This is a genomic window from Gluconobacter cerinus, from assembly GCF_002723935.1.
In the GTDB taxonomy this organism is placed as follows: domain Bacteria; phylum Pseudomonadota; class Alphaproteobacteria; order Acetobacterales; family Acetobacteraceae; genus Gluconobacter; species Gluconobacter cerinus.
The window spans coordinates 1-461,373 of the sequence record NZ_BEWM01000001.1; the positions used below are offsets into that span (position 1 = coordinate 1).

Annotated in this window: 419 protein-coding genes, 4 tRNA genes and 2 pseudogenes (1 of these 425 only partly in view); 191 read left to right on the forward strand and 234 right to left on the reverse strand. The window is 56.5% G+C overall.

Going from position 1 to position 461,373, the window contains the following annotated elements; genetic code table 11:
• Positions 1-227: 227 nt before the first annotated feature.
• On the forward strand, positions 228-1,634 hold the full coding sequence (locus GCE01_RS00005) for a diguanylate cyclase (protein WP_099210090.1): 1,407 nt from the start codon (positions 228-230) through the stop codon (positions 1,632-1,634).
• Between the two features lie 79 nt (positions 1,635-1,713).
• Here the strand turns inward: GCE01_RS00005 and GCE01_RS00010 are convergent, their stop codons facing one another.
• Entirely contained in the window at positions 1,714-2,565 is an 852-nt protein-coding gene (locus GCE01_RS00010; protein WP_244591027.1) for a S1/P1 nuclease, read from the reverse strand.
• 228 nt (positions 2,566-2,793) lie between these two features.
• Between GCE01_RS00010 and GCE01_RS00015 the strand changes: the two genes are divergently transcribed.
• From GCE01_RS00015 to GCE01_RS00030, 4 genes are read left to right on the forward strand one after another with little or no spacing between them, the layout of a single operon-like run.
• On the forward strand, positions 2,794-3,954 hold the full coding sequence (locus tag GCE01_RS00015) for an ABC transporter permease (RefSeq protein WP_373321868.1): 1,161 nt from the start codon (positions 2,794-2,796) through the stop codon (positions 3,952-3,954).
• A gap of 3 nt (positions 3,955-3,957) precedes the next feature.
• A complete protein-coding gene (locus tag GCE01_RS00020) occupies positions 3,958-4,731 on the forward strand; it encodes an ABC transporter ATP-binding protein (RefSeq protein WP_099210094.1) in 774 nt (257 codons plus the stop codon).
• Positions 4,731-5,690 carry an MlaD family protein gene (locus tag GCE01_RS00025; protein WP_086633908.1) on the forward strand — a complete coding sequence of 320 codons (960 nt, stop codon included), beginning with the start codon at positions 4,731-4,733 and terminating at the stop codon, positions 5,688-5,690. Before GCE01_RS00020 ends, GCE01_RS00025 begins: the two co-directional genes overlap by 1 nt.
• Positions 5,690-6,262, forward strand: a complete 573-nt coding sequence (locus GCE01_RS00030; RefSeq protein ID WP_099210096.1) for a PqiC family protein — start codon at positions 5,690-5,692, stop codon at positions 6,260-6,262. The genes GCE01_RS00025 and GCE01_RS00030 overlap by 1 nt, the downstream gene beginning before the upstream one ends.
• A 51-nt stretch (positions 6,263-6,313) precedes the next feature.
• Here GCE01_RS00030 and GCE01_RS00035 read toward each other — a convergent pair whose 3' ends face one another.
• Positions 6,314-7,270: a ribokinase gene (locus GCE01_RS00035; protein WP_099210098.1), complete on the reverse strand. Its 957-nt coding sequence runs from the start codon at positions 7,268-7,270 to the stop codon at positions 6,314-6,316.
• A gap of 275 nt (positions 7,271-7,545) precedes the next feature.
• On the opposite strand from GCE01_RS00035, the gene GCE01_RS00040 reads away from it, so the two are divergent.
• The 5 genes from GCE01_RS00040 to GCE01_RS00060 all read left to right on the forward strand — a co-directional run bounded on the left by GCE01_RS00040 (position 7,546) and on the right by GCE01_RS00060 (position 13,154).
• Positions 7,546-7,959: a hypothetical protein gene (locus GCE01_RS00040; protein WP_099210100.1), complete on the forward strand. Its 414-nt coding sequence runs from the start codon at positions 7,546-7,548 to the stop codon at positions 7,957-7,959.
• A gap of 133 nt (positions 7,960-8,092) precedes the next feature.
• Positions 8,093-8,656: a 5' nucleotidase, NT5C type gene (locus GCE01_RS00045; protein WP_099210102.1), complete on the forward strand. Its 564-nt coding sequence runs from the start codon at positions 8,093-8,095 to the stop codon at positions 8,654-8,656.
• A gap of 142 nt (positions 8,657-8,798) precedes the next feature.
• The gene (acs, locus tag GCE01_RS00050; protein ID WP_099210104.1) at positions 8,799-10,697 is read left to right on the forward strand and encodes an acetate--CoA ligase; all 1,899 of its coding nucleotides are present in this window, start codon (positions 8,799-8,801) and stop codon (positions 10,695-10,697) included.
• 60 nt (positions 10,698-10,757) lie between these two features.
• Positions 10,758-12,458 (forward strand): SulP family inorganic anion transporter, encoded by a 1,701-nt coding sequence (locus GCE01_RS00055; protein WP_099210106.1) that lies wholly within the window; start codon positions 10,758-10,760, stop codon positions 12,456-12,458.
• 57 nt (positions 12,459-12,515) lie between these two features.
• Positions 12,516-13,154, forward strand: coding sequence for a TetR family transcriptional regulator (locus GCE01_RS00060; protein WP_086633914.1), 639 nt, complete (start codon positions 12,516-12,518; stop codon positions 13,152-13,154).
• A 15-nt stretch (positions 13,155-13,169) separates the two neighbouring features.
• On the opposite strand, the gene GCE01_RS00065 is transcribed toward GCE01_RS00060, so the two are convergent.
• The gene (locus GCE01_RS00065; RefSeq protein WP_174694757.1) at positions 13,170-15,362 is read right to left on the reverse strand and encodes a TonB-dependent receptor; all 2,193 of its coding nucleotides are present in this window, start codon (positions 15,360-15,362) and stop codon (positions 13,170-13,172) included.
• 209 nt (positions 15,363-15,571) lie between these two features.
• Complete coding sequence (locus GCE01_RS00070; protein ID WP_046899483.1) at positions 15,572-16,186, reverse strand: YitT family protein; 615 nt, start codon at positions 16,184-16,186, stop codon at positions 15,572-15,574.
• Positions 16,187-16,637: 451 nt separating this feature from the next.
• Between GCE01_RS00070 and GCE01_RS17320 the strand changes: the two genes are divergently transcribed.
• A complete protein-coding gene (locus GCE01_RS17320) occupies positions 16,638-17,174 on the forward strand; it encodes an RcnB family protein (protein ID WP_099210108.1) in 537 nt (178 codons plus the stop codon).
• Between the two features lie 157 nt (positions 17,175-17,331).
• Here GCE01_RS17320 and GCE01_RS00080 read toward each other — a convergent pair whose 3' ends face one another.
• Positions 17,332-17,655, reverse strand: coding sequence for a hypothetical protein (locus GCE01_RS00080; RefSeq protein WP_099210110.1), 324 nt, complete (start codon positions 17,653-17,655; stop codon positions 17,332-17,334).
• 149 nt (positions 17,656-17,804) lie between these two features.
• On the opposite strand from GCE01_RS00080, the gene GCE01_RS00085 reads away from it, so the two are divergent.
• From GCE01_RS00085 to GCE01_RS00095, 3 genes are all read left to right on the forward strand, one after another.
• Positions 17,805-18,236, forward strand: a complete 432-nt coding sequence (locus GCE01_RS00085) for a hypothetical protein (RefSeq protein WP_099210112.1) — start codon at positions 17,805-17,807, stop codon at positions 18,234-18,236.
• Between the two features lie 353 nt (positions 18,237-18,589).
• Positions 18,590-18,796, forward strand: coding sequence for a cold-shock protein (locus GCE01_RS00090; RefSeq protein ID WP_046899487.1), 207 nt, complete (start codon positions 18,590-18,592; stop codon positions 18,794-18,796).
• 262 nt (positions 18,797-19,058) lie between these two features.
• Positions 19,059-19,388 carry a hypothetical protein gene (locus tag GCE01_RS00095; protein WP_099210114.1) on the forward strand — a complete coding sequence of 110 codons (330 nt, stop codon included), beginning with the start codon at positions 19,059-19,061 and terminating at the stop codon, positions 19,386-19,388.
• A gap of 59 nt (positions 19,389-19,447) precedes the next feature.
• Here GCE01_RS00095 and GCE01_RS00100 read toward each other — a convergent pair whose 3' ends face one another.
• The 3 genes from GCE01_RS00100 to GCE01_RS00110 all read right to left on the reverse strand — a co-directional run bounded on the left by GCE01_RS00100 (position 19,448) and on the right by GCE01_RS00110 (position 21,621).
• Positions 19,448-20,053, reverse strand: a complete 606-nt coding sequence (locus GCE01_RS00100; protein ID WP_099210116.1) for a glutathione S-transferase N-terminal domain-containing protein — start codon at positions 20,051-20,053, stop codon at positions 19,448-19,450.
• 101 nt (positions 20,054-20,154) lie between these two features.
• Positions 20,155-20,757, reverse strand: coding sequence for a YceI family protein (locus GCE01_RS00105; protein ID WP_099210118.1), 603 nt, complete (start codon positions 20,755-20,757; stop codon positions 20,155-20,157).
• 39 nt (positions 20,758-20,796) lie between these two features.
• Positions 20,797-21,621, reverse strand: coding sequence for a DODA-type extradiol aromatic ring-opening family dioxygenase (locus GCE01_RS00110; RefSeq protein WP_099211060.1), 825 nt, complete (start codon positions 21,619-21,621; stop codon positions 20,797-20,799).
• Positions 21,622-21,722: 101 nt separating this feature from the next.
• Between GCE01_RS00110 and GCE01_RS00115 the strand changes: the two genes are divergently transcribed.
• A complete protein-coding gene (locus tag GCE01_RS00115; protein ID WP_099210120.1) occupies positions 21,723-22,649 on the forward strand; it encodes a LysR family transcriptional regulator in 927 nt (308 codons plus the stop codon).
• On the opposite strand, the gene GCE01_RS00120 is transcribed toward GCE01_RS00115, so the two are convergent.
• Positions 22,640-22,984 (reverse strand): hypothetical protein, encoded by a 345-nt coding sequence (locus tag GCE01_RS00120; protein WP_086633921.1) that lies wholly within the window; start codon positions 22,982-22,984, stop codon positions 22,640-22,642. The genes GCE01_RS00115 and GCE01_RS00120 overlap by 10 nt on opposite strands.
• The gene (locus GCE01_RS00125) at positions 22,984-23,889 is read right to left on the reverse strand and encodes a DMT family transporter (protein ID WP_046899492.1); all 906 of its coding nucleotides are present in this window, start codon (positions 23,887-23,889) and stop codon (positions 22,984-22,986) included. The genes GCE01_RS00120 and GCE01_RS00125 overlap by 1 nt, the downstream gene beginning before the upstream one ends.
• Before the next feature lie 189 nt (positions 23,890-24,078).
• Here GCE01_RS00125 and metH point away from each other — a divergent pair, with 189 nt between their 5' ends.
• The 6 genes from metH (at position 24,079) to GCE01_RS00155 (ending at position 31,831) form a co-directional block, all read left to right on the forward strand.
• Complete coding sequence (gene metH / locus GCE01_RS00130; RefSeq protein ID WP_099210122.1) at positions 24,079-27,585, forward strand: methionine synthase; 3,507 nt, start codon at positions 24,079-24,081, stop codon at positions 27,583-27,585.
• Between the two features lie 20 nt (positions 27,586-27,605).
• Positions 27,606-27,854, forward strand: coding sequence for a hypothetical protein (locus GCE01_RS00135; RefSeq protein WP_099210124.1), 249 nt, complete (start codon positions 27,606-27,608; stop codon positions 27,852-27,854).
• A gap of 152 nt (positions 27,855-28,006) precedes the next feature.
• Positions 28,007-29,425: an FAD-binding oxidoreductase gene (locus tag GCE01_RS00140; protein WP_099211062.1), complete on the forward strand. Its 1,419-nt coding sequence runs from the start codon at positions 28,007-28,009 to the stop codon at positions 29,423-29,425.
• A gap of 42 nt (positions 29,426-29,467) precedes the next feature.
• Complete coding sequence (mqo, locus tag GCE01_RS00145) at positions 29,468-30,961, forward strand: malate dehydrogenase (quinone) (protein ID WP_099210126.1); 1,494 nt, start codon at positions 29,468-29,470, stop codon at positions 30,959-30,961.
• A 52-nt stretch (positions 30,962-31,013) separates the two neighbouring features.
• Complete coding sequence (locus tag GCE01_RS00150; RefSeq protein ID WP_086633925.1) at positions 31,014-31,259, forward strand: helix-turn-helix transcriptional regulator; 246 nt, start codon at positions 31,014-31,016, stop codon at positions 31,257-31,259.
• Positions 31,256-31,831 carry a hypothetical protein gene (locus tag GCE01_RS00155; protein ID WP_099210128.1) on the forward strand — a complete coding sequence of 192 codons (576 nt, stop codon included), beginning with the start codon at positions 31,256-31,258 and terminating at the stop codon, positions 31,829-31,831. The genes GCE01_RS00150 and GCE01_RS00155 overlap by 4 nt, the downstream gene beginning before the upstream one ends.
• Before the next feature lie 97 nt (positions 31,832-31,928).
• On the opposite strand, the gene glpK is transcribed toward GCE01_RS00155, so the two are convergent.
• From glpK to GCE01_RS00200, 9 genes and pseudogenes are all read right to left on the reverse strand, one after another.
• Positions 31,929-33,479: a glycerol kinase GlpK gene (gene glpK, locus GCE01_RS00160; RefSeq protein ID WP_099210130.1), complete on the reverse strand. Its 1,551-nt coding sequence runs from the start codon at positions 33,477-33,479 to the stop codon at positions 31,929-31,931.
• A gap of 25 nt (positions 33,480-33,504) precedes the next feature.
• Positions 33,505-34,407 carry an MIP/aquaporin family protein gene (locus GCE01_RS00165; RefSeq protein WP_099211064.1) on the reverse strand — a complete coding sequence of 301 codons (903 nt, stop codon included), beginning with the start codon at positions 34,405-34,407 and terminating at the stop codon, positions 33,505-33,507.
• 34 nt (positions 34,408-34,441) lie between these two features.
• On the reverse strand, positions 34,442-36,022 hold the full coding sequence (gene glpD, locus GCE01_RS00170) for a glycerol-3-phosphate dehydrogenase (protein ID WP_099210132.1): 1,581 nt from the start codon (positions 36,020-36,022) through the stop codon (positions 34,442-34,444).
• Positions 36,023-36,142: 120 nt separating this feature from the next.
• A pseudogene (locus tag GCE01_RS00175) lies at positions 36,143-36,927 on the reverse strand (DeoR/GlpR family DNA-binding transcription regulator).
• A 121-nt stretch (positions 36,928-37,048) separates the two neighbouring features.
• Positions 37,049-37,363, reverse strand: coding sequence for an antibiotic biosynthesis monooxygenase family protein (locus GCE01_RS00180; RefSeq protein ID WP_046899501.1), 315 nt, complete (start codon positions 37,361-37,363; stop codon positions 37,049-37,051).
• Positions 37,348-38,190, reverse strand: coding sequence for a heme ABC transporter ATP-binding protein (locus GCE01_RS00185; RefSeq protein ID WP_099210134.1), 843 nt, complete (start codon positions 38,188-38,190; stop codon positions 37,348-37,350). The genes GCE01_RS00180 and GCE01_RS00185 overlap by 16 nt, the downstream gene beginning before the upstream one ends.
• On the reverse strand, positions 38,187-39,206 hold the full coding sequence (locus tag GCE01_RS00190; RefSeq protein ID WP_086633933.1) for a FecCD family ABC transporter permease: 1,020 nt from the start codon (positions 39,204-39,206) through the stop codon (positions 38,187-38,189). Before GCE01_RS00190 ends, GCE01_RS00185 begins: the two co-directional genes overlap by 4 nt.
• Before the next feature lie 5 nt (positions 39,207-39,211).
• Positions 39,212-40,183: a heme/hemin ABC transporter substrate-binding protein gene (locus tag GCE01_RS00195; RefSeq protein ID WP_244591028.1), complete on the reverse strand. Its 972-nt coding sequence runs from the start codon at positions 40,181-40,183 to the stop codon at positions 39,212-39,214.
• 21 nt (positions 40,184-40,204) lie between these two features.
• Positions 40,205-40,828 (reverse strand): biliverdin-producing heme oxygenase, encoded by a 624-nt coding sequence (locus tag GCE01_RS00200; RefSeq protein WP_099211066.1) that lies wholly within the window; start codon positions 40,826-40,828, stop codon positions 40,205-40,207.
• A gap of 252 nt (positions 40,829-41,080) precedes the next feature.
• Here GCE01_RS00200 and GCE01_RS00205 point away from each other — a divergent pair, with 252 nt between their 5' ends.
• A complete protein-coding gene (locus GCE01_RS00205) occupies positions 41,081-43,348 on the forward strand; it encodes a TonB-dependent hemoglobin/transferrin/lactoferrin family receptor (protein WP_099210138.1) in 2,268 nt (755 codons plus the stop codon).
• 56 nt (positions 43,349-43,404) lie between these two features.
• Here GCE01_RS00205 and GCE01_RS00210 read toward each other — a convergent pair whose 3' ends face one another.
• From GCE01_RS00210 to GCE01_RS00235, 6 genes are all read right to left on the reverse strand, one after another.
• Positions 43,405-44,343 carry a beta-propeller fold lactonase family protein gene (locus tag GCE01_RS00210; RefSeq protein ID WP_099210140.1) on the reverse strand — a complete coding sequence of 313 codons (939 nt, stop codon included), beginning with the start codon at positions 44,341-44,343 and terminating at the stop codon, positions 43,405-43,407.
• A 198-nt stretch (positions 44,344-44,541) separates the two neighbouring features.
• Positions 44,542-45,366: a DeoR/GlpR family DNA-binding transcription regulator gene (locus tag GCE01_RS00215; RefSeq protein ID WP_099210142.1), complete on the reverse strand. Its 825-nt coding sequence runs from the start codon at positions 45,364-45,366 to the stop codon at positions 44,542-44,544.
• Entirely contained in the window at positions 45,363-46,145 is a 783-nt protein-coding gene (locus tag GCE01_RS00220; RefSeq protein WP_099210144.1) for a triose-phosphate isomerase, read from the reverse strand. Before GCE01_RS00220 ends, GCE01_RS00215 begins: the two co-directional genes overlap by 4 nt.
• Before the next feature lie 210 nt (positions 46,146-46,355).
• On the reverse strand, positions 46,356-47,339 hold the full coding sequence (locus GCE01_RS00225; RefSeq protein ID WP_099210147.1) for a beta/alpha barrel domain-containing protein: 984 nt from the start codon (positions 47,337-47,339) through the stop codon (positions 46,356-46,358).
• Positions 47,340-47,342: 3 nt separating this feature from the next.
• A complete protein-coding gene (locus GCE01_RS00230) occupies positions 47,343-49,052 on the reverse strand; it encodes a glycerol-3-phosphate dehydrogenase/oxidase (protein ID WP_099210149.1) in 1,710 nt (569 codons plus the stop codon).
• Complete coding sequence (locus GCE01_RS00235) at positions 49,049-50,641, reverse strand: FGGY-family carbohydrate kinase (RefSeq protein WP_099210151.1); 1,593 nt, start codon at positions 50,639-50,641, stop codon at positions 49,049-49,051. Before GCE01_RS00235 ends, GCE01_RS00230 begins: the two co-directional genes overlap by 4 nt.
• A gap of 268 nt (positions 50,642-50,909) precedes the next feature.
• On the opposite strand from GCE01_RS00235, the gene GCE01_RS00240 reads away from it, so the two are divergent.
• Positions 50,910-51,728, forward strand: coding sequence for a DeoR/GlpR family DNA-binding transcription regulator (locus GCE01_RS00240; RefSeq protein WP_046899512.1), 819 nt, complete (start codon positions 50,910-50,912; stop codon positions 51,726-51,728).
• A gap of 601 nt (positions 51,729-52,329) precedes the next feature.
• Positions 52,330-52,623, forward strand: a complete 294-nt coding sequence (locus tag GCE01_RS00245; protein WP_046899513.1) for a hypothetical protein — start codon at positions 52,330-52,332, stop codon at positions 52,621-52,623.
• An 8-nt stretch (positions 52,624-52,631) separates the two neighbouring features.
• Here the strand turns inward: GCE01_RS00245 and mntR are convergent, their stop codons facing one another.
• Positions 52,632-53,120 carry a manganese-binding transcriptional regulator MntR gene (gene mntR / locus GCE01_RS00250; RefSeq protein WP_099210153.1) on the reverse strand — a complete coding sequence of 163 codons (489 nt, stop codon included), beginning with the start codon at positions 53,118-53,120 and terminating at the stop codon, positions 52,632-52,634.
• Between the two features lie 161 nt (positions 53,121-53,281).
• On the opposite strand from mntR, the gene GCE01_RS00255 reads away from it, so the two are divergent.
• Both GCE01_RS00255 and GCE01_RS00260 read left to right on the forward strand, forming a co-directional pair.
• A complete protein-coding gene (locus GCE01_RS00255) occupies positions 53,282-54,658 on the forward strand; it encodes an Nramp family divalent metal transporter (RefSeq protein ID WP_099211068.1) in 1,377 nt (458 codons plus the stop codon).
• Between the two features lie 291 nt (positions 54,659-54,949).
• Positions 54,950-56,953: a TonB-dependent receptor gene (locus tag GCE01_RS00260; protein WP_244591030.1), complete on the forward strand. Its 2,004-nt coding sequence runs from the start codon at positions 54,950-54,952 to the stop codon at positions 56,951-56,953.
• A gap of 13 nt (positions 56,954-56,966) precedes the next feature.
• Here GCE01_RS00260 and GCE01_RS00265 read toward each other — a convergent pair whose 3' ends face one another.
• The 6 genes from GCE01_RS00265 to GCE01_RS16765 form a co-directional block, all read right to left on the reverse strand.
• Entirely contained in the window at positions 56,967-58,553 is a 1,587-nt protein-coding gene (locus tag GCE01_RS00265; RefSeq protein WP_099210158.1) for a PepSY-associated TM helix domain-containing protein, read from the reverse strand.
• Positions 58,550-58,852 carry a hypothetical protein gene (locus GCE01_RS00270; RefSeq protein ID WP_099210160.1) on the reverse strand — a complete coding sequence of 101 codons (303 nt, stop codon included), beginning with the start codon at positions 58,850-58,852 and terminating at the stop codon, positions 58,550-58,552. Before GCE01_RS00270 ends, GCE01_RS00265 begins: the two co-directional genes overlap by 4 nt.
• 278 nt (positions 58,853-59,130) lie before the next feature.
• Positions 59,131-61,416 (reverse strand): TonB-dependent siderophore receptor, encoded by a 2,286-nt coding sequence (locus tag GCE01_RS00275; RefSeq protein ID WP_099210162.1) that lies wholly within the window; start codon positions 61,414-61,416, stop codon positions 59,131-59,133.
• Positions 61,417-61,596: 180 nt separating this feature from the next.
• Positions 61,597-62,535, reverse strand: coding sequence for a glutaminase (locus GCE01_RS00280; protein WP_046899520.1), 939 nt, complete (start codon positions 62,533-62,535; stop codon positions 61,597-61,599).
• A 110-nt stretch (positions 62,536-62,645) separates the two neighbouring features.
• On the reverse strand, positions 62,646-64,043 hold the full coding sequence (gene cysG, locus GCE01_RS00285; protein ID WP_244591031.1) for a siroheme synthase CysG: 1,398 nt from the start codon (positions 64,041-64,043) through the stop codon (positions 62,646-62,648).
• Positions 64,044-64,191: 148 nt separating this feature from the next.
• A complete protein-coding gene (locus tag GCE01_RS16765) occupies positions 64,192-64,344 on the reverse strand; it encodes a hypothetical protein (RefSeq protein WP_167386096.1) in 153 nt (50 codons plus the stop codon).
• Positions 64,345-64,563: 219 nt separating this feature from the next.
• On the opposite strand from GCE01_RS16765, the gene GCE01_RS17325 reads away from it, so the two are divergent.
• From GCE01_RS17325 to spt, 8 genes are all read left to right on the forward strand, one after another.
• Positions 64,564-64,692: a hypothetical protein gene (locus GCE01_RS17325; protein ID WP_256445572.1), complete on the forward strand. Its 129-nt coding sequence runs from the start codon at positions 64,564-64,566 to the stop codon at positions 64,690-64,692.
• Positions 64,693-64,760: 68 nt separating this feature from the next.
• Complete coding sequence (locus GCE01_RS00295; protein ID WP_099210168.1) at positions 64,761-65,330, forward strand: HD domain-containing protein; 570 nt, start codon at positions 64,761-64,763, stop codon at positions 65,328-65,330.
• Between the two features lie 170 nt (positions 65,331-65,500).
• Positions 65,501-68,137 carry a TonB-dependent receptor gene (locus GCE01_RS00300; protein WP_099210170.1) on the forward strand — a complete coding sequence of 879 codons (2,637 nt, stop codon included), beginning with the start codon at positions 65,501-65,503 and terminating at the stop codon, positions 68,135-68,137.
• Positions 68,138-68,422: 285 nt separating this feature from the next.
• Positions 68,423-69,790 (forward strand): lipopolysaccharide biosynthesis protein, encoded by a 1,368-nt coding sequence (locus GCE01_RS00305; RefSeq protein ID WP_099210172.1) that lies wholly within the window; start codon positions 68,423-68,425, stop codon positions 69,788-69,790.
• Positions 69,787-70,917, forward strand: coding sequence for a hypothetical protein (locus GCE01_RS00310; RefSeq protein ID WP_099210174.1), 1,131 nt, complete (start codon positions 69,787-69,789; stop codon positions 70,915-70,917). Before GCE01_RS00305 ends, GCE01_RS00310 begins: the two co-directional genes overlap by 4 nt.
• On the forward strand, positions 70,917-72,728 hold the full coding sequence (locus GCE01_RS00315) for a fatty acyl-AMP ligase (RefSeq protein ID WP_174694758.1): 1,812 nt from the start codon (positions 70,917-70,919) through the stop codon (positions 72,726-72,728). The genes GCE01_RS00310 and GCE01_RS00315 overlap by 1 nt, the downstream gene beginning before the upstream one ends.
• Before the next feature lie 113 nt (positions 72,729-72,841).
• Positions 72,842-73,096, forward strand: a complete 255-nt coding sequence (locus tag GCE01_RS00320; RefSeq protein ID WP_046899528.1) for an acyl carrier protein — start codon at positions 72,842-72,844, stop codon at positions 73,094-73,096.
• Complete coding sequence (gene spt / locus GCE01_RS00325; protein ID WP_086634113.1) at positions 73,093-74,286, forward strand: serine palmitoyltransferase; 1,194 nt, start codon at positions 73,093-73,095, stop codon at positions 74,284-74,286. Before GCE01_RS00320 ends, spt begins: the two co-directional genes overlap by 4 nt.
• Before the next feature lie 80 nt (positions 74,287-74,366).
• Here spt and GCE01_RS00330 read toward each other — a convergent pair whose 3' ends face one another.
• The gene (locus GCE01_RS00330) at positions 74,367-75,299 is read right to left on the reverse strand and encodes a hypothetical protein (protein WP_099211070.1); all 933 of its coding nucleotides are present in this window, start codon (positions 75,297-75,299) and stop codon (positions 74,367-74,369) included.
• On the reverse strand, positions 75,292-76,242 hold the full coding sequence (locus GCE01_RS00335) for a diacylglycerol/lipid kinase family protein (RefSeq protein ID WP_099210178.1): 951 nt from the start codon (positions 76,240-76,242) through the stop codon (positions 75,292-75,294). The genes GCE01_RS00330 and GCE01_RS00335 overlap by 8 nt, the downstream gene beginning before the upstream one ends.
• Before the next feature lie 123 nt (positions 76,243-76,365).
• Here GCE01_RS00335 and GCE01_RS00340 point away from each other — a divergent pair, with 123 nt between their 5' ends.
• From GCE01_RS00340 to GCE01_RS00365, 6 genes are read left to right on the forward strand one after another with little or no spacing between them, the layout of a single operon-like run.
• Entirely contained in the window at positions 76,366-77,274 is a 909-nt protein-coding gene (locus GCE01_RS00340) for a metallophosphoesterase family protein (protein ID WP_099210180.1), read from the forward strand.
• A complete protein-coding gene (locus GCE01_RS00345; RefSeq protein ID WP_046899531.1) occupies positions 77,271-78,422 on the forward strand; it encodes an LptF/LptG family permease in 1,152 nt (383 codons plus the stop codon). Before GCE01_RS00340 ends, GCE01_RS00345 begins: the two co-directional genes overlap by 4 nt.
• Positions 78,419-79,519 (forward strand): LptF/LptG family permease, encoded by a 1,101-nt coding sequence (locus tag GCE01_RS00350; protein WP_086634109.1) that lies wholly within the window; start codon positions 78,419-78,421, stop codon positions 79,517-79,519. The genes GCE01_RS00345 and GCE01_RS00350 overlap by 4 nt, the downstream gene beginning before the upstream one ends.
• On the forward strand, positions 79,516-80,313 hold the full coding sequence (locus tag GCE01_RS00355) for a sterol desaturase family protein (protein WP_099210182.1): 798 nt from the start codon (positions 79,516-79,518) through the stop codon (positions 80,311-80,313). Before GCE01_RS00350 ends, GCE01_RS00355 begins: the two co-directional genes overlap by 4 nt.
• Entirely contained in the window at positions 80,310-81,065 is a 756-nt protein-coding gene (locus GCE01_RS00360; RefSeq protein WP_099210184.1) for a nucleotidyltransferase family protein, read from the forward strand. The genes GCE01_RS00355 and GCE01_RS00360 overlap by 4 nt, the downstream gene beginning before the upstream one ends.
• Entirely contained in the window at positions 81,062-82,162 is a 1,101-nt protein-coding gene (locus GCE01_RS00365; protein WP_099210186.1) for a glycosyltransferase, read from the forward strand. The genes GCE01_RS00360 and GCE01_RS00365 overlap by 4 nt, the downstream gene beginning before the upstream one ends.
• Here GCE01_RS00365 and GCE01_RS00370 read toward each other — a convergent pair.
• Positions 82,128-83,018 (reverse strand): glucosamine inositolphosphorylceramide transferase family protein, encoded by an 891-nt coding sequence (locus GCE01_RS00370; protein WP_099210188.1) that lies wholly within the window; start codon positions 83,016-83,018, stop codon positions 82,128-82,130. The two genes, GCE01_RS00365 and GCE01_RS00370, sit on opposite strands and share 35 nt — an antisense overlap.
• Positions 83,019-83,084: 66 nt before the next feature.
• Here GCE01_RS00370 and GCE01_RS00375 point away from each other — a divergent pair, with 66 nt between their 5' ends.
• From GCE01_RS00375 to GCE01_RS00385, 3 genes are all read left to right on the forward strand, one after another.
• Positions 83,085-83,612 (forward strand): MmcB family DNA repair protein, encoded by a 528-nt coding sequence (locus tag GCE01_RS00375; protein ID WP_099210190.1) that lies wholly within the window; start codon positions 83,085-83,087, stop codon positions 83,610-83,612.
• A gap of 9 nt (positions 83,613-83,621) precedes the next feature.
• Complete coding sequence (locus tag GCE01_RS00380) at positions 83,622-84,410, forward strand: inositol monophosphatase family protein (RefSeq protein WP_064274201.1); 789 nt, start codon at positions 83,622-83,624, stop codon at positions 84,408-84,410.
• Between the two features lie 90 nt (positions 84,411-84,500).
• A complete protein-coding gene (locus tag GCE01_RS00385; RefSeq protein WP_046899537.1) occupies positions 84,501-85,379 on the forward strand; it encodes a lipid-binding SYLF domain-containing protein in 879 nt (292 codons plus the stop codon).
• A gap of 40 nt (positions 85,380-85,419) precedes the next feature.
• Here the strand turns inward: GCE01_RS00385 and mltG are convergent, their stop codons facing one another.
• The 8 genes from mltG to GCE01_RS00425 form a co-directional block, all read right to left on the reverse strand.
• Complete coding sequence (mltG, locus tag GCE01_RS00390; protein ID WP_099210192.1) at positions 85,420-86,460, reverse strand: endolytic transglycosylase MltG; 1,041 nt, start codon at positions 86,458-86,460, stop codon at positions 85,420-85,422.
• An 18-nt stretch (positions 86,461-86,478) separates the two neighbouring features.
• The gene (gene fabF / locus GCE01_RS00395; protein WP_064274200.1) at positions 86,479-87,762 is read right to left on the reverse strand and encodes a beta-ketoacyl-ACP synthase II; all 1,284 of its coding nucleotides are present in this window, start codon (positions 87,760-87,762) and stop codon (positions 86,479-86,481) included.
• A gap of 120 nt (positions 87,763-87,882) precedes the next feature.
• Positions 87,883-88,122, reverse strand: a complete 240-nt coding sequence (locus tag GCE01_RS00400) for an acyl carrier protein (protein ID WP_007282219.1) — start codon at positions 88,120-88,122, stop codon at positions 87,883-87,885.
• Between the two features lie 202 nt (positions 88,123-88,324).
• Complete coding sequence (gene fabG, locus GCE01_RS00405) at positions 88,325-89,065, reverse strand: 3-oxoacyl-[acyl-carrier-protein] reductase (protein WP_099210194.1); 741 nt, start codon at positions 89,063-89,065, stop codon at positions 88,325-88,327.
• 12 nt (positions 89,066-89,077) lie between these two features.
• Complete coding sequence (gene fabD, locus GCE01_RS00410) at positions 89,078-90,022, reverse strand: ACP S-malonyltransferase (RefSeq protein WP_099210196.1); 945 nt, start codon at positions 90,020-90,022, stop codon at positions 89,078-89,080.
• Between the two features lie 71 nt (positions 90,023-90,093).
• Complete coding sequence (locus GCE01_RS00415) at positions 90,094-90,840, reverse strand: hypothetical protein (RefSeq protein ID WP_099210198.1); 747 nt, start codon at positions 90,838-90,840, stop codon at positions 90,094-90,096.
• A 26-nt stretch (positions 90,841-90,866) separates the two neighbouring features.
• The gene (locus GCE01_RS00420) at positions 90,867-91,745 is read right to left on the reverse strand and encodes a class I SAM-dependent methyltransferase (RefSeq protein ID WP_099210200.1); all 879 of its coding nucleotides are present in this window, start codon (positions 91,743-91,745) and stop codon (positions 90,867-90,869) included.
• Positions 91,746-91,869: 124 nt separating this feature from the next.
• On the reverse strand, positions 91,870-93,297 hold the full coding sequence (locus GCE01_RS00425) for a carbohydrate porin (protein WP_373321870.1): 1,428 nt from the start codon (positions 93,295-93,297) through the stop codon (positions 91,870-91,872).
• A 455-nt stretch (positions 93,298-93,752) separates the two neighbouring features.
• Between GCE01_RS00425 and GCE01_RS00430 the strand changes: the two genes are divergently transcribed.
• Complete coding sequence (locus tag GCE01_RS00430; protein WP_046899847.1) at positions 93,753-94,532, forward strand: acetoin reductase; 780 nt, start codon at positions 93,753-93,755, stop codon at positions 94,530-94,532.
• Between the two features lie 51 nt (positions 94,533-94,583).
• Here GCE01_RS00430 and GCE01_RS00435 read toward each other — a convergent pair whose 3' ends face one another.
• The 4 genes from GCE01_RS00435 to GCE01_RS00450 all read right to left on the reverse strand — a co-directional run bounded on the left by GCE01_RS00435 (position 94,584) and on the right by GCE01_RS00450 (position 99,110).
• Entirely contained in the window at positions 94,584-95,315 is a 732-nt protein-coding gene (locus tag GCE01_RS00435) for a glycine betaine ABC transporter substrate-binding protein (RefSeq protein WP_099210204.1), read from the reverse strand.
• Between the two features lie 73 nt (positions 95,316-95,388).
• Positions 95,389-97,548: a M13 family metallopeptidase gene (locus GCE01_RS00440; RefSeq protein WP_099210206.1), complete on the reverse strand. Its 2,160-nt coding sequence runs from the start codon at positions 97,546-97,548 to the stop codon at positions 95,389-95,391.
• A gap of 14 nt (positions 97,549-97,562) precedes the next feature.
• The gene (locus GCE01_RS00445; protein WP_099210208.1) at positions 97,563-98,195 is read right to left on the reverse strand and encodes a Dabb family protein; all 633 of its coding nucleotides are present in this window, start codon (positions 98,193-98,195) and stop codon (positions 97,563-97,565) included.
• A 93-nt stretch (positions 98,196-98,288) separates the two neighbouring features.
• Positions 98,289-99,110: an acyl-ACP desaturase gene (locus GCE01_RS00450; RefSeq protein WP_046899547.1), complete on the reverse strand. Its 822-nt coding sequence runs from the start codon at positions 99,108-99,110 to the stop codon at positions 98,289-98,291.
• Between the two features lie 116 nt (positions 99,111-99,226).
• Between GCE01_RS00450 and bioB the strand changes: the two genes are divergently transcribed.
• Entirely contained in the window at positions 99,227-100,252 is a 1,026-nt protein-coding gene (bioB, locus tag GCE01_RS00455; protein WP_167386107.1) for a biotin synthase BioB, read from the forward strand.
• 52 nt (positions 100,253-100,304) lie between these two features.
• Here bioB and GCE01_RS00460 read toward each other — a convergent pair whose 3' ends face one another.
• A complete protein-coding gene (locus GCE01_RS00460; RefSeq protein WP_099210212.1) occupies positions 100,305-100,859 on the reverse strand; it encodes a flavodoxin family protein in 555 nt (184 codons plus the stop codon).
• 122 nt (positions 100,860-100,981) lie between these two features.
• On the opposite strand from GCE01_RS00460, the gene GCE01_RS00465 reads away from it, so the two are divergent.
• Both GCE01_RS00465 and GCE01_RS00470 read left to right on the forward strand, forming a co-directional pair.
• The gene (locus tag GCE01_RS00465; protein WP_086634094.1) at positions 100,982-101,389 is read left to right on the forward strand and encodes a winged helix-turn-helix transcriptional regulator; all 408 of its coding nucleotides are present in this window, start codon (positions 100,982-100,984) and stop codon (positions 101,387-101,389) included.
• 105 nt (positions 101,390-101,494) lie between these two features.
• A complete protein-coding gene (locus GCE01_RS00470) occupies positions 101,495-102,799 on the forward strand; it encodes an Hsp70 family protein (RefSeq protein WP_099210214.1) in 1,305 nt (434 codons plus the stop codon).
• 4 nt (positions 102,800-102,803) lie between these two features.
• Here the strand turns inward: GCE01_RS00470 and GCE01_RS00475 are convergent, their stop codons facing one another.
• The 6 genes from GCE01_RS00475 to GCE01_RS00500 all read right to left on the reverse strand — a co-directional run bounded on the left by GCE01_RS00475 (position 102,804) and on the right by GCE01_RS00500 (position 109,963).
• Positions 102,804-104,249, reverse strand: coding sequence for a glycoside hydrolase family 32 protein (locus GCE01_RS00475; protein ID WP_099210216.1), 1,446 nt, complete (start codon positions 104,247-104,249; stop codon positions 102,804-102,806).
• 79 nt (positions 104,250-104,328) lie between these two features.
• Positions 104,329-105,153, reverse strand: coding sequence for a hypothetical protein (locus GCE01_RS00480; protein ID WP_099210218.1), 825 nt, complete (start codon positions 105,151-105,153; stop codon positions 104,329-104,331).
• Complete coding sequence (locus GCE01_RS00485; protein WP_099210220.1) at positions 105,150-106,103, reverse strand: MlaD family protein; 954 nt, start codon at positions 106,101-106,103, stop codon at positions 105,150-105,152. Before GCE01_RS00485 ends, GCE01_RS00480 begins: the two co-directional genes overlap by 4 nt.
• Complete coding sequence (locus tag GCE01_RS00490; protein ID WP_064274077.1) at positions 106,103-106,831, reverse strand: P-loop NTPase family protein; 729 nt, start codon at positions 106,829-106,831, stop codon at positions 106,103-106,105. The genes GCE01_RS00485 and GCE01_RS00490 overlap by 1 nt, the downstream gene beginning before the upstream one ends.
• Position 106,832: 1 nt before the next feature.
• Complete coding sequence (locus GCE01_RS00495; protein WP_046899556.1) at positions 106,833-107,648, reverse strand: MlaE family ABC transporter permease; 816 nt, start codon at positions 107,646-107,648, stop codon at positions 106,833-106,835.
• The gene (locus GCE01_RS00500; protein ID WP_099210222.1) at positions 107,645-109,963 is read right to left on the reverse strand and encodes an adenylate/guanylate cyclase domain-containing protein; all 2,319 of its coding nucleotides are present in this window, start codon (positions 109,961-109,963) and stop codon (positions 107,645-107,647) included. Before GCE01_RS00500 ends, GCE01_RS00495 begins: the two co-directional genes overlap by 4 nt.
• 278 nt (positions 109,964-110,241) lie before the next feature.
• Between GCE01_RS00500 and ygfZ the strand changes: the two genes are divergently transcribed.
• Together ygfZ and hisI are read left to right on the forward strand one after the other, a co-directional pair.
• On the forward strand, positions 110,242-111,051 hold the full coding sequence (gene ygfZ, locus GCE01_RS00505; RefSeq protein WP_099210224.1) for a CAF17-like 4Fe-4S cluster assembly/insertion protein YgfZ: 810 nt from the start codon (positions 110,242-110,244) through the stop codon (positions 111,049-111,051).
• Positions 111,048-111,458 (forward strand): phosphoribosyl-AMP cyclohydrolase, encoded by a 411-nt coding sequence (gene hisI / locus GCE01_RS00510; RefSeq protein WP_099210226.1) that lies wholly within the window; start codon positions 111,048-111,050, stop codon positions 111,456-111,458. Before ygfZ ends, hisI begins: the two co-directional genes overlap by 4 nt.
• Here hisI and GCE01_RS00515 read toward each other — a convergent pair.
• Genes GCE01_RS00515 through GCE01_RS00525 form a run of 3 tightly spaced genes read right to left on the reverse strand, consistent with a single transcriptional unit; the run spans position 111,452 to position 114,191 of the window.
• Positions 111,452-112,228, reverse strand: a complete 777-nt coding sequence (locus GCE01_RS00515; protein ID WP_086634086.1) for a ribonuclease T2 family protein — start codon at positions 112,226-112,228, stop codon at positions 111,452-111,454. The genes hisI and GCE01_RS00515 overlap by 7 nt on opposite strands.
• Positions 112,225-113,073, reverse strand: coding sequence for an S-formylglutathione hydrolase (fghA, locus tag GCE01_RS00520; protein WP_099210228.1), 849 nt, complete (start codon positions 113,071-113,073; stop codon positions 112,225-112,227). Before fghA ends, GCE01_RS00515 begins: the two co-directional genes overlap by 4 nt.
• A gap of 2 nt (positions 113,074-113,075) precedes the next feature.
• The gene (locus GCE01_RS00525) at positions 113,076-114,191 is read right to left on the reverse strand and encodes an S-(hydroxymethyl)glutathione dehydrogenase/class III alcohol dehydrogenase (RefSeq protein ID WP_064274070.1); all 1,116 of its coding nucleotides are present in this window, start codon (positions 114,189-114,191) and stop codon (positions 113,076-113,078) included.
• A gap of 234 nt (positions 114,192-114,425) precedes the next feature.
• Here GCE01_RS00525 and GCE01_RS00530 point away from each other — a divergent pair, with 234 nt between their 5' ends.
• From GCE01_RS00530 to GCE01_RS00550, 5 genes are all read left to right on the forward strand, one after another.
• Positions 114,426-115,301, forward strand: a complete 876-nt coding sequence (locus GCE01_RS00530) for a bestrophin family protein (protein ID WP_099210230.1) — start codon at positions 114,426-114,428, stop codon at positions 115,299-115,301.
• Positions 115,302-115,354: 53 nt separating this feature from the next.
• Positions 115,355-115,942, forward strand: coding sequence for a CarD family transcriptional regulator (locus GCE01_RS00535; RefSeq protein ID WP_046899564.1), 588 nt, complete (start codon positions 115,355-115,357; stop codon positions 115,940-115,942).
• Positions 115,943-116,099: 157 nt separating this feature from the next.
• Positions 116,100-116,900, forward strand: coding sequence for an SDR family NAD(P)-dependent oxidoreductase (locus GCE01_RS00540; RefSeq protein WP_099210232.1), 801 nt, complete (start codon positions 116,100-116,102; stop codon positions 116,898-116,900).
• A gap of 3 nt (positions 116,901-116,903) precedes the next feature.
• Entirely contained in the window at positions 116,904-117,284 is a 381-nt protein-coding gene (locus tag GCE01_RS00545) for a response regulator (RefSeq protein ID WP_099210234.1), read from the forward strand.
• 4 nt (positions 117,285-117,288) lie between these two features.
• Positions 117,289-118,866 carry a tetratricopeptide repeat protein gene (locus GCE01_RS00550; RefSeq protein WP_099210236.1) on the forward strand — a complete coding sequence of 526 codons (1,578 nt, stop codon included), beginning with the start codon at positions 117,289-117,291 and terminating at the stop codon, positions 118,864-118,866.
• On the opposite strand, the gene GCE01_RS00555 is transcribed toward GCE01_RS00550, so the two are convergent.
• Positions 118,860-122,999, reverse strand: a complete 4,140-nt coding sequence (locus tag GCE01_RS00555; protein ID WP_099210238.1) for a translocation/assembly module TamB domain-containing protein — start codon at positions 122,997-122,999, stop codon at positions 118,860-118,862. The two genes, GCE01_RS00550 and GCE01_RS00555, sit on opposite strands and share 7 nt — an antisense overlap.
• Positions 122,999-125,110: an autotransporter assembly complex protein TamA gene (locus tag GCE01_RS00560; protein ID WP_099210240.1), complete on the reverse strand. Its 2,112-nt coding sequence runs from the start codon at positions 125,108-125,110 to the stop codon at positions 122,999-123,001. The genes GCE01_RS00555 and GCE01_RS00560 overlap by 1 nt, the downstream gene beginning before the upstream one ends.
• A 215-nt stretch (positions 125,111-125,325) precedes the next feature.
• Between GCE01_RS00560 and GCE01_RS00565 the strand changes: the two genes are divergently transcribed.
• The 11 genes from GCE01_RS00565 (at position 125,326) to GCE01_RS00615 (ending at position 138,002) form a co-directional block, all read left to right on the forward strand.
• Positions 125,326-126,282 (forward strand): lysophospholipid acyltransferase family protein, encoded by a 957-nt coding sequence (locus GCE01_RS00565; RefSeq protein WP_099210242.1) that lies wholly within the window; start codon positions 125,326-125,328, stop codon positions 126,280-126,282.
• Positions 126,283-126,523: 241 nt separating this feature from the next.
• Positions 126,524-127,933, forward strand: a complete 1,410-nt coding sequence (gene miaB, locus GCE01_RS00570; RefSeq protein ID WP_099210244.1) for a tRNA (N6-isopentenyl adenosine(37)-C2)-methylthiotransferase MiaB — start codon at positions 126,524-126,526, stop codon at positions 127,931-127,933.
• Positions 127,927-129,111 (forward strand): PhoH family protein, encoded by a 1,185-nt coding sequence (locus tag GCE01_RS00575; RefSeq protein WP_046899571.1) that lies wholly within the window; start codon positions 127,927-127,929, stop codon positions 129,109-129,111. Before miaB ends, GCE01_RS00575 begins: the two co-directional genes overlap by 7 nt.
• On the forward strand, positions 129,080-129,568 hold the full coding sequence (gene ybeY / locus GCE01_RS00580) for an rRNA maturation RNase YbeY (protein ID WP_064274062.1): 489 nt from the start codon (positions 129,080-129,082) through the stop codon (positions 129,566-129,568). Before GCE01_RS00575 ends, ybeY begins: the two co-directional genes overlap by 32 nt.
• The gene (locus GCE01_RS00585; RefSeq protein WP_099210247.1) at positions 129,565-130,503 is read left to right on the forward strand and encodes a hemolysin family protein; all 939 of its coding nucleotides are present in this window, start codon (positions 129,565-129,567) and stop codon (positions 130,501-130,503) included. The genes ybeY and GCE01_RS00585 overlap by 4 nt, the downstream gene beginning before the upstream one ends.
• A 58-nt stretch (positions 130,504-130,561) precedes the next feature.
• Positions 130,562-131,191 (forward strand): thioredoxin domain-containing protein, encoded by a 630-nt coding sequence (locus tag GCE01_RS00590; RefSeq protein WP_086634075.1) that lies wholly within the window; start codon positions 130,562-130,564, stop codon positions 131,189-131,191.
• Complete coding sequence (locus GCE01_RS00595) at positions 131,192-131,830, forward strand: thioredoxin domain-containing protein (protein ID WP_052750010.1); 639 nt, start codon at positions 131,192-131,194, stop codon at positions 131,828-131,830.
• Positions 131,831-131,858: 28 nt separating this feature from the next.
• Positions 131,859-136,382, forward strand: a complete 4,524-nt coding sequence (locus GCE01_RS00600) for an AAA family ATPase (protein ID WP_099210249.1) — start codon at positions 131,859-131,861, stop codon at positions 136,380-136,382.
• 113 nt (positions 136,383-136,495) lie between these two features.
• Complete coding sequence (locus tag GCE01_RS00605; protein WP_099210252.1) at positions 136,496-137,182, forward strand: metallophosphoesterase; 687 nt, start codon at positions 136,496-136,498, stop codon at positions 137,180-137,182.
• Positions 137,172-137,486, forward strand: a complete 315-nt coding sequence (locus GCE01_RS00610; RefSeq protein ID WP_046899577.1) for a chorismate mutase — start codon at positions 137,172-137,174, stop codon at positions 137,484-137,486. Before GCE01_RS00605 ends, GCE01_RS00610 begins: the two co-directional genes overlap by 11 nt.
• On the forward strand, positions 137,487-138,002 hold the full coding sequence (locus tag GCE01_RS00615; RefSeq protein ID WP_099210254.1) for a SixA phosphatase family protein: 516 nt from the start codon (positions 137,487-137,489) through the stop codon (positions 138,000-138,002). It abuts the gene before it with no gap.
• An 18-nt stretch (positions 138,003-138,020) separates the two neighbouring features.
• Here the strand turns inward: GCE01_RS00615 and GCE01_RS00620 are convergent, their stop codons facing one another.
• Positions 138,021-139,766 (reverse strand): Hint domain-containing protein, encoded by a 1,746-nt coding sequence (locus GCE01_RS00620; protein WP_244591033.1) that lies wholly within the window; start codon positions 139,764-139,766, stop codon positions 138,021-138,023.
• 263 nt (positions 139,767-140,029) lie between these two features.
• Here GCE01_RS00620 and GCE01_RS00625 point away from each other — a divergent pair, with 263 nt between their 5' ends.
• Complete coding sequence (locus GCE01_RS00625; protein ID WP_099210256.1) at positions 140,030-141,331, forward strand: citrate synthase; 1,302 nt, start codon at positions 140,030-140,032, stop codon at positions 141,329-141,331.
• A 24-nt stretch (positions 141,332-141,355) separates the two neighbouring features.
• Here GCE01_RS00625 and GCE01_RS00630 read toward each other — a convergent pair whose 3' ends face one another.
• On the reverse strand, positions 141,356-141,592 hold the full coding sequence (locus GCE01_RS00630; protein WP_046899580.1) for a hypothetical protein: 237 nt from the start codon (positions 141,590-141,592) through the stop codon (positions 141,356-141,358).
• A gap of 174 nt (positions 141,593-141,766) precedes the next feature.
• Between GCE01_RS00630 and GCE01_RS00635 the strand changes: the two genes are divergently transcribed.
• The gene (locus GCE01_RS00635) at positions 141,767-142,513 is read left to right on the forward strand and encodes an orotate phosphoribosyltransferase (protein ID WP_016737749.1); all 747 of its coding nucleotides are present in this window, start codon (positions 141,767-141,769) and stop codon (positions 142,511-142,513) included.
• Between the two features lie 5 nt (positions 142,514-142,518).
• Positions 142,519-143,355, forward strand: a complete 837-nt coding sequence (gene murI / locus GCE01_RS00640; RefSeq protein WP_099210258.1) for a glutamate racemase — start codon at positions 142,519-142,521, stop codon at positions 143,353-143,355.
• A gap of 49 nt (positions 143,356-143,404) precedes the next feature.
• Here the strand turns inward: murI and GCE01_RS00645 are convergent, their stop codons facing one another.
• Positions 143,405-144,460 carry a polyprenyl synthetase family protein gene (locus tag GCE01_RS00645; protein ID WP_086634068.1) on the reverse strand — a complete coding sequence of 352 codons (1,056 nt, stop codon included), beginning with the start codon at positions 144,458-144,460 and terminating at the stop codon, positions 143,405-143,407.
• Positions 144,461-144,772: 312 nt separating this feature from the next.
• On the opposite strand from GCE01_RS00645, the gene GCE01_RS00650 reads away from it, so the two are divergent.
• On the forward strand, positions 144,773-145,447 hold the full coding sequence (locus tag GCE01_RS00650; RefSeq protein ID WP_244591034.1) for a tRNA1(Val) (adenine(37)-N6)-methyltransferase: 675 nt from the start codon (positions 144,773-144,775) through the stop codon (positions 145,445-145,447).
• An 18-nt stretch (positions 145,448-145,465) separates the two neighbouring features.
• On the opposite strand, the gene GCE01_RS00655 is transcribed toward GCE01_RS00650, so the two are convergent.
• Complete coding sequence (locus GCE01_RS00655) at positions 145,466-146,491, reverse strand: ribonucleotide-diphosphate reductase subunit beta (RefSeq protein WP_046899852.1); 1,026 nt, start codon at positions 146,489-146,491, stop codon at positions 145,466-145,468.
• A 266-nt stretch (positions 146,492-146,757) separates the two neighbouring features.
• On the opposite strand from GCE01_RS00655, the gene GCE01_RS16645 reads away from it, so the two are divergent.
• Positions 146,758-149,328 (forward strand): YfhO family protein, encoded by a 2,571-nt coding sequence (locus tag GCE01_RS16645; RefSeq protein WP_145995768.1) that lies wholly within the window; start codon positions 146,758-146,760, stop codon positions 149,326-149,328.
• 68 nt (positions 149,329-149,396) lie between these two features.
• Here GCE01_RS16645 and GCE01_RS00665 read toward each other — a convergent pair whose 3' ends face one another.
• Positions 149,397-151,250: a ribonucleoside-diphosphate reductase subunit alpha gene (locus GCE01_RS00665; RefSeq protein ID WP_232309134.1), complete on the reverse strand. Its 1,854-nt coding sequence runs from the start codon at positions 151,248-151,250 to the stop codon at positions 149,397-149,399.
• A 439-nt stretch (positions 151,251-151,689) separates the two neighbouring features.
• Between GCE01_RS00665 and GCE01_RS00670 the strand changes: the two genes are divergently transcribed.
• Positions 151,690-152,121, forward strand: coding sequence for an OsmC family protein (locus GCE01_RS00670; protein WP_099210260.1), 432 nt, complete (start codon positions 151,690-151,692; stop codon positions 152,119-152,121).
• A gap of 16 nt (positions 152,122-152,137) precedes the next feature.
• Here the strand turns inward: GCE01_RS00670 and aroC are convergent, their stop codons facing one another.
• Together aroC and fabI are read right to left on the reverse strand one after the other, a co-directional pair.
• The gene (gene aroC / locus GCE01_RS00675) at positions 152,138-153,220 is read right to left on the reverse strand and encodes a chorismate synthase (RefSeq protein WP_099210262.1); all 1,083 of its coding nucleotides are present in this window, start codon (positions 153,218-153,220) and stop codon (positions 152,138-152,140) included.
• 2 nt (positions 153,221-153,222) lie between these two features.
• Entirely contained in the window at positions 153,223-154,074 is an 852-nt protein-coding gene (fabI, locus tag GCE01_RS00680; RefSeq protein WP_015074825.1) for an enoyl-ACP reductase FabI, read from the reverse strand.
• 291 nt (positions 154,075-154,365) lie between these two features.
• Between fabI and pdxH the strand changes: the two genes are divergently transcribed.
• The 7 genes from pdxH (at position 154,366) to GCE01_RS00715 (ending at position 161,039) form a co-directional block, all read left to right on the forward strand.
• A complete protein-coding gene (pdxH, locus tag GCE01_RS00685; protein ID WP_099210267.1) occupies positions 154,366-154,968 on the forward strand; it encodes a pyridoxamine 5'-phosphate oxidase in 603 nt (200 codons plus the stop codon).
• A gap of 42 nt (positions 154,969-155,010) precedes the next feature.
• The gene (locus tag GCE01_RS00690; RefSeq protein WP_046899585.1) at positions 155,011-155,895 is read left to right on the forward strand and encodes a universal stress protein; all 885 of its coding nucleotides are present in this window, start codon (positions 155,011-155,013) and stop codon (positions 155,893-155,895) included.
• 75 nt (positions 155,896-155,970) lie between these two features.
• On the forward strand, positions 155,971-156,681 hold the full coding sequence (locus GCE01_RS00695) for a polysaccharide lyase family 7 protein (RefSeq protein ID WP_099210269.1): 711 nt from the start codon (positions 155,971-155,973) through the stop codon (positions 156,679-156,681).
• 71 nt (positions 156,682-156,752) lie between these two features.
• A complete protein-coding gene (locus tag GCE01_RS00700) occupies positions 156,753-158,600 on the forward strand; it encodes a glycosyltransferase N-terminal domain-containing protein (RefSeq protein ID WP_244591035.1) in 1,848 nt (615 codons plus the stop codon).
• Positions 158,597-159,580, forward strand: coding sequence for a tetraacyldisaccharide 4'-kinase (lpxK, locus tag GCE01_RS00705; RefSeq protein ID WP_099210273.1), 984 nt, complete (start codon positions 158,597-158,599; stop codon positions 159,578-159,580). Before GCE01_RS00700 ends, lpxK begins: the two co-directional genes overlap by 4 nt.
• Positions 159,577-160,491 (forward strand): lysophospholipid acyltransferase family protein, encoded by a 915-nt coding sequence (locus tag GCE01_RS00710; protein ID WP_099210275.1) that lies wholly within the window; start codon positions 159,577-159,579, stop codon positions 160,489-160,491. The genes lpxK and GCE01_RS00710 overlap by 4 nt, the downstream gene beginning before the upstream one ends.
• Before the next feature lie 164 nt (positions 160,492-160,655).
• On the forward strand, positions 160,656-161,039 hold the full coding sequence (locus tag GCE01_RS00715; protein ID WP_174694759.1) for a hypothetical protein: 384 nt from the start codon (positions 160,656-160,658) through the stop codon (positions 161,037-161,039).
• 115 nt (positions 161,040-161,154) lie between these two features.
• Here the strand turns inward: GCE01_RS00715 and GCE01_RS00720 are convergent, their stop codons facing one another.
• Positions 161,155-162,435 (reverse strand): penicillin-binding protein activator, encoded by a 1,281-nt coding sequence (locus GCE01_RS00720; protein ID WP_099210277.1) that lies wholly within the window; start codon positions 162,433-162,435, stop codon positions 161,155-161,157.
• Between the two features lie 149 nt (positions 162,436-162,584).
• Between GCE01_RS00720 and rsmI the strand changes: the two genes are divergently transcribed.
• Positions 162,585-163,418, forward strand: a complete 834-nt coding sequence (gene rsmI / locus GCE01_RS00725) for a 16S rRNA (cytidine(1402)-2'-O)-methyltransferase (protein ID WP_099211074.1) — start codon at positions 162,585-162,587, stop codon at positions 163,416-163,418.
• Positions 163,419-163,421: 3 nt separating this feature from the next.
• Here the strand turns inward: rsmI and GCE01_RS00730 are convergent, their stop codons facing one another.
• The 3 genes from GCE01_RS00730 to GCE01_RS00740 form a co-directional block, all read right to left on the reverse strand.
• Positions 163,422-164,054, reverse strand: a complete 633-nt coding sequence (locus GCE01_RS00730; protein ID WP_064274045.1) for a LolA family protein — start codon at positions 164,052-164,054, stop codon at positions 163,422-163,424.
• Between the two features lie 127 nt (positions 164,055-164,181).
• A complete protein-coding gene (locus GCE01_RS00735; RefSeq protein ID WP_099210279.1) occupies positions 164,182-165,558 on the reverse strand; it encodes a glutamate--cysteine ligase in 1,377 nt (458 codons plus the stop codon).
• Between the two features lie 75 nt (positions 165,559-165,633).
• Complete coding sequence (locus GCE01_RS00740) at positions 165,634-166,374, reverse strand: 16S rRNA (uracil(1498)-N(3))-methyltransferase (protein ID WP_099210281.1); 741 nt, start codon at positions 166,372-166,374, stop codon at positions 165,634-165,636.
• 36 nt (positions 166,375-166,410) lie between these two features.
• On the opposite strand from GCE01_RS00740, the gene ubiA reads away from it, so the two are divergent.
• Together ubiA and GCE01_RS00750 are read left to right on the forward strand one after the other, a co-directional pair.
• The gene (gene ubiA, locus GCE01_RS00745) at positions 166,411-167,322 is read left to right on the forward strand and encodes a 4-hydroxybenzoate octaprenyltransferase (protein ID WP_099210283.1); all 912 of its coding nucleotides are present in this window, start codon (positions 166,411-166,413) and stop codon (positions 167,320-167,322) included.
• A gap of 5 nt (positions 167,323-167,327) precedes the next feature.
• Positions 167,328-167,996 carry a class I SAM-dependent methyltransferase gene (locus tag GCE01_RS00750; protein WP_099210285.1) on the forward strand — a complete coding sequence of 223 codons (669 nt, stop codon included), beginning with the start codon at positions 167,328-167,330 and terminating at the stop codon, positions 167,994-167,996.
• Here GCE01_RS00750 and GCE01_RS00755 read toward each other — a convergent pair.
• The 5 genes from GCE01_RS00755 to GCE01_RS00775 all read right to left on the reverse strand — a co-directional run bounded on the left by GCE01_RS00755 (position 167,965) and on the right by GCE01_RS00775 (position 174,472).
• On the reverse strand, positions 167,965-169,353 hold the full coding sequence (locus GCE01_RS00755; RefSeq protein WP_046899597.1) for an MFS transporter: 1,389 nt from the start codon (positions 169,351-169,353) through the stop codon (positions 167,965-167,967). The genes GCE01_RS00750 and GCE01_RS00755 overlap by 32 nt on opposite strands.
• A 6-nt stretch (positions 169,354-169,359) precedes the next feature.
• Complete coding sequence (locus tag GCE01_RS00760) at positions 169,360-170,772, reverse strand: sugar porter family MFS transporter (protein WP_046899598.1); 1,413 nt, start codon at positions 170,770-170,772, stop codon at positions 169,360-169,362.
• 184 nt (positions 170,773-170,956) lie between these two features.
• Entirely contained in the window at positions 170,957-172,348 is a 1,392-nt protein-coding gene (gene der, locus GCE01_RS00765) for a ribosome biogenesis GTPase Der (RefSeq protein WP_046899857.1), read from the reverse strand.
• A 4-nt stretch (positions 172,349-172,352) separates the two neighbouring features.
• Positions 172,353-173,747, reverse strand: coding sequence for a PQQ-binding-like beta-propeller repeat protein (locus GCE01_RS00770; protein WP_099210287.1), 1,395 nt, complete (start codon positions 173,745-173,747; stop codon positions 172,353-172,355).
• Entirely contained in the window at positions 173,747-174,472 is a 726-nt protein-coding gene (locus GCE01_RS00775; RefSeq protein WP_099210289.1) for a tetratricopeptide repeat protein, read from the reverse strand. Before GCE01_RS00775 ends, GCE01_RS00770 begins: the two co-directional genes overlap by 1 nt.
• A 109-nt stretch (positions 174,473-174,581) precedes the next feature.
• On the opposite strand from GCE01_RS00775, the gene GCE01_RS00780 reads away from it, so the two are divergent.
• Positions 174,582-174,884: a hypothetical protein gene (locus GCE01_RS00780; RefSeq protein ID WP_099211076.1), complete on the forward strand. Its 303-nt coding sequence runs from the start codon at positions 174,582-174,584 to the stop codon at positions 174,882-174,884.
• Positions 174,885-174,891: 7 nt separating this feature from the next.
• On the opposite strand, the gene GCE01_RS00785 is transcribed toward GCE01_RS00780, so the two are convergent.
• Genes GCE01_RS00785 through GCE01_RS00840 form a run of 12 tightly spaced genes read right to left on the reverse strand, consistent with a single transcriptional unit; the run spans position 174,892 to position 185,207 of the window.
• Positions 174,892-175,272: a hypothetical protein gene (locus GCE01_RS00785; RefSeq protein ID WP_086634050.1), complete on the reverse strand. Its 381-nt coding sequence runs from the start codon at positions 175,270-175,272 to the stop codon at positions 174,892-174,894.
• A 45-nt stretch (positions 175,273-175,317) separates the two neighbouring features.
• Positions 175,318-176,637: a dihydroorotase gene (locus GCE01_RS00790; RefSeq protein WP_099210291.1), complete on the reverse strand. Its 1,320-nt coding sequence runs from the start codon at positions 176,635-176,637 to the stop codon at positions 175,318-175,320.
• 33 nt (positions 176,638-176,670) lie between these two features.
• Positions 176,671-178,431 (reverse strand): asparagine synthase (glutamine-hydrolyzing), encoded by a 1,761-nt coding sequence (gene asnB / locus GCE01_RS00795; protein WP_099210293.1) that lies wholly within the window; start codon positions 178,429-178,431, stop codon positions 176,671-176,673.
• Positions 178,431-179,507, reverse strand: coding sequence for a glycosyltransferase (locus GCE01_RS00800; protein ID WP_174694760.1), 1,077 nt, complete (start codon positions 179,505-179,507; stop codon positions 178,431-178,433). The genes asnB and GCE01_RS00800 overlap by 1 nt, the downstream gene beginning before the upstream one ends.
• A 37-nt stretch (positions 179,508-179,544) precedes the next feature.
• Entirely contained in the window at positions 179,545-180,453 is a 909-nt protein-coding gene (locus GCE01_RS00805; protein ID WP_099210295.1) for a glycosyltransferase family 9 protein, read from the reverse strand.
• Positions 180,453-181,139: a DNA polymerase III subunit epsilon gene (gene dnaQ, locus GCE01_RS00810; protein ID WP_099210296.1), complete on the reverse strand. Its 687-nt coding sequence runs from the start codon at positions 181,137-181,139 to the stop codon at positions 180,453-180,455. Before dnaQ ends, GCE01_RS00805 begins: the two co-directional genes overlap by 1 nt.
• Positions 181,136-181,741, reverse strand: a complete 606-nt coding sequence (gene coaE, locus GCE01_RS00815; RefSeq protein WP_099210298.1) for a dephospho-CoA kinase — start codon at positions 181,739-181,741, stop codon at positions 181,136-181,138. The genes dnaQ and coaE overlap by 4 nt, the downstream gene beginning before the upstream one ends.
• A gap of 3 nt (positions 181,742-181,744) precedes the next feature.
• The gene (locus GCE01_RS00820) at positions 181,745-182,575 is read right to left on the reverse strand and encodes a shikimate dehydrogenase (RefSeq protein WP_099210300.1); all 831 of its coding nucleotides are present in this window, start codon (positions 182,573-182,575) and stop codon (positions 181,745-181,747) included.
• A complete protein-coding gene (locus tag GCE01_RS00825) occupies positions 182,572-183,336 on the reverse strand; it encodes an N-formylglutamate amidohydrolase (RefSeq protein ID WP_099210302.1) in 765 nt (254 codons plus the stop codon). Before GCE01_RS00825 ends, GCE01_RS00820 begins: the two co-directional genes overlap by 4 nt.
• Positions 183,337-183,351: 15 nt before the next feature.
• Positions 183,352-183,987 carry a TlpA disulfide reductase family protein gene (locus GCE01_RS00830; protein ID WP_086634042.1) on the reverse strand — a complete coding sequence of 212 codons (636 nt, stop codon included), beginning with the start codon at positions 183,985-183,987 and terminating at the stop codon, positions 183,352-183,354.
• 35 nt (positions 183,988-184,022) lie between these two features.
• Entirely contained in the window at positions 184,023-184,592 is a 570-nt protein-coding gene (locus GCE01_RS00835) for a TlpA disulfide reductase family protein (RefSeq protein ID WP_099210304.1), read from the reverse strand.
• 39 nt (positions 184,593-184,631) lie between these two features.
• Positions 184,632-185,207 (reverse strand): TlpA disulfide reductase family protein, encoded by a 576-nt coding sequence (locus tag GCE01_RS00840; protein ID WP_099210306.1) that lies wholly within the window; start codon positions 185,205-185,207, stop codon positions 184,632-184,634.
• A gap of 15 nt (positions 185,208-185,222) precedes the next feature.
• Between GCE01_RS00840 and argH the strand changes: the two genes are divergently transcribed.
• Positions 185,223-186,668 carry an argininosuccinate lyase gene (gene argH, locus GCE01_RS00845; protein WP_099210308.1) on the forward strand — a complete coding sequence of 482 codons (1,446 nt, stop codon included), beginning with the start codon at positions 185,223-185,225 and terminating at the stop codon, positions 186,666-186,668.
• Positions 186,665-186,802 (forward strand): LPS translocon maturation chaperone LptM, encoded by a 138-nt coding sequence (gene lptM, locus GCE01_RS17440; protein ID WP_408735626.1) that lies wholly within the window; start codon positions 186,665-186,667, stop codon positions 186,800-186,802. The genes argH and lptM overlap by 4 nt, the downstream gene beginning before the upstream one ends.
• A 63-nt stretch (positions 186,803-186,865) precedes the next feature.
• Here lptM and gluQRS read toward each other — a convergent pair whose 3' ends face one another.
• Positions 186,866-187,699 carry a tRNA glutamyl-Q(34) synthetase GluQRS gene (gene gluQRS, locus GCE01_RS00850; protein WP_099210310.1) on the reverse strand — a complete coding sequence of 278 codons (834 nt, stop codon included), beginning with the start codon at positions 187,697-187,699 and terminating at the stop codon, positions 186,866-186,868.
• 150 nt (positions 187,700-187,849) lie between these two features.
• On the opposite strand from gluQRS, the gene GCE01_RS00855 reads away from it, so the two are divergent.
• Positions 187,850-188,413 carry an HNH endonuclease gene (locus tag GCE01_RS00855; protein WP_046899613.1) on the forward strand — a complete coding sequence of 188 codons (564 nt, stop codon included), beginning with the start codon at positions 187,850-187,852 and terminating at the stop codon, positions 188,411-188,413.
• Between the two features lie 42 nt (positions 188,414-188,455).
• On the forward strand, positions 188,456-188,905 hold the full coding sequence (locus GCE01_RS00860) for a CHRD domain-containing protein (protein WP_046899614.1): 450 nt from the start codon (positions 188,456-188,458) through the stop codon (positions 188,903-188,905).
• A 159-nt stretch (positions 188,906-189,064) separates the two neighbouring features.
• Here GCE01_RS00860 and GCE01_RS00865 read toward each other — a convergent pair whose 3' ends face one another.
• On the reverse strand, positions 189,065-190,615 hold the full coding sequence (locus tag GCE01_RS00865) for a M81 family metallopeptidase (RefSeq protein WP_211516761.1): 1,551 nt from the start codon (positions 190,613-190,615) through the stop codon (positions 189,065-189,067).
• Positions 190,616-190,980: 365 nt separating this feature from the next.
• Positions 190,981-192,603 carry a glutamine-hydrolyzing GMP synthase gene (gene guaA / locus GCE01_RS00870; RefSeq protein ID WP_174694761.1) on the reverse strand — a complete coding sequence of 541 codons (1,623 nt, stop codon included), beginning with the start codon at positions 192,601-192,603 and terminating at the stop codon, positions 190,981-190,983.
• 75 nt (positions 192,604-192,678) lie between these two features.
• On the opposite strand from guaA, the gene GCE01_RS00875 reads away from it, so the two are divergent.
• The 3 genes from GCE01_RS00875 to GCE01_RS00885 all read left to right on the forward strand — a co-directional run bounded on the left by GCE01_RS00875 (position 192,679) and on the right by GCE01_RS00885 (position 193,306).
• Entirely contained in the window at positions 192,679-193,053 is a 375-nt protein-coding gene (locus tag GCE01_RS00875; protein WP_086634037.1) for a hypothetical protein, read from the forward strand.
• Between the two features lie 63 nt (positions 193,054-193,116).
• Positions 193,117-193,193 (forward strand) — tRNA-Arg (locus GCE01_RS00880).
• Between the two features lie 36 nt (positions 193,194-193,229).
• Positions 193,230-193,306: transfer RNA gene (locus tag GCE01_RS00885), tRNA-Arg, on the forward strand.
• Positions 193,307-193,325: 19 nt separating this feature from the next.
• On the opposite strand, the gene GCE01_RS00890 is transcribed toward GCE01_RS00885, so the two are convergent.
• The 3 genes from GCE01_RS00890 to GCE01_RS00900 all read right to left on the reverse strand — a co-directional run bounded on the left by GCE01_RS00890 (position 193,326) and on the right by GCE01_RS00900 (position 194,962).
• Positions 193,326-193,760 carry a response regulator gene (locus GCE01_RS00890; RefSeq protein WP_086634501.1) on the reverse strand — a complete coding sequence of 145 codons (435 nt, stop codon included), beginning with the start codon at positions 193,758-193,760 and terminating at the stop codon, positions 193,326-193,328.
• 120 nt (positions 193,761-193,880) lie between these two features.
• The gene (locus GCE01_RS00895; protein ID WP_086634502.1) at positions 193,881-194,573 is read right to left on the reverse strand and encodes a trypsin-like serine peptidase; all 693 of its coding nucleotides are present in this window, start codon (positions 194,571-194,573) and stop codon (positions 193,881-193,883) included.
• Positions 194,570-194,962, reverse strand: coding sequence for a cytidine deaminase (locus GCE01_RS00900; RefSeq protein WP_099210314.1), 393 nt, complete (start codon positions 194,960-194,962; stop codon positions 194,570-194,572). The genes GCE01_RS00895 and GCE01_RS00900 overlap by 4 nt, the downstream gene beginning before the upstream one ends.
• A 68-nt stretch (positions 194,963-195,030) precedes the next feature.
• Here GCE01_RS00900 and lysA point away from each other — a divergent pair, with 68 nt between their 5' ends.
• Positions 195,031-196,362 (forward strand): diaminopimelate decarboxylase, encoded by a 1,332-nt coding sequence (lysA, locus tag GCE01_RS00905; protein WP_099210316.1) that lies wholly within the window; start codon positions 195,031-195,033, stop codon positions 196,360-196,362.
• Positions 196,355-199,036, forward strand: a complete 2,682-nt coding sequence (locus GCE01_RS00910; RefSeq protein ID WP_099210318.1) for a DUF4175 domain-containing protein — start codon at positions 196,355-196,357, stop codon at positions 199,034-199,036. Before lysA ends, GCE01_RS00910 begins: the two co-directional genes overlap by 8 nt.
• Positions 199,037-199,103: 67 nt before the next feature.
• Here the strand turns inward: GCE01_RS00910 and GCE01_RS00915 are convergent, their stop codons facing one another.
• From GCE01_RS00915 to GCE01_RS00940, 6 genes are all read right to left on the reverse strand, one after another.
• Positions 199,104-199,790 (reverse strand): HAD family acid phosphatase, encoded by a 687-nt coding sequence (locus GCE01_RS00915; RefSeq protein ID WP_099210320.1) that lies wholly within the window; start codon positions 199,788-199,790, stop codon positions 199,104-199,106.
• Complete coding sequence (locus GCE01_RS00920; protein ID WP_046899622.1) at positions 199,787-200,929, reverse strand: MFS transporter; 1,143 nt, start codon at positions 200,927-200,929, stop codon at positions 199,787-199,789. Before GCE01_RS00920 ends, GCE01_RS00915 begins: the two co-directional genes overlap by 4 nt.
• A gap of 78 nt (positions 200,930-201,007) precedes the next feature.
• A complete protein-coding gene (locus tag GCE01_RS00925; RefSeq protein WP_099210322.1) occupies positions 201,008-201,772 on the reverse strand; it encodes a CDP-diacylglycerol diphosphatase in 765 nt (254 codons plus the stop codon).
• An 8-nt stretch (positions 201,773-201,780) separates the two neighbouring features.
• The gene (locus GCE01_RS00930) at positions 201,781-203,259 is read right to left on the reverse strand and encodes a Ppx/GppA family phosphatase (protein WP_099210324.1); all 1,479 of its coding nucleotides are present in this window, start codon (positions 203,257-203,259) and stop codon (positions 201,781-201,783) included.
• A 6-nt stretch (positions 203,260-203,265) separates the two neighbouring features.
• Positions 203,266-205,458: an RNA degradosome polyphosphate kinase gene (locus tag GCE01_RS00935; RefSeq protein ID WP_099210326.1), complete on the reverse strand. Its 2,193-nt coding sequence runs from the start codon at positions 205,456-205,458 to the stop codon at positions 203,266-203,268.
• 183 nt (positions 205,459-205,641) lie between these two features.
• Complete coding sequence (locus GCE01_RS00940) at positions 205,642-206,367, reverse strand: DnaA/Hda family protein (protein WP_052750013.1); 726 nt, start codon at positions 206,365-206,367, stop codon at positions 205,642-205,644.
• Positions 206,368-206,468: 101 nt separating this feature from the next.
• Here GCE01_RS00940 and purM point away from each other — a divergent pair, with 101 nt between their 5' ends.
• The 3 genes from purM to GCE01_RS00955 all read left to right on the forward strand — a co-directional run bounded on the left by purM (position 206,469) and on the right by GCE01_RS00955 (position 209,752).
• Positions 206,469-207,530 (forward strand): phosphoribosylformylglycinamidine cyclo-ligase, encoded by a 1,062-nt coding sequence (gene purM / locus GCE01_RS00945; RefSeq protein ID WP_099210328.1) that lies wholly within the window; start codon positions 206,469-206,471, stop codon positions 207,528-207,530.
• On the forward strand, positions 207,527-208,108 hold the full coding sequence (gene purN / locus GCE01_RS00950) for a phosphoribosylglycinamide formyltransferase (protein ID WP_099210330.1): 582 nt from the start codon (positions 207,527-207,529) through the stop codon (positions 208,106-208,108). Before purM ends, purN begins: the two co-directional genes overlap by 4 nt.
• 231 nt (positions 208,109-208,339) lie before the next feature.
• Entirely contained in the window at positions 208,340-209,752 is a 1,413-nt protein-coding gene (locus tag GCE01_RS00955) for a DUF2142 domain-containing protein (protein WP_167386097.1), read from the forward strand.
• Positions 209,753-209,824: 72 nt separating this feature from the next.
• Here GCE01_RS00955 and GCE01_RS00960 read toward each other — a convergent pair whose 3' ends face one another.
• Both GCE01_RS00960 and ndk read right to left on the reverse strand, forming a co-directional pair.
• On the reverse strand, positions 209,825-211,228 hold the full coding sequence (locus GCE01_RS00960; RefSeq protein WP_099210334.1) for a DUF2142 domain-containing protein: 1,404 nt from the start codon (positions 211,226-211,228) through the stop codon (positions 209,825-209,827).
• Between the two features lie 157 nt (positions 211,229-211,385).
• On the reverse strand, positions 211,386-211,808 hold the full coding sequence (gene ndk, locus GCE01_RS00965) for a nucleoside-diphosphate kinase (RefSeq protein ID WP_046899630.1): 423 nt from the start codon (positions 211,806-211,808) through the stop codon (positions 211,386-211,388).
• 114 nt (positions 211,809-211,922) lie between these two features.
• On the opposite strand from ndk, the gene GCE01_RS00970 reads away from it, so the two are divergent.
• From GCE01_RS00970 to GCE01_RS17070, 4 genes are all read left to right on the forward strand, one after another.
• Positions 211,923-213,839 carry an ABC-F family ATP-binding cassette domain-containing protein gene (locus GCE01_RS00970; protein ID WP_099210336.1) on the forward strand — a complete coding sequence of 639 codons (1,917 nt, stop codon included), beginning with the start codon at positions 211,923-211,925 and terminating at the stop codon, positions 213,837-213,839.
• A 145-nt stretch (positions 213,840-213,984) separates the two neighbouring features.
• A complete protein-coding gene (locus GCE01_RS00975) occupies positions 213,985-215,127 on the forward strand; it encodes an AI-2E family transporter (RefSeq protein WP_099210338.1) in 1,143 nt (380 codons plus the stop codon).
• A gap of 61 nt (positions 215,128-215,188) precedes the next feature.
• Positions 215,189-215,473 (forward strand): MerR family transcriptional regulator, encoded by a 285-nt coding sequence (locus GCE01_RS17065; protein WP_244591037.1) that lies wholly within the window; start codon positions 215,189-215,191, stop codon positions 215,471-215,473.
• A 96-nt stretch (positions 215,474-215,569) separates the two neighbouring features.
• Positions 215,570-215,908, forward strand: a complete 339-nt coding sequence (locus GCE01_RS17070; protein ID WP_244591038.1) for a TipAS antibiotic-recognition domain-containing protein — start codon at positions 215,570-215,572, stop codon at positions 215,906-215,908.
• A gap of 46 nt (positions 215,909-215,954) precedes the next feature.
• Here the strand turns inward: GCE01_RS17070 and GCE01_RS00985 are convergent, their stop codons facing one another.
• From GCE01_RS00985 to GCE01_RS00995, 3 genes are read right to left on the reverse strand one after another with little or no spacing between them, the layout of a single operon-like run.
• Complete coding sequence (locus GCE01_RS00985; protein WP_046899633.1) at positions 215,955-216,380, reverse strand: hypothetical protein; 426 nt, start codon at positions 216,378-216,380, stop codon at positions 215,955-215,957.
• Positions 216,377-217,519 (reverse strand): DegT/DnrJ/EryC1/StrS family aminotransferase, encoded by a 1,143-nt coding sequence (locus GCE01_RS00990; RefSeq protein ID WP_099210340.1) that lies wholly within the window; start codon positions 217,517-217,519, stop codon positions 216,377-216,379. Before GCE01_RS00990 ends, GCE01_RS00985 begins: the two co-directional genes overlap by 4 nt.
• A complete protein-coding gene (locus GCE01_RS00995; protein WP_244591073.1) occupies positions 217,516-219,468 on the reverse strand; it encodes a polysaccharide biosynthesis protein in 1,953 nt (650 codons plus the stop codon). The genes GCE01_RS00990 and GCE01_RS00995 overlap by 4 nt, the downstream gene beginning before the upstream one ends.
• 96 nt (positions 219,469-219,564) lie before the next feature.
• Here GCE01_RS00995 and GCE01_RS01000 point away from each other — a divergent pair, with 96 nt between their 5' ends.
• On the forward strand, positions 219,565-220,530 hold the full coding sequence (locus GCE01_RS01000; protein ID WP_099210344.1) for a glycosyltransferase family 4 protein: 966 nt from the start codon (positions 219,565-219,567) through the stop codon (positions 220,528-220,530).
• On the opposite strand, the gene GCE01_RS01005 is transcribed toward GCE01_RS01000, so the two are convergent.
• Positions 220,531-220,932, reverse strand: a complete 402-nt coding sequence (locus GCE01_RS01005) for a MarR family transcriptional regulator (protein WP_046899636.1) — start codon at positions 220,930-220,932, stop codon at positions 220,531-220,533.
• A gap of 310 nt (positions 220,933-221,242) precedes the next feature.
• Positions 221,243-222,634, reverse strand: a complete 1,392-nt coding sequence (locus GCE01_RS01010; protein WP_099210346.1) for a leucyl aminopeptidase family protein — start codon at positions 222,632-222,634, stop codon at positions 221,243-221,245.
• A 77-nt stretch (positions 222,635-222,711) separates the two neighbouring features.
• Between GCE01_RS01010 and GCE01_RS01015 the strand changes: the two genes are divergently transcribed.
• From GCE01_RS01015 to fdxA, 3 genes are all read left to right on the forward strand, one after another.
• Positions 222,712-225,270: a helicase-related protein gene (locus GCE01_RS01015; RefSeq protein ID WP_099210348.1), complete on the forward strand. Its 2,559-nt coding sequence runs from the start codon at positions 222,712-222,714 to the stop codon at positions 225,268-225,270.
• Positions 225,267-225,563, forward strand: coding sequence for an RNA-binding S4 domain-containing protein (locus GCE01_RS01020; RefSeq protein ID WP_046899639.1), 297 nt, complete (start codon positions 225,267-225,269; stop codon positions 225,561-225,563). The genes GCE01_RS01015 and GCE01_RS01020 overlap by 4 nt, the downstream gene beginning before the upstream one ends.
• Positions 225,564-225,641: 78 nt before the next feature.
• Positions 225,642-225,974: a ferredoxin FdxA gene (gene fdxA / locus GCE01_RS01025; protein WP_046899640.1), complete on the forward strand. Its 333-nt coding sequence runs from the start codon at positions 225,642-225,644 to the stop codon at positions 225,972-225,974.
• Between the two features lie 197 nt (positions 225,975-226,171).
• Here the strand turns inward: fdxA and cyoD are convergent, their stop codons facing one another.
• The 5 genes from cyoD to GCE01_RS01050 all read right to left on the reverse strand — a co-directional run bounded on the left by cyoD (position 226,172) and on the right by GCE01_RS01050 (position 231,289).
• On the reverse strand, positions 226,172-226,501 hold the full coding sequence (gene cyoD / locus GCE01_RS01030) for a cytochrome o ubiquinol oxidase subunit IV (protein WP_086634521.1): 330 nt from the start codon (positions 226,499-226,501) through the stop codon (positions 226,172-226,174).
• Entirely contained in the window at positions 226,501-227,121 is a 621-nt protein-coding gene (gene cyoC, locus GCE01_RS01035) for a cytochrome o ubiquinol oxidase subunit III (protein ID WP_046899642.1), read from the reverse strand. The genes cyoD and cyoC overlap by 1 nt, the downstream gene beginning before the upstream one ends.
• 14 nt (positions 227,122-227,135) lie before the next feature.
• Complete coding sequence (gene cyoB, locus GCE01_RS01040; RefSeq protein WP_086634522.1) at positions 227,136-229,124, reverse strand: cytochrome o ubiquinol oxidase subunit I; 1,989 nt, start codon at positions 229,122-229,124, stop codon at positions 227,136-227,138.
• A gap of 7 nt (positions 229,125-229,131) precedes the next feature.
• A complete protein-coding gene (gene cyoA, locus GCE01_RS01045) occupies positions 229,132-230,070 on the reverse strand; it encodes a ubiquinol oxidase subunit II (protein ID WP_046899644.1) in 939 nt (312 codons plus the stop codon).
• Between the two features lie 448 nt (positions 230,071-230,518).
• Positions 230,519-231,289 (reverse strand): Bax inhibitor-1/YccA family protein, encoded by a 771-nt coding sequence (locus tag GCE01_RS01050; protein ID WP_086634523.1) that lies wholly within the window; start codon positions 231,287-231,289, stop codon positions 230,519-230,521.
• A 149-nt stretch (positions 231,290-231,438) separates the two neighbouring features.
• On the opposite strand from GCE01_RS01050, the gene thpR reads away from it, so the two are divergent.
• Both thpR and GCE01_RS01060 read left to right on the forward strand, forming a co-directional pair.
• Positions 231,439-232,002, forward strand: a complete 564-nt coding sequence (thpR, locus tag GCE01_RS01055) for an RNA 2',3'-cyclic phosphodiesterase (RefSeq protein ID WP_099210350.1) — start codon at positions 231,439-231,441, stop codon at positions 232,000-232,002.
• Positions 231,999-232,604 carry a uracil-DNA glycosylase family protein gene (locus tag GCE01_RS01060; RefSeq protein WP_099210352.1) on the forward strand — a complete coding sequence of 202 codons (606 nt, stop codon included), beginning with the start codon at positions 231,999-232,001 and terminating at the stop codon, positions 232,602-232,604. The genes thpR and GCE01_RS01060 overlap by 4 nt, the downstream gene beginning before the upstream one ends.
• Before the next feature lie 4 nt (positions 232,605-232,608).
• On the opposite strand, the gene GCE01_RS01065 is transcribed toward GCE01_RS01060, so the two are convergent.
• Genes GCE01_RS01065 through GCE01_RS01075 form a run of 3 tightly spaced genes read right to left on the reverse strand, consistent with a single transcriptional unit; the run spans position 232,609 to position 237,028 of the window.
• Entirely contained in the window at positions 232,609-233,307 is a 699-nt protein-coding gene (locus GCE01_RS01065; RefSeq protein WP_046899648.1) for a MarC family protein, read from the reverse strand.
• Entirely contained in the window at positions 233,304-235,403 is a 2,100-nt protein-coding gene (locus GCE01_RS01070; RefSeq protein ID WP_099210354.1) for a lysylphosphatidylglycerol synthase domain-containing protein, read from the reverse strand. The genes GCE01_RS01065 and GCE01_RS01070 overlap by 4 nt, the downstream gene beginning before the upstream one ends.
• 5 nt (positions 235,404-235,408) lie before the next feature.
• Positions 235,409-237,028: a lysine--tRNA ligase gene (locus tag GCE01_RS01075; RefSeq protein WP_099210356.1), complete on the reverse strand. Its 1,620-nt coding sequence runs from the start codon at positions 237,026-237,028 to the stop codon at positions 235,409-235,411.
• A 202-nt stretch (positions 237,029-237,230) separates the two neighbouring features.
• Between GCE01_RS01075 and GCE01_RS01080 the strand changes: the two genes are divergently transcribed.
• Entirely contained in the window at positions 237,231-240,125 is a 2,895-nt protein-coding gene (locus tag GCE01_RS01080; protein ID WP_099210358.1) for an ATP-dependent DNA helicase, read from the forward strand.
• Positions 240,126-240,208: 83 nt separating this feature from the next.
• Here GCE01_RS01080 and GCE01_RS01085 read toward each other — a convergent pair whose 3' ends face one another.
• The 4 genes from GCE01_RS01085 to GCE01_RS01100 form a co-directional block, all read right to left on the reverse strand.
• The gene (locus GCE01_RS01085) at positions 240,209-243,160 is read right to left on the reverse strand and encodes a TonB-dependent receptor domain-containing protein (protein WP_174694763.1); all 2,952 of its coding nucleotides are present in this window, start codon (positions 243,158-243,160) and stop codon (positions 240,209-240,211) included.
• 252 nt (positions 243,161-243,412) lie between these two features.
• Complete coding sequence (gene groL / locus GCE01_RS01090) at positions 243,413-245,050, reverse strand: chaperonin GroEL (protein WP_064274005.1); 1,638 nt, start codon at positions 245,048-245,050, stop codon at positions 243,413-243,415.
• A gap of 51 nt (positions 245,051-245,101) precedes the next feature.
• Positions 245,102-245,392 carry a co-chaperone GroES gene (locus tag GCE01_RS01095; RefSeq protein WP_046899653.1) on the reverse strand — a complete coding sequence of 97 codons (291 nt, stop codon included), beginning with the start codon at positions 245,390-245,392 and terminating at the stop codon, positions 245,102-245,104.
• 129 nt (positions 245,393-245,521) lie between these two features.
• Complete coding sequence (locus GCE01_RS01100; RefSeq protein WP_099210362.1) at positions 245,522-245,716, reverse strand: DUF4169 family protein; 195 nt, start codon at positions 245,714-245,716, stop codon at positions 245,522-245,524.
• A gap of 81 nt (positions 245,717-245,797) precedes the next feature.
• Here GCE01_RS01100 and GCE01_RS01105 point away from each other — a divergent pair, with 81 nt between their 5' ends.
• Genes GCE01_RS01105 through GCE01_RS01115 form a run of 3 tightly spaced genes read left to right on the forward strand, consistent with a single transcriptional unit; the run spans position 245,798 to position 247,610 of the window.
• Positions 245,798-246,472 (forward strand): dienelactone hydrolase family protein, encoded by a 675-nt coding sequence (locus GCE01_RS01105; protein WP_244591039.1) that lies wholly within the window; start codon positions 245,798-245,800, stop codon positions 246,470-246,472.
• A gap of 8 nt (positions 246,473-246,480) precedes the next feature.
• On the forward strand, positions 246,481-247,221 hold the full coding sequence (locus GCE01_RS01110; protein WP_099210366.1) for an SDR family oxidoreductase: 741 nt from the start codon (positions 246,481-246,483) through the stop codon (positions 247,219-247,221).
• A 2-nt stretch (positions 247,222-247,223) separates the two neighbouring features.
• Positions 247,224-247,610: a DUF2934 domain-containing protein gene (locus GCE01_RS01115; protein WP_046899656.1), complete on the forward strand. Its 387-nt coding sequence runs from the start codon at positions 247,224-247,226 to the stop codon at positions 247,608-247,610.
• 42 nt (positions 247,611-247,652) lie between these two features.
• Here the strand turns inward: GCE01_RS01115 and GCE01_RS01120 are convergent, their stop codons facing one another.
• Positions 247,653-248,543: an S-methyl-5'-thioadenosine phosphorylase gene (locus GCE01_RS01120; protein WP_099210368.1), complete on the reverse strand. Its 891-nt coding sequence runs from the start codon at positions 248,541-248,543 to the stop codon at positions 247,653-247,655.
• 257 nt (positions 248,544-248,800) lie between these two features.
• Here GCE01_RS01120 and hemF point away from each other — a divergent pair, with 257 nt between their 5' ends.
• Together hemF and GCE01_RS01130 are read left to right on the forward strand one after the other, a co-directional pair.
• Entirely contained in the window at positions 248,801-249,718 is a 918-nt protein-coding gene (hemF, locus tag GCE01_RS01125) for an oxygen-dependent coproporphyrinogen oxidase (protein ID WP_099210370.1), read from the forward strand.
• Positions 249,718-250,806, forward strand: coding sequence for a hypothetical protein (locus tag GCE01_RS01130; RefSeq protein ID WP_233126249.1), 1,089 nt, complete (start codon positions 249,718-249,720; stop codon positions 250,804-250,806). The genes hemF and GCE01_RS01130 overlap by 1 nt, the downstream gene beginning before the upstream one ends.
• Before the next feature lie 4 nt (positions 250,807-250,810).
• Here GCE01_RS01130 and GCE01_RS01135 read toward each other — a convergent pair whose 3' ends face one another.
• Positions 250,811-251,344, reverse strand: coding sequence for a Smr/MutS family protein (locus tag GCE01_RS01135; RefSeq protein ID WP_244591040.1), 534 nt, complete (start codon positions 251,342-251,344; stop codon positions 250,811-250,813).
• A 356-nt stretch (positions 251,345-251,700) separates the two neighbouring features.
• Between GCE01_RS01135 and GCE01_RS01140 the strand changes: the two genes are divergently transcribed.
• Positions 251,701-251,907: a hypothetical protein gene (locus tag GCE01_RS01140; RefSeq protein ID WP_099210372.1), complete on the forward strand. Its 207-nt coding sequence runs from the start codon at positions 251,701-251,703 to the stop codon at positions 251,905-251,907.
• Between the two features lie 60 nt (positions 251,908-251,967).
• Here GCE01_RS01140 and GCE01_RS01145 read toward each other — a convergent pair whose 3' ends face one another.
• From GCE01_RS01145 to GCE01_RS01160, 4 genes are all read right to left on the reverse strand, one after another.
• Positions 251,968-253,428, reverse strand: a complete 1,461-nt coding sequence (locus tag GCE01_RS01145; RefSeq protein ID WP_064273998.1) for a cytochrome-c peroxidase — start codon at positions 253,426-253,428, stop codon at positions 251,968-251,970.
• A gap of 96 nt (positions 253,429-253,524) precedes the next feature.
• The gene (locus GCE01_RS01150; RefSeq protein ID WP_046899662.1) at positions 253,525-254,355 is read right to left on the reverse strand and encodes a DNA-methyltransferase; all 831 of its coding nucleotides are present in this window, start codon (positions 254,353-254,355) and stop codon (positions 253,525-253,527) included.
• Positions 254,352-255,497: a murein transglycosylase A gene (gene mltA, locus GCE01_RS01155; RefSeq protein WP_099210374.1), complete on the reverse strand. Its 1,146-nt coding sequence runs from the start codon at positions 255,495-255,497 to the stop codon at positions 254,352-254,354. Before mltA ends, GCE01_RS01150 begins: the two co-directional genes overlap by 4 nt.
• Positions 255,498-255,513: 16 nt before the next feature.
• On the reverse strand, positions 255,514-256,269 hold the full coding sequence (locus GCE01_RS01160) for a Tim44/TimA family putative adaptor protein (RefSeq protein WP_099210376.1): 756 nt from the start codon (positions 256,267-256,269) through the stop codon (positions 255,514-255,516).
• 180 nt (positions 256,270-256,449) lie between these two features.
• Here GCE01_RS01160 and secB point away from each other — a divergent pair, with 180 nt between their 5' ends.
• On the forward strand, positions 256,450-256,974 hold the full coding sequence (gene secB / locus GCE01_RS01165) for a protein-export chaperone SecB (protein ID WP_046899665.1): 525 nt from the start codon (positions 256,450-256,452) through the stop codon (positions 256,972-256,974).
• Positions 256,975-256,978: 4 nt separating this feature from the next.
• Here the strand turns inward: secB and GCE01_RS01170 are convergent, their stop codons facing one another.
• Both GCE01_RS01170 and hemC read right to left on the reverse strand, forming a co-directional pair.
• Positions 256,979-257,650 (reverse strand): uroporphyrinogen-III synthase, encoded by a 672-nt coding sequence (locus GCE01_RS01170; protein ID WP_099210378.1) that lies wholly within the window; start codon positions 257,648-257,650, stop codon positions 256,979-256,981.
• A 2-nt stretch (positions 257,651-257,652) separates the two neighbouring features.
• Positions 257,653-258,702 carry a hydroxymethylbilane synthase gene (hemC, locus tag GCE01_RS01175; RefSeq protein WP_064273994.1) on the reverse strand — a complete coding sequence of 350 codons (1,050 nt, stop codon included), beginning with the start codon at positions 258,700-258,702 and terminating at the stop codon, positions 257,653-257,655.
• A 58-nt stretch (positions 258,703-258,760) separates the two neighbouring features.
• Between hemC and tsaD the strand changes: the two genes are divergently transcribed.
• Genes tsaD through GCE01_RS01190 form a run of 3 tightly spaced genes read left to right on the forward strand, consistent with a single transcriptional unit; the run spans position 258,761 to position 261,660 of the window.
• Positions 258,761-259,834: a tRNA (adenosine(37)-N6)-threonylcarbamoyltransferase complex transferase subunit TsaD gene (tsaD, locus tag GCE01_RS01180; protein ID WP_099210380.1), complete on the forward strand. Its 1,074-nt coding sequence runs from the start codon at positions 258,761-258,763 to the stop codon at positions 259,832-259,834.
• 24 nt (positions 259,835-259,858) lie between these two features.
• Entirely contained in the window at positions 259,859-260,686 is an 828-nt protein-coding gene (locus GCE01_RS01185; RefSeq protein ID WP_099210382.1) for a 23S rRNA (adenine(2030)-N(6))-methyltransferase RlmJ, read from the forward strand.
• Positions 260,683-261,660, forward strand: coding sequence for an NAD(P)H-dependent glycerol-3-phosphate dehydrogenase (locus GCE01_RS01190; RefSeq protein ID WP_099210384.1), 978 nt, complete (start codon positions 260,683-260,685; stop codon positions 261,658-261,660). The genes GCE01_RS01185 and GCE01_RS01190 overlap by 4 nt, the downstream gene beginning before the upstream one ends.
• Before the next feature lie 8 nt (positions 261,661-261,668).
• Here GCE01_RS01190 and GCE01_RS01195 read toward each other — a convergent pair whose 3' ends face one another.
• Positions 261,669-262,913, reverse strand: a complete 1,245-nt coding sequence (locus GCE01_RS01195; protein ID WP_099210386.1) for a NupC/NupG family nucleoside CNT transporter — start codon at positions 262,911-262,913, stop codon at positions 261,669-261,671.
• A gap of 89 nt (positions 262,914-263,002) precedes the next feature.
• Here GCE01_RS01195 and GCE01_RS01200 point away from each other — a divergent pair, with 89 nt between their 5' ends.
• Positions 263,003-263,497: a glutathione peroxidase gene (locus GCE01_RS01200; protein WP_083956279.1), complete on the forward strand. Its 495-nt coding sequence runs from the start codon at positions 263,003-263,005 to the stop codon at positions 263,495-263,497.
• Here GCE01_RS01200 and GCE01_RS01205 read toward each other — a convergent pair.
• A complete protein-coding gene (locus GCE01_RS01205; protein ID WP_099210388.1) occupies positions 263,438-263,893 on the reverse strand; it encodes a DUF4112 domain-containing protein in 456 nt (151 codons plus the stop codon). The two genes, GCE01_RS01200 and GCE01_RS01205, sit on opposite strands and share 60 nt — an antisense overlap.
• Before the next feature lie 105 nt (positions 263,894-263,998).
• Here GCE01_RS01205 and GCE01_RS01210 point away from each other — a divergent pair, with 105 nt between their 5' ends.
• From GCE01_RS01210 to GCE01_RS01225, 4 genes are all read left to right on the forward strand, one after another.
• On the forward strand, positions 263,999-264,235 hold the full coding sequence (locus GCE01_RS01210; protein WP_046899673.1) for a hypothetical protein: 237 nt from the start codon (positions 263,999-264,001) through the stop codon (positions 264,233-264,235).
• Between the two features lie 64 nt (positions 264,236-264,299).
• Positions 264,300-265,856, forward strand: a complete 1,557-nt coding sequence (gene murJ, locus GCE01_RS01215; RefSeq protein WP_099210390.1) for a murein biosynthesis integral membrane protein MurJ — start codon at positions 264,300-264,302, stop codon at positions 265,854-265,856.
• A gap of 98 nt (positions 265,857-265,954) precedes the next feature.
• Positions 265,955-268,585, forward strand: coding sequence for a DNA mismatch repair protein MutS (mutS, locus tag GCE01_RS01220; RefSeq protein WP_099210392.1), 2,631 nt, complete (start codon positions 265,955-265,957; stop codon positions 268,583-268,585).
• Positions 268,582-271,431 (forward strand): [protein-PII] uridylyltransferase, encoded by a 2,850-nt coding sequence (locus GCE01_RS01225; RefSeq protein ID WP_099210394.1) that lies wholly within the window; start codon positions 268,582-268,584, stop codon positions 271,429-271,431. The genes mutS and GCE01_RS01225 overlap by 4 nt, the downstream gene beginning before the upstream one ends.
• Here the strand turns inward: GCE01_RS01225 and GCE01_RS01230 are convergent.
• Positions 271,400-273,088 carry a tetratricopeptide repeat protein gene (locus tag GCE01_RS01230; protein WP_099210396.1) on the reverse strand — a complete coding sequence of 563 codons (1,689 nt, stop codon included), beginning with the start codon at positions 273,086-273,088 and terminating at the stop codon, positions 271,400-271,402. The two genes, GCE01_RS01225 and GCE01_RS01230, sit on opposite strands and share 32 nt — an antisense overlap.
• A gap of 152 nt (positions 273,089-273,240) precedes the next feature.
• Here GCE01_RS01230 and GCE01_RS01235 point away from each other — a divergent pair, with 152 nt between their 5' ends.
• The 6 genes from GCE01_RS01235 (at position 273,241) to GCE01_RS01260 (ending at position 279,611) form a co-directional block, all read left to right on the forward strand.
• Positions 273,241-273,579: a hypothetical protein gene (locus GCE01_RS01235; RefSeq protein WP_233126245.1), complete on the forward strand. Its 339-nt coding sequence runs from the start codon at positions 273,241-273,243 to the stop codon at positions 273,577-273,579.
• Positions 273,580-273,628: 49 nt separating this feature from the next.
• Positions 273,629-274,621, forward strand: coding sequence for an NHL repeat-containing protein (locus GCE01_RS01240; protein ID WP_099211082.1), 993 nt, complete (start codon positions 273,629-273,631; stop codon positions 274,619-274,621).
• A 22-nt stretch (positions 274,622-274,643) separates the two neighbouring features.
• On the forward strand, positions 274,644-276,044 hold the full coding sequence (gene thrC, locus GCE01_RS01245; RefSeq protein WP_099210398.1) for a threonine synthase: 1,401 nt from the start codon (positions 274,644-274,646) through the stop codon (positions 276,042-276,044).
• Between the two features lie 68 nt (positions 276,045-276,112).
• Complete coding sequence (locus GCE01_RS01250) at positions 276,113-277,378, forward strand: M16 family metallopeptidase (protein ID WP_099210400.1); 1,266 nt, start codon at positions 276,113-276,115, stop codon at positions 277,376-277,378.
• On the forward strand, positions 277,375-278,706 hold the full coding sequence (locus GCE01_RS01255) for a TldD/PmbA family protein (RefSeq protein ID WP_099210402.1): 1,332 nt from the start codon (positions 277,375-277,377) through the stop codon (positions 278,704-278,706). The genes GCE01_RS01250 and GCE01_RS01255 overlap by 4 nt, the downstream gene beginning before the upstream one ends.
• Positions 278,706-279,611 (forward strand): Tim44 domain-containing protein, encoded by a 906-nt coding sequence (locus GCE01_RS01260; protein ID WP_099210404.1) that lies wholly within the window; start codon positions 278,706-278,708, stop codon positions 279,609-279,611. The genes GCE01_RS01255 and GCE01_RS01260 overlap by 1 nt, the downstream gene beginning before the upstream one ends.
• A 126-nt stretch (positions 279,612-279,737) precedes the next feature.
• Here GCE01_RS01260 and GCE01_RS01265 read toward each other — a convergent pair whose 3' ends face one another.
• The 3 genes from GCE01_RS01265 to GCE01_RS01275 form a co-directional block, all read right to left on the reverse strand.
• The gene (locus tag GCE01_RS01265) at positions 279,738-280,685 is read right to left on the reverse strand and encodes a heme o synthase (RefSeq protein ID WP_099210406.1); all 948 of its coding nucleotides are present in this window, start codon (positions 280,683-280,685) and stop codon (positions 279,738-279,740) included.
• Positions 280,682-281,857 (reverse strand): cbb3-type cytochrome c oxidase subunit I, encoded by a 1,176-nt coding sequence (locus GCE01_RS01270; RefSeq protein WP_099210408.1) that lies wholly within the window; start codon positions 281,855-281,857, stop codon positions 280,682-280,684. Before GCE01_RS01270 ends, GCE01_RS01265 begins: the two co-directional genes overlap by 4 nt.
• 83 nt (positions 281,858-281,940) lie before the next feature.
• Positions 281,941-282,621 carry a class I SAM-dependent methyltransferase gene (locus GCE01_RS01275; RefSeq protein WP_046899684.1) on the reverse strand — a complete coding sequence of 227 codons (681 nt, stop codon included), beginning with the start codon at positions 282,619-282,621 and terminating at the stop codon, positions 281,941-281,943.
• Positions 282,622-282,784: 163 nt separating this feature from the next.
• On the opposite strand from GCE01_RS01275, the gene GCE01_RS01280 reads away from it, so the two are divergent.
• Complete coding sequence (locus GCE01_RS01280) at positions 282,785-282,991, forward strand: hypothetical protein (protein WP_086634556.1); 207 nt, start codon at positions 282,785-282,787, stop codon at positions 282,989-282,991.
• 36 nt (positions 282,992-283,027) lie between these two features.
• Here the strand turns inward: GCE01_RS01280 and gshB are convergent, their stop codons facing one another.
• The 6 genes from gshB to GCE01_RS16770 all read right to left on the reverse strand — a co-directional run bounded on the left by gshB (position 283,028) and on the right by GCE01_RS16770 (position 288,433).
• Entirely contained in the window at positions 283,028-284,005 is a 978-nt protein-coding gene (gshB, locus tag GCE01_RS01285) for a glutathione synthase (RefSeq protein ID WP_099210410.1), read from the reverse strand.
• 83 nt (positions 284,006-284,088) lie between these two features.
• Positions 284,089-284,502 carry an NUDIX hydrolase gene (locus GCE01_RS01290; protein ID WP_099211084.1) on the reverse strand — a complete coding sequence of 138 codons (414 nt, stop codon included), beginning with the start codon at positions 284,500-284,502 and terminating at the stop codon, positions 284,089-284,091.
• A gap of 11 nt (positions 284,503-284,513) precedes the next feature.
• Positions 284,514-285,014, reverse strand: a complete 501-nt coding sequence (gene greB, locus GCE01_RS01295; protein ID WP_099210412.1) for a transcription elongation factor GreB — start codon at positions 285,012-285,014, stop codon at positions 284,514-284,516.
• Positions 285,014-285,895, reverse strand: coding sequence for an aldose 1-epimerase (locus GCE01_RS01300; protein ID WP_099210414.1), 882 nt, complete (start codon positions 285,893-285,895; stop codon positions 285,014-285,016). The genes greB and GCE01_RS01300 overlap by 1 nt, the downstream gene beginning before the upstream one ends.
• 64 nt (positions 285,896-285,959) lie before the next feature.
• On the reverse strand, positions 285,960-288,167 hold the full coding sequence (uvrB, locus tag GCE01_RS01305; protein WP_086634559.1) for an excinuclease ABC subunit UvrB: 2,208 nt from the start codon (positions 288,165-288,167) through the stop codon (positions 285,960-285,962).
• A 98-nt stretch (positions 288,168-288,265) separates the two neighbouring features.
• On the reverse strand, positions 288,266-288,433 hold the full coding sequence (locus tag GCE01_RS16770; protein ID WP_167386098.1) for a hypothetical protein: 168 nt from the start codon (positions 288,431-288,433) through the stop codon (positions 288,266-288,268).
• A 52-nt stretch (positions 288,434-288,485) separates the two neighbouring features.
• Between GCE01_RS16770 and GCE01_RS16650 the strand changes: the two genes are divergently transcribed.
• The 7 genes from GCE01_RS16650 (at position 288,486) to GCE01_RS01340 (ending at position 295,898) form a co-directional block, all read left to right on the forward strand.
• Positions 288,486-288,710: a hypothetical protein gene (locus tag GCE01_RS16650; protein WP_145995770.1), complete on the forward strand. Its 225-nt coding sequence runs from the start codon at positions 288,486-288,488 to the stop codon at positions 288,708-288,710.
• A 106-nt stretch (positions 288,711-288,816) separates the two neighbouring features.
• Positions 288,817-289,233, forward strand: coding sequence for a hypothetical protein (locus tag GCE01_RS01315; protein ID WP_086634599.1), 417 nt, complete (start codon positions 288,817-288,819; stop codon positions 289,231-289,233).
• A 215-nt stretch (positions 289,234-289,448) separates the two neighbouring features.
• Entirely contained in the window at positions 289,449-290,432 is a 984-nt protein-coding gene (locus GCE01_RS01320; protein ID WP_099210418.1) for a GDP-mannose 4,6-dehydratase, read from the forward strand.
• 9 nt (positions 290,433-290,441) lie between these two features.
• A complete protein-coding gene (locus GCE01_RS01325; RefSeq protein WP_099210420.1) occupies positions 290,442-291,353 on the forward strand; it encodes a GDP-mannose 4,6-dehydratase in 912 nt (303 codons plus the stop codon).
• A 132-nt stretch (positions 291,354-291,485) separates the two neighbouring features.
• Positions 291,486-292,700 carry an HAD-IIIA family hydrolase gene (locus GCE01_RS01330; protein ID WP_244591041.1) on the forward strand — a complete coding sequence of 405 codons (1,215 nt, stop codon included), beginning with the start codon at positions 291,486-291,488 and terminating at the stop codon, positions 292,698-292,700.
• 367 nt (positions 292,701-293,067) lie between these two features.
• Positions 293,068-294,528 carry a glycosyltransferase family 4 protein gene (locus tag GCE01_RS01335; RefSeq protein ID WP_099210422.1) on the forward strand — a complete coding sequence of 487 codons (1,461 nt, stop codon included), beginning with the start codon at positions 293,068-293,070 and terminating at the stop codon, positions 294,526-294,528.
• Positions 294,525-295,898: a glycosyltransferase family 4 protein gene (locus GCE01_RS01340; protein ID WP_167386099.1), complete on the forward strand. Its 1,374-nt coding sequence runs from the start codon at positions 294,525-294,527 to the stop codon at positions 295,896-295,898. The genes GCE01_RS01335 and GCE01_RS01340 overlap by 4 nt, the downstream gene beginning before the upstream one ends.
• 73 nt (positions 295,899-295,971) lie before the next feature.
• Here the strand turns inward: GCE01_RS01340 and GCE01_RS01345 are convergent, their stop codons facing one another.
• From GCE01_RS01345 to alkB, 8 genes are all read right to left on the reverse strand, one after another.
• On the reverse strand, positions 295,972-297,333 hold the full coding sequence (locus GCE01_RS01345) for an ABC1 kinase family protein (RefSeq protein WP_099210426.1): 1,362 nt from the start codon (positions 297,331-297,333) through the stop codon (positions 295,972-295,974).
• 7 nt (positions 297,334-297,340) lie between these two features.
• Positions 297,341-299,158, reverse strand: coding sequence for a M3 family oligoendopeptidase (locus GCE01_RS01350; RefSeq protein ID WP_099210428.1), 1,818 nt, complete (start codon positions 299,156-299,158; stop codon positions 297,341-297,343).
• Between the two features lie 90 nt (positions 299,159-299,248).
• A complete protein-coding gene (locus tag GCE01_RS01355; RefSeq protein WP_174694764.1) occupies positions 299,249-299,743 on the reverse strand; it encodes a DUF523 domain-containing protein in 495 nt (164 codons plus the stop codon).
• A gap of 88 nt (positions 299,744-299,831) precedes the next feature.
• Positions 299,832-302,501, reverse strand: coding sequence for a M16 family metallopeptidase (locus GCE01_RS01360; protein ID WP_099210432.1), 2,670 nt, complete (start codon positions 302,499-302,501; stop codon positions 299,832-299,834).
• A gap of 131 nt (positions 302,502-302,632) precedes the next feature.
• Positions 302,633-303,085: a hypothetical protein gene (locus GCE01_RS01365; protein ID WP_086634570.1), complete on the reverse strand. Its 453-nt coding sequence runs from the start codon at positions 303,083-303,085 to the stop codon at positions 302,633-302,635.
• Positions 303,082-304,272, reverse strand: coding sequence for a nicotinate phosphoribosyltransferase (locus tag GCE01_RS01370; protein WP_099210434.1), 1,191 nt, complete (start codon positions 304,270-304,272; stop codon positions 303,082-303,084). The genes GCE01_RS01365 and GCE01_RS01370 overlap by 4 nt, the downstream gene beginning before the upstream one ends.
• The gene (locus GCE01_RS01375) at positions 304,269-305,663 is read right to left on the reverse strand and encodes a class II 3-deoxy-7-phosphoheptulonate synthase (protein WP_099210436.1); all 1,395 of its coding nucleotides are present in this window, start codon (positions 305,661-305,663) and stop codon (positions 304,269-304,271) included. The genes GCE01_RS01370 and GCE01_RS01375 overlap by 4 nt, the downstream gene beginning before the upstream one ends.
• A gap of 48 nt (positions 305,664-305,711) precedes the next feature.
• Positions 305,712-306,368, reverse strand: a complete 657-nt coding sequence (alkB, locus tag GCE01_RS01380) for a DNA oxidative demethylase AlkB (protein ID WP_099211088.1) — start codon at positions 306,366-306,368, stop codon at positions 305,712-305,714.
• 96 nt (positions 306,369-306,464) lie between these two features.
• Here alkB and GCE01_RS01385 point away from each other — a divergent pair, with 96 nt between their 5' ends.
• Positions 306,465-306,920 carry a hypothetical protein gene (locus GCE01_RS01385; protein ID WP_086634573.1) on the forward strand — a complete coding sequence of 152 codons (456 nt, stop codon included), beginning with the start codon at positions 306,465-306,467 and terminating at the stop codon, positions 306,918-306,920.
• Between the two features lie 84 nt (positions 306,921-307,004).
• Positions 307,005-307,826: an alpha/beta fold hydrolase gene (locus GCE01_RS01390; protein ID WP_099210438.1), complete on the forward strand. Its 822-nt coding sequence runs from the start codon at positions 307,005-307,007 to the stop codon at positions 307,824-307,826.
• A gap of 9 nt (positions 307,827-307,835) precedes the next feature.
• On the opposite strand, the gene GCE01_RS01395 is transcribed toward GCE01_RS01390, so the two are convergent.
• The 3 genes from GCE01_RS01395 to GCE01_RS01405 form a co-directional block, all read right to left on the reverse strand.
• Positions 307,836-309,875, reverse strand: a complete 2,040-nt coding sequence (locus GCE01_RS01395; RefSeq protein ID WP_099210440.1) for an FUSC family protein — start codon at positions 309,873-309,875, stop codon at positions 307,836-307,838.
• Positions 309,876-309,950: 75 nt separating this feature from the next.
• Entirely contained in the window at positions 309,951-311,351 is a 1,401-nt protein-coding gene (gorA, locus tag GCE01_RS01400; protein WP_099210442.1) for a glutathione-disulfide reductase, read from the reverse strand.
• 27 nt (positions 311,352-311,378) lie between these two features.
• Positions 311,379-312,266 carry a ferredoxin--NADP reductase gene (locus tag GCE01_RS01405; protein WP_099210444.1) on the reverse strand — a complete coding sequence of 296 codons (888 nt, stop codon included), beginning with the start codon at positions 312,264-312,266 and terminating at the stop codon, positions 311,379-311,381.
• Positions 312,267-312,402: 136 nt separating this feature from the next.
• On the opposite strand from GCE01_RS01405, the gene GCE01_RS01410 reads away from it, so the two are divergent.
• Positions 312,403-314,868, forward strand: a complete 2,466-nt coding sequence (locus GCE01_RS01410) for a helicase-related protein (RefSeq protein WP_174694765.1) — start codon at positions 312,403-312,405, stop codon at positions 314,866-314,868.
• 45 nt (positions 314,869-314,913) lie between these two features.
• On the opposite strand, the gene GCE01_RS01415 is transcribed toward GCE01_RS01410, so the two are convergent.
• The 10 genes from GCE01_RS01415 to GCE01_RS01460 all read right to left on the reverse strand — a co-directional run bounded on the left by GCE01_RS01415 (position 314,914) and on the right by GCE01_RS01460 (position 324,407).
• On the reverse strand, positions 314,914-315,303 hold the full coding sequence (locus GCE01_RS01415; protein ID WP_099211091.1) for a helix-turn-helix domain-containing protein: 390 nt from the start codon (positions 315,301-315,303) through the stop codon (positions 314,914-314,916).
• 211 nt (positions 315,304-315,514) lie between these two features.
• Positions 315,515-316,255: an META domain-containing protein gene (locus tag GCE01_RS01420; RefSeq protein ID WP_099210446.1), complete on the reverse strand. Its 741-nt coding sequence runs from the start codon at positions 316,253-316,255 to the stop codon at positions 315,515-315,517.
• A gap of 14 nt (positions 316,256-316,269) precedes the next feature.
• Entirely contained in the window at positions 316,270-317,532 is a 1,263-nt protein-coding gene (serS, locus tag GCE01_RS01425) for a serine--tRNA ligase (protein WP_099210448.1), read from the reverse strand.
• A 14-nt stretch (positions 317,533-317,546) separates the two neighbouring features.
• Positions 317,547-318,326 (reverse strand): twin-arginine translocase subunit TatC, encoded by a 780-nt coding sequence (gene tatC, locus GCE01_RS01430; RefSeq protein WP_046899712.1) that lies wholly within the window; start codon positions 318,324-318,326, stop codon positions 317,547-317,549.
• On the reverse strand, positions 318,323-318,913 hold the full coding sequence (tatB, locus tag GCE01_RS01435) for a Sec-independent protein translocase protein TatB (RefSeq protein WP_086634579.1): 591 nt from the start codon (positions 318,911-318,913) through the stop codon (positions 318,323-318,325). Before tatB ends, tatC begins: the two co-directional genes overlap by 4 nt.
• Positions 318,914-318,922: 9 nt before the next feature.
• The gene (gene scpB, locus GCE01_RS01440; protein ID WP_099210450.1) at positions 318,923-319,528 is read right to left on the reverse strand and encodes an SMC-Scp complex subunit ScpB; all 606 of its coding nucleotides are present in this window, start codon (positions 319,526-319,528) and stop codon (positions 318,923-318,925) included.
• Positions 319,510-320,268: a segregation and condensation protein A gene (locus GCE01_RS01445; protein ID WP_099210452.1), complete on the reverse strand. Its 759-nt coding sequence runs from the start codon at positions 320,266-320,268 to the stop codon at positions 319,510-319,512. The genes scpB and GCE01_RS01445 overlap by 19 nt, the downstream gene beginning before the upstream one ends.
• 10 nt (positions 320,269-320,278) lie before the next feature.
• Positions 320,279-321,394 (reverse strand): SPOR domain-containing protein, encoded by a 1,116-nt coding sequence (locus GCE01_RS01450; RefSeq protein ID WP_099210454.1) that lies wholly within the window; start codon positions 321,392-321,394, stop codon positions 320,279-320,281.
• Positions 321,391-323,199: an arginine--tRNA ligase gene (gene argS, locus GCE01_RS01455; RefSeq protein ID WP_099210456.1), complete on the reverse strand. Its 1,809-nt coding sequence runs from the start codon at positions 323,197-323,199 to the stop codon at positions 321,391-321,393. The genes GCE01_RS01450 and argS overlap by 4 nt, the downstream gene beginning before the upstream one ends.
• A gap of 44 nt (positions 323,200-323,243) precedes the next feature.
• Positions 323,244-324,407: a deoxyguanosinetriphosphate triphosphohydrolase gene (locus GCE01_RS01460; RefSeq protein WP_086634584.1), complete on the reverse strand. Its 1,164-nt coding sequence runs from the start codon at positions 324,405-324,407 to the stop codon at positions 323,244-323,246.
• 185 nt (positions 324,408-324,592) lie between these two features.
• Between GCE01_RS01460 and GCE01_RS01465 the strand changes: the two genes are divergently transcribed.
• Positions 324,593-324,937, forward strand: coding sequence for a HesB/IscA family protein (locus tag GCE01_RS01465; protein WP_046899719.1), 345 nt, complete (start codon positions 324,593-324,595; stop codon positions 324,935-324,937).
• A 4-nt stretch (positions 324,938-324,941) separates the two neighbouring features.
• Entirely contained in the window at positions 324,942-325,712 is a 771-nt protein-coding gene (locus tag GCE01_RS01470) for an exodeoxyribonuclease III (RefSeq protein WP_099210458.1), read from the forward strand.
• Between the two features lie 44 nt (positions 325,713-325,756).
• On the opposite strand, the gene GCE01_RS01475 is transcribed toward GCE01_RS01470, so the two are convergent.
• The gene (locus tag GCE01_RS01475; protein ID WP_080951390.1) at positions 325,757-326,050 is read right to left on the reverse strand and encodes a hypothetical protein; all 294 of its coding nucleotides are present in this window, start codon (positions 326,048-326,050) and stop codon (positions 325,757-325,759) included.
• A 136-nt stretch (positions 326,051-326,186) separates the two neighbouring features.
• Positions 326,187-327,086, reverse strand: a complete 900-nt coding sequence (locus tag GCE01_RS01480; RefSeq protein ID WP_099210460.1) for a LysR family transcriptional regulator — start codon at positions 327,084-327,086, stop codon at positions 326,187-326,189.
• A 130-nt stretch (positions 327,087-327,216) separates the two neighbouring features.
• Here GCE01_RS01480 and GCE01_RS01485 point away from each other — a divergent pair, with 130 nt between their 5' ends.
• Positions 327,217-328,311: an alkene reductase gene (locus GCE01_RS01485; protein ID WP_099210462.1), complete on the forward strand. Its 1,095-nt coding sequence runs from the start codon at positions 327,217-327,219 to the stop codon at positions 328,309-328,311.
• Between the two features lie 44 nt (positions 328,312-328,355).
• On the opposite strand, the gene GCE01_RS01490 is transcribed toward GCE01_RS01485, so the two are convergent.
• The 5 genes from GCE01_RS01490 to GCE01_RS01510 form a co-directional block, all read right to left on the reverse strand.
• Positions 328,356-329,174: an alpha/beta fold hydrolase gene (locus GCE01_RS01490; protein ID WP_099210464.1), complete on the reverse strand. Its 819-nt coding sequence runs from the start codon at positions 329,172-329,174 to the stop codon at positions 328,356-328,358.
• Between the two features lie 118 nt (positions 329,175-329,292).
• Positions 329,293-329,937, reverse strand: a complete 645-nt coding sequence (locus tag GCE01_RS01495; RefSeq protein ID WP_099210466.1) for a CPBP family glutamic-type intramembrane protease — start codon at positions 329,935-329,937, stop codon at positions 329,293-329,295.
• 135 nt (positions 329,938-330,072) lie between these two features.
• Positions 330,073-331,869: an aspartate--tRNA ligase gene (gene aspS, locus GCE01_RS01500; RefSeq protein ID WP_099210468.1), complete on the reverse strand. Its 1,797-nt coding sequence runs from the start codon at positions 331,867-331,869 to the stop codon at positions 330,073-330,075.
• Between the two features lie 81 nt (positions 331,870-331,950).
• Positions 331,951-333,474, reverse strand: coding sequence for an FAD-dependent oxidoreductase (locus GCE01_RS01505; protein WP_099210470.1), 1,524 nt, complete (start codon positions 333,472-333,474; stop codon positions 331,951-331,953).
• A gap of 148 nt (positions 333,475-333,622) precedes the next feature.
• On the reverse strand, positions 333,623-334,390 hold the full coding sequence (locus GCE01_RS01510) for a DUF2076 domain-containing protein (RefSeq protein ID WP_046899725.1): 768 nt from the start codon (positions 334,388-334,390) through the stop codon (positions 333,623-333,625).
• A gap of 574 nt (positions 334,391-334,964) precedes the next feature.
• Here GCE01_RS01510 and GCE01_RS01515 point away from each other — a divergent pair.
• From GCE01_RS01515 to GCE01_RS01530, 4 genes are all read left to right on the forward strand, one after another.
• Positions 334,965-335,843, forward strand: a complete 879-nt coding sequence (locus tag GCE01_RS01515; RefSeq protein WP_086634592.1) for a glycine--tRNA ligase subunit alpha — start codon at positions 334,965-334,967, stop codon at positions 335,841-335,843.
• Entirely contained in the window at positions 335,836-337,890 is a 2,055-nt protein-coding gene (gene glyS, locus GCE01_RS01520) for a glycine--tRNA ligase subunit beta (RefSeq protein ID WP_099210472.1), read from the forward strand. Before GCE01_RS01515 ends, glyS begins: the two co-directional genes overlap by 8 nt.
• A 5-nt stretch (positions 337,891-337,895) precedes the next feature.
• Entirely contained in the window at positions 337,896-339,917 is a 2,022-nt protein-coding gene (locus GCE01_RS01525; RefSeq protein WP_099210474.1) for a DUF2075 domain-containing protein, read from the forward strand.
• A 109-nt stretch (positions 339,918-340,026) separates the two neighbouring features.
• Positions 340,027-341,067 carry an L-idonate 5-dehydrogenase gene (locus GCE01_RS01530; RefSeq protein ID WP_099210476.1) on the forward strand — a complete coding sequence of 347 codons (1,041 nt, stop codon included), beginning with the start codon at positions 340,027-340,029 and terminating at the stop codon, positions 341,065-341,067.
• 4 nt (positions 341,068-341,071) lie between these two features.
• Here GCE01_RS01530 and rodA read toward each other — a convergent pair whose 3' ends face one another.
• From rodA to GCE01_RS01555, 5 genes are all read right to left on the reverse strand, one after another.
• A complete protein-coding gene (gene rodA / locus GCE01_RS01535; RefSeq protein ID WP_064273947.1) occupies positions 341,072-342,244 on the reverse strand; it encodes a rod shape-determining protein RodA in 1,173 nt (390 codons plus the stop codon).
• An 11-nt stretch (positions 342,245-342,255) separates the two neighbouring features.
• Positions 342,256-344,181, reverse strand: a complete 1,926-nt coding sequence (mrdA, locus tag GCE01_RS01540; protein ID WP_099210478.1) for a penicillin-binding protein 2 — start codon at positions 344,179-344,181, stop codon at positions 342,256-342,258.
• Between the two features lie 65 nt (positions 344,182-344,246).
• Positions 344,247-344,813, reverse strand: a complete 567-nt coding sequence (locus GCE01_RS01545) for a hypothetical protein (protein WP_046899733.1) — start codon at positions 344,811-344,813, stop codon at positions 344,247-344,249.
• A gap of 4 nt (positions 344,814-344,817) precedes the next feature.
• Positions 344,818-345,750, reverse strand: a complete 933-nt coding sequence (mreC, locus tag GCE01_RS01550) for a rod shape-determining protein MreC (protein WP_046899734.1) — start codon at positions 345,748-345,750, stop codon at positions 344,818-344,820.
• Between the two features lie 16 nt (positions 345,751-345,766).
• Positions 345,767-346,816 (reverse strand): rod shape-determining protein, encoded by a 1,050-nt coding sequence (locus GCE01_RS01555; protein WP_007283695.1) that lies wholly within the window; start codon positions 346,814-346,816, stop codon positions 345,767-345,769.
• A gap of 304 nt (positions 346,817-347,120) precedes the next feature.
• Between GCE01_RS01555 and GCE01_RS01560 the strand changes: the two genes are divergently transcribed.
• Positions 347,121-347,378: a hypothetical protein gene (locus tag GCE01_RS01560; protein ID WP_099210480.1), complete on the forward strand. Its 258-nt coding sequence runs from the start codon at positions 347,121-347,123 to the stop codon at positions 347,376-347,378.
• Between the two features lie 45 nt (positions 347,379-347,423).
• Positions 347,424-347,888 (forward strand): hypothetical protein, encoded by a 465-nt coding sequence (locus tag GCE01_RS01565; RefSeq protein ID WP_099210482.1) that lies wholly within the window; start codon positions 347,424-347,426, stop codon positions 347,886-347,888.
• Positions 347,889-347,907: 19 nt separating this feature from the next.
• Here GCE01_RS01565 and GCE01_RS01570 read toward each other — a convergent pair whose 3' ends face one another.
• From GCE01_RS01570 to GCE01_RS01585, 4 genes are all read right to left on the reverse strand, one after another.
• Positions 347,908-348,675, reverse strand: coding sequence for a sulfite exporter TauE/SafE family protein (locus tag GCE01_RS01570; protein WP_099210484.1), 768 nt, complete (start codon positions 348,673-348,675; stop codon positions 347,908-347,910).
• Positions 348,676-348,789: 114 nt separating this feature from the next.
• Positions 348,790-350,358, reverse strand: coding sequence for a 2-isopropylmalate synthase (locus GCE01_RS01575; RefSeq protein ID WP_099210486.1), 1,569 nt, complete (start codon positions 350,356-350,358; stop codon positions 348,790-348,792).
• A 205-nt stretch (positions 350,359-350,563) separates the two neighbouring features.
• Positions 350,564-351,409 carry an N-acetylmuramoyl-L-alanine amidase family protein gene (locus tag GCE01_RS01580; RefSeq protein WP_244591074.1) on the reverse strand — a complete coding sequence of 282 codons (846 nt, stop codon included), beginning with the start codon at positions 351,407-351,409 and terminating at the stop codon, positions 350,564-350,566.
• Positions 351,410-351,591: 182 nt separating this feature from the next.
• A complete protein-coding gene (locus GCE01_RS01585) occupies positions 351,592-351,813 on the reverse strand; it encodes a hypothetical protein (protein ID WP_099210490.1) in 222 nt (73 codons plus the stop codon).
• A 140-nt stretch (positions 351,814-351,953) separates the two neighbouring features.
• Between GCE01_RS01585 and GCE01_RS01590 the strand changes: the two genes are divergently transcribed.
• Entirely contained in the window at positions 351,954-354,731 is a 2,778-nt protein-coding gene (locus GCE01_RS01590; protein ID WP_174694766.1) for an Rne/Rng family ribonuclease, read from the forward strand.
• Between the two features lie 66 nt (positions 354,732-354,797).
• Here GCE01_RS01590 and GCE01_RS01595 read toward each other — a convergent pair whose 3' ends face one another.
• The 4 genes from GCE01_RS01595 to xseA all read right to left on the reverse strand — a co-directional run bounded on the left by GCE01_RS01595 (position 354,798) and on the right by xseA (position 358,111).
• Positions 354,798-355,649 carry an NmrA family NAD(P)-binding protein gene (locus GCE01_RS01595; RefSeq protein ID WP_099210494.1) on the reverse strand — a complete coding sequence of 284 codons (852 nt, stop codon included), beginning with the start codon at positions 355,647-355,649 and terminating at the stop codon, positions 354,798-354,800.
• 115 nt (positions 355,650-355,764) lie between these two features.
• Positions 355,765-356,118 carry a zinc ribbon domain-containing protein YjdM gene (locus GCE01_RS01600; RefSeq protein WP_046899740.1) on the reverse strand — a complete coding sequence of 118 codons (354 nt, stop codon included), beginning with the start codon at positions 356,116-356,118 and terminating at the stop codon, positions 355,765-355,767.
• 85 nt (positions 356,119-356,203) lie between these two features.
• Positions 356,204-356,569 carry a hypothetical protein gene (locus GCE01_RS01605; protein WP_099210496.1) on the reverse strand — a complete coding sequence of 122 codons (366 nt, stop codon included), beginning with the start codon at positions 356,567-356,569 and terminating at the stop codon, positions 356,204-356,206.
• Between the two features lie 45 nt (positions 356,570-356,614).
• The gene (gene xseA / locus GCE01_RS01610; RefSeq protein WP_099210498.1) at positions 356,615-358,111 is read right to left on the reverse strand and encodes an exodeoxyribonuclease VII large subunit; all 1,497 of its coding nucleotides are present in this window, start codon (positions 358,109-358,111) and stop codon (positions 356,615-356,617) included.
• A 77-nt stretch (positions 358,112-358,188) separates the two neighbouring features.
• On the opposite strand from xseA, the gene purD reads away from it, so the two are divergent.
• Positions 358,189-359,418 carry a phosphoribosylamine--glycine ligase gene (gene purD / locus GCE01_RS01615; RefSeq protein ID WP_099210500.1) on the forward strand — a complete coding sequence of 410 codons (1,230 nt, stop codon included), beginning with the start codon at positions 358,189-358,191 and terminating at the stop codon, positions 359,416-359,418.
• Between the two features lie 39 nt (positions 359,419-359,457).
• On the opposite strand, the gene GCE01_RS01620 is transcribed toward purD, so the two are convergent.
• Positions 359,458-360,855, reverse strand: a complete 1,398-nt coding sequence (locus tag GCE01_RS01620; RefSeq protein ID WP_099210502.1) for a hypothetical protein — start codon at positions 360,853-360,855, stop codon at positions 359,458-359,460.
• Between the two features lie 158 nt (positions 360,856-361,013).
• On the opposite strand from GCE01_RS01620, the gene GCE01_RS01625 reads away from it, so the two are divergent.
• A complete protein-coding gene (locus GCE01_RS01625; RefSeq protein ID WP_099210504.1) occupies positions 361,014-362,243 on the forward strand; it encodes a hypothetical protein in 1,230 nt (409 codons plus the stop codon).
• Between the two features lie 14 nt (positions 362,244-362,257).
• On the opposite strand, the gene GCE01_RS01630 is transcribed toward GCE01_RS01625, so the two are convergent.
• The 3 genes from GCE01_RS01630 to polA are packed head-to-tail and all read right to left on the reverse strand — an operon-like array spanning position 362,258 to position 367,320.
• A complete protein-coding gene (locus GCE01_RS01630) occupies positions 362,258-363,907 on the reverse strand; it encodes an ABC transporter substrate-binding protein (protein WP_099210506.1) in 1,650 nt (549 codons plus the stop codon).
• Positions 363,908-364,516: an SCO family protein gene (locus tag GCE01_RS01635; RefSeq protein ID WP_099210508.1), complete on the reverse strand. Its 609-nt coding sequence runs from the start codon at positions 364,514-364,516 to the stop codon at positions 363,908-363,910.
• 14 nt (positions 364,517-364,530) lie between these two features.
• Positions 364,531-367,320 (reverse strand): DNA polymerase I, encoded by a 2,790-nt coding sequence (gene polA / locus GCE01_RS01640; RefSeq protein ID WP_099210510.1) that lies wholly within the window; start codon positions 367,318-367,320, stop codon positions 364,531-364,533.
• A 50-nt stretch (positions 367,321-367,370) separates the two neighbouring features.
• Between polA and GCE01_RS01645 the strand changes: the two genes are divergently transcribed.
• Positions 367,371-368,393, forward strand: a complete 1,023-nt coding sequence (locus GCE01_RS01645; protein WP_244591042.1) for an alpha/beta fold hydrolase — start codon at positions 367,371-367,373, stop codon at positions 368,391-368,393.
• Between the two features lie 62 nt (positions 368,394-368,455).
• Positions 368,456-368,532 (forward strand) — tRNA-Arg (locus tag GCE01_RS01650).
• A gap of 522 nt (positions 368,533-369,054) precedes the next feature.
• Here GCE01_RS01650 and GCE01_RS01655 read toward each other — a convergent pair.
• A complete protein-coding gene (locus GCE01_RS01655; protein ID WP_099210514.1) occupies positions 369,055-369,306 on the reverse strand; it encodes a hypothetical protein in 252 nt (83 codons plus the stop codon).
• A 64-nt stretch (positions 369,307-369,370) separates the two neighbouring features.
• Between GCE01_RS01655 and GCE01_RS01660 the strand changes: the two genes are divergently transcribed.
• The 5 genes and pseudogenes from GCE01_RS01660 to GCE01_RS01680 all read left to right on the forward strand — a co-directional run bounded on the left by GCE01_RS01660 (position 369,371) and on the right by GCE01_RS01680 (position 371,911).
• Positions 369,371-369,550 carry a hypothetical protein gene (locus GCE01_RS01660; protein WP_099210516.1) on the forward strand — a complete coding sequence of 60 codons (180 nt, stop codon included), beginning with the start codon at positions 369,371-369,373 and terminating at the stop codon, positions 369,548-369,550.
• A 21-nt stretch (positions 369,551-369,571) separates the two neighbouring features.
• Positions 369,572-369,820 (forward strand): hypothetical protein, encoded by a 249-nt coding sequence (locus GCE01_RS01665; RefSeq protein WP_099210518.1) that lies wholly within the window; start codon positions 369,572-369,574, stop codon positions 369,818-369,820.
• On the forward strand, positions 369,817-370,188 hold the full coding sequence (locus GCE01_RS01670; protein ID WP_244591043.1) for a hypothetical protein: 372 nt from the start codon (positions 369,817-369,819) through the stop codon (positions 370,186-370,188). The genes GCE01_RS01665 and GCE01_RS01670 overlap by 4 nt, the downstream gene beginning before the upstream one ends.
• 97 nt (positions 370,189-370,285) lie before the next feature.
• A pseudogene (locus GCE01_RS01675) lies at positions 370,286-370,641 on the forward strand (DUF3164 family protein).
• A 289-nt stretch (positions 370,642-370,930) separates the two neighbouring features.
• Positions 370,931-371,911 (forward strand): GNAT family N-acetyltransferase, encoded by a 981-nt coding sequence (locus GCE01_RS01680; RefSeq protein WP_099210520.1) that lies wholly within the window; start codon positions 370,931-370,933, stop codon positions 371,909-371,911.
• A 279-nt stretch (positions 371,912-372,190) separates the two neighbouring features.
• On the opposite strand, the gene GCE01_RS01685 is transcribed toward GCE01_RS01680, so the two are convergent.
• Complete coding sequence (locus tag GCE01_RS01685) at positions 372,191-373,003, reverse strand: mechanosensitive ion channel family protein (protein ID WP_099210522.1); 813 nt, start codon at positions 373,001-373,003, stop codon at positions 372,191-372,193.
• Positions 373,004-373,318: 315 nt separating this feature from the next.
• On the opposite strand from GCE01_RS01685, the gene fdhA reads away from it, so the two are divergent.
• Entirely contained in the window at positions 373,319-374,512 is a 1,194-nt protein-coding gene (fdhA, locus tag GCE01_RS01690; protein ID WP_099210524.1) for a formaldehyde dehydrogenase, glutathione-independent, read from the forward strand.
• A 77-nt stretch (positions 374,513-374,589) separates the two neighbouring features.
• Entirely contained in the window at positions 374,590-375,159 is a 570-nt protein-coding gene (locus GCE01_RS01695) for an NADPH-dependent FMN reductase (RefSeq protein WP_099211093.1), read from the forward strand.
• Positions 375,160-375,227: 68 nt separating this feature from the next.
• Here GCE01_RS01695 and gltB read toward each other — a convergent pair whose 3' ends face one another.
• The 3 genes from gltB to GCE01_RS01710 form a co-directional block, all read right to left on the reverse strand.
• A complete protein-coding gene (gene gltB, locus GCE01_RS01700) occupies positions 375,228-379,748 on the reverse strand; it encodes a glutamate synthase large subunit (protein WP_099210526.1) in 4,521 nt (1,506 codons plus the stop codon).
• Positions 379,745-381,178, reverse strand: a complete 1,434-nt coding sequence (locus GCE01_RS01705) for an NAD(P)-dependent oxidoreductase (RefSeq protein WP_099210528.1) — start codon at positions 381,176-381,178, stop codon at positions 379,745-379,747. Before GCE01_RS01705 ends, gltB begins: the two co-directional genes overlap by 4 nt.
• Positions 381,179-381,355: 177 nt before the next feature.
• A complete protein-coding gene (locus tag GCE01_RS01710) occupies positions 381,356-382,312 on the reverse strand; it encodes a complex I NDUFA9 subunit family protein (protein WP_244591044.1) in 957 nt (318 codons plus the stop codon).
• 110 nt (positions 382,313-382,422) lie between these two features.
• Between GCE01_RS01710 and GCE01_RS01715 the strand changes: the two genes are divergently transcribed.
• The 7 genes from GCE01_RS01715 to rpoN all read left to right on the forward strand — a co-directional run bounded on the left by GCE01_RS01715 (position 382,423) and on the right by rpoN (position 388,018).
• A tRNA-Leu gene (locus GCE01_RS01715) sits at positions 382,423-382,509 on the forward strand.
• 61 nt (positions 382,510-382,570) lie between these two features.
• The gene (locus GCE01_RS01720) at positions 382,571-383,215 is read left to right on the forward strand and encodes a ribonuclease D (RefSeq protein ID WP_099210532.1); all 645 of its coding nucleotides are present in this window, start codon (positions 382,571-382,573) and stop codon (positions 383,213-383,215) included.
• A 21-nt stretch (positions 383,216-383,236) separates the two neighbouring features.
• Positions 383,237-384,223, forward strand: a complete 987-nt coding sequence (locus GCE01_RS01725; protein WP_086634479.1) for a KpsF/GutQ family sugar-phosphate isomerase — start codon at positions 383,237-383,239, stop codon at positions 384,221-384,223.
• Positions 384,220-384,990: an LPS export ABC transporter periplasmic protein LptC gene (lptC, locus tag GCE01_RS01730; RefSeq protein WP_086634478.1), complete on the forward strand. Its 771-nt coding sequence runs from the start codon at positions 384,220-384,222 to the stop codon at positions 384,988-384,990. The genes GCE01_RS01725 and lptC overlap by 4 nt, the downstream gene beginning before the upstream one ends.
• Positions 384,987-385,931, forward strand: coding sequence for an LptA/OstA family protein (locus GCE01_RS01735; protein WP_099210534.1), 945 nt, complete (start codon positions 384,987-384,989; stop codon positions 385,929-385,931). Before lptC ends, GCE01_RS01735 begins: the two co-directional genes overlap by 4 nt.
• Complete coding sequence (gene lptB, locus GCE01_RS01740; RefSeq protein ID WP_046899759.1) at positions 385,928-386,683, forward strand: LPS export ABC transporter ATP-binding protein; 756 nt, start codon at positions 385,928-385,930, stop codon at positions 386,681-386,683. Before GCE01_RS01735 ends, lptB begins: the two co-directional genes overlap by 4 nt.
• Before the next feature lie 9 nt (positions 386,684-386,692).
• A complete protein-coding gene (rpoN, locus tag GCE01_RS01745; RefSeq protein ID WP_099210536.1) occupies positions 386,693-388,018 on the forward strand; it encodes an RNA polymerase factor sigma-54 in 1,326 nt (441 codons plus the stop codon).
• Positions 388,019-388,020: 2 nt separating this feature from the next.
• On the opposite strand, the gene GCE01_RS01750 is transcribed toward rpoN, so the two are convergent.
• Together GCE01_RS01750 and GCE01_RS01755 are read right to left on the reverse strand one after the other, a co-directional pair.
• Positions 388,021-389,580 carry a glycosyltransferase family 61 protein gene (locus GCE01_RS01750; protein ID WP_099210538.1) on the reverse strand — a complete coding sequence of 520 codons (1,560 nt, stop codon included), beginning with the start codon at positions 389,578-389,580 and terminating at the stop codon, positions 388,021-388,023.
• 190 nt (positions 389,581-389,770) lie between these two features.
• Positions 389,771-391,390 carry an ABC-F family ATP-binding cassette domain-containing protein gene (locus GCE01_RS01755; protein WP_099210540.1) on the reverse strand — a complete coding sequence of 540 codons (1,620 nt, stop codon included), beginning with the start codon at positions 391,388-391,390 and terminating at the stop codon, positions 389,771-389,773.
• 503 nt (positions 391,391-391,893) lie between these two features.
• Here GCE01_RS01755 and fucP point away from each other — a divergent pair.
• The gene (fucP, locus tag GCE01_RS01760; RefSeq protein WP_099210543.1) at positions 391,894-393,228 is read left to right on the forward strand and encodes an L-fucose:H+ symporter permease; all 1,335 of its coding nucleotides are present in this window, start codon (positions 391,894-391,896) and stop codon (positions 393,226-393,228) included.
• Positions 393,229-393,284: 56 nt separating this feature from the next.
• Here fucP and GCE01_RS01765 read toward each other — a convergent pair whose 3' ends face one another.
• Entirely contained in the window at positions 393,285-394,451 is a 1,167-nt protein-coding gene (locus GCE01_RS01765; protein ID WP_099210545.1) for a phosphatidylinositol-specific phospholipase C1-like protein, read from the reverse strand.
• Positions 394,452-394,667: 216 nt separating this feature from the next.
• Here GCE01_RS01765 and GCE01_RS01770 point away from each other — a divergent pair, with 216 nt between their 5' ends.
• Entirely contained in the window at positions 394,668-397,055 is a 2,388-nt protein-coding gene (locus tag GCE01_RS01770) for a TonB-dependent receptor (protein WP_099210547.1), read from the forward strand.
• A gap of 93 nt (positions 397,056-397,148) precedes the next feature.
• Here the strand turns inward: GCE01_RS01770 and GCE01_RS01775 are convergent, their stop codons facing one another.
• The 3 genes from GCE01_RS01775 to GCE01_RS01785 all read right to left on the reverse strand — a co-directional run bounded on the left by GCE01_RS01775 (position 397,149) and on the right by GCE01_RS01785 (position 398,362).
• Complete coding sequence (locus tag GCE01_RS01775) at positions 397,149-397,511, reverse strand: RidA family protein (protein WP_099210548.1); 363 nt, start codon at positions 397,509-397,511, stop codon at positions 397,149-397,151.
• A 10-nt stretch (positions 397,512-397,521) separates the two neighbouring features.
• Entirely contained in the window at positions 397,522-397,773 is a 252-nt protein-coding gene (locus tag GCE01_RS01780) for a DUF1150 family protein (RefSeq protein ID WP_046899765.1), read from the reverse strand.
• A 76-nt stretch (positions 397,774-397,849) separates the two neighbouring features.
• Positions 397,850-398,362: an Hsp20 family protein gene (locus GCE01_RS01785; protein WP_046899766.1), complete on the reverse strand. Its 513-nt coding sequence runs from the start codon at positions 398,360-398,362 to the stop codon at positions 397,850-397,852.
• 166 nt (positions 398,363-398,528) lie between these two features.
• Here GCE01_RS01785 and def point away from each other — a divergent pair, with 166 nt between their 5' ends.
• Genes def through truA form a run of 3 tightly spaced genes read left to right on the forward strand, consistent with a single transcriptional unit; the run spans position 398,529 to position 400,773 of the window.
• Entirely contained in the window at positions 398,529-399,083 is a 555-nt protein-coding gene (def, locus tag GCE01_RS01790) for a peptide deformylase (protein WP_046899880.1), read from the forward strand.
• 6 nt (positions 399,084-399,089) lie between these two features.
• The gene (fmt, locus tag GCE01_RS01795; RefSeq protein WP_099210550.1) at positions 399,090-400,001 is read left to right on the forward strand and encodes a methionyl-tRNA formyltransferase; all 912 of its coding nucleotides are present in this window, start codon (positions 399,090-399,092) and stop codon (positions 399,999-400,001) included.
• A 1-nt stretch (position 400,002) separates the two neighbouring features.
• Positions 400,003-400,773: a tRNA pseudouridine(38-40) synthase TruA gene (gene truA, locus GCE01_RS01800; protein WP_046899768.1), complete on the forward strand. Its 771-nt coding sequence runs from the start codon at positions 400,003-400,005 to the stop codon at positions 400,771-400,773.
• Here the strand turns inward: truA and GCE01_RS01805 are convergent.
• From GCE01_RS01805 to dapD, 3 genes are read right to left on the reverse strand one after another with little or no spacing between them, the layout of a single operon-like run.
• On the reverse strand, positions 400,770-401,345 hold the full coding sequence (locus GCE01_RS01805) for a hypothetical protein (RefSeq protein WP_174694767.1): 576 nt from the start codon (positions 401,343-401,345) through the stop codon (positions 400,770-400,772). The genes truA and GCE01_RS01805 overlap by 4 nt on opposite strands.
• Before the next feature lie 38 nt (positions 401,346-401,383).
• Complete coding sequence (gene dapE / locus GCE01_RS01810) at positions 401,384-402,529, reverse strand: succinyl-diaminopimelate desuccinylase (protein WP_099210554.1); 1,146 nt, start codon at positions 402,527-402,529, stop codon at positions 401,384-401,386.
• A gap of 4 nt (positions 402,530-402,533) precedes the next feature.
• Positions 402,534-403,364, reverse strand: coding sequence for a 2,3,4,5-tetrahydropyridine-2,6-dicarboxylate N-succinyltransferase (gene dapD, locus GCE01_RS01815; RefSeq protein ID WP_099211095.1), 831 nt, complete (start codon positions 403,362-403,364; stop codon positions 402,534-402,536).
• Between the two features lie 312 nt (positions 403,365-403,676).
• On the opposite strand from dapD, the gene GCE01_RS01820 reads away from it, so the two are divergent.
• Positions 403,677-404,618: a GGDEF domain-containing protein gene (locus tag GCE01_RS01820; protein WP_244591046.1), complete on the forward strand. Its 942-nt coding sequence runs from the start codon at positions 403,677-403,679 to the stop codon at positions 404,616-404,618.
• Between the two features lie 6 nt (positions 404,619-404,624).
• Here the strand turns inward: GCE01_RS01820 and argB are convergent, their stop codons facing one another.
• The 6 genes from argB to rpmH all read right to left on the reverse strand — a co-directional run bounded on the left by argB (position 404,625) and on the right by rpmH (position 408,779).
• On the reverse strand, positions 404,625-405,560 hold the full coding sequence (argB, locus tag GCE01_RS01825; RefSeq protein ID WP_086634466.1) for an acetylglutamate kinase: 936 nt from the start codon (positions 405,558-405,560) through the stop codon (positions 404,625-404,627).
• Positions 405,557-406,237 (reverse strand): ribosome biogenesis GTP-binding protein YihA/YsxC, encoded by a 681-nt coding sequence (yihA, locus tag GCE01_RS01830; protein WP_086634465.1) that lies wholly within the window; start codon positions 406,235-406,237, stop codon positions 405,557-405,559. Before yihA ends, argB begins: the two co-directional genes overlap by 4 nt.
• 6 nt (positions 406,238-406,243) lie before the next feature.
• A complete protein-coding gene (gene yidC, locus GCE01_RS01835; protein WP_099210558.1) occupies positions 406,244-407,965 on the reverse strand; it encodes a membrane protein insertase YidC in 1,722 nt (573 codons plus the stop codon).
• Between the two features lie 90 nt (positions 407,966-408,055).
• The gene (yidD, locus tag GCE01_RS01840; protein WP_086634463.1) at positions 408,056-408,304 is read right to left on the reverse strand and encodes a membrane protein insertion efficiency factor YidD; all 249 of its coding nucleotides are present in this window, start codon (positions 408,302-408,304) and stop codon (positions 408,056-408,058) included.
• Positions 408,301-408,648, reverse strand: a complete 348-nt coding sequence (gene rnpA / locus GCE01_RS01845) for a ribonuclease P protein component (protein ID WP_046899775.1) — start codon at positions 408,646-408,648, stop codon at positions 408,301-408,303. The genes yidD and rnpA overlap by 4 nt, the downstream gene beginning before the upstream one ends.
• Positions 408,645-408,779, reverse strand: a complete 135-nt coding sequence (gene rpmH / locus GCE01_RS01850; protein WP_010501271.1) for a 50S ribosomal protein L34 — start codon at positions 408,777-408,779, stop codon at positions 408,645-408,647. Before rpmH ends, rnpA begins: the two co-directional genes overlap by 4 nt.
• Before the next feature lie 142 nt (positions 408,780-408,921).
• Between rpmH and GCE01_RS01855 the strand changes: the two genes are divergently transcribed.
• The gene (locus GCE01_RS01855; RefSeq protein WP_232309105.1) at positions 408,922-409,131 is read left to right on the forward strand and encodes a hypothetical protein; all 210 of its coding nucleotides are present in this window, start codon (positions 408,922-408,924) and stop codon (positions 409,129-409,131) included.
• On the opposite strand, the gene gloA is transcribed toward GCE01_RS01855, so the two are convergent.
• From gloA to rpoZ, 19 genes are all read right to left on the reverse strand, one after another.
• On the reverse strand, positions 409,115-409,504 hold the full coding sequence (gene gloA, locus GCE01_RS01860) for a lactoylglutathione lyase (RefSeq protein WP_046899777.1): 390 nt from the start codon (positions 409,502-409,504) through the stop codon (positions 409,115-409,117). The two genes, GCE01_RS01855 and gloA, sit on opposite strands and share 17 nt — an antisense overlap.
• Positions 409,501-410,346, reverse strand: a complete 846-nt coding sequence (locus tag GCE01_RS01865) for an LpxI family protein (RefSeq protein WP_083956267.1) — start codon at positions 410,344-410,346, stop codon at positions 409,501-409,503. The genes gloA and GCE01_RS01865 overlap by 4 nt, the downstream gene beginning before the upstream one ends.
• Before the next feature lie 2 nt (positions 410,347-410,348).
• Complete coding sequence (lpxA, locus tag GCE01_RS01870; protein WP_046899779.1) at positions 410,349-411,206, reverse strand: acyl-ACP--UDP-N-acetylglucosamine O-acyltransferase; 858 nt, start codon at positions 411,204-411,206, stop codon at positions 410,349-410,351.
• 4 nt (positions 411,207-411,210) lie between these two features.
• Positions 411,211-411,729, reverse strand: a complete 519-nt coding sequence (fabZ, locus tag GCE01_RS01875; RefSeq protein WP_080951397.1) for a 3-hydroxyacyl-ACP dehydratase FabZ — start codon at positions 411,727-411,729, stop codon at positions 411,211-411,213.
• Between the two features lie 102 nt (positions 411,730-411,831).
• Positions 411,832-412,893, reverse strand: coding sequence for a UDP-3-O-(3-hydroxymyristoyl)glucosamine N-acyltransferase (lpxD, locus tag GCE01_RS01880; RefSeq protein ID WP_099210560.1), 1,062 nt, complete (start codon positions 412,891-412,893; stop codon positions 411,832-411,834).
• 11 nt (positions 412,894-412,904) lie between these two features.
• On the reverse strand, positions 412,905-413,816 hold the full coding sequence (locus GCE01_RS01885) for an OmpH family outer membrane protein (protein WP_174694768.1): 912 nt from the start codon (positions 413,814-413,816) through the stop codon (positions 412,905-412,907).
• Between the two features lie 58 nt (positions 413,817-413,874).
• A complete protein-coding gene (bamA, locus tag GCE01_RS01890) occupies positions 413,875-416,343 on the reverse strand; it encodes an outer membrane protein assembly factor BamA (RefSeq protein ID WP_086634460.1) in 2,469 nt (822 codons plus the stop codon).
• Positions 416,344-416,511: 168 nt separating this feature from the next.
• On the reverse strand, positions 416,512-417,612 hold the full coding sequence (gene rseP, locus GCE01_RS01895) for an RIP metalloprotease RseP (protein ID WP_099210562.1): 1,101 nt from the start codon (positions 417,610-417,612) through the stop codon (positions 416,512-416,514).
• The gene (gene dxr, locus GCE01_RS01900; protein ID WP_099210564.1) at positions 417,605-418,828 is read right to left on the reverse strand and encodes a 1-deoxy-D-xylulose-5-phosphate reductoisomerase; all 1,224 of its coding nucleotides are present in this window, start codon (positions 418,826-418,828) and stop codon (positions 417,605-417,607) included. Before dxr ends, rseP begins: the two co-directional genes overlap by 8 nt.
• Positions 418,821-419,669 (reverse strand): phosphatidate cytidylyltransferase, encoded by an 849-nt coding sequence (locus tag GCE01_RS01905; protein ID WP_099210566.1) that lies wholly within the window; start codon positions 419,667-419,669, stop codon positions 418,821-418,823. The genes dxr and GCE01_RS01905 overlap by 8 nt, the downstream gene beginning before the upstream one ends.
• Positions 419,666-420,427 (reverse strand): polyprenyl diphosphate synthase, encoded by a 762-nt coding sequence (gene uppS, locus GCE01_RS01910; RefSeq protein ID WP_099210568.1) that lies wholly within the window; start codon positions 420,425-420,427, stop codon positions 419,666-419,668. Before uppS ends, GCE01_RS01905 begins: the two co-directional genes overlap by 4 nt.
• A 14-nt stretch (positions 420,428-420,441) precedes the next feature.
• Positions 420,442-421,008: a ribosome recycling factor gene (frr, locus tag GCE01_RS01915; protein ID WP_046899786.1), complete on the reverse strand. Its 567-nt coding sequence runs from the start codon at positions 421,006-421,008 to the stop codon at positions 420,442-420,444.
• Positions 421,009-421,078: 70 nt separating this feature from the next.
• On the reverse strand, positions 421,079-421,816 hold the full coding sequence (pyrH, locus tag GCE01_RS01920; protein WP_086634455.1) for a UMP kinase: 738 nt from the start codon (positions 421,814-421,816) through the stop codon (positions 421,079-421,081).
• Between the two features lie 126 nt (positions 421,817-421,942).
• Complete coding sequence (gene era / locus GCE01_RS01925; protein WP_046899788.1) at positions 421,943-422,830, reverse strand: GTPase Era; 888 nt, start codon at positions 422,828-422,830, stop codon at positions 421,943-421,945.
• A 25-nt stretch (positions 422,831-422,855) separates the two neighbouring features.
• Positions 422,856-423,590 carry a ribonuclease III gene (gene rnc, locus GCE01_RS01930; protein ID WP_046899789.1) on the reverse strand — a complete coding sequence of 245 codons (735 nt, stop codon included), beginning with the start codon at positions 423,588-423,590 and terminating at the stop codon, positions 422,856-422,858.
• Positions 423,587-424,381 (reverse strand): signal peptidase I, encoded by a 795-nt coding sequence (gene lepB / locus GCE01_RS01935; RefSeq protein ID WP_099210570.1) that lies wholly within the window; start codon positions 424,379-424,381, stop codon positions 423,587-423,589. Before lepB ends, rnc begins: the two co-directional genes overlap by 4 nt.
• 61 nt (positions 424,382-424,442) lie before the next feature.
• The gene (gene acpS, locus GCE01_RS01940; RefSeq protein ID WP_099210572.1) at positions 424,443-424,847 is read right to left on the reverse strand and encodes a holo-ACP synthase; all 405 of its coding nucleotides are present in this window, start codon (positions 424,845-424,847) and stop codon (positions 424,443-424,445) included.
• Between the two features lie 4 nt (positions 424,848-424,851).
• A complete protein-coding gene (locus GCE01_RS01945; RefSeq protein ID WP_099210574.1) occupies positions 424,852-427,152 on the reverse strand; it encodes a RelA/SpoT family protein in 2,301 nt (766 codons plus the stop codon).
• Between the two features lie 38 nt (positions 427,153-427,190).
• Positions 427,191-427,586 carry a DNA-directed RNA polymerase subunit omega gene (gene rpoZ / locus GCE01_RS01950; protein WP_046899793.1) on the reverse strand — a complete coding sequence of 132 codons (396 nt, stop codon included), beginning with the start codon at positions 427,584-427,586 and terminating at the stop codon, positions 427,191-427,193.
• 205 nt (positions 427,587-427,791) lie between these two features.
• On the opposite strand from rpoZ, the gene GCE01_RS01955 reads away from it, so the two are divergent.
• Positions 427,792-428,397: a LabA-like NYN domain-containing protein gene (locus tag GCE01_RS01955; RefSeq protein WP_046899794.1), complete on the forward strand. Its 606-nt coding sequence runs from the start codon at positions 427,792-427,794 to the stop codon at positions 428,395-428,397.
• On the forward strand, positions 428,394-428,972 hold the full coding sequence (locus GCE01_RS01960) for a uracil-DNA glycosylase family protein (RefSeq protein WP_174694769.1): 579 nt from the start codon (positions 428,394-428,396) through the stop codon (positions 428,970-428,972). Before GCE01_RS01955 ends, GCE01_RS01960 begins: the two co-directional genes overlap by 4 nt.
• On the opposite strand, the gene msrQ is transcribed toward GCE01_RS01960, so the two are convergent.
• Together msrQ and msrP are read right to left on the reverse strand one after the other, a co-directional pair.
• Entirely contained in the window at positions 428,944-429,591 is a 648-nt protein-coding gene (gene msrQ, locus GCE01_RS01965; protein WP_099210576.1) for a protein-methionine-sulfoxide reductase heme-binding subunit MsrQ, read from the reverse strand. The genes GCE01_RS01960 and msrQ overlap by 29 nt on opposite strands.
• Entirely contained in the window at positions 429,578-430,522 is a 945-nt protein-coding gene (gene msrP / locus GCE01_RS01970) for a protein-methionine-sulfoxide reductase catalytic subunit MsrP (protein ID WP_099210578.1), read from the reverse strand. The genes msrQ and msrP overlap by 14 nt, the downstream gene beginning before the upstream one ends.
• Positions 430,523-430,601: 79 nt before the next feature.
• On the opposite strand from msrP, the gene GCE01_RS01975 reads away from it, so the two are divergent.
• Positions 430,602-431,474, forward strand: a complete 873-nt coding sequence (locus GCE01_RS01975) for an NAD(P)-dependent oxidoreductase (protein ID WP_099210580.1) — start codon at positions 430,602-430,604, stop codon at positions 431,472-431,474.
• 71 nt (positions 431,475-431,545) lie between these two features.
• Complete coding sequence (locus GCE01_RS01980) at positions 431,546-432,154, forward strand: superoxide dismutase (RefSeq protein ID WP_046899798.1); 609 nt, start codon at positions 431,546-431,548, stop codon at positions 432,152-432,154.
• 79 nt (positions 432,155-432,233) lie between these two features.
• Here GCE01_RS01980 and yajC read toward each other — a convergent pair whose 3' ends face one another.
• Entirely contained in the window at positions 432,234-432,578 is a 345-nt protein-coding gene (gene yajC, locus GCE01_RS01985) for a preprotein translocase subunit YajC (RefSeq protein ID WP_086634449.1), read from the reverse strand.
• A gap of 104 nt (positions 432,579-432,682) precedes the next feature.
• On the opposite strand from yajC, the gene GCE01_RS01990 reads away from it, so the two are divergent.
• Positions 432,683-433,552 (forward strand): ATP-binding protein, encoded by an 870-nt coding sequence (locus GCE01_RS01990; protein WP_174694780.1) that lies wholly within the window; start codon positions 432,683-432,685, stop codon positions 433,550-433,552.
• Positions 433,549-434,436 carry a class A beta-lactamase gene (bla, locus tag GCE01_RS01995; RefSeq protein WP_099210584.1) on the forward strand — a complete coding sequence of 296 codons (888 nt, stop codon included), beginning with the start codon at positions 433,549-433,551 and terminating at the stop codon, positions 434,434-434,436. The genes GCE01_RS01990 and bla overlap by 4 nt, the downstream gene beginning before the upstream one ends.
• Positions 434,437-434,477: 41 nt before the next feature.
• Here bla and GCE01_RS02000 read toward each other — a convergent pair whose 3' ends face one another.
• On the reverse strand, positions 434,478-436,892 hold the full coding sequence (locus GCE01_RS02000) for a TonB-dependent receptor (RefSeq protein ID WP_099210586.1): 2,415 nt from the start codon (positions 436,890-436,892) through the stop codon (positions 434,478-434,480).
• A 261-nt stretch (positions 436,893-437,153) separates the two neighbouring features.
• Between GCE01_RS02000 and GCE01_RS02005 the strand changes: the two genes are divergently transcribed.
• Together GCE01_RS02005 and GCE01_RS02010 are read left to right on the forward strand one after the other, a co-directional pair.
• Complete coding sequence (locus tag GCE01_RS02005) at positions 437,154-438,266, forward strand: aromatic ring-hydroxylating oxygenase subunit alpha (RefSeq protein ID WP_099210588.1); 1,113 nt, start codon at positions 437,154-437,156, stop codon at positions 438,264-438,266.
• Positions 438,263-439,276, forward strand: a complete 1,014-nt coding sequence (locus GCE01_RS02010) for a bifunctional GNAT family N-acetyltransferase/(deoxy)nucleoside triphosphate pyrophosphohydrolase (RefSeq protein ID WP_099210590.1) — start codon at positions 438,263-438,265, stop codon at positions 439,274-439,276. Before GCE01_RS02005 ends, GCE01_RS02010 begins: the two co-directional genes overlap by 4 nt.
• A gap of 41 nt (positions 439,277-439,317) precedes the next feature.
• Here GCE01_RS02010 and GCE01_RS02015 read toward each other — a convergent pair whose 3' ends face one another.
• On the reverse strand, positions 439,318-440,211 hold the full coding sequence (locus tag GCE01_RS02015; protein ID WP_099210592.1) for an SMP-30/gluconolactonase/LRE family protein: 894 nt from the start codon (positions 440,209-440,211) through the stop codon (positions 439,318-439,320).
• A 100-nt stretch (positions 440,212-440,311) separates the two neighbouring features.
• Between GCE01_RS02015 and GCE01_RS02020 the strand changes: the two genes are divergently transcribed.
• Positions 440,312-441,076 carry a competence/damage-inducible protein A gene (locus GCE01_RS02020; RefSeq protein ID WP_099211099.1) on the forward strand — a complete coding sequence of 255 codons (765 nt, stop codon included), beginning with the start codon at positions 440,312-440,314 and terminating at the stop codon, positions 441,074-441,076.
• Positions 441,077-441,123: 47 nt separating this feature from the next.
• On the opposite strand, the gene GCE01_RS02025 is transcribed toward GCE01_RS02020, so the two are convergent.
• From GCE01_RS02025 to GCE01_RS02035, 3 genes are read right to left on the reverse strand one after another with little or no spacing between them, the layout of a single operon-like run.
• Entirely contained in the window at positions 441,124-442,098 is a 975-nt protein-coding gene (locus tag GCE01_RS02025; RefSeq protein ID WP_086634443.1) for an acetyl-CoA carboxylase carboxyltransferase subunit alpha, read from the reverse strand.
• A 60-nt stretch (positions 442,099-442,158) separates the two neighbouring features.
• A complete protein-coding gene (locus GCE01_RS02030) occupies positions 442,159-443,067 on the reverse strand; it encodes a tyrosine recombinase (RefSeq protein WP_099210594.1) in 909 nt (302 codons plus the stop codon).
• 17 nt (positions 443,068-443,084) lie between these two features.
• Complete coding sequence (locus GCE01_RS02035) at positions 443,085-443,480, reverse strand: hypothetical protein (RefSeq protein WP_099210596.1); 396 nt, start codon at positions 443,478-443,480, stop codon at positions 443,085-443,087.
• 62 nt (positions 443,481-443,542) lie between these two features.
• Between GCE01_RS02035 and aroB the strand changes: the two genes are divergently transcribed.
• From aroB to mtnK, 8 genes are all read left to right on the forward strand, one after another.
• Positions 443,543-445,225 carry a 3-dehydroquinate synthase gene (aroB, locus tag GCE01_RS02040; RefSeq protein ID WP_099210598.1) on the forward strand — a complete coding sequence of 561 codons (1,683 nt, stop codon included), beginning with the start codon at positions 443,543-443,545 and terminating at the stop codon, positions 445,223-445,225.
• Between the two features lie 319 nt (positions 445,226-445,544).
• Positions 445,545-446,684, forward strand: coding sequence for an OmpA family protein (locus GCE01_RS02045; RefSeq protein WP_086634439.1), 1,140 nt, complete (start codon positions 445,545-445,547; stop codon positions 446,682-446,684).
• A gap of 145 nt (positions 446,685-446,829) precedes the next feature.
• On the forward strand, positions 446,830-447,393 hold the full coding sequence (locus tag GCE01_RS02050) for a GtrA family protein (RefSeq protein WP_046899808.1): 564 nt from the start codon (positions 446,830-446,832) through the stop codon (positions 447,391-447,393).
• Positions 447,394-447,476: 83 nt separating this feature from the next.
• The gene (alaS, locus tag GCE01_RS02055) at positions 447,477-450,116 is read left to right on the forward strand and encodes an alanine--tRNA ligase (protein ID WP_099210600.1); all 2,640 of its coding nucleotides are present in this window, start codon (positions 447,477-447,479) and stop codon (positions 450,114-450,116) included.
• 116 nt (positions 450,117-450,232) lie between these two features.
• Positions 450,233-450,916: a carbonic anhydrase gene (locus tag GCE01_RS02060; RefSeq protein ID WP_086634437.1), complete on the forward strand. Its 684-nt coding sequence runs from the start codon at positions 450,233-450,235 to the stop codon at positions 450,914-450,916.
• Positions 450,917-450,930: 14 nt separating this feature from the next.
• Entirely contained in the window at positions 450,931-451,776 is an 846-nt protein-coding gene (locus GCE01_RS02065; RefSeq protein ID WP_099210602.1) for an endonuclease/exonuclease/phosphatase family protein, read from the forward strand.
• A gap of 88 nt (positions 451,777-451,864) precedes the next feature.
• Entirely contained in the window at positions 451,865-452,557 is a 693-nt protein-coding gene (locus GCE01_RS02070) for a hypothetical protein (protein WP_099211101.1), read from the forward strand.
• Complete coding sequence (gene mtnK / locus GCE01_RS02075) at positions 452,557-453,747, forward strand: S-methyl-5-thioribose kinase (RefSeq protein ID WP_099210604.1); 1,191 nt, start codon at positions 452,557-452,559, stop codon at positions 453,745-453,747. The genes GCE01_RS02070 and mtnK overlap by 1 nt, the downstream gene beginning before the upstream one ends.
• Positions 453,748-454,346: 599 nt before the next feature.
• Here mtnK and GCE01_RS02080 read toward each other — a convergent pair.
• The 3 genes from GCE01_RS02080 to rpsD form a co-directional block, all read right to left on the reverse strand.
• Complete coding sequence (locus GCE01_RS02080; protein WP_174694781.1) at positions 454,347-455,798, reverse strand: phosphomannomutase; 1,452 nt, start codon at positions 455,796-455,798, stop codon at positions 454,347-454,349.
• A gap of 205 nt (positions 455,799-456,003) precedes the next feature.
• Complete coding sequence (locus GCE01_RS02085) at positions 456,004-457,551, reverse strand: peptide chain release factor 3 (protein WP_099210608.1); 1,548 nt, start codon at positions 457,549-457,551, stop codon at positions 456,004-456,006.
• 118 nt (positions 457,552-457,669) lie between these two features.
• Positions 457,670-458,287, reverse strand: a complete 618-nt coding sequence (gene rpsD, locus GCE01_RS02090; RefSeq protein WP_007282513.1) for a 30S ribosomal protein S4 — start codon at positions 458,285-458,287, stop codon at positions 457,670-457,672.
• Between the two features lie 347 nt (positions 458,288-458,634).
• On the opposite strand from rpsD, the gene GCE01_RS02095 reads away from it, so the two are divergent.
• Both GCE01_RS02095 and GCE01_RS02100 read left to right on the forward strand, forming a co-directional pair.
• The gene (locus GCE01_RS02095) at positions 458,635-459,105 is read left to right on the forward strand and encodes a BON domain-containing protein (RefSeq protein WP_046899893.1); all 471 of its coding nucleotides are present in this window, start codon (positions 458,635-458,637) and stop codon (positions 459,103-459,105) included.
• Between the two features lie 97 nt (positions 459,106-459,202).
• Positions 459,203-460,408, forward strand: a complete 1,206-nt coding sequence (locus GCE01_RS02100; protein ID WP_099210610.1) for an MFS transporter — start codon at positions 459,203-459,205, stop codon at positions 460,406-460,408.
• On the opposite strand, the gene GCE01_RS02105 is transcribed toward GCE01_RS02100, so the two are convergent.
• A protein-coding gene (locus tag GCE01_RS02105; RefSeq protein WP_099210612.1) for an MATE family efflux transporter crosses the window boundary here: on the reverse strand, positions 460,371-461,373 show its 3' portion. It continues 380 nt past the right edge of the window; the window shows 1,003 of its 1,383 coding nt (coding positions 381-1,383); its start codon lies beyond the right edge, outside the window; the stop codon is at positions 460,371-460,373. The two genes, GCE01_RS02100 and GCE01_RS02105, sit on opposite strands and share 38 nt — an antisense overlap.

A 461,373-nucleotide genomic window follows, 5' to 3' on the forward strand; every position in this document is an offset into this window, starting at 1 on the left:
TTGCTGAAACCCTTTCTGACGGTTCGGACCATGCTGCCATCCCCGTCTCACAGCTTTCAAAACTGCCCGCATAGCCTTACGATTTCAGAGTTATCAGGCAACGTTATAGGCCATCACGCCTAACCGTGACATTACTCACCTGAATTTAACGCTTATAGTGGATCATCATATGGCGTGCGGCACGCCACACACATTTTGTGAGCCGTTTTCGTTTCTGGAGTCCCCGAATGACGGTTGATGCACTTCTCTCAAACAGCAAACAACTCTCACCAGATGAGGTCGAGTGGCAGCTCATTATCGATGCCATTGATCCCGCAATCCGCTCCGCGGTTGCCGATATGGTCGAGAACCATGCTGCTGCGAGTGTGGAAGTCTTCTATTCGACACTTCTGACACACCCGGAAGCCACGCCGTTTCTCTCCAACCAAATTGTTAACGACCACCTTCATTCCGCCTTACTGAGATGGCTGCAATCTCTCTTCTCAGCTACAGCGCCCGACCTCGCGCAGCTTATAGCGACGCAGCGACGGATTGGATTGGTCCACGCCCGCATGCGCGTCCCGATGCACGTCGTCATGCATGGGGCACGCCTTCTTAAAAACACACTGAGAAAACTACTTTTTGAGATTTTCCTCACGCCTGCCGATCTATCGACCGCCATCGACTACATCGAAAACATGATGGATCTGGCTATCGAAATGATGAGCCGAGAGTTCGTAAGGGATCTCCAGAAAGAAATTGAGACAGACGAAGCGTATCGACTTGTTACGCTCGGGCAGGACGTCACTCTTGAACGAGAAGTTCAACGTGCAGCACTCCTTGACTGGGGGCACAAGATTTTACTCGCCATTTGCTGCAACGCTCCCCCTCCCCTGCCCTCACTGGAAAGTTCAGGATTTGGGCTTTGGCTCAATCACAAGGGGAGCCTGCTGTTCCCGAATACGATGGGTATCGAGCACATTCGAACCTCAATGCGTCGTATAGATCGTGTTCTCATTCCAGCTCTATCGGCTCAGGTTCCCCCTGACACAGCGCGCATTCACGAGCTACAGGCCCAGATAGAAGAAATCCGCTTCCTTATGGATGATCTCTTTAAAGAGAGTGAGGCACTTGAAAGCGGGCGCGATCCTTTAACCTCAACGCTCAATCGCCGCTTTCTACCGACGATCATGGCGAGGGAAGTCGCTCAATCTCTTCGTCGGGAAGTTCCGTTCAGCATTCTCATGATCGACATTGATCATTTCAAATCGATCAACGATCGCTACGGACACACCGGTGGGGACGCCGTCTTGAGAGGCGTGGCTGAAAAGCTAATTTCATCCTGCCGGACAAGCGACTTTATCTTCCGGTACGGCGGTGAAGAGTTTCTGATCGCGTTGGTTGAGACGGATATAAAGAGAGCGTTCCAGGTTGCGGAGCATATTCGTGAAAACGTCACGCATATTCTTACTCAGCCAACAGGTTCTTCGTTTTCTGTGACTGTTTCGATCGGAGTAGCCACATTTGATGGACATCCGGACTATACCCATCTCATCGAAGATGCCGATCGCGCCCTCTATTATGCCAAAGCTGAAGGAAGAAATCGAAGCGTCATTGCGACCGATGCTTTAGCGAGCCTTCCGCAGCTTCAGTAAATTTATATACTCTAGGAAAAACACTCTTATCTGAATTTGTTCTTATACAAATTCAGATAAGAGAAGCGCACTTGAGAGCTTACTGCTCGTTCATTGCGGTATTCAGGATTGCAGCAAGACGGACACCTGCCTGCTGCAACCGAAGCTCGATGATTGGCCAAGCAAGAGCTGTATAGGCGTCCTTAATATCTGCCCCTTTAATCTGGGGAAGTGCGCCATAAGCAACAGACCGTGCCAGGGAATGGCTTTCGTCAGCCCAGTCAATAACAGCATGGCGAACATCACCACCAGAAAGATCAGCCACCCAGTATGCCGTCTCATCAGGTGTGATAGTCGACCCCAGTCGAGTGGCTTCATCACGAGCACGACTGAAGTCGATGGAATAATGAGGCCCAACAACCAAATTGGCCTGCCGGTCCAGCACGCCTTCATCCCATAGGGCATGGAGATTCATATGCCCATTTGCGGTATCGCCAAAATATGAAAGGCGGATAGCATTTCCGCCTTTATCGTTATTCCGCTCCGCAGCATGCAACGGCTGATGCAAGTCACCAACCAAGTGTACAACCCACTTCAAAGCATAAAGCCGCCTCTCCGGAGAGGCCGTGTGATCAGCAAGGGTTTTTTCCAGCTCGGGCAGTTTCTCAACAACGCAGTTTCCATCCGCACAGTCGCGGGCCTGGTCATATGCTGGCTGAGAAACATCTGTATCAACGTAATGCCAAAGTAGAGTCTCTGGCTCTCCGCCCTTCTTTTTAGGAACATGTCCGATCGTATCTGGCCATGATGCGACCTGATCCAGCGTTTGATGACCTTCCATTGCCAAAAGTGCAGTTGTTGCTTTCGCAGCCGCTGGCGTCAGGCGATCTTGAGCAATATCCGCGACAATCGCATGGCCATACGGTCCCCAGGCGAACGCCTGAGAAGTCATTCCTATCGTAGCAGCACAGAGCAGAGGGACAGAAAGAAGCCAGGAGCGCATAAAAGAACCATTTCGGACGTTATGAAGTCTCATTGCTTTTCTCACCCTTCCGAAACACTCACAAGTGACTCTCTTGGTACACTGAACCGATAAAAATGACCGAACGGTTCGGCCTACCTCTTCCCTCATGGCTTCTGACCTCGTAGAGAGGATAAGGACTAAAATGACTGAAATGGCGTGACGCAATTGCAAAAGCCACCTGCCCCGCTAGACCCATCTCAATCTCCGCAGTGGAGCCTTACGTCAGAAGGGAACAACCCTCTTCTGACACTTCGGGGTGTGTGGCTGGCAAGAACAGGAAACATTCCACAGTTTCCAAAAGACGGGCTGCGTGCAGCACCTGCTGGAAGCACCATCACCTTTGATATGTCCCCCATCACCGACTGGGACACAGGTCTGATCGCGTTCCTTTGGGACATTAAGCGCAGCGGGCACGACAGACATATCACTCTGGATGCTCAAAGCTTACCGGCCCCTGTAAGACAGCTTCTCGAACTCTTACCCGACGCCTCTGATGGCCCTCCCCCCCCGCCCGCCAAGCGTCTCCCCGTTCTCGAACGGATTGGGGGCCACACGATCAGTAGCCTCACTGAAATCGGCACCGTTACAAGTTTAGGTGGAATGACCCTTCGCGGAGGGCTCCAGGCCCTTACAGGGCGAAGCCGGATGCGTCTTTCAGATCTTTTGAGTGACACTGCAAATGCCGGCCCTCAGGCATTGCTGATTGTAGGCATCGTCAATTTTCTGATTGGTGCCATTCTTGCATTTGTTGGGGCGGTTGAGCTTCAGAAATTTGCTGCCGGTATTTACGTTGCAAGCCTTGTTGGCATCGCCATGGTTCGCGAAATGGCCGCCGTCATGACCGCCATCATCATGGCAGGACGAACCGGAGGCGCCTACGCAGCGCGCATTTCCACCATGCAGGGCAATGAAGAAATTGATGCCCTCAACGTCTTCGGCATCCCAACATCCACGTATCTGATACTTCCGGCAGTTCTATCGCTCGTTATCACGATGCCATTTCTCTACCTCTACGGCTGCCTGATCGGCATGCTGGGAGGGTTCGTGGTCGCGATTTCCATGCTGGATATTACGGCTGCTGGCTATTTCCATCAGACAATCACATCCTTCGGTATCGGCCAGTTTATTTTTGCATTTGTTAAAAGCATTGTCTTCGGTGCGTTCATCGGGCTGACCAGTTGCCGGATTGGCCTGAAGGCTGGACGATCAGCCGCTGATGTTGGCATCGCTGCCACACGGGCTGTTGTGGTGGGAATTGTCGGCGTCATTGCGATTGACGCCATTTTCGCCGTTATCGCCGACGTGCTGGGAATCTGACGCATGACCGATACCCGAAAAACCGTTCTTTCAATGCAGGATGTCACTCTCGCATTTGGACCGAAGGTCATTCAGAAGAACATCTCTTTAGAAGTTAAGAAGGGCAGCATTTTTGCCGTTATGGGCGGCTCTGGCTGCGGCAAGAGTACACTTCTGAAAAGTATGATTGGCCTTCTTCGCCCCACGGCTGGCGAATATCAGGTCGATGGCGAAAATTACTGGTCTGGCACTGAAGCAGAACGAACAGAGCTCAACCACAGGTTCGGCGTTCTATTCCAGAGCGGCGCTTTATGGAGTTCCATGACTCTCGGGGAGAATGTCGCTCTTCCCCTTCAGATGTTCACGGACCTCAAACCAGATGTCATTCGTCGGCTCGTAGAACTCAAACTGGGGTTTGTAGGTCTTCTGCCAGCCATCGACATGTCTCCGTCAGAAATCAGTGGTGGTATGCGGAAGCGTGCTGGTTTGGCACGAGCAATCGCACTGGATCCGGATATCCTGTTCTTTGACGAACCCTCTGCAGGTCTGGACCCAATCACTTCGGCCCGCCTGGATGACCTGATTCTCAATCTCCGAGATGGTCTCGGCGCGACCGTCGTTATCGTCAGCCATGAACTCTCCAGTCTGTTCCACATCGCCGATGACGGAATATTCCTGGACGCAAAAAGCAAAATCCCCATCGCACACGGCTCTCCAAGGGACCTGCGCGACCACTGCGACGAACCTCAGGTCCATGCTTTCATGCATCGGGAACGCAACGAAGAAGGACGCAATTGATGAACAAGCAGGCTCTCGTAGGCGCCTTTGTTGTAGGTGGGATCGGTCTTGGCGTGGCAGCTTTTGTGCTGTTCGGCAATTTCCATCCCTTCACCCGCATGGAAAAAGCTGTCCTTATTTTCCATGGCGCATCGTCCGGGCTGTCGGTGGGTGCACCCGTTACCTTCCGTGGGGTTCAGGTTGGCGCGGTCGATAAGGTCGTTATCGAATATAACCCGCAGACGCGAGACGCCTATATTCCGGTCTATGTCACGATGCGGCCAGACAATATTACCCTGACAAACAGTAGTGCTCACCACTTTCCGACAATCCGGGACCTCGTCTCTCAAGGCCTCCGTGGAGAAATGAATCTCAAAAGTTTTGTCACCGGCTCTTCAGAGATCGACCTCGATTTTGCGCCTGATACACCAGCGGTCATGCATCCTGACATCGCCACCCTCACGGAAATTCCAACAAAACAGTCTTCCATCCAGGCGATGACCCAAACCCTTCAGAACCTGCCGTTCAAGGAACTTGGCGACAACGCCAACGCGACCCTTGCCGCTGTAAGGGAGCTTTCTGACAAGCTGGACAGGGATATGCCGACCCTGATCGAAAGCATTCGTGCGACATCCGACCATAGTCGCGACATGATCGATGCGAGCAGAGACCTTGTTACGCACCTTCAACCCGAGCTTGAACATACCCTCAACAGCCTGAACCGACTGGCTGATGCCGGGTCCGATCAGTTGACTGCACGTGGCAAAGAGCTCCAAGCCCTGCTGTTAAGCAGCAATCAGACGATCCAGAAGGCTGGGGAAAGTCTGAACAATATTCAGAGCATTACATCTCCGCGCTCAGCGGACAGGGCTAACCTCGAAGCGAGCCTCCGCGATATCGCAGCAGCAGCCTCTGCCCTACGCGGCTTTGCAAACGATGTTGAACGTAATCCGCAACTTCTTCTGACGGGACGCCACTGATGAGACTGCACCTCGCCTCGCTCACTCTTGCCGGCCTGCTTCTCAGCGGCTGCTCCTCTCCACCAGTGCGGTTTTATACGCTTGGCGCGCCCGCCATCGGAAATGATCTGGCAGCCAGCACCGCATCAGCAACCGCATTAGCTGTCGATCCTGTTATTGTTCCTGACTACCTCGATAGTCAGGACATCCTTGTCAGAAATGGCGATCTTCTAGATCGCAGCGCAAATGGCCGATGGGCCAGTCGTCTGTCCAGAGGCATTACAGATCTCGTGACAGCGCAGCTCTCTCGCAGCTGGCCTTCTGTGTTCGTCACAACACATCCTACAGCTGGCTCTCCGCAAACCCGGCTGGTGATCACTATCAACCGGCTGGATATCACGAAGTCAGGTCAAGGTACGCTAGAAGCAGACTGGTCCTTTGTCCCTGCTGACGAGCATCACCCGGTTGTACACCAGCGCGCCAGCTTCAGCACTCAGGGATCAACAGCCACAGATGACGGGATCACTGCCGTGACACGCGCGCTCGTGGATCAACTTGCCGCTAAAATTGGAAATTCGTCCCCCGCAATGTGAGGGATTTTCAAATTTATAGAGGCCTTGAAAAAGGCCTCCTCTTTGATCTGTCTAGGCTTCTGGCTGCGCATTCATCAACGCAGCCACAGCATCCCATGCGGGAGCAGCATCAGCAGCGCCATGACGTGTCGTCGCGAGCGCCCCGCACGCTGACGCAACCCGGACAGCCTCGGAGAGTGGCTTTCCCTGCGCCAGAGCGAATGCCAGTCCGGCATTGAAACAATCCCCAGCCGCCACAGTATCAATGGGCTCTATGTAAAACGGTGCACTGTGACCGCTGCGTGTTCCATCATGCCAGAAAACGCCCCGGCTTCCCATTTTTACAAGGACGGATTTCACGCCCTTTGCCAGAAGCAAGTCCGCAGCCCTCGCCGCGTCTTCTACAGTTTCTGGCCGAATGCCTGTGAGCTGAAAAGTTTCACTTTCGTTCGGGGTTATAATATCGATTTCCTGCCAGAGCGCATCCAGAAGCCCCTTTTCCGGCGCAGGTGCCGGATCGAGCACAACTATAGCGCCCTTGATCCGCGCTTTACGGGCGGCTGCCAGAACTGCCTGCTGAGGCACTTCAAGTTGCAATAGAAGCACTGCCGCGCGCTCAATCCAGTCTGAGGCTGCGTCAACATCGGTTTCATCGACGGCCATGTTCGCACCACCAACAACGGTGATGCAGTTTTCTCCGCTCCCGTCTATCCCGATCAGCGCAATTCCCGTGGCATGAGAGGCGTCTTCTCGCAGCGGAGAGAGGTCCACCCCAAAACGCTCCAGCTCCTGGCGCGCCTGCGCACCAAAACCGTCCTGCCCTATCCGCCCTGCCAATGCGACCTGAACCTCGGAACCGGACGCCAGACGCCCAGCCGCGGCAGCCTGATTGCTGCCTTTACCACCCAGCATGACGGCATAGCTTTCACCATGCACGGTCTCTCCGGGGAGAGGCAGGCGAACGGCCCGAGCAGTTACATCAATATTGATGCTTCCGAAGGACAGAATCAGAGGCTTTGAGTTCGGCATCGGTTTGATCTCAGAGAATTCGAGGAATATTTCTTTAGCATTGGGGGCCAAGAGGCGTCAGCAGCAAAGGAACATCTTGTTTCCAAGGGCTTTTTTTTCGCATTTTTGCCTCGGCAGCTTCGACGTTGTTTTTTACTAAAAAGTCGTGAATTTTCGATATTAATGGTTTCATTACTAGGATAGGGTTTCGCAGGCCTTGGGGAAACAAGGGGGCCTTTTACCGGCGTTTCCACAGCAGAACCAAAAACATTTTAACTGACAGGGTAAGTCTAATTATGTCCTCTGCCAATCGACAGACATCCTCTCGAACTGCCACGAAAAAGGTAGCGTCCGCCTCTCGTAGCAAAAAAGCCACCCCTGTAGTTCTGGAGGCCGTTATCGAAGAGTCTCCTGTCGTGGTAGAGCCAGTTGAAATCACGGAAGAGCCTGCAAGCGGCCCATTTCTTCCTGACCTCGTCTGTGCTTTCGACAAGGCGTGGTACATGCGCGAATATCCGGATGTGGCAGCATCTGGCTTAGATCCAGCAACGCATTATCGGGAAGCCGGATATCGGGAAGGTAGAAAACCCAATCGCTTTTTTGACCCGGAAAAGTATCGTGCAGCCAATCCGGATTTAACGGAATATGAAGATGATCTTCTGATGCACTTCATCTTCTACGGCCTGAACGAAGGTCGCAGCATCAGCTAATCCTTCTTTAAACTTGTTACACAGCAGGGCGCAGATATCTGTCATTTCATGATCCCATGCGCCCTGCGGCTTGCCCTTCCCTCCTGAACAGAAGAGAGTTGTGTCTCTGAACTCTGTCAGGAGTCCCTGTCGCGTGGAAAAATCTCGCCCCCGTCTCGCTATCGATATGGATGAAGTGATTGCTGACGCCTTCACCGCTCAGCGCCTGTGGTACAAAGACACGCACGGATATCGCTGGACAGAAGACGAGTTGAAGGGGCACCATTTAGGCGATCTGGCAACTCCGGAACACGCTGCGGGAATGCAGGCACTTCTGCATGAGGGACACTTCTTTGCTGACCTTGAGGTCATGCCCGGCGCCAAGGATGCGCTAAAATTTCTAAACCAGCATTTCGACATTTTTATTACGACAGCCGCGATGGAATACCCGGCGTCCTGCGCTCCTAAATTCCAATGGCTTCAGAAACACTTTCCCTTTATTCCCGCTCTGAACATCGTATTCTGCGGTCATAAAAGTATTCTTGCTGCCGATTTCCTTATTGATGACAACGTACGACATTTTCAGCATTTTCGGGGACAGGGCATTCTGTTCTCTGCTCCACACAACCTGAATGTGGAATGGTCTCCGCGGGTCGCCAACTGGAAGGATGCCGTTGCATATCTGATGCAGCAGCATCCAGAAACAGAAGCTCCATAAAACGCGTCTTTGCAGCCTCAATCCCAGAAATTACAGCATTGTAAGCTAGTAGGCTTTTTTGCTTTTGGATTTGTGGTTCTGTTTGAGATACAGGTTTTCACCCTAATTTTTTCAGCTTCTGGTCAGTGAGCACATTCCGTTTATGTCCACCCCTTATCGCGCTGGTGCGTTTCGCCTCTCCCCTGAAGATTATCGCGCGCTAACGGATGCCGCCCAAGCAAATCCAGAAGCATACTGGCAGGATCAGGGAAAAAGGCTGGACTGGATTAAAGCACCATCCAACGCGCAGGATACTGGAACGGGATGGTTTTCAGATGGAACGCTGAACGCCAGTTTCAATTGCCTAGATCGGCACCTCAAGACCCGTGCAGATCAGACAGCTCTGATCTGGCAGGCAGAAGAAGCGGAGCACATCATCCGCCTCACATATCGTGACCTGCATGAACGCGTATGCCGTCTGGCGAATGTTCTGCGTGATCACGGTATTCGTCGGGGGGATCGCGTTGCAGTTCACCTGCCAACAGTGATCGAAGGCGTGGTGAGTATGCTGGCCTGTGCACGGCTGGGCGCAATCCATGTCGTGCTGTTCGGCGGCTTCTCGCCTGAGGCTATTGCAGACCGGTTGGCCGACAGTGGCGCCAGTTTGGTGATAACGGCCAATGTCGGGCGGCGTGGCGCGAAACGCATCCCTTTCAAGACGACAATGGACTCTGCTCTGAGCCTGCGTCCTGACAGCTTGTCGGTGAAGCATGTTCTGGTTGTTAGTGTCACAGACGAGCCCGTTCCAATGCAGGCAGGCCGTGATGACATGCTCAATCCACTGCTGGCATCGGCTTCGGCGTCATGCCCAATTGAAACGATGGCCTCTACGGACCCGCTGTTTCTACTTTACACGTCTGGAAGCACAGGCAAACCAAAAGGCATTGTCCACGGAACAGGCGGATACCTGACCTGGGCCTCCTACACACACGAACTCGTCTTTGATCATCAGGCTGGTGATGTGTTCTGGTGCACGGCCGATATCGGCTGGATTACCGGTCATACCTACGTGGTTTATGGCCCGCTCTCGAACGGCGGCACCGTTCTCCTGTTCGAGGGCATGCCGTCTCATCCGAAGCCCGGTCGCTGGTGGGATGTTATTCAGGCCCATAAGGTCACCACATTCTATACCTCTCCCACCGCCATTCGTGCCCTGATGCGCGAAGGAAACGATGTTCCCCGCGAATACGACCTGACATCGTTGCGCGTGCTGGGAACTGTCGGTGAGCCGATCAGTCAGGAGGCATGGTCCTGGTTCGATGATGTCATTGGTGGTGGGCGTTGTGCCTTCGTAGATACCTGGTGGCAGACTGAAAGCGGTGGCATTTTGATTTCGCCCGTTCCAGGCGCTGTCAAGGAAAAGCCAGCGTCTGCAACACTCCCACTTCCGGGCGTGAATCCCATCCTGGTTGACGACAAGGGACATCCGCTGGAAGGGGCAACAGAAGGTGTGCTCTGCATTGATGGATCATGGCCGGGTCGCGCACTGACGATCTGGAATGACGACGCGCTCTTTGAAACAACCTATCTTCGCCCCTACCCCGGCCATTATTTTACAGGCGATGGCGCACGACGCGACGAAGACGGCTATTACTGGATCACTGGCCGGGTTGATGACGTCATCAATGTTTCTGGCCATCGCATCGGCTCTGCCGAGATTGAAGATGCACTGGCTGCAGAACATGCGATTGTTGAAAGTGCCGCGATTGGTATTCCACATGACCTGAAAGGTCAGGGCATCGTCGTGTATGCTGTGGCCCGTGATCCATCCCATCCTGACTTGGAAATGCTTGCCGTTCGCGCCATAGCTGCGAAAGTCGGGCGTTATGCGGTGCCAGAAAAAGTATATATCGTCCCTGATCTTCCAAAGACGCGCTCTGGCAAAAATGTCAGACGCCTGATGCGCAAAATTGCCTGCGGCGAGACTGATGGCCTTGGAGACCTCTCTACCTTGGCTGATCCAGAAATTGTGGAAGTTCTGATCGCTATTGTTCAGGGCTAACCAACCGGCACGACCAGCTTTTTCAACAAAAGCTGGTCGTTGTCCTGCGAGGTTAATGTGATGAAGCTTCCCCGGCGCCGAAAGCTTCCCCCATCATGGCGAACCGATGTTCTGGCAGGGCTTTCGCTCGCTTTTACAAACATCCCGCAGGTCCTTGGTTATGCCCGCATTGCGGCCATGCCATCCGTCACCGGGCTTTATACAGTTCTTCTGCCTCTTGTGGGCTTTGCCGCCTTCGGCTCTTCCAGACATCTTCTTGTCGCGGCAGATTCCGCCACTGCAGCCATTCTCTCTGGCGCCATTACAGCCATGGCTGCACCAGGAAGCGCACACTACATGGCGTTGGTCAGCGCTACCGCGCTCCTTGCCGGAATGCTGCTTCTGGCCGCCAGATTATTTCGCCTCGGTTTTTTGGCAGACTTTCTTTCTCGAACAGTCCTTGTTGGCTTCATGACAGGGGTTGGCGTCCAGATCGCCATTTCCATGTTTCACGACATGCTCGGCATCCAGACGACATCGCATAACCCCGCGATGCAGGCGGTCGAAACTCTCACTCAGGCCGCTCACCTCAACCTGACATCCACCCTTACCGCCGGTGCCACCGTAGGCGGCTTGCTCCTTCTAAACCGGTTTTGCCCACGATGCCCTGCCGCATTACTGGCTGTCGTTGGCGCTATTCTGGCAGACAGAACAGTCCCATTCCTGACGCAGAATCTCCCGACGCTTGGCCCTATCCAAAGCGGACTGCCGACCTTCCAAATACCCATTATCAGCTGGAATGAACTGCTTGCGCTTTTCCCAGTGGCAGCCTCATGCGTCTTCGTCATCATCACCCAAAGCGCTGCGACATCCCGCGTGTACGCAACACAGTACGACGAAGAACTGAATGAGAACAGGGATCTGACGGGATTGGCAGCTGCCAACATACTTGCAGCAGTCAGTGGTACCTTCACGGTTAACGGCAGCCCAACCCAGACAGCTATGGCGGTACGAGCAGGTGCCCAGAGTCAGGTGGCACAAGTTGTCTTTTCTCTTTCCACCCTGATCGTGCTCCTCTTCCTCACCACGCCTTTGCAATACCTTCCACAATGCGTACTCGCTGCGATTGTCTTCACTGTCGCGCTGGGAATGATCGAAATCCGCGCACTGCTCTCAATCCGTCAGGAAAGCCCGGGGGAGTTCTGGCTTGCACTTGTGACAGCGGCAGTCGTTGTTGGCGCCGGAGTAGAACAAGGCGTTCTGACAGCCATCGCCCTGTCGCTGTTTCGTCATGTGCGCCACAGTTACGATCCTCACACGGCCGTTCTCCAACCCTTTACTCCTCAAGGCCCGCTGGAAGCCGTTCCAGCACGCGGGGGCCTGGAGAGTGAGCCTGGACTCATTATCTTCCGCTTTTGTGCGGACCTGTTCTACGCCAACTCTACTCGCTTCAACCGAGACATCCTGACGTTGCTTAGCGATGCCCCTCACCCCGTTCACTGCATCCTCATTGAATGCAGCCCCATCACGGATATTGATTATTCGGCAGCCAACGACCTGCGCCTGTTACTCGCAACACTCAAACAGAGGCAGGTAACGATGATTTTTGGACGCGTAAGCCAGGATCTCAGGGCAGATATGAACCGGCACCATTTGATAGTCGCAATCGGTCCAGAAAATATTTTTGAAGAACTTCACACTGCCCTTGCCGCCGCCAGGCGTTATACAGACGCGACAAACCATACACCGGGCAGCTTCGCTCCCCCACACACGCCATCATGATGACCTTCTGGACGACACCAAGATGATATCCCCCGCTTACTGGAAGACCGTCGGACCATGATGGATGGCGAACAGGACAAGAAAAAAGATCTCGGCAGGCGGCAAAGCAAAAAGGATCGCACCGCGACAGCGCTAGCGTGGGAGGCACTGCGGCTGTTTTCTACTCAAGGATATGAAGAAACGTCTGTCGAGCAAATCGCGGAAGCTGCCAATGTCTCCCGCAGAACACTATTCCGATACTTTTCAGGCAAAGGAGACATCATCCTCGCCTGGACCAGCGACATGACTCAGGCATTTAATGATGCGATTGCGTCTGCCAGTCCGGATGCTTCGTTGCAGGACATGGTCCTTCTGGCCCTTCTTCCGGTTGTTCGACGGATCACCGCCAACCGGGAATACGCCTACGCGCTCGTACAACTCCTTGAGCACGAGCCCGCACTTCGGAGTGTCAGTCTGCAAAAATATGAGGAATGGGAAGAGGCGCTTGCCAAAGCCCTCATGGACCGCCTCCCCCCCACAGATATGCCATCACTGGCAGCCCGCCTGATCGCGCGGACCGCGATTGCAACTTATCGCACAGCTGTAGACGAATGGATGAAGACGGAAGGCCGTACAGATCTGGAACATATCTTGCGCCGTGCCTTCACGTTCCATCCTCTTCTCTGGATGGAAGACAGCCCTCTCAGCCTCGGCTGAAAGGGCTTTATTGCCTCAGAGGTCCAGTTCAATCGTGAAGTGATACGTCCGTGGCAGCCCAGCCACTGCAGAGTTTGTAGCGCTTCCACCACCGTTGATGCTCGATGGGTAAACAGAAGCCCAGTAGCTCTGGTTCGTGACGTTATCGACGCCAAAGCGGAACACGAGAGGCTGGTGATAAACGTGCGTTGCATAGCGCGCGCCCAGATCCAGCGTCACATAAGACGGAGCAAACGTGGTGTTATATACGTTGGCCGCCCGGCGCCCCATGTAATGCACGTTCGCATTGACAGCGCCGCCTTTAAGAAATGGCAGTCGATAATCAATCAACATGTTCGCCATCAAAGGCGGCACGCCAACAACCTGCTTGTAGGACGTCTTGGCCACACCCGTGTTCAAGAGTTGAGCATCCAGCCAGGTCATACCACCCAGGATACTCAGATCTTGCGTCAGATTTCCGGAGGCCTGGAATTCAACGCCGTAATTCCGCTGCACACCGTAATTGGAATAAACATACGTAACAGGGTCTGTATAAGCGAACGGGCGAGACATTCTAAAGCCGGCAATATTCAGCTGCAGTCTCTTGGCCACCAAAATCTTGTAACCAACCTCATACTCTTCTGAACGCAGAGGAGCTGTCACTTCGTTTTCATTCACAGCACCTGCCGGCGCCGAAGTACCAGCCTGCAAGGACCGCCCCCAAGTGAAATAAGCCGTCTGATTGGCTGCCGGCTTATAAAGCAGACTTGTCATCGGGCTAAAGGCAGCGGCACGGCTGTAGGACGACGTTTTCGTGCCACTCGTTGCATAATTATTGGTGCTCAGCCAACTCCAGGCCAGCGTCCCCATGATGGACCAGTGCTTGCCCAGAGAAATCGTATCCCCGGCCAGCAGGGACTGCGTCATGGTATCAGCAGATTTATAACGTCCGGAATAATAAGGCTGTGCACTCGGAAATCTCTGTGGGTTGCCGATTGTCGCCTGCCCCAGAGTCAAAGTGCCGGTCGATGACGTCGGGTTGTAGTTCCCCATGACGTAACCGTTGGTTCCGATTTCGATCTGGTGCTTCAGTGGGCCCGTATGGAACGACCCATTCAAATAAGCCGTATTGCTGCCCGCCACGAAATCATTCGCCGTCGTCGCAGCTGAAATTGTCTGACGGTAAAGTCCCTCAGAGTTCAGCAGCTGGTTACCCGTACTGAAAACATTTCTGGCAGCATTCTGCCACATCCCACCCAGCTTCAGGCTCCAGTCATCATTGAAGTGATGAATGATCTTCATCAGGGCAGTATCGGTTTCCATGTTGTAACCGGCTTGCTTCTGACCATATCCCTTCTGGCTAAGATCAGGAGCATCCGGTAGCTGAATCGTCGTTGCGTACGAAAAGCCACCCGGATAGCCGCGCTGGGCATATGTGTACTGGCTGGCATCAATCTGGATGACTGTCTTCGGTGAAAGGTGAATGTCGAAATCACCACTCACCAGGTTACGCCGAAGGTGGGAGTCTGCGACGTAGCCCTCTCCGTTCTGGTTCAACAGGTTCAGGCGGTAGCCGAACCACTTGTTGTGGCCGACCCGACCTGAGACATCGAGGCTTTCCATGGGCGCGCCAATGGAATCAACACCCACAACAAAACGCTCTGTCTGTCGATCCGTCGGGCGCTTCAATGTGAAGTCAAATGTGCCCGCCGGATTTTGCGGACCATACACCGCACCAGCCAACCCATTCAGAACCTGAACGCTATCAAACTGCTCCGCAGCATAAGGTGTGGTGATGACCATGTTGAGGCCATCCATGCGCGTATTGGCAATAACGTCGCCCTCAAACCCACGGGACTGAGGCCGACTGGTATTCGGATCACCACGCATTTCAAGCTGGGCAGATGGCACGAATGCAATCAGATCATTGATGTTTCTGGTCTGCTGGTTAACCAGAACGTCGTGGGGCACCACCATGACAGACATCGGCGTGTCCAGAATGGATCGCGTGCCAAGGGGGCCAAGAGAGGCTTCCTTCGTGCGATACTCTGCTGCCGTGCCACTTCCGTTACGACGATGAACAGTGATATTCTCAGGCTCAGACGCGCGTACAGACTTCTTCGCGGCCGCTTCCGGAGTAGCTTTTTCTTTGGTTTCTGCCGCATAAGAGGGAACATTGCCCATGACAGATCCAGCCAGAAGGTACAAAGCCAGCCGCGAGAGTTTCATGCCTGAATCCTGTTCGTTGTTCTAAATTCTCCGCACCTTCTACATTTTGGCACTCAGTGCCACAATTTGAGTTTACTCAAACTGCCTGATGTGGCGATCTTTTGAGGCGCACTGTCTCTTCAGAAACACAGTTCGTCATGGTCTGCATTCCGGAGCGCCGTTCTCTTAACTGGGATGTGCGGCTGGAAACCGCCAGAAAGCGGCTTTCTCTAATGCCCGATGTATCGTCCAGGTCTATGGAACACCATGAGCACACTACTCATGGCAAAAGCGCTTACGGCTGACAGAACGGCCTTCTCCCACGGCAAAAAGAAAGCAGACAGCGTCAGAATGGCTGCATCAATCATGATCTGAACGCGCCCGGCGTTCAGGCCACGGCTTTTCTGAAGCCAGAGCGTGATAACGCCTGTCCCGCCTACACCCGCCTGATGACGAGCCAACGAGAGAATACCCATCCCAATCACTGTCCCGCCGAATATCGCCGCGAACAAAGGCTGGACATACGCAAGCTCCATAACGCTCGGAATAACACTCGCGAGGGCAGTAATACCAAAACTGGCAATCGTGGTCTTAAGCGCGAAACGGGCCCCCATGGCGCGAACGGCAAAAAGAAGAAACGGTATGTTGATGACCGTGAACAGATTTCCAGGCGTCATCGGCACGATGTAGGACAACAGCAAGGCAATACCTGCCACGCCACCGGTCACAAGCCCGGCCTTGTGCAGACACATCAGCCCCATCACAATCAGAGAACAACCAATCAGGAACGCGTAAACATCTTCTGCGTGGGAGTGACGCAGCCCTGGGCCATAAGGCGAAGTCATATCCGGAAATCCAGTCGCTCGACGGCTAAAAGCTTTGAAAATAGCCGCGTCAGATCCATGAGAATTTTCGCCAGATAGTGTAGTCTTTGCCCCCTGCACACCCCCTTTCATTCCAAGAGAATATTGTTTCAATCAGGCTTCCCTGTTCTTGTTTGAAACTGCTGATAGCAACCCGTTTGCGTATGTTTGGAAACACGCTTTTCACAGCTGGCGATTCTTGGAACCGTGCCATTATGAACGCGCTGAGATGACACATTTCCTACGATACCGGGTTCGATAGCCGGGCATTCGCGATATGCTCGTGAGCAACCTCCCCCTGGCGAAGGGAAACCGAGAGAAATTTTCCGGAAATCTCGCAACAAAGTCCGAGGTTTTGTCTCTCTGTTACAATGGTGACCAATTTTCGCCACATCGGGAGACCCTTGATGGCGCATTACGAACGGAGTTTTTTATGTCCACCAAGACTAAACGATCTGTTGCTCTGCTGATGGGCTTGGCACTCGCTATCGCCCCCACAGTAGCTAGCGCTCAGGGAGGTCCAGGAGGCGGCCGTGATGGCGGTGGCCCAGGTGGCGGCGGGGGACATCGCGACGGTGGTGGCCCGAATGGGGGTGGAGGACATCGTGACGGCGGCGGCCCAGGCGGTGGCGGACGCGGCCAAGGTGGAAATGGTTATCGTGGAGGCCCGGGCGGAGGCGGCGGTGGCTTCCGTGGCGCAGGCCCTCATCGCGGCATGTGGCGCTCTGGTGATCGTTACAATGGCGGGGGCGTGTTTGTTGATAGCTGGCACAGATACCCAGGCCTTTATGCCCCACCTCCGGGATATCGCTGGATTGATTACGGTGGAAGCTTTCTCCTCGCCGCAATCACAACGGGCATCATTAGTAACGTCATCATGAGCAATGTGAACGGCCCGGCGGTGGTCGCTCCGACGCCGTATCCGAGCTACGGGCCGACCCCCGCTCCATACCCCGCACCTGGATACTAATTTCCAGGTTTGCCAAAAGGCGCGTTGAAGACGACGCGCCTTTACGAACCTTTTCCATAACAAACATTATAGACGGCCATCAGATATCAGTGGCCATACACCGTCCGAGACGGACTGCCCCTGCCCAGCGGTGCGAACCAAAAGCCAATTTCTTGACTTAATTCAACGGCTGCGGAGGTTCTTCCAATGGCGGAGGCTCTGTTGGCAAAGGTGACGGCGGCATTGGGGGCTGAGGCGGTCGCGGGGTTGGTAGATCACCCCCCCCTGCACTAACCGTCTTCAGACCAAACGGCGGATATGGTGAAGGCCCCGGCTCTTCTGGCAACTCCACATCTGGCCATTCGTCTGGCTCTGGCGTTTCTTCTTCCTCAGATGGGTCATCAACCATCGGATCACCGTCTGGAAATAATGGATCCTTCGTACCCGGATAATCCATTAGGAAGACAGATTTGGAAAATGATGTGCTGATCAGGATCGACATGTTCGCCTCCTACAGGGTGAACACTAAATTCTTCACCACAGCAAAGGTTCAAATTATCTCAAAAGAAACCTGATAGGCTCCTGATATATGAGCGCGCGGGGAGAACGGAGAAGCAAAGCGACGGAGGTCACTTTCTTCTAATATACTGCATGCGCCTCCCCAGTGACGGACACGACGATATTGGAAATGGCATCCGCACACGTCAGTTTTCTTTGCGGCCCGGATTGTCCCGTAGTACACTTGCCCTTATGCGCTACCTTCCTCTTTTTGCCCTCATTTCTCTTTCCGCATGCTCATCAGCTCCGTGGTTGACTGGCCAGACAGACAGCCATTGTGTGCGTGAGCAGATGTTTACCGGGACACAGGGCAATCCTCTTCCCTTTAGCCATGCGATGCAGGTGTGTGCGGTCGCAGCGCAGAAGAGCAATGACGGCCATCCAAGACCTCTCGATCTCAGAGACGATGCGACACTGCAGGCGATGGCAGAAAACCCGGATTACAACACGGCCTCTGCCTCATTTGTTCACCGAGAGGCAAAAACGAAGGTTCCAGGCGGTGTTCGAAGAGTGAATATCGACTAAAAATTCCCGACTCAGGGGAAGAGGTGTGGACACGAAATTTTTCAGGATGCGAGAAATAAAGCAGCTTTAATAAGATTTTTATGCATAAAATTCATACAAGTAGTGGGCATTATCTTTTATAATCGCAACAAATAAATATACGCTTTGAATAGTATTTTACAGTCTGAGTAACATTTTATTTTACTCCACTCAGATGTTTTCCCTTGCATCTCAAACGCAATACCCCCATTGTCTTTTTAGCGGGTGCTTTTACTGGGGTAACCGGCGCATGTTGCGCCATTCTTTCTCCGTAAAAGTTATGATTTCGTGTGTGTTTTGTGCACGACCGCTATTGTTAAAAAAGGAGCCTCGTTATGGCAACAGGCACCGTAAAATGGTTTAACTCCACCAAAGGCTTCGGCTTCATTCAGCCGGACAATGGTGGTCAGGACGCGTTCGTTCACATCTCTGAACTTGAGCGTGCCGGCATCCACACCCTCAACGAAGGTCAGCAGGTCTCTTACGAGCTCGAAGCTGGCCGTAACGGCAAGACGTCTGCAGTAAGCATTAAGGCTCTTTGAAGCTTTGATCAGCAGCTCGTCTGTGCGAAAAGCCGCTCTTCGGAGCGGCTTTTTTTATGCCTGAACGCCAAATCTTAATTTAGGCGTATATGCTCCTTAGCCGCGTTAGCGCTGCACTCCCCTACAACTCGCCACTTTCAGATTTTTAACGCCCTGAAACAAATACAGAAAAAATATTTTACGTGTCATCAAAGGTAGAAACAGATATGTGCAAATATAATTTTATTGTCGTGTATCTCTACTGATTTGAAGAAGGTTCTGTATGGCGCTATCCGCTCAAAAGAAAGAATGGATGGGTTTATTCTTTGCAATCTTTCTTGTCACGACCTTAGCAATATTTGGATGGATCGGATGGCAGAAAGTATCTGGGGATGATTCTATCACACATGTCACCATCGCAAAAATCGTCTCTGTAGACAAAATCAATGCGGGTTTGGGTGCACCAACGTCATACAAAATAACCTATGATCTGCACGGAACAATGATCAGTAATTATTTTACGGATGATTGGTATCAGACACACAAAACAAGAAAGCATTTTCTTGTCACATACAGAATGTCGAACGGCTACCATATCGACAGCATTCGCTAATATCGAAATTTACAATCCACAGAGAGGGCTATTCATCGCCCCCTCCGCATAGCGCAGGATCAGGCCAAGCCTTCTTCCTGCAGCGCCCGCTTTGCAGACGGACGAGACATCACCCTCTCCCGCAATACCCATGCTTTGCGGTGATGAGAAATATCCAGTTTCTTGAAAACAGCCCATGTCATGATAACAGCTGCGTAAGCATCGGCTTGCGTGAAGTCGTCTCCAAGCCAATAAGCTTTGTCGTCAGACAGCATATCCTCGAACTGCGTCATCCGCCGATGGATCTGTGCATGAACAGACTTCTCAGCCTCCTCCGTCAGGTTGGGGGCAAACAGGCCACCGAATGCGCTGTGCAGATCACCACAGAACCCGAGAGCTTCCTGCAGTCTCGCTCGTTCCAGGGAGCCGTAGGCTGGCCGAAAAGCCAGAACGTCCGAATGATCTCCAATATACTGAAGAACTGCCGAATTCTGGGTTAAAACAACGCCCGGCTCAATCTCGATTGCCGGTACGGCTCCTCGTGGATTGATGGCAAGATAATCTGCGCCGGTCTCTGTTTTCTTCGTGGTCGTATCTACTTTTTCAAGCGTATACGGCTGACCGATTTCATTCAGAATAATATGCGCGGCAAGCGAACACGCACCAGGCTTATAGTAAAGCTTCATAATCACTTCTCCATTGCGCGAAGACGCAGGGAATAGAATGATCTTATTCCTCATCCGAGAAAAGGCGGGAAATATCCCGCCTTCTTTATATGAGAAAAAACTCAGGGCTGCTTTTCAAAAGCTCCGGCAATTGTCAGGCTAACGTCATCGCCGACATAGGGAACATACTTTTTGACGCCGAAGTCACTGCGATGGATTGTTCCAGTAGCCTGGAAGCCAACCGTATAGGCCTTGTCCATCGGGTTCACACCAGCGCCAACGAAGTGCACATGCAGAACAACGGGCTTCGTCGTGCCATGAAGTGTCAGATTACCACTGACAACTGCATCTTCAGCACCTACCGGGGAAACTTCCGTCGAGACGAAAGTCGCATCCGGATATTTCGTAGCGTCAAACCACTCATTGTTTTTCAGCTCATCCGTCAACACCGAGCTGGATGTCGCCACGCTGGAAACCGGGATTGTCACGGAAAGCTTCGATTTCTCCGGATGGCTGGCATCCAGCTTCAGGCTGCCACTCACGTTGGAGAACTGTCCCGAATAGTAGGAAAAACCAAAGTGCAGGACTGAAAAATTGACCTGGGTATGGCCAGCTTCAACCTTGTAAGAGCCGCTCTTCACATCAGCCGGCGCAGCGGCAAAGGCAGTAGTGGATACCGCAGCGCAAGCAAGAGCTGCAAAAGCACCAGAGAGTATTTTCTTCATGGGAAGATCTTTCTTTTTTGAATTGAAACAGAAGCAAGTTCAACCGAAGCGGAAGCCGGACAACGCCTTCCCCATGACGGTATCACTATAATCTCGGACACCCGGGTCCGTTCCTGCCGCGCCCGCCACAAACATCAATGGTAACAGATGCTCGGCCTTCGGATGGCAGTCTTGAGCAAACGGAGCTTCTGCCCATCGCGCCAGCCGGGACGAACGCTGGTCAGGCTCTTCACTTACAGACCGATAAAGCCAGTCATCGAAATGCCGGGACTGCTGGTCCGCCTCTGCGTCTGGACGCAGGAAACGTCGCAGATTGTGATACGTCATCCCCGCCCCCACCAGCAGCACGTTTTCATCTCGTAGCGGGGCCAAAGCTCTGCCGATTTCCATCACGTCCTCAGCCGTCGCATTCAACGGCAAGGAGATCTCAACGACGGGAATATCGGCCTTTTCGAACGCCAGCATGAGCGGAATGAACACTCCGTGGTCAAACCCACGATAGGCATCTCCACCACTCGCAATTCCCGCCTTTGCAAGAAGCTTCTGAATATATTCAGCAAGCTTCGGAGAGCCCGGGGCCGGATACTGGAGCTCATAAGTGTGGGCAGGAAAGCCGTAATAATCATAGATCAATTGGGGATGGGTGCCTGTTGTCACAGTAACCCGGTCAGTCTCCCAATGCCCCGACATAACAACCAAAGCAGCAGGACGCTGAGGCAACGTAGCAGCGACCCCACGCAGATGCTCCGCCATTCGATCCCAGACATCCGGCCAGTCCATGAAAAAGCAGGGACCACCCCCATGAGGAATAAAAATAGCAGGCTGGCGTTCTATCGGCCCTGTCTGCCTCGAATTATCCGTCATGAGAAACTCCGTCGTCAGTCGATCTGTCGCGAAGGTTGTCATCAAACTGCGACAACGATAATCCTGACTACAGGAAAGTCATCTGGCACCAGGAGTGTGAAGTGCTCGACCGGATTACGAGTATGCAAGCCTTCGTTCGAGTGGTGGGACAAGGAAGCTTTGCTGCTGCGGCACGGTCTCTGGGCCTATCCCAGACGATGGTGACAAAACACGTTTCAGCGCTCGAAGCTCATCTGGGCGTGGCACTTTTCCATCGCAGCACGCGCCGCCTCTCACTGACTGAACCTGGACAACTCTATCTCGATCGGTGCCAGAAACTCCTGAGCAGCCTTGAAGACATGGAGCAGGAAGTCACCGCAGGCGCAGCCGAGCCCCGTGGGCTGCTGCGCATGAATACGCCCGTATCTTTCGCCATTCGCCATGTCGCCCCTCTCCTGCCAGAGTTCAGCCAGAAATACCCTTTGGTGACAGTCGAACTGGGCGTGGATGATCGCCGCGTCGACCCTATTGCTGAAGGATGGGACTTAACTCTCAGGATCGGTCATCTGTTGCCCAGCAGCCTCAAAGCCCGGCGTCTGGCGCATATCAACTTCACGCTTTGTGCCGCCCCCTCCTATCTGGCCAAACATGGCACTCCAGCCACGGTCAGTGACCTCGAACATCACACCTGCCTCGGCTACACCCTCAGCGACCCCGTAGGCACCACACGCTGGAGTTTCGGACGCCGGGGAGAACGGACCATTCCGGTCAAAAGCAGCCTGCGCTCCAATAATGGAGACGTCCTACGCACGGCAGCATTGGCGGGCCAGGGCATTCTTTATCAGCCAACATTTATTGTCGCCGATGAACTTCAGTCAGGCCTTCTCAAACCCATCACGCTCGATACTCCCTTGCTTGAAGGGCCAGATCTGCATGCAGTGTATGTGCCCACAACGCACGTACCGCTCAAAGTCCGAGTGATGATCGATTTTCTGGCGGCACGATATGCGCCCGTTCCTCCATGGGAGCGAGCAGGTCATCAGTCCTGAAGGCGATATCTGGCTCTCACCAGCACATCCTGTTCAAGCATTTGCAGAACGTCCCGTTGCTCCTGAACACTCACAAGAACGACCACTCCGCGAATTGTCGACCTCGCCCCCGTCACATGATCCTGAAAAACTTGGGCCAAAACCATCGACAACCCCTCTCGCGAGCAGCATGAACACCCGATGCCGTGTCTCTTGCGAAATGGAGAGGGTGCCGGCAAGGACACTACGTCTGACCAGCCCTCTTCCGGTACGTCTGCTACAAGAACGACGTCTGCCCTGCGCGATGACGGCCAGTTAGAAAGATCCGTGACAACCGAGAGAAAGAGCTGAGACATCAGTTATTCAACCGACCGCTTGGCGCAGCAACAGGGTGGCGCCCCCATGTGTTTGTGACAATAACGCCAGCCATAACAATGGCACCTCCAACGAGTGTCCGGAACGTCGGAATCTCATGGGTCAGAATATAGGCCAGAACCATCGTGACAGGCGGGAGCAGATACAGCAGCGCAGCGCCCCGCGTAGCTCCCAGATGCCCAATCACAAAAGCCCAAGCAGCATATCCGATTGCGGCGGGGAAAATGCCCAGTTCCAGCACGGATGCCCGTCCCGCCCATGATGCATGAGAAAAGCTGGCCAATCCTTCTGGCAGCCATGGCAGCAGGAACAGAGCACCACTGATCAGAATATAAGCGATCGTTGTAAGAGCACCGTACCGACGGATCAGCCCTTTCTGAAGATTCGTGTAGAGCGCTCCGCAAACAGCAGCTCCGAACACGAATGTCGCACCTGAACCGAAGGACAATCCCCCGGCCTGCCCTTGGGCAATTAGAACAACACCGGCAAAACTCAGGATGGACCCAGCCCATCCCAAAAGAGACATGCGCTCACCAAGAAACGCCATGGCGATGAGCCCGGCCATAAGAGGCGCGGCACTGATAAGGAGGCTCGCGGCCCCCGCAGAGACTGTCACTTCGCCGCAGTTAAAAAAGATATTGTACAGCGTGATGCCAACTGCACCGCATCCTAGAACCTGCGGAATATCAGCTTTTTGCAGACGAGCTGGGCGTTTCCAAAGCAGCCACCCACCCGCAGCAATGGCAGCGATGGCATATCGTACGGCCGCGAGCGGGATAGGCGCAAAATCATGCAGCGCAATACGCACAACCGGATATGCGCTGGCCCAGGACAGAATGGCGACTGCTATAAAGAGTGGAAGGAAACGACCAACTGAATTTGTCATTGCTGTTCCGCGAGAAGGGATTCCCAATTCAGGGAGATGCACCACATATGACAGGCCTCGTAAAAGAAGGACAGGACAGATCCGGTTTGCCAGCAGCTTCCCTCAACCGTTATACAGGCAGGCCTCCATGCCGGGCCCAATCGCCTGGCATAATATCCTGTCCTGATTTTATTCCTGAAGAGCGCCTCAATGTCCTCACGTCCCCATCTGCTTGATGCCCTGTCAGACCAGGTTCTGCTGTGTGACGGTGGTATGGGATCGCGCGTGCAGATGCTCGATCTGGAAGTTGAGAAAGACTACTGGGGGCAGGAAAACTGCACGGAAATCCTGAATCTTTCCCGCCCTGAGCTGGTTCGTGAAATTCATCGCGGCTATTTCGAAGCTGGCGCGGATATGGTCGAGACCAACACGTTTGGTGGCTCGATCGTCACGCTTGCTGAGTTCGACCTTCAGGACCGAAGCCGCGAAATTAACCGTGTTGCTGCCACGCTGGCCCGAGAGGCGGCAGAGACCTTCTGTGACGGCCGTCATCGTTACGTCATGGGCTCCATCGGCCCGGGCACAAAACTGCCAACACTTGGCAACATCGATTATGACACACTTGAAGCCGGGCTGATTGAACAGTGCCGTGGCCTGATTGACGGCGGTGTCGATGGGTTCCTGATTGAGACGTGTCAGGACACGCTCCAGATCAAAGCTGCCGTCAACGCAGCCAAAGCCGCACGGATCGAACTCGGGTCCGACGCTCCCATTTTCGTACAGGTAACGGTTGAAACCACCGGCACCCTCCTCGTTGGACCCGACATCGCTGCGGCAGCCACAACCGTCAACGCGCTGGACGTCCCGTCTTTGGGACTGAACTGTGCCACCGGCCCGCAGGAAATGGCAGAGCACGTCCGCTGGTTGTCTGAAAACTGGCCGGGCCTGATTTCCATGCAGCCCAATGCCGGTCTCCCGGAACTGGTAGATGGTAAAACGGTCTATCCTCTCAGCCCGGACGAAATGGCTGTGTGGATGGAGCGTTTCATCCGTGAAGACGGCCTCAACCTGATTGGCGGGTGCTGTGGAACGTCCACTCCTCATATTCAGGCTCTGGACGGCATGCTGCGCCGCGTGGGTGGTAAAAAATACCGTCCTGCTCCAGTCAAGCGCAGCACGATCTGGATGCCGTCTGTATCCAGCCTCTACTCGCAGGTGCCGCTGAGGCAGGAAAACAGCTACTTCTCCATCGGCGAGCGCTGCAACGCCAACGGCTCCAAGAAATGGCGTGAACTTCAGGAAGCGGGCGACTGGGATGGCTGCGTTGCTGTTGGCCGGGAACAGGCTGCCGAGGGCTCCAATGCTCTGGACGTCTGCACGGCATTCGTTGGCCGAGACGAAGTCGCGGAGATGAACGAAGTCGTCACGCGCTTCACGTCATCCGTTAATGCGCCTCTGGTCATCGATTCAACCGAGACACCAGTCATTGAGGCCGCTCTGAAGCTGCATGGTGGCAAGCCGATCATCAACTCAATCAACTTTGAGGATGGTGAAGATCAGGCGCATGCCCGCATGAAGCTGGCAAAGAAGTTCGGCGCCGCGATGATCGCCCTGACCATTGACGAAGTGGGCATGGCCAAGACGCCAGCAGACAAACTGCGCATTGCAGAACGTCTGGTTGAGTTCGCCTGTAATCAGTATGGGCTACCCCAGTCAGACCTGATGATCGACCCGCTGACCTTCACCATCGCAACGGGCATGGAAGACGACCGTAAGCTTGGCGTCTGGACGCTTGAGGGTATTCGGATGATCCGGGATAAATTCCCTGACATCCAGATCGTGCTGGGTCTTTCGAACATTTCCTTTGGTCTGAACCCTGCGGCACGTGCAGTTCTGAATTCCGTATTTCTGGACCATGCCGTCAAAGCAGGCATGACCGGCGCGATCGTACATGTTTCAAAAATCCGTCCGCTGCATCTGATTGCACCGGAAGAAGTGAAAGTCGCGGAAGACCTGATCTTTGACCGTCGGACTGCCGATTATGATCCGCTCCAGAAGCTCCTAGAGCTTTTTGCTGGCCGAAAAGCTGCGGATGCCGTCAAGAAGCGCCGCGCTGAAACACCTGCGGAACGCCTCAAGGACCGGATTGTAGACGGGGACCGTAAAGGCATCGAGGATGATCTGGATGCCGCCATGCAGGATATGGCCCCGCTCGACATCATCAACACCGTTCTGTTGGACGGCATGAAAGTCGTGGGCGAACTTTTCGGCTCTGGCAAAATGCAGCTTCCGTTCGTGCTGCAATCTGCCGAGACCATGAAAACAGCCGTAGCCTGGCTTGAGCCGCACATGGAGCGCAAGGAAGGCCAGCATCGGGGGACGATGGTTCTTGCTACGGTGAAGGGTGACGTCCACGACATCGGCAAGAACCTTGTGGACATTATCCTGACCAATAACGGCTATCAGGTGATCAACCTCGGCATTAAAGTGCCATTGGCTGACATGATGGCTGCGGCCAAGGAACATAATGCTGACGCTATCGGCATGTCAGGGCTTCTCGTAAAATCCACCGTCATCATGCGTGAGAACCTCGCGGAGATGAAACGGCAGGGCTTCGATGTTCCCGTTATTCTTGGTGGCGCGGCTCTGACCCGAAACTACGTCGAAGAAGAATGCGCCCTGTCTTACGGAGACGGCGAGCCAGGCCGCGTCGCATATGCCAGAGATGCGTTTGATGGATTGTCCCTGATGGACAAGATCGCGCAAAAAGAGTTTGACGGCTATCTGGGAGCGATCCAGAGCCGCCGTGCCGGTAAGGCAAGCCGCAAGAATGCGCGTGCTCCGGAAAGTGCTGAAACGCGTGGCTTCGGCACAGTTGATCCTGCCGCCGCACGCGAGCGTCGCAATCGGATCTCAGGTGAACTGCCTCCTCTCACGCCGCCTTTCTGGGGCGCACGGGTTGTGGAAGCTGCGCCTAACGCCGTGCTGCCGTTCCTGAATGAGCGCTCACTCTATCAGTTCCAGTGGGGCTTCCGGAAACAGGGGCGCTCCCTTGAGGAGTTCATGGAGTATGCGAAGATGGAACTTCGCCCCGTCCTGAAGCGCATGCTGGCGCTCAGTGCGGAGCAGGAAATCCTGCGCCCGCAGGCCATCTATGGATACTGGAAAGCTGCCGGTGACGGAAACGACCTGATCCTGTTTGAAGAAGACGGCAAGACAGAAGCCGCACGCTTCACTCTGCCCCGCCAGCCAAAGGACGACGGCGAGTGCATCGCGGACTTCGTGCGTGACATCAATGATGAGCACCGCGACGTTGTTGGGCTTCAGGTTGTTACCGTTGGGCAGAAAGCATCAGACCTTGCCCGGGAATGGTTCGAGGCCAATCGCTATCAGGATTACCTCTATCTGCATGGCCTTTCGGTCGAGATGGCGGAAGCCATGGCTGAATACACCCATAAACGGATCCGTGCAGAGCTTGGTTTTGCGGCGGAAGATGATCGTGACATGGAGAAAATGCTCTCTCAGTCCTATCGTGGGTCACGCTATTCCTTCGGCTATCCTGCCTGCCCCCGCCTTGAAGATCAGGAGCCAATCCTGCGCCTTCTGGATGCCGAGCGCGTCGGGATTTCCCTGTCTGACGGGTTCCAGCTTCATCCTGAGCAGTCAACGTCTGCTCTCGTGGTGCTGAATCCGCGCGCCAAATACTTCACTGTCTGACTCAACGGAGAACCACGGTCATGGCATCACAGCAAATCGGCGGGCTTCTTGCCCAGCTTCGACTCATCAACGGTGAACGTGGCTTCTTCGCCAACTTTTTTGGCCTCTTCTGCGTCGCCTGTCTTTTGGGACTGGCCAACATGTTCAGCCGCTCTGTCCTGCACGCAGATATGGGATGGCTGCTTAAACCACTCATGGTGGTCATGGCCCTGTATTTCTTTCTTCCCTACCTCCTGTTGCTCATCATTGACAGACGCAGCACCAACTAACGTTCATTCATCCTACACTTCCAAAAAGACGCCCCAACATGGGGCGTTTTTCTTATCTGCGCTCCGTGAGCGCGCAGCATATAGATTGTCTTTCCAGCTATCGGAATTATAATAATTTTACAAAATTGAATATTTTTCATTTCGGATATTCCATGACAGTTCTTTCCCCCTCCGCAGAAGAACGCCTCCACACTGTTCTCTCCCGGCTTGAAACACTGCTGGGCAGCCGGATCAGCAGGGCCCCTTCTGTGCTGGAAGAACATAGTCATGGTGAAGCCATGGAATCAGCTCGCCTGCCCGGAGCTGTCATCTTCGCTGAAAGCACGGACGATGTTTCAACCGTTCTGAAGGAATGTCATGCCTCCCGCGTTCCTTTAGTCGCGTTTGGTGCTGGCACTTCTGTTGAAGGGCATGTCACACCGCCAGAACACGCCATCAGCCTCGATCTCTCCCGTATGACCGGCATTGTGGAGATGAACCCGGAAGATCTGGACTGCCGTGTACAGGCTGGTCTCACCCGACAGGCTCTCAACACACAGATCCGCGATACCGGACTTTTCTTCCCCGTCGATCCAGGCGGTGAAGCCACTCTAGGCGGCATGTGCGCGACCCGCGCTTCCGGAACGGCAGCCGTGCGCTACGGCACGATGAAGGAAAACGTGCTGGGTCTGACTGTCGTGCTTGCAACAGGCGAAGTGATCCGAACCGGAGGGCGCGTCCGCAAATCTTCCACCGGTTATGATCTGACGTCCCTCTTCATCGGCTCTGAAGGCACGCTCGGGATTATTACGGAAATCCAGCTCAAGCTGCATGGCCGCCCTGACACCCTCTCCGCTGCAGTTTGCCAATTTGAATCTTTGAACGATGCTGTTCAGACTGCAATGGAAATCATCCAATGCGGCATTCCGATTAACCGTGTGGAATTAATGGATAGTGTTCAGATGGATGCATCCATCCGATACTCCAAACTGACCGGCTATCGCCCTCTTACAACATTATTTTTTGAATTTGCGGGCGCGCCTGCTGCCGTACAGGAACAGGTTACAGCGACCCAGGAGATTGCTCTCGCAAACAATGGGCTTGGTTTTGCCTGGGCCGAAAGCGCGGAAGACCGGGCACGTCTGTGGAAAGCGCGCCATGATGCCTACTGGGCCGCAAAGGCCATCGATCCAACCGCCCGGGTCATCTCAACAGACTGCATTGTTCCAATCTCACGACTGGGGGAACTGATTGCCGGTGTCTCAAGCGACATTGCCGCATCCGGTCTGAGAGCCCCGCTTCTGGGCCACGTCGGAGACGGAAATTTCCATACGCTTATCATCACCGAACACTCCCCGGAAGGGTATGCTCAAGCCCTGGATCTGGACAGGAAAATTGTCGGTCGGGCGCTGGCTCTCGGGGGTTCCTGTAGTGGCGAGCACGGTGTTGGACTGGGGAAACTGGAGTTTTTGGCTCAGGAGCACGGTGAAGGCTCACTCGGCGTCATGCGTGCACTGAAGAATACGATGGACCCTCACCATATTCTCAATCCGGGAAAGCTGCTTCCCAACGGGCCCGTTTATCGGGGATAACACCACCCTTCTGATATTCTGCTTTTACGGACCCTGCCTGCAATGTCTTCAGCTTCTGCCGCGTTCCCGGATGTCGTTCTGATTGGAGGCGGCATCATGAGCGCAACTTTCGCCGCCCTCCTGAAAGAACTGTCCCCCGAACTCTCCATTACGCTGTTTGAAACACTGGAACAGTGTGGGCAGGAAAGTTCAAAGGCCTGGAACAATGCCGGGACCGGACACGCAGGAAACTGTGAACTGAATTACACGCCGCAGCGTGCAGATGGCAGTGTGGATATTTCCAAGGCTCTGGCGGTCAACACCGAGTTCGATATCTCCCGCCAGCTCTGGGCGCACTGGGTGCGGACGGGCCGCATTGCAGATCCGAGCACGTTCATTCACGCCTGCCCTCATGTCAGTCTTGTCTGGGGTGAAGCTGACGTTGCTTTTCTTAAAGCGCGCTACACCGCCATGGCTGGCCACCACTGCTTTGACGGGATGGAATATAGCGAAGACCCTGCTGTTATCGCGAACTGGGCCCCTCTTGCGATGGAAGGTCGGGATCTGTCTATTCCTGTGGCGGCCACCCGCATTAAAAGCGGGACGGATGTCGATTTCGGGGCTTTGACCAGAAGCCTTCTCTCTGGCTTGCAGACCGCCCCCGGCTTCCACAGCTTTTATCGTCATCGCGTGACGGACCTGACCAAAACAACCGATGGTCGTTGGCGTGTCACTGCCGTCAATATGCAAACGGGGGCGCACAGGACTGTCCTGACGCGGTTTGTCTTTATCGGCGCAGGTGGTGCAGCACTGCCCCTCCTTCAGAAATCCGGTATTCCTGAAGCACGCCGATACGCAGGCTTCCCAGTGAGCGGCTTGTGGCTGCAATGCACCAACCCTGCCATCACGCAGCACCATCATGCGAAAGTTTATGGAAAAGCGCCCGTCGGATCTCCCCCAATGTCTGTCCCACATCTGGATACGCGGGTGATCGACGGGAAATCCTGCCTTCTTTTTGGTCCGTATGCGGGTTTTTCCACCAAATTTCTCAAGAGCGGCTCCTGGAGGGACTATTTCCACTCCTTGAACAGCAGCAACATCATTCCCGCCATGACCGCAGGCAAAGATAATCTGTCGCTCCTGAACTATCTGGTGCGCGAAGTAACACAGAGCAACCACAAGCGCTTCCAGTCGCTTCTGAACTTCTATCCTCAGGCTGATGAAAGCCAGTGGACGAAAATTGTGGCTGGGCAGCGTGTTCAGATCATCAAGCCGGACAAAGGCCTTCATGGTGTCCTGCGCTTCGGCACAGAGCTGGTCCGCAGTTCCGATCAATCGCTTGTTGCAATTCTCGGTGCATCGCCGGGCGCATCCATCGCAGCGTCAGTAGCTCTGCAAGTCGTGGAAAAATGCTTTCCTCAGAAGATTTCTTCAAATGAGTGGCTGCCACGTCTTAAAGTGATTTTTCCCGCCTATGGGGTGGATCTGAAACAGAACGCTACCCTTTGCCGCGAATTACGTACGAACACCGCTGCTACCTTGAATATTGATGCCTGAGTGCGTCTAAAATTGTAGAAAAGCATCTATCCGTTGTGTATACACAACATTGATGCATAACCGTATTGCTCTTTTCCGGGCTGAACGAGGTCTTTCGCGTAAAGACCTCGCTGAAGCCGTAAAGGTTAACCCCCAGACGATCGGCTATCTGGAACGCGGCGATTACAAACCCAGTCTGGAACTCGCGATGAAGATCTGTGCGGTTCTGGAAGCAGAGGTCGAAATGGTTTTCTCTCTGACGCCATTTGATTCACTTGTCGAACAGATGCGCGCGCGCATGGAGGCTGGAAAACAGTGACATTCTCTCCTCGCCCCACTGACAAATTTTTCAGCGTCATGGACAATGTAGCCAATATCATTGGCCGTCCTGTTTTCTGGCTTGGGGGACTGTTTCCAGACGGGACACCCGTGTCACCGACAAGCACAATTCCCCTCTGGAAACCTGTCACGATTGCAGTCTGCGCGACCATACTTTTTCTAAGCGCAATATTCCTGCTGAGCCCCGGCTGGATGATGTCAGTATTCTTCATCAGCGGAACGTTTCTTTTAAATATTTGCGCCCGGATAAAACTGCAGCATCCTTTATACAGACTGAGTGCCTGGGACAGGGATGAACGAGAGCAACAAACCATCCTGACATGCCGAAACTCTGCCCTCGTCGTGATGAGTGCAGGAACTGTCATCATGCCTCTGTTACTGGCTTTTACGCTCATTCATGACCAGTTTCAGCTGAGCCAACTGAAAACAATCAGCCTCATTACTCAAGCTTTCCTGTGCCTGAATTATCTTGTGACCCTCGCGTCGGCAGCACAAATTGGCACATTGGCCTGGCTGGAACGCGATCAGCCATCGTCACCGGATGCCGCCTGAAATTCCAATTTTTCCTGGCAAGCCCATAAACATAAAAGAGGCCGGCCTTCGTCCCCCGACGAATAGACCGGCCATATCAAGCAGACCTGAAGAGCGGTCAGGCTGCCTGAACTGTATCAACCTTTGGCTTGCTGGCGCGCACTGGCGCAGCACTCGCCGCATGCGGCGTTAGGGTGCGCTGAACTGCATTCTGCCAGCCGTCCAGCATGATGCGACGCTGTGCAGGATCCATACGCGGAGAGAACAGACGCTCCTGAGCCCACGTTGCCGCAACTTCTTCCAGGCTACCCCAAACACCAACATACAACCCGGCAAGGAAAGCAGCGCCAACGGCCGTGGTCTCAACGTTTACAGGGCGCTCCACATCGGCCTTGAGCATGCTGGCGAGGAACTGGGCAAACCAGTCGTTAGCGGCCATGCCACCGTCAATACGCAACGTCTTGGCCCGCATTGCACCGTCCTGACGCATGGCGTGAACGAGGTCATAGGTCTGGTATGCAACAGATTCCAGCATCGCACGGGCAATGTGTGCCTGCGTCGAGCCCAGCGTGAGACCACAGATCATGCCGCGTGCTTCAGGATCCCAATGTGGCGCACCAAGCCCAACAAAAGCTGGCACCATGTAAACGCCATGGCTGTCCGGAATACGGGTTGCCATATCATCGGTCTGAGACGCATGCGTGATCAGTTGCAGACCGTCACGCAGCCACTTGATGCCGGCGCCTGCCACGAAGATGGATCCTTCGAGAGCATAGGTCGTCTTGTTGCCAATCCGGTAACCAATGGTCGTCAGCAGACGGTTATTGGACTGAATTGGCTTCTCGCCTGTGTTCAGGAGCATGAAGCAGCCCGTACCATAGGTCGCTTTCGCCATGCCTTCTTCAAAGCAGGCCTGCCCGATCAGAGCAGCATGCTGATCACCCGCCATACCACCGATCACGATAGATTCACCAAACAGGTCAGGCTCTGTTTTGCCGAACAGACCGCTGTTGTCCTGGACTTCAGGCAGAAGCGCACGAGGCACATTGAACAGATTCAGCAGTTCATCATCCCACTGAAGGGTGTGAATGTTGAACAGTGAGGTGCGGCAGGCATTCGTGATGTCTGTTGCATGGCGTTTGCCACCCGTCAGACGCCACAGAAGGAAGCTGTCGATCGTGCCCGCGGCCAGTTCCCCTGCTTCGGCGCGCTTGCGGGCACCTGCAACGTTATCAAGAAGCCAGGCAATCTTGCTTGCTGAGAAATATGGGTCCAGCAGAAGGCCCGTCTTATCACGAACAATTTCTTCGGCGCCCTGCTCACGCAGGCGATTGCATTCCTGAGCCGTCCGGCGATCCTGCCAGACAAGCGCATTATGAATGGGCTTGCCGGTCTTGCGATCCCAGACCACGACTGTTTCGCGCTGGTTGGTAATGCCGATCGCAGCAATCCGCCCAACACCACCAGCCGTGGAAATCGCTTCACGCGCCGTCACGAGAACATCTTCCCAAATATCTTCCACGTCATGCTCGACCCAACCCAGCTCAGGATAGTGCTGGGGGAATTCGCTACGTGAAATGGACACGGCGCGGGCATTGCTGTCGAAAACAATACTGCGGGTCGATGTCGTGCCCTGATCGATCGCGAGAATGTAGTCTTTCTTTGCCATGCTACTTACTCCGGAAACGGACAGATCAAGAGACCTTGTCGATGACGGGACCTGTCGAGGCAGGTACGGAAGGGTTCGAAACGACGAGCACAGGCTCGGCTAGGTTTAGCGCTTCAGATGGTGACACAGATGCTACCACAGAAATCCGAGGCATGAAGGGGCGAAGACCATACTGGTAAATCGCGGCACCAATCGGACCACCGACCATTGGCGCTGCAATTGGCACCCACCAGTAGTTGGACGGAGCCGGAATGGCAGCCTGCCCCCACCCTGCAAAGAAGCAGAACAGGCGTGGACCAAAGTCACGAGCCGGATTGATGGCCCAGGCTTCCAGATATCCGGCAGACGCACCGATGATTGCAACCAAAAGACCAATGATCAGCGCACCGGAATTCGCCTGCGGAGCCTGCGTATTGTACTGGCAGGTTACGGCGAAAATACCAAACACCAGAACACCGGTCAGAACAGCCTCATCCCAGAACGCATGAGCGACACTGATGAAATCGCCCGGATGCGTGAAGAACACACCAGCAGAGCCACCATCCAGCGCACGCGTCAGGCCGTGCGCAGCATTGTAGTGGTCAATGACCGGCACATAGAGCGAGTACACGAGTGCAGCGCCCGCCAGACCACCCAGAACCTGAGCACCGATATAGGGTACAACCTTCTTCCATGAGAACCCACGGAAGAGCGCAAGTGAGAGCGTCACAGCCGGGTTGGCGTGCGTGCCGCTGACTGCCCCGGTCGCGTAAATCGCAACCGTAACGGACAGTCCCCAGACGATACAGACGCCCCAGTACGCCGTCTTGTACGGGCTGGGATCGTAAAGCGAATACATGGCAGCGACGCCATCTCCGAAGAGAATGATGATGGCGACAGCAAAGAACTCAGCAAGGAGTTCACCAAGGTAGCGTTTATTCTCTGACATGACCGGATGTCCGACATGAGAATTGAAGGAAAGATCAGGCGACGTCCTGCCGCCATGTTCCGGAGGTCTCGGAGCCAGCCGAACGTTCTGTTCCGGCACGCTCCTCGATATAGGTCTGGAGTGCGGCTTTCTCGGCATCGGTCATGAACAGACCCAGCTTCGAGCGGCGCCACAGCACGTCCTGCGCAGACCGTGCCCATTCGTTGTCGATCAGATAATCGACTTCGCGCGCACTCAGTGTCTTGCCGAACCACTGCCCCATATCGGCTTCTGCCTGCGTAGCGATATCAAACGCCCGCAAACCGTAATTCCGCATGAGCCGCCACGCTGTGTAAGGGGCCAGATGAGGCGCATACGCCTGCAGCTTCGCCACCTGGCGGTCAAAATCAGCCGGTGCAAAATCACCACCAGGCAGTGGCGTCTCAGCAGTCCAGGATGGACCGCCCAGCACAGGAAGATGTGGAACCAGCTTCTCAAGTGCATGCTCGGCCAGCTTGCGGAACGTTGTGATCTTGCCGCCAAAAACAGACAGGATCGGTGCACCAGACGCATCAACATCCAGCACGTAGTCACGCGTTACAGCGGAGGCATTACCAGAGTTGTCGTCATAAAGCGGACGAACACCGGCATACGTCCAGACCACATCATCCGGGCTGACTGACTTTTGGAAATAGCGGCTGACGCTTTCGCAAAGATACTTGATTTCATCTGCCGAGATTTCAACCTTGCCAGGGTCCTGCTCCCAGGGAACGTCCGTCGTGCCGATGAGCGTGAAATCCTGCTCGTATGGGATCGCGAACACAATCCGCTTGTCCGGATTTTGCAGGATATAAGCCTGCTTGCTCTCGAACAGGCGCGGCACCACAATGTGGCTTCCCTTGACGAGACGCACCTTGTTACGGCTCTGCACGCCAACACGATCCTGAAGAAGCTCTGCGACCCATGGTCCAGCTGCATTCACAATGGTCTTGGCCTGAACCGTCCGTTCTTCACCACTGTCGCGGTCAAGAAGCGTTGCGGTCCAGAGCTGTGGCCCGCGCTCCGCTTTCACAAGTTTGGTACGCGTGTTGATGGAGGCCCCCAGACGGGTGGCATCCATGGCATTGAGCACAACCAGACGGCTATCCTGGACCCAGCCATCGGAATATTCGAACCCACGCACATATTCGCTCTTGAGCGGGCGCCCTGTCACATCCGTACGGAAGTTCACCGCGCGCGTTTTCGGCAACGTCATGGTCGTGCAGAGGTGATCGTACAGGAACAGGCCTGTCCGTAGCAGCCAGGCAGGACGCAGCATCTTGGAGTGCGGCAGAACAAAACGCATCGGCCAGATGATGTGCGGCGCAATCTTTAACAGACGCTCACGCTCAATCAGGGCCTCGCGCACCAGCCGGAACTCGTAATATTCCAGATACCGCAGACCACCGTGGATCAGCTTGGTGCTGGCAGAAGACGTATGGCTTGCAAGGTCATCCTGCTCGACGAGGATGACCTTCGCACCACGGCCTGCGACATCTCGGGCAATGCCGCAGCCGTTGATGCCCCCACCGACCACAAGCACGTCATAAGGCGCGCTTTGCGGACTTGAAGGCGAAACTTCACGAATCGATGACATAACAATCTCCTGCCACCACGCTCCAAAACGAGCATCTGATGTTCGTTTTCGCGCATATTGAACGATAAAGTAAAGAGGGATCTTCGGTTTATAACAGATTAGTGTTCTTTTTTTCGCGCACTACTGTGATGTTTGAGCGATATGTAGCGTCACGTTTGCCGCTTCCAGAAGCGCCTGGAACGCGTCCGAGACGGGTCGATCGGTAATCAGATCATCAAATCTGCCAGTCCACCCACGCGCCCCATGGGCTGCCGACTGAATTTTGTATGATCTGCCAGCAGCAGAACGCGGCGAGAATTTCGGATAATCGTACGAGCACACTGAATTTCATTCAGGTCAAAATCCAGCAATGTCCCGTCATCTGCGATACCGCTGATGCCGATGACGCCGAACTCTGTCCGAAAAGAATCCAAGGTCTCAATCGCAGCAGCGCCCAGAATTGCCCCGTCCTTGGGACGGAGCTCTCCCGCTGCGATCACGGTTCTAAAATCAGGTCTTCCGGAAATAAGAGACGCAACATGGAGGTTGTTAGTCACGACCCGCAGGTCACGATGCCCACCAAGAGACCGGGCGAAAGCCTCGGTTGTGGTACCAATATTAATAAACAGGGACGAACGGTCAGGAATAAGAGACGCCGCGCAATGGCCAATCGCATCCTTGGCCTTCAGGTTCAGAATCTGCCGTTCATTGTAGGCGATATTTTCAATGGTGGAGTTCGGTGTTGCTCCACCATGATGTCGGGTCAGAAGCCCCTGCTCTGCCAGAAATCCAATATCCCGCCGAATGGTTTGAACCGCCACATCGAACTGCTGTGCCATGTCCTCGTTCGACACATAGCCCTGACTGCGAACCAGTCGGATGATCTGTTCCTGCCGAGGGTTGATCCTGATGGTGGGGTTGCTCATGCACACTGACCTGAAATGATTTCCAGGACAGTGTGACAACACGAACAAAAACGCGCAATCACGAACTTTGTCAGCGACAGAACCCGTGACGCTTTTTAATCACCCCACCATTAAAGACATTTCAGATTTCGATATTCTGAAGAACCTTGAAGCCTTCAAAGACTGGCGGCCCCACGGTCAGCACTTTGCCTTGTCCGGCGCCAGCATGAGCAGCACGGAACTGCTCAGACTGTGTCCAACCAACAAAGGCCTCATAAGATTCCCAGACCGTATGAGACGCATAAAGAACATGATCTTCTTTGGCTGGTCCCTGCAGGAATTGAAAACTGACAAATCCTGGAACGGTCTTCAGCAGGACTTCCCGCTCCAGCCAGCGCTGCCGAAAAGCGTCTTCACTATCAGGCCGCACCTTGAAGCGGTTCATTGCAATATACATGGTGTCTCTCTCTTATTGATATCTTCCGGCATGACGAGATCATGCGGAACAACGAACGGACGCCCCGTGCTGCAATGTTGATGAATGCAGCCATCAGGAATTCCAAAAACGTCGTGGAGGAGTTCAGAAGTCAGGATGTCACGGGGGAGACCGTGTGACTGTATCCGCCCCTGATGCATAACGACGATACGATCGGCACAGGCCGCAGCCCAGTTCAGATCATGCAGGACCAGCAACACGCTTCCGCCATGCGCGGCATGCATCTTTGCAATCTGAAGAATGAGGCGCTGCCGTGCCATATCCTGTGCGGACAAAGGTTCATCCAGCAACAGACAGCCGGGCGCACCGTTCCGGGCTGCGGCCTCAAGCTGTGCCAGCACTCGCGCAAGGTGAACGCGCTGCCTTTCTCCGCCGGATAGCGTCATAATGTCGCGTTCCATGAACGATGACAGCCCGACGCGATCCAGCGTGTCCTGTGCAATCGCAACACGTTCAGCCATCGGGCGCCCCTGCCCGGAAATCGCAGTCCCCATGAGAACCAGTTCCAGCGCCGTGAAGCGCGCTCGCATCGGACATTCCTGGGGCAAGAGCGCCCGGCGGCGAGAAAGTTCGCCCGCAGAAAGCGATCCAATTTTTGAGCCATCAAAGCGGATCTCACCGCCATGCAGCGGCATCAAGCCGCATGCAAGCTTCAGGAGCGTACTTTTGCCCGCGCCGTTAGGCCCTACAACAGCAACGATTTCTCCGGCCGCGAGCGCCAGATCAAGATTGTGAACAATCTCACGACCACCCGCTCTGGCTGAGGCGTTCTGAATTTCCAGTGTCATGATGGAATGTCCGCTCCATGAATACGGCTCAAGAGCCAGACAAAGACCGGGGTGCCGAGTGCTGCGGTAATTATGCCAACAGGCAGTTCCGCAGGAGCCGCGACCAGTCTGGCAATCGTATCAGCCGCAGTGAGAAGAATAGCCCCAAGAAGAGCGCTCCCAGGCAGAACCAGACGGTGGTCTGGACCGGTGACCAACCTCACAAGATGAGGAACCACAACGCCAACAAACCCAATGGCGCCTACAAACGCGACTACCGGCCCAACGGACGCAGCCACCCCCAGCATTGCGAGCCGTTTTGTCCGCTCGACAGGATACCCCATCAAAGCAGCATCCGCTTCACCAAGAAGCATGGCGTTCAGAGGAACAGCGAGACGTGTCGCAATCACGCCTGCAAGGACAAGAAATGGCGAGAGCAGGCCAATACGTTCCCAATTTGCCCCTGAGAAACTTCCAAGAGTCCAGAACGTCAGATCTCGCAGCGCCGTGTCGTTGGCGCGAAAAATGAGAATGCCCGTCAATGCGCCAGAAAAAGCTCCGAATGCGACACCAGCCAACAGAACAGTCGTGACAGAGGTGATGCCAGCGCGGGTCGCAAAGACGTAAAGAAGGAGCGTGACGAGAAAGCTGCCCAGCATTCCAGCCAAAGGCACGGCCCAACCGTTTAGAAACCCTGACTGAGCCATATCAACGCCCAGTACGATGACGCATGAAGCAGCTAGAGCCGCCCCGGAAGATACGCCAATCAACCCCGGATCAGCCAATGGATTCCGAAAAAGCCCCTGCATCGTTGCACCCGCAGCCCCTAAAGCTGCACCTGCCATGGCGGCGAGCACGACACGTGGCGCACGAATATGCGCGATCACCATCCAGGCCAGGTTTCTGGTCGCAACGTCCGGTGCGTGCAGGAGCGTACCAATGCCTGCCCCGCTCGCACCAACCTCGACTGCGACTAGCATGACAAGAATTAGCAGCGGCAGAAGCGATAGTAAGATCCAGCCCGCATGCACGCGCATTGCCCTCACGCAGGATGCTCCGCTTTCGCCATTAGTCGTGCCAGATCCAGCGCCGCTTCGGGCGTTCTCGGACCAAATCCCAGAAGGCGCTCCCCTTCCATTTCCACAATGGCTTTTTTCTGCCCCGCTGGCGTCAAACCAAATCCGGGATCACTCAAGAGAGCTTTGCGGATATCCTCGCCCCCCTGGTTCATTGTGAGAATGATATCGGGCTTCAGGGTTACAAGGGATTCCGTGTTCAGAAGCTTGTAGCCCTGCAGATCTGCTCCAACATTGACGCCTCCTGCAAGTCGGATAACGGCATCGGCAGCCGTGCCACGCCCCGCCGCGAGCGGACGGTTATTCGTCATTCGCATAATAAACAGGACACGCGGTGACGCAGCATGTGTGTCGCGCCAGTCTTTAAGAGCAGAAAACTTCTGCTGAATATCCTGAGCAAGCTGCGTGCCCGCCTGCTCACGGTTCACAACTTTTGCCAGAAACTGCGTCCGGCCAATAATAGCGTCGGGCGAAGGCGTTGAATCTACGAACACGATAGGAATACCAGACGCCACCAACTGAGACATGGCATCGGCCGGGCCTGCTGCGTCCATCGCAAGAATGAGATCCGGCTTTACGGATAACACCCCTTCCGAGGAGATGGCTCGCATATAGCCCAGAGATTTTTTATCTTTCAGTGCGGCTTCCGGCCAGGTCGAAGTCGTATCAACGGCGACAATTTGATCGGCTGCTCCAAGACGATAAAGCGTCTCGGTGATTGTTCCCCCAATGCAGGCAATTCTGGAAGCGGCTCCCAGAACAACCTGACGACCGCGACTGTCCGTCACCGTCCGGGTTGCTGCATGCAGGCAGGATGGCGTCAAAGCACTGGCACAAACCAATGCAAGAAAATAGCGGCGTTCCAATCCTGATTTATCCATCGCCCCCTGCCCTTCTCGTATCGGCAGACATTCGCCGCCGAAAAAATACGATATCATGCAATCAAAAGTCATTCTCATTTAAAGACTAACTCTTTCATTCTGACTGGCGGAGAAAATCTCCTCCGAGTTCAGAGCGGCCATCTGATCCAGACAACTGGAGAAGCGGGCGAAAGCCTCCTCAGCAGCCGAAACACACATTGCTCGATCCAGATCAGCGCTATCGATCGCCGCCTTAAACGTTTTCCACGACAGGCCCCGACCTTCCGGTGCAGGAGCCAGATGCCGCGCCCCGAAACTTTCTGTCAGCCCAAGAGACATTGCCATCTTGGACAGGATATTCGCGCCCAGCTTCGATCCTTCAGCAACGTATAGCCAACCTACGGCAACCGAAGGGTTGAACGGAATCACGTTCCCACGATGCGCCATTGGGGCTGCCAGACCCAGATCACGCATGTCAGCTTCCACCCAGGGAAACCGGTTGCGTGTCTCAAGATCGGGAAGAAGGTTTCGTAACATTTCGTTTTCGTAAATATTTGTCATATCTCTCAGGAAGACATACTGAGACAGAAGAAAGATCCGATATCCGTCCAGACTGGAAAAAATTCCCATGGACATAATCTTGTGATCGGTCCGGTCATGAATAGATTTTGTCTTTTCCCGTAGCGCCAGGGAAAGCGTATTGTCGGTGAAAAACGCGCTCATATCCGCCATTTGTCCTTTTAATCTCAGCTTAAATGAATGCCTGAACCGTTGGCTCCCTTCCCGACAGGAAAGAGTCGATGCGGGCTCTGTGTGGCATATTCATCCACCCGCTTCAATGAAAATGAGAATCACTATCATTTAGATTGACGCCATGAAATTCCACCGCCATTAGATGCGAACAATTCTCATTTAAAGGTGTAAGTTTCCATGAGCAGGCAAAGCGCTCGTCCAACACGTTTTCTGCGACAGTCCATGCTGGCAACGTCTGCGCTCGTCTGCATTTTTGCAGCTTTATCATCTGCTCAAGCCCAAACGAGCAAAGACTCTGAGAAAGTCACTGATGCAAAAACAGATGGTATTCCAGCACATACTGGGGCAGCCCCTACAGTTCAGCTCAAACCCCTCCATGTTCGAGGGCAGGCTGCTGCAGACATCATTGATTCCATGAAGGTTGATCCGGATGCGGACTATAGTGCCGTCGGAAAGCCGCGTGTCATGACTACAACAACCACGCTGAAAACCCTTCAATCCCGCATGATTGACAGCATTTCGGACTATGCTCGTCGCGTGGACGCGGGAGTGAATTACAACAATAACAATCTCAGCATTAATATGCGTGGGCTGGATCAAAACCGCATTCTCACCACCATAGACGGCATTCGAACAATCTGGGCGAATGACGGCGCACGTGGTGTCAGTGGAGGTGTTTCGTCCTATGATTTCAATTCTCTTGGCTCGATCGACATCGTCAAAAACGCGAACTCTGGCTTTTTCGGAACAGGTGCGCTCGGCGGTGTTGTTTCACTCAAGACACTGGACCCGGAAGACCTTCTGACAGGCAACAAAGCCTACGGCGGCCTGACCAAACTGACATATGATGGGTCTAGCGAGAGTGGATATCTCAATCAGGCCCTTGCTGGACGTTACCATAATACAATGATTTTAGTTCAGGGCGGCTACCAGACTGGCAGCCAAACCGGAAATATGGGCGGCACAGGCGGCGTTGGGTCCACGCGATCAGACAAAGATCCCGCTTCCTACACGCAAGGAAACTTCCTGGGTAAAATTCACCAATACGTGGAAGGCGGGCATCGCTTTGGCTTGACCGGTGAAGTATTTGATCGAAATTATAACGAAAATACCCTGAGCAGTATTAGCTCAACATACAGCCGCTATCACACACTCGAAGAAAGCAAGCGCACGCGCGTTTCCGGAAGCTACGATTATAAATCGGAAAAACCGACAGCCTTTATCAGCGAAGCGCATCTCATTGCTTATTGGCAGAAGGTCAATTCAATCACAGATACAGCCGCCAATCGTCTGACATCGCCCATTGGCGAATATGATCGGGACAGTAATCTCGCTGTCCAGTCCTATGGAACGACGGGCTCAATTACGTCCAATGTTTTCACCGGCCCATTTCATCATGTGATTACCCTTGGCGGAGAAGCCTACATCACGGATACAAGCCAGTATGCTGCTGGCCTCGATAATTGCACGGCACAGGTTTATGCGTGCAGCTTCTTGCATGTAAACCAGTCTGATATGCCCGACGTACACGGAACTGATCTCGGGGCGATTGTTCAGGATCGTATTGGTTTCGGGAAAATGGAATGGCTGCACGTCACACCAGGATTCCGCTTCGATCACTACAGACGTAGCCCGCAGGACACGCCGAGCTACACTAAAAATGCAGCGTATGAAGGCATACCAAACGGAGCCAGTGGCTCGCATTATTCCCCGAAGGTTCTGGTCGAAGCTCGGGTCCTGAAAAACCTCACACTTTACGGGCAATACTCCCAGGCCTTCCGTGCTCCGTCTGCGACAGAAATGTATCTGACCTACGGCGGCACAGGCAGCTACGTCTCAATCGGAAACCAGAACCTCAAACCGGAAACCAGTCGTGGCTGGGAGGTTGGCGCGCGATATGGGGATTCCAAACGCGGCGCCACAGTTTCGTTCTTCGATAATTACTATCACAATTTCATCGATACGATCACAACAACGGCGGCAGCAGCTGGCATCGGCGGATACTACCCGTTCGGTGTTTTCGAATACGTTAACCGCCAGCACGTCCGTATTTACGGCGTAGAAGCACGCGCTAACTGGACTTTCGCCAATTACTGGCAGGTATGGACGTCCCTTGCGTATTCTGATGGTCAGGATACCGATGAACATGTGCACCTGAACTCCGTTGCACCATTCCGCGGAATTGTGGGCGTTGCCTATAACCGAGAGCACTGGGGCGCGAATTTCTCCACGACATTCGCGGCGGCGCGCAACAAGGTGCAGAACATGGCGTCTAATGTGAATAAGACACCGGGTTATGCACTCTTCGATTTAACGGGTTGGTACTCACCGAAATTCTTCCCGAACCTCCGTGTTCAGGCGGGAATGTATAATATGTTCAACAAGCGTTATTATAATGCACTTGATGTGCCTGACAGCATCAGTGTTCCCAAGTCCTATTACACACAGCCTGGCCGTAGCTTCAAAGTCACGACGCTTATCAATTTCTAAACGTCAGAAACCAGTTCTGAAGCACCGTGACCCACGCCAGAACACGTCACGGTGTTTCAAAAAAAACCAAGGGTCTCGCACCCAACCCCAGCTTTCACTGTTCGCAGTACCTTACGACTGGAAAGCTGGATTTCAGTCAGCGTCCCGTCATCTTCATTTGCCACAAGCACAGTTGTTCCATCTGGACGGAAAGCAGCGTCCATTGGCTTCTGCCCAACCGGAACGGGGTACTGGTCCCACTGCGGCAGACTGATCAATGTCACAATCGGCTCGAAATCTCCGATAACCAGAAGCCATTTTCCATCGGGACTAACCCGCACAACCTGCGCACTTTTACGGTGATGCTTCAGTTCAACTTCCTGACGCAGCTCTCCCGCATCCACATCCATAAGAAATAAAGTTGGTTTGAGCGCATTACTGACCACCAGGAATTTTTCATCCGGCAGATGATCGATGCCAGCAGAGGGCGCGGGCAGAACGATCGTGCGCCTGACGCTGTCATCACCAATACGAAGAACGGTCAGCGTCGCATCTTCTTCGTTTTCCGTGACGATCAGCTTACGCTGCGGCAGAACAGTAAGCCTGTGTGCATTCCGAGAAAATGCCTGCAGGATATGGGTAACTCTTTTCGTCTCGGGATCAATCACCGCCACAGCAGAACTGTTCTCACAGCAAACATAAAGCAAGCCGTCCGGCCCAAACCGTAATGTATGCGGTGACTCAAGGGGTGTCAGATCGATGTCTGAAATTCTGGTTCTGGCATACAGATCTATAACGGAAACAAAATGGTTTGGTATGGGATTGTTGCCGTGAAAACCATTCCCATACGCTGGAACAAATGCAAGCCCGCGCGTCTCATCTATAGCCAGCTCATGCGGGAGACTTGGCATCCCCCCACTATGATCCAGCACTTCAAGCGTTGTAGGATGCAGGAAAAGAAGCTGTGCCCCCTTCTTGTCCACAACAATTAGCCCACTGCAATGACTAAGGGTCATAGGACTGTCCTTGCTCTTATTTGTGTCAGGTTACTCCCGATATAAAACAATATAAGAGGTATTTAGTTTTGAATGGTCTGGTCAGGATGCTGTCACGAAAATGCCAGCCCTAATAAAAGCCCAGACCAGGTGTTTTGTAAAAAACGCGTCAGAAAGAACTAACGGTCGACAATTCTTCTGAACTCAAAAAAAACAGTTTCAGGCCATCATTGCCATGGGCATGTCAGCCGACGGAATGTCTGCGATATGCAATTTGACACCTGCCCCCATCATTCTGTCAGCGGTCTCTCCAGAGAGGCCTGAGTCCGTAATAACGGCATCAAAATCCGTCAGGTTTGCCAGATGATTTAGCGCGCTAATTCCAAATTTACGGCTATCCACCATTAAAACGCGGCGATCAGCCATGTTCATGAGCGCACTCTTGGCTTTGATCAGATCTTCGTCCTGATGATAGGCAGAAAGACCGTGAATAGCCGAGGTCGACATGAATAATGTGTTGATCCGAAGCGACGTAACGCTGCGTTCACATAAAACTCCGAGAAATGCATCGAATGTTGGATTGTAACGCCCACCCAGTGCAATCAGGCTGATGTCACGAGACCGTCCGATCTTGGTACTGATCCCCAGACTGTTCGTCACGACTGTAAGTTGACCGATTGCTGTCAAGCGTTCGGATAGAAACCGCGATGTTGTGGAGTCATCCAAGGCAATCGTATCGCCTTCTTCGATCAAGCCAGCAGCAATCGCTGTAATACCAAGCTTTTCCTGCACAGCCTGTCGAGCACGCAGCATGATGCTACTTGCTGCCACAGCATTCGAAAGCGTCGTAACGCTTTCACCAACTTTACGGATCAAGCCCTGTGTCGCAAGCGCGTGCAGGTCACGGTTCATGGCTGCACGGGTTATGGTGAACTGAACCAGCAGATCCTGGATCAGAACACAGCCATGCGCCGTAACGTAATCCAGAACGGCTTGACGCCGTGCGGACAAAGCACGACTTCCATGAAGGATATCGGGCATCATGCAGGTGCTCTTTCCTCGATCACACGATCAATCAGCTTTTCGAAGTCAGGAACTGACCAGCCAGCGCGCCCCACAAATACGCCATCCACATTTGGCTGGCTCACATAGCTGCGGGCATTATCCTGCGTAACGCTTCCGCCATAGAGCAGCGGTACGCGATCGCCGATATCCTTGCCGGCTATCTCACACAGAACAGCCCGCAATCCAGCATGGACTTTTGCAACACAGTCGGTGTCTGCAGCCCGTCCGCCCGCACCAATGGCCCAGACAGGTTCGTAAGCAATCAGAATATTTGGAAGGTCTGCATGCGCCACGTCATGCAGCGCAATTTTGAGCTGCCGGGAGAGTGTCTCTGCCGTGACGCCGAAATCATACTCTTCGAGGCTCTCGCCAATGCAAAGCAAAGGACGCAAGCCATGACGAAGAGCAGCGGACATCTTGCGACTGACAGTCCAGTCTGTTTCCGCAAAATGCTGCCGCCGTTCCGAATGGCCGATCAGTACGATATCCGCACCGCACTCTTTCACCATTCCGGGGGAAATTTCACCCGTCCAGGAGCCGCTCTCTTCCCAGTGCATGTTCTGTGCACCGACAAGCACGTCTGCACCTTTCAGAACGCTCGCAACAGCCTGCAAGGACGTAAATGGTGTGATGATGAACGGCTTCACGCCATCCGGCGCTCGATACGCCTTAAGCGCTTCTGCAGCAGCCAAGGCCTCGGCAGGTCCCTTGTTCATCTTCCAGTTCGTACCGATCCAGACCGTTTTGCGAGTCACCATTCATCTCCCGACAAGAAGGCAGCGACCATCGAATCTTGATCGCTAAACCTAAGCCATGTTTAGCGTTAAATCATAACACTCCAAAGACATGAAGTTCCGAAGGGAATGATATTTTCAATTCAACTCTCCGTACCTGCTCTCCAGCAAAGATCTGAAGGCAGGTACGAAGACGCTGAAAACAGGAACTTTATTGCCTCTGCGAGTTTTTTTTTAAGCTGCCCGCTCCAGCAGAACGCTTTCCGTCACCTGACTATCGACATCCGTTGGGCGCAGGGTGGCAATGCCCTTCCTAGCAAGACCATCATGATAGAAATGCGTAGCTTCGTTTGGAGAGAGGTCTCCATCCGTGACGCGACGCATCGCTTCAATCAGCAAGAGCGGGTCCGCTGCATCCACAATCTTGCGACCGAATAGTGCGGCTCTGGCACCACTGTTCTGGGCTTGATGAATCAGTTCCAGACAGTCACGCGTCGTGCCGCTTCCACCGCCCATAATCCCCACGATTACGCTTGGATCGTACTCGCACAGTTCCGCAAACGCCTCGCTGCCATTAAACGGCACCTTCAGGAAGACAGGCTTTTCTTCCTTGCGAAGACCCGCAAGCGCACGGGTAACCATATCATTCAGGAACACTCCGAAATCTTCAGGAGCGATATGCCCTTCATTTGGGTTGAAGACTTCGAGGAAATAAGAAAACCCGTTGATCTTGGCCTCTTCGCGGAACCGAGCGAACTCTTCCAGCGCCAGCGTATCCTGGTCAACATCGCCGTTAAACGTCATCGAATAGAGGCCAAGGTTTGTCTGCGCCCGCTCCAGTGACGCGGAGCGAAACGGAACAGACTTCTGGGAGCGATAATGCCCTCCCCGTCCACGCCACAGGTCTGTCGTATCGTTAGCACGAATTGCCGTCTTAACTTTGGTCCCGTCAAACGCATCACGCTCCAGCAGATCTTCCAAAATAGAGACCGAGGTCAGCATGATGTCCACAATATCCTGACGGATAATAGACTGGATCTCTGACAGATATTGCGGCCGTGTGCGGAACAGCGACTGTCCGGCCCGAGGATTGCGGCGATTACCCATCGCGCTGATCCCGGCTGCCATATCTGAGTCCTTGGCGTCAGCAAGGATGAAATCATAACGCGTGTCCTTGCTAGCGCGCATGCGTGCAATTTTTTCTTCGTAACGGTTCATGGCTCAAGCTTTCAGAATTTCCGGGGTTTCAGCCGATAGAGGGAACTCACCCTGAAGGTTGTGGCGCTGCTGCCCTTCCCTCCAGGCGTCCTGAGCCTGACGTGCGGCTTCCCGCTCATCCCAGCCCAGCGTTCCTCCAATGATATTTGCAACTTCCAGCACCACTGCCGGCGTCATGGCACCACTAAGTGCAATGGTCGTACGACGGTAAAGAACGTCCGACAGACGGCGAACCAGCTCATTTTCAGCAATGAACATCAGTTCACGACGTGTGTAGGAGGGGAGCGTCCGAAGAGGAGCATCTGCCGCCTCCTGACAAAATCCCGCGATCTTTCTGGCCAACGTTCCGTACCGATCCAGCAGCACGGACGCACGCGGGCGCGGCAGCCCAAAAGAACTCGCAAACCTGTCCAGATAGGCTGTGTGCTGATCTGCATCCGGGAAGCCACGACCCCCGCCGATGGCCAACTCCTGCGTTGATGTGCTTCGTGGGTGCCCCAGCAGCGCCAGTACACGATCTGCGACTTCTTCGCCCAACCCACGGAAAGTCGTCCATTTCCCACCCACGAGAGACAGAACAGGCGTTGCACCCAGCCTGTCTTCATGAACGATGTGATCACGACTGATCGCAGAAGGATCGGCAGCATTGGTGGCTGGTAGCGGACGAACACCGCTATAACGGTAAGTGACCTGCTCGCTTCCGATATGGAAACCGGGGAACAGATCAGCCAGCATCCGCAGCATGTAATCCTGCTCCTCGTCCGTACAGACAGCCTTGTCCGGATCGTCGATCCGAATATCGGTAGAGCCAACCAGGACATGACCAAAAAACGGATATGCAAGACAGATCCGTCCATCCGGCGTCCCGAAATAGACCATCCGGCCCTTCAGTTCTCGGAGCAGGTCATCATGCTTCAACAGCAGGTGAGACCCTTTTGTCCCGCCAATATATTTCGTCGGGTTACCCAGGATCGTATTGATCTGATCAATCCAGGCACCACCTGCATTAACCAGAACACGCGCCTTTACCGTTTTTACTTCATCGGTGAGCACGTCTCGCAGGACAAGTTGTCCGCTTTGGAAAGTCTCTGGGACAACATAGGTTACGGCCTCACAGTTCGGAGCCGTTTCCAGTGCATCCTGCACACACTCATATCCGAGGCGTTCAGGCTGTGTGATCGCAGCATCGTAATACTGTGCTGTTGCCACAACATCCTTCGCCATATGGGGCCATTCACGGCGCGTTTTCTGGCTGAGGAAAAGGGAATGTCGTGGCATGACGCGAGCACGGCGCCCTAGGAAATCGTAAATCTGAAGCCCGACTTCCAGAACCAGCGCGCCACGATCCGTCATTTTACCGCCAAGGTTCAGGAAGCGACGAAATGATGTGACGATCCCTCCAAGCCATGTGCGGATCGGCAGAACAGTCGGCAATGGCCGAACGAAATGCGGGGCATTCCGCAGGAGCAGATTTCGCTCCAACGTCGACTGCGCCACAAGCTTGAACTCGCCCGTTTCCAGATACTTGATACCACCGTGGATCAAGCGGGATGGTGCGCAGGATGCCCCTGTACAAATGTCGCTGCGATCCAGAATAAGCGTCTTCACGCCCTGAAGAGCCAGTTCACGAAATAGGCCAGCGCCATTAATGCCAGCCCCGATAATGACGACATCAAATTCGGCATTATCGGGCATGGCTGAAAGTGTCTTCACGAATGCATTTCCTTCGCGATTTCGGCTGAGAGCGCATAATTCATGACGGGCCCCACCGGAGTTTCCGGAGCGCCACTGACTTCGCTACCGGCCTCGTACAGACCGGACCAAAAAGGTTTCATCGCCAGCGTCAATGCAACGTATCGGCGATAAATGCCTTCATAAATCCGTGCGCGAGCGGGGTCCGGCTGATAGATATTCATAGGAATTTCCTGAGCAGCCACAGCTTCCTCAAGATCTCCATAAAGCCCAACAGCAACACTTGCCGTCAGAGCCGCGCCCAGGGCTCCAGCCTCCCGAACGCTGGAAATTTCGACTGGCATGTTGAGAATATCCGCAAACATCTGCGCAATAGATGCCTGACTGCTACCGCCGCCCGAAACACCGAGGCGATGCACATCCCCTGTTTGACGCAGGGTCTCAACATGCTCGCGATGGTTGAAGATTGTTCCCTCAATCATCGCCTGAAACAGATCCGCTCGATCATGCCAGGACTGCACCCCGAAAAGAGAGGCACTTGCTGGCGCTTCGTAAGGCGATCCAAAAAGAAACGGGTGATACAGCGGTATCGGTCGTTCGCCGCGAGAACGCCCCAGCTTCGCCTCGACTTCCTTTGTGAGAACTTGAGCTGCCTCTTTTTCCTCTGGAAGCAGCATGCGCGCGAGCCATTCCAGATTGCTGGACGATGCAGGCGAGATGGCCATGCAATTCCACAATCCACGGCGATATCCCGCCCGGCAGGACCACCCATCGCCTATGACGGGGCGACTGCGGAAAATTTCATTGATTGAAAAAGTACCCGCCGTGATCGAAAGATCACCTGGTCGTGTGTAGCCTGACCCTACTGCCGCTGCCGTCACATCGTGGAGTCCGACAGCAACTGGCGTTCCTTCGCGTAGGCCGGTCGCACGAGCAGCTTCTGCCGTGATCGTTCCACCCTGATCACAGGACAGTAGCATTTTAGGGAGCGCACCGCGGATTTCGCGCAGATCCAACGCCTCAAGGATGCTATCGCTGTAGTCCTGCGTGTAGAGATCCGTGAAAGATGTACTGGCCTCTGTCAGATCTGTCGCAATTTCCCCGGTTAGACAAAGCCGGATCCAGTCTTTGGCAAAAAAGACAGTGCCAATGGCCTGATAACGATCAGGTTGATGGCGCTTCATCCAGGCCAGCAGAGTTGTTGCGGAGTAAGGGTACGGACGCTGCCCGGCGATAGGGACGATCTTTTCCAGTCGCCCTTCCCGTTTCCATTCATCATGGATTTCTGTGGCCCGACTGTCGAGCGACATAATCCCACGCCCCAATGGCTGACTTGAGCGGTCAAGAACGAAAAGTCCATCACCGTGCGCAGTGACCCCAACGCCAGCAATATCCTCACCACTCAGTCCAGAAACGTCCAAAGCTTCCCGGACTGCCTCTACAACAGCCTGCCACGCCTCATGCATATCCCGCTCAACGTGGCGGGGTTCATCCGTATGCTGGGGAACACGACGACGGCCAGTCCCCACAATTCCACCTGTCTTCGAGAAGATGACAGCCTTCGTCGTAGTAGAACCGCAATCGATCCCGATCGTGAAATCCTGGCGCATTTCGCCCTCCGGACATTCTCGCCATCAGCTTTAGCAAATCGCCCAACTGATAACACCATAAATGTTATTATTAGGTGATATAAGTGTTATCATGCCTTCGTCAATGTGATAAATATCACTTTCGTAGCGTCAAGAATCTTTGTGTGATTAATCCCGTGAAAAGCACACCACAGAGCCGATCAGAACATTACAAATTTGGTCAGCGCTGGTATGTAGATGTCGCGATGCCATAATTGGCCTTACCCGGTGACAAGGATCTTTTTGACAGATGACTGATGGTTCGGGCGTTCCAGCTACCTCTCCCGCCGTCCTTCTCAGCAAACGCCGGGATAACAGTGCCCGTCAGCAACAGATCCTCGACGTCCTTCTGGAGACAGGAAGTGCCACAATTGAGAATCTGTCTGAGCGTTTTGACGTCAGCAGGATGACAATTCACCGTGATGCTCACGCACTGGCAGCGCAGGGCCTGATCGACAAACTGCACGGCAGCATTGTTCTCAAGAATCGTGTCGTCACTCAAAAAACAGTCAATTTCCGAAAATCACGCGCGCCTGACCTGAAAGAATCAATTATTCAGCGGGCCATTTCGATGATTACGCCGGAGCAAATTCTTGTTCTGGACGACTCAACAACGGTCGCAGCGATGCTGCCGCTCCTTCCGGCTCTTGCCCCCCTGACAATCATTACGAATGCCGTGGGCGTCATTCAGGCGCTCGCTCCCTATCCCAACCTGAAACTGATTTGCTTGGGGGGCGACTATAACCAACCTCGGAACGCCTTTTTTGGCCTAGTCTGTGAGCAGGCTGCAAAATCGCTTCGCGCCAATACGATGTTTCTTTCCACATCGATCATTCACAACGAAACAGCGTTTCAGAACGATCAGGACGTTGTGAAGGTCAAACAGGCACTGATGCAAATCGCGGATCAGACCGTACTATTGGTCGACAGCACAAAATTTCGAAAAGGCGGCCTCCACCGTCTCGCCGCACTCAGCGATTTCGACGTTGTTCTGACAGACTCCCAATTGAAGCCCGCTATTCGCAAAGCACTTATTCAAGACGGAATTCACGTCGAAACATGTGGCTAGGAATTTAACGGCGACAGTACACAGCCCAGAATAGCAACGCAGCTGCGCAGACAAAATTCCGACAAAGATGCCGTAGCGCAGTTAAATACTGAAACGACGGCAGTGCATTATGCTCTTCTCGCGCTGCCTCAGGCCCATTAGCGGTCCGCTAGTCTTCGAAGTAAGACACCACACCGGCACCCCTGACGGCTTGTGACAGTGTCGTCCCGGTTGAGCACCGCATATGCTCAGAAATCAACGAGAATCGGAGTGAGTATTGCACCGCCTCTACCCCCATTCAGAAAATGGAAGTTCTCTGGCGCCGACTTAATCTTCACAAATCCGCGAACATAAATTCAAGCCAGAAATATAAAGTTTCCACTGCACCTGACGGTCACGCACCCCGGATGCAGGCACTATCTGACAGAAACCCTCAACACAGCTTACCACCCATGGGTATTTGGGATGGAATGGCGCTTTACCGCCAATCAGAACCATTTCTGGCGCAATGTTTCAAAAAATAACACATTCTGAAAAAACGAGATTAACGATATATTGACGAAAAAAGCAGGCTTCGCGTATCACGGCGTGAGAGCTTCCTTGAGACACAGGAGATGCTGAAATGTGCGGCATTACGTTAAACGATTTCCTGAGTGTCACGAGATGGACACCTGCAGATCTGGCCATCCAGATTGATCGCCCTGAAAGCGATGTCGAATGGTGGCTCGATAATCATGACCACGTCCCTGAGCGACTAAAGCTCTGGATGAGTAAGATCGTGGACACTTTCCAGAATAATCCCCCTCCCAAAGGCTACGCCATGGAACGGTCCAAAGGATGCCTGTTTAACGATGATCCCTCTGCGACTGTGGTTTGCTCCATTTGTCGCTTCAAAGGAAAATGCCATCTCACGTAATGTCGGCCTCAGCGTAATTTTGCATCGACAGTATTTGTCGACGAAAACTGCGCTAGCCCTTTTTTAAGCGCAGTTTCGAAAGCGGTAAGAGTTTCCGGACCAACATAATGTTCAATGCCCTCCGCATCGATCCGGGCATTTTCTTCACTAATTCCCAAAGCCAACAGAAACGCTTCCACAATTCCGTGCCGATGACGGGCCTTGTGCGCCATCTGCTGGCCAGCATCCGTCAGGAAAACGCCCCGGTACGGCTTTTGTGTCACCAGCCCTTCCGTTGACAGGCGGGCCAGCATTTTAGCCACCGTTGGCTGAGACACACCAAGACGACCGGCAATATCGACTTGGCGAGCCTCCTGCCCCTCAGCCAGAAGATCAGAAATCAGCTCGACATAATCTTCTACCAGCACCTTCTGCCTGGCAGCTCGATTGGCCCTGAACCCTTCTGAGTGGAGTTGCATGTCCACCAGGGATTTCTGCTTTTTCTTCTTCTGTTCCATTCTCAAGAAAACCGCTCAATCAATTATTCCCGACCGAATAAAACATTCTTCCTGTTAATTCCAGAGGCCTCTGAGCGATCTTTTTCAGAAGAAAAATAAGACAATGTTCATGAATATAGCATATTGCATATTTTACGGTTCCAAGCTTGAATGACATTCTGATGTCCGACCAACGCTCCGATGCCCCCACCGATAAGTCCGCCCCTAGCAAAGCCTGGCGCTTTTCGCGTCATGACGATGCGGAACGACCAAGCCTGCCTGAGGTGTTTTCAAGCGTTCGGGTTCCTGAAGGGTCAACAACGTGGCTGAAGCGCTTCCTCGCTTTCGTTGGGCCCGGATACATGGTCTCAGTTGGATATATGGACCCAGGAAACTGGGCGACGGACCTGCAAGGAGGCGCTCAGTACGGCTACACGCTGCTCTGCGTCATCATGCTTTCCAACCTGATGGCGATCCTTCTCCAAGCTCTCTCTGCACGCCTTGGCATCGCCACCGGTCGGGATCTGGCACAAGCCTGCCGTGACCATTTTCCGCCTGCGCTGAACGTAGTGCTTTGGCTGGCATGCGAGTTAGCGATTATCGCGTGTGATCTGGCTGAAGTGATTGGAACGGCCGTTGCATTGCAACTGCTCTTCGGCCTCCCTCTTTTGGGTGGCGCGCTCCTCTCCATTCTGGACGCCTTCATAGTTCTTCTGCTGATGGGCCGCGGCTTCCGGTATCTGGAAGCTTTTGTCATCGGCCTTCTCTCAATCATTGCGCTTTGCTTTGGGGTACAGCTCGTTGCGGCCACACCACCCGTTGCAGCAATCCTGAAGGGCCTTATTCCGACGCCGGAAATCGTGACCACGCCAGGAATGCTCTACATTGCGATTGGCATTATCGGTGCCACGGTCATGCCGCATAACCTGTATCTGCATTCGTCTATTGTACAGACGCGGGCCTATGAGCGAACGCCCGTTGGACGTCGTGATGCCATTCGGTGGGCAACATGGGACAGCACAATTGCCCTCATGCTCGCGCTATTCATCAACGCGGCGATCCTCATTGTGGCAGCCGCAGCTTTTCATGAGACAGGCCACCAGAATGTGGCCGAGATCGAAGATGCCTATCATCTTCTCTCCCCCATTCTTGGGCTCGGAATAGCCTCTACGCTTTTCGCCCTGGCACTGCTGGCTGCGGGCACAAACTCAACCGTCACCGGAACACTGGCCGGCCAGATCATTATGGAAGGCTTCCTGCGCCTCCATATCCCGCATTGGGCAAGACGACTGCTGACCCGCGGCCTGGCGATCATTCCCGTCGCGGTGGTAACTGTGCTCTACGGAAGCCATGGCGTAGGCGCTCTGCTGATGGCCAGTCAGGTCATCCTGTCCCTTCAGCTTCCTTTCGCAGTCATTCCCCTTGTGATGTTTGTGTCTGACCGTCGCAAGATGGGCGAATTCACAATCAACCGCTTCATGACCGCACTGTCATGGATCGTCGCGGGTCTTATTCTCATCCTGAACTTTAAACTTCTGTACGACACTCTGGTCGGCTGAACGACACCCCAGAAAAATTGAGAACCAACTATGGCAACAGCATTTTTGCGCTCAAAATTCGCCCCTAGATATAGCAAATGCTATATTAAACAGCACACCGCAAATTCAAGAGTTTCAACTGTCCCCTTTCGGATAGCAATTGCAGGAACCACGCTCCTTACAGGGCTACTGGCAACTGATGTATTTGCTGCCGATAATGCGCCATCCAGCGAGCCCCAAAAGAAGATTTCCAAAAAGTCTGAAAAGAGAGCTATTCAAACCAAAGACAAACCTGCTGAACACGTCACTGTCATGGGGCACCTCGATCAGGCCCGCGGACGTATCTTCCCCGGCCTGGGCGCAGTTTCCTACGGCATCGATCAACGACAGATCCAGGCTACGCCTCAGGGGCAGAATGCTTCTTTCAGCCAGATTATGCTCAGAATGCCTGGCGTCGTGCAGGACAGCTACGGAGAAGTGCATGTCCGAGGCGAACATGGCGGCCTGACTTACCGGGTCAACGGTGTCCTGCTTCCCGAGGGCCTGAATGGTTTTGGTCAGGAACTGGATACACGCATTATCCAATCGGTTGACCTGCTGACGGGAACCCTCCCCGCTCAATTCGGGTTCCGTACGGCCGGCATTGTGGACGTGCATACAAAAAGCGGGTCCACCCTGAAAAATAACCAGCTTTCACTCTATGGCGGCAGCTACGACACTTTTGCACCGTCCTTACAACTGGGCGGTTCAAAAGGGCGCTTTGAATATTTTACGACGCTGTCCATGAACCGAAATAATATTGGTATCGAGAACCCGACCGCCTCCTTCCGCGCAACGCATGACACAACGCAGCAGGAAAAGGCGTTTGGTTATTTTTCATGGAAGCTAAACGACACCGACCGTATCTCGCTCCTGACAAGTGCATCTTACGCAGATTTTGAACTTCCCAACACGACAGGCCTGCAACCGGTTTATCAACTTTCTGGAACAGACTGGTCACACCCCTCTGTGCAATCACGCTTTCTGGATGACAGCCAGACAGAGCAAAACTATTACGCCGTCGTTTCATACCAGCACAGCGCTGACAAACTGAACCTTCAGCTCTCACCGTATTTTCGTTACGGGCGCATCGATTATACGCCAGACCCGGCTCGGGACCTTATTTTTCAAGGTGTGGCTGAACACGAGGTCAATGACTTTACAACTGGCGGCGCGCAATTCGATTTGTCTTATGATATCGCTCCGCACCATACCCTTCGGGCCGGTCTTCTGGGTCAATACACCTCCGAGCGCCTCGATACTGACTCTCTTGCATTCCCAGTAGACGAAACTGGCCAACAGACTTCGTCTACCCCTCTTCGGCTGATAGACAACACGGGCAACTGGTCTGTTGAAGCTGGTGCTTACCTTCAGGATGAATATCGCATCACCCGCAAACTCACTTTCAATTATGGCATTCGCTACGACCGGTTTGCATCGTCTTTTGGAAACGAAGGACAACTCAGCCCGCGCGCCAACCTGGTGTGGAAGCCGTTCCGAAGCACGACCTTGCACATCGGTTACTCCAGGTTCTTCGCACCGCCTTCTCCACAGTACGTTTATCCTTCAACACTGGCGCGTTTTGCAGGAACCACAAATGCCGCAGCCAATTTGACAGATACGCCCACGAAAGTTGAAACCTCCAATTACGTGGACGCTGGCATTCTCCAGCATATTACTCCCGAATTACAGATTACAATCGACGCTTACAGCAAGTGGGCACACAACCTTACGGATCTTGGACAGTTTGGCCGTGCGGTCATCCTCGCGCCATTCAGCTATCGCCGAGGTCACGTCTATGGTGCCGAGTTTGGAAGCTCCTGGAGGCGCGGGCCTTGGTCAGTATTCGGCAATTTCTCGTTTGTGAAAACGGCAGCTCGAGAAATCAACTCCGCCGAATACCAGTTCGATCCGGAAGAATTGAGCTACATTCGCGCACATGCCATCCAGTTAGACCATCAGGGACAGTATACCGCCAGCGCTGGCGCATCCTATTCCAGCAAGCATCACTTGGCTTATATAGATTTCCTATATGGATACGGCCTGCGGAGTGGCTTTGCCAATCTTGAGAAACAGCCCCAGTACGACATTTTTAACGTCGGATACCAGTACACCTTCACCCGCGTCCCGCTGGGGCATGATCTGAAAGTTCGCGCTGACATCGTAAATCTGTTCGACAAACGCTACCAACTTCGAGACGGTAGCGGCGTCGGCATTTATCAGGCGCAATACGGACAACGACGAGGCACTTATTTCTCACTCGTGTCCGATTTCTGAAAACAACCTAACCTCAGGCCCGCTCAGGGTCTGAGGGAAATCCTTTACGACGCAGCACAGGCTGACCGGCCTCGGGCCGCACCGCCCAGAGCATCAAAAAGGCCCCATAAAGAATTGCAAATGCATCTACTGCTAAGGCTGAATCCTGCATGCGTGATAATGGTGTAACCACAAGTGCGGAAATCGGCATTATCCATGTCAGGATTGCGGAAAATATCAGTAAAATGCGAATAGCTTCCCGCTCCTTGAGCCAGAATGCCACCCCATTGCACAGCAGAAAAACCCCGAAATAAACAAGCTGCACAGTGACCGTTTGACTGCTCGCGGGCAGCAGAGGCGCCGCGCATAATACAGCTGATATCCCCGCTACACACCCAAGCGAACATCCGATCGTCAACGCACAGAGTATTCGTGTTGATTTTGTATCCTCTACACGTCCTGTTCCGCGCTCACGACGCCTGCGCGACACCACCCAGAGCTGATTGCCCGCATAGAACATAAATGCACCACCGAGCCCGAGAAGCACATATCCCCACTGCACACTCTCTCCGCCAAAACTGCCAAAATGCAGAACGAAAAATGATGTCAGCACGGACTGCGACCAGCTCTGATGACCGGGCATATACTCGGTAGACACGAGCCTGCCGCTATATGGATCGACGCCTGCAAATCCTCCCCCCGCACCACGCGCGCCATAACATGGGTCTCGTCCCGTTATTCTGAGAGCCAAATGGCCACCATGAGCGCTGCTATAAGCCAGAGTATCGGGAATGAACCCCGGCGCTTGTGTCGCAACAGTTTTAAGAATCTGATCCGGATCGAGAGGCTTCCGTAGTTCTGCCGCGGGACCATGAGGATGCGGCCCATGCCCCGGGCCTCCTGCATCATGCTGAGCCTGCGGGTGTTGTATCAGGAGCGCCTGCTCCGCCATGTAGATCTCATCATGAAACGCAAACACTACTGAAGTGAGCGCCATGATGATATGAAAAGGCAGAGAAAACAGGCCCAGCATACTATGCATGTCGAGCCACATTCTTTTGACGTTTTGACCCAGGCGAATTGCAAACAGGTTTTTCACAAGCCCTGGAATTACGATGAGTGTCCCTGAAATCAGGGCCACCGCATAAAGCAACGCGACCACGCCCATAAGGAGCCGCCCGGCCTCATGAGGCATGGAAAGCCCGACCTGCTGATGAAGCATATTGATGAAATGTGCGGCCTGAGAAGGCTCCTGACTCACCGTCACCAAAGAGCCATCCGTTGCCAACGCTGAAAAATTGGCGAAAGACGGGCCGTGCATCCGCTCTGGCATTCCCCAAATCAAGGATGCGGGCTGAGAAGGCGTTGGATGCAAAACAATCGTATAATTACGTTGCGCTTCCGGATGCTCAGAAAATGTCTTTTCCAGCAATGCTGGCATTTTCTCGAGTGATACTGGCGGCGGCAAAGCAACTGGTGCCGAAGCCCAATCCTGCAGAGGCCGCTCGAACATCGTTACTGATCCGGCATAAAATGCTACAAATAGGAAAAGGCCACAGACAATCCCGACCCAGCTATGGATTTCCCGATACATCCGGACAATATCAGCGCGGATTTTCACGACATCATACTCCGCACACCCATATAAATAGCCCAGAGAACAGCATTCGCACCTCCAAGCATTGCCCACGCACGCCAGCCTGATCGAAACAGAAAGCAGGTCCCGAGAATTCCCGTCCAGACCGGAACTACGAGCCACATCAGGAACTGTGAACCGACAGCCCTAGGCTGCCCGTCAACATGCACGAGCAGACCCAGAATGCCCATCAGGGCAAAGGAAAGCGTAAGTCCAAGGACAAGACCGGCGCTCGCTTTGGGAAACCAGTTCCGACTGCTTAGCATCACGGGAGTTGATGTCATGACATCCTCCTTCGCCAAACCGCGGCAGCCAGAGGAACCAGAGACCAGACAATCATGATAAGCGTCAGAAACTCGGAAACTGCGGTACCACTACCTTCGCTTGCGAGCAGCATGAGCAAAGATACACAGAGCAGCGTGCTTCCGGAAATCATACAGAGCCGAAATGCTGGACGCTTCTTACGCAATTGTTGAGCGGGCGAAGCCATATAGAGCATAAGCGCACCACCTGCCCCCAGAATTCCCGCAGTCCATATCGTTATCATAACGCTTTACTCGAATTACCAGCGATATTCCAAACGAGCAGTCAGATTACGACCCTGCCCATAATAGCAGGCAGACACGGCTGTGCAGGTCGCAACAAAACGCTTGTTGGCGATGTTTCGGGCATTAAACGAAAAGGATAATCCTTTGTAGCGCGGATGGGCCGTCGCGAAATCATACCGAAGGAACAGATCGAACAGTGTATAATCCGGAATATGCAGAGTGTTTGCCGTATCCCCGTAGCTTGTGCCTGTATAACGGACACCACCGCCGAGACCGACACCCGCAAAAGTTCCATGCTGGATGCGCTGGTCTACGAAGAGAGACGCCATCCACTTTGGGGCCTGTCCAAGATAATTACCGACCTGAGATGCCGTATTGGAGCGAGTAATCTTCGCTTCACTGCGAGTGCCGGTAAAGATCACCGACATGTCCCACGGCAGGTTTGCCTTGCCTTCAAGTTCCAGCCCGCGAACCCGGCCCTGCCCTGTCTGAACAAGGCATGTTGATGTGCCACAGAGTGTGCCGTTCGGATCATAAGTCGTCATATTGTTCTGGGTAATCTGGTATCCACCAAAAGTGACGTAGATACTTTTCCCGTACTGATACCGAATACCACCTTCATACTGATCGCCAGTTGTCGGCTTAAAAGCCTTCCCTCCCAATGACGTGGATGGATCAGAGACTTGTGGCTGAAACGACTGAGCGTAGCTGAAATAGGGCACGAGACCGTTATCAAACATATAAACGGCACCTGCTCGCCAGGTGAATGCATTGGAATTCGTGATGTAGCGAGATTTCGTGAGAACATTGAGCGTGTTATCGCGCGCCCAGTCCTGACGTCCACCAATCGTGACCCGAAGGCGCTTGAACTTCAACTGATCCTGAAAATAAATTCCGTTCTGGCTGCTGATGGTTGCCGTATAGACCTGCGGGCTAAGATTATCTGAATACCCAGCACTCCCGCGCGCTTTCGGATTAAAGATATTCAGGATCGGCAGAACATAGGAAGACGCCACCAGATCGCGGCTATGCCGCCAGTTCGTATAAAAATAATCAGTGCCAACCAGAAGCAGATGCCGCACGGGCCCTGTACGGACATGCCCTTCAAGTTGCGTATCCGTCGTAACACCCTGAGACTGCCCTCGGCCTTCTACAGCACGCCGATTAACCGTTTCGCCTGCAATACATCCAGCCACTGTCGCCGCACATTTGGCTAGCGTATCGCCAGAAAGCACTGTCGCTCTGTAAAGCGTGTTCAGATACGTGTAGCGAGTATTGTTTCGGACCGTCAGGAAACGGTTAAATTTATGCTCCAAAAATGAGCCTGCCAAAGCCTGGTTTCGGTCAAACGTATCCCAGTTCGGCTCACCAATATTCGCATCATTCGCGATATGGCGACCCCTGGATGCATACAGCGTGCCCGTTGCTGGCAGGAACTGGAATGTGGAGCCCCCCTGATCCCGCTGATACTGCGCAAGTAAAGTCCAGACCGTCTTGGGTGTAATTTTCCAGGTCAGGCTTGGGGAGATGTAGTAGCGGCCAGTCCGTACTTCATTAACCTGAGTGTCACCATATCGAGCGAGGCCGACAATCCGGCCTGTCAAAGCCCCATCATGCGTCAGTCGGCCAGACACATCCCCGGAGGCCTGCCCCTGCCAGTTGGACAGGTTGGTAAATCCGCTGCTCTGTAGAAAGAACTCGCCTTCGCTCTTTTCCGTCGGACGCTTCGTCACAAGATTAACCACGCCCCCTGGCGCCGTCTGACCATAAAGGGCACCGGAAGGCCCCTTCAGAACTTCAATCTGCTGAAGTGCAAACGGATCAAAGGACGTTCTGGTCCACTGTCCGCCTGATGGCAGACGTAATCCATCGACAAAGTTGTTGTTGGATGAAAATCCACCCGCACCAAACCCACGGACAGACACTTCATCCACTCGACTGTCGATGCCGGATGGCTCAGCCTGTACACCCGCAGTATAGGCCAGCGCATCCGCAATTGACGGAGATGCGCGTAGTTCGATTTCTTCGCGGCTGACGATGGAAATGGACTGAGGCGATTCAATAATCGGTGTGCGTGTCTTTGTCGCAGAAGATGCATGGGACATGCCGGTCGCCGTCACAACAATAACTTCCGCTTTAGACTTTGGAGGCTGGGGCTGTCCGGTCTTCTGAAGTTGTTTCTGGCCCCTGGACTGAGATTCATCCGTAACAACAGACGTATCTGCACCTGCAGCGGCGGAAGTCAGCCCTGCCAGCACAAGAGCGGGAAAGACAGTATATTTGACGACAGAAAAAGACATGCTGGCCCACCGAGAGAGGATCGGAACTGGAGCCCTCATATTTGCAATTGATAATTATTGTCAATTAGATGTTACCAAGGGAATTGCATCAAAGAATGCCTAACCCCGGCACGGCCAGCTCCGTCTTAATAAATATTCTTGTTTTTCAATTACATAAAAGGAGAATATGCTATCTATGACTCAGTGACTGGCGCGAAAAACGTTCCATCCCGTATGCTGAACAAGACGCTCAAGGGCACGTGTTCCCAGCAGCGAATTGCCCTGCGCATTCAAACCCGGCGACCATACCGCAACCGACGCGACACCCGGAACAACTGCCAGAATACCACCCCCAACGCCTGACTTTCCTGGCAACCCAACCCTGATCGCAAAAGAGCCGGACCCGTCATAATGTCCACACATCATCATGAGAGCGAGTACGGTCTGGGCATTTCGCGTGGAAATGACGCGCTCGCCCGTTCGGGGATTAATTCCGCCCGTCATCAGATAGGTGCCCATTTCCGCAAGCTGCCTGCAACTCATGGTCAGCGCGCACTGATGAAAATAGAGGTCAAGCGTTTCATCAACGGGATTATGAATATTCCCGAAGGTCCGCATGTAATTGGCTAGAGCCTTGTTGCGAAATCCCGTCTCTTCTTCCTGCCGCGCCACATCCCGATCAATCAGGATGGTATCCGGATCTGAGCTCATGGGCTTCAGGAAGCCCAGAAGCTCATTCTGCGCACCGTCCAAGCCATACTGGGATGTCAGAATATCCGATACGACAATCGCACCCGCATTGATGAACGGGTTTCTCGGAATGCCGTTTTCACTTTCAAGCTGGATAATCGAATTGAAGGCACTGCCCGACGGTTCCTGCCGCACGCGGCTCCAGAGCCCGGCGTCCACCGCATTAAGCGCGAGCGTCAGGCCAAAGACCTTTGAAACGCTCTGAATCGAAAAAGCTTCTTCAGCATCCCCAACAATATGACTGCCACCTTCTGCATCGATAATGGCCATTCCAAACCGGCCGAGATCGACGTTTGCCAATGGCGGAATATAGTTTGCCACCTGCCCCCGATCTGTCTCGGCACGCATTTCCTCTGCGATTTCCGTGATAATAGCGGTCAGTGACGGCATGTGGGGTTATCTCCAGTTCAGGCGGTTGTAAGACCTTTCACAGAGCAGCCTATTGAAAAAAGGCGTTTTTTAAGAACAGGAGCCATGCATCTTACGCGCAGCTCTTTATTCTAGGGTGAAACAACGCGATGACGAACGACCTCACCCACAATCACAAGCGCGGGTGAAGAAACCTGTGCTTCTGCGGCCTGAGCCGCCATTGTTCCGAGTGTTCCCGTCAACACACGTTGCCCGGGCTGGGTTCCCCGTTCCACAATGGCTGCTGGCCAGTCTGACGGCAGGCCATTTTTTACCAGACCCGCCATCAGAGCTGGTAACGTCGAAATTCCCATATAGATAACGACAGTCTGACGGCGATCCGCCATGTCATCCCAAGGCAGATCCAGCACGCCATCCGCCCGTGCGTGCCCTGTCACAAACAGACACGCCTGAGCACAATCCCTGTGTGTCAGGGGAATACCTGCGTAGGACGCACATCCACTGGCGGCGGTAATGCCCGGCACAACACGAAAAGACACTCCCGCGTCCACCAGGGATTCAATTTCCTCGCCACCGCGCCCGAAGATGAACGGATCGCCCCCTTTCAGACGCAGAACACGCTGACCGGCTTTCGCGTGACGGACCATCTCGCTGTTGATTTCGGACTGTGGCATCGCGTGGCGATTACGCTGCTTGCCCACAAAAATCAGCTCCGCGTCACGTCGAACACGTTCGAGCAACACTTTGGGTAACAGATTATCGTAAAGCACCACGTCAGCATTCTGCATGAAGTGGAGGGCCTTCAATGTCAGAAGATCGGGGTCGCCGGGCCCGGCCCCCACAAGCCAGACCTCGCCAGCAGCCCGCTGTGCCGACAGGAGCACATCAAGCACACTGTCAGCCCGAACCTCATCGCCTGCCAGTGCAGCTTCTGCGCCTGCTCCGTCCAGAAAATCTTCCCAGATCCGTTTCCGATCCTGCACTGCAGGATATTGTGCGGACACCCGCGCCCGGCGGGACTGCATATACGCGGCGAGTTGCCCCGTCCCATGCGGCATCCAGCTTTCAATTTGTTCCCGCAGTCGACGCGCCAGAACCGGTGCTCCGCCAGCGGTTGAAATTGCAACACGTACAGCCCCACGCCGAACCTGAGCAGGCGTAATGAAGGTGGACGGCTCCGGATCATCAACAGCACAGACTGGAATATTTAACGTGTCAGCAAGAGCCGCCACTACGCGATTGACGCTCCGATCGTCTGTTGCCGCATAGACCAGACGACACCCCGGCATGACAGTCTGTAAAATATCAGCGTCAACGCGACCGCCTACATGCCGCGCCAATCCCGCATCCACCCACTCCTGAACAACGGCATTCAGGGCTTCCGCAACAATCTCGATCTGCGCACCATGATCGAGCAAAAGCCTGCCTTTGTTGACAGCAACTTCGCCGCCGCCAACCAGCAATACACGTGCGCCCTCCAGACGAAGGGAAATGGGAAACCAGCCTGTCTCAACCCCGGATGCGGGCATCTCTATATCCATGTGCGTTCAGAATAACAGTTCCAGAACGGAACGCCGTTTCTCTTCCCTACACGCCCACCCCGAACAGGCAAAGACAGGATGCCCTCAGAAAAACCCAAACTGCTTTGAGTTCAGGCTTCTCTGTAAACAGTAAAGGTCAGCGGTGCCCGTACCCTCCGCCGCCGCCAACGTAAGGTCCGCCTCGGCCTTCGTGATGATGATGTCCCCGTCCATGATCGTATGGCCCGTAGCACGCCATCAGGGGTGCCATCATGGCAAAACCCAGCACCATCATTGCAAGACGCTTCATGGGAAAATCCTTTTGAAAGACTGAACCGATAAGATTTCTATTCAGGAAATATGGCTGCTTTCCGGCGACAGTTTCCCTGTTGTGACGCGGCAAGCCCTTGAAGACCGACTTGCATTTCTGTCCTGCACGGACGGGGAGTTACCATTTTAACCATTTTCGCATATAATTTCGTACGACTGTAGGACAACCGTTCGCCTGCACTCGCCCCAGGAGCGCGACATGATGGCTGAATTTATCGTCAAGGCGATCAAATCGATCCAGAACGGTATGGGTTTTCCAATCCTTCTTGGAATTCTGGTTTTGCTCGTGATCGCCGGATATCTGGTGCTTTACGCACTGGTGATGTGACAGGACGCCATCTCTCAGGATCAGGCCTGACTTTGGCCTCAAATTTCCAATCGTCAGGACCTATTTTGATGATCACACACGAGATCAAGAAGCGTCTCGATTTTCTCCGCGAAGCCTCCAAGCTCAAAGATGTGCTCCGCCGCGCTTTTACTCTAGGTGGTCAAGCTGAAAGCACCGCCGAACACACCTGGGGTCTATGCCTTCTTGTCATGACCTTCGCTGACCAGCTTGAAGGCATCGACCTGCTGCGCCTCCTTAAGATCTGTATTCTCCATGACTTGGGCGAAGCCATCCATGGCGATATTCCAGCCATTTCCGTTGAAGCTTCCAGCAACAAGTCCCAGCAGGAGCGTGAAGATCTCCTGACTGTGATGGCCCCTCTTCCCGAGCATTTGAAAGAAGAGTTTCTTGAGCTTTGGGATGAGTACGAAAATGCCTCCAGCCCTGAGGCCAGGATGGCAAAGGCTTTCGACAAACTCGAAACCATTTCCCAGCATAATACTGGCATCAACCCGCCAGACTTCGACCATGAATTCAATCTGACTTATGGCCGCCGCTATACCGACCATTCAGCATTAACCCGTGCGATCCGCGACGTCATTGACAGTGAAACCATGCGAAACGCTGAGAAAGTCTGAACTCAAGCTGAGTGTTTCGGAGAATTTTGTTTCTCGACAAAAAGAAACAGTTTCCCCAAAAATACCCCAGTATGGTTTCTGCGTCAGGGAATGACCTGACAATCCTTCGCTGCTCCAGACACAAACGGGGCTCATAAACTTGCAATTCCGGGAGATCGGCAGGCCTCAGCATGACCAGCCACCATTCTGGCACTCCAGCCGCTACCCGCTCCCGATTAAATCTCAGAAAACTGACGTGTTGCGGTTTCAGCGCCGCCCTCTCCTGCGGCTCAGCCTGGGCACAAAGTACCAATACGACGGGCACAACCCCATCCAACGTATCCGGCAGCACGACATCCACAACGGAGCATATCGTTGTTACCGGCCATAAACCGGAAGGAGCCGTCATTGGTGCGCCAAAACCACTCATGCACATCAGCGCAGATGAGATTAAATCCTATGGCGTTGATACCGTAACGGATCTGTTGAGCACCATTTCGCCTGAGACACGCTCTGGACGGGGAGCAACAGGAAATGCTCCCGTTGTTCTCCTAAACGGCAAACGAATTTCCGGCCTTCAGGAGGTTAATGACCTTCCCTTTGAAGCAATTGCACGGGTAGAAATTTTCACGGAAGAAGAAGCTCTCCGTTATGGCTATGCGGCAGATCAGCGCGTCGTCAACATCATCACCGTTAAGCACTTCCGGTCCGTTCGTGCGCGCGTATATGGCGAAACATCCACGGATGGGGGTGGAGAAAATGGCGCTCTTTCCCTCAGCTTCACGCGCTTGCAAGACGAACGGCGCATCAACCTCAGCGCTCGTTATACGGCCAGTTCATGGCTGAGAGACAGCCAGCGCAACGTGGCTCCCCCGGCGGCAAACTCACTCTATGCCACACAGGGCAACCTCAGTACGTCAGATGGTACCAGCCTGGACCCGGCCCTTGATGCTCTGTCCGGACAGACAGTCACTACGGCAGGGAGCCCATCCTTGCCTTTCGGGCAGGCCGCAACGCTGGACGACATTCTCCCCTACGCGAACAATCCCAATACCAGCACGAATGCCTCAGCGTATACGCTTCAGCCGCGCAAGCACGAATTGAACCTGAACGGGGTTTACGCTGATCGTATCACTGAAAATATCAGCTCGTCTCTCAATGTGAGTTTTGATCATCAGGATCAAATCAGTCTGCAGGGGCTACCGCATGGGGTACTCACGCTGCCTGGCGGAAGTTTCTATTCACCATTTACCCAGGCTGTTCAGCTTTTCCGCAGCTTTGGAAACATCGGCCCGCTTCAACAGACCGCACACACCGAAACAGGGCACGCCGGCCTTAATTTTAATGGCGATCTCGGGGACTGGAAGTGGAATGCCAAGGGCAGCTACGATTACACTCAAACAGTCACGAACAGCCAGACTGGGCTGTCGCTCACAACGGCCCAGGCAGCCCTGAATTCCAACGACCTTTCTTTCGCCCCATGGACAACAGTGTCTCCAGCCTGGTTAGGCACGCGCCTCGTCAATCACGGTCGCACCACAAGTAATCAGGGTCAGATCAGCGGACTGCTCTCCGGTTCGGTTTTCACACTTCCTGCTGGAGATGCCTCCACCAGCATTGCAGCCACGGGAACACTCAGCCAGCAAAACGCTGTATCCACCGTCAATACCGTGACATCTCGTGCGGCCATCAGCCGAGATATTGGTACAATTCGGATCAACGGCGACCTTCCGATCGCAAGCCGAAAGAACCACTTTCTGTCTTTTCTTGAAAAGCTGGATGCCAATGTGAACGGTGCGGTCAGCGAGGTGTCCCACTTCGGAACATTGGGAACAGTCGGTGGGGGCGTCACATGGGCGCCTCTCACATGGATCCAACTGCCGCTCTCCATCACTGAACAGACAGAAGCACCCGCAGCCTCCTCCCTTGTGGCGCCCACAATCGAAACTCCGAACGTCACAACATATGACTATGTGCGTGGAGAGTCCGTTCAGGTCACGACTGTATCTGGCGGCAACCGGAACCTGCGGTCAGCCGATCGACATGAAATCAGTCTTGGTGCCATCCTGTCCCCTCCGTTTCTGGACGGATCACGACTGCACATCAATTACGTGCATGACAACACACACAATCCGGTTCTGTCTCTACCCACTGCCACCGCAGCCATTCAGGATGCTTTCCCGGATAACTACCAACGAGATGCTGACGGCGTTCTGGAACGTGTGGATTTAAGGCCAGTCAACGCCGACTATGAGAAGCGGACAGAATGGAACACCACTTTCTCGCTGTCACGTCCCTTCGGAAATGAGCCTGACAAAGCGCACCATAAAGGACGGCCAGGCAATACCACGCAGGGTCGGTATTACGTTGTCCTGACCCAGGTCTGGCGGTTGAACGATACCGTAAGATTACGATCCGGCCTCCCAGCGATAGACCTCCTAAACGGCGGAACGATAGGTGGTCTTGGCGGCAAACCCCGTCATGAAGTGGAACTTCAGGCAGGAGCTTATCGAAACGGTATTGGCATCAGGCTGGACGGTAAGTGGCAGTCAGGCACATCAACTCTGGGCAGCACGTCCGCAGGCAGCCTGTATTTCAGTAGCCTCGCAACCCTGGATTTTTCGGTTTTCGTCACTTTGGGAGACGTCCCCCGCTGGAAACACAGCGAGTGGGCTCAGAATTTTAGAATCATGTTGTCGCTAGATAATGTCTCGAACAACCGCATTCACGTTCATAACGGAACCGGCGCCACACCGGCTGGATACCAGCCTGCCTTCATGGATCCCATGGGGCGGACTATCGGGTTGTCCCTTCGAAAATCGCTCTAAAATCGCTCCTCACCCCTTCTTGGCACTGCCGTCCCAAAGATGTGCGCGAAAGTTGGATTACACACTGACACAGAACGCGAGCTTGCCTTCAAACAGTTGAGATCCTTGCAATTCTGCAAAGTTTTCACGTGCAGGTCTCGTCCCAGAACGGCTCATGTTCATCCCTCCGTGGAGGTGAATGCAACGTTTGGTCATAAAATGTGAGTTTAGATTTTCTCTTGAGACCCTATGTGTGAAGCAGATTTGTGACAACGATTTGACAACCATGAAAGTTTCCTGCGCCTGATGTCGGCCGAAGAACCGCCTTTACAACTCCCGAAAGTGGCCGGTGTCCGACGCGTCATGAGCAATGTTGGTGTGTTGCTTGGAGGACGTGTCGTGAATGCGCCCCTGAGCCTCCTCCATATCTGGATGGCGACACATTTCCTTGGAAGTTATGGCTTTGGTCTCATCGCCATGATGTACGCCTTCGCGCGTACCATGGGCGATCTGGTCGATTTCCAGTCCTGGCAGACAGTGCTGAAATATGGCCTTCGCCCGCTGACGGACGGAGACCGGAAAGGGTTCCAGCGCGTCATAGCGTTCAGTTTTCTGCTGGATGGTCTTGGAGGGTTTCTTGGGTTTTCTGGCGGCCTGTTCATCAGTATCTTTGCTATGAAAATGCTGGGCTGGCCGCCAGAAATTCACCAGACAGGAACAATATTCTGCCTGTCGATCCTGTTCATGGCATCCGCCACCCCCACAGGTCTTCTGCGCATCTTCAACAGATATGATCTGATTTCCATTCAGGGCGTCGTCGCCACTTTCGTTCGCGTCGTGGGTACTTTTTTCCTCACCCTAAAAGGCGCGTCCGTACCAGCATTGGCGTTCGTGTGGATGTTCGCCGAATTTGCAGCCTGGGCAACACTCGGGTTTATGGCCGTCCGGGAGTTGATCCGCCGAGATCTGATGCGTGGCCTTACAAAAGAACTACGCGATCTGATCCCTGACCTGCTGAATGGGCATTTCTTTCGAACCCATCTCGGTATCAGGCGCTTTGCGCTCTCCACAAACCTCAATTCTGCCCTAGCTCTGACTTTCGGGCATATTGGAACGCTTGTAGTGGGAGCGTTCGTTGGCCCCGCAGGTGCCGGGTATTATCGGGTAGCCAGCCAGATTGCCGCAGGGATCGCCAAGCCAGCCGCCCTGATTCAAACAACTGTATACCCGGAAATGGCACGCCTTTGGCGTGATCGCGCGACAACAAAGCTTTACCGCCTGACCATTCAGGTGGCTCTTGCCGCCGGTGGGATCGGGACAGTTCTGCTTGCCTTGACCCTTCTGGCAGGCCGCCCCCTTTTGCAGCTTTATATCGGCCCAACAGGTGCAACGCAGACGATGCCAGTCACACTCTGGCTTCTTGCAGCGGAAGTTGTTGCTGTCTGGGGCCTTCCGCTCGAACCCCTCCTGTTCACAACAGACCGCTCGGGCGCTGCGACATCTGCGCGTTTCCTGGACTTTCTTGTATTTTTTCCGGGGCTTGTTCTCGTTGTCCGCAGATACGGTCTCGATGGCGTTGGCCCCATTACACTCTGCGGGGTCATGCTCCTGATCGGACTTCAGCTTCTTCTGGTTCTTCGTCAGCCCTCTCTGCGCACGATTTCCCAGCCATGAAAGTCGTCTTTCCCTTAATCGCCCAGCGACACCAGACGCTACACGCTCTACCAATCGCACTGGAAATGTCAGCCCGACATCCAGAAGTCGCGGTCCATATTGCGTGCCTGACAGCAAGTCATCTCGAACTCGCGCGTTCGTTGGCTACGCTTTATCCGGAGTCTCGCGTTCAGTTTGACCTGCTTCCGATTTCAGATGCACTTCGGCATCGGATTGAAGCACAGGGGCTACGAGTCCTTGACCGCCTCATGGGGCTGTTTTTCTCCCGGAAGTATTTCAAGGGCTTCGATGCCATCATCGTTCCTGAAGCAACCTCTCTTCAGCTTCGACACATGGGCGTTCGTACCCCCCGTATGATCTGGACGGGTCATGGGGCCGGAGATCGTGCCATCGGCTTTGCCAAGCATCTCAGAAAATTTGATTATCTTCTGGTTCCCGGCCGTAAAGTCGAAGAGCGGATGCTGGAAAAAGGCATCATCCGTCCTGGCTTCTATCACCGTGGCACATATGCAAAGTTTGATCTGGTTCGCCGGATGCATGCACGTCGACCACCGCTTTTTAATAACGGTCGCCCGACAATCCTGTATAATCCGCATTTCGTGCAGCGTTTCTCGTCATGGCGCATGATGGGCAAGAAGCTGCTTGATTTTTTTGCAGCACAGGATCAGTACAATCTGATCTTTGCTCCTCATTTCCGGCTGTTTGATAACCATCGCCCGGAAGGAGAAGCCCTCAGACGAGAATATGCGGGTCTGTCCCATATGCTAATCGACCCAGGGAGCGAACGAAGTATCGACATGACCTATACCATGGGCGCAGATCTCTATCTCGGGGATGTCAGCAGTCAGGTGGCAGAATTCATGATACGACCACGCCCATGCCTGTTTCTCAACGCTCACGAAGCAGCCTGGCAGGATAACCCCAATTATCAGTCTTGGACGCTTGGCCCGGTGACGGATAATATTGCCAATCCTGGACAGGAAATCATGAAGGCGTTCGACACACACTCACGTTTTCTTGAGACCCAGCGCCAATATGTACTAGAGACTTTCGAAACTTTGGGCGAACAGCCCACGGCACCCGCCGCAGCGGACGCCATAGTTAACTTTCTACACAAGGCCGCCTGATGTCCGGCGATCCTAATGGAGCTAGTCTAGGTTTGACCGAGGACACCCAGAACCCAACTCTTCTCTCCGCTCCGACGCCGAGCCGCTCTGGCCTGACCAGACGGTACGGGGACTTCACGAGCTTTGCCGCAGCCCTGGACTATGCAGCCCAGGGCGAGAGTGGATTCAATATCTACTCTGGCCGCGGGCAACTGCTGGAAGCCTTGCCGTATCGAACGCTCCGCGAACAGGCAATTTCCATGGCCCAGCGTCTGCTTGGCCTTGGACTGGCAGCAGGAGACCGGGTGGCCATCGTCGCAGAAAGCGATGGTGACTTTGCCCGTATCTTCTTCGGTTGCCAGTATGCAGGGCTCGTTCCAGCTCCGCTGCCGCTTCCTGTCGCTTTTGGCGGACGTGAAGGATATGTTTCCACCCTCCGTGGCATGATTCAGAGCGCTGCAGCACGTGCTGTTGTGGTTCCGGACGTAATCGGAAGCTGGACATCGGAGATCGTTGAGGGTCTGGATCTGGTTTTTGGCGGCTCCCCCGCTGACCTCTACCGTCATGCTGAAGCCAATGTAGAGCTTCCGGAAATCAAATCCGAAAATCTGTCCTACCTCCAGTTTTCATCTGGCAGCACGCGTTTCCCAATGGGCGTTTCTGTCACTCAGGCCGCCGGAATGGCCAACGCACGCGCGATTGCCCGTGACGGTCTCAAGGTTTATGCCGCAGAAGATCCACGCGATGATCGCTGCGTGTCCTGGCTACCACTCTACCATGATATGGGCCTGGTCGGGTTTTTCCTGACTCCCCTGACATGCCAGTTGACGGTTGATCTGCTGCCGACCCGCGAATTCGCACGTCGCCCCCATGTGTGGCTGGACCTGATTTCGCGCAATCGCGGCACAATCGCCTACAGCCCCTCTTTTGGCTACGAGCTATGTTCGCGTCGCAGTGGCCAGGCGGATCTGGACCTCTCCTGCTGGCGCATTGCGGGGATCGGCGGCGACATGATCCGCCACCATATCCTCGAAGGCTTTGCCGAGCGTTTTGAATCCAATGGATTTGATGCCCGCGCGTTCGTTGCCAGCTACGGTATGGCCGAAGCAACCCTGGCCATCAGCTTTGCCCCGCTCAACACCGGCATTCAGACCGACACGATCGATCTGCGCACGCTGGAAAAAGACGGCCTCGCACAGCCTTCCAATGATCCCTCTCACGCGCTCCGCACTTTTGTGCTTTGCGGTGAAGCCCTTCCTGAGCACGAGATTGAAGTCCGTGACCCGCTCGGTAACATTCAGCCTGAGCGCCATGTTGGCTGTGTTTTCGTCCGTGGACCAAGCCTCATGTGTGGCTATTTCCGCCGTCCGGAAGAGACGGAAGCCGTTCTCGATGCTGATGGCTGGCTGAACACTGGCGATCTTGGCTACCACCTGAACGGCCAGATTGTCGTAACGGGCCGCGCCAAGGACCTTATCATCATCAACGGCCGGAATATCTGGCCGCAGGATCTGGAATGGTCTGCCGAGAGCGAGATCAGCACACTGCGGTCCCGCGATGTCGCAGTCTTCTCACTGGAAACGGAAACAGGCGAGAATATCGTCGCACTTGTTCAGTGCCGTGCAACCGAAGAAGAAAGCCGCAACACGCTCCGTGATGAAGTCACGAGCCTGTTCCGCCGTCAGCATGGTGTGGACGTGCAGGTTATTCTGGTTCCGCCCCGCACCCTTCCACAGACGTCTTCCGGCAAGCTGACGCGTGCCCGCGCCAAGACAATGCTTCTGTCAGGTCAGTTCGATCTGCAGACCGAGCCAACCAACTCCGCAGCCTGACGGACACACCTGACCGCTTTTCCTCTCCCTGCTCAGGGAGGGGGTGGCGAACAGACGTGCTTTGACGCATAAAGCGCTCACAAACTGCATAGTAAGACCGAGAGTTCAATTCCATGACTGACAGCGTCGCCGGCATCTCCGGAATGATCATAGAAAAGCTGCTTGCCAACCCGAAAGTGCCACGGGACATCAATGGCAACAGCAAGATCGTCGAAGATCTGGCTTTTGACAGCCTCGCCGTCATGAACTTCGTCATGGAAATTGAAGATGAGCTGGACGTGTCTGTCCCGCTCGACAAGCTGGCAGATATCCGCACCATCAACGATCTGGCTGCCTGCCTTCATACACTGAAGGCAAGCCACGCGTGATTGATATCTTTGCAAAACACGCCGCCCTCCGGGCAGCCTATGACGGATTGACGGCAGTTTCGCCACGCAACCCGTTCGAGGTCGTGATTGAACGCCCGCTCTCAGCCACGGTCGGTCTGATTGAGGGGCGTGAGACGCTTCTGTTCGGAACCAACAATTATCTGGGCCTCAGCCAGTCAGGGCACGCAGCGGAAGCCGCGATTGAGACAGCCCGCACAATGGGCGTCGGCACAACGGGCTCCCGGATTGCCAATGGCACCTTCGGCCTGCATCGCAAGCTGGAAGAGCGCCTCGCTTCTTTCTTCGGCCGCAAGCACTGCATGGTGTTCTCTACGGGATATCAGGCCAACCTCGGCACAATTTCTGCGCTGGTTAACAAGGACGATGTGCTGCTTCTGGATGCAGACAGCCATGCCAGCATTTATGACGGTGCAAAACTGTCTGGTGCGCAGGTCATCCGCTTCCGCCACAATGACCCGGTCGATCTTGAGAAGCGCCTTGCACGCCTGAGCGATCATCCTGGCGCCAAGCTGATCATCGCGGAAGGCATCTATTCCATGACGGGGAACGTTGCCCCGCTGGACAAGTTTGTCGAAATCAAGAAGCGCCACGGCGCCTACCTGATGGCTGATGAAGCACATTCCTTTGGCGTGCTAGGTGAAAACGGTCGTGGGGTTGCAGAACTCCAGGGCTGTGAAGACGGCATCGACTTCGTAGTCGGAACCTTCTCAAAGTCGCTCGGAACAGTGGGCGGATATTGCGTCACGGATCATGATGGCGTTGATCTGATGCGCCTCTGCTCTCGCCCGTATATGTTCACAGCCTCCCTCCCCCCGGAGATCATCGCGGCAACGCTGGCTGCTCTTGATGATATGGTTGCACATCCAGAACTTCGCACCCGCCTCCAGGACAATGCTGCACGTCTTCATGCCGGATTGAAGGCCGCAGGCCTACAGACCGGCGAACATGTTTCGCCGGTGGTTGCTGTGACGCTTGAAACGGTGCCTCAGGCTGTCGGGTTCTGGAATGCCCTTCTTGAAAACGGCGTTTACGTTAATCTGTCTCTCCCGCCCGCAACACCTGACAACCGTCCGCTGTTGCGCTGCTCGGTTATGGCTGCTCACAGCCCTGAAGAAATTGATCAGGCAACAGCCGTCTTCAAGCAGGTTGCCGAGCATTTCCGAGACTGAGTACGGCGTCGTTTAAAGCGCAAAAAGGGGACTGTTCCAGACAGTCCCCTTTTTTATGGGCTTTATCCTGAGAAATAACGTCAGGCGGCTTTGCGCAAACGTTTCATACGTAAAAGCAACGCAGGCAAAGTGAGCAAGGGATGTCGCCGCTCAAACTCAGAGAGGGCCAGATCAAGCCCTGTATGACGCTTGATTTTCCACGCCAGATAAGACGCACCGTTTTCAAAAGTAAACGCCGCTTTCACGAGCCGCGCTACGTTTCGAGGCTTGCCTGACGTCCCAACAAGCGCCCAGCGCCGTGCTGCCCGTTTGCGCAAAGTCGGCGACACGGTCGGCTCAAGCATTTCGCCCACTGCAGAATAACCAAGATGCGCTCGCGCCCATCCCAGGGTCAGCATGCTACTGAACCGCGCCTCTTGGCCAGCAAGCAAACTATTGCCGCGCCCCTTCTTCTCAACACGCAATTCTGAAGCATAAGTGTGGGCAAAAAGGGTCCGCCAGTATTCAAGCGCCGTCATGTGCGGCGCACCCAGGAGGGCAGCCCAGCAGGACGCAGTCGTCACACACCGCGCCAGCAAGTCCAGCAACATATCCGCTGCATGCTCGTCTCGAACCCACACGAGACGTACAGGCTGACAAAACCGTGCCCATAGTGTCGTATCGAGCGCGCCAAGTGACGTACGGTCTTCGAACTGCTCCCGCGACAATACCGCAATCTTTGCGCGCAACGTGCGATGACCGTCTTTGAATTCGGCGTAACGGACATTTGGAGGAAGAAGCAGGTTGCCGGTACGAGCAACCATACTGCCCGTAAAATCCTTTGAGCTTTCCGTCACGATATAAAAATCGAGAATACCGTCCGGGTCTGCTGCGCGGAGCACCGAACCATAAAACAGAACACCCAGAGGCGGACGTGGGAAAGCACGAGCCAGAGCATCGGCGAAAGCTACAGCGCTCTCATCAACCGGCGTTGTCAGCTCTTCAATGAGAATTTTTTCAAGTGCATCAGGCATGGAGGAAACGGAAGGCTGGCCCACGTTCAAGTCGAATACGCCCGCTCTCTGAGGGTGTAAAAACCTCTCCGTCCAGGACAAAGTCACTTCTTGTTTCAAGCATCATGTCGTCTGTTCGGCCACTCACATAGTCAGGATGACGCCGCAGCCACCGGGGCGCACGTCCACACAGAAGCGCAGCCGTCGCACGGGCAAGGTTTTCCGGGTAGGCGCTGACATCAAGATATCGCAGACCTTCCACATTCGGTTCCGCATCCCAGAACGGCCAGATTCCATGAGAAAGCCGGGATAGTCCCGTTGAAAGAAACATGAAGCTGTTCCCGTCATAAGCGTGGCCAGATGTTTCAACCCGTAGAGGCTCCCCCTCCAACCAGCTCTTGCGACTTTTACGGAAAAGGAGACTGACAACGGTGCTGAAGAGCGTAAAGCCTACAGCCAGATCATGGGGGGCAAACCTGACGACTGCTGGGGAATGCGCCGTACGAACAGCGCGCGCATAGCCCGTACACCCTCCAAACAATCCGAGCACTGGCTTGCGGTCTGTGTCTGGCCAAGAAAGACAAATGGGTGTGCGTGTGCTCGATCGCATTGCAGCCCCTTGTTGCAAGCGATTGATAGCCTCCATCTCCCTCAGCCCGAACCCGATATCCCCAGCAATGAGATTGGTGTTCCCTGATGCGATTACGGCGATATCGGGAAGGCGATCTGCTGGATATGCACGCGCAATGGCTGTCAGCGCAGCGCTGATTGTTCCGTCCCCACCATCAATGGCAATGGTTCGGACTCCCTGCCTGCAAAGGTAATGAACATGTTCGGTCATCCCTTCACGACTGTCTGATGGAACGAAATTCTCTCCGAGAAGCGCCTTGGCCTCCGTAGCGAATACGGAACCGCCGCGCCGGTTCTTACGGCTGCGAGCATTATGAATAAGGGCAAATCGCACTATAGGGGGAATTCTTCGTTTTTGTTCGGAGCTATGCGGGCGGGTCTAGCACGGCTATGATGTTTCGGCCAGAATGCGAGCTTCCCCTTCCGGCAGAAAGACTGACAAGGCTTCATTTCCTCCATGCCCCATGATCTCCCCGCAGAAACGTCTTCTCAGCGGGAGACGTGCGCCGTCGTTCTGGCCCATCTCTCGGACCCTCACCTCCCACCTCCTCCGGTTCGCTGGTGGGAAGCTCTGAACAAGCGGGCTCTCAGTCTCATTTCGTGGAAAAAGCATCGTCGGCACGTTCACCTGGCGGCTATATGCATGGAAATTGTACAGGATATTGCCAGAGCCAACGTTGATGCCATTCTTGTCAGCGGAGACCTGACGAACTTCGGCACGCCAGCAGAGTTCACCCTGGCTGCCGAATGGCTGGAAAAGCTCCCGGCGCAGACATTGGTCATTCCGGGCAATCATGATTGCATGATCCGTCAGTCCCCTGAAAAGGGGATCCTGCAATGGGAGAAATGGTCTGGGGCGACTTATCCGTACGCCCGCATCCACAACGGCGTTGCCATTATCGGTGTGAACTCGGGCATCCCAACCCCACCGTTCATGGCTTATGGCCGGGTTGGCCACAAACAGCTTGCCCGACTGGAAGCTCTGCTGACGCAACTGGGCGATGCCGAACTCTGTCGTGTTGTCATGATCCATCATCCCCCCCGAAAAGGGCTGGTGCCATGGCGGAAGTCGCTGCTCGATCATCCCGCCGTGGCAAAGCTTCTTCAAAGAACTGGTGCTGAAATCGTTCTCCATGGGCACTCCCATGACGCGACCCTGACACACATCGCCGGAACTGAAATACCGCTTCTTGGGGTCGCCTCTGCATCCCTGACAGACAAACGTGCTCATCGACAGGCCTGCTGGAATCATCTGACTATTCGCCCCCGAAAAAGCGGTTGGACGATTGATCTTGCCCGACACCGGCCGGATGGGAGCATTACGGAACAGGCCTCCTGGTTCCGACCGCAAGGTACGCAGGCATGAAGCAGCGCGCCTCCATTCTGGACAGATATCTACTGTGGCAGATGATGCCACCGTTCGTTATCGCCCTCTTTGCGATGCTCGTGGCGCTCCTTCTGGAACGCCTGCTCGTCCTGTTCGATTATCTGGCCTCAGCCGGAAGCTCCCTTGCGACCTGCATCGCGCTGCTGACAGATCTTCTGCCGCATTATTTCGGGATCGCTCTTCCAGCCGCGCTCTGCATCTCGGTTTTTCTCACCATCCATGGAATGAGCGACAATAACGAGATTGATGCACTTCAAGCTGGACGTGTGTCTCTGCTGCGGATCAGTCGGCCCTTCATGATTGTGGGTCTGCTGCTGGGGGCCGTAAGTGTGCTGCTCTACGGCTATATTCAGCCGGTTGCGCGCTACGATTATCGGGCCGGCTTCTATTTCGCGGCTCATACAGGCTGGGCACCGCATCTTCAGGCAGGAATGTTCGCGTCCACGTCTGATACGGCAGTGATGACGGCAGACAGCGTCAGTCACGGCGGCACCCACATGAGGCGTGTCTTCATCCGGGAAGTGAACAAGAATGGTCTTGCTCACATCATCACCGCCCGCCGCGGCATGCTCACAATTTCAGATAAAACCCGCAGCACCCAGATGGATCTCTGGGACGGTGAAATCGTCGACGATCCCTTCCCCGGAGCCGCTAATCACAAACCGACGGTCACGCATTTCTCGCATGTCGTTCGCGTCATTGATCATCCTGCAAAAGAGACGACCTTTCGCTCTCGTGGAATTGACGAACGGGAGCTGACGCTTTTCGAACTCGCACATGATCTTCGTTATGGCGTACCGGGCATCGAATATCGGACGCTTCGTGCAGAAATCGATTTCCGCATCGCACATGCCCTTGCCATCCCGTTTATCCCCCCCCTGGCCGTAGCGCTGGCCATTGGCTCACGGCGTAGAAAGTCGGTGTGGGGATTGATTGCGGTTTCGGGCATTCTTGTCGGGTTTGACCAGATGCTCATGTTTGGACATAGCCTGGCTGCGACGGGCCGCCTTCCCATCTGGCTTGCCATCTGGGTGCCGGAAGCGCTCTTCTGCATTGGCTGTCCCGCCACTCTGCTGCGCCGGTCGCGCGGTTCCTGGAAACGCCGCAAACTGGTTCGCCCGTCATGACCGCCCACGCACCACACTATGTTCTGTATCGTTATCTGAACCGTGCACTTCTGGGGCGCTTTATGCTCTGTGGTGGCGTGCTGGTCTCGCTGCTTGAGATCCTTGCGCTCCTTGAAAAAACGACGCCCATTCTCAACCGGAATCTGGGCTTCAAGGGCATCCTGACATTTGCACTGCTGCATCTTCCTGCGCTCAGCGTCGAGATCATGCCTCTGGCATTCATGGTCGGAGCACTGTTCCTCCTGATGCAGATGACGCTGTCATCGGAAATGTCAGCCCTTCGTGCAGCCGGACTTTCCACGATCAATCTCTACAAGCGCTTTCTGCCAGCCATCCTGATTGTGGGTTTTACCGGAACAGCCATGCAATACTGGCTCATCCCCCCGTGCGAAAATGCGCTTGCAACATGGTGGAACAAAACGGACCCTGATGCAGCGAAGCCCGACACCCCCTCAAAGCGTATTCTCTGGTTTCGTGCAGGGCCAACTCTTGTCCGTATCGGCCAGTTTGCGCACGGTGGGGCGTTCCTGCGGGATGTTACTATTTATCACCGGGACCCGGGTGGCCTTCTGACAGGGACCGAGCACGCCGCGACCCTGACATATGACGGCAAGGACTGGCACCCGACCGGAGCGCAGGATCTCACGCTGACGGATAATGGCGCTTTTGTAAAAATCACTGGTGGCGACAATAATTTTGCCATTCCGGCGACACCATCAATGATCATGACGTTATCGGAAGATAACGCTGCCGTGACCCCAAGTCAGATCGGGGCCATCCTCCACAAAGGTGCCCCTGCCAGTCTTCCCCGTGCAACGTACCGCATGGCACTCTTCAGTGGTATTATTCTTCCGTTTCAGGTCGCAGTAATGCTTTTATTAGCGCTACCAGTGATCTATATCCCCCCTCGGGCAGGACTTCGAAACCCGCTTCCGGTCTATGTGCTGGCCGCGGGAATGGGCTTCGTGATCCTGCAGGGAATGATTTCCGCACTGGGCAATGCTGGAACGCTTGCCGCGCCACTGGCGGCCTGTGCGGGCCCACTTCTGGGCGCCCTTCTTGGGCTGACCTGGGTCCTGAGGATGGAGGAAAGATGAGCAAGTCCAAACCATGGCAGAACATGTCGTCCCTCCGGACGGGGCGCAGCTTCGATCTCGGAAAGATGTCGCTGCCTCAGTTGTGGATTGCCTATCTCACCTACCCTACCATCCTTCTGTATTTCGTACTGATCGTTGCAGCAGCTTTCGGAGCACTTCACTTCTCCCATAGCCTGCTAACAACGCTAATACCCGTTCCTGTCGTGATCGTGGTGTATCCGCTGGCCTGGTACATGATCCATCGCTTCATCCTGCATGGACGCTGGCTATACCGGAACCACTGGACCGCTTCGCTCTGGAAGCGCATCCACTTCGATCATCATCAGGACCCCCATCTGCTGGATGTGCTGTTTGGATCCCCCCTGAACACCGTCCCGACCATGGGCATCATCACCATGCCGATCGGATACCTGATCTGCGGCTGGAGCGGGGCATTCTGCGCCCTGTCCACAGCCCTTGTGATGACATGCATCTATGAGTTTTTTCACTGCATCCAGCATCTGGCCTACAAGCCGCGCTGGAAGTGGGTTGCCCGGATCAAGCAACTTCATGTTCTTCATCATTTCCATGATGAAAATGGCAATTACGGGATTACAAACTACGTGCCAGACCGATTTTTTGGCAGTTTCTACCGTGAAGCCCGTGACCGCGCACGCAGCCAGCACGTCTTCAATCTCGGCTACGATCTGGATGAAGCCAAGCGCTATCCCTGGGTCATGAACCTTACAGGCGCTCCGCCAAAAGATCGTCCTGATGGGGCACGCTCTTCCTCCGACAACAGCCGCACAGCGTGAGCCTTCCCGTTCTCGTACTCGCTGGTTCTCGTGACGGTGAGCGTGATGTTCTGGCACAACTTGGGAAGGTCTCGCACAAAGCGCTCCTTCCGGTCGGCGGCCAACCGATGCTGGGGCGCGTCCTGCGCGTGCTGGAGAGCATGCCTGCTCTCGGGCCGATTACGGTCAGCATCGAAGCACCAGACCGTATTCGGGATATTTCCGGCGAGGCCCACGTTCTCCAATCGGCACCTTCTCCCAGCGAAAGCGTTGCTGAAGCTCTCAGCAAGGTTGGGACGCCCTGCCTGGTGACAACGGCTGATCACGCGCTGCTGCGTCCAGAATGGATTTCAGAATTTCTTGGTAAAACGGCTGGATGTGATCTTGCCGTGGGCGTCGCTCTTCGGGAAACTGTAGAGCGAGACGTCCCGACCACGAAGCGAACCTATATTCGCCTCGCAGATATGAGCTTTTCCGGATGTAATCTTTTCTGGATGGGCACGCCTCAGGCTGCGGAAGTAGTCGAACTGTGGAAGCGGCTTCAGAAGGACCGCAAGCGGCCCCTGAAAATGGCTCGAACACTTGGATTCGGAACACTTCTTCGGGCCCTGACAGGCCGCCTGGATTCCACCGCTCTGTGTCGTCGGATCGAAGTTCTGACGGGGGCGAAAATACGTCTCGTGCCGCTTTCTGACGGTCAGGCCGCCGTAGATGTCGATAAGCCTTCTGACCTGACACTCGCTGAACAGCTTCTGGCACAACGGTCTTCATGAAAATTGCCTACGTCATCAACTCGCTCGAATGCGGTGGCGCACAGCTACCCATTCCGGACATTGTCTCCGTTCTCCAGCAGCGAGGTGGCGAAGTCACAGTTTTCAGCCTCGAAAAGCGTGATGGCCTTGCCATTCCCGTTCTGGAGAGCCACGGCATTGAGGTTCGCGTAAGATCCGGCGGCAACAAAGACCATTTAGCGGCCTGGCGCTGGCTGCGCGATGAAATGGACGCATTTCAGCCGGATCTGATCTGGACATCCCTGACCCGAGCTACGCTTCTCGGCCAGCGCGCAGCCAACAGGCTTGGTGTCCCGGCAGTCCACTGGCAGCATTCTGCCCGGTTGAAGTCCGCCAACAGCCTCCTGCTCCGGCTTTTGTGCCGGAATGCGAAGCTATGGATTGCAGACTCTCCTACGGTTGAGGATTTTGCCCGCAAAAGTCTGGGACTACGGAACCGCGTTCTTTCCTGGCCAATTTTCCGGGCCAATCCTCACAGCCCCACAGCAAAGGCCTGGCGCAAAGGACAGACCGTCCGTATCGGAAGTCTTGGCCGACTGCACGCCGTAAAGGGGTATGACCTGCTTTTCGAAGCACTGGATCTGCTCCGTGACCACCCGGACCTTCCCCCCTATCGACTGTCCTTAGCCGGAGACGGCCCAGAAAAAGAAGCACTGGAGCAGATCGCCAGGGAGAAAAAACTCCCGGTCGATTTTCTCGGACATTGCGACAAGCCGTTCGAATTTTTGTCGACGCTGCATCTGTATGTTCAGCCGTCCCAGTGGGAGGGCATGTGCGTTGCCGCCCATGAGGCCATGGCCTGCGCGCTGCCCGTAATTGCCACGCCGGCGGGCGAAATCCCCCACACCATGGAAGACGGGCATTCCGGTCTTGTGGTCCCGTTCAACAACGCCCCGGTTCTGGCCAGTGCGATTGCTGAACTCATCATGACTCCGGGAAAGCTCAAACCCATGGGGCGCCTCTCCCGGGAACGCGTTCTGGAGCGGTTCGGCCCGACGGCGTTTCTACGTCAGGGAAATGCCGTTCTGGACAGAATTCCTGGCTTTAACCCAGCCCCAGACGACGCTTCACATTCATAAAATCCCGACGTGGGCCAATTCCAACACGCTTGACGTCAACAAGCGTCACTTGACCAGCGGCTGAGAGCGTGTGGAAACCGTCCGGAAAACGACGGCGCAGCACGGCAGGCGCATCCAGCACATCACTTGGTGTCACTTTCGGCAACCCGCGCTCAAGCCCTTCAATTTTCAGCAGACGAATGCCTTGGCCATAAGTGTCACGGCAGTCTTGCGTGGGAAGGAAGAGCTCTCCATCGACAACAACCGGAGTGCCACCCGGACGCGCTCCCGCACGGTCACTCAAAAACAGCCCGAGATGTGTCCACGGCCCCGTAAGACTATCTGCTACGGAGATGTGCAGAGCGCTTTGTCGCTCGTCTCGCGTGCCTGCGGGCGTCCAGAACATCCACCAACGCTCGGCATAATGGAACGGCGTGGCGTCAATCGCGGCCTCTCGGAAATCAAATGCTTCGACCTTTTCCCATTCCAACGGAAAAGCTTTGGCCCGATACAGGGTCAGGCGGCCTGAAGCACTGGCCTCGGGCAGCATGTACGTCTCCCCGCCATGCTCAAAGACGTATGGGTAGGACAGATGCCAGTCTTCACGCAGGACAGGCTGTTGCTGAATCAGCTTTCCCGTCCGGTCATAGACCAGAACATCAATGGTGCCTTTGGGGGCTCGGTAGTCGAAGGCTTCCGCAAAAATATGCAGCTTTCCGTCCCGCCAGAGACCAAAAGGATCGGCCAGAAAACGATGATCTCCGATATCCGGCAGGGTCGTCACCTCAAACCCATTGAGGCTACCCGCTCGGATCAGGTCCGCCAGAGGAGCGTGGATAATGGCGCAACGCCAGTGGTCCGTGCGTAGAAACGGCATGCCGACTCTCCTTGAAAAACGCGAACAGGGGCAGACGTAAAGCGCAGATCCGGGCAATATGGAACCATGAGTTCGGTCCTTTCCGAGATCCCACCTGGTTTCCCTGAACGACAGTTTGCCATCCGGCGTGCTGTTTTGGGGCTATGTCGCGCCATGGGCTGGGCAGCAATCAACGAATTTGCTCTTCCCTCGGCCGGACGTCGCGCAGACGTGATGGCCCTCCTGCCGGATCACAGCCTGTCCTGCATTGAGATCAAATCCGGACTCCGCGATTTCCAGACAGATCAGAAATGGCCGGATTACAGGAACTGGTCGGACAGGCTGTACTTTGCCGTCGATGATGGCTTTCCGCTAGACGTTCTGCCTCCGGACGTTGGCATTATCACTGTCAGTCTCAGCATGGTGCCCAGTAGCCTCTTCCACAGTGTGGTAGCTGAATGCGCCATCATTCGTGACCCCGCAGAACACCGGATCGCACCGGCACGTCGGCGGACAATTCTGCACCTGTTTGCTACCATCGCCGCCAGTCGCCTCATGTCTCTTGAGGATCCGGCCATCACTGCCTCCCTGCGCGCAGCACGCCGCACAGAATAGGATATGTCCATGAGTTTTGACCCTATTGCCGTCCGTCTTGAAGCCGCCCGCAGTGTCGTCCGGGACGCAGCGGCCCTCGCCCTTTCCATGCGCCCTCAGCCTGGGGGCCCGACTGGCACCCTTAAAGGCCGCCAAGACTATCTGACGGAAGCAGACGGAGCCGTTGAAGCCCTCGTCAGCCGTCGGATTCAGGAACTCTTCCCGGAAGATGGTTTTCAGGGCGAAGAAGGCGGTCTGACGCGTGAGGGGCAGTTCCGTTGGGTCGTGGACCCGATTGATGGAACCTCCAATTTTGCACGCGGTCGGGACCGGTGGTGTGTGTCGCTGGGTCTGCTTGAGGGCAATGTACCCGTTGCTGGCGTTATTGAGGCTCCAGCCCTCAATGAAGTTTTCACTGCTCAGAAAGGCAAAGGCGCCTTCCTGAACGGAAAACCCATCAAAGCCTCCCCTATCAGCAACCCGCAGGAGGCCATGATCGAAATGGGATGGTCCTGCCGGGTGTCGACCGAACTGTTTGGAGAAAAAATCGGTGCCATCATGTCTCTGGGCGCCATGCCGCGTTCAGGTGGTTCCGGGGCCTTGGCACTGGCGGACGTCGCATGTGGCCGCAGCGATGGTTACCTGGAAATCGTGATCCAGCTTTGGGATGTGGCCGCAGCACTGATCATTCTGGAAGAAGCTGGCGCTACTGTCTCTCCGTTCCTTCAGACGGGCGGCCTGACAGGGGGAGCCACTATCCTTGCGGCTGCACCGGGCATTGCGCAAATCCTGTCAAACGCCGTGAAGGTGGAAATCTGACAAGACCTGTTACCCCGCACTCGTGATTTGGCCTCATTTCACGCATAGTGCGGGGAGATCTATTTTTGCCGTTAGCAGAAGGTAAGTTTTATGACCCTGTCCGGTCTCCTGCGTTCGACCGTTCTTGCCGCCACAGGGTGTGCAACGCTCGCTGCGTGTTCTGGCACAACCACCACGACAGCAAGCGAACAACAGATCGTTGTAGATAAAGCGACGCTGGCTGTTCAGGACCTGTTTGCCAAAACAACCTCGACATCCCGCTCACAGCAGCTTCTGGCGGAAGCCAAAGCCGTCATGGTGTGCCCGTCTGTTCTGAACATGTCTTTCGGTCTGGGAGGCTCTGGCGGTCGCTGCGTCCTCATGAGCCGCGATGCGCGTGGGTCATGGTCTGATCCAGCATTCTACCGTCTGAGCACGGGGTCTCTGGGTGTTCAGGTTGGCGTCCAGAACTCCGAGATGATTTTCTTCATCATGTCCCAGCGCGGCATTCAGGCCCTGCTGGATAGCCAGTTCAAGTTTGATGCGACAGCATCCGCCTCTTTCGCCACGATCGGAACTGGTGTTGAAAGCAGCACGGCCGGCGCAAAGAATACGGACATCTATGCGGCACAGAAAGCTCAGGGCCTTTATGCGGGCGCAGCCCTTGGTGGCTCCAAGCTGACAGTGGATAGCGGCGCAAACCGCGCTTACTACAATCAGGCTGTTGGTCCTGAAGACATTATCGTGACGATGCGCGTCAACAATCCGTCTGCCGATCCGCTTCGTCGCATGATGATGAACATTGCGAAACTACCAACGGCATCCACGGCCCGCTCAACAAGCGCAACGGCTCCAGCCTCTCAGGGGAGCACGTCAACGGATATCGATCCCGTAAGCAGCAGCCCCTACCCCAGCAATTACGACACCTCGAAGCCGTACAGCACCCAAACGCGCGGTGTGCAGAGTTCATCTCTGAACCCTGTGAAGTAAGACAGCAAAAAGCCCCGCACATGAAAATGCGGGGCTTTTTTTATTGTGGGACGACAGGGATTTTTTCTCGGTATGCCCGGATATTTCGGTCCTGCTCCTGTAGTGTCTCAGAGAAACTATGTCCCCCCTCACCCGTGGCGACGAAATATAACGCCTTACCTTCCGCTGGATGTGCCGCCGCCTCAAGAGACGTCTTGCCCGGTGAGCAGATTGGCCCCGGTGGCAGGCCGGTTTCCAGGTAGGTATTGTATGGGCCAGGGACCTGAAGATCATCATGCGTCAACGGCCGGTCTAACGTCCCCAGACCTTCACTGAGGCCATAAATGACGCTTGGATCCGTCTGAAGGCGCATGCCAAGTTTGAGACGGTTCAGGAAGACGCGCGCCACCATTGGACGTTCAGTCGGTACGGCTGTTTCCCGCTCGATCAGTGATGCAAGCGTCACCAGATCCTGCGGGTTCTGAATCAGGCCATCCAGAGCTTCCACATCCCGCTTGTCCCAGATGGACTGCACCTGAGCGTCCATCATGCGTTTCAGGCGGTCAACCATAGATTGCCGTGCAGCACCACGAACATAGGCAATCGTCTGAGGAAGGACGCTTCCCTCCACAATTTGAGGAACGTCTCCCGTCAGGAACGGTGCTTTGCGAAGAATATCCGCAATCTTGAGCGCAGTCAGACCTTCAGGAACAGTCAACTGATGGGAAACAGGTTTACCATGCCGCAAAATTTCCAGCACATGAGCCACAGAAGCTCGTGCGGGAAACTGAAGTTCCGCCGCATGAATCTGTCCATCCCGATGCGTCAGGAAGGCTGACAGCCGGAAGAAGGCTCCGGAGGACCATGTTGGGGAAAGAATTCCGTCATCCTGAAGAGCTTTTGTAACCGTCGCATTATTACCGCGGGGAATGACAAAGGCTTTTGTTTCAGGAAGCGGACCAGGGTCAGTGTAATGACCGTACCCGGCCACCGCTGCTGCGACAAAGAGCAGTGGCGCCATAAAGATTGCCAGCTTACGGCCAGCCTTGGGGGGAAGAAGAGGTTTTCTGTTTTCTTCGCCGTCCGGCTGGCTTTCAGGCATAAATCAAAACGACTCCGCTCAGTCCTTGCAGCGCTTCAGGATAATGCTGGCATTCGTGCCGCCAAATCCGAAGCTGTTGGAAAGAGCGACATCAACCTTACGCTTCTGAGCCTTCAGAGGCACACGATCGATTACGCTCTCGCGTGCCGGATTTTCAAGGTTCAGCGTGGGCGGCACGATGCCGTCACGGATGGCCTGAAGGCAGAAGATCGCCTCCACAGCACCTGCTGCGCCAAGAAGATGACCAATGGCAGACTTGGTAGAAGACATCACCAGGTTCTTGGCATGGTCGCCAAAGAAACGCTCGACCGCATCCAGTTCCAGATCGTCTGCCATGGTAGAGGTGCCATGCGCGTTAACGTAGTCGATATCGGATGCCTGAAGACCACTGTTCTTCAGGGCGGCCTTCATGGCGCGGAACGCACCTTCATGACCTTCAGCCGGGGCTGTGATGTGATGAGCGTCGCCGGACAAGCCATAGCCGCCGATTTCGCCATAGATCTTGGCACCGCGAGCCTTGGCATGTTCGTACTCTTCCAGCACGACCACACCGGCACCCTCACCCATGATGAAGCCATCACGATCCTTGTCCCACGGACGGGACGCCTTGGTCGGATCATCATTGGAGCCGGTGGAGAGCGCACGTGCCGAGCAGAAACCGGCAATACCCAGCGAACAGATGGCAGCTTCCGCACCACCTGCAATCATGACGTCTGCATCACCGTACTGGATCAGACGGGACGCATCGCCAATCGCATGCACGCCTGTAGCGCAGGCTGTAACGACAGCATGGTTCGGTCCCTTGAAGCCGTAACGGATCGAAAGGTGACCGGAAATGAGATTGATAAGCGCAGACGGGATGAAGAACGGTGACAGACGACGGGCCTTGCCGCTTGAAACTGTCAGGGAACCTTCATAAATCGTCTGCAGACCACCGATACCGGAGCCGATCATCACGCCTGTGGCGCAGCGATCATCTTCGTTCTCAGGCTTCCAGCCCGAGTCCTCGACGGCCTGGATGGCAGCGGCCAGACCAAGATGGATGAAGCGATCCATTTTCTTCTGGTCTTTGACCGGCACCCAGTCAGACAGCGTGAGACCGCCTTCTTCGGTCGGTCCCTCAGGAACCTGACCAGCGACCTGCGCAGGGAGTTCGGAAGGATCAAAATGGGTAATACGCCCGATACCGGACTGCCCTTCGATCAGACGCTTCCACGTCAGTTCCGCACCCACCGCAAGTGGGCTGACAACACCGATTCCGGTAACGACGACGCGTCTTCCGTTGATTGCATTTCCGCTCATCGATGCCTCATGTCTCACGTTGTAAACGACCATACGATGCGGCCTGAAAACCGCTCCGTGTATCCGCCTCTGGTAATCGAGGCGGGATGGGACCAGCCTTAGACCAGTCCCGAAAGCGCCTTAGGCAGCCTTCTGCTTCTCGATGTAGTCAATCGCGTCCTTGACGGTGGCGATCTTCTCGGCTGCATCTTCCGGGATCTCGACGGAGAAAGCTTCTTCGAAAGCCATGACCAGCTCAACCGTGTCGAGGCTGTCTGCGCCCAGATCGTCAATGAAAGACGCTTCCGGCGTGACCTTGCTTTCTTCAACGCCGAGGTGCTCGACAACGATCTTCTTCACCTTGTCAGCGATATCGCTCATCTGTTTGTTCCTTCTGCCCGTTCAGGGCGTTACAAAAAACTCGTATTGCCGTCTGCCAGTCCGGGAACCCATCAGGGCTTCCAGCGCAGGCCACCTCTCCTTTCGGAAAGGCGTTGCCACCGGCCGAACCGGACATCGGCCTTCATCAGACCGGGCAAAGCAGCGCGCGATTAGCACGCTTTGACCTGAAACGCCAAGCGTCTCAGACCATGGCCATGCCACCGTTGACGTGCAGGGTCGTTCCCGTGACCCAAGCAGCCTCGTCAGAAGCCAGATACACCACTGCCGCAGCCACGTCATCCGGGTTTCCCATCCGACCGAGCGGAATGGAGCCAACCAGCTTTTCGCGGATACCCTCAGACAGCACATCCGTCATCGGCGTTTCAATGAAACCAGGAGCCACAACGTTGACCGTCACACCGCGAGGACCGGCCTCCTGAGCTAGTGACTTGCTCATACCAACAATGCCAGCCTTTGCCGCTGCATAGTTAGCCTGACCCGCATTTCCTGTCGTTCCAACAACAGACGCGATGGAAATGATGCGGCCAGCGCGACGGCGCAACATACCCTTAAGGGCAGCGCGGGCCAAACGGAACGGGCTTTCCAGATCCACCGTCATGACCTGCGACCAGTCACTGTCCTTCATGCGAATGGCGAGCGTATCGCGCGTCAGACCCGCATTATTCACCAGAATGTCCAGCGGAGCCCCGGCCACTTCTTCAGCCTTAGCCACAAGACCATCAGCTTCAGACGCATCCGACAGGTTAGCAACTGCAATATGCGTGCGCTCACCTAGGCTGTCTGCCAGTTCCTTCAGAGCCGCTTCACGCGTGCCGCTGAGAACAACCGTTGCGCCAAGGGCGTGAAGCTGACGGGAAATAGCTGCACCAATGCCACCGGATGCACCCGTGACGAGTGCGATCTTGCCAGAAAGAGAGAACATGGTTCGTTGTCCTTACAGAGCCTTGAGCAGGGCTTCGATTTCAGCAGGTGTGCCAGCATTGTCCGTGGCAAGATCAGGAGCAATACGACGCGCCAGACCGCACAGCACCTTGCCAGCTCCCAGTTCATGCATGTTTGTCACGCCCATGGCCGCCATGGCCTGAACGCTCTCGCGCCAGCGGACCGTTCCCGTAACCTGCTTCACCAAAAGGTCGCGGATCGCATCAGGATCAGTGACCTTCGCAGCAGTCACATTGGCAATAACCGGGACGCTCGGCGCATTCAGTGTAGCCGTTGCCAGCGCTTCGGCCATTTCACGACCGGCAGGCGCCATCAGCGACGAGTGAAACGGCGCAGAGACCGGAAGCTTCACAGCCCGCTTGATGCCACGCTCCTTGGCAAGGGCAATGGCGCGATCCACGGCATCCATGTGTCCAGACACAACAATCTGGCCGCCGCCGTTATCATTGGCGATCTCAAGGACCTGTCCCTCGGCGGCATCTTCACAGATGGACTGCGCCTGCTCAGCCTCAACTCCGAGAAGGGCTGCCATGCCGCCCTCACCTGCAGGAACAGCGCGCTGCATTGCCTGACCGCGCAGACGCAGCAGACGGGCACCTTCAGCAATACCGAGCGTGCCAGCAGCAGCAAGAGCAGAATATTCTCCAAGAGAATGACCCGCCAGCAAAGCGGCCTTGTCTGCCAGTTTGAAGCCACCTTCGGTTTCAAGGGCACGAACAGCAGCGAGCGATACGGCAAAAAGTGCCGGCTGCGTGTTCTCGGTCTTTGTCAGTTCGTCCGCTTCGCCGGAGAACATCAGCTTTGACAGATGCACTCCTAGGGCATCGTCAACTTCCTGAAAAACGGCGCGGGATGAAGCAAAGGCATCATGCAGGGCCTGCCCCATTCCGACTGACTGACTGCCCTGACCCGGAAAGACAAAAGCGTGAACCGACATGGATCCCCCTGCTGGCATGAAAAACAGGCTCAGGGTGATGCTGTTTCACACGCGATCTGTCAAATTCTGCGTTATCTGTCAGGTGTGAATGTCACGTATGCCTCACCAGGAATTTTAACCCGCACACGACCAAAAGGCTTGCTGGAACGGAATACCGTATCCTCTGCATAGTCCTGCGGCCGAAGCAGAATAGTCATTGGTTCTCTGCTCACGTTTGACGCCAGCACCCGCACGGTGCCGCTCGTCACCGCCTCAAAATTCGCTCCCGGAGCAATATCTATCTTGAGCCGATGAGCATCCGGCATGAACCAGGACAGGATCGCACCCGTCAGATCACGGATGCACGCATTGACCTGACGAAGCCAGTGACGGGCCTCTGTGCCGGTAAATGTCTGCGGCGCAGGCAACGCGACCACCAGAGACAGCTCCGTTCTGACATTATGCCCGATGGCTTCTGTCTGAAGGACTGGCGGGTTCTCTGCCTTCAGGCGGTCTGTCAGCGGGAAATGCATGTCCCGGTCCTGGCCGAAGAACAAGGGGATATCCCCATCCCGGCTATGAACCATAAGCCGCGCTTTTGAGGGGTAATCATGGTCAGGCAGCAACTCGCCTGTGAAATGGAGCGAAAGACCCTCTTTTGCCGCCTGTGGGAAGTGCTCAAACCGCTCATAGATGCGTGCGATGTCCTGATATGTCGCAACGCGCACGTCATGTCGGCCAGCGACAATAAGATGCTCCTCGGAGGCACCGCGCGCCTCGTGAAGCCCGACACAGGAAAGGAATGCGATGAAACATCCCGTCAGAAGACGATAGGTCATGAATTTACTTTACAACAAATGATGTCTTATTCAATTTTTTGCAGAACAATCAGAACCTGCGGCAGCCTTACCGGATTATCCAGATATTCGATCAGGCGAAACATCCCACCCCAAGCTTTAAGAATATAGTTCCGTGGTATGATGGCCTCTCCATAATGCGCCTGAGGCTGAGGGCGCTTTGCAGACGCGGCATGCAGAAACCGCCCTGCTTCAAAATGTGAATTCGCCTGGGCTTCATCCACAAAACTGTTTGCACAGGCTTCATGCCATGGATGCTCCAGTTGCATTCCAGAAGCACGACGCAAGCGCTGCTCTGCACAAAATGACAGAAACCGCCGGCTCTGCGTCGTAAAGACAACCAATCCATCTGGCTTTAGAAGCCGATGAAACTCCCTCATCCAGTGGCCGGCCAGAAATTCATCCAGATGTGAAAATGTTGACCAGGACGTGATCAGATCCAGCGTACCGGGCACGAGCGGCAATGGTGGCACCAGTCCGGCCTGCAAAAAGGGAAGAAATGGATTGGCGCGCCGTGCTGCCATGAGAAAGCGGTCCGTATGCTCGACGCTGACGAGGGACTGTGATCGCACATCCTTCATGAAAAGGCGCGCCATCCGCCCCCACCCACATCCGAAATCAAGAACGGAAGTCTCAGGCCTCAAAGGCCTTCCCGCGTAGGCGCAATACGCCTTTATTTCCCGATAAAAGACATGCGCCTCATGAATGGAAACCTCCCCATGATGTCCATGAATTTCACGCTGAAGATCATCCGGGGGGAACTCAGGCATCCGAACGCCCCGCACCTCGTATCCGCCAAGGGACGAGACCAGAACATGCAGCCATTCTTCATCCGCAAGCCCGTGAAAGGCTTCAAAAACAGCATCCGTCCTGTCGGAGTGGGTCATTCTTCTACCGTTACGCCATGTCAGTAACGATTTATTAACGCACTTCCACCAACAAGAGAACCAAGCTGCCGCCCCCTGAAAAATTCTGCCCCGCGCCTTTCAGATACAACGCAAGAAAGAGTTCTCACATAAACTGGATATGGCTCTTAAACCCCAAAAGAGCGGCATCCCGCAGATTGTATTGGGCATTCGGGTGAATGTAGTACTCAAACAGAGGTGTAAAAATCACACCCTTCACAACATGGATAGCGTAGTTGAACTCCATCACGACCGCGTCCTGCTGAACACCTGTCGCATGATTGGGGAGTGATTGCCCTTTACGGATCAGCGCAGCTTCACTTCGGCTCACACCAGACGCAATCTTGGTGTAGGTCAGAGAAAATCCGAGCGTATCGTAGGGTCGAGACGTCAGAAATCCGCGGTTAATCAGTGCGCCATAAACGAGATACCGGCGCAGGGACGTATGAGGATCATTGTAAATAAGCCCCGTCATCGCCGTCAGGCCTGAGCCCTTTGCCCTATAGTGCAGCAATTGCTGATCCAGCATGACCCATGTTGACCAAGACGCGCTGCGCTTCTTATGCGCAAGTCCGCTTTCTGCATAAGAACCGTCATATAGATCGTAATAGTTGTCAGTCTGCGGCGTACTGAAGAGCTGGGCACCGAATTTGTAATGGCCCGGCAAGGTGCCATGCCCGAAAACCGGCTCCCAGGCTGTTTCGATCGGTGCCGCATACCCGATGATATTGGCCCCATTGAATTTGAATCCGGTTCGATGCTGATAGACTTGGTAAATCCCGTTTTCGATCGGATACACCCCTGTCTGAACATAAACAGACCGCACCGGCCGTCCTCGAACCCGAAATCCCCAGGTCGCAGCAGGATAGCCAGCGTCAAAATTCGTGTCCGTAATCCCTTTGGGACGACCGCAGAAACTACCGTTCTGGAAATTGCAGAACAAAGGGCTCGCCGCAAAATCTGAAATTTCTGACATACGGCCAGCGGCGATCGCCAGACGCCCACCGTAAAGCGTTTCTTCCCCGTACATATAGACCAAATGCACGACAACATTTCCGCCACCGCCATAATCTTCGGAAGCATGATTGAGCCAGTCACCAAACATGCGATTGGCCGTCGTACCGTATCGCCCCACCGTAATCATGTGCGTCGCAAAACCACGCAGACCAGCAAGCTTTTCCCAGTCCACATCAAGCTGCATCGCATACTGGCCCGCATTACTCGCGCCCTGCTTGTAGTTTTCAAATCCTGGCGTTGTTCCGCGCGTCGGCTTCGTTATCGCTCCGGCAAATTCATTCGTATTATCGACGAGGAAATTGATGCCACGCTTACGCAGCCAGCCTGACAAGGGATTGGAGACGATAGCCTCGGGATGGGAAAATGCTGCCACGGTTGTTTCACGCGATGCATGGACAGGAAGAGGCGTTGAAACCAACTGACTTGGCGCAGATCCAATATCGCGGTCCATGACCTGAGCAAAAGCAGGCAGCGATACGAAAATACTGAAAAACCACACGAACCATGAGCTTTTCAGAGCATAACCCAGCACACGAAGATGCAAATCTGGCGCCCCTATTTGAACAGGAATAATGTTACATCACGACCTCTGAAACGAATTGCGCCCGATCCAGAGTGAGCATGCAAAATCCCTACGCGACGGAGCATTGTAGCGTAATTAACATTTTAGAATTTCTCGTAAATTTGATTAATAATTCACAAATATAAAATAATTAAAATATTTTTTATTATTTATTTTAAAGTAAAAATACTTAATAAAGTGAAATACGATTTATATTAATATTCAAATATCTACAAAATCGTTAATTTAGAAAATTACTCATGTAATATTTCTTTCACATGAAACACGTTTGCGTGCCTATTTTCGAAAACATGTCTTTTTTTGTGGAAAATCAAAGCCTGAAAGCAGAAGACGTTTACCATTCGTGCGAACCACATTTCGTGGCGCATGAAGAGAGAGGAAATTTCTGCATGTCTCTTTCTGGTAAAATTGCCGCTGTAACCGGGGCGGCTCAAGGTATCGGCAAGGCCATCGCTCTTCGTCTGGCGCGCGAAGGAGCTGACATCATTCTATTGGATGTCAAACAGGAAACCGTTCAGCAAGCCGCCAAGGAAGTTGAAGCTCTTGGCCGACGTGCTATCGCTCTAACGGCTGACATCAGCAATCGCGATGAATTTCAGAAGACCCTGAAAGAAGCCTCCAGCCAGCTGGGCGGCCTCGATATCATGGTCAATAATGCCGGCATCTGCCAGGTGAAGCCTATTCTGGACGTGACCCAGGAAGAAGTTGAAAAGATTTACCGTATCAATGTTCAGGGCGTAATCTGGGGCATTCAGGCTGCAGCCAACATTTTCAAAGAGACCGGCAAGAAGGGAAAGATCATCAATGCCTGCTCCATCGCTGGCCATGAAGGCTTTCCCCTTCTCGGGATCTATTCTTCCACAAAGTTCGCAGTTCGCGCACTGACGCAGTCGGCCGCCAAAGAACTGGCAGCCTTCGGTATCACCGTGAACTCCTACTGCCCGGGCATCGTCGGAACGGATATGTGGGTCGAGATCGACAAGCGCATGTCTGAGATTACCGGTGCTGAACTGGGCGCAACCTACAAGAAGTATGTTGAAGGCATCGCTCTCGGACGGGTCGAAACAGCAGACGACGTTGCTGGCTTCGTCGCATTCCTGTCGGGCAAAGATTCCGATTACATTACTGGCCAGTCCATCCTGATCGATGGCGGCCTCGTCTACCGCTAAGGCTGTAGATACAAAAAAGGGCCGGAGAAATCCGGCCCTTTTTTGAAATCCTCAGGCATCCCGCGGAATAAGGCGTCCACGCTGCCATGCTTCCGCAGCATCATCAGGGTCCTGCCCTTCAACGCCGATATTATAATCCAGCGCACTCATGACCTTGTTGCCGAGCATCATCTCGGACAATTCGTCAAGAAGATCCGTGTCTGCCTTGCGGGCTACATCTTCCCGCAGAACCATGCGCGCAGACATTTCCCCGCCGAGCAGCTTGTCAGGGTCCTCAACCAGCGTCAGCAACGCGGTGTGGAACACCGCGTGTGGCTGAGTGGCGACCACAAGCGGAGATTCGCCGTCTGCCTGCGCCTTTTCCAGACGACCGATCAGAGCGGCCTCCCCCACAACTTCAAGCGGCAGGGAAGAAAGGGCTGGAAGCTGCTTGAGTGCTTTTTCAAGAATTTCGCGGCTGTCCTCTGCAACGATCACTCGATCCACTTCGGCTGATGTCAGCGCATTGACAGGACCGAGCACACGCAGCGCAGCAAACGAAATCTGTGGCTGATACAGATCCCCGATGACACGAAAGCCAGGCCCAGCGAATTTTTCATCGCGCGGGAACCAGGCAGAAACCAGAAGATCGACTTCGCCCTGCTCCATGGCTTCCGCCACATCTTCAGGGTCGAGGTCCACAAACTCGACGTCCACCTCATGCGCTTCGAGAACACGGGCGACCGCACTGGCACACCCGGCATGAAGCGAGGTGTACAGATGGCCGATCGTCATTTGCGTCATGAGGCAGTCCGTCAGTCAGAAAATTGAAACGTGAGACCGTGGATAAGCCTCACGCTTCATTTTGTCACGACCCTTACCAGATCTTTACGCGCTGATCCGGGGCCAGATAGAGCTTGTCGCCCTCTTTTACGCCGAATGCATCGTACCAGGCGTCAATATTGTGCGCTGGCATGTTCACACGCGTTACGGCCGGGGCATGCTCGTTCGAAAGCATCTGCTGGCGCAGCGCATCCGGACGATCCTTCTCACGCCAGACCTGCGCCCAACCCAAGAAGACCCGCTGATCGCCCGTCAGGCCATGAACGGTAGTCTGTGGCTTGCCATGCAGAGAGTCATGATAAGCCTGCAGCCCCAGGTTCAACCCACCAGAATCCGCAATATTCTCGCCCATGGTCATCTTGCCGTTCACGTGCGTGCCCGGCAGAGGTTCCTGCGCGTCATATTGTGCACCAAGACGATCGGCCAGCTTCTGGAAAGCATCAGAAGATGCTTTGGTCCACCAGTCATTCAGGCGGCCATGTTCATCATAATGACGGCCCTGGTCGTCAAAGCCATGGCTCATCTCATGACCGATCACGCCACCAATGGCACCATAATTCACAGCCATATCGCCCTTCGGATCGAAGAACGGCGGCTGAAGGATGGCAGCCGGGAAAACGATCTCGTTCATCGTCGGATCGTTGTAAGCGTTCACGGTCTGCGGCGTCATGCCCCACTCGTCACGATCCACCGGCTTGTCGAGCTTGTTCAGCTCATGCTGCCAGTTAAACGCAGCGCCACGCACAGCATTGCCATACACGTCGCCCTTGCGAACTACGAGGTTGCTGTAGTCCCACCACTTTTTGGGATAGCCAACCTGAATAGCAAAGTGATCCAGTTTGTTCAGAGCAGCCTTACGGGTCTGCTCGTCCATCCATGTGTTGTGCTCAAGCCGATCATGGAAGGAGGACTTCACCTTCTGCACCAGCTCCGTAATCTGAGCCTGTGCTGACGGCGGGAAATAACGGGCAACGTAGATCTTGCCCAGAGCCCAGCCCATGGCGCCATTGGTCACGCGCGTCGCACGCTTCCAACGCGGAGACTGCTGCGCCACGCCCGACAGCGTGCGACTGTTGAAGTCAAAGGACGCGTCAGAGAAATCATGCGACAGATAGGCTGCGGCATTATCTGCCAGATGGAAGGCTAGCCAGGCCTGAAGTATGCTGTAATCAGCCTTCTTCAGAACGCGGGACATGGCTGCGATGCCATCCGGCTCGCGCACATCCACTTTGCGATCGGCAATATTTTCGGCCGGAAGCCCTGCAGTCGTCAGGAACGTGACCCAGTCAAAATCTGGAGCGATCTTTTGCAACTGCGTGACCGTCATCGGGTTGTAGAGCTTGAGCGGATCGCGCGTCTGATCGCGGGGGATCTCAACCTTGGCAAGCGCCGTTTCAAGATCGACAACGGCCTGCGCGTTCTTGGCTGGATCAGCCCAGCCCACAAGCGTCAGCATCTTCGCGACGTAAGCCTGATAGGCCTTTTTCTTGTCGGCAAGCTTCGGGTCTGTGTAGTAGCTGATATCGGGCAGGCCTAGCCCACCGCTGACGCCAATGCTCATGCCCTGATCAAGCATCAGCATATAATGTTCCGGATCTTTCTGATCCTGCTCGACGCCAATCTGGAACGTTGAGAACGCCATGGAGTTCAGGGACGTACCAAACGCTTCTGCCAGGCTCTTGGCATCACTGACCTTGCGGATCTTCTCCAGATCCACAGCAAGCGGCTTGGCTCCCAGAGCATCAACGGCCTTCTGGTCCAGATAGCTGGCGTAGAAGGTGCCGATCTTGCCCATGTCATCAGACGGCTCGGCAGAAACGTGCTTCTGTGCTTCGCTCAGGATCGCCTTCTGGCGCTCCATGGACAGTTCGTACAGAATACGGAACGGACCATAGCTGCTCATATCCCCTGGAATTTTCAGGTTCTTGAGGTACGTGCCGTTGGCATATTCGAAGAAATTGTCGCCCGGCTTGACGCTGTGATTCATGCCGGCTTCATCAAAGCCCCAGCCTGAATTGTAACCGGCGGCCTGTGCATTTGCGGCTGTAAGGCCCATAGCCAGCGCAAGTACACTCGCACCTTGCGTCAGGCGGCGTTTAACAGAAACTGTAGTCTTCACATTATGCCTCATGTTCTGGCGATCGCCGTAGCATGAGGCATAAAAGATCATTTCGTCAAAAGGCCGTCCATACAAACGGAGACTTTTTGTTACTTCCCGCTTTTGCAGGTTGTCTTGCGTGCTTTGTCAGCCGGTACGGAGACAGCCAGCACGTCATAATCAAAGACCATGACCTTATCGAGATATGGCCCGGCAAATTCCTTGAAGGCCTCATGGGCAGGGTCAAAGAACGCCGGATCTGTCACCACGGGCTTGCCAACATAGTAGTTCCGGTCCCCTTCAGAGCGGAACGTTACGAGGAACGCCTGCTGCAGGCCGCCCTCTACACCTTCCCCACTATTCTGGAACCCGGTCTCAATGCTGACCACAACCGGGCGGCCGTCCGGACGGCGGCTGTCCTGCGCAAGATGCAGAAAACGGCCGGACACTTCTGCACGCTGTGCCGTCGTGGCGTCCTTCTTGTACCGGAACATCACCATGTGCCGCACGGTGCCAACATGCCAGTCCGCCGCCGTAAACTGCGCGTATCCGACCTGTCGGGCAAGCTGCTGGGAGGCCACCGTTGCGGCTGCCGGTGTATCGCTCGTCACCGGGCCTGATGTCGCGATCGGCAACGAGTACGGATCTGCTTTGGCTGAGAAGCCCTGCGACAGCCCTGCGATGGACAGAAGGGCAGCTGCTCCCCAGATAAAGCGACGGGACAGAAGTGGTCGAACGTCCATTCTCAAGCTCCAGTTACAAGACAGAAAATGCAGCCCTTCATGGCACGAAATGGCCCCTTCCGTCTTGTGAATTTCCGTAAGTCTGACGAACCGTCAGGCCGCAATCTGGCGCTGAAACGATTTGCGACGCCACTGGATCAGTCGATACACCCCATTCGCTGCCAGCTTCTGCCAACGGGAATGCGGGGTGAAGCCGATTGTCTTGAAGATCATCGCCGTCACACGATCAATGTGCTTCTGCTGGTAGAATCCCATGGCTTTGGACATGTAAGCCGCAATGCAGCGCTTGTGATCATAGGGCATATCCGGGGATTCATTGGTCGTGTGATAGGCGGACGCCAGCTCATCGTCCTCACTCTCGGTCACACGCCCAAGAGCAATACGCGTCCGTGCCCAGACACTGAGCTTCTCGCGCTTCAGATAGCGATGCATGTGATCATAGAAGAGTTTGAAATGCCGGTATTCATCGGCGGCAATCTGCTTGCAGATAGCTTTCAGCAGGGGTTCATCCGTCGCATCCGCCAGTGCCGTGTAAAAAGACGACGTTCCCGTTTCCACCATACAGCGCGCGATCAGTTCGCCCGTGCGGGACCCGCGGATAGACGCATCGACGTCTGCATCAATCTTGTAACTTGCGCGATAGCGCTCAAACGCCTCTTCATAGTCCCAGCTCGGATCTGCCAGCATGGCCCAGCGGCCCAGAGCATCTCCGTGCTGAACTTCTTCCACTGCCCAGTTGGCTGTTGCTGCGCTGAAATCCGGGTCTCCCACAAAGACGTGTCTCAGATATTCAGCGTAGTCCAAGCCATTCTTTTCAACGACTGAAGCAGACTTCACCAGAGGAATGATATCCGGGTCCACGCGGGATGGATCAAAGGAATCCCAGTCCATCTGCTCGATACGCCAGTGTTTCATCGCTTTGCCTCGTCCGTTTTCCGGCTCATAATCATGACGATGAGATGACACGCCGGGGCCATTTTGGGTAGGTGTGAAGCAACAACGTTGGAGAAAGCCCCGTGACGGCTCAGAAAATGACACAGCCAGACGTCCGCCACGACTGGACGCGCGCTGAAGTTGAAGCGCTGATCAACCTTCCCTTCCCGGACCTGATGTTCCGCGCCCAGGAACTGCATCGTCGTTATTTCGACCCCACAAAAGTGCAGATTTCCACGCTTCTTTCGATCAAGACAGGCGGCTGCCCCGAAGACTGCGCCTACTGTCCGCAGAGCGCCCGACACGAAAAAAGTGTTAAGGCTGAGCGTCTGATGGCCGTCGAAAAGGTGATGACCGAGGCGCGTGCAGCAAAGGCAGCAGGCGCAGGCCGATTCTGCATGGGTGCTGCCTGGCGCTCCCCGAAGGACCACGATCTCGACTCCGTTTGTGAGATGATCGAGGGCGTAAAGTCCCTTGGTCTCGAAACATGCGTCACGCTGGGAATGCTGGACTCTGTACAGTCTCAGCGCCTGAAGGATGCCGGGCTGGATTATTACAACCACAACCTCGACACCTCCGAGGAATTCTACGGCTCCATCATCTCCACCCGCACGTATCAGGAGCGCCTCGACACGCTCTCTAACGTGCGCGATGCCGGCATCAATGTCTGCTGTGGCGGAATCGTGGGTATGGGCGAAGATCTGTCCGACCGCGCTGGCCTGCTGATGACGCTCGCCAACCTGCCGAAGCATCCCGAGAGCGTGCCCATCAATCTGCTCGTTCGCGTTGAAGGCACACCGTTAGGTGAAGCTGAAGCGGTCGATCCGATCACATTCGTTCGCATCATCGCTACGGCCCGCATCATGATGCCGGAAAGCCATGTCCGTCTGGCCGCAGGGCGTGAAAACATGACGGATGAGGCACATGCTCTGTGCTTCCTCGCAGGTGCCAACTCCATCTTCTGTGGCGAGAAGCTCCTGACCACGCCAAACCCTGCTGAACACCGCGACCGTCAGCTTCTGTCCGCTCTGGGCATGACGCCGATGGTTCAGTCTGAAGCAGAAATGGGAACGCTACGTCCTGCCGTTCCGGACGTTGCTGCCTACGAAGCGGCTCTGTCCTAACCAACAAGGGCGAGGCATGCTGTTTGCAGCGCCTCGCCCCACACATTGCTGATTAAGCTTTTAAACGCGCCGCAATATCAGCCACACGACGGCCATAGCGCTCAGCCGTCAGCAGATCTCCCTTCTGAACACCATCGACACCCGCGTTTGCTGGAGCGCGCGCCAGAAGCCCGACTGAGCCACCCAGATTGTTCGGATCGCCGCTCGTTGCCTCAAGAGTGTTGGACGGCGGAATTCCCAAACTCACCCAGATGCCACCATGCTGGGATGCAAGTGTTTGCAGCGTAATCAACGTCACCTGCTTGTCCCCGTTCGGACTGGCAGAGTTCGTGAAGCCACCGAATACCTTGTCCTGCCAGCCGCGCGTGAACCAAATTTTGGACGTGGCGTCTGCAAATTTCTTAAACTGCCAACTCACATTCCCCATGTAGGTTGGCGTTCCAAAGATGATGGCATCTGCGTCATCCAGTGCGGCCCACTCTGCCTCGGTAATTTCACCATCCACGCTAATTGCCACGAGTTGAGCCTCAGCTCCCTGAGCCACATGCTCCGCCACCATTTTGGTGTGCCCATACCCTGAGTGATAGACGACCAAGACTTTAGACATCGTTCCTGTCCTTCGAACCAAGAGATCAAACATACAATGCGATACGTGGTATCCATTGGAAACCAGCACTCTTTCTGGTATTACGCTGAAAAATTCGGGACAAGAAGGCACTTTCAAGACACATGGTAACCTCGCAGAAACCAGACACACCGGCACGAAACCTCTGTTTCAACGTCTATGCGAAAGAGTGTCCGACCCGCATGGTGCTGGACAGGCTCGGTGACAAATGGGCCCTTTTGGTGCTGGACCGCCTTCAGAATGACGTTGTGCGCTTCAATGCCCTCAAGCGGGACATCAATGGGATCTCGCAGAAAATCCTGTCTCAGGTGCTGAAAAACCTGGAGCGCGACGGGCTTATTTTAAGGCAAGCTTATCCAACCGTGCCCGTCACTGTTGAATACAGCCTCAAGCCTCTCGGAGAGACCCTGATCCAGGCTGTTTCGAGCCTCACGCACTGGGCTGAAACCCATATGGCTGACATTCAGGACTCTCAACGTCTTTACGATGAAGCAAAAAACAGCGCGCTCTGACATTTTGCGCTTTCCATGAAGCCATTTTTCAACTTTTCCCTTGGCCTCGTAGCCGTTCTTTCCTAAACCCTCGCCCTTCGCGAATTCGGGACGGGACCAGCCAAAATGACGACGCAACCTCTTAAAGCGCCAAAAATTCGCGTCGGCATCGACTTTGGAACGACCAACAGTGTCGTCGTCATCGCAGATGAACAGGGCAACACGCAGCCTGCCATCTTCAACTTCATTGACAGCCCGTCTTCCGAAACCTGCCGCACCCTGCTCTGTCTCTGGATGGATCAGGAGGGCAATCGACGCGTTCTTCAGGACGCTATCGGGCTTGATGCCATCGAAGCCTATCTGGATGATCCGGCAGAAAGCCGCCTCATCATGTCCATGAAAACCTATCTGGCTCAGGGCTCATTCCGCGAAACACGTGTTTTTGCCTCAACCATGACGCTTCAGAACCTGATCGCCCGGTTCCTGCGTTCCCTGATGGACAAAGCCGGCATTACACCAGAGCAGGTCAGCACAACGATCGGCAGGCCCGTGCGCTTTGCGGGTGAACTGGCCGATGACGATCTGGGTGTGAAGCGCCTGAAGGAAAGCTTTGTCGAGGCAGGTTTTACTGAGCCGAACGTCGTGCTTGAGCCCGAAGGGGCTGGCTGGCGCTTCATGCAGCGACTGGATGCACCAGCAACCGTGCTGGTGGGAGACTTCGGCGGCGGCACAAGCGATTTCTCTGTCATGCGCTTTGACCCCCATGGCACACCGCGCACCGTCACACTGGGTCATTCCGGTGTCGGGATCGCGGGAGACCAGTTTGACTTCCGTATTATCGACAATGTCGTCGCACCCGCACTTGGTCGGGACACGACATATCGGGTGATGGGTGGGCAGCCTCTTCCCGTCCCTATTGAATGGTATGCGAGCCTCGGGCGCTGGCATCGCCTGTCCCTGATGCGGACCCCTCAAACCCTTCGCAGCATTGCAGACGTCGCAAAAACGGCCTCCGATCCGCAGAAGCTGCGAAATCTGCTGCGTCTGATTGAAGATCAGGAAGGCCAGAACCTGTATCGGGCGATTGGTCAGGCCAAAAGCGATCTCTCACGGCACGACAGCACGGTCCTGAAGTTCAGCCACCGGGATCTGAAAATCGAACAGACCATCACGCGTGCAGATTTCGAAAGCTGGATCAAACCCGATCTGGAAAAACTCGCAGCCGCCATCGACGATGCCCTGAACGTTACAGGCCTCGGCATTGACGATATCGATCATGTCTTCCTCACCGGCGGCACGTCTTTCGTTCCGGCTGTTCGGAAGTTGTTCACGGATCGCTTTGGTGAAAGCCGCGTCGATGGCGGATCAGAATTCGTCTCTGTCGCTGAAGGTCTGGCCCTGATCGAAGTGGAAGCAAGAGCCTCGGCCTGAATGTTCAGACCGGGCTACTGGTCAGGCGATCTGGAGAAATGGGTTTCATCGCGCAGGCAGAAACAACGGCCTCACGGAATGTTCCTTCCACAGACAACTTGAAGGCCACATTCGTATTTCCATAAGCCCGGGTCGTGAGACAGACACCTGAAGAGGTAAAAATTTCCACGACCGAACCATCTACGAAAATATCCAGCATATTGCGGGCGGCCAATGGCAAGGGTGCGGAATCTCCATTGGCCATCAATTCTTTTCCGGGCCGGTATGGATCGTAATCAAGCTCCAGAAATGACCCCTCCCCTCCAAATGTCAGGCGCCCGGCCTCGGTTCCGATAAAGGTCAGACGAATTCGGCCATTCGGTCCATCGGGAGCGGCCCAGGATGAGGGCGTGAGTCGGCGGAAATGCGGGCCTTCCAACGCTGCCAGATTGGGATGGGGTGCAAGACGCAGAGCCGCATCCCCGTCAGCCGTAAGAACCCGCGGTAAAGACATGACACCACTCCAGCCCGCTTCCATGGCCCCATGACTGCGCTCAGGCTTTTCAGGCACCCAACCCCAGAGAACGCGCCGTCCGTGCTCATCTAACATGGTCCGTCCGGCATAGAACGAGCCATATCCAAGCGGCTGAATAATGCGCGGATGAAATGCGCCTTCGCTGTAAATGCCTGAGGCATAATAAACAGTACTGCCCAGCGAGTAGATCAGAACCCAAGTGTCACCGAGCACAAAAAAATCCGGGCATTCCATGGCATCGTCGTAAGAGCCAGCCTGATGCGTGGGGCCATAGAAAACAGTGCGATAGGTCCAGTCTTTCAGATTTTCGCTATCGTATTTCAGAATGACGCCACCCGGACCAAACTCGGATTGCCGAACGCTGGCGCCGAGCAGCATGTGCCATCTCTCGTGATCCTTCCAGACGAGCGGGTCGCGAAATCCATCAACATGCAATCCCGGCGGAGGCTCAGACAGAACCGGGACGGGGTTCTGCTTCCATTGCATCATCTGAAGATCAGATGTCGCCGTGCACTGCACGGATGGCTCAATCCCCGTGTAAAAAGCGATCGCCTGATCTTCAACGATCACAACGCAACCACTGAAAACTCCGAGGGCATCTGGTCCCCCGGGGACAGGGCTCATCGCAACGGGTTCGTGATGCCAGTGAACGAGATCAGGGCTGGTCGCATGGCCCCAGTGAATGTTTCCAAACGCAGCTTTGTCCGGCCCCCACTGATAGAACATGTGATAGCGACCATTGACCCAGACCGGGCCGCAAGGATCGTTCATCCACCCATCAGGGGCAATCAGATGATATTGAGGGCGCAACCGATCCACAGCCATCACGGCGGCTGACGGAAGACGATAAGGACGCGCCTGACTCCTGCGCGTCAGCCTCAGAGCGAGCAAGGCCACTCCAGACCCAAGAACCATTCGCCTGGATGTAGGCCTCATCTTCTCTCCCTCTCATTCCGATTCCGTTACTATCGAATGAGAGGGGCGGCTCTGGCAATGACGGAAAAATTTTCCTTGATCAGCGAATGGCTGCCGCAGGCGCACTTACAGCAGAGACCGTGATGGAAGCTTTCTCCACATGGCCAGTCTGCTGCACGCTTCGGCTTGAGAGTTCCTGCTGTCGTAAAGCGGCGGCGGTGTTCATGTCACCCTGTGCTTCAGCAGCTTGAGCCGCGACAAGCAGAGCACGCCGCATTCCCTCATAATCCTGCGCATCCCGTCTCTTCTGTGTCAGGGACATGGCCTGTTCCAGCGCAAGTGCTGGCGCATGATTCAGGAGTGCCAGACGCGCCGCCAGATCCTGATGGTCCAGCATGGCAGCAGGCTCTTTTGAGGGAGCCAATAACGCTTCCATGCGGGTCAACTGCGCTGTATCACCCTGATCCGAAGCCCCTAGACCAGCCAGATAAGCCGCACGATTGCGAATGCCCACATCAGGCGACTGAAGCGCCACGAGCGCGGATGCCTCAGAACCCGTCAGGTCATGCTGCCGATAGAGCGCTGCACTTCTGACAAGCTCCAGCTCACTGGTCTGACTGTACTGACGCAGCTTCAGGGCTTTTCCGGTGCGATCGAGCGCTGTCAAAGCATCGGCAGGCTTATTTTCTTCCAGCAGGGCCGTCGCAAGATTGAAGCCCGCATCATGGATCTGGGCAGCATCATCCCGGATAAGGGCACGGTCCATCGCCGCACGGTACTGACTTTCGGACTGGTCTGGATGTCCAAGCTCAAAAGCGCTCCGCCCGGTGTCCATGGCGTTTTCATAAGCCTGATCCTGATCAGGCCCCTTCGTCACAGACGAGCAACTTGCCATGACAAGACACAGCAGAATCATACGCTTCATGGACGGACAGCCTCCGCTGGCAGACGATGACTGGGCGCTTTCTGCGCTGTACCACCCAGCAGCCATAGGCCCCTGAGCTGATCTGTCAGCTTGCGGAGACTATTGGCACTCGCTTCCGCCTGCGTGATGAGCGCAGGAAGCTGGGCCGTTGCGGCACTGGCATGGGTAATCGTTTCCTGCACCTGCGGCATGCTCTTGCGAAGGCTGTCCGTGGCCGATTTGGCATTGTCCATCGTGCCATCAGCTTTGGTCATGACACCCCCAAGCTGCTTTTCGATCGGCTGAAGGCGGGCGATAACTTCTGTAAGATTTTCCAGCGCCTGATTGGCTTTCTGAAGAGTATCGTCCTTTGAAAGAAGCCCGCCAACCGTGCCCTTGCCAGCCCGCATGTCCGTCAGCATGTCGTTGACCTGCCTGGTAATGGCCTGAACGCTATCCATTGCAGGGACGAGCTTGTTTCTCAGGTCCGTAACCGTCTGGGTGATCACGTCTGCCGGGTTTGCCTCTACCGTTGCGTTCAGCACGGCATAGCCCCAGTCCATGTCTTCCCCACGTCCACGGCCTAACTCGATATAGCTGGCACCGGCCACCACGAAACGATGCCGGATCACCGCGGCACTATCCTGACGGATGAAGGGCACAAATTGTGGCTCGATGTAGCCCTCGGCATACATGCGGCCAGTGCTGTTCAAATCCAGATGGCGAATTTCACCGGCATGCACGCCCATGATCTCAATGTCGTCACCAATAGCCAGCCCGGCCACGCCGGTTTCCGGCAGGACAAAGTGGATTTTCTTCTCGGGTGTCAGCCACTGCTTGAGAAAGCCGGCTTCTGCCACCGCCACAGCAAAGAGGACGATGGTCACAAGGACCAGCAATCCCACCCATTCATCCGCATAGCGGTTCTGGAAAAGCGGGCGGGCAGTGTCAGGGCGGCGTACGCGAAACATCAAGACCCTCGCATCGAAAACAGTCCATCATCATACAGTCGGAGGCGAATGGTCGCATCCGCTTCATACGCTCCCCAGCCGCTGTCATTCGGAGCAAGCCAGACAACAGCACAGCCCCGGTCACGCGCATCCGTCAAAGCGGACAGAAAAGCGTTCATGAGCGGAGGGTTGGCACTTCCCATCGGATTTTCCAGCAGAAGAAGTGCAGGCTCCCCCAGAAACGCACGCACGCAATCAGCGCGGCAACGATCCAGAGGAGACAGTTTGCCCGGAGAAACAACTGGCAGGCCGGGCAGACCAAACTGCATTCCCAGTTGCACGGCCTGTTGCATCAACCGTTCCTCGGGCACCCGAGTATGATGCAGCTGTGGCCAGAGAATGTTCATGTGAGTGCCATACAGGTCGATCCACCCGCCATTGGCCACCATCCGCCCGATCCGCCCCCGCAAGGCCGCAGCCCGGCGTTCATCCAGATCAGACCATTCAAGCCCCATACAGCGGGCAATCCCGTCATCCAGATCTACCAGCCCGACACACATATCGGCAAAGAGGCTGGCCTGCTGCATATCCCGACATTCAATCAGGGCGCAGTCACCCGGATTTAGACGCAAATTATAACGGACAGAGGCCAAGCCACTGCCATCAAAGCGTGGACGAGCATCCAGCAACTCCAGAATAGGGTCGAGGATGTTCAGTTCAGCAGGCGGGACTGTCTTTTCGTCGGCCATATCAACCGAGCCAGACGCTGAGGACGACATTAATCGTCATGATGGACAGAATGCCACGCGCAAATCCTCGGGGCATCAGAGACGAAAGATCGTCTTCAGTCGTGGCATCCATCCCGGACAGGCACGAGCACACACCGACCGCAAAGCCACTGAAAATGAATTTGGCGGGAATGGCGAAATAGTCGACCGGGTGCATACTGCTCACCACCTGATCCAGAAACGCCCAGACCGGCATGGTGATAACACCTTCAACACGACACACCGCATAACCGACCAGCAATGCCGTCAAACTGAAGATGATGCCCAGCGTGAACCCACTGATGGTCATGGCGAGACTTCGCGGAAGCAGAAACGCCACGAACGGGTCAATCCCCATGCCCGTCAGAACGCGCATCTGACCACCCGTCGTCAGGGTTCCCAGTTCCGTCAGCATCAACATCCCGGAACGCCCCAGAAGAATGACGCCAACCAGCACCGGAGCAATCTCCCGCACCATCACGGTGGACAGGATCGAGCCCGTCATCTGGGCCATCCCGGCAAAACCCAGCCAGTAAACGGCCTGCGCCACAATCCCGAACCCTGTCAGAGCGGCCGTCACCAATACACTGAGAAGACCGCCGCCTGTGGCCTGCTGAAGGGAGTGCCAGAATTCGATCCGCACAGTCCGGCGCCATGACGTCGGTGAGAGACCAACACGAATAACGCCCCACGAGGCACCAATGACCATCAGGGTGAACCGCATCTGGGTCCGGGTAAAATGCCCCAGAGTGCCCAGAGCATTCTGCACGCGCGGAATACGATCGAAGCGGGTTTTCATCGCCGCCCTGCCAGAATGAAGCTGCGGGTCACGCCGCTGTTTGGCAGATAGAACATACCCCGGGCTCTGAAGAGGAAATGCTCCCGAAGCTGAAGATAGGCCTGTTCCGAAACCTGAATTGTCCCGGCATCCGGCGCGCTGGCAGCCAGAAGCTCAGCCACATTGATAGCCTCGCCCCACAGATTAAAGACAGACGGCTCCTTGCCGAGCATTGCAGCCATAACAGGCCCAACATCAATGCCCACGCGGAAGACCGGATCAATATCTACGGACGCCAGCAGGGACAGGCAGGCTTCACGGATGGACACCGCAGCATCTGCCAGACGCAGCACGGCACCTGGATCGGGCTCCTGCGAACACCCACCAACCAGCACCAGACGGTTACTCACCACCTGAACAGAGAACAGCCCTGTTTCCCGGGCAATGCGTTGAATATCCTCGCTGAGCGACGAGACAACTTTCATGGCGCGTTCGGCGCTGTGGCTATCCATTGCATAAGGATCAGCAAAGGAAATCACCATGACCGGCACCTGCGGGTAAATCCCGCTTGGCACCACGCCGTCCTGAACACCCGAACCTGGTGGCAGGAGGAATCCCTCATCGTAACGCGTGTCTTTCAGCTCATGCGACACGCTTGGACGCGCTCCAGCCTGCTGGTCTCCCTGATCCAGAGCCTGGGAAAACCGTAGTGCCACGACAGACGAAACAATCGCGACAATATGCTCCATCGCGTCTGCTCTGGAGGGATCTTCCAAAACAATAACACCAACAGCCTGATGCCCACGCATAACCGGATGAAAGACGAGCGACTTGGCCTCAACGGATCGCATGATGATGCGCTGGAAATTCTGACTGCGCTCATCCTGACGCGCATCTTCAATGAAAAGGGAATGCCCTTCCATCAAAGCATCGAAAAGCTTGCTGTGCTCGCGTTTCGTAATCTCGATGCCCGTGCTGTGGACATCCCGCACGGGATCAAAAGCGTCCTCGCACAGCAGACGTTCTCCGTCCGGCAGCAATCGCCAGAGGCTGGCACGGCGTGAGCCAGTCCGCGCTGCCAGAGCTTCGGTCAGGATCGGGACATCATGCGACGCTTCAAACAGATCCGGGGTACTGGCAATTTCATACAAGGAGGCATTTTCCGCGCGCATCTGCTCACGACCAACTTCAAGCCGTTTGCGCAGGCGTTCGATACGCCGCCCCTGTATGATCAACCCTAGCGCCAGCAAAGAGGCCAGCCCGACGACCAGTGCCGAAAACCAGAGGTTCTGACGACGCGCCGTAACGGCAAAGTCCGAGAAGTCGTTTTCTGGCGCATTCAGCAACAGAACCCAGCGCCTGTGCACGAAAGGAAGCGTCGCGGCGATGGTGACGTAATTCTTGTTGCGCGCCGTCACGAGGCCCGGCCCCGGTCCTTTGACCCTGAAAGTATTCAGAGCCCGAATGAAAACAGGCTGCGTCTTCGGATCAAGCTGCATATGGGCGGGATCGAAGGACGGCTCCGCCCCATCCTCGCCCATATTATGCCCGGCGATGATCTGCCCCTTCATGTCCACGATCACAGCTCGACCGCTGCGACCAACCTGAAGCTCGTTAAGAAAAGACGTCAGCCGGTTCAGGGAGATATTGGTAGCAAAAACCGCGTGGTGCCCATCCTTCATCGGGAAGGCAATGGAAGCGGTAATGGTAAACTCGCGAGCCGCTAAATATGCATAAGGGTTGGTCCAGTAGAGCGCTCCGTCTCCCCGTCCAATCCTTTTGATGGCGCCCTGAAACCATGGACGCGCCGTGACATCATATTTGTCAGCCGGATCAAACGCCGTGCCCAGATATGTGCCATTCTGGTCCACGTATGTGTGCCGATAGACCTCATGACCATTCTCGACCTGAAAATGGGTCTGCTCGTAGTCCTTGCCGTGTCGTGTCACCATCCAGAACTGGCCCTGATCACTGGCCAGATAAAAGCTGTCCACCTGGGGCATATGAGCCAGCATGGAACGGCCATAGAGCATGAACGAGTCTGGTGACGCATCCGTCAGCGGCGAACCAAACATGTCCGGGGCGATGCTGGCGCTGTCAGATGCCGGAGACAGATAATTCCGGACCTCTTCCGTCACATACTTCTGCTGGCTGCGCAGCAGGTCCGAGGAAAGCGCAATCGCGCCCTGACGGGTGGTCCGATAGTTGTGCAGACTGATCGCAATAATGGCGGCAATGACCAGCAGCACACCAACAATAGGCCCAAGAAACTGCAGAACCTTTTGCCGGCTACTGGCTGGGCTACGTGTCGGATCAACAATCTCGGCAGCTGACAAGGGCGTGTTACTCCGGAAGCACGGATAGTCTGATGGTATTTCTGACAGGCTTTGACATGCCAATATCTCCTGCCGATTAATCTACCGCAACCCATACGATACTGAACGAACGCACGAACCAGCAGGTTTTTTGCCTGCTTCCAATAAACTTTCGTCAATTCTTGCTCTGTACAAAGAGACAGCTTAATCCGTATCGTACAAGTCCTCTTTTATTCGTCTTCAGTCGGCAGCATATCATACTGCCCCGCCTTTCATTCACGCATGCCCCGGTGCCTCCCATGATTGAACTGCTCCCCCACCGCTCGGTTCTGACTTTTTCAGGCGCTGACAGAGCGTCGTTCCTGCAAGGGCTGATCACGAACGACGTTCAGTCCCTCTCACCTGGTAACGCGGTCTGGAGCGCCCTTCTGACGCCACAGGGCAGATGGCTAAGCGAGTTTTTTCTCTTCAGCGATGGCGATCGCATTCTGATGGACTGTCCATCAGAGCATTCAGAAATGCTGGTCAAAAAGCTGTCACGCTTTCGTTTGCGCGCAGACGTCAAAATTGAACTGACAGCACTGCATGTCATTGTTGGTGCCACTGAGACGATACCACCTGAAGCGCTCTGCTCCGCGCCCGACCCGCGCTGCGAGAATGCTGGATGGCGAGCGATTGTCTCCCAGCCGCCTGTCGAAACCACACAGGGCCATGACTGGCTGGACCGACGTCTCTCTCTTGGCCTTCCCGACACGGACGACTTCGAGAGCGAAAAAACGCTCGTGCTGGAAGCCAATCTGGACCTCCTGCACGGCGTGTCATGGAAAAAAGGCTGCTACATGGGGCAGGAGTTGACCGCCCGCACCCATTATCGTGGCCTTCTCCGCCGTCGCATCCTGCCAGTCACGGTGAAAGACGGTACTTTTCCGGAAACAGGCGGCATTCTCACGCTGGGGGACAAAGAGGTCGGTGAATTGCGCTCACGTCATGGATCGCACGCTCTGGCCCTTCTTCGGCGTGAAGCGTGGCTGTCGCCAGACCTTGCTTTTGAGGGCAAACCAGTCTCCGTTGTGTGGCCTGACTGGTTCCCTCTGGAGATGCGTTCGTGACCTATACCCCGCCTGCCCCCGCCATCGTCGATGACATCGTCAGCAAGACGAAATTCGATGCCAACGGCCTGATTTCCGCCATCGCGCAGGACACGAAAGGCGTCATTCTCATGCTTGCGTGGATGAATGCGGATGCTCTGCGGGAAACGCTTTTGACGGGACGTGTATGTTACTGGTCCAGGAGCCGACAGTCTCTCTGGCGCAAAGGTGAAACGTCAGGCCAGCAGCAGCATCTTATTGAAGCCCGGCTGGACTGTGACATGGATGCCGTCCTGATGATTGTGGATCAGACTGGTGTCGCCTGCCACACCGGGCGTCGCAGCTGTTTTTATCATGGCGTCACACCAGACGGGCTGCGCGACACCGCACAGCCCGAAATCAGCACCAAAGAACTATACGGTCACTGACTGACGTTAACGGGCACCGCTGCTCCTGGCAGCGGCCAACCCGGCATCATGAACGTTGCCGGGCAGTTGTCCTGCACCTGCGGGGATGAGAGATAAGCGCCATTCCCCGGAAAGACTGAAAGCTTCTTCGGGTCCAGAGTGAACCAGAACTGCGTCAGGACAACGCGACCCTCGTGGTCCGCTTCACACTGAAACTGCAGCGCTCTTTCCTCCCGAACGCCCGTGAGTTGCACGAACATCGACAGCAGATCGTCTTTCTTCACCTGAAAGCCGCTATGCTGTGCGAGCCACTGGCCATAAGCTGAAGACGCAAAACGATCCCGCAGGATCATGGACGTGACGAAGAACTTGTCAGCGTCATATCCGAAACAGCGGGCATGCTTGGTATATTCATGCACATGCAGCGGGTGCTTGAGGTGTGGCACAACGCTTGCCAGCGCATTCTCAGTGGCAGGCTGAAGCTTTGGCGGCGCGTCGTCATGGTCATAAATATCGCACCCCTTCATCCACCACTGCTGCACAGGCACCGCCTGCGCTTCCAAGGCATGCGGCTCGGATGCCCATAGCCCGTGTAGCCCGATCAGATGGTTATGCGGTTGTCCCGTGAGACATCCTCCGCCCGTTGCACAAAAGCCGGGCTGCCAGGTCAGAGCCAGTGTATCGTGGCTGAAATCCGCATGCGTAACAGGGGTCAAGGCTGGCCCAACAGGAGCCTGCGACGAGACGCAGCCCCCCAGAACAAGCAGGGCAGCAACTACAAGACGTCTCATGCCTTCAGTCCTTTGGCGTGATGGCTCAGATGATCAGCAATGACGGTCTGGATAAACCAGTAGGAATGGTCACTGTCGTCATGCCGACGCATGTCCAGCGCTTGCCCACATTCTTTTGCAGCTTCGACAAGGGCGTCTGGACGGAGGTCTGCGAGATACTGATCCTGAAGCCCCTGATCCACGAGAATTGAAGTCGGATGCTGATGCCCGCTCCGCAGCAAAAGCGTGGGGTCACATTCCTTCCACTTCGCAGGGTCTCCGCCGAAATAGGCATCAAAGGCTTTTCGCCCCCAGGGGATAACGCTGGGATGACAGATGGGCGCGAGGGCCGAGACTGTTTTCCAGAATTCCGGATGGTTTAGGGCCTGATTGAGAGCCCCCATGCCGCCCATGGAATGGCCCATGATTCCGCGTCGATTTCCATCCAGCGGAAACAGGCTTTCGGTCAGAGCGGGAAGCTCCTTCCGGATGTAGCTCTCCATCCGGTAATGGGCACTCCATGGCGCGTGCGTCGCATCCACGTAGAACCCAGCCCCGGTTCCTAAGTCATATTCATCATCTTCACCGGCTGTTCCGGTGTTCCGCGGAGACGTATCAGGTGCCACAAGCGCAATGCCGTGTTCCGCAGCGAAACGAACGGCATTGGACTTGATGAGAAAAGTCTCGTGCGTACAGGTCAGACCGCCGAGAACATGAACAACCGGAACCTTTTCGCCTGCCAGAGCCTCTTTGGGCAGAAAAATCCCAAAAGTTGCAGGTACGCCCAGTTCAGACGACTGATGCCTCAGAAAACGGACAGACCCGCCACAACAGGCATGCTGCCCCAGCGTCTCAACATCAGTCATGCTCAATACTCCACGACGCTGCGGATGCTCTCGCCGCGCGTCATGAGGTCAAAACCGTGATTGATTTCGGAAAGTTTGAGTTTGTGGGTGATGAGGGAATCAATGTCGATCCGTCCATCCATGTACCAGTCCACAATCTTGGGAACATCCGTGCGGCCCCTCGCCCCACCGAAGGCTGAACCGATCCAGCGGCGACCCGTCACAAGCTGGAATGGGCGCGTGCTGATTTCCTGCCCTGCCCCGGCCACGCCGATCACGCAAGACACACCCCAACCACGATGAGCACTTTCCAGAGCTTGCCGCATGAGGGTGACATTCCCCACACATTCGAAAGTGTAGTCTGCGCCACCGCCGGTCATCTCGACCAGATGCCCCACCAGATCACCGTTCGGGCCCAGGTCCTTGGGATTGACGAAGTCCGTCATGCCGAACTCGCGGGCCATCTGCTCCCGGGCCGGATTGACGTCAATACCGATGATGCGTGTCGCCCCGACCATCTTGGCGCCCTGAATGACATTCAGGCCAATCCCGCCAAGTCCAAACACCGCGACAGTCGATCCCGGCTCCACCTTGGCCGTGAACATGACTGCCCCGAGGCCAGTCGTGACACCGCAACCGATGTAGCAGACCTTATCGAACGGCGCGTCAGGACGGATTTTCGCAAGGGAGATTTCCGGCAGAACCGTAAAATTCGCGAAGGTCGAACAACCCATATAGTGATGGATTGGCTGACCCTTGTATGAAAACCGGGATGTCCCGTCCGGCATGACGCCCTTGCCCTGCGTGGAGCGGATGGACGTACACAGATTGGTCTTGCGAGACAGGCAGGACGGGCACTCACGGCATTCCGGCGTGTAAAGCGGTATGACGTGGTCGCCCGGCTTCAGATGTTTGACGCCCGGCCCCACTTCCCGGACGATGCCCGCGCCCTCATGCCCGAGAATGGCCGGAAAGAGGCCCTCCGGGTCCTGACCAGAAAGCGTGTACTTGTCCGTGTGACACAGACCAGTCGCCTTGATCTCGACCAGAACTTCACCCGTTTTCGGGCCCTCAAGCTGCACGGTGTCAATTTCAAGAGGCTTTCCGGCCTCAAAGGCAATCGCGGCGATGACATCCATCTGAACTGGCTCCCTGATATATGTGTACAAAGTGTCTCATGAGGGAAACGGGACGCAAGAGCCGCGTTACGCTTTACACTCATCTCATGCCCTGACACTTGACGCTCGAAAGATTTCTTTTCCGGTTCGAGTGGCAAAAGAGTGCAAGAGAGTGGACATCTTTTGGTGTTGGCCGGTCACACTTTTCACGGTTAGTTTCACCGGCCATACCGTTTTCAGGCAAGGAGCACAGGCTTGATCGTCAATCGCCAACACGGGCTAGCCATTCTTTTCAGAGAGTCCTTGCCACCTCTTCTGATTCTGGCGCTCTGGGACCTCGTGGTCGTCATTCTCTTCCAGATCTACCATCAGGAGTGGATGGACCAGCCAGCGCTGCCAATTTCTCTCATGGGCTCCGCACTGGCCATTTTCCTAGGCATGCGAAACAACGCGGCCTATGCCCGGTGGTGGGAAGGACGAACCCTCTGGGGCTCCATCACGAACAACTGCCGGTCGTTTGGCCGTGAGGCTGCATCCCTCCTCGGCGGGCGGCCTGACCTGGCCAGATTGATGGCAGCTTACCCGCATGTCCTGCGCGCAGCTCTGCGTGGCGACAAGACGGGCGAAGAAGTAGATCGCCTTCTTCCGTCCGATATCCGTGAAAAAGTCTTCGCCTGCTCCAACACGGCCAACGCCCTGCTTTACGAAATTGGCCTGAGTGTACAGCAGGAAGTGGCTCTCAAGAATATCGACGGCGCCGTCCATGGCACCGTGGACCGCATCCTGTCTGATATCGCCAATGCGCAGGGCGGCCTTGAGCGTATCCGCAATACGCCGCTCCCGGTGCAGTATTCGGTCATTCCCGAAATTGCGACGCATCTTTTCTGCATCATTTTGCCGCTTTCGGCCGTGCAGACCCTGGGGTGGATTACGCCGCTTGGTTCCAGTGTCATCGGGCTTCTGTTCCAGATGCTGGATCGCAGTGGCCGTGACCTGCAGGAACCGTTTATTGCCAGCGTTCATGCCCTCCCGATGCACACGATGGCGCGGACAATCGAGCGTGACCTGCTTCAGCCGATTGGCGAGCCTGCTCCAGGCATCATTCAGTCCAAGCACGGCGTTCAGCCCTGATTGGACATGATAGTGCAGGACAGGAGGGGGTTTTTCTGGTATCATCCGTGGCTATGAACACCTTCAAGACCCCCCCGAAGGGCGGCATGACCGACGAAATGGCTCGTGCCGCAGCCAAGTACACCGCCCGTCAAACCGACCCTGAACACGGCACTGACCCGTTCAGCGAAGGTGACTCCATCGTCTATGCCGCACATGGCGTAGGCCGCGTGGAAAAGATTGGTATGGTCGAAGTGGCCGATACCATGATCGAGATGATCCAGATCTCGTTCCCCGGCAATCAGATGATGCTCCGCATTCCGCTTGCGAAGGCCCGTAAGGCTGGTCTCCGCAAGATCGTGACGCGGGATATCGTGGACAAGGCGATGACGGTCATCAAGGGCAAGCCGCATGTCAGCAAAGGCATGTGGGCCCGTCGCGCTGTCGCCTATCAGGAAAAGATCAACTCCGGTGATCTGATCCAGATTGCTGAAGTTCTTCGTGACCTGCGTCGTAACGTCGACAGCCTTGATGGCAGCTTCTCCGAGCGTAAGCTTTTCGAAGCTGCACAGGAGCGCTTTGTTGCGGAAGTTGCCGTTCTCGAAAATACGGACCCTGCAACGGTCCTCGAGAGCCTGACCAAGACCATGAAGGCCGCCTGAGCCTTCCAGAATTCTGTGATGTTTTCGCGTAATTACGAAAACATCACAGTTTGAAAAGCATCCTTCAGGCCGTTTCCGCGTTGGCGACACGGAAGGCCGCTCCCGGATGCCCTATCCCATCTTTAAATCACTGACGTTCAAGGAGAGGTGAGGACCTATGCCCGCCCCTTACAGCAATCGTTTCGCCGGCAAGAAAGTACTCGTTACGGGTGCGTCCCAAGGTATTGGTGAGGCAACAGCCTTACGCTTTGCAGAAGAAGGCGCTCAGGTTGCGCTGAATGGCCGCAAGGAAGACAAGCTGATTGCTGTCCGCGACAAGCTTCCAAAGGTTGCTGGCGGCGAACACCCGATCGCCACGGGTGACATCTCCAAGGAAGAAGACGTCCGCCGCCTGATGCGCGAAAGCATTGAGGCCATGGGTGGACTGGATGTTCTGGTCTGCAACGCAGGCTACCAGATCGCGTCCCCGTCCGAAGACATCAAGCTGGAAGACTTTGAAGGCGTGATGGCCGTCAATGTGACGGGCGTGATGCTACCCTGCCGCGAGGCCATCAAGTACTGGCTCGAAAACGGCATCCAGGGCGCGATCATCGTGAATTCCTCTGTGCACCAGATCATCCCGAAGCCTCATTATCTCGGTTATTCCGCCTCCAAGGGCGCCGTGGGCAACATCGTCCGCACGCTGGCTCTGGAATATGCAAGCCGTGGCATCCGCGTAAATGCTGTTGCGCCTGGCGCAATCGTGACGCCGATCAACATGTCCTGGATCAACGATCCAGAGCAGTACAAGAACGTTGCTGACCACATTCCGATGAAGCGCCCGGGTGAAGGACGTGAGATCGCGGATGCCGTCACATTCCTGGCCGCCGAAGACAGCACCTACATCACGGGTCAAACCCTCTTTGTTGATGGCGGCCTGACGTTGTATGGTGACTTTGAAAAGAACTGGTCCTCGTAATTTATGACATCTTCCCTCACTGTTCTCATCATTGAAGATGATTTTCTGATCCGGACCTGTCTTGTGGAGTTTCTGCAAGACAGTGGGATTACAGTGAGGGAAGCCAGTAACTGCGCGGAAGCCATTGCCTGTATTTCCGCTGAACGCAGCCTTGATGCTCTCGTGGCAGATATGTCTCTTCCTGATGGCGACGGCATGAGCCTTAGCCATCAGGCCAGAGAAAAATGGCCTGATCTCCCCGTGATTTACATTAGTGGTCATGGGGACCTTCGGCGGGATGAAGCCTCTGACAATCCGGCTCTGGCCCGCTTTATCTCCAAGCCTTATTCGCTTGCAGCCATTCTGAAAGCACTTCGGGAGATGGCTGAACCTGTTTCAGGATAACACTGTGACGGCTAGCCAAAGTACTTCTACGACGGACGGTGAGGCCCTCACCCGCGCTGAAAACGCCATACAGGCAGGCAATCCGAAACAGGCACTGGACATTCTGGGACCACTCCCCCCGAGTGACGCCGTTCATCTGGCGAAGGGACGTGCTTTTTTCCGTTCCGCTCAGTATGCGCAGGCTGCGATAGAACTTGAAGCCGCGAGCAAGCCTTTCGGCGGCCATGCCATCACTGCCCTCATTGAAGAAGCAGCTTCCCTCCGGCGCCGGGCTGATCTGCTCTTGCTTATCAAGGAGTGCCGTCGCCTCTCCCCGCAAGACACACGTCTTCTGGATGCCTACGGCACAATTCTGATGCATATGGGGCGCTTCGATGAAGCCGATGTCGCCTTCCGCGAGAGCCTGCAAAGACGCCCTAACGATAAAAATACCCTTAATCTTCTCGTCATGAACCTGACGGAACAGGGCCGGTTTGACGAAGCGTTATCCATTATGGATGACCTGCGCCGCCAGCATCCGGAAGATTGGAAGATCGGCTGCAATACAGCTGCAATCCTGAACAACATCGGCAGGCTGGAAGAGTCAGCTAACGTCTATCGAGAGACCATTCCGCTCGCTCCATACGAACCAGCGCTGCGACTGAACCATTCCATTGCCATGCTCAAGAGCGGTCGAATGGCGCAAGGATGGACAGAACATGAATGGCGCTTTGGCGTCCCCGGGCACACCAACCTGCCCAAAGACACCCTCCTGCCCAATATTTCACCGACTCTCAATCTTCAGGGCAAGCGCGTGCTCGTCACGCAAGAGGAAGGATTGGGTGATACGTTGATGTATCTTCGGTACATCCCCGCACTGGCACGAACAGGCGCAGTTGTGCACATCTGGGGATCTTCAACACTGGCAGATCTGTGCCGTCGCGTTGAAGGGGTAGCCGTTGTTCAGCATGGCGGCGAGGCCCCTGCTTTTGACTATCACTGCCCCTTCATCAGTCTTCCCCGCGCATTCTCGGCCACACCTGACGCCATGGGCGCTCCCGTGCCTTATCTGACGGCTGACCCTGGCAAGGCGTCTCAGTGGAAGAAATCCCTGAAGGCGGATCGCAAACTACGTGTTGGTCTGGTCTGGGCCGGTGGCGCACGCCCGGAAAACACTGGCGCGCAGATGGTGGACCGTCAGCGATCAATGCCTCTTGCAGCGCTAGCACTCCTCGCGGATGTAGAAGGCGTTACGTTCTACTCCCTGCAGAAAGATGACGCAGCGCTTCAATGCCTGGATTTCCCGGCCCCGCTGGTGGACTTCATGCCCCAGTGTCTGGATATGGACGACACAGCTGCTCTGGTGTCGTGCCTTGATCTGATCATCTCCGTGGATACGTCCATGGTTCATCTGGCTGGAGCGTTAGGCAAACCGGTCATCATGATGGACCGCTTCAACAATTGCTGGCGTTGGCTCCACGAGCGCGAAGACAGTCCGTGGTATCCACAGATGCGGATCGTCCGCCAGACCCGTTTCCGGGAGTGGTCGGACGTCGTGACCCGCGTGAAGGTTCTTCTGGAAGATGCCGTTCAGGCTCAGTAATCAAATCCGTAAGACAGACCCACACTTGAGCCGGGATCGTTCTCTGGGGTGGTAAAGCCTGTCACCTGGCCGCCCGTCCCGACTGTCGTATTGAGCTTCAGCCGCTTGGTCAGATCAATCTGGACCTGAGCCTGCGTACCGGAGCCAGAGGTGGCCTGTTTTGCGCCGACATACACGCCCTTCATAACGTATTTGCCCGCTTCAACGCTGGTCCCACCATTATCAACGCCACCACCGCCACCAACAGCCAGTCGGTCCAGACCAAGGGCATTCCGCACCTTCCCAAGTGGATCGAATGATGACCCGCCAGCAAGCTGTGCGACGGCGGCAGCAAGCTCTGCAAGCTGCGTCGTGGAAAGTGAATGGGCATCCGTTCCAAACAGCAGAATGGCCATGACTTCATCGCGAGGCTGAGTTGGTACAGACGAGAAGTCAATTTTCGGCGCACTGGCATAACCCGTGACAAGAAGGCTCGCGAGCGTTCCCTTGGCATTACGGTCCGCGCGGAAATCCAGTGTCGGGTCCAGCTTGTGATTGACGCCTGTTCCATTGAACGCGACGCGACCATGTGTGAAGTTCAAATTAATTCCGGCCAGATTGAAGTTGCCCCGCTTGAGATCGAAACCGCCTGTAATGGACGGGGCGCTACTCGTGCCGCGCACATGCAAGCGGCCCTGCATTTCCGCATCCAGGCCATGCCCCTGGACCACAAACTGTCCCGGCGAAATTACATCAATCCCCAGTCCGATGATGAGGCTGCTGGTATTGTCAGGCGCTTTCTGCCCCGGCCGGACTACGTCAAGCTGCGCGACCGATGCTGGCATCGAGTTCGGAATATTGACCGTCACGCTTGGCAGGACAATCTTCCCATCCACATCCACACGCGTTGTGGCCTGACCGTGGATGTGCAGGTCCGTGTTGATGACGGCTGTTACAAGATCACTTGAGACAGGGCGAGCCTTGTCGGAAATAACCTTGATGTCCACCGGCAGACCGGGACGGAAAATTCCAACCGTTCCATCAAGTGCGATCGTTCCCGGCCCCGCGTGAGCCAGAATATGCTCCAGCGTGAGGCTATCGCCCGAAGCGACAACGGCACCATTGATGTCTGTCAGACGAACGCCCTGTGCATAGTGGTCAAATGAAACGTTCTGGAGCTCTACACGCCCCGTCGCCCGTGGCTGGCTGGCCGTCCCGGCGACGTTCAGATTGATGCCAACCTGCCCTTTCGTCGCCATTCCACTCGCACCGAGCACGCCATTGGCAACAGAAAGATCGACATGACCTGTTGTCGCCAGTGCAATTGCTCCCTCCTTGGAAAGAGGCGCTGTTCCCCGAACAGCCAAGGCAACTTTCGGCCCCGCTCCAAGCGTCACATCAACTTTGGCCGTCTTTCCGGCCAGACCGATATTGGCCAGAATTTCAGCTGCTGGCAGTGATGCTGCGGGGCCTGTCTGCATTTTCAAGCCATGCGCCGTCAGCGCGACAGTCCCGGTAGGAGCGTCAATCGTTCCCGCCAGATTGGCCTTCGCAGAAATGACACCACTTGCAGCAAGTTCGGGGGCAAAGGGTTTGGCTATGGCGGGGGTCAGTCGGTCAACTGTCGCTGTCAGAGCCAGACGAGGTTTGATGGACCCGGCAATATCAATCGTTGCAGGCGCAACACCCTGCGGAGCCAGTGTCGCCCGCAGATGATCGACCCCCATGATATCTCCGAAAGAGACATTCGCAGGGCCACCCAGCCGGATATACTCTTCCTTGGCCATGGCCGTCAGACGGTCCACGCGCACCGTCTTTTTGGGCAGGTTGAGCAGAACCGCCGCATCCACGTTGGCCGGAGAACCCATGACGTTCTGAAAGGCACCATTCAGGGTCACCGCCATGGCGGACTGAGGACCTTTGACTGTGGCATGAGCCTTGCCGGTGATGTCCTGAGAGCGGACACCCGTTAAATCCAGCGCCAGATCTGGAGCGGGATCGTCAATCGGGTTGGAAATCGTTCCTTTTAGATTGAGAGCCTGCACACTCGCCTGAGCCATGGCGAGTGCACCGTCCAGTCCCAGCTTGACCTGCGGTGGCGCGCCCTGCGGTTCAGTCGTATGGATGGCCAGCGCCAGATGACCTTTGATGGCCTGCCCAATCAGTCGCTGGAAATCCGAAAGATTTTTTATGCTGACGTCCAGATCACCCAGCGGCACTTTCGCGCCATTCTGGAGGCGGAGTTTCCCCTGCCCCGTCAGGCTGTTCCAGCTCAACTTGTTCAGATCGAGATGGAAAGCACCGTCATCCGTTTTCTGAACAGCCGTATCCAGCGCCAGCGGGGCATGATCCAGTGTTCCATGTGCAGTCAATGTACCTTGCGGCCGGCCGGGCAAATGCTGGAAATCAGCATCCAGCGCGACGGGGCCCTTGGCGACATCCTTGGTGCCGAACTCACCCTCAAGCCCTGCTTTGACAGCCAGATCATCGGTAGGGCCATCTGCCGTTGCCGTCAGGGTCATGTTGCCCAGAAGTGCTGGGCTGGCCTGCCGCAGATCAGGAAGAGCAACCGTTGCTTTGGTTTGCATCGTGTTGCCATGCGCCAGATCAACAACGGCAGACACCAGAAGATGAAGCGCCTGACCGTCCAGACCAAAACTCTTCACCGTCAGAACATTGGCGGGTGACTTGCTGAGCTGAAGCGCCAGATGACCATCCTTGCCAATCAGATGGAGAGCCTGTGGCTGGCCGCCCGTAACAGAGATCGTGCCTGAGCTCTCAAGTGTCAGATCATCATGATCGGTCACTGGCATGGCGAAATCAGCCGCAAGGGCCGCGCTACCACTCAGATCCGTACTTCCGATCGCAGCAAGAGGATGCAGATCTGGCAGCGCCAGTGTCACATGGCCTTTGGCCGCCGGCTTCACCTCAACATTGGCTGCGACGTGCATCAAAGGATGGTCAATCCTGGCGACAACCGGAAGTGTCGCTGCCAGAGGATGAGCCGTCACATCCAGTGTCAGAGGCGCCGAAGCCAGAAGTGTTGGCTGGCTTCCCGGAATCCGCAGGCCATCCAGAGCGGCTTGCAAATGTGCAACGGTATCTTCTGGCTTTGCGGCTTCCGTGCCATCGAACGTCGCGTGCAGATGGCCGATGGATGCGCCGCCAGCAGTCAGAGCATCAATATCCAGAAGCCCCTGTCCGGCAGGAGCCTTGAGCGGACCGTGTAGATCCGTGTTCAGGGCAATCGCATTCCAGCCAATGCCAGGCTTCAATGTCATCGCAGGGGCATTTGCCTTGACGTGCAGGTTTGCGATGTTGGTGTAGAGATTGATCTGCCCTGTTGAAGATGCCGTGATCGGTCCAGCACTCAGGCCGAAATCAAGGGCCGCCGCCGTGCGGGGGCCTACAAGGTTCAGATGCATGTCCACAGGGTCAAGCTGCGGAAGCTGTCCGAGTGTGGTTGCAAAGCCGTTGACACCTTCCTTGAAGGTAACGGCGAGAGCCAAACGATCTTTCGGCGTCTGGGCTGAAAGCGTAAGTTCCCCGGCCGCATCCAGACGGGCCAGTTGCAGGGCAATGTCCATCTTGGGAAGTGTCTGCATCGTCACGCCATTCAGGAATGGCGCGATAGACGCAATATGAGCGTGACCGTTCAGGCTGAATAGCGTTGCCTTGCCAGTGAAATCAGGACCAATTTCGATCTGACTGACTTTCAGGACATCCAGATCAACCTGAATATTCAGCTTTGATGGGCTGGAACTGGCTTGGGTTTCAGTCGTCTCTGCCGTTGTGTCAGAAATTGGTTTGCGCAGAAGAGCGAGGCGGTCAGCGCTCAGAGCCTTGACGTGCGCATCCATGCCCACAAGGGACAGAGGCGACCAGCGCAGTTCAAAGTTATCCAGTTCGAGCCAGACGCCCTTGCTGTCCTTCACTGCAAGTCGCGCCAGCTTCAGATGCTGAGGAAGCGCACCGGACAGACCGGAGATCTGCACCATTCCACCCGTGAGTGGACTAACCTTCTGTTCAATCAGGCGTTGGCCCGGGCCGATGTTGATCCCGACAAGAACGACAACCAGCGCCAGAACAACCAGCCCGAGCGGAACGCCAATGACGAGAGAGACGATCCAGAGAATAATCCTGCGGGCGCGCATCAGAACGTCTCTCCAAGACCAATATACAGTTCCCATTTGTCGCCGTAGGCCGGTCTGTTCATCGGCAGCGCGACATCGACACGAATTGGCCCGATAGGAGTGAAATAGCGCACCCCTCCGCCATAACCCACGCGAAGTGTTCCCTGTCCAGGGCGGGAACCTGTGCCGACCTGTCCGGCGTCCACGAACCCTGCCAGACCGAGGTTCATGGGCAGTCTCTGCCTGAACTCAACTGTCCCAGCATCCAGAGAGGTGCCACCGATCGCATATTTCGTGTGACCATATTGCGGGCCTACACCCTGATATCGGAAGCCACGTACTGTCGCCGGTCCACCCGCATAGAGCCGTTGATCTGGCGGGATCTGATACGTCGAAGCGCCCTGCACAGACCCAACAGTTCCACGAACTGCGATAACGCTCTTGCCCGGCTTCGTCAGGCCGATCTTGGCCAGATCGAAATAAGTGGAGACCTGCGCGGACAGTAGTGTGAAGAACGATGTTCCGTTCTCCAGCGACACAGAAGGTGTGGCAGACAGAGAGGCCCGAACACCATGTGTGGCCGGATCAATCGGATTTTCCAGCTGGGTGCTATCGTAGGCCGCACTGAGAGGCGCCGATACGATGAAGTAACTCCGCGTGTCTCCGAACTGCTGGATCTGCTCCTGCATGCCCATCAGGCCGCCGGACACATACCAGAACTTGCCGAGACGACGTCCGATGCCACCACGGATGAGGAAGGCGGTCTGATGATAGGAGTACAGAAGCTGACGAATAGCTTCGACACGCAGACTCAGGTTTTGGTTCTTATGCAGGAAGTCCGGTTTGCTGAAGTCCGCATAAACGTCATAGCCCAGCCCCTGCTGCGCTGATCCTCCAAGACCCGTAATAAGCGCTGTGAGCTTGAGCTGCTCTGCATTGCCCAGCAGATTATGGTGCGTCCAGGTTGCACCGGCACGCCCACCCAGATCAGTCGAGTACCCGGCCTGCACCGCAACAGTGCGTCTTTTTGCTTCCTTGAAGCTGAAATTGACCGGCATGGCCTGAAGAACGCCCGGCATAAGCGTCTGGCTTGCGGGAAGTGTGATGATGGGCGGTGCGTTATGCACCTGAACGGAAGAGAACACGCCGACTGCTGCCAGATCCTGACGGGCGGCTTCAATCTTGGAGGGCTGGTAAAGCTGCCCTTCCCGGATCGTCAGACGCCGCCGCAGAAAGGACTGATGCACACGCTTGAGGTCATCCATCCCGATTGGACCGATGACAACCTTCGGCCCTTTCCCGACACGGAAAACAATATCAAGGGTCTCATCATGCGGCTGGAGATAGGCCAGCGGCGTAGAAACATCCGCGACGGCGTAACCCTCTTCCTGCAACTGGGTCAGCAGGTTGCCTTGGGCAGCCAGAACGTCTGAAGCAATCGCTGGCTGGCCTGCCTTGAGCTTAAAGGCCTTCTGTTCATCAGATGTAAGCTCGACCGGCACTCCCTGCCCCGCGGCCTGCCCGGAGGTATCAACCGCTCCCATTTTGTCGGCAGTCTGAGCTTTACTCGAGACCGGCGCCGCACTTCCTTTGGGGGATGGCGCTGTTTTCGGAGCGCCCGAAACGTCTGGTTGAGGTTCTGCTTTCGGTGGCGGTGTCGTCAGGATAATTTTCCCAAGGCGGAACTGGTTCCCCTTGGTGACGGAAATCGTGATGGTGACTTTGGCGTCTTTGGGAAGCGTGTTCAGCACGTCCGGCACGGCCGGATCACGTCCGTCTAACTCTCGTGTTCCCGCCTTGATAAGAATTGTAACCGTCCCGGCATAATACCCCTGAGACTGCAGTGCCGTGTCCACACGGTCATAATCTGACCTGATACGGCCAGCGAGAGCATAGGGCCCGACGGCATGCGTATTCTGAAGCGATTGCAGCTGGGAGGACGCATTTACAGCGGCATCAAGATCAGCATTTTTTGTTGGCTGTATCGTGACCTTGTAGGGAACTGCCTGTTCAGCAGTTTCGCCGGCGACAGGCGCCGTATCTGCCTTGGCCCTGGGCGCATGGCAGCAGACTGCCATTGCCCCAATGGCAAGAGAAAGGGAAACAGCAGATGAGCGACCGCGTGACTTCACCGGAGGTCCTGATAATCCGTTTTGAGAAATGATCGACCCCGAAGAGGCCGAACCACGAAAAGCGAACCGATCGGATGTGGCCGCATACCCTTGTGGCAGTACCCCACGACGCACTGTCAAGTCCATGACAGAAAGACCTTTCGGGGCAGGTATACAATGTTCGTAAGACAAACGAGATTGTCTCCAGCGCCTGAAATCCTTATCACTCAGCACCCATGCCCCATCCTGATGCTCAGCCACCACTCGGCCGCCGTCGCCATAACCGACCGATCATTGACGAAAGTGTCAATTTTCCGGCCGAACAGGCAACGACCCAGTTCTCTGCTTTCAGCCGCACTGTCTGCGTGGCAAGGCTTGCAGCTGTTCTGATCTGGGCATTCTGGGTCTCTATCATCCAGTTCGTACTCATTCGCCTTCCTGGCTCCGGTAAGATTCGGGTGCCTCGGATCTTCTGGCGCATGATCAGCCGTATTCTCGGCTTGCAGATCCGCATCGTGGGCACGAGAGCCGGAAAAATCCTGAACGCCAAGGACGTCCAGCGCGGAGAACGTCCTATCATTTATGTCGCGAACCATTGTTCGTGGCTGGATATCCCTGTTGTTGGCGGCACTCTTCACACTGTCTTTGTTGCGAAAGGTGAAGTTGGCTCCTGGCCACTGATCGGCACCATCTCGCGGCTGGGCAGAACAATATTTGTAAGCCGCAACAGGCAGAATACTGGCAAAGAGCTACAGGAAATGACCGAACATCTCTGGAATGGAGATGACATCGTTCTGTTCCCTGAAGGAACATCGACGGACGGTTCCCGTGTTCTGCCCTTTCTGTCCTCGTTCTTTGCTGTCGCAAAGCCTGGACGGCTTGATCAGGCTGGCATGCCAAAGCCTCCACCAACGCTCGTCCAGCCTGTGTCTATCGTTTATGATCGTCTGGAAGGGCTGCCAGTTGGCCGCAGTCGCCGATCCGTTTTCTCCTGGTACGGAGACATGGATCTGACGCCTCACCTGTGGTCTTTCTGCCAATGGCGCTCGATGCGGGCCACAATTCTGCTCCATCCACCACTAGACCCGGAAAATTTCCGTTCCCGGAAAGAGCTGGCAAACGCCACATTCAAGGCCGTCAGCGAGGGCGCGGCAAAGCTCAGACAGGGACTTGTTCCTGACGACCAGAACTGAGCCCGAGTTATCTTTGGACCAACCCAAGGTTTGTCTTGACTTGCAGGCGAGCGCCGCGTCACTTTCAGTTTCATTGATGGGAGCAATTCAGCGTCCATCCGGAGATGGTGATGCCGCTTCAGGCCAGTCTGAGATGCCGGTCCAGTCTCATGTTTGACCTTTCCTCTGTCAGGGTGGGCTTGACCCCGCTGCCCGCAGCCCTGATGTGTGTGCCTGATATTGCAAGCCCCGGATTGAAACCTTGACCACCGAGACTTCCGCCTCCGCGCCCGCCCCTGCCGAACGTGCCCGTCATGGCCTGCATGTCATTACATGGGGCTGTCAGATGAACGTCTATGACAGCGCGCGCATGGCCGATGTCCTGCGGCCATTAGGATATGGCCCTGTCGACACGCCTGAGGCTGCTGACATGGTGATTCTCAACACTTGTCACATCCGCGAACGGGCTACGGAAAAGGTTTTCTCCGAGCTTGGACGGCTGCGCAAAATTCGTGAAGAACGCATTGAGAATGGTCAGGATCGCAGCATCATTGCTGTCGCTGGATGTGTGGCACAGGCCGAAGGAGAAGAAATCCTTCGCCGTGCGCCGTACGTCGATCTGGTGCTTGGGCCTCAGACGTACCATCGCCTTCCGGAAATGGTGGCTCGGGCCGCACGCGCTGGTGGCGCTGTCATCGAAACAGACTTCCCGGCCGAACAGAAGTTTGACTTCCTGCCCGCCGAAGCTGCGCCGCAATCTTCAGGCAATCTCACAGCCTTTCTGACCATTCAGGAAGGCTGTGACAAATTTTGCTCCTTCTGCGTCGTTCCTTACACGCGAGGCGCGGAAACCAGCCGCCCCGTTGCATCGGTCATGGCAGAAGCCCGCCGGATGGTTGCTGCAGGCGTCCGGGAAATCACCCTGCTGGGCCAGAACGTCAACGCCTATCACGGCGACAACGGCCAGGGCGGAAGCGCAACACTGGCTGAGCTGGCTGCCGAGCTGGGCCAGTTGGATGGGCTGGATCGCATTCGGTACATGACTTCACACCCACGCGATGTGGACCAGAGCCTCATTGACGCGCACCGTGATAACCGTGCCCTGATGCCGTTCCTCCATCTGCCGGTTCAAAGTGGTTCGGACCGCATCCTGAAAGCCATGAACCGTGGCCACACGGCGGATGAATATCGCGAGAGTGTCCGTCGGCTGAGGGAAGCTCGTCCGGATTTGGCACTGTCTTCTGATTTTATCGTGGGGCATCCCGGTGAGACAGAAGAAGACTTTGAAGCGACAATGCAGCTTGTCCGCGATATCGGCTTCGCCATGGCCTACAGCTTCACATATTCCCCCCGTCCCGGCACTCCCGCTGCTGGCCAGCCTTTTCAGGTGGCCGAAGAAATAAAAACCCGTCGTCTGGCAGAGCTTCAGGCCCTTCTGCGTGAACAGCAGGATGCGTTCAATGCAGACATGGTCGGCACGGTTCAGGATATTCTCATTACGGGGAAAGGCCGCAAGCCAGGACAGCTCTCTGGCCGGTCTCCGTATCTCCAGCCCGTTCATTTCGAAGGGCCGGACCATTTGATTGGCACCATCGCCAAGGTCGCCATCACCACTCGCATGACCAACTCACTTGGTGGAACCCTCATCCGGGAGACAGCCTCCGCTTGCTGACAACACCCCCGACGCGCTCCGTCGCCGCCCCTGGTGGTACCGAAGGCAATCGCACCGTCGCATTGCGCTTCAATGACAATATTCTCCTTCAGAGACTTCTGGGAGATCATGACAGACACCTCGTCCAGCTTGAGGAGGGGTTCAATGTCAGGCTTTCATGCCGCGGCAACAAAATCGCTATTTCAGGCGAAACGGATGCCGTAGGCCGCGCTCAGGCGGCTATCGTCGCGCTGTACAATCAGCTCGAACAGGGCGGCACTATCGACAGCTCGCAGGTTGATGGTGTGATCCGAATGACTGCGCTGCCTACACGGCATCACGAACGCCAACGCGCTGCTGTTCCCCCGGCCCCACCCTCCAGGCAGCAACAGCCTCGTCGCGAAGCAGGTCAGCACAAACCTGCCCCTCAAAATTTCCAGACCTCTCCGACGTCTGCTCCTCTGACCGATCTTCCGGCCATTCGCACCAAGCGCGGCGTGATTGCTCCGCGGTCTCATGGGCAGGCCGCATATATGGAAATGTTGGGCCGGACTGATCTGGTTTTCGGAATTGGCCCTGCCGGAACCGGCAAAACATATCTGGCAGTTGCTCAGGGCGTTGCCATGCTTCTTGCCGGACAGGTGGACCGGATCATTCTTTCCCGCCCGGCTGTTGAAGCAGGCGAGCGTCTGGGCTTCCTGCCCGGCGATATGCGGGAAAAAATCGACCCCTATCTTCGCCCGCTTTACGATGCCCTGAATGACATGATGCCGGGTGACCAGGTCGTACGACGGATGGGCACGGGCGAGATCGAAGTTGCTCCGCTGGCTTTCATGCGGGGCAGAACGCTCGCCCATTCTTTCGTCATTCTGGATGAAGCCCAGAACACGACCCCAGCCCAGATGAAGATGTTCCTGACCCGCATGGGTGAAGGCACACGCATGGCTGTTACAGGTGACCTTAGTCAGATTGATCTGCCCAACGGGGTATCATCTGGGCTAAGGGAAGCCGTCGAGACCCTGGAAGGTATCAAGGGAATCGGCATCACTCGCTTTACATCCGTTGATGTGGTGCGCCATCCGCTGGTCGCCCGTATCGTCGATGCCTATGAACAGAAAGCGCCTGCCCCCCTGGATAATTTCCGGGATCGGCCGCGCCGGGATAACAATGGAACCTCCAAGTCGTCACGCCGGTACTGACATCATCATCGAGGACGCCAGATGGCGCTCCTCGGTCTCTGATACAGAGCGCACGATCCATCGTGCGCTTACCGCCGTCGCCCGTCAGGGTGGCCCGGATTTCAGCCGGTCTCCTGCTCCGTCGATTCTTCTCTCGACAGATCGGATCGTAAAGCGGCTCAATGCCCGCTTCCGCAACAAGAACAAACCCACGAACGTTCTGACGTTCGAGCCGGTCTCTCCCCTTCACGGCGGAGATATCATTCTGGGTTACGAGACAGTCCGGAAAGAAGCGGATGCTGCCCATCGCAGCATGCGCGCTCATCTGTCCCATCTCGTGGTTCATGGGGCCCTGCATCTTGCAGGATACGATCATTATCTTCCCGGCGAAGCCCGGGACATGGAAGGGGTTGAAACCCGCACGATGCGCCAACTTGGTTTTGGCGATCCATGGCGACAGGCAGGAAGACGGGCATGAGCGAAGACATTAATGACCGTTCAGACGACGGTAGAAAGAATTCCCGCGGATTGTTCGGACTGTTTGGCCGCCGCAACCGTGATCAGGGTTTGCGCGAGTCCATCGCTACACTTGTCCACGAAGCCGCCCAGCCTTTCGAAGAGACGGGAGATGAGCCGGAACTGGACAGGCAGGAACGTGCCCTCATCATGAATGTCCTGCGCCTGCGAGACATCACGGCGGATGACGTGATGATCCCACGCGCAGATATCATTGCCATGTCAGAGAGCATCTCCTTCAACGATGCCCTGGATCACATGCGTCGGGAAAACCATTCCCGTATGCCGGTCTATCGCGGCCAGCTCGACGATATCGCCGGCATGATCCATGTGAAGGATCTGGTGGCGTATGTTGATGACCCTGAGGCGTTCGACATCCGCCCGCTTCTTCGTCAGCCTCTGATGATTGCCCCGACCATTCCGGTGCTTGATCTGCTGCTACAGATGCGTCAGCGCCGGATGCACATGGCCCTTGTCATTGACGAATACGGCAGCATCGACGGCCTCGTCACGATCGAAGATCTGATCGAGACGATTGTGGGTGATATCTCGGACGAACACGACGACCCTGTCACGACCCCGTGGGTAGAACGCGCGGATGGGTCTTTCGATATTGATGCCCGTCTGCCCGTCCGCCAGCTTGAGGAACGGCTGGGGGCTGTTCTCACGGATGCTGAGCGCGAAGCCGAGATCGAGACGGTTGGTGGACTTGTCTTCCGCCTGGCAGAGCATGTGCCAGCAAAAGACGAAGTTCTGACCCATGAGAGCGGGCTGGAATTCCGCGTTCTGGATGCGGATGCGCGCCATATTCGAGCCTTGCGAATGCGGGTACCGGAAGGCTGGGAAAAGAAGCCCCTGCCCGATACGGGACAGCAGGACGACGAACGCGGGTCTTGACGTCTGAGCCAGATCAGCGTTGTGAGTAGGACATCTTGTCCGTAGTGGAGCCTTGTCCATGACCCTTGGCCGTCGTGCATTTCTCGTTGCCGGGCCTGCCCTTGCGGCAGTTGCGTCATTTTCTTCCGCGCATGCAGAAGAAAATGGACTTCCCTCGACTGATCCCCGGATGGGTCCGCGCGTTCTGGGATCGCCAGATGCCAAGGTTCAGGTCGATGAGTGGTTTTCGCTCACCTGTTCTCACTGTGCTCACTTCGCACAGACCATCTTTCCTCAGATCAAGACCAACCTGATCGATACCGGAAAAATCCGGTATCGCTATCATGACTTCCCCTTGGATCAGGTCGCACTTCTGGCCGCAATGCTAGCCCGGTCTCTTCCTGCAGATCGCTACGCCCCTTTTGTGGACGATCTCCTGCGGACACAGGATCAGTGGGCATTTGCTCAAAACATCGATCCCATACAGGAACTGAAAAAGCGCGCTGTCCTTGCTGGCATCTCAGCGGCTGAATTCGACAAGATCAATGCCGATAATGCCCTGCGTGAAGCCATTGTGAACCGTCAGGACCGCGATGGTGCTTTTCTTCAGATCCAGGGTACTCCTTATTTCCGCATCAATGACGTTCCGGCACCGGATGTCGTCTCCAGCTATGATGCGTTCGCCAAAGCAGTTGCAAAGGCTTCCTGAATGACCCGTCCCATGATTTCCCGCCGTTTCATCCTGTCCGCAGCACCAGCGCTGGCCGTTGCTGGTACGGCAGCCCGTGCAGCAGATGCGCCGCCGGCCCTGCCTGCCAATGACCCGCGCATGGGACCGCGCATCATTGGCAATCCGAATGCCAAGGTGCTGGTGCAAGAATGGTTTTCCCTGACATGCACGCATTGCGCCCATTTCGGAACGGAAGAATTCCCGAAGATCAAGGAACAGCTCATTGATACCGGGAAGATCCGCTATCAGTTCCATGATTTCTGCGGAGACCGCGTCGGCCTGACCGCCGCCATGGTGGCCCGTTCCCTGCCAGAAGACCGTTACGTGCCTTTCATTGGCGCGTTGCTTTCCAGCCAGATGCAGTGGGCCTTCGCTTCGGGTGGCGACCCGATGCAAAGGCTTCAGCAGATGTCGGCTCTGGCAGGCGTCTCTGCTGCCCAGTTCAAGAGCATCAGCGAAGACACGGCGTTCATGCAGGCCATGTTCAATCAGGTGCAGAAGGATGCGGACACCTATAGCATCCAGGGCACGCCGTATTTCCGCTTCAACAACACGCACTACGATCAGGACCCGGAAACCTACGAGAAGTTTGCCGATCTGGTTTCCAAGGCGTCCTGACCTCTTTCAGGGCGTTTCATAAACACCGATGTCAACTCACACCACGACGATCAGCCGCCTGACGATCGGCGGCTTCAAAAGCTTCGCCGATGAGGTGCGCGTTGACATCCTTCCGGGCCTGACGGGCATTATCGGCCCGAATGGCTGCGGCAAATCCAATGTCGTCGAAGGCCTGCGCTGGGCCATGGGTGAGACCTCCGCCCGCGCTCTCCGGGGCGGCGAGCTGGACGATCTGATCTTTGCAGGAACAGGCGCACGTTCCGCCCGGAACATCGCTCAGGTCACGCTCCATCTGACGGGCGCCAAGGGTCTTGCCCCTGCTCCGTTTCAGGATGCTGAAGACCTCGAAATCACCCGTCGTGCAGAGCGCGGTTCCGGCAGCGAATATCGCATCAATGGCCGCGTCATGCGTGCGCGTGACGTACAGACGCTTTTTGCCGATCTGGCGTCCGGTGCACGAAGCTCTGCCATCGTCAGTCAGAACCGTGTCGGTCAGCTTATCGCGGCCAAGCCGGAAGAGCGTCGCCTTCTGCTGGAAGAAGCCGCTGGCATCACCGGCCTTCATGCCCGCCGTCATGACGCGGAACTGAAACTCCGCCAGACCGAAACCAACCTCTCCCGAGCGGAAGATCTGCGCCTTCAGATTGAAGAACGCCTCGGCAGTCTCGAAGAACAGACCGTTCAGGCCCGGAAATATCGTGAGCTCTCCGAGAAGCTGCGTGAAGCCGAGATTCAGCTTCATGCCCTCCTGCACGCCCGCGCCAACCTCGCCGTACAACGCAGCAAAGATGATCTGGCCAAAGCCCGAGAGGCTCTTCGTAAAGCCGAGCAGGAAGCCAAACACGCGACTATCGCGGAGTTCGAAGCCCGCAAGGCCACGCCACAGGCCCGAGAAGAAACAGACCGCCTCCGCAGTGCTTTAGAGCGCCTGAAAGTGCAGTCCGAGACGGCACGGGTCGATGTCACGCGTGCAAGAGAAGCAGAGGCCGAAGCACTGGCGCGCTTCCAGCAGGCCGAAGCAGATTTTACCCGAAGCACGGAACGGCTCTCGCAGGATCGAGCCGCCCAGGCGGCCGCTCTTGCAGATCTGGAAGCGCAGGAAAAGGAACACGCTCAACTTCCTGAACAGCGCGCTCAAGCCACCGAAGAGCAGAACCGGCTCGCAGCACTTGAGCGAACGCAGGCAGCATCTCTGGAAGAAGCAGTCCGTCTGCGGGACGCAGAAGCGATCCGTCGCGATGGGCTGAAAAGCGCTCTTGATTCTCTGACAACGCGACTTGATGCTGAAACAGGCGCTCTTCAGGCACTTGAAGCAGAACTGACTACGCTGGAGAAAAATCGGCCGGACGATCATGCCCTGGAAAGCCTGCGCCAACAGGTCGATGTCGCCATCAATGAGGCTGAAGACGCCCGACAGATCGAAGCTGCTGCTCTCGCTACGCTTCAGGATGCGCGTCTGGCAATGGAATTGCAGGGCCGCACCCTCGAAGACGGACGGCAACGCCTGACGGTTCTGGAAAAGACCGAGGCGGATCTGAAGCGCCGCCTTCAGGCTGCGACAGACCGCCTGTCTCAAGACCGTACCGCTCATACCCAGACGGCAACCGCTCTTCTGACGGATGCAAAGCGCGCCGAGCTTCATGCTCAGAGGGAAAAGACCCTGCAGGCATTGGAAGATATTTCCGCTCAGGAACGCCTAGCGCGACAGGCTCTGGATGAGGCCAATAGCGCATGGCTGGAAGCACGCGCGAAGGCTGAGGAAGGCGTTCAGCGCCATAAGGGCCTTCTGCGTGCGAAAGACAACGCCCAGCAGGTCGCCAGCCAGGCTGCTCAACGCGCAGAAACGGCTCTTCGAGAACGGGATACCGCCGCGAAAGCTCTCGTACCAGACACTGACGTAGCAGTCCTTCGAGCAGCCGTCACGGATCTGGAAACGAGACTGGATGCTCTTCAAGGCGCTCTTTCGGAGGCCGAAAAGGCCCTTTCTTCCGCGTCCGAAGCGGAGAGCTCCACCCGTGACGCTCTGACCCGCACAGAAAGCACGATCCTGCGCGTTCGTTCGGAATGTGACGGGCTAGAACAGACACTTGCAGCCGTCGCCGCGCAGCCGGACCCGTTGGAAGACAGACTTGATATTCCGGCGGATCTGGCACGGGCCGTCGCTGCGGCATTGGCGGACGGGCTCGATGCCTCGCTCGCGCCCACGACCGTCGCAGCCGACCGTCGATGGCTTGCTCTCACAGCATTAGACAGCCCACGGATTGCTTCCTGCCCGCCCCTCTCGTCTCTGGTTGCAACTCCAGACGCTGTTAAACGCTGTCTGGACGCTGTTTTCCTGCTGGATGATCCCGGTAGAGGTGCCGCTCTTCAAACGCACCTCCAGCCCGGCCAGGCGCTTGTCTGCCGGAATGGCGCTCTGTGGAGATGGGACGGTTTCATTCGCTCTGGAGATGCTCCTGATGCCGGTGCTACCCGTCTGGAACAAAGGCAACGCCTGACACAGGCCCGCGCCCTTCTCGCTGAGCAGGAAAAGGGGCTTCCGGCCGTACAGAGCGCTTTCCAAGAAGCCCAGCGCACTCGCGTCGAAACGGAACAGACCTTGCAACGTCTTCGGTCGGAACGTTCGGGGCTGGAGCCTGAACTGAGCAAGGCCCGCACGCAGCTCTCGTCACGCGAACAGCAGGCTGCGCTGGCCAAAGGTCGATGGGACGAAGCAGAACGTCGTTTATCAGACGCAGAAGCCGCTGCGAAAAGCGCACGCTCGGACGCTGACAAAGCAGCGGCCGATTATGACGCTCATCCTTCTCCGGCAGCTCTGACTGACACGGCTGAACAGGCGGCTCAGGTCGTGGAGAAGGCTCGAACAGCTCTCACAGCATTGACGCGGGATCTCCAGACAGCCCGGACAGAGGCTGAACAGGCTGATCGCACGTTGGACCAGGCCGTTCTGCGTCATGAAACGGCGCAGACACGCCTTCAGGAACTGGAAGAGGCACTGAAAAGGCTGGAGCGGGACATTGATGCTCTTCAAACAGAACTTGAAGCCACACGAACTGCCACAAACCGGCCGGATCTTCCGGATCTAGAGCGCCGTGACGCGGTCGCCCGTCAGCAGCATCAGGATGCCCGGCAGAAACTTGAAGCCGCGAGCAAGACCACGAGCGATCTCCGCAAGAAAGCGGATCGCTTTTCTGCCGAATTGCAAACCCTGGACCAATCCGCAACGGCAGCCCTCGCCCGACGCACGGCACTTGCTCCACGTGCGGCGGAGCTCAAAGCGCTCGTCGACAAGCTCACAAAGGACCATCAGGCACAGGACGCTGCCATTGCAGAGCGTCCAGACCCGGCGCTTCTGGAACAAAACGTACTAGGTGGCACTGCGGAACTGCAAGAAACCCGGAAGGCGCTTCAGGCGGTTCAAGAGAGCCTGTCTCGTCTTGCGCTGGAAGATATGCGCCTGAACGGAAGCATCGCGGCGCTCAGAGGACGACTATCCGACCTTGAGGGACAGATTTCTCTGGCCGTTCAATCCCATGCGGAACTGGAAGAGCGCCGGCACACGCTGGAAAACGCTTGGAATAAAGCAGCCCATAGTCCTGTTCGCCTCGAAGCTGCCTTGAAGCAGCAGGATCTGGATCTCGATAAGGCTCAAGCGGCCTATGATGAAGCCCGCGCCAAAGACGAAGCCACCGATCAGGCTGGTCAGGCTGCGCAGGAGCGTCGTCGGGAAGCTGATCTGGCCCTGTCCTCCGCACGCGAAGCCATTGCCCGCCACACGGAACGTGCTGAACAGGCCGTGGCAGCGCGTGAGCGTCTATTGACGGAAAGCGACCCGCCAGAAGGCGGCGTTTATCCGTCTGATCTGTCCGAGCAGGCTGAAACGTCCACGCGCCGTCGTCTTTCTCGCCTTACCCGTGAGCGGGATGATCTCGGGGCCGTCAATCTGCGGGCCGAGACGGAATATCAGGACGCCAAGCAAACTGCCGAAACCATCGCCCGCGAGCATGAAGAACTCACGGCGGCCATCAATCGGCTACGTGGCGGCATCGGAACCATCAACCGCGAAGGGCGCGAAAGGCTTCTGGCCGTTTTCACGGAAGTGGACCGGCATTTTCAGTCGCTGTTCTCACGAATGTTCGGAGGCGGTCGCGCACATCTGGGTATGGTCGGCAGTGATGATCCGCTGGAAGCTGGTCTGGAAATTTTTGCCCAACCGCCGGGGAAGAAGCTCTCCACCCTGTCCTTGCTGTCCGGCGGCGAACAGGCTCTGACAGCACTATCTCTCATCTTTGCGACGTTCCGCTGTAACCCTGCGCCAATCTGTGTGCTCGATGAAGTGGATGCTCCGCTCGATGATGCCAACGTGGAACGCTTCTGTTCCCTGTTGACCGATATGACCAAGGAAGCGGGCACGCGCTTCCTTGTTGTGACCCATCATCAGCTCACCATGGCGCATATGGACAGGCTTTATGGTGTTACGATGCAGGAACGTGGTGTAAGCCGGGTATTGTCGGTTGATCTGGGGCGTGCTGCCGCTCTTGTCGAAGGCTGAAGTCTTTTTTCTTCAATCGAAAATTGACGTTAAGGCGTTGAAGCCTTTTGATAGACAAAACGCCTTGAAAGACCGAACCCATTTTCGTCGAACCACCTCTCCCCGCCCCAATCATGACGCGAATCCGTGAACACGGTCTTCGTGTGGTGGGAGACGTGCACGGTGATCTCAACGCTTTCCGTCACGCGACAGCGACGGAGCGTTTCATCATCCAGCTCGGGGATCTGGTGGATCATGGGCCGGACAGCGCAGGTGTGATGGAGCTCATGCTCGACCTGCTTGAAAGCCAGCGTGGCCTCTTCATTCTCGGCAATCATGACCGGAAGCTCGGTCGTGCCCTGGAAGGGCGGCGTCTGCGCCGAGACCCACCCCTTGAAGAAACGCTGCGCCAATTTGCGCTTCCCGAGTACGAAGGGCTTCAGCAGCGCACTTATGACGCCATTGCGGCGGCCCCGACATGGCTCCAGCTTGGCCGCGCGCTGTTCGTACACGGCGGCTTCCATACAGCGATGCTCTCAGAACCCGCAGTCCCGGGTCTGGGCGAAATGTCCGCGCCCCTGTCCCGCGCCCTTTTTGGCGAAACCACCGGCCGCATGCAGCCGGACGGATATCCCGAACGCCGACTGACCTGGATCAACCGCATTCCGGACGGAATGACGGTCTATGTCGGCCATGACCGCCGCTCGACTGACGGACGCCCTTGGCGCCGGACGGGGCGTCTTGGCGGCACGGCTGTCTTCACGGATCTGGGCGCAGGAAAAGGCGGCCACCTTGCATGGATCGATATCAATGACTTCTGACAGCTCTTCCGCCCTCGCAGAACTTGAGCGCCTGCGTGCCAGCATCGACAATATCGACGCCGCCCTGATTCATATGCTGGCAGAGCGGTTCCGCTGCACCAAGGCTGTTGGCGAACTCAAGGCGCGTTCCAGCCTGCCCGCCGCAGACCCTAATCGGGAAGCCCGGCAAATCGAACGCCTGCGCCAGTTGGCACGAGACGCGCATCTGGACCCCGATTTTGCTGAAAAATTTCTCGCATTTGTCATTCGTGAGGTCATTCGCCACCACGAAGCCATCGCTGCCCAAGCCAACGGTACCCACTGAATGACCGAACGCCTGCTCCTCATCCTGCGGCATGCTGAAGCAGGCCCGCACCTTTATTCAGGATCGGGTGATATTGAGCGGCCACTGACACCAATGGGCCATCAACAGGCGGCCAGAATTGGTGCCCAGCTTGCAAAGCTGGAGTTACCGGGGCCTGTTCACGTGCTTTGCAGCCCTGCACGCCGAACACGGGAAACGGCAGAGGGCGTGCTCTCCGCTCTTCCAGACGCGACTGTTCCGCAGCTTGAGAGCAACCTCTATGGGGCTGGCCTCGACACGCTTTATGGCTTCATTCACGCCACACCAGAAGATATCCGGACGCTACTCCTGATTGGGCACAACCCGGCCATAGGAACACTGGCTCACGACCTTGCTGGGCCGGCTCTTCAGAGTGATACTTTTGCGGCTCTGAGGCATGGTTACGCACCCGCAACCTTAACCGTTTTTCAGACACAGGAAGACTGGATGAATATCCGGCTTTCCAGTGTCAGAGCCAGTCAGGTTCTTACCCCCTGACTGGCGTACCAGACTCGCTCAGGCGCAAAGAAGACTGATGCGTTTTTCAGCGGTCTGAGGTTTTACATAGGGGCCAGCCTCAAGAATTTCGATTTCCAGAACACCGGCGTCAGTGTCCGACCGCGCCCCGAGTGCGAGAAGAGCATTGCCATTCGTCCAACGGATTCCTGATGGATCTGCTGGATACCATCCCTCAGCATCTGCGGGCTGGCGCGCCATAAGTTCTTGCATTCCATCTCCATCCCAAAGACGGATCGTGCGCGTCAAAACGCCGAGCATCCGGCGGTCATCCAGATAGGGACCAACCGAATCACACAGCCGAGACGCGCGTGACACCAGACGAACCGTGCGCGCACCCGTCGGAAGTGAAAAGAGGAGCCTTCCTCCGACCTGACGCATAGGAGCAATATGTTGCCCCGAACGTGTTTCGAGATGGAGATCATGTTCACCCGTGGTCTCAGATTCAGATGCCACGTTCAGGCCAAGCTGTTCAGAGCGCTGAGCCAAACGAGCATGAACAGGCTCTACGACTGCCCGATCCGTCACCAGTGGTGCAGAAGCGTCGTCCTCCCAGCTTTTTGCAACAGTCGAGAAGTGAGCAATGCTTCCTGGCTGAGCAAAGCTGTTGCGATTTCCTGTGTCGAGATAGCTCTCTGTCGTCAGACCGTTCGCCACAATCACATCATGGCTGGCTGTCTCGACATGGTAGTAGTCATAGGACGTGATGTCAGTTGCGTAGGCAATGCTGCCACCATTCACGAGCATACGCACAGGAATGAAAACACCATTGAGATAAAGGCAATGCTCTGGCGTCAACAGCAGATCCGTATGAGGAACGCGCTCAGACACGGCCCCTTTGCAGATGCGGACCGGATAGCCAGCTTCATCCAGATGCGGCCCTTTACGAATCTGTGCTTTCTTGCGTCCCACCCAATTCAGACGTTCAACCTGCTCGGTGCCGTCCCGGATGACCACAACTTCGTCCCCGGCACGCAAATCTTCAACAACGACCTCACCACTCGGTGTCTGGATAAGGCTTCCTCCAAGAAAGCAGACCGGGCCTAGCGAAGCGATTGTTGAACCGTCATCATCTTTCGTCAGGGTCACACCATTGCTGCTGTAATCGCCCTGCATCCGCGTGGAATAAACGACATTTCCACCAGAAGTGACGTTCAGATAATAAGCGCCCCCACTACTGACAAAGGTCGCTGTTTCCCCGTCTGAATAGCTCAGTCCATCCAGGTCAATCCGTCCGCCTGACGACAGGATCGTCTCGGTCAGGATGCCCCCGCTTTGCAGCGTCAGGACAGCGCCCGACGAAATAACGGTCGTATCTGCAACCGCTCCGGATGCAACGTAGAACGACGCTCCACTGCGAACTTCAGCATGGTCAACAATCGAGCCAGACAGAGCCGAGAGGGTAGCGCCGGGGTTCAGCTGTGTGTGGGTCAACTTCCCGCCCGAAGACGTAAGCTGCATTCCCCCGCTGCTGACAGCTACATTGTAGGCATGACCGCCGTTCGTAACAGCCTGGAGCCCCCCGGACAAAACAGTCGCGTTGTAGGAAGTACCTGCGGACCCAACTGTCAGGGTTCCACCGTTGCTGATGGTCAGAAAACGATCTTCCCCTTCGTTAGAAACAGCACCACCGCTCACAACGGTCACCCTTTGAATAGAGCCACCATTTTCAACGGTCAGAATGTTACCCTCTCCGCTGACGGTACCCCCGGAGACTGCCTGACCTGAAGAAACTATCTGAGACATGAAGATCCTGTTTTGACGGAAAAGGAAATCGCAGATTTTCTAAACCTGACGACGTGAAGAGCGCGGGTTGTAGCCGAAACGCATTCAAAAACACAATTTTATTAACAAAAACTTTAAGGCGCGCAGTTTCACGGCGGTTTTTAGGTTTTTCCGCTTTTTTTGAGACCATCGACGGCCTGACAGATGGTGTCTCTGGACAGGGAAAACCCCTACGCCCTAGACTTTAGTCCTTTCCGTCACTCTGCCAGACAGGCGCCTGTTCCATGCACGATCCAAAGTCCGAAACTGCTACTCTTCATGCTGGCGGCGCTTCCATGCAGGCGCCTCTCCTGAAAGGCACCATGGGGCCGGACGTCGCAGACCTGCGTGGAATCCAACAGAATCTGGGTATTTTTTCCTTTGATCCGGGCCTGACGGGAACGGCAACCTGCACCAGCAAGATCACATTCATTGATGGCGATGCAGGAACGCTTCTTCACCGCGGCTATCCCATTGAAGACCTCGCCCTGAATGCAAGCTTCACGGAAACAGCCTACCTGCTGCTTTACGGAGAACTGCCGACCACCCCGCAGTATCAGGCGTTTCAAGCTGACATGAATACCCATCGGCTGCTCAATGAGCAGATCCGCAATTTTTTCAACGGTTTCCGCCGCGATGCCCACCCGATGGCTATTCTGTGCGGGACTGTTGGTGCGCTGTCCGCGTTTTATCATGATGGTCTGGATATTTCACAGGCAGAAGACCGGGATCTCTCTGCCCGCAGGCTGATTGCCAAAGTGCCGACCATTGCAGCCTGGGCTTACAAATATTCCATCGGTGAGCCTTTCATCTATCCAGATGAAGAGATGTCGTTCTCCGAGAATTTTCTGCACATGCTTTTTGCCCGCCCGGGCAATCACTACCGGGTCAATCCGGTTCTGGCGCGCGCCATGGACCGTATCCTGCTCCTGCACGCCGATCATGAGCAGAACGCATCAACCACGACCGTTCGACTTGTTGGTTCTACCGGCGCGAACCCTTACGCCTGCATCTCGGCCGGTATTGCTGCGCTCTGGGGACCGGCTCATGGGGGAGCCAACGAAGCAGCATTGAACATGCTTCAGTCTATCGGAACACGTGAGGGCATCCCTTCTTTCCTGGAGCAGGTTAAAGATAAAAATTCCAGCGTTCGTCTGATGGGCTTTGGCCATCGCGTCTACAAGAATTTTGATCCTCGCGCGAAAATCCTACAGGCGACGTGCCATGAAGTAATTTCCGAGCTTGGCCTGGAGCGCGATCCGCTGCTCGACCTGGCCAAGGAACTGGAAAGAGTGGCCACAGAAGACGATTATTTCGTCAGCCGTAAGCTCTATCCGAATGTGGATTTCTACTCAGGCCTGATCCTGAAAGCTCTCGGGATTCCGACAAGCATGTTCACTGTTCTCTTCGCGGTTGCGCGGACAGTGGGCTGGGTCAGCCAATGGAAAGAAATGATTGAAGATCCGGCCGGGCGGATTACGCGCCCTCGCCAGCTTTATGTAGGGGAAACAAAGCGAGAGTTTGTTTCCATGAGTGACCGGGGCTGAAAGGCCCCTGTCACACGGGCTGGATTAGCAATCACAGCCCGGAGTCTGGCCATCAGCCTTGCGGACAACGTGATGGTCGATCCATTCCGCAACAAGGCGGCGTGCTTCCGTGATGGAAGATTCAGGATGATGGATGCGGTAAAGCGTCGTGCATGCAGCAAAGGCCTGCATGTCCGGCTGACCGACCTCACGCAGTTCCTGATAGGCTGTGACAACAGCACGTTCGCATTTCCGGCCGATCCGGCTGGTTTCGATGCTCACTTTTGATCCTGCTTCAGAAGAGGAAAAACGGTCTTACTCCTTAGGGGGCAAGGCCTGACTGCGCAAGCATAGATTGGGTCTCCCTATAACAGCAACAAGTGCGTACGAATTTGGCACTACCCTTTGTGTCTTGTGGCCGGTAAACCACAGAAAACGACGTCAGTGGAGAGCAGCATGACACAACATGGAGAGAGCCCGATCGCGGGTCGCACCCAGTGGGACCGGGACGCAGCCCTGACCACCGCCCGCATCCTTCTGGAGATCAAGGCCGTCAACTTCCGTCCGGAAGAGCCTTACACCCTGACGTCAGGCTGGAAGTCCCCGGTCTATATCGACTGCCGCAAGATCATCTTCTTCCCCCGCGCCCGGACCAAGATCATGGAACTGGCCGTCGAGAAGATCGGCCGCCACATCGGCTATGAAAGCATCGATGCGGTTGTCGGCGGCGAGACAGCAGGTATTCCGTTCGCTGCGTGGATCGCGGACCGCATGATGACGCCGATGGCGTATGTCCGCAAAAAGCCGAAGGGCTTTGGCCGTAATGCGCAGATCGAAGGTGATGTGCCCGATGGCATGCGCACCCTGCTGGTCGAAGACCTGACGACGGATGGCGCGTCCAAAATCCGATTCGCCAATGCCCTGCGCGATGCGGGCGCCATCGTGAACCACACCTTCGTCGTATTCTTTTACGGTGTCTTCCCAGGCGCCCACAAAACGCTGGCAGACATGGACATCTCCCTGCACGCGCTGTGCACCTGGTGGGATGTGCTCGAAGCCTGTGCAGGCGGCGATTATTTCTCTGAAAAGGACAGTGCCGAGGTTCGTCGCTTCCTTGAAGATCCCTGTGGCTGGTCCCGCAAGCACGGCGGTGTTGGCAGCGCCGAAGAAGCGCTGGCGCTTAAGGCTAAAGCAGAAGGCTGACGCCCGTGGGCTCTCCTGCCCTTTTGTCCCGATGCCTTGTTTTTGACTCGGGCATCGGGGGGATGGGTGTCGTTCAGGCTCTGCGCGACATCCTCCCCGCCCTCACGATCGACTATCTGGCTGACACCGCGCTGTTTCCATATGGGGAACAACCTGATGACCGCCTGACCGGCCGCATTGTCAGCCTGCTCGAAGCAGCCTGCCGTGATGTTCAGCCAGACATTCTGGTGATTGCCTGCAACACGGCGAGCACCATTGCGTTGCCGGCGCTCCGGGAACGTCTCTCCATCCCCGTTGTTGGATGCGTCCCCCCTATCCGCTGGGCTGGGCGTATTTCCACAACCCGGACCGTTGGCCTGCTGTCTACGTCAGCAACAGCTCGGCGCCCCTATGTACTGGAACTGCATCGAGAGTTTGCCTCAGATTGTCGTCTCATCACCCATGGTGCGCGCGGACTGGCCGATCTGGCCGAACGCGCCTTTCTGGGCGATGTCATTCCAGATGCAGACGTCGAACGCGAACTGACGTGCCTGTTCGAACAGCCTCATGGCGAGGACATCGATACCGTCGGGCTTGGCTGCACGCATTACACGTTCCTGATGCCAGCGTTTCAACGCCTTGCACATCCCAACCTGAACTGGCTTGACCCAGCACCAGCCGTCGCCCGACAAGTGCGGACTGTGCTTGAAACCCTAGCACCCATCACAACAGACAAAGTTTCAGCCCCGCCCCGGCTTTTCATGACAAGCGCACCATTCAATGCGCCACGCCTGGAAGCTGCCGTAAGCCGTTTAGGTTTTTCGGAATGGTCTCTTTTCAGCCCGCTCGCACTGACAGCCTGAAAGCAAGGTCTGCGCCAGCCCTGAGCGGACTGGCGCAAAACAGAGCTTTTTAGCGGGCCCGGTTCACCGTGAACTGAACCGTCTCAATCAGAAGGCGACGCAGTTCGCTATCTGGGAAAATGGACAGGGCTTCAACAGCCGCATCTGCGTAGACCTGCGCTCGGGCGATCGTCGTATTGATCGCACCTGTTTTCGCAATCAGGTTCAGAGCGTGAGGCAGATCTTCCTCAGTCTGCTCACCCTCCCCAATGACGCGCTCCCAGAACACACGCTCTTCCGGTGAGCCAGCCTCATAGGCGGCCAGGACCGGCAGGGTGATCTTGCCTTCCCGCATGTCATCGCCAACGGTCTTGCCCAGAACCTGCTGGTCCGCGGCATAATCGAGAGCATCATCAACAAGCTGGAACGCCATACCAAGATTGGTGCCAAACTGCTCCAGAGCATCCTCTTCGGCATCCGGACGCTCGGCCACAACAGCACCGACGCGGCAGGCCGCCGCAAACAGTGCGGCCGTCTTGCCGTGAATGACTTCGAGATACCGCTCAACAGGCGTCGTGAGATCGTTCTGCACAACCATCTGAAGGACTTCGCCTTCAGCAATCGTTGCAGACGCATCTGACAGGATCGCCATGACCTTCAGGGAGCCGTCTGCCGTCATAAGCTGGAACGAACGGGCGAACAGGAAGTCCCCCACCAGAACAGACGCCTTATTGCCGAACACGGCATTAGCCGAAGCCAGACCGCGACGCAGCGTGCTCTCGTCCACCACATCATCATGCAGCAGAGTTGCGGTGTGAATGAACTCCACGCAGGCTGCGAGCCCGACATGACGCTGATGGTCAGGGCCTGGCTGATAACCACACAACCGTGCTGAAGCGAGCGTCAGAAGGGGACGAAGGCGCTTGCCGCCAGCAGCCACCAGGTGAGCGCCAAGCTGCGGGATCAGGGGGACAGGGCTCTCCATCCGCGCGATAATGGCGCGGTTGCAAGCCAGCATGTCCTCTTCGAGATAGGCTGACAGCGCTGACAGTGCGCTTTCGCCACCTGTACCCTGAACCACAGCTTTATCAACGGTCACGGCAGCATCCGGTGCGGCAGAATCCAAGGGTCTTTACTCCAGTTCCTGCACACTATCCCAGGACTGCCCAGGACCGTGCAGGCACGATATGATGTGGCGTATCCCTGCTCGTTCTTCCTGTCTGGAAAAGCGACCAGGCCATATTAACGCCGGACGACAGGTTGGAATGACCATATGAGCGGCAGCAGGAAGGTGGTCAACCCATTGCAGCCCCCTAAGGCCCATCTGAAGAGCACTTCCCCCCTTTCTGAAAACGAAAGGGACGGAACATTGCTCAACGGACGACTCCACTACCGACAATTTCGAAAGGGCTATCGTACGGGGCTTGAGCCCGTCCTGATGGCGGCAGCGGTCCCTGCACGAGCCGGAGAGACCATTCTGGAGGCAGGATGCGGTGCAGGCGCAGGCTTGCTATGCCTTGCAGCACGGGTTGCTGGCGTGAGCGGCATTGGGCTAGAGGCCGATGCGGATACAGTACAATTGGCAGCTCACAATTTCCTGAACAACCCGTTTCCAGACTCGCGAACATCGCTTTCGGCTCTTCAGGCCGTGCTCCCGACAATCCCATCATCCTTGCGAGTTCTGGCTCCGACAGCCAACGGTCGCTTCCATCACGTGATGGCCAATCCTCCTTGGCACAGCGCGCATGGTACGCCCTCCCCCGACGAACGACGGCGACTAGCCCTCAGCGCAGAAAACACCGACCCACAGGCGTGGATCCGCAGCCTCACCCGCTGGGTTCTACCCGGTGGAACACTGACGTTCATCATATCCGCAGCGATCACGGACAGAGCCTGCCACACGCTTTTGGAAAACGGGTGCGGTTCACTCCAGCTCTACCCCTTCTGGCCCAAACAGGGACGGGAAGCGAAACTGGTGCTAATCCAGGCCATCCACGGCGGCAAAGGCATCTTTCGCCTGCGTCCGGGACTGGTTTTACATGAAGAGGATGGCCGCTTTACCGATGCGGCCGAACGGGTTCTGCGACGGGGAGAAAGCCTGTCCGAAAGCTGACTCTCCCCTATCCCCAGATTATTCGAAGACGCTGCCTTCGAAGGCTTCTTCCCAGGTGCCGGACGTAGAGGCACGGGAGTATTCCGTAGAGCGGTTTTCGAAGAAGTTGGCATGCTCAACAGCGTTCAACATGTCATCAATCCACGGGAGCGGATTTTCTTCCTCACCATAAACCGGATCAAGACCAAGCTGCGTCAGACGACGATCCGCAATAAAGCGGATGTAACGCTTGACGTCTTCCGAGGACATTCCTTCAACCGGGCCCATTTCAAAGGCCAGATCAATGAACGCGTCTTCATGCTCAACGGTCGTGCGGCAGATTTCCTTCAGTTCTTCACGGAAATCTTCCGTCCACAGTTCCGGATTCTCACGAATGAACGTGCGGAACAGACGGATCATGGACAGGCAGTGCAGCGTTTCATCACGCACGGACCAAGAGACAATCTGCCCCATGCCCTTGAGCTTGTTGAAGCGCGGGAAGTTCAGCAGGATCGCGAACGATGCGAAAAGCTGAAGCCCTTCCATGAAGGCCCCGAAGGCCGCCATGGTCTTCGCGATCTCACGCTTGTTGTCGATGTTAAACGACTGCATGAAATCGTATTTGTCCTTCATCTCCTTATACTTCAGGAAGGCCGAATACTCTGTTTCGGGCATCCCGATGGTGTCGAGAAGATGGGAATAGGCCGCAATGTGGATCGTCTCGATGTTCGAGAACGACGACAGCATCATCAGCACTTCAGTCGGCTTGAAGACCTGGCTGTAATATTTCATATACGCGGAATTCACTTCCACGTCCGCCTGCGTGAAGAAGCGGAAGATCTGCGTCACGAGATGCTGCTCGGCTTCCGTCAACGTACGGTGCCAATCCTTCACGTCATCAGCCAGCGGCACTTCTTCCGGGAGCCAGTGAACGCGCTGCTGGGTTAGCCAGGCATCATAGGCCCACGGGTAGCGAAACGGTTTGTACACCGGGTTCGCAGTCATCAGGTCATAATGCTGCTCGGTCGCTGGCGTTTCGCCAGCATTCGGGGTCGTGTTGCTCATGACCTTACTTTCCTCAAAGACACGTTCTTCCTGTGGCCGCGTTTCATCCGATCCGGACAAGACAGACACGTGAAAATTCGTGTTTTTCAATACCTTAGTCCGACTGAAGACCATTGCAGGGGCGCAGCGACGCACAACCCAGGTCATCCAGAATCATTCTGAGGCAGATCATAACGTCCGACGCTGCATCAGTCGACAATCCATTCGCTTGTGGGACGAAAACACGGGGGTTATGCAATCAACACAACCCTCCACCTGGAGCTTCCATGCCCCCGAAAACGCGTCGCTTCTGGCCTCGCTCTCACCTTCTCGCGCTGATCTTCCTGCCAATCTGCATCTATCTGCCGGAATGGCTCGGCTTACGCTCCAGTGACCCAATGATGACGACGTCACTGATGGTGCAGAACTCCGCCAATGCCGCGAAGGGACTGATATCAGGACATCCAGGCTGGATCGACGGTTGCGCAGGCGTTTTCGTAGAAGCCCTCGGCCGACTTGTGGCGCACGACTGGGTGCATGGTGTCATTCCCTGGTGGAATCCCTACAGCGGTGTCGGCATGCCTTTGGCGGGCGAATACCAGCCTGCCGCATTTTTTCTACCATTCGTGCTGTTTCTGGGGCTGCCGAATGGTCTCCTGATGATGAAGTGCACTCTGCAAATCATAGCGGGCCTGTCCACATATGCATTTTTGAAACAGCTGCGCCTCGATCTGCGCGCCGCGCTGGTCGGTGGCCTGCTCTATGCTTTCAACGGCACCTATGCATGGGCGTCGGACGGCCCGTCTGAACCCCTCGCCTTTCTGCCTCTCGCTCTCTATGGCGTGGAACGTGCCCGAGCTGGGAATTGGGGCTGGCTTGCTCTAAGCCTGACCTATCTCCTGTTGGCAGGCTTTCCCGAAACTGCCTTTCTTTTAGGACTGATCGCGCTGGGACTTGCAGTTCTGCGCTTTTTCCAGACTGCTCCTGACAGCAGATCCCGCTTTGCCCTTCACATCTGCCTTGGGGGCCTCACTGCAGGTTTGATTGCCGCCCCACAACTCCTCGCTTTTTTGACATTCCTACCCCATGCTGACATCGGCGTTCACGGCGAGATCAATGATGAGACCCTGCCGCATCAGGCATGGTCGATGCTGCTATTCCCCTACATCAACGGCCCCATATTCTACGGCTCCGAATTGGATGCATGGTATGCCCTAGGAGGCTATTGCGGGCTTACTCTTCCGTTTCTGGCTTTATGCGCCATCGGGGGCAACAACGAGCGAGGGCTGCGCTTCCTGCTACTCGGCATTTTCCTTGCTGTCGTGGGAAAACAGGCCGGTGTTCCGGGGCTCACTCAACTCGTCGATCTGGTGCCAGGACTTGGGCACACCGTATTCTTTCGCCTTTGCGAACCCATGGTGGAAAGCTGTCTGATTCTTCTTGCAGCCTTCGCCCTCGATGACATGCTCCGTGGTGTGTGGCGCCGCAGAGCAATCATCCTGTCTGCTTGTGTGATGAGCGCCCCTATTGTCACGACCTATGGTCTGGATCATCAGTTCCTGACTAAACTTTGCTCGGTTTCCGAAGGACCAGTTTCCTCCCACATCTATGCAGTAGGATCGCTGGCTTTTGGCAGCCTCTGCTTGGCTGTTGTGGTTTTTCTTGCAGTGAGCAGGAAACATCCGAAAATTATTGGAACGGTTCTCTTTTGTGAGACCCTTTTATTGTTCGGAATTCCTCTTCTAAGCGCCTATCCGGAACAACCCCATCCAGACCAACGCCTTATTACGGCACTACAGGGTGAAACCGGCCTACAGCGCTTCGTGACCATTGGCCCGATTGAGCCGAATTATGGCGCTTATCTGCGGATCGCCTCTATCAATCACAACGCCATTCCCACGCCGAAAGCATGGATCGAGCGCCTGAAACAGGACTTCGGCTCAAAAGTCGACGCCGTAACCTTTAATGGCTCCTATCCTTTTGCTGAAAACGGGGATGCCTTTCTGGAAGCCTCTTTAGCCCGGCATCCTGATCTATTTGCCAAACTCGGCGTGTCAGCCCTGCTGGTTCCTCCGGGTCATGGCATACCAAGCATCGCGCCCTACCCCCTAGAAAACCGCCAGCCAAACGGCTTTCCTCTGACGCCAAACGCCCCAGAAGTCACAATCAATATTTCATCATGGGAAAAGCCGGTCAGCCGCCTGGCAACGCTGCAACTGGGCACTTACGCTGGCAACTCGAATGGAATTCTGATCCTGTCCGTTTGTTCCGACACGCAATGCGCAACGGGTCAAACACGACTGAAAGACGCGACAGACAACGGTCTGACGTCGATTGAACTGGATAGAATCATTCCAGCCGATGCCCACACCCTGACATTAAGCCTCAAAGAGGCCACCACAGACGTTATGATCTGGTCCACCGTGAAGGATCATGTGGCTTGGCCGCGCATCCGCTTTGAGACAGAGGCTGTGCGCAAAGCCATGACACCCGTCCTGCACACGGGAACCGGAGATCTTATCCGGCTGAAGAACGCTGCCCCCTATTTTGAGACTGAAGCAGCCTGCACCCTTACTCTGAAAGACCGGGAGACGCTTGCCGCAAACTGCCCGGCGCCGACTTATCTTATTCGTCGCGAGGTGATGCTGCCGGGATGGACGGCCGAGGTGAATGGCACTGCCATCGTCCCGGAAGTTTGGGACGGGTTATTTGAACGTATCCCGCTTCCTGCAGGACCAACCCGGATCCACTTTCATTTTGCACCTCCCGGCGCAACATTCGGATGGATCGCTACAGCACTGGGGCTTATCCTGCTCTGGCTGGGTTTCCGTCGCGTTAGAGCGTCTGACACGCCCTGAGAACATAAAAAAAGCCCGGCTCCCAAAACGAGGAGCCGGGCTTTTCAAACCGATAGTCCCAACCTGCCTTACTGACAGGCGAGGCACTCGTCGTAATCGCCACTGCTCATTTTGCCACGCGGGGCAGCCTGCACGGTAGCTTCGTACTTCTCGTCGTCCAGAATGTCACTCTTCACGGCCAGCGTGGAGACCGCATCGGCACGCTGCACCGACAGGGAACGGCAATAATACAGAGACTTCAGGCCTTTCTTCCAGGCCTGGAAGTGGATCTGATGCAGGTCGCGCTTATGCACATCCGCCGGCAGGAAAAGGTTGACCGACTGTGCCTGACAGATGAACGGCGCACGGTCTGCGGCATGCTCGACAACCCAGCGCTGATCCAGTTCGAAAGCCGTCTTGAAGACGTCTTTCTCATCCTGCGTCAGGAAGTCCAGATGCTGAACGGAGCCTTTACTCAGGGTGATGTCAGACCATACCTTGTCCGTGTTCTGGCCGCGCTCTTCAAGGATCGTGGTCAGATGGCGGTTACGGACCGAGAACGAGCCGGACAGGGTCTTCTGAAGGAAGACGTTGGCACTGATCGGCTCGATGCCGGGGCTGGCATTACCCGTGATGATGGAAATGGACGCCGTCGGAGCAATCGCCAGCTTGTGCGAGAAACGCTCCATGAAGCCGTATTCCTCGGCATCCGGGCATGGGCCACGCAGTTCCGCCAGCTTCTTTGACGCCGCATCGGCCTGAGCGCGGATATGCTGGAAGATCTTTTTGTTCCAGACCTTCGCCATCACGCTCTCGAACGGGATCATCCGGGCCTGAAGGAAGGAATGGTACCCCATCACGCCAAGACCGACAGAGCGTTCCCGGGCAGCAGCGTACTTGGCACGCGCCATGTCGTCCGGGGCACGGTCAATGAAATCCTGCAGAACGTTATCGAGGAACAGCATGACGTCCTCGATGAACTGCGGATCGTCTTTCCACTCGTCCCAGGTTTCCAGGTTCAGGGAAGACAGGCAGCAGACAGCCGTCCTGTTCTTGCCGTGATGGTCGATCCCGGTCGGTAGCGTGATCTCGGCACAGAGATTGGAAGTCTTGACCTCAAGCCCGGCGAGTTTGTGATGCTCGGGGCGGGCGCGGTTCACATGATCCGAGTAGATGACGTACGGCTCGCCCTGCTCCATACGGGCCGTCAGGATGCGTATCCAAAGCCCACGAGCAGACACCTTGCGGATGATGCTGTGATCCTTCGGGGACAGCAGCGGCCATTCCTCGTCCGCCTCAACAGCGCGCATGAAGGCGTCTGTGATCAGAACGCCATGATGCAGGTTCAGGGCCTTACGGTTTGGGTCACCACCCGTCGGGCGGCGCATTTCCGTGAATTCTTCGATTTCAGGATGCCAGACCGGCAAATACACAGCCGCAGACCCACGACGCAGGGACCCCTGCGAGATAGCCAGTGTCAGGCTGTCCATCACGCGGATGAACGGAATGACGCCGGACGTCTTGCCGTTACGACCGATGTTCTCGCCGATTGAGCGCAAATTGCCCCAATAAGACCCGATGCCGCCGCCCTTGGATGCCAGCCAGACGTTTTCATTCCAGAGGCCGACGATACCTTCCAGGCTATCTTCGGCTTCGTTCAGGAAGCAGGAAATCGGCAGACCGCGGGACGTTCCACCGTTAGACAGAATCGGTGTAGCTGGCATGAACCAGTGGCGCGAAATGTAATCATAAATACGCTGGGCATGGCCCTGATCCGCCCCGTAATAGGACGCAACACGCGCAAACAGATCCTGATAATGCTCGCCTGGCAAAAGGTAGCGATTGTTCAGAGTCGCCTTGCCAAAATCCGTCAGAAGCGAATCACGTGAACGATCCACACGGACGGCATGATGGCCCGGAAGCTGCACGACATCATCGAACATGTCGGGCGTTTCTTCCCCCTCCCCAACGGCACGCTCGCCAACAGGATGGTCAACAGGCGGAAGCACGTCATGCGGGCGGTCGGCCGTATGTGGCGTGTCCATCGTCACGTCATGAAGTGTCATTGCGCTCTGCTCCGGCAGTCTGATTTTTTCGGTTTGATGACCCTCCAATTCCACACCCGCGCCCGTCACTGCAAGCGAACTCTTCTCTTGCAAATTGGAAAGAGCTGTGAATTTGGAGTCATCCATATCTAGGGGCATAAACGATCCACACCCCTATATATTGGGGCAATCGCAGAAAACCGCCACAGGTTCCCATTCATCCCCAAGGGGGCTTTTCCTGAGTGGCCTCACAACCACACCACACGGTTTTTTCACGGCAACGTTTCCTGTCTGGTCACGTTGGAGACAGCATCCCCCAACACGCGGAGAACGTCTCATGACCATCAACAAGAAAGCTTCGGCCCACTGGAGCGGCACCATCAAGGAAGGCAAGGGCACCATCTCGACGCAGAGCGGCGCCCTTCAGGACCAGCCTTATGGTTTCAACACGCGATTCGAAGACAAGCCCGGCACCAACCCGGAAGAACTGCTCGGCGCGGCCCACGCCAGCTGCTTCACAATGGCGCTATCTCTGATCCTTGGTGATGCTGGTTTTACAGCCGAATCCCTCGATACGGAGTCGACAATTTCCCTGGATAAGGTTGGTGATGGCTTTGCCGTTACGAAAGCCCATCTGACGCTTCGTGGCGTGGTTCCGAACGCCACCGAGGCCGACTTCTTGGATGCTGCCAACAAGGCCAAGATTGGCTGTCCGATGTCCAAGGTTCTCAATACAGAGATCACCTTGGACGCCAAGCTTGCCAGCTAAGGCCTGAAGGCTGGGATCAGTTGTCCCAGCCGCACTGCGCATGATTGCGAAGCAGATGGTCCGCCAGAACGCAGGCCATCATAGCTTCCGCCACAGGCACGGCACGGATACCGATGCAGGGATCGTGTCGTCCCTTGGTGCGAACCTCCACCGAATCCCCTGCACTATTGATGCTCGGCACGGGCGTCAGGATTGAACTGGTTGGCTTGATGGCAAAGCGAGCCACGATCGGTTGCCCCGTGGAGATGCCTCCTAGGATGCCGCCCGCATGGTTCGATGCGAACTGCGGCCCCGGTGCGATCGGATCAGCGTTCTGCTCACCACGAAGGGCAGCGACGGCAAAACCATCGCCGATCTCAACGCCCTTCACACCATTAATACCCATCAGAGCACCAGCGAGATCTGCGTCCAGCTTGCCATAGACTGGCGCACCAAGACCGGGCGGCAAACCTTCTGCAACAACTTCAACAGTAGCACCAATGGATGACCCATCCTTGCGAATGGAGTCGAGCAGCTCTTCCCATGGACCAACGCTTGCTGCATCCGGACACCAGAGCGGGTTGCGCTCCACTTCATCCCAGTCCCAGCGGGCCGGATCAATGGTATGACCACCAATGCCTGTCAGAGCTGCGCGAATCTTCACGCCTTCTCCGACCAACGTTTTCAGCAGCACGCGCGCAACAGCACCGGCCGCGACCCGCATGGCTGTTTCACGCGCAGACGAGCGGCCGCCGCCCCGATAATCACGGATGCCATATTTCAGATCGTAGGCGATGTCCGCATGACCCGGACGATAGCTCTGGGCAATCTCACCATAATCTTTCGACCGCTGATCGGTGTTCTCGATCATGAGCGAAATAGGCGTGCCGGTCGTCTGGCCTTCAAACACCCCCGATAGGATCCGGACCTGATCCGGTTCCCGACGCTGGGTCGTGAAGCGGGACTGCCCCGGCCGACGGCGATCAAGCCAAGGCTGGATGTCCGCTTCGGACAGCTTCAGGCGGGGTGGACAGCCATCTACGACGCAGCCAATGGCTGGCCCATGACTTTCACCCCATGTGGTGACGCGAAAGAGTTGCCCGAAGCTGTTGTCTGACATTGTCAGTCCCCGGAGCTGACAGCAGCAATGTCCGGAGCTGCCGGGTTCTTCATGCCAACCGTGTGGTAGCCGCAATCCACATGGTGGATTTCGCCCGTCACGCCGCTGGAGAGGTCGGAGAGCAGGTACATGCCCGAACCGCCAACGTCCTTCAGGGTCACGTTACGCTCCATCGGAGCGTTGAGCTGGTTCCAGCGCAGGATGTAGCGGAAGTCACTGATGCCATTAGCAGCCAGCGTCATGATCGGGCCTGCGGAGATACCGTTCACGCGGATATCGTCACGGCCGAGATCAGCGGCCATGTAACGCACGGAGGCTTCTAGAGCCGCCTTGGCAACCCCCATGACGTTGTAGTGCGGCATAACCCGCTCTGCACCGAGATAGGTCATGCTCAGGAACGAACCACCGGCATTCATCATGGCAGACGCGCGACGGGCGACGGACACGAAGGAGTAGCAGGAAATGTCCATGGCCTGCAGAAAGGCATCACGCGGCGTGTCGATGTAACGGCCGCGCAGGTACTGCTTGTCAGCAAAAGCAATGGCGTGAAGCACGAAGTCGATCTTGCCCCACACCTTTTCGATTTCATCGAACGTCGCATCGATTGCTGCATCATCGCTGACATCACACGGCAGAACCAGATCAGAGCCAACGCTTTCCGCGAGGGGACGCACGCGCTTGCCAAGGGCTTCACCCTGATAGGTGAAAGCGAGTTCCGCGCCCTGTGCAGCACAGGCGCTCGCAATAGCCCAAGCGATGGAATGCTTGTTGGCGACACCCATGATAACACCGCGCTTGCCCTTCATGAGGGTGCCGGTCACGGGAGCCGGGATGTTGTCTTCTGTTTCAGACATTGAAGGTTTCCTGAATCGCGTTGGCGTGTTAGCGCCGTGGTCGCACAAGAGATGCCAGCAAACAAGAGTAACACGACACTCAATGCCTCTTGGACGGCAGTTTCCAGCCGTAGTGTGGATTTCAGGCCCATGAGGCAGGTCAAGGCAAGCGCTCCTGCTTCCTCTATATAATGCCTCTGACGCCATAATTCGGAACCGGAACCTGACAGGGTCTGTTCCGGGACCCGGACGGAGCCGCTATGGTTCTTACATCGCCCTTTCGGGCTGTCCCCGCTGCTTCAGGAGACTTCCATGCCCTCTCTGCCCCTCATCGATCTAACTTCTGATCCATTTGCCCTGTTCGCAGCCTGGATGTCAGACGCGGAAGCGTCTGAGCCCAATGATCCGAACGCCATGGCCGTTGCAACATCCACGCCAGATGGCCGCCCTTCCGTTCGCATGCTTTTGCTCAAGGGTGCGGACGAGCGCGGGTTTGTCTTCTATACCAACGTGGAGAGCCGCAAGGGTGGCGATCTGCTGGCCAATCCGCATGTCGCCTTGCTGTTCCACTGGAAGTCCTTGCGTCGGCAGATCCGGATCGAAGGACCTGTTACGCAGGTCAGTGACGAGGAAGCAGATGCTTATTTCGCCAGCCGGTCGCCCATGTCCCGGCTGGGGGCCATTGCATCTGACCAGTCACGCCCTCTGGATGAACGCAGCACCTTTGAAGAGCGCCTGCAGGCCGCAGAAGAAAAATATGGCAATGGCCCTATTCCGCGTCCGAACAACTGGACAGGTTTCCGCGTTGCTCCAGACGCCATAGAGTTCTGGCAGGACCGGCCTTTCCGCCTCCATGACCGAGCATTATGGACTCGTGATGGATCTGAATGGAACGTCACGCGTCTTTATCCGTAAAGATAGAGAACACCCTTTTCCCAAGGTGGGGAGCCTTACGTTATGCTTATCGAAATCAAGAACATCCTTCTCCCCCTCACCGGGGCCGACGATCTGGATTCAGTCATGTCGGTGGCCCTGGATTTTGCCCGTCGTTTTGATGCACACCTGTCTGCTGTCGTTGTCGGATCAGATCCGACCGAAGTTGCCACACTCGCTGGCGAAGGCATTTCTGCCGGAATGGTGACGGAAATGATTGATGCGGCGGCCACGGAAGCCCACCGCCGCGCCATCAGGATCCGACACAGCTTCGACAGCTTCGTGCATAATAACGGACTTCGCCGCGTCGAAGCCTCCAAGATCGGCATGTCCATTGGCGGCGGTGTCAGTGCCAGCCTCGAAGTGCTGGACGGCACGGAACATGATGCCCTGACATGGCGCTCACGCCTAGCAGACATGACGCTCGTGCCCAATCTCATTTCAGCCACTGACCCGCGCGCATCAGAAACACTGCATGCCATTCTTTTTGACAGCGGGCGTCCTCTGGTCATTGCTCCGCCAATTGCTCCGAAAACAGTAGGCAGCCGCATTGCCATTGCCTGGAACGGAACACCCGAGTCTTCGCTTGCACTCCGCTGCATCCTGCCATGGGCGCATACCGCGGAAGGCGTTCAGGTTTTGACATGCCAAGAATATCAGCGCCGCGGCCCTACGGGCGATGATGTTGTCCGTTACCTGCGTCTGCATGGCATTTCCGCTACGACACGCGCCTGCGACCCCATCAATAAGGATGTCGGTGCTGGCCTGTTGAAGGGGGCTGAAGATTTTGGCGCCGATATGCTGAGCATGGGGGCCTACTCCCACTCCCGTCTTCGCCAGATGATTCTGGGGGGCGTGACCCGTCATATCCTTGAGAACATGAAACTCACAGTTCTCATGAGCCGCTAATCATGCGTCCTTTTCGGGAGTTCTGCGTTGAAACAGTCATCTGACGTCACAACCAGAACCCCGGAAGGACACATTATGATCTCCCGACTTGTTGGCCCAGCTTTTTGCCTGAGTGCTCTGATCGCTATGCCGGTGCATGCCATGGATGTCCCGCAAGCGCCGGACATTTCGGCTTTTACACTTCAGGAGCCTGCCAAGCGTCTGGGCCTGCATCTTGTTCCGTCCGCGACACTCGGCTCTGGCTACAACACAGCTTTTTACTCCCGCGATCAGCAGACGGGTGCCCTGACACTCACGACTGACGGCCTCCAGCCAGTCATTCGTAGGAAGGTCGCTCCGGAGACGCTTTTGCGAGAAAATACCGCATGGTATTTTCAGCAAACGAATTCTGACATGACGGCGGCCCTACACATTGACCACCTTCCACGAAATGGAAAAGTGGTCATTGGCCGCCTGGCAAGCACACAGCATCCAGTGGCGGAACTAAGCGTTCAAGGTGACCGGGTCTTTGCACTCGTGGATAATGGCACATCCACGCAGAGCGTTGTGGTCGGCACGGTTTATCCGCATCAGACCATTCGCTACGGAATTCATACGTCTCCGAATGGTTTGATGCGCATCATCGTCAACGGAACAGAAAATCACTTCTCATTGCCCTCTGCCGCGATAGCACAGGGTGTATGGTTCGAAGCTGTGGCTGGCGAACAGGGTTGGCACGCACCAACTCACTCCGATATGGCCCGGATAACCTTCACCGGCCTTCAGGTTCATCACGAAGCAGCCTGACAGTCTGTCACAAAGTTTTGCGAGCGCCATCTGACCATGCTACCCGACTGCTCATGATATCGCCCGCTCGCATGATCCATGTCTGGTTAGGTGCCTGTCTGCGCTCCACCCACTGGAATGTCGGAGGCACCAAACAGGCAAGAGCGCTTCTGACGCAAGCTGATCAGGGAACAGTTCTTGCCCTCTGGCACCGTTCCCTGACACTGGCTCCAGCGCTTTGGTTCTGGGCCCGGGCGATCGAACCACGGGTTAAGCTCCGGGTTCTGATTTCCCGCAACGCGGATGGACGCCTTATCGCGGATGCTATTCGTCCGTGGGGAATCATTGGTATTCATGGCTCCACCTCTCGCAAAGGGAAGGACAAAGGCGGCGCGGCGGCACTCAGAGTCGCTCTCCGGGAACTGAAGCAGGGTGCTTTTGTCGCCATTACTCCAGATGGACCGCGCGGCCCGGCAGAGGAGGTTCAGCCGGGCATTCTCGTGCTATCGCGGATTTCCAGACGCCCCATTATTCCGCTGGGTATGGCCTGCAACAGCATTCGCCTGCCCTCGTGGGACGGCCTTACATTTCCACTCCCCTTTGGGCGCGGGTCTGTCGTGGTCGGTGAACCGCTTCTTGAGCCGGATACCGAGACGCTCCGTGTTGCACTCAATGCCGTTGCGAAGCAGGCGGAAGCTAACGTCCGCAATCAAAATCTTTCCGTCATGGATCGGTTGTGGGGGGGCGTAGGTAGCCTTCTGGCTCCTGCTCTGACGATCATGCTGCGGGTACGTCTGAAGCGAGGACGGGAGCTGCCAGACCGCCTTCGTGAAAGAATGGGTCTAGGGGGCGGTCATCGCCCAAAAGGCACACTTCTCTGGATACATGCTGCCAGCGTGGGGGAAACCCTGTGTGCGCGACCATTGCTTGATGATCTTCTGGAGAAGCGCCCGGATCTGCATGTCCTGTTTACAACCGCCACGGTGACGGGCGCAGAAATTGTCAGCCGCCATCCAGAATTCGGGCGCCGTGTCTCTCATCGTTTTATTCCTCACGATGTGCCGCGCTGGTTTGGCCGATTTCTCAAGCGTTGGCAGCCGGACGGTGCTGTCTTTGTAGAAAGTGAACTCTGGCCCGGTATCATTGCAGCCTGCTACCGCAAGGCTATTCCCGTCGTGCTGGTCAACGGTCGCCTATCGGATCGCTCGGCTCGCCGGTGGAAAAAAGCCGCTAGCCTGACTGGACGCATGTTTTCCCGTCTTTCCTGGGTTGCAGCTCGAGGCCCGGAAGACGCGGCACACTTCCGCTCCCTAGGCACAAAAGCCGTTTATGAAGATGGAGACCTCAAACAGGATGCCCCTCCTCTGTCATGCGACTTCGCTGAATTGGAGCGACTTCAGGCCGTGATTGGAAATCGTCCGGTTTTCGTCGCAGCTTCGACACATCCCGGTGAAGAGGAACTGGTGCTGGCAGCAGCAACGCTTGCCAGAAAAAAACAACCTGACCTTCTGACGATCCTCATCCCCCGGCATCCAAAACGCGGCGAGGAACTAGCTTCGCGCTTCGATCTGCCCCGGCGATCCGTTGGGCAGGAGCCGAACAACAAGGCTCATGGCTGGATTGCCGACACATTAGGGGAACTGGGCCTGTTCTACAGACTCGCGACTTGCTGCTTCCTGGGCAACTCTCTCGCGGGGAAAGGCGGTGGCCACAATCCTTTCGAACCACTTCGCCTGGGCGTTCCGACTGCAACCGGCCCTCTTATGGAAAACTGGCGGGAAGCGGTTAACCTGCTGCACGATTATCTTCACATCGTTAAGGATATCGATAGTCTGAGCCAGTGGATCACTGAACCTCATGTCACGCCTTCACCCGCAGTGCTTCAGCGCTCCGTGGTGTCCAGACTAAGCCCCCGCATTCTGGAGACACTTGAACGATGAGACTACGGGCTCCGCGATTCTGGTCCGTCCCGAGGGTAGGCCCTGCGGCATTCATGCTGCGCCCTTTGGCAGGAATCGCAACCCGTCTGACCCGTCGCCGTATGACCCGCGAAGGCTATCGAGCCATAGTCCCGGTACTATGCTGCGGCAACGTGACTGCTGGGGGCACGGGAAAAACCCCCCTGACACTGGATCTGGTCCAAAGACTGAAAGATCGTGGACATTCTCCGCATATTCTCAGTCGCGGTCATGGGGGCAGAGAGAAAGGGCCGCTGGAGATCAATCCGGGGCGTTCGAGCGCCCGCGATGTTGGCGATGAGCCTCTTCTTCTGGCAAAAGCCGCGCCAACATGGGTCGGAGCAGACCGGGCCCAGACCGCGAGACTGGCGGTTGGCCAAGGCGCTGATTGTCTTGTGATGGATGATGGTTTCCAGAACCCAGGACTTCACAAGGACCTCTCGGTGCTGGTCGTGGATGGTGTCGTGGGGTTTGGCAATGGGCAGGTCATGCCTGCGGGTCCTCTGCGTGAACCGGTGCTGGATGCTCTGAAGCGCGCGCAGTGCGTGGTCATCATTGGGGAAGACCGTCACGGGCTGCTGCTCACCCTTCCCCCATTTCTCTTCAAAGCTCAGGCCAGACTGGTTCCCGGCCCTGAAATCCGCGGTCTGCAAGGCCGGAGAGTTGTCGCTTTCGCGGGGATCGGCCGCCCCGATAAATTTTTCACCATGCTGCAGGACGCAGGTGTCTCCCCTGTTCGCTGCCTTCCCTTTCCGGATCATCATGCCTACTCGGCCAATGACATCCAGCGCCTTGAAACGCTGCGTCGGGAATCCGGAACCACGCTCGTGACCACAGCCAAGGATGCGGTCAAACTTCCTCCCGCTTTCCGGGCGCAGGTCACCGTCATCAACGTTGAGCTTCTTTGGGCCGACCCAAAAGCGCCGGACCATATTCTGGATCTTCTGTTCCCTCACTCATGACTTCAATTCCACATCGGGCGGAAGCCCTGCTTGTGCGCGTCCTGCTGGGCTGGCTGCGCATTCTCCCCCCTGCGGCCGCGTCCACACTGGGTGGCTCCGTCGCGCGCCATATCGGGCCTCTTATTCCCGTCTCCAAAGTGGCCGACCGAAACCTGCAACTGGCCATGCCACAACTGACCCGGGAAGAACGGGGCAGTATCGTCAAAGACTGCTGGGAAAACCTGGGGCGCACCGTGGCGGAGTTTCCGCATGTGGGCCGATTAAAACAGAACACGCCGACGGGATCAGGATGGCGTGTTGACGGATCGGAATATCTGGAAGCCGCACGCGCAACGGGGCGCCCGGTCATTTTCTTTTCCGGCCATATTGGCAACTGGGAACTCATGCCCCCGGTCGTGGCACGATTCGGGATGCCCTTTGCTTCCTTCTATCGGGCAGCCAGCAATCCGATTGTAGATTCCATCATCCATGCCCTCCGCCGCCGAGCTATGCGCATGGATGTTCCAATGTTCCCCAAAGGAGCCCGTGGAGCTCGCTCTGCGCTGAAGCACCTGTCTCACGGCGGCCATTTAGGCGTGCTTGGCGATCAGAAAATGAATGATGGCATCGAGGCCAGTCTTTTCGGTCGTCCCGCCATGACGGCCTCTGCAACCGCCGTGTTTGCCCTGCGGCATAAAGCCTTGATTGTAACCGGACATGTGCGCCGTGAAGGGCCTGCCAGACTGGTACTCGTTGTGGATCCCCCCATTGACCCACAACCTACCGAGAATCGTCAGGCAGATGTCCTGAAGCTGACACAGCAACTCAATGACCGGCTTCAGGAGTGGATAGAGCAGGAACCCGGCTCATGGCTCTGGCTTCACCGGAGATGGGCCAAGGCACTGTATCGGAATATGACAACAACATGTTGAGCCATGCAATTTTTGCATGGCAGATTTGTCACAGTGGGGAAAGTTTATGTCGCGGAAAGGGGTTTTGGCGTCATTTTAGATTGTGAAAGGGGCCGTTTGGATTTTAGCCTGACCTTATCGCAATCCACGGGCTCCCCCGCCCCGCTCTGATGAGGACTTTCCTGATGGCGCAGGCAACTCCCCTATACGATCTTTCACCCGTTTCGATGGGCGGTAATGTCGTGACGTTGAGGCAGGGTGTTCTCCCTCGTCACCGCGAATATCTGTCGCGGTGGCTGGAAGCCGGAATGCGGATGGGTCTCTTCGATGCAGAAATCACACCGACGGATTCCGGGGTCACGAATTTCGATGGAACGACACCAATTGAGCATGTGCTGGTCTGGGTCCGTGAGAACCCGGATCCAGCCTACATGCTCCGCCCGCAAGGGATGCGCTGGGTCCTGATCGATCATCTGCGCAATCATGAACTGGGCAGCTACGCCAGCTTTGAACTGGCTCTTCACACCATTCGCCCGGTTCTGCCGCTGGCCGAGACCTACGCAGCCTGATCTGCGCGGTCAGGCTCACCCCTGACACGCCAGTTGGCTTTCAAGAAAAGCCATAAAAAAACACGCGCCAATCGCCATGGACGCGTGTTTCTGTTTCTGAACCAGCAGTATTTTCTCAGCTTGGACGGACCGCAATGTCCCGTGATGCTGGAACAACGATGCGGGCACCACCGCCACGCTGAATCTGGAAAATAGCCAGCGCGCGCGTGACATGACCGTCAGCGCGCAGGCGGAACAGGCCATCCACACCCATATAGCCGTCCGGACGGGTCAATGCCTGAACGGTCGGTCCTCCCTGCTTCATCAGGTTACCGGCAAGAGCTGCGGCATCATAGGCGAAATCCGTCACAGGTGATGGCGCCTGATGATAAACCGCTTTGTATTGGGCAACGTACCCATTGCGATCCTTGGCATCGGGCGCAGCATACCAGGCACCATGCAGGGCACCGAGCTTGCCGTCGAACGCCTTCCAGAGTGCTGGTCCCATGATCTGCACCTGATCTGACGTCACTTGGTCAGCGTGTAGCGCAGTGATGATGCGCCCTAGCTCCACACCGGTATCTGCCAGCAAAAGAGCGTCAAACGGAGGGGGCGGCACCGCTGGCGCAGCAACTGGAGTTGCTGGCGGCTGCGCAGGCGTTGTCGAGTCGGCAGGCGAATCGGCTGTGGGATCAACAGCCGATGGACCGGTCGGCGTCGAAACCACAGGTGTCGGCGGCTGGCGATTGGCAATATCTGAAAGGGATTTCAGGCCATCGTCGATGGTTTGGACATCCATGGAATGAAAAACGATCTGCGGATCTTTCAGGCCGTCATCCCGGCAGGCTCGCTGTAGTCCTTCCGCCATCGCATGCCCCAGCGCGCTATCAGGCAAAAAGGCTGCAAAACTCTTACGGCCCGTTGCGCGTGCAGCATCCACCATCCGGCGAACCTGCTGCTCCGGTGTCAGGCCCATCACCCAGACGCCAGGACGAGCCTGCGTGGAATCGCTTGTAAACGCCAGCACAGGCTTGCCTGCTTCAACAGCCAGCGGTGCGAGAGCCGCAGTTTCTGTAGCCGTTAGCGGCCCAAGGAGCATGGCATCGCCACGCGTCAGGGCGTCATGGGCAGCCTGAGCTGCGCCACCGGCAGCGTTGCTGTCATGAACGTCCAGCACAGGCGAGCCTTGTGAAGACAGAGCCAGCTTGGCTGCATCACGCATTCGCGCACCGATGGCACCATAGCGTCCCGTCAGGGGGAGGATGAGGCCAACGTCATGCGCGCCAGGAGCCTGGCCAGAGCCGGGAATTCCACCCACGCCAGATGTCAAAGAGGAGTTTCCGCCGGAGCAGGCGGCCAGCGTCAGGAAGGTTCCTGCGGCCAGCCCAGTGCTTACACCCTTGCGCAGACGGCTCATCGGTCCAGAATAGACCCTTGAGTTCGTCACCGAGGATGCAGATGTCCGAAAAGTCATGTTCCGCTGAAACTCCCTTGAGCGATACGGCTGAAACGTTAACGGCCGCCCCGCCTTCGGAGCATGGCCCGAGAGTGGGGGGACAACTGATATTGGTTGCGACGCCGATCGGCAACCTGGCCGATATCAGCGAGCGCGCGATTGAAGCCTTGAACAGTGTTGAAGCTATTTTATGCGAAGATACACGCGTTACGGCAAAATTATTGATGTCGCGCAACATCTCCACTCCCACACGAACGCTTCACGATCATAACGAACAGGATCGCGCACCGTTCTTTGTGGAAAAAATGGTGGCTGGTGCCAGCTTTGCCGTGGTGTCAGACGCAGGCACTCCACTCGTCTCGGACCCAGGCTATCGGCTCGTCAGGGCAGCGATCGCGGCTGGCGTTCATGTTACGGCCATCCCGGGCCCCAACGCTGTCATCACGGCTCTGACTCTTTCAGGCCTTCCCCCTCTTCCCTTCATGTTTCTCGGCTTTCCAGCCCCACGAAGCGAAGCCCGCAAGACAGGCTTCGCGACGCTTCGGGCCGCAGAACAGGCTGGCGTTCGTTCCACACTGATCTGGTATGAGGGGCCGCACCGCCTCGTCGAGACACTGGAAGATCTGATCACCGTCTTCGGCCCCGACCGCGAGGCAGCGGTTGGCAGAGAACTGACAAAACGCTTCGAAGAGATGGTGCGGGGAACGTTGGCGGAAGTGCTCGCCCATTTCCAGGAAACTGCACCACGGGGTGAGATTACACTCCTGATCGGCCCCTCAGCAGAGGACGACAGCGGGGCAGACGATCTGGATACGCATCTTCGCGAAGCGCTGACCAGTCATTCGGTGAAGGATGCGGCCACTCTCGTGGCGGGAATTATCAAACTGCCCAAGCGCACGGTTTATGCCCGCGCACTGGAGCTTTCCCGCGAAACAAAGGACTGAACGTCAGTCCTCAGACTTCGGGAGCGTGAACAGAGATTGGGATACGCTCCCTCCCGTCCTGATATCCGACAGGGCGATGCGCGTTGTTCGGCCCTGAGCATCCACGACTTCCCACCCCAGAAGAGCAAGTGGTGCTTCGGAGAACATAAGGGTCAGATTCCCCTCACCCGGGCTCTCCGTTTTTTCCACCTGAAGGTTGATCTGACCGTTCTTACGCTCGAATCCTGTCACCGTGACATCGCCCGAGAGCTTCAGATCAGGCCGTAGCAGCAAACCGAGGGGAGTACGGTCCAACGGCATAACTGTTACCTGTCCGACGCTCCGATCCTGAAAAACGACCTTGCCATCATTGGCGACAAGAAGAAGGGGGCTGGGACTGTCATAGTCGAAGCGCATCCGCCCCGGACGATCAAGCGTCGCTGTCCCGGCAACAGCTTTCCCATCTGGCGCGATTTGTTGAAACCGCGCCTGAAGCGTTGTGATCTGCGCCAGCGTATCCTGAACGCGCGCAACCCAGCCCTGATCCACAGGACGGAGTTGTGCGGGAACGGCCTGAGCCATGGCAGGCAGCGGAAGAGCTGCTACGGATATGAAAGCGCTGGCCACAGCCGCGCGGAAGAAAAGACGGTTCATCATGCCTCTGGAACTGCCGATCAGGTCACGGGTTGCAAAAAGCTTCGCACCTGCATTCCATAACGTGTTCCTGCACAAACCGGAAACTGATCGCAGCAGGGCTTAACGCCCTACTCCAATACGTCTGACTTCAGATCGATGCTTCACGGAACAGCGGCTTCACATTTCCGCCCCATGCGCCTTCATACAGGGCAAGCCAGTACTCAGCCTGGTTGGGGCCACCATCTGCAATCAGATGCAGCGGGTCCAGGAACTGTGCTTCGTTGCGAACACGGGCGCGAAGTCCCTGCTCCGCGAGAGCCACAACGCGCTTTGCCAGCGCTTTCAGCCCCCCGGGGAAGTCAGCCTGCATGCCCTTGGCAGGAACATCCGCACGGAGTTGCTGATAAACCTCCCAAGGCTGTTCCAACACCAGCTTTTCAGCGGCTTCCAATGTTGCAGCATCGTAGAACAGGCCAACCCAGAGCGCAGACTGGGCAACCATCATCTCCGGACGACCGGCGTCCGCGCCACGCATCTCAAGGAACTGCTTGAGGCGCACGTCAGGGAAAACAGTCGTGAGGTGATCCTCAAAATCACCAATCGTCGGCGTCAGACCGTCCAGAGCAGGCTGAGCACTGCCTTCCAGCCAGCGCCGGAAGGAGCAGCCGCTGGCATCAATGTTTTTCCCGTCCCGAGCGACGAAATACATCGGCACATCCAGCGCCCAGTCCACGTATTTCTCGAAGCTGAAATCTTCTGCGAAGAACAGCGATGGCTGGCCTGAACGCTGATTATCGGTATCGGTCCAGATACGGGCGCGGTTGGAAAGGAAGCCGTTTGCTTTGCCTTCCACAAAAGGCGAATTCGCAAACAGAGCCGTAGCCAATGGCTGAAGCGCCAGCGATACACGCATCTTGCGGGCCATATCAGCTTCATCACCGAAGTCCAGATTGACCTGCACGGTGCAGGTCCGCGTCATCATATCCAGGCCCAGCGTGCCAACCTTGGGCATATAACTGCGCATGATGGCGTACCGACTCTTGGGCATCCACGGCATTTCGTCGCGCGCCCAGAGCGGCTGAAAACCAAATGGCAGAAAGCCAAGTCCGAGCTCAGCAGCAGGACCGCGAATTAGATCGAAATGCTCCTGCATCTCGCTCTGCGTTTCCTGCAAAGAGACAACTGGCGCACCAGAAAGCTCGAACTGTCCAGCGGGCTCCAGAGAAATGGACCGCCCTTTCTGGCTGTTCTGCCCTGCCAGACCGATCAGCGCCTCACCGTCGTGGATCGGAGCCCAGTCCGGCCCCTCCAGTTTCCGCAGCAGCGCACCAATACCTTTGGGTTCATAAGGCGGTGCTGACAACGGTGTACGCCCATCGTCCTGCCCCGGCAGTACAAAGCCGAACTTCTCGTGTTCGGTTCCGATCTTCCATTCGGACCGCGGCTTGGAGCCCCGTTCCAGAACCTCGACGAGCTGCGCCCGATTCTCGATCGTTGCGCTATTAGACGTGCCGGGATTGGACATGGCGGTTTTGCCTCGATTTGCGATCGTTGTTCGATATTGATTGAACTTGTAGCACCTCAGACTGTCCTGTCACCCTCAGGCGCCACGACGCAGTGCAAGTCGCGCCAGTCCGGCGCAGACAGCCGTCTCGGCGCGCAGCACCAACGGCCCCAGTGTCAGTGTATGAACAGCAGGGTGCTTCTGAAGCAGCGCCACCTCCGCATCGGAAAAGCCACCTTCAGGCCCAATCAGAAGAGCAAATGCGACCAAAGGACCATCCGCCCCGGGACGTCGCTCAAGAGCCGCAAACAGCGGCTTATCCTCCGGCCATTCCGCAAGAACGGATTTCAAGGGCTCCAGCGGCTGGATTTCGGGAATATCCAGCCGCTCGCATTGTTCAGCAGCTTCACTGGCAATCAGGGCAAGGCGGTCGAGGTTCAGGCGGTGCGTGTTGGTTCGTTCGGTTACGACGGGCCGAAAACACGTCACCCCGAGTTCAGTCCCCATCCGGATAACGAGTTCTGTCGCATCACGTTTGAGGGGCGCAAACAGCAGCTCTACTCCCTCTGTGACCTGAGGTGCGCGCTCTCGCGTTCCCAGCCGCACTGTCCCTCTGTCTTTTCGCAAGGTCTGGATGATGGCATTCCACTCTCCATCTCGCGCATTGAAGACACGTACCGGATCTCCAGTGCTCTGCCGCATGACATTGCCAAGATAGTGGGCCTGACTGGCGGGAAGAGGAAGTTCCAGCCCTTCCGTGAAGGGAACATCCGGCACTTCAAGATAAAGACGGGGATCAGATCGGCTCATCCTTTTCCGATAGCGCGCAACAGCCATTGACGGAAGCGCATCTGCCCCTCATCACGTGCTTTGATGAGTGAAACCCGCCCCCATACCGATATCAGCCTGACAGGCTGGACCGGCCGCCTGCCTGAACCTTGGCGGTCCTACGCACTTTTGGCCCGACTGGATCGCCCAGTTGGGACATGGCTGCTGTTTCTCCCAGGGGTTTGGGGATTGTTCCTTGCACCGGATGCGCCACTCGGACTCCGCATTGTCTACACAGCTCTGTTCGCGTTCGGCTCACTCGTTATGCGCTCTGCTGGATGTGTAGTGAATGACATCTGGGACCGCGATATTGATGCCAAGGTTGCTCGAACCGCGGGCCGTCCGCTTGCCAGTGGTGCGCTCTCCCTGAAGCAGGGCCTTAAGCTGCTGGCCTTTTTACTTCTGTGTGGTCTGGGCGTTCTGGTGTGTCTGCCGCGCACATGCTGGCTTCTGGCGCCCTTTGCTTTACTGCTTGTAGCGCTTTACCCCGCGGCAAAGCGTGTGACGTGGTGGCCACAACTCGTCATGGGCTTCACGTTCGGTTTCGGTGCGCCCATGGGCTATGCCGCAGCAGGGGGCGGCCTGGATGGAAATGGCGCGCTGCTGTATGGCGCCGTTATCCTTTGGCAACTCGGCTTCGATACCATCTATGGCTTCCAGGACATGGAAGATGACGCCCGCATCGGTGTTCGCTCCACGTCTCGCCTGATGGAAAAGCGCGCTCAGCCCTTTATTGCCACCTGCTACAGCCTGATGCTTCTGGCGCTGGGACTCGTCGCCATTCATGCCCATCTGCATCTGGGGTTCTGGCTGTTCTTCCTGATCGCAGGGAGCCTCCTTCTCCAGCAGGCTCGCACGCTGAACCCATACGATGCGCCAAACTGCCTGCGACAATTCAAGCAGAACGTTCCAATCGGTTTCCTTCTGGCTCTGGCCTTTATCTGCGGAAGACTTTGAACATCATGTCAGTCAGACTGCAGGACCCCGCGGCATTTATCCGCGAGAATACGGCGGTCGAGACCGCCAGCCTTGTTCCCGAAATTCCCCTGCATCTGGCAACAGACATCACCCCCATCTGGCAGGCCAGCGAAGCCTTCCTCGAAGCGCACGGTATCGAGCCCCCGTTCTGGGCATTTGCATGGCCGGGCAGTCAGCTTATTGCGCGATATATTCTGGATAATCCGCAGCGCGTCGAAGGCAAAAGAGTTCTGGATGTGGCGTGTGGATGCGGATTAGCCGCCATTGCCGCCGTAAAAGCGGGCGCGTCCACTGCTGCGGCCAATGATATCGACCCCATGGCTCTGGAAGCAACAGCCCTGAACGCTACGCTCAATGCCGTGACAGTAGCGCTTTGTCCGGGCGATCTTGTCGGATCGAAACCGGACTGTGATCTGCTGGTGATCGGAGATGTCTGTTACAATGAGGCTATGGCTGCACGCATCATGCCATGGCTGCTGGAATGTGCCCGGCACTGCGAAGTCTGGCTCTGTGATCCGGGGCGCCATTATGCCCCAAAGCTGGATCTGGACATCCTGATTCAACAGAACGTCCAGACCACTCAGGAGCTGGAAAGTACCGATCAGCGAACGACGACGCTCTTCAGTCTGCGAGGTATTTCCGTCCAAGACTGAGGGCAGATCCCGTTAGCGCGGCGATCATCGCGCCTCCAAGGCAGATGAAGGCTGGATGCGGGAAGATCGTGAAAAGAGCTGCAACGAGCAGCGCACCCGTCGTCTGGCCACCCAGTCGAGCGACGGACAGCATGCCGCTCGCCCCACCTTCCCGCCCAGCCGGCGCAGAGACCATGATGGCCCGATTGTTGGGGGGCTGGAAAAGCCCGAACCCACATCCCGCCAAAAGGGTTCGCCACGCGATCGCAGCGTTGCTCGCGTCCAAGGGCAACAACCAGAGCAACATAAATCCGAATGCTGTCAGGAGCAGTCCGAGCGAGGAGAGAACTGAAGCGGGAAAGCGGTCAGCAATCTTTCCAACAACAAACGACATCACCGCGACCCCAACTGCCCAAGGCGCAATCAGCAAACCAATCGTGGAATCTCCACGATGAAAAGCCGATGCCAAGGTGAACGGCATGGCGACAATGTAGAGGTTGGAGGCCACAAAACCGAGAAATCCGACCAGGCACGCCAACAGAAAAGGCCGCCGCGCCAGCAGATCCACCGGGACAATCGGCTCACGCCGTCCCTTTTGGTACCGCAGAAGCAACCACCAGCAGATGATGCCCGCTCCCGTGAGCAACGATCCTGGTAGAAAATCGCCGTGCATCAGTCCGTCCAGCCCGATGCCGAGCAAAGCGAAGGACGCTACAGTCAAAAGGGAACCCGGAATGTCTGCCTGAGTCTCGCTGCGCGGTGTCTGCGGCAACGCGAAATGGGCCATGACGAGAGCGGCAAGCGCGAGTGGGAGATTGATCCAGAAAATCCAGGGCCACGTCGCGACCGAAAGGACGATCGACCCAATTGTCGGGCCGAGAGCGACGCCAATCCCAACAAACAGACCGTTCAGAGCAATGCCCTTACCAAGCTCCGCATGAGGATAAATGAAGCGTACAAGCGCGATATTCACGCTCATGATGCAGGCGCCACCCACACCTTGAAGGGCGCGCGCCAATGTCAGTTCCAGCAGGTTCTGGGACAGGGCACAGCCAACGGACGTAATAAGGAATAGAAAAATCCCAATCTGGCTCATGCGGGCAAAGCCTACTCGGGAGCCAAAAGACGCGAGTGGAAGCAGACAGGACAGATTGGCGAGCTGATAAGCGTTCACCACCCAGATCGCCCGAGACGACGGGGCGTTGAGATCGTGGGCGATGGAGGGAAGCGCCACGTTTGCTATGGCGTAATCCAGAACGGAGAGAAGCAGCCCAAGAAGAACGGCTGACATTGCTTTGGCACGCTGGGCTCCGTAGAGCCCAGCGTGCCGTTGAGGGTCGACGCCGAGATCACTCTCGTCCGCCGCCTTGGCTTTCATCACGATTTAACGTCCCAGATTTCTAAGTTTCTTGCCCGAAAACAGATTGGCCTCAAGTGTCTCCAGGGAAACACCTTTCGTTTCCGGAACCATCATGAGGGTGACGAGAACAAAAAGTCCATTGAACGCTGCAAACATAATGAATGTTGATGCTGCCCCCATAGCCACCATGATCATGGGGAAAGTCTTGGAAATGGCCCAGTTTGCAGCCCAGTTCGTAACCGTTGAGCAGCCAATTCCAAAATCACGTCCGCGCGTTGGCTGAACTTCGGAACACAGCGTCCAGACCAGCGGCCCCTCTCCGATTGCGAATCCGGCGACAAACAACAGAACAAATCCACACAGTGCAATCTGTGCCTCAAAGCTCGACGCGCCCACGGCCAGCAACGCACCTACGCCCAGAAGCGCAAAGCCCGCGATCGCGCAGCTTAGAATAAGCAAAGGACGGCGCCCCCACTTGTCCACGCAGGCAATGGCAACACCCGTCAGAATCATATTCGTCAGACCAACGAGGGTCGTGGCCCAGATGGACGCGTTGACCCCGAAATGAGCGGCCTGAAAAACCCGCGGCGCATAATACAGGAGCGCGTTGATACCCGTGAGCTGCTGCATGACCTGCAGAAGCATTCCGAGATAGACGGAGCGCCGAAAGTTGGGATTGCTCCGGAAAAGGCCAAAGCCAGCGTCGCTGCTTTTGTGAAGACGCGCCTGAATATCTGCAAGCTCGGCTTCTGCCACTTCTTCGTCGGACCGAAGGCTATTGAGCACGCGACGCGCATGATCCTTGCGTCCCTGCATCATCAGCCAGCGCGGGCTGTGTGGCAGGATCAGGACAATGCCCAGAAACAGGGTGGCAGGAACAGCCATGATCCCCAGCATCCAGCGCCAATGCTGACCTGTTGCCAGCAGGCTGTCAGACACGAAGGCCAGGAAAATCCCGAGCGTGACCATGAGCTGATAGAAGGAAATCATGGACCCGCGCGCAGATTCCACTGTGATTTCAGAGATATAGAGAGGAGCGGCAAACGCCGCCAAACCGACAGCGAGCCCCAGGAAAACGCGCCCGACAATCAGCACCAGAGCAGAAGGCGCCAGCGCGCACAGTAACGTTCCTACAAGGAACAGAACCGCAGCCACGAGCATCGCTCCCGTCCGGCCATAGCGGCTGGAGATCCGACCGGCGGCGAGAGAGCCGAATGCTGCCCCCGCCATCATCGAAGATACGATCCACCCCTGCAGGGCGTCACTCGCGTGAAAATCTGTAGCGATAAAGGGCAAGGCGCCAGCGACAACGCCGGTATCGAGACCGAACATCAGACCAGCGAGAGCTGCCATGATGCCCAATGCCGTGGCGCGCGCCGTGCTGCGTTGAGGCTCTCCTGAGGAGCCTTCACTGCGAACCGCAGCAATCCCGACCATAATCTGTAATCCTCATCTCTAACTCAGGCCTGATGTAGGGCTTGGCGGCTCTTCTAGGGCCGAACACCATGCACCGCCATAGGCTGACGAAGGATTAGGTATACGAAAATGGGGAGTTTTGCAGTCCTGTGAGAAGATTTTGTTCCGCTATGCGTTCATTGCATAACGGAACAAAAAACAACTCTTACTTATCCGCGTAAGGATTTGTCGTCCCGCGAAGCTGAATACGAATGGGCACACCAGGCATATGAAATGTCTCGCGCAGCCCGTTCACCAGATAGCGCTTGTACGCATCAGGCAGCATTTCTGCTCGGGTACCAAAGAGAATGAATGTCGGCGGACGAGCCTTCACCTGCGTCATATAACGCAGCTTGAGGCGGCGCCCATCAACCAGAGGCGGCTGATGACGGTCCAGCATTGCTTCAAACCAACGGTTCAGCTCACCCGTCGTGACACGTGAATTCCAGACTTCGTACGCTTTCCGGACAGCCGGAAGAAGACGGTTAACGCCAGCCCCCGTCAATGCCGAAAACGTAACGACCGGGATGCCACGAACCTGAGCAAGGGACGTCTCGATCCGGTCTGAAATGGCCTGACGTGTAGCAACGCGGTCTTCAACAGCGTCCCACTTATTGAGAGCCAGCACGCAGGCGCGGCCTTCCTTCTCAATCAGACGGGCAATTTGAAGATCCTGCTCGTGCACACCCAGTGTGGCATCGATCGTCAGCACGACGACTTCTGCCATTTTCAGTGCTTCGATAGAGGCAGAAACAGACATGCGCTCAAGGTGCTGCTCAACGCGGGCGCGCTTACGCATCCCTGCCGTATCAACAAGCTTGATCGGACCGTGTTCGTCATGCAGATCGACGGAGATCGAATCGCGGGTCAGACCGGCTTCGGGGCCGGTGATCATCCGCTCTTCACCGAGAAGGCAATTCAGAAGCGTGGATTTGCCTGCATTCGGGCGTCCAACAATCGCCAGATGAAGTGGGCCAGCCGGACGTTCTTCAGGCTCTTCGCCTTCTTCCGGCTCCTCGTCACGACGACGACGGCGCTCCTGCTTTGGAGCACCGGGAAGACGATCGACGATCTCTCCCATGAGGTCACTGATGCCCTCGCCATGCTCGGCGGACAGTGCTAGTGGCGTGCCCAGACCCAGCGAGTAGGCTTCAAGTGCGGAATTGGTTCCAGCCTGCCCTTCTGCCTTATTGGCAATCAGCAGAACCGGACGGTTCTGACGACGCAGCCAGTTGGCAAAATGAGCGTCAGTTGGCGTGATACCGGCGCGTGCGTCGATGCAGAACAGCACCAGATCTGCCATGGAGACGGCAGATTCGGATGATGCACGCATACGACCGAACAGCGTGTCCGGCGCAGCTTCTTCGAGGCCCGCCGTATCAATCACACGGATGCGGCGACCACGCATGTGGGCTTCGCCCTCCTTACGGTCACGCGTCACACCGGGCTGATCGGAGACGAGCGCCTGACGACGCCCGACAAGCCGGTTGAAAAGAGTGGATTTCCCGACATTCGGGCGCCCGGCAATAACAACTACGGGCAGATTCTCAGAGGTCATTCGTTCAGCCATAGGCCCGCAGAACAGCATCCTGGGACAGCGTCAGAACCAGACCGTCACAGACGATCGGCTGAACCTGGCATGGAGCCGTGGTTTTACGGGTCGATTCAATTTTGCCGGTTACGGCATCAACAATCACCATGCCTTCCTGCGGCAGGGTAGAGAAACAGACCAGCTTGCCGTTTACGAGCAGAGGCCCCACCCACTGGATGGCGTCCTTCTGCACTTCCTGTCGGCGGAAGCGGCGAAGCTGGGTAATCCAGCGTACGTGGCCGGACAGACGGTCCAGACATGCAAGCTGCTGATCGGTGGACAGGACAAACATCCAGTCACCGCAGATTGTCAGGGGCGTCTGGCCACTGACTTCGCGCTCCCACAAGCGACGTCCGGAGCGCATATCCACAGCCACAAGAACGCTGGACATGGAAATGGCATACGCCGTGCCGTCCTTGATGACCGGAGCCCCGCGGATGCAGGAGAAATCCAGCATGGCGCCCATACCGTTGGCACCGCCAAGGCTATCGCTCCACACCATTTCACCGGAAGCCGCACGCAGTGCGACGAGGTCGCCACTGCCGAATCCTGCCAGAACCACACCATCTACGATTGCAGGAGCAGCCTGCCCGAAGATGACGGTGTCCGCACCCGTTGCCTGATACGTCCAGACCTGTCGGCCCGTGGCAGCCTCAAGTGCGTAAAGACGTTCGTCAATTGTCCCGAAAACGACAAGACCATCGGCAATCGTGGGGGCAGAGCGCCCGGGTGTGCCGAGATCGACAGCCCACTTGATCTTGCCACTGGCCGCATCGACGGCCAACGCCTGCGCAACGCCATCCACGATGTAGAGGGTCTCTCCATCAAGTGCGACGCCGCCGCCAATATTGGTGGAGCGGGACTTTTTAGGAGCCGGCTGATGGGACCAGAGCTGCTTCATGCCCGGCCACGTCCACGCCTTCACCACACCCTGTGCATCCGTGGTGAAAATCCGACCATTCCCGATCACCGGCGGGGACTGAATGGCCCCGCGGCTGTTCGGCATGATCGCCACCATGGACAGGAAGCTCGTCGGGTTCACCTCGGCGCCGATAGAGCGGCTCCATTTGATGTCCGAACCGTTCCAGACAGCATTGACGGCAACATGGTCCGGCGTGCGGTCAGGCTGTAGCCATTCCGTCACGGACTGCGGTGCAGACAATGTGATGGGCGTATGATCTTCCGGATCAACGGTCAGACCTGCCCCAGTGGAGAGCACGTCAACGCGATGGCCGGCCAGCGTGGGCTTCTCATCATCGTTGAAGAGGCTGCATCCACCCATCGCAGTCAGAGCGGCGCCGGAACAGGCAACACGCAGCATCGAACGGCGGCTCATGGGCGCAGAAGAACGGTCAGGACGGCGCATTAACCAGCGTCTCCAAAAGTTTCGAGAAGAGCCTGTGCACGCGCACGAGCCCCTTCAGGTGCAGATACACTTCCAACAATCTGCGTCAGAAGGCGACGGGCTTCTTTCTGCTGGTCAGCTGTCGCATCCGGACGCAGATCCAGAGCAACCAGACCTTCCTGAGCCAAAGCTGACCAGGCGCCACCATTCTGCGCAAGCACTTCATAGCCGGGACGCAACGTCTTCGGGTCCGCCGTGTTGGTCTGAGCATTCAGGACCATGTAACGGGCCATGTCCTTCAAGGCAGGCTCAGCGACAGAATCGGACGCGACACTGTTCCAGGCCTTCAAAGCAGATGCCAGATCATGATCCTGCATCTTCAGATCCGCCAGACGCAGCGCTGCATAAGACCGCACGCCAACAGGTCCATGATCTGCCAGATCCTGAAAAACCGTCTCGGCTTTCTGCGTGACAGTCTTGTCGTGCTTGGGATCAGCCAGCGTCTCAAGTGTATTGAAATACTGAGCTGAGGCAGCCTGCTGGGCCTGCTTCCGGGCGTGATTCTGCCACTCCCAGACACCGCCGCCAATCGCTCCCACGACGACGACACCTGCCACAACAGCACCCCATCGGCGCGCAGCTGCCCGTAGGCGCTGAAGCCGAATTTCCTCGTTCACCTCTGTGATGAAATCGTCCGCCACCTGGTCCCCTGCTGGATCGGTCTTGTAAAGTTCTGGCGGAACCATACAGGCGCCGCACGTTTGCGGCAAACGCTTCGCTTGAGAAGCTGCTACCGAAAGAAACCGGCCATCAATTTAGGGCTTCCTTAACCCCTGCCGCATGATGCTGCAAAACATGAAAAAACCAGCTCTGCTTCTATCGCCGGTTCTGATGTTTTGCACACTGTGCGCCTGCGCGCCGGACCGGATTGCCTCTGCCATTACCGGAAAAGATTGCAATACGGCCTATCTGTATGATGACGAAAGCTTCTGCTCCCGCCCGGTTGGCCCACCCCCGCCCCAGCCATACTGCACCACCAGCTTTGAAGGCACGGATTGCTGGGCAAGGCCGGACCTGATGCCAAATGTCGCGCGCCAGACCTATGAAGGCCCGACGTCTCTAACGCCACAACAGAATCAGGTGCGGATGGGCCAGTGAAAACCCGTCAGTGATGGCCGAGCTTACGTCCAGCAGCAGTCAGTTCGGAAGAAAGCTTCTGAAATGACCCCGCAATGTGAGTCTGAACGGCTGCACTGGCAGAATGAATTCGGGAGATTTTAGCGCTGGCTTCCTGGCTGATGGCCGTCTCTTCACGGTTGGCCTGCCCTGAAACGCATGCGTTATAGGCCCGCGCTTCTTTTTCGTAGGCTGTCACTCGGTCCACGCTCTCGTTGTACTGGGCAACAGTCCCAGCCTTCACGGCCGGAGCGTCTGGCTCGGCACCACATTTTGGTGCGCTCCAACCGGACTCGGCGGCACTGGCTGTTCCAAAGGCGAACACGGACAGAAGGGACAGGCCGCAGAGTGCGGCGACGGGGCGAATCATAAAACTCTCTTTCATGGTCGAAGCGTCGCGCGCCCTACGCCCCGATCAAGGCGCAAATTTGGCAAACCGTCCCGTGGCTTCCCCAATCACCTCATCGTCCTGCATGACCACCGTTCCACGCACGATGGTTGCCATTGGCCAACCCGTCACATGGGTTCCGTCAAACGGCGTCCACCCTGCAGGCGAGACGATCCAGTCATTGGTAATTTCCCGCTGCGCTTTCATGTCCACAAGCGTGAAATCTGCGTCGAAACCGACAGCCATGCGGCCCTTGGTCTGAAGACCGTAAACACGCGCTGGCCCGGCGGACATCAAATCCACCAGACGTGCCAATGACAGACGGCCTGCATTCACATGATCAAGCATGACCGGAACAATGGTCTGGACACCAGTCAGGCCAGCCGGGCAATTCGGCCAAGGACGTTTCTTTGCTTCCAGCGGATGCGGCGCGTGGTCCGAAGACACAACATCGACACGACCGTCCTGAATGGCCTTCCAGCTTGCCTCGTAGTGATAGCGATCCCGCAACGGCGGGTTCATTACGGCAAGCCCACCCAGCTTCTCATAGCATTCCGGGCCAACCTGCGTGAGGTGATTAACCAGCACTTCTACGGTTGAGACATCCCGAAAGTCAGCGAGATATTCCAACTCTTCGGCTGTGGACGTGTGGAGAATATGGGCCGGCCGACCCGTCTTGCGGGCAATCGCCATGATGCGGCGCGTTCCCAGAAACGCACATTCCACATCCCGCCAGACACTATGCGTGGCGTAGGGCTGACCCTCATGAAACATCGGTTTGCGTGCCTGAAGACGGTATTCATCTTCTGAGTGAAAGCAGACACGACGATGGCCGGAACGCATGACGGCTTCGATGCCTTCGTCGTCCTCGATCATCAGGTTGCCGGTAGAAGACCCAGCGAAAACCTTGATCGCACAAACCCCTGGCTGCTGCTCCAGCATGGCAAGGTCAGGCGTATTGTCACGGGTCGCCCCGATGTACATACCAACATCGACATGCGCGACATTGCTGATGTGCTCGCGCTTCCAGTCCAGCATTGCCTTGTCCGTCACGCTGGGTGAGGTATTCGGCATATCGAAAACTGTTGCGATACCGCCCAAAGCTGCCGCGCGCGTTCCGGTTTCAAGAGTTTCTACCGCAGCGTTTCCGGGGTCACGCAGGTGAACATGGCTATCGATCAGGCCCGGCAGGACATGCAGCCCCGTCGCATCAATCACCCTGTCAGCCTCATCGTCGTGCGAAATGGACAGAGAAGCGATGCGGCCGTTTCGGACACCCAGATCCGCCTCCGCTTCTCCCCACGGGAATACGCAGCGGCCACCCCGGATAATCAGATCGTAATGCATGGTCTGTCCTTGTCAGTCTGATGAAAACCGCACTTAGCGAGCGCGGGAAAGTGTCTCGAAAACATCTCCGTCAGCCGGAATGCCTTCAACATGGTGCCGGAACCACAAAGCGTAGAACAACAGCGTCCAGGCTTGGCGGGCGTGGCCGCGCTGGGTCGCAGTCGAGAAAATACGTTCGACCTTCTGCGGAGCCATGACGTCCTGAATGCAGGACTGTTGCGCCACCAGCGGGCCCAGTCGTTGAGACTGTTTCTCGATCCACGGCCCAACAGGCACAGTGAAACCCTGCTTTGGGGCGAAAGGCTTTGCCTGGGGAAGCGCATCCTGAAGCCAGCGGCGCAGAAGCCACTTGCCGTATCCATCCCGCACTTTGAAATGATCCGGGAGAGACCAGACAGCCTTGGCGACAACAGGGTCCAGTAGCGGTGTGCGCCCCTCAGCAGAATGCGCCATCAGGCAGCGATCCAACTTGAGCAATAAGTCATTCGGAAGCCATTCGGCGATATCAAGCGCCTGCACTGCGGGCAGACCCGTCAAACGCTGGGACAGTTCCATAGCCGCGAGCCCGGAGCGCCACTGACGCCCCTGTCCCGGCACACAACGACCAAATGTACCCGAACGCCAAGGCCCTCTTCCGCCGCGCCACCATGGCTTCATAGCCCGACGATAGCGCCCATACCCAGCAAAGAGCTCATCGCCCCCTTCGCCGCTCAGGATCACAGTGACGTCCTTGCGCGCTTCCTGCGCCAGAAACCACGTTGGAATAATCGCGTAGTCTGCCGCGGGGTCATCCATGCAGGCCACAATGGCAGGTAGATGGGACCAGACCATTGCTTCTGTGACGGTCAGAACATGATGATCTGCACCAACCGAAGCCGCCAATGCTGCGGCATCGATAGATTCGTCTGCTTCTCCTGTGTCAAAGCGCGCCGTCCAGGTCATGGGGCGCGGTAGCCCGAGTTTATGAGCGGCGGCGAGAATGGCAGAACTATCAATTCCGCCCGATAGAAACAGTCCCAGAGGAACATCGGCGCGAAGGTGCGCATGAACACTGTCGGTCAAGGCGGCATCGAGCCTGCGCAGAGCCTGCTCGTCAGTCAGGTCAGCGGGGATGGTTTCCGTGGCTTCCTGCAAAGCGTGGCGACGACGCGATTCAACGATCCGCCCATCCACAATCCGCAGGGTTTCACCCGGCAACAAGCGCCGTATTCCGGGAAAAACTGTTTTTTGCCCGGTTGTGAACTGAAGCTGGAGCAGTTCATTCCGCGCCTTGCTCCTGACCCGCCGGACACCAAAGCCTCCAGCCAGCAAAGCCTGCGCCTCTGAGGCGAAAGCAATTCCACCTTCGTATTCCGCAATATAAAGTGGCTTGATGCCGAACGGATCACGGGACAGCAGCATTTCGTGCTGGCCTTGCTCGTTCTCAACGGCGGCGATGGCATACATGCCACGCAGTTCGTGCGTGTAACCCGTTCCATCTCTCAGCCAGAGGTGCAGAGGCGGTTCACAATCACTCTTGGTCTGGAAACGATCAACAGGGAACGTACTGCGGATGTCGGGATCGTTGTAAATCTCTCCATTGGCAATCAACGCCGCATTCCCGACCCGGAAGGGTTGGCTTCCGCCAGCAATATCTACGATGGACAGGCGGCGATGTCTCAGTGCTGCGCCTGTAAGATCCAGGCGGCCTTCCCCATCCGGCCCACGATGAAAAATCGCAGCAGACATTCGTTCCAGCGCGGCTTGATCGGGTGCCTTTCCGGGCAGACAGGACAGACCGGCGATTCCACACATCAGGTCAGCCCTCCGTCCAGAAATTCGGACCAGCGGGCCATCACGACATCCTGTGCAAACTCGCGCTCGAACCGGGCACGACCATTGTGTCGCAAACGCTGAGCAAGAGCTTTATCTTCCAGAATATTCCCGATCTGGGCAGAGAAGGCTTCAGCATCCTCAACGGCAGCAAGAAGGCCATCTTCGGTCCCGGAAAGAATTTCCTGAGGCCCCTGAATAGCACTTCCGACAACTGGCACCGCTGCTGAAAGACCTTCAATCACGACATTCCCAAGCGGCTCGATCCGGGATGGGCAAACCATAACATCACAGGCCCGCAGCCATGGCCCACTCTCCGCGACCCACCCCGGAAGATGAACACGGTCTGAAAGATTTTCGCTTCGGGTCAGCGCTTCCAGCGTCGCACGCTCCGGACCTTCCCCGGCAATGACGAGGTGCACGCTTGGCAGACGGGTCATGGCACGGATCAGGACATCGAACGCCTTGTTTTCATGCAGACGCCCCAACGCCAGCACAAACGGAACATCGGGAGGCAGGAAATCCGGGCGTACCGGCGTCACAGACGCAAAATCTGTCGCAAAATTCGGTAGGTAATGAACGCGATCCGCAGGCCACCCCTGGGCTTTCATCCAATCGGCCAAACCACGCGTATTACCAATCAGATGCTCACAGCGCCGATAATTGGACAGATCGTAATATCCCCCCAGACGCCCCGCTGTCCGCCAAGGACCTGTTGGCAGTTTGCGCGCCGCACGACTCATCCAGGCCACAACGATATCAGGCTGAAACTCATGCAGATTCCGCCGCAAGTGCGACCGCGTTCTGACATCCAGAGCACCACCAAACCTGAACGTATGTGTTTCCACGCAAGCGGCACGCAGACGATCTTCCCGCGCGGAATCATGCCGGATCAGCGCGCGAACAGGGCGCTCATCCTGAGTTTGAGCCATGGAAAGGCGCTCAAAGAATAGTTCCGCCCCGCCTCGTGCCGACCCCGCCATGACATGGGCCACTCTGGCTTTGCGCCCAGGAAAAGAAGACGACACCACAGGCGAAGGCTGGAAAGAAACGCTCATACTTTCTCTATCGGCCATGCAGGGCAGCGCTTCAAGGTCAGGTCCGGAAGGAACCAGCGTTTCCTGCCAGAATGGCTTTGGCAACACCCAGAACCGCTTCGACACTCAGGTCTTCCAAAGACGCGTTTCCTTCCGGACCGGGAGCCGCGATTGCGAACGCCTCAGTCCCCGACGGAGCATATTCGGACATACGGGAGGGCCCAAACAGACCAAGCGTGGGCGTTCCGGCAGCGGCGGCCAAATGCATGAGGCCTGAGTCATTGCCTACAAAGAGAGCACAACGAGCAAGCAGCGCTGCCACCTCTCCGAGAGACCTGTCTCCGCCGAGGTCCAGCGCCTCCGGGAGCGCTTCCAGAACAGGCCTTGCGCGTTCTTTTTCTGCATCTCCCGGCCCATAAAACAGAACAGGTCGCATCCCCTGACGACGCAGGCCCTCAGCAAGCGCGACAAATCGCTCTGGAGGCCAGATCTTGCCATCCCAGTTCGCCGTTGGCCCCAAAGCCAGCCAAGGGCCACCCGCAAGCAGGTCTTCTGCAGTTTTGTCATGCTGGCTGGAGGTCCAGACACGCGGCATCGGGGTTTTGTGACGGCCAAGCGCGTCACGAAGCTGCTCGACTTTGCGTCCGTCCCGGCGTCCTCCCTTAACGATCAACCTTCGACGGGTCCGCAGCGTGAGGCTTAGGAGGGAACCCCGCAGATCCACAACCATAAACCAGCGCGTTCGAACGCATGCAGACCAGAGGTCCAGCCAGTGTCGATCGTGGCGGCGTTTTTCAAGAGTAATAACCCGCTCACAACGAGGGTCTGGCTCGAACAACCCTGCCGCGACCGGCCCACAGACAACAGTAAATACAGCTGCCGGATAGCGTTTTTGCAGAGCATCCAGCACACCGGTGGAAATAACGGCATCGCCAAGCCTGTTGGACGTGATGAACAGGATCTTCATCAGTCGCGGCGCCACACCGGATCCTTCAGACCATCCACAAACGCTGTATGAGCCGCCAGCTCTTCTGCATTCGGGAGCGCCATTTTCCGTGGGGTCCGGTTAGCGAGCATATCACCCGCTTCTGCAATACTGCGGCTCCGTGAAGGTCCAGCCAGTCCAAGCCCGCGCTGGCGGCCGCCCATCAGTTCGACATACACTTCCGCCAGCAATTTGCAGTCCAGCAGAGCGTTATGGGTGCCACGCTGGGACAGGTCGATGTTGAAGCGCCGACACAGCGCATCAAGGCTGGCGGGCATACCCGGATATTTTTTGCGTGCCATTTCCACGGTATCGATCGCACGACTGGCGTAATCCAGCAGCGCGCGACCGCATTTTTGCAGTTCGGCGTTCACGAATTTGAAGTCGAAGCGAGCATTATGCGCAATCATGGGGGCGTCGCCAATAAACTCCAGAAATCCGTCTGCGATTTCTGGAAACTTCGGCGCACCCTCCAGATCTTCAATCCGAAAACCATGCACCTTCGTGGCCTCGGCCGGAATGTCGCGCTCAGGGTGCACCATAACGTGGTAATAATTGGTCGTCGGCAGATCATCGATTAGTTCGATGGCCGCGATTTCGATGATGCGATCGCCCTGATCCGGGTCAAAGCCTGTGGTTTCCGTATCGAACAGGATCGAGCGTTTCATGAAGCCTCGCGCAGACGGTGCAGAAGAGCGCGAACCTGCCGGGCAGCAGATCCGCGGGAAAGGCCGGTTCGTATCACGATGTGTGCCCGGCGTCTGCGTTCGTGGTCCGGCATTTGCCGTGCGATGAGGGAACGTGCTTGTGCTTCGCTCATTCTGGCACCCGTTTTCCCGCGCTGATAAATACGGGACAGGCGTGTTGCCATGGGGGCCTCAACCACCACCACCACATCGCATTTCCGGTCCTCACCGATTTCCATTAGAAGCGGAATATCCAGGACACAGAACGGTTCTTTTCGCGCACGACATTGACGCAGGAACCTCTCTCGCTCGGCTTTTACAAGCGGATGCATGATGGCCTCCAACGCTTGAAGCGCGGCGACATTTCCAACCACAGCCTGACGCAGAGCCATACGATTCAGAACGCCGCCCTGCACGGCAACAGGAAAGACGCGGGCAATGGCGGGGAGCGCCTTTCCTCTTGGCCCCTGGAGGGTCCGTACGACAGCGTCCGCGTCAAAAACCGGCACACCGGCCCGACGAAACAGAGCGGCGACTGTACTTTTCCCCGCCGCCATTCCGCCTGTCAGACCGATGATTTTCATGGGTTAGCGCAGACTTGCAGCCAGCAGATTGAAGGTTGCCTCATCGGCTTCCGGGTCTACTCCGAACCAGGATCGAAACCCTGCCCGAGCCTGATGAATCAGCATCCCGAGACCATCAACCGTTTGCAGATCGGCAGCTTTTGCCGCTTTCAGGAGCGGTGTCTCCCGCGGAGTATAGACAATATCTGTCACGCACAGGCTGGACCCGGCCTGCCGCAGCATTGCATCCCAGTCTATGTCGGCTTTGCCGTTCATACCCAGCGACGTTGCATTGACCAGAAGTGAACAGCCCGGAAGGAGAGACGGCCAGTCATACCACTCGACAGCTTCCCCTCCCTTCAGGGCCTCGACCATCGCTTCGGCGCGCGCCATGGTTCGGTTCGCGACTACAACCTCACAGCCGCGATCCAGCAGTGCAGCCGCAACAGCGCGCGCTGCGCCTCCAGCCCCCAGGATTAGCGCTCGGCCGGACAAGGTGACGCCATGTGCGGTGAGGTTGTCACAAAAACCCGTGCCGTCAGTGCAGTCACCGATAATCTGACCATTCTCAAAACGCACAGTATTAACGGCTCCCGCACGCCTGGCGGTATCCGTCATGCTGTCGCAGGCCCGCATCGCAGCTTCCTTGTGCGGAATCGTGACGTTCACGCCCCGAAAGCCCGCCGCAGCCAAGCCCTTGAGAGCAGCCTCAAAATGTTCCGGTCGCGTGGGGAGCGGCACATACGCCCCGTTCACATCGTGCACCCTGCACCAGTGATTGTGCAGCATGGGCGAACGGGAATGCTCTACGGGCCATCCCATGACACCAGCAAGTTTTGTATGTCCGTCAATCATGCAGCCAGTGTCTCCCAGACCTGAGGCAGAAGTCTCGCGAGACGCTCCGCCCATGCACGTTGCCCCTCCTCATCCGCAATAAGGTCCTGTCGAAGTTCAATTTCCAGATAGGGCAACCCGTTTGCTTCTGCATGCCGGGGGACTGTGTATTCGTTGGTATCAGTCAGGACGTAAGGCTCGTTGTCTCCAACGCAAAGGTCACCTTCTGCCCGTAGAGTATCGATCATCACACGAGCCATCCGGCTATCCTTGTGATGAAGAATGCCGATCTGCCAGGGGCGCCGAACACCCGCCATTTCCGGGGTAAAGCTGTGCAAGGCAATCAGCGCCGTCGGGCGCGATGTCCGTTCCGCCAGAACCTCGGCAATTGCATCGTGATAGGGATGGAGGATTTCGCGCTCGCGCCGTGCCCGGCAATGAACAGGCGCTTCACTGTTTCCTGGAACGTGGGTCCCATCACTGACATGGGGCATGGATGTCGGGTGACCCGGCGCGCGGTTACAATCGATGACCAGCCGGGAATAGACCTGCTCAATCAGGGGAGAGCCCAGCAGGTCACGCAGAAACCGCCCTACCCCGACGATTCCGATGTCCCATGCAATGTGCCGGTGCCAGTCCGGTTCCCCAACGCCCAGAAACTCCAATGCTTTGGGAACAGCTTTTCCCGCATGGTCACTCACCAGCACAAACGGTGACGGTTGGGTCTCGGGGAACAGGAGGAACGGTGCCGGATCATCGGCACCCAGCAGAGAAAGGGACATCGACTCTTTACGTTGTTAGCCTGCGAGGACGGACAGGGTATGGCGGACCGCATCGGCAGACCAGTCCATATTCCCAATGGCCTCGGCGACAACTTCACCCTTGGCGTTCAGCAGAAGGGACCGGGGCACGCCATGCAGCGCCATGACACTTGGCGTAAGATCTTTCAGATCGTCCGGACGTACATGCTTGATAGACGCTACCAGAGCATCCTGATCCGCCGTTTCCATCATTACAGAGGACGTCGGGTCCACGAGAAGCGGCAGGGCGTCAATCTTGTGTGCATCATAAAAGGCCCGGACCTTGGGCACCGTACTGCCGCGCACGGCTGCCGTCACAATCTGTGGCCCGTCTGCACCCAGAGCCTTGGCCGTCGCGTTCACGGACGGAAGTTCACGGATGCATGGCGGGCACCATGTCGCCCAGAAGTGCAGAACGAAGGGCTTGCCGAACCAATGCGACAAAGGGACTTCCTGCCCCTGCTCATTCTGGAAAGAGAGCACTGGCAGAGCACGAGGCTTGGCCAGAACGCCGAACGAATTCGGGACAAAGGGTATGCCTTTGTCTTCAGCTGAAGCGCTGAAAACACGGGAAGAAGCGAGCAGTCCGGCGGCTCCGGCGAGCGCGGCACGGCGGGTCAAAGAAAAAGTCATCAGTGGAATTCCTGGTGTCGTCAGAAAATCAAAAATCAGATTCCGGCAAGAACGTCGTGCAGTTGACGCGCGGCATCAGGGGCGGACCAGTTCACACCACCTTCAGCAGCAGCCCGCAGATGACCCGACGAATCAATCACGTATGTGACTGGAATGGCGACATCGGATGTCTTCAACCATGCTTTGTAAGCAGCCTTGTCCATCGTCCACGCCGGGAGGTGCTTCAGAGCCGCCGCATCCAGAAATGACGCAACCTTTTCCGGTGTGCCACTGGCTACAGCAGCGGGAATGATGGGACAGTCTGTTCCCAAGGAAGCACAGAAAGCGTCGAGCTTTGGAAGCTCCTGTTTGCAAGGACCGCACCACGTTGCCCACACATGCAGTAGGAACGGCTTACCTCGCATCGAGGCCAGCGATTGCGTTGCCCCTGCTGGGCCAATCAGTTGCAGCGCTACGGGCTCAAGCTGCGGCTTCCCCGGCGCCAAACTCCTGACCGAACGAAGATTTTCCTGCTTTCCAGCCCATGCGGCACCAGACAGGCCGGCAGCCACGCTCAAACCGCCTACGCCCGCAATAAATCCACGCCGACCAATCGTCACTGCCATCAAATCACTCGTTCTGCTGTCACTTTCGCCAGAACACCATTACTTTTTCAAAGCTGCAATAACTTTTCTGAACTGCGCCACACTCTCTGGCGCCCCCCAGTCCGTTTCGCCTTCAATCACCGCGCGAAGACGACCCTCTGCATCAATCAGATAGGTAGAAGGAAAGCTCAGCGGCTTGTCGCCCAGCCAGCTCTGAAATTCGTGAGCATCCGCAGACCACGGATCAATATGGGTCAGATTTTGCGCCTTAAGAAACGCAGCGACCGCACCCGGCCCATGACTGGCCATAGCGACCGGGACGATAGGGCTGTCGTCTCCAAGCGCCTTCATAAAGGCATCCAGCTGCGGCAGTTCATGCTTGCAGGGCGCACACCAGGTTGCCCAGACATGCAGAACAAATGGCGTGCCACGCCAGGCCGACAAGGCACGACTGCCGCCCTCGGGCCGCTGAAGCTTCAATTCCAGCGGAGCAAGACGTGCCGCCCCCGGCTCCAGAGACGGAACAATCGGTTTCGGGCGATCTTCAGCACGTGCGGAATTGCGCAGGCTGGCCGCCGCAGCTAGGCTTAGGCCTCCTGAAAGAAGGGTTCGCCGGTCGATCTGCTTCTGTTTCATCCTGTTACGGTTATCATGAAAAACGTTCCTGTCGAAAAAGAAACCGATCCTGCCTCAAGCTTTGAAGGTACGGCTGCCAACCCGCAATGGGGTGGCCGTTTCGCCTCCGGACCGGCTGCGATTATGAGTGAGATCAATGCCTCCATTGGCTTTGATAAAATCCTCTGGCGTCAGGATATCCGCGGCTCTCTCGCACATGCAGCGATGCTTCAGAAAGTCGGCCTTCTGACGGCAACCGAGCTTGCGGAAATCCGGCAGGGACTGGGTGATATCGCACAGGAAATCGGCGAAGGACGCTTCGAGTTCTCCCCGGCCCTCGAAGACATTCACATGAACATCGAGGCACGCCTCTCCGAGCGGATTGGCGAAGCCGGCAAGCGCCTGCACACGGCACGGTCCCGCAATGATCAGGTGGCCACAGATTTCCGCCTGTGGGTGCGTGATGCGATTGACGGCCTTCAGGAACAGACTGCTTCCCTCATGCGCGCCCTTGCGACACGCGCACTGGAACATCACGCAACGCCGATGCCCGGCTTCACGCATCTTCAGGTCGCTCAGCCTGTAACGTTCGGCCATCACCTTCTGGCTTACGTCGAAATGCTCTCCCGCGACCGTGGACGCCTGCGCGATGCACGGGCTCGATTGAACGAATGCCCGCTGGGATCAGCGGCTCTGGCTGGAACGTCCTTCCCGATCGACCGTGCAATGACGGCAGCAGCACTGGATTTTGATCGCCCGACGGCCAATTCACTCGACGCCGTTTCAGACCGTGATTTCGCTCTCGAATTCCTGTCAGCCCTGTCTCTTCAGGCCATGCATCTGTCGCGACTGGCTGAAGAAATCGTCATGTGGGCATCTGCTCCCTTCGGATTCGTAACCCTGTCGGACGCGTTCACAACCGGCTCGTCCATCATGCCCCAGAAGCGTAACCCCGACGCGGCTGAACTGGTGCGCGCCAAGATCGGCCGCATTATGGGGAATTTCGTTGGCCTGCTGACTGTTATGAAGGGCCTGCCGCTGGCCTACGCAAAGGACACGCAGGAAGACAAAGAGCCTGTCTTTGACGCGACAGAAGCCATGACGCTGTCCCTTGCTGCCATGGATGGGATGATCCGGGACCTTAAGCCCAACACAGACCGGATGCGTGAAGTCGCAGGCATGGGCTTCTCCACCGCCACAGATCTGGCGGACTGGCTGGTGCGTGAACTCCGCGTGCCTTTCCGGACGGCTCATCACGTTACAGGCCGTTTGGTTGGCCTGGCTGAACAGAAAGGCTGTGATCTGGCTGATCTCTCCCTTGCTGAAATGCAGGCCGTGGAGCCGGGCATCACTGCAGGGATTTTTGATGTTCTGACGGTTGAATCTTCCCTCGCCTCCCGCACCAGCTTTGGCGGCACGGCTCCGTCCAACGTTCAGCAGCAGGCTCAGGCCTGGCTGAACAAACTTGGAGAGACGACATGAAACGTTTTTTGATTCTCGGTCTAACTTTTCTCGCCCTCAGCACCAGCCTGAGTGCCTGTGGAAAGAAAGGGGCGCCACGCCCACCGGGCCCAGACTCTGACGTCACATACCCGCGGAGCTATCCCGCAGAGTAACACTTCTCCACGGTAATCACTTTTTATGGGATGGCCCCCACTCCGCTGCGTCATCCCATGATTTCAGCTTTCCGCGAGTGCTCTCAGCACAAGCGGATGAGCCAGAACCTGCTCGGCAGTCCATCCAGCAGCACGCAGCGTCCGAATACCTTCCACGCCATTCCGTTTTGAGAGCTTCCGGCCACCTTCGTCTTTGATAAGGGCATGATGGCGATAGTGAGGTTCTGGCCATTTCATCAAGCACTGAAGAACACGATGAATGGATGTTGCGTCATACAGATCCCGACCACGCGTGACGCAGGTCACACCCTGTTGGGCATCATCATGCGTGACGCAGAGGTGATAGGAAACACCCGTGTCCCGTCGGGCCAGCACAACGTCTCCAAATTCGTCAGCCCGGCCAGAAATTCTTCCCTGCCCCACTTCATACCAGGACGGAACTTCCTGAAGTTCATTAAGTGCGCGCTGCATGTTCAGGCGCCAGACTGGTACACGCCCGGATATTGATCGGCCGTCACGGAAACATGTGCCCGGGTAAACAATACTTCCGTCTGGAGCATAAGACGTAGAAGCCGCAGCAATTTCAGCTCGTGTACAAAAGCAGGGATAGAGAAGCTCCCTGTTCCTGAGTTCAGTCAAAACATGGGTATATTCCGCCAGATGCCGGGATTGTTGACGCACAGGTTCCTGCGACCATAGCCCCAGCCATTGCAGATCCTCGCCCAGCGCAGCAGTAAAAGCTGATGTGCACCGCGCGGTATCAATGTCCTCAATCCGCACAAGAAACCGCCCACCCTGTCCGGCGGACGCGCGCGCGTGAAGGGCAGACACAACGTGTCCAAGATGCAGGAAACCAGTCGGGCTGGGCGCAAAGCGCGTTACAGGAGGCAGCGTCATCAAGCTTTCATGAGGGTTTTCTTGCAGTTCATGAAGTTTACTGAAATAGTCATCTCAAAGAAGCCGACGACGCATGTTTATCGGCGTTTGTCTTAAGTTTTCTACGCCGAAGTTCCCGCATGTGCCGTCCTTCAAAAAAGGAAGCGCGTGGTGCCTGTCAGTAGTCAGCATTTTCCGGCTCTTGTTCTGAATGCGGATTTTCGTCCGCTCTCATACTTTCCGCTGTCGCTATGGTCATGGCAGGAAGCCGTGAAGGCTGTGTTTCTGGACCGGGTATCCGTTCTATCAGAGTACGAAGACGCCGTCGTTCACTCTCCCAGCATGGCCATGCGCCTTCCCAGCGTTATCGCACTGAAAGATTACATTCCTTCAGCACGAAAACCCGCTTTCACACGGTTCAACGTTTTCTTGCGGGACAATTTTTCGTGTCAGTACTGCCATGATCGATTGCCAACACATGAGCTGACTTTCGATCATGTTATCCCCCGTGCGAAAGGGGGAAAAACAACCTGGCAGAACGTTGTTACCGCCTGCAGCCCCTGCAATCTCCTCAAAGGCTCCCGCCTCCCCAGCGAGATCGGCATGCACCCCCACCGAAAACCCGATCAGCCCAGCAGCCGCCTTCTTCAGGAAAACGGGAGGACCTTCCCGCCCCACTATCTTCACGAAAGCTGGCGTGATTATCTGTACTGGAACACTGAACTGGAGACCTGACACCACGTTTAGTGTCTCCAACTCCTGCAAGGATCACGTTCCATGCGTACAGGTCTCTTCGTTACCGCTCTCGCGCTGGGTCTCTCCGTTACGGCCCTGCCTGCTTCTGCTGAAACGATCCATCTTTTTGGTCCGTTCAAAGGCGAACATGGCGCAACATCCCCCATCAAGGGGTCAGCGTCTGCCATGCTCGACACAACCAAAAACACCCTGTCGTACCGTTTCGAAGACAACGGCCTGACAGGCCCGGTCAATGCAATTCACCTGCATGGTCCGGCAGCTGAGGGTGAAGATGCCGGCGTAATTGCGCCGATCCCTGGCCCTTACCAGACCCGGATGACGGGAACCCTGACACTGACAGCAGATCAGGTGAAGGACGTGCTGGCTGGCAAAAGCTACATCAACCTGCACACGGAAAAATTCCCATCCGGTGAGGCCCGCGCCCAGCTCACGACAGAGCTGACAGGCCACAAGCACCATATGGAACACTAAGGTCTTTCCAGCCTAAACAAAGGCCTTCTTCGAAAGGAGCAGGCCTTTTTTCTGGATAGAGCTTAACGAGCGTTTATAACCGCCTCAGGTGACCATCCAGTTACCCGAGGCGTAGTTTTATGCGGAAAAGAGAGGATCTGCCTCCTCTCTCCACGCTCCCTAGCTGCGATGAATTCGAGCCGACACATAAGGTTTGGGCGTGTACGTCAGATCGGGCACCCAAGGCCAAGTCGGTTTACGGCGATGATTACCGATATTGACGATATCCTGATTGATAGCCCCCGGCGAAAGCGCCATGAGTGCCGGATTGGCCAGCGGTTTCATGGTTGGGTTGAGATACCCGCATTTCAGAACGACAATGCTGAAATTGGTTGGCTCCAGCCCAATATCCCGGAATGCTTCCGCCGAATGATACAGACGCCGCCGAGCAGAAAGCGTCGCCGTGATGCCATTGAATTCGATGACAGCTTCACCTTCATCGGGATGCGAGACCGGCGTCAGATGTTTCACAGTCGCGCGAACATGCACAGGCTTGCACATCACGGGATCCAGGGTCGCACCGATAGATAACGGCAGAACTGCGCCTACACCCGCCTTGTAGCACGCATCCGTTGCAGGACGATCCGTCATGCCACCCAGCAGGACATTCTTTGCGCCCGCCTTTAGGAGCGCCTGAAGGAAAAAGGTCTGGTCAGAGTTTCCGCCACCACCCGGATTATCTCCGGAATCCGAAATGACCACGGGATGCGTTTTTGATGACATCGCACGACTGAGACACTCATCGATCGTCCCGATTGGTGTGCCGAAATGAAAGTCGTGTCGTGCGTCCCAGTATCGCTGCGCCAGTTCCGTAGCGATGCGTTTCTGCTCTTCGACGTTCGTACCTGTGACAACCACGGATGCAGCCGAACGGGGTTCATCAGCCCAGACATATCCAACCAGTTGGGAGACATCGAGAATACCCGGCAGCCGATTGTATTCCGCCAGATCTGCCCACAGGCGGCGTCCTGGCTCCCATTCTGTGCTGCTCTGCTCACCCGGAAGCAGCGCCGGTATGCTTGCCCACACAATTCCGGGGCGCAGGCCGTAACGCAGACAATGCGTAAGCATATCCGTAGCCCGCATGACATTCTCGATACGATCAACATGCGGCGCCGTGCGGTATGCCGTCAGAGCATCCAGTGTATCCACACTGCGCTGACTGAGATTGCCGTGAAGATCGTAATAGGCGGACAACAGGCAATCCGGCCCGACGACAGAACGCGTTGCGGCATACCAGTCCCCCTCCGCATCATCCATGCCTTCGACACTCAGGGCACCGTGCATAGCCAGGTAAACACCATCCAGCGGTAGGAGCTTGCGCAGACGCTCAAGATATTCTGATTTCAAAGCCTCATACGTCTTGCGCTCAACTGGGCCGCCTGGCGGTGCGGATGCTTCCAGGGTCGGCAAGAGGTCAAAATCGTAACGATGCAGCGGCTGGGACAGCGGCGCTCCAAAAATCTCATCACCTCGGAGCGTAGTGAACTCCGGCATGCGGGAGCGAATACGGCTGTAAGTGCTGCATTCTGACGCAATCCCACCCACGGCAATCCGGGGCGTACCTTTAAAAGCTGGTATCAGCCCGTTTCCACGATCTTGGGCATACCCCTGCCCTCGTAATGCCAGTAGACCCGCTGGAAGCATCTTCAAGATCAGTCTGCGACGCACGTCGTTAGCCCTCGTCCTATTGTCCAGATGTTCAACAAGCAGGAATTGTCGCAGCTCTCTTAAAGCGCAGGCCTGCCCGGAGTACTCCGCTGGAGGCGCCCCTGAGCAAAAAAACGGACCAACCTTCGAACTGTCACCGTGCCAGACACCGGCAATTCCTCACTTGTTTTGTCCGCCAGAAAATGGCGACGACACGAACATGCGAAAGTCTGAACGAGATCGATATTGTTTTGCTATAAAAACTAATGTCGCAATGCGCGTTAAATTGACGCGAGGCGAAACAAATGCCCGCTTTGATGGCAAGATCATAAAAAAGGCCCGTCCCTCTCGGGACAGGCCTTTCCAAATGACAGAGGTTTAGAACCTCATTCCCACTCGATTGTTCCCGGCGGCTTGGACGTAATGTCGTAAGTCACGCGGTTAACACCCCGGACTTCATTGACGATACGGCCAGCAACACGATTCAGGAACGCGAAGTCGAACGGATAGACTTCAGCTGTCATACCGTCAGTGCTGGTCACGGCACGCAGAGCGCAGGCCTGATCATAGGTCCGGCCGTCGCCCATCACACCGACAGTCCGCACAGGAAGCAGAACCGCAAAAGCCTGCCAGATGGCATCATACAGGCCGGCATTTCGGATTTCTTCCAGGTAGATCGCGTCCACCTTCCGCAGAAGATCCAGCTTTTCCTTGTCGATCTCACCTGGAATACGAATAGCAAGCCCCGGACCCGGGAACGGATGACGTCCCACGATATGTTCCGGAATGCCAAGTTCACGCCCCAGTTCACGAACTTCGTCCTTGAACAGTTCGCGGAGAGGCTCGACCAGCTGCATGTTCATGCGATCCGGCAAGCCGCCAACGTTATGATGGGACTTGATGGTAACGGACGGGCCACCCGTGAAGCTGACGCTTTCAATCACGTCTGGGTAGAGCGTGCCTTGAGCAAGGAACTGTGCGCCACCAAGCTTTGCAGCTTCTTCCTCGAACACTTCGATAAAGAGGCGGCCAATGGTCTTCCGCTTGATTTCCGGATCTTTGACGCCTGCAAGTTCACTCAGGAACAGGTCAGATGCGTCGCGGTGAACCAGACGGATATTGAAGCGACCGCGGAACGTCTTGACGACTTCGTCGGCTTCACCGGAACGCAGGATGCCTGGATCAACGAAAATACAGGTCAGCTGGTCGCCGATAGCATCGTGGATCAGCTTCGCCGCCACGGAGCTGTCCACACCGCCGGATAGACCACAAATGACGCGGCCGTCCCCGACCTGCTTGCGGATACGGGCGATTTCCAGCTCGCGGAAGCCAGCCATCGTCCACGTGCCGCTGCAACCCGCAACATTGTGCGTAAAGTTACGGATCAGCGCAGCACCATGCGGCGTGTGCACGACTTCCGGATGGAACTGCACACCATACAGGCGACGGCCTTCATCGGCGATGATCGCGAACGGAGCCCCTTCCGAATAGGCAACAGCGCGGAAGCCCGGCGGAAGCTGCGTGACGCGATCGCCATGGCTCATCCAGACCTGTTCACGCTTGCCGCGTGCCCAGACGCCACGGAACAGGGCGCAATCTTCAGCGATGTCGATATAAGCGCGACCGAATTCACGATGTTCGTGCGTTTCGACCTTGCCGCCCAGCTTCTGGCACATGGCCTGCTGGCCATAGCAGATGCCAAGAACCGGACGATTCAGTGAAAAGACGATTTCCGGAATCGCCGGAGCATTTTCGTCATGAACGCTGGCAGGGCTGCCAGACAGAATGATACCGCGCGGATTGAATTCACGGATCTTCTCGTCCGTCGCCGTGAACGGCCAGATCTCACAGTAAACACCGCTCTCACGCACACGGCGGGCGATGAGCTGCGTTACCTGGCTGCCGAAATCCAGAATGAGGATACGGTCTTCGTGAAGTGTTTCGTCGAGTTTCGCGACGGTGCTGGCGTCCTGCTGGGTCAATGTGATGGCCTCGCGTTCCGTGTTCATGGTGCCTTTTGATGCTCTCCTATAAGGTGTTGTGTCGTCTGCGTCATCCATTCTGCATCACAGGACAGGCACAACATGCGTCCGATTGCTCTTTTTTCTCTTTCTGCCATGGCTTTTCTGGCAGCCTGCGCCACTCCTGATCCTGGAAATGATCCATCAGGCCGTTGGGTAGGCGCTCTCGTCACGGATCAGGGCTCCTGCCCGACAGAACGCACGTCCACACTCGATATTCGTGGGCGAAAGATCGTTTTCACACCGGGAGATGGCTCTGAAGTGCTTTCTGGCATCTATCAGCCCGGCGTTCATCACTATCACGCAGAGCTTGCCAGCAAGGACATGAACGGCCGCCCGACCGCGCTGGTTTTTAACGGATATCCCGTTGGTCAGGCGATTGGTGGCACTTTTGGTTCCAGTGCCTGCCGTGCTCACATCACCATGACAAGAAAGTAGAAATTAATTTTCAGAGGGGGGTTGTCAGGTTTTGAAACCGCCTGTAAAACCCCGCCTCAAGACGCACCCGTAGCTCAACTGGATAGAGCACCAGACTACGAATCTGGGGGTTAGAGGTTCAAGTCCTTTCGGGTGCACCATCTTACTTTTGGCTTTGCCAAAAACATATAGTGTTCGCACCCGTAGCTCAACTGGATAGAGCACCAGACTACGAATCTGGGGGTTAGAGGTTCAAGTCCTTTCGGGTGCACCACACAACATCTTCACAAAATTCAGTGCTGCAGTGCTTTCAGAGCACGATAGACGTCTTCCCATTCGTATGGCTTGGGAAGAAACATCGCCTTGTTTGGCAAAGGTCGCTTTTCCTGAAGATAAGCACCTGACGTCAGTACAACGCCGATCTGCGGCCAGCGAGCTCCGACTGTCTCAGCGAGATCCAGTCCGTTGAGCCGTCCGGGCATGTTCACATCCGAAAAGACGAGATCGACTGTCTCACCTTTGGAAAGAATATCCATCGCCTCATCGGCAGTAGCAGCAAGAATCGGGTTATAGCCGGCGTCTTCAAGCATATCCGCAGCCAGAAAGCGCAACAGGGCCTGGTCTTCAACAACCAGAACATTCTTGCGGTGCGTCAGATAGGCGTTGCTCGCATGCATGCCACGAGACTGCCCGACAGACGCCGTTCCTTTCCCTGCCATGACATACATTAAAGTGCCCCTTTCCGGACCGAATAAAAAGTGGGGAACACCAAAGATGATGTTTCCCGATCCTTCAAACGCATCATGCAGGCGATGTTTGCAGAATTATGAAAATTCTTCTGCCATCAACTAAGGAACAAGCGGAGCAGCCAACCCGCCCGGCCCCACATCTGCCGCGACAGCAAGCCCGCCGATACCCCACGTTCCGTCAGGCTTTTGAAGCAGAAGCGGAGCGCCGCTCACTCCTTTTGTCGCCTCGCAATCGTGATGGACAAGACCACTGACTGTCACTCCGTTGATATGACAGTCCAGATCGCCGAATGGCACTTCATTTCTATCTTGCGAATACCCAACCAGCATTGCCCTTGCGCCATCCTGCACAGGAATCGCCGGGAGAAGATCCCGCGTCGCGATAACTGGTTCCGACAGCAACAGTGTTGCCCGATCACTGGCCCCGGTAGCGGATTCGTTTTTCGGGTCGTATCCGGGTGGGATAATGAATCGGACAACATGGGCGTGTTGGCGGTATGAGCCCCGCGAGTATCCCATCAGCACATGAACATCGCTCGGCCGTATATAAGTGTGCGTTTTCGGCAACCAGAGACAGTGAGCTGCCGTCATGACCACATTGGGAGCTACGGCAAAACCCGTACATTTAACGCCGAGTTCAGTCTGTACACGCCCCAGAATTCGCCAGGGCGCCGCACGGACGTCAATCAGTTCACGTCTGGCCCCGTCCCCAAGACCGGGCAGAGACGGAAGAGGCTGCGCACAGACCGTTCCTACCACCAGAAGTCCCAGAAAACAGGGCCAGTATTTCATTCCAGATTGTCCGGACCGAATGCGTCAGGCAGCAATTCCACGAGGGTGCGTGTCAGAAGCAAGGTTCCTGTGGGCGAAATCATGTGCACTTTCAGATCAGGCAGGCCGAATTCACGGAGTTTCTGCCGACAGCCACCGCACGGTGTGCAGGGCTGATCTCCACCACCTACAATCACGATTTCCTCAATGCGTCGTCCCCCGGCAAGAATCATGGCCGAAATGGCCCCGCCTTCAGCACAGGTTCCAAGCGGATAGGCTGCATTCTCGACATTACAGCCTGAATGAACCACGCCCTCACAGCGCAGGGCCGCGCCAACCTGAAAGCGGGAGTACGGCGCATAGGCCCGGGATCGGGCTTCAAGAGCCCGGGAGATCAGTTCTTCCATCATAATTCAGACACTAGCGCCTGTGTGAACAGCTTGGAACATCCAAGCGTCCACGATACGGTAGGAAGATCATGAATGCTCTCTCTTCCGAACCCACGCTCAATGACCTTCTGACAAGCCGCCCTCCTCTGGAGGTCAATGCGCGCGATGGTCTTCTTTTTGAAGGCGTGCCTCTGCATGTCATCGCCGCCGTAGCAGGAACCCCCTGCTGGATCACGGGAGCAGGCACTCTGCGTCGCCGTGCAAACGCGCTCAAAGCTGCGTTTGAAGCCCGCAACTTGCCGGTGCATTTCCATTTCGCGATGAAATCACAGGATCATCAAGCCACACTGACGATCCTCCGCGAATGTGGCTATGGCGTGGACATCGTGAGCGGTGGAGAGATGACCCGCGCGCTACATGCCGGGATCAAGCCGAATGGAATCGTCTTTTCAGGCGTCGGGAAATCGGATCTTGAACTTCGCGCCGCAGTGGAACACGGCATCCGGCAGATCAATGTCGAGAGCGTGGAAGAGCTTTATCGCCTGAACGATATTGCACAGGCCTGTGGCAAGATTGCTCCGGCAGCACTCCGCGTGAACCCGGATGTCGACGCACAGACGCATGACAAGATCAGCACGGGCCGCGCGGGAGACAAGTTCGGGATCGAGCATCGCCGTGCGGTTAAACTGTACGCCGAAGCTGCTGCTTTGGAGCATGTGGAGCTTGTCGGCCTGGCGGTTCATCTTGGCAGTCAGATGCTGACGGCCGAGCCGTTCCGCCAGGGCTATTCCCGTCTGGCAGATATGGTTCGGGAAATTCGTGCCCTTGGACATACCGTCAAAACAGTGGACTGTGGCGGTGGGCTAGGCATTCGCTATCAGGACGAAATCGCTCCACCACCGGAAATGCTGGCAGGCGTCATTGCCGAATCACTTGGAGACCTTGGGGTTGAGCTTAGCATTGAGCCCGGCCGCTGGCTCTCTGCTCCGACAGGAATTCTGCTGTCCCGCGTGATCGAAACAAAAGCAGGCAATCCGGATTTCGTCGTGATCGACGCGGCAATGAACGATCTCGCCCGTCCTGCGCTTTATGATTCTTGGCACGGTATCCTGCCCGTCGCTCCGGCGGCATTTAACGATGCACTCAAGCCATGGGACGTGGTGGGGCCAGTCTGTGAAAGCAGCGATATCTTTGCCAAGGACCGGGTTCTGCCCGCTTCCCTGAAGCGCGGAGATCTTGTGGCCCTTCTGGATACGGGAGCGTACGGATCCGTCATGAGTTCGACCTATAATTCCCGGCCGTTTGCTGCGCAGGTTCTGGTCGATAATGGTCGCTGGGAGATCATCCGCCAGCGACAGAGCGTCCAAGACCTGATCGCCGCAGAAACTATTCCGGACTGGCTCCTGCCCGCCCATGGCTGATTCGTTTGCCGCAGCAGCTCGCCTAGCATCCGTCCGCCGTCGCGCTCGACGCGTTCTGTGGTGGGAACACGCCTGGCCAGCTCTGCGCTGGTCTTTGCTTCTTGCGGCATTCTATCTGCTGGCCTGTCTGGCCCGCATTCCCCAGTCACTGCCTGACTGGTTACACATTCTTTTCGAGCTCACAGTCTTAGGAACTGCCTTCTGGCTGGGCGTCAAAGGGCTGCGTGCTATCCCGCAGCCTACGGATGCTCAGGTTGATCGTCGGATCGAGCGCGACTCTCGCCTGGCCTATCAGCCCCTTCTGACTCTTGCCGACCGCCCGGCCTACGCAGCAGATGGCGAACAAGGCGCCATCTGGACGCAACACGTTCAACGTGTGGTTTCTTCTCTGGGACCGCTTAAGGTCAGCCTGCCAAAGCCAGACGTCACGACGCAGGAAAAACTCGGGCTGGCCTCTGTAGCTGCAGCCCTTGCCATTGCGGCCGTTCTGAGCGGATCACATTCCCAATCCCGCTTGCACGCTGGCCTTGTGCCCGGTGTCGATGACGACAGTATTCCGCTCCCGTCCGTTCAGGCCTGGATCGACCGACCATCCTACGCTCCCGGCGCGCCAGTGTTTCTGTCGCAAACGCAGCAGGGCAATCCCATACACGTTCCTCAGGGCGCCATTCTAAATGCGACCATCACAGGCACATTCGGGCGTCCGGTTCTTCGGGGGGCAACCTCCATCAGTCATGACCGTCTGGACGAACGGAGCTGGAGCGAAAAAGCCACGTTGCAGCAGACTGGCACTGTCACGCTAAAAGCCCGCGGTCGCACGTTGGGTTCATGGCGCGTGGACGTCGAGCCGGATCTGCCCCCAGTCGTAGTCTGGGACGGAAAACCCGCTCCCCAGAAAGATGACTGGCGCACCAGCCTTCCCTGGCATGTTCAGCAGACTTATGGCGTAGCCTCTCTGGAAGTGGAAATCCGACTACCTAACCTGCCCAAAGGCCGCATCGTGCGTGTTCCAGTGCCACTGAATGGACACCCCAAAGATGCGAAGGGAGAGGCACGCCCGGATCTTTCTTCGGACCCATTTGCCGGAATGGAAGTCGAAGGGCGCCTTCATGCCGTTAGTGTTTCCGGCCGGGAAAACCACAGTGCTTTTGTGCGCTTCCACCTAGGTTCGCGGAAGTTTTCGGACCCACTGGCACGAGCCATTGTCGCATTGCGTCGCCGCTTGATGCTGGGACAGGAACGTCCGCAGCAGGCGGCAGACGAACTGAAGCTCCTGACGCAGACAACGGATGTCCTCGCCCTCCTCGCCCCACTTGGCCTCGATATTGCTTCCCTGCAATCCAATGCTCCTGAAGGAGCGGCGGAACAGGTGCCGGGGCAGCTTTGGGCACTAGCTCTGTATCTCGATGATCTCCGCCGGGACGGGCCGGAAATTGCGGATGCAGCCGCGGCCGTCCGGGCAGCACAGCAGAGTGTTCAGCAACAGCTCGATCACATGCAGTCTCTGGGAGAGAAAGGCCATACGCTGGCTGAACAGGAAGAACTTCAGAAGCGCACGAAAGCTCTCAAGGATGCCCTTAACCACCGCATGCAGCTTCTTTTTCAGAAGGCAGCCCAGAGCGGCATCATGATGCCGCAATCCGGCACAAGCTCTGCTGATCCATGGTCAGATCAGATGCAGCGCCTTCAGAACGATGCATCGCAGGGGCATGGGGATGAAGCATTACGTAAACTCCAGCAAATGGAAGACATGGCCGAGCATATGCGTCAGGCCACGCCGGAAGATCTGAAAGCCCTCGCGGCTCAGATGAAGGCTCAGGAAGAGGCACGCGCGCAACGTGCCGCTCTTCATGATCTGGTTCATCGGGAAACGACCCTGCTGGATCATGCACAGGCCCGTTTGTCTGCTGCCCGCAAGGCCGCTCTGCCGCCTGACCAGCAGGACGGCCATGAAGACATCAGCCAGATGTCTACAGCCGATTTGCTGCGCCAGCTTGGAATGCAGCCGCCGCCGAATATGGAACAGTCAGCAGCTCCAAAACCGGCAGCGCCTGTTGATCCTGCGACAGTCGCGGCGCAGTCGCCTGAGCGCCGCGCAGATCATGCCTTCCAGCGTGCATTGTCTCGGGTGGATGAAATTCTTGGCCGGCGGGTCAAAGACCTGACAGGCAAGCCCGCCACTGCGTTCGACAAGGCAAAAGCAGATATGCAGGATGCTCGCAAGGCCTTGGCAGACCGGAAGGATGATCAGGCGCTTACGGCAGAACAGAAGGCTCTCGCGGATCTGTCTGAGGCCGGAAAGCAGATGCGCCAGAGCCAGAAGTCCGGCGGGTCTGGTCAGGGTAAAGGCGGAAGCCTGAGTTTCATCCCATCCATGGGCGGTGGTGGCTCCGGGCAACAGCAGCATGGCAAGGCTGGACAGCAGGGTGACGGAGGCGATCAGCCTGACGCCGGGGATGACGACGACGGGGACGAAGACCGCAAGGATCAGGATCCACTGGGCCGCAAGCTCGGCGAAGGCCAGAGCGGCAAGGATTCGGACGCCCACATCCCTGATCGTAACGCCCGTGATCGGGCGCGGGACATCGAACGTGAGCTACGTCGTCGCGCTTCCGACAGAACCCGCCCTCAGGGTGAACTGGACTATCTGGAACGTCTTCTAAAGTCGTTTTGAAGCCACAAAAAAAAGTGCTCAGGATTTTCTCCTGAGCACCTTTTTTTATACCGAAAACAGATATGTCTCAGGGAACGCGATAAAACGGGTTGGGAAGAAGGAAGCCCTTCTCTGCATGTCCGTCCGCAAGATCAGAAGGCTGATCTCCCAGGCTTGCAATGATCGTATAACCCTTGGCCTCGATGGCAGCGCGTGCCGGTGCCTTATAGTGCGCCGCATATCCATGAGATGTCATTGGACGTAGATCCAGCCCGTCCCAATGCTTGATTCCAGCCAAATGAAGATTGCGTGCTGTCGCTTCACGCTCATCTTCATGACGGCCTGTGATGAAGAACACAGCGACATGATTCCGTTCGGCTTCATCAATCAGAGCCAGCGTGGAAGCGAACGCCGGAGCACGGCCGCTCTTTTCCCAGGCAATCGCCCCGCAAGGACCTTTCGGCAGCGCATCACAGGGACCATTGGCAATATAACCAAAGTTGTCCGCACGGATCTCGTCCCAATTGGAGAGTGTCGTCTCATCAATATCGAGAACAATAGCCGGCTTGCGAACCTGAGGCGCCCGCTCGGACACCCAGTGACGAGCCTGTGCGATCACCGTGTCAAAATCGTGCTGGTAATCACCACTATCGTGATACGCGCTGGCAGCCATGACAGCGTCACCAACGTTGGCAGGCTGCTCGGCGTAGGCCGCAAGTGGCGTGAGAGCCGCACTAAAAAAAAGCCCGGTGGCGAGCAGAAAGGAACGGGTCATGGCGGGGCCACCTTTCGCGAAAAGAGAACAAGACCGACCCCGACGAGGGCCAGAGCCGTTCCGATAACGGAAACACCGGGATAACCCAACCCCATGGACAGAGCGACACCACCCAGAGCGGCCCCGATCGCATTGCCAAGATTGAAGGCGCCGATATTGACCGAGGATGCCAGGGCTGGTGCATCGTGAGCAGCCTGCATGACCCGCATCTGAAGAGCTGGCATCAAGGCAAATGTCGCCGCGCCCCAAACGAGTGTTGCGATCAATGCACCTGGAACGGTTTGAGCCACCCAGGGGAAGAGCAGCATGACGGCACCCAGAATGGGAAAGAACATCAGCAGACTGCCATCCAGAGAGCGATCCGCGCTGCGGCCACCAATCGCATTTCCGATGGAGAATCCAACGCCCGTCAGCATCAGAGCAACCGTAATGACCAGTGGGCTGGCATGCGTGATATGCTGAAGAATAGGCGTGATATACGTGTAGAGCACGAACATGGCCCCTGCCCCGATGGCCGTCGTGGTCAAAGCGAGAAGAACATTGGCCCTTAACAACGCCTTGAGTTCGCTGGCAACGTCTGGAACAGGACCGGCTTCACGGGCTGGAAGAGCCAGTTGCACGGCAATCATGGTCAGAACGCCCAGAATGGCCGTCACACCAAAGGCCATGTGCCAGCCGAAATTCATACCAAGCCAGGTGGCAGCCGGGACACCGATAATGTTGGCGACCGTCAGCCCCATGAACATTGTTGCCACGGCACTCGCCCGGCGTTCTGGTGCAACAACGGCAGACGCTTCAACAGCACCCAGCCCGAAGAACGCACCATGCGCCAGACTGGTCAGAACGCGTGAAGCGAACAGAAGCTCATAGCTTCCTGCCACGGCAGACAGGAGGTTCCCTGCAACGTAAAGCCCCATCAGGAGCGTCAGGGCGAATTTCCGACGAAGTCTTGCGAGAAGAAGAGTAATGAAAGGCGCGCCGACCATCACGCCCACAGCATAGGCCGTTACAAGTCCGCCCGCTTTCGGGACAGTAACCTGAAGGCCCTGTGCAATGACAGGCAGAAGACCCATCGGAGTGAATTCGGTGGTTCCGATGGCGAACGCGCCCACGGCCAGCGCCAATAAAGGCCAGTTCACGGGCAATCTCCGGGATTAACAAGTGTTCGAGGATGATCGAACCATGCCAGTCCCGGAGGCAGAGAACAAGATGGAGGGTTACATCATCCCGTTCATGTGCATACCCGGCTCCATGCCGTCCATATGCATGCTCTTGTGTTTTGGATCATCAATCTTGCACTTGTGATCCTGAACTTCCTCACCAGATGCACGGTCCAGAGCATGAGCGACATCGTCGAGAATGACGAAGCCACCATGATGGCCCGGTGTCACCACGATCGTATGATCGCCCATGTTCTCCGCACCGATCAGCCGGAAAGGCGACTGATCAAGGGTCTGCACCAGCTTGGCACGATACGGATGACCGTAAAGGGAGACCGGGGTCCAGTCCTCACCAATCATGTTCTTGTCAATTTCCCCACGGACATAGGGCGTCAGACAGTCAATATGAATGTGAAGTTGATCCTGCGTCCGGCCATCACGGGAATTGATAGCCAGCGAAAGATGATCGTCTGAAACGGGAAAACCATATCCCTCAGACACCCGGTGACGTTCGGCCCAAGCTTCAGAGAAATAGTTTGGCGTGTCAGTCTGAAGCAACGAAGGATCTTCGATGCCTGGCACTTTCCGTGTCGGGATGAGCAGATACTGACCATGCCCGGCCAGATCTTTCAGAAGAGCATAACCATCCTGCGGATCATACACCGCACACGGATGATGCTGCGCGTCCTTCGCGCAACGGCTTCCGACAAGCTCCCACAACTTGTTACGGTCATGCCCGGGAACCTTGCCACAACCGACAAGGCCGGCACCAATCGTGAGGGCCGCACACAGTCCCAATGCAGCCTTAGTCCCGATCTTCATTCTCAAACTCATTCTTCCCTTACCTGAGCCTCAAGCTGCATGGCTGCGGCCAATCGTTCAAAGCGTCGACGGACTGCACTTCCTGCTGCACGGACACTCCGTGCACCGAGGATCAGCACAAGCTGAGGTTCTTCCACCAGTAGGCGGCATTCTTCCAGCAACACTTCCGTTCCCGCGCACAGCGTATAGGCCAGACGCAGCGCCAGACCCAGCTTCACAGCACGATCAATTTCAGAGCGGGACAGAAGGCGGCGCGATGGCTCAATCAATGGAGAGTCCATTGCCACTTCATAACGCACGGCCAGGGTCAGGCCGATAAATGCACGGGCCGTGTGTTCGAACCCCACGCCGTGACAATGCATCACACGCTGATAGGTCTGTTCAGCACGATATTCCGGATGATCGTATGATCCGATATCCGAGAGGGTACAGGTCAGTTGACGCAGACGCTTCTGAGACTGTGTCTCACCCCGGAAAATCGGTGTCGTCCAATCCACGAGCGCCTTGGAGAGCGTTACGCTTCGCGCCAAACGGTCCGCCATTTCCTCCGCCAGCGTCGTCATGGGGTCCTCCCCGGCGACAGAGGAGGCGACGTGTCGCATGTACCAGCCTTCCCGCAGGCCATCCACGCTGAAGACCACTTTGGACGGACGAACACGTTCCATCAGGCACTTGAGGACGACCGCTGCGAAGGGCGCATCACCCAATCGCTTCCGTGGGGCATTCGGCAATTTTTCAAGAGTGCGTTTTGAGGCACCGATGACCCAATCCGACATCTCGCGTGCTTCACCCTCGGAAAGCGTGAAGAGATGGACAAGATTCAGAGGATACTGCGTCCGTGCAATCTGAAGACGTGCCAGAGCCCGGAACGCTCCGCCGACCAGATACAATGGGCGGCCACTCATACCCGGAAGCCAGTTGACCTCCTGGAGCATTTCAGAGGCAATCCGCTCAGCTTCCAGCAGAACACCCTTCGCCCGATCCTGAAGACGAATGACGCCAAGCTTGGTTGTCAGGGCTTCGTAATACTGCCCGTCAGCAACGTGGATCAGCTCCAGTGAGCCGCCGCCGATATCCGCGACCAGACCATTGGCTTCCGGCAGCCCGCAGAGAACACCACGGGCCGCATAATCTGCTTCCTCAGTGCCTTCGAGCACACGAATGGCCACACCCGGCATTCTTGCCCGGATGGCAGAAACGAAGTCAGGCCCGTTGGAGGCATCACGCACAGCCGCGGTAGCCAGAACCTCGAAAGGTTCCGCTCCCATGGCCCGCGCGACGGTGTGGAACCGGCCCAACACGTCCATCGCCAATGTAACGCCTTCGTCGTTTAGGCGACCCGTTGCATCCAGACCGCGCCCCAGCTTGAGTGTCACTTTCTCATTGAAGATGGGGAGCGGATTGCGCGCTACGCCTTCGAAGACCACGAGCCGAACGGAGTTGGACCCGAGATCAACGATGGCGGAGCGCTGTGCAGATGATGACATGAGGTTTCAGTCTTCCAGAATCCGGTCAGGCCGTTCGCGCGGGCGATGGGCCTCCGGAAGAGCTTTTTCCCGTGCGGCCGACCCACGGCCAGACAGGGAGGGATTGTTCATGAAGTACTCGTGTGCGGAGAACGGGTGTGCACCAGGAGACACCCGATGCCAACGCCCGTCCTTGGAAAGCGTCCAGCTCTGAAGGTTGTCCTTGATATTCATGGTCATGATCTGGCCGAGAATCTGCGCGTGGACGGTTGGGTTGGTGATAGGCACCATTGCTTCTACCCGCCAATCCATGTTTCGCACCATCCAGTCCGCGGAAGAAATGAAAACTTTTGCCTTATGCGACGGCATCCGGTGACCATTTCCAAACGCAAAGACACGCGCATGCTCCAGAAAACGACCGACAATGGACTTGATGTCGATGTTATCAGACAGCCCCGGCACACCCGGGCGAAGGCAACAGATTCCACGAATGATCCCGACGATCTTCACACCGGCCTGCGACGCTTCGTAGAGCAGGTCAATCAGTTCAGCATCGACCAGACTGTTCATTTTCAGCCAGATCCGAGCGGGACGGCCTGCTTTCGCGTGAGCGATTTCATCACGGATGAGCTGTTCAAGGGTGGAACGGATCGTCATGGGAGAGAAGGCTAACGCGTCCATTTTTTCCGGCGTGGCATAGCCGGTCATGTAATTGAACAGCCGCGCAGAGTCTGACGCCAGTTTCGGATCACAGGTGAAGAACGACAGATCCGTGTAAATCCGGGCCGTAATGGGATGATAGTTCCCGGTCCCGAAGTGGGCGTAAGAACGCAGTGTCCCGTTTTCACGACGCACCACAAGGCTCAGTTTCGCGTGCGTTTTCAGATGCGCAAACCCAAAGACAACCTGCACGCCAGCTGCTTCCAGCGCACGCGAAAGACGAATATTGGCTTCCTCGTCGAAACGGGCACGCAGTTCAACCATGGCCGTGACGGATTTTCCGGCTTCCGCCGCCTCGATCAGAGCATGAACGATCGGACTATCGCGTGAGGTCCGATACAGCGTCTGCTTAATGGCCAGCACATTCGGATCACGCGCAGCCTGCCGCAGGAACTGCACAACCACATCGAAGCTCTCGAACGGGTGGTGGACGACAATGTCCTTTGCCCGGATGGCTGCGAAGCAGTCTCCATCATAATCCAGAATGCGTTCCGGGAAACGTGGGCTGTACGGTGGGAAAACCAGATCCGGGCGGTCATCCACAATCAACTGCTTGAGATCTACAACGCCCACAAAATTGGGCATGACCACGACATCTTCATCGCCAACACCCAGCTCTTCACCCATTTCGCGCCCGAGCGTTTCAGGGAGCTTGTGATCAAGAGCCAGATGAATACCGACGCCACGACGGCGCTGTTTGAGAGCCGTTTCATAAGAACGAACGAGATCTTCCGCCTCGTCCTCAAACTCAACGTCCGTATCACGGATAATCCGCAGAACACCGGCCGCACCAATCATAAGGCCGGGGAACAGGCGATCTGCAAACAGGCTGATCAGATCTTCAAGCAGGATGAAGCGGATTTCACCCGTAGCGTCCTTGCCTTCACCAACCCGGGACGGAAGGCGCAGGAAACGCGGCACCTGTGCGGGAAGCAGGATCAGCCCGTCCATGACGTGCTTGCCCGAGGCGGGGTCTTTGAGCCGCATCACCAGCGCCAGCCCCATGTTCGGAATAAACGGCAGCGGATGAGACGGATCAACCGCCAGCGGCGTCAGAACCGGGAAAACACGCTCATCAAACAGGGCTGAGAGCTGTGCAAGATCCGTAGCGTCCAGACTTTCGGTCGACAGGATCGAAATACCGGCCTCTTTCAGCTCACCTTCAAGCTGATGCCAGACGCGCTGCTGCTCCGCGAGAAGGAACCGGGCCTTCTGGCGCACAGCCGAAAGCTGCTGAACAGGCGTCGCTCCATCCGGGCTCCGCACAACCATGCCTTCACGGACCTGCCCTACCAGCCCCGCCACACGGACTGAGTAGAACTCGTCAAGGTTACTGGCGCTGATGGAGAGAAAACGGACACGCTCCAGAAGCGGATTGCGCGAACTTTCGGCTTCTTCAATGACGCGTTGATTAAAGTCGAGCCAGGAAAGCTCCCGGTTGATGAACCGCGCTGGGGATGTTGGCATGTCAGCATAGTCTTCAGCTGTCGGAACAACCATTCTGCGCCGCCGGGCCCGGGTTGCGGCTGGCGTCAGATTCCCCTCTCGCGGCTGGTTGCGCGAACGTCGACGGGGAGTTGGCTTATTATTTTCAGTCGTCACGATGGTCTCTTCCGGGAAGCTCGAACCAAAACCCGTTTAAGATCAAGGCTTGGGAGAAGTGTGTCAAACGTAGGTTTTATGTCATTCCTCTGACATATCAGGCATCAGAAGATCGGGAAGCATTTCTCGCGCAAGCGCCCGTGTAATTGCAGTTCCACGGGCAAGAGCCGCATCATCCAGTCGCTCAACCGCCGAAACCAGAGCATTTCCCGTGCGCGGCAGATGACGCCAAAGCCATTCCGTAACGGACTGCGAAACAACGAGCTGGCGATCCGCCAGAAGAGAAAGTAGCAACGTTGCCCGCAGATCGTCCTCCGGCTCTCCCGTGGCCGTCGTTGCGGTCGCACGGAGCCGGCTTCCCAGATCTGGGAGGGAGACATGGCTGCGTGACGGTGGAAGGCGCCCAACCATCAACACCCGGTCCCCCTGCGTCAGCGCGTCATTCAACAGGTGGAGCATGGTTGCCTCATCGCCCGGCGAATCGGCATTATCAATCGCAAGGTTTCCCCTTACGCGAATACGCCCTCCCGAAGAGGCGTGAGAAAACAGGCGCGCATCCAGAATGGTCGCATCGTGCTCCTGCGCCCAGACAGACAACAGATGGGTTTTTCCCGTGCCCGCTGGCCCCCAGAGCCACAATCGGCCATCAGGCCACACTTTGCGTGAAAGCCACGCGCGCGCAGGCGCATTTGAAGGGCTCGTGATGAAGCGTTCAGCTGTCATCGCGGTCGGACGACGCAGAGGAAAGGCCATCTGAGGTCCGGCATCGCTTATGGCGTGCCCTTCCTGTCCGTCCTGTTTTGTCATCCCTCATCCCTTTTCATGCCGTTACGCCTTCAATTCAAGCGTTCCGCCCGCGTGCAGGATGCTCTAGAACGGCGTCACGTCAACCAGCGGGAAGCTTCATCATGACCGATCAGCCCGACACCTCACAGGGCGCCAGCTATGCACAGGCTGGTGTAGACATTGCAGCAGGCGATGCCCTGGTCGATGCCATCAAGCCCGCAGCCAAAGCCACGAACCGCCCCGGCACAATGGGCGGACTGGGCGGCTTCGGTGCCCTGTTTGATCTGAAGGCTGCCGGTTTCACCGATCCGGTCCTTGTCAGTTGCACAGACGGCGTGGGCACGAAACTCATGGTCGCGATCGAAGCCGGCAAGCATGATGAGGTCGGTATTGATCTCGTGGCGATGTGCGTAAACGATCTGGTCGTTCAAGGCGCAACCCCTCTGTTCTTCCTAGACTATCTGGCGACCGGCAAGCTCTCCATTGAAGATGCCTCAACGGTCGTGAAGGGCATCGCCCATGCCTGTGCAGAATCCGGCTGTGCGTTGGTCGGTGGCGAAACTGCAGAAATGCCGGGCATGTATGCACCGGGGCATTATGATCTCGCCGGCTTCAGTGTCGGCGCGGCAGAACGCGGCGCTCTCCTTCCCGCGGGCATCCGCGAAGGCGACGCACTGATCGGGATGCCTTCCTCAGGCGTTCACTCGAATGGCTTTTCTCTGGTTCGGGAAGTTGTTCGCCGTTCAGGCCTCGGCTGGAATGATCCGGCTCCCTTCTCTGAAGGACACACACTCGCCGAAGCCCTGCTGACACCTACGAAGCTTTATGTTCGCAGCGTGCTGGATCTGCACGCCAAGGGCCTGCTCCATGGCTGCGCACATATTACCGGCGGCGGCCTGCCGGGCAATCTGCCGCGCGTCCTTCCGGAAGGTCTGGGTGTTCGCATTGACGGTTCGTCGTGGGTCGTCCCTTCCGTATTTCGCTGGATGGCAGAAACCGGAAATGTTTCAGCTGATGAAATGCTCCGTGTCTTCAACTGTGGCATTGGCATGGTTCTCGTCACTCCTGAGCCAGAGCGCGTTCTGGCTGAACTGGAAGCCCGCGGAGAAAGCGCTTTCCAGATCGGTGAAGTTGTCCGCTCCGACGAGGCTTATGCCCTGACCGCACCGGTCTCCTTCGCATGATGCAGAAGACGCCCATCGCTGTGCTTATCAGCGGGCGGGGCAGCAACATGCGTGCACTAATCGAGGCCTGTGAAAGGCCGGATTTTCCGGCTCGGATCGTACTCGTGCTCAGTAACAAGCCGGATGCGGCTGGTCTGGAGGTCGCCCGCGCGGCCGGTCTTCAGACGGCAGCCATTGACCACAAGGCGTTTGGGAAAGACCGTGAAGCTCACGAACGCAAGGTGGATGCCGCCATCCGCGCTTCCGGAGCCCAACTCGTCTGCCTTGCCGGATATATGCGTGTCCTGACGCCTTATCTCGTCAACGCCTGGGATGGCCGGATGCTCAACATCCACCCTAGTCTGTTGCCAGCATTTCCAGGACTGCACACGCATGAGGCTGCCATTGCTGTCGGCGCAACCGAACACGGTTGTACTGTCCACCTCGTAACTGCGGGGGTGGATGAAGGGCCTATTCTTGGGCAAGCGCGTGTGCCGGTTCTGAAGAGTGACACACCCGACGCACTTGCTGCACGCGTACTGGAACAGGAACACGCCCTGTATCCTTTGGTTCTTCAGAACTACATCAACAGACAGTAATCTGGCGGCGGGATGACCGGGAATTTCTCCTTTCATTCCGCTCCTCATTTTATCTGGGCACTGTGTAGTAAAGACACCTCTCAGTTAAATGCCCTGCCGATAATGACCGCAAAAACGCTCAGCACTTCCAAAACTCAGTTTTATAATTTGCGGATTGCCTTACTCTGAGTGGGTGCATATGAGCCCGGATGGCAGTCGGTCATGTGCCCCAACAAGGAAATAAGCACTGATATGAAGTCCGTTTCGTCATTTTTTGCGTTCTGCAAAACAAACCTGCGGCTTCTTGAACTCGCTTATCTTCTCGCAATTGCTGTTATCGGCGTTTTTCTTGTGTACCGCGTCACGCCTGTTAGCGGCGTAGATGAAGAATTCCATTTTTACCGCGCGCAACAGATCGCTCAGGGAAATCTTCTGGCACAGCGTTATTCGGGGCATATGTTCGGGGGTGGGCTCGACACCAGTATGCTGACCTGGGTGCGCTATTTCAATTCAAACCGGGACCAGCATAAGCCTTCTGACAGCAATGTCGCTGCGCAGATTGCAAAGGATCTGGAGAACGCCAAAAGAGACCGGGAAGTCGTTCATTTCCCTTCGACCGCTTCATATTCCCCACTGATGTATATTCCCTCAGCCACCGCCATGATGATCGCCAATGCCGGACATGGCGGCGTGGATACAAGATATTACGCTGGTCGTTTAGGGAATCTGTTTGGATACATCGGGATGCTTGCACTCGTCCTTGCGGTACTGCCCGTAGGGCGACTGGCTGTCCTTGCCCTGATGACCACGCCAACAAGCCTCCATCTGGCGACAACATATAGCGCCGATCCTGTCACCAATCTGGGATCAATGCTGTTCCTCGCCTGCTGCCTGCGGGCCCGGATGGCCCCTCCCGAAGACCGGAAAATCTGGATCCGGCTGATTATCGCTTTGGCCGCTCCATTGGGGCTTTTCAAATTAACCTGTAGCTTTCTGAGTCTTGGCTGTTTTCTTGTGCCGACGAATTCTTTCCCGACCCAGAGAAAATATGTCCAGTTCTGTATGACGGTCGTCGGACTGAGCCTTGTCTCCGCCGTTGTCTGGAACGGAATTTACCCATTCACGCCTGCGCATTACTGGAATACGGGAGGAGATCCTAAAGTCCAGATCCTGACCATGCTGGAGCACCCATGGTCTTTTGTTCGGGAAATCGCTGAAACTTACCGTGTTGGCTCGCACTGGTGGTGGGAGGACGCATGGGGACGTTTTGGCGGCGGCCCAGTGCCACTTTTCTTCAAGATTGGTGAAGGCACTGGGTATATAGCTATAGCTCTGATTGTTCTGCTGGCTCTCGCTGACAAACGGCCCATTGCTAGTCCACGATCCGGAGCAGTCCTGATTGCGCTTGGTGCGCTTTATTCGCTCTTAACTCTTCTGGCATTCTACGTTGGCTTCTCTCACCTTGGAGAGAACACTGTCAGCGGCCTTCAGGGACGTTATTTTTATATAAGCTGCGCTGCTATTCTAAGTGGAGTTCTGCTGTTCCTGCCGCGCCAGAACAAAACGTATCAAACGGTCTGTGCGGGCCTTTTAGGCGCCTATTTCGTTTGCGTTGCGCATGTCTGCATTGAAGCAACCGGCATTTATGCGCGTCTTTGGAATTAACGCATAGAAATCCAAGGGGGCGGCTACTTCTTTCGCGGAAACCGTCCCCTCACTCTTAAATGGTCACGGCAATTACCAATACCGCGCCAGTATCGTCTGAACGATAGCGCCAAATCCTACCCATAACCCCACCGTAAGAAGCCCGATTTCAACGGCCTTTGCTTTAGTAACGGACAGAAAATGGGGCGTTGATGCGAAAGGAAAGATCAGTACTGAGAAAATTGCAGCGGGGATATAATATCTTCCCTGAAGGCCACCAATATAACTGTCACCGACGGGGGTCCAGATAAGATAGAGAGAAAGGCTGACAGCGCTGACAGTCCCAATGGACACACAAAATATGAGCGCCTTTCTCAGTAGCTCGTCTCTTCCAATTTTTCTTGTCAGGTAAAGGCAAGAGAAAATACCTACGAGAATGAAAAACATGACTTCGAACTGGTAAAACCAGTCTGGAAGTCGTGCATCAAGCCATCCCAGAACACCGACAAACTGGCCCATTAAGGAATAAGCAGAGACCCTGAATGTGTGCAGAAGTACTGTGATTGTTTTGAACGGGTGAGAAAGAACGAAACGTAGCTGACGCGCCGCATCAACCCCATCTGCTGAACGAAAAGGGATCTTCGTTGAGTGAACACCCATAACCGACCATGCCAGAGCAGCAAATGCGGCAAACACACACGCACCCGCAGCCGAGCGCCAAGCCGCCCATGGAGCAATGATCAGCGGTAGAAACGCGATGAGAATATAAGGTGGCTTGGATGCAAGAATGCATCCCATCAGAAGCGCGAGTGTTGGCCAGAACCATCTGTTCTTGCAGAAATCATCATTTAATCGCGTCATAAGAGCCGTACAGACTGCACAGGCTGCGATCAAAGGCCCATCCTGAGAGCAAGATGCGAACAACGACAGCGACATAGGCATTGAGAGAAATGCTGCAATAATCAGTCGTCCCTGACGGACAATCGCAAGGGCGAACATTCCGGAAAGTACGCAAAAGACGGCGCTGGACATGCGCGCCAGATAAAAAGACTTTAAAATATCTTCATGAAGTCTTTTGCCGACTTCAATCCCCACCACTGATGGAAAATAAAAGATCGGAGAATAGATCACCGTGTTTGGAAAGCCTGCTTCCCGCTTCGGACTTTTCCAGCTTAACGGTGTGCTGCCGAAGATACGGTTCCAGTCTACTTTCCGTTCGTATCGACCTTTGAGATCATCATATCTGTAAGCGAATACAACGCTGTCTTCAGGAATGACACCACCGCTATCAGAGGCACTGAAACGATGGCCGATCAACTGTCCCTGAGAGATCTGTATGGCTCTCTGAAAATGATTTGGCTCATCTGCGACCTGTAATGGCGGGGTCGCGATCACCAGAAACATCAGGCAGGCAGAGACCAGAAGTCCCCAGACGATAGCCAGCGGATATTTGTAAAGGAAAGAAGTTGTAGCGTCGTTGCCCACAGATCGAACCATGCCTCTCTTCCATCATCATGCCGCAGAGTGGGCCTGGATGACAGCGGAACCGGGAACGTGTGAAGGCTGACCAGTCGGGGCGTTCAGATACCGTCCCAAATCATTGAAAATGGAGAGCCACAGAGCCTGCGGCTCTCCATTGGCAGAAACCCAGACCTTACGGCAGGATTTCTGTCTCAGCGAAGAAGAAAGCGATCTCGTTCTTCGCGTTCTCAAGGCTGTCAGAACCGTGCACGGAGTTTGCTTCGATGCTTTCAGCATAAAGCTTACGCACGGTGCCCTCAGCTGCATCAGCCGGGTTCGTTGCGCCCATGACTTCACGGTGCTTTGCAACAGCGTTCTCAGCCTGCAGAACCTGCACGACAACCGGCTCAGCGAGCATGGAGGACACGAGGCTGCCGTAGAACGGACGCTCCTTGTGAACTGCGTAGAAAGCGCCAGCCTGCTTCTCGGTCAGCTGGATGCGCTTCTGAGCAACGATGCGCAGACCGGCTTCCTCGAACACGGCATTGATCTTGCCGGTCAGGTTACGCTTCGTGGCGTCGGGCTTGATGATTGAAAGCGTGCGCTCGAGAGCCATCTTTCTTCTCCTGTTGGACAAAGGGGTAAATCCCGCCGTTCCACTAGAGCAAATTCGTAGTTCCTGATAGGTCTGTCGCGGTTTTTTCACTCTTCCCGACTGATCGAGGCGCCCGTGAGCCTGCTCACCATCACTGACCTGACTCTCCGCATCGTCGGCCGTACCCTGCTGGATGGCGCATCGCTGACAGTCGACCCCGGTCGGAAAATTGGCCTCATCGGAAAAAATGGGGCTGGAAAATCAACGCTTCTTGGCGCGATTGCAGGGGATATTGCCCCGGATGGGGGCACCATCACGCTTGCAAATCGGGCCACAATGGGCCGCGTGAAGCAGGAAACACCATCTGGTGACACCTCGCTGATCGACACGGTGCTGGAAGGCGACATCGAGCGCGCGGCTCTCCTTGCCGAAGCCGAGACTGCCACCGACCCTGCCCGTATCGCAGATGTACATGAGCGCCTGATTGCCATTGACGCCTACACGGCCCCCGCCCGTGCCGGCGCCATCCTGTCGGGGCTGGGCTTCGATCAAGACGCGCAGCTTCGCTCGGTCTCGGACTTCTCAGGTGGCTGGAGAATGCGTGTCTCGCTGGCGACGGCCCTCTTCCTCAGCCCCGATCTCCTTCTGCTGGATGAGCCCACCAACCATCTTGATATCGAAGCCACCCTCTGGCTCGAATCCTGGCTCGCAAAATTCCCTGGTGCGGCTCTGATCGTCAGTCATGACCGATCACTTCTCGACAATACAGTCGATGCCATTGCTCATCTGGATCATCAGAAACTTAGCCTGACGCCCGGCGGCTACGACAACTTCGTGCGCATCCGGACAGAACAGGCCCTTCAGCAAAATCGTATGGCTGAGCGCATTGCGACACAGCGTGCGCATATGCAGTCCTTCGTCGATCGCTTCCGCGCGAAAGCCACGAAAGCCAAACAGGCTCAGGCCCGCCTGAAAGCGCTTGAGCGCCTTCCGCAGATTGACAGCGTGGTGGAAGACACGCCGACGCGCTTTTCATTCCCGGAACCGCAGCCCCTTCCCCCACCGATGATCACCCTCGACAATGTCAGTCTAGGGTATGATGGACGGGTGGTTCTCAAAGGGCTGAACCAGCGGCTCGATATGGAAGACCGAATCGCGCTTCTAGGCCAGAACGGGCGCGGCAAGTCCACATTCGCCAAGCTACTGGCCGGACGTCTTGATCCCATGGCGGGATCTTACAATCACTCGCCAAAGCTCAAGATCGGCTATTTCGCGCAGCATCAGGCTGACGAACTTGTCCTGTCTGAAACACCGATCGATCACATGGCCCGCGCCATGCCTGATGCGACGCCGGTTGCCGTACGCTCACAGCTCGCGCGCTTCGGACTTGATGTTAATCGCGCTGAAACCCGTGTTTCAGAATTGTCCGGCGGGGAAAAAGCACGCCTTCTTCTCGCGCTCTCCACTCGTGACGCCCCGCATCTTCTCATCCTCGATGAGCCAACCAACCATCTTGATCTTGACGCACGCGATGCCCTGATCCGTGCCCTTTCCGAATTTGAGGGCGCGGTAATCCTCATCAGCCATGACAGCCATCTGGTGGAATCCGTGGCGGATCGGTTCTGGCTGGTTGAAGACGGGACCATTGCGCCGTTTGACGGCGACATGGCGGAATACAAGGCATGGCTGGTCGAACGTGCTCGCAAGGCCAGAGCGGAAAATACGGAGCGGAACAGAAACGCCAATCGTCCGGCCTCGCAGGAGGCGTCTCAGGCGACAGCTCCCCAGAAGAAAATTGACCGCAAGGAGCTCACACGAGCGCTGGCCCCGCTCCGCCGAAAAATTCGTGATGCTGAAGCGAAGCTGGCTCAGATCAATCGGGAAAAAGAGAAAATTGAGACCAAGCTTGCCGATCCGGAGCTCTATCAGTCAGGGAATCCCGGTGAAATCGCGTCGCTGAATGCTCATCTTTCTGCTCTGAATGCGACACAGGAGAAAACAGAAGAGCTCTGGCTCGAAGCACAGGCGGAACTTGAAGATGCTTCTGCCTAACCAAAGCCGAACTTAACTGTAGCGTGTGTACTCTCACGGCTGTAAGCACTCCGTGAGAGTATCGTTAGATTACCTCAGCCAATTGACCCGCCTTCCCGAAGTCCATAAGCCAACACCGGCCTACAGATTCAGGATGGACCGGCTGATGCCTATTTCGTTTTCCGACCCGAAGGACCGAGACGAGAAGGAACCGCGCGCGCGCGAACTTTCAAAAATTGCCAGCCTGTTACGGATCGCCCTGACTGTGACGCTGATCCTTCTGGCTGTCTGGCTGATGAAGGATGTGCTGGCTGTTGTTTTCGCCTCAGCACTGATGGCCGTCGTCCTGCATGGCCTCGCCCGGATCGTACGGCGCCACGTCTCGTTCATCCCCTATCAGGGCGCTGTTGCTCTCGTCACAGTGGTTATCCTGCTCGCACTGGCAGGCCTTGTCTGGAGCAGCGGCCCGGCGATCGGGGACCAGTTCATTCGCCTCAAACAGGCACTTGTCCAGCAGTCCGGCGATCTGAAATCGCATCTTTCAGGGTCTACTCTGGGTCAACTTGTTCTGGATCATCTTCCAACCGCAGTTGGCGGAAATGATGCAACGTCTGGCAGCCTTGGTTCCCTCGGCTCCGGCCTTGCAGGGTCCGTGACTGGTATTCTCAGCAGCGCCTTTGGTGTGCTGGGCACACTGGCTGTCATTCTCATTGCAGGGCTGTACTTTGCTTTGTCTCCTGCAATTTACATTGACGGCTTCCTACGCCTCGTTCCTTCCCAGCACCGTGCATCCGCACGTGAGTTACTCATGGCTGCGGGCACGACACTCTGGGCGTGGACAGCAGGTCAGGCCCTCGACATGCTCGTCGTGGGCATTCTGTCCGGGATTGGCCTTTCTTTGATTGGCGTCCCTCTTGCGCTTGCACTCGGTGTGGTTGCTGGTATCTGCAACTTCATTCCCTATATCGGCGCCATTCTTGGTGCGGTCCCGGCCGTGCTGCTGGGCCTCTCCATGGGAAGCAAAGAAGCCCTGTTCGTGGCCATTCTTTACAGCGTGATCCAGTTCTTTGAAGGCAACGTTCTTGCACCACTCATCCAGCGGCGTGCAGTCCATATGCCACCTGCGGTTGCCATTCTGTCCCAGACGGTTTTCAGCACCATTCTTGGTATTCCCGGCCTGATCCTGGCATCTCCGATCACGGCAGCTCTGCTGGCTATGGGAGACAAGGCAACGGCCCCTCTCGATGACGAAGAACAGACCCGCCGCGACGTCGGCGAAATTTCCGAAGACGAAGCCCGGAAAGACTGAATATTTCGCTTGCTCCTGACGTAACGTCATCATTGCAGATGATGCGTCAGGAGGAAGATCAATGACTGCAAAGACCCTGACCATTGGCGAACTTGCCAAAGCCAGCGCAACAACACCCCGGACACTTCGACATTTCGAAGCTTTGGGGCTCATCAAGCCAGCCCAGGCTGAAAATGGCAGACGCGTTTACACGCTCCAGACAATCAGCACGCTGGCACGCATTTTTCTTTCAAAGCGCATGGGATTTAGTCTCGCTGAGATCCGCTCCCTGGACCTGAAGCCGGCATCCCCAAAAGATATCATAGCGACCCAACTTTTCCTGCTATCAGCACGCATGGCAGTATGAGAAAGAACAATTTCCCAACTCCGCACCACCCATCATCTAATCTCTGACCAACTCTCTGGTTCGGAGAGCCAGATTTACAATGGTCCGATGGATCTGGTGGCATTTTGCCTTCTTCTGCGAGAAGGAGAAGCCATTCTACAACGGGAAAACATTCAGCCCGTTTTTGAAAAATACTTTACTGCGGAAGAACAGCTGGCGGGGCAGACGCAAATGGATCGTCACTTCCCAACTAAAGACAGAACATCCTATCAGGTTCTCTGGGAACGACTTATCGTGCGCTGTGAAGATGCTCTTGCCCGCTCGGTATCCCCATCTGCCCCAGAAGCTCAAAGCCTCGCAAAGGATTGGCTGGAGCTTCAAAAGCCTTTGCAAAAGGCCGTGGGCCCGGAACTCTGGCGCAAGACGGGGACAATGTACGAAGACATGCAAGACTGACAGACACCTGAACGACAGGCGCCTTTCAGTCCTGAAGTGTTGAGCTTTATCCGTGAGGCTGCAATTCTGCGGGCTGGAGCGCCGTGAGAGACGCGTCTTCAAAGGCGTTCATGCGGTAGGGGCCATTGTCCTCAAGCTGCACGCCGACGATGTCCGCTTGATGTTTGTGCTTCCAGATGGAAATGATGACCGGATGATTGTCTGCGTTGTTCATGCGCAGGATGACCTGCCCCTTCGCGGGCGGCTGCTCCCCGCTGGGGCCCCAGGCCGTTGTGTGCGACTGAAGCCACAGATTAATGTCCTGAACTTCAGTTGCACTCAGATCCCGGCTGACAGGAGCGACTATCTTGCCTTCAGTCACCGGCGGGAATTTCCATGCGTGAATCAGCGGCCACGCCACGAACCAGACAATACCCACTGGAATGAAAACCAGTGCACAAAAAGCCAGTAACAGCTTCTGCTCGCGCCTCATAACGTGTCTCCTGCCCAGCTTTTCAGGGCTTCCGTGATACGATCCACTTCTTCACTCGTCAGCTCTGGCTGAATAGGAAGTGCGAGAATACGTGTTCCGAGATCTTCCGAAACAGGAAGAGCCGCGCCATCATGATGCTCGCTATACGCAGGCTGATGATGGAGAGGTTTCGGGTAGTACACTGCCGTCGGCACACCCGCGGCCTTCAAGTGCGCCTGCAGGGAATCCCGTTTCGCTGCATCTGGCAGCAACACGCTGTAAATCGCCCAGGCACTTTCGCTGTCAGGCACGCGCACCGGCTGTTGAATACCTTGCGGCATGGCACGGTCATATGCGCAGGCAATGGCTTCACGCTTGATCAGCTCATCTTCAAAAGCATCCAGTTTCGCCAGAAGAACAGCCGCCTGAATCGTGTCCAGCCGACCGTTGATGCCAATCCGCTCCACTTCGTATCGCGTTTTGCCCTCACCGTGCGTTCGCAGCGAACGATAGAGGATGGCCAGGTCCTCATCATCCGTCAAAATAGCACCGCCGTCTCCGTAGCCGCCGAGAGGCTTGGACGGGAAAAATGATAGCGTCGTAGCACGCGCCTCGTGCCCCAGACGGCGTCCGTGATAGGAGGCTCCGAAAGACTGCGCGCAGTCCGCAATAAGCGTCAGGCCTTCCTGAGCCGCAAAAATTTTCAGTTCATCCCAAGGCGCAGGCTGCCCGAAAAGATCCACCCCGATCAGAGCTCGCGGCTCCAGTTCCTCAGCGTCCCGCACAGCCGTCAGCCGCTCCGCGAGAGACGTCAGACTGATCTGGAACGTATCTGGTTCCACATCAACGAAAACGGGGGTTGCTCCCAAAAGGAGAACAACTTCAGCCGTCGCCGTATAGGTGAAGGCTGGCAGAAAAACGGCGTCGCCCGGTCCGATCTCTTCTGCCATCAGAACCATCAGGAGTGCATCGGTGCCCGAAGAGACGCCAACTGCATATTTCGCGCCTCCGAACTCGGCCAGCCGCTGCTCCAGTTCCTCGACCTCGGGGCCCATGACAAAGCGACAATGCTCAAACACTGCATCAACACGGCTCTTGATCGCGTCTTTCAGACGAGCCTGCTGTTTGGGCAGATCCAGAAAGGCTATCGGGGTAATCATGCAGTGACCTCCGCATCAGGCTGTGAAAGCGCGACCGCAGACGGCGCCTTTCCATCCCGGTTATGGTTGAATTCCGGCACCAGCCGGTGAAATATTTCCATGACAGCTGAAAGATCTTCGCGGTGGCACGCCGCTTCCAGCGCATTCATGGCATCAGTCGCGATATTGAAATCCACGGTCCGTGGAGACGCCATTCTCAGACCTGGCGCATCTGTCGGCACAGGCGCTTCCCGGCCATGAAACAGCTCTTCAAAAAGCTTCTCGCCAGGGCGCAGGCCCGTAATCTGGATTTCCACGTCTGTTTCTGGTTTGAGGCCAGCCAGACGGATCATCTGACAGGCAAGATCCATGATCCTGACCGGATCGCCCATATCCAGAACGAAAATGCCGCCCTGCCGAAGACGCTGATCTGTTGTATCTTCCCCGCAAGCATCCTGAGTGCCACGGACGGCAGCCTGAAGCACCAGACCCACCGCTTCAGGGATCGTCATGAAGTAACGGGTCATGTCCGGGTGGGTTACAGTCAGCGGGCCGCCATGTTCAAGCTGACGGCGAAACAGGGGGACGACAGACCCGGTAGATCCTAAGACATTCCCAAAACGCACGGTCACACACCGCAAACCGCCTTTACCAGCACGCGCACGCATATCGAGCGCCTGTCCATAGACCTCAGCGCAACGCTTGCTTGCCCCCATGAGACTGGAAGGGTTAACGGCCTTGTCCGTTGAAATCATCACCATCGCCTGCGCACCTGAACGTTCGGCCTCGTCCAGAACAATGCGGGTGCCCACGACGTTGGTCAGAACACCCTCGATCGGATTTGATTCCACGATTGGTACGTGCTTGAGCGCGGCGGCATGGAAAATCAGTGCTGGACGGTATTCCATGAAAATTTCGGAGATCCTGCCGCGATCACGCACATCAGCAATAATCTGATGCCGCTGAACTGCAGGATATCGCTCTGAAAGATCCAGGTTGATCTGCCACAGCGCGTACTCGCTGTTTTCAATCAGAAGAATGGCAGCAGGTCTGAACGAAGCGATCTGTCGCGCCAGTTCAGATCCAATGCTACCGCCAGCCCCCGTTACAGCGATGACCTGACCAGCGATCAGGCGGCTCATCCCTTCGCTATTCAACGCTACCGGAGGCCTGTTCAACAGATCTTCAATGGCGACGGGACGAAGCTCAACACTGTCTGCGGGCTTCAGATCAGTCAGAGAGGGCGTTCTCTGAACATCAACACCATACTCACGCGCCACTTCGAGGATACGGGACAACGGAGCGCCCCGCAGTTCGGACGTGGTGATAACCAACGTATCCGGCAGGCGCCCCGAGGCTGACATCTGCTTCAGAATTTCAGGCGTTTCATCAATCGTTCCAAGAATGGGACAACTGTGAATGCGTCGCCCTGCCTGCTGCGTCCCACCTGTCAGAAGCCCGACAACGCGACGTCCCGCCTGATGATCCCGCTCCATTGCGCGAATGAAAAGATCCGCTTCGTGATCAGCGCCAAGTAACAGCACGCGCTCCCGCTCAGCGACCATAAGGCGACGGCGCGCTGTGAGCCGCCAGAACATGCGTAGAGCACCCAAGCATGTCAGTAGAACCAGCGCATGAATGACCGGGAATGTCGTGCTTGGAAGCGGGTAGCCAGCCAGGTGCAGCAAAGTTGAAAACAGCGTGGCACTGACAACTGACGCACAGGCAATATTAAAGAGATCGGAAAGACCGGAAAACCGCCAGTATTGCTGTGCCATACGAAAAGGCAGCCCGCTGACGAGGAGCGTAATCCCCCCGCCCGCCACAAACCACAGCGGATGAAGCAGTCCTCCATGAGGGTCAGCCAGCCAACGTGCCACAGGGGCTGCCGCTGCGGACACGACTCCATCCAGAAGAACATTGAGAGCGATGCGTCTCGCCTGTGCGGTCGTGCGACCTGTACGGCTGATAGCGCTAGACGGGGCCGGAAACTGAGGGCCAGAAGATGGTGTGACTTTCACGTCTCCCTTATAACGCCAAAACCACTGTTCCCATAAAGTCCGTCCATGCCCTTTTCTTTGTCGTCCTTTCTCTCCGGTCTTACCCTGCTGGACTTGTGTGCCGCAGTCCTGTGCACGGTCTTGGTCGTCCTGATGATTCAGGCCGGAATTATGGACACTCCCGTGCACCGCAGCTCCCATACGCGGCCAACACCCAAAGGCGGAGGCATCGGCATTATCGGAGCTTTTCTGCTCTGCGCGTTACCAAGCCTGTTTCTCAAAGGGCAGCCCATTCTAAATCCGTCCGTCATCGGGATGCTGGCCGGCGTTATTCTACTCGCTGCCGTTTCCTGGCTGGACGATCTGTATTCTTTCAGGGCGCGTTACAAGCTTGGTGCACAGTTCATGGCCGCCTTTTTGGCCGCGGCTGGAACGGGCGCATCTCTGCCAATGATGGGGATTTTCATACTGGGGGCCGTGTTTATCACCAATGCCCTCAACTTTATCGACGGGATTAACGGGCTAGCCTCAGGCACGATGATGATCGCCGCGGCCCTTCTGGCGTCAGCAGGGATCCAACCCGTTATTTTCGTGCTGTTCGCGGTGTGCCTTGCAGCATTTCTGCCATGGAATTTTCCCAAAGCCCGCATTTTTATGGGGGATGTTGGCAGTCAGGCAGGAGCGCTTGTCATCGCCTGGGGGGCCATGCAACCTCTCCATACTTCGGCGCTCATCGTACTCGCAGTGCTTTCAGGCGTGCTGTGGGATGTCCTCTTTACGTTGGCTCGCCGCGCCCGCGCAGGCGATCGACTGACCGAGGCCCACCGTGGGCATCTTTATCAGCTCGCGATCCGCTCCGGACTACCGATGCCGCTTGTAACGACTGTCTATTGGGGATTTGCACTGTGGGGTGCTGCGGCCTGTCTGGCCAATGAGTGGCTCGTAACTGCTCTGCTCATTCTTCTGCCTCAGCTTTGCTGGACAGGCTATATCTGCACGCGAGCCAGAGCCCGCGTGCAGGATCGCTGGTAATCAGCCAGCGCGACGTGTGCTGATACGCTCGACAGAAGCAGCTGCGCGCTCTGCACGAACCGGACGGGTGCCGGAAGCTTCAGCCATGACAGCGCGCATCTCACGAAGGAAGGAAGAACCCTTCAGCGTGCGCTGCACGAGGACGGAACGACGATCCAGCGGATCAACCTTACGACGTGCCAGATCCAGCTCACCCAAACGGTCCAGAGCGCGTGTAATAGCAGGCTTGGACACCTTGAGCTCTGAAGCCAGACCACGAACAGTGTGTGCACCGTCACGCAGGTAGCAGGTCAGGAACACAGCAAGCTGGCGGGCAGACAGATCAGGACCATCACGGCGCACCATGGAGACTACGGTGTCGCATAGAAGGTGAAGCATCTGGTCGTTGTTAGCCTGAGGCATTTCTCTCTCCTTAACGGTCTGCCCTGCCTGTTACCCGATCGAGTAACAGGAAAAAGAACATTCGAGCCTTGCCGGCCCGAGGGGTTGCATCTGTGGCTCACCCCATCATGGGATTGAGCGTTGGTCTTCTACATCTGGTGTTTTGAAACGCATCCGCAAGTATGCGGGTTTCAAAACGATTTATGCTGCGGCTAGCAGCTTTCGAACATGGAAGGCCGTATGCCCTATCAGAAGCAGATTTACACCCCATAGTTTTAAGACAATCATATTACGGTTCGTTAAGGATCACCTTCCCGTCAGGTTCTTCACTTCACGAAGACCTGCGAATGTTTGTTATCATTTTAAGAAGCGCACGAAGTGCCAGCGTCTCGCCACCTTCTGGCCGACCCGGAGAATTGGCGTCATTCCAGGCGTAAGTGTCTATATGCAGCCAGTTTTGTCTGGCAGGAACGAAGCGCTGAAGGTACAAAGCGGCTGTAATAGCGCCCGCCATAGGCTTGGATGTAATATTTCCGACGTCGGCTATTTTACTATCAAGCCATGCGTCATAGCCATGCCAGAGTGGCAATCTCCACAAAGCATCTGCAGTATCTGAGCCCGATTCGAGCAGTAATTGAGCCAGTTCATCACTGTTACTGAAGACTGCCGGAAGGTCTGGGCCGAGAGCTACGCGCGCAGCGCCGGTCAGGGTTGCAGCATCCACAATGTAATCTGGCGCAGATTCAGCGGCTTCCGTTATCAAATCGCACAACACCAAACGCCCCTCTGCATCCGTGTTGCCAATCTCTACCGTTTTTCCGCTTCGTGTCCGCAGAACATCGCCAGGACGCATGGCATGGCCAGACACACTGTTCTCAACACATCCAAGACGCAGTTCCAGATCAACATCCAGTTGCAGATCAATCGCCGCGCACATCACGGCCAGAAGCAGGGCCGCACCACCCATATCTTTTTTCATTCGCAACATGCCTGCTGCGGGCTTCAGGTCGTACCCCCCCGTATCGAAGCATACACCCTTCCCAACAAGAGACAGACGCGGCGCGCCTTCACGGGCTTTCCAGCGGGCCACAACAACAGCAGGCTTGCGCTCAGACCCCTCACCCACCTCTGCCAAACATGGATACGCGGCCTTCAGGTCATCGCCCTCAACAATGCGAACGTCTGCTCCACGATTTTCCAAAGCCCGATAAGCCGACAGCGCCAGATCTTTCGGACCAAGCAGATTGGCGGGCGTATTGATCAGATCCCTGCCAAACCAGTTTGCTTTCGCATAGGCCGTGATGGTGGCCGCCTCGTCCGGAACAACCAATCGCGTGGTGAATGACCGCACGACCCCGACACGATATTGATATGTTCCCATGGCGAACCCGAGCAGAGCAGTCTCCTGAACGGCGCTTTCCATCCCGTGCGGCAGAAGGCTCCAGTCACCCTCCGGAAGGATCGTTCCCAGCACGCCAAAGGCTGTCGGGTCATTCAGGCGCACCTCATCGACACAAAGCAGAGCCGCTCCCGCCCCACCGTCACCGGGCAGAAGCGTGAAAGCGCCATCTTTTGCTTTGAACCCCTGCGCCGTCAGAAAAGATGCGTGCTCGCCCAGAAGACCGGCAATCGTCTTGTCATCCTGCACCTTCACCAGATGCACAACGCGGGGTGTTGGAGCCTCGCTGACGGAAACAAAAGGGAGCTGGATGTGAGAACTCATGAACCTCTTTCCTTAAAAGATCGAACCTTTTGGCTCGAACGCTTGCTTTTGTTCCGCAGGCACCCGACCATTCACGCATGAAGGGTGCACACCGCGGTAACCATTCCGCTCATCATATCATGCCAGCAAGCGTCCGTGCGGCACTTGGCCCAACCAATACGGGCAAGACGCACTATGCTCTGACTCGCATGATGGCTCATTCCTCCGGCATCATCGGTTTTCCGTTGCGCCTTCTCGCGCGCGAAAACTACGAACGCCTGGTCGCGGCCAAAGGGGAGCGTTCCGTCGCCCTTATAACAGGTGAGGAAAAAATTGTTCCTCCAGGCGCGCGATGGTTTTCCTGCACGGTCGAGGCCATGCCACTGGACCGGAAAGCCGAATTCGTCGCTGTCGATGAAATCCAGCTCGCGTCTGACCCGGACCGTGGACATATCTTTACGGATCGCCTCCTCCACGCCCGGGGAACCGTAGAGACACTCTTCCTTGGTGCGGAAACAATTCGTCCGCTCCTGCAAAAGCTGGTGCCCGGAATCGAAATCGACACACGCACACGTTTGTCGAGTCTCGTGAGCACCGGACCAACCAAGCTTTCTCGCCTTCCCCCCCGATCGGCCATCGTGGCTTTCTCGATGTCAGAAGTTTACGCTCTGGCCGAAGTCATACGACGCCGGAGAGGTGGTTGTGCCGTCATCATGGGGCAACTCAGCCCACGGACGCGAAACGCCCAGATCGAGCTCTACCAGAACCGGGAAGTCGATTACCTGGTGGCCACCGATGCCATCGGGATGGGGTTGAACATGGATGTGGACCATGTTGCGCTTGCCCAGCTTTCCAAATTTGACGGCACAACACCCCGCCCGCTCTTCCCGCAGGAAATAGCGCAGATTGCCGGCCGTGCTGGCCGTGGCATGAAGGACGGTACATTTGGCACTACGGCTGATTGCCCGCCCATGTCGGCCGCAACTATAGATGCCGTAGAACAGCACCGCTTCGATCCGATTCAACGGCTATACTGGCGCAATCACGCACTGGATTTCAGCAATCCCCGGGCTCTTCTCGCCAGCCTTACGGTCGCGCCGCCTTCCCGCGGCCTAATGGCAGGCCGCGTTGCGTCTGACGTTGTGACCCTTGAGTCCCTGATTCTGGACCCGGAAATTCGGGAGGTCGCCAAAGGAAAACGTGCGACGTCTCTTCTCTGGGAAGTCTGCCAAATCCCTGATTTCCGCAAACTTGGCGATGACAGTCATACACGGCTCTGCGCACGCCTGTTCCTGCATATCCTCAAAGATGGCGCTGTTCCAGCAAACTGGATGGAAGGACACATCAAGGGTTTTGCCCGCACCGAAGGTGACATTGATACCCTGATGCATCGTCTGACGGGCGTACGGGTCTGCTCTTATGTGGCCGCCAGAACAGAATGGAGCCGTCACTCATCTGTCTGGCAACAGCGCGCCCGGGAAGTGGAAGACCTGCTTTCAGACGCACTGCATGAGCGCCTGACGTCCCGCTTTGTGGACAGACGCGCCACGTCCCTGCTTCGTCGACTGGATGCTGAGACAGACCGTAACCTCCTGTCTGCCGTCACCGCAGACGGAGAGGTCATTGTTGAAGGCCATAGCATCGGCAAGATCCGTGGCTTTTCGCTCCAAACCGACACCACAAACGGGCCTGATCATCAGATCGTTCTCAAAGCCGGACGCAAAGCGCTGCTGCAGGAGATCCCACGCCGGGTTCGCCTATTTCAGGAGGCGCCGGATAGTGCTTTGTCCCTTGAGACAGACACCGGCATTCTATCGTGGGACAATATTCCCCTTGGCCGATTGATGGTTGGAAAAACGTTTCTGCAGCCAGCCGTCAGATTGTTTTCCGCTGAGTTCACTGACACCAATCAGCGAATTCAGGTTGAGCAGCGCCTTCTCCGTTATGTGGACAGCACGCTTCAACGGGATCTCTCCGTTCTCTACAAAGCGCAAAACGCCGTAACGGATCAGCCTCAACTCAGAGGCATTCTTCATCGATTGCATGAAGATGGCGGTATCTCCCCTGTCCTGCCGTCAGATCAGTCCCTTCCGCCTCCAGCTCAACGCGCCTTGCGGAAGCTCGGCGTGGAAGTGGGTCGTTTTGCCGTTTTCTGTCCCGCACTTCTGCGTCCACGAGCATCGGCCCTTCTGACACTTCTCACACAAATCCGCCTTGGCCTTCCCCTGATGCCCCCGCCAGCCGGTCGTGTCTCGTTGCCATGGCATATGGTGGAAGGCGTTCCAGGCTGGCTGCAGGCAGCGAAGACAGGGGTCAGACTCGATATCGCCGAACGTATTGTGAAAGAGCTGGAGCAATTGACGCGCAAGCGGGATCATCCTGCTCCCGTCGGTCTCGCCTCACGTCTTGGACTCAAAGCCGATCTTCTTCCTGAGGTTCTTGGTGCCCTTGGCGTTGCCCACAAACCACCGTGCTCTCCCAGCCAAACGTATGCTGGGCCCCCTGCACCACTGATGCTTCTGGCTGACCGCCGCAATCGAGCAACACGCAGGAAGGCCAGACCGTCAGGAGCGGCCAGCAACGCAAGACGCCCCATTGTCCGACCAGACAGCCCTTTCGCCGCCCTGGCCATTCTGAGAGATCGTGCTGCCCCATGAGTGATGCCTATCAACGCTTGGATCAGTGGCTTTATTATGCCCGCGTTGCCAAGACACGCCCGCTCTGTGCAACCATTGTCAGCAAAGGGCGCATCCGGGTAAACAGACAGCCCACCAGCAAGCCGCATGCCAAACTCAGGGTGGGTGATGTGGTGACCCTGCCGCCTCTCAGCCCCGGTGAAGACGTGCGTGTCTGGCGCGTTCTGGACCTTGGGGAGCGTCGGGGCCCCGCGAAAGAAGCATCCCAGCTATACGAGATCGTGAGAGAAGAGCCTAAGAAGCTTGCTTCCTAGGCCAATCCTTCGCATATCATCCCGCACAATATGAAATTGGGCCGCACAGCCGGGCCCGAATGAGGATCGGAGACACCAATGAGCTATGTGGTCACGGAAAACTGCATCAAGTGCAAGTTCATGGACTGCGTGGAAGTTTGCCCCGTAGACTGCTTCTATGCCGGAGAAAATTTCCTCGTCATTAATCCGGACGAATGCATCGACTGCGGCGTTTGCGAACCTGAGTGCCCGGCAGAAGCCATCTTCCCGGATAGCGACAACCGTGCAGCTCCATGGATCGAGATCAACTCCCGTCTCGCCGCCCAGTGGCCGAACATTACCCGCAAGGGCGAACAGCCAGCTGACGCGGAAGAGTGGAAAGATCAGCCGGGCAAGGCAGCCATGCTGTCCGAGGCTCCCCACAAGGACTGAGACGCCTCACCCACCAAGACACTATCAAGCCCGGCCATTGTGCCGGGCTTTTTTATTGCGCCTGCCACACCCTGCTCAGTTGGAGACTGCGAGGGCATAAAGGCAAACGCCTGAACGCCGATCAGGAAAGCAGACATAAAAAAAGGCTGACAGGATCTCTCCTGCCAGCCTTTCCTGCCGTGATCCCAAAAGAGATCTTAGCGGGACATCATGTTGATGGCCGTGTCATGCATGATGAACAGCGTGCCGCCAATAATGACGATGACTGATACTGCTGCAAAGATGAAGCACATCAGGTTCCAGCTCTGCTCGTTGCTGGTGTTCATATGAAGGAAGAACACCAGGTGGACCACGATCTGAACGACCGCAAGAACACCGAGAGCTGCAAGTGCCATCCCCGGGGCCAGTGCGTGTGTCATGACTGCTGCGAAAGACGCAACAGTCAGGACGACCGCAAGAACGAACCCGATGATGTAAGACTGATAGGAGCCGTGGCTACCATCGTGGGTTGTATGTGCCTGGGCCATTACATCACACCTGCGAGATAGACGAAGGAGAAAACACAGATCCAGACGATGTCCAGAAAGTGCCAGAACAGGCTGAGGCAAGTCAGCTTGTCCATCATCCGCGGAGACAGATCCTGCGGGCCCATCATCTGGACCATCAGAACTGCCATCCAGATCAGACCGCAGGTGACGTGAAGACCGTGCGTACCAACCAGCGTGAAGAACGCGGAGAGGAATGCAGAACGGTCAGGACCATTTCCTTCTGCGATCATGTGAGTGAACTCAGTCACCTCAAGACCAACGAAGGAGAGACCCAGAACGAACGTCACGGCGAGCCACAGAAGAACCATCCCCTTGTTCTTTGCCAGCGCACTGAGCGAGGCAAAGCCGTAGGTGATGGACGAGAACAGCAGGATAGCCGTCTCGATGCCGACATTCGTCAGATCGAACAGTTCTTTCCCCGAAGGGCCTCCGGCGTACTGGTTCCGGAGGACTGCGAAAGCAGCAAAGATCGACCCGAAGAGAATGCAGTCGGTCATCAGGTAGAGCCAGAAACCGAAGACGTTCGGGCTCTCGTGGTGATGCTCGTGATCGTGACCGTCAGCGTGTGCCAGAGGCGACATGGTTGCTTCGTGAGCCATTAGCTATGCCCCCCTTACTCTGCTGCCTGAGCAGCGGCGATACGACGGGAATAGACTTCCTCGTTGTGCTCGATTTCGCTGACAGGGACGTAGTAGTCGATATCACGGTTTGCACTGCGCATGATCATGGTGGCAGCGATACCGATCAGACCAAGACCAGCCATCCACCAGATGTACCAGATTGCACCGAAGCCCAGGATGAAGGCGAACGCACCGATGAAGGCACCAGCAGCGGTGTTCTTCGGCATGTGGATCGGAGCAAGCGGCTTGTTGTGTGCACGACGGCCAAGCTGCTTCTCGGTGTGGAACGTGTCCAGACCGTGGATGTCCGGGATCACTGCGAAGTTATAAGCCGGCGGCGGAGAAGAAATGGACCACTCCAGCGTACGGCCACCCCACGGATCGCCCGTCAGGTCGAGGTTTTCCGGCAGGTTACGGTCACGGATGGAGACGTAAAGCTGCGTGAGCTGGCAGACGATACCCAGAGCGATAACAACCGCACCAGCTTCTGCAATCAGCAGCCACGGACGCCAGTCCGGATTGTCGTAGTGGTTCATACGACGCGTCATGCCTTCGAGACCGAGGACATAGAGCGGAACGAAGGCAAGATAGAAGCCAACGAACCAGCACCAGAACGCGCGCTTGCCCCAGGCTTCGTTCAGCTTGAAGCCGAAAGCCTTCGGGAACCAGAAGCCCATACCTGCAATGTAACCGAAGTACACGCCGCCGATGATGACGTTGTGGAAGTGGGCAATGAGGAACAGGGAGTTGTGAAGGATCCAGTCAGCGGCCGGCATGGCCATCATGACGCCCGTCATGCCACCGATGGAGAAGGTGATCATGAAGCCGATCGTCCAGTACATCGGAGCCGTGAATTCAACACGTCCCTTATACATGGTGAACAGCCAGTTGAAGATCTTCACGCCAGTCGGGACTGCGATAACCATCGTCATGATACCGAAGAAGGTATTGACGTTGGCACCTGCGCCCATGGTGAAAAAGTGATGCACCCACACGACGAACGACAGCACCATGATGGAGCACGTAGCGTAAACCATCGTGTTGTAGCCGAAGAGCGGCTTGCGGGAGAACGTTGAGGTAACTTCAGAGAAAACACCGAAGGCCGGGATGACCAGGATGTAAACTTCCGGATGGCCCCAGGTCCAGATCATGCTCAGATACAGCATGACGTTGCCGCCGGCATCGTTCGTGAAGAAGTGCATGCCGAGGTAACGGTCGAGGCTGAGCAGTGCCAGCGTAACCGTCAGAACCGGGAAGGACACCATGATCAGCACGGTCGTGCAGAACGCTGTCCACGTGAAGACCGGCATCTGCATCCAGCCCATGCCAGGAGCACGCATCTTAACGATGGTCGTGAAGAAGTTCACGCCCGTCAGAAGCGTTCCGACACCGGAAATCTGAACGGCCCAGATGTAGTAGTCAACGCCGACGCCCGGGCTGAACTGCATCTCGGACAGAGGCGGGTAAACCAGCCAACCGCACTGAGCAAACTCACCGATGAACAGTGACAGATTGATCAGAAGGGCGCCGACCAGCGTCATATAGAAGCTGAGCGAGTTCAGGAACGGGAACGCAACGTCGCGCGCACCGATCTGGAGAGGCACCACCAGATTGAGCAGCCCCGTCATGAACGCCATGGCCATGAAGAAAATCATGATCGTGCCGTGAGCGGAGAAGATCTGGTCGTAGTGGTGTGGCGGAAGGTAACCAGGGTTACCGGCATAGGCCAGCGCGAGCTGGGTACGCATCATGATGGCGTCCGCGAAACCGCGGAACAGCATGACAATTGCCAGGATGATATACATCACGGCAAGGCGCTTATGGTCGACTGTCGTCAGCCATTCACGCCACAGGTAACCCCACTTACCGAAGTAAGTAACGGCACCCAGCACGGCAAGGCCGATGACAGCCACACCCAGGAATGTGCCGACAAGGATCGGCACATCAAAAGGTATGGCTGAAAGGGAGAGTTTTCCGAGCATCTGTCGGTTATTCCTTCATGCCAGTGTCGGACGGTGCAGCGCTGGAAGCGGACTGCATATGCATGACCTTGCCCGTCGTCTTCTCAACCATCATGCCATTGTTGTACTTGGCGACGATGCCGTCGAAGAGATCCGGCTGGACATGCGCGAAGTACTGAACCGGCGCAGCTTCCTGCGGGGCGGAATACTTCGGATATGTCGTGTCATCGAGGTTTTCGCTGCCGCTCTTCACCTTCTCGACCCAGGCACTGAATTCTTCAGGTGCCATGGCGAGGGTGCGGAACTTCATGTCAGAGAAACCGCGACCACTGAACTGGGAAGCTTCACCCAGATAATCACCGGACTCAGTTGCAAGAAGATGCAGCTGCGTCTGCTGACCTGGCATGGAGTAGATCATCGATCCCAGACGCGGGATGAAGAAAGACGTCATGACGGTGTCAGAGGTGATCTGGAAGTTCAGCGGCGTGTTCGTCGGGACATCCAGCTGGTTGATCGTTGCGATCCCCAGATCCGGATAGATGAACAGCCATTTCCAGTCGAGAGAGACCACCTGCACATTCAGCGGCTTGACGTTGTCAGCCGTCTGAATCGGGCGGTACGGGTCGTAAGCGTGAGTGCTGTACCAGCTGATCGCACCGAGAGCGATAATGATCAGGGAAGGTACGCCCCAGATAACATACTCAATCTTCGTTGAGTGATCCCAGGTCGGCAGATACTCGGCCTGGGTGTTGGAAGCACGATACTTCCAAGCAAAGTAAAGCGTTGCGATACAGGTCGGAACCACAACAAACATCATGATGACAAATTCTGCCACCATGACATCGCGGTTCATTTCTGCGATCGGACCGCGCGGCTGAAGCAGATCAACCGTGCAACCCGATAGCATCAGCGCCGGCAACGCTGGGAGATATCGCCAGAGTTTTTTCATCGGTCCTGCTTTCATCATCCGTTCCGGCATGGAGTATTCGCCGGGAAACGGTTTGACACGATAAGGGCCGCATCAGAGCTGCCGAACGCTGCCATAGTCTGCTGCCTTTCTCGTTCGTATCCTGACGTCAGGAACCGGATCAAAGATCCGACCCTGAAATTCATTCAGCATGGGACACGACTGTCCCGGTTCCTCAGGTTTTTTCTGCCTGAATCGCCCGGAAGACAAGGCTTATCACGGATTTCGTGAGGGATGGGGCAGCCCCCTGTCAAACCTACAAATGGCTGTTTTTCGCCACATTTGATTTCATTATAAATTACATTAAACGATAAAGTTACAACTTTTTAATGTAAACCTTTCCGAATGAGACGGAAATAATTCAAGACCTTTTTAGTCCGCAAACAAGAAAGGGAGCGACATTGACTGTCGCTCCCTCTGGAAACTTTCGAGTAACGTGAATGTACTGTCAGTCGCTATTACTGGAGCGAACACCTGTGAACTGAATAAGAAACTGAAAGAGGTTCACGAAATTGAGATACATCGACAGCGCATCGTAAATGCTTAGTCTGGCAATATCATCTGAAGACGCGAACGACATATATTGCTGGTAGTTAATCTTGATACGCTGGGTATCGTAAGCCGCGAGACCTGTAAAAAGAGCAACCCCGATTAGAGAAACAAGCATTGCCAGTGGTGCACTGTGCAGGAAGATGTTCACAACCATCGCAATCATGAGGCCAATCAGGCCCATGAAGAGAAAGGAACCGAGTCGAAGAAGGTTAGCTCCGGTGGTGTATCCCCACAGAGCCATACCGCCGAACATCGCCGCACTGATGAAGAAAGTCCGCGCTACGGAAACACCCGTATAGCTCAGCAGCAGGCTGGCCATGCTGGCCCCCATCGTCGCGCTGAAGAGCAGGAAGATCGCCTGCACCGCAGGGCGCGACAGCCGGTTGATCCCGAAGGACAGGACCATCACAAACGCCAGTGGCGCGAAGATCATGATGCCGCCTAGGAAAGTAGGCCGCAACACAAAGGCGCCGGTTGAGGTTTCTGCGATGTGGAAGAACAGCGCGCGCAGAGAGGTTTCCGCCACGCCATAAGCAACGAGCCCCGTAACAACGAGGCCAATCGCCATCCAGTTGAAGACGCGGCACATATAGGCGCGAAGACCGGCATCAAGACTGCCTGCGCCCGCCTGAGTGCCGGCCCTGCCGAAGTTGGAATTAAAAGCCATGACACCTTTTCCAGTAAAAGGCCCTTTTAAAAAGGGCGCTTGACGAACCTTGGAAGCTCGCCCGTACTTTCCCTGAATGTGGGGCTTTTCACTGTACGGTCAAGAAGACCCTTCATATCTGTGTTTCATTTCCTCGGGAAACGAGCCTCTTGAGACTTTTTGTCGCACTCGACCTCTCCCCCTCCCAGCGCGAAGCGCTTGCTCTCCTCCGTGGAACGCTTCCTGGCGTGCAATGGGTGCCTTCGGAAAACTACCATCTTGCCTTGCGCTTTATCGGCGAAATTACAGATCGGTACGTGATGGGGGAGATTGATCTCGCCCTCTCCCGCCTCTCCTGGACACCATTCGAGATATCGTTTTCAGGGGCTGGCCTGAGAGAAGGCACGACGGCTGACAGCCTGACGATTGGCATTGAACGATCTACTGCACTGGAGACACTTCAGGCGCAGGTGGAAAAGACCCTTCGCAAGGCGGGATGCCCTCCTGCCAAGCGCCGCTTCCAGCCCAGTGTCACGCTAGGCCACCTCGCGACAAGCCAGCGGGCCGATGCGGCTCGCTGGGTTCAGAGACATAATCTCTTCAGAAGTGAGCCAATGTCTGTCGAGCACGTTACGCTCTTTGAGAGCCTGCGTGGCTACGACCAGCACGTTTATGTCGCGCAGGCCGAATATGCCTGGCACCCTGAAATGCCACTTCTTCCTGAGGATGAATGATTTCCAGCCCAACGACACAAGATCGCCTCACAGCTCTGGTCCGCGAGGTTCGTGCGTGCAGGGTCTGTGAGGAGCACCTTCCACTTGGCGCACGCCCGCTGATCCATGTTTCAGCAACCTCCAGGCTTCTGATCGCGAGCCAGGCGCCTGGAACCAAAGCCCATTTCAGCAACACATCCTTCAAGGATCCGTCCGGAGTTCGCCTCAGAGAATGGCTCGGCCTCTCGGAAGAGGTATTTTACGATACCCGGCAAGTCGCAATTCTGCCTATGGGACTTTGTTATCCAGGGAGACTCCCTAAAGGAGGAGACTGCCCGCCGCGCCCGGAATGCGCGCCAATCTGGAGGAAGCGGGTTTTATCCCTGATGCCCGCTCTCCGCCTTACTTTATTGGTTGGCAGTTATTCCCAGCATCACGTCTTGGGTCGCGGGTCAGTCACGGAGCGCGTCAGGAACTTTCGCCATTATCTGCCTGAGAATTATTTTCCACTGCCTCATCCATCATGGAGAACGGGTGTTTGGGAAAAAAGGGCGCCTTGGTTTCAGGAAGAAGTCATCCCTGCCCTTCGGGAACAGGTCCAGAAGATACTCAGTTCCGATTGAAATATTAGTGTCGAGCTAGACGTAAAGTATCGACAAGAACGCCCTGTACGCCTGAGATGAAAATCTGGATTCCGATAGCCAGAAGAATGAGCGCGGCCAAACGACTGACAATCCGCGCGCCAGTGATGCCAAGCATCGAAACGATCCGTTCCGCATAGGCATAAGCGATGGCAACGACGATGCCCATGGCAGTCGCTGCTGCTGATACGCCCATATAATAATCCGGCGCAGGCATATGAGGCGGACATGAAGAACTCAGAGCGATTGCTACGGAGATGCTCCCTGGTCCTACAGTAAATGGCATGGCCAGCGGAAAGAAAGCGCGTTCTTTGAGATCAGGCGCAGCAACGGTTCGACCGCCCTGAAGCGCCTGCTTTTCTTTCCGGGCCTCGCTTGTCTCCGGCTGCTGCAGCATGACCCACGCGCGCGAGGCCACAACAAGACCGCCGGTAATGCGCAGCGCATTCATGCTGATGCCAAAGAAACTCAGAATCCAGCTGCCAAACCAGATGGACACCAGGAGGATCGCCAGAGAATTCAGCGCGACAAGCCGCGCCAGTTCGATAACCTCTTTGCGTGTCCGCCCCTCTGTCGCCTGAGCGAAAATCAGAGACGCACCGAGGGGATTGATGATCGAAAACAGCGCTGGAAATGCAATCAGCCAACTGTTGACCGCATTACCCAGACTGGGAGGCAGGCTCATGACCCTGTTGTGCCTGAGGCGACGTCCGAACGACACGACGCCCGCTTTTTGCGAGCGCGCCGCTCTTCTCCCGTGAGGAATGCCCGGATCATACGATAGTCCTCGGAAAAACAGCAGATCGTCCCTGCCCGGCCTTCCAGACACACCGTCAGACCAAGATCGTTATAGACCGCCATCAGAGACTGGCCAACACGCACAAAAGCAAGTTTTCGACCTTCCTGACGCGCAAGATCTCTCAACCGCCAGATGGCAGCAATGCAGTTGCGCTCAGCACCCGCCGGATCTCCGAGGCCAATAATGAACTGACCCGTCCGAAAAAACGGAATAGCCGCTCGGCCTGCTTCATCATGCAGCAAACCACTGGGGCGACGCGGGCCCAGTTCCTGCAAAGCATGAGACAGGCTTCGATAATGACTTTCGTTCTCCGCATTCCACGCTTCGAAGCGGATGCGCGTTCTGCGCATACCAACCCAAAGAGCGAACAGGCCGCAAAGCGCAGACAGGCCCAGAAACCACCGGCCGACCGCTGTGTGCGCATCATAAATCATGGAGCGCCACCAGATGGGCCCCAAGTGCCGTTGCACAGCAACCCAGCCAACCCCAACAAGCCCCAGCGCCCATAAGGACATTGGTGCCAGCATCGCAGGCGTCAGGGGAGCCACAAGAAGATGTGCCCTGCGATAGTAACAGTTTCGGAAAGGCGCGATCAGCAACATCACGAGCCCCAGCGCCACCGGAGCTTCCCAGGGTGCATGTCGCAACACAAGCAGGACGACTGATGCGCCCAGAACACCGAGAGAAACCTTCCATGCAAGCGCGACGCGCTGGGACAGCCCCATGGCCAGCCCAACAAGCGCAACACCCGACACAGTAAGGAACAAATCCGCAATTTGCGAAACTGCAGCGCCAAGAGACGTGCGTAAAGGCGGCAGCTCAGCGACCAGCGCATAAAAGACGAGAAGAATTCCAGCTACAGCCTGAACGCTGGTTGCAATTGTGACTGAAAAATCCGCTTCGGACTCTCGTACAACCTGACTGGGGCGAATACGCCGTGGCGCCTGTCCTGCGGACACAAGCGCCTGCTCTCCCCGCAGAAACAGTTCATGCCCGGCAAACATCAGACCCGCCATGACCAGCGGAATAATGTAATAAAAAAGGCGGAAAACAAGGATCGCGCCCATGATTTCCGGCACCGGAAGATACGGCCGCAATGCCAGAAGCATGGCACTGTCAAAAACGCCCAGCCCGCCCGGAACGCTCGCTACCAGCCCCGCTGTGTAAGACGCGATATAGATGGCAAGGAATGTCCCGAAGCCAAAATGGGCTTCAGGAGGCAACGGCGGCAGCACGCTATACGCAATCAGGGCCGTCGCAGCCATATCAGCCGCACTGACCGCAATCTGTGCGATCGCTATACCCGTGCTGGGAATTTCGATCTCGTAACGCCAGATTTTTACGTGCCGGCGGATACGAGAAAAAACGACATAAGCAGCCAGAATACCCCAGCATCCAAGACCAGCCAGCCGCAACAGGAAAGCGGGAAGATGGGACAGAACAGGAATGGCGTGCGGCTCAATGGTCAGAATACTTCCAACCAGAGCCAGCGTTCCCAGAAGATAGGTTGCTGAGCAAAAGGCAATGATCTGTGCAATATCCGCAGGGGCGACACCCCAGCTCCGATAAAGCCTGAAGCGCACTGCGGCACCCGAAATCGCGGCGCACCCAAGATTATGCGATAGGACGTAAGAACAGAAGGCCGCAAAAGAAGAGCGCTTGAACGAAACATCAGCCCGGACATGAAGGCAGGCCAAGCGATCGTAAAATGACAGGATAAAATACGACAGGAATGTCGCTCCGGCTCCTGCCAGAAGCGCACCATCCGGAATATCGCTGAGACTTCTGGCAATGTCCCGCAGGGAGAGATTGCGCAACTCACGCCAGATCACCACAACAGCAGCAATCAAAAGCACGAGCCCGACAATTGCCGGAGCACGTGTCAGCAATAATTTCCAGCGGCTTTTAACAGGCCCGCTCTCGTCTTCCACGTCGAGAGCAAGCCCATCATTTTGCCAGTCGTCTTCCCGAGGCGGGCACATCGACGTTAGGCCTGAGGCGTCCCGGCAGCCGGGCGAGCCAGTGCACCCCTTATCAGGGCTACGGTCTCAGGCAAACCGAAGAGTGACGCGAAAATGCCGAAGCGCGGGCCTTCGCTCTGGCCCAAAAGCACTTCATACAGGCAACCGAACCAGGAGCGCAGCTCAGACTTCTCAAAGTAGCGCTTACCGACCTCGAACACGACATCCTGCACATCGCCAGGAGACGTATGAACAGGGAGCTTTTCCAGAGCGACAGCCAGGTCCTCAAGGCCCTTCCGTTCAGTCTCGGAGGGATCACGATAAACCTTGTTCGGGTACACCTGCTCCTGGAAGTACGTCAGAGCGCAACGAACAAGCTTGTCGACATACGGATGCGTTTCTGGCGACAGCGTCTCGTCATAGCGACGCAGGAATTTCCAGAGTGTCTCTGGATTATCCGCATTTGCCACGTTCGCGAGGTTCAACAGCGCTGTGTAGGAAACCGGGCTGGTATCTTCCGGGCGAACAGTTCCGCCGTGGATGAACCAGACCGGATTTGCCATCAGGTCTACCGGTTCCTGCGTCTCAGCCTTCTGAACCAGTGTCAGGTAGTCATCCGTTGCGCGGGGGATAACGTCAAAGAATAGACGCTTTGCACGCGTAGGCTGCTGGTACATGTACTGGCCGAGGCTTTCCGGCGTGCCGTAATGCAGCCACTCCTCGACAGACAGGCCATTGCCTTTTGACTTGCTGATCTTCTGACCCTGAGCATCAAGGAACAGCTCATAGGTCAGTCCAGCAGGCGGCTGCTTACCCAGAATACGGCAGATCTTCGAAGACAGCTTCACGCTATCAATCAGATCCTTGCCGGACATTTCATAATCGACACCCAGAGCATACCAGCGCATGGCCCAGTCGGCCTTCCACTGCATCTTGGCGTGTCCACCGAAGACGGATGTTTCAAACGTCTTGCCCGCTTCATCTTTCCAGACGACCGTACCGGCATCCGGGTCCACCTTGATGATCGGGACCTGCATCACCTGCCCTGTTTCAGGGTGGATCGGCAGAACAGGGGAGTAAGTCGCACGGCGCTCCGGACCAAGTGTCGGAATAATGGTCGCAACAACTTCATCATGCACTTCGAGCATACGCCGAAGTGCAGCATCAAATGTCCCGCTCGTATAATAGTCTGTCGCGGATGCAAATTCGTAGTCGAAGCCGAAACCGTCAAGAAACTGGCGCAGGCGGGCATTATTGTGAGCGGCGAAACTTTCGTATTCACCAAATGGGTCGGGAACGCGCGTCAGAGGCAGGCCGAGGTGCTTTGCAAGGAGGTCCTGCTGCGGCACATTCGTCGGAACCTTGCGCAAGGCATCCATATCATCCGAGAACGCCAGCAGACGCGTCGGCCGGCCTGTCAGAGCCTCAAAAGCCTGCCGTACCCACGTCGTACGGGCCACTTCGCCAAACGTACCGATGTGTGGCAGCCCGGACGGGCCATACCCGGTCTCAAGCAGTGCGGGCACTTCTGGAGCGCGCGCGCCAACATGCTCGGCAATTTTTTTTGCCTCTTCAAACGGCCATGCTTTTGGAAGCGGCGCGTCAGATGCGAGGGACGGGATGATATGTGTTCTGGAATTGTGCATGATTATCGGAAAACGTAGGCAGACACGTATCGCGGGTCAAGCAGTACGAGAGCAAACGAAGTTTCTCCAAGGCCCCCAAACCATGACGAAATGTGTCAAATTTACTTCCAAACCGATATGACAGCCCAAGCCTCTTCATTCTTTCACGGTCTGTTCTTTAAAGCACTCGCTCGCTTCTGCCCTTCCAGTTAGACTGACCGCAATGCCGCGCTCGCCATCTTTCCCATCTCCGTTTGACGCACCCGCTCTTGTCGCGAGACGAGGCCTGTCCTCTCTCCTGACGCCCGATGGTGAGCTTCTGGACCTCCCGGCCGATGAGGTACGGGAAAGATTGGCGCAGCTTCCACCTCCCCTTCTCGTTCATGGGCCGGCCGCCCTGCGCGCCCTTGATCTCACACCGCTATCCCAGCCTGTCCCCTGGTTTGATCTTCTGGATCTCTTTCTGTTCGTGTGTCCCGCCACCACCGTTGCACCCACCCCGCGCGGACTGGCGATCGCTCTTGGACTGACACCACCAGAAACCACCACGGCGGACCTCCTGCCACTGCTCTGCGAGACCCTGCTCGGCAAGTTACGGGAAAAAGCTGATACTCCTGAAGGAAAGCGCTTACGGGCCCTCCTGCTCCCGCTGACGCGCGCTGGCTGGATCTGGAGTGGCGAAGTCGCGGATGCCATCGGCACAGCCTCCGACCCAGGCAGTGCGCATCCTTATGATGCCGTCCGCGTCTGGCGCCGCCTGCCACGCTGGGAGGAAACAGCCCCCAGACCAGCTCCCGGCAGCCAGCCCGTTTCACCGCAGGCCGCGCGTGAAAGACTACGCCAGATCCTTGGCAAGAATGCAGAAGCACGCCCCGGACAGGCTGACTTTGCGTCCGTTGCCACTGCGGCTTTCGAGCCCCGGGAAACGCTCGGATCGCCCAATGTCGTACTTGCTGAAGCTGGAACAGGCACGGGGAAAACCCTTGGCTATATTGCGCCCGCAAGCCTGTGGGCTGAGCAGAATGATGGAGCCGTCTGGGTCAGCACTTACACGCGACATCTTCAAAGGCAGATCGAGCAGGAACTTCATCGCCTCTATCCCGATGAAGCAACACTGAGACAAAAGGTCGTCGTCCGCAAAGGACGTGAGAACTACCTGTGCCTCCTGAATATGGAGGATCTGCTCAATGCCGCCACCTCTCGGGGGAATGACGGAGCGGCAGCCCTGCTTCCCCTCAGCCTTCTTGCACGATGGGCTGAAGCAAGCCGCGATGGTGATCTGATGGGCGGCGACCTCCCGGGATGGTTCGGTGATCTCTTTGGCCAGGGTACGTTGCACGGTGTGGCAGACAGGCGTGGCGAATGCATCCATGCTGCGTGCCCGCATTACCAAACCTGCTTCGTAGAACATGGTATTCGTCGTGCCAGACAGGCAGATCTTGTCGTAGCCAACCATGCGCTTGTCATGTCGCAGGCGGCCTGGACTGCTCTCGCACCTCCTGGCCCCCCCGATGAAGATGCGACGCCAACGCGATATGTCTTCGATGAAGGGCATCACGTCCCTGAAGCAGCAGACAGCGCGTTTGCCATGGTTCTGTCAGGGCTTGAAACAGCCGAACTCAGGCGCTGGCTCCTCGGTGCAGAAGGAAGCCGATCCAGAGCACGCGGACTCTTGCGGCGCCTTGATGATCTGGTTGAACGTATTCCGACAATAGATGCTCCACTTCATGCCGTGCTGCAAGCTGCCCGAGCGCTGCCAGCTCCGGGCTGGAGCGTAAGACTGAAAAACGGAATGGACGCGCCGGTTCCGCAGGAAGACGAAGCACCCGCGTTTCTTCCGCTCATGGCCCCCGAGCCGGAACTGGATAACCCTGCCGAGCTATTTCTTCAGGCCCTCGACCATCAACTCAAAGCCCGACGCACCCAAGGCCCACAACAGGACACCACATACATCTCCACCGAATGCGATCTGCACCCCACGATTGATACAGTGCGGACGAGCGCAGAGGACTTGGCCAGAGCATTGCGGCGCCTGCAAACCCCACTGATCCAGCTGACAAAACGACTTGAAGCAACCGTGGAAGATGATCCGGAAATGGAAGCCCCTACGCGCCAGCGGATCGAGGCTTTTATCCGGACTTTGCACCGTCGCGCCATAAGCCGCGTTACAGGCTGGATCGGAATGCTGGACGCCCTTCAGACACCCCCCGAACCTGACCTGACACCCGTCCATATTGATTTCATCCGGACTGAACATCTCCCCAGAACACGTGGTGCACAGGGGGACCATGACGTGGGCCTCTATCGTCACTGGCTGGACCCGACAATTCCATTTGCATCGACCATTCAGACCCCGGCTCATGGCCTGCTTTTGACATCTGCCACATTGCGCGATCAGACCGGCTCAGAAGACGGAGAAGAAAGCTGGCACGCAGCAGAACTGCGGCTTGGGGCCACGCATTTCATGAAGCCACCAATCCGCGCGTCGCTCATGAGCCCGTTCGATTACGCCAAGCAGACGCGCGCTTATGTTGTGACCGACGTTTCCGTCGAAATCGCGTCTCTTGCCCATGCATTTCGGGCATTATTCGAAGCAGCGGGTGGAGGAGCTCTTGGGCTTTTCACGGCAATCCGTCGTCTGCGCGAGGTCCATCGGCGCATTAACGAGCCGCTGGAGGCTCAGGGCTTCCCCGTATATGCCCAGCACGTTGATGCCATGGATAACGCGACACTCGTCGATGTCTTCCGCACGGAAACCCATAGCTGCTTACTGGGCACCGACGCCATGCGGGACGGAGTGGACGTGCCGGGGGAAGCCTTACGTATGGTGGTGTTTGAAAAGACCCCATGGCCCCGCCCCGATATTCTGCATCGTGAGCGACGCCGCCTTCTCTCGGAAGGACGGCCCGGTGATTATGATGATCGCATTACCAGAATGCGCTTGAGACAGGCTTTCGGCCGCCTAATCCGGAAAGGTGATGACAGGGGCGTTTTTGTGATGCTTGATCGCAGAATGCCCTCGCGCCTTCTGTCTGCCTTCCCCGCAGGTGTCGAAGTCCGGCGCCTCAGTCTGGCAGAGACCATCAGTGATATTGCGGAGTTTCTAACTCCATCCTGATCCGACCATTTCGAAGGCGTGGAGCATAAAAAAAGGCGGTGGAAATTCCACCGCCTTTTTCATGTTCCCGGAAAACCCGAGGATCAGAAGTTCACGCCTGCCTGCAGGAAGACGTAACGTCCCATGTAGAGGTTGCCGTACAGCGCGGCTGCACTGTTATCCGTTGCGCTGGCAACAAACGGCGGCTTCTTGTCGAGAAGGTTGTTCACACCACCTTCGAAGTTCCAGCTCTTCCAGCGATAGGACACCGTCACATCATGAGAGAAGATACCCGGGGTGCTGGTACGGCCATAACCGTTGGCACGCTTCAGATCTGTCGTACCGTCGTTCCAGACCATGCCGCCCATGTACTGCATCATGTACGTCACGCCGAACGCACCGTGCTGCCAGCCAACCGTTGCGTAGTCACGAACGCGCGGGTTGCCGTTGCCGGTTTGATACATCATGCGACCGGCATAGTTGTACCACTGACCACCAGCTTCGTTCTGCTGCAGGTAGCTGACGAGCTGCTGGAAGTTGTTGGACAGCGTCAGGACATCGTGCTGCGTGACACGGATACGGTAGTCGAGGTCGAAGTCGATACCGCTCGTCTTCAGACCGCCAATGTTGTCATACATGGACGTCACAGCATTCAGCTGCCCGGTGCTTGCAACACGGGTAATACGATCACAGTAAGACGTGTTCGTGCCCGTATAGCACTGGTCCATGATGTACTGGCTGCTCAGGTACGTGATCATGTTCTTGAGCGTGTAGTGCCAGTATTCAACGGACGCAGACAGACCCGGGATCCAGCGCGGCGTGATCACCGTACCGATCGTGTAGGTCCGGCCCGTTTCAGGACGCAGCTTCGCGTTACCGCCATACAGCGTCGGTGCCTGTCCAGAGAAGTTGGACGAGAACGTGCTGCTGTTAATGCCCTGACGTGCACAGTTAGCTGCTACGACAGGAGACTGCGCACCGTAGGATGCGGCCTGCACGGAATCACACGGATCGGTCGCTGAAGCGTAACCCAGGGACTGACCACCATACAGCTCATACACGTTTGGCTGACGATAGGACGTGCCGAGTGTTGCGCGGAAGCGGATGTCCTGAATCGGTGCCCAGTTGATGGAGACCTTCCAGTTCTTCGTGCCACCAAACGTATTGTAGGCAGAGTAACGACCCTGACCGTCAATCGTCAGATCCTTGGCAAGGAAAGCGTTATGCAGCAGCGTTGCCTTGCCTTCGATGTAGCCTTCGGAAACATTGAAGCCACCGCCGGTGTAAGACGCAGAGTTCGTCAGCGTCTGGCCAGCTTCAACCAGTGCATCCGGGTGATAGGCAAGCTGCTCACCACGGTGTTCCATACCGAGCGCAAGACCCAGGTCGCCACCGTTGTTCCATGGCATATGAACAACATGGTTGTTGTTGATACGCAGGTTCAGGTCACGAAGCTGGTAGTAATAGTGATCATGCGACGTGTAGTTGGAATAAGCTGCAGCTTCCGGTGAAAGCTTGCCGAACGGGTTCGACAGAACGCAACCTGCAGCAGCATTACAAACAGACGGATTGTAGCTCAACGTGCTGTTGGAATCACCCGGGGTGTCCTGCTGCAAGCCGTATGTCTGCAGAAGCTTGGCGTAGTTACCGACGCCAGACGTCTGGGACATGACCTGGTTCCAGCCGTAGGTGTAGGACAGATCGTAGTTCCAGCCGTGGGTGATTTCACCCTTCACACCAGCGATACCCGTATAAGTATCGGTGGCCGTTTCGCTGCGGCGGTTGCCCCACTCACCCATACGCTTGGACATGTAGGCGTCTTCACCCAGCGTATTTCCAGGATAGTTCTCCGGAACATACAGCGCGGTCGGCAGCGTGGAAGGATAGATACTGCCAGCAACGGGGATCGGCGCCATCGTCGTGGACGAATTACGATGGGCGTAGTTGAAGTTCAGGTACGGCGTGAAGTGACGGTTGATGTCATAGTGAGCATCAAACGACAGCGTCCCGTTCGTCAGGGAGTTCGTCAGGTTCTGGTCAGCACCATAGTTGTAACGATCAGCCTTCGTGTAGGAGTGCAGAGCGCCACTCTCACTACCGACATAGTTACCGGTGCTGGTCTGGAAGAGACCACCCGTCGGATAGCCCGAACCAAAGGAAAGATTGGCCGGGTTGATCGGGTCGTTACCCTGAACCGGGGTCGCCCAGGAGCGGTTTGCCTGCTTGATGCCGCTTGAGGTCATGTAAGACCCGAAGAGCGTTACGTTGCCCTTGCCATGATCGAAGTTCCAGCCCTTGTAGCCGGAGATCATGCCTGTCTGGCCGTCGCCATGATCCGTTCCGATGCCGCCACGAACCGTGAGGTTGGCGTCATTGAGGTCATGACGGAGCTTGATGTTGATAACGCCGGAAACAGCGTCAGCACCGTACAGCTCGGAACCGCCATCCTTCAGGATTTCAATGCTGGCAACCTGATGAACGTTAATCGTGTTCATGTCGAAGCAGCTGTTGTTGCCATTGATGGCAGCACGCTTGCCGTCGACCAGAACCAGAACGCGGTTCTGTCCAAGGTTACGCAGATCCATGCAGGAGGAACCGCCCGTACCATTGGTCTGGCTGTTCGTTGTTCCACCCGAACCCATGGACGGCAGACGCTGCAGGTAGTCACCAATCGTGGTGGCACCCGTCTGCTCAATCTGCTTGCTGGTCACGATCTGAACCGGATTGGCATTGGAGTTGTTCGACGTGCTGAGCGCCGAACCCGTTACCACAACGTTCTCGGATCGATTGGAATCGATGGAACGCAGAGCACGTGTATTGCTGACCGCAACAGGCGCAGCATACTGCGGAGCGGCAACCTGACGGGTTGCAGCAACCGGAGCTGTCGTTGCAGGCGTCGCAGCAGAACGCACCGGACTATGTGTCACAGTCTTGTGGCGCACATGTGAGGACGTGGTTTTAGCGTGATCGGTTGTTGCGGCCTGTGCCGCGCCTGACAGCGCACCCACACCCATAACCGACGCGCAAAGTAGCATATTGCGACGCGATACGATCATAATAAGACGAAATCCTTCTAAAGGCAGTGACGTCCTTTAGACATTTCATTGCGAAAGTGTCACCCCAACTTCCAGCGAGTACGATCGCTCCGTGATGGTTTTGTGACAAGCGTTGCATAAGGGTCACATATGTGTCGGACGCATATCAAAACAAGTCAAAAAAAAGCCGCCCCACCCTGAGGTGAGACGGCTTTTTTGTAATTATTCGACATATTCCCCAGCTTTTAAAACTGGGGAATCTGAAGCGTTGGATCAGAAATCCATGTCGCCCATGCCGCCCATGCCACCTGGAGCAGCCGGAGCCTTCTTCTCAGGGCGCTCGGCAACCATGGCTTCCGTCGTGATCAGCAGACCACCAACCGAAGCGGCATCCTGCAGAGCCGTACGAACAACCTTCGTCGGGTCGATGATGCCTGCGCCAACCAGGTCCTTGTACTCAGCGTTCTGAGCATCAAAGCCGAAGTTGTAGGTGTCGTTCTCGAGCACCTTGCCAGCGATCACGGCGCCGTCTTCACCAGCGTTCTCAGCGATCTGACGCAGCGGCGTCTGAAGCGCCTTGCGAACGATCTCGCCACCGATACGCTGATCGTCGTTATCGAAGGTCAGACCCTTCAGAGCAACGGACGCGCGGGCAAGAGCCGTACCACCACCCGGGACGATACCTTCTTCGACAGCTGCGCGGGTTGCGTGCAGAGCGTCGTCAACGCGATCCTTGCGCTCCTTTACCTCAACTTCACTGCTACCACCGACGCGGATGACGGCAACGCCACCAGCCAGCTTTGCAAGACGCTCCTGGAGCTTCTCACGATCGTAGTCAGAGGTTGTTTCTTCAACCTGAGCGCGGATCTGGTTGCAACGACCCTTGATGTCGTCGCTGTTGCCAGCGCCTTCAACGATCGTGGTGTTTTCCTTCTCGATGTGAACCTTCTTGGCGCGGCCCAGCATGTCGAGAGTAACGGATTCCAGCTTGATCCCGATGTCTTCGGAAATAACCTGGCCACCCGTCAGGATCGCGATGTCTTCCAGCATGGCCTTGCGACGGTCACCGAAGCCCGGAGCCTTGACGGCAGCGATCTTCAGGCCACCACGCAGCTTGTTCACGACCAGCGTGGCAAGTGCTTCGCCATCGACGTCTTCAGCGATGATCATCAGCGGACGGCCGGACTGCACAACGCTTTCAAGCAGCGGCAGCATTGGCTGAAGCGAAGACAGCTTCTTTTCATGGATCAGGATGTACGGCGCATCGAGATCAGCCGTCATCTTCTCCGGGTTCGTCACGAAGTACGGGGAGATGTAGCCGCGGTCGAACTGCATGCCCTCGACAACGTCGAGTTCCGTGTGCAGGCCCTTGGCTTCTTCAACCGTGATGACGCCCTCGGAGCCGACCTTCTGCATGGCAGAGGAGATCATCTCACCGATTTCACGCTCACCGTTGGAAGAGATCGTACCGACCTGAGCGATTTCCTCCGGGGAGGTCATCTTCTTGCTGTTCTTCTTCAGCTCTTCAACAACGACGAGGACAGCCTTGTCGATGCCGCGCTTCAGGTCCATCGGGTTCATGCCAGCTGCAACAGCCTTGGCACCTTCGCGGATGATTGCCTGAGCAAGAACCGTGGACGTCGTCGTGCCGTCACCAGCCAGGTCGTTCGTACGGGACGCAACTTCGCGTACCATCTGAGCGCCCATGTTCTCGAACTTGTCAGCCAGTTCGATTTCCTTGGCGACAGACACACCGTCCTTGGTGATGCGCGGTGCGCCGAAGCTCTTGTCGAGAACAACGTTACGACCCTTCGGGCCCAGCGTTACCTTGACGGCATTTGCAAGAATATCAACGCCACGCAGCATACGGTCGCGGGCGTCGGCACCAAACTTAACTTCCTTGGCAGCCATGTTCTTAATCTCCTGTTGAGGTTTTTAACGAGAGGAAACGGGGACGGCTTTTCAGCCGATCACACCCATGATGTCGCTCTCTTTCATGATCAGCAGTTCTTCACCGTTGATCTTCACCTCGGTGCCGGACCACTTGCCGAACAGCACCTTGTCGCCTGCCTTGACGTCGAGAGCCACGATCTGGCCCTGCTCGTTCCGGGCGCCCGGGCCTACGGAAACGATCTCGCCTTCGGTCGGCTTGTCCTTGGCGGTGTCAGGGATGATGATGCCGCCAGCGGTCTTTTCTTCACCGGTCAGGCGACGGACTACAACGCGGTCATGCAGGGGACGAAATGTCGTCATGGATCGCTCCATTTTAGGCCGTGCCCTTCTACAAAGCGACGCGGCCGGGTTACGCGCTCAATTACTGCAGCGCAGTTGGCACTCCCATATCGAGAGTGCCAAGAGAGGTAGTGCCGCCACCCGTTTTCGTCAAGAACCATCGCCCTCGGCAGAAAAAATTTTCTTTCCGTCCAACAGGGCCTTGGAACGCCTTTTCTCCAGCATATCCGCCATTTTCTGACCTTTCGTCCGGCCATAAAGACGACGATTGGTCTCAGCTTCCTTCGCATCCTCTACGGACTTGCGGCGTTTGCGTTCCCGACGGAGATTGATGACGTCGCTCATGGCATCTGCCTTTCCGGCGTTACAGAGACTGGACAGAAATCAATGGACCACAAGCATTCCCAAGAAAAGACCGAGGGCCACATGATCCGCCTCACGGCGGCAGACGGCCATGAATTCGAGGCATGGGAGACGGGCTCCCCCGAGTCCACACGCTCCATTGTCGTCGTGCAGGAAATTTTTGGCCTGACCGGGCACATCAGGGACGTCTGCTCTGATCTGGCTCAGCAGGGCTTCCATGTTCTCGCACCTGCCCTCTTTGACCGCGTCAAACCCCATACGGTTCTGGCGTACAACGAGGCTGGCCTGAAGGAAGGGCTGGAATTTCGAAGTGGAATTTCGCCACATCTGATCCAGCAGGATCTGGAAGCTTGCGCCCAAAAACTGAGACAGGACGATGATCACCGTCCAGTCGGGATTATCGGCTTCTGCTGGGGCGGCCTCATCGCGTGGCTTGCGGCAACACGCACGCACCACTTTAATGCCGCCGTGGGATGGTATGGTGGCGGCATTGCCAACCATTGTGACACAGCGCCGCACTGCCCGACGCAGCTCCATTTCGGCGGAGAAGATGCGTCTATTCCGCCAGGTGACGTTCAGAAAATTCGCGCAAGTCGGCCGGAAGTCGAGGTCTTCCTCTATGATCAGGCCGGACATGGCTTCGGATGCCCAGAACGTTCCAGCTTCAATCAGGACGCCCGTGATCTGGCCTGGAGCCGGAGCGTCGCGTTTCTGAAGCATCACATCAAGCGTGGGTGAGGCCTGACATGGAAGGCATTGCAGGAAAAATTGTTCTCATTACAGGCGGCAGCAGCGGCCTCGGTGAAGCAACCGCACGTTATCTCGCAGCACGAGGGGCTTACGTTGCTATCGCCGCCCGACGTCGGGACCGGCTGGACGAAATTGTCTCGGAACTCGAAGCACTTGGCCAGACTGCACGGGCCTACACACTGGATGTCACGAACCGCCAGAACGTTGCTGAGGTTGTAAAAGCCGTTGAGCAGGACTTCGGACGTCTTGATGTCCTCGTGAACAATGCCGGGCTGATGGCGATTGCCCCCATGAAACGACTGATGGTCGACGAGTGGGACCGAATGATCGACATCAACATCAAGGGCGTTCTGTACGGCATTGCCGCAGCGCTGCCGATCTTTGAACGTCAGAAATCGGGACATGTCATTAACCTGTCCTCGGTTGCCGGGATCAAGGTCTTCGCCCCTGGAGGCAGCGTCTATTCAGGAACGAAGTTTGCCGTGCGGGCCATTAGCGATGGCCTCCGGCAGGAGGCTGGCAACGCGTTTCGCGTTACATCCATCGAGCCCGGCGCAGTGGAAAGCGAACTCAAAACGGGCAGCGGCGACAGTGAAAGTCGTCAGCATGTTGAAGCGTTCTACAAGATTGCAATTCCGGCGGAATCCGTGGCGAGGGCCATCGCTTTCGCCATCTCACAACCTGACGACGTGGACATCAACGAGATTGTCCTGCGCCCAACCCTTCAGGAGTTCTGATCATGAGCAACAACCCACTCGAAGCAGATCCAAAACGTGACGCAGCAATCCGCCGCGAGGCCAAGTTGCTCTGGGAAGCCGATGGAAAGCCGGACGGTGGCCCTGAAGCCTATCTGGACAAAGCGACGGACCTGATTTCCATCAAGGGCGTTCCCGAAGGCACACCTGTTGAGGATCTTCCACCGCCAGAGTTGGCGGATGTTCAGATCGAAGATCCCCGCTTACAGGAGAATCTTGGGGAATTCCCAGAGCGCAGCACGGACCAGGGCGATCACCGCCATTTTCCCGTCGCGGATCGAAAAGAAGAACGCGAGCTGCTGGATGATCCCAGCACCGACGCCGGTCAGCCGGGCTACGCTCAAATCGACGAGAAGCAGGAAGGGCACTGATTGCCCTTCTGCCGCCCGTTTTTACGCGGGCGGCAAGCCATTTCAGGCTTTGTTCAGAACGCGACCTGCAACGGCATCCAGCTTGGCAACAAGCGCCGGATCGCGTTTCTCGGGTGCGGTGATAATCGCAAAGTCGAGCGCACGCTCGGCGGAAAGGTCCAGAGGGCGCTTCTGACCCAGAACTGGGATCACAGCCTTCACGAGACGGCGGGCATTATCCGCATTCCCCTTCATGACCTTCACCACACCTTCAACCGTTACGCTGTCATGCTCCGTGTGCCAGCAGTCATAATCCGTGACCATGGCTACCGTTGCGTAGGTCATCTCGGCTTCACGGGCGAGCTTGGCTTCCGGCATGTTGGTCATGCCAACAACCGAACAACCCCATGACCGATAGAGCTCGCTCTCGGCACGCGTCGAGAACTGCGGCCCTTCCATGACGATATAGGTTCCACCACGCGTCACCGGAATATCAAGCTTGCGGGACTCCGCTTCCAGCACATCCAGCAGACGAGCGGACACCGGGTCCGCCATGCCGACATGCGCCACACATCCCGTCTCAAAGAAGCTTTTCTCGCGCGCGAAACTGCGATCAATGAACTGATCGACAAGCACAAAACGGCCCGGCGGCAATTCTTCCTTTAAAGAGCCCACAGCTGAAAGAGACAGAATATCCGTCACGCCTGAGCGCTTGAGAGCATCAATATTTGCGCGGAAATTCAGCCGTGAGGGCGGGATCGGATGACCACGACCATGACGGGGCAGGAAGACGCACTTGATGCCTTCAAACGTTCCGAAAAGGAGCTCGTCAGAGGTTTCGCCCCACGGCGTTTCAACCCGACGCCATTCCTTGTTTTCTAGACCGTCAATATCATAGAGGCCGGAGCCACCAATAACGCCGATAACCGGCTGAATTTCTGTTTCCGAAGACATGGTTGTTCAGTCCGCCCCTGATGAACATGTTTGAGGACCGTTCAGGAACACGAGACGGAAGATTGGCGCAAGCCTCCGCTGATCCATGTCCAAAAAAAATCACGCAGGCATTTACGAAGCGGCAAGATGCTCTCTGCCATCATCGCGCCACAGAGCGACAGCAGACATGCAGCCAGCCAACTGTTCGTCTTGAGCGCAATTTGCTAGGACACTCCGCGTAACAAGAATTCGTCCTTAGGATGGTAGGGGAGAGAAAAATGGACCAGATCAGCCCCGTTTTTGCTGAACTCGTTCGCCCGGATGTGCCTCATGACACTTTGAAGCGTGAGGCGAAGGCCTGGTTTGAATCTCTCCGGGACCGGATTTGCGCGTCTTATGAGAAACTTGAAGACGAAGCCGCCGAAGGCAATTCTCAGGTCCTGCGAGATCGCACGCAACCGGGACGCTTCGTTCGCACGGCCTGGGATCGCCCCGATGGCGGCGGCGGCGTGATGTCCGTGATGCGCGGTCGCGTCTTTGAGAAGGTAGGCGTCAACGTCTCCACGGTCTGGGGCGAATTCTCTCCCGAATTCCGCAAGAACATTCCCGGCGCATCCGAAGACCCGCGCTTCTTTGCAACGGGCGTCTCCCTTGTCGCGCACCCCTGCAATCCGCATGTCAGCGCTGCACATTTCAATACGCGCATGATCATCACGACCAAGGGCTGGTTCGGTGGCGGTGGCGATATTACGCCAATGTTCCCAGACAGTGCCGAAGCCCGCACTGACGCCGACTACTTCCACAAAATGTTTGAAGCTGCCTGTAACAAGCACGATCCGGAGCACTATCCGCGCTTTAAGGAATGGTGTGACCGGTACTTCCACCTCCATCACCGCGACGAGCCGCGTGGCCTCGGCGGCATCTTTTACGATCAGTTCTCGACTGGAAGCCTTGAAGGTGACTTCGCCTTCACGAAAGACGTTGGCATGGCCTTCCATGACGCCTACCCCGCAGTTGTCCGACGCCGCATGTTTAATCCGTGGACGGACGCCGACCGCGACGCCCAGCTGATCCGCCGCGGACGTTATGTAGAATTCAATCTGCTTCATGATCGTGGAACGCTGTTTGGCCTGAAGACAGGCGGCAATACCGAATCGATCCTGATGAGCATGCCTCCAGAAGTTCGCTGGCCGTGATGCTCCGTTCCCCGACCCGCCGTGACTGCCTGAAAGGGCTGGCCGTGCTCGGTGCCGGAAGCGCCATGCCCTCTCTGCAGGCCCGTGCTGCGGACATGCCTGACGCACATCTGCTCCTTGGTGGAACACTGGCGTCCATCCAGGGGCAGTTCGGGGAACTCGCGGCAGGCGTTATCTCCCGCACGCTGGGACTGGACGCCCCCCTGGAGATCACGCCGGATATCGGTCAGGACGGAGTCCGCGCTGCCAATCTTTTTGACGCCAACAGCGCGCCGGACGGAAGCACGGCCCTTATTGCGCCGGGAAGCGTCCTGCTGGCCTCGCTAACCGGTGACTCTCGCGTCCACTATGATTTCGCACGGTGGATCCCCCTTCTGACGGCTCACACGACAACTGTCGTCATTGCGCGTGCAGAACTGCACAAAACGCTCCGAAGCCGCCTCAAGGGTTTCTTTCACGATCATCCAGTTCGACTGGCTGTTTCTCGCCCAACGGGAACGGAACTTGACGCCCTTCTTGGCCTGACGCTCCTTGGCCTGCGCCCTATTCCGGTGTCTGGGTTCAGTCGAACGGAAGACGCACTGGAAGCACTTGCTAACAATCAGGTCGATGCCGTTCAGTTACTTCCTTACACGCTGGATGTGCCGGTAGAGACCATTCTCGCCAAGCTGCCGCCCGGTACAGCGCCGCTCTATCATACAGGCGACCTGTCAGACACAGGGTCAGATACGATCCCGAATTTTCTGGAGGCCTATCAGGAGGCACGCCGCCGTCCGCCTGAAGGAGCGCTATACAGAGCCTGGCAAGCAGTCTCCGCAAGTACCTATACAGCACTGACTGTGGCACTCCCGATGCTTACCCCACCAGATATGGTCAAGAGCTGGAAGCAGGCCTGCTGGGATGCAGCGGTAGATCCGACCGTGCGCCACTGGGCGGAAAAGCACCATTTCATGCTGGCTGCGGGCGACAATGCAGCGCCATTCCTCTCTAGGGCAACGCCTGATATTGGCGCAATCCTTGCTCTGAGGCGCTGGATTGCCATGAATACGCCACGCTGGCGCATCGGCCAGGAAACGCGACCGCTCTGACCTTTTACCGGCGCTTTGTCCGCAGCAAAATTCGGACGGAGCCATGGTTGGCAGCATGAGGGTGGACAACGGCCAGCACCATGGGCCGGATGTCTGCTCTCTGAAGCCACAGCGGCAGCTCCCGACGAATCAGTCCGCTCGTGGCGCCACTCCCCAGCCCTGTCACAACTTCAACGCACCGCCAGTTTCGTGCTTTGGCGCGATGCATGAAGTCCAGCAGGCGCTCAAAAGCGTCCTGCACAATATATCCATGCAGATCCAGCTTCGCATCAACCTTAAGCTCCCCGCGGGAGAGGCGCTTCCAGCTCGTATCATCCAGACCAGGTGATCGAACACCGACCCGCAGATCCTGCGGTCTGGGTCGACGAAGAACTGGACGCGCCAAAAGAGCGCGGAATGACAGGTCCTGTTCAGAGGGTGGAGGCGAAACAAGCGGAACCCGAGCAGGCTTTACCGCTTCGACTTTTGGCGTGGGTGGCGGGACGGGTTTGGATTTGGGTCTGGAAGGGTGTAGCGGCACGATGTCGCGCACAACCATGCGCCACAGGCTTTCCTCCTCCTCTTTCAGAACCCGTTTTGCCACCAAAGAACCCCACCTGACCTGATTCAGTCTTGCATCCAGCAAATAACCTGCACTGCGTGTAACTGTTTCCATGCCGATCGAACAATGGAAAAGACGTAATTTCAGGCCTCTCGCAATTTTGGCATCAGGCTCTTCTTCAGAACGTTCGGTCCTACAACTCTATGACTGGCCACGGTGGCACTGCTCCCTCACAGAGATCCGAACATTTCAGGCGCACGATCAATTCGGGAAGAGACCATTATTTTTGTCCGAGCTGCGCCTTGTAGAACCGGACGCAGCTTTCCCAAGTCTTCTCGTGAAGGAGACAGACCGTGAGCAAATTGACCAAAGAAGAGCGAGACAGCCTACCCGACGATGACTTCGGCCTTCCTGAAAAAAGGGCCTACCCCGTCGACACAAAGGCTCGGGCCCGAAATGCGAAAGCGCGCGCAACGCAGGAGCTTGAACGCGGTCTCCTGACGCCGGCAGAGAGAAATGAAATTGATCAGGCGGCAGATCGCAAATTACAGGAAGAATAATCCAGAATCAGAAACGGCCCCGAATTTCTTCGGAGCCGCTCGCTGGCGTCATTGGAACATTTAGTTGGCTTGCGCGCCCCGAAGCGGCGCATCTGCCGGAACATCCTTGAGCGGAATGCCCTGATACTTTCCTGTCAGAGTTTTCAGGAAGGCCACAATGTCCGTAACATCCTGTTCTGTGATGTCATGATCGGGCGTCTCATAACGGGCCATGGCACGAACCGCAGCGTCCAGCGTCTTTGCTGATCCGTCATGGAACCACGGGCCTGTCAGTTCCACGTTTCGCAGGTTGGGGACCTTGAAGCGCTCACGATCAGACGGATTGTTCGTGAAGGCAAAGCGACCATCATCCACAGCCGTCAGCTTGGTGTGACGGTCCTCGAAATACGGTCCTTCCAGACCTAGAATTTCGTAAGCGTCTCCACCGACCGCAACACCGCTATGGCAGCCCGAGCAGCCAATTGCCTTGAAGCGTTCATAGCCACGCTTTTCCTGAGCCGTAATCGCGTCTGCCTTGCCCTTAAGGTACAGGTCAAAGCGGCTGTCTGGGGTGATCAGTGTTTTTTCATATTCGGCGATCGCGTCCGTCACCGTGTTCTTGGTGATATCGTCCGAACCATAGATGGCCGTGAACTGATCAGCATATCCAGGCTCAGCACGCACACGGTCGGCAACGGATGCCCAGTCATGAGATCCCATTTCCAGCGGGTTCATCACCGGGCCTGCAGCCTGCTCAGCCAGATCCTTGGCACGGCCGTTCCAAAACTGACCGATATTGAAGACGGAGTTGTAAACCGTCGGTACGTTAATCGGGCCGGTCTGACCATTAATGCCGGTCGCCGTGGTCTGATTATCCACACCGCCCTTGTTCAAACCATGGCAGCTCGCACAATTGAGCTGGCCATTCCCTGAAAGCTGCTTGTCGAAAAACAGGGTCCGGCCCAGCTCAGCCTTTTTCCAGTCTACGGCAATTGTTTCCGGGATCGGCTGAAGGACTTCGCCACGGAATTCTGGCGCCACGTCAGAGCTGGCGTAATAGCGCTCACGCTGATCACGTACCCACTTCAGAATGTCCGCACGCTGTTTCTCGTCCAGATGAGCATGGGGATGCATCGTCAGGTAAGCCGCAGGCGGCATACGGTTCTGAACAATCACTTCCTCAATACGGGAAAGCTGTTCAACCGATGGTGGCTTGCCCTGCTGGAACGCTTCAATGATCGGCGCAAACTCAAAGTGACGCTGCCCCTGCTCCAGATCACGGCTCATAATCTGATTGGCGAGCGGGAGTTTGAAGTAGAATGGCAGATCGGCGTTGCGCGTGTGGCAGTAGTCACAACGGACTTCCTGAAACGCTGCAAACGCTGTCATGGCGATAGGGTCATGCCGTGTGGGGCTGCTCGCGGGAAGCTGCGGCGCACCAGCATGATCGAAATGCTCGAGATAGGTGACTGTTCCGCCCCAGGCGACAACGCCCAGTGCCACCAGACCGGCAATTCCTTTGGTAATTGTGCTGCGACGCACCGCAAATCTCCTCACTGTCACGAGAATGTGAGGTTTGGAGATTGTAACACAAGAAGTCAAAACGATTGATCCTGTCAGACCTACAGGTCTGACCGATCATTCGTCTTCCCAGTCTTCCTCCCGGGTCCCAATCGCAGCCCTGAGGCGCTTACGGGCAATGTTGACGTACCGTGTGTCCTTTTCCACGCCAATACCGGACAACCCCTTGCGTTCCGCCGCAATCAGGCTGGTCCCCACTCCCATGAACGGGTCCAGCAGGACGCCGCCCGGCTTGGCGCCATGCAACCGCAGACAGGCTTCCGGCAACGCGATTGGAAACGTCCCCGGATGGCTGAATTTTTCTTTTCGGCTTCGCACGGTCTCATAGGGAATGAACCACGTGTCTCCACGGCATCGACGATCCATCTCATGCTGTCGGCGCGAGATATTGCTCTTGTCCGTAAATGGAACGCCAGCATCCAACCGGGCAACTTTGACGTCTCCCTTTTTCGTCAGATGAAAAATATGCTCGTGATTACGGTTAACAAAGCGGGGTGAATTCAGCGGCTTGAAATGCCCATAGGTAATTTCACCCACCGAAATCGACTTGATCCAGGTGATATGGTTCTGAAGCACAAAGAGCTTCCGCAACCGGGACATCAGTTCAAACGGCAGCCAGGGCTGTGAAGATGATCCAGCGATATTCAGAAAGAACGACCCATCGTCCTTCATGATCCGTTTCACACTGGCGCAAACGTCTTCCATCCAGTCCAGATAGGCATCTTCCGGCAATTGGTCCTGATAGGTCCGATATTCAATCCCAAGATTATAGGGCGGAGACGTCACCACGACATCCACCGTCTGCGACGACATGCGCCGCAGAACTGTAGTGCAGTCTCCCCGGATCAGCGTATGGGCGCCGAGTGTTTCCCGGCGGCTCCGGATCATGGGGTGGGCGAATCCGCTGGAGGGCGCGGCAACAGAATGACCATTCGGCCATTTTCATGCAGATTGCCGGCAACATACTGGGCAAAAGCACCCCACCCGGTGAACAGATCGGCACGTCCCGCCCCCTTGATATCGGTTCCGATATCCTGAGCGAACACGAGATGCTGCCATGGTGCTGGCTGGCCCTTTGCATCCGGCAGCTTTGTCTCAACCCAGAGCGGGGTCGCAAACGGCACGATCGATCGGTCAATCGCAACGGACCGCCCAGCAGTCAGCGGCACACCGAATGCTCCTGTCGCGCCCTGTGCCAGACTTCCCGTATCTTTGCGGAAGAAAACGTAATTCGGGTTACGCTCCATCATCGCCATCATTCGATCCGGATGCGCCTCCAGCCATGCACGGATGCTTTCCATACTGACAGCAGAGGGAGCCAGTTCGTTATCCTGAACCAGCACACGGCCAAGCGGGACATAAGGCTGGCCATTCTTGCCGTCATAACCAGCCCGGATCTGCGATCCGTCTGGCAGGATCAGACGACCGGAGCCCTGAATTTGCAGAAAAAACAGGTCCACAGGGCTTTTCAGCCACGCAATTTCCAACCCGCGCCCCGCTAGAGCACCACCGTCAATCTGGGCACGATCGTAATACGGTTTGAACTGACCGTTCTCCCAACGTCCCGTGACCATCTGACCGTTGGTTGCTTTGGCACGAACCAGATCTGCCGGGCGCCCATAAAGAGGCGTCTGATATGGCCCCTCGCGCGTCAGGGATGCCTCAATCTGGGGTTCAAAATACCCAGTATAAAACGCTTTGGTATCGATCTCGTAGGGCTGGAACCATGTCTGCAGGTAAGATTTGGCATCTGCAGCACTCTCCAGTCCGGCGCACGCACCAGACCAGTCTCCAACCTGGCGACCATACGGAAGGGTCTCAGCCCCCCCGAGAGGCGTTTCAGGCGGCAATTGCGTCAGCCGATGGCACTCCTGCCGCAGAACAGGCAGGAGCGAAGCGAAATCCTCCCGATCCCACCCCGCGAGTGCATCGAAACCTACAGGCGTCAATGAAACAGAAGATGACGGTTCATTTGACGTGGTGCACCCGGCCAACATGGCCAGGGCAGCCAGACTCAGCAGCTTTTTCATAATGGACGAACTATTTTCAGGCTGGGCGCGATGCCGCAAGACGCCACCGCGCGTCCGACGTCCCGAACTGACGTTCAAACAGCCACAGATCATGGAATTCCGTCACGGCATCCGTGCCCTGTACAGGGTCTCCGTTGCGATCCGTCAGCATATTAACCTGACGGGACACAATCCGAACTTCGATTCGACCGATCTGGGCAGCCACATCGTCGGTGGGAAGCATCGCATCCAGAATGGCCATACTTTCGATACCCCGCAGATCGCTGCGCTGTGTTTCGCCTGCTTCGGCGCGCGCGTTGATCGCGGAGAGAAAGGCGTCTTCAGTTTCCGGGGTCATAAGACCTGACAGAGCCGCGCGGTCCCCCGCAGCGAAAGCCGGAACAATCTGGCGGAACGTGTTCTCAGCATCCTTAAGAAAAGCCTGAGGCGTAAAACCTGCATCAAGCTGGGTCATACGACCCAGTACGCTGCCCACCCGGGTTGCCGGAGCGGGAATGTCGTATTCGACCTGCGCCACGACCGTTTCCTCACCCCGCTGGCTTGTACCAGGCAGCGGTGGAGGCGTCGGACGCGCTGAAGCCTGCCCACCAGCAGCGAAAACCGGCGGACGCTCCTGACGCACACCCTGCATGCCAATGCGACGCCCCAGCACGCGGTACAGGCGAAAGCCCAAGGCAATCGCCAGAATTGCCAGCACCACGATGTCCCATGGGAACGCGTGGCCGGAATGGCCCATCAGAGCGGAGGGAAGATGAATGTCGTCAGAAGACATGAAGATTATGTTTCACACAGATCGTTGGAATTTCCGTTGTCTTACAGATAGGGCGACAGCGGACCAATCTCAACCTTCCGCATGCAGGAACCCCGTCTTGGCGCGCATGACACATCATGCTACCGCCACTGTATCGCAATCGTTCCATCGCTATCCGCCTCGCGGATCCGGAGACCGTACATGTCCGAGAATACCACCGACAACACTGCACAGAACATGGAAGGCGCTCCTCCGCAGATGCCGCTTGCCGTCAATCTGCAGTACACGAAGGACCTGTCCTTTGAAGTCCCGGCTGGCGCTTCCATTTTCGCAACCCTGCGCGCTGCACCGCAGATCTCCGTGAACATCGATGTTCAGGCAAACCGCCTGGAAGAAGAGCAGCCGGTTTATGAAGTTGCTCTGGCCGTCCGCGCCGAAGCTGCTGAACCCGCAGCAGAAGAAGGTGGCAAGGCTGGCCGCACGGTTTTCATTGCCGAGCTGACCTATGCTGCCATCGTGACTCTCGGCAACGCTCCGCAGGAACTCGTCGAGCCGATCCTGCTGGTTGAAGTGCCGCGCCTGATCTTCCCGTATGTGCGTTCCATCATCAGCGACGTCACCCGTGACGGTGGCTTCCCGCCGGTGGTTCTGCAGCCGATCGACTTCGTTGCTCTGTGGCAGGCCAAGCGCGCCCAGCAGTTCCCGGAGCCAGCTGGCGAAGCCTGATCCTTCAGGTGACGAAAGGCCCGAGCCGTTCCAGCGGATCGGGCCACTCCACTGCACGCCAGTCCTTTTCGGTCAGGCTTGCAGCGATGGCCTCTGACAGACAGAGCGCCCTCACACCGGACAGAGCATTTCGCTCCGGCGTACCCAAAGCCTCCATGAAGGCTTCAGCCGTTTTTCCGGAATAAAGAACAACTCCTTCAACACGGTCGCTCAACAAAGCGTCTCGCGCAGCATCCGTGAGAGCTTGCCTCTTCGTCACTGCGTACGCGTCGATGCGCCTGGCCCCCAACGCCACTGCCAGGTCGAGGCCGTAACCCTTGCCACATGCCAGCATAAGGGACTGTCCCGTCAGGTTGTGACGACGGCAGAACTCCAGCAGGGCTTCAGCGTCGCCATCTGCGGCACGAACATTGGAAAAGCCCATGGCGCGAGCATGTTCAGCCGTTTTTGCTCCTACAGTGACCATCAAACGGTCTCGCGGCCAATTTTTGAGAGCGGCCAGCGCATTGGCGCTTGTCAAAGCTACAGCCGCGCAGTCAGTCACCGCTATAGGTTCGTAGGTCTGAATTTCCAGCATCGGGCAGGCAATCGCCTCCCATCCCTGACGCTGAAGGGCCTCCGAGGTAGAAGCCAGACCCGGCTCGGGACGCGTGACCAGAACAGCGCGCCGCGGCATGATCAGGCGCGTGTCATCTCGGCAAAAATTGCAGCTGGCGTATTGCGGCGCAGCTCGTCTGCCAGTTCCGTTCCCATCCGGGCGGCCTCAAGTGGCGCACCAGTAATTTCACGGCGGATCAGGAACGTTCCGTCTTCGCTCGCAACCATACCTGTCAGCTTCAGTACGCCAGCCTCAATTCTGGCATATCCGCCAATTGGTGTTCGGCAGGAGCCGTCAAGCTCGGCCAGCAAAGCACGCTCCGCAGTTGAAACGGCCCGGGCTTCCGGGTCTTCGATGGCAGACAGAAGCTCACGCAGTTCCGTGTCACTCTCGCGTACCGTTACACCGACGATACCCTGCCCTGCGGCTGGCAGCATCTGGTCTGGCTCAAGAACGATATCGACACGGTCCTCCATCCCGAGACGCCGTAGTCCCGCAAGGGCCAGAAGCGTGGCATCACAAGCCCCCGCCTGTAGCTTGTCGAGACGCGTCTGAACATTGCCACGCAGCAGCCCAAACCGGAGATCCGGGCGACGGCTCAGCATCTGCGCCTGACGACGGACGGACGCACAACCGATCAGGGCACCCTCTGGTAGAGAGGCATACGGATCAGCCGGGTCAACTTTGGTGGACCGGTCACGCAGGATAATGGCATCGCGGGCGTCTTCACGCTTCAGCGTGCACGCCAGGACAAGACCGGGAGGGAGATTGGTTTCGAGATCCTTGAGGCTATGAACTGCAAAGTCGATCCGGCCCGCTACAAGAGCTTCATGGATTTCCTTGGCAAACAGGCCCTTGCCACCAATTTCCGCCAGACGCTGGCTGAGGTTACGATCACCTTCAGTGCTGATCTGATGTTCCTGAAACGCTCCCATGTCACGCAGGACCGGGCAAAAACGGGTCAGACGTGTCAGGAACGTCCGCGTTTGCCACAGCGCCAGCGGTGACGCGCGCGAGCCCACTCTGAGTGGGAGTTTGCGCTGGCCGGACGGGCTGGCGGCATGAGATCGGCGGACGGCTTCCGCCGCGACCTTTTGAAGGGCGTCGGAAGACAGGACGGAAGCATTCATGGACCGCACCTGTAGCTCATTCAGGCGGGGCTGTCATGATATGAGAGACTCGGTCATAATGCATGCCATGTCTGACCCTGCTGCATCCCGCCCCCTTCTGGCGATCGAAACGTCCTGCGACGATACCGCTTGCGCTATTCTGGCCTATGACGGCACCATTCTCGCCGAAGGTGTTCTTTCACAGAACGATCACGCCATTCTTGGTGGCGTCGTACCGGAAATTGCAGCACGAGCTCATCTTGATGCCCTGCCCGCCCTTGTCCAGTCCGTGCTCGACAAGGCCGCCCTCACCTTGCAGGACATTGATACCTTCGCAGGAACGACTGGCCCGGGCCTGATTGGTGGGCTTATTGTGGGCAGTTCCTATGCAAAAGGGCTGGCTCTCGCACTGGGTCGACCTTTCATTGCAGTCAATCACATTGAAGGGCACGTCCTGACGGCCCGCCTGCCGTCTCTTAAGGCCGATCTTCAATTTCCCTTCCTGACGATGCTGGTCTCAGGCGGTCACTGCCAGTGCATTTCCGTGGAGCAGACAGGCCAGTACGTGCGCCTTGGCGGCACCATTGATGACGCAGCCGGCGAGGCCTTCGACAAAGTTGCCAAAATGCTTGGTCTTGGCTGGCCGGGTGGGCCTGCTCTTGAAAAACTGGCACAGGAAGGCCGCGCTGATGCTTTTGCACTTCCCCGCCCGCTTAAAGGGCGTGACGGCTGCGACTTTTCTTTTTCCGGCCTGAAAACAGCCGTCAGCCGCCTGATTGAGCCCTTGGGATCAGGCGCTCTTCCGCGCCAGTTCGCTGCCGACGTCGCCGCATCCTTCCAGCAGGCTGTGGCAGATGTCATGGCAGACCGTGCGGAACACGCGCTTGCAATGGCGCCAAACGCGACCGCACTCGTCGTCGCAGGTGGTGTGGCTGCGAACCGGACACTTCGCTGTGCGCTGGAGACTGTCGCAGACCGCCACGGCATTCCATTTATCGCTCCTCCGCTTCGCCTCTGCACGGACAATGCTGTCATGATCGGCTGGGCAGCCCTTGAGCGCCTTCATGCCGGTGAGCATCCCAACGAAATAGATGTCGCGGCCCGCCCCCGCTGGCCTCTTGCGGAACGTCATCCCGCTCATAGCCCTTCCTGATTCCATAGCCGGAACCCGTCTCCCGTGAACTACAGACACGCTTACCACGCCGGAAATTTTGCGGATTGCATGAAACACGCGATCCTTCTGGTGCTTCTGAAGTCCCTCGCCCGCAAACCTGCGGGATTTTGTGTTCTCGATACACATGCAGGCTGCGGACAGTATGACCTGTCTTCTGAAGAAGCCCAGAAAACCGGCGAATGGAAAAGCGGGATCGGCCGACTTCTGGACTCGGAAGATCCGGCCCTTCAGGATTATCTGTCCGCAGTGCGCGACCTCGGCCTTTATCCGGGATCACCGGCCCTCGCTCGCCATGCGCTGCGCCCCCAGGACCAGCTTGTAGCCTGCGAACTTCACCCAGAAGACGTTCGTCCGTTACGTCGCCTTTTCCGGGATGACCCGCAGGTCTCCATTCATCATCGCAACGGGTACGAAGCTTTGCGCGCGCTTCTCCCCCCTAAAGATCTGAAGCGTGGTCTAGTTCTGATTGATCCACCATTTGAGAAGCTGGACGACTTTACGCAATGTGCTGAGGCGATCTCGCTGATCCGCAATCGCTTTCGCGCAGGCATTGTCGCGGTTTGGTATCCCATCAAGCACCGCACTCCGGTTCGGGCCTTTTACAACGCTCTGAAGGATGCAGGCATTCGCGATATTCTTGCGTGTGAATTTCTTCTGCGCCCGGCGTTGGATCCGTCTCGCCTGAATGGATGCGGAATGCTGGTCGTGAATGCTCCTTTCGGATTTGAAGAAGATGCCGCGCGCGTCCTGAATGCGTTGAAGCAGGGGCTTGCGACGGATGACCCGGAAGACGACATGCAGGTGCATATTGAACGTCTGGTAGAGGAATGAACATGAACGGGCGCCATATCGCAGTCATCGGCGCAGGCGCCTGGGGAACGGCTCTCGCATGTGCCGCGGCCCGTACTGGAGCACGCGTTACACTTTGGATGCGAACTCCTGTTCCTGGTGGCGTCCGGGAGCTTCCTCGCTTGCCCGGGATCCAGCTTCCTGACGCGGTCACCGTTACAGGCGTTTTCCCAACACATGCGGACGTTGTGCTTCTGGTTGTGCCTGTTCAGACTGCCCGGTCCGTATCCGTCGCACTGGAAGGTGTTCTCGCTCCAGGTGTGCCGGTCGTGACGTGCTGTAAGGGCTTGGAACAGGCGACCTCGCTTCTGCCACTTACCGTACTCGCCGAAACGATGCCTGATCGGCCAACTGCCGTTCTCTCGGGGCCAAACTTCGCCATTGAAATTGCAAAAGACCTTCCGGCAGCAGCGACGTTGGCCAGCACGGATCTGACGCTGGCAAAACATCTCACCAGTATCCTCAACTCGTCATCGTTTCGCCTCTATGCCAGTAATGACGTTGCGGGTGTGCAGCTTGCCGGAGCAGCAAAAAACGTTGTGGCAATCGGCGCGGGTATCGTGATCGGAGCAGGCCTGGGTGAAAATGGCCGGGCAGCCCTTATCACCCGAGCTGTCGCCGAGATTGCGCGCTTGGCTGAAGCGTTGGGGGGACGTGCTGCCACTCTGGCGGGCCTATCTGGCGTTGGAGACCTGATCCTGACCTGTACCGGACGGGGCTCACGGAACTACAGTCTCGGTATCGAGTTCGGAGAGGGTCGCCCCCTGTCAGAAATCCTCGCTTCCCGTACAACGGTTGCGGAGGGCGTTTTGACCGCGCCGGCGCTCGTGGCGCTCGCTCAAAAGATGGGCGTACATGTCCCGATCCTTGAGACGATCACCCATCTGCTTTCAGAAAAACTTACACTGGAAGAGGCCAGAACGCTGCTGCTGGACCGGCCTCCGACGCTGGAATAATCGGCTTTTCAGACGAACAGCCCGGCGATCACAGCGCTCATGGCGTTGGAAAGTGTACCGGCCACCACGGCGCGAACCGCCAGCTTCGATACATCCGTCCGCCTGCGCGGCTCCGCACTGCCAAACGCACCAATCAAAATGCCAATGGTGGAAATATTCGCAAATCCACACAGTGCGAAAGACAGGATCGTGATGGTTCGATGCGACAGGATATGCGCATGAATCATGGGAGAAAGATTCACGTAGGCGACGAACTCGTTGAAAGCGATTTTCTGACCGAGCAATCCACCCGCCACCACACACTCAGACCACGGCACGCCCATCAGCCAGGCAAAGGGCGCAAAAACGTAACCGAGGATTTGCGCGAGAGACAGCCCGACCATCGCCAGAAGACCATCTGTCAGGGCAATAATGCCAACAAAGGCAATCAGAACCGCCCCGACTGCAACCGCGATTTTGGCACCGTTCATGGCACCTTCGGCCAAGGCCTCAAACATGCTGTGATGGCCATGATCCGCCCCAGCAATTTCTGTGCTGACATGCCTCGGGCCGGGAAACAGAACACGTGAAAACAGCAGGCCACCCGGAATGGCCATTGCAGACGCAGCGAGCAGGTTCTCCATCGGAACCCCTAGCGACGCATAGCCTGCCAGAACCGAGCCTGCGATAGATGACGTCCCGCTACACAGAACAGTCGCTAATTCTCCAATAGAAAGCCCGGCCAAGCAGGTCTGGAGCGCAATCGGCATTTCACTCTGGCCAAGGAAAATGGTCAGAACGGCTGAAAAAGATTCCAGCTGCGTGGTGCCAAGAATTTTCGCGAGAGCGCCACCGATGATGCGCGACAGGAACTGAAGCACACCCCAGTGCTGCATCAGTCCCAGAAGCGCCGCGACATACACGATTTCAGGCAGAACCTTGAGGGCGAAGATAAATCCTCCCTCCCCGAAAATCGTGTCCATTTTCGGACCTACAAGACCACCGAAAAGGAAGGCGCTTCCCTGATCCCCATAAGACAGGACCTTGGTCACGGCGCCGGAAATCATGTGGAGCCCATGTGCCCCGGCGGGAATCCAGAGAATTACGGCTGCGATAGCCACCTGAAGGGCTAAGGCACGCGCAACCAGTTTCCAGTCGATCGCCCGCCAATTCGTGGAAAATAACGCGCCAAGACAGAGAAGACCGGCCATGCCGATCAGGACGCGCAGGATCACGAAGGCAAGCTCCCTTTCAAAAACAGAACGGTTGCACAACCTGTCTGCATGACAGCGCCATGTCCAGCCCTGCTCTCGCCTCTTTAGCAGTATGATATTACAGTAGATGAAAATGAGGGGGAGAAACCATGACCTGCGCCTATGATTTCCACCTGCCCGGGCTGTCTGGGGAAACAATTGATCTTTCCCAGTTCCGTGGTCGGCCACTCCTGATCGTCAACACAGCCTCGAAATGCGGCTTTACCCCCCAGTATGAAGGCTTGCAGCATCTGTGGTCCCTCTACGGGCGCGACTACCCGGACGGCATGACGGTTCTCGGCGTACCTTCGAATGATTTTGGAGAGCAGGAACCGGGCTCGGCAGAAGAGATCAAGACATTCTGCCACCGCAATTACGGGGTCTCATTCCCTATGGCGGCCAGAGCCCATGTCAAAGGGCCAGATGCCATCCCGCTCTTCAAATGGTTGGGTAAAGAGGGCGGATTTTTATCTCGCCCCCGCTGGAATTTTTATAAGTACCTCGTGAACCGTGAAGGGCATCTCGTGCGATGGTTCACACCGCTCTCAAAACCGACGCCCGGACGGGTAGAAGAGGCCGTCCGCCGGATTCTTCTCGATCACTGAATTATAGGGCACCCCGGTTTCTGGCCGGGCCAGCGCCTCTTCAATCAGGCGGACATTGCGCATGTCGGCCTTGAACACAGTATCGAACAGGTCCCCCATTAGCGGAACAACACCAACTACCGCTTCGATGCCCACATTAAGCAGCATCTTGCGCACAGTTGCTGCTCCCACACCCATCCGGTGGCCTTCCCAGACAATATAGAGGGACAGGAGCGTTCCAAGAGCCAGCCCTCCTCCGGGAATGAGCCCCAAGACCGTATCAACACCCGCTCTCAAGCGAAGCCCGGGAATTCGGACAGCCGAGTTCAGAACCCAGGCCAGACGCTTGAGCCGCTCCAGCCTTCGTAAGAGTTCTGCGGTGTCTGATGGAGATGAGGAAAATGCGGTTTTGACCATGATACAAAATAACACGCAGACGGGATCGAGAGTTTCCTCTTTTTCCTTGACGCAGCGTATCAAAAAACGCGAGCCTCATGACAGGAATATGACAGGAGACTTCTCATGACAGCGTCTCTCCTTCGGCCCATTCTGCCGCTTCTGGTCGTTGCTGCCCTTGGCGCCTTCACGCCTTCTGTCGCACATCACGTCACGAGCTTTCTGGGCCTGCCCGGCATCTTCTGGGCGAGTGTCATGCTGACGCTGGAAATTGTTCTGCTTTGTATCGGTCTGGCTGCCGTTCGCCCCTCAATGACGCGTCCATCGGAAAAACTTTACGCTCGCGAGACTGTTCTTCGCTAAAAATCGTTCCTTCTGGCTTCAGGAGGATATGTTACCCGTCAGCGGGATACGCTAGAGACAGGAAATGCTTCGCAATTTCCTGACAGTTGGCAGCTGGACCATGCTTTCGCGTGTTCTGGGCCTGATTCGTGACCAGCTTCTTGCTGCCTTCCTTGGAGCCGGCCCTGCACAGGACGCCTATCTGGTGTCCCTGCGCCTGCCGAACATGTTCCGGCGACTGTTCGGAGAAGGCGCGTTCAACGCAGCCTTCGTGCCGATGTTCACCGCCAAGTATGAGACTGAGGGACGCACCGCAGCCCTGCGTTTTGCGGGGCAGGCCCTGTCCGCTTTGGTGGCATGGCTGGTGATCCTGACGATCATCTGTGAACTGTGCATGCCCCTCATCATCTCGATTCTTGCCCCCGGTTTTCACGGCGAGCGTTTTGAGATGGCCCTGACGCTGACACAGATCACTTTCCCCTACATGGTCATGATCTGCGCGGCGGCTCTGGTTTCCGGTGTGCTGAATGGTCTGGGAAAATTCAGCGCTGCATCCGCCGCCTATCTGAGTTTCAACATCATCGGCATCGCAGCGATCTTTCTGGGGGCCTATGTCTGGCACAGTGTTGCCCTGACCAGTGCATGGGGTGTCGTTATTTCGGGCATCGTCCAGCTGGGTGCCCTCTACTGGGCCGCTCATCGGGCCGGTGTCGCGCCGCATCTCGTCCGCCCCAGCTTTTCAAAAGATATCCGTGGTCTGATGCGACGGATGGGGCCGGGTCTCGTCGGATCGGGTGTCACACAGATGAACCTGATGGTGGACACGATCATTGCCACCAGACTGCCCGTTGGCTCCCCGTCGATTCTGTACTTCGCGGACCGGATCAACCAGCTCCCTCTTGGCGTTCTTGGTGCGGCGGCAGGTACAACCCTCTTGCCGCTTCTCACGCGACACGTGGCCAACAACGACCGCGCTTCCGTACATGCCAGCCTGAACCGGGCCCTCGATTACGCCCTGCTTTTGACGCTTCCCGCAACGATGGGCCTGATTGCACTGGCTCCCTCAATCATGGCTGGCCTGTTCAGCTACGGTCACTTCACGGTCGCAGATGCACTGAAGTCTGCCCAGTCCCTGCGGGCCTACGCCCTTGGGCTTCCAGCATTTGTACTCATCAAGGTCTTTTCGCCCGGCTTTTTCGCGGAAGGGGATACCAGCACGCCCGTCCGAATTGGCTTCTTTACCCTTGGATTAAATCTGGCGCTCAATCTAGCGCTCTACAAACCACTGGCTCATGTAGGCCCTCCACTGGCCAGCACGATTGCAGCGGTCGTGAACGTTGCCATTCTGGCCGTGCTGCTGCATCGCCGTGGCATCTTCCAGCCTGACCCACGACTGAAAAGCCGCTCAGCCCGCATAATCGGCGCCTCTCTCATGATGGCCCTCTGGGTTGCCGCAGCACAGAAGTTCGCCGCTCCCGACCTGCCGAACTGGCACGGAATCTGGCGCCTGAGCATGCTGGGCGCACTGATCGTGTTCGGAGGCGTGGTCTACGCCATTTCTCTCGACGCCCTGAAGGTTCTGAAACTCAGTGACGTGCTCGCAGCGTTGCAAACGCGCATCGCCAGAAGACGCACACGCTAAGACACTGATCCTGCCGGTTCACACACCGGCAGGGACACGGTAGTTTCCCTTCCCCTCCTCATATCTCACCACCGGAGACCGGACCCATCGGCACGTTCATGCCCCTGCCTTCTGCCGCCAATGCTACGCCTTCCATGGCGCAATGGTTCGCGCTCAAGCATCAGGAGCCAGATGCTCTTCTGTTCTTCCGAATGGGTGATTTCTACGAGCTTTTTTTCGCAGATGCCCAGGCAGCGGCGATGGCACTCGATATCGCGCTGACAGCACGGGGCAATCATAACGGCGAGCCGATTCCCATGTGCGGCGTTCCGGTTGCAGCGGCACCGGCCTATCTGTCTCGTCTGATTCGCCGAGGCTTTCGCGTCGCTGTTGCTGAGCAAACGCAGGCACCGCAAAAAGGCCAGAAAGGCCCTCTTCCCCGTGCGATCGTCCGTGTCGTCACTCCGGGCACTCTGACGGAAGACGAACTGCTCGAAGCTGGCCGCGCCAATCTGCTTCTGGCTATTGCCCGCTCCGGAGACCGCCGCTCCAAAATGATTGGCGCAGCCTGGATCGATATTTCTACAGGCGCGTTCGAGACAACGTCCGTGCCTGAAGTCGCCCTTCCAGAGCTGATGGCCCGCCTAGACGCTGCGGAAGTTCTTTCCGATCCAGAGCTCATCCCGGCAGACCACGCCAGTCGGCTTGCACCAGTCGCTGTTCCGCCGTCTCTGGATAGCGCCCGCACTCTGATTTCCCGTGCCTATGGGGTGGCACAGATTGATGCGCTCGGAGACTTCCCGGACGAGCAGGCCATCGCCTGTGCCATGGCCCTTCACTATGTTCAGCGCAGTCAGGCCGGAGCGCTTCCCAGACTCTCGCGCCCAATGCCGCAGGGCATCAGCGGCGTGCTCGGGATCGACCCTGCAACCCGCGCCAGCCTCGATATTCTGCGCACCCGTGATGGGGAGACGAAATACAGCCTGTTCGGTGTGATCTCCCGCACCGTCACAGCAGCAGGCTCCCGCCTGCTTTCTCAATGGATTTCCTCTCCACTCACTAACGCCATTACCATCACCGAGCGTCAGAACGCATGGCTGTGGCTTCAATCCGTTCCGGGTTTTACAGCCGCATTGGGCGATATTCTTAAACGCACACCAGACCCGGCTCGCGCCCTCGGCCGCCTGTCAGCAGGACGTGGCCAACCGCGCGATCTCGCATCCATCCGCGATACTCTGATTGCCGCTGACGACCTGACAGCCCTCTTCCAGCCGGCCTGTGACAAGAGCACACCGTCTCTGATTCGCACGCTGACGGCTGGCCTTTATGGCCGCGCCGATGCCCTTTTGGACACGCTGAAAGCTGCGCTTGCGGAAGAATTGCCTGCACGCATCGAGGACGGTGGTTTCATCGCCGTCGGATTTGATGCTGAGCTGGATCAATACCGGACACTCCGGGATGAAAGTCGACGGATCGTCGCAGCACTTCAGGGGCGCCTCTCCGAAGAGTACGGGATCGGCAATCTCAAGATCCGCCATCATGCTCAACTGGGTTACGTCATCGAGGTCCCTGTTGCAGCCGGGGCGAAGCTGAAAGAACGGCCTGAGCTTTCTTTCCGACAGGGCACAGCCAGCCTCGCACGCTTCTCCACTGAAGAACTCGCTGCGCTGGACCGCGCCATTCTCGAGGCAGCAGACAAAGCGAGCACGCTGGAGCGCCGCCTTTTCACAGCGCTCTGCACCCGTATTCTCGAAACCCCCGCGCTGGACGAAGTCGCAGAATATCTTGCCCTGACAGACGTCTTACGATCCTGCGCAATTCTGGCAGAGGGAGGCTCGTGGTGCCGCCCAACTGTCACGGACGATACCGATTTCGAGCTTGTCGCTTGCCGACATCCTGTTGTCGAAGCCGCCCTCACAGAAACCGGCAGCGCGGACGCACGCTTCATTCCCAATGACTGCGCTCTCCCCCCAGAACACCGCGCCATGCTCCTCACCGGCCCGAATATGGCGGGTAAATCCACATTCCTCCGCCAGACTGCTCTTGCCGTGATCATGGCGCAGGCCGGGCTGCCGGTTCCGGCGAAAAGTGCCCGTATTGGTGTTGTGGACCGGCTATTTTCCCGTGTGGGTGGTGCAGACGATCTGGCGCGTGGGCGCTCCACCTTCATGGTGGAAATGACTGAAACTGCTGCCATTCTCAATCAGGCTGGTCCCAAATCTCTTGTCGTCGTCGACGAAATTGGACGTGGAACGGCAACGCTGGATGGCCTCTCTATTGCCTGGGCTACGCTTGAGGCGCTTCACACCCAGCTTGGCTCGCGCACGATTTTCGCTACGCACTTCCATGAGTTGGGTGCTCTGACCGAGTTTCTGCCGCGTCTGGCTCCGTACACTATGGCCGTCAAAGAGTGGCGGGGCGAAGTCATTTTCCAACATGAAGTCCGCCCTGGCTCAGCCCGTAAGAGCTGGGGCCTGCATGTGGCCAAACTGGCCGGGATTCCGCAATCGGTGGTGAACCGTGCTTCCCGGCTTCTCAGCACATTCGAACGTGAACAGGCTGAAGCCCGCTCTTCGCTGCCATTGTTCGAAGCCGTTGCAGACGCATCAGAAGACGCCCCGGAGCCGCAGGTTCTGCACTCTCCGGCCCTCGATGCGCTTACGACCATCAATCCGGATGATCTCTCTCCCCGAGAGGCGCTAGCCGCGCTATATGATCTTAAACGCCTCGCTACAGGAGACAGGACTTGAAAAGTGCTGGTTTCTGGGGCGAAAGTCTTCCTTCCCCTTTCGCTGACGATACGGATACGACCCTGTCTGACCGCAAAGCCATGACCCCGTCGCTGCAAACAGCTCTTCAGACTGCCGCCGCACAGGGGCTGACGTCCCGAGATGACGTCCTCTCCATCCTTCGTCGTCATCTTGGCAATGGCCATGCAGATATCCGCATCAGGTTCGAAAAGCGCCTGATCTCGGGGATTGATGCGGCACGCGCGCTCGCGGCTCAGGCCGACAGCGTTGTCTGTGCACTGGCTGATCTTTCTGCCGCGCAGGACAATGCGTCCTCCGAAGAGCCACTCTGTCTGTGTGCCACCGGCGGCTATGGAGCGGGCCTTCTCGCCCCCTTCAGCGATATCGACATCCTTTTTCTCATTCCGGAAGATGCGTCTCCGGCCCTGACCACACGCATTGAGTTCATTCTCTATGCCCTCTGGGATCTTGGCCTCCGAGTCGGTCATGCGACGCGCTCCATCAGTGCCTGCATCAAGGACGTGGCCGAAGATCTGACCATCCGCACGGCCCTTCTGGACCTGCGCCCCCTTTATGGTGATCGGACGCTCGCCCGTAATCTCCGCTCAGCCCTTGGCGCGGACCTCCAGAACGACACGCTGTGCGATTTTGTCCGTGGCAAGATTGAAGAGCGTGAGCTGCGCCATCGCCGTTTTGGTGACAACCCCTACATGGTTGAGCCGAACATCAAGGAAGGCCGCGGCGGCCTCCGTGATCTTCAAACGCTGAACTGGATGGGCCGTGCTGCTCTTGGCTGCGCCATTACAACGCCAGACCAAAGCACGGCCCCTGCCGAAGCCGTCCCGACACCATCCTTTATTTCTTTTGGCCTCCTGACCAACCGTGAAACCCACCGCGCCCGGCGTGCGTGGGATTTTTTCTGGACGGTCAGGCTGCACCTTCACTACATCACCGGCCGCGCGGAAGAGCGACTCACCTTTGACGTTCAGCCCGTCATCGGTGGCCGGATGGGCTATGCCACGCACGGACGTCAGCGCGGTGTCGAACGCTTCATGCGACACTACTTCCTGACGGCACGGGACGTCATGCGCCTGACGCATGTTCTTCAGCCGATCGTGCTGATGCGCCTGCAGGATCAGGCCAGCGACACTCATCCGGAAGCACTTCCGGGGCCCGAAGGCTTCGAACGTATTGCGGGACGCCTCTGCCCTGTTGATCCGGTCACGTTTGCAAAGAACCCACGTGACATGTTCCGAATGCTGGACTGCGCGCGCCGGCATGATCTGGAACTGCACCCACTTGCCATTCAGCAGTTGATCCGCAACGAACGGCACGCCGTTGAACTGCGGGATGATCCGGAAACAGCGCAGATCTTTCTTAATCTGCTTTGTGAACCAAGTGCGGATGAAACAAAGACCGTTCCGTTCTGGCTTCCCATTCTGAACGAAACCGGCCTGCTCGGTCGCCTGCTTCCGGACTGGTCACGCGTTGTCGGCCAAATGCAGTTCGACAGCTATCACATCTATACGGTGGACGAGCACATCATCGAGGCCGTTCGTATGATGGGCCAGATCGAAGCGGGTCATATGGCGGATGAGATCCCGCTGGCTTATGGGCTCGCCAAGGATCTGCGCTCACGCCGGGCCCTGTATGTCGCGGTCCTTCTCCATGACATTGCCAAGGGCCGTGGCGGCGATCATTCGGAGCTCGGGGCGGATCTGGCCCTCACCATCTGCCCGCAACTGGGTCTGGATCCTGAAGAGACAGAGACAGTTTCGTGGCTCGTTTTGCATCATCTGCTGCTGTCCCAGACAGCATTCACCCGAGACATTGATGATCCCCGGACGATCCTTGATCTTGCAGACACCATTCAGTCTCCGGAACGCCTTCGCCTTCTCCTCCTCCTGACAATCGCTGACATGCGCGCCGTCAGCCCCAAAGTCTGGAATGCATGGAAAGCCACGCTTCTACGTGAGCTGTTTTCCCGTGTAGCAGAAGTTCTGGAAGGCGGACTGGCCGCAACGGAGCAGGACGGCCGCGTCACGCATGCTCGTGAATTGGCCCGGGATGGTCTGAGCTCGTTGCTGCCAGAAAGCAGTATCGAGCACTTTCTGGCTCTCGGATATCCCAGCTACTGGCTCGGTTTCGACACCGATACGCATATGCGCCATGCGCGCATGATCCACGATTCAGACCGATATCGCTCACCGGTCACGGTCGAGGCTTATCCAATTCCGGAACGCGGCGTGACGGAGCTGACCGTGCTTTGTGCTGACCATCCAGGACTGTTCTCACAGATTGCTGGCGCCCTTGCTGTCGCAGGCGCATCCATCGTGGATGCCCGCATCCATACCCTCAGCGATGGCATGGCTCTGGATACTTTCTGGGTTCAGGACGCTGATGGATGTTCCTTTGAAGATCCTCACCAGCTTGGGCGTCTTAATCATCTGGTTGAGCAGGCCCTGTCCGGTCGCCTTGACCTGAAGAAGGGTATCGCAGAGGCGCGTCATCGCGGAGCTTCCCGTCGGATGCGCGCTATTCACGTTCCACCCCGTGTAGTGATCGATAATACCGCTTCGGACCGGCATACTGTCATCGAGATCAATGGTCGTGACAGATCTGGCCTGCTCCATGACATCACAACGACGCTAAGCGAGCAGTCGCTTCAGATTTCCTCTGCTCACATTACCACCTATGGAATGCGGGCTGTGGACGTTTTCTATGTTCGTGACCTTCTGGGCATGAAGATCACAGATCCAACGCGCCTAGCCCATATACGTGAAACACTCCTTGCTTCCCTGACGCCACAAACCGTCAAGAAGGCTGTTGCTGCGCCCACTCTCTGAGGTTTTCGGCCACCTGTTCCACAACGGGTGGCCATGCTTCTGGCAGGAAGCCTTCTGGCCTGAACTGCCGCACATTCTGGTACCAGGGAGTTGTTTTCCACCGCCAGTCACCGCCTCGGCGATTCAACAGCCAAAGCGGGCGACCCACGGCACCGGCCATGTGTGCAACCGCGGTATCCACACTAATAACAAGCGAGCACCGCCCTACGGCGTCCGTAAGCTCTTCGGGGGTTTCGAGAGAGACCTTTTCCATCCATTCCGGGCAATTTCCCTGTTGAAGGGATACAAAACGAATGCCCTCAACACGTTGCAACGGCTCCAGCCATTCCAGGTTTAGAGAGCGACGCCGATCAAACCTGTAAGACGGATTTCCCGCCCAGCAGAGTCCAACAACCCGCGGCTCCGCAATCGACGCGGCCTCCAGATAGGGCGCTGTTCCTCCCTGGCCCGCCAGCCCCAGAACAAATGGTAAGCTCAGAAGACTGATTTCTCCTGCGACGGGCCCTTCTGGTTCCAGAATCCGAGCATGGTCCATCGTAGGCATCCGGCTTACTAACGCAGCCACTGGAAAATGCAGTCGGAGAGGTCGTCTGGTGGCGGCTAAAGGCAGAAACCTCAAAAACTGGATGCTATCTCCCAGACCTTGCTCTGCCGTCACGACAATCGGCAATTCACCTTCGGAGCCATCCCACGCTGGAGAAGACTGCGGCGTATTCAGAAGGCGATGTCGACTTTCAAATTCCTGCCAACCTTCCGAAAACTCACCTTCTCCCAGCAAAATAGTCGCGTGATTGAAGCGAGCCTGTGCTTGCTCGTAACCAGACGTCCGATCAGTGATGGCCGAAAAAAGCCGCTTGGCTGTTTCTTCCTCGCCCATCTCCATCAGAACCGTTCCAAGGTTATTGGCAATCCGGGCATCCTCGGGAGCAAAACCTAGCGCTTCTTCCAAGGTTAGGCGTGCTTCCTGCAAGTTCCCAAGAGCCATCTGAACCAAGCCGAGACTATTCAGGGTTGCTCCGGTTCGGGCTCTCAACTCACATGCCTTTTCCAAAGCCTGCAGGGCTGACTCTAAAAGTCTGCTTTCAAAAAACGCCGCTCCGAGATTAGCCCAGCCACGCCCATCGCGCGGCGCACGTTTCGTCACTCTGTCAAAACAGGAAAGTGCCTTATCCGGACGCCCATCCTGCAGATAGATTTCACCAAGCCTTGTGAGATATTCGACATCGTCTCGCGCAAGGGCGCACGCTTCCTCCAGAGTTTCACAGGCCGCTTTACGTTGCCCCAGAAGCAAAAAGACTTCAGCACTCGCGGCATGAGCGCGCGGGTCAGCAGGCTGCAATGTTCGCGCTACGGAGAGAGCCGCACGTGCGGGTTCAAAGTGGCCCTCTGCAGCGAGTGCCAACCCCAATGTGATATGAACACGTGCTGATCTTGATGCTGGAAGGCCACCAGCCTGCAAAGCCCGTCCCGCCATCGCAATAGCTGTCGCATTCTGCCCGCGAGCACGAGCCAGACAGGCCATACCGTGCCATGCATCAGGTTGCGCAGGGTCATGAGCCAGGATGTCACGAAAGGATTTTTCAGCGCTCGCGAGGTCGCCTCTGGCGAAGCAGTCAAAAGCAAAACGCGTCGGATCTGGCTTGTAATGACCTGTCATGCGTCAGTGATGCGGCCAAATGCCCTGAAAATCCATTCCTTCGAGAAGATTTCGGCAAGACAACCCAAAGAAACACCATGAGGCGTTAACGAAATTTTCAGACTCTCGGCGTCATAACGTCTTGTAACAAGACTAGCCAGAGGCGTCTGACCATGCATCTTGAACAACGGACAGGCAGCGTTCCGGGCCTGGTTTATGCAACTGTGCGCCAGGGTATGACCACGCGCACGTTCCCTATTGAAATCAGACAAACGGCATCCGGTCATTACATTGCCCGGATGCCCGACCAACGCTGGTCCATTGAGTGTATGACTGTAGATGCGGCGTTGCTTATGCACGCAGCCGTGCTTTTCCCGGTTGAGCATGAACACGCCCCCTGGCTGTCCAACCCACGACCGGCACTGTCGCCCGTGCAACGTCATGCAGCCCGCATTCTTTCTTCAAAAACCCGAGAAGAAAAAACGGAGCGAGAAGCCACGCTGGATTATTAGTCCTGTTTGAGGCTTGCCAAATTTTCTGGACGGGCCGATGTCTGGAGCTATGAAAAGCCGGTTTTTATATTCCGTCGCGAGCGCCCTTCTGGGCGCTGCTGGTCTGTTCTCTTCACCTGCTTATGCAGACCATCCGTGGAAAGATGCTCCGCAGTCAGCACAGATTGTTGCTGATGCTGCGCTTGATCGTGTTCAGCTTGGCTCCCTGCTTCCACATGGCGCAGACACTTTCCTGGCTTTGAGTGAAGAGGGTCGCCCTGTTTTACTCGATTCCCAAAATCACACTCATCCGTTTCCGATTGATGCCGCTGAGCAGGAACAAATCCCGCCCCTCGCATTTCTGACGCAGGCAGGATCGGATTACTGGGGCCTGGCAGTGTCGCCTCAGGCTAAGCTTGTTCATCTTTCTGTGGATGGAAAGCTCCTTGGAGAGGTGCCATTCGTCGGTGGAACGCTGAAAGGCAGCAATCTCACGGCACTTCAGGTCCATGGAAGCTTTGCCTATGTGACGGACGAAGGGAAACCGGCCCTCGTTGTCGTTTCCTTGAAGGACGGTAAAGCACAGCGCTTTCTGCCCTATGATCCATCCGTCACAGGACGCAGACCGTTCACGCGCAACGCACAAATTACCAACGGACCAGACGGGCACCCTCTGACTGGCGGAAATGTTCGGTTTCTAGCGCTCGACGCAAAGGGGCAATGGCTGTTTTACATGCCTGCCTGCGGCCCTCTATATCGGATTGACGCCTCTCTCCTGACAGATCCGGCTTTCACGCCTGTTGAGCAGCTTGATGGCATTGTAGAATGGCGCGACACGCCGAGCCTCGGCGGCATCACCCTAAGCCCTGAAAACGTCTTCTACATGTCTAACCTTACGGATGGCGCTCTCCTTCAGTTCGGCAGCGAACGCAATCCTCTGATCCTCATCCGGGATACTCGCCTTCTCGAGGCTGGAGCACTGGCGGTTTCTGACAGTCATCAGGTTGCCGTTCTGACATCAGAAGATGGAAAACCGCACATTCTTCGCATCGCCTTGCCATAGAAGGTCGTGATATAAACTTCCCATGCGCTACCGATCTACTCGCGGCGACCTGACCGCCGACGCACCCAACTTCTCCGACATCCTCCTTGCCGGCCTTGCTGGAGACGGTGGTCTCTACATGCCGGAGAGCTGGCCAAAAATCAGCGCCCAGACGTTCCGTGAATGGCGCACCCTCTCCTACGCGGACCTGACTGCCGAAGTCATTTCCCTGTTTTCCGAAGGCGCCATTGACCGCGATACTCTTCGCGACATGGCCCGGGACGCCTATGCAGGCTTTGATCACGCCGCCGTCGCGCCACTGTGCGAAGTGGAGCAGGACCTTTTCTCACTTGAACTGTTCCATGGTCCTACGCTCGCCTTCAAAGATATGGCGATGCAGATGCTCGGCCGCCTGTTCGATCATGTCCTGACGCAGCGGAACCAGAAAGTTACGATCGTCGGTGCGACATCCGGTGACACCGGCTCGGCTGCCATCGAAGCCTGCCGTGGCCGCGAGCGCCTGTCCGTCGTCATTCTTCACCCAAAAGGTCGGACGTCAGAAGTTCAGCGCCGCCAGATGACAACGGTTCCGGATGACAATATCCTGAACATTGCCGTCGAAGGTGACTTCGATACCTGTCAGGACATGGTAAAGGCTCTCTTCGCAGACACAACGTTCCGCGACGAAGTCTCTCTCTCCGCCGTCAACTCCATCAACTGGGCCCGTATCGCCGCCCAGATCCCGTATTACGTCCGGGCAGCACTGGCATTGGGCGCACCAGACCGCGAAGTGTCTTTCTCCGTTCCGACCGGCAATTTCGGCAATGTGCTGGCAGCCTGGGCCGCACGCCAGATGGGCCTCCCCATCCGTCGCCTGTGCATTGGGTCGAACCGCAATGACATTCTCACGCGCTTTCTGATTGAAAACGATATGAGCGTCCGTACGGTGGAGCCAAGCCTCTCGCCGTCCATGGACATTCAGGTTTCGTCCAATTTCGAACGTCTGCTGTTCGAACTTCTGGACCGCAACCCGACGCGTTGCGCTGCGATCATGAAAGAATTCCGTGAAACTGGCCGGATGGCCGTACCACACGATGCGTGGACGCGCATGAAAGACGTCTTTGACGGTATGACGCTCAGTGATGAGCAGACCAGCGAAGCCATGCGTCACTTCTACAGCGAAAGCCTCTATCTGGCGGATCCCCATACGGCGATCGGCCTGGCAGTCGGCAAGCGCTTCCAGGAGCCGGGCATTCCGATGGTTGCGGCAGCCACTGCACATCCTGCCAAATTCCCGGATGCTGTTTTCGCAGCGACCGGAATCAAGGCTGCTTTGCCGCCTCACCTCGCTGATCTTTTCGAGCGCCCAGAGCGCTATGACACCATGAGCAGTCAGCTCGCCGGTATTCAGGATGCGGTTCGCACCCACATCCGCCGCCACTGACAGGCTTGTTCCTTCCTACAGGCTCCCCATCTCAGGGAGCCTGTCTTTTTATGATTTTACGGAAACTCATGCCCGATACGATTGAAGTCACCACGCTCGACAACGGTCTGACCATCATCACGGAACGCATGGAACGCGTTGAGACCGTATCCTTCGGCGCCTATGTTTCGATCGGCACACGCGACGAAACTGCCGAAAACAACGGCGTCTCCCACTTTCTCGAGCATATGGCCTTCAAAGGCACAGAAAGACGGTCCGCAGCCCGTATTGCCGAAGAAATCGAGAATGTCGGTGGTCATATCAATGCTTACACTGCGCGGGAAACAACCGCGTATTACGTCAAGCTCCTCAAGGAGGATCTGACGCTTGGTGTAGACATTATCGGGGACATTCTGACGCACAGCACGTTTCTGGATGCTGAAATCGAGCGTGAGCGTGGTGTCATCCTTCAGGAAATCGGGCAGGCCAACGATACTCCAGATGACATCATCTTCGATCACTTCCAGGAATGTGCCTTCCCGGCTCAACCGATGGGCCGCCCGACGCTAGGAACGGAAGAGCTCGTTTCAGGCATGACGCGTGAGACGCTGATGGGCTACATGCGTGAACATTACACCACGCGTAACATCACGATCGCCGCGGCCGGCAATCTGCATCACCAGCAGGTCGTGGATCTCGTGAAAGAGCACTTCGCCGACCTTCCCACTCATCAGACCCCAACGCCCCGCAATGCGGACTATGCCGGGGGTGACATCCGCACAACGCGTGAACTGGATCAGGCCCATCTGGTGATGGGCTTCCCGTCTGTCAGCTATCACCACCCTGATCATTACGCTGTCATGATCCTGTCCACCCTGTTGGGCGGCGGCATGTCTTCGAGGCTCTTTCAGGAAATTCGCGAACGTCGCGGGTTGGTTTACAGCGTCTATTCGTTTGCCTCCCCATTCAGCGACAGTGGTCTGTTCGGACTTTATGCGGGAACGGGCGAAGCTGAAGTGGCGGAACTGGTACCGGTCATGATTGACGAGCTCAAGCGCCTTCAGGACGGCCTGACATCTGAAGAGCTTTCTCGTGCCCGGGCGCAGCTCAAATCATCCCTGCTGATGTCTCTGGAGAGCACGGGTAGCCGGTGCGAACAGCTGGCACGCCAGATCCAGGTTCATGGCCGCCCTGTTCCTGTCACGGAGACAGTCGGCAAAATTGATGCCGTAACGGAAGCTGACATTCTTCGGGTTGCGAAGACCATCTTTGCAGGCACCCCAACTTTCACGGCTATCGGGCCCGTAAAGAATGTGCCTGCCATTGAAGACATCACTGCGAGGCTTGCTGCATGACCACTACGCCCATTGAGGCCCTCCTCGCCGCTGCCAAACGACATGGTGCCGATCACGCTGATGCCGTGTTCATCAGAAATGAATCCGAATCCGCGATGGTTCGGAAAGGTGTCCCTGAAGGCATAGAGCGCTCAGAAAGTGTCGCGCTTGGTCTCCGTGTTTTCCGGGGCCAAAAAGCCGCATCGGTGTCAACCAGCGTTCTGGATGAGGCCGAGTTTGATCGCCTGGCAGAACAGGCCTGTGCCATGGCGCTCGTCGTACCAGAAGATCGCTTTGGCGGTCTTGCGCCTGACAGCATGGTTGGACACTTTGATGCGTCCGGTCTGGATCTGGAAGACACGGCAGCACCGCACATGGACGCGCTCTTGGCGCGCGCACGAGAAGCGGAAGACGCTGCCCTGGCTGTGTCTGGTGTTACCAACACGAACGGCGCTTCTGCCGGACACGGACGCACAGTTATTGCGCTTGGTACGTCTGCGGGCTTCATGGGGCGTTACAGCCGTACAGGGCACTCCATCAGCGCCAGCGTACTGGCCGGTGATGGCGCCCTGATGCAGCGGGACTATGCTCATCACGGCACCGTCCATTTAGAAGATCTGGACGCACCTGCCCTTATCGGCCGCGAGGCAGGAGAACGTGCTGTCTCGCGCGTGAACCCCTCTCGCCCGAAGACTGGCACATACAGCATCATTTATGATCCGCGGGTTTCCTCCAGCCTGTTGGGTCATCTGGCGAGTGCCATCAATGGCGCATCCGTTGCGAGAGGCACATCATTCCTGAAAGAAGCCATGGGGACGCGTATTCTGTCCGCTGGCCTGACAGTTCGTGACGACCCTCGCCGTATTCGTGGTGCGGGCTCGCGCCCCTTCGACGGTGAAGGCTGCGCTGCGACAGCTCTGAATCTGATTTCGGACGGCATTCTCACCACATGGTTGCTGGATTCCAGAAGCGCCCGTCAGCTTGACCTACGGTCCAACGGGCGCGCAAGCAGAGGCGTTTCAGGTCCACCGAGCCCAAGTGTGACAAATCTTCATCTTGAACCAGGTGATCTTTCCGCAGGGGATCTGCGTTCCGATATAAAGGAAGGAATACTGGTCACGGAACTCATGGGATCATCCATCAATATGCTGACGGGTGATTACAGCCGAGGGGCTTCCGGCTTCATGATCCGTAACGGCGAGCTTGCTGAGCCCGTTGCGGAACTCACGATTGCCGGAAATCTTCGGGACATGTTCTCCCGTATGGTTCCGGCCAGCGATCTTTCCTTCCGGAGCAGCGTGAATGCGCCGAGCATCCGGATTGATGGCATGAGCATTGCAGGACTTTGATGCGTAATTTTCGTCTTTTCTCCGTCGCCTGTGCGCTACTTTGCGTGCTGGGTTCCGCCGATGCCCGTCCGGGTGGCGGTGCCTCTATGGGGAGCCGTGGTTCACGCACCTGGAGTGCGCCTCCACGGACATCCATCACGCCGAGCTGGACACGCCCAATGGACCGGACAATGGCGCCGCAGTCCAACTATGGCGCACAGACCGCTCCCCGTCCGATGGCTCCCATGACGCCGGGTTATCGCCCGTCCTTTCCAAACCGCCATCCGTTCATGACAGGTTTTGCAGGAGGCCTGCTGGGCGCTGGTCTGTTCGGAATGCTGAGTGGGCACGGGTTCTTTGGTGGCATGAACGGCGGCACGTCATTCCTTGGATTTTTGTTCCAGGTGTTCGTGATTGGTGCGCTGATTATGTTCGTTCTTCGGCTGTTTAATCGTCGCAAGACGGGAGCAAACGGGATGTCTGGCAGTGCTCCGTTCAATGCGGCTGGAGGAAGCGCTCCCGTCACGTTGAGCAACGACGATTATACCAGCTTCCAGCGCCTCCTTCTTGATATCCAGGCAGCCTGGAGTGCACAGAATACACGTGCGCTTTCCAGCATGACCACACCGGAAATGGCTGGATACTTCAACGAACAGCTTTCTGATCTCGCCAGCCGTGGCGCACGTAACATTGTTTCCAATGTTCAGTTCCAGCGTGGCGATCTGTCTGAAGCCTGGCGTGAACGCAACCTGACCTATGCAACGGTTGCCATGCGTTATTCCATGACGGACGTCACGACCGACTCGTTTGGCAATGTGATTGATGGAAGCTCAACAGAGCCCGTCACCGTTACGGAACTCTGGACGTTTGTCCGCGCGGACGGGCGCGGGAACTGGATCCTGTCAGCCATCCAGCAGGCTGGCTGAAAGTCCGTTCCTAGAAACGGATCAGTATAATCACATAGAAAATTGCAGCGAGGGTAATGACCCCTCCTGCAATTCCGACGATACGGCTCTGACGCCGTTTCGCTGCGAGATCAGGCATCGTTGTTTTCATGACAGCAGAACCCGATCCACCAGAAGACCACAAAATAGAAAAAACAGATAAGCCAGCGAGTATCGGAAAGCGAAGCGCGCTGGCTTGTCTTTTGTCAGGCTTACGCCCGTTGCATCCTGCTGGTCCATCAGCACACGCAAGGCGCACAGGATGAAGCCCAGATCCAGCAGGCTTGTCGTCACTGTGTAAAACATTCCGCATTCATGCGCGAAAGATGGCCACAGTGAGACGGCCGTGAGGATAAATGTGTAAAGAAGGATCTGCCAGCGTGTATGCCGGGCGCCTTTGACGACCGGCAGCATCGGGATCCCCGCTTTGTCGTAATCCTTGCACGCGTAGAGCGACAGAGACCAGAAGTGCGGTGGCGTCCAGAGGAACACGATGGCGAACATGGCAACAGGCAAAACCGCCATGGAATTCATGGTCGCTGCCCAGCCGATCATTGGAGGAAACGCTCCGGCGGCACCACCAATCACGATGTTCTGTGGCGTGCTTCTCTTGAGCCACATCGTATAAACAACGCTGTAGAAAAAGATCGAGAACGCCAGAATGCCTGCGGCAAGAGCATTTGTGGCAAGCCACAGCACGACAACAGACAGCACGGACAGCGCGATACCATAAACCAGCGCACTATCCGCTGGCATTCTGCCGTCAGGGATCGGGCGTACATTGGTTCGGCGCATGACTGCGTCGATATCGCGATCATACCACATATTGATCGCACCGGCGGCGCCAGCACCGATACAGATGCACAGGATCGTAATGAGACCGATGGGAATGGATGGCCACTGTGGAGCCACAGCCATGCCCGCAGCGCCCGTAAACACAACAAGGGAAATAACGCGCGGCTTCAGCAGAGCCAGCCAGTCCTTGAGCGACGAGTCTCCTTTATCGCCCAGAACTGAAAAAAGCCCCGAGGGGGCTAGGGGTGTTGCTTCACTCATGCTTTGGCCCGGGCGCGCCCGGTCTCCTTGATCAGGAAAAGTCCGAGTATGCCGAATGTCAGCAGGCTGAGGCCCATCAGGCCTTCTCCGATCACCATCAGTGCTGGCGTCAAGGAGCAAAGAGCACCCACAAAGGTCAGGCCTGCATGCATACGGCTCAGTGGAGACGGAATATGATCGGGGAGCACACGCATCATCCAGGCATAGAAACCACCACAGAGCGCCATGATGCCACCAAATGCCGCAGCTGAATGATCTGTTCCATGGCCCGGCATGAACTCTGCAATCCAACCCGCTGAGAAAAGGATCACGCTGCCCAACGCCCAAAGCGTCGTCCCGTCCAGTTCCTGGCGCTGCTTCCAGACGTCAATGCAAAGCGCAGTCACCAGCAGGACTGACGGTACAAGCTGCGTCAATACAACGAGGCTTCCCTGCACTGCCGCAGGCACACCACCGAAGAGGCCGTCCATCCAGAAGAGCGGACCAACGACGGCCATCACGCCAAAAGCATACGGAGCCAGCCGGTCAGCCAGTCCTGGCTTATTTCGGCTCGACGACAGCAGATAGCAGACCAGCCCCAGAGCTGGCGTCAGCATCAGGGATGTTTCTGGAAGATGAAGCAGACTGACCAGTTCATGGGCAGCATTGGCCGGAGCCCCGTTGATCATCATCCGCGTCATGATTGCAGCAAGAACAGGCGCAACAATCGTCACACCTGATGCCGTTGCAAGCATGGACCAGGCCAGTGGGGAAAGCTTCCGGAACTGAAGAACACGTCCTTCAAGAAAAGTCGTGATTATATCCAGAGCGACAGCGAAAACCCCGACAGCCCAGAGCGCGAGTGCAATGATTGGCTGGATTGGAAGAAACACAACGCCGGATGACAGAAAACAGAAGCCCGTCAGTGTCAGAGCCGGAAGGGTTGTTCTGTCTGTTCCAAGTTCAGCGGGGAGTAGCCACTGGCCGAATCCACCGAGCGCAGCCGGGCAGATTACAAAGAAAGCCATCAGAATGCCGTGGCAAAAAGCCTGCCCGGCAGTCGGATGAATCTGAAGGAATGGCAGAGCCAACGACCCACCCAGAAGACCAGCAAACAGTGCCAGTAAAATAAAGGATGCGCCGATCCGTCTATTGGAAAGAGCGGGGGTAGAGTCGAAGGCCTGATAAGTCATGATCGCGTAGTCGGTCCCTGCCAAGGAATACCGCAGCGAGCGTCGGAATACTCGGCGCCGGCTTAACCGGAGCCATACGCCGATCAGGCGACCAGGGCTGCGGCGTCGCTTTTACTCTCGCATTGCGGCAATGTCACGAGTGTAAACAGCCCGGCAGGCGGAACGGGCGTCATAGTCGCGCGTTTCAGGTCTTCTGGTGGCAGAAGAGACTCGATTGCGAAGTCCGGATGCCAGCCGAGAGAACGGGATGCACGGGCCATGCCGCGCTCTACCGTCAGCCGCAGGCCACCCGTTGCAAGAAAGTGGTTCACAAACAGGATGTGACCGCCCGGACGAACAACACGCTTCAGTTCGGCGAGAAGACGGTCGGGGTGTGGAACGACGGACGCGACGAACATTGCAACGGCAATATCAAAGCTGTTGTCTTCGAAAGTCGTGGCTTCCGCATCCATTTCCAGCAGATCGTCGACGTTGGTCAGACGGTCCTGAAGAACGCGCTGGCGGGCACGGTCAAGCATATCTTCCGACAGATCAATGCCGGTAATGCGTTTATCCGGAGAATATGACGGCAGCGCGAGGCCTGTCCCAACGCCAACTTCAAGAACCCGCTCTCCTGGGAGAGCATTTACGGCTTCAACAGCCCTCTTGCGTCCATAGCCGGAGATACCACCAAAAACAGTATCGTAAACTCGCGCCCATCGACGATAGGCCGCCTTGACGGCCTCCGCATCCAGTGCAGAACGCGGGGAGAGGGTTGAAGACATAATATATGCGACCTTCTGTGTCCGCTCCCCATCAAGACTGGAGAGCTTGTCCGGAAACTTCGTTCAGTTGGGTCCTTCTTGCCCTTCCAGACATGCATCTGGCAAGACACGCGTTGCGGATGACGGGCGAGTTACCCGTTTTTCACCGTTTTGGAGGTCCCGGATGCTGAATTTCCTGCTAATCCTGCTCTGCCTCGTTACATGGGGCGGTGTCTACGTGTTTCATTTTCGGGGGCAAATTACGGAATGGTGGGATAACCGTTTTGTAAAGGACAAGGCACCGGAACCGCAGGACGAGCCTACGCCCGAGTTGCAGCTTCCCATCCGCTATGATGCGGCGTCAGCCGAAACAGAAAAAAAAGACGCCTGAGCTGTACCGCTCAGACGTCTTTCTTGCTCCGTCACTTCAGGACGGGTAGCGCCGCTCAATCGCGTCCCAAACCAGCCCGGCGCTGTTAATGCCCTCGAACCGGTCCAACTCCTGGAGCCCGGTCGGGGATGTGACATTAATCTCCGTGAGCCAGTCCCCGATCACGTCAATACCAACGAAAATCAGGCCGTGATCTCGAAGGTACGGACCGATCGAATCACAGATCTCCCGATCGCGCTCCGTCAGTTCCACCCGTTCTGCACGGCCGCCAACATGCATGTTTGACCGCGCTTCACCCGTAGCTGGAACGCGGTTAATTGCCCCGACTGGCGTTCCATCCACGAGAATAATGCGCTTGTCTCCAAGGCGCACGGCGGGCTCATAGCGCTGGATCATCAACGGTTCGTTGGTGCGAGCGAAGTGCATTTCCAGCAGAGCCTTCAGATTTTCATCATCCGGCTTGATGCGGAAAATTCCGGCGCCCCCATTGCCGTAAAGCGGCTTGACGATGATGTCCTTGTGCTGCTCGCGGAATGCCAGAATATCCCGGCTATCCCATGCAACCAATGTCGGCGGCATAAGGTGTGGGAAATGCGTGACAAGCAGCTTTTCAGGCGCATTCCGAACGGCGACTGGATCGTTTACGACCAGTGACAGCCCCTCGCCCACCCCATGAACGTGCTCAAGCATATGGGTCGCGGTGATGTACCCCATGTCAAACGGCGGGTCCTGACGCATCAGGATCACATCGGTCTCGCCCAGCGGAAGAATTTCTTCTTCACCAAACGTCGCATGCTCTCCACGAATACGACGAACCTCAACCCGGCGCGCGCGCGCCTGAAGGCGGCCGCCCTTGCCCTGACCTTCAATCAGACTAAGCGTGGTTACAGGATAAACCCAGAGCTCGTGTCCACGCGCCTGCGCTTCAAGCATGAGGGCAAAAGTGGAGTCGCCATCGATGTTGACCTGTTCTAACGGATCCATCTGTACGGCGACCCGGAGTGAGCGGGACATGTCGGAAACTCCGGCTAAGGAAAAATGGGATTTTATTCTGTAGCGGCCAGAATAGCTTTTTCAAAGCCACCCACAGCTCGCTCTCAAAAGATGTCGGCCCGGCTACGCAAAGCGGCCATAGCCTGCACTGTCGGTGTGGTCAGGGGAGAGGGAAGCTCACCCAAAGGAAACCAGCCAAAATCACTATGCTTTTCTGGCTCCATGAGCGTCGGCGTTCCGCTCAGTTTCGTCACCAGATAAACGGGGGCGATCCAATGCGTACCGCTCTCACGATCAGACTGCTCAACCAGACACAGCATGTCCCGAGCCTGGATCGTAATGCCAAGCTCTTCCGCAACTTCCCGTTCGACAGCATGCGAAACGGGCTCAAACAGATCTACTTTACCGCCCGGCAGTCCCCAGCATCCGGCTTCGGGCGACTTTTTGCGACGAATCAGCAGAAGCTTTCCATCCACGAGAATGGCAGCGCCACATCCAACACGCGGTTCAGATTGCACGACGCCCTCTTTCAACCCTGTGACTCAGGATAAGTGATTTTGAGAATTTCGATTTCGACAGGACCACGAGGCGTCTGCAACATGGCCACATCCCCGACACGGGTTCGCATCAGGGCACGTGCGATGGGTGAAATGAGACTGACCTCCCCTCGCACCAAGTCCGACTCGTCCACACCGAGGATCGTTACGATGTGTTCGACATCGTCCTCATCGACATAAGTCACGGTTGCGCCAAAAAAGACCCGATCCCGCGTGGTCTGCGCCGCTGGATCAACGATGACCGCATTTTCAAGTCTTTTTCCCAGGAACCGCAAACGCCGGTCGATCTCCCGCAATCGGCGTTTGCCGTACTGATAATCGGCATTCTCAGATCGATCCCCATTGCCTGCGGCCCAGGAGACGATTTCGACAATGCGCGGACGCTCTTTTTGCGCCAGTTCCTTGAGTTCAGTTCGCATCACCTCCGCACCGCGCGGGGAAAGATAATGAGAGAGTGGTGTTTTTTCAGACATCAGAGCGCCTGAACCCGAAAGCGCATCCGACCACCAATCCGTGTTTTCGGTTTGAGGAGATGCAGCCCGCTGGCAACAACATCAGCCTGATTGATGGCGTCTGTCATGTTCGTAACGGGTTCCACAGCGACAAACGGGCTATCCGGGGAGGTAAAGACGACCAGATGCTTGAAGATTGGATCCGCCTCAACCGTCACTGCCAGCCCATCGTCCGGACGCTTCAAAACAACCCGCCCGCCAAAACCTGCAAAGCAGTTATCGATAAAACGATCATGAGCGGGCTTGGGCGTATGAAAAGACCACTCCCCGTCACAGGGAGCACCCTGCACAGGCAAACCATCCGGAGACGTCAGCCAGACCTTTTCAGCATCAAATGACAGCGTTGCGTTTTCATCTGCGGCGAGAAATGGATGAAAACCAAACCCGACTGGCTGCTCCGCCTCACCCCGATTTTCAATGGCAATCTGCACGTCCAAACCTGCGTCTGTCAGTTGGTAAGACAGAGCAGCACGATAGGCGAAAGGCCACGCTTGATCATTGTCCTGCGGGATGTGATCGAGCGTCAGTACCGCATGGCTTTCCCCTTGATGAGCAACAGTCCAGGCCTGCTCCCAGGCGTTACCGTGAATTGTATGCGGATGATCCGCCATGTTCGGAGCCAGATCATAACTCTGGCCGCCGAACGAAAAGCGCCCATTGGCAATACGATTTGAATACGGAATCAGAGGATACGCACCGACTGCTACTCCGTTCAGTGCGCGCAAAGCGTCATTCGGGGTTGGAAGAAAAATATCTTTTTCATCCCGTTGCCAGAGGCCGACAGAGCCTCCGGTTTCGGGAAGAATAGTGAGCCGGCTCTTGCCGCAACTCAGTTCAATCATGACAGTCTGCAATCCTGATAATGGCGGTCGGTCATGGGCAACCCAGGGCCCTCATATAGCCGGATCAGCGACGCCCGCCACGTTTGCGCTTGTTCGGGTCATAACCGCCGCCGCCCGGCCCGAGGGGCGTTGGGCCTTTTGGCTTTTTCCCGCCCCCCGGTCGCCCGGCGGTGGACGTTGCCAGCGGCGGTGGCTCCAAGCCCATATCAATAGCTTCCAGACGCCGCACCTCATCACGCAGTCGGGCAGCCTGCTCGAAATCCAGATTGGCGGCGGCTTCGCGCATCCGTTTTTCCAACTCCTGAATCGTAACAGGCAGAGACTTGCCAACGAATTCTTCCGTGTCGCCAGCATCGTCAGGTGCAACAGTGACGTAGTCCTGCTCAAAGATAGACGACAGCGCATCACCAATCTTCGAACGAACCGTCATGGGCGTAATCCCATGAGCGTCGTTCCATTCGGTCTGTCTTGCGCGTCGCCGAGCGGTTTCCTCAATCGCGAATTTGAGGCTGTCCGTCATCTTGTCGGCATACAGCAGAACTCGACCATCCACGTTACGGGCTGCACGGCCGATTGTCTGGATCAACGATGTCCGGGATCGCAGGAAGCCTTCCTTGTCTGCATCCAGAATGGCGACGAGGGCACATTCCGGAATGTCGAGACCCTCTCGCAGCAGGTTGATCCCGACCAGAACATCAAAAGCGCCCAGACGCAGATCACGAATAATCTCGATCCGCTCCAACGTATCCACATCAGAATGCAGATAACGCACTTTGATCCCCGCTTCGCCCAGATAATCCGTCAGATCTTCCGCCATCCGCTTGGTCAGCGTTGTGACAAGAATTCGTCCACCCTTGGCAATCGTTTCACGAGCTTCGTGCAGCAGATCATCAACCTGACCTTCCACAGGCTTCACATCTGTTACCGGATCAATCAGACCTGTCGGGCGAATGATCTGCTCGGCAAACACACCCCCCGTCTGTTCCATTTCCCACGGACCGGGCGTTGCCGAGACGAAGATACTTTGCGGCCGGAAAGCATTCCACTCACCAAAGGCGAGCGGGCGATTATCAATGCAAGAAGGCAGCCTGAATCCAAAGTCAGACAGCACGGACTTCCGCGCCCTGTCTCCGCGCTCCATGCCGCCAATCTGCGGCACTGTGACGTGGCTCTCATCTACAATCAGAAGAGCATCTTCCGGTAGATATTCGAACAACGTCGGCGGCGGATCACCGGGGCCACGGCCTGAAAGGTAACGGGAGTAGTTCTCAATCCCTTTGCACGCCCCCGTCGTTTCAATCATTTCCAGATCAAACGTCGTCCGCTGTGACAGGCGCTCTGCCTCCAGCAATTTTCCTTCTTCGGTAAACTGCGCAAGCCGCTGCCGAAGCTCGTTCTTGATCCCGATCATCGCCTGATTCAGCGTTGGTCGCGGTGTCACATAATGCGAATTTGCGTAAACGCTGATCTCGGCCAGATCAGCCGTTTTGTTTCCCGTCAGAGGGTCAAACTCAGTGATCTGATCAATTTCGTCTCCGAACAGAGAGACACGCCAAGCGCGGTCTTCATTCTGTACGGGAAAAATGTCGATCTGTTCGCCGCGCACACGGAATGTCCCGCGCTCAAAGGCCGCGTCGTTGCGACGATACTGAAGCTCGACAAGGGCTTTGATGAGCTTCTCGCGATCAATCTCGCCGCCCACCTCAAGCCGGACGACCATCTTCGAATACGTCTCAACCGAACCGATACCGTAAATGCAGGATACGGACGCAACGATGATAACGTCATTTCGCTCCAGCAGAGCCTGCGTTGCCGCATGGCGCATCCGGTCGATCTGTTCGTTGATCTGGCTGTCTTTCTCGATATACGTATCTGACCGTGGAACGTAGGCTTCCGGCTGATAGTAGTCGTAGTACGAGACAAAATATTCGACGGCATTATCAGGAAAAAACTGCCGCATCTCGCCGTAAAGCTGGGCAGCCAGCGTCTTGTTTGGCGCAAGGATCAAGGTAGGCTTCTGTGTCCGCTCAATGACCTTGGCCATACTGAACGTCTTGCCCGACCCCGTCACACCAAGCAGAACCTGATCCCGCTCTCCCGCTTCTACACCCTGAACAAGCTCCCCGATTGCGGTGGGCTGATCCCCTGCGGGCTCATAGTCAGCCTTGACCACAAACTTCCGCGTCTTTGCCTTGGTGGGCTGCTTTTCAGGGATGAATGCCGTCAGGGGCATTTCGGTCGCATTGCGGAGCGCGGAAGGTTTTTTGGCCATAGGGTCCAAGATGGGAAAGAAACGGGAACATCACAAGAGCGTCTCACTGGGCCTGTCGTTTCGTTCTTCGCAAAGAATTCCTGAAACCGACTACCAGTCTAATGTTGAACGAGAGGGGATGAACTTTCGTAAGCCTCCCCCAAAGCCTTTAAATTCGCGCCTGTGGCAGGATCATGGTCCACATCAGCCCCTAGCCGCACATGAACGCGAACTCCGGGCCAGACCTGAACATCACGCTCCGTATGCCCATCAGAAAACTGACGCATCAATGGTTCTTTCACAGCAGGCCGCATTATCGACTTACGGCCCTGCACCTGAATGACCTCTCCTTTCACACCGTCCGGCTGTGATGTGGCGGAAAAAGACAAATCCTTTGCAGACAATATCGGCATGCTCGCAAACGTGCTGGCAGGCTGGGCTTGCGCCATAGCACCATGCAGGACGATTGCACTTAAGATGCCTAAACCAACTGCTCTGCCCCGACCGGGCAAGCTCTTGCTGCCTCGCATTCTGACATCCGCCACAGCCGCATTTTCCCAGTAGGGCAAGTGATGAAATATCATTCATGACATAACATTTCTAAAAATGGATAGTGAAACTTGTTTTCCCGCGCTATGCAGACCAGCATATTTCTGAAGGAAGACCGATCATGGACGTCCAGACGATCGAACAGACGTATAATCAGCTTCAGCAGCAGGCCCAGCAGTCTGCGCAGGCGCTTCAGGCGTTGGGTGCAAAGATGCAGACCGCGGCTCAAACCGGGGACATGCAGGCCCGCGAGTGGTCTTTGGATCTGCGGGAGTTGGCGCTCTCTTTTCAGGCTGAACAGCAACAGGTCACAAACCTGCTTCAGCAATTGCACGCAGCGCTTACAAATGCGGCTTCAAACCAGCAGCCTGTGGCGACCGCTCAATCCCCATACGATGCTCAACCCCCTGTTCAGGTTGTTGGGCAAGCGCAGGATAATGGATTTTTCTCGAATATCCTTAACTCAGGCTTTGCACGGTCCGTAGAAGCTGGTGCAGGCTTCAGCATCGGCAATGATCTGATCAAAGAGATTTTCTGAGCCTGTTCATTCTGCTGCGGCGCTTGAGGAGAACTTTACATTCCTTCTCTCAATGGGGGCATCCATTCGTGCTCCCATTAAATTGCCACCTTTGCCGAAGACACCAGAGTGCGCTCAAGCATTGACCGTCTTTAGGCTGAAGCGCTAACCCACCACGAACTCATGCGGCCGGAAGACAGTCGCGGATCGGGACCGAAACCGGGATCAGGAAAACCATGACTACAGCGCTCATCACAGGAATCACCGGCCAGGACGGTGCATATCTCAGTCAGCTTCTGCTTAAAAAGGGCTACCGCGTTGTAGGTCTTCTGCGTCGCTCCGCCTCGGCCGATGTTGTCGGAGAAAGACTTCGCTGGCTCGGAATTATTGACGATGTTGAGCTGGTTGATGGGAACCTGACGGATCTTTCTTCCCTGATCCGCATCATGGAAACCGTCCGACCGGACGAGATTTACAATCTAGCAGCCCAGAGTTTTGTTGCGGCGTCCTGGCAGCAACCGCTCCTCACGGGGAACGTGACGGGCATTGGCGCTGTCAACGTTCTGGAAGCGGCTCGCATTGTTCAGAGCAAGGCCAGATTTTATCAGGCGTCTTCGTCTGAAATGTATGGCCTGATCCAGCAGCCGGTTCAGAACGAAAACACCCCGTTCTATCCCCGCTCTCCCTATGCAGTTGCCAAGCTGTACGCTCACTGGATGACGGTGAATTATCGTGAAAGCTTCGGGATGCATGCATCGTCGGGCATCCTCTTCAACCATGAGAGCCCTCTTCGCGGCATTGAATTCGTAACCCGCAAAGTTACGGACGGCGTAGCGCGCATCAAGCTGGGGCTTGCGAAAGAACTTCCGCTCGGGAACCTGGACGCCACACGGGACTGGGGCCATGCCCGCGATTACGTTCGCGCCATGCATCTTATGCTGCAGCAGGACACCCCGGACGACTATGTCGTCGCAACCGGTCGCACCACGAGCATTCGCGACCTGTGCCGCATCGCGTTCTCTTACGCTGGCCTGAACTACGAAGACCATGTGGTCACAAACCCGGCTTTCCTGCGCCCCGCTGAGGTAGAAGTTCTCTTGGGAGATGCCGGCAAAGCCAAGCGCGTTCTTGGCTGGGAAGCTGAGACAACCCTTGAAAGCATGGTTGCCGAAATGGTGGACGCTGACCTGGCCCGCCATCGCAACCGAACGGCCATCTGAGGACGCTTCATGCGTATTCTTGTTACGGGCCAGCGGGGCTTTGTCGGGCAGCATTTAAAAAACCGACTGAAGGCTCGCTTTCCGCAAAGCGAGATCCTTCCGTCCAGTCCGGACGTTCGTGATGCAAAAGCCGTCGATGCGGCTGTAGCAACCAGCAAACCAGATCACTGCATTCATCTGGCGGCCATCTCAAGCATTGGAAACGCCAGGCAGGACCCCGATCATGCCTGGCAAGTCAACCTGCAGGGCACGCTCCATGTTGCACGAAGCATGCAGCGTCATGCTTCGCAGGGCCGACTTTTGTTTGCGTCAACGGCTGAAGCCTATGGCTCCACCTTCCAACGCGGAACTCCCGTCGCAGAAGATGCAGCTCTTGCCCCTGGCAATACTTATGCCGCCACCAAGGCGGCCGCAGATCTGGCACTGGGCGCTATGGCAAAGGAGGGCTTGAATGTCATCCGGATGCGACCGTTCAATCACACTGGCCCGAACCAGTCAGCTGACTTTGTCGTTCCGGCTTTCGCCTTGCAGATCGCCCGCATTGCCAAAGGGCTTCAAGCCCCAGAAATCCGCGTAGGGAACCTGGAAGCCCAACGTGATTTTCTGGATGTACGGGATGTCTGTGATGCTTATCTTGACGCCCTGATGCCCGACAACGCGCTGGAACGCGGTACAATCCTTAACCTCTGTTCCGGACAGACACGCTCAATTCGTTCCATTCTGGATGACCTCATCGCCCTCAGCGGGGTCAAGGCCGACATTCTCACGGACCCAAACCGTCTGCGCCCTTCAGACACGCCGGTCGCCCGCGGTGATGGGTCCTTAGCCAGACAGCTTCTCTCATGGGCGCCTTGTATCCCGTGGGAGCAAACGTTGAGTGATATTTACACAGACTGCCTGAAGCGCGTTGAAACTAACTAAGCATGTTCTACATTCACGGCTTCTGCCGAACAGCGGTTCAAGTCGTGCAGCGTTTCTGAAGCAGAAGTCAGAAAAACACGTACCTGAACTCTTCGGACCTTATCTGCGATCAAGTATAAACGGACACCAATTGTGAGCCATTTTCCTGTCCGACAATGTGTGATCCTGCTCGAACCCACAGAACTACACGGTGAAACAGGTACACCTCCACACGCTCTCATGCAGTGTGGAGACAGACCGTTTCTGGCATGGCTCATGCGCGAAATGCAGCGTTTCGGAATAGAAGATTTCGTACTGCTGGCGACAGAGCAGTCCGTGCTGCACTTCGAAACTGCTGTTGAGTTGATCCGCTCACGCCTTCCGAAACCGGCAAACATTACTCTTTTAACAGCACCTCATCAGGCTGGCAGTGGCGGCATGCTCCATCATGCGCGTCAGCACCTTCAGGAATGCTTCCTCTTTTGTGACGGAGAGGTTCTCTTTTCAGGCAATCTGGCAAGGTTTCTTACGCATGCCGGACAAGGAAACTGGGCATTGCTGCGTGCGGACGACAGTGACGATCAAGAGAGTTTGGCTTGCGCGGGGGAAGACGACGAAAAGGTCGTTCCGTCTCTTTTAACAACACAGCACAATTATCCAGCCGCCTTTGAAAAGAGCGGTATCTTTCTGTTCGACCACTCCATATTCCAGTATCTGACGGCAGCATGCTCGCTAGAGCAGGACGTCCTAGCCGCTCTCGTTAAGGACGATGTCCTGAAAGGTTTGTCGCTTCCCGGAGATGTTTGGAATGTGCGGCGACCAGAAAACCGCGCCAAAGCGAAGACGCACCTCCCGACCACACTCCTCCGTCCAGCGGTATTTCTTGATCGTGATGGCGTGATCAATCACGATCATGGGTGGGTTGGAACATGCGACCGCTTCGAGTGGGAGCCGGATGTACTGAAGACTATCGCGAAGATTACTGACAGCGGCCATCACGTTTTCATCGTGACAAACCAGTCTGGAATTGCCCGCGGGTTTTATACTGAGGACCACCTCGAACAGCTTATGAGCTGGGTGATCGACACTATTCGCGAGCATGGTGGAACAGTCGATGACTGGCGATACTGCCCCATGCATCCGGAAGCTGTGGTGGGCCGGTATCGTGGCCAAAGCCCGAACCGCAAGCCGTCGCCAGGTATGATACTCGACTTATCAAGCCGGTGGGAGTTAGACCCCGCGCGTTGCGTTATGTTTGGAGACCAGACTTCGGACATCCAGGCTGCCGAAGCCGCTGGAATTGAAGGCATTCGTGTTGGTCCGCAGCTTCTTTCCGAACTGGCTTCCCAGATGAGCGCATTCCAGTAAATAAGGGTTTTCAGGCTCCGTCGGATACCTGTTTACGCAAATTTTTCGCGTTTATCGTATGTGACCTGATAGAGTGAAGTTTCTAGAGTGAGCTTGTCATCGCGACAAATTCTTTACCTTCGCACTACCGGTGCGTGTCCGTCATCTGTGCACCCTGCAACGTGCTTTCTGCTCCGTCGCGACACCCACAGATCCAACAATTGTGTCAAAATCAAAGTAATATCGAGAAATAAATAACAACTTCTCGATACTCTGGAAGTTAGGCACATGCCCTTGATCACTGGACGACACTTGTCATACAATCTTCGTTCAAAATGATTTGAATGAATGCCGTTCCCGTCGGCCAAACTGAAGCTAGCCTGGACCCATGAACAAAGATTACGTTATCTGGATCGACGTCGAAGACATCTTTCAGTACTTCGAAAACAATGCGCGTCCTAGCGGAATTCAGCGCGTTGTCTTTGAAATACTGCATGTCATCCGGCAGCAGGCTGCCCAAAAGCCAGGTATCGGTCGCATAGTTCTGACCCGGCGCGGCAAAGAGGAAGCCTGCCTTCTCTCGTCAGTTACTTTTGAGGAACTGGAAGCGCTTTTCTCCGTCCGTTCGGAAGAAAAAATCACGCCGCCCCGGACGACAGTCGCAAAAAAAACGCGACAGAACGCCCGCTCGCTCATGCGCAGCTTCCGTCATACCGTTATCCGACGCCTGGAAAGTCTGCCGCCGGAACTTGCCCGCCCACTCCTCAACATCGCTGTTAATCAGTTGCGCGCATTACAGCTCCTGAAACGTTACGCGCGTTCAAAGCTTCATCGCCAGGCATCAACTGCTGTACAGCCCGCTCCCGTGGCTCAGCCCTCCCCCGCCTATGTCGCAGCACACCCAGAGGCATCACCGAGCCCAGGGGATATTTTTCTGATCCTTGGTGCGGCATGGTCCGAGCCAGATTTTGGGGAGCGCCTGGCGCGCCTACGCAAGGCTTTTGGCGTCAAACCCGTTCTCCTTGTTTACGACCTCATTCCCGCTGTCAGGCCCGAATGGTGTGCCCTTTCGCTCATTTGCGATTTCCGTCACTGGCTGGACACGACGCTCCCGCAGTGTGGCCGCCTGTTAGCCATCAGTCATTCCACGGCTAGCAGCGTTGAAGAGTATGCCCGTAAACAGCGCCTGACATTACAGGGGCCGGTTCAGACCATTCCAATTGGCAGTGGCTTTGGCCCTCCTCGACACGCTGAGGGCGAAAGACCCCTGGGTCTTCCCGCGAAGGACAGTTACGTCCTTTTTGTCTCTACACTCGAGGCACGCAAAAACCACCTGCTCGCGTTTCGGATCTGGCGGCGTATGGTCATTGACCTTCCAAGAGATCAGGTACCAACGCTCGTTTTTGCAGGGCGCGTGGGTTGGCTGGTTTCTGACCTCATGCAGCAGCTTGAAAACACGGAATGGCTGCGCGGAAAAATTCGCCTTCTGCGCGATCCAAGTGACGATGAACTAGCCCATCTTTATGACGGCTGCATGTTCACTCTTTTTCCGTCGCTTTACGAAGGCTGGGGACTACCAGTGACCGAAAGTCTCGTGAATGGTCGTCCCTGTGTGGCATCCAATTCAACCTCCATTCCCGAAGCTGGTGGCCCGCTGACGCGCTACTTTGACCCTGAAGACTTCGACGACGCCTATCGTGTTGTGCGCGGAACAATCGAAGACCGAGCTGGTTTGAAGGCCTGGCAGGAGCAGGTCCGTACCCAGTTCAAGCCTGTGCCATGGGAAGACAGCGCAGATGCAGTGTTGGATGCATGCCACGCTGCTTATCAGAGCGGAGGCCTGTCATGACACTTTGGGTAGATATAGACGACCTGCTGTTCCATCTCCTGCATCATAGTCGACCGAGCGGAATTCAGCGTGTCGTTTTCGAGATTTGTGCTGCTTTGCGTGAGCTTCGCGGCCATGAAATCCAGTTCGTCCGCCGTGGGGCAGACTCTGCGGACCCCCGTGGCTTCCGAACAGTAGATTGGTCTTCCATTGAGGCCCTGTTTCGGCAAATCATGGAAGGTCATAGTGCCCAAAACGGGTCTTCTCGATCAGCCGGATCGTTCCCCGTTACCCCACCGATTGAAAAAGTGGCCTCGCAGGACGTCCTTTCCACGTTCCTGCAAGCAGAAAGCTGGGCGCTTAAAGAGCTTGTCACTGTCCCTCGCGCCCTCGGACATTTTGCCCTGGATCTCGGCCGGGCAAAAATGCAGGAGCGCCAGCAGGAAAAGCCATCAGCTCAATACGACGAGGGCACCAAGCTGGCGGATGCTGCCCAACCGGGCGACGTTTTCCTGACTCTCGGCGCACCCTGGCATCATGCCAACTATGTTCAGAGCATTCGATGGATGCGCGACGAGTTGCGCATGTCGTTTGGAATGCTCATGCATGATCTTGTTCCCGTTCGTCATCCCGAATGGTGCGATCGTGGCATCATCATCACGTTCAAAGCCTGGCACAGCGCGATCCTTCCTTTGGCTGATATGATTTTTGCCAACAGTGACGCAACCGCACGGGACGTTCAGTCTTACCTAGCCGAGCAGGATGTGGGCACTCATGTCACTGTCCAGACCGTTCCACTTGGTACAGGCTTTGGCCTTGCCGACGCCCCTATGGCACCTGAGCCGATTGTACAGGAACCATACGTTCTTTTCGTTTCCACCATTGAAGCACGCAAAAACCATGCCCTTCTTTTCCGGGTCTGGCGGAGAATGCTCGAGGAAATGTCGGCAGAAAACGTTCCCACGCTCGTTTTTGCGGGGCGCGAGGGGTGGCTGGTTTCCGACCTCATGCAGCAACTCGAAAACGCTGAATGGCTGGATGGAAAGATCCGCTTCATCCAGAACCCGACAGACGCCGAACTGCGACGCCTGTACGCTGATTGCAGTTTCACGATTTTCCCCTCCTTCTTTGAAGGCTGGGGCCTGCCTGTGACGGAAAGCCTGTCCATGGGGCGCCCTTGTCTGGCATCAGGAACCACATCCATTCCGGAAGCCGGGGGCCAGCTGAGCCGCTATTTCAACCCGGACAATATCAATGAAGCCTACACGCTCATTCGCAAGACCATTGAAGATACTGAGGGCCTGAAAGCCTGGACGGAACAGGTGCGCTCAGAATTTAAGCCAGTCCCGTGGACTGAAAGCGCCAAAGCCATTCTCAAGTTCATAAGCTGAGAATTTCTTCAGTCATTAGCTTGGCCTGAACTTAAAAAGGGGCGTCTTCCGCATAGAGGACGCCCCTTTTTAATTAGAGGGATGACAGCGCAGGAGGTACTTTGGCCTTCGCCAAAACTTCTTTCTGACGTGCTGCCAGAACATTCACGTCGAAACCGTCAATCAGCTCCTGAAACATCTGATGCCAGTTCAGACGCGCGCCCAGACGGAGGAACGCACTTCCCAGGCCAATTGCCGAACGATCCATCAGAACAAACTCACGGGGGAGCTTCACTCCTCCCGTTCGTTTTAGCCCGTCATAGACCCTTTCCAGAACCTGCTTGGCTTCAGCTGGATCGTTGCTCTCCTGCATAGAGCAGACACGATCTGTCATAAGCGGCCGATAGAAGAAACGAGCCCACTCGTTCAGAACCTCAGCGGTCTCCCGCGACAGACCTTCGAAGCCCCACTTGCTATAGGCGTGGAAAGCTCTGTCTTCATCGTTATCCCGAAGCGCGGCAAACAGATCCACCACGCCTTCAACAAAGCGGGGAGAGAAGATGCGAACAGCGCCGAAATCCAGCAGGTTCAGACCGTAATCATCGCGCACGGTGAAATTGCCCATATGCGGGTCACCGTGAATGACACCGTAGCGATAAACCGGTGTGTACCAGGCGCGAAACAACGCCCGCGCCATATCGTCCCGCTGTTCCTGCGTCGCCTCAGACGCCAAAACCGCCTTCATGCCGCGACCAGACACCCAGTCCATCGTCAGAAGACGCCCGGTGGACAGTTCCTCAACGGGTGCCGGAACGGTCACAGTCGGAGTTTCAGACAACATGTCCCGATACAGGCGCAGATGGCTGGCTTCCCGACGATAATCCAGCTCTTCCCGAAGCCGGTCAGACAGTTCGGTGTAAACCTCGTCCTGACGGATCGTTGTCTCAAACCGCTTATATACGCCAAGAGCCGCACGGAACTGCCGCAGATCGGAATCCACCGCGCCCTGCATGTCCGGATACTGGAGTTTGCAGGCCACTTCACGTCCATCAACCAGACGGGCCCGATGCACCTGCCCCAGAGACGCCGCCGCAACGGCTTCGTGACTGAAGGAGCGGAAGTTCTTTTCCCAGCCAGCACCCAGTTCCGCCGTCATCCGACGACGCACGAAGTTCCAGCCCATCGGGGGGGCATTGGCCTGAAGATGAGCCAGTTCTTCCGCATATTCGTCCGGCAGAGCGCCGGGAATGGTGGACAGAAGCTGAGCGGCCTTCATGAGCGGCCCCTTCAGATTGCCCAGCGAAGACTTCAGGCCTTCAGCGTGGACACCCTTGTCCGTCTTGATGCCAAGACGGTTTCCAGCCAGGCGCGCAGCGATGCCGCCGACTGCACCAGATGTCCGAGCCATCCGGCGAAGTTCGCCCATCAAACCGGTATTATCGAGATCGCGCGCCATGGTGCCCTCAGCCCTCCTGCTCGAGCTGATCAATCAGACCCGAGATTACATCCAGTCCTTTACGCCAGAAACCCGGATCCGTCGCATCAAGACCGAACGGCGCCAGCAATTCCTTGTGGCGAAGTGTCCCGCCAGCTTCGAGCATGGTACGGTATTTGTCAGCAAAACCGTCAGGCTGATCCTGATAGACGCCATACAGCGCATTCACCAGGCAGTCTCCGAACGCATAGGCGTACACATAGAACGGTGAATGCACGAAGTGCGGGATGTAGGACCAATAGGCGTCATAATCCGGCGTGAAGTGGAACGCCGGACCAAGGCTTCGTTCCTGTACGTCGCGCCAAATGGAGCCAAGCTGCTCTGCTGACAGCTCACCCTTGGCCCGCTCATCATGCACACGAACCTCAAACTGATAGAACGCGATCTGGCGGACTACCGTGTTCAGCATGTCCTCCACTTTCGCTGCCAGAAGATGACGGCGACGCTTCGGATCGGTTTCCCGATCGAGCAGAGACTGGAAGGTCAACATCTCACCGAAGACGGACGCTGTTTCAGCCAGAGTTAGAGGCGTCGCGGAGTTCAGATAACCCTGCTTCTGGCCCGCGAGGATCTGATGCACCCCATGCCCAAGCTCATGAGCCAGCGTCATCACATCGCGAGCGCGACCATGATAGTTCATCAGGATATAGGGATGGACGGACGGTACGGTCGGATGGGCAAAAGCTCCCGAAGATTTGCCCGGCGCGGCTTCCGCATCAATCCACGGATGCGTCAAAAAGCGGTCCACCAAAGTCCCAAGCGCCGGATCGAAACCCGTATAGGCGTTCAGAACAATCTCCTTGCCAGTCTCCCAAGGAATCACTGTGTCCGCCACGCCGGGGAGAGGCGCATTCCGGTCCCAGTGCTCCAGCTTGTCCAGACCGAGCCACTTGGCCTTCATCGCGTAATAACGATGGGACAGACGCGGATAAGCCTCGTCCACTGCGCTGACCAGCGCGTCCACAACTTCGTCCTCGACCATGTTGCCACGGTTCCGGCTGCTGGACGGGCGCGGATAGCCTCTGAGCTTATCCCCGATCGCCTTGTCCTTGGCGAGTGTGTTGGTAATCATCGTGAGCAGGCGGGAATTGTCTGCCAGTACAGCGCTGATCTGCTCTGCGGCTGCGGCACGCCTGTCACGTTCAGCGCTCGTCAGAGTGTTGAACGCCGCACCGAGGGGCCTTGTTTCCCCATCAAGCGTGACGGTCAGGCTGGCCATGGTTTCATCGAACAGCCGGTTCCAGGCACTCCGTCCCGTTACGGACTTGTCCATCAGAACCTGCTCAACCTCATCCGAGAGCTGATAAGGACGGAAAACGCGCAGATCCCGCAGGAACGGCTGCCATTTGGTCATTTCTGGCGCAACTGACACGTTGTCCAGAACGTCGTCATCCAGACGGTTCAGTTCCAGCGAGAAAAAGAGCAGATCAGCAGAAATATCTGTGACACGCTCCTGAATGCCCTGTGTGAAACGGCCCCAGACCGGATCTGTCGTATGAGCGGCAAAACCTAGCTGGGCAAAGGAACCGATGCGTCCCAGCCCTTCCTCGATCCGCTCATATTCTGCGAATGCCTTCGCCAAAGCAGCACCATCGGCCTGACCGAGCTTCCCTTTCCAGGTTTCGCTGAAAGCCCTGGCGGATGATGTCAGAGTCGCGAAATCCTGTTCGATCGCCGGATCGTCCAACGACGCGTACAGATCGGACAGGTCCCAGCGCGGCGGAACACCGTTCTCGGCCGAGGGGGCAGACGGGCCAGTGGCCGCTGAGAGATTTTGACTGTTCATAATTTGAATTTAGACGTCCCTGCCGCCGGGTCAAACGGGAGGTTGATGACAAATCGGTAGGAAATGCACTGACCCCATTCAGAGCAGTATTTAATGGGCCGACTGAACAGCAATCCTCAGATCTTCAATCGTGTTTTGACTGAAAACCTGAATCCCGTTCTGGCGGAGCAGCGCAGCCGTTACACCTGTTCCGGCATGTTTCTGCCCGCTGAAACTGCCGTCATAAATCATCTGACTTCCACAGGACGGGCTGCCTTCCATGAGTAACGCAAACCGACATCCCTGCGCCTGCGCGACGTTCAGGGCAATCCGCGCTCCCGCTATAAACTCATCCGTCACATCTGCACCGGACGTGTCGGTCACACGCGCCTCGCCCAGAAGAACATCTTTGCCATCCTGCCGTGCCCCGATTTCCGCCGGGGGGCGTGGAACGGGCATCCCACCTGCAAGTTCAGGACAGATCACAACCAGACGCCCCTCTTCCTGCCATTGCTGAATCAGCGGGTGCAGAAGGGTTTTTGCCTTGCCATCATATCGGACTGGCTGACCCAGCAGACAGGCACTGACCAGAATTCGGTTCTTCACAAGCGGCAATATCCTGCTTTCGGAGCATCTGAGAATTCTGTTCTGATACCCTCATCTGCCCGAAAACAGAACGACTTCTGGTGCTGTTTCAGTTCAGACCCTCCGGCATCGGCCCCAATATGAACGTCGCAAACCCATTTGGACGAATATAGCTTTTGAATGCCGCCTGAACGCTTTCAGGTGTCGCAGCCTGATAGGCTTTGGCGGCATCGTTCAAATGCTCCCAGCCAAGTCCACGCAGTATCATATCTGCATCAAGGCCGCTTGGTGCCGTCATAGTCGCATTTGAGAGAATCATATCGCGGATCAAATGAGCTTTGGCCCTGTTCAGTTCCTCAACAGGCACCGGCTTTGCCGACATGATCTGCAATTCCTGCACAACATGCTGCCGTGCGGCTTTCACAGAACCCGGATCAGCGCCAAACAAAACACCGTAAATCCCGAAGTTTTTCTGGGCAGAAACCTGCGAGCTTACCGTATAGACATATCCCGTCCTGACCCGAAGATCCTGATACAGGCGGCTGTCAAATCCTTTCGTCAACATGGTATCGGCCAGCCCTACTTCAAAACGCCGGGGATCGGTCCATTCGTGCGCATTGGTCTGAATCATGGCCACCATATCCTGTGATCGAACAGGGTCAGGGACAGACTGAACCGCTGGAACCGGATTGAACGGGATGGCAGGCAAATCCACCTCCGGCTTTGGTCCGGACGCTTTCCATTCCCCAAAGGCCGCCGTGATTTTCTTGCGCGCCTCTTCAACAGAAATATCGCCAACAACTTCTATCGTCGTCATGTCCGGTCGATAAACGGACTGGTAATAGGAGAGCACGTCTTCGCGCATCAGAGCCGAAAGACTCTTCACACTCTGCACACGAAGTGCAGGAAAACCGGCTGGCATCATGGTCTTCATAATGCTTCGATGAAGACGATAACCAGGCGTTTGCTCAACACCCGCCTGCATACGGATCATGTTCTGGCGCACAAGATCAAAGGCATATTGCGGGAACGCAGGGTGCAGTTCGAGGTCTGCAAAAATAGACAGAGCCGCATCGAAATCCTGCGTCCGGCCGCTGACGGAGAAATTCGTACCACCATGTGCATTGGCAGCCAGATCATCCAGACTTTTTTCCAGCGTCGCCCGATCCCGAGTGACTGACCCAAACGAAAACAACTGACCTGTCAGAGAGCCGACACCCTCTTTGCCCGCTGGAACCTGAATGTCTGGATTGGACTTTATACGCCCGAACAGAAAGACCGTTGGGCTGACATGCTTGGTTCGCACCACTACACGCAGACCGTTTGGAAGCGTGAAATCCCCATCCGGCGCTGCGTAAACTGGAGGTGCGGGGACGTTATTAATAGGCTTGGCCCAATCTGGAAGCTGCCCTGTCGCGCCGCCCTGACCGCCAAAGGATTCTGCGCCACCAAAGCCTTTCCCGGCAGGCGGTGTAGCGTGATCTGATGCCAACATCGTCACCGCGACAGCACGCTCCGGGTCCAGCAGCTTCCGGGCCAGAGCATTGACGTCCTCTACTGTTACTTTCGCAAAGCGATCAAAAGATGCATCAGGACTGTCAATATTTTCCGCCGTTACAGCGCCAGACCAGAGACTGCCCAGTCCGGCAATGGAATTTTTCTCGAAGTCTTTCGATGCCAGCCACCGCTTCTTCATACCCTCGACAACATCCGCGGACACACCTTTGACCCGGATATCGGCAAGTGTCGCCTTGAGAAGGGCCATGGCGGCTTTCGGGTCCCCTCCTCTGGGGATGGTGAGAGACGCCTGAACAGTTCCCGTATGAATGCCCCGTTCGACGTCAAGTCCGGCTGCCAGCGCCTTATGCTGCAGAACCAGCGGATACAAAGGACCACGGTGGCTCGACAAAACGGCGTCTAAAATAGCGGCTGCGGGAGCATCGCTATCGCGAAGAGAGGGCCCTCTCCACAACAGAGCAACGATATCAACCGGATAATTCGATTGCGCGCTAACCGACTGGGCAACAACTGGCGCACCGGGAAGCCGGGGGCGCTCTGGCAGCGGTCGGGACGGAATGGAACCGAAGATCTGCTCAACGTGCTTCAGGGTTACAGCCGGATCAACACCGCCAACAATAACCAGAACTGCATTATTGGGCGCATACCATGTCTCATAGAAGTCCCGCAGGAGTTTGACATCGGTGGCCTCAAAAGAAGCACGCGTTCCAAGGGGTGAATGATCGTATGCACTGTTTTCAAACAGAATGGGTCTTAACTGTTCTCTGACTTTGAAGCCCGGATTTGAAAGATCCATCGAAACTTCCTGCTCGATGGCACCCCGTTCCTTTGCCCAAAGCCCAGCATCAAGCGAAAGATGCTGCATCCGATCCGCTTCCATATGCAGGACGACATCCAGATCCTGCGCCGGAATCAGACAGTGATAGCGGGTCAGGTCCGTCTGCGTGAAAGCATCGAACTGCCCCCCTAGCGTCCCCATCACTGTTGAAAGCTGGTCTCCACTAAGAGACGACGTTCCACGGAACATCATGTGCTCAAGCGCATGGGCTGTACCCGGAAAGCCTTTCGGAGCCTCAGCAGACCCCACCATATAGGTCAGTTGCACGCTGACGGCAGGGGCGATCGGATTGCGGACCACAACGACCCGCAAACCATTCGGCAAAGTTTCGCGCCCAATGTCTGCACCATAAGCCGTTGAGCAGGCCAGACCCGTGAGCAGGGAAATCGCTAGAAATGTCTTTTGAAAAATATGCATCGACATGACTTCATCAGTGTATCGGTCAATGTAACGTAACAGTTACAGATCCCAAGTCATGTGGATATTTTGTGACCCCATTCGGTACGGGGATGCCGCCCTTGTGAGACTATTGTTTCACAGGGGCAGCAATTTATTCAGTGACGAATGACTTCGTGGGTATTTTCGTCGTCTTCATCATCTTCGTCATCGTCTGGAGGACCAGCAATCTCGTCGTCATCCACGAGACGACGCGGATCAATAGCGCGCCAGTCGCGCTCCATGGGGGTCGCCCGATTGGCAACGAAGTCATCCAGTTCCGTGGAAGACTTCCAGCCATCATCTCCCGCATCAACAACTTCCGCGTTCTCACCAAAAGCCATCCAGCTTTCCAGCACTTCACGACTTGTCGCACCGGAAACGCGGCAGCGCTCAATACTGTCTCGCACATAAGCGCGGGCGTAAGCATTGGCGTGCATCAGGTCCATGAAGTCTTTTACAACTTCTACAGTGTCATCCTCAGATGCACCGGAGAGATCGATGATCCTGACACTCCAGGACTGGCCCTGCCCGGCAGTTTCCGTTCCCGGGTTTTCGGCTTCGTCGCTCATGAGACCTCCTGTTCGGCTTTTGCCTTGTTCAGCAGAAATTCACGCCCAACCTTGACGCGAAGCGTGCCGTCATAGGCCACGATGTCTGCCGTTGCATAGGTCTCGGACCAACGATCCGGAATAAAAGAGCCACTGCCTACAACGTCGATCGGCGCGTGAGCATCGCGCATGCTTGTGCACTTGGACACATTGAACCCTGACGACACCGTGATTTTCACTTTCGGAAAACCAGCCTCGTTCAGAGCTTCGCGCATCCGCCAGATTGCAGCAGCCGAAACACCCGTGCCAACCAGATCCCGCAGTTCTGCATCGGAGCGGTAGCGACGGATTGTACCCGGCGTGTAGCGTTCCAGCACGGCGTAAGACGACTGTGGGTCCAGCCCTTCCAGAAAGCGCCCACCATGCGTATCGAGGCGGACACTCAACTGCCCGGCAGCAGCTTTTTCCGGGAAACGTCGGCAGACTTCCAGCGCATCCGTCACTTCCTGTCCGAAATAGTCCACCAGAATGGTCAGCGGATCATTCGGGTAGACTTCGGCATACATCTCGGCAGCCCGGAGCGTTGAACCTGCATACCCGATCAGAGCATGCGGCATGGTCCCAAGACCGTACTCCTGATCAAAGAAGCCAGCTGTTGCGTCATTGGCATTCCCAATGAACCCACGAGCCCCTTCCTTTTGAGCCGCACGGGAGCCAACAGCTGCCGCATAGCCCATTTGCTCCTGCATTTCGAAGCCAGCACAATGACGCGCTTCCATTGCCAGGAACGGGACTTCCGGCAAGGCCATCGCCATCTGATACGCATTATGGGCAGCGACACAGGCAGCACCAAGACGCTGAAGGAGCAGGGTTTCGAGAGGGGCGAGTTTTGTGAACGGGCCAGTCAGATACAGAAGCGGTTCGCCCGCGCCGACCCACTGCCCTTCTTCATAAACTTCGCGGATATGGAGATCGAAACTCTGGGCCTTGGCCACATTCCGCAGCCAGGTGACTGCTATGCCACAGGCCGCGATGACCGGGCGGCGGATAAAAACCGCATAGGTGACTTTCGCGTCACCAAAATGTTCGACGATTTTTCGGGTTCGCCCGAAATAAGCATCGGTCCTGGATTCAATTGTTTGTTGATCCAGCGGGCCAATGGCACCGCTGGACTGTTCTAATGCGCTTTGAGAAACGGAAGAATTCATTCCTGCTTTCCTGCTCGTCGGCCTGTCAGTTCATGCGCAAGTAGAAACGCCATTTCAAGCGACTGTTCCGCATTAAGGCGTGGATCACAGAATGTTTCATACCGATCACCCAGATCGGCTTCCGTCAGGCACTGGGCACCACCAATGCATTCGGTCACATCCTGACCAGTCATTTCAAGGTGGATACCGCCCGGACGACGGCCTGCGGCTTCAAACACATCGAAGAAACCAAGCACTTCGCCCAGAATACTTTCGAAAGAACGCGTCTTGACCTTACTGGATGTTGTGGTGGTGTTGCCATGCATCGGGTCACACAGCCATGTGACCGTACGCCCCGTCTTGATGACGGCATCCAGAAGCGGCGGCAGATGCTCGCGCACCTTGTCCTTGCCCATACGAGAGATCAGCGTAATACGGCCGGCCTCGTCATTCGGGTTCAAGATTTCGAGCAGCTTTTCCAGATCCTCAACCGTCGTCGTCGGACCAACCTTGATACCGATCGGGTTCTGAACGCCACGCAGGAACTCAACATGTGCGCCATCGGGCTGACGGGTGCGATCACCAATCCACAGGAAGTGCGCAGAGCAGTCATAGTAGTTACCGCTGGTGCTATCGATGCGCGTCAGAGCCTGCTCGTATGGCAGGAGAAGAGCTTCGTGAGACGTATAGAATTCCGTCTCATCAATCTGGGATGCTGCACTGTCGAAACCACAAGCCCGCATAAAGGACAGCGTTTCGTCAATGCGATGGGCCAAATCCTGATAGCGAGCTGCGAGCGGTGAGCGCTCCACGAAGCCGAGGTTCCAGCTATGAACCTGATGCAGGTTTGCATAACCGCCGTTTGCGAACGCACGCAGGAGGTTCATCACACCGGCAGACTGGAAATACCCCGTTTCCATGCGGGCAGGATCAGGAATACGGGAAGCCGCCGTGAATTCCGGACCATTGATGATGTCACCGCGGTAGCACGGCAGCGTCACACCATCGATTGTTTCCGTATTGGACGAGCGCGGCTTGGCGTACTGACCCGCCATACGGCCGATCTTCACGACAGGCACCTTGGCGGCGAATGTCAGAACCACAGCCATCTGAAGCAGCACACGGAAAGTGTCGCGGACGATATCAGCCGTAAATTCGTCAAAGCTTTCCGCACAGGCCCCACCCTGAAGCACAAAGGCTTCACCGCGGGATGCTGCGGCCAGACGTGTCTTCAGGCGGCGGGCTTCACCCGCAAAAACCAGCGGAGGATATCGATGCAGACGAGCCTCGACAGCAGCAAGCGCAGCTTCGTCTTCATAAGACGGGGCCTGGACGATCGGACGGGAACGCCAGCTTGCAGGAGACCATGACATCGTGTTGTCGGACGTCTGGGTCTTGGTCGAGGGGTGCATTGAATGCCCTCCGGGGGTCGGGAAGTGAACAGAATTGCGGGGCGCTGTTTATGGCTGAAAAAGCGCCAGGTTGATAGCGCGAAAAGTTAGATTGTAACGCATGGCACCTGTCTGCTGATGGAATGTTTCACGCACGGGCGAAACGCCGTGCCATGCCAGCCGAGACGGCCCGCCCCACACCACGACGTCTCCATGCCTCAGATCAAAGCGCCTGACCGGGTCTGTCTTCAGCAAGCCTCCAAACGCAAATCGGGCCGGAACCCCCAGAGAAACGGACACAATCGGAGACGCCAGGTCATCTTCATCCTGATCCTGGTGAAGCCCCATCTTTGCGCCTGGCTCGTAGCGGTTCACCAGACACGACACGGGAGTGAAATCTGGAAATCCGGCCTCCTTTGCGGCCGCGACCGCGATATGACGAAATATATCCGGCATATCCGGCCAGTGTTGGCCAGTCATCGGGTCGTGTCGAACGTACCGGTATCCACGTTTGTCGGTATACCAGCCGCAGGCCCCGCAACTGGTCATGGCGACAGACATTGAGCGACCACCCGGCGTCATCATGAAACGGAAGGGAGAAATCTGGGAGAGAGAATGGATATGCTGCAAAAGCTGGTCTGCAACGGAGTCGACGAAGCCTGGAAGCCAGACCGCGCCTGTCCCGAGCTCTGTGCGAACCCGCATTTCCGCAAAGAGATCCTCCACTGCTTCCTCCTGCTCCCGCCATTCAAGATGAAAAGAACTCTTGAACCTCAGCCCAAGCGGACCGATTATAAAAAAATATGCGGTTCTGCTTTCCATATGGTGATGGGGCCGTTGATTTCCATGATTGGTTCAGGACCAGATCCCATGCTGCCCTCTTCCCGCTTTTTCTGCCATGCCCTGCTGGCGACCGCTCTGCTGGGAGGGGTGGCTCAGGCTCAGAGCACGACTTTCGGTCAGCCCTACGAAACAGCCCCCCAGCAAAACAGCACTCAGTCTCAAGTGCCGGGCGCTGAACAGAAGGCCAATGGCGGGGAGCATTTCCGTGCCCGTGGCCACCGGTCCCTGCCACCTGGCTATCAGGATGCTCCGAGCACAGAATTCGAGCACGGGCCCGATCCGGACCATGAGGCCGGAGTAGAACGCGATAGCGTAACGGGTGCCAATCTCTCCAAATTCGGGTCGTCCTATCAGGGCAGCAACAACACCCAGTCTGGCCAGCTCGGTGATGCCACCGGCAACGGCTATGTCGCTCCGCGCGGCAACGGCTGGTAAAAGAAACCAATCTTCAACGCAGGGGTTCTGCTCTTCAGGATGCGGCTGGTATTATCCAGCCAGATCGTATGAGGAGCAGACTCCATGCCGTATATTACTGCTACTGACGGAACGAGCCTTCATGTGAAGGATATGGGCGTCGGACGCCCGGTTGTTCTGATCCACGGCTGGCCGCTGACCGGCGACATGTGGGAAAAACAGACCCTCGCACTTGTCGAAGCTGGCTACCGCGTCATTACCTATGACCGGCGCGGCTTTGGTCTCTCAGGCCATCCCATCAACTGCTATAATTACGACGTTCTGGCCGATGACCTTGCGGTCATTCTGGAACAGCTTGACCTGTGGGATGCGACCCTCGTGGGCTTCTCCATGGGGGGTGGCGAAGTTGCCCGCTATCTGACGCGCCATGGTCGCTCAAGAATTTCAAAAGCTGTGCTTCTGGCCTCCATCGTCCCATTCCTTCTGAAGACTGCGGACAATCCCGAAGGCGTGGATATTTCTGTTTTCGATGGCATCAAACAGGAAATTCGACAGGATCGCTTCGACTTCCTCAAGAGTTTTCTGCCGGGCTTTTATGGTACGACCATGCTGCACCACCCTGTAAGTGAGGGCGTGCTGGAATGGTCTTTCACACTGGCCAGCATGGCTAGCCCGATGGCGACGCTCGACTGCGTAGATGCTTGGGGGAAAACCGATTTCCGCAGTGATCTACAATCTTTCACCATTCCCACGCTCATCATCCATGGAACGGCTGATTCAGCGGTTCCGGCTGATATCGCCGGCCGGCGTGCTGCTGATCTGATTCCGGGATCGATTTTCCGGGAATATGACGGTGCTCCGCATGGGTTGTTCTTCACCCATGCCGAACAGGTCAATGCAGACCTGCTGGAATTCCTAGCGTCCTGACCTTGAAACTCAGGTTGTTGCCCTGAGAAATGCCCTGCTGGTCGGCAGTTCTGACTGTACGATCAGCAGGGAGCCAATCGCCAGCACGAGATCATGCCGAATGGATGGATCCTGAGACTCACGCTCAAGAACGTAGAGTTCCGTCAGTGTCGGCTCAATCGTTGCGGCTGTATGGGTGAGCGGCAGCTTACGACGCAGAAGATTGCGGATCAGACCATCCACCGCAGCCACGGCAGTATCTGGCAAACTACCATGCTGCGCCAGCTTTCGCAGCATCAGCACATTTCGCCCAACAGTCATGACTGACAGCGTTCCACGCAGCATTTCTTCAGCACGATCGCTCGCGAGAGACCCTGCAAATCGGACGGCACGCTCCATGCTTTGCGTACCATCATTGATCCAGACATATTCGTCCATGACGACGCCTGGAAGCGCCAGACGCCGTAGACTGCGACGCAGCTGATACCGTAGCACCTCAGCCGCCCGACGTGGCGTAAAGGGCAGAACTGCGCGGAAAATTACAACGCCGGCTCCAAGACCAAGCAGCAGGGCGATCGTCGTGTTGAACCACGAAATCTCGTCCATACGTCCCTGATTATCCATTCCGAGAAGGAATGGAAAAAACGTCCCATAGGACGCTGCCATGACGGCCGTGCCCGGATTACGCGTCGCAAGACCGCCCAACATCATGAAGAAGCCAACGGTCAGACAGAAAAAGACATAGCTGGCCGTCACAGGCATCACGACGAAAACGGGAATAACACTCGCCAATGCGGCCCAGACTGCGCCGTAAAAGAATGCGCCACTCAACAGAACCGTGTTCTCAAAGGTGGCAAAACGCGCGCAGACCACGGCGATGAAGGTCAGGAACACACTCCCTTGCGGCCAGGCTGTCACTTCCCAAACGTAAGCCCCGAATAGAAGAGCAGCCATCGTCCGCACTCCGTTTCGGACGGCCGCGCGCCAGTCTGTGTTCCGGGTCAGGCGATGACGCTCAGAAATCGGGGCACCATCTACACTGGCGCGATAGGAACGCAGTGTTTCACAGAGGTCCGAAATCATGACCTCCACGCCGGTCAGAATAATACCTTCATTCAGGGAATCTTCATCGTCACGTGGCAAAACTGCCTGCATTCGACCTCGACATTCAGCCAGTAAGGCTTCCGTCTGAACAAGAGCTGCAATGCCGCGACGATCGCTTTCCAGACGTGCTGGCAGCCCTTCAAGGGCGACCCCCATGTCGTGAAGAAACGGGAGAAGTGCTTCCGGAATATGAGACACAGACGTCATACGCGTCTTGAGCCCTAGTCCGCGCGACAGAACACGCGCCACGAGGCCCAGCGTCACATAGGCATGTTCGACCTCGTTGCCCTGACTGCGAATTTCGATCCGGGAGAACTCGATCTGATCGCTTGATGCCTGAAGCGATCCCATGAGGGCACAGAGCGTATCTGTGGCGTTGGCTTTCTGGTTCAGAACGTCCGTCAGAGCACCGCTGGCTTTTGTAAGAATAGCCTGCAACCGCTTTCGCAGTTCTTCGCGGGCGCGGTCTGCCACATTGGGAACGAACACCATTCCCATAACCGTCTCGCAGATTACGCCCAGAAAAATGTATGTTCCACGCGCCATGGCAATGTTGAACACATTGTCCGGCTCCTTGACGGCGCCAAGAGCAATGATCGTGCAGGTGTAGCCGGCAAGAACGAGCGCATAGCCTCGAAAGTTATGCGTTAGTGTGGCGAACCCGGCGCACAGTCCGACCCAGATCGCCAAGGCAGGCAGAAAGAGCCAGGGATACTGAGGAAACATGCCCATCAGAGCGATGGCGGCAACCATACCGGCAACCGTACCGACCAGACGCCAGCGGCCCTTGGAGATACTTTCTCCGCGGGAATTTTGCGCGACAATCCAGACGGTCATGGCGGCCCATTGCGGCTCACCTAGTTCCATCCACAGAGCGATGGCCAGAGCCAATAGCGAAGCAATTGTCGTACGCAGGGCGAACATCACAGAGGTGATGGACGGCGCAAACAGCCAGCCGAGTTTCACGCCTGCACCTGCCCTGCTGTGTAATGGCTCATGATCTTCAGGGGCGGCAAAGGATCGTCATGAGCCATCGGAATATCAGTTCTGTTTGTCGGAAGAAGGAGGAACATGGCGCGTTGGCGTCCGCATGGTCACGAACTCCTCCGCACTTGTGGGGTGAAGGCCGATCGTGCGGTCCAGATCGCGCTTGGTCAGACCTGCCGTGACGGCAATGGCCAGCCCCTGGATGATTTCCGGTGAATCCGGGCCAATCATATGGGCACCCAGCACGACTTGGCTTTTTGAATCCACAACCAGCTTCATGAACGCCTTGCCCTTACGACCAGACAGCGACTGGCGCATCGGCGTGAAAGACGAGGTATAGATATCGAGCGTGTGGTGTTCGGCAGCTTCTTCTTCCGTTAGCCCTACCGAAGCGAGGGGCTGACTGAAGAACACGGCTTTCGGCGTCGTGCCAAAAGACCACTCACGGCCTGTTTCGCCGAATAGACGCTCCGCCAGAAGATGACCTTCGGCAATGGCGGTCGGCGTGAGGTTATAAGTGTCGGTCACATCCCCGATGGCATAAATGCCCGGAACATTCGTCTTTGCATCTTCAAGGCGTGTGACAATGCGTCCGTCTGTGACCTCGACCCCAGCCAGATCCAGCCGCAGGGATGTCAGGTTGGGATGGCGCCCGGTTGCCATGAAAACGCAGTCGGTTTCGATGACCTTCCCACCCTTCACGTGAAGGGTATACCCTTCGGATGTTTTCTCAATCCGCTCCGGCGTGCTGCCCGGATGGGATGTGATGCCATTCAGTGGCACCAGCTCTGCGATATGGCGACGCATTTCCTCGTCAAAGCCACGCAGCGGCAGGTCCTGCCGATAAACGAAGTCCACCTGCGAGCCGAGACCCGCAAAAATGCCTGCAAATTCAATCCCGATATAGCCGCTGCCAATAATGGCAACGCGTTCGGGCCGGTTCTCCAGATGAAACGCATCATCCGAAACAATCGCGTGCTCCGCACCCGGAATGTCGAGACGCGTCGGCGCACCACCCGTCGCAATGACAATGTTCTTGGCACGAACGGTCTGAACCGCAGTATCCGGAGCAAGCTCAGACGGACCGATTTCAACCGTATTCGCATCCACAAAGCGTGCATCGCCCGTGAACAGCTCAACGCCAGCTTTCTTCAGCATGGAGACGTAAATGCCATTCAGGCGTTCGATCTCACGGTCCTTGGCATCAATCAGCGTGCGCCAGTCATGCGGTCCCGGAGTTACATCCCAGCCATAAGCGCGGGCATCGTCGATCTCGCGGCCATACTCCGCCGCATAAACCATCAGCTTCTTCGGCACGCAGCCGAGATTGACGCAGGTTCCGCCCCAGTGACGACGCTCCGCAATCGCGACGCGCGCGCCGTTCTGGGCAGCGATACGCGCACAGCGCACACCACCCGATCCGGCTCCGATGACGAAAAGATCGAATTCCTGCATAAATCCCGGCCTTCCGTGCCTGTGGTCTCAGCGCTCTGCGAACGCTTTCTCGACAACATACGAACCCTGACGGCTCATGTTGCCTTCTTCGAAGCCCATACGCTCCAGAAGTGCTTCCGTATCCGCAAGCATTTCCGGTGAACCACAGATCATCACGCGATCATGCTCAGGGTCGAGCTTGTCGATGCCCAGATCCTCGAAGATCTTGCCACTTTCGATCAGCTTCGTGATGCGATCCGTGACGGCGTAGTCTTCACGCGTCACAGCCGGGTAGTACTTCAGCTTCTCAGTAACGAACTCACCCAGGAACTCATGTTCCGGCAGCTCATGACGGATGTGGTTCTCATAAGCCAGCTCGCCAGAAATACGGACCGTGTGGCTGAGGATCACATTCTCATAGCGCTCGTAGGCTTCCGGGTCCTTGATGAGGCTCATGAACGGCGCGAGGCCTGTGCCTGTGGACAGGAAGTACAGGTTACGACCCGGCTTCAGGTTATCAAGAAGCAGCGTCCCCACCGGTTTACGACCGATCAGAACCGTATCGCCCACTTTCACATGACGCAGACGGGACGTCAGCGGTCCCTCCGGCACGGCGATGGAGAGGAACTCCATGTGGTCTTCATAATTGGCAGACGCGATGGAATAAGCGCGCAGAAGCGGCTTGCCCTCGACCTCAATGCCAATCATCGCGAACTGGCCGTTCTCGAACCGCAGGCCCGGGTCACGCGTTGTCGTGAAGCTGAAAAGACGGTCCGTCCAGTGATGAACGGTCAGAACCTTTGCAGGATACAGATGAGCGTATTCCTTGCTGGGTTCAGCCAGACGATACTGTTTCGGATGGCCTTCATACGGCGTCAGGCCCGTAATGGGTTCGTCGATCTCAGGAGTCGGGGCAGCAAAACTCGGGGTGGACATATCGGTTTCTGTCTCCGGTGTGGCACGGATAACAGGTCTCGGACCTGATAAGAGCCGGACCTTTTAGCGCAATCATCACGTTTCGGAAAACCCATCTGCGTTGAACCCGATAGCCGAATGACGCAAAAGTCTTTTCATGACAGACGACTCCGTGAGCGACGCCCCCCTCTCCCCCGCCGAACGGGCCCTGAACCAGGCTGAAGCCGATTTCGGGACACCACTGGACATTACCCCCCGCGAGCGGCCAGCGCTGCTTCGGCAGGTCGCCCGGCGACTTGAGGGTAATGAAGCTACCCTCCCCCACGAGGCCTTGATCGACGCGCTGTGCGTCGTACGGCGTAAGACATGGGCGTCCCAGCTCATGAATGTCGCCCGCCGTGCCGGTGAAGTCTGGGTCACGAAGGCCGACACACAGGAAGCCGCAGCCCGCACGCATGACCCCCGGGCCGACATCGCGGCTCTGCGCCTCACACTAGAGGATGTTCTGGTCTCACGCTGGCAGGATCTGGGAGACTCGCCACGCAGCGTTCTCGAAGAGGTTCGTGCCGATCTTGCAGATGCCGGACTGATCCTGTCTGGCGGCCAGCTTGAAAAGCTTTCCCGCAGCATTGCAAGCGCATTCGGAAGCGTTGACCTTGGCTTCGAAGACGATCTCCGCCTGGCGGAAGAGCGCCGTGCCCGCGAACAGGCTGACATTCAGGCTCGTGCAGAACGTCGCCGGGAGCGTGAGCTCGAACGCCTGAAAGAGTGGGAAGCCAATCTTGCCGGGTTTGAAGAAGTCCCGGGCATTCTCCATTGTTCCCGGCGTGAAGCGTTGCGGTGGGTGGCGGAAAACCGTCTTCCCATTGCCAAACGCGAAACACGTGACGACGGCATCGAGCTGTTCTTCTTCGATCCAGACGAACTGAAGAAGCTTCGTGCACGCCTTCCCGAGTGGCGCAGCGGCACACCGGATCGTCCGGAAAAGCTGGAACGTGGCACCAAGGTCGGCAATGCTGCCATTGCCCGCGTTGCAGCGCTGGATCGTTTTGCGGCTCATTTCCGCACGGCGCGTTCTCTCAAACGCCGCATTACGCTCGTTACGGGCCCGACCAATTCGGGGAAGTCCTACACAGCGCTCAATGCTCTCGCCAATGCAGAGAGCGGCCTGGCCCTCGCCCCTCTTCGTCTCCTAGCACATGAATTCCGGGAAGCTCTGCTGACACGTGGCGTTCCCGCATCTCTGGCCACGGGCGAAGAGCGCATTGAAATGCCCGGTGCCCGCCACCTGGCAGCAACGGTCGAAATGTGCCCGTTCCATAAGCCGGTGGACGTCGCCATCATTGATGAGGCCCAGATGCTTGCGGACCCGGATCGGGGTGCAGCATGGACAGCCGCGATCATGGGTGTGCCGGCTCGGCATGTGTACATTCTTGGCGCTGCGGACTGTATCCCGCTCGTCAAACGGATTGCCGAACTCTGTGACGATCCGGTGGACGAGATCCATCTCGAACGGAAAAGTCCGCTCAAAGCTGGCGGAACGGTTCATCTCAGCGAATTGACGGTCGGAGATGCCGTCATTGCGTTTTCACGGCGTGAAGTCTTGGACATGCGGGCCGAGCTTATGGCCCGCGGACGCCGGGTGGCCGTTGTTTATGGCGCCCTCAGCCCGGAAGTGCGCCGCGCGGAAGCTGCCCGTTTCAATAATGGCGATGCAGACATTCTGATTGCGACAGACGCTATCGGAATGGGATTGAACCTCTCCATCCGCCGCGTTGTCTTCAGCGCCCTGCGCAAGTTTGATGGGCGTCAGACCCGCGATCTGATCTCGCAGGAGGTCAAACAGATCGGTGGGCGTGCTGGACGCTACGGCAAGCATGAGGAAGGCCTTGTCTGCGTTCTTGCAGAATCCGGAAGCCCGACTTTCGTTCGCCACATGCTGGCTGCTCCTCCAGAACCTGTGACGGAACTGCGTCCACTGGTTCAGCCAGACTCAGATATCGTGCGTGCCGTTGCTGAAGAAATCGGCAGCGACAGTCTTTATGGTGTTCTGACACGCATCAAGCACGCTGTTCTGCGGCCGGATGATCCAAACTACCGCCTGGCGGACATGGAACAGTCTCTTGAGATTGCGGCAGCTCTGGAAGGCGTGGAAAACCTCGATCTGACCACACGCTGGACCTACGCCATGTGCCCGATTGATGAGCGGGACAATGGGATTCAGCGACTGGTGAGCTGGGCCGCGGATCACGCTGCTGGTCGCCCGGTTCCGCCACCAGGAACGGGTCGCCTGCCCCATCCAGAGCAGGCAGGCCGTGAGGAGCTGGAACGTGCTGAAAAGCGCCATAAGCGCCTCGTCGCCTGGCGCTGGCTCGCATTGCGTTTCCCGGAGGCCTATCCCGCGCAGCAGAACGCTGAGATCAACACGTCGATCCTGAATGACTGGATTGAGCAGGTTCTGCGCACCCAGAGCCGGATGCGCGAAAGCCAGAAGCAGCAGCGCGGCGGGTTCACGCCGAGAGGCCGCAGTGACAAGCCTTTTGCCGGAAAATCAGGCCATCCTGCCAAGCCGGGCTTCAAGAAAAAAGGGAAGCCTGGTGGCTTCCCTCGGAAACGAAGCTGAAAAGCTGTTCCGAAGGGCAGGAAACATCCTGCCCTTCGAAGCACCTTAACCTTCTGCGGCGTCTTCAGCCTGCCGAACGCGCCGTTCTACCCATTTCTGGGCCTGCAGCTTGATAAGCGGACTGAGCTGCCGATAAAGGTTCAGGAACATGCTTTCATCGGGGGTCAGCGTTTCCTGAATTTCCTTGTATGCCATGCCGGTCAGGAGCACTTCAGCGTCCACCCCAAGGGCCTCAGCCAGTGCGCCCAGATGCTTACCGACGTGGCCGGAGCGCCCGGTTTCCCAGAAAGCCACGGCAGACCGCGAAATTCCAACCCGATCTGCAAGCTGCTGCTGATTCAGTCCAACCATTTCCCGAAGAAGACGGATACGGCGTCCAAGCTCCAGCCCCGGTGAGAGCCGCTCTGGCCCATTTTCTTCCGTAGGTTGAGTCATTTTTTTCATCCCAAGCATCACCGTACCTTCAAGCACCTGAAACGCACGCTCTTCAGATTGAGAAGGTATCAACAAGACCGCAGCTATCGGAAAAACTTCATCAATTTGCAAATAATTTTTATCACAGGATAAAGTTAAAAATAATCTGACACAGATTTACGCATCACGATTACTTCGTATCAGGCGAAATTTCAGCCAACCTCGGTAGCAATCATAATTTTTGACTATCAATATCTGCCGAAGTCAAAACAATCATGGCGATCCCAGATTGTGAATTCAAAGTGAGCTCTCCTCTCTGACCGATAGACCAGGAGCGCACGTCTTCCAGATTTTTAACGAAATGACTTTCGATCCCCATGCCAGAGCCAATACAAGCCATTCGCGTCATCGCCATCGGGGCGAACCGTATTGTGTTTCCCTTAATCACCGCATGACCCATCAGCCTGTTACAGCCACCAAACCCCGAAACGCGACCGTTTTGATTGAGCGTTAATACAGGCTTTCTGGCTGTCGGCTCCAAAGGCTTGCCGTCCAGGGCCTGCACGCTCCAGGTCCCGTAAGGGGATGATGCAGCAGGCGCAGAGACACGATGAACCATAATGTTCGGCTGATCGGGCCCATGAAAATCTTCGGTGGTGAACAGCAAGGTATCACCCACACGAATTTCTGCACGCAGCGCGTAACGAAACCCGCTTTTCAATGCAGGGTAGCGCAATGTGTAAGCAATCGGGCCCGGACGAAGAATATCCTGACGGCTCTCTGCCAGAGTAATCGCGGGGGCATCTGCGCGGGAAATGTCTTCAAGCTGAACTGTGAGAACAGCTCCAGCCGGGAGCGCCATACGCTCCCGGTACGTCACCGTCCCGCTCAAAGTGTCCAGAGGCTCGGCTTTTGCCATCTGGACAAAGGTACTTCCTGCCACAAGGGAAAGAGCGAAACGGCGTGTTATCATCTTAGCAATAGTCCTTAGCCAATACGGGTTAGCCCACCCATATAGGAACGCAGAACTTCAGGAATGGTTATGCTGCCATCTTCGTTCTGGTAGGTTTCCATCACGGCAATCATCGTCCGCCCTACAGCAAGACCGGAACCATTCAGCGTATTCACGAAGGCCGGACCATTCTCGGAACGATACCGGGCTTTCATGCGCCGAGCCTGAAAGGCCCGGGTGTTGGAGCAGGAGGAAATCTCACGCCAGGCCTGCTGCCCAGGAATCCACGCTTCCAGATCGAACGTCTTGGCCGCACCGAAGCCCGTATCGCCCGCGCATAGCAGGATACGGCGGAACGTGATGCCAAGGCGCTCCAGAATGGTCTCGGCAGCCTGCGTCATGCGCTCATGTTCAGCATCGCTGTCTTCAGGCTTCACGATGGAAACGAGTTCGCATTTCGTGAACTGATGCTGGCGCAGCATCCCGCGCACATCACGGCCCGCAGAGCCTGCTTCAGAACGGAAACACTGGGAGAGTGCCGTCAAACGGATCGGCAGCGCATCGGCGGACAGAATGTCGCCCATGACAGAGGCCGTCAGCGGAACTTCCGCGGTCGGGATCAGCCAGCGGCCATCTTCCGTACGGAAGGAATCCTCAGCAAACTTCGGCAGCTTATCGGTGCCGTACATCGCCGCATCATTCACCAGAAGCGGAACGCTGGTTTCGCTGTAACCAAACTCAGTCGTATGTGTGTCCAGCATGAACTGACCCAGCGCACGCTCCAGACGGGCCAGCGCGCCACGCAGAACGACAAAGCGCGTCCCGGACAGCTTGGCCGCCGTCGGGAAGTCCATCAGACCAAGAGCTTCACCCAGCTCGAAATGCTGCTTCGGCTCGAACGTGAATTCACGCTTCTCACCACGATAATGAACGACGACGTTCTCATCCTCGCTCTTCCCATCCGGCACGGACGAGTCAAGCTGGTTCGGCAGGGAGGCCAGAACATCGTCGATGCTCTTTTCGATGATGGCCGCACGCTCTTCCAGACCCGTAATCCGGTCACGCAGTTCGACTGCCTGCGCTTCCAGAGCCGACGTATCGGCACCGGTGCGCTTGCCCTGCCCAATTTCCTTGGCCAGCGTTTTGCGGGTTGCCTGAGCCTCCTGCAAAGCGGCCAGAGCGGCGCGGCGTTCTTCATCTTCCGAGACGATTTTCTGCCCCACAGGTGACAGGCCCCGACGCTCAAGAGCAGCGTCAAATGCGGCCGGATCGGCGCGCAGGGCTTTCAGGTCATGCATGGTTCAGGGCTCCGTCAGTCTTCTTCGTCAGTCACGGGCTTCGGCTCAACCAGCCGCGCCACAAGAATGGATACCTCGTACAGCGCCACAAGCGGAATGGCGAGGCTCAGCATGGTAATGGCATCAGGCGGAGCGATCACGGCTGCAACGGCAAAGGACGCCACCACTGCATAGCGGCGGAATTTCTTGAGCTGCGCCGTCCCGATCAGCCCCACCCGCACCAGCAAGGTCAGGATCACCGGAAGCTCGAAGCAGATCCCAAATGCGAGGATCATCTTCGTTACGAGCGTCAGATATTCAGACACCTTGGCCTGAAGTTCGATGTCCATTCCGCCATTGCCCGATGTCTGGAACGACAGGAAGAACTTCCAGGCAAACGGGAACACGACGTAATAGGCCAACGCGGCGCCAACTGTGAACATGACAGGCGTTGCGACGAGAAAGGGTGCAAACGCCTTCTTCTCACTGCGATACAGACCGGGCGCGATGAAAATCCACGCCTGAATGGCAATCATCGGAAAAGACAGGCACGTCGCGCCAAACACCGCCACACGAATATACGTGAAGAACGCTTCATAAAGCGCCGTATAGATTAGGTGTGGCTGCTCACCCTTCTCGCGCATGATATTGCCGAGAGGCGCCGCAAGAAACCGGTAGATATCGCCCGCATAGTGATAGCAGATCGCAAAGGCGATCACGAACGTTGCAATGGACCAGATCAGCCGACGTCGAAGCTCGACAATATGGTCGAGCAACGGCATCGGGGTGTCCTGGATCGTATCGGAGTCCGTCATGCGTCTTTCTCCGCGCTCGAAATGGCAACGCGCCGGCCATGATGAAGCGCACGGACAGGCGGCAGAATATCGGGCGCCCGCCACCGGGGGCGCTCATGCATCAGGCGCCGTGCTGTTGCGGGTGGAAGGATGGATGGCGCGTCCACAATGTCATCATTGAGCTCTTCTTCCGCCTGATCCTGAACCATCGCGTTGTAGGGGCGGCTCTCACCACCGCCAAAAGAAGATGGAGGCATTGGTGGAGGAGCCGGGACCCGTGGCAGATCGTTGACACTGGAGGACGACACTGCTGCGCCGCTGGTATCAATGTCCAGACTACGGCGAATGGAATTATCGCTGTCGATCGCCTTCGTGACGCGGTCCCGCAGATTGAAGTTCTTCAGGTCCCGAAACTGATCCCGCGCTTCAGACAGGTCCGCTTCCCGTACCATATCGTCAATATGAGACTGGAATTCACCAGCCATCCGGCGCATCGCCTTGATACCGTTCGAGAGTGTACGAATGGCAACCGGCAGATCTTTCGGCCGAATGAAAACCATTGCCACGACGACAAAAAGGGCAATTTCAGAGAAACTGAAGTCAAACATGCAACAATCCTAGCCCTTCCCGTCAGTCTCGCCTACGGGTGAAGGCGCATCTGGTGCTGCTTCAGTGGGAGCCCTGTCCAACAGGAAGTCTTCACGCTTCGGCAATGACCCGATATCGGGCAGTCCGAAACTCTCCAGAAATATGGGTGTCGTTCCCCAGAGAACGGGGCGCCCCGGCACTTCCTTTCGGCCTTTCGGCGCAATCAGACTATCTTCCAGCAGCGCATCCAGAATAGCCTGCCCTAGGGACACACCACGGATCGCTTCAATTTCTGCCCGTGTGCACGGCTGGTGATACGCAATAATTGCCAGCGTTTCCATCGCCCCCCGGCTGAGCCGGCGAGGCTTCTCCACGATCTTGGTCAGCGCAGACGCATATTCAGCGCGCGTCCGGAACTGCCAGCCTCCCGCAACTTCAACAAGCTCGATAGCATGGGTCGCATAACGCTCTCCCACGGCGTCCAGAGCGTCCGCGGCCGCGATTTTCAGACCCTGTGTACTTAGCAGGTCCGCAATGATGGAAAGGCGCACCGGCTCAGGGCTGGCAAAAACAAGTGCCTCCACCAGCAGGCAGGCGCGCTCCATATCGGAAGACATCACGAGACTGCCCGCCATTCAATTTCAGCAAAAGCTTCTGGCTGACGGAGTTCCACCGCACCGCCCTTAGCCATTTCCAGTCCGGCAAGTAGCGTTCCTGCAAGAGCGGCATTGCGATCATACGGACCGGCTTCCAGCCCTTCCCCCAGATGTTCGGGTAGAAGGGACGTCAGCGTCTGCCAGTCCGCCACGGCGTCTGTGCCCAGCATGCGGCGCAGACGGGCTAAGGCATCCTGCACGCTCCAGTACCGGCGGGTGCGTGGCGCATAGACACGTTTGCGGTTCGTACGCCTGCGGGCAGAGAGATAAGCTGTAATCAGCGCTGACAGGTCCACTCGCAGACCCGAACGGTCAATCTCGGTGTGGTCTTCCCCTTCACCGCGACGGAACACATCCATACCAAGCCTGGGTTGTTTCATGAGCCAGGCTGCGGCTGCACGCATACGTTCCAGTTCTAACAGACGCTCCTGAAGCTGCTCCACCGCTTCTTCAGCGTCTTCCCCGTTATTTTCTGCGGGAAGAAGCAGTTTGGACTTCAACCAGGCGAGCCACGCTGCCATCACCAACCAGTCTGCTGCCAGTTCAAGCCGCAGTGCCCTTGCTTCCACGCGGGCCTGCTCCACAACGGACAGATACTGCTCGACAAGCTGAAGAATGGAAATTTTTGCGAGGTCCACCTTCTGGGACCGGGCGAGGTCAAGGAGCAGATCCAGCGGCCCCTCAAACCCGTCCAGCGTCAGATGTAAAACCTCGCTCAAGGCCGGTCTCTCAGAACTGTGCCGGAGTGCAGGCGATGGACTGTGCGTGAAGCTTTACGCAATACGCACGAGCGGCTTTCAGATCCTCAAAGCCGCCAATACGCAGACGCACGAATGTCTTGTCGCCATGAGCAGTCTTCTCAAAGAGCGGTGAATGACCTGCGAACAGTCCGGGTGCCTGATGGCGCAGTGTGTCCCATTCCTTGCGCGCTGCGGCTTCGCTGTCGAGCGCGGCAAGCTGAACTTCGCGTGCACCACCAGCCTCAGCCTTCGGAGCAGCAGCAGTTTTCTGCTGAGGAACAGCATTTTCTGGCTCAGCCACAGGCGCCGGAAGGGGCTTCTGCACAGGCTTTGGCGGAACAGCCTTGTGAACAGGCGCATCAGGGGCCTTAGGCTGCGGCTTGACGGCTGGAACCGGCTTGGGCGCTGGAGCCTCTTCAGGCGTCTCGGCGTCCGCGGACGCTGAAGCAGCATCTTTGCTTTCAGGAGCCACGGGAGGCACAGCCGACGGTTCAGCGACAGCCTTGTCCTGGCCTGCTGCGGCATCTGGAGCAGCCGGAGCCGCACCGTCAGGAGGCGTAGCGTCAGCGGGCGCTGCTGGCTTGTCCGGCTGAGCCGCAGGAGGCGTCCCGGGCTGCACACCATATTGACGCGCCAGCGCCTTCGCGTCCGGCTGTTCCGGTCCCGGAGCCAGATGCGCTTCCCCGTTTCCTGTCAGATCTGTATCGCCACTATCACTCCCCATGATCTGCATTCCTCCAGGATCGGTTGGAACGTCTTTCACAGGGCCTGGCGGTGGGCCGATAATGGGAATTCCGCCGTGATGGCCTCCCGTCAGAGACCATCCTCCGACAGCGAGCAGCAACACGGCGCCAATGCCGATGGCGCCACCGACAAGCTTTCGCGTCGCCGGATCACTGCCAAGAAGGGACGCAAGGCCACCGGCGCGGCTCGCCGTCTCCGGCGCTGCCGCCGCACGACGACGCGGTGGGGCGTCATCATCGTAGTCGTTGCTCAGGCGCTCACGCTCCGCACGCGGGGCAGACGACGGGCGGGGAGAAGAAGGTCCCGCGCCGTAATCACCCGGATCCCGGAAATCGCGATCATTCTCGCTGTCAGGGCTCATCGCATTTCCTCCACTGGCACAACGCCAAGAATGGTCAGTGCGCAACGCAGGGTGCTGGCAATCGCAGAAACAAGCGCCAGTTTTGCCAGGCTCGTCTCACGATCGTTCTCATGCAGAAAGCGCAGGGTCGTGTCTTCGCGTCCACGATTCCACAGTGTGTGGAAATCAGACGCCAGATCAATGCAATACGTTGCAATCCGATGCGGTTCACGCGCTGCAGCAGCTGCTTCGACAGAACGCGGGAAAGACGCGATACGATGCAGAACGGCAAGTTCCACGTCTGATGTCAGGCCGGAAAGATCAACAGTTGCCAGCGCTGCAGGCGTCACGGATGCGGCACCAAACATCGCTTCTGCCGAACGCAGAACCGAGCGGCATCGGGCGTGAGCATACTGAACGTAAAACACCGGGTTATCACGCGTCTGGGCGACAACAGCGTCCAGATCGAATTCCATCTGCGCATCGGCCTTCCGGGTCAGCATCGTGAAGCGCACAGCATCACGTCCGACTTCATCCAGCAGGTCGCGCAGCGTCACGAACGTGCCCGCACGCTTGGACATCCGGACGGGCTCGCCGTTCTTCACAACGCGCACGATCTGGCACATCACGACTTCAAAGCCGGTCTCGCCATCCGTCAGCGCCGAAATTGCAGCGCGCATGCGGGAGACGTAACCGCCGTGATCCGCACCGAGCACATCGATCAGAACGTCTGAGTTCTCGGCCTTCTGAGCGTGATAGCCAATATCGTTAGCGAAATAGGTGTTGGTACCGTCAGATTTGCGCAACGCACGATCCTGATCGTCCCCAAAATCGGTAGAACGGAACAGGGTTTGCGGGCGCGGTTCCCAGTCTTCGGGGGTCTTGCCCTTGGGTGGCTCAAGCACGCCTTCATAAAGCAGGCCCTTGCTTTCCAGCTTGGCAATCGCGGCATCAACCCGTCCACTCGCCAGCGTTTCCGCTTCACTGGCGAAGACTTCATGGGAGATGCCCAGCCCTTCCAGATCTTCGCGGATTGCGGCCATCATCTGCACCAGCGTTTCAGCGCGGATGATATCGAACCAGACAGACGGATCAGCCGGGCTGCCATCATCATTGGCGAGAGCGCGACCATGCTTTTCAGCAATGCTCTTGGCAACCGGGATCAGATAGTCACCCTGATACTGCAAACCATTCGGGGTCAGCGGGCTGAACGTGTCAGCATCGATGTCCGTGCCAATAACCTGCAGGTAACGCCAGTAAGTTGCCCATGTCAGGGCAACAACCTGCGTGCCGGCATCATTGATGTAATATTCGCGCGTGACCTTGTAGCCTGCCGCCTGCATCAGGTTTGCAAGCGCATCCCCCACCACAGCGCCACGACAATGACCCACATGCATCGGGCCAGTCGGATTGGCGGATACATATTCAACATTGACGCGCGTTCCCTGCCCGATCGAGGAACGACCGAAGGCTTCACCGGCCTCCAGAACAGCCTTCGCCACACCCTGCAAGACATATGGCTTCAGCGTCATGTTCACGAAGCCAGGACCGGCGGCTTCAGCATGATCTATGTCTGGCAGGTCGGCGAGTTTCTGCACCAGTTCTGCCGCAATCTCCGCTGGCTTGCGCTTGGCAGGCTTTGCGGCCAGCAAAGCAGCATTGGTCGCCATATGGCCATGGGACGGGTCACGCGGTGGCGTCACTTCAACGCGCTGCACCACCTCTTCCGGCAGGCCGGGGACAACGGACCGCAGCGCCTCGCACACCTGGTCTCTGGCGCGGGCAAAAAGGCAGTCAGTCGTATGGGCAGTGGGTGCAGCGACCATTTCAGCTCGATTCCTGTAACCTGTATCGTCTTGGAGGGGCTTTATCAGCCCAGCACGGAGAGGTCCGTCAACCGTCGATGTTCTTCCATCGCGAAACGATCGGTCATTCCGGCGATATAATTGGCCACCAGACGCCGTCGTTCCATGTCATCTGCGGCCTTGGCACGATCCTTGAGTGGGTCTGGCAGAAGGCCCGGCTCTTCTGAAAGGATCGTAAAGATTTCAGCCAGCGCGATCTTCGCTTTACGCGCCATGCGATTAACCCGCCAGTGGCGATACATGCGGGCGTAAAGAAATTTGCGGATAGCCTTGTTCTTTTCCCGCATCTCGGGACTGAACGCCACAACCGCATGATCGGCATGGCGGATGTCATCCGCGGACTGCGGATCAAGAGCCTCAAGATTGCGGCGCGTCTGATCCGTGAGATCCGTCGCGAGAGCGTTAATCACCACGCGGATTGTCTCATGACGGACACGCTGTGCCTGATCCATCGCTTCGCGACCCGTGCGACGCTCCATCTCACGCGACGCCCGAAGCGCATCACCCACCAGAGGAAGATCTTCAATGTCGTCGAACGTCAGAAGACCGGCTCTTAGCCCGTCATCCAGATCGTGGCCATGATAGGCTATATCATCCGACATGGCCGCAACCTGCGCTTCAGCTGACGCGTAGCTGCTGAGATCAAGATGATGACGCGCATCATATTCAGCCAGATAAGGCGTTGGGCGCTTAACCGGGCCGTTGTGCTTCGCCAGCCCTTCCAGCGTTTCCCATGTCAGGTTCAGGCCATCGAAAGCGTGATAGCGCGTCTCAAGCGACGTCACGAGGCGAAGGGACTGCGTGTTATGATCGAAACCACCCCAATCCTGCATGGCAAGGGCCAGAGCATCTTCTCCGGCATGGCCAAACGGCGTGTGACCCATGTCATGGGCTAGCGCGAGCGCTTCTGTCAGGTCCTCATTCAGGTCGAGGCTTCGGGCAATCGAACGGGCAATCTGGGCAACTTCCAGGGAATGGGTCAGACGGGTGCGAAAGAAATCACCTTCATGATTGATAAACACCTGCGTCTTGTACTGAAGCGTCCGGAAGCCGGCGGAATGCAGGACGCGATCCCGGTCCCGCTGCCATGGAGAACGGACAGGGCTTTCTGTCTCCGGGTAGAGTCGGCCTCGCGCACCTTTTTCCTGAACCGCATAGATGGCAGGCATCAACACACTCCCCTGATGATCCTTAGGCGCGGAAAGCACTCTAATTGCTGGATCAAACGCCTCATTCTACGACAGGCTCCCTTCAGCGCAACTCTACCCCTTTGCCCCTGACCCCAGTCTGACCATATAATCAGGACCAGAACCGTCCTGCCTTTCAGCAGACCTCCAGAAACCGGGAACGAGCAATGTCCGAAACCCCTTCCTTCACCATGTCTGCCAGTGCGGCAGCACGGATTGTGGAAATCATTTCCGCCCAGCCGGAACCCGAAGGGCTGGCTTTGCGCGTCGCTGTTCTGGCGGGGGGCTGCAATGGCTTCCAATACCAGTTCAAGCTGGATCGCACGAAGAACGATGATGACGTTCTGATCCAACGCGATGGTGCGACCGTCTATGTCGATGAAACCAGCCTCGATCTGCTTGAAGGCGCTGAGCTGGAATTCGTGGACAAGCTGATGGGCGCGCACTTCACGGTCACGAACCCCAACGCAGCCTCAGCCTGCGGCTGCGGTACAAGCTTCTCGCTGGCCTGATCGAATGTCCTTTACCTTCGCAAGCTGGAACATCAATTCCATCCGCGCCCGCGCGCATCTCGTTCAGGACTGGCTGGAGCGTCATCCGGAGTGCGACCTGCTCTGCCTTCAGGAAATCAAGTGTGAGGACAGCCAGTTCCCGGCGGTTTTCAAGGACGCAGGCTATCACGTCGCCACGACAGGCCAGAAAGCTTACAATGGCGTAGCGTTCATTGGCCGCCGCCCATTTGACGTTACAACGCACACCCTGCCCGGCTTCGATGACCCCACGGCTCGTTATATTGAATGTGAGCTTGATGGTCTGACGATTGGTAACCTTTACCTTCCCAACGGGAACTCCGGCGGAGAAGATGGCTACAGCAAAAAACTCGCGTTCTTTGAGGCTTTGGCGGTCCGGGGGAAAGAGTTTCTGGAAAGCGAAAAGTCATTCGCCTTCATCGGAGATTATAACGTCTGCCCCACAGATGAAGATCTCGCGCCCAAGGCTCTGTCGCCTGCTGATGCGCTGGTGCGACCGGAAACCCGCGCAGCCTTCCACCGCCTGCAATGGCTGGGTCTGACAGACGCTCTACGCGCTGTTCATCCTACTGGTCGTCACTACACATTCTGGGACTATCAGGCCGCCGCATTCCAACGGAACTCAGGCCTGCGCATTGACCACGCTCTGCTCTCCCCACGCGTCACCGAACGGCTTGTCTCGTTCACGATCGACCGTGAAGAGCGTTCGGCTGAAAAAGCTTCAGACCATGTTCCGGTGATTGTGACCCTCCGGTAAGCCACAAAAAAAGCCGCTCCCTTTCAAGGAGCGGCTTTTCCGTTTTAACCCCGCGGTGAGTATGGCGGCGGCCTGTGGGCTTGCACCCGGGCCAGATGGCCTGGCACCCACTGATAGCCGTTTCCGACCCATTTCCACTGCCCTGGGATCCACTGCATGGTCCGTGCATGCGGTGGAATTCTCTCATTGGGGGGATGTGGCGGAGGGGGCGGCGTCTGGCGATATGGCCCCTGATAAGGAACGAACTGGGCATGGGCCGTGCCACTAATGGGTGGCAGAGCCATAGCTCCGACAAAAAGCGCCGACACGGCGAGCAAGCCCGACAGATGTTTCAACATAACGTCTCACTCCTTTTACAAAAGGCGCTGCGTAGGAGTGCACCTTGCTGCCCTCACAAGGCAGTGATCAGGCGGAGTTGTGGCGGAAAAAAGATTCTCTGCTGCGCTCTGTAACAATTCTCTCGCTGCCCCTAGATCAGGGGTCCGCCTTCTGAAGACCGTCAACAATTTCAGTTACAAAATCTGCCATGGCTCGCACTTTGGCACTGACCATCCGTCCGGCGGGGAATAACAGCCAGAGCTCTACCGCCTCCAAGGACCAGTCAGGCAGACACCGTTGCACGTGTCCGGCTGCCAGCTCCGGTGCGAACATCCAGTCTGCCGCAATGGTCATGCCCTGCCCCGAAAGAACAGCAGCCCGAATTCCCTCCGCAGCACTCAAACGAAGTCCGGATCGTAGCGAAACCTCCTGACTGTCATTGTTCCTTGTAAAAACGGCTCGGAGCTGTCGGCCCTGTGCATAGAGAACCATGTGATGGTTTTCCAAATCTGCCGGGGCTGATGGAGCAGAGAATTTTTCAAGATATGCGGGGCTTGCCATCACGGATCGGCGCCCGCGCGCCAGACGTCGGCCAATCACGGCTGTATCTTCAGGACGACCAATCCTGACGGCCATGTCGATCCCTTCCGAAATCAGGTCTACGCGCCTGTCATCCATTTGAACGTCAAGCTCGAGCTCGGGATATCGTGCGGTGAACTGCCCAAGCTGTGGCACCAGATGGATACGCCCGAATGTGGTGGGAATAGCGATCCGCAAGCGCCCCGATAGTTCCTTGCCGCTTCCCCGCGCCAGACTGTCCGCTTCTCTGGCATCTTCGATAATTCTGGCTGCACGCTCGTAGTAACGCTGCCCGGCATCCGTTGGGGTGAGACCGTGCGTGGACCGTAAGAGAAGCGCTGTGCCCAAATGGGCTTCAAGCTGTGCGATGACTTTGGAAACCGACGGCTGACCGACGTTCAGCAGGCGGGCAGCCCCTGAAAAAGATCCGACCTCCACCACCTTTACAAACACCGTCATGGCTTGAAGACGATCCATATTTATTCCCTTTAAGAATAATAAATATCTGAAAAACCAATCTACGCATATTATCAGAGAATAACCATTCTGGCTGTCACAGGACGCATCCATACCGGACATCCTTTTGAGACAACGGAACACCATCAGCATGACGACGCTTCTCTTCACACCACGCTTCGTCGGTCCCACGCGACTGAGCCATCGGGTTGTTATGGCACCACTCACCCGTATGCGGTCCAGTGAGGGTAATCTGCCGAATGATCTGATGCGCACCTATTACAGCCAACGCGCAACGGAAGGCGGCCTGCTGATTTCGGAGGCGTCCCCCGTCTCCCTCACTGGATATGGCTTTGAGCGCGCGGCCGGAATTTACGATGACAGCCAGATTCCGGGATGGAAGCACATCACGGATGCCGTTCATGCCAAAGGCAGCAGAATGGTTCTTCAGCTCTGGCACGTTGGCCGTCAGTCCGCACGCATCCTTCAGCCGGGTGGTGTTGCTCCCGTTGCCCCTTCAGCCATTCGCGCCGATGGAGACGCCTGGACGGTTACGGGGACGGTGCCCTACGACATGCCACGCGCGCTTGATCGGGATGAAATTCCCGGGATCATCAAGGATTACGAACAGGCTGCCGAACGCGCACTGAAAGCCGGCTTTGATGGCGTGGAAATCCATGGTGCGAATGGATATCTGCCGGATCAGTTCCTTCAGGATGGCAGCAACACCCGCACAGACGATTATGGCGGCTCACTTGAAAATCGCGCCCGTTTCCTCCTGGAGGTGACTCAGGCTGCAATGACCGTATGGGGGCCGGACCGGGTTGGCGTACGAGTAACTCCAAGCGGGCGCTATGGAACCATGGCAGACAGCAACCGCCCGGCAACGTTCCGCTATGTGGCTTCTGAACTGGATCGTCTGGGCGCTGGCTATCTTCATGTTGTGCAACCCCGCATCGGGAGCGATGCAGAACCGGACCCTGTGGATGCTGGAACGCTTCGGCAGGTTTTTTCCCGCACCATCATTGCCGCGGGCGGATTTGACCGACAAAGCGCCGAAGCTCTGCTGGCTTCTGGACAGGCGGATCTGATCGCCTTTGGTCGCTCATTCCTCGCAAACCCGGATCTGGTCGAGCGTCTGCGTCAGAACTGGCCGCTGAATTCCTATGATCGCTCTACATTCTATGGCGGCGATGCACGGGGATATACCGACTATCCATTTTACGCTGACGCAGCACAGCATTGAGCAAAAAAAAGACCCCGACCTGTGTCTGGCCGGGGTCTTTCTGATCAGGATTGCAGAAAAGACAGCAAATCCGCGTTCAGTTGATCTCCATGGGTGACCGCAAAACCGTGCGGCGCACCGGCATAGACCTTGAGAACCGCCCCCGGAACCAGTTTTGCCGTCAGGGCGCCTGTGGCCTCAAAAGGCACGATCTGGTCATCATCTCCATGAATAATCAGGGTCGGGACGGTGATCTGCTTCATGTCTTCCCGATAATCCAGCCTGGAGAATGCCTTGACGCACTCGATCGTGCTCCGCAAGGACGCCTGAAGAGCAATCTGCTGCGTCTGCCCCAGAACACCGTCAGAAATCTCCGCGCCATGATTGATCCCGTAAAAGGGCACCGCAAAGTCTTTCAGGAACTGGGCCCGGTCTTTCACCAAGCCTTCGATGATGCCATCGAAAACAGCCGCATCAACCCCTTCGGGATGATCGTTCAGCTTCATGAAAACAGGCGTGACAGCCCCCAGAAGCACCAGCTTCGCAACGCGGTCACTGCCATGGCGTGTCAGATACCGGGTGACATCCCCGCCCCCCATCGAGAAGCCGACCAGCGTCACATCTCTCAGATCCAGGATTTCGATCAGTTCTGCAATATCATCAGCAAAACGATCATAGGTATTGCCATCCCAGGGCTGGCTTGACCGCCCGAACCCGCGCCGGTCAAAGGCAATCACACGGTAGCCGTTCTGTGCCAGAAACAGCATCTGTGAATCCCACATGTCTGAACTCAGCGGCCAGCCATGGCTGAACAGGGCGGGCTTTCCGGTGCCCCAGTCCTTGAAATAAATCTCTGCCCCGTCGGATGTCGTAAATCTAGCCATGAGTGTGCTCCGTTAAGAGGTCAGGAAAGCATCGGCTCCCCCTGAAACCTTGCTCTTACGATAAGCTCTGCTCGTCATGCTCAATATAGACATCATGGAATAGTAAGATTTCCATTCATCACTGATGCCAGGCCGCACCCGTGTAGAAAAACCGCCCTAACCCCACCGTGAAAATCAGACATCCGTACAGGCTGTGTTCAAAGCAGGTCAGGGTGAGCGAACGATGCCGACTGTAATCGCTCGCAAACAGCGCTCCCCCTATCAGCGTCATGCCCACGGCAATCCGGTTCAGAAACAGAATATGCGCAAAGCCGAATGCCACGGCACTGGCCGCAATCGTCACTGGCGCAATACGGAACAAAGAGTCGTATCGGGAGAACAGAAACGCCCGGTACAGAACCTCCTGTGGCCAGACGGACAGAATGGGATAGAGCACCATGACCAGCAGCCAGAACAGCGGCTTTTGTCTCGGCAGGCTCAGGAATACGTCTGGCCAGACCCACCATGTCAGCAGCACGATCAGTGGAGCGAGAGCTGTGAAACGCAGTAAAATTCTGCGTGCTTCTCTCGGAAAATCATGGACCTCTGACTTCTGGTGCCTGAGCGAGACGAAAGCCAGAAGCGCGGCAACCCAGAGCAGGCCGAACAACAACCCGGCCCGGCGAAGAGACAGAATGAGCAAAGGGCCGCCGCCGTATAGCGCTAGGAACTCCGCTCCAAGATACAGGCGCCTGCCAAAAGAGGCCGTTGGGCGAACGGGCATAGACAACAGACCTTCCGAAGTTCAGCCGGGAAGGCAGACTATCATGATGCCCCTGAATTTTTCGAAAAGCGGACAAAAGAAAAGCCGGTACCCCTTCAGGAGTACCGGCTTTTTCAGACGTCAGGCACGAATACGTTACTTTGTGACAGCAGGCTTTGGCTTCGGCAGATCCAGCGCCAGATGCAGCTCCTTCAGACGGGCTGGCTCGACCGGAGCCGGGGCTTCCATCATCAGGTCTTCGCCGCTCTGGTTCAGCGGGAAAAGAATGACCTCACGGATGTTCGGCTCATCAGCCAGCAGCATCACGATACGGTCCACACCCGGAGCAGCACCACCATGCGGCGGAGCGCCGTAGCGGAAGGCGTTCAGCATGCCACCGAAGCGCTCTTCCACAACTTCCGGGCCATAACCTGCGATCTCGAAGGCGCGCAGCATGACTTCCGGCAGATGGTTCCGGATTGCGCCGGAGGACAGCTCCACGCCGTTGCAGACGATGTCGTACTGGTAGGCATTGATCGTCAGCGGGTCCTGCGTGTTCAGCGCGTCCAGACCACCCTGCGGCATGGAGAACGGATTGTGGGAGAAGTCCACCTTGCCCGTCTCTTCGTTGAGCTCGAACATCGGGAAGTCCACCACCCAGCAGAAGCGGAAGGCATTCTTCTCAATGAGGTCCAGCTCTGTCGCCACCTTGGTGCGAACAACGCCGGAGAACTTGGCAACTTCGTCACCCTTGCCAGCAGCAAAGAACACAGCATCGCCAGCCTTCAGGCCACAGATCTCACGGATGCTCTCGACGCGCTCAGCTTCAAGGTTCTTGGCAATCGGGCCCTTTCCGCCTTCTGCCTCGAAAATAATGTAGCCCAGACCACCTGCGCCGCTCTCACGCGCCCAGGTGTTCAGCTTGTCAAAGAAACCACGTGGGCGATCACCTGCACCCGGCGCCGGGATCGCACGGATCTGCCCGCCAGAAGCTGCGATCTTGGCGAAAAGACCAAAACCGGAGTCCCGGAAAGCATTCGTTACGTCCTTGATGATCAGCGGGTTACGCAGATCCGGCTTGTCGGAGCCGTAGTCGCGCATGGCATCAGCATACGGAATGCGCGGGAATGCGCCGTCCGTGATCTTCCAGCCTTCCGGCGTGAATTCGTTGAAGACGCCAGCCAGAACCGGCTCCAGAACCGTGAAGACGTCTTCCTGCGTGACGAAGGACATCTCGAAATCGAGCTGATAGAACTCGCCCGGGCTACGATCAGCGCGTGACGCTTCATCGCGGAAACACGGAGCAATCTGGAAGTAACGGTCGAAACCCGCAACCATTGCAAGCTGCTTGAACTGCTGCGGGGCCTGCGGAAGCGCATAGAACTTGCCCGGATGCAAACGTGCCGGCACAAGGAAGTCACGCGCGCCTTCCGGGGAAGAGGCCGTCAGGATCGGGGTCTGGAACTCGGTGAAGCCTTGCTCGATCATGCGCTGACGCAGGCTGGTGATGACCCGGCTACGCAGCATGATATTCTGATGCATCTTCTCGCGACGGAGATCGATATAGCGGTACTTCAGGCGCAGTTCTTCAGGATAATTCTCCTGACCGGCCACCTGAAATGGCAGAACAGCCGCGTTGGAACGGACTTCCAGCTCTTCGGCAAGAACTTCGATGTCACCCGTCGGCAGGTTCGGGTTCCGCTGGGAACCCTGACGGACCACAACCTTGCCGGTAACGGTAATGACGCTCTCAACGCGAAGGCGCTCGGCCTTTTCCAGCAGGTCCGTGCCAGCAGGGATAACAACCTGTGTCACGCCATAATGGTCACGCAGATCGATGAACAGCAGGCCACCATGGTCGCGCTTGCTGTGCACCCAGCCGGACAGGCGGACGGTCTGTCCGGCGTCCTGTTCACGCAGGGCGCTACAGTCATGGGTGCGGTATGGATGCATGTCGGGCCTCTTCAACGTCCTGGCGGATAAGTGGGCGCAGGAAGCCGGGACGGCCCGCTCATGTCAAGCTTCGTGCGCGGTTCAGACCTTTTCCTGCACAAAACCTTCGAAATCGACGGCGGCTCTGGCCATGTCATACGCATGACCCGCGCCCGCCAACGCAACAGGCTTTCCGTCCTTAAGATAGCTCGCAAGGAAGCTGAAGCCCTTGATATCCCCTTCAAGGCTGACGTTATCGAAGCTCTCACCCCAACCTAGCAGCTCGATCTTCTTGCCAAACTGCTGCGTCCAGAACCATGGCGTCGGCATATGGCTGGTCTCGTGTCCCATCATGGCCATTGCGGCGATCCGTCCCTGCACCTGCGCATGACGCCAATGCTCGATTCGCCGTGGTTTCCCCTCATGCAGGATGGCAGACGCATCCCCTGCAGCGTAAACACCGGGCGCTGCCCGCATCAGATGATCGACAACGATGGCACCGTCCTTATCCCGGTCCAGGCCTTGCACAAATCCGGTTGCAGGCGTCACGCCGATGCCGGCCAGAATGAAGGATGCTGGCAGCTTCATGCCATCTTCCAGCTCTACGCCTTCGGCCTTTTTCTCTCCGTAAATTTTCACGACTTTTGCGTCGGAAATGAACGCCACACCATTTTCTTCGTGTAACTGGCGCAGACGCGTTCCAATCTCTCGACCAAAGTGTTTTTCCATCGGCACGTCTGTGGAGGCGATGACAGTCACTCCCACACCGCGCTGTCGCAGGCAGGAAGCCACTTCCAGGCCTATGAAACTCGCACCGATGATCGTTACGGCCTGATCCGGGTCAATAACCCGGGCAATCTCTTCCGCATCCTGCTCCCTGTGCAGCGTAAAGACGCGCTTCAGGTCTGCACCGGGAATGTCCAGGCGCTTGGACCGCGCGCCCGTTGCGATCAGAACATGATCGCCAGACACGCTCGTTCCGTCTGATAATTCAGCCGTTTTGGTAGCAGGATCGAAGGTCTGAATTGTTGCGTGCTTCAGACCAATACGGTGCTGGCCATAAAAAGATTCGCTTCGCAGCGAAGGAGCGTGCGCTTTCTCCGGCTCGCTCAGCAATACGGTCTTACTCAGGGCCGTCCGGTCATATGGACGGTGCTTTTCTTCCGTCACCATCGTGATTTTCCCGGCAAATCCCTCCTGACGGAGTGTCACCGCAGCCATCAGGCCTGCTGCACCGGCGCCGAGAATCAGGACTGTTTCATCCTCCTGACGCGCTGATGGCACATCCCGCTTCATGGGGCTGGTGCCGACCAATACCCGACCGTCAACAATTTCCACCGGATACCGTGGCAGGGGCTCAAGAGCGAGCGGCTCTACGAGACTGCCGTCAACGGCATCGAAAACCGCCTTATGCCAAGGACAGACTAACACGCTGCCTTTTTCAGTCTTGCAGAACGCGCCCTGCTCCATCGGCGCTTCCTTATGGGGGCACTTGCCACCCAAGGCATGCACCTCCTCGCCGTCCTTCACCAGAACAACCGAAGTCCCCTCAATGGAAAAAGAGGCAATCTGTCCCTCTTCCAGATCCTTGAAGGCCACTAGGTCGCGAAAATCATTGGTGCTCATCGGACAGCCCCTGAAAATAGTGGAAAATCTCGTTACAGAAACAAACGCAGCATAGGCATTCGGGTTGGCAAACAGCAAAAAACCCGCCGGGACAAAGCCCGGCGGGTTTTTTGGATAGAAGTTCTATCAGGCGTAACATGCTGCGCCTTTAGAACATGTCGTCGAAGCCACCACCGTCTCCGCCACCGCCGAAGTCTCCTCCGCCGCCGCCAAAATCGGAATCAGTGAAGCCGCCACCTGCATCCGTGCCTGCACCGCCAAAAGGATCGGAGCCAGCATCACCATAGTTGTTGTTGATGATGGTTTCGCCACCGCCACCAAAAGCACCGGCGTCCCCACCGGAGTGATGGTCGCTGAACAGACCTTCAAGCGCATTTGCTGCCATCATGCCGCCAGCCACACCCGCAGCCGTCGTCAGAGCGGAGCCAAGGAAGCCCGATCCACCGCGCTGGAACATGCCAGGCTGATATCCTGGCGGATAACCATACTGCTGCTGCGGCTGGAAGTTTGGCGGAGGCATGGCACCACCTTGAGCTCCCCAGCCCGGAGGCGGAGCAGAAGCCTGCTGGCGGTTGTTATTGCCACCGCCGAACAGACCACCGAACAGTCCGCCACTTCCGGAAGGACGGCTCTGCTGAGCCTGCTGAAGCTGCTGTTGCGCCTGCTGAAGCTGAAATTCCAGCTGACGGATACGATTCTGCGCCTGAGCAAGAGCTGCTTCCTGCACAACCGCCATCTGCGTCACGCGATAACGGGCTTCCGGATATTTCTGGAAGTTATCAGCAATGAAGCGATCAGCCTCGGGGTCGATCGGCGGAAGAGCTGGCATCTGCTGCTGGCTGAAGCCACCTCCCTGCTGCGCACCACCAACACGGCCGATAAAGCGGGAAATGACTTCGCGTTCTTCGTTGTTCATCGTCTTTGATCCTTCCAGACGAAGAAGTTACGTTCTCCCCCATCATATGAGGCACCAGCGCTCAATCGACAAGGGATCGACCTGCAGCTCCATCAAGCCTGCTACTAAATTAGACGTAACGCACTTGACTGCTTTTAAGGCTCACGACGACCTGCATATCATGCAGTCAAACACAGTGTCTGATCTTTAGTTTCATGCTTGGGCTACCCACGCCTTTCCAGCCATTCCCGTGTCATAGCGATTCGTCCATTTGACGAGGACATCCGCGATGTCACGGCTGCCTCCAAGCCGACAGCAAGCCACGTCGAATCATGTGATGGCCAGAGCTTTGCCCTGACCGAAATTGCTGCGGATGTATATTCGACCTTCTCCACCCTTGCGGCTCAGACAGGAGACATGCCTTCGTGCTGAAAGTAACAACCGGAATAAGCGCCAGCTCTGACGGTAAAGCGGCGTTTGATAAGGCTGGCAGCGAATTTTCAACGATCTAGCAGTCCAATAGCCCCGCTCACTTCCGGTTATGGACCTCAGGCTGTAAGGTAACCGCCAATTTTGCCAACCGGAGCCTATTGAATTGTCTGCGACCCGGCCGCTCAGCTTTCAGGACCTGATCCTGCGCCTTCATCAATTCTGGTCTGAAAAGGGCTGTGCTATCCTGCAGCCCTATGACACAGAAGTCGGAGCCGGAACGCTCTCCCCTCATACGACCCTGCGCGCTCTGGGCTCGAAGCCATGGGCTGCGGCCTATGTGCAGCCCTGCCGCCGCCCGTCGGACGGTCGTTACGGCCAGAACCCGAACCGCCTCCAGCACTATTACCAGTATCAGGTCCTGCTGAAGCCAACCCCGGAAGAGAGCCAGAATCTGCTTCTGGAGAGCTATCGCGCCATCGGGATTGATCCCGAAAAGCACGATATCCGATTCGTGGAAGACGATTGGGAAAACCCGACGATCGGCGCCTGGGGTCTGGGTTGGGAAGTCTGGTGTGATGGCATGGAAGTCACGCAGTTCACGTATTTCCAGCAGGTTGGCGGTATCCCGACCGTCATGCCTTCTACCGAACTGACTTACGGGCTGGAACGGCTGGCCATGTATGTTCAGGGCGTTGAGAACGTTTACGACCTGGACTTCAACGGCAAGGGCCTGAAGTACGGGGACGTGTTCCTGCGTGCCGAACGCGACTATTCCCGTCACAACTTCGAACTGGCCGACACGCAGATGCTGCTCACGCATTTCAACGATGCGGAAAAAGAGTCCATCCGTCTGGCAGAAGCTGGCGTCGCACAGCCTGCATTCGATCAGTGCCTGAAGGCTTCCCATTTTTTCAATCTTCTGGATGCCCGCGGCGTGATTTCCGTCTCTGAACGCGCATCCTATATCGGACGCGTCCGGACGCTGGCGAAAGCCTCCTGTGAAGCGTGGCTTGCTGGCGAGGAGGAGACGTCCAATGGCTGAACTGTTGCTTGAACTGTTCTGCGAGGAAATCCCGGCAGGCATGCAGCCCAAGGCTGCCAGCGAACTTGGCGCCCTTCTGACCAAAGCGCTCGATGGCCTTAACCCATCCGATATTCAGACGTTCTATGGTACCCGCCGTATCGCGACCGTCCTAAACGTCGATGCCGAAATCCCGGCTCGCACCGTCTCCGAGCGTGGCCCCCGCGAAGGCGCACCGGAAAAGGCTCTGGAAGGCTTTACCCGCAAGCATGGAGTAACGGCTGACGAACTCACGCTGGAAAACGGCTTCTGGGTTCTCAACAAGCAGCTTGATCCCGTGAGCGCGGAAAGCCGCGTGGCTGAAGCTGTGCCAGACCTTCTGTGGAAGTTCCCTTGGGCCAAATCCATGCGCTGGGGTGCTGGCTCAAACTTTTCATGGGTCCGCCCGCTCCGCCGCATCACCTGCCTGCTTGATGGCAAGGTCGTTCCCTTCTCGCTCGCCCGCGATGGAGATGATGCTCACGGCCTGAAGTCCTCCAACCTGTCCGAAGGTCACCGCTTCCTGGCGCCCGGCGCGTTTGAAGTCCGTTCGGCAGATCACTGGCTGGAAGAGCTGGAAACACGCTCCGTCATCGTGGACGCGGACAAGCGCCGCGACATGATCCGTACCGGTGTTCACCGTCTGGCTGAACAGCAGGGCATTACGGTTGTGGAAGATGAAGGACTGGTCGATGAAGTCGCCGGTCTGGTCGAATATCCGGTTCCACTTCTGGGCCGCATCGACGACGCATTCATGGACCTGCCTGCCGAAGTCATGCAGGTTTCGATGCGCATCAATCAACGCTATTTCGCCCTGCGCAATGCAGACGGCAAAGCCGCGCCGTTCTTCGCCTTCGTCGCTAACCTGCCGTTCAAGGATGGCGGCAAGCTGACGATCGCCGGAAACGAGCGCGTTCTGCGTGCCCGTTTCGCCGATGCCCGCCACTTCTGGGATCTGGATCGCAAAACAAAGCTCGCGGACCGCGTGGCAGCCCTCGATGCCGTGACCTTCCATGCGAAGCTGGGAACGCAGGGCGAGCGCGCCAAGCGGATTTCCGACCTCGCCGGAACTGTCGCTTCTGCCATGGGCCTGAGCGGAGAGCAGATCGAACAGGCAAAGCGCGCAGGCCTGCTGTCTAAAGCTGATCTGACGACCGGTATGGTCGGCGAATTCCCGGAACTTCAGGGCGTCATGGGCGGCTATTACGCAGCACATGATGGCGAAGGCGACGCCGTTTCAAAGGCTGTGGCCGAGCATTACATGCCGCGCGGCCAGTCCGACGATACGGCAAAAGCGCCTGTCTCGATTGCCGTGGCCCTTGCGGATCGTCTGGATCTGCTGGCTGGCTTCTTTGCCATTGGCGAGACGCCAACCGGCTCCGGAGATCCGTACGGCCTGCGTCGTGCGGCACTGGGCGTAATCCGCACTATTCGTGACAACGGCCTGCGCCTGGATCTGACGGACCTCTTTGCCAAGGCGGCAAATGGTCGCGCCGGCGGAGAACTCGCCAAACTGCCGGACTTCATGGCAGACCGTCTGCGCGTTCAGCTTCGCAGTGAAGGCGAGCGCCACGACGTTCTGGCTGCCACCCTGGCAGGCGGTCTGGACGGCGATCTTGTACGCCTTCTGGCTCGTACTTCGGCGCTGTCTGACATGATCCAGACGGAAGATGGCAAGAACCTTCTCGCCGCAGCCAAGCGCGCCGCCAACATTCTGCGCATCGAAGACAAAAAGGACGGTCCTCACAAGGGAACACCAGATGCGTCTCTCTATGCGCAGGACGAAGAGCGCGCTCTGGCAGATGGCCTGAACAGTGCCGTGCCTGCGATCGAGACAGCCCTGAAAGACGAGCGTTTCACCGATGCCATGCAGGCCATTGCAGCCCTGCGCCCGACGCTGGACCGCTTCTTCGATGCTGTTACCGTCAACGCCCCGGAAGCCGACATTCGTGCCAACCGTCTGAAGCTTCTGGCGACTTTCCGCACGACCACAGCCCTGATCGCCGATTTCGGTCAGATCGAGGGCTGAACCTGATGGGAGTGTGGTGGTCCGGCCCAGTCGCCACGTTCCTCAATACGGACCCGGATCGTATTGGAGAGCGCCTTGCCCATGAAGCCGGGTGCAGGCGCTTCTCCAGCGAGCCTCAACAACTCCGTGCCTGGGCCACCCAACTTGATCTTCTCCGCACCACGCTAACCGCTCTGCCGCAAACGGCAGGCTGGCAAATCCTGTTCGAATTCCCCATTCCCCGCCTAGGCGGCCGGATCGACACTGTCCTCATTTCCCCGGACGCGACGTTCGTTCTTGAATTCAAGGTTGGTGCGTCTCAATTCGACGCTGCGGCTCTCGCCCAGACCGAAGGTTACGCGCTGGACCTTCAAGACTTTCACGCGGGCAGCCGACGTCACCCGATTATCCCCATTCTGATTGCAACAGAAGCCGCACAGCCTGCGCAAACATCGCCGCTCCTTTTAGGATCTGGCGTCACGCCAGTTCTGAAGTGCAATGCACCAAACCTGGCGGAGCTTTTGTCGGATCTTGCGCGCCGGACACTGCATTCAGTAACGCGCATGCGACCAGATGAGTGGGAACAGGCACCCTACAATCCCGTCCCGAGCATCGTCGAAGCGGCTCGCCTCATTTATTCCACGCACAGCGTCGCAGATATTCACACAGCGAGAGCAGACGCGACCAATCTGACCCTGACGTCTGAGCGTATTACGGAACTCCTTGAAGCCGCCCGGAGACAACACCGGAAAACAATCATTTTTGTCTCGGGCATTCCTGGCGCCGGGAAAACGCTTTGCGGCCTGAAAGCTGCGTTCGGCACTGCGGAGCCCGACAACTCCGCGACATTCCTCACCGGAAACCCAACGCTCGTCCACGTTCTGCGTGAAGCCCTGACCCGTGACGCCGTGGCACAAGGTCAGAAACGCGCAGCTGTAGAACAGCGCATGGAATCCACCATTCAGTCCCTGACCAAATTTCGGGATTACTATGTTGGGCGCACCGCAGAGTGCCCGCCAGAACGGATCATGGTCATCGACGAAGCCCAGCGTTCCTGGAATGCCAATCAGGCCATTCGCAAAAGCGCACAGCGACCTGTTCGCCTGATGCAGTCTGAACCCGCGCATCTCCTCGACATCATGCACCGGCATGACGGATTTGCCGCCATCATCTGCCTTATCGGACAAGGGCAGGAAATTCATGACGGTGAAGGCGGAATGGCCTGCTGGGGAGACGCTTTGGCGAGCCGGCCTGAATGGCAGATCCACGCATCACCGGATGTCGTCAGCTCCACTTCTAGCCTCACCACCCTGCCTCCGTCCTTGCCAGTTCAGAAAGAGCCCTCTCTGCACCTCACAGTGCCGGTTCGCTCCCTTCGGGACACTGCAACACCCAAATGGGTCAATGCCGTACTGGAGGGAAATGTCTCTCTCGCGCGCAATATTGCTGAGAACGCCAGTCTTCCATTCCGCCTGACGCGAAGTCTTCCGGAGCTACGCAAAGCCCTGCGAGAACGAGCCCGCCTGACCTATCGCTGCGGTCTGATTGCCAGTTCTCAAGCCAAACGATTGCGTGCGGAGGGCCTCGGTGCAGAATTAGCCCACATGGACTCCAATGCGGTCGCTCAATGGTTTTTGAACCGTTGGGTTCCTGACAAGGACGTCCGGGCCTCTGATGCACTTGAAACTGTCGCTACTCAATTTGCCATTCAGGGACTGGAACTGGATTTTGTCGGCCTTTGCTGGGATGGAGATCTCATCCGTACTGGGTATCCACAACGTTGGCAGCCCCGGCGCTTTAGCGGGACCGCATGGCAGACCGTTAAATCCTCGGAAAAAGCCCTCTGGTCCCTCAATACCTATCGCGTGCTGCTGACCCGCGCGCGGTATGAGACCATCATTTGGGTGCCGGAAGGTAATCCTAATGATCCGACACGTTGCCCAGAGACACTGAATGGCATTGCTGACTTCCTTCTGGCGTGTGGCATTGAACCCTTAAAAGGTGCGGAAACTCTTCAAACAGTCGACACATGCCTTCTGGATGTATGAGGAAATAATTACGCAACCCGCGTCGCCCAAACGTGACTGCCTTTAGCGCACAAGATCGGCCATATCTGAGTACCGTCATTCACGTTGCTCAGATGAAAGAGGCACAGCCATGCCCGGCCTTTCCGCCCCTCAGACGACCGAAGCTCTGGTTATTCATGAAAAGGGTGATCTGCGTTTAGAGACAGTAGCCGTCCCACCGCTTAAGGCGGGTCAGGTGCTAATACGTCCAGCCTGGGGTGGGATCTGCGGGTCAGACATGCATTATTTCCTGCATGGCGGGGCCGGAGCATCCGTTCTGCGAGAGCCGATGATTCTTGGCCACGAGGTTTCCGGAATTGTGGAAGCTGTCAGCCCGGACGAGACACGTTTCAGGATCGGGGACGCTGTTGCTATCCACCCGGCTCGCCCATGTGGACACTGCCCCGAATGCGAACGAGGGGCGAAGCACCTGTGCCGAAACATGCGCTTTTTTGGCAGTGCCGCGTTTCTTCCTCATACGAATGGCGGTTTCCGGCGCGAGATGGTCGTCGAAACATCCCAGCTTTATCCCCTGCCGTCAGGGCTGGACGTGAAACGTGCCAGCCTTGCCGAGCCTTTCTCGGTCGCGCTCCATGCCATCTCTCGCGCTGGCGATGTTAAGGACAAACGCATCCTGGTTCAGGGAGCAGGCCCGATTGGCGCCCTGATTATTGCCGGGCTTAAAGTGGCGGGGGCCGCGGAGATCGTAGCAACCGATTTGCAAGACTTTGCACTGGATATCGCCGTCAAACTGGGGGCAACAGCCACAGTGAACACTGGCCGCGACAGTCACGATCGGGAATACGAAATCGTCTTTGAGGCCACGGGAGTCATACCTGCCCTCCCGACTGCAATCGCCCGTACACAGAAAGGCGGCATTCTCGTACAGGTCGGGATTTTCCCACCGGGCGACGTGCCTGCTCCCTTAGGGCAGATTATCGCGCGCGAAATCGACTACCGAGGGACATTCCGCTTCGATGAAGAGTTCGCAGAGGCGCTGAAAATCCTCGCTGACAATCCATGGATTGCGGACGGTCTCATCACCCACAGCTTTCCGCTCGCTCAGTACAAAGACGCTTTCGACGCCTCGCTGGACCGTAAAAGCTCTTCCAAGGTTCTCCTAGAATTGTAAGGGATCAGTCGTCTTCGTCTTCAAAACCTGGGTCCCGCTCATTGCGATGGACCCAGGCGGACATCAGAAGCCCAAAGCCGAACATCATCGTCAGCATGGCCGAACCGCCATAGGAAATCAGCGGGAGCGGCACGCCACCGACCGGAATAGCACCCATCACCATCGACAGATTGACGGCACAATACAGGAAAAAATCCATTGCGATGCCGAGCCCGAGCAGTCGCCCGAATTGATTACGGCTCCGCATGGCAATGAGCATTCCTCCTAATGTGAGAGTGGTCAGCAATCCAATGACTGCAATGCCCCCTGCAAAACCCCATTCTTCGCCGATCATGGTGAAAATGAAGTCTGTCTGTTTTTCCGGAAGGAAGTTCAGCTGCCCCTGGCTGCCATGCAGATATCCTTCCCCCCACATTCCGCCTGAGCCAAGCGCAATCTTGGACTGGATGATGTTGTAGCCGGCCCCCAGAGGATCATGCTCCGGATGCAGGAAGGTATCGATCCGGGCCTTCTGATAGTCATGCAAATGGCCGTAAATGAATTTCCCAAGGAACGGAATTGGCGCCACGAGAAGAACGATTTGCCATAGTCGCATGCCTGCAGCGAAAAACAGCGTTGCACCAATAACGCCAATAATCGTCGCAGTCCCAAGATTGGGCTCCTTGAGCACCAGAACGACGGGCAGAAGCGTCAAGATGGCAGGCATTATCAGACGCAGCGGGTTCCCCATCCGCTCGTTACCAATCCGGTGAAACCACGTAGCAAGCATCAGGATCAGGCCGATTTTGGCAAACTCTGAAGGCTGGAACTGCATTCCTGCCAAATTGATCCAGCGTTCGGCTCCCTTACCCACATGCCCCATTCGCAGCACGAGCCCAAGCAGCAGAATGGACAGCAAATAGACGGGAACGGCCATGATGCGCAGAATGCGTGGGCTGACCAGCGCCACTGCAATCATCATGACCAATCCAAAACCGAACCGAACCATTTGCGGCCCAGCGAAAGGTTTGGCTGATCCGCCACCGGCCGAATACAGCGCCACATACCCAACACCCGCCAGCAAACAGACCAGCAGCACATACAGCCAGTTGACCTGAAGCAGCCGGGCCATAGGGCGGAAATCAGGCTCAGCACGCAGGAGCCGCTTATCAGATTTCAGAAAGCCAAATGTATTCATGACACCGCCCCTCACCCTTGCTCCGGTTCTGCCTGCGCCACAGTCTGCCCGGGAGGCCTGGATTGATTGGATGGATCACGAAGCAAAGTGTCTGTCATGATCTGCTTGGCCAGTGGCGCAGCTTCATCCGCGCCTGCATTGCCGTGTTCCACCACAACCGAGACTGCATATCGGGGATCATCATATGGGGCGAAACAAATGAACAGCGCATGAGGACGATATTCCCATGGCAAGCTCATGGAATTAAAATGTCCTGACTCACGCAAAGCCCGGGACACGCGCCGCACCTGAGCTGACCCGGTTTTCCCCGCCATCTGGACATCGGGCAGATCCAAACGGGCTTTCGGGGCCGTACCACGCTGCTCATTCACGACTGCAAACATACCGGCGCGAACAACATTCAAATGTTCCTGCGGGATATCCACTGCCGGAGCGGCGTCCAAAGAAGCCAGTCCGGAAATCTGGTCATTCGTTGCGCGGATCAGATGCGGTTGAACATTTCGACCTGAAGCAATCCGCGATACGTAGGTTGCAAGCGCCAAGGGCGTGACCTGCACAAAACCCTGACCAATACCCGCATTCACCGTATCACCCCCATTCCAGTGAAAGCCGTGCTGCTGCCGCCATTCCGGCGTTGGGATGACACCTGCGCGGACATGCGGCAGTTCAATATCGAGTTTCACACCCAGCCCCATGGCGTTCCCGACGGCCTTGATCGGGTCCATGCCACAGCGGCGGGCTACTTCGTAAAAATAAACGTCACAGGAAAATTTGAGGGCTTCACGCATGTTGATCATGCCGTGTCCCCACTTGTTCCAGCAGTGAAACCGCACGCCACCCATGTCGAAATAGCCGGGGCAATTGAAGCGGTCCTGCGGTGTCACAGCACCAGCTTTCAGGGCTCCCATCGCTACTGCGGGCTTGAAGGTGGACCCAGGCGGATACAGCCCGGAAACAGCCTTGTCTACGAGTGGCGTCCGCGGGTCATTCGCCCACTCATTCCACTGCGCATGGCTGACACCGGAATCAAACAGGGAGGGATCGAAAGACGGGGTACTGACCATCGCCAGCACTTCACCATTCCGGCAGTCCATGACCACGGAGCTGGCGACGCGATCGCCCAGCCGCTCTAAGACCTTTGACTGGAGGCCAACATCCAGAGTCAGGCGAACATCCTCTCCCTGCTGGCCTTCCACACGGTCAATCTCGCCAATCACACGCCCCAGCGCGTTGACTTCCATTTCAACAGACCCCGGATCTCCACGAAGAACCGATTCCTGCGTCTGCTCTATGCCAGCGCGCCCCACGCGCATTCCTGGCAGAGACAACGTCGTGTCCTTGGCCACATCGTCTTCATTCGGCGGAGCGACATAACCGACAATATGCGCCGTCAGGTCCTGAAACGGATAAAGCCGGGTGGACCCGACATCGACGAGAACACCCGGCAATGAAGGCGCATTCAGCTCAATCCGCGCCATGTCATCCCATGACAGGAATTCATGGAGCGTAACCGGAACATATTTATGAACGTGCTTCAGATCGCGCTCAATGCGTGCCCGATCATGCTCATCAAGCGGCACAATCTGTGCAAACCGTTCGATGACAGAGGCGATATCTGTCGTTTCTTCCGGCATCAGGAGCGCGCGCCAGCTAACCTTGTTATCAGCAAGAGCCACACCAAAGCGGTCATGGACGGTTCCACGCGCGGGAGCCAGCAGACGCTTGCTTGTGCGGTTACGCTCTGCAAGCTGGCGGAGATGGTCGCCCTCAACTGTCTGAATATTATAAAGCCGTCGCCCCAAGGCCCCCAGAACACCCGCTTGGACCGCCATCACCACGAGAGCACGGCGCGTGAAGACGCCACGCCCTGAGCGAACAGGCGCATCCTGGCTTCGTGAGCGCAGCAGAGTCCGAAAAGGGCGTTTTCTGGAAAACATCAGGTCAGGCGTTCAAGTCCGGAAAAGAAAGCGGCGATTTGCGCGGAGAGCGCGAAAATGCGCCGTCAGGCCTGATCGGGATTAGCAAACGTGCGGCGGCCCCAGACAAACAGCGCGGTAAGACTGGGATAGATACCGATTGTTAGCGCAGCCTGAAAGAGGCCTGGTGCGGGCGATAATAGCGCAAATGCATGCAGACAGACGAGAGCCCACTGAAAAAAGGATGCCAGCGCCGCCAGAAAGCTGAAAATCAGCCAGCAGGCTACGAATCCCAAGCGGGACAACCCATAGCGCCAGTGATGGGCCACTCCGTAAATCACGAGCAGTGACAGAAGGATGGCACCCGGCGGACCAAAACTGAACAGTTCCAGAACGAGTCCGCACACAAAGACGGCCAAGGCCGGCATGGAACGTGGGCGACTAAAGGCCCAGAACCAGACTGTACACATGGCGATGCCAAACTGAAGCTCTGCCTGCCCGGGGATTCCAAACGGTGCAGACAGCAGAACCGCAACCAGAATGATAAACAGCGACGGCATGGCCGCACGAACAAACATGTCCAGCCGTCGGCGGAGCGTCTGTTTCGGCTCAACAGCAGAATGCAAATGGGGGGTGGAGTTTTCGGCAACCATCCGATTATTGCCCTCCCTTCCCCAGAGGTTCAGACATTCCCGGTAATTTGGGGAACGACAATCCACCCGGCAACGCAGGTTCTGAAGGAGGGCGCCGGATCTTGACGCGCCCTGGCGCATCAGGGGCTTGGCCGCCGTCGTCACCGTAGTCAAAGACGCGCACGATATCCAGACGGCGCAGGTCAGCGTCCGGCATTACAACCGGCCGGTTGGGAGCGAGGTAATGAACCGTTCCAATCGGAAGGCCTGCAGGCATTGCGCTCTGCCCGCGCGTCTCCACACGTTCCCCTTCAATGGGATGGTGGTCCTGCGGGTAATAAATCAGTCGCGGCGTGTCTGTGTCATCCCCGGCCATAATGGCATCTCCATGAGATGCCGCCAGCGTGACAGGAATTCGGCTGGCATCATCATTGATGAGAAGCACACGAACCGTGTGGGGTCCAACCTCTGTGACACGTCCTAACAATCCAGACGAATCCAACGCCACATCGCCCATATGAACCTGATGCCCGCTGCCAACATCCAACAGAACAGCACGTGAGTAAGGCCCACCATCATCACGCGTAACGCGGCCGGTCACATACTGGGGGATACTTTCCGGAATCCAGTGAAGGCTATTCTTCAGGCGGCCATTTTCGGCTGCCAGAGCCACAGCAACATCATACCAGTGGCGCAGAGCGCGGTTCTCATCTCGTAGACGGGAATTCTCCCGTGCAAGATCCGTCGCACCCCGTAGATCCACCAGCCAGTCCCGCAGTTTGGCCTGGGGTAGAACAAGAGCCTGATAAGCAGGCGCCAGAATATCGGTAGCCTGCAGACGTGCCCCATCCACCACCGGCCGCCGGACCAGCCCAAGCAGGACCAGTGCCACTGCGAAAAGGATCAGGATCGGCAGAGTTGCTCGTGCGAACACCTGCCGAGTGTGGATGGAGAACACTGAACTGTGTCCTGATTCAGTACATGCTGCTCAGAACACTGCGCAGACGGCGCATTTCTTCGAGCGCACGCCCCGTTCCCAGCGCCACGCACGACAGCGCATTCTCAGCCACGGTCACAGGAAGCCCCGTGTAGAGACGCAGAACCTCATCGAGGCGGTACAGGAGCGCACCACCGCCGGAAAGGACAATCCCCTTGTCCACGATATCGGCAGCCAGTTCAGGTGGCGTATTTTCCAGTGCTGTGGTCACGGCGTCCACGATCTGCATGACCGGCTCTGCCAGACTTTCGGCAATCTGGGCCTGGCTGACCATCACTTCGCGCGGCACGCCGTTGATCAGGTCCCTGCCTTTGATTTCCGTGATGGGACCATCCGGATTCGACGGATCATCCGGCATCATGGCAGCGCCAAGCTCGATCTTGATACGCTCGGCAGAGCTTTCACCCACGAGAAGATTATAGGTCTTCCGGATGTAGGAGATGATGGCCTCGTCCATCTTGTCTCCACCAACACGGGCAGAACGAGCATAGACGATGCCACCGAGCGAGATCACGGCCACTTCCGTTGTCCCGCCACCGATATCCACGATCATGCTGCCAGACGGTTCAGTGACCGGGAGGCCTGCACCGATTGCAGCTGCCATCGGCTCTTCGATCAGCATGACCTTGCGGGCACCCGCGCTCTCGGCACTTTCCTGAATGGCGCGACGTTCAACAGCCGTCGCACCGGAAGGAACGCAGATGATGATCTGCGGACTCGCGAAAGCCCGCCGGTTATGCACTTTACGAATGAAGTGCTTGATCATTTCTTCCGCGACTTCGAAGTCCGCAATGACGCCGTCCCGCAGCGGACGGATGGCGGTGATGTTGCCAGGCGTACGCCCGACCATCTGCTTTGCTTCGTTACCAACAGCCAGAACCTGCTTTTTGCCGCGCACTTCAGCGATGGCAACCACAGACGGCTCATCGAGCACGATGCCGCGGCCTTTAACGTAAACGAGCGTGTTGGCAGTGCCGAGGTCGATCGCCATGTCAGCAGACATGAGACCCAGCAGACGAGAAAACATCCAAAACTCCTGGCGCGGCTCTGTGCGGCAGACAGATTATATATCGTAAAGTGGGGCGGGCTCCCCGCGGGTGGACTTAACGATGCAAAGGCCGTTCAGCAAGGGTAACAGTTCGGATAATGTCATTCATGACGAACAACTTTTCATCACGCGACATCAGGACATGGAAAAAAATCTTTCCGCGCCTCAATCCTGCCACCCTTCAGTCACGTTCTCCACGTTACCACTACATGGTCTTATCCGACATTCCTTTCTGAAAGATGACTGGAGTTCGGAGAAACCAAACAGAACAGGACATAAAAACATGACCATCACCAAGACTCCTCGCCTGATCGCCGTCCTGACTCTTTGTGGCGCTGCCCTTGCTGGTTGCGGCAGCCCGTACGACAGTGGCGCCCGCGCAGGCTCTGGCGCACTTGTAGGCGCAGGCGCCGGTGCAGCTATTGGTGCACTTGCTGGCGGTGGACGCGGCGCGGCTATCGGCGCACTTGCAGGTGGTGGTACAGGCGCTGCTGTTGGTGCGGCGACCACGCCAAGCCAGCGTTCACGGAACGGTTACTGAGCCTGACACCGGGCTTGGCGACCATGAACTCTAAGGATTTGTGACATGAGGTCCGTTATCGACCGCTCTGCTGTTCGGGGCGTGGCCCTGATTGGAGCTTTTGCGACCGTTCTTTCCCTCGGCGGGTGCCAGGGAAATTATGATCCAGGATCCCGCGCGCTCGGCGGTGGTCTCTTGGGTGGTGGTGCAGGCGCAGCCATCGGCGCACTTGCTGGCGGTGGTCGCGGTGCAGCGATTGGTGCACTTGCCGGTGGCGCCCTCGGCGCGACGACCGGTGCTGTTACCGCCCCTAATCGCCCCAGCTACCAGCAGGGTGGGTACCAGAATGGTTACCCCCAGCAGGGCGGTTACCCTCAGGGGTATCAGCAGCAGAACGGTCAGTACCTGACCTATCCGCAGCAGCAACAGCAGTATCAGTGCCCACCCAACACGAACTGCCAGAACCCGTACCCTCAGCAGCAGGGCTATAACAACGGCGGCTACCCTCAGCAGAGCAATTACGGCTACTGAGTTTCACGGTTTCCGGGTGTTAGATCATCCGGAAACCAATAACAGCGAGCAGAATGCCCAGAACCCACCGCTGGGTGTCTTCGTGCAATTTGCCCGCACATAACGTTCCCAAAATAATTCCCGGGATGGATCCCATCAGCAACGCGAGAAGCACGGCAGTATCAACTGCCCCTTCCAGCCAGTGACCTCCCCCTGCAATCAGGGTCAATGGCACTGCGTGGGCGATATCTGTTGCAACGAGTGTTCGTGTTGTCAGACGCGGATACAGCATCGTCAGAGCAGCCATGCCGACAGCCCCAGCGCCCACTGACGACAGCGTCACCAGCGTTCCCAACAAAATACCAAGCAAAACGGTTAAGACGGTTTCGGCCGTATTGCTCAGAGGCTTACGCCCTTCAGCCCATGTTCTGAGCCTCGGCTTCAGCAAAATTGCCGGTGCCGTCAGAAGCAGAGCTACACCGAGAACAACTTGAATCAGACGGGACGCAGCGTCCGACATACCCGCATGATGCAGGAAAATCAGGCACAAGAGACCTGCCGGAAGACTCCCCGCCATCTGCCAGCCAACAATCTTCCAGTTCACAACGCCCATATGGCGGTTGAGGCCGGTGCCAACAATTTTCGTAACGGCTGCGTAAAGCAGGTCTGTTCCGACGGCTGACTGAGGCTTTGCCCCAAACAGCAGGATCAGCAGCGGCGTCATGAGGGACCCTCCCCCCACTCCGGTCATGCCCACCAGAAAGCCTACAAAAAGACCCGACGCCGTATAAAGCCACGAATGCGGCATAGCTGCCCCTTCCAAATTCAGAAGGAGACAATATCAATCGTGTTATTTTTGTCTAGATCATCAATAAACTATATTAATTAGTTTATTGATGATCTCTCATGGTTCGTTTGAAACTTAGAGTGCTTCAGGCTCAGTCCGCTCGCGCTTGGTGAGCAGCTTATTCAGGGCATGGATATAAGCACGAACAGCAGACACAACCGTATCGGCGTCAGCACCCTGACCGTCTACGAGCTTACCATTTTCCTGCAAACGGACCGTCGTGCGGGCCTGAGCGTCCGTTCCTTCCGTGACGTTTGCCACAGAGAACAGCGCCAGTTCGGCTGAATGAGGGAATGCCTCACCGATGGCACGGAATGCCGCGTCAACCGGGCCATTTCCACTGACAGCCGCATACTGGATGGCGCCATCAACGCTGATTTCCAGCTTGACCTGAGACTTCTGCTTGGTACCGGACGCAACTTCCAGAGAAATCAGATGAACGCGTTCGTGGTCGCGGCTTTCATCATCGACCAGTGCGCAGATATCATCATCGAACACGACCTTCTTGCTGTCAGCCAGATCTTTGAACCGGGCAAAAGCAGCGTTCAGAGCCTCGTCTTCCAGCGGCGGGTAGCCAAGCTGAGCCAGCTTGTCGCGGAATGCCGCACGGCCGGAATGCTTGCCCATCACCAGCGAGCTCTTGTTCCAACCCACGCTTTCCGGCGTCATGATTTCATACGTGGCAGCGTTCTTCAGAACACCATCCTGATGGATGCCACTTTCATGCGCGAAGGCGTTCCGGCCAACGATGGCCTTGTTCGGCTGCACGTCGAAGCCCGTGATCGTCGCCAGCATCCGGGACATGCCCAGCAGCTTCGGCGTCTCGATGCCCGTCACCTTGCCGTACTGGTCATGACGCGTCCGCAGCGCCATGACGATTTCTTCCAACGCAGCATTACCAGCACGCTCACCGATGCCATTGATCGTGCATTCGATCTGACGGGCACCGCCTTCGACAGCGGCCAGCGTATTCGCGACACCCAAGCCCAGATCATTGTGGTTATGGGTGGAGAAAATCACCTGATCCGCACCCGGCACACGTTCACGCAGCATATCAAAAATGCGTCGCATTTCTTCCGGCGTTGCAAAGCCTACGGTGTCAGGAATGTTGATGGTGTTCGCACCATTTTTGATGGCGACTTCGACACAACGGCACAGGAAGTCAGGGTCCGTACGGGAACCGTCTTCAGCAGACCATTCCACGTCATCCGTGTACTGACGTGCCTTCTGATTGCCAGACGCAATGATGTCCAGAACCGTTTCCGGCTCCATCCGCAGCTTATACTTCATGTGCAGCGGAGATGTGGAAATGAAGTTATGAATTCGGGAGCGTTCAGCCCCCTTCAGGGCTTCACCACAGGATTCAATGTCGCGCTTACCACCGCTACGGGCCAGACCGCAGATCACGGAACCACGGACTTCATCCGCAATGCTGCGCACGCTTTCGAAGTCGTCCCTGGATGCGACCGGAAAGCCTGCCTCAATAACGTCCACGCCCAGAGCGCTCAACGCATGAGCCATGCGGAGCTTCTCTTCGAGGTTCATGGAGAAACCGGGGGACTGTTCACCGTCACGGAGCGTCGTATCGAAAATGATAACGCGGTCGTCGGAAATTGTACCGAAGGACGGGTGTTGGAAAGTCATGTCTTGATCATCTCGCTGGTCAGGAAATTTTCTGGTCTGTCATCCCCTGAACGCAACGGAACGCTGCCCGCCTTGATGTGGCGTTCAGGGGCCGATAAGTCGAAGCGAGAGGATCGAAAGAAATGTCATGGGCACGGAAAATGTCCGATTCTTTCGTCATGCGCAACCCACATGACTAAAAACTCTGCCCTGCGTTCTTTCAGGGTCAACCTGTCATCACACCGGGGCGGGTTGAAAAGTACCGATCGACCGCAGTTTTCATGGCGCTGGCAACCTGCGTGCGATGCACAGCCTGCCGTAACGCAGCCTCATCCAGCCGGTTGGACATGAAACCCATCTCCACCAGAACTGACGGTATTTCTGCAGACTTCAACACCACAAAAGCCGCATGACGTGACGGATGCGTCAGCAGTCCTATGCGACTACGAAATGCTCCTACAACGCTGGATGCCATGTGTGCAGACCCACGCCGCGTTTCTTCAGAAACCAGACTGGAAAGGATCTGCTGGACCTCGGGAGACATGCCATGGAATGCAGGGCCGCCAAACCGATCTGCACTATTCTCCCGCTGAGCCAGAGCCGCTGTCTGAGCATCTGACGCTCCGCTGGAAAGCGTATAGACACTCGCACCGCGAACATCACGGTCATGCAGCGCATCGGCGTGCATAGAGATAAAGAGATGCGCTTGGTGCTGCTGGGCCATTTCCACGCGCCCTTCCAGGGGAATGAAATGGTCCTCTGAACGGGTCATAGCCACGCGGTACTGGCCGGATGCCAGAAGCTGGCGCCGCAGTTCTGTCGCCGCAGCTTCGGCAATATGTTTCTCATACGTACCGGAAATACCGATTGCGCCAGGATCTTTCCCGCCATGTCCGGGATCCAGCATGACCAGCGGTTTGGGCGGCGGCGCATTTCGGTGAACAGCCGGTGCCTGAAGCGGTTTGGCGGATGGGGAATGGGAAGACGGATGCTTAGTCCGGGCGATGGCACCCAAGGGAGCCACCGTGGAGAGGCAGGCAAGACCTTCCATTACCATGCGTCGCGTCAGCATCCGTTTACCCTGCGTCTTTTCGATCATCTGGACCTTCAGTCATAACAGACACAGGACAATGTCTGAAACAAGGCAAAGCACCTTTTGGAGAGCCTGAAAAAGCCCTGCTTGCCAGCGGCCCTTCTTTAAGTCATCCTGTGCGCCAAGGACCTGAAGAGAGCGGTCCGATCGTTTGTGGGCTTTTATCCTTTTCCCACAACGCTCCCGCCTCGATCGTCCGAGCCGCGACGCCCCATCGTTTGACATGTGCCGGACATTTTCTGCGCCATGTCCTGATCGGGCTGCTCCGGCAGGATTAGTTCAGTCCGGCACAGGCTCACAACCTGACCGGAGTGCGTTTTCATCCGGTACCAGACCACGGGCCGGACGTCTGTCAGGGGTCGAATGTCACGCGACGTGATCACAGCCAGGAGCCTAACCGAAACGGGACCAGATGCGTCCCGCGGTCTGGCATTCCGGCTGATCCGCCCCCTCCACCCCGTACAATCAGGTGTTCCCTCTGGCCCAAAGCGCCACACTGGAGCATCGTGGAGTTCAGTTTTCCATGACCAAGCGTATGCTTATCGACACCACACACGCGGAAGAAACGCGTGTTGTGGTCATGGACGGTGACCGCGTTGAAGATTACGACGTCGAGACATCGTCCAAGAAACAGCTCAAGGGCAACATCTACCTTGCCAAAGTCATCCGTGTTGAGCCGAGCCTTCAGGCCGCTTTCGTAGAATACGGCGGAAACCGTCACGGCTTCCTCGCCTTCAGCGAAATTCACCCGGATTACTTCCAGATCCCTGTCGCAGATCGCGAGAAGCTTCTGGCCATCCAGGAAGAAGAGGTTGCGTCTGAACAGCGCGCCGAACTGCCGGAAAGTGAGGAAGAACCCGCTTCTGAAGAAACAGACGAGAATGACAACCAGGATCGTCGCGCACCGGAGACTGTCGGTGGCGAGCATGACACGGGTGAGGAAAGCGCGGCTTCGCGTCGTACAGCCCGTTTCCTGCGCAACTACAAGATTCAAGAAGTCATTCGCCGCCGTCAGGTTCTGCTCGTTCAGGTCGTGAAGGAAGAGCGCGGCAACAAGGGCGCGGCCCTTACCACCTACGTCTCTCTCGCTGGCCGTTATTGCGTCCTGATGCCGAACGCCCTTCGTGGCGGTGGTGTCTCCCGCAAGATTACGTCTGACACGGATCGACGCCGTCTGCGCGACATCATTGCAGAGCTGAACCTGCCCAAGACGATGGCCATGATCGTCCGGACAGCAGGTGCAGGACGTCCAGGACCGGAAATCATCCGCGACTGTGAATACCTGCTTCAGCTATGGGATGACATTCGCTCACACGCCCTGTCTTCCGTTGCCCCAACACTGGTTTACGAGGAAGCGAGCCTCATCAAGCGCGCCATTCGCGACCTGTTCTCCAAAGACATCGAAGACATCATGGTCGACGGTGAGTCTGCGTGGAGAAGTGCGCGTGAGTTCATGCGTCTGCTGATGCCGCACAACGCTGGCAAGGTGAAGCTCTGGCAGAACCGTGGGCAGAGCCTCTTCGCGCGTTACAACGTCGAAGGGCATCTGGATGCGATGTTCTCCCCGACCGCACGCCTGAAGTCTGGTGGCTATCTGGTCATCAACCAGACAGAAGCGCTTGTCGCCATCGACGTGAACTCCGGCAAATCGACGTCCCAGCGCAACATTGAGGAAACGGCACTCCGCACGAACCTTGAAGCTGCTGAAGAAGTTGCACGCCAGCTGCGCCTGCGTGATCTGGCCGGCCTTGTCGTCATTGACTTTATCGACATGGAAAGCCGTCGCCATAACGCTCAGGTTGAGAAGCGCCTTAAGGAATCCCTGCGTACAGATCGCGCGCGCATTCAGGTCGGACATATCTCTCATTTCGGCCTGCTCGAAATGTCCCGCCAGCGCCTGCGTCCGTCCATCGCTGAATCACTGCTGACGCCTTGCCCGCACTGTCAGGGCACTGGCTTCATTCGCGGTACGGAAAGCTCCGCTCTTCATGTGCTGCGTGCCATTGATGAAGAGGGTACCCGCCAGCGTGCCGCCGAAATCGATGTTCACATCGGATCGGACATTGCCCTCTACATTCTGAACAACAAGCGCGACTGGCTGTCTGACATTGAGCAGCGTCACCGCATGCGCGTGATTTTCCGCACGGAAGAAGATCTTCCCGCAGCAGACATGCGTATCGAGCGCATCCGTCCGCAGACGGCTGCACCGGCACCAGAGCCAGTACCGGCTCAGATTGCTGCACCTCACAACGTCCGCACGATCGAAATCATTGAGGACGAGGCACCTGTCGTTCCTCAGGCAGCCGCAGTTGAAGCACGAGCTGAGCTGCCTGCCCGGAGTGAAGACGTCGAAGTCAACACAGGTGACGAGGAAGAGGGCAACAACGGCAACCGTCGCCGCCGCCGCCGCCGTCGTCGTGGTCGTCGTGATCAGAATGGCGAGAACGAGACCGTTCAGGGCAATGCTGCCGAACTAAACGGCGAACAGCCTTCCGTCCACCGGTCTGACAATGAAACCGAAGAAGTCGGTCTTATCCCGGGTCGTCGCCGGACGCGCTTCAAGCGTGTTCAGAAGGAAGACGAAGTCGCAGCAGAAGCTCCGGTGCAGGAAAAGGTGTCTGTCCAGGAAGAAGCACCTAAGCCAGCACGCCACGCTCCGGTTCAGCAGCCTTCCCAGCGCCGCCGGGAAGAACGCCAGCCTGTTTCGCGTGGATATGCAGGCCCGACGCCGGCTGATCCGTTCGGTGGAAGCTTCGATATTTTCGATGTGATCGAACAGGCTGAAATGGAGCAGGCTTCCCGCCCGCTTCAGACATCTACAGCAACCCCTGCCCGCCTTTCTGTCGAGAGCGCTCCGGTAGTTGACGTTGCCGAGATCGCTGCCGAGCCGATTGCTGCAGAACAGGAAAAGCCAAAGCGCACCAGAGGCCGTCGCAGCACCAAGGCTGTGAAGGCTGAAGCAGCGGCACCGGTAGTGGCAGAAGAAGTTGTCGTGGCTGCTCTGGCCGCTCCGACGGAAGAGGAAGCTCCAGCAAAGCCAAAGCGCCCACGCACCCGTCGCACGACCAGGGCTACAGAAGCCAAGGCAGACGACGTTGTTGTGGAAGCAATGGCTCCGGAGGCCTCAGCTCCTGTCGCCGAGGAAGAGGCAACCGCCAAGCCGAAGCGTACTCGCGCCCGTCGCGCAACCAAGGCTGTCAAAGCCGACGACGCCGCAGCGGATGATGGAAACACGCTACAGCCCATCAACATTGACGAGTTGCCACCGGTGACGCGTCGCATGGGCTGGTGGAAGCGGTAACACCCGCTTCTCACCTCAACAAAAAGCCGACCGGATATTTCCCGGTCGGCTTTTTTTATGCCCGGTTTATGCGTAACGCTTCAGGCAACCTTCAAGGCTTGTGGAGCCCCGCACGGGGTCTGCGGGGCGGTCATAATGTTGATGAACAAAGAGCCCGGTCATGTTCGCATAAGACTGCGCGGCCTCTTTCGAGAAACCGTTTCCGCGATAGGCCTCATACCACCTCTCCTGGGGAATGACCTGCACCTGGACGACGCGTCCTACCAGTCTGGAAAGGACAGCAGCAACATCTGAAGGCGTGTAGCTTTCCGGCCCCTCAATATTGTGGATACCCGTCTCTTCGACGTCAGATATCAGTAACTGACCTGCCAGGCTTCCAACATCTTCTGGCGCAACCATGGGAAACGCCTGTGTTGACGGCAGAAATGTCTGTAGCACTCCTGTTGCTTTTGCAGCGCTTATCGCCCCTGCCCAGTTGCTCATGTAATAGGCCGCGCGGACAATACACACCGGAACGTTCAGGGCCTGCGCACCCTGTTCCAGCTCATACAAAACGCCAAGATCACCACAGTGCTCACCAGGCTGTGCGCCGTAGGTGGATTGCACGACGACCTTTTCCAGAGCGACGCCCCGCAATGCTTTCAAAATGGAGCATACGGTCTTGCGTTCTTCCACATCCGTATTGCCAGACACTGCCGCAGGAGGATTGAGAACGAATACGCGTTTCGCCCTCTGAAAAAGTGCCCTCAGAGTATCGGTGTCGTTCACATCCACTGCCGCATAATCTACGCCGGCATGGCGTTGTTCAGAGGCCGCAACCACCTGACGGGTTACTACCGAGACATCATGTCCTGCCGCCAGAACAGTTTGTGCAACAGCGCGGCCGACATGGCCCGTCCCGCCAAGAATGACATACATGCCTATATCCCCTGTATCGTCGAAAGGCGTGCCCCCAGAACGGCATCAGCCTCCGTAAGGAGACCCCACGAAGGCTGATGAAAGCACACACGATGTAGCTAAATGGCGTAACCCGTCAGGATTTTTTTACGAATTCAGACTTCAGGTTCATTGCGCCAATTCCCGCGATCTTACAGGCAATATTATGTCCGTCCGTCGCATCAACAAGACGAATATTCTTGACCTTGGTGCCGCTTTTCACAACCAGCGAAGATCCTTTGACCTTCAGGTCCTTCACAACCGTAACGCTGTCACCATCTACAAGAACATTGCCATTGGCATCTTTGATTTCCGCAGATGCGTCGCCAGCATCGGCCTGACCGCCCTCTTCCGGGTTCCATTCATTGCCGCAGTCCGGACAGACCCACAGGGTCCCATCCGGATAAACATGCTCCGACCCACATTTGGGACATTTCAGCTCATCAGTCATATCCAACCTCACTCTTTCGTGAGATCCACTTTAAAGCACTGAAGATGATAGGGAAATGCGCCAGCTCAATCTGCCCGGAAAACTTTTACCGGCAGACGCTCTTGTTACCGTTTGCCGCAATGAACGTTCCCGTCAAAGGTTCAAAACACGCATTCTGCGGGCAGGACGACGTTGCGGTGGCCAAACCCTGCGCATAAAGCGCTGATCCTGCCAGATTGGCTTCACGCTGCGCTGTCCCGCAAAGCGGCGTATTTGACGCCGCAGACGGGTCATTCAGAAGCACCTTATGACCATCCGCCGGAGCTTCTTCGGCTAATCCCGGAGCAAAATCCTGCGGGGGAATCTTCTGGGCGGGAGCCTGCACGGCCGCGCTGGAAGATGGGGCGGAAGGCTGCTCCGCACAAGCTGCCAGAAGAGGCAGGACAACAAGGCTCAACCAGAACGAACGCATGTGAACTCCGGATCACAAACCGGGCCACGCCCGGACACTTCACCATTAAAGACCCAGATCGGCCTGGGACGTAAGAAGGGTATCGAGTTTTGCCCCACGTTGGCCGTCAGCGAAAGACAGAACCACACGTCCGTTCAAAGGTTCCGCGTCAGAATGGGTCACAGGACGCCCCTTGCTATCCTGAACGAGCACATATCCCCGGCTGAGGATCGCCCGCGGGGAGACCGCTTCCAGATGACTTCCCAACCCATCAAGACGCGCTTTCTGAAGCCTGATGGCGCTATTAAGAGTCTCAGGAGACAGTCTCTGTCGTTCTACCCGCAGGTGGAACCGTTGGGACGCGCGTTGCCATGCCGAGACAAGAGCGGTCTCTGACGCACGAAGAGCGCTCTGTCGCCGTTCGATCATTAAACGTGGTGACGGAAGCTGCCTTGAGGGCGCAGTCAGAGCAGCCGTCGCCCGGCTGACAATCAGTTCCGGCGACGGCAGTTGCCGTACCGGAGCATCCAGACGGCTTCTTGCGCGCATGACAAAGGCTGGAAGAGCAAGATCAAGGCGCTGGCTCCGGTCATCCAAACGCATGCGTGCAGTCTCAAGAAGAGACGGCAGATCTGGCAGTCGCGATGTAGCCTGCTCCAGCCTTGCCCGGGATGTCTGCATGATGCGGCTCAAACCACCTGCCAGACGGGCCGTCCGATGTGCCAGATCTGCGACCAGTTCAGAGCGCAAGGGCACAGCCATTTCTGCTGCGGCCGTTGGCGTTGGTGCACGCCGATCTGAGACAAGATCGATCAGTGTGGTGTCTGTCTCGTGTCCGACAGCAGAAATAACCGGGATGGGACAGGCTGCAACGGCACGTAAAACACGCTCATCATTGAAGGCCATAAGATCTTCAAGAGAGCCACCACCACGGGCCACAATCAGAACATCCGGGCGACGAGACCTCTGTGCCATACCGTCAATGGCCGCAGCGATCTGGGCCGCAGCCCCCTCTCCCTGTACGGCAACAGGCCACAACAACACATCCCGGGGAAATCGACGCTCGATGGTCGTACGAATATCATGAAGAACCGCCCCGGACCGTGACGTCACGACACCGACAAGCGATGGCAGAAACGGAATGGGTTTCTTGCGATCGGCTTCGAACAGTCCCTCATCAAGCAGTTTGCGACGCAGGCGCTCAATATTGGCGAGCAGAGCCCCCTCACCTGCGAATTCCATCCGATCAATAATAAGCTGATAGCTGGAGCGCTCGCCGTAGGACGAGACCTTCCCCGTCGCAATGACTTCATTGCCGTTCTCAGGCGCCATACCCAGACGCGACACCGTTCCACGCCAGATGACGCCGGAGATCTTTCCGCCCTCATCCTTCAGGGACAGATAAATATGTCCGGACGGGTAACGCTTGAGTTCCGTCACCTCACCGCGCACACGAACACGCCCGAATCCGGTCTCAAGCGTGCGCTTGATGGCTCCGGAAATCTCGGAAACTGAATATTGCGGCACATTCCCGCGTGCAGACGCGGCATCACTCTCCATCATGGCGCCAGTCTATGCTACGCACGCCGTCAGACGAAGCCCTGATCTCAGGGACCCGCAGATGAAAAAGGGAGAGCGGAATGCGCGTTTTGCTGGTCGGTTCCGGAGGGCGCGAACACGCCCTGGCAACATGTCTGGCGCGCTCGCCCAGTCTTACGGCCCTTTATGCGGCGCCTGGCAATCCTGGCATGGCGTCTTTGGCTACCTTGGTTCCCCTCAAGGTTGATGACGTCGCCGGTCTTGTCGCCTTCGCAAAAGAGCAGAAAATTGATCTGATCGTCCCCGGACCTGAAGCTCCTCTGGTCGCAGGTCTGGCTGACGCCTGCGCGGACGCTGGCATTCCATGTGCTGGCCCGACCAAGGCTGCAGCTCTGCTGGAGGGGAGCAAGGCCTTCACCAAAGAAGTGGCAGACGCTGCAGCCATTCCAACTGCAAAATGGGAGCGCTTTGAAGAAGAAGCTCCTGCCCTTGAATTTGTGCGCCGACGCGGCGCACCGATCGTAGTGAAAGCAGATGGACTAGCCGCCGGTAAAGGCGTCGTCGTAGCGCTGAGCGTGGAGGAGGCAGAGGATGCCATTCGCAAGCTGGGCATGCCGCTTGTGATTGAAGAATGCCTTGTGGGCGAAGAGGTCTCCCTTTTCGCATTCTGCTCTGACGAAAAAGCCGTTCTGATCGGTGCCGCACGAGACCACAAACGCCTCGGAGACGGCGATACAGGCCCCAATACGGGTGGCATGGGCGCTATTTCTCCGCCACCAGCTTTTGACCGAGCAGCTCAGGAAAAAGCCCTTGATCTCAGCGTTCGCCCGATGCTGGCAGAAATGGTTCGCCGGGGAACACCTTTCCGCGGTGTGATTTTTGCGGGCTTGATGCTGACCAGCGAAGGCCCGAAACTGATTGAATATAATGTCCGGTTCGGGGATCCTGAAGCACAGGCGTTGTTAATCCGCCTGAAGTCAGACCTGCTTCCCATTCTTGCAGCGCTTGCTGATGGCAATCTTGAACATGCCGCTGCCGAATTTTCGGATGAGGCTTCCATTTCTCTGGTGCTGGCCGCCAATGGCTATCCGGATGCCCCAAAGAAGGGAGGGCGCATCACAGGTATCGAACGTGCTGAAGCTGTTCCGGGCGTGTCAGTTTTCCATGCCGGCACAAAACTGGTCGATGGAGTGCTTGTCGCTGATGGCGGCCGCGTCCTGACCGTTTGTGCCAAAGCAAGCACCCCGGAAGAGGCACGCCGCCTTGCCTATGAGGGTGCCTCAGCCATTCAATGGGAAGACAAGATCTTCCGGACCGATATCGGCCTCTAGAAAGCCTGCTCAAGAAACAGGCTTTCTGTGTCTTCGGGATCAGGACGTGGAAAGGGCTCGCAGCGCATCGGTTGTTGGAAGAATTTTTATAAAGTTCAACCAGAACCCATGCGGGCCTTTCTGCTCCACCACGAATTCGGTGCATTCTGCAGGGAAATTTACCGCGTAAAAACGGAGTTCGCCTTTTTGCAGCAGAAAGCTGACGGGCATGACTTCGAAGCTGGATGCTACGTCCTTTCCCTTAACATCAAAATGGGATGTTAAATCAGGATCACGCGCAGCAAGGACAAGAGTGTATGCCCCACTCCCCCCAAGCGAAATCGGCAATGCTACCCCGTGATCGAAGAACATTGAGTGGCTTCGTTCGTAACTTGGCAGAGATGCGAAAACTCTCTCGGGAAACTCAGAATAAACCTGGGTAAGAGCCTGAGTTAAATCTGGCGACATTCCTTCGGACGCCAGATCGAAATCAATCCCCGTGAGAAGCTCACGCGCATCATCAACAGCATCCTCGCGCAGAACGGGATTATTGTAGATACGAGGGCAATGGAACAGTCGTGAGTAGACCTCAAGATCATTAATCTTACGAGATCTATGTCGCGAAAGGCCATTACTGATCTCTTCTTCTGAAATCATGCAATGGTAATCTTGAACAAGGTTTGAAACGATAAATTTTTCATTCATCTCTGTAACTGGATGAATAAACGTTTTTTCTGCTCCGTTAACAATTTCTTTTTCAAGATAAACAGGCGCCCAATCATACTGCCTCAAACTATCGCAGTAATGCGCGAGTTCTTCTGTTCTCATACCTGCACTGATAACTTCATGCGACATGACGGCTTCGCCAATTGGCCACGTCAGCAGGCCTTTTTCCCTCTTAAGAAATGACATTTCCAACCGTCTCTTCAGAATAAGCAAGGCTGCTCTTCTCGAAAAGAACGAGATACAGAATAACCCTTTATGGACATGTTGAGAGAGATCGTAATATCCCTCACAACTACCAGAATGAGCCCATGCATGGTTTTCGGCTTCAACATGCTTATAGACAGCATCAATATTTCTCGCTGCCATATCATCGAAGATGCTGTCGAGATCATTTAAAACCGCAACATCATTTTCGATTGAACATATATAATCGTACTCGTTATGATTCAAAATAAACAGGTTTTGGTGGTAATCTCCATTATACCAATATCCACCATAATTTCCTATTTCCGTACCCCAGGCGAGCCCAAGGCTTTCCACTTCGGAATAAGGAGCCAGAAATATATTTTCTACTTCCTGTATATGCTCGGGGATTTCTACTGTTCCCCTTGAATTGTCGTAAAGTATATAAAAATCTGATTTGTTAGAATATTTTTTACAGCGCTCGTAAGACCGCTGGATGACTGCATCCCAGTTATGGCACTTGAAGAGAACAGCGGTCTTTTTTCCCATGATAATTTATTCTTTCTCTCGGACGGTCATCTCATGCCTATCCCTTAACATGGCTGAAAATTTGTGAATATATGATCCGAATTCAATTTAATCTATCACGCGCCATGGTTCGGCATTAATTTTCGAGCCTTCCTGCACACCTGCGAAGAAGAACCTTTATGAGCACAATATATGAAGGCGATCATTACATTGTTCGTGCATTGGAAGGTACTGACGAAAAAAATATTATTGTTACCAGCTTTACCGGCGTAGGCGCTCCTGAAAGACACGACGGTACATTCTTTGGATATTCACTTGCAAAAAAACTCGATCTTCCTTGGGTAGGAATTATTGCCAAGCATGACTGCTGGTACAGGGATGGAGATTATCTGCAAGCGTTTAGCGCAGCTCTTCACTGGGTCCAGACCAGAAAGCAAACTTTGCACACACAGGATATTTCTCTTCTGGGATACGGCGTATCCATGGGAGCCTATGCTGTTATTAAATATTCCAGACTATTTAATTTTGACTATGTTATTTCCATGGCCCCGCAATGGAGCATTGATAAAAGCGAAGTCAGTCATCACTCCCACTTCCAGAATTTTTTCCAACCAATACTCAAATCCATGGGCATTCAGACCGAAGACACTCATGGAAAAATTTATGTTTTCTTTGACCCGTATGAAAAACCCGACGCCGAAGAAGTAAAACTTATACAACAGAAGACCCCTGCGTTTTCTGTTCCCGTCTGTCACGCAGGCCATATGGTGACGGCACGTCTCAAGGGCACGAAGATTTTCCAAAAACTCGTGAGCAACCTAGACAATCCCGCCGCAATCCGCCGTATTGCGGCACGCACTCGCAGAAATGCCCCTGAAAATATTTTCAAAATTCTTCGATATGCTCAGAGAAAAAGTCCACTCTGGGTTTTTCGCTTACTAACCTCTGACCATCCCGCCAATCGGGAGATCCTCGATCACTTCATGCGCCATCATGACGCTGACATGCGTACTTTGGCCGCTGACCTTGCCCGTGCTGGTCATTCTACGGAGGCGACACAGTTATTTCGTCAACTCGGGGGAAATTACCGTCAGGTTTTCACCCCTTCACATGTTTTGGCCTGGACCGGTGAGTTGCTGTGTTACGACATTGCCGAAAAAGCTTTCCTGCAAACCAAGCATCATATTCCCGAGCGTGGCGCACCAGTCATCCTGAATGACGATGGTCTTTACGCCTTTACACCCGCAGGCCTTATCCCATTAGCCTGCCAGACCCAGCAGGATGGTTTCTGCTTCTCGATCCATACCGAAAACGGGCATCTCTCTGCGCGTCCGGACGGAACAGTTGCGCCCGTCTCTCATGTCATGGACTGGGAAAAATTCTGCGTCCTGCAATATCAGCAGACTTAATCCGACACGCGGCCTTATTTTACCCAGACGTGAGAGAACAGCATGTGGCTAAGAAGCGTCGAGTAGTAATTCCCAAGCCTCTTTGACACAAAGTCGATTGTCTTCATCTGGATCATGGGGGCACCGGGCATTTGCCTCATGATCTCATGACCAGCATCCTGCCAGATTGGTGCTGCTAAAGCTGGTTCTGTCTGGGTTTTGGCACGCTCAAAAAGAGACTGCACATGCTGGTCACAAAAGCCGGTAAAATTCGGAGAAATGGCTGAATTCGGATGGTAATTATCGCATCCAAACAGATCGTCGAGAAACGTCGATGCTGAGGGATAATCTGCGAACCAGTAAGACAGACTAATCTGCACATGGTTGGCTGTATTCTGCTCGTAGGATTCTGCCAGCCCAGCTGTTATGGGACGGAGCTGTGCCTTGAAACCGATCTGCTGAAGTACATTTCGCAGATATGTTCCCATCCCAAGCTCAACGGCCCGGTTGGGAACCACCAGCGTTACGGTCGCCCCCTCTTCACCGGCCTCACGCACAAGCTTTCTGGCTCTCTCCAGGTCCTGTGGGCATGAAAGGCCAAGATCAGCGCCTGGAATGCCGTGTGGAACCATCTGGCAGAGGGGTTCGGAAATCGCGCCACCACCGAACAAAATGGTCATAGCATGTCGGTTCACAGCCATACTGACAGCCTGACGAACCCGCTGATCTGTGAACGGTTTTTCATGCACATTCATGGCCAGATAATACAGCCCCAGCAGCGGCTCGATATGAACCTGTGAGGTGTACTTCGCGCCGAGTTCACCCAAGCGGTCAGAGGGCTTGGCATCGAGCATCCAGTCATATTGGCCCTGCTCGACCGCAGTAATCTGCGCCTCGTCAGAGAGGCCAAAATTATACTCGATCCGGTCAGCAAACCCGTCTGTCTGGGCCTGCGGGTTCCAGACATGAAAGTAGGAGTTTCGCTCTAGCACAATCCCATGCTCGGGATCGTAATGCGTGATCCGATAAGGCCCTGTACCCGGAACCGTCTCATTCCCCACATCGTGCACAGACACTGACGCAGGCAGAATAACTGCGTGAGGGAACGCAAGCTTGTAGAGAAACTCTCCATCCGGATGAGCTAGATGGAATACGATTGTTCCGTCTGAATGCCCTTCCACACCCGGCAACGTGCAGTGATCCGGCGCATCCAGGCACTCTTTCGCACCGACAATCCCACCGTAGAATGAGGCCGCCGTCGGGCTGCCGACCCGATAGATCCGACGAAAAGACGCAACGACGTCCTCAACACGAACCGGCGATCCATCCGAAAACTTCAGACCGGACCGTAAATGAAGTGTCCATGTCAGCCCATCAGGGCTGATAGTCGGCATAGCGTCCGCAAGATCGGGAACGACCTCCAGCCCGGTAGGGCCACGCGCCTCTCTGAACGTCAGCAGGGGATCGTACATATTGACGAACACCTGCATGTACTGCGTGCCGTAATTAACCTGCGGGTCCAACGTCCCGCCGGGACCATCTGCGGTGAGCCGAAGCGTTCCACCTCTATGCGGGCTGCCCAGCGTCTGCCCGTCCCAGTCTGGAGGTGTCTGCTCCTGAGCAAACGCCGTCCCGGCCACGCCAAGTGAAAGAGCGAGGAGAAAGGCCGGGACACGCATTGCCATTTAGCGCTTTGACAGCTGACGAAGGCGGGCAATCAACGCATCTGCATCGCCAGTCGCATCGATTGTACCAGCATAGCGGGCGCTTGGATCCATGATAACGATCCGTGGAGCCGGAACGTAATGGTCACCCTCTTTCTGATCCGGAGCATGATACTCAGCCGTCATCGCCTTGATCATGTTCGGCGTACCTGTGAACGGCATCACATGGGGAGCAACCGGAATGACATAGTTTCTGAGGGCTTCATTTTCATCAAACGGGTCCAGAGACACCGCAAGCGGAGAGACACGGACGCCTTGTGCGTGCAGGGCCTGATACGCGTGCTCCATGCTTTTCAGCACCGGCTGGCAGCGATCTTCCGGGCAGTTGGTGTCAAAGAACCACACCAGAACCCAGGTTCCGTGGAAGTCCCCTTCCGTGACCGTGCTTTCCCCAAGGGAATCAAGACGGAAGCTGCCGCCAACTTCATTTCCGTTGGACTGTACCAGCAGCCCCGGTCCACCATGAGAGGCCAACTGGAAGCCGACCCCGGCCAGAACTGCCGCAACTGCCAGCACCCCCCAGATGATGCGATTGCTGATCCGCTTGCGGCGTTCGTGTTGGGTTTCCATGGTCGTTCAGTCTCTCAGTGTGCGTCAGCCCAGCTCGGGCCAATACCGGTTTCAACCTCAAGTGCCACATCCAGCTTGGCAGCACTTCCCATTTCCTGACGGACGAAATCCGCCAATGCCTGCGCATCCTGCTCCTGAACCTCGAAGAGCAGTTCATCATGCACCTGAAGCAGCATCTGCGCTTTCAGGCCCGTCTCAGGCAACTTTCTCGCCAGCCTCACCATGGCCCGCTTGATAATGTCAGCAGCACCGCCTTGAAGCGGCGCGTTAATCGCCTGACGCTCAGCATAAGACCGACGAGCGCCGTTCTTATCCTTGATGCCCGGCACATAACAGCGCCGACCAAACGGCGTCAGAACATAGCCATGTTCCTTCGCCTCTTCCTTGGTGCGCTCCATATAGGCGCGGATACCGGGATAGCGGGCAAAATACGCATCAATATAAGAGCGTGCTTCACCCGGCGAAATCTGAAGTTGACGCCCCAGACCGAACGCTGAAATCCCGTAAATAATGCCGAAGTTGATGGCCTTGGCCCGGCGACGGGTCAGCGGGTCCATGCCTTCGATGGGAATACCAAACACTTCGGAGGCCGTGCGGGCATGAATGTCCTGCCCCAGATGGAACGCCTCCAGCAAAGGCTCGATCTTCGCCACATGGGCCAGAAGTCGCAATTCGATCTGGCTGTAATCCGCAGACACCAAAACATGCCCCGGAGCCGCCACGAAAGCCTTACGGATCAGCGCGCCTTCTTCCGTACGGATCGGGATGTTCTGAAGGTTAGGCTCATTGGAAGACAGACGCCCGGTGGTCGTAATGGCCATCTGAAAGGACGTGTGAACGCGCTGCGTTCCCTGATCCATCTGCTCAACAAGCGCATCAGCATACGTGGATTTCAGCTTGGCCAACTGCCGCCAGGACAGGATCTTCTGCGGTAGGTCATGCCCCTGCTCCGCCAGTCCCTCAAGGACAGAGGAATCCGTCCCCCATGAGCCGCTTTTGGTCCGCTTCCCACCCGGAAGCTCCATTTCGTCGAACAGGATCTCACCAAGCTGCTTGGGCGACCCAACATTAAAACTGCGCCCAACCTGTTCGTGAATATCCTTCTCGATCACCGCCATACGCGTTTCAAAATCGGCCGACATACGCCGCAGTTCAACGGCATCCACCTTGATCCCAACGTCTTCCATATCCGTCAGGACTTCAATCAGAGGTCGTTCGATTTCTTCATACAAAGCCAGTGACTGACGAAGACGTAACTGGGGACGCAGAACCTGCCACAGCCGTAGCGTGACATCAGCATCTTCCGCCGCATACGCGGTCGCCTGATCCAGCGGCACTTCGGCGAACGGAATGCGCTTGCGCCCCGTTCCCGTCACAGAATCATACGTGATCGGTGTATGGCCAAGGTGAAGCTGCGACAGCTCGTCCATGCCCTGCCCGTGCTCTCCCGCAGACTGTGCATAGGAAATGAGCATCGTATCGTCGATCGGCGTTATTTCAGGCAGTCCAGCCTTGCGGAACACCGTCAGATCATATTTCGCGTTCTGGAAGATTTTCAGAACAGACGCATCCCGCATCAGAGGCGCAAGACGCTTCAGTGTTTCCGCACGATCGAGCTGCTGGTCGGTCGGATGATCGTCCGGCCCATCCTGCAACAGATCCCGCTTGCCTTCATGCAGGAACGGCACATAACAGGCCTTGCCCGGCGCAACAGAGAGCGACAGCCCGACCATATTGGCCTGACGTGCATTGAGACTGTCCGTCTCCGTATCAACGGCGACAACCCCAGCCGTTCGCGCCTCGGCAATCCACCGATCCAGCGTCTCGAAATCTGTAACCGTTTCATACGGTCCATAAGACGCTTCAGAGAGCGTCACGGTCGGTGCTTCACCCTCTGCTGGCGCTGCTTTGGGACGAGGCGTGGGCCTTGGCTTTGCCGCCAACCCGAGGCCCATCCGCTGGATTGTGGAATGGAAGCCCATCGTGTCGAGCCAGTCCCGGAGCGTTTCCTGAACCGGCTCGCGGCACCCCAGTTCCTCAATCGGCTGAGGCAACGGCACATCGTCGGCCAGCAGAACCAGCTTGCGAGACATCCGGGCGGCATCCGCAAATTCAATCAGGTTCTGGCGGCGCTTGGAGGCTTTCATGCCCTCCGCAGCATCCAGAACCTTTTCCAGCGTGCCATATTCATTAATGAGCTGGGCCGCACCCTTTGCGCCGATGCCCGGCACACCCGGCACGTTATCAGTAGAGTCCCCCATCAGGGCCTGAACATCGACAACCTGATCTGGCCGCACACCGAACTTGGCCTCTACTTCCGCTTCCCGAATCGGCTTCTGCTTCATCGGGTCCATCAGTTCGACGCCAGGGCAGATCAACTGCATCAGATCCTTATCGGATGAGATGATCGTGCAGCGTCCACCCCGCGCCACAACAGCCTTGGCGTAGCTCGCGATCAGATCGTCTGCTTCCCAGCCAGCCAGTTCAATCGACGGCACATTGAACGCCGCTGTCGCATCCCGGATCAGACCAAACTGCGGGCGCAGGTCTTCTGGCGGTTCCGGACGATGCGCCTTGTATTGAGGATAAATTTCGTTGCGGAACGTCTGACGACCAGCATCGAAAATGACGGCCAGATGCGTGCCAACATGATCGCGCAGCAACCGTGTCAGCATATTCGTGAAGCCGTAAACCGCATTGACCGGCACACCATCCGGGCTGCTCATAGGCGGGAGGGCATGGAATGCACGGAAAATGAACCCAGACCCGTCAACCAGAACCAGATGAGGCGTTTCAGACGGCACGAATATCTCCCTTCTCGCCCGGAAGGGCAGGACGTTCTAAAATCTTCGCGATGATAGGCTCATTCCCATCCGTTTCAAACCGCCTGTGGCGTCTTTCCTGCACCGTGGCCTGCTTTGCGGCCTGCACGCTGCTTCTCGGTGCCTGCACGCACCGGCCAATGCCTGACCTGCATCCGACAGCGAAAGAAACAGCCCTCATCCCCCCGGATGTGACGCTCAGCATGTCCGATGGCGCTCGCATTCCTTTAAGAATTTATCCCGCAATACACCCATTGAAGGCCGTTGTTCTGGCCCTTCATGGCTTTGGAGACAGCCGGGATGCGTGGGAATTCTTTGCACCGCCCCTGAGCGCGGCCGGCATCGAAATCGTCGCCCCAGATCAGCGTGGGTTCGGCGCCACACAGGACGCAGGTGGCTGGAGCAGCACGGCGCGCATGATTCAGGACACGCGGGAAGAGCTTGCGTGGCTCCGCAGGCGTTACCCGGGCGTGCCTCTCTATGTCATGGGCGAGAGCATGGGCGGAGCCGTCGCCCTGCTCCTTGCGACCGAGCCGCCACCAGAACTGTCCGGAACCATTATTCTCGCACCAGCCATCATGAAACTCGGTGAGCCCTGGCAGACCGTTCTGGATGGCCTCGATACAGTCGCGCCTCGCTGGAAACTGGATGGATCAGCCGTTCCCGGAGAGCGCGTTGCGAGCGATAACATCCGTGCCCTGCGACGCATGTATTTTGACCCGCTGACCCAGCATAGTTCGACCATTCATCCACTTTTGGGCCTGACCCATCTCATGGCAACAGCTTTCGACGACGCACCACGGGTCAGAACGCCCATGCTTATGATTTTCGGTGGTCGGGACCAGTTCGTTCTTCCGCCTTACACAGCACGTCTGTTGAGACGCCTTCCCAGCTCAGTACGACTGGACGAATTTCCGACGGCCCATCACCTGATGAGCCGGGATAAACGGATGACAGCACAGGACGTCACCTCATGGATTTTGACGCCTGAAAGCGCGCTCCCATCTGGCGGAGACGTGGCGGCAGCTCTCTGGAAAGCCACCGCACAACCTTGAACAAACAAAATTCTACTAAGGGCTTGGCAAGCCTATCCTGAACCGTCTATTGGAGACCCGACGGACCCGTAGCTCAGCTGGATAGAGCGTTGCCCTCCGAAGGCAAAGGTCACGCGTTCGAATCGCGTCGGGTCCACCACAAATCTTAAAAATTGCTATCTTCCACCAGTTTTCGGCAGGTTTGACACTTTCGAAGACAGGTTTGGCATTTCGCCTCAACCTTGACATCGCCGAACGTGCCAACGCCACCTGTTCGGTGGCCCGAGTATAGCGCGCTACTTCGGCCAAACTCCCATGCCCTGTGATGGCGACGATCTGGTGCATTGTACAGCCAGCCTCCGGGCTTCCGCCTCGCGCAGACCATGCGAATTGCATCTAGACAAAAGCCACGCCTGACAGCACCAGTCAATAAACCGATTGTAGAAGTTGTTCGCGGACATCGAGCGACGCTGCCCCGTATAAAACAACGAAGCCACCGTCTGTGTACTCGTGGAAAAAAATTCCACCAGGACGAGTTCTGGCAATAGCCAAACTAACAGGTATTCCGCCCCAAAAACTACGACCAGATCTATATGAAGGTTCGACATGAGCATTCTTCATACCCTCAAGGGTAAGCTCCGCTCATGCCACCGTCAGCAAGATGCAGTCTTGCTTGTAATCCTTAGTGCATCTCGCCTTCAGGCTTTTGAAGAAGCACCTGCGCAGCGTCGAGCAGGTCGCGTCCGAGTTCAGCCGCCGTCTGCGGCGAAAGCGAGAACTGCTCCAGCTTATCACCAGCCGGATAGTGTTCAGGAGATGTGGCAGCTTTTACCTGAAGCACCACGGCACCGTCCTGAATCACAACCGCACGGAAGCCCGTTACACTCGAAATATCGAGGTTTCCGTCTTCCTTCAGTTTCCATTCGTCAGCCATGTGTCTTTGCTCCGTTTTATAGTGAGGCGCGCAAGATGGCCGATCGCAGTGCGAGGGTGAAGCCATGAATCATGCCCCTGCCCTCAAGACAGCCACGCAACTAGCCGTCCGCGCGATAGGCGGCATTGATGCTGCAGCAGCGCTCACACGCGTTGGCCGTGCGCGGATCTCGGAATATCAGAACCGCAATTCCGCCACGACAGCCCCAATAGACGTGGCGATTGTGCTGGATGAGTTCGCCTAGGAACCATTCATTCTACAGGCGATGGCACATAAATTGTGCTATCATCTGACGCCGGTTCAGCTTGGCCACGGCGATGTGGTCGAAATCATGGAAGACGTCGCCGACAAGGCTAACGACACCGTGAAGACGACCATTCGCGTTTTGGCAGACGGCATTGTTACGGTCGAAGAAGCCCACAAACTGGGCCACGAACTGACCAAGCTCCGCCGCGTCGCGGAACACGCTATGAAGATCGTTCGCGGATTGGAAAAGGCAGGAGCTTCCAAATGACGCTCTCGATCCCTGCCACGTTTGATTGGGACAACATTCTGGCCATGGCGTTCCTCAAGGGGCTCCCCGCAGAACAGCGGGGCGTGTTTCACTCTCTCATGGACGCACTGAAAGCCGCTCGGGACGTAATGTTCCGCGTTGGCGGCCTTGCACCGGATGACGCTCAAGTTGCGCAAATGGCGTGCGAGCATGTCGATGTGCTGCAACGTGTACTGCCGGAACTCGAGTTCACACGCTTCATCCTGCGTGGTGAGGATGGCGTGCTCTATAGCCCTCACTTGGTAGAACGAACTTCAGATCCGCCGTTAGGAACGCGCTCAGACCCGCGCAGCCGAGCGCCACGAACGCACGACATGCCCGGATGCTAAGACTGAAGATCTGGACCGCTGCCGAGGCACGCCGCACCCGAGCAGTTGAGGCCAAGCGCAAGCGAGAACAGGCATGAGCCACAATCCTGACGATTACATGAAGGATTCCGCTGGACGCCTTGTCCCGCGTGCGAACGTGAAGCCGGAAGACCTGCTCAAAGACGAACTGGTCAAGAAGCTCTTCGAGCGTGCCCGCGCCATTCGTGAACTGGTGCGCCAGTTTCGTGAGGACGCGGACAGCGACATCCAGGCCTTTCTGGACCTTCTGGCTGAAAGCATGGAGCCAAGAAAGGCGGTGCGAAGGGCAATCTGACGCTGTCGACCTATAACCGCTGCGAGCGCATTACCATCGCCATCAGTGACACCATCACGGGTGGTCCTGAACTCCAGATCACCGAGCAATTCGAGATTATCGCCGGCACCCTACGTAGATGTATCGCATCTGAAGGATAGGAGAAAGTAAGCCTGAAAAGGGGCGAAACCCATGAGAGATCAGGTCCAATTCGGCCCTGTAGAAAATGGGCCCATAACGCCTGCAACAAATCGCGCATGAATCACGTCCAAAACCGTCGATGAGACTTTCGGTCCCGCTGTCAGCGCTTCACCTTTTTTGACCATCCTGATTGGTATGAAGCACTCTTCCACCAAGTGAAATTTGGCATAATTATTTTTTATATGAAACTGTCTGTTACTTTTTGTCGAATTGAGAAATAAATACCGAGCCTACAGCTCGAGTCACAGTATGAAGATGCTTACATCTCCCCTTCAGTTCACTCCGTCGCCTCTCCCCTCAGAGCATTCGATTTTTCATGAAAACTGGTGGCTTTCGGCGGCTACTGATGACCAATGCGACAGAATTGAAATTAAAAACAACGGCGCAATTGTTTCTGATTTCAGTTTTTACAAAAAAACGCATTTCGGGATGAAGTATATCATCCCACCGCCCTACACGCGTACTTTAGGGCCTCGGTTTTTTCTTCCTGCCTCAAAAGCGTTTCGTCGATCTCAAAAAATAAGAAACATCGTTTCTGAGCTCATAGAAGCCCTGCCAAAATACGATCATCTGAAAATCAGTCTGGACCCGTCAGACGAGGCCGCCTTCGCATTTTCTATCTCGGGGCTACAAATCAGAAATGCTTTTACATTCCGGGTCGACAAAAATACCTCTCCTTGTGTCGTTCTCGAACAATGCGATCAGAAAACGAGAAATCTCATTCGTTCAGCAGCACAAAAACTAGATGTTGTTCAGAGTACAGATATTGAAGACTTCATCCAGATGTCTTTGATTGACCAGCCACACTCGAAAAACAGTCACGATTTTCCAAGAATGACTAAGATTTTTGAGGCTTGCTTATTACGTAATCAAACATGCGTCTTAAGTGCGTATGGTGAGAAAAATCAGAGGGTGTCTTCGTGTGTTCTGATCTGGGACGATAAAAATCTCTATTTCTGGCAATCCGCGCGCGACCGTTCCTTTTCCACGCCAGGCGCGAACATGCTCCTGATCTGGGAAGCCCTGAAACTCTCAGCGTCCAAAAACCTGACTTTTGATTTTGATAGTTTTGCATCTGTTCGTGCTGCAAAAATGCTTGCCAGCTTCGGTCAACCTCCCGTTATCAGACCACAGGTCATCGGATCGTCAGTTCGGTATCAATGGGAGCGTGCTGCCAATTCAACTCTTATTTTTCTAAGAGATAGCTGGAAAAATAAATTGGCATCCTGAAGTCGGGGAATGAACACTCGAGATCAAGATTCAGGTTTGACACCCAACGTTTTACGCGTTGCTTGTCCGCGATAGAAATTTGATGGTTTGACCCGATAAGAAACTGTTTTTAAGAGCTTTATCTAGTACATTGGGTCCACACACCAATTTCAGAAACCGCCGTCTTAAACCGAGTGAGTTTTCCTGAGGAGAACAACGGCGCTGCATTCTTAATGGAACACGCTCCAAAGACCATAACGCGGCCTGCCCAGCATAATCCTGAACAGGCCTCGAAAAGGTTCAAGCAGCAGTGCGGGCCGTAACACCCAGACGGAAGCCTTCTTTCTTCAGTGCCTGAATGGATGCCTCAGAGTACCTGGCAACCAGCGGCGTTACGTTACCCGGTGCGCACCAGAAGCCAAGCGTAACGGCGACATTGGCCGGACGAGGCAGAAACGAAACGGATGGCGCGGGCGTTTTGAGAACCAGAGCGTCATTTTCAAACAGCCCCAGAAGCAGTGCACGAGCATTGTCGATATCGTCGTTGTAATCAATCAGCAGACTGACCGACGCCAGAAGCCGCTCTGACTGCGAGCTGTTGATGACAACATTGTTCGAGAGCGTCCCGTTTGGCACATAGACGATGTCATTGCTGGCATCCTGCAGTACGGTGCGGAACATCTCGATCGAAACAACCGTTCCGGTATTACCCGCTGCCGTAATGGAATCACCGACCTTGAACGGACGGAACAGCAGGATCAGCACGCCACCCGCAAAGTTGGCAAGACTGCCCTGAAGCGCCATGCCAACAGCGAGGCCAGCCGCGCCGAGAACCGCGACGAAGGACGTCGTTGCAATGCCAACCATCGAAGCAACGCTGATCAGCAGAAGCGCCTTCAGCAGCAGCCCGACGACACTGAGCAGAAAGCCCCTGAGAGTCGGCTCAATGTTGCTGGCGGCCATCATGCGGCCCATGCCGCGCGTGATCATGTTGATGATGGACCAGCCCACCAACAGCACGATAATCGCCAGAACAAGCTGCCCGACGTAACTCAGAAGAGTGGGAAGCCAGCCATAAAACTGTCCCCACAATGTATTGACGTGATTTTCCATGAACCCCTCTGTCGCTCGTTCAGTTGGCACAGCCGTGCCTACAGATGGATCACAGGGTAGTGGGCTTCCATGGGCGGCTTCAAGTCTGGCTTGAAAAGTTGGTCGCCTCTTAATTCACAAATCATCCGGCTCAGAAGGTGCCCGCAGGCGAAGGACAGGAATTCCCATCACGTTCGAGCGAGAGGCGCGTCTGTAGCCCTATGTCACGGTTCCAGAGCACGCGGCGAACGTTGAGGCCCTTGTACGACAACATTTCGTCGTGCCGGGCGACCCCGGCCGCAAGGGATGGCCGCTGCCCGAACCTGGAGAGAAGCCATGTCTGACGAAAACAGAGGGGTCGTTTATCTTGGCCCCAATCATGTTGAAGTCCAGCGGATCGATGACCCCAGAATGGAAACACCCGATGGCCGGAAGATTGACCACGGCGTCATTCTCAAGGTCGTCTCCACCAATATCTGCGGCTCCGACCAGCATATGGTTCGGGGCCGTACAACAGCGCCATCCGGGCTGGTCCTCGGCCACGAAATCACCGGCGAAGTCATCGAAACCGGATCGGATGTCGAGATGGTCCGCAAGGGCGATCTGGTCTCCGTTCCCTTTAACGTCGCCTGTGGGCGATGCCGATGCTGCCGGGAACAGCACACGGGCGTATGCCTGACGGTCAATGCGAGCCGCGCGGGTGGCGCCTATGGCTATGTGGATATGGGCGGATGGATCGGCGGACAGGCCCGCTACGTCATGGTCCCTTATGCCGACTTCAATCTGCTGCGCTTCCCTGACAAGGCTCAGGCACTTGAGCGCATCAGAGACCTCACAATGCTGACCGATATTCTCCCCACCGGGTTCCATGGCGCCATCAATGCCAAGGTGGGTGTGGGCTCAACGGTCTATATCGCAGGAGCAGGCCCTGTCGGCATGGCAGCGGCCGCGTCGGCGCGCATTCTTGGCGCTGCGGTTGTCATGATTGGCGATTTCAATCCTGAACGCCTCGCCCACGCGAAAGCGGTCGGGTTTGAGCCCATCAACCTCCAAAACCACGACAGGCTTGGTGACCTCATCGAACAGGTCATCGGAACACCAGAGGTCGACAGTTTCATTGATGCCGTCGGTTTCGAGGCCAAGGGATATGACGGAAAGGAACAACCAGCCGTCATCCTCAATCAGGCCATGGAAGTCACCCGTCCAGCCGGTGCCATCGGTATTCCGGGCCTGTATGTGACGGAAGATCCGGGCGCTCATGAAGCTGCGGCGCAGAAAGGCAACCTGACACTCCGGCTGGGTCAGGGCTGGGCCAAAAGCCAGTCGTTCCACACCGGGCAAACACCCGTTCTGAGATATAACCGGCAACTGATGCAGGCCATTTTGCATGGACGCCTGCCCATCGCAGATATCGTCAACGCCACCGTGATTTCACTCGAAGACGCGCCACGCGGCTACCATGATTTCGACAACGGCGCGCCTCGCAAATTCGTTCTAGATCCTCACGGGATGCTGAAAAACGCAGCCTGACTCCTGCTTTGTGTCATGATCCGTTTCCTATCGGGTCATGACAACAGGAAATGCGCCTCTTCGACGGAGACCAGTTCATGCCTAACGACACGCCCCTGCATTTCGTCACCCTGCTCGGAAGCCTGCGCAAAGCCTCCTTCAACGCGGCAGTTGCGCGCGCTTTGCCCGAACTTGCGCCCGAAGGGGTTTCCATCACCCCACTCGGATCAATCGGGGATTTTCCGCATTACAATGCGGATGTTCAGGACACAGGCTTTCCGGCCCCCGTTCTGGCCATGGCGGAACAGATCCGGGCCGCAGACGGCGTCATCATCGTGACACCGGAATATAATTATTCCATTCCCGGCGTACTGAAGAACGCCATCGACTGGCTCTCCCGCGTAGCGCCTCAACCTTTCAGTGGCAAACCTGTCGCCATCCAAACGGCGTCCCCCGGCATGATCGGAGGGGCCAGAGCGCAATACAACCTCCGACAGAATATGGTGTTTCTGGATGCATTTGTTCTTAACCGCCCAGAGGTCATGATTGGCATGGTCGCAGGGAAAGTAGATCCGGAAACGCTGAAACTCATAGACGAACCTACCTGCAAGTTCATTGCCGGCCAGATCGCCGCGCTCGTCACGCTGACCAGAAAACTCAAGTCCTAAGTCACAGCAAAAAAGCCCCGCACCAGAAACCTGATGCGGGGCTTTCAGACTTTAATCAATCGAAGCAATCAGGCTGAAAGCTTGGACAGGTCTTCCTGCACATAGCCAATGACCTTGGCATATTCGCGGGGAACGATGTGCCAGAACTGCTCCAGCGTGTGCTCCCAGCAATGCAGCAGGTCCGCGGCGTACGTACTGCCTGTTTCTTCCACATGCTGCTCGACCAGCGTGCGCAGTTCCACATCCCAGCGGCTACCCGGCTGCACGCGGTTCCACATCACCGTGTCCGGATTGATGCGGGATTCAAAGCGGTTCTTCGGATCAAGCACATAGGCCATGCCGCCCGTGAAGCCTGCACCGAAGTTATCGCCCGTCTCGCCCAGGATCACGACCTTGCCACCGGTCATGTACTCGCAACCGTTCGAGCCACAGCCTTCAACAACAGCCGTCGCACCGGAGTTACGGACGGCGAAACGCTCACCAGCCTGCCCAGCCGCAAAGAGCTTGCCACTCGTTGCGCCGTACAGGACCGTGTTGCCAATGATCGCGTTCTCTTCCGAACGCCACTGGGACGACGGAGATTGACGCACAACGATCGTCGCACCCGAAAGCCCCTTACCGACGTAATCGTTGGAATCGCCTTCCACGATCATCTTCAGACCCTGCACCGCGAAGGCACCAAGGGACTGACCAGCCGACCCGCGAAGCGACAGCGTGAGCTGACCCTCCGGCAGTTCATGCATCCCGAACTGACGGGTGATCATGCCGGAAATACGTGTCCCGATCGCGCGATGCGTGTTCTGCACGTTGTAGTGCAAGTGCAGCTTCTCACGACGCTCGAACAGCGGGATCGCATCGGCCACGATCTGCGCGTCCAGCGTTTCCGGAACCTCGTTGCGGCCCTCACGGGTGCAGTATCGCGCATGTTCACCCGGATCGGCCTGCACCAGCAGGGAGTTCAGATCCAGATCGTCCAGATAGTCCGCACCACGGGAGACCTGACGCAGCATGTCCGTGCGGCCAATGACGTCCTTCAGGGAGCGAACGCCCAGATCGGCAAGGATATGGCGAATATCTTCGGCAATCAGCGTGAAAAGGTTGATGACCTTCTCCGGTGAGCCCTCGAACTTCGCACGCAGCTTTTCATCCTGAACGCAGACGCCGACCGGGCAGGTGTTGGAATGGCACTGACGCACCATAATGCACCCCATGGCCACCAGCGCGGCCGTACCAATGCCGAACTCTTCCGCACCCAGCATCGCCGCCATGACCACGTCACGGCCCGTCTTGATGCCGCCATCCGTCCGCAGCACCAGACGATGACGCAAACGGTTGAGCATCAGAACCTGATGCGCTTCGGACAGGCCCATTTCCCACGGCAGACCCGCATAATGGATCGAAGACTGCGGGCTGGCACCCGTACCACCGGAATGACCGGAGATCAGGATGGCATCAGCCTTCGCCTTCGCCACACCGGCCGCAATCGTGCCTATACCCGTGCGGGCAACCAGCTTCACGGTGACGGTTGCCGTTGGGTTGACCTGCTTCAGATCATAAATGAGCTGGGCCAGATCCTCGATCGAATAGATGTCATGATGCGGCGGAGGCGAGATCAGCGTCACACCCGGCGTCGCATGACGCAGGCGACCAATCAGCTCCGTGACCTTGAAGCCCGGAAGCTGTCCACCCTCACCCGGCTTCGCGCCCTGGGCCATCTTGATTTCGATTTCGCGGCAGTCATTCAGATACTGCGCGGTCACACCGAACCGGCCAGACGCCACCTGCTTGATCGCGGAAGACGCATTGTCCCCGTTCGGGCGCGGCTTGGAACGCTCGGCGTCCTCGCCACCCTCACCAGAATCAGACTTCGCGCCAATCCGGTTCATGGCAATCGCCAGCGTCTCATGCGCTTCCGGGCTCAGGGCACCCAGCGAAATGCCCGGCGCGACAAGACGACGACGGATCTGCGTGATGCTTTCAACCTCGTCCACCGGGATCGGTGCATGAGGTGCCTTGAAGTCCAGCAGGTCACGGAGGGCGACCGGCGGCATCTGACGCACGGCATCGGCGTAACGGCGATACAGCGTATAGCTGTTGGCCGAAACAGCGCTTTGCAGCATGTGCACAAGCTGGCCGGAGAACGCATGCGTCTCTCCCTGACGACGCAGCTTGTAGCGACCACCGACCGGAAGCGCTTCAACCTTCTGATCCCACGCAGCCGCATGAGCCTTCAGGATGTTGCGGGCGATACCCGGTAGACCAATGCCGGAAATACGCGACGGCATGCCCGGGAAGAACTCGGCCACCAACGCACGGGACAGACCAATAGCTTCGAAATTGTAGCCACCGCGGTAAGCCGAGATGATGGAAATCCCGAACTTGGACATGATCTTGAGCAGACCCTTGTCCACCGCCTTGCGGTAACGTTCCATCGCCTCACGCATCGTCATCTGGCCAAACAGGCCACGACGCAGACGGTCCGCGATGCTGTGCTGGGCCAGCGCCGGATTCACCGTCGTCGCACCAACACCGATCGTCACGGCAATGGCGTGAACGTCGATGGCACTGGACGTCCGCACGTTCAGGGACGTGAACGTGCGCAGGGAATGACGCACAAGATGAACATGCACGGCAGCCGTCGCAAGGATCATCGGCACGGCCACACGATCCGGCCCGGTATTCTCATCCGTCAGGAACAGATGGGTGCAACCGCCACGGACATGATCTTCCGCCTGAACGCGGATGGACGCGATCGCCGCACGCAGCCCTTCTTCGCCGTCCTCAACCGGGAAAGTACAGTCGATCGAGGCTGCGTTCTCACCGCAGACTTTCCGCAGTTCATCAAACTCACCAACCGTCAGAACCGGGCTGGGGAGTTGAAGCAGATCGCACTGTTCCGGGCGCTCGTCGAGAATGTTCCCCAGATTGCCCAGACGCGTAATCAGGCTCATCACCCGCGTTTCACGCAGGGAGTCGATCGGCGGGTTCGTAACCTGGCTGAAGCCCTGACGGAAATAATGCGACAGGCCACGATAGATCTTGGACAGAACCTGAAGCGGCGTGTCATCCCCCATGGAGCCCAGAGCTTCGGCAGCCGTCTCGACCATCGGGTGAAGGATGGTTTCCAGCTCTTCATGCGTCAGGCTGACGGCCATCTGCTGGCGACGCAGCACGTCGGCGGCCATACCTTCCGGCTCGACCACATCCCGCACGATCGGCTCGATATTGCGGATGCGCTTGACCCAAGACTGGAAATCCTGACGGGAGGCCAGCATTTCAAGCAGTTCATCCGGCTGGTAGAGGCGACCTTCCTTGAGGTCGAGCGCCAGCGTCTGCCCCGGACCAAGGCGCCCGCGACGCTGAATACGCGCTTCCGGCACGCGAACCATGCCCGCTTCTGAACCCACGATCAGCAGGTTGTCATTCGTGATGGAATACCGCAGCGGACGCAGACCCGCACGATCCAGCCCCGCAATGACCCAGCGGCCATCCGTTGCACAGACCGCAGCCGGGCCATCCCACGGTTCGATGACCGCATTGCAGTAGCGGAACATGGCGCGCGCTGCGGGAGAAATCGCGGAGTTCGCGCCGCTGGACGCCGGAATGAGCATCATCTTGGCCATCGGCGCGCTGCGGCCACCGAAGGTCATGAGTTCGAAGACGTTATCCAGCGCAGCCGTATCTGAACCCGCAGCCTGCACGACCGGCTTCAGATCCTCCATATAAGGATCGAGAGCTGCGTTCGAGAGGCGCGTTTCGTGCGACCGCATCCAGTTGGTGTTGCCGGAGATCGTGTTGATCTCACCGTTATGCGCCACCTTGCGGAACGGCTGGGCCAGCTTCCAGGTCGGGAACGTGTTGGTCGAGTAACGCTGATGGTAGATCGCGAACCGAGAGACGAAGCGCTCGTCCAGAAGATCCGGATAAAAATCCGTCAGGTTCTCGGCAAGGAACATGCCCTTATAGATGACCGAACGGCAGGACAGCGAGCAGATGTACAGATCCACCTGCTGCCGGGTCGCCTGCTTCTCGATGCGACGACGCAGCACATAGAGGTCGCGCTCGAACTCGTCTTCCGAGCGAGCCAGCGTATTGCGGATCATGATCTGTTCGATTTCGGGGCGCGTCTGGTTGGCTTTCTCGCCAATGCAGGCCGTGTCGATCGGCACCTGACGCCAGCCGTAGATTCCGTAACCGAAGTTCAGAACCTCGGTTTCGATGATCTGTCGACCCGCTTCCTGCGACGCCAGATCCGTTTTCGGCAGAAACACCATGCCAACGGCAATGCGACCGTCGATCGTGTCATCGCTGGAGCTGTTATGAATGGCTTCCGCGAAGAAATCCTGCGGGATTTCGACATGGATGCCCGCGCCATCGCCCGTCTTGCCATCAGCATCGACAGCACCACGATGCCAGATGTTGCCCAGAGCTTCGATACCGGCCTTCACAACAGCGCGGGACGGCTTGCCATCCAGAGCAGCCACAAGGCCCACACCACAGGAATCGCGCTCCTGCGTCGGGTCATACAGACCTTTCAGGCGTTCTACGTTCTCAGTGTATTCGCGGATGAAATCGGTGTTCTGTGTCATTCCGCAGCCTCCAGCGCCAGGGTCTCGGTCAGAGAAAGGTGAATTGCATCAGCCGCATCACGGCCGTCCTTGATGGCCCAGACAACGAGGCTCGCACCACGGACAATGTCGCCACCAGCGAACACGCCCGGCAGGCTCGTCTGGAAACCGCCCGGCGGAACCGTCAGCGTGCCCCAGCGCGTCACGGCAAGCTCCGGCTGCTGCCACTGGCCCGGCAGGTCTTCCGGATCGAAACCCAGCGCGCGGATCACAAGGTCGCCTTCAATAATGGAATGCTGGCCCGTGCCTTCGATGGAACGGCGGCCCGTGGCATCCGGTGCACCAAGACGCATTTTCAGCACCTTCACACCTTCAACCGTGCCTTCGCCTAGAAACTCTTCCGGCGCAGCCAGCCACTCGAAGTTCGCGCCTTCTTCCTCGGCGTTGTAAACTTCCTGACGGGAGCCCGGCATGTTCGCACGGTCACGGCGATAAACGCAGGTAACCTTCTCGGCGCCCTGACGGATAGACGTCCGAACGCAGTCCATGGCCGTATCGCCACCACCGATGACAACAACACGACGGCCCTTGGCATGAAGTGCTGCATCTTCACCGGGGTCTTCGTCATATCCACGACGGTTCGAGGCCGTCAGGAAGTCAATTGCATCCACAACGCCGTTCAGGTCAGCACCCGGCACATCCACGGAGCGCGAACGATACACGCCCGTTCCAAGGAACACCGCGTTATGACGCGTCCGCAGATCATCCAGTGACGTCTCCCCCTCACCCGCACCGATTGGGGTGGAAAGGTGGAAGATGATGCCCTGCTCTTCCAGCAGCTTGTGACGACGGGCCACGACATGCTTTTCCAGCTTGAAGCTCGGAATACCGTACGTCAGCAAGCCGCCCACACGGTCCTGACGTTCATAGACATGAACCTCATACCCACGTGCCCGCAGACGCTCCGCACAGGCCAGACCGGCAGGCCCGGAACCCACGACGCCAACACTGACTTTGAGTTCACGATCCGGCAGACGCGGCTGCACCCAGCCCTGCTCAAAAGCATTTTCCGTAATAAAGCGTTCGACAGCACCGATCGTGACGCTCTCGAACCCCTTCTGGATCACGCAATTGCCTTCACACAGGCGATCCTGCGGACAGATGCGACCGCAGATTTCCGGGAAGGTATTGGTAGCCGAAGACATCTCGTAGGCTTCCTGCAAACGGTCTTCTGCCGTCAGCTTCAGCCAGTCCGGAATGTTGTTACCAAGAGGGCAATGCACGGAGCAGAACGGAATTCCACACTGAGAGCAGCGAGAGGCCTGCTCTTCAGCGCGGCTCATCGCAAACCCACGGTAAATCTCTCCAAAGTCTGCACGACGCTCGGCAGCGTCACGCTTCTCCGGAAGGATCTGTGGGTGATTGACGAACTGCAACATCCGTTCGGCCATGCGCCGTGTCTCCTAAAAACAGAACGCACGCCAAAGCGTACGAAATTTGTGGAATACCAGCTATTCCGTCAGTTTACGCGATAATAGTCAGCAATGCTTACCAATATAAAAAAACCGACCTCATAGCGTCACTTTTCTTGCGTGAGTGTCACATTTTATAGGTCCGATACGGACCAATCAGGCTTTTAGCTGGCGATAAAGCTTACAGATGCTTCCGTTCAGATACCCCGGAACCACCATTCCCAGTGATGCCGGATGGATTCCGAGTGTCTGCAAGGTCTCAGCCCCCGGCTGCACGACATTATCGACAGACATCATGGCCACCTGGTCTCGCGTCAGCAGATGGCCAGGCAACTTCTCCAGAACAGTCGCTTCAAGGCGGGCTACCACTTGCGGGATCGGGAGCAGAATTCTTTTACGACCCGACGCTTCGAGTACGAACGCCATAAGCTCACGCATACTCAGGATATCGGGACCACCGGCCTCAACCGTTAGACCTGCATTCTCCGGCTGCAGAAGTCGTAGCGCTGCTTCTGCAACATCTTCCACAAATACCGGCTGATAATATGTGCGACCGGCAAAAACCGGTAAAACAGGCGATAGCGCTGCGATCAAGGCAAACAGATTGAAGAAGCTATCATCCGTCCCGAACACCACAGACGGGCGAAGCAGACGCGCATCAGGAAAAACATCCCGTACGACACGTTCTGCAGCCGCTTTACTCCGACCATATGCCCCTGGAGACGTCAAAGAAGCACCGATGGCAGACATATGAACGTAGTGCTTCACACCTGCCAGATGAGCCCGCACAGCTGCTAGCCGAGCGCCCTCGACATTAATGCGATGCAGAGTCTGCACATCTGGCGTCATGACAGAGACAAGATTGACGACAGCATCCACACCATCAAACAGACGATCAAGCTGCGCTGCATCATTGACTGACGTTTTCAGGAACTCGACGCGCCCTGTTCCACGCGCCTTTCCAAGCCCCTGAATTTTTTCGGGATTCTGACTTCCCACACGAACGACATGCCCGGTGGCAACCAGCTTTCTCACCAGGCTGCGCCCAATAAAACCACCACCACCAATGACAGCGACCTTCTGCTGCCCCGCACCCGAAAAAAGTTTTTCCATTTCCCTGTTTTCTTTCATTCCAACTGTTGACGCTCTCATTCAGTCAATGTAAACGCCTCTTCACCAACCCGGGATGCCTCAGGAAACTGAAAAAACCCGGTGCTTTCTGAGCCCAGATGGCGGAATTGGTAGACGCGCAGGTTTCAGGTACCTGTGTCCGAAAGGACGTGGAAGTTCGAGTCTTCTTCTGGGCACCACAGACGGTCAGGTTCATACGAACCTTCCCCTCTGAGTTCATAAAAATTCGGTGACAACAAAATGAGCCAGCAGAACGCCATCCATCTTCATGACGGCGACCTGCCGGAAGATTTTGATATTGGCCCTGTTGTCGCCATAGATACCGAGACCATGGGTCTCAATCCCTACAGAGATCGCCTCTGCCTTGTGCAGCTTTCCGCCGGTGACGGTGAAGCACACCTCGTGCAGATCAAGCCTGTCTCCATGGGTGGCCGTGGCTATGATTGCCCTAACCTCAAAGCTTTCCTTTCGGATGACTCGATCACCAAGCTGATGCACTTCGCCCGCTTTGACGTGGCAGTGCTCCAGAAGGCCTTCGACATCACGATCTCTTCCGTCATCTGCACCAAGATCGCTGCCCGCCTCGTCTATACGTTCACGGACCGTCATGGACTGGCCTATCTGTGCCGCGACCTGCTTGGCGTCGAAATCAGCAAGCACCAGCAGAGCTCGGACTGGGGTGCTGAAACCCTGACGGACGACCAGAAGCGCTATGCTGCGTCTGACGTGCTTTATCTCCATGCCCTGTGGGACAAGCTTGAAGCCATGCTGATCCGGGAAGAGCGGCGGGAGCTGGCTCAGGCCTGCTTTGACTTCCTTTCAGCGCGCACCCGTCTGGATCTTCTGGGCTACGACGAGCCCGACATCTTCGCACACCGCGCGTAATCGCCTACACTGCGCCCTGACATGATAAACCCGGCTACCTCGCCCCTTCCCTCGGCCCTGCACACTCTTGCTGTCGAGCGACAGGGGCTTGAAGCGCTCGAAAGCGCCCTCGGCGGCTCTCTGGGGCAAGCTTTCAGCCATGCCATAGAGCGGATCCTTCTCTGTTCTGGCCGGCTGATTGTCACGGGCATCGGGAAGTCGGGTCATATTGGCCGCAAGATCCAAGCCACCCTTGCCTCTACCGGAACTCCGTCTCTCTTCGTCCACCCCGCAGAAGCCGCACATGGTGATCTGGGCATGGTCGCGGCAGGGGATGTCATCCTTGCTCTCTCGAATTCCGGCGAAACCACAGAACTTGCCGCAATTCTGTCGTATGCGTCGCACAGACAGCTGGATGTGATTGCCATAACATCCGTCGAGACCTCGGCTCTGGCCCGCGCTGCCAAGATTGCTCTGGTTCTCCCTCCCGCCAGAGAAGCCTGCCCCATGGGATTGGCTCCCACTACGAGCACGCTTCTTCAGCTTGCCCTTGGAGACGCGCTGGCCATCGCCCTTCTGGAAAAACGCGGCTTCACAGCCAACGATTTCAGCGTGTTTCACCCAGGTGGCCGTCTGGGCGCGCGTTTGCGCCCGGTGCGGGAGCTGATGCACACCGGAGAGGCCCTCCCACTCGGGGAAAAATCTCTCTCGCTTCGTTCGGTCATTCTGGAAATGACTCACAAAGCCTTTGGCTGCATGGGCGTGACGGACGAGAATGGCGCGCTGTGCGGTCTCATCACGGATGCGGATCTCCGACGGGCCCTCCACAGCGATCTTGACACGACCACGGCGGAAGAGGTCATGAATCTCTCTCCAACCACGACTGCCCCCTCGACCCTGGCACAGGACGTCCTTCTCCTTATGAATGCACGCTCCAAACCGATCACGAGTCTTTTCGTCGTTGGAGAGGACGGACGCCCACAGGGCATCATTCACCTGCACGATCTCCTGAGGGCGGGCCTGGCATGACCGACTCGCCCAAGGATGACAAACGCCCCAAACGGGACGACTTTTCAGGAAACCGGAGCGAAAGCCTCGCCAAGCTTGATGCCCTGCGCCGTGCAGCATTCCAGAAAGTACGAACCGCTCCCAATCCAGAAGAGCTGGCGCGCCGCCGCTCTCTTCTGGGGTTTGCCAAATGGGCCCTCCCGGGGCTTGCACTTGTTCTGCTGAGTTCAATTGCGGCGTGGCCCGAGATCTCTCATCTCGTCAATCAGAACCGTGCAGCTTTGAAGGAAATGGCCCGCCTGCGCGTTGAGAGCGGCAATATGGAAAATGCCGTCTATCGCGGTCTGGACGCCCATAACCACCTGTACATGATCACGGCACGCGTTACGCATCAGGAAGGCCCGGACCGTGTAGATCTGGTTGATCCGGTGGCGGATATCGAGCTGGCAGGTAATTCCTGGGCGCATATCAAGGCGGATCGGGGTGTCTACATGCAGCACGAGCAGACCTTGAATCTAGACGACAACGTGGTGCTTTACCGCGATGACGGGACGCTCATGAACGGCCCTTCCGCCGATATGGACCTGAAGCAGGACGTTATTGCATCCCGCGACTGGGTCCATGCCGAAGGCCCATTTGGCAAGCAGGACGCGCAGGGCTATTTCCTGGACCAGCATGCAGGTATCATGCAGTTTACAGGGCCGGGTCTGACGGTCCGCAACGACGATAACGGCCCCCCTTCCATGGCGGCCCGCCTCCGCCAGGAAGGAGCCAAGACAGAGAAATGATGAGCCGCATCGCCAGACTGCTTCCCGTTGCAGGACTTCTCCTCGCTACCACCGCCACACCTGCCGCTTATGCGGATGGGCTGGATATGTCTCACGGCGAGGCCGTTAAGCTGTTCTGGAAAAGCGAGGAAATCTACGACCGGAACGCCCAGACAGTTACCTTGACCGGCGGTGCCCGTGCCGTGCGAGGGGATGTAACGGTCGATGCCGATACGCTGATTGGCTATCTGCGCAAGAAAGCGGCTCCCCAGGGACAACCAGCCGCACCGCCGCCGGCTACAAATGGACAGACCGGTGAAGCCGACCCGATGGGTGGCTCCCTTGAACTGTACCGCATAGAAGCCCGCGGTCACGTTCATATCTATAACCAGACGGACCAGGGCTGGGGCGACCGTGCCCTGTATGACATGGATCAGGCCGTCATGGTCATGACTGGCAAAAACCTGAAGCTTACGACGCCGCAGGATGTGCTCACTGCACGTGACGTCATGGAATATCATTCCAAGACCCGCATGTCGGTCGGCCGCGGAAACGCAACTGTCACCACCAATGACGGGCGCCAGATCAAGGCTGACGTGCTGGTCTCTTTCAGTGCACCGGACTCCCCTGCACCAGCAGGACAGGCCCAGCCGGCGAAAAGCGACGGCAGCCCTCTTGGTGGCGGTTCTTCCAAACTGGACCGGGCTTATGGCTGGGGCCATGTCGTGCTGCGCACCCCTACCCAGACAGCAACCGGGGACAGAGGCGTTTATGTCTTTGCCAGCCAGATTGCCCGCCTGATCGGCCACGTGCATGTGACGCAGGGCCAGAACCAGAACAACGGGTCTCAGGCTATCGTCAACATGAAGACCGGCATTGCCACGATGCTGCCAGGATCTGACTCTCCTATTCAGGGACTAGTCGTTCCAAACGAAGCCAACAGCAGCCAGGCACCAAAGTGACAGACACATCCCCCTCATTTCCCGTGCTCCAGACCGGTCTGGTCGCCAGCGGGATCGGCAAGACCTACAAAAAGCGGGCTGTCGTCAAAAACGTGTCCATTCAGGTGCAACGCGGTGAGGCTGTTGGCCTGCTCGGACCGAACGGCGCAGGCAAGACGACAAGCTTCTACATGATCGTAGGGCTGGTCCAGCCGGACACGGGCACCATTACGCTGGATGGCGCAGACATCACCCAGTTGCCGATGTATCGACGGGCGCGTCTGGGCGTTGGTTATCTGCCACAGGAAGCCAGCATTTTCCGCGGCCTAAACGTCGAACAGAACATCATGGCCGCGCTGGAAGTGATCGAATCCGATCCGGAAAAGCGCGAAACGATGCTGAACGGCCTTCTCGCCGAGTTCGGAATCACGCACCTGCGTCACTCACCCTCGCTGGCACTGTCCGGTGGTGAGCGTCGCCGTCTGGAAATTGCCCGCGCTCTGGCCAGCCAGCCGAACTATATCCTGCTGGATGAGCCTCTGGCCGGTATCGATCCGATTGCCGTGGGCGAAATTCGCGATCTTGTGTCTCACCTCAAGGATCGTGGCATCGGTGTGCTGATTACGGACCATAACGTCCGCGAAACGCTTGAAGTCATTGACCGCGCCTACATCATGCATGGTGGTCAGGTTCTGATGGAAGGTACCCCGGAGGCCATCGTCGCCAACGAAGATGTGCGCCGGGTCTATCTTGGAGAGAACTTCTCGCTCTAATCTGACGGGATGCTCAGTCCCGGTCTGATACAGCGCCAGTCGCAGTCGCTCGTCATGACGCCACAGTTGCGTCAGGCGATTGCGATGCTGCAACTAGGCCATCAGGAACTGACGCAATCACTTCAGCAGATTGCGGAACTGAACCCCCTTCTGATTCTGGAATCCACGGACACTGCACCCAACACAGAGCCCGCGGATCCTGCATCTGAATTGCACGACGATGACCCCGAACGCTTTACTTCGGGTTCGGAACGACCAGAGACTGCGGCCCCCGGCCCCACACTTCATGATGATCTGATTGCCCAGATCCACCTCCGGTTTCCCGTTCAGCAGGACTGTGCCGCCGCTCTTTATCTTCTGGCTTGCCTCGATGAGGCCGGACGATTGCCGGAAGCAGTTTCAGGCCTTGCGGTCGAACTTGGTGTCGAGCCCGCTGTTCTTGAAACTATCCGCCAAGTTCTGATGCGACTGGAGCCTGCTGGTCTTTTTACACGCTCCTTGGAAGAGTGTCTGGCGGTCCAGGTGGAACAGAAAAACCGGCTAGACCCCGCCATGAAAGTTCTTCTGGCTAACCTCGATCTTTTAGCTCGAAGGGACTGGCGGCTGCTCCGTCAGAAGTGTCAGCTCGAACAGGACGACCTGCTCGATATGCTGACAGAAATTCAGGCTCTTAATCCCAGGCCAGGCTTTGATCCGCGCCAGCCAGTCTCCCCCATTCAGCCAGACCTGATCCTCCGCAAAAATGGTCCTGGATTCCGCCTGACATTCAATCATCGCCTGCTGCCCCACTGTCACGTGGATCTGGAGATGCAAAGCGCGCTCGACAGTTCAACAGACGCCGGGCGACAGCTTCTTGCTTATGCAAACGAGGCCAATGCTGTCATCCGCGCTCTGGAAATGCGTCGCCAGACTATTCTGAAGATCGGAGCAGAGATTGTCCGTCAGCAGGCGACGTTCTTTGAAGAGGGCCTCGCTGCTCTCCGCCCCCTCACCATGCGCGACCTCGCCACAGGCGCAGATGTGCATGAAAGCACGGTCAGCCGGGTTGTGAACGGGAAGTACATAGACACACCCCGCGGCATTCTTCCGCTTCGTATGTTTTTCTCTACGGCTCTTCAGGCCAGCGACGGCTCCACGCAAAGTGCCAGCGCCATTCAGCACCGCATCAGAACGCTGATCGCTTCAGAAGGTGACTACATCCTGTCAGATGATGCCCTGACGACCCAACTTCAAAAAGAAGGGTTCGCCATCCAGCGCCGAACCGTGGCAAAATATCGGGAAGGCATGGGGATCGCAAAATCCAGCCAGAGGCGACGCCTGAGGAAAGATCATTAATTTTAATTCCTTAAGCTGAAATCCAAATCTTTAATAGCATCTCTAAGTATTGGATACCGGAGAGATACATCGTATATATCACCGCTTTCGGCTAAATCTTGAAGACCCCTTATAATTTCTGCCAATCGACCAGAATATTCTAAGAAATCATTTGGTTTTAGAAAAAAGCTCTCCCATTTTTTTACTTCTTGAGCATCGCCATGCAGACATAACCCCACTTGAGAGGGAGGTGCTTTCAGCCATGTTTTTGTACGCAAGTCCTGTAATGCAAGCCCACCGTTAAAACTATCTCCCTTATAAACCAGAACTGGAGCAGCTTTATTTTCTTTAACAACCATCAGCATAGGTGCATCATCATCTTGTGCTACCAAAAAAATATATTTACCCAATGTAATAGCCAGAACATTAACATCGTTTTTTAATGGACTTCTTGAGTACATTCGCTCACTAGGACAATGCAGAACAATCGGATCACCATTTTCTGCATAAATATTATTGATTTTTAAAATTTCGTTTTTTGGAAGAAAGTTTTTATCATTTAATTGATTATAACTTATACTAAATAACCGCGAGAACATTTCATCAGCTACAGCAGAAGGATCAGACAGGCTAAATGTTATCCGAAAATTTGGAGGACTTTCGCAACGGATGATCTGACTTTCTTTTACATATTTTATAGAGGCGCTATGAACGGCATCCATCAAATGATAGGAACGCCGAGGAGATTTTGTTGGACACAATATCACTGCATGCGGCTTATCCACAAAAATAGAGGCATGAAAAGCCGATCCGATCAAGCCCAGTGATGGTCGATGCAAAGCTGCGATTTGCGTAGCAACAGAACATTCTTCGGGATAAATTATATTAACTCCAAATTTAGAAAGAGCATCCATCAAAGAATATTCGTTAATAACCTTTAGGGTTCCATATTCTATATTGTTTCTAGAAAAATAAACCGCCCCATCTGGAAGAGGAGATGCGTGTCGTATTGCGGTAGCACCTACTTTCTGACAAGCTAAAGCGTAAACTTCATATACGAAACCATCTTCACTAAATGCTTGACCAGGAACGACTAGATTTTCTACCACTACAGGGTATTTCGAAATAATAATTTGCTCTTTTTCGACTCCCGCGTAATTTAAAAAATCACGCATCCAAGTTTTTTCATATATTTCTTCCACACTAAGATTACTGTGGAATAATATTTTATCGTTTTTCTTTCCATAAAGAATATAATACCATAAAATATTAAAGCACTCTGTTATAAAATGTCCGTAGTGATTTCCAATAGCTCCGCCGTAAATTGCGTGCCCTATACGAGGTCGCGACTTTGATGCCATTAAATTCGTTAAAATAGGCTGAGTTTTCAGAATTGATGGTATTCCATGAAAGTGAGCATTACTTAAGAGCTGACGCCCGGTTTCATCGTATAAACCGAAAGAATTATCCCCTCCCCCTCCAAAATTAGGGACATATAAGATATTCCGACGCAAAAATACTTCCGGCTCCCCGCGGAATACAGAATTTTCAATTCCCTCACATTCAATATCTGAAATACTCATAATTATTTATATTCCTTTATTTCAATTATTAATTAACTATTCATATTTCGATCATATATACAGTTAAAAAACATCTATTTCTAATAAATTATCTATTTTTATCACTCCATTAATGAATCTATCAAGAGGGGCGTAATTAATTTTAGTCATAATATATTTATTCTTGACGTCATCAATCAAACAATCATCATCAATGCAGGCCCGGCGCTTCTTGCCCCGTACGCGCCACATATTCCGTATATCCGCCACCATACTGGTGCACACCTTCCGGCGTGACTTCCAGAACGCGATTAGACAGGGCTGCCAGGAAGTGACGATCATGGGAAACGAACAGCATGGTTCCGTCATAGTCTGCGAGGGCCGTGATCAGCATTTCCTTCGTGGCCATGTCCAAATGGTTGGTTGGCTCATCGAGTACGAGAAAGTTCGGTGGATCAAAGAGCATCAGAGCCATGACAAGGCGGGCCTTTTCGCCACCAGACAGAACCCGGCAACTCTTTTCCACTTCGTCACCCGAAAATCCGAAACCACCGGCGAGCGAGCGTAGAGCGCCCTGGTTGGCCTGCGGGAACGTATATTCCAACATCTCAAAAACTGTTCGGTCGCCATCAAGAAGATCCATGGCGTGCTGGGCAAAATACCCGATCTTTACATTACTGCCGACGGTTACGGTTCCGGAATCAGGCTCTGTCGTACCGGTCACAAGTTTTAGCAATGTGGACTTGCCGGCACCGTTCACACCCATGATGCAGCAACGCTCACGCCGACGGATCATCAGATCCAATCCATCATAAATCGTGCGGCTGCCATAGCGCTTGTCCACATCTTGAATGTTGACCACCACATCGCCCGAACGCGGAGCCGGGGCGAATTCGAAGCTCATGGCCTGACGACGCTTCGGCGGCTCCACACGATCAATCTTGTCCAGCTTCTTCACACGGCTCTGAACCTGCGCGGCATGAGACGCCCGGGCCTTGAAGCGCTCGATGAAGTTGATTTCCTTGGCCAGCATGGCTTGTTGGCGCTCAAACTGTGCCTGCTGGTGCTTCTCGTTCAAGGCCCGTTGTTCTTCATAGAATTCGTAGTTTCCAGAGAACGTCGTCAGGTTACCGCCATCAATTTCAATCACTTTATTGATGATACGGTTCATGAAAGCACGATCATGAGACGTCATGAGCAATGCGCCATCGTAACCAGCAAGAAACTGCTCAAGCCAGATCAGACTTTCCAGATCAAGATGGTTGCTCGGCTCATCAAGCAGCATGACATCAGGCTTCATCAGAAGAATGCGGCCCAGCGCCACGCGCATCTTCCAGCCACCAGACAGAAGACTGACGTCTCCGTCCATCATTTCCTGGGTGAACCCGAGACCGTGTAAAACCTCACGCGCCTTGCCATCCAGCGCATAGCCACCAAGATCCTCAAAGCGGCTCTGCACTTCACCAAAGCGCTCAATGATGCTGTCCAGTTCATCCATCCGCTCTGGGTCCGCCATGGCGGCTTCCAATTCGGCCAGCTCGGCAGCCACTTCCGAAACGGCACCTGCCCCGTTCATGACTTCCGCCACAGCACTATGGCCGGACATTTCACCCACATCCTGGCTGAAGAAGCCTATGGTGACGCCACGATCCGTCAGAACGTTCCCTTCATCCGGCTCTTCCTGCTTTGTGATCATGCGGAACAGCGTGGATTTTCCCGCACCGTTGGGACCGACAAGACCCACCTTCTCGCCCTTCAGAAGAGCGGCCGAGGCCTCAATAAAAATGACGCGCTGGCCGTTATGCTTACTGATGTTATCGAGACGAATCATGGGTCCTCAGAGGAACTGAAAAGCGGGAAACAAAGGGCTGTCGGGACTTACCGTTATCCCAACACGGGCGGAACCCCTGAAAGCCAAAGTCTATGCCGGAACCCGCTTTATTCATGCGACAGACGAGATCTTCTTCACGCCGCACCTACCCCGAACAATGCTTAAAAGACTGGTCATTGCAAATGGTTGAGGAGAGCTAACCCTGTCACGGCATGAAACTCACGCATCACGCAAGGACAAGCTTCTCAAATTAAAAATAAGGGCAAAATGATCTTTGACTGGGTTTATGGCGCGTTACCATTCCCCCAATCCCAACTGACCTCCATCGAATGTGATCCATGTTCGAGACGGCATAGCAAAGCGAATGAGCATTATCGCTTTTAAAACATTTTATGTGTGATATATCCGCTTAATATAACAACAAACCAATCATATGCGTCTCTCACGCAGATACATCCTTAATCCCAAACTTTAGCGCTCAATAAACTTCTGTGAGGCAATCCGTGGCCAAGTCCGATCCTGTCGTCCAACTCCCGGACGGCTTTTATCTGAACCGCACACCCCTTCTGGCTTTTGGCCTCCTATGTTGCCTGTTCTCCCTCTGGGGCTGTGCGATGAGCCTCAATGATGTGCTGATCGGGCAGTTCCGCAAAGCCTTCATGCTGTCGGATTTTCAGTCCGCGCTCGTGCAGTTCTCATTCTACATCAGCTATTTCGTGCTGGGCATTCCTGCGGGCATGATCATCAAGCGCTTCAGCTACAAATGGTCGATCCAACTCGGGCTGCTTCTGTATCTGATCGGCTGCTGCCTATTCTTCCCTGCTGCCCATTTCGCGACATACCAGATCTTTTTTGTCGCTCTTTTTGTCGTCGCGGCAGGATTGGTCTTCATCGAAACTGCGGCCGATACCTATTGCACCCTGCTCGGCCCACCGGGACGCGGAACGCACCGCCTGAACTTTGCCAGTGCATTTCAGCCAATTGGCGCCATTCTTGGCTCCAGCATGGGGGCCTACCTGATCTTCAAAGATGGTGACCTGTCACGCGAGCAGCTTTCCGCCATGCCGGCCGCTCAGGCCTGGCAGCATCAACTCGGCATGATCCATGCCACCCTTGAGCCGTATGTCTATATCCTCGGGGTTCTGCTGGTCGTCATGATCGCAATTGGCATCACGCGTTATCCCGCCTGCAAAGGGCGCGATCAGCAGCGCAGTCACGAACTGGATACGGCCGACGCCCTCAAACGGCTGTTCGCCAATAAGCGCTTCGTCCTCGGTATCCTGACACAGTTTCTGTATGTCGGCGCACAGGTTGGCGTCTGGAGCTTCATTATTCGCCTTTCCATGCGGCTGGGGCACATCAACGAACGACAGGCCTCCGTGTACCTGATCGCATCCTTCTGTGCGTTCTTTGTCGGCAAGCTGGTAGCCAACTTTTTCATGCGGCACGCCCGCCCGGCACGGGTTCTGTTTGTTTACAGCCTGCTCTGCATCGTTGCGCTGGGCTATGCGGTGATGGTGCATGACTTCACGGCTGTGTACGCGGCCATCCTCGTCAGTGGACTGCTCGGCCCCTGCTGGCCAACCATCTATGGCCTGACCGTCGATGAACTCGGCCATGACCGCGCATATGGCGGGTCCATTCTGGTGATGAGCATCAGTGGCGGTGGCATTCTCCCGCTTCTGCAGGGCTATATTTCTGACGCTACCGGCGGAAACATGCAGCTTGCATATATCGTACCAATGGGATGCTTCGTCGTGATCGCAATGTTCGCGGCGTACTGCATGAAAAGCGGCGGCGAAACGGCAGAACACGTCGTGTTCGACGCCACGCTCTGATCCACAAAAAAGGGCGAGCACTAGCTCGCCCTTCATGACCCAACAGCCTGAAGGTCTCAGTCCTTGATCAACGCGCCATCCCGGCAGTCCTTGGGAGCATTAACCGGATTGCATCGGGCCACCGCCTGATTGGCAAACTGAACCTTGTAGTCATGCCAGGGCGCGGGCTCGAGAGCCGGATAATCAGTGCTGATGATCTGCGCACCGCTCTTGAAGGACACCTCACGGCGGCTCAGGTCATTCTGTCGCGCCTCAATCGTGTTGGCATCCGCCCGCGTCCGCACGAGATAACCCTGCCGAACCAGCTCCGGGATTTTCCGGGCAGCCTCAGCATTATCAAAAGACGCGCCTTTTTGACCGGCGAAACCTTCATTGACCTCCGTATAAGCCGCATCCGGATCACCCGGTCGACCATTGGTAAACAGAACGCGCCCTTTCAGGCCCGGATGGTTCAGCACATAACGGGCCGTATCCTGAGGACGATCCAGCACGAAGATGATCTTGCCACGCGCAGACGCCAGTGTAGGCCAGCCTTTCGTTCGGATCGCTTCATTGACCGAGGATGCCGTCCCCCGAACATCGTCAGGAATCAGGAGATGATCACGGCCAATAACATCCGTGATTTCCTTGTCGAGACGATCATAGGTTGCAGGCGTAAACGTCTCGGGAACCGTAAAAGTCATCTTGTCGCTTTTGAATGGAATGTCCTGCTTCGTTTCGACATCAATGAACACCGGGAAATGCCCCGGATGCTCATCTGACCACGTCCGGATGATCTGAAGGCATTTGCTGAAAGGTTCGCAGTTCGAGTGCTGGTCAATGTCCACAATATGCATGACCTTGAAATCGGTACCCTGCATGGCTGCAGCAGATGCCGGATCAGCATCGGGGGTAATGCCGCTTTTACGCTCCCACTCCGGCCCCTTTGGATGACTATACTGACCGCCCTGAGTATCGGCATAAATGTCAATTTCGAGCTGGCGAACGCCACCATCGAGCTGCCGGTCCAGTGTCGTGTGCTTGTAGTCCAACGCTTCTGCGGCTTTTGGGGAAACCGCCTGAAGCCATTTCAGCGTCGCGGGGGAAAGATCCGTTCTGTAACTATTATGGGTTCCAATGATCTGAACCTGATTCAGATGTAAATCATTGGGAATTTCCTGCGCCAAGGCAGATGACGAAAGACCAAAAAAAGAAAAGACCAGTCCATACGTGAAGCGGTTCATGTGATGTCATCCATTTCTCAGAAGCAACGGGATGACAGATCACTACAAGACATATGACAACCGTAATGTTTTGAACGTTTTATGATGATGACTTATTTATTTCATTTCATGTTCATAAAAACATCCTTTGAAATGATCTGGAAGCGCCCGTAGTTCCACCCATGCCTCCTTCCGGGAGGTGGCCTCAGGCCAAACGTGCCGTGTGATGGAATAACAATGCCTTCCTACAAGAGACGTTCTTTTTATCTGCTCTGCGCCTCCGCACTCGTTCCAGCATTGATCTGCAGCACCGGTCCGGCACATGCCCGCGTCCATCACACCGGAAAAACCCAGACAAAACAGACGCCTGTCGCTCCCGCTCCAAAAACCGCACTAAGAGTTCCACACGATCTGGAAGGCCACTCAGCCGAGAGCATGAGCATTCGCGCCAGTCGCCGGGCACAGGGCGGCGGCATGATGGTGCATCATACGGAAGCCAAAACCATCAGCACCGTCACGCAGGACTATATTTCCAAACAGGCCCCGACCGTTACGCCCGGCGTTCTGGTCTCCAGCCTTCCGGGCGTGCAGGCCACCAATGAGGGGCCGCTCAGCACGACCGCAGAAACCATCCATATCCGTGGCCTGGATCAGACCCAGATCGGCATGGTGTATGAAGGCATTCCCCTCGCCGACCCGTTCACTTACGGCGCCTATACGTCTGCCATGGTCGATAACGAAAACCTGGGGTCCGTTTCCGTCAGTCAGGGCTCGTCAGACCTCACGGCACCCGTTTACAACGCTGATGGCGCACAGATGACACTGTCCCTGCGCCACCCCGCAGACAAGATGACAGCCTATGCCGAAGCCTCCGGCGGCACACACAGCACGAACAAGGAATTCGTTCGCTTCGATACGGGTGAAATCGGGCATAGTGGCGTCCGGGCCTTCGCATCCGGCTCTTATTCCAGCGCCAATCTCTGGCGCGGGCCGGGGCAGATGGACCGCTGGCATGTGGACGCCGCCATCGAAAAGCGATGGGCCCCCAAAAGCAGCTCCGAGCTGATTTTCGGATATAACAAAGCCAACCAGACCGAGTGGCTCTATCCCACGCTGGCGCAGTGGAACACTTACGGCACCGGTTACAACACGCACGGGACTTACACGAAGGGCGACACGCTCTATTACAAGCTCAACACCAAGGCGACGAATGCCGTAGTCGGTGCGCTTAAAAACCATTTCGATTTCGGACATGGCCTGACGCTTGACGCTGAACCCTATGCCATCGAGACGTTCGGCCCCAACAACTACGGCGTCAATATTCCAGCGTCCAACGGCTATGTCGGCACCCAGCAATATTCATCCTTGAACGGATATGAAGGCCAGACAGGGAATGTCACGGCCATCAGTATTCACCCATGGGTCCAGACGTCCAGCGGTATCAATCTTGTTGGTGCATGGCATCGCGGCTTCAATACGCTGAAACTCTCCTACTGGTATTCTTATGCGGTCCATACCGAGTACCAGAACCATTACCCGGTCAACGCATCCGGCCAGTACACCGAGAATAACGGCTACCTGACGGCCTTCAACAACGTGTCCGTCAGCCAGTACAACATCAATGGCTTCCAGCAGTTGAACGCCATCGGTCTGGAAGATCAGGTAAAACTCTTCCATGACCGCCTGACCATCGACGCGGGCCTGCGTGCCAACATGATCTCCCGCAGCTTCAGTCAGGATCTGCCAGGAGCCAATTTCAAATCCGTGGAGAACATGTTTGTTCCCATCCCGCAGGTCCTGATCAGCTACCAGTTTGATCAGAAAAACCAGATCTACGTGAACGGCACGACCGGCTATCGCGCACCGTCTTCTTTCCAGGCGCAGGTGCCAGTTTACAGCTTCACAAGCGCAAACAGAGCCTCCCTCCCGCTGACAAATTTCCAGCCGGAATACATGATCGGTGAGGAAATCGGATACCGCCATTCGGGCGATATCATGTTCAACGTGGCGCTGTTCAATTACAACCTGACGCATCACCAGATCACCAGCGTCTCTTATCTTCCCAACTCCACCATCATGATCAGCCAGCCGATCGATGCGGGTGGCGAAAGCGCACAGGGCGTACAGGCTGAAATTTCAACGCGCCCCTGGCACCATATCAGCGCCTATGCGTCCGGGCAGTTCATGCATACGCGTGTCGGCAACAACATCGCCTACCAGGGCGACTATCTGCGCACGAAGGGCAAGCAGGAAGTCGCGTCCCCGAAGTTCACCGGCGCTCTGGGCCTGACCTATGACGATGGCACCAACTTCGCGAACTTCAACCTGCGCTACACGGACTCCCAGTACGCCACACTGATGAACGACCAGTCCATTCCGTCCTACATCACATCGGATATTTCGCTGGGTCGCTATCTTCCGAAAATCGGTCGCATTCGCCCGAAAGCCATGCTGAGCCTCATGAATGTTGGAGACAGTCACTATCTGGCACAGGTCAACGGCTTCTCTGGCAACGCCACAACAACACGCGGCGTCTATGGCAAGACACTCTCTGCATCCCAGCCGACCTACAGCGTCGGCACAGGCTTCGCTGCCGTTGTTTCCGTTTCTGGCACGTTTGAATAAAACCCATACCGGGATCTGAACGGTCCCGGACAAACAAAAAAAGCGGTACGGCCTCTTTGGCCGTACCGCTTTTTTATTGGGAGCTGCTTCTGCTCAGCGCAGGGCAGCAATCGCCGTAATTTCCACCCGCCAGTCCGGATCGGCCAGCTTGGCCTCAACCGTGGCACGAGCGGGCTTATGGCCCGTATCCAGCCACACATCCCAGGCCTTGTTCATGTTCCCGATCTCATTGATATCGGTCAGGAAGATCTGAACAGACAGGATACGCGTCTTGTCCGTACCCAGATCCGCCAGAAGCACGTCAATCTGATGCAGGATATCAGCCGTCTGGCCTTCAGTATCCAGCGTGGCATCATCCGCGACCTGACCGGCGAGATAAGCCAAGCCATTATGGGTCACGACGCCAGCAAGACGATTTTCTTCAAGATGGCGGGTAATGTCGGGGTTAATGCTCACGCCGGAACCTTCACTGAAGAAGAGTAGGAATCAATTCGTGTTCGAGGATCGCGTCCATAGCGCTTTCCTCATCCTCAGCGACTGCCATTGGTGTGCCGTCAGCAGCGTGAATCGCCACCATCAGCTCGCCGTCATGCAGTACTGATTTGACATAGGCCAGCTGGGACATGCCCAGCGTCCGGAGCTGCGGCCCCGTGATCCGCCTCAGATCTGCGGGGAGCACATCTTCCTGCCCATCACTGTTTTCGAACGGGTTGTTCAATTCATAATCCTTACTGACACCTGAGGGCCTTTTCAGCCGCAGTCAGGTTGAAACATTCATACTGTCGATACGTGACTTACTCGTCGTCGAGTTCCCGCACCGGCCGGGTCCGCCGTGCCGTCTTGACCACAGGCGGGACAACTTCGTGCTGAACCGTCTGCGGGCTCCCGCCAGTGCGCCGTCCTTGCGTGATAGCAATCCGTTTGACACGGACTTCAGGCTCCGGACGTAGAAGATCGATATGAAGCAGGCCATTATCAAGCCATGCCCCGCCAATCTCTATGCCTTCAGCCAGAACAAACGCCTTATGGAACTGCCGTGCAGCAATACCACGATGTAGGAAGATCCGTCCCTGGCTGTCATCGGTCTGACGTCCACGGATCACCAGCTGGTTGTCTTCCTGCGTGATCTGAAGGTCATCCATCACGAACCCGGCTACAGCCAAGGTAATCCGGAGCGCCGTCTGGCTCAGCTGCTCGATGTTGTAGGGCGGGTAACCGTCTGACGTAGACTTGGAGGCACGCTCGAGCATCTGCTCGAGATGATCAAAACCAAGGAACATCGGGGATGTAAACAAGCGACCGGACATAGGGCTAGAGCCTCCTCCATGAGCGAGACAGCGGGAACCAGACCCTCCATGAGGCATCTGACGTGACCCTAAGATATGGTGGAGCAGGCTTTCTATGCAAGTTCTGCCTCGGGAAATGCTTGCTCGGGACTGGCATAAACAGTCGTCGCTCGCTACATCGCAAGGCATGAGCGAATTCGATTTCCTGTCCGGCATCGACGCGGTGCCGCCGACCCCGATCCTGATTGCCCCTGCGCCCGTACTGCGTCAGGTCACCCGTGACGTCCGCGCAGAGGACATGGCGTTCCTGCGTGAACAGCTTCCAGGCATGTTTTCCGCCATGTACAAGGCTCCCGGCATTGGCCTCGCAGCCCCGCAGGTTGGCCTTGATATGCGCTTCGCCCTTGTGGACGTCGCTGAAGAAGACGCCCCCCGCGAGCCCATGGTTCTCATCAATCCGGAGATCGTCACGGATTCCGAACAGATGGCCGTACGGGAAGAAGGCTGCCTCTCACTGCCGAACCAGTATGCGGAAGTTATCCGTCCCGAATCGATTCGCGTGCGTTACCGCGACCTCGCGGGTGAGATCATCGAGCGTGATGCTGATGGCCTGCTGGCGACATGCATCCAGCATGAAATGGATCATCTGGAGGGTATCCTGTTCGTGGATCACCTCTCCACACTCAAGCGCAACATGATCATGCGCCGCCTGGCCAAAGAGCAGAAGCTGAGAAGGCGTTAATCTCTGATGCGTCTGATCTTCATGGGTACGCCGGATTTCGCGGTTCCGGCCCTGCATGCCCTCATGGCTGCAGGACACGAAATCGTTGCCGTTTATACGCAGCCCCCTCGTCCGGCAGGACGTGGCAAGGCCGTACGGCGCTCCCCTATCCATGAAGCAGCCGAAGCGGCAGGCATTGAAGTGCGTACGCCTGCCCGCGTTCGCCGGGACGAAGCAGAGCATGAAGCGTTTGCGGCTCTCGATGCAGACGCCGCAGTGGTTGCTGCTTACGGGTTGATCCTGCCGAAAGCCATGCTGGATGCCCCGCGTCTGGGATGCCTGAATATTCACGCCAGCCTGCTTCCCCGCTGGCGCGGAGCTTCTCCTATCCAGTCCTCCATCGTGGCTGGAGACACCAGAAGCGGCGTTTCCATCATGCAGATGGACGAGGGTCTCGATACGGGCGCGGTCCTGCTGGAGGAAGCCACGCCAATCAGCCTGTCAGACACCGCCAGCACGCTCCACGATCGTCTGGCGGAAATTGGCGGCAGGCTGATTGTTCGAGCACTGAGTGAGCAGCCTCAGCCTGTGCCACAGCCTGAAGACGGCGTGACATACGCGCATATGTTGAAGCGCGAAGACGGGCGTATCGACTGGTCACAGTCCTGCGAAGAAATCGATCGCCAAATTCGGGGGCTGACACCATGGCCCGGCGCATTCACGATGCTAAACGGTGTCGTCTTCAAAATCGGCGCAGCTACCCCACGTCCTGAAATTGCAGGGCCTGTCGCCGGTACCGCACTGGATGATGCTCTGACCATTGCCTGCGGCACCGGCGCACTGCGCATTGACCGTATCCAGAAACCCGGACGCAGCATGATGGACGCTGCAGATTTCGTACGCGGACAAGCAATTCCGGCAGGCACAAGCTTTGACTGAAATGGATATTTCCCGCTGGGCGTTACGTCTCGAATATGACGGAACGGGCTTTGTGGGATGGCAGAAACAGCAAGACGGCGTCTCTATTCAGAGCCTCATTGAGGCGGCAGCGTCTCGGCTTGTTGGAAATCGTCCGGTCTCCAGCATCACCGCAGGCCGTACCGATGCCGGTGTCCATGCATCCGGAATGGTCATTCACATCGATTTCCCGGGCGACGCCAAGATCAACGGCCGTCAGATCCGCGATGGCATGGGTTATTACCTCAAGCCCCACAGGGTCGTGGTTCTGGAGGCCGCACAGGTCAGCCTGGACTGGAGCGCACGTTTCTCCGCCATCTGGCGCAGCTATCAGTTCAAGATCCTGAACCGTCAGGCGCGCCCTGCTTTACAGGAGACACACGTCTGGCACGTCAAGCGCGTTCTGGATGTAGACCTGATGCAGGAAGGCGCGAACTACCTTCTGGGCTCGCACGACTTCACGTCATTCCGGGCGATCGCCTGTCAAGCCCGAAGTGCTGTCCGCACCCTTGATGTTCTGACCATTCACCGGGAAGGCGAATTGGTCATCGTGAATACGAAAGCCCGCTCCTTCCTGCACCATCAGGTCCGGAATATGGTCGGCTCTCTGGTCATGGTGGGCTCTCGCCAGTGGCCACCGGAAAAGATGCGCGAAGTGTTGGAAGCCCGGAACCGCTGCGCTGCCGGACCAACATCTCCACCGGATGGCCTCTGCCTCACAGGCGTCGGCTATCCGGAAGATCCGTTCGCCTAAGCTCCGAACAGATCGGCTATCGCATTGTAATGCGGTGGGACCAGCAAGAGCAGGCCGATCAGGACAAACACACTCACCGTCTGCAATACGGTCATAATGGCGGCCTGCCATGCCGTCATCACAAGTCCAACCCGTGTGACATACCAGGTTAGCCACAGGCTATACAGCCATACACCCACCGCAACACCGGCCAGCGCAGCAGAAGACGAGGCAGCAGCGGGCAGGATGATCCTCATGATGCCTTCGGCCATGATCATCATGATAACCGGTAGCCACGCGCACCAGAGCGAGGCCGTCGCATACCGGGTCCACAAGCCTTTCCGGCCCACGAACACGGCATAACGTTCCGAGACGATGAGCTGAAGCAACGGGCAAACCAGCTGAACCAATGCGCGTATGGCCTGCAATTCCCGCTGATCGGCAGGCAACAAGAAGACACTCACCAGTTCGATCAAGGTTATGGCAATGGTGGGCGCCAGAGCCGCCATCAGCGGCTGAACCCCGGGGGAGAAACAGTTGATCCCCACCGCACGTCCGCGCCCCAGCAGCCAGACGCCCAGTGGGATACTCATTCCTCCAAGCGGGGGAATACCGGTTGGACGGTCTGGGGTCACAGGCCAAATCTTTCCATGAACGTCAGATAGATCTGCGTCAGATCTTCAAGGGTCGAGACGTCAACATGCTCGTCCCGCTTATGCATTGTCGCCCCAACCAGACCAAACTCCGCTACGGCACAGTGCTGCGAAATGAAGCGCGCATCAGACGTTCCTCCACCCGTATCGAGTTTTGGCTGCCGCCCTGTCACATCCTGAACAGCCCGCTCAAGACATTGAACTGCTGGACCCGGCTGCGTCAGAAACGCCTCCCCGCTGATGGAAACCGTCACGTCACTGTCAGGGGCATGCCGGGCCACAACTTCACGGATCCACTCAGTCAGGGCCGCACCGGTGTGACGGTCATTGAACCGGATGTTCAGGCGTGCCCTAGCCTCAGCAGGAATGACGTTCGTCGCAGGGTTGCCTACGTCAACGCTCGTGACCTGCAATGAAGACGGGGAGAACCACTTCGTCCCCTCATCAAGACAGCGTCCAGTCAATTCACTGAGCGCTGGAAGAAGGCGATGGATGGGGTTATCGGCCAGATGCGGATAGGCAACGTGTCCCTGAACGCCCCGAACCACAATGTCCGCGTTCATGCTGCCCCGGCGACCAATCTTGATGGTATCCCCCAGAGCCGAAGGATTTGTGGGTTCTCCGAGCAGGCAGAAATCAGGCACATCATTTCGAGCCGCCAGCCATTCAATGACCGGCTTCGTACCGAAATGCGCCGGGCCTTCCTCATCACCCGTAATGAGCAGGGAGATTGACCCCTTGAGGGTATTGTTCTGAAGAAAACGAGCGATGGCTGCCACGGAACAGGCGACGCCACCTTTCATGTCCGCGATCCCACGGCCATACAGTCGCCCATCCTGAATTTGCGCTGCGAAAGGATCGTGTGCCCACCCTTCACCGGGGGGAACCACATCCGTATGGCCCGCAAAGCAGAGAGACGGACGCCCAGTACCAATTTTAGCGTAAAAATTCGGCGTCGGAGCGTCCACTGGTCCGAACGGCAAATGGACCACTTCAAACCCCATCCCTTCCAGCACAGACGCCAAAAGAGCCTGTGCTCCGTCATCGGCTGGTGTGACGGACTGACAGCGGATCAGATCCTGCGCGAGAGCAACAGGATCAGTCGGAAAAGATGGGGACTGCATGACTTTAGTCGCGCAACAGTTCGTTGATGGACGTCTTGGAGCGGGTACGCTCGTCAACGCGCTTGACGATCACAGCGCATGCGAGGGACGGCTGACCTGGCTCTTTCGGCGGTAGCGTGCCTGGGATAACCACGGAATAGGCCGGCACACGTCCCATGAAGATTTCACCCGTCGCACGGTCCACAATCTTCGTAGAGGCACCAATAAACACGCCCATGGACAGGACGGAGCCCTTCTCCACGATCACGCCTTCAGCAACTTCCGAACGGGCACCGATGAAACAGTCATCTTCAATGATGACTGGAGCAGCCTGAAGCGGCTCAAGAACGCCACCGATGCCTGCACCGCCGCTGATATGGCAGTTCTTGCCAATCTGGGCGCAGGAACCAACCGTCGCCCAGGTGTCGACCATCGTGCCGCTATCTACGCGGGCACCCACGTTCACGAAGCTCGGCATCAGAACAACATTCGGTGCAATGAACGCGGATCGACGAACAATGGCACCTGGAACGGCACGGAAACCGGCTTCAGCAAACCGGAACTGATCCCAGCCTTCAAACTTCAGCGGAACCTTATCGAAAGCAGGCTGACCGCCACATCCACCCACCATCACGCGGCTGTCGTACAGGCGGAATGAGAGCAGAACAGCCTTCTTTAGCCATTCATGGACAACCCAGCCATCTTCGCTCGGCTCGGCAACACGCAGCGTACCAGCGTCCAGCCCTTTGAGAGCGGTTTCGACGACCTCGCGGTCCTCTCCCTCAGTCTGGGCGTTCAGAGTAGCGCGACGCTCCCAAAGAGCGTCAATAGCGGTGCGGAGCGTATCGTGAGGCATCAGGACCAATCCGGAAAAGGAGCAGAAAACCGCCGGACCATGCGGTCCCCGATCCCGACTGTCAACGGCTCTTTCCCTGTGAGCAACATCCAGACCAACGTTAAGGCTTTGTTTACCTTTTGATCCTATGAAAAATCCAAGCGCTTTCGCTTCTGGAAAAAACCCCGGAATGCCCAAGATGCCAGACGGTGTTCTCACATCGATTCACGACGCAGCACATCTCTCGCTTCAACGATGCGGCACGTTCAGCCGCAAAATCATGGACCCTTTGCGGCAATGCATGACATTGGCCTGAAAAGCCCGCCCCCTCCGATGACCGAGCCCACCTCCCCTCAAAGCTTGCAACTCTTGCGAGAGAGCCTGGCCTGTATGCGCAGCGCCATTCTGCCGCGACTAGGCATCGCAGCGGCTCTCTCCAAAGTACAGGAAGCACTTGGGGCTGAGTGCTTGCTCTTCAGCTCATTCACAGCCTCGGATCATAGTCTGATTTTGCATCAATCCGCCCCAATTCCAGAGGGGTTTCAGAATGAACTGCAACGGTACGACTTTTTGCTCAATCACGACGTCATTCAGTTTTTCTCAGCCGCCCGTCACGCGCTGTTGGTGTGCGAGGCCATCAGAAGCCAGGCACCTCTCGGCCTTCTGTGCTGGAAAGAAACACCGTGGTCAGCGGAAGAGATCGAATTTATCCGTACTCTTCTGGCCTTCATTGCGACGTTGCAAGATTTGGAAGGGCTGCACAGGACCGTCCTGAAAGGCGCTCACTATGACCTCTCGTCCAACCTTCTCAACTGGGAAGGTCTGAAGCAGGAAATGGAGCGACGCATTCCGCGTCTGGATCGTGATTGCCTCGCGGCGACCCTCATGATCGCGCATGTTCCCGGCCTGAGCGAAATAACCCAAACACATGGGTTTCAGGCAGGAGAAGAAGCGCTCACGCAATGCGTTGCCTTACTCCGCAAAGCCGTACGCCCAACCGATGCTATTGCCCGGCTTAGTGGCAACATGTTTGCGCTTTGGCTGGACGGAGGGGATCGCTTCGCTATGGCTGAGCGTGCCGAACGGATGACGGCGCATGGCATCCCGATCCTGATTAATCCACCAGTGCATCTCCCGTTACACATCGGACTGATGTGCCGCGAAGCGAATGATCCGGAAAATACGGCAGACAATCTTCTGGAAAGAGCCAGTCAGGCTCTCCAGACCGGAGAAGAAGAGCAAAAAAAATGGCGCTTCTCACACGAAGCGCCATAAGCCAAATCAGGCTTTAATGAGAGTTCCTGGACCTGCTCGGGTAAAGAGTTCCAGAAGGCAGGTGTGGGGCACGCGACCGTCGAGAATAACCGCAGCCTTGGCACCGCTCTGAACAGCGTCCAGACAGGTCTCAACTTTCGGGATCATGCCGCCGGAAATCGTGCCATCCTTGATGAGATTGCGCGCTTCTTCTGCGCTCAGCTCTTCAATCAGCTTACCCTCACGGTCCAGCACGCCCGGAACGTCCGTCAGCATCAGCAGTCGTGATGCATGAACTGCACCAGCAATGGCACCTGCTGCCGTATCGGCATTGATATTGTAGGTCTCACCATTCTCGCCAGCACCCACAGGCGCGATCACGGGAATCAGACCTGAGCCAAGCAGAGCATAAAGAACGCGCGGATCAATCTTCTCAGGCTGCCCTACGAAACCGAGGTCAATGACGCTCTCGATCTGGCTGTCCGGATCGCGCCGCGTACGGGTAACCTTACGGGCCTGGATCAGACTTCCATCCTTGCCCGAAATTCCAACAGCCATGGCGCCAGCACGGTTTATAAGCTGGGCAACCTGCTTGTTCACACTCCCGGCCAGAACCATCTCGATCACATCGACCATGGCACTATCGGTAACGCGCAGACCATCCACAAACTCTGAACGGATATTGAGACGATCCAGCATGGAACTGATCTGGGGACCGCCACCATGCACAACGATCGGATTGATCCCGACCAGTTTCAGCAGGGCAATATCATACCCGAAAGCACTGGCGAGTTTGCCCTCACCCATTGCGTGACCGCCATACTTTACGACGATCGTGTCACCAGCATAACGACGCAGGTACGGCAGCGCGCTTGCAAGAATAGCAGCCTGCTGCTGGGCATCGTCCATATTCACCGCCGGGGGAATCTCCGGCAGCTTTTCACTGTGGGTCTTTTTACTCATGGCCGGACATCTCCTTCCCCTGACGTCTGAACAGGATCTGCGAAACGGGCAATCTCCGCGCGGAGATCTTCAATCCCTTCCCCGGTCTGGCTGCTGGTGCAGACGATCCGTGGGTAGGCCGCAGCCTGCTTGAGAGCGATCGCTTCAACTTCCGCAATCTTGGCTTTCAGTGCAGTCGGCCGAACCTGATCGCACTTAGTGAGCACAATCTGGAATACCACGGCCGCACGCCCCAGCAGATCCATGACGTCCCTGTCAGACTGCTTGATCTCAATCCGCGCATCCAGAAGCAAAATGACGCGGGCCAGCGTTGTCCGTCCACGAAGATAGGCGAACATCATGTTCTGCCAGTCTTCCTTGACGGATTTCGCAGCCTTCGCGAAACCGTAACCGGGCATATCCACAAGAGAAATGCGGTCCGCGAGATTGAAGAAGTTGAGTTGCTTGGTGCGCCCCGGCTCCGAAGATGCTCTCGCCAGCGCACGACGCCCGGTCAGGGCGTTGATGATGCTGGACTTGCCAACATTAGAACGCCCGGCAAAAGCAACTTCCGGCCGACCGACCGGCGGAAGCTGGTCGATCTTCTGTGAACCAAAAAAGAACTCGCACTCCCCTGCGAAGAGCAGGCGACCGTCTTCGATCTGTTCAGGGGTAGGAGGGCCAGCGGCTTCTTTCATGATGTCTCAGCGTCCACTTTTAGTAACAGGAACCGGCAACTTGGCACGGCTCTGAATGAAGGACTGCTGGGCGAATGTCAGCAGGTTGTTCCACGTATAGTAAACCAGAAGGCTGGCCGGGAAGTTGGACATCACGAACACATAGACCAGCGGCATAAACTGCATGATGCGGGCCTGAGCCGGGTCCATGCTGACCATTGTCTGGCGCTGGAGCAGCCAGAAAGTCACGCCCAGTGCGGCTCCCCAGATGCTGACGTGCAGGAAGGAGAAATACACAGTCGGGTCGAAGGGGATCAGACCAAACAGGTTAAAGATGTTCGTCGGATCTGGGACGGACAGATCGTGAATCCAGCCGAAGAACGGGGCATGACGCTCGTCAATGCTGATGTTCAGCATCTTGTAGAGACAGAAGAAGATCGGAGCCTGGATCAGAACAGGAAGGCACCCACTGGCAGGGCTAACACCCTCTTCGCGGTAGAGCGCCATGACCTTCTGGTTCATCACCATTGGGTCGTCCTTGTTCTTCTCACGGATCTCCTTGATCTTCGGGGCCAGCAGACGCATGCGCGCTGAAGATCCTGCCGCCTTGGATGCCAGCGGGAAGAGCACAATCTTGACGATCAGCGTCAGCGCCATCAGCGCCAGACCGAAATTGCCCAGATGCAGATACAGCCAGTGCAGCAGATACAGGATCGGACGCGTCAGGAAACTGAACCAGCCAAAGTCGATGGCTTTATCGAGATCTGTAATGTGTAGGTTGCTGCTGTAAGCCTGCAGAAGGCTTGGCACCTTTGCACCAGCAAAAAGATGGCTTGTCTGCGTAACAGTGCCATTCGGCATGATCTGCTGCGGAGCCTGAGACACGAAGCCGATACGATAGGACCCTGCATTTTCCGGAACGTAAGCAAAGCTTGCCGTCACAGAAGACGTGGAGTCAGGTGCAACCGCCGTCAGCCAGTACTTGTCGCTGATACCGCCCCAGCCACCGGTGCCACCCTTGGCCCAGAACGTATGGTCGGGATGCTCAGCACCCTTGCGAACGTTTTTGTAGGTCTCGTCGTTCAGGCGACCGTCCATGACGGCGATAGGGCCTTCATGTGCCGTCCAGAAACCTTCCGGAGCCTGATAGTCACGCTGCACACGCTGGAACGGAAGCAGTGCAACAGGCTGGGAGGAATGATTCTCCACCGACTGCACAGCCGAGAACATATAATGCTCATCAACTGAAAGGTGGATCGAGAAGATCAGACCTTCGCCGTTATCCCATGTCAGCGTGACCGGGTGGCCAGGAGAGAGTGCCTCGTCCGCACTGGTCCAGACAGTGTTCAAATCCGGCACCTTCGCATTGGACCCCGGAGCGTTGCTCCAGCCAATTACGAAGAAGTTCGGATGCTCGCTGCCGGGCTTGTCCAGCAGACGGACAAGCGGGCTGTCCTTTGCAAGAGTGGCACGGTACTTCGTCAGCACCGCATCATCCAGAAGCGCACCCTTGAGGTTCAGGGAGCCCTGCACGTCGTCGCTGGTAATCGCAATGCGACGAGCGACCACTTCCGGTTCAGGCGAGGCCTGAGCCGGACCAGCAACAGCCGGAGTGGACGGAGACTGTGTCGCAGTGGTTTGCGTCACAGCCGGATGACTGTCCGGACGGGGTTTCGGCATAAAATAGTCGAAACCGATCAGGATGAGGGCCGAGAGGATAATGGCCGCAATGATGCGCTTGATTTCCATCGGGCTGATGCCGGTCTTTCGTCTCTAACGGAGGAATGCTGAGCCTCAAGTGGCCGAAAACCGTTACCAAAACAATAGGCGCACGCGTTTTTAATGCCGATGAGCCTCGGGCGGGAGGTCACATCCCCCTTTTGACCAGGGGTGACAGCGGAGGATTCTCTTCAATGCTAGCCAGCCGCCCCGAACAGGCCCATGCCCCTTGATCGCCATGATGGCATAGGTGCTGCACCCGGGTTCAAAACGACAGTTTCGGCCCAGATAGGGACTGATGAAGAGCTTGTAAGCGTCAATCAACGCAAGCAGGAAGACGGTGACAGCCTTATTGAAAAGGCGTGTCATTTTTCCAGGCCCTTGCGGAGCGCTTTACGAAGATCATCCTGAAGAAGGGGAAATTCTCGTCGGCGCGTACCATCGCGGCCGATCAGGACAAAGTCTCCCGAAGGAAGACCGTCCTCACGCGCTACAAGACGCAGCGCCTCACGGAGGCGGCGTTTTGTGCGGTTACGGATGACAGAGTTTCCAACCTTTTTCGTGACGGTAAAGCCGACACGGCTATCAGGCTGGCTATCATCCTGCAGCATCTGCACAACCATTCCCGGGGTAGCGACTTTACGCCCCTTCCCGGCAACACGCAGAAACTGCGGCCGCTTTTTCAGGCGGCCAGCTGTGTGGTTCCGGCTCAGGCGGAGAGCTTCGAGCGGCCCTTGGTGCGACGGTTTGCCAGCACGCGGCGGCCACCGACTGTAGCACTACGTGCACGGAAACCGTGACGACGCTTACGAACCAGCTTGGAGGGTTGATACGTGCGCTTCATGACATCGATCCTTTAAAACCATGCAGACGCCTCTCTGGACATCCGCGTCGATCGGGCGCACGAAACGCCCGGTGAATGAGACCCGGGCTTGTACTCACCCGACCCTCCCCTGTCAATGCTACACCCTCAGGAACTTAAGGATATGAGCCAAAATCCCGCTCTACCACCGTCATCAACTGACGACTCCAAAGCATTTCGACATGATCTGCGAAATGCCCTGTCCCCGGCGATGCTGTGTGCGGACATCCTGACATCCCATTCAGACGAATCCGTCAGAAAACATGCAGGAACAATTGTCGAGGCGCTGGAAAAAGCACTGCGCCTCCTGAAGAAACCTACTTCTTCTCAATAAGCTCGATCTTGTAGCCGTCTGGATCTTCCACGAAGGCAATGATGATCGTGCCGAACTTCAGTGGCCCGGCTTCACGGGTCACTTTGCCGCCGCCGATCCGAACAGCCTCTACAAGCGCAGCCACATCCGGCACGCCAATCGCAAAATGGCCGAATCCCGTGCCAACGTCGTAATCCGTTTCCTGATCCCAGTTATAGGTCAGCTCAATTTCAGCCTGTCCGTTCTCATTATCAGCGAATCCAATGAAAACGAGTGTGTAACGGCCTTCACGAACTTCCTTGCGGCGCAGTTCTTTCATGCCAAGAAGGCTGTAGAACGCCAGACTGCGATCAATGTCTCGAATACGAACCATCGTGTGCAGAAATGTGCTCATTTTTCTTCTTTCAGATCTTCGCTTGTCAGCCCGTAAAGGAATAGTCCGTATCGGTCAGCCAAGGCGACGCAGCGGTCAGGGTCTGTCAACAACGTGACACCAGGCTGAAACGCGACGCCCCTCAATCCGTTCCGGGCCGCATTTTCCAACGTCTCTGGACCTATTGTCGGCATATCTGCCCTCAGGTCCTGTCCGCTCTTGGGCATTTTAATAAGAACGCCGCCACTGCCAGCCTGCATCAACTTGCCGCAGCGCCCCAGCATGGCATCCGTGCCCTCAAGAGCTTCGACAGCCAGAACCAGACCGCTCTGGACGACACACCCCTGCCCGATATCCAGCGCAGCCATGGCCCTCAGCACCTGAACACCACGCGCTATGTCCTGACGCGCCTGTTCGTCTGGCACAACTCGACCAAGCGTCCCGCTCTTACCGGTAGCATGATCAAGGAATTCATGGGCGCCACGAACAATGAACCCTTCTTCCCCGAGCACGCGTACAACTGCTCCGAGAAGCCCGTCGTCGCCAAGGAAAATTGCGCGTCCCAGACGTGCAAGAACACGCGCCCCTTCCGCATCAGGGCGAAGGTCACGCCATGCAGGGCGCCGAACCGGCCCGATCAGAACCAGTTCCCTGCATCCATGCTTTTTAAGGGCTGTCAGGATTTCTCCTACAGCAGCAAGGCGGATGATTTCATGTGGATAAGGTGCCAGACGGGCCATGTCCGCGAAATCACGAAAGCCGACCACAAAAACCGACTTCCCCTTTTCCAGGGCAGCCGCAGCGACCTTTGCAGGCAAGGGGCCCGCCCCGGCCAGAATACCGACGCAACCTGCCCCCATCATGCTCAGGCCCCTTCGGTTTCGGAAAGCCCCTCATTACGGGCCACACGTGTCAGCCCGCGGCGGCTTGGCGCTTCCATAAAGTCCAGCATTTCAGCAATGCGCTGCAAATGCCCATATTCACGGCGCACGTCCGCAAGTCGGGCTTCAAGCACCACATCCGTACTGCCATGACGCGGATAAAGCGTCCGGAACGCACGACGCATGGCCTGCATTTCTTCCGGGCCCACACCAGACCGCTTCAATCCGATCCAATTCAGACCAACCAAGCGGGCGCGGTTCCCAAGAACGCTTCCGTAGGGAATGACATCCATCTCGACGCCGCAAACGCCACCAACAACAGCGCCGCGCCCAATGCGCACGAACTGATGGAGCGCTGCTGATCCCATGACCTTCGCATCATCAGCAATCTCGACATGACCACCCATGACAACATTGTTCACGATAATCACACGATCACCGAGAACACAGTCATGCGCCACATGAGCATTCGCCATGATCAAACAGGACGCACCGATTTTCGTCAGAGCATGTCCCTGCGCCGTTCCACGATGAATGGTGACGTTTTCACGGATGATGGTTTTCGCGCCGATCTCACAAAGTGTCGGCTCACCAGCATATTTGAGGTCCTGCGGTGCCATCCCGATCGTGACGAACGGATAGACTTCCACTTCCTCACGCAGGGTCGTGTGCCCGTCGACAATCACCGAAGCATGCAGGTGCACACCGTCGCCAAGTGTCACATGAGGCCCGACGATGCACCACGGGCCAATGCGAACATTTTCCCCAATTCGGGCACGTTCATCGACAAGAGCAGTCGCGTGAATCTCAGCGCTATCGGATCGTTTTCCTGCAATCTGCATCAGTTCAGCCCATGATCATGGCACTGAAGGTTGCCTCTGCAACAGCAACGCCGTCAACACGTGCAGTACCCTTGAATTTCCAGACGTTCGCCCGGGACCTCTCTTTGACCACCTCAATACGAAGCTGATCACCCGGCCCGACCGGACGGCGGAACTTGGCGCCTTCAATGGTCATGAAATACACCAGCTTTCCTTCGAAGGCCTTGCCAAGCGTCAGGACAACAAGTGTTGCAGCCGTCTGGGCCATGGCTTCGATGATCAGAACGCCTGGCATCACCGGATGGGAAGGAAAGTGTCCCTGAAAGAAGGGCTCGTTCACCGTGACATTCTTGATGCCAACAGCGGACTCACCAGCCTTGATTTCCTGCATCTTGTCGATCAGCAGGAACGGATAGCGATGAGGGATCGCCTGCATGATCTGCAGAATGTCGATGCTCTCAGGAACCTGGTGCGTTCCCGAAGCCCCTTCTGCCGGGGTCGTCTTTTCAGCCGGAGCGTCCACTCGATCCATTTTGTTCACCATGCCCTTCTAAGGGAAAATTTTGTCAGTTTTCTGCTCTCCGAGCAGTGCGGATGGCCTCCCTTAGCAAAACTGGCTACGGGATACCATCCGTCACCGGAAAGGTCAGTCGCCGCTTTTGCGGGAGAGCTTCCGCAAAGTGGCTACGTTCCGGAAGAATTCCCGGAAGGGCATGGCGGGACTGCCGATAACATCCGCTCCCGCATCCACGTCAGACATGACACCGCACTGAGCCCCAACACGGGCCTTGTCACCAATCTTGATGTGACCGATCAGGCCGGCCTGAGCTGCAATCGTGACGAAGTCGCCAAGTTCGGTCGAGCCGGAAATACCAGCCTGTGAAACCACAATGCAGCATTTTCCGAGCTGGGCATTGTGTCCGATCTGAACCAGATTATCGATCCGCGTGCCTGCCCCAATGATCGTATCGCGCATGGAGCCACGATCAATCGTTGAGTTAGCACCGATCTCTACGTCGTCCTCAATGACAACCAGACCAAGCTGTGGCACGGTCTCGAAACCAGCAGGGCCGACAGCAAAACCAAATCCGTCCTGACCAATGCGGGCGCCGGGATACAATGTTACCCTGTTCCCGACACGGGCGTGCGTCAGACTGACATGGCTGCCAATGCGGCAACGCTCACCAATCTCGACACTCTGGCCAATCACGGCATGCGCACCAATCAGCGTGCCCGGGCCAATTTTCGCGCCGTCTTCGACAACAGCGAAAGCCCCAATCTCGACATTCTCACCGATCTCAGCCGTCTCACTGACATAAGCAGAAGGATGGCGAACACCCGTCGATGACGGTGCAGGATGAAAGAGCGCTGCGATGCGTGCCCATGCAAGGTAGGGCGTTTTGCAGACAAGGCCCGCCGTATGCGCTGGCAGCTTGTCGGCAAAAGCCGGCGCAAGAATGACCACCCCTGCACGCGTTTTTTCCAGAAGAGGCAGGTAGCGGCGATTATCCAGAAAACTCACGTCTTCCGGTCCCGCAACGTGCAATGGGGCAACCCCGCGGAAACTGACTTGATCCTCCTGCCCTTCAGCAGCGGAACGAACCTCGCTTCCCGATACTTCCGCAAGATGAGCCAGACCAAAAGGTCCAGCTCTCAGGAAGAAGCGCTCATCACCAGGTCGGTTTTCGGTGAGTACCTTATCAGCCACGGGATCAGGCCTCAGTGATGCTGCCGGAGAACGGACTCAGGCTGCGCTGGAGCCGAAGCTGGCGCTGCCTGTTCAGGACCCTGCGGCGCACGCTGTTCATCTGCCGTCGTTGGCATCTTGCCAGATTTGGCAAGTTGCTCAGGATCAACGCCTTCGTCAGGAATAAACACGTGTGGCAGCGTCTTGTTTAGCTGGTTTGCCACTTCTTCCGTGATGTCCTGCTCGCCCACATGCAGCACAACCTGCTCGGCATGCAGAACCAGGTTCATGTTATGCGCACCAGCAACGGCGGCAATGATGCCGTTGCCCTGCTCAAGCTCACGCTCGATCTGATGGAAGGCGACCTGCGCGGCTTCCTGAACAATGCGAGCCTGATTGCCAAAATCGCGCTGATCCTTGGCGCGACGCTCCTGAAGATGGCGCTCACGAAGCTGGATTTGGTCGGCTGTAAGACTGCGGGCTTCGGATTGCAGCTTCTGCTGCTCACCACGCCATGCACCCTCTTCACGCTGCACAGCCTGTGCCAGCTTGTCACGACGTGCGCCAAGAACCTGCTGGATCTCCTGCGCAGCAGACGACATCTGCATGACAGCCTGGACATTGATCACACCGATAACTGCTGCTGGCGGCGCAGCGCCCTTCGCAACAGTTGGCGGATTAGGGATCGGCGGCAACGGCAGAACCGGTGGAGCCTGCTGCGCATTCGGAGCAGCCTGCTCGTCTTCAACAGGCGCCTCAGCCATAGGCACACTACGGCGAGGTGCCGGACGTGCAGCAGCCGGTGCATCCGGATGTGCGGCCTTGGGAACAAACCATCCACCGTTGTTGGCGGCTTGGGCGTGAGCAGCGGGTGCAACAGCAAGAACCGTCGCAGCCAGAAGCGCACCGACCGAAGCCGGGCGCATCAGGGAAATAAAGGTCATAACCACCTCTGGGAAAGGGGATGGAATTGCTTGGAGCTCGAAATCAGACACGCAGTTCTTAGAACTGCTGTCCGAAGCCAAAGCGCAGCGGGTAAAGACGATCGCCCTTTTCCTTACGCAGCGGAATGGCACCATCAATATTCACAAGGCCGAACGGGCTCTTCCAGGAAATACCAAGACCGGTGGAAACACGCGGGATCATGGTGTCACCATTGATCGGGGTATAAGGATACCCGGCCTCGAAGCGGCGAGAATAGTCTGTGTACTTCTTCTGCACACGCACGCTCGACAGGCTACCAGCATCGACAAAGTAACGACCGGAAATACCAAGATCGTCGCCCATCGGCATCGGGAAGTTCAGCTGTGCGGAAGCCGTGTACATGAAACGGCCACCCAGCAGATCTTCCTGGCCCTGACGCGGAAGATAATCAAGCGTCGGGCAGGACCCGCTGACATATGCTCCCGTACAGATATGGCCAGAACGCGGGCCTACACCACCCTGCAGGAAGCCTCGCAGGTTTTCACCACCAAGATAGAAGTTATCAATGATGTTGCGCTTGCTGTTGGAATCCCAGTCGCCCATGTAACCCACGCCGCCCTTGAACTGCATGGTCCAGTCATGGCTGCCGGTAATGCTGTCCAGCGGCAGGTAGTACGCGCCATCAGCCTTCACACGGAAATACTTGGCGTTTCCGCCGACACCCGCGAAATCACCACCCAGCTTCATCATGTAACCGTCATGAGGATTCATACGACGGTCACGGCGGTCATAGGTCAGGGAGGTGCTCAGCTGCGACAGGAGCGACCAACCTGCAGACTGCTGAACGTAAACAGACGGCACCCATTCGATATAGGACGGGTCAGCTGCAACCGTTGCGGCATCATAGAAGTTGCCAACCTGACGATCGACCAGCGTGTAGCTGAAGGACTGCGACAGATAGCGGTTATACGCATACCCGAGACGCAGGCTCATACCGTACTGGGATTCTTTGTAGCTCTGATACGTCTGGTAGTTGTTCTGGATGAAGTAGAAATCAGCGCCAGCCACCAGGTTACGGTTCAGGAAGTACGGATCCGTAATGGAGATGTCAGCCTGCTTCTCATAGTACGCAACCGTACCCGAGATACCGGCGTCAATACCCGTACCAAGCATGTTGTGCTGCTTGATGGACGCATTACCCAGCACACCAACGTCTGTGGAGTAACCACCGCCCAGTGAAAACTCACCTGTCGGCTTCTCAACCACGTTGGCAGACACGTTCACACGATCAGGAGCGGAGCCCTGCGTCTGATCAACAGATACCGTGCTGAAATATCCGAGGTCCTGAAGGGCCAACTTGGAATATTTCTTGTCAAACGGGGTGTACGGGTCGCCCTCTGCCATGGGCAGGTTGCGTCGGATCACGTTATCCCGGGTGATGGTGTTGCCGTTGATGTCAATACGCTCGACATACACATGCGGCCCTTCAGTCACATCGAACAGAAGGTCAACAATTCGCTTTTCCGGATTACGAGCAATTTCAGAGCGTACCATCGCAAACGGATGCCCCTGAGCCTGCAACCACTCCTGCATGTTTGTCGTGTTATGCTGGATGGCAGTGCCGTCATAGATCTGATGCTTGAACAACTCGATGTGCTTGCGCATCATTTCCGGCGTCACACGACGCACCGTGGAACGAACGTCCATCTTGCCAATGCGATACTGCTCACCTTCATGGATGGTGAACGTCACGTAGAAGGACTTGTGATCGGGAGAAAGCTCGCCCGTCGCGTCGATCATGTGGAAATCGACAAATCCGTTGTGAAGGTAGAAGCGGCGCAGAAGCTCCGCATCGTACTTGATACGCTCAGGATTATACTCATCCGAGGATGAGAAGAAGCGATACCAGGTATTCTCCTTGGACGAGATCACCTGAGCCAGACGTGCTTCACTGAAAGCGTGGTTGCCAACAAAAACGATCTTGTGGATCAGCGTCTGCTGAGCCTCGTTGATCTTGAAAACAACATCGACACGGTTGTGAGAGAGCTTGATGATCTGCGGCGTAACGGTCGCGCCGAAACGCGCCTTGCCTGCATACTGGTTCAAAATCTTCTGACGGTCGGCAGCCGTGGTCTGAGACGAAAATACCGCACGAGGACGAAGACTGATTTCCTTGCGGAGATCCTCATCCTTCAGGGCATGATTGCCTTCAAAGACAATACGATTGACGATCGGATTTTCAACCAGATTCACCAGCAGCGTATTACCATCGCGGTGAAGGGTGACGTCCTTGAAAAGGCCCGTTGCATAGAGCGTCTTCAGGGAACGATCCAGATCGTCCTGATTGAAAGAGTCACCCGGCTGAGCAACCATGTACGACAGAACCGTACTGGTCTCGATACGCGTGTTACCAGTGACCGAAATGGCCTGGATCACGTTGTTGCCTGAGGTTGCACCTGATGTCTGGTGCTGACGAGCAGAGCGGGCCTCCGCCACACCGAGAGCGGTCGGGAGAAGACATGCGGATGCCAGCAGCATCAAACGCATGTTCGGGGACCGGGAACCTCTTGACCGTGATCCTGACAAACCGGTTTTCCTTGTAACAGATTTTTCGCAGGCGCCTGACACGCTACGCCATTGGCGGAGGTATCCGAAAATCCCCCCACCATGCAAGATCTCCCTTCACTCACGAAGAGTTACCGGGCGTATCTCACATTAGCTTCCGGCGTGAAACATCCAGTGAAACAGACCCAGATTCGTGAGATCATTCACTGTTGAAAAGAGGAAAAGCGCGCCGATAAGCGCCATTCCGACCTGCATACTGACTTCCTGAACACGGCGTGAAACCGGGCGTCCCTTAATAGCTTCGACAGCATAAAAGATCAGTCGTCCACCATCGAGAACCGGGATCGGGAACAGATTAATCAGCCCAAGATTGATGGAAAGAAGCGCCATGAACGACACAATACTGGCCATGCCATAGCTGGCGACCTGTCCGGAGATCTGCGCGATTCGGATTGTTCCACCCAGTTCCCGTGCACTGCGCTGCCCGGAAATGATCTGCCAGACCCCCTGCAACGTCCGCACTGACATGGTCCAGGTTTCCTGAACACCCATGACCGCCGCCTTGATCGGCGAAACCGGTTTCCCCGGAGAGGCCGCAAAACCAACGCCCAGAACACCAGTCGGATGGGAGCCAGCCTTTACGCTGCCAATTGTCACGGGCAACGTCAGATCCTGGCCATTCCGGCGCACTTCAAGTGTGGTCTCAGCGCCTGGTCGTGCCGCTACCGTCCCCATGACATCTTCAGGACCGGAAATGGACAGCGAGCCAATCCGGGTAATGACATCACCTGTTTTTACACCCGCCTTCTCTGCAGCACTGCCTGCCACAACCTGGGAAATATCCCCGCGAAGCTGCGGCTTGCCCACCGTTGCGAACAGCAGGGTAAACGCCACAATCGCAAACAGAAAATTGAAAACAGGCCCCATCACGATCACCAGCGCGCGGGAGCCGACAGGCTTGTCATGAAAGGTGCGCCCAGGAATCCAAGCCGCTTTCTGCTCATCCGTGGCATCGTCAGGGCCTTCAAACCCATGCGGTTTGACATATCCACCGAGCGGAATCGCACTCAGGCGCCATTCCGTGCCGGATTTGTCGTGCCACCGACGAAGAGCAGGCCCAAAACCGATGGAGAATGTCTCAACCTTTACCCCGCGCCACCGGGCAGCAAGGTAATGGCCCAACTCGTGGATAAACACGAGAACGCCAAGAATCAGAACATAGGCAAGAATGGTACGCAGAAAATCATGCATGCAGGGCAGTCTCGCTTACTGTGTTCCGCAGTCGGCCGCTTTCGCGAAGAATATGCTCTTCTGCCAATGCCCGACCGCGCGCATCCCATTCCAGGACTTCATCCAGCGTCGTCAGTTCAGGATTTTCCGTCATGGCCTGAAGAGCGCTATCGATGGTTTCACCAATACCAAGGAATCCTATCCGACGGTTCAGAAAAGCGTCCACGGCAACTTCGTTGGCTGCTGAGAAAACTGCGGGAGCAGCCCCTCCTGCCCTGAGAACCTGACGGGCAAGTCGTAGGGGAATAAAACGCGTCTCGTCTGGGGCCTCGAAATCGAGGCGCCCGAAAGCTGTCAGATCCAGACGCTGGCATGGTGTTTCCATGCGGTCAGGCCATGCAAGAGTGTGAGCAATGGGGATACGCATGTCTGCTGACCCCATCTGCGCGACCAGACTGCCATCCCGGAACTGAACAAGCCCATGCACCACAGACTGAGGGTGCACCAGAACATCAATGCGGTCTTCTGTCAGACCAAACAGACGTGCGGCCTCAATAACCTCCAGGCCTTTATTGGCCATGGAAGCCGAATCAATCGTGATTTTCGCACCCATCGTCCAGGTAGGATGCTTCAACGCCTTTTCAAGCGTCGCATCACGCATCTCTTCCAGAGTGGACTGACGGAAGGGGCCGCCTGAAGCTGTCAGCACGATCTTTTCAACCGTGCTCATGTCACAACCACCCAGAGCCTGGGCGATCGCATTATGCTCTGAATCGACGGGAAGAAGCGTCGCACCGGCTTCGCCAACAGCCCGGAGCATCACATCGCCCGCACAGACGAGAGCTTCCTTGTTGGCGAGCGCGATTGCATGACCATTGCGTGCGGCAGCAAGTGTCGGCTCCAGACCCGCTGCGCCTGTGATGGCAGCCATGGTCCAGTCCGCTTCCATCGCACCGGCCTCGATAACGGCCTGACGCCCGGCTGCGGTGCGGATACCGCTCCCTGCCAACCGTGCTTTCAGATCGTCATGCAGGCTCTCATCGTGAATGACAGCAATTTCAGCGCGAAGTTCACGAGCCTGCTCCGCAAGAAGGGCAACATTACGCCCCCCGACCAGCGCCCGCACTTCAATATCGCCGCTTATCCGCTTGAGTAGATCGACCGTCGAAGTCCCGATGCTACCTGTACTGCCCAGAACGCTGATCCGGCGAGGCTTGGCCACAGAACCGTCAATCATGAGAAGATTCCCCCTGAGGAATGATACGATGCGCAGACCCGCCTATCAGATCCGCAGGAGTGGCAGACCAGAACACCTGCCCCGCAACTGCCAGTGACAAAAGCGCGGCAAGCGGTGCCGCAGCCAGTAGGCCATCAAAACGATCCAGCAGACCGCCATGACCTGGAATCAGACGGCCGGAATCCTTGACGTTCAGTCTACGCTTGGCCGCACTTTCAAGCAGATCACCACTCTGGGAGAAAACACCCAGAACCGCCCCCCACAGGAGACCACCACCCACAAAGCCCGCTCCAGAAAGCCAGGCCACCATTCCCCCGGCAAAAGACGCACCGATCAGGCCGCCAATTGCGCCCGAGCGGGTTTTTCCTGGAGAAATTGAAGGGGCCAGTTTAGGGCCACCAAAGATGCGGCCTGTCAGATAAGCAAAACTGTCGCTGGCGATCACAACGCACAGCACGAACAGAACGCTCTCTAAACCATAGGGCAAATGTCGAAGCCAGAGGAGCGAGAGACCGCCCAGAATGGAGACGACAACAGGAATACAGGCTGGAATACCAAAAATGAGGCTTGGCCAAACCATCCAGAATGCGCTGCTCCACTCGCCGCGAAGGGCCGCAACCCCTGACACCATCGGCCAGAGAAGAAGGAGGACGCCGCGCCAGGTGTATAATGGCTGCTTGATGAGGGTAAGCCCTTCCCAAACCAGCCCGAACATGGCCAGCAGGATGAGAGCGTTATAGATCATGCCGCCTTGCCAGAGGCATCCCCCGGCAACGACAACGAGAATGACAGCTGACGTCAGACGCAGCTTCAGATCAGACCACCGGGACGATCCGCTCATGCTGGCCGACCGCCAAAACGGCGCTGCCGTCCAGCAAAATGCGAGAGAGCCTGCACGAACTCAGCTTCCCCGAAATCCGGCCACAGGACGTCCATGAACACCAGTTCCGCGTAAGCACTCTGCCAGAGCAGAAAGTTGGAGAGACGACATTCTCCACTTGTCCGAATAACGAGATCCGGATCTGGCATATCGGACGTCTGAAGCGCCTGATCCAGACGCTCCTCAGTAATATCCGACGATGCCAATGTTCCACTGGCAACCTGATCCGCCAGACGTCGTGCCGCCTGAACAATATCGGCCCGTCCGCCATAGGACAGGGCGAGCGTCAGAGTCAGCGTCGTGTTGGAAGCAGTCTTTGCTTCCGCACGGCGCAATTCCTCGCGCAACGCTCCTTCGAACCGCTCAGGTTCTCCGATAACGCGCAAACGCACCCCTTGCTCATGCAATTCATTGAGCTTGTGGCGCAGATAGAAACGCAAGAGCGATGTCAGGTCGCCGACTTCCTCAGCAGACCGCCGCCAGTTTTCCGAAGAAAAAGCGTAAAGCGTCAGATAGCGCACGCCCTGACGAATGGCCGAACGAACGCAATCCTGCACAGCCTCGGCACCTTTCCGGTGTCCGGCTGCAACTGGCAGATTGCGCGAGCGCGCCCAACGCCCATTCCCGTCCATGATCATGGCGACATGGACGGGAACAGCCGCGCCTTCCCCCTCTCTTGATGAAAGAGAAGACGTGCTGGTCTGAGGAAGAGATCCCATTGTCAACGAAGGTATCAGACCTGTTTGATCTCGCGTTCTTTCTCCGCGAGAATATCGTCAACTTTCTTGACGTACTGGTCTGTCAGCTTCTGCACGGAATCCGTCCAGGACTTCATGTCGTCCTGACTGATGTCACCCTTCTTTTCGAGCGACTTCGTCTGTTCCATGCCGTCACGACGAACACCACGTACAGCGATCTTACCGTTTTCGGCGTAACGATTGGCTGCACGAGCCAGTTCGTTACGACGCTCTTCCGTCAGCACCGGAATGGGAACGCGGATCGTCTGACCGTCAGCAGCAGGGTTAAGACCCAGGCCACCATCACGGATGGCACGTTCCACTGCACCAACCAGCGTACGATCCCAGACGGAAACCGTCAGCATCCGGGCTTCCGGAACAGCGATAGATCCCACCTGAGAAAGCGGCACTTCGGAGCCATAGGCTTCAACCCGGATCGGCTCCAGCAGGTTCGGGCTGGCACGACCAGACCGCAGGCCAGAGAGGTCACGACGCAGACTCTCAATCGCACCATCCATACGGCGCGTGAGGTCAGCCATCAGGTCTTTCAGGTCAGCAGACATTAAGCTGTTCCTTTCTGAATCAACGTAAGTTCAGGAGAATATCCTGAAAGGTTCGTTAAAAATGAGGCGATCAGCCTGCTTCGATAACCCGTGTAAAGCGACCTTCGCCACGCACAACGGCTGCAAACGCGCCAGGAGCATGCATGTTGAAGACCACGATGGGCAATTTATTTTCACGGGCAAGACTGATCGCTGCGGCATCCATGACATTCAACTGACGAGCCAGAACATCCATGTACGTCAACTGATCATAACGCACGGCATCAGGATTACGACGCGGATCATCGGAGTAGATGCCATCAACCTGCGTTCCCTTGAATACGACGTCGCATTCCATTTCATTGGCACGCAGGGCGGCAGCTGTATCCGTTGTGAAGTACGGGTTGCCCGTTCCGGCAGCGAAGATAACAACGCGTCCCTTCTCCATATGACGGACTGCCCGACGACGGATGTAGGGCTCAGCAATCGCGGCCATCTGAATGGCCGTCATGACGCGCGTTTCAAGCCCCTGACGTTCAAGACCGTTCTGGAGCATCAGTGCGTTGATGACCGTTGCCAGCATACCGGCATAGTCACCCTGCGCACGATCCATGCCACGTGCCGCCGCGGACAGGCCACGGAAAATGTTGCCACCACCGACAACGAGGCAGACCTGCACACCAGACGCCACAACTGCGGCAATATCGGCGGCGACCATGTCCACCATTTCCGGGTCCACTCCACCCGAGCCCTTACCCATCAGGGCTTCACCTGACACCTTGAGCAGAACACGTTTGTAGGAGGGGCTTTTGTCTCGTTGTTCGGTCATCGTGCCCGTCTCTTGCTGGATTTGTGGTGACTTTGCGCCTGTCATACAGACGCAGAGGGCTGGGAACAAGCGATGTCAGACACGAGGCTTCTTATGAAAAGCCCCGTTGACAGCGTTTCCACCCTGTTACTCTTCGAGGCCAATCGCCCTCAGGCGTGCCTTCTCTTCATCCCAGCCTGCCCGCTCCTTGACGTTCAGGAAAAGATGGCAGGTTCGCTCAAGCAGGCCCTGAAGTTCCATTCGTGCTCGTGCACCAATGGATTTGATTTTATGGCCACCTTCGCCAATCAGGATCGCCTTATGACCAGGGCGTGACACGTAGATTGTGACTTCCACGCGCACTGATCCATCGGGGCGTTCCTTGAAGCTCTCGGTCTCGACTGTCGCCTGATATGGGATCTCTTCATGCGTCTGCATAAAGATCTGCTCGCGCACCAGCTCAGCCGCAAGAAGACGATCCGGAAGATCCGTCAGATCGTCTTCAGGGTAGAGATACGGGCCTTCCGGCAGTTCACGTGCCAGATGATCCATCAGGTCATCAACGCCATCTCCGGAACGGGCGCTCAGCATGAACACATATTCAACGCTGATCAGGCTGCTGACATCCTTGGTCAGCGGCAGCAATTCTTCAGCGCCAACAAGATCCGTCTTGTTCAGAACAAGCCAGACCCTCTTGCCACTCCCCGCAAGCTTGCCAATGATTTCACGGACATCATCCCGCAAACCAGCCTTGGCGTCGATCAGGAGAAGCGTCAGATCCGCATCCTGGGATCCCGTCCAGGCCGCGTTGACCATGGCCCGGTCAAGCCGACGGCGCGGCTTGAAAATACCGGGCAGATCCACAAGAATGATCTGAGCATTGTTGCGAACCACAATTCCCAGCGTGCGAAAGCGTGTCGTCTGAGCCTTGGGGCTCACAATCGACAGTTTGGCACCGGCAATCCGGTTCAGGAGTGTTGATTTTCCAGCATTCGGGGACCCGACAAGGGCCACGAAACCGCAGCGTGTGGTCATGTACCAATCCTTTTCCACATGCGCCTCACGACGCTACGTTCTGACCAAGACGTTTCAGAAGATCTATTGCTGCCGCACTTTCGGCCACTCTCTTACTGCCTGCTTCTCCATGCCCCGTCAGGCCAAATGCCTGAACGGCCACACGAAACACGGGCGCATGAGACGGCCCCTCTGCGGCGAGGAGTTCATATTTCGGGAGCGGGAGCCCTTTGGACAGGAGATACTCCTGCAAAAGGGTCTTGGGCTCCTTGTGAGGCCGGGCATGACTGTCGATCCGCCCTTCCCACTGTTGACGGACAACACGCCGTGCAGGCTCCAGCCCGGCATCCAGATAAAGAGCACCTAACAGCGCTTCCATGGCATCGGCCCGGATGCTGGACAGGCGCCGAATACCGGCGGCCTCTTCATGCGGCGAAATCGTCAGAGCCGAAGATAAATGGATGTTATCCGCGATTTCGGCGAGAACAGGTCGCGAAACAAGATGGGCATGCCTCGGACCCAGCGCGCCTTCCTGCTCCAGCGGATAGTGTTCGAACAGCCACTCTGCCATCAGAAGGCCCAGCACCCGGTCTCCAATGAATTCCAGTCGCTCATTCGAACCGGTTCCCTTAGGGCCCTGCGTACGTTTGCCACGACGAGGATCACGCCCACTGACCGCAGAACGATGCGTCAGAGCTTCCACGAGCAGATCCCGGTTCGCAAAGCGATGACCGAGCGCCTGCTCCATGGCCTCCATGGCCTCTTCCTGTGAAAGTTTCATGTGACAGGATGCAGAAAACGGTTCCAGCGAATTTCGACCGGCCAGTACCAGAACTGCCATGCCGGATGCCGCAAATCCATGGAGAACAGAACAAGCGGCGCACGCCCTACAAGGTTCTGCATCGGGACATAGCCGAGATCATCCGGGCCATCACCCTGGAAACGACTGTCAGCGCTATCGTCCCGGTCGTCACCCATCGCGAAGAAATAACCCTGTGGCACGACATATTCTGGCGTGTCGTTGGCAAAGCCTTCGTCCGTCAGCTTGAGAATATCATGCTCAACAGGTGGGCGCCCGGCACTCCCAGGCAGCGTTTCCCGATATCGGTCACCGCTCAGCAGACGGTTATTTTCGTCGACAACCTCGTAATGCCCCAGGGACGTCCGCGGCACTTCAATTCCATTAAGGAAGAGCTTTCCGCCCGTCATCTGAATGTGGTCACCCGGCAGCCCGACAATCCGCTTGATGTAATCAACGGAGGTATTCTGGGTGAACCGGAAAACAGCCACATCGCCACGATGCGGCTCAGAGCCCATGATCCGTCCGTTAAAGAGATTAGGCGAAAACGGAAACGAAAACCGTGAATAGCCGTAGCTGGATTTCGATACCAGAACGAAATCACCGATCTGCAAGGTCGGGATCATCGAGCCTGAGGGGATATTGAACGGCTCAAACACCAGAGAACGCACGGCGACGACAGCCAGCACCATAAGGGCAAGCCAGCGCACGCTCTCTCCCAGAGATTCTTCACGGGCCGCCGGCTTTGCACCAGCCTTCTCTGAACCCTTCACGGGGCTTTTCTCCTGAGTCATGGGACGCTCTTAACGCAGCTTGCCCGCAATGGCGAGCGCTTCAAACCCTAACAGACTGAATGATGACCTGCGCCAATGCAAAGGGAGGGTCATCCGTCAGGCTCACAAGGACGTCTGCCCGACATCCTGATGGCGTCAGACGCTCCAGAGCAAGCTGAGCTCCGCCGGATAGAACGAGCCTTGGAGCGCCCTTCTGATCGTTCAGAACCCCAATGTCCTGAAGTTGCACACCTTCAGCAACTCCGGTCCCCAAAGCTTTGACGCACGCTTCTTTGGCTGCCCAACGCTTGGCATAACTTCCCGTCCGCGCCTGACCGGACAGACGCTCGGCATGACTACGCTCGGCTTCCGTAAATACCCGGTCAAGAAAACGATCTCCAAACCGGTCAATGCTGCGTTCGATGCGGGAAATCATGCACAGGTCTGTTCCCATGCCAAGAATCACGCCGTCATCCCTTCGCGCGCTCCACCTGCATCACACCCACAGCTGTCCGGAACGCGGCAATAAGTGACGAGAGATGCCTTAGGTCACGGACTTCAAGATCAACCAAAATTTCCATAAAATCGAGCTGACGGTTCACAATCTTGAGGTTGATGACGCTGCCATTATATTTAGCTGCGGTATTGGTCAGGGTCGCCAGAACTTCGGGCTCATTTGCCGCAATAACCGACAGGCGCGCCGTGTAAGGAACCGCATCCTTGCGTCTTCCGAGCGCCTCATAATCCCAGTCCACCTCAATGAAGCGCTCTGGCGTATCTGCAAAACTCGACAGGTTCTGGCACCCACGTCGATGGATCGTCACGCCCTTACTCTGCGCTATGATGCCGACAATCGGGTCGCCCGGCAGCGGGCGGCAGCATCCGGCAAAACTCGTCGCAATCCCTGTGCCGATACCCTTGAGAATATTCGTAGACTGAACAACAGGCGACTGACGTGCCGGTCCACTTCCCGCCCCCAAAAGAAGCGACTGACCAAAGCGCGGTGACAGACCCGGCACCATCCGAGGCGCCCGACCACTCTGCCGCAGATCCGGATATGCGGTATTGACCACATCCTTCGGACCCAACTGCCCGTTCCCGACAGCCACATAGAGATCTTCGATGGAACTCTGCCGAAGCTCCTTGAGGATTCCGTCAAGAACCTTTTCGGAGCCATCGACACCTTCCTGACGGAAGGCCTTGGCAATGGCTGCACGCCCATTGTCCAGATGTACCTGGCGCTGCTGCGCGGCCACAAAACGGCGCACGCGCGCACGAGCCTTGCCCGTAACAACAAACCGCTCCCATGACGGCGACGGTGTACCGCCACGAGCCGTCATGATCTCGACCTGATCTCCGTTCTGGAGCTCATGACGCAACGGCAGAAGCCGCCCGTTCACCTTGGCTCCGACGCAGGTATCGCCCACCTGACTATGCACGGCATAGGCAAAGTCGACAGGTGTTGCGCCCCGGGGAAGCGAGATCAGCTGCCCTTTGGGCGTAAAGCAGAAAACCTGGTCCTGATAGAGTTCAAGCTTGGTATTTTCCAGGAACTCATCGGGGGCCTGGCTGTCTTCCAGAATATCCAGAAGATCCTGCACCCAGCGCAGCTTCCGGCTACCGGCGCCAAAAGCCGAAGATAGCGCTGCGGCTTCACGCTCGCTTGGCGTCGTATCTTCTTTATAGGCCCAATGCGAGGCCACACCGTTTTCAGCGAGATCGTGCATTTCCGCCGTACGGATCTGCACTTCAATCTTCTGATTACGGGGGTGACGGAGTGTCACCCCCGTATGCAGGCTCTGATAGCCGTTGGCCTTTGGGGTGGAAATATAATCTTTGAACCGGCCCGCAATCATCGGATAAGCGCCATGAATGGCGCCCAAAGCCATATAACAGGCATCACGAGTTGGAACGAGCAGACGGAACGCCATGATGTCCGAAAGCTGTTCGAACGCCACATTGCGTCGCTGCATCTTCTCCCAGATTGAAAAGGGAGATTTTTCGCGCCCGGTCACTTCGACCTTGTCGAGACCCGCTTCCGCACAAAGAGCAATCAGCTCCTTGCGAATATGTTCGATGATGTCGGCACCCTGCCCGCGCAGGAAGTTCAGACGGGCACGGATCGTGGCGTCTGCTTCCGGCTCAAGCTGGGCGAAGGAAAGATTTTGAAGCTCCGTCTTGACCCGATCCATACCAATGCGCTCGGCGAGCGGCGCATAGATATCCATGGTCTCACGGGCAATACGCTGCCGCCGGTCCAGGCGCTGGACATAATGCAGCGTCCGCATGTTGTGCAGACGATCGGCAAGCTTGACGATCAGGACGCGGATATCCCGCGACATGGCCAGCACAAGCTTACGGAAGTTTTCCGCCTGCTTCGTCCGGTCAGACTGCAGCTCAAGCCGCGTCAACTTCGTCACACCATCGACGAGGGATGCAACGTCTTCGCCAAATCGGTTTTTCAGAGAGGCACAGGAAACGCCTGTATCCTCAACCGTATCATGCAGTAGCCCCACGATGATGGACGTCGTGTCCATCCTGAAACCTGCCAGAATATTGGCAACAGCAATCGGGTGAGTGATGTAGGCGTCGCCGTTATCCCGTCGCTGCTCATTATGAGCATCGGCAGCCAGATCATAGGCAGCCTCGACGCGGGATAGATCAGCAGTCGGATCGTAACTCTCGATCCGACGGAGCAGCCCGCTGATGGAAGGTTTGAAGTCTCCCGTCGCGACAGCGGTGCGCTCAACAGGAGGAGATGCGTCAGGCATGAAGCATACCCCCCTCAGTCAGGATAAAGCAGAGAAAATCAGCGGCGGCCCCGGCCACCCAGCTCTGCCTCAATGGCAGCAGCTTCATCGGCAGACATGTTGTCTGCCATGTGAGCATGCTCTTCTTCAGCAGAAACATCCTGCAGACCAAAAATGTTCTGGTCCGTCGGGATGATGTCCATAACTTCTTCGTCCACAGGCTCCGGCTCGGGAGCGCGGGCGAGCGAACGGATGATGCCGTCACGCAGGCCACCAAGGTTCAGCTTGTCTTCAGCGATCTCACGAAGTGCAACGACCGGGTTCTTGTCGTTATCACGATCGAGCAGCATCTCTTCGCCACGGGAGAGTGCGCGGGCACGCTGGGCAGCCAGCAGAACCAGCTCGAAACGGTTTGGAACCTTCTCGATGCAATCTTCGACGGTTACACGCGCCATGCGACTGGCCCCCTTCGGGTAAAACTATAGAAAATGAATACAGAAGAGGCTGGCATTAGCATGCTGTTCATGCCAATGCAACGCAGCCCCGCTTTTCTGCCATAATCCTGACCAAACTTAATCGCTGGCTGAATCGTTTCATGTTCTATCGTTGGGGCCTGTCTCTGTCAGGCGAGACAACACATTTTACAACCAGGAATATCATATGATTTTGCGTCAAAACGAACGCACCGCTCTCTTCATCGATGGCGCGAGCCTTCATCACGCCGCACGCAACCTTGGATTTGAAGTAGATTTTCGTAGCCTTCGCAGTCTGTTTGAAAGCCAGAGCCAGTTCCAGCGCGCCTTCTATTACGCTGCCATGCCTGAGACGGACGACTATTCTCCACTTCGCCCCCTGACAGACTGGCTGGCCTACAACGGCTACCACCTTGTTCTGAAAAATGCTCGCGAGTTTACGGATCATTCAGGAAGACGCCGTATCAAGGGAAATATGGATGTCGAACTCACGGTAGATCTGCTTGAGCAGTCCTCCAGACTGGATCACGCCGTCATCATCAGCGGCGACTCGGATCTGCGCCGTGCTGTTGAGGCCGCACAAAGCCGTGGCGTACGCGTGACTGTCATTTCTTCTATGCGCTCGACCCCGCCCATGATCGGCGATGACCTGCGCAGACAGGCTGACCGTTTCGTGGAATTGGCTGACATTGCTCCGTCCTTCACACGGCGCCAGTCAGAAACGAGGCCTCGTCAGGCTCCGCCGGTTCGTCATCCAGCAGACATCAACAGTGACGAGAGCAGCGATACATGACGCCCCAGGCTTCTTCCGGTTCAACAATATCAGACGGTCACCCAACAGTTCGTTCAGACGTCCAGCCATCCTTGTCTTTAAAGGAAGGCCTTGGGCCCCTGTCCGCTGAGTTGCTGGTTGTCTGCCTTGATCCGGAAAAAGCCACCAAGACCCTTGTGCCATTTCTTGAAGCACAGGGAATTTGTTTTGCTGAAGACAGACGTGATCCGCTTCTCATTCAGGCGCGTATCACGTCTGTCACCCGGCACCTGCCTCCGGAGCAGGCATCTCTTCCCACCGATATGGAATCCTGTAGTGCCGCGCTCTGCGACGAATTACAGGACATGGGGCGACTGCGCCTCGTCCTGGTTCTGGGCATAAGCGCTCACATCGCTGTCCTTGGAGCCTGCGGTATTCCCCTGACACGGCTCGACTTCCGGCCCGGCGAAATTACACGTCTGCCAGACGGGCTCCTGCTTGCCGATGCATGCCACCCCCTCTCTGAAGAGGCCGACCCCGATCTTCTAACTCAGCGCAAAAATGCTTTGATAAAGCTTATTCCGCAGATCAGGAGCGCCTTGCGCCCAAGTGCGTGAACACGCGCCTGCCAGCGCTCACAAGCGCTGGCACTCTTGTCAGCAGCACTAGCCCCATTACCGTCAGATAAAAGGCAGTCGTGCTGTTCAGCGTTTTGAACGAGAGAAAGAAATGTATGCCTGCCAGAACGGCAGCGACATAGACCAGTCGATGCAACCGCTTCCAGTTTCGCTTGAGCCCTCGCATTGAGATGCGGTTTGATGTCACGGCGAGTGGAAACAGCAACACCAGCGCTACCATTCCCAAAATGATGAATGGGCGCCGCGTTACATCTCGCCAGAAAATTGAAATATCAAACTGGAGATCCAGCGCGAGATAAGAGGCCAGATGCATTACAGCGTAGAAAAACGCTAGCAATCCGGTCAACCGCCTGAACCTTAGCAGATTGATGCCGATAATTTTTTGCATCGGAGCGAGCGCAAGGCAAATCAGCAGGAACCGGAAAGCCCAAAGACCTAAGCTGCGCTCAAAGACATTGACTGGATCAGCACCAAGCTCTCCGCTTTGTCCCTGCCAGACCAGCCAGGCAGCCGGAATAAAGCCAAGGGGATAAAGCACGACGTGCCAGTATCTCCGCAGAAAAGCAGTGCTTTTCCCTGATACTCTAGAAGCTTTCATGCAGGTTCATGCCTTTATAGAGACTGGCGACCTGCTCGGCATAACCGTTGAACATCAGTGTTGGCTGACGTTTCGTGCCAAAGAGAGTCTTGGAGCCAATGACACGTTCACTCGCCTGGCTCCATCGCGGATGGTCAACCTGCGGATTGACGTTGGCGTAAAAGCCATATTCGTCTGGCGCCAATCGGTTCCATGTTGTCGGAGGCTGCCGATCCAGCAGACGGATACGCTGGATGGATTTAATTCCCTTGAAACCATATTTCCACGGCACAACCAGCCGGATGGGAGCACCATTCTGGTTGGGCAGGCTTTCGCCATAAATACCGACGGCCAGCAATGTGAGCGGGTTCATGGCCTCATCCAGCCTCAAACCCTCAACATAGGGCCACGAAATTCCTGAAAAGGCACTGCTCTGCCCCGGCATTTCAGAGGGCCTGACAACACTTTCAAAAGCGACATAGCGAGCATTGCTATCCGGCTCGGCCAAGGCCAAAAGCTTCGCCAGAGGAATGCCATCCCACGGGATAACCATGGACCACGCCTCGACACAGCGCATGCGGTAAATGCGCTCTTCAATGTCGGAGGATTTCAACAGTGCTCCAACATCAATGTGTTGAGGCTTTTTCACCATCCCTGAGATTTCGAGTGTCCACGGCAATGGATGGAAATCACCTGCATGAGAAACAGGATCATCCTTCTCCATCCCGAATTCGTAAAAATTATTGTACCCGGTTACGAATTCTTCCGGTGTGGGCGTTAGCCCTCCCGAATAAGGGCCAGGATGAGCTTTGAGAGCGTCCGCTTCAGCCGTCCCGGCAAGAGCAGCCATGAGACTTATGGCACTCCCTCCCAGCATTCCCCGGCGAGAAAGGTAGACCTCTTTTGGGGTGATCTCCGATGGTGCAGGACATGGATAGCGAAAAATCGCCATGATCAATTTCCGATCTGAATGAAACTCTGGCAGCCATAGTGCGTGAACTGAAGCAACGCATCGTAAGGAGCCTGTTTGCATGCCCGATATGAAAATCGGTTTTATCGGCTACGGCGCCATGGCCCAGCGGATGGGCGCCAATCTCCGCCGTGCCGGATATTCCGTTGTGGCCTTTGCGCCCTCCGGCGGCAAAGACGAGACGGAGATGCTTCCCTCCCCGCGCGCCATTGCAGAGGCTGCCGACGTCATCATCCTTTGTGTTCCCAACGATGCGGCTGAAAATCAGTCCCTTCAGGGGGACAATGGAATGCTTGCGGGCATTTCAGCAGGGAAGCTGGTACTCGACACGTCAACAGTGTCTCCGGAGCAAGCACTGGCTCTTGCCAAGATCGCCGCAGAAAACGGATTTGTCGTTCTGGACGCCCCAATGTCCGGCAGTACACCAGAAGCCGAAACCGGCGACCTGGTCATGCTGGTTGGTGGAGATGCCGAGACTGTCGAACGCGCCAAGCCGATTCTGGATGTCGTTGGCAAGCTGACAATCCACGCCGGGCCTGCTGGCTCTGCTGCTCGGCTTAAACTCGTCGTGAATGGCGTCATGGGTGCCACACTCAATGTCATTGCCGAAGGTGTGAGCTACGGACTGAAAGCGGGTATCGACCGCGATGTCCTGTTCGATACACTCCAGCAGGTCGCCGTTGTCAGCCCCCATCACAAGCGCAAACTGAAAATGGGCCAGGACAAGTCCTTCCCATCCCAGTTCCCGACGCGTCTGATGTCCAAGGACATGGGCCTTCTGATTGATGCGGGACGTAAAGTGGGCGCCTTCATGCCTGCCATGGCCATAGCCGATCAGGCTCTGGGCCTTTCCAACCGCCAGCACGCTGACGAGGACTACTCAGCTCTCATCGGCGCGATGGAACACAGCGTTGCCAACACGCCTCATAAATGAGATCGATTATGACAGTGGTCACCCCTCATCCCTGAGGGAATGACTTCTTCATTTTGCCAAGGAGTAACATCATGGCCTTCGAACTGCCCTCACTGCCCTACGCCGCCAACGCGCTCGCAGGCGCTGGCATGTGCCAGGAGACCCTGGAACTTCACCACGGCAAGCATCATCAGGCCTATGTCACAGCCCTGAACGGCTTCGTCGAAAGCAAACCGGAACTGGCTGGCAAGTCCCTTGAAGAGATCATCGCATTCTCTCATGGCAAGTCTGACATTGCCCCGGTTTTCAACAATGCCGGCCAGCACTGGAACCATATCCTGTTCTGGAAGAACCTGTCCCCGACGGGTGGCAAGCTGCCGACATCGCTTGAAAAGAAGATCACGGAAGACTTCGGCTCCGTGGATGCTTTCAAGACCGCATTCAAGCAGGCTGCCACGACGCAGTTCGGTTCCGGTTGGGCCTGGCTTGTTCTCGACAAGTCCGGCAAGCTTGCCGTGACGAAGACGGCCAACGGCTCCAACCCGCTCGCCGAAGGTCAGGGCAAGGCTCTTCTCGGCCTCGACGTCTGGGAGCACGCCTACTACCTCGACTTCCGCAACCGCCGTCCGGATTACATCACGAACTATCTGGACAAGCTGGCGAACTATGAGTTCGCAGAAGCCGAACTGAAGTCTGCCTGAGTTTTTCAGCAGCCTGAAAACGGAAAACGCCCCGACCGGTCTCCCGGCGGGGCGTTTTTCTTGGCGCGCTAAGACCCGATCAGGAGTCGTTTGCAGCCTTGTCGCGAGAGACGATGTTCGTAATCGTGGTGCGAACGATCTTCACACGGACACCCTGAGCAATTTCGACATCAACTTCGTCGCTGCCGTCACGGGTTGCCTGCACGATGCCAACGATACCGCCGGCCGTCACAACTTTGTCACCACGACGCAGACCGCCCTGCTCTTCACGGAGCTTGCGCTGACGCTGCTGCTGCGGACGGATCAGCAGGAAGTAGAAAACCACGAAGATGAAAATCATCGGGGCGAACTGAAGCACCGTCGGGTTCGCGAGGAGCCCGCCGCCATCGGCGGCCTGTGCGGAAGAAATGAACAGACTGCTCATGGAATATTGGTCCAGTCTTGAGTGAAACGTGCGGGGACCATATCGTCCGGAGTTTCCCCGTCAAGGACGGGCGCTTCCTTCATCACTGGCACAAAGCGAATTCCATGACCGATCACGCCCTGCTCAACGTCCTTGAACGTATTGCAGACAGCCTCGAACGCATGAGCCCCAAACCGACAAGTGCTGATATTTTGAAGCACCATGATGCCTTTATCTGGCAGGCTGCGATAGGAACGCTTGCTCCGGTTGAGAAGGTTTCCGGCGTTACCCTTTCACTGCTTCGAGGGATTGAGCGACAGATTTCACAGGTCATGACGAACACACGTCATTTCGCAGAAGGCTTCACGGCCAATAACGTAATGCTCTGGGGCGCTCGCGGCATGGGCAAATCCTCGCTGGTGAAGGCTTCGATTGCCACAGTGAACGCCGAGCAGCGCGCCAAGGGACAGCCGACGCTCGCGCTTATCGAAATCCAGCGTGACGAGCTTTCCACCCTACCGAAACTTCTGGCCGTTCTGCGTACAACCGATCGCCGATGCATCCTGTTCTGCGATGATCTGTCGTTCGAAAGCCAGGATGCTGATTACAAATCCCTCAAATCCGTTCTGGATGGTGGTATCGGCGGACGTCCGGACAATGTTCTGGTCTATGCAACCTCGAACCGCCGCCATCTCATGCCGCGCGACATGATCGAGAACGAAACCGGTAGTGCCATTAATCCGTCTGAAGCCATCGAAGAAAAAGTCTCCCTGTCAGACCGTTTTGGTCTCTGGATTGGCTTGTATGGTGCCAGCCAGGACGAATATCTGGATATCGTTCAGACTTATGCAGCAGCCCGCAAGCTTCCTGTTTCGCCAGAAGACCTGCGCCGCAAAGCGCTTCAGTGGGCTCTCACGCGTGGCAGTCGTTCTGGACGTGTCGCGGCGCAGTTCATTGATGACCTGAGCGCAGATCTCGGTATCCCAACGTCATGAAGCGCCGTTCTTTTCTCGCAGGGGCCACCTGCGCTTTCACCACACTTCCACAGATTGCGTCAGCAGAACCCCGCGAGCAGGAGCAATCCGGATGGTGGGCACTGGATCTGGAAACGAACCGGACACTCGGTGAAAACCCGGACACGCACCTGCCCATGTGCTCGACATTCAAATGGTTGCTGGCTGCTGCCACCTTGTCACGAACGGACTACGGCCGTGAACACCTGGGTCGAGAGATTGCCTTCAGCCGCAAGGATCTCATTTCCGCGTCCCCGGAGGTCAAAGCCGCTCTCGCGGCTTCAAAAACAGCGCACGCCAGTCTGTCTGTTGGCGAACTTTGCGCTGCAACAGTTTCACTAAGCGACAGCACCGCCGCAAACCTCCTTCTGAAGAGGCTTGGCGGCCCGGCGGCCCTCACACACTGGCTGCGCGATCATCATGACCCAGTGACAAGGTTGGACCGTTACGAGACGGCGCTGAACCGTGTTCCAATGGGGGATCTGCGAGACACCACCACGCCACGCGCCATGGTCTCGAACCTTCAGAACATGCTCTATGGCAACAATCTGAGTTCGGCCTCTCAGGCTCAGCTTCTCAAATGGCTCCTGGCCACCACAACCGGTCCAAAACGTATGCCGGCCGGATTGAGAGAAGGATGGCGCATCGGTCACAAGACCGGAACATGGACTGTGAAACCCGGCTACAATCCAGCTGTGGAACGGGCAGCGTCCGGAGATGTGGCGATCCTGCTTCCCCCTACGGGCAAGCCCGTTCTCGTAGCCGCCTATGCAGCAGGATATTCCATTCCTCAATCAGAGAAAGAGGGCTGGTTTGCCGATATCGCTCATCGTGCAACAGACCCCAACTGGCTACAGCGGCATTAAAAAAGGCTGGGAGACCTGCGTCTCCCAGCCTCTGAACGTACTTAGAACGATGCGCTGACCGTTCCGAAGAACTCACGAACGGCTCCGCGTTCCATGGACTGATAATCCCCTGTCGCAGGATTGTCGTTCTGGCCCATCATGGCGATGTATTTCGTGTTGAACAGATTATAGACGTTGAAGCTCGCCGTGACGTCTTTCAGCACACTCAGCTTGCCGAAACGATACTGCATCCCGGCATTCGCCAGCCAGTATCCACCAACGGACGTATCATTCATGAAGCTGTAGTAACGGCGGCTATAGTAGTTGGCATCGAAATGCGCCGTCGCACCCTTCCAGGTGTATGAGACGGACGTTTTGTACATCCACGCCGGGTAATTGACGATGTTCTTGCCTGCCAGCGCGTAGAAACCACCCGCCGTATCGACGTCCCGGTCGTAGGTACCCTTGTTGTAGCTCAGGTTATTGCTGATGCTCAGACCTTCAATCGGCGTCAGCGTGATATCGCCATTGGCACCCGTCATGGAGATATGACCGAAGTCGATCACCTGAGACACCGGATTGGTCAGAGAACCAACAGCCGCGGCCAGGATCGGATGGATCAGGCTGGCATGATAGACGGTCGCATTCGCCTGAAGATACTTGGACGTGTAGCGGTATCCACCCAGATAGACCCAGGCCTTGGACGGCTCGAGAGACTTCTTTTGCGCCTGAAAGGTCGCCTGATCTTCAACCGAGTAAACCGAGTTCGCCACGCCATAGGCCGAGACTTCGTAGGCACGCATATTCTCGGCCACATCCACATACAGCTCATGGTGGTTGTTGATGTGCCAGTCCAGATTAAGATGCGGCAGGAAGGCCTGAGAAGCGGTCAGAGAGCCATTCGGCAGTTCGTCAGAGCCGGTCCAATCCGCGTTATTGTAGTTCGCGCCGCCTGAGGTCGTCGCAACCATGGACTTGAACCCGGCATGCAGCGTCAGACCTTCGGTCAGGCGGATACTGTCCTGAAGGTGAAACTGCATGACGTTGGTCGTCCACTGGAAGTTGTACCCTTCCAGAAAAGCCTTTCCGTAAACGTCATAGGGACCGACGGCCTTGAGAGGCGCGCCCTCGCCTAGCACCGGCTGCTGGTAATTGAACAGGCCCGCCTGCTGGTTGTTGTTCTCGTACCAGACACCGCCCTCGATCGTGTGGCGTCCCCACTTGTAGCGAAGGCTCGTATCAAGACCGTAACGCTCCTGACGATTCTGCCAGACTTCTTCTGAGAATGGCGCACCATTTGGGGATGGGTCTTCGGAGTCCGTGTAGCTGTAATAGCCGGTCTGGCTGTGACCATAGACCGTTGTGTTCCAGGTCAGGTTATCCGTGAGAGCCAGATCGAAGTGCAGGCCACCCATGTAGTTGGTTTCAGCCTGACCGCCATCGTACATCGCGATTTCGGATCCATCGATGCCCGGCACGCCACTATACCCAGCCGGAAGCGCTGCCGTACCCTTTGCAATGCCGTAGGCCAGACCATAATTCGGATAGAGATGCGGCGTCCGCCATCCAAGATTCTTCAAAATCCCGACGGACGTATCCGGGTAGTTCCACTGAGCAAGGCTGGACCAGTTAAAAAACGCAGACATGCGGCTGCGCTGCCCGATGGGCTGCACAAGCTTGGCATCAACCTGCTGCATGAACTGGTCACCACTCCCCATCCACATGCCCTCGTCGGTACGGGCATAGGACGTGTAGAACTTCGTGCCAGAGCTGTTCAGCTTGCCGGAATCCAGCCGAACATAGGTGCGATAAGAATTATAGCTGCCGAAAGACTGACTGATCTTGCCGCCACGCTTGTCGTTCGGATCAGACGACCCGATCTGGATTGTTCCACCCAGCGTGTTTGTGGATGGTAGCTCGACGGACCCAGCCCCCTGAGACATCCGCATAGACTGGATATCATCCGGAATAATGGCCGAAGCAAGGCTCATGCCACTGACGGACTGGTAAGTCTGATCATTCAGGGGCACGCCATCAACCGTCACACCCATCTGGTTCATGAAGAACCCGCGGACGTAAAGATTGGCGCCGAAGCTATCGATTCCGAATGGATCCGTGGATGTGAAGCTGACCCCCGGCATCCGGTCCAGCATACGGTAGGGGCTGGTTCCCGGCACAAACTGGCGCATGACGGCCTTCGAAACAGCCTGCTCCGCATCGCGCCCCGTCAACTGGCGCGCCGTGACCGAAACGCTTTCTGTTGAACGGGATTCCAGATTCGCCCGCTGTGGGCGCTTCGCAGGAACAGCGGTTTTGTGAGCAGGCACCGTCGAAGTTGCTGCCGATGGTGTCACACCATGCCGCGATGGCGCATGCCGATGCCCGGGAGCGACCTGTTTTGTCGTCTCAGCAGCGTGTGCCTGCGATTGAATAGCCAACAGTGCAATGGAAGACAGAAGCAGGGGTTTCGTGCGCACTGAGGCCAATACTCCGGGAACATAGGGGCAAGAAGAAAGGAAGCGGTGTCCTAGCCAAGCAATACTCATAGGCAAAGCCTCTGAGGCTCAGGATGATGTTTCCATGACATCTAGCCTGTGCTTTTCCTGCCTCATGTTGCGCAAATGACGCGACTTGCCTTGATACATCCTGCCCTCTTCCTGCGAGAACCCTTTGCCTGTTAGGCTCGTTTAGAAAACATGCCTTTTGAAGGCCCGCCTTTACTCAGGATCGGGATATCCATGTCGCAGAGTACCTTAGAAGAAGCTGATATTGTCAGCAGCGTCTCTCCAGAGCCCCAAGGACACAATGCGGACCTACGGCGTATCCGTTCCAACCCGGACTACTGGTACCCTGTCGCGTGGTCTCACGAGCTCAAAAGCGGAAAAACCATAGGTACACGTTACGCCGGGCAGCCCATTGCACTCGTTCGCCCTCTGGATGGCAGTGTATTCGCTCTGGAAGATCGCTGTGCCCACCGGCAGGTCCCTCTCAGCCTCGGCCGGGTCAGTGGTGAAGCGGTACAGTGCTGCTATCATGGCTGGGCCTACGGGCGCTCAGGTCGGTGCATCGATGTCCCGTATCTGGGCAAGAACAAGCTTCCGAACGGTGTGAAAACCTATCCCTGTCGGGAAGAAGGCGGCCTGATCTTCATTTTCCCGGGCGATCCGGCAAAAGCAGAAACTACCCCCTTCCCCGCGCTCGGCTCAGTTCGTGATCCCGCGTACAAGACGCGCCGTTTCGGCAAAAAAGTCGCCTGCCATTACAGTTTCATGCATGAAAACCTGATGGATATGAACCATCAGTTCATGCACATGAAGCAGATGGGCCAGATGAAGCCCCGCTTTCTTGGCGGCAAGGATGAGCCCACCCTCGTAGAGGCGCGCTACAGCTTCGCACGGACAAGTGGCAAGCAACCCTGGGGCGAAGCGCTGATCTTCGGTGAACGTCGGGACGCAAGCGAGCGCTACGCTCACCGCGACGTCATGACGATCCGAACAGAGTATCCTTATCAGACCCTGAGGATCGCCACGGGTGACGAACCGCCCGTCATGGATCTGTGGATCGTGTATGTGCCGCAGGATGCAGAAGAGAAAACCTGTCGCGTTTTCGGCCTCCTCTCAGTGCGCAAACCGAAAGTCGGCGTTGTGCTGGATATGGCATGGCCTTTCCTTGTCGCCTTTACGGAACGGATCTTTAAGGAAGACCGTGATATCGTGGAGCTCGAACAGGCTGCATGGAACGAACTGGGCGGAGACCACAATCAGGAAGTTTTCCCTGTCATCAATACGCTGCGCCGACTGTTGGCACGTTGCGGTGTTCCTGAGGAGCAGGATACAACAAGGCCGACATGACACCTGAACTGAAAGCGGGGGATTTTCTTTTGCGTCCCCTTCGCCCGGAAGACGCGCCAGCCGTCCATCGCCTCGTGAACGACTGGAGCGTGGTCCGCATGCTCAGTCGTCTTCCCTTCCCTTACCCGCGTGACCTTGCTCAGAAATGGATTGCCTCCACGCTGGAGGACAGTTCCCGGGGAAGCGCTCATCACTTTGCCATCACGCGCGACGGCATCCTTCTGGGAGCTGTCGGGCTGGTCCTGTCGGACGACAAGCGTTCTGCTTCTCTAGGGTACTGGGCGTCCCCCGCCACATGGGGACAGGGCATGACAACATCTGCGGCCCGACGCGTCACAGAATGGGCCATTCAAGTGCTTAAGCTTGAGAAGCTCACGGCAGATGTCGCGGTTGATAACCCCGCGTCTTCCGCCGTCCTCCGCAAACTTGGCTTTCGGGAAACTGGCCGTTCAAGCCGTCGCTTTGTCTCACGTGGGACCGAGTGTCCCATCATTGTGCACGAATTGGCGCGGTCGACCTTCCTTCAACTCGACATACCGGCCCCCGTTGAAACGGCTTCTCCGGCTGCACTGGAAGATCAACCGTCCGCTCCCGCACCGATACGCAAACCACGGACTCTTCTGGTCGTCGCAGCAGCTCTGCTGGATGCGCAGGGACGTATTCTTCTCGCACGCCGCCCTGAAGGAAAACGTCTGGCTGGGCTTTGGGAGTTTCCAGGCGGAAAGGTCGAACGGGACGAAACACCGGAACAGGCCCTCATCCGGGAAATGAAAGAGGAGCTGGATGTCGATCTGACAGGAGCCTGCCTCGCCCCTTTCACCTTCGTCAGTGAAAATGCAGGCCCGTTTCATCTTCTGATGCCACTGTATGTTGTGCGGCGGTGGCGCGGCGTTCCTGCCCCACGGGAAGGGCAGGCGCTGGCGTGGGTGGAGGCAGCCGATCTGGCAAAATATCCAATGCCAGATCCGGATCTACCACTCATCCCACTCCTTCAGGAGCTTCTGGGATAAACAGCCGGAACCGCTTTAATCATTCCGGCTGCCGTTGATGATCAATCGTTCAGCTGGAACTGATTCTGCGGCACACCGGCAATATCGGTGCGAAACGCAAACAGCGATCCGGCCTGCGGCTCCTTGGCAAGAACGTCTTCATCCAGACCTTTGCGCGCCGTTGTCACAAAGACCGTCTTGAGATCATCCCCGCCAAACGCAACCTTCGTCACGTTCGTCACGGGCATATCAATGGATGGCAATTCTGTGCCGTCGGAACGGAAGCGCGCGACGCGGCCACCTCCCCAGGTCCCACACCACAGATTGCCTTCGCTATCCGTGACGATTCCATCCGGATAGCCCTTCGTCAGCGTAGCAAAAACGCGCTCGTTCGAGAGATCTCCGTTCTCATCAACATCGAAGGCATAGATCGTCTGTTTCGGGCTATGGCAAACATACAGGACACGCCCGCATGGCGAGACAGCCGGACCATTCGAGACAATATACCCCTCGTTATGGTGCGTGATTTCAAGACCGTCTTCCGTATGAACCACACGATAGATGGAGCCCGTCGGTTCTTCTTCGCCATCATCCATCGTGCCAAACCACACACGGCCCAGCGGGTCCACACACCCGTCATTCAGACGATTGTCCGGCCGCTCGGGTTCAATTTCCGGACCTGCTTCAAAGTCACCGCTTTCTGGATCAAAACCATGCAGGCCGTCGCGAAGGCCTGCAAGAAAAGTACCGTTGGCAACAGGAAGCAGGAAGCCCAGACGGTCCGGAGCATCCCATGTCTTGTGTTCGCCTGATTCCGGCGTAAAGCGATGAACCTTGGCGGCAATGATATCAACGAAATAAAGCGACTTTTCAGCCTCACTCCAGACGGGTCCCTCACCCAGCGTTGCACGCAGATCGAGAATACATTCAGGGAGATGGTGCTTTAGAGTGCTCATGGGTGTCCTGTTTGAAATGGGCATGGCCAGACGTCCGACCCTGCTCGACAACGCGGCACAACGCGCTACGTTTGGTCCACAGACTATCAGGACGAGACTCATGCTTCAAAAAAACGCCTGCCTGCTCGTCATAGGCAACGAAATTCTTTCCGGTCGCACTCAGGACGCCAACACACGGGTTCTGGCGCGTGCGCTGAATGCCCAAGGTATCCGGCTTCTCGAAGTCCGTGTCATTCCGGACATCGAAGACCACATCATCCGAACCGTCACAGAATGTCGGGAGCGATTCGACGTAATTTTCACATGCGGCGGCATCGGTCCTACCCATGACGACATCACGGCTGAATGTATTGCCAAAGCCATGGGCGTTCCGCTGCTGCGTCACGAGCCGACATTCCAGAAGCTTGAAACCATCATGGGGAAAGAAAAGTTCAACGCTGCCCGCCAGCGCATGGCCATGCTCCCGGAAGGCGCAACACCCATCGAAAACGCTATTTCGGCGGCTCCCGGCTTCAGCATCGGGAATGTGCATGTCATGGCAGGGGTCCCGTCCATTTTCGCAGCCATGGTGGACTCGCTGGTGCCCCAGATGGAGAAAGGACCGCCCCTGACGTCCGTCAGCTGGCATGCCGCGGGGCTGAAAGAAGGTGACTTCGCGGATGATCTGCGCCGTTTGCAGGAGCAGTTCCCGGGAATTGATCTGGGATCCTATCCATACGGCCTGACGAACGGCACGACGGGAACAGCTCTGGTCGCCAAAGGATACGATGCGTCAGCAGTTAAGAGTGCGGGCTCTCTTCTGCATGATCTGATCATGGCACATGGACGCGAGCCAATCAGCGGTGACCCGCCACACAAAGCGTAAAAGCAAAAAAAAACCGCTGCTCCGGAGGGCAGCGGTTTTTTTTCAGACTAGTTCAGAGGACCACGGGTCATGGCCAGGAACTTTTCTCTGCGTTTCTGAACGAGAGCCGGGCCTGTCAGCTTCTGGAGTTCCAGAAGTTCTTCAGCAATGACATTGCCTACCGCGTGCACGGCATCGTCCGGAAGACGCTGCGCCCCACCGACGGGCTCAGGAATAATACGGTCGATCAGACCAAGCCCCAGAAGATCCTGAGCTGTCAGCTTCAGAGCTTCAGCAGCGGCCGGAGCCAGCTTCGGATCACGCCAGAGAATGGACGCTGCGGCCTCAGGCGAAATAACGGAGTAGATCGAGTTCTCAAGCATCAGAACACGATCGCCCGCGCCGATAGCAATCGCACCACCGGAACCACCCTCACCAATCACAGTTGCGATCAGGGGGACAGGAGCCTTGAGGCAGATATCGATTGAGCGCGCGATGGCCTCGGCCTGGCCGCGTGCTTCGGCATCGATACCTGGCCATGCTCCAGCCGTATCGATGAAGCTCAGAATCGGCAGTCCGAAACGGCCGGCCATTTCCACAAGGCGCTGGGCCTTCCGGTAACCTTCCGGGCGGGCCATGCCAAAATTATGAAGCAGACGCGTTTCCGTGTCGTGACCACGCTCCGTCCCAACCACGACAACCGGCTCACCACGGAATCGGGCAAGACCACCAATCATGGCCTTGTCGTCTCCGAAAGCACGATCTCCGGCCAGCGGCGTAAAGTCTGTTGTCAGAAGACGAACATAGTCCAGAGCCTTGGGGCGCTGGGCGTGACGGGCAACCTGCACCTTCTGCAGCGGCGTAAGCTTTGCATAGGTTGCACGAAGCTGTTTGTCCGCCTTGTCAGAAAGACGGGCAACCTCGTCATCGATGTTGATGCCGCTGGTGCCGGAGTCCTTCTCCTGGCTGCCCATCTGGCGGAGTTCGTCGATTTTGGTCTCGAGTTCGGCGACCGACTTCTCGAAATCTAGGAATTGGCGCATGGCTGCCGGATAGCACGGCAACGCATCCGGAAACAGCCCCCCGGTTTTTTACGGGGCAGATCAATCCCCAGACTGGATTTTCGCCAGTGGATGATGCGCCGTCACAAGCTGCCTCAGACGTTCCGCCATGACCTGTGTGTAAATCTGGGTCGTCGCGATATCCGCATGCCCCAGCAGCATCTGAAGCGCTCTCAGATCCGCGCCATGAGCCAGAAGGTGGCTGGCAAAGGAGTGCCTGAGCACATGAGGGCTCACACGTTCAGGGTCAATTCCCGCCTTTAGCGCGCAGGCCAGCAGAATTTTGTCGAACCCCTGCCGGGTCAGTGGCTTGTCAGGATTTCTGCCTGGGAAAAGATACGGACTTCCCAAATCCCGGTCATAGTGAACCAGAGCTTCAGCAGCCTCCCGCGCACTTCGAGACAGAGGAACCAACCGCTCACGGCCGCCTTTGCCTCTCACGAGAAGCATCGCCCCCTTCGCCTTCACACATGTCGCGGGCAAAGACAGGAGTTCTGAAATTCTGAGACCTGTTGTGTAAAGAAGTTCCAGAGCTGCACGGGACAGCAGATCACGCCGTTCACTGTCGTGCCCTCTGGTGCCTTCTTCCAGAAGCAGTCGAATTTCTTTCTCATCCAGAGGACGAGGAAGCGAGGAACTGACTTTCGGAGACTGCTGGCGATCCGTTGGATCATCGCTCCGAATCGATTCCAACATCAGGAATCGATAAAATTGCTTGAGACAGGACAGTCTGCGCGCTGCCGTACGAGCAGCCATCCCAGCCTGTGACAGTGATGTCAGGTAACTCCTGACCTGCTCTCCCGTCGCCTGCGCCAAAGACGTTGGAACACAATGACGGGAAAAATCCGCGAGGTCAGAGGCATAGGCCTGACGCGTTTTCAGAGCTGCGCCCCGCTCTGCCGCAAGCATTTCAAGAAATGCCTCGACATGCCGATCAACCACCTCTGACATGCGTCAGGCCTGCCTGATCAGTGCGCGGGAACGCCAGCAGGCGCCGGAACAGCAGCTCCCTGTAGAGGAGCAGGCTTGGGTGCAGGCATTGTGGGTAGCGGCGTGGATGGCGTCAGAGCGGGAGCGGCTGGAGCCACGGGTGCCGCAGCAACCGGAGCCGGGACAGGCGCAGGCTGAGCAGCTCCTGCGGCCGGAGCGGTCGGAACCGGCGGCATCGCCGGAAGAGCCGCAGCAGCAGAACCGGACGTAGCGAACATCGCCGCTGGCAGCTCTTTGTGAACCTGTGTCTGCTCAGGCGGGACAACCCCCATCCCCAGACGCAGGAAAAGCCCTCCCAGCACCACCACCAGAACCAGAGCACCAGCTCCAGCAATCATGGGCAAACGGGAAGATGAACGATCAGATTGTGCCATTATGTTCAGGTCTCAAAGTGCGGGCAGGACGTGATGCCCTCTCCTATGATAGGTAGCAGAGCATGTCACCTCTGCCACCCTCACTTTCCGCCGATCCGGCGGTATCTCTTCCCGTCCCGACCTGCACTGTTGTTCTGGTTGGCATGATGGGAGCTGGAAAAACCACCGTAGGCCGCCGCCTGGCGCAGGTCTGCCGCCTGCCCTTCGTGGATGCGGATGCAGAAATCGAACGCGCCGCAGGCTGCACGATTCCGGAAATCTTTTCCCGTCACGGAGAAGCCTATTTCCGTGCTGGCGAACGCCGGGTCATCGAGCGCCTGATCAAAGGCCCTCCCTGCATTCTCGCCACGGGTGGCGGAGCATGGATGGACGCCCAGACACGCCGCCTTGTTCGCAAACATGCCGTCTCGATCTGGCTTCGCGCGCCTGTGCACGTTCTGCTCAGACGCGTTCAGGGCCGCGGCGGCAGGCCTTTGCTTGCTCAAGGTAGCCCGGAAGAGGTCATGACCCGGCTGGTGGGCGTTCGTTACCCTGTCTATGCGGAAGCAGACATCATTATTGATTGCGGAGACGAAACCGTGGAGCAAGGCGTGCAGCGCGTCCGTGAAACCCTCGCAGAATATCAACACCCACAGAAAGTTCCTGTCGCTCTGACACAGCACAGCTACGATGTTCTGGTCGGGCCGGATCTGATCTCGCGTGCGGGGGCGTGGGTTGCTCCATATCTGCGCCAGAAGAGAGTTGTCGTAATCACGGATGACACCGTGGCGGCTCTCCATCTGCCCCGTCTGCTTCTGTCCTTTCAGGAAACAGGCATTCAGGCAGACGTCATCTCTGTAGCTGGTGGCGAAGAGAGCAAATCCCTTCAGTGCTATGGCGACGTGATGACGCGTCTCCTGTCACTGGGAATCGAGCGTGGCACAACAATTGTCGCTCTGGGTGGTGGTGTTGTTGGCGATCTGGCCGGTTTCGTAGCCGCAACAGCCTTGCGCGGAATCCCGTTCATCCAGATTCCCACGACTCTGCTCGCACAGGTGGATAGTTCCGTCGGCGGAAAAACCGGCATCAATTCCCCGTCCGGCAAGAATCTGATCGGCGCATTCCATCAGCCCATCATCGTTCTCGCAGACAACTCCGCACTCGCGACTCTACCGCGCAGACAGCGGATTGCGGGTTATGCCGAAATTGTGAAGTCAGGCCTGATCGCAGATCCTGACCTGTTTGCATGGTGCGAAACTAACGGGCGATCCGTTCTTGATGGGGATCCGGCGGCTCTCGCAGAAGCCGTTCGACGTGCCTGTACTTTCAAGGCTGCAGTCGTCGCAGCAGATGAGCGCGAACAGGCGAAGCTGAATGGCCGCGCCTTGCTAAACCTTGGTCATACCTTTGGTCACGCCCTTGAGGCGGAGCTTGGTTATGATGGACGTCTCCTGCATGGCGAAGGCGTTTCCATAGGGTTGCATCTCGCGATGGCACTATCTGTTCAGCTCGGATATGCGCCCGTTGAAGACCTTTCCCGTCTGGACGCCCATCTGCGCAGCCTCGGAATGCCGGTCAGCTTTGACTGGTTCGATATTCCCTTCTCAGCACAGATACTTCTCGATCACATGACTCGGGACAAGAAAATGCAAGACGGGAAAATTTCCTTTGTCCTCCTGCACGGTATTGGCAAAGCATTCACAAGTCGTGACGTTCCCATGGATACCGTCCGTAACTTGCTGATAAATGAAGGCTGCAAACCATAAGGACCGTTACAGTCCTTTATGGTTCAGCCTAACTTTTTGTTTTTTAACTGCATTTGAGCAGCAGAAATTCCCGGAAGAGTCTGGCGTCCCTGCAAGTGTTCAGCTATGGCAGCAGGGACGCGAGGCGTAGATCGTGAAGCGGGCGGAATGAAATGTGACTTTTTTGTCACTCCTTCCACCCGAGTAGGTCTGGAAGGCTCTGTCTGGCTTTGTCCGAGGGAACTCCCCGATCTATATGCGCTTATGCATCGCGCTGGGTCCGTTGGTTGAAGCAGTTTTTCCAACGGCTCGAAACGTTAGTCACTAAGAGGACGAAAACATGCGTCTCCGCACGGCACTCCTTGCCATGACGTCGATGGTCGCCGCACCGTCGCTCGCCATGGCCAGCACGATCACCGGCCCGTACGTCAACATCGGCGGTGGTTACAACCTGGTTCAGCAGCAGCACGGCCGCTTCTCACCAACCACACAGGCTGACGGCACGTCTAGCAACAACGCTAGCAGCTCACGCCTCCGCCACAAGGACGGCTTCACGGGCTTCGGTTCGTTCGGCTGGGGCTTCGGCAACGGTCTGCGCGTTGAAGTGGAGGGTGTGTACAACTACTCCCAGATCAACCACCGCACGCCGACGGCAGTTCGTGGCTCCACGAACGGTTCTGACCAGGCTTATGGCGGTTTCGTCAACGTCCTGTATGACATCGATCTGGCCCACTTCGGCCTGAACGTTCCTGTCACGCCGTTCGTTGGTGTTGGCGCTGGCTACCTGTGGCAGCACTACAACCCGATCACGACGAACTATGCCAATGGTTCCGTCAACCGTATCGGTGGCACGCAGGGCAGCTTCGCGTACCAGGGTATCGTCGGTGCAGCTTACGACATTCCGGGCGTTCCGGGTCTTGCTGTCACGACCGAATACCGCTTCATCGGTCAGCAGTTTGCTGACGGCCCGTACCGCTCCACGGCCTATAACGGCTCTGGCGTTCACAAGGGCAACGTGAACTTCGACCCACGCTTCTCGCACCAGTTCATCCTGGGTCTGCGTTATGCGTTCGACACAGCTCCGCCGCCGCCGCCGCCGGCTCCGGTCATCGTTCCGCCGGCTCCGACGCCAGCTCGTACGTACCTCGTGTTCTTCGACTGGGACAAGTCTGACCTGACGGGCCGCGCTCGTGAGATCGTTGCTCAGGCAGCCCAGGCTTCCACGCACGTTCAGACGACGCGCATCGAAGTTAACGGCTACACCGATAACTCCGCAGCCCACCCGGGCCCGCGCGGTGAGAAGTACAACATGGGTCTGTCCCTCCGCCGCGCACAGAGCGTTAAGGCTGAGCTGATCCGTGATGGCGTTCCAGCAGCTGCTGTGGACATCCATGGTTACGGTGAGCAGAAGCCACTGGTTCCGACCGGCCCGAACACCCGCGAGCCGCAGAACCGTCGCGTCGAAATCATCCTGAAGTAATTCAGTTTGAAAAGACGTCGGAGCCCTCGGGCTCCGGGTTTCTGGAAAAGGCGTCCTTCGGGGCGCCTTTTTCTGTTTCAGAGCCTTTGCAGCCTCAATCTGCACACGCTAGAGCAATACCCACAGCCCCTCCGGAGATGTCCACTTGCGACGCACCCGAATTTTCTATCCACGTTCACGCCCGCAGGTGATTGATCAGTTCCTTCGATTTGGCGTCGTTGGGGCATTCGGCTTCTTCGTAGACTGGGGAAGCGTAGAGGCTTTGCGGCCAGAAATTGGCCTGATCGCTGCAACCATTGCAGCTTATTTTGTTGCTGCCACCGTCAACTGGATTCTGAACCGCGCCTGGACGTTTCGGACCTCGGCGGCCGATAACCAGCATCTGATCCTTCAATGGCTCCGGTTTCTGATCGCAAATTCCTTCGGGTTCCTTCTGAACCGCGGAGCAGTCTTCCTGCTCTACGCGTTCGTGCCCTTCACAGTGCACCACCCTGTTACGGCACTCGCAATTGGTGCCGGTTGCGGGATGATGGCCAATTTCAACCTGTCCAGGCGTCTGGTTTTCAGAGCCAAAATTCCCGAAACCCCAATGGAACTCATGCAGATGGCTGTGGAGATCCCGGCAGCAGGGCTGACCTCTCCTGACCCGGAACCTCAAATGCCCATTCCACAACCAACCATGGAACCCTTTGAGCACAAGGCGCCCTGAGGCGCACATTTCCAAGCTGCTCACAATGGTCTAGGAGTAACGCTGGTTTTTCCCGTTTTCTCCGGAATCTGACGCTTCATCCCATGACCAGCACAAACGACATCCGCTCAGCCTTCCTCGAATATTTCGGGTCGAACGGCCATCGCATTGTTCCTTCAGCGCCCCTCGTACCGCAGAACGACCCTACCCTGCTGTTTACGAACGCTGGCATGGTTCCCTTCAAGAACGTTTTTACCGGCCAGGAAACGCGCCCTTACTCCCGCGCCACAACCGCTCAGAAGGTTGTCCGCGCAGGCGGCAAGCATAACGATCTCGACAACGTCGGTTACACCGCGCGCCATCACACATTCTTCGAGATGATGGGCAACTTCAGCTTCGGTGATTATTTCAAGGCTGAAGCCATCGAGTTCGCCTGGAACCTGCTCACGAGAGACTTTGGCCTTCCCAAGGAAAAGCTTCTCGCCACGGTTTACGCTGAAGATGAAGAAGCAGCAGATCTCTGGAAAAAAGTCGCTGGCCTGAGTGATGATCGCATCATCCGTATCGGTACGTCCGACAACTTCTGGCGGATGGGCGACACCGGCCCGTGCGGTCCCTGCTCCGAAATCTTCTACGATCACGGCGACAGTGTCTTTGGTGGCCCCCCGGGCAGCCCGGACGAAGACGGTGACCGCTTTGTCGAGATCTGGAACCTCGTGTTCATGCAGTTTCTGGATCAGGCCGATGGTTCCCGCGACAATCTGCCGCGTCCTTCGATTGATACCGGCATGGGCCTGGAGCGTTTTGCTGCAATCATGCAGGGCAAGCGCGACAACTACGACACAGACACGATGCGCGCGCTCATTGAGTCTTCTGCTGACGTCATGCATCAGGATGCAGACGGACAGTTCAAGTCCAGCCATCGCGTCGTGGCGGATCATCTCCGCTCCACGGCTTTCTTGATCGCGGACGGCGTTCTCCCGTCCAAGGAAGGCCGCGGCTATGTGCTGCGTCGCATCATGCGCCGCGCCATGCGCCATCTGCACATCATGGGCGCCAAGGAACCAGTTTTCTATCGCCTGCTCCCGGCCCTGATCCAGCAAATGGGCGCGGCCTATCCGGAACTCGTGCAGCATCAGGCTCTCATCACCGAAACCATGAAGGGTGAAGAAGAACGCTTCACAGCCCTTCTGGAACGCGGCCTGACCCTTCTGTCCGACGAAGTCAGCAACCTTGGAGACAAGCAGGCTCTTCCGGGCGATGTTGCCTTCAAGCTGTATGACACTTTTGGCTTCCCGCTCGATCTGACGCAGGACGCCCTTCGCGAGCAGGGCCGCACTGTCGATGAATCCGGCTTCGAAACAGCCATGGCTGAACAGCGCAAGCGTGCTCGCGCTGCGTGGGTCGGTTCTGGCGATACGGCAGCCGAGACCGTCTGGTTCGACGCACGTGACAAGCATGGTCCCAGCGAATTCCTGGGCTATGTGTCAGAAAAAGCCGATGCTGAAGTGCAGGGCATTTTCCGTGGAAACGACGAACTGGCCGAAGCTCCGGCTGGCGATGACATTATTGCCATCCTGCTGAACCAGACACCGTTCTATGGCGAAAGCGGCGGTCAGGTTGGTGATCACGGCACACTCACGGCCAACGGTCTGCGGGTGCACATCACAGACACCCAGAAGCGCAACGGCGATCTGATCGTCCACTACGGCAAGGTTGTCGAAGGCACACTGAAGCCAGGCATGGCCGTTCATGCAGAGATCGACCATGGTCGCCGTACGGCCGTCCGTGGCCATCACTCAGCAACGCATCTTCTGCATGAGGCCCTGCGTCGCCAGATCGGCACACACGTCACTCAGAAGGGCAGCCTGAACGCCCCTGAACGCCTACGCTTCGACATCAGCCAGCCTCGCCCGCTGACGGACGCAGAACTTCAAGCCGTTGAGGCCGAAGTCAACGCCCGTATCCGCGAAAATGCGCCCGTCGAAACGCGGCTCATGACGCAGGAGCAGGCTGTTGCCGAGGGTGCAATGGCGCTTTTCGGTGAAAAATACGGCGACGAAGTGCGCGTTGTTTCCATGGGCGTCGGAGAGGAAGGCCGTCCCGCCTACTCCATCGAACTTTGTGGGGGCACGCATGTTGGTCGCGTGGGAGAAATCGGCCCGTTCCGGATCGTGTCAGAAAGCGGTGTGTCTGCGGGCGTTCGGCGCATTGAAGCCGTCTGCGGAATTGCCGCAGAAAATCTGGCACTTGAAACTGAAAGCCGCCTGAAACAGATCGCCGATCTTCTGAAGGTTCCGGTTTCTGATGCCGTCACACGGGTCTCAGCTCTGCTGGAAGAGCGTAAATCGCTCAACAGCCAGATTTCAGAATTGCAGCGGAAACTGGCCACAGGCGAAGGCACGGCGGCAACCGAGACCATCAACGGCATCACACTTTCAGCCCGCAATCTGGGAGACGTCAGCCCCAAGGAACTCAAAAGCCTGGCGGACAGCATCTCCAAGCAGATCGAATCTGGCGTTGTTGCTCTTATCTCGGAAGCCGATGGCCGGGGCAGCATCGTGATTTCCGTCACACCAGATCTCAAAGATCGACTGAATGCTGTCACGCTTGTCCGTGCAGCATCTGAAGTCATGGGAGGAAAAGGTGGCGGCGGACGGCCAGATATGGCGCAGGCTGGTGGCCCCAATGCAAATGCAGACGAAGTCTTTGCAAAGCTGCGCGAGCACCTTGCTGCGTCATAAACCGTAACGACAACAGATGTCAGGGCAGTAACAAATCATGAGACTACCGTTTTACTGCTTTACCTGCCCTGACAAAGCCTCCTAACTGCTCACTAGTTTATAAAAAGGAGAACACCATGGCCTGTGGTCGTGATACTCTGGCAAAACTGCTGAGCGGTGTCCGTACATTCGAGACGGACGTCTATCCTGACAGTGCGGAGCTTTTTGAGAGCCTGGCCTCCAGCCAGTCTCCTTCCACGCTGTTCATCACCTGCGCCGACAGTCGGATCAGCCCGAGCCTCATCACCCAGACTGAACCGGGTGAGCTGTTCATTGTCCGGAATGTTGGCAACATCGTGCCGGCTTACGGTGAGATGCTGGGTGGTGTTTCTTCTGCCATCGAGTACGCCGTTGCGGCACTCAAGGTGAAGAACGTCGTCATCTGCGGCCATTCCAACTGTGGCGCCATGAACGCGCTGCTGGACCTGAACGCACCGAAGCTGGACGCTCTTCCAACCGTTCGCAGCTGGCTGCGCAACGCAGAAGCAGCACGCGCGGCCATGGGTGATCTGAAGGCAGACGATGCCGGCCCGGCGGACATCCGCCAGCTGGCAGAATACAACGTCCTGCTTCAGCTTGCTCACCTGAGAACACACCCCGCGGTCGTTCGCGCCCTCTCTCAGGGCACACTGACCCTGCAGGGCTGGTTCTACGACATTCCGAAGGGTGAAATTCTCATTCTGGATGAGAAAACCCGCACGACCCGCTCCATCGAAAGCGTTCTTTCGGAAATGGGCGCAACACAGAAAGAAGCCGTCTGAGGTTTCTTTTCACACTGACCCTCGCCGTATGTTTTCTATGCGGCGAGTCTTTTCCAGCCCAGGCCAGAGACATCAAGCTCTCAACCTGGAATCTGGACTGGCTCTCCCTTCGCCAGACGGGAGATCCAGCACTCCCGGATGATGTTCATGGTCGCAAACCCAGCGACTTCATTCGGCTGCATCAATACGCGACCCACCTGAACGCAGATCTCATTGCCTTTCAGGAAGTGGACGGCCCCGAACCTGCAGCGCAGGTCTTCGATCCCCAAACCTATCAGATCATTCTGTCCAACGCGCCCATTATCCAGCGTGTCGGCCTAGCCATCAGACGCCCGCTGAGTGTAACGGTGAATGAGGAACTCTCATCCCTGGATGTTGCCGCTCCCAATGCGCCCCACCATCTGAGAACCGGACTTGATGTCACGGTGTCAGACGGGAAAAGCCATCTCCGTATTCTGGTTGTGCATCTGAAAACCGGCTGCTGGGATCAGCCTCTCACTCAACGCAAACATTCCTGCCCGACCCTGTATCAACAGTTCCAGATCCTGGAAGACTGGATTGCAGAGCGTCAGGACGAAGGAGAGCCCTATGCGGTTCTCGGTGACTTCAACCGCCGCCTGACCATGCATGACCCGCTCATGCAGCAGATCGAGCATGATGCGCCCGTTCTTCTCACCACAGCAGGCAAAGCCAGCCCCTGCTGGAATGGAGAGTACTTCATCGACCACATCCTCCTTGGTAACGAAGCCCGCAGTTGGCTCGTCCCGGAGAGTCTGCGGGTTATGACCTATCAAAACGATAGTGTACCGGAAGGATTGTCTGACCACTGCCCAGTTTCGGTGCGCCTGCATCTGCCTTGACCGAAGCAGCATCGGGGAAAGTGTTTTCCAGAACGGAATTATGCCTCATGAAGGCATGTGCTTCCCGCCTATCGTTCAAGGTTCCAATATGCCGCAGTCCCTATCCTGGCCCATCACGCCACTTCAGCCAGATGTTCAGGTGTTGGCTGACCGCCCCCTCCCTGCCCTGACGACTGAGCAGGAAGAGACCGTCTCGCGCATCTGGGCCAAGGCACTTGCGGCCTATCCCAGCCTCTACAATGGCCGTGTCTTCTGTGCCGATGAAATCACCCCAGCCCGCATTCACGGCCACTGGTCCGAATACCGTCGCGTTCTTGCACAAATGAAAGAGCCAGACGTTTATGGAGCGCACGTCCTGCGACCACTAGCCGTTGTGGGGTTGATGTTTACACCAGACGGCATCGTCATTGGCAGACGCGCTGAGACCTCGATCTACCTTCCCGGATACTGGCAGGGCGCTCCAGCAGGAAATGTTGAAAGCCGCGCGCAGGAGAGTACCATAGATCTCCCCGCGCAGCTTCTGGCGGAATGTGAAGAAGAACTTGGGCTCGTCCCAGCGGAATGCAGGGTTGGACCGTCCCTTTTGGCCTGCGAGCATCCCTCATCGCATATCGTGGATATCGGGATGCGCATTGACGTCTCCCTGACTTTTGAGGACCTTCAGACGCGATGCCGCGAGCAGGGCAACGCCGAATATGGCGCACTGCATCTGATCCGCCCAGACCACACACCTGAAGGCCCAATGGTCCCGACCCTGGCCGCTCTGCTGGAACTGTCCTGATGCCGTATTTCACTCTCGATACTTCCAGCCTTCGACACTGGCTGACAGAGCATGCCGATCTTGCATCCCGCCTTGGTGGAAACCCGGAAGACTGGATGATCCGCGAAGTCAGCGACGGCAATCTGAACACGGTTTTTATTGTGGCCGGTCCGGATGGGCAGCTTTGCTGCAAGCAGGCTCTGCCTCATGTTCGCGTGGCACCAGAATGGCCTATGCCTCTGCAACGTGCACTGTATGAAGCCCGTTATATGCGCGCAACGGCAGACGCCGTTCGCCCAGCCGCGCCAGAGCTGTATTTCTACGATGAGGAGATGTTCCTGCTCGTCATGGAGTGCCTGACGCCACATGAGGTCCTGCGCTCTGCCCTGATTCGCGATGATGCGCAGCCGGGCTTTTCGGCCAGTATCGGCCAGTATGTCGCTCGTAGCGTACACGCGACGAGCTGGATCAGCCGCCCCTTTGAGGTCGGCTCGAAACTTCTTGAGGAGTTCTCAGGCAACACGGCCCTCACCCGTATTACCGTCGACCTGATACTCACCGATCCATTCCGTCCCTGCTCCCGCAACCCGGAAGCGGAGGCGGCTCTTCTGTCGGATGTGACGGCCCTGCAGGACAACAAGCCTCTTCACCGCGCAGTCGGGGTACTTCAGGATCGTTTCCTGACGGCACGACAGGCCCTTCTGCATGGAGACCTTCACACAGGCTCTATCATGCTACATCGCGATGATGTTCGTGTGATTGACGGCGAGTTTGCCACAATGGGGCCAATCGGCTTCGACTGTGGACTTTATTTGGGCAATCTGGCCCTTCACGCCTGCGCAGCGCCCCACAAGCAGGATTTCATTAGAACCGAAATCATTGCCTTCTGGAGCAGCTTTACAAACGAATTCCGCGCCCTGCTGAAAACGGGCGGAGGAGACGTGTGGGCGCTGTCAGACGAAACACAGCGTGAAGAGCTGCTCGAAAATTTCTTGACGAGCATCCTTCAAGACACGGCAGGTTTCTGTGGTCTCGAAATGATCCGTCGAACTATCGGTTTTGCCCAGGTTGCAGATTATACACTCTGCCCAACCCCAGAAAATCGCACGCAGGCACGCCGCAAAGCTCTTCAGACAGGCCAGCGTCTCATCCTTGACGCATCCACCGTCCAGAACCTGAGCGACGTTCTCGCCTTACTGACACTCGTTTGAGATCATGACTAACAGTCGATCTAGATAGTCCGATTTTTTTGTCTCTGCCTCGGAGTCTGTTCGCATCCATTTCTGATGCTTAAATTACGGGACAGAGTGAAAGAACCGATGCCAAGCCGATCTATCTGTTTCGCAAACTCCCACCAGAGGCGCCCGTACTCAAGGTCTTTTCAAATTGCTTTGATGAACTTTAAGAAATGCAGCCTTACTTAAGATGGCAGGCCAGAATATGGGATTTTACTCAGGCTGCCTCCAAGCAGAAGAAATATTGACCGTGGAAAATTAAAGATGATCAGACTAAATACATCCAAGTACAGAATTGTAGAATCTAAGAATTCAGACAAATCACCTCTTACTAGCAGCCAAAAATATCCAGATTTTCAATACAAAAAAGTCTATTACCTTGGGACGCGTAGCGTTTCTTTGCCTATCATAGGTCAAAGATGACAACTGAACTGGTTATATCATCCACATAAAACTCGTAGCGATTGCTATTTATCAAACGAAATCAACGCAACAGCCTGAGGACAAAACCGTTCATACAATTTTTCAGGAAACACCCGTCAAAATCGCTGCTGCACCTACTATTACCACCGATTTCAAGCTAGCCACTTGGCGACACTATCCAAGCCTTGAGTCAGCAGCTTTTCGGCTCGCTCCTGAGTATCTGCCTCCACATACATGCGCAACTCCGGGGCATTGCCCGACGGACGTAGGTGGATGATGTCACCATGCTTGAAGATCATACGTATGCCATCCGTTTCATTTACATGTGCTACAGGACCGCAGGCAGCTACAAACCCCAGCGCTTCGGCTACACCGGGAACATCGTCACGAAGTATCTGAAGCTGTGCTTTACTGCGTTCCGTAGATATCTCTTTCAAACGGTCACTGACAGTAAAGCGAGACGGAAGAATAAGGAGAAGTTCTTCAAGCCCTCCCCGATATTTCTGCGCCATAATCAACGCACAAATCATCGGAAGAACAGCATCCCGCGTTGGAAGTGACCGAAGTATTTTCCCATCTCGCATAATATCGCTGACTAACAGGAAACCACCATTAGCCTCATACCCCATGGACGGAATAACGCCTTCTGCCACAGCATCCATCATAGCTGAGACAACAAATGGCGAACCAATACGCGTCCTTCGAACAGAGGGTACAAATCCTGACGCTTCAAGCGCCGTATTGCTACTAACTGGTGTCGAGACTGCAGCAGCTCCTAACTTCTGTGCGGCCAAGATGCCCAAGACGTCGCCACGGATCCAGCGCCCCCTCTGATCGGCCAGAAGAGGGCGATCAGAGTCGCCATCTGTGGTAAGGATGGCATCGTATAGGCCTTCTTGACCCCAACCACGTGCCAGATTGACGTCTTCTGGCCGCACGGCCTCCGTATCCACCGACACGAAGACATCAGAACGTGCCAAAGGCACCGCTTTTCCGCCCAAAGCTTCAACAACACTTACAAGAACGTCGCGACCTACAGCGGAATGTTGGTAAATTCCCAATGTTAAGCCATTCAGCGAGTCAGCACCAAAAAAGTGGCGATATCGCTCTATGTAGTCCGTTACAACGTCTGTGACGGCAGGCAATGCAACATCTATTTTAAGCGCACCTTGAGCATCAAACCATCCCTCTGGCAGGACAACATCCTGCGCCCGCATGATAGCTTCGTCGCTCTTCAAAAACTCGCCAGAAATACGATTGAATTTGATCCCATTACGATTATCAGGAATGTGACTTCCAGTGACCATAAGCGAGGGAATACCGCGGGAAAATGCATAAAAACTCAGAGCAGGTGTTGGTACGAAACCACAAAATACTGGCTGCCCCTTCATCCATGTAATGGCCGCAGCACAAGCACGCAGAATACGTGGCGTGCTGGGACGAAGATCTCCCGCAATAGCAACAGATGCCTTAGGGGAGAATTCACCCAACGCTTCCAAGTGCTTTAGATACCCGACAGTATACGCGAAACACACAGCATCCGTCATAGCGGAAACGAGACCACGGGCCCCACTGGTTCCGAATTCAACACCGGAATTTACCATCCACTCTGAAATTTTCATGTCTATCACTGCCTCCACTTTAATAAATTAATACAATATTTCGTGATATTGAGAATATTTATTATATTCCACGAAATCATACTCTACTTATGTTATCTAATTTACTCAAAGATGATTTTTTTATTTCTGGAATCCATTCTGAAAATTAAAAACCTCGCTCACTGAGATAGTGAGCGAGGTTTAAAAATCAGACCGAAGCCAGACCGATCTGCTTGATATCGTGGAACGCCAGGTCAGGGTTCATTTCGATAGTCCGACGCATCATGAAGGATGAACTGGCAAGGAAAACCGGATCTCCATCCAGATCATCGGCCATCGATGAGCGGTTCACCATCATGAACGCCTCGATCTTCTCGCGACTTCCCGTAATCCAGCGTGCCAACGTGAAGGGTGTGTTTTCGAACCCGATAGACACGCTGTACTCACCTTTCAGGCGAGACTGAAGCACGTCCAACTGGAGCGTTCCCACCACGCCGACAATCGGCGGCAAGCCATCCTGCGGACGGAAAAGCTGCACAACGCCCTCCTCGGCCAACTCTACCAGAGCCTGACGCAGCTTCTTGGCTTTCATGGCATCATCGAGACGAACACGACGCAGAATTTCAGGCGCGAAGTGTGGCACACCTGTGAAACGAAGTTCTTCACTTTCACTCAGTGTATCGCCAATGCGGAGCGTCCCGTGATTGGGAATACCAACCACGTCCCCACCAAAAGCTTCCTCAGCCAACTGGCGATCACGTGCAAAAAAGAACTGCGGCGTATGAAGGGCAAACTGTTTGCCAGTCCGCACATGCTTCAGGCGCATTCCACGCGTCAAACGCCCCGAACACACACGGGCAAAAGCCATGCGGTCGCGGTGGTTCGGGTCCATGTTGGCCTGAATTTTGAAAATCAGCGCCGTTACCTGTTGTTCGCTGGCCTGAACTTCACGAGTTTCCGTTGGCTGGGCACGCGGAGCCGGGCCGTAAGCAACAAGCGCATCCAGAAGATCGGTCACACCAATTTCTTTCATGGCCGAACCAAAGAACACCGGAGACAAATGCCCGGCATCAAAGGACTCACGATCGAATTCAGGTAGAGCGGCTTCTACCAGTTCCAGATCTTCCCGGAGCTGCACCATCCGCGGATCAGTCTCATCAACCGCATCCTTGGTGTGAACTTCACGCGTGCGGATATCAAACGTGCCGATAAACGTCGCGGCGCGGCCGATCGGCCACGTGGCAGGTGAAACGTCCAAAGCTAGGGAGTTGGAAATTTCGTCCAGAAGCGCAAAGCAATCCTGTGCTTCACGGTCCATCTTGTTGATGAACGTGATGATCGGAATGTCGCGAAGGCGGCAGATTTCGAAGAGCTTGCGCGTCCGGTCTTCGATACCCTTTGCGGCGTCAATCACCATCACCGCACAGTCCACAGCCGTCAGGGTACGATAGGTGTCTTCGGAGAAGTCTTCATGGCCCGGTGTATCAAGCAGGTTGAAGACACATCCACCGTATTCAAACGTCATAACGGACGTCACAACCGAAATGCCACGATCGCGCTCAATACCCATCCAGTCAGACTTGGTTCGGCGGCGCTCACCTTTGGCACGCACGTTTCCGGCAAGCTGAATGGCACCACCAGCCCGAAGAATACGCTCGGTCAGGGTCGTCTTACCGGCATCCGGATGGGAGATGATGGCGAAAGTCCGCCGACGGGCGATCTCGCGGTTGATTTCGGCGCTGAGAGCTTCGGACATGGAGACTCCGGGAGAGACTGGAAGCCGGGGGCTTTAAAATGAGAAACGCCGGACGGGATGACCCGCCCGGCGTTTTCCGGTCGCTTGCTGATCCGGGCCCGAAGACCCGGGATCGGAATTAGCGGGAGTAGAACTCGACGACCAGGTTCGGTTCCATCTGCACCGGATACGGCACGTCAGAGAGAACCGGCGTACGCAGGAACGTACCCTTCATCTGGCGATGATCGACTTCAACGTATTCCGGCGTGTCGCGCTCGCCCGTCTGCACGGAGTCAAGAACGATGGCGAGGTGCTTGGACTTCTCGCGCACTTCGATGACGTCGCCTTCCTTCACGAGGTAGGACGGGATGTTCACCTTCTTGCCGTTGACCGTAACGTGGCCATGGCTGATGAACTGACGTGCTGCGAACGGCGTGATCGCGAACTTCAGACGGTACACAACGGCGTCCAGACGACGCTCCAGCAGACCGATCAGGTTCTCAGAGGTATCACCCTTACGACGGACGGCTTCGTCGTAGTACTTGCGGAACTGCTTCTCGCTGATGTTGCCGTAGTAGCCCTTGAGCTTCTGCTTGGCCATCAGCTGGATGGAAAAGTCAGAAGGCTTCTGCTTACGACGCTGACCATGCTGACCCGGACCGTATTCACGACGGTTCACAGGGGACTTTGCACGGCCCCAAAGGTTTACGCCGAGACGGCGATTGATCTTGTACTTGCTCTCAAGACGCTTTGACATGGGTTAACCCCTGTTCATACATCAGGCCCGCCCCATGCTGCATGGCGAGCCGTTTTGTTGCACCGGTAGGCCTCTCCCCGAATTGGGAAAGACGGGCGCGCACCCAAAAACCGGAGCCTGCGGGGTACAGAAACCCGCTTTATTGGTCCGGCCGGTACGTCCACGTTTCCGGCAGTGGACCCGCGCCTAACAGGTCTCGCTCTGTCATGTCAATGAAAGGACGAGTCTGACCCTTGTTATTTTCTCACATCGGAGGCCTATAAAGCGCGCAACCCTTCCCTGGGGATTTGCGCTAACGGTCTGGTACTCCCCATGAATCCGGGAGCCATGTCTTTTTGAGTTTGCCCATGAAAATCTATCGCTTCAATCCCAAGGCTGGCCGCATCGCTGAGGGTTCCCTCGAAGGGCTGATCCAGTCTCTGGATTCACCGCCCCCGCCCAAGCCAGGCGAGAGCGCCATCAAGCGCGCCTTCAAGAGATTCGGTCTCGCGCAGATGCATATGTCGCATCTCGTGATTGATGACCGCACGATCTATCTGCGCGGCAAGGCCGATTCTGCCAAAGCGCGTGACCAGATGATCCTCACGGCGGGTAACGTCGCTGGCGTGGCTGCTGTGGAAGCGGAAATCCAGGTTCCCCCCGGCACGCCTGATCCGAAGTTCCTTGAAATCAAGACAAGCCATAACCTTGATGAGGTCGCGGAGAAGCTACCGGAAGATATTTCTGGCGATGAGCTTCTTGATGCAAATCAACCGCTTGTCACAAGCAAGGATGACATTTATCCGGGTCAGACAATTCGCCTACCAACGGAGAATTGAACTGACCTGCCCGGACACTTCCACGTGAGTGTGTTCGGGTAGCTTTTCAGGGTCCGGATGGTAGGCGGGTTTTCCCCTTATTCCGGACCTTTTCCATATGGAATTAATCGAACCAGTCGATGTCGAGCGGGTGCGTCCACCCCACGGTGTCGAGCCAGCCATGTTTGCTCTCATGCTGGCGACATTTACGATTGGGACTGGCGAATTCGCCATGATGGGCCTTCTGCCCGAATTCTCCCATTCCCTTGGTATTTCCATTTCCCGCGCCAGTTCCGTCATTTCAGCTTATGCGCTGGGTGTCGTGGTCGGAGCACCCCTCATTGCGGTTGCTGGTGCAAAACTCCCCCGTCGCACACTTCTGCTGGCTATGCTTGTGCTGTTCCTTGTGGGGAATATCGGCACAATCCTGATGCCGAACCTGCTCGACATTGAAGTTATGCGCTTCATCACCGGGCTCCCTCACGGCGCTTTCTTTGGTGTTTCCGCGCTCGTAGGTGCCTCTATGGTTGAGCGCGCAAGACGTGGCCGCGCAGTCGGGCGCGTTCTGTCCGGCATCATGATCTCCACGGTTGTGGGGTCGCCCCTGTCCACCTACGCCGCCAATCATCTGGGCTGGCGCGTCGCTTATGGTGCAATCTCTGTGCTTGGACTGCTCTGCTTTCTGGCGCTCTGGTACTTCGCCCCACGCGACAAGCCCCATCCAGACGCAAATGCACTCGCTGAACTTGGAGCTTTCAAGCGGCCTCAGGTGCTCCTGACGCTTCTGACAAGCGCCATTGGCTTTGGTGGCCTCTTTGCAGTGTACACGTTCCTTACTACTGCCCTGTCAGACGTAACGCATCTCCCGGACTGGGCCGTTGCGCTTTATCAGATCGTCTGGGGGCTCGGCATGGTTGCTGGCAATTCGTTTGGCGGAGCCATGGCGGACCGGAATATCAACCGGACGATCCTTTTCTCTCTGGCTGCCAGTTGCGTGTTCATGATCGGGTTCTGGCTACTCCTGCCATCCCCTGTCGCCATGCTGCTGATCACGTTCCTGATTCCGGCAACGCTGATCGGCATTTCCCCAGCCATTCAAACACATCTGATGGAAGTTGCGGGCGATGCCCAAACCCTTGCCGCATCCCTGAACAATTCGGCCTTCAACATTGCCAACGCTGCGGGCACATGGCTCGGGGCCTATCTGGTGAGTTCAGGGCATGGTTTGGGATCGATCGGATGGGGTGCCGCGCTGCTCTCCGCCGGTGGGTTTGTGGCTTATCTGATTACGATGGCACAGGCTCGGCTTTCCGCATCACGCTGAACAGCCGAATTCCCAAGGCGACAGAGCTCACCGTGAGCGCTGCCGCCATGCCGACCCAAAGGCCTTCCGCACCCCAGTGCTGCTGGAAGGCCAACCATCCCCCAAAGACAAGGCCAATCAGGCCATAATTCGTGACAGCAATCACCATTGGCCAGACGGCATCACCGCACCCACGCAGAGCGCCGCTGAACACAACCTGAAGTCCGTCCACAATCTGGTAGATCCCGGCAATCTTCATGAGCGTGATCACCAATGCAGCCGTAGAGGGATCTGGTGCATGCCCCGTGAAGTACAGGCTGACGATCTTTTCTGGCCAGATCAGCAACAAGGCTGAAGACAGAATGGACCAGACGAGCACCACCCAGATACCAGTCCAGGCAGCCCGGCGGCTTTGATCCATTCGCCCTGAACCTCGCCAGTACGCCACCCGAACATTGGTGGCCTGACCGATTGCCAGACACACCATGAACAGCAGTGCACTCACATTCACTGCAACCTGATGGGCTGCCAGGCTTTGTGTTCCAAGCTGCCCGGCCCGCAGGCTCGTGATCTGAAACATGAGAATTTCAGCAGCAGCTCCCATCATCATGGGCAAACCGAGCTTCAATAGTTCCTTCATGATAGGCCAGCGCACAGGGGCCGGCTTCATAACGGCCCGCACTCGCGGATGCATCAGACACAATCCGGTTAGGGCAAAACTGATCGCCCAGCCTGTCAGGGTCGTGGCTGTGGCGGAGCCATACATCCCCATCGCAGGCAGCCCGAACCATCCATGAATAAGCGCCGCATTGGTAATGCCATTGCAAAGCGCCATGGCAGGCATGATCCACAGAAGAAGCGTTTCCGCCCCAAGCGATGGGAGCGCCACACGCAGCACACCGATCACGGCCAGATCCGGCAGCAGGGATAACAGAAGGATGTGAATGAAGTGGCTGCCCTGAGTCACCACATCCCCGGGTTCCGCC

Coding starts and splice junctions, on each gene's coding strand:
- GCE01_RS00005 (WP_099210090.1), top strand. CDS start 228: ATGACGGTTGATGCACTTCTCTCAAACAGCAAACAACTCTCACCAGAT.
- GCE01_RS00010 (WP_244591027.1), bottom strand. CDS start 2,565: ATGACTTCTCAGGCGTTCGCCTGGGGACCGTATGGCCATGCGATTGTC.
- GCE01_RS00020 (WP_099210094.1), top strand. CDS start 3,958: ATGACCGATACCCGAAAAACCGTTCTTTCAATGCAGGATGTCACTCTC.
- GCE01_RS00025 (WP_086633908.1), top strand. CDS start 4,731: ATGAACAAGCAGGCTCTCGTAGGCGCCTTTGTTGTAGGTGGGATCGGT.
- GCE01_RS00030 (WP_099210096.1), top strand. CDS start 5,690: ATGAGACTGCACCTCGCCTCGCTCACTCTTGCCGGCCTGCTTCTCAGC.
- GCE01_RS00035 (WP_099210098.1), bottom strand. CDS start 7,270: ATGCCGAACTCAAAGCCTCTGATTCTGTCCTTCGGAAGCATCAATATT.
- GCE01_RS00040 (WP_099210100.1), top strand. CDS start 7,546: ATGTCCTCTGCCAATCGACAGACATCCTCTCGAACTGCCACGAAAAAG.
- acs (WP_099210104.1), top strand. CDS start 8,799: ATGTCCACCCCTTATCGCGCTGGTGCGTTTCGCCTCTCCCCTGAAGAT.
- GCE01_RS00055 (WP_099210106.1), top strand. CDS start 10,758: ATGAAGCTTCCCCGGCGCCGAAAGCTTCCCCCATCATGGCGAACCGAT.
- GCE01_RS00060 (WP_086633914.1), top strand. CDS start 12,516: ATGATGGATGGCGAACAGGACAAGAAAAAAGATCTCGGCAGGCGGCAA.
- GCE01_RS00065 (WP_174694757.1), bottom strand. CDS start 15,362: ATGAAACTCTCGCGGCTGGCTTTGTACCTTCTGGCTGGATCTGTCATG.
- GCE01_RS00070 (WP_046899483.1), bottom strand. CDS start 16,186: ATGACTTCGCCTTATGGCCCAGGGCTGCGTCACTCCCACGCAGAAGAT.
- GCE01_RS17320 (WP_099210108.1), top strand. CDS start 16,638: ATGTCCACCAAGACTAAACGATCTGTTGCTCTGCTGATGGGCTTGGCA.
- GCE01_RS00080 (WP_099210110.1), bottom strand. CDS start 17,655: ATGTCGATCCTGATCAGCACATCATTTTCCAAATCTGTCTTCCTAATG.
- GCE01_RS00085 (WP_099210112.1), top strand. CDS start 17,805: ATGCGCCTCCCCAGTGACGGACACGACGATATTGGAAATGGCATCCGC.
- GCE01_RS00090 (WP_046899487.1), top strand. CDS start 18,590: ATGGCAACAGGCACCGTAAAATGGTTTAACTCCACCAAAGGCTTCGGC.
- GCE01_RS00095 (WP_099210114.1), top strand. CDS start 19,059: ATGGCGCTATCCGCTCAAAAGAAAGAATGGATGGGTTTATTCTTTGCA.
- GCE01_RS00100 (WP_099210116.1), bottom strand. CDS start 20,053: ATGAAGCTTTACTATAAGCCTGGTGCGTGTTCGCTTGCCGCGCATATT.
- GCE01_RS00105 (WP_099210118.1), bottom strand. CDS start 20,757: ATGAAGAAAATACTCTCTGGTGCTTTTGCAGCTCTTGCTTGCGCTGCG.
- GCE01_RS00110 (WP_099211060.1), bottom strand. CDS start 21,621: ATGACGGATAATTCGAGGCAGACAGGGCCGATAGAACGCCAGCCTGCT.
- GCE01_RS00120 (WP_086633921.1), bottom strand. CDS start 22,984: ATGTCTCAGCTCTTTCTCTCGGTTGTCACGGATCTTTCTAACTGGCCG.
- GCE01_RS00125 (WP_046899492.1), bottom strand. CDS start 23,889: ATGACAAATTCAGTTGGTCGTTTCCTTCCACTCTTTATAGCAGTCGCC.
- metH (WP_099210122.1), top strand. CDS start 24,079: ATGTCCTCACGTCCCCATCTGCTTGATGCCCTGTCAGACCAGGTTCTG.
- GCE01_RS00135 (WP_099210124.1), top strand. CDS start 27,606: ATGGCATCACAGCAAATCGGCGGGCTTCTTGCCCAGCTTCGACTCATC.
- GCE01_RS00140 (WP_099211062.1), top strand. CDS start 28,007: ATGACAGTTCTTTCCCCCTCCGCAGAAGAACGCCTCCACACTGTTCTC.
- mqo (WP_099210126.1), top strand. CDS start 29,468: ATGTCTTCAGCTTCTGCCGCGTTCCCGGATGTCGTTCTGATTGGAGGC.
- GCE01_RS00150 (WP_086633925.1), top strand. CDS start 31,014: ATGCATAACCGTATTGCTCTTTTCCGGGCTGAACGAGGTCTTTCGCGT.
- glpK (WP_099210130.1), bottom strand. CDS start 33,479: ATGGCAAAGAAAGACTACATTCTCGCGATCGATCAGGGCACGACATCG.
- GCE01_RS00165 (WP_099211064.1), bottom strand. CDS start 34,407: ATGTCAGAGAATAAACGCTACCTTGGTGAACTCCTTGCTGAGTTCTTT.
- glpD (WP_099210132.1), bottom strand. CDS start 36,022: ATGTCATCGATTCGTGAAGTTTCGCCTTCAAGTCCGCAAAGCGCGCCT.
- GCE01_RS00180 (WP_046899501.1), bottom strand. CDS start 37,363: ATGTATATTGCAATGAACCGCTTCAAGGTGCGGCCTGATAGTGAAGAC.
- GCE01_RS00185 (WP_099210134.1), bottom strand. CDS start 38,190: ATGACACTGGAAATTCAGAACGCCTCAGCCAGAGCGGGTGGTCGTGAG.
- GCE01_RS00190 (WP_086633933.1), bottom strand. CDS start 39,206: ATGCGCGTGCATGCGGGCTGGATCTTACTATCGCTTCTGCCGCTGCTA.
- GCE01_RS00195 (WP_244591028.1), bottom strand. CDS start 40,183: ATGATATCGTATTTTTTCGGCGGCGAATGTCTGCCGATACGAGAAGGG.
- GCE01_RS00200 (WP_099211066.1), bottom strand. CDS start 40,828: ATGAGCGCGTTTTTCACCGACAATACGCTTTCCCTGGCGCTACGGGAA.
- GCE01_RS00205 (WP_099210138.1), top strand. CDS start 41,081: ATGCTGGCAACGTCTGCGCTCGTCTGCATTTTTGCAGCTTTATCATCT.
- GCE01_RS00210 (WP_099210140.1), bottom strand. CDS start 44,343: ATGACCCTTAGTCATTGCAGTGGGCTAATTGTTGTGGACAAGAAGGGG.
- GCE01_RS00215 (WP_099210142.1), bottom strand. CDS start 45,366: ATGATGCCCGATATCCTTCATGGAAGTCGTGCTTTGTCCGCACGGCGT.
- GCE01_RS00220 (WP_099210144.1), bottom strand. CDS start 46,145: ATGGTGACTCGCAAAACGGTCTGGATCGGTACGAACTGGAAGATGAAC.
- GCE01_RS00225 (WP_099210147.1), bottom strand. CDS start 47,339: ATGAACCGTTACGAAGAAAAAATTGCACGCATGCGCGCTAGCAAGGAC.
- GCE01_RS00235 (WP_099210151.1), bottom strand. CDS start 50,641: ATGCGCCAGGATTTCACGATCGGGATCGATTGCGGTTCTACTACGACG.
- GCE01_RS00240 (WP_046899512.1), top strand. CDS start 50,910: ATGACTGATGGTTCGGGCGTTCCAGCTACCTCTCCCGCCGTCCTTCTC.
- GCE01_RS00245 (WP_046899513.1), top strand. CDS start 52,330: ATGTGCGGCATTACGTTAAACGATTTCCTGAGTGTCACGAGATGGACA.
- mntR (WP_099210153.1), bottom strand. CDS start 53,120: ATGGAACAGAAGAAGAAAAAGCAGAAATCCCTGGTGGACATGCAACTC.
- GCE01_RS00255 (WP_099211068.1), top strand. CDS start 53,282: ATGTCCGACCAACGCTCCGATGCCCCCACCGATAAGTCCGCCCCTAGC.
- GCE01_RS00260 (WP_244591030.1), top strand. CDS start 54,950: ATGGGGCACCTCGATCAGGCCCGCGGACGTATCTTCCCCGGCCTGGGC.
- GCE01_RS00270 (WP_099210160.1), bottom strand. CDS start 58,852: ATGACATCAACTCCCGTGATGCTAAGCAGTCGGAACTGGTTTCCCAAA.
- GCE01_RS00275 (WP_099210162.1), bottom strand. CDS start 61,416: ATGTCTTTTTCTGTCGTCAAATATACTGTCTTTCCCGCTCTTGTGCTG.
- GCE01_RS00280 (WP_046899520.1), bottom strand. CDS start 62,535: ATGCCGTCACTGACCGCTATTATCACGGAAATCGCAGAGGAAATGCGT.
- cysG (WP_244591031.1), bottom strand. CDS start 64,043: ATGCCCGCATCCGGGGTTGAGACAGGCTGGTTTCCCATTTCCCTTCGT.
- GCE01_RS16765 (WP_167386096.1), bottom strand. CDS start 64,344: ATGAAGCGTCTTGCAATGATGGTGCTGGGTTTTGCCATGATGGCACCC.
- GCE01_RS17325 (WP_256445572.1), top strand. CDS start 64,564: ATGATGGCTGAATTTATCGTCAAGGCGATCAAATCGATCCAGAACGGT.
- GCE01_RS00295 (WP_099210168.1), top strand. CDS start 64,761: ATGATCACACACGAGATCAAGAAGCGTCTCGATTTTCTCCGCGAAGCC.
- GCE01_RS00300 (WP_099210170.1), top strand. CDS start 65,501: ATGACCAGCCACCATTCTGGCACTCCAGCCGCTACCCGCTCCCGATTA.
- GCE01_RS00305 (WP_099210172.1), top strand. CDS start 68,423: ATGTCGGCCGAAGAACCGCCTTTACAACTCCCGAAAGTGGCCGGTGTC.
- GCE01_RS00310 (WP_099210174.1), top strand. CDS start 69,787: ATGAAAGTCGTCTTTCCCTTAATCGCCCAGCGACACCAGACGCTACAC.
- GCE01_RS00315 (WP_174694758.1), top strand. CDS start 70,917: ATGTCCGGCGATCCTAATGGAGCTAGTCTAGGTTTGACCGAGGACACC.
- GCE01_RS00320 (WP_046899528.1), top strand. CDS start 72,842: ATGACTGACAGCGTCGCCGGCATCTCCGGAATGATCATAGAAAAGCTG.
- GCE01_RS00330 (WP_099211070.1), bottom strand. CDS start 75,299: ATGCCTGATGCACTTGAAAAAATTCTCATTGAAGAGCTGACAACGCCG.
- GCE01_RS00340 (WP_099210180.1), top strand. CDS start 76,366: ATGCCCCATGATCTCCCCGCAGAAACGTCTTCTCAGCGGGAGACGTGC.
- GCE01_RS00345 (WP_046899531.1), top strand. CDS start 77,271: ATGAAGCAGCGCGCCTCCATTCTGGACAGATATCTACTGTGGCAGATG.
- GCE01_RS00350 (WP_086634109.1), top strand. CDS start 78,419: ATGACCGCCCACGCACCACACTATGTTCTGTATCGTTATCTGAACCGT.
- GCE01_RS00355 (WP_099210182.1), top strand. CDS start 79,516: ATGAGCAAGTCCAAACCATGGCAGAACATGTCGTCCCTCCGGACGGGG.
- GCE01_RS00365 (WP_099210186.1), top strand. CDS start 81,062: ATGAAAATTGCCTACGTCATCAACTCGCTCGAATGCGGTGGCGCACAG.
- GCE01_RS00370 (WP_099210188.1), bottom strand. CDS start 83,018: ATGCCGTTTCTACGCACGGACCACTGGCGTTGCGCCATTATCCACGCT.
- GCE01_RS00375 (WP_099210190.1), top strand. CDS start 83,085: ATGAGTTCGGTCCTTTCCGAGATCCCACCTGGTTTCCCTGAACGACAG.
- GCE01_RS00380 (WP_064274201.1), top strand. CDS start 83,622: ATGAGTTTTGACCCTATTGCCGTCCGTCTTGAAGCCGCCCGCAGTGTC.
- GCE01_RS00385 (WP_046899537.1), top strand. CDS start 84,501: ATGACCCTGTCCGGTCTCCTGCGTTCGACCGTTCTTGCCGCCACAGGG.
- mltG (WP_099210192.1), bottom strand. CDS start 86,460: ATGCCTGAAAGCCAGCCGGACGGCGAAGAAAACAGAAAACCTCTTCTT.
- fabF (WP_064274200.1), bottom strand. CDS start 87,762: ATGAGCGGAAATGCAATCAACGGAAGACGCGTCGTCGTTACCGGAATC.
- GCE01_RS00400 (WP_007282219.1), bottom strand. CDS start 88,122: ATGAGCGATATCGCTGACAAGGTGAAGAAGATCGTTGTCGAGCACCTC.
- fabG (WP_099210194.1), bottom strand. CDS start 89,065: ATGTTCTCTCTTTCTGGCAAGATCGCACTCGTCACGGGTGCATCCGGT.
- fabD (WP_099210196.1), bottom strand. CDS start 90,022: ATGTCGGTTCACGCTTTTGTCTTTCCGGGTCAGGGCAGTCAGTCAGTC.
- GCE01_RS00415 (WP_099210198.1), bottom strand. CDS start 90,840: ATGACCTATCGTCTTCTGACGGGATGTTTCATCGCATTCCTTTCCTGT.
- GCE01_RS00420 (WP_099210200.1), bottom strand. CDS start 91,745: ATGACCCACTCCGACAGGACGGATGCTGTTTTTGAAGCCTTTCACGGG.
- GCE01_RS00430 (WP_046899847.1), top strand. CDS start 93,753: ATGTCTCTTTCTGGTAAAATTGCCGCTGTAACCGGGGCGGCTCAAGGT.
- GCE01_RS00435 (WP_099210204.1), bottom strand. CDS start 95,315: ATGACGCAAATGACGATCGGCCATCTGTACACCTCGCTTCATGCCGGG.
- GCE01_RS00445 (WP_099210208.1), bottom strand. CDS start 98,195: ATGGACGTTCGACCACTTCTGTCCCGTCGCTTTATCTGGGGAGCAGCT.
- GCE01_RS00450 (WP_046899547.1), bottom strand. CDS start 99,110: ATGAAACACTGGCGTATCGAGCAGATGGACTGGGATTCCTTTGATCCA.
- bioB (WP_167386107.1), top strand. CDS start 99,227: ATGACACAGCCAGACGTCCGCCACGACTGGACGCGCGCTGAAGTTGAA.
- GCE01_RS00460 (WP_099210212.1), bottom strand. CDS start 100,859: ATGTCTAAAGTCTTGGTCGTCTATCACTCAGGGTATGGGCACACCAAA.
- GCE01_RS00465 (WP_086634094.1), top strand. CDS start 100,982: ATGGTAACCTCGCAGAAACCAGACACACCGGCACGAAACCTCTGTTTC.
- GCE01_RS00470 (WP_099210214.1), top strand. CDS start 101,495: ATGACGACGCAACCTCTTAAAGCGCCAAAAATTCGCGTCGGCATCGAC.
- GCE01_RS00475 (WP_099210216.1), bottom strand. CDS start 104,249: ATGAGGCCTACATCCAGGCGAATGGTTCTTGGGTCTGGAGTGGCCTTG.
- GCE01_RS00480 (WP_099210218.1), bottom strand. CDS start 105,153: ATGAAGCGTATGATTCTGCTGTGTCTTGTCATGGCAAGTTGCTCGTCT.
- GCE01_RS00485 (WP_099210220.1), bottom strand. CDS start 106,103: ATGTTTCGCGTACGCCGCCCTGACACTGCCCGCCCGCTTTTCCAGAAC.
- GCE01_RS00490 (WP_064274077.1), bottom strand. CDS start 106,831: ATGGCCGACGAAAAGACAGTCCCGCCTGCTGAACTGAACATCCTCGAC.
- GCE01_RS00495 (WP_046899556.1), bottom strand. CDS start 107,648: ATGAAAACCCGCTTCGATCGTATTCCGCGCGTGCAGAATGCTCTGGGC.
- ygfZ (WP_099210224.1), top strand. CDS start 110,242: ATGATTGAACTGCTCCCCCACCGCTCGGTTCTGACTTTTTCAGGCGCT.
- GCE01_RS00515 (WP_086634086.1), bottom strand. CDS start 112,228: ATGAGACGTCTTGTAGTTGCTGCCCTGCTTGTTCTGGGGGGCTGCGTC.
- fghA (WP_099210228.1), bottom strand. CDS start 113,073: ATGACTGATGTTGAGACGCTGGGGCAGCATGCCTGTTGTGGCGGGTCT.
- GCE01_RS00525 (WP_064274070.1), bottom strand. CDS start 114,191: ATGGATGTCATCGCCGCGATTGCCTTTGAGGCCGGAAAGCCTCTTGAA.
- GCE01_RS00535 (WP_046899564.1), top strand. CDS start 115,355: ATGAACACCTTCAAGACCCCCCCGAAGGGCGGCATGACCGACGAAATG.
- GCE01_RS00540 (WP_099210232.1), top strand. CDS start 116,100: ATGCCCGCCCCTTACAGCAATCGTTTCGCCGGCAAGAAAGTACTCGTT.
- GCE01_RS00545 (WP_099210234.1), top strand. CDS start 116,904: ATGACATCTTCCCTCACTGTTCTCATCATTGAAGATGATTTTCTGATC.
- GCE01_RS00555 (WP_099210238.1), bottom strand. CDS start 122,999: ATGCGCGCCCGCAGGATTATTCTCTGGATCGTCTCTCTCGTCATTGGC.
- GCE01_RS00565 (WP_099210242.1), top strand. CDS start 125,326: ATGCCCCATCCTGATGCTCAGCCACCACTCGGCCGCCGTCGCCATAAC.
- ybeY (WP_064274062.1), top strand. CDS start 129,080: ATGGAACCTCCAAGTCGTCACGCCGGTACTGACATCATCATCGAGGAC.
- GCE01_RS00585 (WP_099210247.1), top strand. CDS start 129,565: ATGAGCGAAGACATTAATGACCGTTCAGACGACGGTAGAAAGAATTCC.
- GCE01_RS00590 (WP_086634075.1), top strand. CDS start 130,562: ATGACCCTTGGCCGTCGTGCATTTCTCGTTGCCGGGCCTGCCCTTGCG.
- GCE01_RS00595 (WP_052750010.1), top strand. CDS start 131,192: ATGACCCGTCCCATGATTTCCCGCCGTTTCATCCTGTCCGCAGCACCA.
- GCE01_RS00600 (WP_099210249.1), top strand. CDS start 131,859: ATGTCAACTCACACCACGACGATCAGCCGCCTGACGATCGGCGGCTTC.
- GCE01_RS00605 (WP_099210252.1), top strand. CDS start 136,496: ATGACGCGAATCCGTGAACACGGTCTTCGTGTGGTGGGAGACGTGCAC.
- GCE01_RS00610 (WP_046899577.1), top strand. CDS start 137,172: ATGACTTCTGACAGCTCTTCCGCCCTCGCAGAACTTGAGCGCCTGCGT.
- GCE01_RS00615 (WP_099210254.1), top strand. CDS start 137,487: ATGACCGAACGCCTGCTCCTCATCCTGCGGCATGCTGAAGCAGGCCCG.
- GCE01_RS00620 (WP_244591033.1), bottom strand. CDS start 139,766: ATGTCTCAGATAGTTTCTTCAGGTCAGGCAGTCTCCGGGGGTACCGTC.
- GCE01_RS00625 (WP_099210256.1), top strand. CDS start 140,030: ATGCACGATCCAAAGTCCGAAACTGCTACTCTTCATGCTGGCGGCGCT.
- GCE01_RS00635 (WP_016737749.1), top strand. CDS start 141,767: ATGACACAACATGGAGAGAGCCCGATCGCGGGTCGCACCCAGTGGGAC.
- GCE01_RS00650 (WP_244591034.1), top strand. CDS start 144,773: ATGGCGGCAGCGGTCCCTGCACGAGCCGGAGAGACCATTCTGGAGGCA.
- GCE01_RS00655 (WP_046899852.1), bottom strand. CDS start 146,491: ATGAGCAACACGACCCCGAATGCTGGCGAAACGCCAGCGACCGAGCAG.
- GCE01_RS16645 (WP_145995768.1), top strand. CDS start 146,758: ATGCCCCCGAAAACGCGTCGCTTCTGGCCTCGCTCTCACCTTCTCGCG.
- GCE01_RS00665 (WP_232309134.1), bottom strand. CDS start 151,250: ATGTTCGATGATGTCGTGCAGCTTCCGGGCCATCATGCCGTCCGTGTG.
- GCE01_RS00670 (WP_099210260.1), top strand. CDS start 151,690: ATGACCATCAACAAGAAAGCTTCGGCCCACTGGAGCGGCACCATCAAG.
- aroC (WP_099210262.1), bottom strand. CDS start 153,220: ATGTCAGACAACAGCTTCGGGCAACTCTTTCGCGTCACCACATGGGGT.
- fabI (WP_015074825.1), bottom strand. CDS start 154,074: ATGTCTGAAACAGAAGACAACATCCCGGCTCCCGTGACCGGCACCCTC.
- pdxH (WP_099210267.1), top strand. CDS start 154,366: ATGCCCTCTCTGCCCCTCATCGATCTAACTTCTGATCCATTTGCCCTG.
- GCE01_RS00690 (WP_046899585.1), top strand. CDS start 155,011: ATGCTTATCGAAATCAAGAACATCCTTCTCCCCCTCACCGGGGCCGAC.
- GCE01_RS00695 (WP_099210269.1), top strand. CDS start 155,971: ATGATCTCCCGACTTGTTGGCCCAGCTTTTTGCCTGAGTGCTCTGATC.
- GCE01_RS00700 (WP_244591035.1), top strand. CDS start 156,753: ATGATCCATGTCTGGTTAGGTGCCTGTCTGCGCTCCACCCACTGGAAT.
- lpxK (WP_099210273.1), top strand. CDS start 158,597: ATGAGACTACGGGCTCCGCGATTCTGGTCCGTCCCGAGGGTAGGCCCT.
- GCE01_RS00710 (WP_099210275.1), top strand. CDS start 159,577: ATGACTTCAATTCCACATCGGGCGGAAGCCCTGCTTGTGCGCGTCCTG.
- GCE01_RS00715 (WP_174694759.1), top strand. CDS start 160,656: ATGGCGCAGGCAACTCCCCTATACGATCTTTCACCCGTTTCGATGGGC.
- GCE01_RS00720 (WP_099210277.1), bottom strand. CDS start 162,435: ATGAGCCGTCTGCGCAAGGGTGTAAGCACTGGGCTGGCCGCAGGAACC.
- GCE01_RS00730 (WP_064274045.1), bottom strand. CDS start 164,054: ATGATGAACCGTCTTTTCTTCCGCGCGGCTGTGGCCAGCGCTTTCATA.
- GCE01_RS00735 (WP_099210279.1), bottom strand. CDS start 165,558: ATGTCCAATCCCGGCACGTCTAATAGCGCAACGATCGAGAATCGGGCG.
- GCE01_RS00740 (WP_099210281.1), bottom strand. CDS start 166,374: ATGGCTGTTGCGCGCTATCGGAAAAGGATGAGCCGATCTGATCCCCGT.
- ubiA (WP_099210283.1), top strand. CDS start 166,411: ATGAGTGAAACCCGCCCCCATACCGATATCAGCCTGACAGGCTGGACC.
- GCE01_RS00750 (WP_099210285.1), top strand. CDS start 167,328: ATGTCAGTCAGACTGCAGGACCCCGCGGCATTTATCCGCGAGAATACG.
- GCE01_RS00755 (WP_046899597.1), bottom strand. CDS start 169,353: ATGAAAGCCAAGGCGGCGGACGAGAGTGATCTCGGCGTCGACCCTCAA.
- GCE01_RS00760 (WP_046899598.1), bottom strand. CDS start 170,772: ATGGTCGGGATTGCTGCGGTTCGCAGTGAAGGCTCCTCAGGAGAGCCT.
- der (WP_046899857.1), bottom strand. CDS start 172,348: ATGACCTCTGAGAATCTGCCCGTAGTTGTTATTGCCGGGCGCCCGAAT.
- GCE01_RS00770 (WP_099210287.1), bottom strand. CDS start 173,747: ATGCGCCGTCCTGACCGTTCTTCTGCGCCCATGAGCCGCCGTTCGATG.
- GCE01_RS00775 (WP_099210289.1), bottom strand. CDS start 174,472: ATGGTTCCGCCAGAACTTTACAAGACCGATCCAGCAGGGGACCAGGTG.
- GCE01_RS00780 (WP_099211076.1), top strand. CDS start 174,582: ATGAAAAAACCAGCTCTGCTTCTATCGCCGGTTCTGATGTTTTGCACA.
- GCE01_RS00785 (WP_086634050.1), bottom strand. CDS start 175,272: ATGATTCGCCCCGTCGCCGCACTCTGCGGCCTGTCCCTTCTGTCCGTG.
- GCE01_RS00790 (WP_099210291.1), bottom strand. CDS start 176,637: ATGCATTACGATCTGATTATCCGGGGTGGCCGCTGCGTATTCCCGTGG.
- asnB (WP_099210293.1), bottom strand. CDS start 178,431: ATGTGTGGAATCGCCGGTCTGTCCTGTCTGCCCGGAAAGGCACCCGAT.
- GCE01_RS00800 (WP_174694760.1), bottom strand. CDS start 179,507: ATGAGCGTTTCTTTCCAGCCTTCGCCTGTGGTGTCGTCTTCTTTTCCT.
- GCE01_RS00805 (WP_099210295.1), bottom strand. CDS start 180,453: ATGAAGATCCTGTTCATCACGTCCAACAGGCTTGGCGATGCCGTTATT.
- dnaQ (WP_099210296.1), bottom strand. CDS start 181,139: ATGAAACGCTCGATCCTGTTCGATACGGAAACCACAGGCTTTGACCCG.
- coaE (WP_099210298.1), bottom strand. CDS start 181,741: ATGAAAATCATCGGTCTGACAGGCGGAATGGCGGCGGGGAAAAGTACA.
- GCE01_RS00820 (WP_099210300.1), bottom strand. CDS start 182,575: ATGATTGACGGACATACAAAACTTGCTGGTGTCATGGGATGGCCCGTA.
- GCE01_RS00825 (WP_099210302.1), bottom strand. CDS start 183,336: ATGTCCCTTTCTCTGCTGGGTGCCGATGATCCGGCACCGTTCCTCCTG.
- GCE01_RS00830 (WP_086634042.1), bottom strand. CDS start 183,987: ATGACTTTTTCTTTGACCCGCCGTGCCGCGCTCGCCGGAGCCGCCGGA.
- GCE01_RS00835 (WP_099210304.1), bottom strand. CDS start 184,592: ATGGCAGTGACGATTGGTCGGCGTGGATTTATTGCGGGCGTAGGCGGT.
- GCE01_RS00840 (WP_099210306.1), bottom strand. CDS start 185,207: ATGAAACAGAAGCAGATCGACCGGCGAACCCTTCTTTCAGGAGGCCTA.
- argH (WP_099210308.1), top strand. CDS start 185,223: ATGAAAAACGTTCCTGTCGAAAAAGAAACCGATCCTGCCTCAAGCTTT.
- lptM (WP_408735626.1), top strand. CDS start 186,665: ATGAAACGTTTTTTGATTCTCGGTCTAACTTTTCTCGCCCTCAGCACC.
- gluQRS (WP_099210310.1), bottom strand. CDS start 187,699: ATGACGCTGCCTCCTGTAACGCGCTTTGCGCCCAGCCCGACTGGTTTC.
- GCE01_RS00860 (WP_046899614.1), top strand. CDS start 188,456: ATGCGTACAGGTCTCTTCGTTACCGCTCTCGCGCTGGGTCTCTCCGTT.
- guaA (WP_174694761.1), bottom strand. CDS start 192,603: ATGAACACGGAACGCGAGGCCATCACATTGACCCAGCAGGACGCCAGC.
- GCE01_RS00875 (WP_086634037.1), top strand. CDS start 192,679: ATGCGTCCGATTGCTCTTTTTTCTCTTTCTGCCATGGCTTTTCTGGCA.
- GCE01_RS00890 (WP_086634501.1), bottom strand. CDS start 193,760: ATGTATGTCATGGCAGGGAAAGGAACGGCGTCTGTCGGGCAGTCTCGT.
- GCE01_RS00895 (WP_086634502.1), bottom strand. CDS start 194,573: ATGAAATACTGGCCCTGTTTTCTGGGACTTCTGGTGGTAGGAACGGTC.
- GCE01_RS00900 (WP_099210314.1), bottom strand. CDS start 194,962: ATGATGGAAGAACTGATCTCCCGGGCTCTTGAAGCCCGATCCCGGGCC.
- lysA (WP_099210316.1), top strand. CDS start 195,031: ATGAATGCTCTCTCTTCCGAACCCACGCTCAATGACCTTCTGACAAGC.
- GCE01_RS00910 (WP_099210318.1), top strand. CDS start 196,355: ATGGCTGATTCGTTTGCCGCAGCAGCTCGCCTAGCATCCGTCCGCCGT.
- GCE01_RS00915 (WP_099210320.1), bottom strand. CDS start 199,790: ATGACCCGTTCCTTTCTGCTCGCCACCGGGCTTTTTTTTAGTGCGGCT.
- GCE01_RS00925 (WP_099210322.1), bottom strand. CDS start 201,772: ATGAAGATCGGGACTAAGGCTGCATTGGGACTGTGTGCGGCCCTCACG.
- GCE01_RS00930 (WP_099210324.1), bottom strand. CDS start 203,259: ATGTCATCATCTGCACAGCGCTCCGCCATCGTTGATCTCGGGTCCAAC.
- GCE01_RS00935 (WP_099210326.1), bottom strand. CDS start 205,458: ATGGTTGTTCCGACAGCTGAAGACTATGCTGACATGCCAACATCCCCA.
- GCE01_RS00940 (WP_052750013.1), bottom strand. CDS start 206,367: ATGACAAAACAGGACGGACAGGAAGGGCACGCCATAAGCGATGCCGGA.
- purM (WP_099210328.1), top strand. CDS start 206,469: ATGACCGATCAGCCCGACACCTCACAGGGCGCCAGCTATGCACAGGCT.
- purN (WP_099210330.1), top strand. CDS start 207,527: ATGATGCAGAAGACGCCCATCGCTGTGCTTATCAGCGGGCGGGGCAGC.
- GCE01_RS00955 (WP_167386097.1), top strand. CDS start 208,340: ATGAAGTCCGTTTCGTCATTTTTTGCGTTCTGCAAAACAAACCTGCGG.
- GCE01_RS00960 (WP_099210334.1), bottom strand. CDS start 211,228: ATGGTTCGATCTGTGGGCAACGACGCTACAACTTCTTTCCTTTACAAA.
- ndk (WP_046899630.1), bottom strand. CDS start 211,808: ATGGCTCTCGAGCGCACGCTTTCAATCATCAAGCCCGACGCCACGAAG.
- GCE01_RS00975 (WP_099210338.1), top strand. CDS start 213,985: ATGCCTATTTCGTTTTCCGACCCGAAGGACCGAGACGAGAAGGAACCG.
- GCE01_RS17065 (WP_244591037.1), top strand. CDS start 215,189: ATGACTGCAAAGACCCTGACCATTGGCGAACTTGCCAAAGCCAGCGCA.
- GCE01_RS00985 (WP_046899633.1), bottom strand. CDS start 216,380: ATGAGGCGCGAGCAGAAGCTGTTACTGGCTTTTTGTGCACTGGTTTTC.
- GCE01_RS00990 (WP_099210340.1), bottom strand. CDS start 217,519: ATGATTACCCCGATAGCCTTTCTGGATCTGCCCAAACAGCAGGCTCGT.
- GCE01_RS01000 (WP_099210344.1), top strand. CDS start 219,565: ATGCCCTTTTCTTTGTCGTCCTTTCTCTCCGGTCTTACCCTGCTGGAC.
- GCE01_RS01005 (WP_046899636.1), bottom strand. CDS start 220,932: ATGCCTCAGGCTAACAACGACCAGATGCTTCACCTTCTATGCGACACC.
- GCE01_RS01010 (WP_099210346.1), bottom strand. CDS start 222,634: ATGAGTTCTCACATCCAGCTCCCTTTTGTTTCCGTCAGCGAGGCTCCA.
- GCE01_RS01015 (WP_099210348.1), top strand. CDS start 222,712: ATGAAGGGTGCACACCGCGGTAACCATTCCGCTCATCATATCATGCCA.
- GCE01_RS01020 (WP_046899639.1), top strand. CDS start 225,267: ATGAGTGATGCCTATCAACGCTTGGATCAGTGGCTTTATTATGCCCGC.
- fdxA (WP_046899640.1), top strand. CDS start 225,642: ATGAGCTATGTGGTCACGGAAAACTGCATCAAGTGCAAGTTCATGGAC.
- cyoD (WP_086634521.1), bottom strand. CDS start 226,501: ATGGCCCAGGCACATACAACCCACGATGGTAGCCACGGCTCCTATCAG.
- cyoC (WP_046899642.1), bottom strand. CDS start 227,121: ATGGCTCACGAAGCAACCATGTCGCCTCTGGCACACGCTGACGGTCAC.
- cyoB (WP_086634522.1), bottom strand. CDS start 229,124: ATGCTCGGAAAACTCTCCCTTTCAGCCATACCTTTTGATGTGCCGATC.
- cyoA (WP_046899644.1), bottom strand. CDS start 230,070: ATGATGAAAGCAGGACCGATGAAAAAACTCTGGCGATATCTCCCAGCG.
- GCE01_RS01050 (WP_086634523.1), bottom strand. CDS start 231,289: ATGGCTTTTAATTCCAACTTCGGCAGGGCCGGCACTCAGGCGGGCGCA.
- GCE01_RS01060 (WP_099210352.1), top strand. CDS start 231,999: ATGATTTCCAGCCCAACGACACAAGATCGCCTCACAGCTCTGGTCCGC.
- GCE01_RS01065 (WP_046899648.1), bottom strand. CDS start 233,307: ATGAGCCTGCCTCCCAGTCTGGGTAATGCGGTCAACAGTTGGCTGATT.
- GCE01_RS01070 (WP_099210354.1), bottom strand. CDS start 235,403: ATGTGCCCGCCTCGGGAAGACGACTGGCAAAATGATGGGCTTGCTCTC.
- GCE01_RS01075 (WP_099210356.1), bottom strand. CDS start 237,028: ATGCACAATTCCAGAACACATATCATCCCGTCCCTCGCATCTGACGCG.
- GCE01_RS01080 (WP_099210358.1), top strand. CDS start 237,231: ATGCCGCGCTCGCCATCTTTCCCATCTCCGTTTGACGCACCCGCTCTT.
- GCE01_RS01085 (WP_174694763.1), bottom strand. CDS start 243,160: ATGATCGTATCGCGTCGCAATATGCTACTTTGCGCGTCGGTTATGGGT.
- groL (WP_064274005.1), bottom strand. CDS start 245,050: ATGGCTGCCAAGGAAGTTAAGTTTGGTGCCGACGCCCGCGACCGTATG.
- GCE01_RS01095 (WP_046899653.1), bottom strand. CDS start 245,392: ATGACGACATTTCGTCCCCTGCATGACCGCGTTGTAGTCCGTCGCCTG.
- GCE01_RS01100 (WP_099210362.1), bottom strand. CDS start 245,716: ATGAGCGACGTCATCAATCTCCGTCGGGAACGCAAACGCCGCAAGTCC.
- GCE01_RS01105 (WP_244591039.1), top strand. CDS start 245,798: ATGATCCGCCTCACGGCGGCAGACGGCCATGAATTCGAGGCATGGGAG.
- GCE01_RS01110 (WP_099210366.1), top strand. CDS start 246,481: ATGGAAGGCATTGCAGGAAAAATTGTTCTCATTACAGGCGGCAGCAGC.
- GCE01_RS01115 (WP_046899656.1), top strand. CDS start 247,224: ATGAGCAACAACCCACTCGAAGCAGATCCAAAACGTGACGCAGCAATC.
- GCE01_RS01120 (WP_099210368.1), bottom strand. CDS start 248,543: ATGTCTTCGGAAACAGAAATTCAGCCGGTTATCGGCGTTATTGGTGGC.
- hemF (WP_099210370.1), top strand. CDS start 248,801: ATGGACCAGATCAGCCCCGTTTTTGCTGAACTCGTTCGCCCGGATGTG.
- GCE01_RS01130 (WP_233126249.1), top strand. CDS start 249,718: ATGCTCCGTTCCCCGACCCGCCGTGACTGCCTGAAAGGGCTGGCCGTG.
- GCE01_RS01135 (WP_244591040.1), bottom strand. CDS start 251,344: ATGGTTGTGCGCGACATCGTGCCGCTACACCCTTCCAGACCCAAATCC.
- GCE01_RS01150 (WP_046899662.1), bottom strand. CDS start 254,355: ATGATCCGGAGCCGCCGGGAAACACTCGGCGCCCATACGCTGATCCGG.
- mltA (WP_099210374.1), bottom strand. CDS start 255,497: ATGAAAAAGCTGCTGAGTCTGGCTGCCCTGGCCATGTTGGCCGGGTGC.
- GCE01_RS01160 (WP_099210376.1), bottom strand. CDS start 256,269: ATGTCTTCTGACGACATTCATCTTCCCTCCGCTCTGATGGGCCATTCC.
- secB (WP_046899665.1), top strand. CDS start 256,450: ATGTCCGAGAATACCACCGACAACACTGCACAGAACATGGAAGGCGCT.
- GCE01_RS01170 (WP_099210378.1), bottom strand. CDS start 257,650: ATGCCGCGGCGCGCTGTTCTGGTCACGCGTCCCGAGCCGGGTCTGGCT.
- hemC (WP_064273994.1), bottom strand. CDS start 258,702: ATGAATGCTTCCGTCCTGTCTTCCGACGCCCTTCAAAAGGTCGCGGCG.
- tsaD (WP_099210380.1), top strand. CDS start 258,761: ATGCATGCCATGTCTGACCCTGCTGCATCCCGCCCCCTTCTGGCGATC.
- GCE01_RS01190 (WP_099210384.1), top strand. CDS start 260,683: ATGAACATGAACGGGCGCCATATCGCAGTCATCGGCGCAGGCGCCTGG.
- GCE01_RS01200 (WP_083956279.1), top strand. CDS start 263,003: ATGACCTGCGCCTATGATTTCCACCTGCCCGGGCTGTCTGGGGAAACA.
- GCE01_RS01205 (WP_099210388.1), bottom strand. CDS start 263,893: ATGGTCAAAACCGCATTTTCCTCATCTCCATCAGACACCGCAGAACTC.
- GCE01_RS01210 (WP_046899673.1), top strand. CDS start 263,999: ATGACAGCGTCTCTCCTTCGGCCCATTCTGCCGCTTCTGGTCGTTGCT.
- murJ (WP_099210390.1), top strand. CDS start 264,300: ATGCTTCGCAATTTCCTGACAGTTGGCAGCTGGACCATGCTTTCGCGT.
- mutS (WP_099210392.1), top strand. CDS start 265,955: ATGCCCCTGCCTTCTGCCGCCAATGCTACGCCTTCCATGGCGCAATGG.
- GCE01_RS01230 (WP_099210396.1), bottom strand. CDS start 273,088: ATGACAGGTCATTACAAGCCAGATCCGACGCGTTTTGCTTTTGACTGC.
- GCE01_RS01235 (WP_233126245.1), top strand. CDS start 273,241: ATGCATCTTGAACAACGGACAGGCAGCGTTCCGGGCCTGGTTTATGCA.
- GCE01_RS01240 (WP_099211082.1), top strand. CDS start 273,629: ATGAAAAGCCGGTTTTTATATTCCGTCGCGAGCGCCCTTCTGGGCGCT.
- thrC (WP_099210398.1), top strand. CDS start 274,644: ATGCGCTACCGATCTACTCGCGGCGACCTGACCGCCGACGCACCCAAC.
- GCE01_RS01250 (WP_099210400.1), top strand. CDS start 276,113: ATGCCCGATACGATTGAAGTCACCACGCTCGACAACGGTCTGACCATC.
- GCE01_RS01255 (WP_099210402.1), top strand. CDS start 277,375: ATGACCACTACGCCCATTGAGGCCCTCCTCGCCGCTGCCAAACGACAT.
- GCE01_RS01260 (WP_099210404.1), top strand. CDS start 278,706: ATGCGTAATTTTCGTCTTTTCTCCGTCGCCTGTGCGCTACTTTGCGTG.
- GCE01_RS01265 (WP_099210406.1), bottom strand. CDS start 280,685: ATGAGTGAAGCAACACCCCTAGCCCCCTCGGGGCTTTTTTCAGTTCTG.
- GCE01_RS01270 (WP_099210408.1), bottom strand. CDS start 281,857: ATGACTTATCAGGCCTTCGACTCTACCCCCGCTCTTTCCAATAGACGG.
- GCE01_RS01275 (WP_046899684.1), bottom strand. CDS start 282,621: ATGTCTTCAACCCTCTCCCCGCGTTCTGCACTGGATGCGGAGGCCGTC.
- GCE01_RS01280 (WP_086634556.1), top strand. CDS start 282,785: ATGCTGAATTTCCTGCTAATCCTGCTCTGCCTCGTTACATGGGGCGGT.
- gshB (WP_099210410.1), bottom strand. CDS start 284,005: ATGTCCCGCTCACTCCGGGTCGCCGTACAGATGGATCCGTTAGAACAG.
- greB (WP_099210412.1), bottom strand. CDS start 285,014: ATGTCTGAAAAAACACCACTCTCTCATTATCTTTCCCCGCGCGGTGCG.
- GCE01_RS01300 (WP_099210414.1), bottom strand. CDS start 285,895: ATGATTGAACTGAGTTGCGGCAAGAGCCGGCTCACTATTCTTCCCGAA.
- uvrB (WP_086634559.1), bottom strand. CDS start 288,167: ATGGCCAAAAAACCTTCCGCGCTCCGCAATGCGACCGAAATGCCCCTG.
- GCE01_RS16770 (WP_167386098.1), bottom strand. CDS start 288,433: ATGCGTCAGTTTTCTGATGGGCATACGGAGCGTGATGTTCAGGTCTGG.
- GCE01_RS16650 (WP_145995770.1), top strand. CDS start 288,486: ATGACCTCTCCTTTCACACCGTCCGGCTGTGATGTGGCGGAAAAAGAC.
- GCE01_RS01315 (WP_086634599.1), top strand. CDS start 288,817: ATGGACGTCCAGACGATCGAACAGACGTATAATCAGCTTCAGCAGCAG.
- GCE01_RS01320 (WP_099210418.1), top strand. CDS start 289,449: ATGACTACAGCGCTCATCACAGGAATCACCGGCCAGGACGGTGCATAT.
- GCE01_RS01325 (WP_099210420.1), top strand. CDS start 290,442: ATGCGTATTCTTGTTACGGGCCAGCGGGGCTTTGTCGGGCAGCATTTA.
- GCE01_RS01335 (WP_099210422.1), top strand. CDS start 293,068: ATGAACAAAGATTACGTTATCTGGATCGACGTCGAAGACATCTTTCAG.
- GCE01_RS01340 (WP_167386099.1), top strand. CDS start 294,525: ATGACACTTTGGGTAGATATAGACGACCTGCTGTTCCATCTCCTGCAT.
- GCE01_RS01345 (WP_099210426.1), bottom strand. CDS start 297,333: ATGGCGCGCGATCTCGATAATACCGGTTTGATGGGCGAACTTCGCCGG.
- GCE01_RS01350 (WP_099210428.1), bottom strand. CDS start 299,158: ATGAACAGTCAAAATCTCTCAGCGGCCACTGGCCCGTCTGCCCCCTCG.
- GCE01_RS01360 (WP_099210432.1), bottom strand. CDS start 302,501: ATGTCGATGCATATTTTTCAAAAGACATTTCTAGCGATTTCCCTGCTC.
- GCE01_RS01365 (WP_086634570.1), bottom strand. CDS start 303,085: ATGAGCGACGAAGCCGAAAACCCGGGAACGGAAACTGCCGGGCAGGGC.
- GCE01_RS01370 (WP_099210434.1), bottom strand. CDS start 304,272: ATGAATTCTTCCGTTTCTCAAAGCGCATTAGAACAGTCCAGCGGTGCC.
- GCE01_RS01375 (WP_099210436.1), bottom strand. CDS start 305,663: ATGCACCCCTCGACCAAGACCCAGACGTCCGACAACACGATGTCATGG.
- GCE01_RS01385 (WP_086634573.1), top strand. CDS start 306,465: ATGGTGATGGGGCCGTTGATTTCCATGATTGGTTCAGGACCAGATCCC.
- GCE01_RS01390 (WP_099210438.1), top strand. CDS start 307,005: ATGCCGTATATTACTGCTACTGACGGAACGAGCCTTCATGTGAAGGAT.
- gorA (WP_099210442.1), bottom strand. CDS start 311,351: ATGCAGGAATTCGATCTTTTCGTCATCGGAGCCGGATCGGGTGGTGTG.
- GCE01_RS01405 (WP_099210444.1), bottom strand. CDS start 312,266: ATGTCCACCCCGAGTTTTGCTGCCCCGACTCCTGAGATCGACGAACCC.
- GCE01_RS01410 (WP_174694765.1), top strand. CDS start 312,403: ATGACAGACGACTCCGTGAGCGACGCCCCCCTCTCCCCCGCCGAACGG.
- GCE01_RS01415 (WP_099211091.1), bottom strand. CDS start 315,303: ATGACTCAACCTACGGAAGAAAATGGGCCAGAGCGGCTCTCACCGGGG.
- GCE01_RS01420 (WP_099210446.1), bottom strand. CDS start 316,255: ATGATAACACGCCGTTTCGCTCTTTCCCTTGTGGCAGGAAGTACCTTT.
- serS (WP_099210448.1), bottom strand. CDS start 317,532: ATGCATGACCTGAAAGCCCTGCGCGCCGATCCGGCCGCATTTGACGCT.
- tatC (WP_046899712.1), bottom strand. CDS start 318,326: ATGACGGACTCCGATACGATCCAGGACACCCCGATGCCGTTGCTCGAC.
- tatB (WP_086634579.1), bottom strand. CDS start 318,913: ATGTTTGACTTCAGTTTCTCTGAAATTGCCCTTTTTGTCGTCGTGGCA.
- scpB (WP_099210450.1), bottom strand. CDS start 319,528: ATGGCGGGCAGTCTCGTGATGTCTTCCGATATGGAGCGCGCCTGCCTG.
- GCE01_RS01450 (WP_099210454.1), bottom strand. CDS start 321,394: ATGAGCCCTGACAGCGAGAATGATCGCGATTTCCGGGATCCGGGTGAT.
- argS (WP_099210456.1), bottom strand. CDS start 323,199: ATGGTCGCTGCACCCACTGCCCATACGACTGACTGCCTTTTTGCCCGC.
- GCE01_RS01460 (WP_086634584.1), bottom strand. CDS start 324,407: ATGCCTGCCATCTATGCGGTTCAGGAAAAAGGTGCGCGAGGCCGACTC.
- GCE01_RS01465 (WP_046899719.1), top strand. CDS start 324,593: ATGTCCGAAACCCCTTCCTTCACCATGTCTGCCAGTGCGGCAGCACGG.
- GCE01_RS01470 (WP_099210458.1), top strand. CDS start 324,942: ATGTCCTTTACCTTCGCAAGCTGGAACATCAATTCCATCCGCGCCCGC.
- GCE01_RS01475 (WP_080951390.1), bottom strand. CDS start 326,050: ATGTTGAAACATCTGTCGGGCTTGCTCGCCGTGTCGGCGCTTTTTGTC.
- GCE01_RS01480 (WP_099210460.1), bottom strand. CDS start 327,086: ATGGATCGTCTTCAAGCCATGACGGTGTTTGTAAAGGTGGTGGAGGTC.
- GCE01_RS01485 (WP_099210462.1), top strand. CDS start 327,217: ATGACGACGCTTCTCTTCACACCACGCTTCGTCGGTCCCACGCGACTG.
- GCE01_RS01490 (WP_099210464.1), bottom strand. CDS start 329,174: ATGGCTAGATTTACGACATCCGACGGGGCAGAGATTTATTTCAAGGAC.
- GCE01_RS01495 (WP_099210466.1), bottom strand. CDS start 329,937: ATGCCCGTTCGCCCAACGGCCTCTTTTGGCAGGCGCCTGTATCTTGGA.
- aspS (WP_099210468.1), bottom strand. CDS start 331,869: ATGCATCCATACCGCACCCATGACTGTAGCGCCCTGCGTGAACAGGAC.
- GCE01_RS01505 (WP_099210470.1), bottom strand. CDS start 333,474: ATGAGCACCAATGATTTTCGCGACCTAGTGGCCTTCAAGGATCTGGAA.
- GCE01_RS01510 (WP_046899725.1), bottom strand. CDS start 334,390: ATGAACAACGAAGAACGCGAAGTCATTTCCCGCTTTATCGGCCGTGTT.
- glyS (WP_099210472.1), top strand. CDS start 335,836: ATGGCTGAACTGTTGCTTGAACTGTTCTGCGAGGAAATCCCGGCAGGC.
- GCE01_RS01525 (WP_099210474.1), top strand. CDS start 337,896: ATGGGAGTGTGGTGGTCCGGCCCAGTCGCCACGTTCCTCAATACGGAC.
- GCE01_RS01530 (WP_099210476.1), top strand. CDS start 340,027: ATGCCCGGCCTTTCCGCCCCTCAGACGACCGAAGCTCTGGTTATTCAT.
- rodA (WP_064273947.1), bottom strand. CDS start 342,244: ATGAATACATTTGGCTTTCTGAAATCTGATAAGCGGCTCCTGCGTGCT.
- mrdA (WP_099210478.1), bottom strand. CDS start 344,181: ATGTTTTCCAGAAAACGCCCTTTTCGGACTCTGCTGCGCTCACGAAGC.
- GCE01_RS01545 (WP_046899733.1), bottom strand. CDS start 344,813: ATGGTTGCCGAAAACTCCACCCCCCATTTGCATTCTGCTGTTGAGCCG.
- GCE01_RS01555 (WP_007283695.1), bottom strand. CDS start 346,816: ATGTTTTCTCGTCTGCTGGGTCTCATGTCTGCTGACATGGCGATCGAC.
- GCE01_RS01560 (WP_099210480.1), top strand. CDS start 347,121: ATGACCATCACCAAGACTCCTCGCCTGATCGCCGTCCTGACTCTTTGT.
- GCE01_RS01565 (WP_099210482.1), top strand. CDS start 347,424: ATGAGGTCCGTTATCGACCGCTCTGCTGTTCGGGGCGTGGCCCTGATT.
- GCE01_RS01570 (WP_099210484.1), bottom strand. CDS start 348,675: ATGCCGCATTCGTGGCTTTATACGGCGTCGGGTCTTTTTGTAGGCTTT.
- GCE01_RS01575 (WP_099210486.1), bottom strand. CDS start 350,358: ATGACTTTCCAACACCCGTCCTTCGGTACAATTTCCGACGACCGCGTT.
- GCE01_RS01580 (WP_244591074.1), bottom strand. CDS start 351,409: ATGCTGACGCGACGCATGGTAATGGAAGGTCTTGCCTGCCTCTCCACG.
- GCE01_RS01590 (WP_174694766.1), top strand. CDS start 351,954: ATGACCAAGCGTATGCTTATCGACACCACACACGCGGAAGAAACGCGT.
- GCE01_RS01595 (WP_099210494.1), bottom strand. CDS start 355,649: ATGTATGTCATTCTTGGCGGGACGGGCCATGTCGGCCGCGCTGTTGCA.
- GCE01_RS01600 (WP_046899740.1), bottom strand. CDS start 356,118: ATGACTGATGAGCTGAAATGTCCCAAATGTGGGTCGGAGCATGTTTAT.
- GCE01_RS01605 (WP_099210496.1), bottom strand. CDS start 356,569: ATGCGTTCGTTCTGGTTGAGCCTTGTTGTCCTGCCTCTTCTGGCAGCT.
- xseA (WP_099210498.1), bottom strand. CDS start 358,111: ATGATGGAGAGTGATGCCGCGTCTGCACGCGGGAATGTGCCGCAATAT.
- purD (WP_099210500.1), top strand. CDS start 358,189: ATGCGCGTTTTGCTGGTCGGTTCCGGAGGGCGCGAACACGCCCTGGCA.
- GCE01_RS01620 (WP_099210502.1), bottom strand. CDS start 360,855: ATGGGAAAAAAGACCGCTGTTCTCTTCAAGTGCCATAACTGGGATGCA.
- GCE01_RS01625 (WP_099210504.1), top strand. CDS start 361,014: ATGAGCACAATATATGAAGGCGATCATTACATTGTTCGTGCATTGGAA.
- GCE01_RS01630 (WP_099210506.1), bottom strand. CDS start 363,907: ATGGCAATGCGTGTCCCGGCCTTTCTCCTCGCTCTTTCACTTGGCGTG.
- GCE01_RS01635 (WP_099210508.1), bottom strand. CDS start 364,516: ATGGAAACCCAACACGAACGCCGCAAGCGGATCAGCAATCGCATCATC.
- GCE01_RS01645 (WP_244591042.1), top strand. CDS start 367,371: ATGATAGGCTCATTCCCATCCGTTTCAAACCGCCTGTGGCGTCTTTCC.
- GCE01_RS01655 (WP_099210514.1), bottom strand. CDS start 369,306: ATGGCTGACGAATGGAAACTGAAGGAAGACGGAAACCTCGATATTTCG.
- GCE01_RS01660 (WP_099210516.1), top strand. CDS start 369,371: ATGAATCATGCCCCTGCCCTCAAGACAGCCACGCAACTAGCCGTCCGC.
- GCE01_RS01665 (WP_099210518.1), top strand. CDS start 369,572: ATGGCACATAAATTGTGCTATCATCTGACGCCGGTTCAGCTTGGCCAC.
- GCE01_RS01670 (WP_244591043.1), top strand. CDS start 369,817: ATGACGCTCTCGATCCCTGCCACGTTTGATTGGGACAACATTCTGGCC.
- GCE01_RS01680 (WP_099210520.1), top strand. CDS start 370,931: ATGAAGATGCTTACATCTCCCCTTCAGTTCACTCCGTCGCCTCTCCCC.
- GCE01_RS01685 (WP_099210522.1), bottom strand. CDS start 373,003: ATGGAAAATCACGTCAATACATTGTGGGGACAGTTTTATGGCTGGCTT.
- fdhA (WP_099210524.1), top strand. CDS start 373,319: ATGTCTGACGAAAACAGAGGGGTCGTTTATCTTGGCCCCAATCATGTT.
- GCE01_RS01695 (WP_099211093.1), top strand. CDS start 374,590: ATGCCTAACGACACGCCCCTGCATTTCGTCACCCTGCTCGGAAGCCTG.
- gltB (WP_099210526.1), bottom strand. CDS start 379,748: ATGACACAGAACACCGATTTCATCCGCGAATACACTGAGAACGTAGAA.
- GCE01_RS01705 (WP_099210528.1), bottom strand. CDS start 381,178: ATGGCCGAACGGATGTTGCAGTTCGTCAATCACCCACAGATCCTTCCG.
- GCE01_RS01710 (WP_244591044.1), bottom strand. CDS start 382,312: ATGGAAAAACTTTTTTCGGGTGCGGGGCAGCAGAAGGTCGCTGTCATT.
- GCE01_RS01720 (WP_099210532.1), top strand. CDS start 382,571: ATGAGCCAGCAGAACGCCATCCATCTTCATGACGGCGACCTGCCGGAA.
- GCE01_RS01725 (WP_086634479.1), top strand. CDS start 383,237: ATGATAAACCCGGCTACCTCGCCCCTTCCCTCGGCCCTGCACACTCTT.
- lptC (WP_086634478.1), top strand. CDS start 384,220: ATGACCGACTCGCCCAAGGATGACAAACGCCCCAAACGGGACGACTTT.
- GCE01_RS01735 (WP_099210534.1), top strand. CDS start 384,987: ATGATGAGCCGCATCGCCAGACTGCTTCCCGTTGCAGGACTTCTCCTC.
- rpoN (WP_099210536.1), top strand. CDS start 386,693: ATGCTCAGTCCCGGTCTGATACAGCGCCAGTCGCAGTCGCTCGTCATG.
- GCE01_RS01750 (WP_099210538.1), bottom strand. CDS start 389,580: ATGAGTATTTCAGATATTGAATGTGAGGGAATTGAAAATTCTGTATTC.
- GCE01_RS01755 (WP_099210540.1), bottom strand. CDS start 391,390: ATGATTCGTCTCGATAACATCAGTAAGCATAACGGCCAGCGCGTCATT.
- GCE01_RS01765 (WP_099210545.1), bottom strand. CDS start 394,451: ATGAACCGCTTCACGTATGGACTGGTCTTTTCTTTTTTTGGTCTTTCG.
- GCE01_RS01770 (WP_099210547.1), top strand. CDS start 394,668: ATGCCTTCCTACAAGAGACGTTCTTTTTATCTGCTCTGCGCCTCCGCA.
- GCE01_RS01785 (WP_046899766.1), bottom strand. CDS start 398,362: ATGTCCGGTCGCTTGTTTACATCCCCGATGTTCCTTGGTTTTGATCAT.
- def (WP_046899880.1), top strand. CDS start 398,529: ATGAGCGAATTCGATTTCCTGTCCGGCATCGACGCGGTGCCGCCGACC.
- fmt (WP_099210550.1), top strand. CDS start 399,090: ATGCGTCTGATCTTCATGGGTACGCCGGATTTCGCGGTTCCGGCCCTG.
- truA (WP_046899768.1), top strand. CDS start 400,003: ATGGATATTTCCCGCTGGGCGTTACGTCTCGAATATGACGGAACGGGC.
- GCE01_RS01805 (WP_174694767.1), bottom strand. CDS start 401,345: ATGAGTATCCCACTGGGCGTCTGGCTGCTGGGGCGCGGACGTGCGGTG.
- dapE (WP_099210554.1), bottom strand. CDS start 402,529: ATGCAGTCCCCATCTTTTCCGACTGATCCTGTTGCTCTCGCGCAGGAT.
- dapD (WP_099211095.1), bottom strand. CDS start 403,364: ATGCCTCACGATACGCTCCGCACCGCTATTGACGCTCTTTGGGAGCGT.
- GCE01_RS01820 (WP_244591046.1), top strand. CDS start 403,677: ATGACCGAGCCCACCTCCCCTCAAAGCTTGCAACTCTTGCGAGAGAGC.
- argB (WP_086634466.1), bottom strand. CDS start 405,560: ATGAGTAAAAAGACCCACAGTGAAAAGCTGCCGGAGATTCCCCCGGCG.
- yihA (WP_086634465.1), bottom strand. CDS start 406,237: ATGAAAGAAGCCGCTGGCCCTCCTACCCCTGAACAGATCGAAGACGGT.
- yidC (WP_099210558.1), bottom strand. CDS start 407,965: ATGGAAATCAAGCGCATCATTGCGGCCATTATCCTCTCGGCCCTCATC.
- yidD (WP_086634463.1), bottom strand. CDS start 408,304: ATGACACGCCTTTTCAATAAGGCTGTCACCGTCTTCCTGCTTGCGTTG.
- rpmH (WP_010501271.1), bottom strand. CDS start 408,779: ATGAAGCGCACGTATCAACCCTCCAAGCTGGTTCGTAAGCGTCGTCAC.
- GCE01_RS01855 (WP_232309105.1), top strand. CDS start 408,922: ATGAGCCAAAATCCCGCTCTACCACCGTCATCAACTGACGACTCCAAA.
- gloA (WP_046899777.1), bottom strand. CDS start 409,504: ATGAGCACATTTCTGCACACGATGGTTCGTATTCGAGACATTGATCGC.
- GCE01_RS01865 (WP_083956267.1), bottom strand. CDS start 410,346: ATGATGGGGGCAGGTTGCGTCGGTATTCTGGCCGGGGCGGGCCCCTTG.
- lpxA (WP_046899779.1), bottom strand. CDS start 411,206: ATGCAGATTGCAGGAAAACGATCCGATAGCGCTGAGATTCACGCGACT.
- fabZ (WP_080951397.1), bottom strand. CDS start 411,729: ATGGTGAACAAAATGGATCGAGTGGACGCTCCGGCTGAAAAGACGACC.
- GCE01_RS01885 (WP_174694768.1), bottom strand. CDS start 413,816: ATGACCTTTATTTCCCTGATGCGCCCGGCTTCGGTCGGTGCGCTTCTG.
- bamA (WP_086634460.1), bottom strand. CDS start 416,343: ATGCGTTTGATGCTGCTGGCATCCGCATGTCTTCTCCCGACCGCTCTC.
- rseP (WP_099210562.1), bottom strand. CDS start 417,612: ATGCATGATTTTCTGCGTACCATTCTTGCCTATGTTCTGATTCTTGGC.
- dxr (WP_099210564.1), bottom strand. CDS start 418,828: ATGATTGACGGTTCTGTGGCCAAGCCTCGCCGGATCAGCGTTCTGGGC.
- GCE01_RS01905 (WP_099210566.1), bottom strand. CDS start 419,669: ATGAGCGGATCGTCCCGGTGGTCTGATCTGAAGCTGCGTCTGACGTCA.
- uppS (WP_099210568.1), bottom strand. CDS start 420,427: ATGGGATCTCTTCCTCAGACCAGCACGTCTTCTCTTTCATCAAGAGAG.
- frr (WP_046899786.1), bottom strand. CDS start 421,008: ATGTCTGCTGACCTGAAAGACCTGATGGCTGACCTCACGCGCCGTATG.
- pyrH (WP_086634455.1), bottom strand. CDS start 421,816: ATGACCGAACAACGAGACAAAAGCCCCTCCTACAAACGTGTTCTGCTC.
- era (WP_046899788.1), bottom strand. CDS start 422,830: ATGACCACACGCTGCGGTTTCGTGGCCCTTGTCGGGTCCCCGAATGCT.
- rnc (WP_046899789.1), bottom strand. CDS start 423,590: ATGAAACTTTCACAGGAAGAGGCCATGGAGGCCATGGAGCAGGCGCTC.
- GCE01_RS01945 (WP_099210574.1), bottom strand. CDS start 427,152: ATGCCTGACGCATCTCCTCCTGTTGAGCGCACCGCTGTCGCGACGGGA.
- rpoZ (WP_046899793.1), bottom strand. CDS start 427,586: ATGGCGCGTGTAACCGTCGAAGATTGCATCGAGAAGGTTCCAAACCGT.
- GCE01_RS01955 (WP_046899794.1), top strand. CDS start 427,792: ATGATTTTGCGTCAAAACGAACGCACCGCTCTCTTCATCGATGGCGCG.
- GCE01_RS01960 (WP_174694769.1), top strand. CDS start 428,394: ATGACGCCCCAGGCTTCTTCCGGTTCAACAATATCAGACGGTCACCCA.
- msrQ (WP_099210576.1), bottom strand. CDS start 429,591: ATGAAAGCTTCTAGAGTATCAGGGAAAAGCACTGCTTTTCTGCGGAGA.
- msrP (WP_099210578.1), bottom strand. CDS start 430,522: ATGGCGATTTTTCGCTATCCATGTCCTGCACCATCGGAGATCACCCCA.
- GCE01_RS01975 (WP_099210580.1), top strand. CDS start 430,602: ATGCCCGATATGAAAATCGGTTTTATCGGCTACGGCGCCATGGCCCAG.
- GCE01_RS01980 (WP_046899798.1), top strand. CDS start 431,546: ATGGCCTTCGAACTGCCCTCACTGCCCTACGCCGCCAACGCGCTCGCA.
- yajC (WP_086634449.1), bottom strand. CDS start 432,578: ATGAGCAGTCTGTTCATTTCTTCCGCACAGGCCGCCGATGGCGGCGGG.
- GCE01_RS01990 (WP_174694780.1), top strand. CDS start 432,683: ATGACCGATCACGCCCTGCTCAACGTCCTTGAACGTATTGCAGACAGC.
- bla (WP_099210584.1), top strand. CDS start 433,549: ATGAAGCGCCGTTCTTTTCTCGCAGGGGCCACCTGCGCTTTCACCACA.
- GCE01_RS02005 (WP_099210588.1), top strand. CDS start 437,154: ATGTCGCAGAGTACCTTAGAAGAAGCTGATATTGTCAGCAGCGTCTCT.
- GCE01_RS02010 (WP_099210590.1), top strand. CDS start 438,263: ATGACACCTGAACTGAAAGCGGGGGATTTTCTTTTGCGTCCCCTTCGC.
- GCE01_RS02015 (WP_099210592.1), bottom strand. CDS start 440,211: ATGAGCACTCTAAAGCACCATCTCCCTGAATGTATTCTCGATCTGCGT.
- GCE01_RS02020 (WP_099211099.1), top strand. CDS start 440,312: ATGCTTCAAAAAAACGCCTGCCTGCTCGTCATAGGCAACGAAATTCTT.
- GCE01_RS02025 (WP_086634443.1), bottom strand. CDS start 442,098: ATGCGCCAATTCCTAGATTTCGAGAAGTCGGTCGCCGAACTCGAGACC.
- GCE01_RS02030 (WP_099210594.1), bottom strand. CDS start 443,067: ATGTCAGAGGTGGTTGATCGGCATGTCGAGGCATTTCTTGAAATGCTT.
- GCE01_RS02035 (WP_099210596.1), bottom strand. CDS start 443,480: ATGGCACAATCTGATCGTTCATCTTCCCGTTTGCCCATGATTGCTGGA.
- aroB (WP_099210598.1), top strand. CDS start 443,543: ATGTCACCTCTGCCACCCTCACTTTCCGCCGATCCGGCGGTATCTCTT.
- GCE01_RS02045 (WP_086634439.1), top strand. CDS start 445,545: ATGCGTCTCCGCACGGCACTCCTTGCCATGACGTCGATGGTCGCCGCA.
- alaS (WP_099210600.1), top strand. CDS start 447,477: ATGACCAGCACAAACGACATCCGCTCAGCCTTCCTCGAATATTTCGGG.
- GCE01_RS02060 (WP_086634437.1), top strand. CDS start 450,233: ATGGCCTGTGGTCGTGATACTCTGGCAAAACTGCTGAGCGGTGTCCGT.
- GCE01_RS02070 (WP_099211101.1), top strand. CDS start 451,865: ATGCCGCAGTCCCTATCCTGGCCCATCACGCCACTTCAGCCAGATGTT.
- mtnK (WP_099210604.1), top strand. CDS start 452,557: ATGCCGTATTTCACTCTCGATACTTCCAGCCTTCGACACTGGCTGACA.
- GCE01_RS02080 (WP_174694781.1), bottom strand. CDS start 455,798: ATGGTAAATTCCGGTGTTGAATTCGGAACCAGTGGGGCCCGTGGTCTC.
- GCE01_RS02085 (WP_099210608.1), bottom strand. CDS start 457,551: ATGTCCGAAGCTCTCAGCGCCGAAATCAACCGCGAGATCGCCCGTCGG.
- rpsD (WP_007282513.1), bottom strand. CDS start 458,287: ATGTCAAAGCGTCTTGAGAGCAAGTACAAGATCAATCGCCGTCTCGGC.
- GCE01_RS02095 (WP_046899893.1), top strand. CDS start 458,635: ATGAAAATCTATCGCTTCAATCCCAAGGCTGGCCGCATCGCTGAGGGT.
- GCE01_RS02100 (WP_099210610.1), top strand. CDS start 459,203: ATGGAATTAATCGAACCAGTCGATGTCGAGCGGGTGCGTCCACCCCAC.